This window comes from Oceanobacillus sp. FSL K6-3682 (genome assembly GCF_037976165.1).
Taxonomy (GTDB): Bacteria; Bacillota; Bacilli; order Bacillales; family Amphibacillaceae; genus Oceanobacillus; species Oceanobacillus sojae.
In genome coordinates, this window is record NZ_CP150263.1 from 3,515,495 (window position 1) to 3,976,867 (window position 461,373).

Sequence of the window (461,373 nt, forward strand, 5' to 3'; positions counted from 1 at the left end):
AAGATTGCGGCACCTCCCCAGTTAAAGAATCCGGAAATTTCTCTGTATGCTTCTACAACAATCAGGTTTAAATCACTTGGCGCCAGAATAATCGGTGTTCCAAAATCAGAAAAGCTGACCGCAAAGATAACCAGTGCTGTAGAAAGCATTCCTGGTATTACCAGAGGCATAGTTACCGTTGAAAAAGTAAGCCAGCTCTTTGCTCCCATATTTCTGGATGCTTCCTCAAGCGATATATCACTTACTTTAAATGCGGCAACCATTGGCCATAATGCATAAGGGAAAAAGAAAAATATTTGTACAATTGCTATACCTGTCATCGAATATGGATCAATAAAAAGCCCTTCTCCGCCCAAATACTGATAGATTTGTGTAACCCATCCGGATCTTCCGAACATAATGATAAAAGAATATCCAGAAATAAAAGTCGGTACAACTAATGGGATAGTGCATAATGCGCTGATTGTTTTCTTAAAAGGCATCTTCGTTCTTGCAATCCCATAAGCAATCGGAATACAAATTAACATAACCACGAGTGATACCGTTATTGCCAAATACAAACTATTCTTCAAGGAAGTAAAATAAGTTGTATTTTGAAAAATAGCAGTAAAATTATCTAAAGTAGCATTTTTAAACTGATTGATGGTCGTTTGCAGCGTGTCCATGCTTATTAATGAACCAAATATATTGATAGGCTCATTCGTAAAACTCACCAGGAAGATAGATAGTAAAGGAATAATTAAGAATAATAGAAAGAAAGCATAGACAAGTATTTTTAATATCCCAAGACCGTTAAAATTATCTTTTAATTTCTTCATAACAGCAAAACCCTTTCAGGATCTACAATAACTTTGATTTCTGATCCTTTTGTAAAAATCTTATCTCCTGATTCAAATACAGTATCCACCAGCAGATTATGTTCCCCAACTTTAATATCATACCTTACAGTCGAGCCCAAATAGGTTGCTACTTCTACTGTACCTTCAAAATAATTGTCCCTCGTACTTTCGTGTTTATCCTTTACAATTAAATTCTCAGGTCTGATTACAAGCTGTACATCTTCAAGCTCTGTATCCATTGAAGACTGAATTTCATAATCACCGACTCTTACATAGGTCAGATTATTTTCCTTTTTTATTACTTTTCCAGGAAGTATATTAGAAGTACCGACAAAATCTGCAATAAAAGGTGTTTTCGGATTACTATACAAATCTGTAGGTGTTCCAATTTGGAGAATTTCTCCGCCGCTCATTACAGCAACGCGATCCGCCATACTCATTGCTTCTTCCTGATCATGCGTTACAAAAATCGTTGTAATTTTCAATTCCTGTTGAATTCTTCTAATTGTATTTCTCATAGTATGTCTCAACTTTTGATCCAGGTTGGACAGAGGTTCATCCATCAATAGAACCTGAGGCTCCATCACAAGCGCCCTGGCTAATGCAACCCGCTGCTGCTGCCCGCCCGAGAGTTCACCTGTCAGCTTTTTAGCATGATCCTGCAGCTCAACATACTCTATAATACTATTTACTTTTTCCTCAATATCTTTTGGATATTTGACTATTTTACTATTGAGCATTCGGATATATACCCCGATTTTTTTAAACATATTACTATCTCTTAAACGCTTGATATTCAAGCTGTACGCAATATTATCAAAAACATTCATATGCGGAAACAGCGCATAACTTTGGAATACCATTCCGCAGTTTCTTTGATGGGGAGAAATTTTATTTACTATCTTTTCGCCAATTTTTATCTCTCCGCTTGTAGGTGTTTCAAATCCGGCAATACAACGCATGGTTGTTGTTTTCCCGCATCCAGAGGGGCCAAGAAGGGCAAAAAATTCGCCCTCTTGGATATCTAATTCAATATTCTTAAGCACGTCTGTTCCAGAAAAATTCTTTGTAAGCTGCTTTACAACAACAGAGCCCATAAAACCATCCCTTTACTGTATATTCGTATTCCATTCGCTTCTGATTCGGTCATAGTTCTCATTTACCCAATCAATGTCCAGGTCAATTGCATGCTCCTGCACAGTTTCTAAAGAAATCGGTGTTTGTGATTCAACATCCGGATTAATTGGTATATGATTCCATGAAGCTAAAATCTCCTGTGCTTCATCACTCAGCATAAAATCCATAAATTGCTTGCCGCCATCCGGGTTAGGACCATCTTTAACCAATGTAACCGGGTTTACTAATACTGGCGTTTCTTCAGGGACAATAAAATCAACGTCTTCACCGTTTTCTTTTAGCTCATATGCCATAAAATCAAAACCGATTGCTATTTCAGCTTCTCCCATAGCGACCCCTTTTGTCGGGCTGGAGCCTGAATCCGGAATAGAATTCGCGTAATCCGTCAGCTTTTGGAAATATTCCCAGCCTTCTTCTTCTCCATGCTGCATCATGTAGCTTAGTACCATCAATGTTGATGTACCAGAAGCGGCAGGGTTTGGAAATTGAATTTTGCCTTCCCATTTAGGATCTAATAAATCTTCCCATGTTTTTGGTGCTTCCTCTTCAGAAACCAATTCTGTATTGTAAGCAAAACCAAGTACAAAAATCTCTGTACCTACATAATAATCATCCTGGTGTTTCATTTTGATACCGTTTTCAGTAACTTCCCAATCCTCTGCTGCTTCCGGAATATATTGCGTAATAATATCCTTATCTACAGCTGTTTCAAAAGGCAGAATCCCTCCTCCGCCATACCAGACATCAGCCTGTGGATTACCTTGCTCGGCTATCATTTGATTCACAAGTACATTTGTTCCTGCATAATTAACGTTTACCGGGGTCCCATGTACTTCTTCAAATTTAGCAGCTAATTCATTCGTTAAATCAGGTGTTTCAGGGGAATAAAGTGTAATTGCTCCTCCGCTGCCGGAATCACCGTCTCCTCCAGTATCATCACCAGCACAAGCTGCAAGTAAACTAATTAAAACAATAAATAATACCCCTATAACTAATTGCCCTTTTTTACCTCTCATATCTTTCTCCTCCTTTTTGTTTGAAATAACCCAAAAAAATAGGAGATGATAAGAAATTGGACACACCTCTCCTCCGAAAGGTAATTATCCAACTCTATCTTCTCCTATTTCTATATAGAGTTATTTAATTATTGACACAAGTATAGCAAACGCTTTCAATATTGTAAAGAAAAAATCACAATTTTGTGAACAAATATTTACAAAACTAGTCTAAGACCGCGAAAATCAGCAGTTTTATTCTCTTTTTCAACCAAAAGACTCTATGGTTTATCTATCTGCAGAGTCTTTTGGTTAGTTTATATCAAATATCAATATTCCACAATTTAGGATCACTTGAAGAAATAGCTAAAGCTCCTGCCTCTAACCCTTCCAGGATCTCCTTTTCTTTGCTGATCAATCCTCCAGCTATAATTGGGAGTTTCGTTGTCCTTGTTAATTCGTCTATGACGCTTGGCATAAGTCCAGGTAATATTTCAATAGCATCAGGCTGGTATTGATCTGCCATCTCAATTCCTTTTTTCATAGCATTTTTATCAATTAAAAAGATTCTTTGAACTGTCATTAACCCTTCTTCTTTTGCATATTTAATCAGGCTGTTTCTTGTAGTAATAATTCCTTTGGGCTGCCACACTTTTGCAATATACTTTAGTGCATTTTTTGAATTAGAAAGACCCTCAATAAAATCTATATGTAAAAAAGTTTGCTTCCCAGCCTTTTTAAGTACATCTAGATAATCAGAAGTCGTAAGTAAATCTCCCGTTAATAAAAACACAACATTTGAATTTGAAGCAGCAGCCAATTCTAAATGTTCCGGTGATTTCACAGAAGCAATAACTTGTGACTCTACAATATTAACTATTTTTTCCATCAATATCCTCCTTGAAATATTTTCCAATAATAGAATCTTAATTAATCTATCTAAAAGATAGTTTTTAAAGCCCTTATGTCTTGACAGCTTTTGGGTAGTGAAAGTTTATATAACAGAGTGTGCAAAAGATAACATTTCATGGAGAAACAACTGTAAAGTGATACTTCAGCCTTGAGGAACGATTTTTCCGCAGATAGGGAATTAGGTTATATCCTGCAAAATGCTCGCTTGTAGGGGATTATAAAAAGGAAAACTTCTCATCCCGTCAAAGATGCCTAAGACTAGTGAAATGTGGGATAACATATACAAAATAACTTAACTTAAAATTTTTTATTATTTTCGAAATTCTACCTTGAGTTTATTTTACCATAAACTACACCCTGTAGGAATGACTAAACAGTTAATTTCACAGTATTTACAAGATATTTCGGATTTATGATAAACATAATTTTATCATTTCATAAAGAAATAATTTCCGGTAAAATGTTTTATAAATTAATCATATTTATAAGAACTATTTAAAACATTTCACATAGAAATAGAAAATAGCAAAAAAAAGAGGCTGGGACATAACTAGCCAAAAATAATGAAAAGATGGATTTCACATTGGGTTTTGATGTGAAATCCATCTTTTTTGAAATCATTTATAAGTAGATACATAAAAAAGCAGCTAGAGGCAGTGTATCTTCTCAGATTCACTGCCATTAAGGCGAATCCCAATTCATTATCCACTTTGGATTTTCCTCGTACAGAGAAACGAGTGAAACCCAAATTAGCCTTCAAAAATCCAAAGAAAGGCTCCACATCTATCTTACGTTTTCCGTAAAGCTTGCCCATTTCTTCATCTGAAAGCTGTTCTCGTATCATTTTCTTTTGTGCTTCCCATTTTTCATTATAAAATATTTTCCGATGGTTACCTTCCTTTGCCTTGGTACATTGCTCTCGCAAAGGACAGCCTGTACAATCTTCACATTCATAGACCTTAAATTGTCGCTGGTAACCATACTTGTCTGTGCGTTTGGAGTTATAGCGATAAGTAACAGCTTGACCATTTGGACAAGTAAAGGCATCTATTTCGGCATCATAATCCCAGTTAGCGGTGTTAAAGGGATTATTTTTATATTTTTTCTTCTTCTCTTTGCGGTACATACTATAGGTAATCAAGGCAGTTCGTAACCGGTTCAGGGTGACATCTTCTATATTCTGTTCACTTCCATAAGCCGCATCAGCTACGAGGACATCAGGCAACGCAAAATAATCCTTTTCAATACGATCTAAAAAAGGAATCAGCGTTCGTGTATCGGTAGGGTTCGGAAAAATATCATAGGCTAATGCGTAACGTCCTTCTGTTGCCAATTGCACATTATAAGCAGCTTTCAACTGTCCGTTCTTCATATGGTCATCTTTCAATCGCATAAAGGTTGCGTCGTGATCCGTCTTGGAATAGCTGTTACGTTCTTCTAAAATCTCCAAGGCTTCTTCATATTTTTCTTGACGACAGATGAAATCGTGCACCTGTTTTAAGGCTTGTTTTGGCTGCTTTCGTTCCGAACGCAGGGCTTTTCGGTCTTGTGCTTTTTCAATCGATTCGATTTGTTTCGTATACGTTTGGACTGACTTATCCAAATTCGCTGCCATCTGTTGAAGTTCTTGCGTCGATAGAGCTTCCGGGTTTTCCCGGTTGATTTCTGGAATAATTTCTTTTTCCACTAATTCTTCATAGAGGGCATGGGACTTCTCTACAAGTTTCGTTTGATAACGCTCGATCGATTTTCGCCAGACAAAGGTGAATTTATTGGCATTGGCTTCAATTTTGGTCCCGTCAATAAAGATAGCCTCCGCATCGATCAACTCTTTTTCCACCAGCTGACAACGAAATTGGACGAAGCACTGACGCAATAGTTCTTTTACTTCTGGATTCACACGAAAACGGTTGATAGTACGGTAACTCGGCTCATATCCTTGCGCAAGCCACATCATTCGCACACTATCTTTTAATAATGCTTCGATTTTTCGGCCAGAGAACACCGACTGGGTATAAGCACATAAAATAATTTTCATCATCATACGCGGGTGATAGGCGGGACAGCCTGTTTGACGGGTAAAACCGGTGAAAGCTTCTTCTGGAATCTGTTCGATAAATTCATGGATGGTATAAGCAATATCATTTTCTTGTAATTTCATCTCGAAATCTAATGGCAAAACGACTTGATTTACGTTATAATATTTAAACATAAGGATACCTCGATTCTGTTTTTGTAGTGGTACTTTAACTTTATCAGAAGGTATCCTTTTTTTGTACGTTTATTTCATTTTTTAATCAAATTAAAAAAGTGACTTCCTACTTAAAATCATAGTAGAAAGTCACTTTTTCTATTTTTACTGGCTTTTGTCCCAGCCTCTTTTTTTTACTTTTTTTTTTACACTTCAATTATTGTTTGCGTTCAAAGATATCATCAATTAAGCCGTATTCTTTGGACTGTTCTGCAGTCATAAAGTTATCACGCTCTGTATCATGTTCAATAACTTCTAATGGCTGTCCGGTGTTTTCAGACATGATACGGTTCATACGTTTTTTAATTTCAATAATTCTTCTTGCATGAATCTCAATGTCTGTTGCCTGACCTTGTGTACCACCTAATGGCTGGTGAATCATGATCTCACTGTTCGGCAAAGCAAAACGTTTACCCTTTTCACCAGCGTTAAGCAGGAATGCTCCCATAGAAGCTGCCATACCAATGCAGATTGTAGATACATCTGATTTAATAAAATTCATTGTATCAAAAATTGCCATTCCGGCTGTAATAGATCCGCCAGGAGAATTAATGTATAAAGAGATATCTTTTCCTGGATCTTCTGCTTCTAAGAATAATAGCTGTGCTACAATAGAGTTGGCGACATTGTCATCAATACCGCTGCCAAGTAAAATAATCCGGTCCTTCAATAAACGGGAATAAATATCGTATGCGCGTTCACCACGGTTTGTTTGTTCAATAACTGTAGGTACTAAATTCATTATAAATCCTCCTTGAATAGCCAGTTAACATGGCTGATGATTTAATTACTATAGTTAATATGATAGCTCATTGGTCAATAAAGGTCAAACAAAAAGATTCTCCAAATTTCTACTTTAACCAGTTTTCCCGATTTTATGTTTGTTAAACCTAAGAAATTTTATCAAATAAAGAAAAAGGACTTGTCTCAGAAGGAATTCGTATGTATAATTAAGGTTGTGTTTTTAATAAAACAATACGCGCCCATAGCTCAGCTGGATAGAGCACTGGTTTCCGGTACCAGGTTTGCCGGGGGTTCGAATCCCTCTGGGCGCGCTACTAGAAAAATGAAATGCAATGATAACTCCCTCTTAAGTTTGAGTAAAGATTACCCGCCCTTAAGAGGGAGTTTTTAAATAGGCATAGATTTGCTATTTATTATAAACTTAACATTAGCTCAATCATACTTTCTCGCGAACAAGGCTTGTTAAATATTCCATTGCCTCTTCTTCGTCTTCACCTTCGATAATAAGCTTAATTTCTTCCCCTTTTGTCAAAGCTAAGCTCATCAGTCCCATAATGCTTTTCGCATTCACTTTTTTATCATCATTCTCTAAAAATATGTGTGAATCAAATCGATTGGCCTCTTGTACAAAATAGGCAGCTGGTCTTGCCTGCAATCCTGAATCTAATTCAATCTTCACCGTTTTCTCAATCAACAAATCCACTCTCCTGTCTTAAGTAAACGCCTCCATTTTTTTGCAATGCAGAGAAAGCTCTGCATTTATTTTTTGGCGATGTTCCATGATATTTATTGCATTATATCATATTCTCCGGATGCTAGCATTAATTACCAAGCTGCAGCTCTCCACGTTTAATTTTTTCTGCGAATTCATCAATCTTCTTCAATCGATGATTCACGCCTGATTTAGAAATTGTCCCGCTGGAAACGAGTTCTCCCAATTCCTTTAATGAAACTTCTTCATACTGAACCCGCAGCTTAGCCATCTCTTGCAATTTCTCAGGTAATTGTTCCAGTCCGACTGTTCGTTCAATCAATTTAATATTTTCAATTTGACGGAATGCCGCACCAATGGTTTTATTTAAGTTCGCTGTTTCACAATTTACTAACCTGTTCACAGAGTTCCGCATATCACGGACAATACGGACATCTTCAAATTTCAATAATGCTTGATGTGCTCCGATAATACTTAAAAAAGCAGTAATCCTTTCTGCTTCCTTCATATATACGATATGTCCGTTTTTACGTTCCAATGTTCTTGCATGCAAGTCGTATCCATTCAATAATGTTTTTAACGCTTCTGCATGTTCTTCATAATAATTGAAAATCTCTAAATGATAAGAAGATGTTTCCGGATTATTCATCGAACCGCCAGCCAGAAACGCTCCACGTAAATATGATTTGCGGCAGCACTCTTTATCTAAGTATTTCTCTGAAATAGTCCGGATAATTTGATATTGATTTTCGATTAAATCCAAATCCTTTAATAAAGACTGGACACCGTTTTTCATACGGACAATATAAACATTATTTTTTTTCAGCTTCATTTTTTTACGGACAAGCAGTTCTACCGGTAATGTATAATTTTGCTTAATTAATGTGTAAATACGCCTTGCAATTGCTGCATTCTCCGTCTGCACATCCAGTGCATAACCTTGCTTTGATATAGAAATAACGCCATTCATTCGAACTAATGCAGCTAACTCAGCAAACTGGCAGCAGGAATCCGATTGAATCGCGGTTAGTTCTTTTTTAATATCTGATGCGAAGGACATAGTATCACACTCCTTCCCTTTTCAACACGCACATAAAGCAAAACTTCATTCCATGATAAAATTATAAAAATTTATAAAGCATCTCAGCAATTTTATCATTATTATGGCGAAGTGTTCCATCTTTATGCTTTACAACAATATTTCCTGCAACTACCTGAACATTCATGGCTTTTAAGCGGTCAATATCCGCTTCTACCGGAAATGCTCTCTCTTCTTTATAAATTTCCTGTGTTTCTGCATCTATTGGCTGGTTATGAACAATAACATAATCAACACAAGCATCACCAACATGGTCGTGAATAGCCTGAACATGATCTGCCGCGGAATAACCTGTTGTTTCTCCATATTGCGTCATGATATTACAAACATAGACTTTCTTTGCTTTCGCGTTGTGTAATGCTTCCTTCACTTCTGGAACAATTAGATTCGGCATGATGGAAGTATACAGGCTCCCTGGAGATATAACAATCAGATCTGCTTTTTCAATGGATTCAACAGCATTGGGTAATGGATGCAGCGGCTGCGGCTCTAAAAAAATACGTTTAATCCGTTTTCCCGACAGAGGGATATTTGATTCACCATGAATAATTTCTCCGTCTTCCATAATTGCATGCAAAGACATATTATCATTTGAAATCGGATATATCTTTCCTTTTACATTTAGAACCCGGGAAATTTCTTTTATCCCCTGATTAAAATTACCGGTCATCGATGTCATAGCAGCTAATAATAAATTCCCTAATGAATGACCAGTCAATCCATTCCCTTGTTGAAACCGATGCTGAAAGAGCTCTAAAAGCATAGGTTCTGCATCAGATAAAGCAGCAATAACGTTTCGAATATCTCCCGGTGCAGGTATTTCCATTTCTGAACGGATTCTTCCTGTACTTCCTCCATCATCCGCTACAGTCACAACTGCGGTAAGCTCCACCGGTAAATCCTTCAATCCACGCAGTAAAACCGGCATTCCTGTTCCTCCGCCAATAGCCGTTATTTTGGGAACATTGCTCATGATGATTTAGCCTTTCTCTTCTCAATATCCCGATGACTGACATGTGTAATATAATCATCATTGAATTGTTTGGAGAAATACTCAGCTAAAGCTACAGAACGATGCTGTCCGCCAGTGCAGCCAATGGCAATGACTAATTGTGATTTGCCTTCTTTTTTATATTGCGGAAACATAAAACGGAATAAATCATTTAATTTATCTGTAAACAGCTGTGTATCTGTCCATTTAAATACATACGAAGAGACTTCCTGATTTAATCCTGTTAAAGGCTGAAGCGCAGACACATAATGTGGATTCGGCAAAAAGCGTACATCAAAAACTAAATCCGCATCAATTGGAATTCCATATTTAAATCCAAAAGATACGAAATGAACCGAAAACACTTCCTGCTTTTCTTCCTTATATAATTGAAGAATCTTTTCGCGTAAATCTCTTGGCTTAAGATTTGATGTATCAATAATTCTTTGAGAACGTCCGCGCAATTCATCAATAATGATTCTCTCCTGATGAATCCCGTTTAAAGGAAGCCCGCCAACAGCTAATGGATGAGAGCGTCTTGTCTCTTTATATCTCGTAACCAAAGTTTCATCAGCTGCATCTAAAAATAGAATATGGCTTTGAATCCACGGTGTATGGCTAATTGCATCCAGTGCTTTGTATAAGGAATCAAAAAATTCTCTCCCCCGTAAATCCATGACAAGGGCCACTTTCTGAATTGTATTAGAAGCATCCTTCATTAATTCTAAAAATTTTGGAAGAAGTGCAGGAGGTAAATTATCTACACAATAATACCCTAAGTCCTCAAAGCTTTGTACCGCAACTGTTTTTCCGGCTCCTGACATTCCAGTAATAATAACGAGCTTTGTTTCTTTTTCTTGATTCACTGAACTCTCCCCTTTCAAACCTCTTCCGACGCCACTTATATTTCTGGCGGGCAGTCGAATCCCCAACCCTGGTTTCCGGGCCCTAAGATCTTAACCGGCCAGTTCTTGCGCTATACTTATTGTATCTTACTTCATTATATTAGAAAACCTGACATTCGCCAAGAATTCGGTTAAATACGGCTTGTATTTATACAAACTGAGAAAAACCAAGAAAATCACTTGCTCTTTAAAACAATGGTGTTCTTGCTAGGGAGATGTCCGCTCCAGGAAGTCGCTTTTCACGGGCAACGTCTCAGCCTCCTCGGAAGAAGACCACTTCCTGCGGGGTCTTCACCTGTTGCTTTTCCCGTAGGAGTCGACAACATCCGCTCCTATCTTTGAATAAATATGTTTCATTTGCTTTCTTACAAAGAAATGAAGCTAATTCTAGCGACGCTTTTTGATGGGACGAGTAATCGCAGTCCCAAAACGGAAGGAAATTTGGTTAAGTTAGTGACGCCCTGTCTCAGGCACCGAACTGACATACGTCCTGTATGCCCCACAGGAAAAAAGTGCTCTTCTTTTTTTCACCCAAGGACATAAGTGCGGCTTTAGCTCTGTCTGCGCCTATCGGCTTGCCAATCACTAAGTCTTCTTTATCGAGGAGATGAGCTCGGGGCCTACGGAAAGCGTAGTGTATTTCTGAGGTTGCGGTTACTCATCCTATGAAACCCGTTGGAGCGGCTATTCTTCAATATTCTTATATACTTTCTTATTCTTAAAAAAAGCTGCCTTTATTTTAATCCAAAAAAATGGACAGGTGAGTCACCTGTCCCAAAACTAATCTATCTATTAAAAGGGGGTCAATTAGTTAACCCTATCTTAACCTTTCATTGTTTCATGCGTGTTACAACAAGGTTAAGAACCAGTTACCGGAGATTAATTTTTTTATACAAATTATACCTTAAGATTGATAACCCCTATAGATTCGACAATTTCCAATAACTTTAGAATTACTTATCGCCTAAAATACGACAATTATCTTGATTAATCTTCTAATGTCTCTACATATTTAATGGCTGTTTCAGCTGCGATACTTCCATCACCAGTAGCGGTAACAATTTGTCTAAGATCTTTTGCACGGATATCTCCAGCTGCAAAAATTCCTGGAATTTTTGTTTCCATGTTTTCAGATGTAGGAATATATCCTTCTTCATCTGTAATTCCTAACTCTGTAAATGGATCGTTTAAAGGCAGCATACCGATATAAACAAATACACCGTTTGTCTCAAAATCATACACTTCATTCGTTTTATTATTTTTTAATGTGATACTGCTGACTTTTCCGTCTGTACCATTAATTTTTTCAGGCACTGTATCCCAAATAAATTCAATTTTATTATTATCAAAAGCACGATCCTGAAGAATACGCTGTGCGCGCAATTCATCACGGCGGTGAACAATGGTTACTTTACTTGCAAATCTTGTTAAATATACGCCTTCTTCCACAGCAGAGTCCCCGCCGCCGACAACAACAAGTTCTTTTTCTTTAAAGAAAGCACCATCACACACCGCACAATAAGATACACCGCGTCCGCCAAGCTCTTCTTCTCCCGGGATGCCAAGCTTTTTATATTGCGCTCCTGTTGCAATAATTAAAGCCTTGGTATGATACTCTTTCTTTCCTGCATGAATAGTTTTATAATTGCCATGATCTTCAATGGATTTAATATCACCGTATGCATATTCCGCACCAAATTTTTTAGCATGATCGAACATTTTATTCGATAAATCCGGCCCTAAAATATGATCAAATCCAGGATAGTTTTCCACATCTTCTGTATTTGCCATTTGACCGCCCGGAATTCCACGTTCCAGCATCAATGTATCTAAATTTGCCCGGGAAGCATACACTGCAGCAGTCATACCTGCTGGTCCAGCTCCGGCAATAATCACATCATATATTTTTTCTTCGGACATTCAATACCGCCCCTTTATCTTTATAATATTCTTATTCCAACGTATAGTGTAATGAAATTAAGATATAACGTCTATCTTTTTGCTCATATTCGTAATTCCTGTACAGCGACAGGATATCGAACCCTTTTTTAATCTTTAAAAGCCCAGGGCCCTTCCTCCTTTGACAGCTTAGGGTGCCGTCTCAAACCCTCTTCCCATAATCGCAATGCTTTACTGGGATATCCTGAATGATAAGCTGTAACACTATACCACTTATAATAAGATGCTCTTCTTTTAGCTTGCTCTCCAGAAACATTTTGATACCGTTCATATGCTAAAGAATAATTTTCTGTTTTTGCAAAGACTTCTGCAATCCGCAGCTTTTGCTCCTCATGAATTGGATAGATATTATCTATGATCTGGATATGCTCAAGGTAATCAGAATCTCCTGTCTCATAATAAAACAACGCTAAATTTAAATGACTTTGCAAATTATTCGGGTAATCCTCCAGCATATCCTCCTCAATATGCATAGCCTCTTCTTTTTTTCCAGTATAGAATAGTGCTTGCGCATAGTCATGAACAGCTAACTTCTGTTCTGGAAAATTTTCCATTATCTCTTCAATAAAAGGAATCGCTTTTTCCCAGTCATTATTTTCTATATGGTAAAAGGCTGTCTCCTGTAAAATAATCAGTTCGTCCTCATCCTCCAGAGAAAAGATTTCTTCCTCGTCTTCATCGCCAATTTCTATATAATCAAGAAGCTGGGCAGCATCATCACTAAAATCTCCCTCTGGCTTTTTATCTAAATACATTTGTGCATATTTTTTAGCATCTTGCAGCAATCCAAGATGCGCATAGTTATTTGCAGCTAAATAGTAGCAATCAACATATTCTCCAGTCTTCAAAACCTCTGTCAGCAGCTGATTTGCTTTATGATAAGCACCTGTTTCAGTATAAATGATGGATAACTGGCATTTATATAGAGGGAAATAGGGTTTGTCTTCTATTGCTTTCTGTATCCATTTAATTGCAATATCAAATTTCCTTTTTTTAAATGCCTCTACGCCCTTTGTATAGTAAAAGTCGCCTTCAGGAATGAATGGGGTTACGTTATTTGTTGTTCCTTTGGTTTTATTTCTTTTTCCTTTTAACATGGATCTCCCCCGTTCTTAAAGACAAGTCGAGAAAAGTATACCATAGAATATAGCAGATTCCCATATTTGTCATGTTAAATAGTGAAACTTTTACTTCCGTTTACCGCTCTTTTCAAAGGTCTGTATTTGATAGCCTGAGCAGCGGGCTCTGTGTTGTCCAAAGTTATTTTTAATGTTTAATATAACATGAACAATACTCATAATTTTAGCGGACAGAACCGGACTTATTTCATATTATATAATTCCGTCTAAAGCCGAAAAAATAAGACACATGGCAGAGCATGCATCTTATTTTTATTATTACGTTCTTATTTATCTGGGTGTGTTGTTTCGTACAATAATTGTTCCAATTCTTTTCTATATGCTGCTGCTTCCTCTTTTGTCCAGCCGAGTTCTTTTTCCATGAACGGAAGTACCGTATCCATATGTGTTTCTACCCATGGACGGTTAAAGAATAATGCACCTGAACGGCGGATAAAGAAGTCAACTGCTTTATAAGCCATTTCTTCATTGATTGCATATAGTACCTGAGCAAATACTGCCGGTTCAATATTTTCATTTTTAGCAGCTTCTTTATTTTCTGTATAAAGTGTGAAGACTTTTTCTACATTTGCACCATACCGCTGTGTCAGTTCTGCTGCTTCTTTCTCTGTTAAACCAAGGCTCACACCTTCTTTAACCTTTTCTGCTTTGAAGTTCTTGAAGCCTTTTGATCCGCCAACTTCTCCTCCGGAAATTGGCAAATGCTTTGTTTGGCTGTCTGTATATAAAATGCCTTCTTCTTCTTTTAATTGTTTCGCTACCATATTAACAACGTGTTCCCCCATTTTACGGTAGCCTGTTAATTTTCCTCCTGCCATGGAAAGTAACCCAGAATCAGATTGGAAAATTTCATCCTTACGGGAGATTTCGCTTGGGCTGCTTGCACCTTCTTCAGCAATTAAAGGACGTATTCCAGCCCAGCTGGATTCTACTTTGTCTGCATCAATTCCGACAGAAGGGAACATATAGTTAATCGCGTCTAAGATATAATCGCGGTCTGCCTCTGTCATTGTTGGATGAGCAATATTCCCTTTATAGTCAGTGTCTGTTGTGCCTACATAAGTTTTACCATCACGAGGAATAGCAAAAACCATACGTCCGTCCGGTGTATCGAAGTACACTGCCTGTTTAAGCGGGAATACAGATTCGTCAAATACTAGATGGACACCTTTTGTTAAATGAAGTGTTTTTCCTTTTTTGGATCCATCTAATTCACGGACATCATCTACCCATGGACCGCCAGCATTAATAATTTTTTTCGCATAGATTTTATGCTTTTCTTTGCTGATTTGATTTTCTGCCACAACGCCTACTACTTTTCCATCTTCATAGATGAATTCCACTGCTTTTGTATAGTTGACTGCTTTGACACCATTTTCAACAGCTTTTTTAAGCACTTCAATAGTTAATCGTGCATCATCTGTTTTATATTCTACATAATATCCGCCGCCGCGAAGCTCGTCTTTTTTTACAAGCGGTTCACGGTCTAATACCTCAGCTGGTTTTAACATTTCACGGCGTTCTGATTTTTTAACGCCTGCCAAAAAGTCATATACACGCAAACCGATATTAGATGTAAACGGTCCTAAATTACTTCCTTTATGAAATGGTAAAAGCATCCACTCTGGTGTGGTAACATGTGGACCATTTTCATAAACGACAGCACGTTCTTTCCCTACCTCTGCAACCATTTTTACTTCAAATTGCTGCAAGTAGCGCAGGCCGCCATGCACTAATTTTGTTGAACGGCTTGAGGTACCCGCTGCAAAATCCTGCATTTCAATAAGTCCTGTTCGCAGCCCTCTTGTAGCAGCATCTAATGAAATTCCGGAACCGGTAATACCTCCCCCAATAACTAATAAATCCAGTTGCTCTTTTTCCAGTGATTCTAATACTTCTTTACGTCTTTTCCCTGAAAATTCACTCATAAACTCCACCCCTAAAATTATCTATAGTTTCTTTTTCCCTATTTAAAGACGGCTATTCATCCAAAAGTATAAGAAAAACCAATTCATTCTTGTACAGCTTTTCTTTTTATTGCCAATCACAATCTGAATACTTCAGATAAATTAAAAAAGACCACAAGAATACTGATATAATAATACCAGCCTTCCCGCGGTCTCTCCATAGCTTCTCCGTCCGTTTTATTAACTTAAATTCATACTAACATATATTATACATACTGTATAGCCTTTTGCTTTTATCCGGACTTTTTCACTTTCAGGCACCTGATATGCTGGTATAAAAATAACTGGAAATATTGCTTAAAAATTCTGTGCGTTATGCTAAAACTTCTGCCAGCGATTTGAATATATAGTAGCTGGAAGCAGATCCTGGATCAATATGACCGACAGACTTTTCCTTCAAATATGATGCTCTTCCTTTTGTTGCTTTCATCGGCTTTGTAGATTCCATAGCTTCTTCTGCTGTCTTTTCTAAATCTGCTGCATCGATTTCACTCTGTTCATTCCACCAGGAAACAACTGGCACCCAAACATCTACCATCGTTTTTTCTCCAGTGGTTGATTTCCCCCGTTGCTGAATACCTTGTGCTGCGGCATCCAGTCCTGCTGAAATATCACCCTTGTCTACAGTATCCTTCCCTTTCACTGCCATCGACAATTTCAGAAAAGCAGTACCATATAATGGACCTGAAGCTCCTCCTACTTTCGACATTAATGTCATTGCAACATCCTTAAAAACCGTGGCAACATCATCATATGAGGATTGCTCAAGTTTTTTTACAACCTCCTGAAAGCCTCTTGACATATTAATGCCATGATCACTGTCTCCAATTGCCTGATCAAGCTCTGTTAAATAACCTTTATTCTCCTGCATATATTCATTTGCTTTTACCATCCAGTCTTGAGCTGATTGTATTGTTAACACGTTAAAAACCTCCTCCTGACATTATGCTTTAAGTGCGTGTTCAAAAAGTCCGATAAATAGGACCAAGAAGTTCAAGGCGACGAGCTTTTTACGAACAGACTTCCACAGGATGTGGTGACTTCTACGTTGCCCACACGACGTGGGCGTTTTTAGTAGAAGACCCTCTTTTCGCTGCGTCATCTTTATTGGACTTTTTAAATATCCTCTTTAAAAGCGATAGCTTCACTCGGCTCTGCTAACAGCTGCTTTAATTCTTCATCAACCTTTAATAGTGTGATAGAAAATCCCGCCATTTCAAGAGATGTCATATATTCGCCAACATATGTCTGATGAACAGAAATTTGTTTTTCCTTCAGCATGTCATTGACATGACCGTTTACAATAAATAGCTCCATTTCTGGTGTAGAACCCATGCCATTAATCATAACAGCTACTTCGTCACCAGCTGCCAGACCAGCATCTTCAATAATATTGCTTGTTAGTTCATCCGCTATTTCTTTTGCAGAAGCAATCTTTTTCCGTTCCGTTCCTGCTTCTCCATGAATGCCAATTCCTATCTCCATTTCATCTTCATCTAAATGAAAGCTTGGCTTTCCAGCATCAGGGACCGTGCATGATGTTAGAGCCATTCCCATAGAACGCACCTGCTCGATTGTCTTTTCTGCAGCAGCTTTCACTTCGTCTAACGAAGCTCCCTGCTCCGCTTTTGCTCCAGCTGCTTTATGGACAAATACAGTGCCGGCAATCCCGCGGCGGCCAATGGTAAAATCACTGTCCTTCACAGCAATATCATCATTTACAATTACCTGCTCAACGCGAATTCCTTCTGCCTCAGCTAATTCGCCAGCCATTTCAAAGTTTAGAACGTCTCCTGTATAGTTTTTTACAATGAGCAGGACACCCTTACCTTGATCAACTGCTTTAATAGCTTCAAAAATCTGATCTGGTGTCGGAGAGGTAAATACTTCTCCAACAACTGCTGCATCTAACATCCCTTTGCCGACATAGCCTGCATGGGCTGGTTCATGTCCGCTTCCACCGCCGCTGACCAGGCCGACCTTCCCTTGAGACAGCTCCTTGCGACGAATAACGTTTGTGTTTTCTACCTGTACCCACTGTCCATCGTTTGCAAGAGTCATTCCTTTTACCATGTCTTGAATTACATTACTTGGATTATTGATTATTTTTTTCATTTCTACCCCTCCAGATTTTTAATGAAATGAATCAATCCCAGTATCTATGTTAAAAATTCAAATTGATTCCTAAATTACCTTCAGCTTCTTACCAATATACAGCTTTCCAAAACATCTTAATCTATATTACTTCTATAAATAACCAGGTACTATTCTGTTTTAAAGGCACGTGTTGCTTTGACAGCTTTTTCCCAGCCTTTGTATAGGCGATCACTCTCTGTTTTATCCATTTTCGGTTCAAATGTTTTTTCATTTAACCACTGTGCTGCTATCTCTTCCTGATCCTTCCAGTACCCGACAGCTATCCCTGCTAAATAAGCTGATCCTAATGCTGTTGTCTCCTGGATCTCCGGGCGTTCTACAGGCACTTCTAAAATATCACTCTGGAATTGCATTAATAAATCATTTTTTACTGCGCCCCCGTCAACACGGAGCGTTTTTAAATCAATACCTGCATCAACAGACATTGCCTGCATCACATCCTTTGTCTGATAAGCCAGAGATTCTAACGTAGCGCGAATAAAATGCTCTTTCTTCGTTCCTCTTGTCAAACCAAAGACCGCACCACGGGCGTCGCTATCCCAATAGGGAGTACCTAACCCGACAAAAGCAGGAACCATATATACACCTTCTGTTGTATCCACTTCAGATGCAAATGCCTCGCTCTCCTGGCTGGACTCAATCATCTGTAATCCATCACGCAGCCATTGGACAGCAGAACCCGCAACAAATATACTTCCTTCCAGTGCATAATTTATTTTTCCATCCAGGCCCCACGCAATGGTTGTTAACAATCCTTGTTTAGATGCTACTGGCTCTTCTCCCGTGTTCATTAATAAGAAGCAGCCTGTCCCATATGTGTTTTTTGCCATTCCTTTTTCAAAGCATGCCTGACCAAATAAGGCAGCCTGCTGGTCTCCAGCAATTCCGGCAATCGGTATTTCTTCACCAAAGAAATGATACGATACTGTTTTTGTATAGATTTCAGATGATGGCCGTACCTCTGGAAGCATCGACTGTGGTACACCAAGAATTTCTAAAAGCTCCTCATCCCACTTTAGATCATAAATATTGAACATTAAGGTACGGGAAGCATTCGAATAGTCGGTTACATGAGTCTTCCCGCCTGAAAATTTATAGATTAACCATGTATCAATTGTTCCAAATAAAAGGTCTCCTGCTTCCGCCTTCTCCCTCGCGCCTTCTACATTCTCTAAAATCCATTTTACCTTTGTTCCTGAGAAGTATGGATCAATTAAAAGACCCGTTTTGCTGCGAATTGTTTCTTCATAGCCCTGTTGTTTTAAATTACGGCAAATATCTTCTGTTTGACGAGATTGCCAAACGATTGCTTTATAGATTGGTCTTCCCGTTTGCTTATCCCATACAACTGCTGTTTCACGCTGATTTGTAATCCCAATCCCCGCAACCTGATTTGCTTCTATATTTGTGTTATTTAATACTTCTGCAATGCAGCCAAGTACAGAGGTCCAAATTTCATTCGGGTCATGCTCTACCCAGCCCGGTTTAGGGAAATGCTGTTCAAATTCTTTTTGAGCTGTGGCAACAATCTCCCCTCCTTTATTAAATAAAATAGCCCGGGAGCTTGTTGTCCCCTGGTCAATTGACAATATATATTGTTCTTTCATACCCTATTCCTCCATTGTGCTTTTTTAAACATATAAGGATATTCCACAAGGCTTATCCTTTATTTCTACAACCAAATAATCATACCATGTCAGAATAAGTTTAGAAAAAGATAAAACCTGTGACTTTTACATCAAGGAGGAAAATGATAAGTAGAAAAAGCCCGCAAACAAATAGCACCATTCTTATCCTGGTACACGTTTGCGCGGGCTCCTTCTCTCCATCACGATTAGTTTAAGTATAGAATAAAACAAATTGCAAGCGTTGTCAATTCATTGAATCAGCAGGATTTCTTGTTTTTGAATCAATAACAGTGGTGGAAAGAAAAGAAAATTCCGATCTGAAATTATATGAATAAGGCTGGACACAAAAATCGAACAAAGTCGATTAACACTTTTATATATAATCAAAGTTGTTCCATTTTTTCTTTATTCTAATTTCATACCTCAACATAGAAAAAACAGCACCGATACAGGTGCTGTTTTTTCTATTATGAAAGATTCCAAAGCTTGCGGCTTGATGTAGATACGGCTACCGCTCCAGCATTCAGTGCCTGAGTAACATGATTTTCCTCTTTAATTAACCCACCGGCAATAACAGGAATATCGGTTTCTCCGGTAATCTCTTCAATTACTTCCGGCACCAGACCTGGCAAAATTTCCACGTAATCCGGCTCAAATCGATGGATAAGCTTTATACTCTGCTCTAATGCAGCACTGTCTAATATAAAGACACGTTGAATGGCCAGCAATTTATGCTTTTTTGCAGCTGCAACCACATTTCCGCGTGTCGTTAATATACCATCAGGTTTTATTTCCCGATGCAGGAATTCCATCCCGTATTCATCTGCTTTCAGCCCCTGAATTAAATCAAAATGGATAAATACCTTTTTATTTGCACGGTGACTGTAATCAATCATACTTTTCAGCTGGACTAATCTTGATTCTAAAATAATAATGTATTCATGATTACTTTCCAACACCTTCTCAAAATCCTTCATGCGCCTTACAGCAGGCAGTATACCAGCAGGTAATTGCATCAGAGCTCCCTCCTCTCAATCATTATCCGGCAGCTTACGCGATTCCATTTCTTCCTTCGTATAAATAATCCGCATCGGATTTCCCCCGGCAAAAGCTCCAGCGGGAACATCTTTATGTACCAGTGTCGCAGCAGAAATAATCGCTCCATCGCCGATATGCACTCCCGGTAATATCGTCGAGTTGGCGCCTATCATCACCTCATTACCGATATGCACCTCACCCAAACGATATTCTGTTATTAAATATTCATGCGCTAAAATCGTTGTATTATAACCAATAATACTGTTATTTCCAACTTTAATTTTTTCCGGGAACATGGAATCAGGCATTGCCATTAAAGCAAATGATGTACGGTCGCCTACCTTCATGCGCAAAAAATGCCGATACATCCAATTTTTCATTCTTAAAAAAGGAGTATAACGAGCAATCTGAATCACAATAAAATTTTTTACTATTTTAAAAAAAGACACCGTACTGTACATCTGCCATAAAGAATTTGCTTTATGATGGACTTTATACCTTTCAGTTCTCCGCATGACTATTCACCTGCCACTGTTAATAAATCCCTCATTGTATCCAAATAATATGTTGGATGATAGCTTTTTAAAAAGTCCTCTGTTTTCTCAGACCAGCTTACCGCCGCCGTTTGTGTACCAGCACGTTGTCCTGAAACAATATCATGAAAATTATCTCCTACCATTAAGGTTGTTTCAGGATCCGCATTCACCAGCTTCATTGCTTTTTCTACCGGTTCTGGATCAGGTTTTTTAAGTGTCACATCATCATAAGTAATAATAACAGAGAAGAAATCTGTCAGTCTGGTTAAATCCAATCCCATCATAACTGTTTTTTTAATCTTCGTACTTACAATTCCCAATGTAATACCTTTATCATACAGCTGCTTGATTGTTTCATAAACATATGGAAAAGCTTCTACATAACGGTCATGCTCTCTCATATTATACTCCCGGTATGCGGCTGTCATTCGTTCAGACAGCTCCGGGTTTATTTCATAAAAGGTTTCATTTAATGGCGGGCCATTAAGATGTTTTATTTCTTCCGGGGTAAACTGCATATTAAATTTTTCAAATGTATGTTCAAATGAAGCACGTATAAGCTCATTTGTATTTAATAACGTTCCGTCTAAATCAAACAGAATGGTACGAATGCTCATGTTGCACTTTCCTTTCTTCCTTCTTCCAAAAATAAGCAATAACCATCGTCAAAATAATCGCTACAGATAATCGGATAATTAATAATGGCCAAACTGGAATTCCAAGCGGAATAAAGACAAGCGTGTCCTCCACAACAGCATGGCAGGATACGAGAAATATTAATGCTAAATACATATCCTTCTTCGGCACATTATCTTCTTTTACAGCCTGCATCATGAGCCCGGCACCAAAGGCAAGTCCGATAGTAAGACCGGCAACCATTGTCATGGAAGCACGCTTATCTATTCCCAGCAGCTTCATAAATGGAGCTAATTTATTTGACATGGCAGTCATCCAGCCAAGCTCCCGCATAATTTGCATGATAATCATTAACGGGATAACGATACAGGCTAATTGAACAATAGCTATAGCAGCCGCTTGAGCACCATGAAGCCCAATTTCCCACCAATTATTCAGGACCACTTCATTGCTGGAAATAAAACCGTATTGAGCAAGCTCTGAGCCGCCAGACCAGAATAAATTAATCAAAAGTCCGGATATCACAGCAAGTCCAACCCGGATTCCAACGATAATCCACCACCTTACTCCTACACTTGTTGCCACAGCAGATTCAATAAATAGATTATGGGAAAAAGACAGCATAACTGCCATAATAAATACTTCCTTGACGGTAAAATCAAAAGAAATAATCGCTGCAATCCCTGCGTATAAATTTAATCCATTCCCTAAAACAAGCGGAACAGCAGCTTCCCCTGATAAACCAAATAACCCCATAAGTGGGGAGATGATATTCATAAACCAAGGGAAAACAGGTGTAAACTGCAATATCGTTATAATTAATGTAATCGGAAAAATAACTTTCCCAAGCTTTAATGTAGTCTTTAATCCCTGAATTAACCCCCTGTAAAGCGTTCCTTTCATTTTCTTACCTCATTTCAGCTTAACACGTTTGTTTCATCACGGCATGAGTGCCCGTAATTCATCCTGATTTATATGGTAAAATCAGTTTTTTCGTTGGATGAAAACGGGCTCTTCATCTCCTGATTGGTTCAGGCCAACACGATGTTGGTCACACAAGCGTTTCCCCAAATGTTTTTGATGGGGCGAGTAATCGCAGTGTTAGCTTGTATTCCTTATTCTTAGCGGGAAAAACCACCCGATAAATCAAGTTTCACTTTATTTCCTTTTCTTCTTTTTCTTTTTTCTTTTATTCGGATACTTTTTTGTCATTGGTGTGTCAAGATAACGCTCGTCTGTTGTCATGAGCCTGTATAGCATGAGGATAATTCCGGCTGTGATTGTTAAGATAGATACAACCTGTGCCGTCCTCAGATCACCAATGATGTATAAACTGTCTGTCCGAAGCCCTTCTATGAAAAAACGGCCGATGGAATACGTGACAGCATACATTAAGAATACCATTCCGCGTTTTGGATTTATTCTGCGGAAAAGTAACAGTCCAAAAAATATCAGGAAATTCCAGGCAGATTCATATAAAAATGTTGGATGATACATCACACCATCAATGACCATCTGGTTCATAATAAAGTCCGGCAAATACTGATGGAAGCTTTCATACGCAGCCTCAGAAATTGGACCGCCATGCGCTTCCTGATTCACGAAATTCCCCCAGCGCCCAATTGCCTGTCCCAATATTAAACTGGGTGCAACGACATCAGCCAGACGCCAAAATGATATTTTCTTTACTTTTGCAAAAACAATAGCTGTAATCACACCGCCAATTACAGCCCCATGAATAGCGATTCCGCCTTCCCAAGTGGCAAACATTTTCCATAAAGGACCATTGGCATATTGGTCAAATTCAAAGATTACGTAATAAATTCTTGCGGAGATAATCGCAATTGGTACAGCAAAAATAATGAAATCCATAATGGTCTCTTTGCCCAATCCAACTCTTTCCGCTTCTCTGGTAGCTAAATAAACTGCTAATACAGCTCCAACAGCAATAATGATTCCATACCAATAAATTGTTAATGGACCAATTTCTAAAAATACACGATCAATAGGAGCACTTGTCCCAATCATCTATATTCTACCTCCTATTGTGATTCTAAATCACCTTGTTCAATCATTTTTGTTAAACGATCTGAAAACTCTTCTGCCGTATTCACACCCATCCGTTTCAACCGGAAATTCATAGCAGCTACTTCAATAATAACAGCCAGGTTTCTTCCCGGTCTGACAGGTATTGTTGCTTTTGGCAGATGGACATCCATAATCTTCATCGTATCTTCATCTAATCCTAAACGGTCATACTGTTTTTTATTATCCCAATTTTCCAATTGAATAACCATCGAAATCCGTTTTTGGCTGCGGATCGAGCTTGCGCCAAATAATGTCATTACATTAATAATACCCAGGCCCCTTATTTCCAGTAAATGTTCAATAAGTGCAGGTGCATTGCCAATCAGACTCTCATAATCCTCTTGCCGGATTTCCACATTATCATCTGCTACAAGACGATGCCCTCTTTTAACTAATTCCAGTGCTGTTTCACTTTTACCAACACCACTTTGTCCGATAATTAAGACACCGACGCCGTAAATATCTATTAACACACCATGCACCGCCGTAAATGGTGCAAATTTAGATTCTAAGTAATTGGTTAAACGACTCAATACCCGCGTCGTTGTCCGCGGTGATTGTATGATTGGTACGCCAGAATGCTTCGATGCTTCAAAAAATTCTTCTGGTACATCCATGCCACGGGAAATGATAATTCCCGGAGTTACATCCGTACATAGATTTTCAGCACGCTGCTTTCTTTCTGCAGCATTCAGTCCCAAAAAGTAAGCTAATTCTGTCTTACCAATTAATTGTAGACGCTCCCTTGGATAATAGTCAAAAAAGCCCGTCATTTCCAATCCTGGGCGTGAAATATCACTTGTTATAATTTCACGGTGAACTCCTTCTTCTCCTGCTACTAACTGTAAATTAAACCGATCTAGTAAATCCTTTGTACAGACGGTTGATACCATTTTGAAGCTCCTCTCTTCAACAAAGCTAACTGATATACATTTTAGCATAATCCGTACAAAAAACGTAGAGGAGAAGTCTCTTACTTAATGTACTTCATTAAAAACTATGATTGACAAGGTTTATGCAATTTTGACATTCGAAAGTCCGCTCATTATAAGATTACTTCTTTGCAGACTTTTTCAAACTCCATATAAACTGTTTTCAAGTAACCAATAATTGTTTGAGTTCTTCCGATACTTCTCCAAATATTTATGAATGAGTACTTGTTATTTTGGAAAATCTCTGTATAATATAGCATTAATATATTACCGTTGATGAAGAGAGTAGTTATATATCATGTACAGCAGCGAGTCAGGAGATGGTGGAAGCCTGACAGTACAGAATATAATGAAACGCACTTCAGAGGTGCTGTCTGAACAATCAGTAGGATATGCCGGGTTATTCCGTTAAAAATAATATAAGAAGGTTCTTATTTATTTCTGATTAAAGTCTAAAGCTTTATTAGTTATATATAGGAGCAATTAGGGTGGTACCGCGAATAAACTCGTCTCTATGTTACATCATGGAGACGGGTTTTTTATGTTTTTATATTTCACATTTAATCGTATTGGAGGAGTAGACCATGAATTACCGTCAGCAATTTGCAGAGGAAATTTATACCCATTTACAAGGGTTATCGGAAGTGGATGAAATTCATTCATTGATTGAGGAACCAAAATATAATACTCATGGCGATTTAGCGTTCCCTTGCTTTACCTTAGCAAAAAAACTAAAAAAAGCTCCGCAGCAAATAGCCAAAGAGTTATCTACAAAAATAGATGCACCTTTTTTAGAAAAGACAGTGGCAGAAGGACCTTATTTAAATGGTTTTTTAAACAAACAAGTCGTCAGTAAACAAGTAATTCGGCGTATTAATACTGAGAAAGAAGACTACGGTTCGTCTTCAGCCGGTGCTGGAAAGATAGTTACTTTAGATTTCTCATCACCAAACATCGCCAAACCTTTCTCCATGGGCCATTTACGTTCTACTGTTATTGGCAATGCACTTGCTAATATCTCAGAAAAATATGGCTATAAAGCCATTCGAATAAATCATCTTGGTGACTGGGGAACACAATTTGGCAAGCTTATTACTGCTTATAAAAAATGGGGTTTAGAAGAAAAAGTACGAGAGAACCCAATTAAAGAGCTCTTTTATCTATATGTGATGTTTCACGAACAAGCGGAAAAACATCCCCACTTAGAGGATGAAGCCCGTTTTTGGTTTAAACAATTAGAATCTGGGAATGAAGAAGCAAATCAGCTGTGGAAATGGTTCAGAGAAGAATCACTGAAGGAATTTGCGAAAATTTATGAACTGCTGGATATTGCATTTGACTCCTATGATGGCGAAGCATTTTATAATGATAAAATGGACAAGGTTGTCCAAGAATTAAAAAACAAAGATCTCCTGTCTCTTTCAGATGGAGCTGAGGTAGTTGAATTAGCAGCTGAGAATATGCCGCCATGCTTAATTAAAAAGAAAGATGGCGCTACATTATATGCAACCCGGGATTTGGCAGCAGCTATTTACCGGAGCAGGGCCTATCATTTTGAAAAATCCTTCTATATCGTCGGACAGGAGCAGCGCCTTCATTTCGAACAGTTATTCCTTGTGCTCCAGAAAATGGGCTATGACTGGGCAGCTTCATTAAAGCATGTTCCATTCGGTTTTATTTTAAAAGATGGAAAGAAAATGTCGACCAGAAAAGGAAAAGTTGTGCTGCTGGAGGATGTTATCAAAGAAGCCATTGATCTGGCTTACCAAAATATTAAAACTAAAAATCCGGAACTGGAAAATAAAGAAGAAGTAGCAAAAATGGTCGGTGTCGGAGCAATTATTTTTCATGATTTAAAGAATGAACGCCAAAATAATATTGAATTCAATCTGGATGAGATGCTGAAATTTGAAGGTTCTACAGGGCTTTATGTGCAATATACACACGCCCGTTCCTGCTCTATTCTTCGGAAAGCTTCTGCTGAAAATAACCTTTCTGTCAGTGGGCTCACCGATTCATACAGCTGGACCGTCATCAAAATACTAATGGATTTTCCAAATGTAATCGAAAAAAGCTTTCAGCAGGCTGAACCATCAGTTATCGCAAAATATGTTTTGAAATTAAGCCAGGATTTTAATAAATATTATGGTCAGGTCAAAATATTAGCTGATGATGCAGAGCAAAGCAGCAGACTGGCATTGGTGAAATCTGTTGCGATTGTATTGAAGGAAGGGTTGAAATTGCTTGGTATTAAAGCTCCTGAGAAGCTTTAAGTAAACAGACCGGCTATTTATTGCTGATTACATTTCTTATTTGCTTTGAAAGTGCTTTTTGCAGTGGAGAGAGAAATACAATTTTTATTTAGGAAAAATTAAAAACATAAAGATATTTCTATTTACCTGTAAAAAACCATTGCACTTCACATAACGGAAAGCTTTATACTTAGATATAAAGGAGCTGATATGAAATGTATACCATCGGAGAATTTGGAGCAAAAACCGGATTTTCAACACGAACGCTGCGTTTCTATGAAGAACTTGGGATTCTTTATCCAAGCAAAAGAAATGAAAACGGTCATCGTTTATACAGCTTGGAAGAACTCGCCACCTTACAACGTATCCAGTCATTAAAATTTATTGGATATTCACTTCAGGAAATCAAAGAAATGCTGGATAAAGAAGAAATCACTTTAGAAAATTTTGCAGACTCCCTCCCTGTTCAAAGAAAGGTGCTGGTGCATAAGCGCGAGGAATTAAACCGGGCCATCGCAGCTATTGATCATGTACAAGAGCTTTTAGATGATGACTTTTCATTAGATTGGACGGTGCTCGCCTCTCTGCTCCACGGGATGGAATTTGAAGAGGAGCAAAAGGCATGGATGAAGGAGCATTTTCCCGATGATTTTGCATCGCTTTTTACGGATATACCAAAGAAAGAGCGTGAAAAATTAGATAGAGAATGGCTTTCTATTCTGGCTGAAGTAAAAAGGCTGATGCGGGAAAACGTTCCTCCGCATGCGCAAGAAGCGCAACAGGTATTTCTAAATATTAATGATTTATTTATAAAAATCGTCCCTGAGGATGTTATTGTAGAAAATATCGATAAATGGGAAGAACAATTGGAATCTGCTGAAGCGGATAATTTTGTAGCTCCGACTTTCTGGTCAAAAGAGGAAGAAGCTTATATGGAGGAAATAGCTAAAGCGATGGAACAGCAGTATAAGGAGAATGAAGAAAAATAATGGAATGAAAAAAGTCCGAAGCCTCCCCTATAAAATAGGGAGCTTTTCCGGACTTCTTCATTCGATTTTCTTATGTGTACTTTTTAAGAGAAATATAATTCTGTAAGTCTTTTCATATCTATTTCATTTGAAACATCTATAAAATATGGTGCCTGCCATGCTTGTGTTTTTTTAGCTGAGTTATTTAATGACCTTTCCCATGAAGGGTATACTCTTATTGCCATTTTCCCTTTGTTATCATTAGTTCTCAATATTCCTTTCTCTAAAAGCAGAGATTTTGGAAAAATAAACTGACCTTTCAAATCCTTATCTATGATTGAAAACACTATTTTATCCGGACTCTCACTATATGCAAAAGCCTGATTGCAATGATTTACATCTTTTTCCCAGAAAACAACAAAATACCCATCTTTCTTTGGTGTTCGTTTAGCTAAGCGGCTCCTATATTTATTTTCATTAATATTAAAAGTAGTTCCTTCATATTCCATATTTTGCGGCTCTTTTAATATATTTGTGAGCTCACCATTTATGTCAAATAGTAATTCTTTGATCAGGTTTATCGATTTTAGCATTTTCTCTTTCCTTTATAATTCATCTAATATTAATCATGGTACCGGGTACATTGTATTACATCAAAGTGGAAGAGTAGAGAATTTCTGCTTATTCAATCGCAATATATATTTCTACCTGCCCATTTGCCGGATCAATATCCCCGGCATAGTACTCAAAATCGCCAGTAAATGTGCGTATGTTTTCAGGCAGCTGCTGCCATTCCCAAATAGCAGCCCAAGCTTGCGGAACCTTTTCCGCTATTGGACCTTTTTCTGTTACAAATACAGCGTATGTCGCTTCCGGCAATGTATAAGTTTGAATCCCTTCTACGTTTTGAACCACAGAATCTTCCGTTATTTGCACGCTTAACATAATTTCATAAGTCCCTTTTTCTTCTTGCTGATAATGAAAATAACAACCGTAATATCCCGCTTCATGAATGTTCACATCTAATTTTTCTCCAATATTATCTGTGAAAAAGCGTTCAAATAATGATCCTATCTTCCCGTTTCCAGATTGCTCTGCCTCATTAGTAGTTATCATACTGACTCCGGCTAATGTAAAAGCTGGCCGCTTCTCCATGCGTAACGGTTTAATATTTACAGCTGATTTATCCTGTTTCATAGCTTATCAAACTCCTTTTTCTTATGATAATAGTTAGTATAAAACAGGAAACCTGACAGCTGTCTGTCCAGTTTGTTCAACTTATTTATATATTTTTGTAATTTGCATTACACGCTCTGCGATAATCTCCCGCAAATGGACTGGCTCCAACACCTCCACCTGAGGGCCGAAGCTGAGTATAAAGCTGTATAACCATTCATCCTCTGGGTAAGCTTTCTTCACCAGCCATGTCTCATCTTCCGTCGGAATAAGCTCCTCTGCATCAAACCAATCTTCCGCTAAATGATGAGCTTCTTTCTGGAAACGTAAAACTACCTCATTATTATCGGAGATAGAGGATTGTTTTCCTTTTATATCCTTTTGTTCTGGTAAAGGGCGGCGGGTAAAACTTAACTCAGCATCCACAGACAAATTTTTTATTCTTCGTAATTTAAATAAACGGAACTGCTCTCTTTCTATGCAGTATGCTTGTATATACCATTGTCTTCCTTTGAGAATTAATGTATGCGGCTCCGCCGTTCGCTGCGTAATCTTCCCCTGTGCATCTGAATATGTAAATGCAATGAATAGACAGTTATCTATTGCCTTTTCAATACGCTCCAGTTTTTCTTGGAGCCGTGCACTGTTATCCCAAGGTGAATAATCAATGAGAACACGGCTTGTTTTACTTTGAAAAGCCTTGGCATCAACAGGATGTACAACACTATTCATTTTTTCCATCAATTGCTGGTGCTGTGCTTTTTCATGAGAAGTAGATATACTGCGCAGTGCCGTGACAATTGCTGCTAATTCATCATTGGTGAGCAGATTACGATCCAGCCGGTAACCTTCCGCAAGTCCGATACCGCCGTAAACTCCCTGGTAAGTTATAATGGGTATGCCAGCTGCATTAATCGTATCAATATCCCTGTAAATCGTCCGCACAGATACTTCAAATCGTTCCGCTAAATCTTTTGCCTGCAGCATGCGGTGATTTATCAATAATATAATAATGGATAATAGTCTCTCTAATTTCATTACGTTCTCTCCTCTTTGACAACAGTGGGCTCGTCTATTAAATTTTGCTCATAAGAAAAAGATCAGGCGATAACCTGACCTTTCCTTTTACCTTATGTCACGGACAACACTGTTTAAAATCATTGAAATCAATGAAATCACAATCGACGCGATAAACGCCGTACCAAACCCGTCAATGACAAAGGAAGGTCCAATAAGCGCCTGCGTAATCATCAATATAATCGCATTGACAACAATTAAAAACAATCCAAATGTAATCACCGTAATCGGCAATGTCAAAATAACCAAAATCGGTTTCACAAACATATTCAGGATGGCTAAAATAACACTTGCTAACAGTGCCGTACCGAAACCGTCCAGCTGAAAAGAATCAAAGATTTGGGCAACTGCTATCAGCGCCACAGCATTTAATACTAATGAAATAATCCCCCGAAGCAACATTAATACACGTCTCCCTTAGGCATAATAAATGCGGCAATTATATAAACAATCGCTAATGTGGAAAAACTCGGGATAAGCAGAATTAAGAAAATGATCCGGAGCAGTGTCGCATCCACATTTAAATACTCACCTAATCCTCCAAGCACACCGGCAAGCATTTTATTTGTTTCCGAACGATATAATCTTTTCATGGAAGTACCTCCTCAGGTAACTGTTTTGTCATCTATTTAATAATGGATATGTGTCATTCTATCTTTTCATACGAAAATAGAAATGAAAAAGTTTCATTTCTATTTTCCCGCTTCCTATTCTTTTTAAACAAAACAATTATTTAGAGCTGTTCTTTTCAAAATCCCAAAGATAAAAACGTTCCATTGCCTGATTTTCAATCAGTTCGTTTTTCACTTCTTCATCTAACTCATCCAATTGCTTATACCACCCGAACATGCCAGCTACCTGAGAGTCATGTGATAATATTGTTTGCAGTTTTTTATCAAAAGTATCACGGACATCATTTATTACATTTGGGCTTCCTAAATCTTCTTCATGACCATTGGAAAAAGCTTGCGCCCATACTTTTGGTCTTTCTACAGGGTTCATATCTTCCACTGCCTGAATAGCGGCAGCTCCTAAGGCATTATGATCCGGATGCACTGCATAACCGGGGTAATGTGTGATCACAAGAGATGGTTTTATTTCTTCTAAATAACCTCTTATATGATCTGCCACTTCTTGTTTATCTTCAAATTCAATCGTTTTATCACGGTATCCGAGCATTTTCAATTCCATATCTAACGTTTCACATGCACGTATTAACTCTTTTTTGCGAATTTCAGGCAACGACTCCCTATTAGCAAATGTCGGGTTCCCCATATTTCTCCCCATTTGCCCCAACGTTCCACATAAATATGTTACCGGCACACCTTCTTTGCGGAACTGTGCGACAGATCCAGACGCGCCAAAAGCTTCATCGTCCGGGTGCGGAAAAATAACTACAACATGTTTCTCCATTTTATTCACCTATCTTTCTAGAATCAAGCTATATCACTCGTTTTTATTTTTATCATTTAAAAGGCGTTTCACTGACTTCTAAAGCTACCATTAATCGCCCTTCCCTATCATGACCAGCCAATAGTAATTGGTTTCCCTCATAAATGGTCCAATCGGTTAATCCTTCTGCGTAAATCCAGCCAAGCTCCATTTTTAAACCAACACGATAGGAATTTCCTTCTCCTATAATCTTTGCCTGTTTGTATGTTACTTTTGCATTACGTATATATGCACCAACCGTATATGCATTGGCGTCTAAATGATTAGCATATGCCCCATTCGTTGTTTCTAAATGGACATATACTTCCTTATTCAAATAACTGTCCAGTGCCTGCTGGACTTTCTCTAGTTCTATCGGTTTCATGTTTCAACCTCCAATTCTATTCTTTTACTCTATCGAAATGAAGACCAAGCGTCAATTAGATAGCTTACCCAAATAAAAACTTTCTTTTCAGGAACAGAAATATTGTTCTGAAAATACATTTACATTGCATTCGTCATCTATTTAACCTTTATTATAACACAGTATTCTGATTGGATTAAAAACGTATAATGAAGTAGTCCATTATTACGCAATAAAACAAGATCCATCTGAAGAGCAAAATCATACTCTAAAGATGGACCAGTTTTTCTCTATTTACTGCTGACCTTCTCTTTCACCATTTCATTCATACGTGCTTTATCTCTTTCCAACACCGGTCCAAGGTACTTCCCTGTATAAGAAATATCTGCCTGCTCTGCGATTTTTTCCGGCGTTCCCTTAGCAATAATCTGGCCGCCGCGGTCTCCGCCTTCCGGACCTAAATCAATGATATGATCCGCACTTTTAATCACATCTAAATTGTGTTCGATAATTAAGACAGAATCCCCATTATCTACCAGCCTTTGCAGGACATCCAACAAACGGCGTATATCAGCAGAATGAAGTCCTGTTGTCGGCTCATCCAAAATGTAAAACGTCTTTCCGTTGGAGCGTTTATGCAATTCACTTGCTAATTTAACACGCTGAGCTTCTCCGCCGGATAAGGTTGTTGCCGGCTGACCCAGTTTAATATATCCTAATCCGACATCATAAATAGTCTGCAGCTTCCGTTTAATTTTTGGAATTGCGGCGAAGAACTCTAATGCTTCCTCAATACGCATATCCAATACCTCTGATATATTTTTGCCTTTGTACTTCACTTCCAGTGTTTCCCGGTTATAACGTGCTCCTTCACAAACCTCACAAGGGACATAGACATCTGGCAGGAAGTGCATTTCAATCTTGATAATTCCATCTCCGCGGCAGGCTTCACAGCGTCCGCCTTTGACATTAAAGCTGAAGCGGCCTTTTTTATAACCTCTTACCTTGGCTTCATTTGTTTGTGCAAACACATCACGAATATCGTCAAATACACCTGTATACGTAGCTGGATTGGAACGTGGTGTTCTTCCGATTGGAGACTGGTCAATATCAATAACTTTTTCGATATGCTCGATTCCTTTTATGCTCCGGTACTTCCCGGGCTTCACTTTTCCTTTATATAATTCTTTTGCTAAAGATTTGTAGATAATCTCATTAACCAGTGTACTTTTCCCGGAACCCGAAACACCCGTAACGACTGTCATCAACCCGATTGGAATTTCAGCCGATACATTTTTCAAATTATTCTCGGATGCACCGGTAACTTTTATTTTACGTTTATCAGCTTTCTTCCGTTTTGACGGCACAGGGATAAATTCTTTTCCGGATAAATAACGGCCAGTTAATGAATTCTCATCAGCCATGACGTTTTCTGGAGTACCGCTGGCAACAATTTCACCACCATGCTCGCCGGCCCCCGGCCCAATATCAATCAGCCAGTCTGCCGCAAGCATCGTATCCTCATCATGCTCGACAACAATCAGCGTATTGTCTAAATCACGCATCTGTTTAAGCGTTTCAATAAGACGGTCATTATCACGCTGGTGCAGTCCTATGGAAGGCTCATCAAGTACATAAAGAACACCTGTCAATGCAGAGCCGATCTGGGTAGCAAGGCGGATCCGCTGGGCCTCCCCGCCAGAAAGTGTTCCTGCTGCACGTGACAACGTTAAATAGTCTAAGCCGACATTATTTAAAAATGAAAGACGATTATCAATTTCTTTCAAAATTAAACGGGCAATCTGACGGTCTTTATCACTCAATTCAAGCTGTTTGAAAAAGTCCATAGATTCCAGGATAGAGAAATCTGTTATCTGACTGATATGCTTCCCGTCAATTAATACAGCAAGCGCCTCTTTATTCAGACGATGTCCCTTACATGTTGGACAATTTTTCTGTGCCATGTATTTCTCTAATGTTTCACGGATAAAATCAGAGGAAGTTTCTTTGTATCTGCGTTCAACATTCTTTAAAACACCTTCAAAAGCAACATCCTTGGTACGCGCGCTTCCAAAATCATTCTCATAATGAAAATGAATTTTTTCTTTTCCGCTTCCATATAAAATTTTATCCATTTGTTCCTCGGGAATATTCTTTACAGGAACATCCATCGGAATATTATAATGATCACAGACACTCTTTAAAAGCTGCGGATAATATTGGGAACTGATAGGCTCCCAAGGTGCAATAGCATGTTCATTTAGTGTTTTATCCCAATCCGGAATAACTAATTCAACATCCACCTCAAGTTTTGTTCCTAATCCATCACAGCTTGGGCATGCACCAAAAGGACTGTTAAAGGAGAATAAGCGCGGTTCTAATTTACCGATAGAAAAACCGCAGATTGGGCAGGCATGGTTTTCACTGAACATGAGCTCCTCATCGCCAATGACATCAACAATCGCATTACCTTCTCCTAATTTAAGCGCCGCTTCCAGGGAATCACTTAAGCGGGTTTCTATTCCCTCTTTAATAACAACCCGGTCAATAACAACTTCAATAGAGTGCTTTTTATTTTTCTCCAGGTTAATATCGTCCGTTACCTCCATCATGTCTCCATCAATCCGGACACGCACGTACCCTTGTTTTTTCAGGTCTTCTAATACTTTAACGTGTTCTCCTTTTCTTCCTGAAATCACCGGAGCTAAAATCTGCATTTTCGTTCTTTCCGGATATTCCAATACTCTATCAACCATCTGCTGCACTGTCTGTGAGCTGATTTCAATACCATGCTTCGGACAGGTCGGTTTCCCTACGCGTGCATAAAGTAAACGTAAATAATCATAAATCTCTGTAACCGTTCCAACAGTTGATCTTGGATTTTTACTGGTTGTTTTCTGATCAATAGAGATTGCTGGAGATAATCCTTCAATCACATCAACATCTGGTTTATCCATCTGTCCTAAAAACTGTCTTGCATATGCAGACAGAGATTCTACATATCGGCGCTGTCCCTCTGCATATATCGTATCAAAGGCGAGGGATGATTTCCCGGAACCAGAAAGCCCTGTAAGAACAACTAATTTATTTTTGGGGATATCGACATCTATATTTTTTAAGTTATGCGCTCTGGCACCTTGGATTTTTATAGACTTGCTTGGCATAAAAAATTCATCCTTCCGCTTTTAGCTCCAAGAGAACATCTCTTAATTCTGCTGCTTTCTCGAAGTCTAGATTTTTGGCTGCCTGTTTCATTTCTTTTTCCATATTTTCGATAACCTTCTGCTTTTCTTTCTTCGTCATCTTCTTCACTTGTTTTGTTTCAGAATCATATGCTTCCGGTGCTTCCGCAGCAACAGTTGCCTGAATAACATCACGGACTTCCTTACGAATAGTTTGTGGAGTGATACCATGCTTTTCATTATATTCCTGTTGTACAGTACGACGGCGATCTGTTTCATCAATCGCTTTTTGCATGGAATCCGTAATTTTATCAGCATACATAATAACTTTACCATTTTCATTTCTTGCGGCACGTCCCATAGTCTGGATTAAGGAACGCTCTGAACGGAGGAAGCCTTCTTTATCAGCATCCAGGATTGAAACCAGAGATACTTCTGGTATATCCAGTCCTTCCCGCAGGAGGTTAATCCCGACAAGGACATCATATTTTCCAACACGCAAATCACGAATAACTTCGATCCGCTCCAAAGTTTTAATTTCAGAATGCAGATAAGCAACCTTCATTCCTATTTCTTTTAAGTAATCTGTCAAGTCCTCTGACATCTTCTTCGTTAAGGTCGTGATTAATACACGTTCATTTTTCTTTGTCCGTTTGTTAATTTCACCAATTAAATCATCAATCTGTCCATCAATAGGCCGTACTTCCACCACTGGGTCCAATAAACCTGTCGGACGGATAATCTGTTCTGTCATTTCTGGTGAATGCTCTAATTCATATGGACCTGGCGTTGCGGAAACATAAACAAGCTGATTGGTTTTTTCTTCAAATTCTTCAAAGCGCAACGGACGATTATCCATTGCTGAAGGCAACCTGAATCCATGATCAACCAAAACCTGTTTCCGCGCCTGGTCTCCGTTATACATACCACGAATCTGCGGCAATGTCACATGGGATTCATCAATAATCACTAAAAAGTCCTCTGGAAAGAAATCCAGCAATGTATACGGTGTGGCTCCTGCCTCACGTAATGTTAAAGGACGTGAATAGTTTTCAATTCCGGAACAAAATCCCATTTCCCGCATCATTTCTAAATCGTAATTCGTGCGCTGTTCCAGACGCTGGGCTTCCAGCAGTTTTCCTGCATCATTTAATTCCTTCAGCCGTTCTTCTAATTCTTTCTCAATATTTTTAATGGCAATTTTCATTTTTTCTTCACGGGTAACAAAGTGGGATGCCGGGAAAATAGCGACATGCTCACGGTCACCGATAATCTCACCGGTTAATGCATCAACTTCCCGAATCCGATCAATCTCATCTCCAAAAAATTCCACCCGGATACAATGCTCCTCATGAGAAGCAGGAATAATTTCTACCGAATCTCCACGCACACGAAATGTACCACGCTGAAAATTAATATCATTTCTTGCATATTGAATATCTACTAATTCGCGCAGGAGCTGATCTCTTTCTTTTTCCATGCCAAGCCTTAAAGAAAGTACCTGACTTTTATATTCTTCCGGGTTACCTAAGCCATAGATACACGATACACTTGCTACAATCAATACATCATTTCTTTCAAATAGTGCTGATGTAGCAGAGTGACGCAATTTATCAATTTCATCATTTATACTTGCGTCCTTTTCAATAAAAGTATCCGTAGAAGGCACATAAGCTTCCGGCTGATAATAATCATAATAGCTTACAAAATACTCTACAGCATTGTTTGGAAAAAACTCCTTAAACTCGCTGTAAAGCTGTCCTGCCAATGTCTTATTATGTGCAATAACAAGTGTCGGCCGGTTAATTTCTTTTACAACATTGGACATGGTAAATGTCTTTCCCGTCCCGGTGGCACCAAGTAAGGTCTGATGATGCTGCCCGGCAAGTATTTTTTCTACAATTTCTTTAATTGCCGCCGGCTGATCTCCCGCCGGCTCATAAGCAGAAACTAATTCAAAATGCTCCTTCATCCTATTTCCTCCGTTCCTTACAATAGCTATTATCTATTATATCCTTTTCTTAAAAAACGAACAAGTATTCGACTTGTTTTTTAAGAAATTATATATCTTTTTTAGTATTTATAAATTAATGCAGGTCATTAGTAATACTGGAATACCACAGTATTGTTTCCAATGGTCTTAAATTAATCACTCCATCATAGTCCGAGCTTTTTATATAATAACGCTATTTGATTTATCATCTGTAGAATTTAATCAGGAATTAAAAAAATTGATTTAATAGCCTCTATTTTCATTATAGCCTTTCTGTCAATCTTTCAATCCTGATTTACATTTTATAATGAAATAAGAATGCCTGAACCCGGTTGTAATCACCGTTTCAAGCATTCTTATTTTAGGACGCATTATTATTTTTTTTATCTCTTCTTGCTTTATAAGGCTCTTCAGCAAATTGAAAGCCCAAGGAATGATGCTCTCCTTCATATAGGGAACATTGTACGAAACGAATCTCATTATCATGATTAAAGACTTCCAATTTAATATAAGCCCCGCTTCGCTGTAAAGCTTCATAAAAAGCCTGGCTTGTCTGTACATTTTTCCCGTGCACTCTATAGATAGATTCACCAGGTTCTATCTCCAGCCTGTCTGCCGGACTTCCCGGGAGAATCCCCACAACCCGCAAGCCTTTTGGATGCGGCTGATAATACGGCCGTCGTAAGCGGTCTCCTTCTCTATATCGATAGTTCAAATATTCTTTTCCTATGATTGCAAGGATAATTGCAGTCAGAGAAAGATATGGAATAAATATTCCTGCGACAGCAATAAGGAAAATGCCAATTGCCAAAAATGTATTCGCCTTTGCCAGCTTGTAAATAGCATCTTGGTGGAAATGGCCTTTTGCTTTATAGTTAAAGCCAATTAAAAAGGGAATGAGCACCAGACCTAAAGAAGATTCCCCTATTGATAAATACGGCCACCAAGGTGCAAAAGAAGTGATTAACCCTTCAGGCACAAGCATAAGCAGCGGTACTACCGTTAATCGTTTGATTTGCTGCTCTCCTACCCAGACACCCCGGTCACTCAGCTGAATTCTCGGAAATAAATCTTGTTTTTCAACACGTTTAATTAATAGAGACTCTACAAAAAGCAATAATCCGGCCAGGACTGCCAAAGCAGGAAGACTGCGTTCATAGAGCAGAGAGTAATCAAACCAATTTTGCATGTCGAGTACATAAGGTGCAAAAAATAAAATCAAAAATGTCAGTCCCAGCGTATAGCTTGGAGACAACAGCGTAAAACGGGTACTGATACTTAAAACGATAAAACTGAGTGCTAATACGAAAAGTGTTTCATAGGAGAACACCATGCCGACTCCAATAATTACAGCAGATATAAGTATGCCGCTAATTAATGAAACAAGCCAAGTCCGATGCCATTCAATAAATTTTGGATATATTTTTATTCCGAAATCATACCGCTCCCGTTTAATCCGGAAATAACTTGCCATGGTTAATATAAATAAAAACCAGTATAACGCCGGATTCAGAAAGAACTTCCCTATACCTTTTGCCAGTTCAATAAGCCATTCTTCCACCAATATTCTTCACCTTCTTCGCGAATACATTTTATACGTTAAAATTTGTTCATCCATCATAGCATGATGGATGAACAAATATTTCTCTATCAAGAAGTCAAGTTTCATTTATTGATAAAGCTCTTCCAAAGATCGTTCCAGCTGCTCATCATCTTCTCCGGAACGGATTTTTTCAATAATTTGTGTTTCAATTAAGCCCCCGGTTTCTTCATCTACTTCTCCGGTTACCTCCAAATCATTATCTTCCTGGAAATCTTCTACAGCACTTTCTGTTTCTTCATTAAAGTAACCATCTGTTCTTCCTGTGTCATATCCTAAACCGGATAACATTACCTGCATATTAGCTACTGCTTCACTTGTATGGTCAAAGGTGAGCGGCTCATCATCCGTTACTTGAATTGGAATGGAATAGTAATAATCATCCTGTTTCTGTTCGACGGTCGGTTCCACACCATCACCGTCAATCCATACACCGTTCGGAGATAACCATTTATAGGTTGTCATTTTAATAGAACTGTCATCGCCTAGCGGAATAGCCTGCTGCACTGTACCTTTTCCAAAGCTGGTTTCTCCAACAATATCATATCCAAGCTCTTTCATTGCTACAGCGACAATTTCTGAAGCAGATGCACTTCCTTCATCAATTAACACGCTGATTGGATAATCCTTCTCCTCTTCTAAATCTGATGCAAACTCTTCTGTGTTTCCATCAGAATCCTCTATTTGCAAATATGGCATGTCTTTAGGGACAAACTGCTTTAGAATATCTTCTGCAACATCTAATAAACCTCCCGGATTTCCGCGGACATCAATGACAAGACCGTCAATACCCTGATCCTCTAAATCAGCCAGCTGCTCTGTAAACTCTTCATTGGTGTGCTCTGAGAAGTTGGTAATCTGAATAACACCAGTATCCTTGCCATTTTCACTGTTTATTTCACTATATACTGTTTCAACAGGAATCGTATCCCGTTGAATGGTTACTTCAAATGGATCTGAAACGCCTGAACGCTGTATCTCTAAAACAACATCCGTACCTTTTTCCCCGCGAATTTTAGCAACAGCCTCGTTCACATTTAATCCTTCAACGCTTTCTCCATCCACACTTAGGACCTGATCATTTGGACGCAACCCGGCTTTTTCTGCTGGAGAATCCTTCATTGGTGAAATAATCGTAATATAACCATCTACCTCACTGACTTCTGCCCCGATTCCTTCAAAGGATGATTCAATCTGTTCGTTAAATTGCTGCATCATTTCACTGTCTAAGTAGGAGGTGTGCGGATCTTCCAGTGTAGAAAGCATACCTTCTATAGCACCCTCTACCAGCTCGTTATCATCAACATCCTCAATGTAGTTTGATTTAATCAAATCAAAGGTTTGCGAAATTTTGTTTAAATCTGCCGGCAAATCAGCATCTGTACCTTCTCCTTCATTGTCGGATGTTTCTGTATCAGTTATCTCTAAAGGAGAGCTGTCACCCTGATTTTGGGCTAGCTTCACTCCGCCGTAACCGCCTAAAAGCCCAATAAGCAAGGCTCCTATTAATATCAGTATAATCTTAGATTGATTAAGCTTCATTTCTTTCTACACCTCTTTAAATGCTTCAAAAGCTTCCATTCACCTTTGAAGTTGAATAATTAATATATAGCAGGTATTATGAAAAAACGGCTGACCTTCACAATTCCATTATACCTGTTATCTTAAAAGAAATAATCCCTGATAGATAAAACAAAACTTCCTTCTATGGAAGTAGACCGAGATTACTAAACAAAACCATTTTTCAACCCAAAACAGGAGCTTTACAAACAGTTTCTATGATAAAATGGTATTTTTTATTTTCTAATAAGAAAAGCATATCATGTTATGAAGCGAATGACTATGATTTTAAACAAACATCCTTAAGAAACACTTTATTTGAAATTCCTGTTCTTTTTGTCCGAATACCAAACCGCAATCCCAGACAGTAGTAGAAAGCCGTTGGTCCTTTATTTGATAACAAGAAATCCGAACTGATTCAAACTCCTATGAAAGGGGTTTGAATACTAGTTCGGATTTCCATTTGATAGATTTCTTTATTCTATTAACTACGCAATGAATTAATTTATATAACCTGATGGATCAACAGGATTCTTGTACCCTCCAGGGTGAATTTCAAAATGGAGATGGACACCGGTAGATCCTCCTGTATTCCCCATCACAGCAATCTGATCTCCCTGGCTTACTGTTTGTCCGTTAGATACAGTAAAGCTTGATAAATGAGCATACAAAGTAGTATAATCCTGACCATTTACATTATGAGTTACCATAACTGTATTCCCATAACCGCTCATTGTACCAGTGTAAGCAACAACACCATCTGCTGCAGCACGAATCACTTTATCTGCTTCTCCTCTTTGTCCAAAATCCATCCCATTATGAGGCCGGACATCTCCATGAATTGGATGTACCCGATTAGGATCAAATGGAGAGGTTTGTGGTCCAGAAGTAGGGCGGATAAAGCCGGAACTGTTACTTGGAACTGATTCACTTGCTGTCTCTGTTTCTGTTTTCACTTCTGCTTCAGCTGTATAACCGCTGGCTACCTGTACATCGTTTTCACTTTCTTCTTCATCAGAGGATTCACTGCCTTCAGACTCACTTGAATTACTCTCTGTTTGCTCTTCGCTATCTTCCTGTTGTTCCGCTTCTTTTTGGCGTTCTTCCTCAGCTTTACGCTCTTCTTCCGCCTTGCGCTGCTCCTCAGCTTCTGCTTCTGCCCGGGCACGTTCCGCTTCTTCTGCTTCCTTCTGCTCTATTTCTGCTTTTTTACTCTGTGCAGAATCTAAAGCCGCTTGTTTTGCTTCTGCTTGAGCGTCAATCAGCTGCTGTTCTTCTTCAGCTGTTAATTTTACTTCTTCAATATCATTATATTCAATTTCTAAGTCAGCTAATAAAGTTTCTTTATCAGAAATTTGTTCATCTAATTGCTCTTCTAATGCAAGCAGCTCCTCATGCTGCCCCTCAAGTGCCGCCTTATTTTCTTCGACAGCTACTTTATTTTCCTCAACAGTTACCTTGCTTGCTTCCACTTCTTCTTTATTTTCTTCCAGTTGAGCCTTATCATTTGCCTGTTCTTCTAAAATAGATCTGTCCTGATCCATTATCGTATTGACTGCTGTACTCCGGGACACAAATTCACTAAAATTTTGTGCTCCAAATATCACTTCTAAGTATTGGATTTCCCCGCCATTCTGCTGAATGGTACGGAGGCGGTCTTTGATGAGCTGGTCTCTGGTTTCAATTCGCTCTTCTAAGTCTTTTATTTCATCCCCTAATTTTTCTATACGGTTGGACAGCTCTTCAATTTCGTTATTGAGGCTCTCTATTTCCTGGTTCGTTTCCTCAATTTCACTCTCTTTTGCAGTAATGTCGGATTGCGTCTGATTTAATTCTTCATCTATTGATGAAATTTCACTCTCAACCTCATTCTGCTCTTGTTGATTAGATTCCAGCTTTTCTTCAGAATCCTCTTTCTTTTTCTTTGCCTCTTCTTTTTCTGTTTCCAGATTAGACTTTTCTTTTTCTAATTCACTAATTTCATCTTCCACATCTTTTACAGACTCTGCTGAAACAGAATGTAATGGTGTTGTCACTGCGAGCAAAGTAACTAGGCTTACTGATGCTAATGCTCTCAAGCTTCTCATATGTTGTTCCCCTCTCCATTTTGTTTCTGGCTTTAGAAAATGACTGCTTCAATAGCTTTACCGCCATTTTGTCCCTCTGATAATACTTATTTAAAATAAAATGAAGTTTCATTCAGTGAAAATTTTTATACTGCTTATACTGAATGAAACTACAAATATTCATCTAACTCTTGAGTGTAAACGTCCATTTGACCTGAACCAAAAAATTTACAGATGATTTACGGTAATAAACTTTCTTTATCTATCATCCTTATACTTTCAGGAACTTGCGTACGCTCATCACACTTCCCCAAATACCTATTACTGCACCGATTAGAAGAACCATTCCTGATAATTGCCAAGCGAATGGATCAAACGGCAATAGTTCTACAAATCGGAAATTAACTACATTCGCAAAATTATTATATATATAGTAGTAGCCTCCAAGTATAACCGCTACCGGAGCCAGAGAACCGAGAATTCCCAATAAAGCCCCTTCAACAAAGAATGGCCAGCGGATAAATGAATTTGTTGCTCCTACTAACTTTTGAATCCCAATTTCTGTACTTCTGGCTATAATAGTTATCTTAATTGTATTAGATATTAAGAATATTGCCGTAAATACTAGAGCTATAATTAATGCCAATCCAATTGCTCTCGCATAATTATTAAATTGGAAAAGCTGTTCGACAACTTCCTTTCCATATAATACACTCTCTACATTATTCAGCTCTTCTATTTGATCAGCAATAACCTCGGTTTCTTCCGGAATACTGGCTTCTACAATATAAACATGGTTTAACGGATTATCCTGTTCAAACATAGACCATGCTTGTCCTTCATCTCCCATACTCTCAACTAATTTACTCAGCTCGTTATCATTAGAAGAGAACTGCACCTCTGCTACACCATCTATTTGTTCAATTTCTTCACCAAGTTCGACAATTTGATCTTCATCTGCTGTCATATCAATCAAAGTACTGATTTGAACATCCTGCTCGATATTTTTAGCCATCTGGTCAAGGTTCAGAACCAGGGCTAAAAAGACTGCAACCAGAATTAAGGTTGTTGTTACAGCTGCGATCGAAGCAAATGTCATCCATCCATTCCGGAATATATTCTTGGTACCTTCACGTATATGTCTTAACAATGTTCTAAATTTCATAGCCGTAGTCACCCCGCTGTTGATCTCGTACAATAACCCCATCTTCAATTGCAATGACACGACGTTTAATTGTATTAACAATATGTTTACTGTGGGTTGCCATGATTATGGTTGTACCTTTTGAGTTAATATCTTCCAGAACCTTCATGATTTCCCACGAAGTATCTGGGTCCAAGTTTCCTGTCGGTTCATCCGCTATAACAACCTTAGGATTATTTACAATTGCCCGTGCGATTGCTACACGCTGCTGTTCCCCACCTGATAATTCGCTTGGAATCATTTTTTCCTTTTCTTCTAATCCTACCAGCTTCAAAACTTCCTGTACTCTGCGTTTTATGGTTCTTGGCGGTGTTTCTATTACTTCTAAAGCAAACGCCACATTTTCATAGACTGTCAGTTTTTGCAGAAGCTTAAAGTCCTGAAAGACTACGCCTATATCCCGGCGTAAATAGGGGATATGTCTTTCCTTTAACTTGCTTAAATCCCGTTCACTCACAATTATTTTTCCTTTTGTCGGCTTTGCTTCCCGGTAAATCAATCGAATAAATGATGATTTACCGGCTCCGCTTGGGCCAACAATATAAACAAATTCACCACGATCGATATGTACACTAATATCGTTCAGTGCTGTTACACCATTACTATATGTTTTGGATACATTCTCCATTGTTATCATTTCATGACCACCCAATTTAATTTATTATTTCAGTCCATGACATAACCTGATCTGACTTATGTCTTCTTTCTTAAAGCACAAAAAAAGGCATATTTCGCTGCATCTATTATAAAGTTCGATATATTTTTCATACTGCTATTAATCTCTGTCTTTTTCATATTAATTAAATTCATCTAAATAGAATTAAACGAACAAAAATAATTATAACATCTCTTGGTATTTTATGATGAAAAAATCGTATTACATTTTCATTTCAATTCGACAATCCTTGTAATAAACAGACAAAGAGAACTTGAGAAACCTGTCCAGGAAAGGGGCAGAGTTTATCTGTGCTAGAGTAAGCTTTTGTTATTACTAAGCCAGTTTAAACCGCAGCACTTTTATCAATTGAAATTAACCGAGGCATACAAGAAACTCTGCTAAAATTTTTACTGTGTCGAAATACTGTTTCTGTAAAATTTCAGGAAACTTTAACATGTAAAAAAGGCAAGATATAGATTTTTTATTATAGATAAAATGAAAATTTAAGTAGATATGACTATTACAATTATTTAAGAAATAGGAGGAAAAAAACGAAGTATATGTCATCAAATAGATAGCAGTTTTAATAGGATGACAATAAGAGGAAGAGACATCAAAAACAAGTTTATCCGGCTAATAACCAAAACAGCTGATGTTTTATAACACCCAGCTGTTCAAAATAAGGATTCAGCTAAAAATATAAAAATGCTGACAGACACTTGCAGCAAGGCAAATGTCTGTCAAATATTATTGTTCGGATAACCACGAAGTTAACTCTTCCAGGTCTTCTCCTTCTACATGCTGCTGCGGCTGCATACCGCCGATACCTTCTTGAACTATATCTGCAATTTGTTCCTGGGAATATTTCGAGCCGACATCAACCAGTGATGGACCGGCATTCCCTGAAAGATCAGCTCCATGACAAGAAGCACAATTATTGCGATATACTTGTTCCCCAGCCTCTAAATCTTCATCAGCATTACGAATATCATCCGCGTTACCACAGGCTCCAAGAACAATAAGCACACTTAAAAACAGTGCAGTTATTCCTTTTTTCATTTTCTCATCCCTCCCTGCTGGTTGTTACTTTTAGTATATCTTCTTTATGTCTTACTCTGAAGGGATCATTTTGTACAAAAAAGGACAATTTAGCTTTATTACATTTGCGCACGGAGATAGCCATCAATAAACATATCTATTTCGCCGTCCATAACAGCCTGAGTATTCCCAGTTTCTACATCTGTCCTGTGATCTTTAACCATAGAATACGGATGAAAAACATAGGAACGAATTTGACTTCCCCAGCCAATCTCCATCTGCTCTCCACGAATTTCAGCTAATTCCTGCTTCTGCTTCTCGATTTCCAATTGATAAAGCTTTGATTTTAACATCTTCAGAGCCTGTTCCCGGTTTTTTATCTGGGAACGTTCATTTTGACATGTAACAATGATATTTGTTGCAAGATGGGTAATTCGTACAGCCGAATCTGTTGTATTGACATGCTGTCCGCCAGCACCGCTTGCACGATACGTATCCACTTTTATATCCTCTGATTTTATTTCGATATCAACATCATCACTCATCTCTGGAGTAACATCACAGGATACAAAGGATGTATGTCGTCTGCCCGACGAATCAAACGGAGAAATCCGAACAAGCCGGTGAACTCCTTTTTCTGCTTTTAAATATCCATATGCATTATGTCCTTTAATTAATAGCGTAACGCTCTTCACGCCTGCTTCTTCTCCAGGAAGATAGTCAATCGTTTCTACGGAAAAAGAATGACTCTCAGCCCAGCGTTGATACATACGCAACAGCATACTTGCCCAGTCCTGCGATTCTGTACCGCCCGCTCCAGGATGCAGTTCTAAAATTGCGTTATTTGCATCATAAGGCTCACTTAATAAGAGCTGTAACTCAAATTTATTTACCTGGTCTTTAAATTCCTGAAGCTCTGACTGTAAGTCTTCAAATAATTCCTGGTCATTTTCCTCTTTAACCAGTTCATAAGAAACTTCCAGATTTTCTAATGTTTCATGGATCTCTTCAAAAGAATCAACATAGCTTTTTAAGCCGTTAGATTCTTGAATAACAGTCTGCGCCTGGTTCTGATCATCCCAGAATGACGGGTCAGACATAAGCGCTTCTAACTCAGCAATTCGTGCTTTCTTCTGTTCGAGGTCAAAGAGACCCCCTGAACTCTTCAACTCGTGAAGTTATTTTTTCCAGCTCTTGTTTAATTTCATTTAATTCCATAAACTGACTCCTCCTAGTAAAACTTAAAATTATAACTGTTAATCAAAACAACTGGATAAAGGGGCCGCAATCCAGATTCCTTTTCCTTTTAATCACGGATAACCGTCCGAACTTCTCCTCTTAAAACAGAAAATGAAGTTTCGCTTTATGAAAAGTAATTGTCTTGAAGTTTTCCTTCATCCAGTTGTTGATTCTTCTAACATCATTTACAGCTTTTCATTGTCTATGCCAGATTATTGCTTGCCATGACAATTTTTATATTTTTTCCCACTGCCGCAAGGACAAGGATCATTTCGGCCGACTGTATTATTTTTTACAATAGGCTTTCTTGATTTCTTCTTCTGGCCTTCTCCACCGCCGGAAACAGCTTGTGTATTTTTTACTACTTCCTGACGCTGCAGATTTTCTTGAATTTGTGCCTTCATGACATATCTGGAGACTTCTTCTTCAATACTTGCAATCATTTCTTCAAACATAGTGAAGCCTTCCATTTGATATTCACGCAACGGATCGTTCTGTCCATACGCACGTAAATGAATACCCTGGCGCAGCTGATCCATTTGATCAATATGATCCATCCATTTCGTATCAACTGTACGCAGTAAGATAACTTTTTCAAATTCAGCAAACTGCTCAGGTGTAAGTTCTTCCTCTTTTGCATCATAGCGGCCGTTAACTTTCTCCATAATAATGCCTGTTATTTCTGCTGCTTCTTTATCCTTCAGCTCAGCTGCTGTAATATCGCCTTGTTCTAGCAAGTTACCTTCCACATACTCGACAATTGCATCCAGATTCCAATTATCTTCATCATTATCCTGTGTATGTGTACCAACAATTCTCTCTACCGTAGATTGAATCATATTTATAATGATTTCACGAAGGTTAGTATCAGAATCAATTACTTCAAAGCGCTGCTTATAAATAATCTCACGCTGCTCGCGGAGCACATCATCATAGGACAGGACAGTTTTACGTGCATCGTAGTTATTTCCTTCAACCCGCTTTTGGGCGGATTCTACAGCTCGGGATACCATTCTGCTTTCAATTGGCTGGTCATCATCCATACCAAGTCTTTCCATCATTGCTTTCAGATTATCTGACCCAAAGCGGCGCATCAACTCATCTTCCATAGATAGGAAGAATTGTGATATACCCGGATCTCCCTGACGACCAGAACGACCGCGCAGCTGGTTATCAATACGGCGTGATTCATGCCGTTCCGTACCAATTACCGCAAGACCTCCAAGCTCTTTGACACCGTCACCCAGTTTAATATCTGTCCCGCGCCCGGCCATATTGGTCGCAATGGTTACAGCACCTTTTTGACCGGCATTTTCAATAATTTCAGCCTCACGGAAGTGATTTTTTGCATTTAATACTTCATGCTTTACTCCCGCGCGTTTCAGCATTTGCGAGATTAATTCCGAAGTTTCAACTGCTACTGTACCAACCAGTACTGGCTGGCCTTTTTCGTGCCGTTCTTTTATATTATTTACAACAGCTTTAAATTTACCTTCCATGGTTTTATAAATTTGATCTGCCCGATCGTCTCTTTCAACCGGCTGATTCGTTGGTATAGCAATAACATCCATATTATAGATGCTTCTGAATTCTTCTTCCTCCGTTTTCGCTGTACCAGTCATCCCGGCCAACTTTTTATACATCCGGAAATAATTTTGGAAGGTAATAGAAGCTAATGTCATGCTTTCATTTTGAATCTGTAAATTTTCCTTTGCTTCAATAGCCTGATGCAGTCCATCACTATAACGGCGACCCTTCATTTTACGACCGGTAAACTGGTCAATAATGATGACTTCGCCTTCCTCCACCATATAATCCGTATCTTTATGCATAGCCACATGTGCTTTTAAAGCCTGATTAATATGATGCGTCAAGGAAACATGTGATAAATCAAATAAGTTTTCAATAGAAAAGAATTTTTCTGCTTTATCAATACCCTGCTCTGTCAGCTGCACTGCCTTTGTTTTCACATCATACGTATAATCTGCTTCTATTTGCAGGGTACGCACAAATCGGTCTGCCTGCTGATAAAGAGATGCAGATTTTTTTGCTGACCCGGAAATAATCAATGGTGTACGAGCTTCATCAATTAAAATCGAGTCGACCTCATCAATAATCGCATAGTTTAATGAACGCTGCACCATTTGTTCTTTATACAGCACCATATTATCTCTTAAATAATCAAAACCAAATTCATTATTTGTTCCGTAGGTTATATCAGCCTGATAAGCTGCACGCTTATCTTCCTTAGGGAGACCATTATGGTTTAAACCGACAGTTAATCCTAAAAAGCCAAACAATTCTCCATTCACCTTAGCATCACGATCAGCTAAATAATCGTTGACCGTAATAATATGCACGCCTTCACCAGAAAGTGCATTAAGATACGCTGGCATTGTTGAAGCCAACGTTTTCCCTTCCCCTGTTTTCATTTCAGCGATATTTCCGTTATGCAGAGCTACTGCACCAATTAATTGTGTACGGAATGGGCGCATTCCGAGCACTCGTTTTGAAGCTTCCCGGACAACAGCATATGCTTCTGCCAGAAGATTGTCCAAATCCTCTCCATCTGCAATCCGTTCTTTAAACTCATTTGTTTTCATTTGCAAATCATTATCTGAAAGCTTCTCCATTTCAGGCTCTAATGCTTCAATTTGATCCACCTGTTTTTCGATACGCTTCACTTGTTTTTGATTTCCGTCACCAAAAATCTTTGTTAAAATTCCTGCCATAATGAACGCTCCTCAGTTAATTGAAACTTTTTATTTCTTATAAACACTATTTTGTTTATCATCTGTAGTATAAATAAAATATATAACATACCATTGTGTAAAGTTAATGATATCAATAGCTAATTAATTTACCATTTCTTATAGGCAATGGTCAATATTAATATCATAACACTTCCTAAACCGTTATGACAACTTACATACCCCGTCTTATTCACCATAATTAAATTCTATCATGAAGGCAGGCTTCCAAATGATTTTCAGGCTTCAAGTATAAAAAAAGAACTGAAACGATTATTTCAGTTCTGAATGAGGCGATCTTGCGTGGAAGCCTTGCGTAGAGTAGTACGTAAATTACTACTTTTGTATTTTTTCTTTTTGTTCAGAGGATAGTTGTACTACATTTTTGTTGAGGTTAGCTACAATACGTAATAGCTGTTGAATAGTATGTTCCTGCTGCTTAACACGCTGTTCCAGTTCATTCAATAATCGCTGGTTGATATACTGCATTAAACTGCCTCCTTTTCTTTCTAATTTGTTTATATCATATCCTTTCTTTCCCTGCGAATCAGCAAAATGACGTTTTCAGACATACAAAATGACAATTTGCCCAGGGGTAATTGTCATTTTGACAGCAAATAATGACTATTTCTCGCAAAAATAGCTTCAAAAAGTTATTTTGATGTTTTTTTCGACAAATTTACGTGAATTGATATAGTTCTATATTATTTAACTGTTTTCTACAATTAGATTAGTAATTAAAAGCATGTAAAAACGACTTCTCGCTTTTTAAAGCCAGTAAAAAGAGCAGTGCACCATTTATGAAAGGTGCACTGCTCTTTATCAATGTATATTTATATTTTTATTTAAACATGCGGTTCAATCAAACCGTATTTTCCATCACGGCGTTTATAAACAACGTTTGTTTCGCCGGATTGATCATTTGTAAATACGAAGAAAGCATGTCCAAGCATATCCATTTGTAAAATTGCTTCCTCAGAATCCATTGGTTTTAAATTAAAACGTTTTGTACGTACGATTTCAATATCATTTTCATTATTTTCTTCAGTAGCTAATCTGGCTTCTTTTTCCAATTCTGCAAAAGCATGCTTTGGTGAACCATTTTGTTTAAATTTACGATTAATTTTAGTTTTATATTTGCGAATTTGTCTCTCTAATTTATCTACCGCTAAGTCTACAGCAGCATATAAATCAATATGCTGTACCTCAGCACGCAGTAATAGATTTGTCATCGGAATGGTAACTTCAATTCGCTGTTCATCATTATAGACACTTAAATTTACATGCACATCGCTAATCGGAGCGGAATCAAAGTATCTTTCCAGTTTGCTGATCTTTTTCTCAACATACTCTCGAATAGCGCTTGTAACCTCAATATTTTCGCCTCTGATATTAAATTTCATGTAAGTGTCCTCCTTCTATACTTTTATAAATATATTATAGCACTATTTCACAAACTTCTCTTCTCTAAACCTCTATTTTTTAGTAAACGCTTTCTATCAAATTACTTTAAGCCCTTTATATACAAGCTTTGAAAAGCTCAAAGATTTTTTGACAAAATTCGAATTAGAATAAATAATGACTTTTATTTTTAGAAAAAGTATTGATTTCTAATGTACAAAAAAAAGAGATAACCAGTTTAATAAATACTAATTACCTCTTTTTTAGAACAGTTTAATTTTCTATTTTTTTTGATCTAAGAACATCCCGTCCATGTTTTGTACATTTTTATATGGGTTAGAATAGCTCGTTGTTGATTTTTTTTGCTGCTGCACCTGTTTCATTTCATTCTTTAATGCCAAAAATAAATATTTCATTTTTTGCTCGATACCTTTATTCATTTGCACAACTGTCCGGCCGAGTTTTTCTTCATCCTCTGTATAAGGAGGCTCAATTGCTTCCAGCAGCTGCCCTCTCTCTTCCATTTTCTCCTGAAATATACCAATTACCTCTTCTCGATTATGGGAATCAATATCTTGTAATAATAACTGCTGCATGCTTTCTGTTATTTGGTAGATAGGCAGTATCCGGTTCATCAGACGGAAGCACCTTGTTTAAATTTCTGCTGACGATCTTTGAGAATAACCTGCTTCCAGACATCACGAAATTCTTCTGCGTAGCCGAGTGCCTCTTTTAATTTTTCTATATCATTCTTTATATTCGCTTCCGTTAAAAGGTTATGCATGTAGTCGTACAATGGCAATATTTGATGGGAAATATCCATTTTCATATCCAGAGTCACCATCAGTTCATTAACAATTTTCTGCGCCTTTTGGATATTCGTATTCTTAGCAGCAAAATCTTTATTATCGACATCTTTCATTGCCTGTTTTATAAATTTAATACAGCCGTTATAGAGCATCAATGTCAGCTCTCCGCCAGATGCTGTATTTACAGAGTTATTTTGATAGGTTTGATACGCTTTATTACTACTCATACCGGGTCATCCCCTCTTTATTATTGTCCTTGTGCCGGGAAGAAGTTTGACATCAGCATATTGGATTGCTGGTTCATCATAGAAATTGCACGCTCCATCTCTGAGAATTGCTTCCAATAACGCGATTCTACTTGTTCTAACCGACGTTCAAAGTTCTCAATACGGCTATTAATATCCTCCATGCGCTTCCCTAATGCATAGCCATCAAGGGATACACTTGTTGCTTTACCAGCACGTTGATTAATTTGGCTGATAGTGCCTTCAACAGCATCCTCCAGGCGATTGATTAATCCTCTGCCTTCCCCTTCTGCATTATTGGAGAAGAGTTTTTGTACGCTCTCAGGATCATCAGCAAGTGCCTCTCGCAGCCGTTCTTCATCAATAACCAGTTTTCCTCCGTCTAAATAATCAGCAGAAGTACTAATTCCAATTTCCGTTAAAGATGTAAATGCTCCATCATTTTTAACTGTACTGTACCAGCTTGACCGCATACTGGTCAGGCCGCTGGATAGAGCTACTTCCCCTTTGAGCATTCCACTTTTTGCTTTTTCTTCCCAAAGCTCAATTTCCCGCTCTGTCATGTCTGATTTCTGCTCGTCTGTTAATGGAGGGAAATCACGGTAAACCTGTTCACGCTGTGACCCTGTTATTTTATCGACAATTTCATTATAAGCTTCAACAAATTCTTTGATTTTATCGACGGTATGGTCGATATCATTGGTAACGTTTAAGGTTGCTTCACCTTCTGTTTTATTTAAAAATTGGAAGGTTACACCATTTAGTTGGTAATGGTTATCCTGAGTTGAGACTTCATAGGCACCATTATATTTGAATTCGGCGTTTTGAGCGCCGCTTTCTGCACTTTGCGTCAAGCCTAATTGCGTGAAAAAGCTTCCTTCTTCAAATTCAATTTCTTGTCCATCTTTATTGTACTGTCCTGTTCGTGTTGCTTCTAAAATAACTGTATTTGCATTTTCATCATAAGTAAGACGAACAGGACTATCTACATCATCATTAATTCTTTTGATAACATTAGAAAGTTTGTCTCCTGATTGAATTTCATAACTATGATCTATTTTTTCTCCATCTTTATTATATGTTGAAAATTCAATCGGCCCCATTGATGGATCAAGTGTATCTTCAGAATTAATATTCATTTTACTTGGGTCACCAACATTAATCGCGGAAGTAGCTAGTTGCTTAACCTCAATCCGATATGTCCCGCTATTTGCACCAGCATTCCCTGTTGCGCGTACAGCATTTTCCTGTGTCGAGGAAATAATTTTTGTATTAAATGTATTGCTTAATTTCATATTAAAAATCAAATTCCGGTCGAAATCGGCCAGCATTTTATTAACATCCCGGAAAGCATCGCGCTTCCATTCCAATTTTGTCCGGTCCTGATGTAATTTATCGAGCGGTATCCTCTCTGCATTCATCAAATCTTTAATCATCGTTTCTGTATCGATTCCACTTGCTAATCCGCCAATTCGCATTTTTGCTCACCTCTATACCTTTTTATTAATTAACAGGCCCATAAAATCAGCCATTTCAGCATACATATCCAACATCTTTTTTGGAGGAATTTCACGTATGACTTCATCTTTATCTGCATCAACGACAGTAACATAATACTTTTCCAGTTTTTCATGCATGACAAACTTTACATTTCTTCTAACAGGCTCTAAAAATGAATTCATTTTATCAATTGCCTGCTCTACTTGCTCTTTACTCACTACTTTGTTCTCTTCTTTCAAAGCTGTTTCTTTGTCTTTTGAGTCAGATTGTAAAGCAGCGGGTGATGTAACAGCTTTAATGGAATGAGGGATAAATGAAGTATCCTGAACTCCAGCTTTATTTACAACCATTTTATGTTACACTCCTTACTGTTTATCTTTTATATCGGCTTCTTTTATAAATTGTAAAGGGTTAAGGGCAATATTTTAAAGCGTTCTTGTCAACTTTATCTGTGCCGTATAAGGAAGAACACATGCTGCTCAACCAATAAAAAGAAAAATATAATTTACAGTTTTTCACCCTTTAAGAAATCAAAGAGATTTTGATCTATTTGTGCTGCCTGGTTATTTTGGTTTTTGATGTCTACGTAGATTTCCTGACGATATATATCTACTGATTTGGGAGCACGAATACCCAGCTTCACCTGATCGCCCTCAATAGCAATTACTTCTATCTCAATATCGTCTCCAATTTGAATGGATTCATTTCTTTTTCTGGAAAGTACAAGCATTAGTTCTCCTCCTTTTCATGAAGAGGCTGACTGATTGGCGCCCTGGAAGAATAATCTTCCTTTTGAAGAACAACCTGTTTCGCAATATTTTCCTTCATATGAATTACAATTGGTGCTTTCAAATTAATTGTACTTTTCTCAAAAGGTTTATTTACTGTAACAATTGTATAGATAGCAATGTCGTTGCGATCTTTTATATTTAAGAATTCCAAGATTGAAGCTTCCAGTTCAAAAGAATAGTCCTGATATAAATAATAAGGGTCCGTAATGATAAAAGCTAAATTGGCATCATCTGCCGATTGTAAAATATGAAATATGGGATTATCCGGCAGTTCCAGCAGTACAAACTGCTTAGACTCCGAAAACCCTGGTATTCCTGATGGAAATTTAATTATTTTTGACTCGTCAACTTCAATTTCACCTAGATAAGTAGATGTCATCTTCATGGTGCACACTCCTTATATTTTCGTATTGACCACTTCTATTGTCAGCTCCTGCCGCTGGGCGAGTGAGGTTTCTATTCTTCCAGCTGTATACTGTATGATTGGTTTATTTATTTTCCCCTCAATAATTGGCTTATTTGTTCGAACTTGGATATCTAATTCAGCCGGTTGATAGGAAGTTTTCACCGCAAAGGTAGACGGGATAAATGCGAGCCCTAATCTTTTTTGCTGCGTAAATCCATTTTCCAGCGCCTGTGTTTTGATTGGATCTGAATTATTTTCAATTCGCATGAGCGCATTGCCTTGACGTGCTCTTCTGGCAGCCCCTTGCTGTGCCGCCTGTTGGCCAGCCTGTGCATTTTTGGCAATACTCTTTTTCGGGCTTAATAAATTCATATTCTCCCAAGCCTGGCTTTGATCAATATTTAACCTGCCCGGCTTTGTACGCATAGAGATTTCTGCTGCCGGCTGTCTAATAGTCAAATCACCGGAAGGCTGAGATATATGTACTTGTGCCGGTTCTGTATGTATTTGAATTTTAGCCTGCTGTGAATGCATTCTAATCTGTGGAATCTCCATCTCTATTCCCTCTCCATCTTATTTTCTAAAAACACCCTGCTCCAGACTGAATAATGGGCAGGGTGTTTTATAATCAGTAAGAAAATATAACTTTCACGTGTACGAATACTTAAGCCAAAGATATTCGGTTATACTTTTGCAATTAACGTAAAAAGTCAACTAAAGAAGGCTGAATAATCCGGGAACCTGCTGAAAGTGCTGCCCGATGTAAACTCTCCTGTGTAATCAGATTCGTAATTGCCTCTGCAAAGTCGACATCCTCATTATCTGATAAAGTCTTTGTCGTTACGATCTTTTGATCAGCCAGGCGATTTTCCACCAGCTCCACTCTATTCATACGCGCACCAATTTCTGCACGTGAATCAAGAATACCTCCTATGGAGGCATCTAATTCTCCAATACTGTCTTCAATGTCTTCTCCAGTTTCAAGACGATCAATAAATTTATCTACAGTGGTAAACAAATCTTCTTCACCTTTACCAAAAACAGTAGATCCATCTGTATTTGCTTTTACCGTAATGCCGCTTGAAACTTCAATAAGCACATCACCAGGGTCAAAGTTCGGTGTAATTACTCCATTTTCATCTACCTCTACTGGTGGTGTATCTGAATTAGTACCATTAAAAATATATCTTCCATTCACATTCGTATTAGCAATATCCACCAGATGCTCTTTTAGCTGCTTTGCTTCTTCAACAATACTCTGATATTCGTCATCGCTGTTTGTCCCATTACTCGCCTTGACAGCCAGTTCCTTCAACCGCTGCATCGCTTGGTTTGTCTGGTCCATCGCAGCATCCGTGTTATCCAGCCAGCTGTTCACCTCTGAAGTATTTCGTTCAAATTGATTAATTCTTGCTAATTCTGAACGGTAAGATACACCCTTCATCGCGATCATCGGATCATCGGAAGGCTTTGATATTTTTTTTCCGGTGTATAACTGCTCCATATATTTATTCATTTGTGTATTACTATGTGTTAAGTTGCGTAGCATATTATTGGAAAGCATACTTTGAGTTACTCGCATTTTTTGAACCTACCTTCCTACTAATCCCATTCGATTAATAATTGTATCTATTAATTCATCCATTGCTGTCATTCCACGGGCAGCTGCATTATATGCATGCTGGAATTTAATCATGTTTGTCATTTCTTCATCTAAGGAAACAGCGCTGATAGATTGACGCTGGTTACTTACCTGATGCTGCAATGTGGCTGTGCTGTCTAGCATTGTGATGGCATGGCTTGTCTTTACACCAACATCACCAACAATTGATTCCAGATAGCCGTTTACAGAGACACCGCCCAGATCGTCATTTGGATTTGTAAAAATATCCGCCATTTTTTTTGCCAGATCACCATTTTTTGCATTTTCATCCGTTGAAACAATAATATCTTTATAATCTTCCAAAGCAACTGTCATTTTCCCAGCAGCTCCTTTTGAATCGGATAATTCGTTAAAGAATGAAGCATCAGGATCACCTTCCTTATATACTTCATTTAAGCTATTGACAATTGCATAGGCAAGTTTGTCCAGCTTTTCAAGCATTTCTGGATAATCTCCTTTGACTTCTGCATCGTCACCTTCCCCAACCACATATCCAGAAGCATGTACATAGCTTTGAATGCTCCCTTTAGAAGATGTAATATCTACGCCACCAACGGTAATTTTATCGAATACTTTCATTCCATCTATCTCTCTATAAAATTGATCATCTGGGTCATCTGGATCTGGCTTACTAATCTTTTGAATTTCTCCTGTTACCCCATTAACTATATTCACTGGGTCCCCATCTGCAATGATTATATTAACAGTAGCCACGCCATCCCCTTGCTTACCATTCGGTATATGGCTGCCATCATATTCCACTTCAATATTCACAATTTCCGATAACTCGTCCAGAATATTGTCACGCTTATCATATAAATCATTCGCATTATAACCGTGGATTTCCAGCTTTTTAATCTGGCTATTGAGGGAATCAAGTTGGTCAATCATAGCATTTGCTTTATCTATCGTATTCTCTGTCTCTTTTTGTAAATCTGTGCGAATCGTATTCATAGATTTTGACAGATGATTAAAAGTATCCGCCAATGATTCACCTCTTTTCAACACAACTGCCCGTGCTCCATTATTTGTTGGGTTGGCAGCAGCTTCCTGCAAAGAGCTCCAAAAATCACTCATTGCTGCTTCAATCCCTGAATCACTTGGCTCATTTAATAGGTTTTCCATTCTTGAAAGTGCTGCTGTGCGTTCAGACCAATACCCTACGGATGCATTTTCTGCCCGGAATTGCGTATCTAAAAATTGGTTACGGATACGCTGTACAGAACCGACTTCTACTCCAGTCCCCATTTGCCCCGGAAGATGCGGGCTGTTCATGCCCGGGGTCGGATAACCATTCATTGCCTGCATATTGACGCGCTGTCTGGAATATCCGGGTGTATTGGCATTGGAAATATTATGCCCTGTTGTATATAAAGCACTTTGCTGTGTACTCAGTGCCTGACGTGACATTTCTAATCCTCGAAACGTGCTCATCAAATCTTCTCTCCTTTTTTCATGCTTTCGAATCAAATAGAGAACGGCCGGACATCTTTTCTGAAGATGCTGTTCCATAATTCATCGAGCCGATAGTCGGGTTGACTAATTCCATCGAAAGCTGTACAAACTTCATTGATTCTTCCAGTAATGCTTTATTTAAATGTTCCTGTCTTTTTAACTCTGTAATAGTATCCGTTAATGCAACTGCTGCTGCTTCCGCCATTTTCTGCTCTTCGCCGGTCAACCTGTTCAGAATCTCTGTAATAGTCAGTAATTCCGCCGGATGATGCTGTTCTTCATTCCAGGCTTCTACAGCTTCCTGCCTTTTCTGTTCCTGCTTCTCCAGCTGACGAATAAGTTTTTGCTCTTCTAAAAGCAATGCCTGAAATTCATCAAGCTTATTATTCGTCAATGTTTCCGTTTTTCGTTTAGATAATTCCAGCAAATCCTTGTGCGTTGCTGTTAAATCATTCATTGCATGAATCAGCTGAATGCTCACAAATTTTCCTCCTTTGACCATTAAAGCTTACTTTCCGGTCCAAAAACCATGCATTTTTTGAGCAAGTTTCTCATAATCTATTTTGTACTGATTGCTATCAATTTTCTGCTTTATTTCATTGACATACTCTGCACGCTTTTCATCTGGCTGCTCCTGCTTCTGCAATTTTTTTGCTTCCGATGATATTTCAATACTGTCTTTTTTATATGATTCTGACTCTATTGTCTGTCTATTCTTAAGTGCTTGCTTATATGGATTAAAATTTGTTGGATTTGGTCCATTGATTTTCATTTTCTGCACCCCTTACCAGTAATGAGCAGTTTGTCTGGAAACTGCATTACTTTTTCTTTTGTCCAATCAGCATATACTATTCGTTCTTCCATTCACCTTTTGTGTAATACGTTGTTTCTCTTTCAGCATCTAATGCTTTTTCCTCGGCAGACTTCACTGCCTCATGCCTCACAAGGTCTTTCTTCAATTCATTTTGACAGGAGTCACATAAAGTCCCCTCTTTAATTGGCCGCTGACATCTTTCACAAGGATAAGATAGATTCGGGAAATTTGAAGGCTGGAGCCTTTTTTCCCGGATAAACTTCTGAATGAGAGTTTCATCAACACCTGTTACTTCTACAATCTGCCCAATTGTAGCAGTTCTGTTTTCCCGTTTTCTTAAAAAGTTATACACACGTCTGAAGTCTTCTTCTTCTTTTTTATAGCATTCATTACATATGTCTCTAAATTGCTTCACAAACACACGATTACATCGTTCGCAGTTTGCCAATTCTCCCATTCTTGTTTCTCCTCTCTGCTGTACTTTCCTGCCGGGAAGGAACTTTTCAATTTATTAACAACCCTTTATATATGATGATTTATTTTTCACGAAATACTTTTGCTTATTTATATCATCGTCAGCATTGCTGAAATTGTTAATAGGCAATGGGAAATTAATCGCTAATTATTTATCTTTATTATAACAAAATGCTTATCTATTTGGGGGATACTTCTGCTTTTTATCCTTTTGAACATCTCTTTTTAACTTCTCGCTATGGTTAATGAATACACTTCCGGACAACCATGGAGCTTTAATTGCTGTGCTGCCTGCCGGACGGTTGTACCTGTTGTGTAAATATCATCAACAATCAGGGCAGCTTGTTTTAATGGTTCTGTTATGGAGAAAGGATTATCTCTCTTCAAACGGGCTTTCCGATTTTTCTTTGCCTGTTTTTCGCCACTCTTCCTGCGTAATACCTGCTTTATAGGAGCATCCAGCATCTCTGCCAGGGCCAGGGACTGGTTAAACCCTCTCTCTTGCATTCTGCTTTCACTTAACGGAATCGGAATAACCGTCAGGGAAGCAGCATTATTTGCAAACTGTTTTTCAAAAGCACTTTTCAGTTCATTTCGAAACATTTCTCTTAATAAATAATCCCCCCGGAATTTCCATTGTGTAATCATCTCACGTATCGTCTCATTATAATGAAAAATAGAATAATTTCTTTCAATATTATCGCCCAGCTCTCTCCACTGCTGGCAATCTAAACAAATCGACGAGCTCCAGGCCCGGCTGCATACCTTACATCGTTCCCCAGAAATCATCTCCAATTTACCAGTACAGGATGTGCATAATACATTATTCTTTTTCACTGTCAGCCAGGTAGACCATGTCAATGGCTGTTCAATTCGTTCATGACAATACACACAAAAATTCAAAGCTTTCTCCCCCTCTCATTCATATCTAAAATCATCTGTCTCGCCTTTTCAATTGCATCTGTTTTTCCGTCATGAAAGAAAATCACCTCTCCGCTCGGGTCATCTGCGCTTCTTCCTGCACGACCGGCAATCTGAACCAGTGCGGCTTCATTAAACACTTCATGACCAGCGGCCAGTACAGCAACATCTACAGAAGGGAAGGTAACCCCTCTTTCCAATATAGTCGTCGTGATCAAAGCGTGTAATTCCCGATTTCGAAATTGTTTTATCTTCGCCTCTCTATCTTTATCGGCCGCATAAACAGCTTGTAATTCCTCAGAAGCCGAAATAGCGCCTGTTTGAAGTAATAATAATATAATTACTTCTTTCAGTTCCTTTATCATAGAAATTTTCGGCCCAAAAATCAGTAATTGCCGTTGAGGATTCTTTCTATTTATAAGCCATTTTCGAAAAGCATCAGGAAGTTTTTTATTTGCAAGCTGGCTGGTAAGGTGAAAGGCAAATTTAAGTTTAGGAACAGGGAGAAGATGTCCATGGTAACGCAAAGGCACAAAAACATGCGGAAGTTTTCCCAGCTTCATCTGCAGTCTGAAATTTTTATGAGGGGTAGCGGTGAGGTATAAAGTCGTAGATTGTTTCTTGGCTGCCTGCTTTGCAGCATACATTAAGCTTTTATCTAGATAAAATGGGAAAGCATCGACTTCATCAATAATCAATACATCAAATGCTTGATAGTAACGCATTAATTGATGCGTGGTTGCTAAAATCAGCTGGGACTTACCTGCCTTATGCTCACTTCCTCCATAAAGTGCTTCGATGGTCACATCTTGAAAAGCCTGTTCCAGCCGGGGAAATAATTCCCTGATAACATCTACACGGGGAGAGGCTAATGCGATTCGTTTCCCCTGCTTCAAAGCAGCGGTAATTGCCGGGAACAGCATTTCAGATTTTCCAGCTCCGCATACTGCCCAGCATAAGCAGGCTGGCAGTTTTTCAATAACAGCCTTTTCCAGCTGTGCTGCTGCATTGCTTTGGGCAGGTGTTAATTTTCCTTCCCAGGTTAAAGGATTGGAATGCTTTGGCCAATGTACCTCTGCCCCATTCCATCTATAGAGCGGCTTACATTCACTTATTCTTCCCATTTGAATACAGTTACGGCAATATAGATGCTTTTGCTGACAAATTCCACAGGGATATTCTGAAAAATAATATTTTGAGGTATTGCCGCACCGGATACATTTTACGGAGCCTTTTTGATTTTCTATTGCAGGGATTGGGATTAACTGTTTTGTAGAGAGGAGAACATGAAAACATTTCTCAGGAAGAGAGATTTCTTCTTCCAATAATCGTTTACCGGATAAAGATTCGGCGAGGAGTCTGGGGGAACACGAAATCAATTTATCCATATTCAATTTGATACCTCCATAAATGCGGATTATTTTATAACAATTGCTCAAGTTTAGGGGGAAACTTCATTCAGTGAGCTTTTGCAATGCTGAATGAAGTTATATTTTATTTTTCATACCAGGCAACACCAATAGCACCTTGTCCCAGGTGGGTACCAATAACAGGGCCGAAATAACTGATGGACGTTTCTATTTCTGGATGCTTTTCTTTAAAATCTGTTTCTAATTTTTCTGCATAAGGAAGGTCATTCCCATGAATAAATACAACTCGGAGATTTTTGCCTGCAGCAACCTCTTCTTCTAATAATCCAAGAATACGGGAAATTGCTTTTTTCTTCGTGCGAATTTTTTCAAACGGGACAATCAGCTTATTTTCAAAATGAAGGATAGGTTTTATCTGTAAAAGACTGCCTAATATCGCTTGTGCATTTGATAATCTTCCACCTCTTTGAAGATTTGTTAAATCATCAACCATAAAATAAGCACGGACAGTTTTTTTCATTTCATCCATTCTTGCTAAAATAGCATGTACAGATTTTCCATCCTGAGCCATCGCTGCTGCTTCCAATGCATAGAATCCCTGTACCATACAGCTGATTTCAGAATCATAGGCATAGACATCAATTCCTTCAATCATCTCTCCTGCGCTCACCATTGTCTGGTATGTTCCACTTATACCACTTGATAAATGAATAGAAATGACAGCGTCATAGTCTTCTGCTAATTCCTCGAGTTTTTTTGTAACCTCGCCCACAGACGGCTGTGAAGTACGTGGCAATTCTTTGGAATCTGCAAGCTTTTGATAAAATTCTTCTGTTGTAATATCTAATTCCTCACGATAGGAATCATCCTGAAAAGTTACGCTCAGCGGAACCATATGAATTCTATATTTTTCACGATCTTCCGGCGTAATATACGCTGTGCTATCTGACATGACAGCAATCTTCATAGACAATTACTCCTTTTCTTTTCTGTCATTACAGTAAAATGACAGCACAAAAATGATAGGCTGTTTCCACTTTTCATGCTGTGCCGTTTCTTTATACCTGTATGTGAAATCTGTTTACTTGACATTATTCTACACGATAATCCCGTAAAAATCGAATGCTTTATCGGCCTCTTAACCAGTTATATAGCATCCGCTTATCTTTTCCAGCTAACAGCTTATATCTTGTAGATATAAAAAAGCGCCCTGACAATAAGAATCAGGACACCTTTCTTTTTTACGATTAAATAACTTCTACCCAGCCTTTTCGAATTGCGCAAACTACTGCTTGCGTTCGATCATTAACATTCATCTTTTGAAGAATATTACTTACATGGTTTTTAACTGTTTTTTCACTGATATAAAGAGATTCTGCCACTGCACGGTTACTCTTTCCTTCCGCTAACAGCTGAAGTACCTGACATTCTCTTCTTGTTAATAAATGTAGCGGTTTACGATGCTCCACATTCCTGTTTGCCAGACTGGAAGTGTTTTCTCTTGCTAATCGGCGATATTCTTTCACTAAATTATGTGTAATACGCGGATGCAAATAAGAACCTCCGCTGCTTACCACTTTAATTGCCTCTACAAGTGCCTCTGCATCCATCTCTTTTAATAAGTAACCTTGCGCCCCTGTTTTTAATGCATGTGTAACATAGTTTTCATCGTCATGGATAGATAAAATGATTATTTTTGTATTTGGAAATTGTCTTATTAAATCAGCAGTTGCCTGTACACCATTGATTTTAGGCATATTGATATCCATCAGCACAACATCCGGATTATTATCTCTTACAAGATTAGCAGCCTCAGAGCCGTCATCGCCCTCTGCAACTACCTTAAAAGCCGATTCAAACTCTAAAATCCGTTTAACACCTTCCCGAAATAATTTATGATCGTCAATTAATACAATATTTACTTCTTTTTGTACATCATCCATATATAAATCTCCTTTTCTACTTAATGATACTAATTGAACGTTTTTTTAATCATTAATAGATAGATAGCATAGTTTTCTTTAAATTAAAGTAAGTCTATTGTAGTACATATCATTGCTATTGTCTCATTTCAGCTCAAATCTATTTATTTTTAAAGGCTTAGTTATTTTACAGATGAGAACATCGTTATGAAAATGCCAAGGCGCTTTCCGTTTTTAAAGTAGGAGTTTAAAAGAATGCAGGAAGGTAGAATTATGTTATAAAAAATTTTTGTTTTTTTGTAATTTTTTAAGTCCTCTACTATTTTTATACAAAAAGCGCCTTTTTTCTACAATATCTATTTTTAATTATATACTTAAGTTTAAGAATATGGAACATTTATTGTAACCGTTGTTCCCTTTCCCTTCCCTGTAATAATATCCAGTTTGCCGTCGAGCATCTCAACCCGTTCTCTCATCCCTATTAATCCGAAAGAATTCTCGCTCTTCTCCGCTGGGTTAAATCCTTTGCCGTTATCCGCTACAACCAGGATTAATCTATCTTTTAAAATTTCTAATTTGACCTTGATTTCTGTTGCTTCACTATGTTTAATAGCATTTTGCGCAGCTTCCTGCATCAGCCGGAATAAAGCAACTTCATATTTATTATTTAATCTTTTTTCTTCTCCAAACACAATAAAATCTATATGGATATCGTGGTATTCAGTCAGCCTGTCTACATATTTTCGAATTGTCGGAACTACTCCTAAATCATCCAGTGCCATCGGCCGTAAATCATATATAATTCTCCGGACCTCCTGCAAAGAAACGCGGACATTTTTTCGCAATGACTTAATCTCTTCGGATATTTCTTCAGGTGTTCCTTTTTTCACAATATAGTCAAGAATATCTGAACGTAATAACACATTAGCCAGCATTTGAGCTGGTCCGTCATGGATTTCCCTGGAGAGCTTTTTTCTTTCCTCTTCTTGTGCTTCAATAATTTTCAAGCCAAACTCTTGTTTTTCTCTGGCATCTTCAATCATTTCATTTACCTGCTTAAAATCATCCTGCAGAAAATTAAAAATTACAGCAATTTTTGCAACAAGCTCTTCACCACGTTCCAGTATATGTGTAAGACTTGTCAATCTGATTTCTATTTCATCACGCCGCTGCCGCAGCAGCTTTTCTTCTTCACGCATAATGATTAATTTTGTTTGAAAATCATGCGTTTTTTCATAAACCTTACGCACCTCATTCTCAGAGTATTTGTTAAAGTCCTTACTTACTAAGGCGAGCTGTTGACGATATTTTTTTACATCCTTCTCCAGGTTGTCTCCTTTTTCAATATACTTTTTTACTTTTTTTTTGGTTGACTCTAGTTCCTTAGAAAGATATTCATACTCTTTTCTTCCTTCTTCGGTAATTTCAAATACTTGATGTTTACTTTGATCAACCATCTGTATCATATTGTCTACAATTTGATCTATTGCCTGGTTATTTAATCTTATTGTCATCAGAAACTCACCAACCTATGTTATAATTATTCGTAACTTTCCTTGATTTTATAAGGATATTTTCAAAAAATTAATTAAAAGCTCTTGTAATAATACAGTTTTTTTACTTATGCCCATGTTCTTGTAAACTGAGAGAAAATGACATGGGTAATAAATACTGAAAATCTAGTGATAAAATATAATTATATGAGTTATTTTATAAGGTTCAACCTTAAAATCAATGGTTGATATTAATGAATAACTATGATAGTTGTACGAACCGGTAACGGAAAAAGAGAGCTTCTTTTTTCAGGCTGAGTTCAAGTCCATAGAAAGCGCAGTTTTTTTCTGTTATTTAATATTACTCTCCATTATAACTCGTTGCAGCGGCTACTAGAAATCATAATTATACTTAATTTATCCATTATAGATTTTGGTGAATTTTTTAATAGAACAGTTATTTTTATTGAGGTGAAAATTAGAATGCTATCAGCTTATTATACTGTAAAACACCAGGGTGCAGACGAAATAACAATTCAAAAATCACGTTTTATAGCAAATGTTAATCGTGTCGAATCAGAGGAAGAGGCTCAGGAATTTATCCAGTCCATAAAAAAAGAACACCGGGATGCTACACATAATTGTTCCGCATATATTATAGGTGAAACAGATCATATACAAAAAGCAAATGACGACGGAGAACCAAGCGGAACTGCCGGTGTACCTATTTTAGAAGTATTGAAGAAAAAAGGTTTGAAAGATACTGCAGTTGTCGTGACAAGATACTTTGGAGGTATAAAGCTTGGAGCAGGCGGTCTTATCCGCGCATATGGATCAGCAACTACGCAAGGTATCAAAACAACTGGAATCGTCCGCCGCGAACTGATGCAGGGAGTTTCGGTTACTGTCGAATATCCCCTGCTGGGCAAGCTGGAAAATGAGGTCCGACAGCAATCAAATTATATTTTAGAAAATATTCATTACCTTGAGAATGTGGCATTTATTATTTATGTGAAAACAGAAGAAACAGATACTTTTAAAAATTGGATAATCGAAATGACAAATGCGCAGGTGACGATCGAATTACTGGATCAAAAATATGTTGAAATTGATGTTAATGATACTCCTTCTTAAACAAGAGCAGAATGCAGCTATTTATCAATAAATAATTATCCGGAAAGGACTGATTCTATTATTTCCCGGCATACAAAGAGGCTCTGTCAGATTAAGGTAATCTGACAGAGCCTTTTAAATTAAAATGATTTAATAGATTTCTTTACGTTCGTGTTCAATGATAGTTCTTTAACTAGTAATTGAACTATTTCATCCATTGAATTTAATTTTTGATTTTCCGTATCGTGAATGACTCTTTTTAGAATCTTTTGATACTGTTCTTGCTCCCTGCCCATTCATCTACCGCCTTTGAATAATTTTTCTTGAAGCTGTCAACCTTTACCATAATATGTAAATGTCGAATACTGTGTTCTAAGATGAATTTTCTCATTAAACGTAATTCTATAAAAAAAAATCCATATTGTCTACTTTTTTTGATAATTTTTTTAATTTTAATAGATTGGCAGTCAGTTTACTCTTAATTTCACGTTTTTTTAAACAATAAATGTAATATATTCTTTTAATTTCTTTTTTTTATTTCTTCATCATAGAGAAAAATTACCTACAAAATTTGTTTAAAACATAGACGATTAATCCAAATTTCGATATAATTTATTACAGATTTATTTTTCCTGACAATTAGTAAAAATTTTTTAAATCGAGGAAAGAATAGAGGAGAATATTTTGGTATCTAGAGTAGATAATAAAATTCGCAAAAAGAGAAAGAAATGGCCATTTATTGTTGGTGGAATAATCCTATTTTTTGTTTTAGTTATTGGCGGCGGGGCTTTCTTTGTTTGGAGCCAGGTTGGTAAAGTAGTAGAATCAATGCATAATCCATTAGAAAGAGATAATGACCCGGGACGGAAAGATGAAATAAACCGTCTGTATAACGATTCAGATGCTGTTAATATTCTGCTGCTCGGCGTGGATGAACGTGATGGTGATGCCGGCCGTTCTGACACTATGATTTTGCTTTCCTTAAATCCTAAAACAGATTCTATGGTTATGTTAAGTATTCCACGTGATACTTACGTAAATATTCCCGGCCGGGGAATGGATAAAATCAATCATGCATATGCTTTCGGCGGGACGCAGTTATCTGTAGAAACAGTGGAGCAGGCATTTGATTTGCCGGTTCACTCTTATATTCGTGTGAATATGGAAGGTTTTGAGCAAGGTATTGATGCTCTTGGCGGTGTCACTGTTCAAAACAGCACAGCATTTTCTCAGGATGGACATGAATTCAATGAAGGAAATGTTAACTTGAATGGGGAAGAAGCTCTTTCTTATATCCGTATGAGAAAACAAGATAGCCGCGGAGATATGGGAAGAAATGAACGTCAACGTGATGTAATTGTTGCTGCAATGGATGAAGCAGCCAGCTTTTCAAGTATTACCAAAGCCAGTAATATCCTTGATATTTTAGGAAATAATGTCCAAACTGATTTAGATATGAAGCGACTGCAGACATTATTCAAGGACTACAGTGGAACTAGAAAGAATGTAGAGACACTGGAAATATCCGGAGATGGTCAAACCATTAATGGCGTTTGGTACTATATTGTACCTGAGGAGGAAATCAACCATATAAATTCAACGATTACTGAGCATATGGAACAAAAATAAAGAAATAGTCATTGCTGAAGGACTGTGAACAGACTTCAGGTAAACAGACTACTGATTCCGATTGGAAAACAAAACGTCACCTGGTATATACAGCGTGACGTTTTTTCACACAATCTCTTTCTATTTTCTAATTGGATAAATAACACCTATAGAGGAAGTTTAAAAAGGGCGAGTAATCGCCTGCTGAAAACTGTTAGTATCTTTTAAACATATATTTATTAAATTTTTTATGACTTTCTATCTATCATTCTATTAATAATGCAGAACATGTTATACTTTTACGTAAAGAGATATTTTTTAATGGGGGTTAGAAAATGTGGAAAAAAAGTTTATGGATGATTCTTTTTATTGCCCTGTTAGCCGGGTGCTCTGAAGAACAAGCCGACCCAACGAATACACTAAAACAATATGCAGAATCAATAGAAGAAGGAGACTATGAATCTCTATATAATCTTTTTTCTGAAGAAGCGAAAGATACATATAGTGACGAAGATTCGTTTATTCGCCTGAAGAATTTATATGAAGATATTTCTGCTTCTGATATTGAATTTAATATGCAGGAATTAGAAGAAAGAGAGATTGCCAATGCGTATGATGATGGAATAGCAACTATCCCCTTCACTGTTAATATGAATACGGTAGCTGGTGAAATTTCATTTGATTATCAGGCTGAACTAACCTTAGTTGAAAAAGAAGATGAAGAAGACAGCTGGTTAATTAATTGGGATCCCGGCTTTATCTTTCCGGAACTTGCTGATGGCGGAAAAATTAATGTTTCTCCTGATGAACCAGTCAGAGGTGAGATTCTTGATAAAAACCAAATACCGCTTGCAATTAATGATACTGTCTATCAATTTGGAGTTATCCCAAGTGAATTAGGAGACAATGAAGCAAAGCGTGAGGAAATCGCCCGTTTACTTGGAATGTCTGTCGACTCTGTCAATTCAAGTATTGAAGCCGAATGGGTTGAGGACGATTTATTTGTACCACTGAAAAGTATACTTCCGGATAATTCAGATACTGTCCAGCAATTAAATGCAATCGAAGGGGTTTCTTATCAGGAAATTACTGGAAGAGTTTATCCAGAGGGGGAAATAGCTGCCCACCTGGTAGGGTATCTCCGTTCAGTCAATGCGGAAGATTTAGAAGAGCTCGATACAACAGAATACAGTTCTTCCGACAGAATTGGTGCACGCGGACTGGAAAGTTTATTTGAAGAAGAGCTTCGCGGTAAAAAAGGAGCAGCTATTCAAATTGTAAAAGAAGGCGAAGAAAATGTTACTCTAGCTGAAAAAGAAGCAGAAGACGGACAAAATATTACTGTAACAATTGATATTAATATTCAGGATAAAGTTTTCCAGGGATTTGATGAAGATCCCGGCAATGCTGCTGTTATTGATCCAAAAACTGGAGAAACACTGGCTTTAGTAAGCAGTCCATCATTTGATCCGAATGATATCCTTTATGGAACATCTTCAAACTATTGGAGCGATATGGAAGAGAATGAGCTGCAGCCAATGCAGAATCGATTTTCTTCTACCTTTGCTCCCGGCTCTGTTATTAAACCAATCACTGGTGCAATCGGATTAAAAAACGGTACAATTGTATACGATGAAGGCATTGAAATTGAAGGGCTGAAGTGGGAAGATTATAATGTAACACGCGTATCAACTTCTAATGGCCCTGTTGATCTGGATGATGCCTTGATACGTTCAGATAATATTTATTTTGCTATGAAAGCTGTAGAAATGGGCGGAGATGCTTTTGTTGAAGGCCTGCATGAATTTGGAGTTGGAGAGGAATTTCCATACACCTATCCAGTTACAGATTCTACTATTTCCAATTCAGGAGACTTAGATGATACACACCTACTGGCACATACAAGCTATGGACAAGGTGAAATTGAAATGAGTGCTCTGCATCTTGCAACTACCTATTCAACTTTTTTGAATAAAGGGGATATGATTCAACCAACTTTATTAACAGAAGAAGAAACTGGTCAGGTTTGGAAAGAAGGCTTGATTACAGAAGAACAAGCTGATGAGATTCAAGAATCTCTGAGCAAGGTTGTTACAGAAGGAACTGGTAAAGCAGCTAAAGAAGCTGATTTCCCTATCTCTGGTAAAACAGGAACAGCAGAATTAAAATTAACTGGTGAAGATAGCGGTGATGAGAATAGCTGGTTTGTCGGCTACCCGACAGATGATCAGGATTTAATGATTGCCATTATGGTAGAAGGAACCAAGAATCATGATCGCAGTTCAGGAGTTGAGAAAGCAACAAAGATTTTAATTGATATTAAAGATTAAAGCTATTGTTAAGAGGTTGAGCATTTATAAATGCTCAACCCTTTTTATTTCCGCAGAAAAAACCATACAGCAGAAAGAGTGTCTGCCACATGGCTGATGTTAAAATATCTGTGATTTTATTTATCATTTAGCGTATTTGTTAATTCTAAAAAAGCCTCTTTATCACCGTTGTCAATCGCTTTATCAATTAATCTTCTCACATTTTCATATTCCAGCTCTGATATCAGTTGGTCTAAAGCTCTCTGCTGATCTGAAACAGCCTCAGTGTCTTCTGGTAAATAATAAGATTCTGCAATTCGATGAAGCATCTCTAAAAAGCCTGGAATAGAAACCAATTGGGACATGGAAATAGTTAATACTTCCTTACCTTTTTGGAAAGCAAAGACATCATCGATATTTTCAATCTTCTTCGTTTTGCGGTTGATGCGTACTTCTGTCGATTTAACAGGGATAAATTGATATACTTTCTTATTCATAATAATTGAGAAGTACTGATACGCTAAAATAATCCGAATATACTTTTCTTCTGTCTTTACATAGTAAGGCTTTAACATTTTAACAGTAACCATCTTATCCCTCCCTGTTTAGAACATACATCTAAATTTTCTGTTAATTAATTTTATCGGATATAGTAAGAAAATTCAAGTAAAAATTTCAATTGTCAAAAAATTAATTTATATTACGCTGGAATCTAATTCCTCTCTTTCCTCATCCGAAAATACTCTGGATCTGGTTAAAAACCTTTTTCCTTCTGGACCCTCCAGTGAAAACATACCACCTCTTCCGTTAACAACATCAATAATAAGCTGTGTATGCTTCCAGTACTCAAATTGATCTTTGGAAATATAAAACGGAATATCTCCTGGCAGATTTCCCAGTAAGACATCAGAATCACCTGTTCTAAATTCTCCTAGCGGATAGCACATTGGCGAACTCCCGTCACAGCAGCCTCCTGATTGATGGAACATTAGCGGACCATGAATATCTTTCAGCTTCTCCATCAACTCCTGCGCTTCCTGTGTCGCAATAACTCTGTCTACCATGGAAAATACCTCCTTATTAGAATAATTGCAGAAAGAGTAGTTACCTGCTTATAATTTCATGGCAGGCATATGTATAATCATATGCCTGCCAATGCTGCAGCTCTGTATCTTTCTCCTAGAATAAACCGGCCGGACCCTCACTGTAGCTGATCAGCAGGTTTTTTGTCTGCTGATAATGATCCAGCATCATTAAATGATTTTCTCTTCCGATTCCTGATTTCTTATAACCGCCAAACGCTGCGTGTGCAGGATATTGATGATAACAGTTTGTCCATACACGCCCAGCCTGAATACCACGGCCAAAACGATAGGCTGTATTCATATCACGAGTCCAAATGCCGGCACCCAAACCATAAAGTGTATCATTTGCGATTTCCAGCGCCTCTTCTTTGTCTTTAAAAGTAGTTACTGATAAGACCGGACCAAAAATTTCTTCCTGGAAAATCCGCATCTTATTATTACCTTTGAAAATTGTCGGTTGTACATAATATCCCGAAGCCAGCTCTCCATCAAGCTGATTTACATCTCCGCCGACAAGAACCTCTGCGCCTTCCTGCTTTCCAATATCCAAATAAGATTTAATTTTTTCATACTGCTCTTCTGAGGCCTGTGCTCCCATCATTGTATCTGTATCAAGCGGATGACCAATTTTAATTTGTTTGACACGTTCAATCGCTTTTTCCATAAAGCGGTCATAAATAGATTCATGAACAAGTGCGCGGGATGGACACGTACACACCTCTCCCTGATTCAAGGCAAACATAACCATTCCTTCAATTGCTTTATCTACAAAGCTATCGTCCTTATCTAAAACATCTTCGAAGAAAATATTTGGGGACTTTCCGCCCAGTTCAAGTGTTACCGGAATAATATTTTCAGATGCATATTGCATAATAAGACGACCGGTTGTCGTCTCTCCAGTAAATGCAATTTTTGAAATACGGCTGTTTGCTGCAAGCGGTTTTCCAGCTTCTACACCAAAACCGTTTACAATATTCAGTACACCAGCCGGTAATAAGTCTTTAATTAAATCGAGAAGAACATGAATAGATGCAGGTGTCTGTTCAGCAGGCTTCAGCACAACACAATTCCCGGCAGCCAATGCCGGCGCCAGCTTCCAGGTTGCCATCAGTATCGGGAAATTCCAAGGAATAATTTGACCGACAACACCTAACGGCTCATGAAAATGATAAGCGACAGTATCATTGTCAATTTGACTCAAGGTTCCTTCCTGTGCCCGAATAGCCCCGGCAAAATAACGGAAATGGTCAATTGCCAATGGAATATCTGCTGCCAATGTTTCACGCACGGCTTTACCATTCTCCCAGCTTTCTGCTACAGCTAATTTTTCCAGATTCTCTTCCATTCGGTCAGCAATACGATTTAAAATAACTGCACGCTCTGCGACAGATGTTTTTCCCCACGCTTCTTTCGCTTCGTGAGCTGCATCAATAGCTGCATCGACATCTTCCTTAGTCGAACGGGCCAGCTCACAAAATATTTCACCTGTAATCGGAGTGGTATTTTCAAAGTAGTTTCCTTTTACCGGTGGCCTGTACTCTCCTCCAATATAATTATCATAACGTTTTTCATAGTTTACAATAGCACCTTCTGTATTCGGATTAGCATACCTCATTAAAAACTCCTCCTTAGTGTAAGCGATTACAATATAGTGTTAATCAAATATTAATTTGTGCTCTTAGTATAGCAAATATTATTCTACTTTTACAATAATTTCAACTATTTATTTTTTAATGTTTTTTCCTATCTGTAATCCTTATTAAACAGAAAAAAAGCCTCTGCAATCAATATGCAGAAGCTTCATTAAATAGCATGCAGTGTCCATAGTCCCCATCTTAACCATATTACATCAAACAGAAGTATTAAATATAGTCAAGGAAAAAACAGACACTTCTTTTACTGATTAACTAAACATGGCTCAGTGGGGAAAATCAAGCCCGTTGGCTATGTTTTGCTTCACCAGCAGCAAATAATAGAGATACTATTTACTTCAATTCAGGAATTACACGAACTTCCTTTGCCATTTCGGACTGACATAAAGGGCAGCTCGGTTCATCTTCGAAACTAAATGATTCTCTCATCCATCCTTGACAATCTTCTTTAGTACATGACCATACGCTCGTTTCAACCTCTGGCACCGGTTCTTTGGGTCCACGAGAAAAAGACATAATAGCATCTCCCTTCCTAATATATAGTATACGCTATTTCTTGAAAGAGTGAAACTTTTGAGCATAACAACTTTTCTTACTTTTTTCAAGTATAAATTCCCTGGTTTCGTTAAATTCATTCTTTTACTTCTCTTATAGCTTGTACTATTTTTCTATTCTCTATACTCCAGAAGCGAACTGCCCCTTCTTTATTTTATGTGCAGATTGTATATTCATGATAAAGTATTTGGTTTTTATTAAATAAATTTATTCTTACTGTGAAGATTACTGTTTAAGAAAGACCAAGAAAATCACTTGGTCTTTAAAATACTGGTTTTCCAGCCAAGGAGATGTCCGCTGCGGGAAGTTGCTCCCATCTAAGAAGAAATATGTTTTATTTACTTTTTCACAAAGAAATAAAGCTAATTTTAGCGACGCTTTTTGATGGGACGAGTAATCGCAGTCCCAGTTCCAGAAGAAATACACTGAGACTCCTGTGGGCATGCGCAAAACGAAAGGAGGTTCGGTTAAGTTCGCGACGTCTTGTCTCAGGCACCGAACTGACATACATCCTGTATGCCTCCGCAGAAAAAAGTGCTCTTCTTTTTTTCGAGGAGATGAGCTCGGGGCCCACGGAAAGCGTAGTGTATTTCTGGGGTTGCGATTACTCACCCCATGAAAACCATTGCAGCGGCTGCCTTCAGCATTTTTATATACTTTCTTATCTTTTTAAAAAAATCAGACAGAATAATAAAACTGTCTAATTCCTTTTTATAATATAAACTTTTTACTGCTTTTCGTATTGATTATCTCAGTGCAAATTTTTCAATTGCTTTTCCGACTCCATCTTCCGTATTACTGGAGGTAATTGCATCTGCTACCTCTTTAATTTTTTCTTGAGCATTGCCCATAGCAACGCCTACAGCTGCCTCTTGAATCATTTTTACATCATTCAAGCTATCACCAACTGCCATAACTTCCTCCATTGAAATACCTGTACGTTTACAAAGAAAATCTAATGCATCTGCTTTGCTTACTCCTTCAGGATTAATTTCAATGTTTGTTGGCAATGAATTCGTTAATTCCAGGCCACTAAATCCTGCCAGCCTTCTTTTAACTTCATTTAATTTCTCTTGATCCTCCGAAGCACAACCAAATTTTAGCCATTGGTAATCCTGTATATTTACAAATTCATCATCATAAAATACTTTTTCAGTAGAAATCATCCATCTGCGTATGCCAACCTCTTCTGTAACTGCATACAGCTTCTCCACTATATCATTAGCAAGCAATTTCTGCCGCAATAATTCTTTTTCAACTGTCCAAACCTCACCTCCATTTGCAGTAATCAAGAACGTCTGTAAATTTAATTCTTTTGCATATGGATAACAGCCCTGGAATCCCCGTCCAGTACTTAAAACAACTTGAATGCCTTGATTTAATGCTTCTTGAATTGCTTCATTGTTCCGCTTTGATACCTCAAGTTCCGGAGTTAATAATGTTCCATCCATATCCAGGGCAATCAGTTTAATAGCTTTTGTCATATCGTCCATTCCTCATTTCTCTTTTATCCTGCTTTAAGTATAATAGAAATGCTTATACTTTTACTACTAAAACGAAATTTCTCTTCATTCTTCCTAAGAAAACTGAGACAAAAAATTATCATCAGCAAATTCCGCGCACAGTTATGCAAATAACCACTTCAGAAATATACTCTGTTTGTTAATATATTATCGATTTCCAAACCAAACACTTCTTTTTGTCTCAACTCTATAAAATAATTCATTCATTAAGATAACAGTTATTTCAACAAATTATTCTATTATATTTCCCAGGAAATACTCTTTCTTTCCTAAAAGAATATTTAACTAAGCAGATAATAATTGTCAATGGTTGAGAAATCCAACAGTTTTGTCAGATTAACATGACCACTGCGACACGTTATGACGGAATAAGTAATCACAACCCGAGTCCCGTTTACGATTGTCAATATGCTTCTTACATATTTCCAATACTTATGCGCCATCTCATAAACAGTTTTTAACATAAAATCATTCTCCGCTTCTTAATTATTTATGGGCTTTTTTTAATCCTTATAAACTCTCTACACAGAAAAACACTTAATCAGATATTTCCTAATTAAGTGCTATCTTTCAAAAAATTATTATACTAAGAATTAATCAAGCTCATTCATTACTTCCTGAAGCTGATTTTTTTCGGTAAATTGAATAATCTGTTCTAAATCTAATAATAAAATTAGTTCATCATCAATTGTAGCTACCCCTAATAAAAAGGTATCTTTTATTTCACCCACAAGCTTTGGTGCAGATTTTATTAATGAAGACGGAATATCCTTTACTTCTGTAGCCTGATCAACCAGCATACCAATTTGCATATCATCTACTTGAACGACAAGGGTCCTGGTCTGATCAGTTATTTCAACACCGCCAAGATTCAATCTTTCACGTAAATCGATAATAGGTGTCATAATTCCGCGCATTTCTGTAACACCCATCATAAAATCAGGAGTACGAGGTACTTTTGTTAAAGATAATTCGCGTTCTATTGAAACAATTTGCTGCACATGGACAGCAAAGGTCTGTTCTTTTAATTTAAATAAGATATGTTTATCTGTATCCATTGATTTTATCTCCTTTTTTGGATTTTTTGTTTTAAATATGTGTTCAAAAAGTCCGGTAAATAGGACAAAAAAGTTCATTAATGTAGAAATTCTCCGTATCGCCTTTATTGGACTTGTTGAACCTCCTCTTTAATCAATTAATGCATTGGGATCAATAATAAGAGCAACCTCACCATCGCCTAAAATAGTTGCACCTGATACAGCAAATACTTCTCCGAGATAATTTCCAAGAGATTTTAATACAACCTCCTGCTGGCCGATCAATTCATCAACAATTAATCCTACCAGCTTTTCACCCTTTTTAATAATCACTGTAGAAAAACGATCTGCATCTGTCTCACAATCCGGAACTTGCAGCACCTTTCCTAAAGAAAGGACAGGTATAATTTTACCGCGATAATCAATAACATCTGCACCGTGGGCATCCATAATCTTCTCTTTAGGCAGCATCACCGTCTCTAAAATGGAAGTTAATGGAATTGCAAAAGTTTCTTTTTTAATATGCACAAGCATTGTTGTTATAATCGATAGAGTCAGCGGCAGCTGTATGGAAAAAATACTGCCTTTACCTGAAGCTGTTGTTACAGAAATTTTACCGCCTAAAGCTTCTATTTTATTCTTTACAACATCTAATCCTACGCCACGCCCGGATACATCGGAAATAGTATCAGCTGTACTGAAGCCGGAGCTCATAATTAACGCAGCAACCTGGTCATCCGTTAGCTCTTTAGCCTGCTGTGGCGTAATAATATTATTTTCAATCGCTTTTTGCGATACTTTTTCACGATTAATTCCCGCACCATCATCTTCAATTTCAACAAAAACATAATTCCCGCTGTGGTAAGCTCGCAGAATCAGCTTACCTTCCTCCGGTTTATTATTCGCAATACGCTCTTTCGGATGTTCAATTCCATGATCACAGGAGTTACGAATTAAGTGGACAAGCGGGTCGCCAATTTCATCGATTACTGTACGGTCCACTTCTGTTTCAGCACCTTTTATTTCCAAGGCAATTTTTTTATTCAAATCTTTGGATAACTGACGTATCATTCTTGGGAACCGATTAAATACCTGTTCTATCGGAACCATTCGCATCGCAAGAATCAGAGATTGCATATCAGAGCTTACTCTGCTTAAATGTTCAACAGTTTCTCTTAAATCACTATTATCTATTGATGAAACAAGCACTTCTAAACGGCTTCTGTCAATGACAACCTCTTCAAATAGATTTAAGAGGTTATCAATTTTATCAAGATTTACCCGAATATTTTTAGAAGCTGTTTTCTTTACGTTATTTTGTGTTGTATTATTCTTTTGAGGTACTTGAGGCTTCGACTCGGACACTTCTGCGTGTACTTTATTTGCCTTTTCCGGGGCAGGTTTTCCATCTTTTTGTGCAGTATCTGCCTGTTTATTCTCTGCTTGTTTCTGACTATCAGCAGATCCAACATCAGTCTGAATAACGTGTGCTTCGACAGCTTCTACTTCTGATATATTTTTGACCGCTTCAATCAATTTTTCAGGCTCCTGATCTGTCAGAAATAATAAAGTAAATCCAGAATCAAAAGTTCCTTCTTCGATTTCTTCGACAGTTGGAGAAGTCCGAATAATTTCTCCCAAATTCTCTAATACTTCAAAAACCATAAATGCTCTGGCACCCTTTAAAATGCAGCTCGCTTCAAAAGTGACTGTTAAATCATAGGGAACCATACCTTGCTCTTTCGCCTGCTGAACAACTGTAAGCTGGAATTCATCTAAATCAGAAGTCCTGAAATGATTGACTGCATCGAAGGATTCTTCAACTGCAACGGTTGCAGCAGATTCTGAAATCTTCTCTCCTTTTTCAATCGCTTCCAGCTTTTTGACATGCTCGCTGACATCTTTCTTCCCATCTCCGCCATTGCGAATAGAGTCAACCATATCTTCTAAATCATCGATGGCAATAAATAAAGTATCTATTATTTTAGTATTCGTCACTAACTCCTCATTACGAATTAAATCCAGTACATTCTCCATTTTATGTGTAAGTGAGGCGATATCCTCGTACCCCATTGTTGCAGCCATTCCTTTTAGCGTATGTGCAGAGCGGAATATCTCATGTACAAACTCCAAATTAGAAGAGTCTTCCTCCAATTTCAATAAAAAATCATTGATTGACTGTAAATGCTCCTGGCTTTCATCTAAGAAAATATCTAAATATTGTTGCGTATCCATATGATTCCCCTCTATTCTCTCTACATTCTATTGCTCCCCTGTTTCCTCTGGCACATTAATCTCATAATTCGGTAAAACCAATACCTCTACGCGCCGATTCCTTGCCCTGTTTTCCTCTGTATCATTTGGATATGCCGGATCAAATTCTCCATGTCCTTTTACGCTGAACAAGGTTGCGTCAAGGTTGTTATTTTCAAGAATAATCTGCATAAAATTCATTGCACGATTCACACTGAGTTCCCAGTTCGAATCATATTCTGCATTGTGAATAGGAACGTCATCGGCATGACCACTAATAACAACCTGATGAGGAGGCTCTGTATACAGGATTTGAGAAACATCCTCCGCTACCTGTCTTCCCTCTGGTTTAACTACCGCGCTGCCCGAATCAAACAGAATATCATTACGCATCGTAATGAGCAGTCCTTCTCCGGTCAGCTCGGTCCCAAACTCTTCCGTTAGACCTGCTTCTTCAATATAATCATTAATTTCTCTTTGAATTCCCTGAAGCTTAAGAAGCTCCTGTTGACCTTCTAAGTCCTCTTCTGCAGTTCCTTCCTCATCATCCTTGCCCTCCTCGATATAATCGCCGTCATCCCGGCCTTCTTTTACGCTTGGAGGAATCGGTTCGGATTCATAATCCAAGAGACCTGTACCTGATCCAGCCGATAATTCATCACGAAAAACGTTAGCAAGCTGGAAATATTTTTCTACATTGATATCACTTGAAGCGAATAAAACAATAAATAACGCTACTAATAATGTTAATAAATCAGAATAAGGAAGCAGCCATGACTCATCTACATGTGATTGTTTTTTCTTTTTCCTTCTTCTAGCCATCGCTATCCCTCTTCTGCAGCTCTGCTAATTCTTTGGATGAAAGTAAGGATCCCAGTTTTTCCTGCACAATTAACCGGGAATCGCCTGTTGTAATGGACAAGACGCCTTCAACAATTAATTCTTTTTGCATTATTTCCTGTTTTGACTTTTCACGCAGTTTATTAGCAAATGGATGCCATAATACGTATCCTGTAAAAATCCCTAACAATGTTGCTACAAACGCTGCAGAAATAGCATGTCCCAAAGCATCAATATCAGACATATCAGCCAGTGCTGCAATCAATCCGATTACTGCGCCAAGTACTCCCAGCGTTGGAGCATATGTACCAGCTTGTGAGAAAATGGCAGCCCCTTCTTCATGCCGCTGCTCCATTGCTTCTATTTTTTCAATCATGACATCCTTAATAAAATCAGGTGATTGCCCGTCAATTGCTAATTGCAGGCCCGATGAAAGAAATGGATCATTCACTTCACTTACTTGACTTTCTAAAGAAAGAAGACCCTCTTTACGAGTTTGGTCTGCCCAATCCATAAATAAGACAATAAGCTCTTTAGAATCTGTTTGTTTTTCTTCAAAAAATAACTTTTTAAATAATGATGGAACTTTTTTTAAAACACTTCCTGGAAAGGCAATTGTAACTGCTGCGACTGTTCCAAGCAGAATGATAAGAAATGCTGCCGGCTCAAGCAATGCAGTTAATTCTGCACCTTTTAATACCATTCCGACACCGACAGCAATTAGTCCTAATATTAATCCTATGACTGATGATTTATCCATATGTATCCTCCCGTTTTCCATTGTACCTACTTTTAATATCGGTAAAATTCATAAATTATGAAGTCTCTCGTAAGGTAAATTTCGCATTAATCGACAAGTATTTTACAAATGATTGATCCAGATAAAGAAAAACAGGCTGTGCAATGTGCACGAGCCTGTTTTTCATCCATTAACTTGATAAATGACAGCTTGATATGGTTTAAGTTTTCCTTGTGCTGCCTCTTCATAATTATTAATCAGTAATTTTAATGATTTATCCTTTAATTTTCCCGGCAATTTATATTCCGTTTCTTTTCCAAAAACATTTACCAGGATGAGCCACTTATCTTCTTGATATGTCCGCGTATATGCATATACGCCTGGATGATTCTCTATCATAAGATCATAATTTCCATAAATGAGTCCCTGTTCTTGTTTTCGTAATGCAATCAGCTGTTTATAAAAGTTCAAAATAGAATCGGCATGATTTTGCTGCTCTTCTACATTGATAGATGTATAATTTGGATTTACTTTCATCCAGGGTGTTCCAGTTGTAAACCCTGCGTTCGCTTTACTACTCCATTGCATTGGCGTACGTGAATGGTCCCGGCTTGTCTTCGCTAACGCCGCTAATATTTCTTCTTTCGGAACGCCTTTTTCCAGCTGCTCCTTATAAAAATTCTTTGCATCAACGGCATCATACTCCTCGATAGATTCAAATGGAGCATTCGTCATTCCAATTTCCTGCCCCTGATAAATAAAAGGTGTCCCCTGCATCATAAAATATAGTACAGCAAAAGCTTTTGCCGAAGCCGTATGATAATTCTGTGGATCTCCCCAGCTGGAAACGGAGCGCGGCTGATCATGATTTTCTAAAAACAATGCATTCCAGCCAACTTTCTCCAAACCCTTTTGCCAGGTGGTAAATACATCCTTCAGTTCTTCTAAGTCAAGGCCCTCACCTGTTTCACGTCCCCAAAGATTAAGGTGATCAAATTGAAAAATCATATCAAATACACCATGCTTTTCGCCGACCCAGTCATCTGCCTGTGACAGCTTTACACCATTAGCTTCTCCGACAGCCATAATGTCATAGTGATCCAGCGTGGCTTTTTTAAATTCCTGCAGAAACGCATGGATGCCATCCTGATTCATATGTCCTTTAAAAGAAGGAACATATTTTTTCTTTTTCGGATTCGGTAAATCAGGAAACCCAGACTTTTTCTTAATATGCGAGATTGCATCGACACGAAAGCCGTCAATTCCTTTATCCAGCCACCAGTTTACCATTTTATACAAATCTTTGCGTACTGCTTCATTTTCCCAATTTAAATCAGGCTGTTTTTCGGAAAAAATATGCATAAAGTATTCTTTTGTCTGTTCATCATATTTCCATGCTGAACCTCCAAAAATAGACTCCCAATTATTCGGTGCTTCCCCGTTTTTCTTCCCGGGGCGCCAAATATAATAATCGCGGTATGGGCTGTTTTTAGATGACTTAGACTCAACAAACCAGGGGTGCTCATCAGAAGTATGATTAATTACCAGGTCCATAATCAGACGCATACCTTTTTGGTGAACTTTTTCAAGCAGATCATCAAAGTCTGACATTGTTCCAAACTCTTCTGCGATTTCCTGATAATCACTAATGTCATAGCCGTTATCATCATTAGGAGATTGATAAACAGGGCTAACCCAGATAACCTCTATTCCTAAATCCTTTAAATAATCCAGTTTAGAAATAATACCCTGTATATCACCGATTCCGTCTCCGTTAGAATCCATAAAGCTTCTTGGATAAATTTGATAAGCTGTTGCTTCTTTCCACCATGTTTTTTTCATATGCCGACTTCCCTTCTTGAATAACCATGCTTTTTTACCTAGATGTAAAAATACTCAATAAAATGTAGAGAATGTGAAAAATAACATTAATATCTAATTAAAACCTTTAAATACAGAAAAATCAAATTCATCAGAAAAATATTCATTGTACTTATCATAATCGTTGTCGATAAGAAAGGACAGTCAAATCTATATGATAGTGTTATTTATTATTTCGATAATTGATAAACAAATAATAGATATAAAGAATACAAACAGTGAAAGGTAAAATGGAACTAAAAATGGAACTGGAAATATACGCTTGTTACCAGAGCATATAGTCCAGTTCAATTTATCTTAAGCCCACCACATTGTGGCTGGCGCTTCTGTTATATTTACCTGTTTTAAATTTTTCACCGCTGCATGAAAGCCTTCCTCAATAGACATAATTGGATCCTCGTGCTCGATACTGATAACATAATCATAGCCATACGTTCTAAGCGCACTCACAATATTGGACCATTCCTGAATACTATGCCCATACCCTACCGAGCGAAAGCTCCAGGCTCTGGTCTGCACATCTCCATATGGCTGCATGTCGGTTAAGCCGTACATGTTAACATTATCCTGATCAATATATGTGTCTTTGGCATGAAAATGATGAATAGCTCCAGCTTTTCCTAAAATTTTAATAGCCGCAACCGGATCAATTCCCTGCCACCATAAGTGACTCGGATCAAGGTTTGCCCCGATAGCATTATTTGTTGCTTCACGAAGCTTCAGCATCGTATATGGAGTATGGACAAGAAAACCGGCATGCAGCTCCAGTCCAACCTTTACACCATGATCTTCTGCAAATTGCCCCTGCTCTTTCCAATACGGAATCAGCTTTTCTTCCCATTGCCAATTTAAAATATCGGAGTACTCTGTTGGCCATGGAGTTACCGGCCAATTAGGATATTTTGAATCTTCATTCGATCCCGGTGTACCAGAAAATGTATTCACAACAGGGACATCCAGCATTTCCGCCAGACGAACAGTTTTTACAAATGCGTCATGGCTTGTTTTAGCATGTGCCTTGTTAGGCGAAACAGGATTATCGTGGCAGCTGAATGCACTAATAGTTAACCCCCGCGATTCCACCTTATCCTTGAATTCCTTTCGTTTCTCCTTACTTTCCAGCAGCTCATCAATTTGACAATGTGCTGTACCAGGGTTTCCACCTGTCCCGATTTCCACAGCATCTAATCCGGCATCTTTTACATAATCCAGCATATCTTCAAACTTTTTTTCTGCAAATAAAACGGTAAATACACCCAGTTTCATTATTAGCGCCTCCTTTAGTTTATAAAAACACTTTTCCCCTGATCACTGCTTTCATAAATTGCATCAATTACTTTGCTTACTTTCAGCGCATCTTGTGGACTGCTTCTTAATTGATCTCTTCCTAAGCAGGCATCAATAAAATTCTTCGCCTGCAAAACTCCGGCCTGCTGATGATCCTCCACGGTCTCTGTGTACGTTTCCATCATTCTGTTAAACTTCGGCTGATAGAATTCAAATGGAAAAACGCTTAGTCCACCATTTTCTCCTGATATCGAGACATGCGTCTGATCTTCTTTTATATTTGCCGCCCAGGAGCATTCAAATAATAACGTACTCTGATCATCAAAACGTATATAAGCGCTCACATGATCATCGACATCAATAGCTTCATGGTCATAGCTCCCCCAATCATTAACCTGATTCGGCTGCTTGCTTAGACGCTGATAGGTTTGCGCATTTACTTCTATCGGTTTAGAGGGAGAAACAAGCCAGAGAGCTGTATCTAGTAAATGGCAGCCCCAATCTATTAAACTGCCTCCGCCCTGAAGCTGCTTGTTAATAAATACACCCCAGCCAGGAACCTTTCTTTGACGTAAAGCCTGAACGCGCGTAACAATAGGATCTCCAACTTCAGCCATGGACTGCTTTGCCAAAACAACGGCATCCATAAATCGGTAATGGTAACCAATCATTAATATACGGTTATTTTTTTCCGCAGCATCTACCATCCGCTCTCCCTCAGCTGTATTCATTGCCATCGGTTTCTCACATAAAACATGAACCCCCTGGTTCAAAGCTGCAACTGCTATTGATTCATGAAATTTATTTGGGGTACAAATCGTTACGGCATCAACATGCTTTAACATTTCTAAATAATCTTCATACACATGCGGAATAGCATATTTTTCTGCTACTTCTCTGGCACGGACAAGGTTAACATCCTGTACCCCAGTTATTTCTACTTGCTCTTTTAATGACTGGTAAGCAGGAATATGACGGTTCTCTGCTATTCCTCCCGCACCAATCAACCCTATTTTTAACCTTTTCATAATTGGTCACTTCTCCAATGAATAGATTCTTTTGGTTTTAACCGATTCTAAAGCTCCTAAAATAATGGCGAGAGATTTCTTTCCTTCTATCCCGTCAATTAATGGAACAGTATTGTTTTGAATCGCTTCAATAAAATGATTAATAACATGGGTTGTTGTCTGCCCGCCTTCGTCGTTGGACTGAATAGCACCGAGCTCGTACTTTACAGTTTCGCCATTTGCATATTGAGCCACCAGCGAATAGGTTGGATCGTCCTCTAAACGGAGTGTTGCTTTTTCTCCATAAATAATTGTCGCGTTATCCTCTTTTGCCGTATACGCCCAGCTTGCTGCCAACGTTCCAATTGTGCCCTTTGCTGATTTAAGAATCAGTGTCGCGTTATCATCGACATCTGTATTTTCTTTTGCACTTGTCTCCACAAATGCTCCTACTTCCACAAACTCATCCTGCAATAGATAACGGGCTAAATCTGCTTTATGTACGCCTAAATCGCCCATTGCTCCGATAAATGCTTCGTCTTTTTTAAAGAACCAGCTCTCTTTCCCATCAGCACTCCAGCCTTCTGGGCCGCCATGTCCAAATGCTGTACGGAAGCTGTAAACCTTTCCAATCGCTCCAGATTCAATCAGCTCTTTGGCTTTTTGGTGAGAAGCAACAAAACGCTGATTATGTCCAATCATTAATTTCTTCCCGTTTCGTTCCGCAGCTTCTATCATTTTATCTGCTTCTTCTATAGAAGTTGCCATCGGTTTTTCACAAAGTACATGCGCACCGGTATTCAGCGCATCAATGCTGACAGGTGCATGTAAATAGTTTGGCAGACAGACACTGACAGCATCAATGCTCTCTTCTTTCAACAGTGTTTTATAATCTGTATAAGCTTTAGCTTGATATTTTGCTGCTGCTTCCTCTGCCCGTTCGCCAACAATGTCGCAAACTGCTGTGATTTCGACATTCTCATTCGCTGCGTACTCCGGCAGATGCCGATGTGTTGCAATACTGCCGCATCCGATAACTGCTACTTTTAAACTCATCTCTTATCTTCCTCTCTACATTGTTTTATTTTTCAATCGGCTGGAAATTACCGTATGTATGCTTCGGTGTATTTTGGTTCTCAGCCCATTCTACAGCATTTTTAATTACCTGCTGGACCTCTTCCAGATGATAGGTTGGATAGGTTTCATGACCAGGACGGAAATAGAATATTTTCCCACGGCCTCGTTTAAAGGTAGCTCCACTCCGGAAAACTTCCCCGCCAGTAAACCAGCTGACAAAAATCAGCTCATCCGGTGCAGGAATATCAAAATGCTCTCCATACATTTCTTCTTTTTCAATTTCAAAGTACTCGCCAATTCCTTTGGCAATTGGATGGGATGGGTCTACATTCCAAACACGTTCTGTATCGTCTGATTCACGCCATTTCAAATCACAGCCTGTTCCCATAAGAGATTTAAAGATTTTCGAGAAATGCCCTGAGTGAAGAACAATTAATCCCATGCCGTCTAACACACGCTTTTTCACTCTTTCTACAATGTCATCCTGTACTTCATCATGTGCCATATGCCCCCACCAGATCAGCACATCTGTTTTCTCTAATAAATCCTCCGATAAACCATGCTCCGGCTCATCTAATGTCGCCGTAGTAACATCATGACCCGCTTCTGTTAAAAAACCGGCAATTGCTCCGTGAATCCCTTTCGGATAAATAGAAGCAACTGTTTCATTTGTTTTTTCGTGACGATTTTCATTCCATACTACTATATTCATATCAGACACTCCTTATTTTTCTTTTATTCCATCGTTACATTGATGACAGAACTATTATCTTTAGTTAATTTTCTATGAGACTCTCTCGGCTCAATTTTTGCAGGAATAATTACACTGCGTTTGAAAGTATCAGGATTATTAATCAGCTCAACTACCCCTCTTGAAGCTTCATAACCAAGCTGAAAAGCTTCTGTGTCTATGGACGTAAGCACAGGTATCGACATTTCTGTTATCAATGTCTTGTTAAAAACAACCAAGCTTATTTCATCAGGTACATGCACTCCTCTTTTATGTAATGCTTTTAATACACCTACTCCTTGAAGCGGGGTAGAAATGACAAGCGCTGTTGGTTTCGCTTCCATTATTAAAAATTCTTCTACTACTGCCCCTTCCTCTTCTGGAGTATGTACAAATTTCACATAGCTTGCATCTCTTCGGATACCATGTTCTTCAAGAGCCTTATAGTAACCTTCTACGCGATCCTGAATTACTTGAAAGGTGGGATTATCTCCTATAAAACCAATTCGGCTGTGATTTCTATGGATTAAAAATTCCGTAGCATCTTTAGCTGCCTGCATATTGTCGTTGTCCACAAACATGATTTCATTCATTCTTTCCATTGGTTTTCCGACAACAGAAAAAGGAATTGCTTTTTCCAATAAAAAAGGAACCACTTTATCATTTTTCTTAGCGTATAAAACAATAATTCCGTCTACTTGTTTTCCTTGTACCATTCGGCCAACATCTTTATAAATTTCTTCTTCTGTGCTTCCTGTAGTAATCATAATACTGTATCCGTGCTGTTGACAGTGAGCACTTATCCCTTGTAAAACCTCAGAGACAAATAGATTTCCTAATTTCCATGCATCGCTTTCCGAATACTTTAATACAACGCCTAATGTTTTCGTAGATTGCTGAACAAGACCTCTGGCATTCAGATTGGTATGATATCCGAGTTCGTTCATTACCTGTCGAACCTTCTTTTTTGTTTTTTCACTGATATGCCTGCTGTCAGAAATTACTCGGGAAACGGTAGAAGGGGCAACATTCGCTGCTTTAGCTACATCTTTGATAGTTATTGCCATGTGAATACTTTTCCTTCCTAAAATTTGTATTAAAAAGAATCTTAATTAAAAACCTTTTAATTACATTCAAAATAAAGCAAACGTTTGCATGAAATTTTGGTTTAATACTATCATTCATTTTATTGATATGCAAGAGTATTATATTCATTCTATTTAAAACATCATTTCCCTTTCAATCACATCAACGGAAACGTTTGCATAAAAATAATAAAATCTATAAACCTTTTTTTGAAAAATTGCTGATAACGAGTTACCAGCAATTTTTTCATTTCATTACTTTAACCGAATTCCGGTATGCGATAGAATGAGGAATAATAATCCGCTTTTTATGCAGCACCTGATTCGTGCATATTTGAATAATTGCTTTTGCTGATTCTACACCAAGACGAAAGATTTGGATATCCACTGTTGTAAGTGCAGGATGTATAATTTCTGAGAAGTAAATATTATTAAAGCTGACTAAAGATATATGTTCAGGAACCTTCAGCCCATATTCCTCCAACATGCTGATAACTCCTACACTGATTAAGTCATCGCTTACAACAATAGCATCCGGCTTTACTTTAAGTTCTAAAATTTGTTCAACAGCTTCCCTTCCACCAGACTTTAGAAACTCTGTATGGATGATATACTCCTCTGTTACAGGAATGTCAGCTTCTTTTAATGCTGTTTCATAGCCTTTTTGCCGGTCGATGGTTACAACCAGATCTGCGGCTCCTCCGATAAACGAAATCCGTTTATGTCCATTTTCTATCAAATGCTCAGTAATATCTTTCCCCGCTTTTATATTATCATTGTCTACATGAACTATTTCGTCTTTATATTCTGAAGGTTTTCCCACCATAACAAAAGGGAAATTCTTTTCCTTTAAAAAATCCACTACGGAATCATTCAGTCGTGAATAAAGTAAAATTACCCCATCAACATATTTACCCAGGACCATTCTTTCGATTTCTTTAAACTTTTCTTCCTCTGTTTGTCCAGACGAAAGAAGCATTGAAAACTGCTCTTGATGAAAATATGATCCTATCCCTCTTAAAACTTCTGTAAAAAATGGATTCTGCAAAGACTTATCTGCTGAAGACGGCATAATCACGCCAATCGTTTTCGTTGACTGTACGACTAAATTCCTGGCAGTCAGATTAGGGTGATATCCTAATTCTTCCATTGCTGCTCTAACTTTTTGTTTCGTCTCTTCACTTATCCTCGAGTTATTAGCAATTACCCGGGATACTGTAGAAGGAGAAAAACCGGTCACCTTTGCTATATCTTTGATTGTAACTATTTTCATCACCCTCTAAGTCAGCTTATTCATGATAGTTTAATAAAGCAGAGAAACAGAGCTGACCAGCAAACCCCAATAAAACCTCTATAGGCTATTACGTCGGGAGTTCACAAAACAACGCAGTCCCCAGGTATGCTTACCATGCAGAAAATAAATAATAACGGAAAAATTCTCTGTCTCTTATATCTTTTTATAGGACTTTATAACAAGTTTTATAAAACTATTTCATTTAGCATACAACATTTTAACCTTTTGTACCACCCGACGCTAAACCAGAAATTAAGTACCTTTGCAGGAATAAATAAATTGTTGCGATTGGAACAGCAATTAATACAGAGCCTGCTGCAAATCTAGTGAAATTATTCGCAAACTGATCGTTAATAAAGTTGTATAGCCCCAAAGCCAAAGTATAATTTTCTTCACTTGAAATTACAATGGACGGAAGTAAAAAATCAAATAATGGCGCCATAAAATTAAATAGAGCAACTACTGCCAGAATAGGTTTTGCCAGCGGAAGAAGAACACTCCAAAAAATCCTGATAGGACCGGCTCCATCAATCTTAGCAGCTTCATCCAGCTCTTTCGGAATCGTGTCAAAATACCCTTTTACCAGCCAAGCATTAAAAGGAATTTGACCACCTAAATAAATCAATATTAAACCGGTTAATGAATCTAATAGCCCAATCATATTTAAGAAGATGTATAGGGCAACCATCGCCATCATTACAGGAAACATTTGCAGTAATAAAAAGATATACAATCCATTCTTACGTCCTACAAATTTAAACCTCGAAAAAGCGTAAGCTACAAATGCTGTCAAGACTACACTCCCGATGGCATTTGCAAAAGCAACAATCAATGAATTTTTATACCATAATAAATAATCGCTTTGCGGACTGAACAGCCATTTATAATGTTCAAGCGAAAAATTATCCGGAATAATGCTTGAAGAGTATAAGCTTGTACCCTGATTGAGTGACATACCTATTGTCCAAAGCAGTGGATAAAAAATAATGACAGAAACGATTGCCAGTATAAGATAAATTGCCGTTACTTCTAATTTTGATTTCGTTTTCGAGCTCATTAAATTTCACCTTCTTCTTTAAAGGATCTTGTTTTTCGGAATTGGTAAAATGCAAAACCAGATACAATTAATCCCATGATGATGGAAATAACAGCTGCCATCGAATAGTTGTTTGTATCGAACGTCAATTTATATACCCAGGATATCAAAATATCTGTACCACCGGCATTCTGTCCGCGAACTGCGGGACCACCTTCATTAAATAAATAAATGACATTAAAATTATTAAAGTTTGAAGCGTACTGCATAATTAATAAAGGGGCTGTTGCAAACATAACATGGGGAAATGTAATACTTTTGAACTTTTGAATCCGTGATGCCCCATCCATGTCAGCTGCTTCATACCAATCTTTTGAGATACTTTGCAATATTCCAGTGAACAAAGCAAAAATAAAAGGAAATCCAAGCCATGTTTGTATCATAATAATTGCTATACGGCTGTAGAGCGGATCACTTAGCCAGGATATTCCCTCCCCTCCGAATAAAGGAATGATAATATCTCTGTTAATCGCTCCAAAATCATCATTAAACATTGCGGCAAATACCAGAATAGTTACAAACGCTGGAACTGCCCAAGGTAAGATTAAAATTGTTCTGATTAATTTTTTAAATCGTACTCTTTCATCATTTACAAGGACTGCCAGAAAGAAACCCAGAGCAATCTGTAATGTTGTTGCTACTACTGTCCAGACAATTGTCCAAACAAATACACTAAGAAAGGTTTCCTGCCAAATTGGTACTGTAAATAAACTCTTAAAATTATCCAATCCTACCCAGTCTACTAAATTACGGGGAGGAGAATGATATAAATCATAATTTGTAAATGCTAATAGTAAAGAAAACAGCAATGGAAAAATAACAACAAAGATCATTAAGAATAGGCCTGGGAACGTAATTATATAAGGAAATGAATAATCATATGCCTCTTTAATTACCTGTTTAAAGCTTAAAGGTACCCATCCTTTTTTTATTTTTTTTGCCTGTTTTCTTGCATCAAGTACATTAAATACATACAGTGTAATTGCTATGACCGAAACTATTAAAGACAGTACACCCAGTACAAGTAATCTTATAGAGTGATCCGTTCCTGGAATGGTTCCTAATGTACGCAATCCCCAAAGTCCAAAATTTAACGCATCTAAAAATGCCAGAAGGAATGCTCCTTCAATAAAAATAAATATACTTCCTTTTAAATATCTACGGTTATATAACTGACCTAACCCGGCAAATAAAATGGACAAAATTGTAGCAGTATTCGGGTTATGTTTATGATAATTCTTTTTCGGCTGCTTTTTTGGAGTAGTCAATCTTACCCCTCCTTTAACTTAACTGTGTATGAAATAAACAAGATTATTTTTAATAGCCTGCTCCCTTAAGAATCAGTAAATTAAAAAGAGGAGATAGACTCCTCGTTTTAATTAATTTCCTCCGCCGCCGGCTTGTATGTTTGTATTGATCTGATCTACAGCTTCTTCTAATACTTCTCTGGCATCTTCACCTTCAGTTAAGAACTGTAATGCATTTTGCATCGGTTCCCAGACTTGGGCCATTTCTGGAGCACTAGGCATTGGAACACCAAATTGAATTTGCTCAGCAAAGTCAGCATACATTGGATCTTCAATATTATTTAAAGCCTCTTCATTTGGAGGAAGCTCTCCGGCAATATCATAATAAGTCTGTTGATTCTCTTCGTTTGTAATAAACATCGCTAAATCTTGAGCCCAATCTTTATTTTCTGAGTAATAGGATACCATCCAGGATTTAACACCTACGAAAGTAGAACTTGGTTCCCCATTAATTTGTGGGAAAGGTGCAAATGCTAAATCATCTCCCAAAGCACTTTCATAAACTGGAATACTCCAAGGTCCATTAATAACTGCTCCTATTTTTCCTTCTGTGAACAAGCCATCGATTACATCTGCAGTTGTAGCAGCCGGGATTTTACCAGAGCCAAAAAACTCTTGATAGAATTCTCCGCCTTCAATTGCACCATCATTCGCTAAGCCAACGTCTGTAACATCATAATCACCAACTTCTCCCCCAAAGATATATCCACCATAATTAACTAAGAATGGGTAAGAAAAATAGAAATCATTTGGCCGCATTAAAAATCCATATTCATCATTAGAAGCATCTGTATGATCTTCCAGTAATCCTAAAACATCTTCCATTGTTTCCGGTGCTTCACCAATAATACTTTTGTTATAAAAAAGACCATATGTTTCAATAACTGCAGGTAAACCATATATATTTGTTTCATCATCATAAGTGTAAGTAACAGCATCTACTGCTGCATCTACGTATCTATTTAATTGGTCATCCGTAACATCAAGAGGCTCCGCTAATCCTTGCGCAACAATATTTCCAATCTGGTCGTGGGGCTGATAGAATAAATCCGGACCATTCCCTTCAGGTCCAGCTAATGATAATTGCTGTAATTGATCAACCATTGGTCGTCCTTCCACTTTGACTGAAATACCTTCTTGTTCTTCGTATTTCTCCACAATTTCATTAATTGCATCCATCTGTTCATCCTGATCATTCATCCAAATCACTAATTCTTCCGGCTTTTCAGATTCACCGCCAGCACTTTCCTCTCCTGGTTCTTCTCTATCAGGTGTACATGCTCCTAAAACCAGAATAAATAGTAAAGAAATTAACGCCAAGAAACGAACTTTCCCTTTCATTTCCCCAACTCCTCTTATATTTTTTAGTTGCGCAAACGTTTGCACAACAGCTACAAAAATCATTCTAATCTATTTAATCTATTTTTGCAAGGGGTTTCATAATTTTATTTTTCCTCTTGACTTATTAACTCTATTCTGCAAATAATAGATTTAATTACTATGTTTCACATACAATTTGAGGGCAATGCTTTGTCATGACAACAACCCCTGTTTTCTTAATTTGAAAACAGGGGTTGTTTATTTTTAAGGAGGAATTCCATGTTAAAAGAAGCTATCTATCACAGACCTAAAGGAAACTTTGCTTATGCTTACAAAGAAGAAACACTTCATATCCGGTTAAAGACGAAGAAAAACGATGCCAACAAAGTAAATTTGATTTACGGCGACCCCTATGATTGGAAAAAGAAAAAATGGACTTACAAGAAAAAAACGATGACTGTTGCTGCTTCCGATGATTTATTTGATTACTGGTTTATTGAACTAGATGTACCTACAAGGCGCTTACGGTACGGCTTTGAAATAAATGATGGGAAAGATACATTGATTTATACAGAAAAAGGATTTTATTCTCAAATAGAAACGGACGATATATCCTATTATTTCTGTTTTCCATTTATTAATCCCATTGATATTTTTGAAGTACCTGCATGGGTTAAAGAGACTGTCTGGTATCAAATTTTCCCGGACCGATTTGCAAATGGAAATAAAAAAAATGATCCTGAAAAAGTATTGCCCTGGGCCAGTGAAGCGCCAGCCTTAGACAACTTTTTTGGCGGGGATTTTGAAGGGATTATTAAGAACCTGGATTACTTAACAAATTTAGGTATCAATGGGATTTATCTGACACCTATCTTTAAAGCGTATTCCAATCACAAATACGACACCATTGACTATATGGAAATTGATCCGCAATTCGGAGACAAAGAAACGTTTAAAAAACTTGTCGATGCATGTCATCAAAGAGGTATCCGTGTAATGCTGGACGCCGTGTTTAATCATAGCGGTCTGTATTTTGGGCCATTTCAAGATGTCCTGAAAAATCAAGAAAAGTCCAAATACACAGACTGGTTTCATCTGCATGAATTTCCAGTAAAGGATGTCTATCCACCTAACTATGATACATTCGGATATGTTGAATCAATGCCAAAACTAAATACCGAAAACCCGGAAGTGCGCTCTTATTTCTTAGATGTAGCCTCTTATTGGATTGAAGAATTTGATATTGACGGCTGGCGCCTGGATGTGGCAAATGAAGTAGATCATTCTTTTTGGAAAGCATTTCGTAAAAGAGTTAAATCGATTAAACCAGACTTATATATTCTTGGAGAAATATGGCATGATGCACTCCCATGGCTGGAAGGAGACCAGTTTGATGCAGTTATGAACTATCCGCTCACTTTAGCCGGACTCGATTATATTGCAAAAGAAAAAATTAATACTATTCAATTTGCTAACCGATTATCCAAATCTTATACATCTTATACAGAAAACAGTAATGAAGCAGCTTTTAACCTGCTTGGCAGTCATGACACACCACGAGTCCTGACTGAATGCGATGAGGATATTAACAAGGTTCGTCTATTATATACCCTGTTATTTTCTTTCCCTGGTACACCTTGTGTTTATTACGGGGATGAAATCGGCATGACTGGAGGAGAAGATCCAGAATGCAGAAAATGTATGGTCTGGGATGAAGAAGGCCAAAATACCAGTCTGAAAAACTTTGTTAAACAGTTTATTCAATTGCGCCTTTCTGAAGAAGCATTTACACAAGGAAAGCTCTCCATTATCGAGCCGGATAATGAAGATGATTGTTTTCACTTTGTAAGAACTGTCAAAAATACTTCAGTTCACTTCTTTATAAATACGTCAGATCAGTCAGTGAAGACATCATTGGACTGCAGTTCTACTGAGTATGCTTTTGATTTATGGAATCAAAAAGAACTGAATATCAAAGAAGATAAATTGGACTTTGAGTTACCTGCCAATGATTTTGTAATTATAAAGCAGAGAAATTATAGTAAGTAACCTAAGCCAGTGAAGGTACAGCTATGTCATTCTCCTTCACTGGTTTTTTAATTTATTTCCAACAATATAGAAGCAAACAATATTTTTAATATGTTATTATAAAAGTAAACAATCCGCTAGAAGGTGTATTCTTATGAAAGTAAAAATGAATGTTCAAACTGCTTATCACGGTGATTTATTACGTGCCGGAAAGGAATATGAAATTGATGAGGAGACTGCAAAACGCTGGATCGCCAGCAGACTTGCTGAGAGAGTACAAGAGAACGCAGAAGATGAATAAATAAAGTAACCAAAAAAACAGCCCGTCTGTCTTCAAAATGCAGGTGGGCTGTTTCTTTGGAGTTCCATCAATTAAAAGTATTTATCTGTTTGCAAAAAATTCTTCTGCTTCTTCTAAATACTTTTCTTGATCGGGAGTTAAATCGTACTCCTCTTCAATTGCAGACACTGGACAAACTGCCTTGCACGCGCCGCAATCGATGCAAATATCAGGATCAATATAAAATTGCTTGATGCCTTCTTCTATACAATCAACAGGACAAACACTAACGCATTCTCCCGCTTTTTCACCTCTGCATGGATCAAGAATAACAAAAGCCATGGAAAGAAAACCCTCCTTACATGATTAACATGATTCATCCTAAATGATAAGGGTTTTATGGGATGAAGTAAACTGTTTCACCTCTGTTTATGTGTATTTTCTGTGAAAAAAGCGAGACTTTATTAAGCAGATTTGCATTTTTTCTGCTGAAATTAGGTGACAGTAATCGAGCTGTCCAGCAATCCGTTTTATCCTATTTAATTTCAATAATACCGTTCTCTCCAGCATCTACCCCTGTTTTCAGCAATCCAACTCGCTGACCATCTTCCAGATTTGTAAAGATAATTGGGCTAATAGTTGATTTAGCATATTCACTAATGTAATCTAAATCAGCTTTTAATAACGTTTGACCTACTTTCACTTCCTGTCCCTCTTCTACAAAAATTTCAAATCCTTCACCTTTAAGATTTACTGTATTAATACCAATATGAATCAAGATTTCTTTACCTGTTTCTGATTCCAGACCAATCGCATGCTTCGTAGGAAAAACATTCGTGACTTTCCCATTTACCGGAGAAACTACTAAACCATCCGACGGCTCAACTGCAAAGCCATCTCCCATCATTCTGCCGGCAAATAATTGATCAGGAACTTCTATAATCGAAATTAATCTTCCGTTTAGCGGAGAAGCAATATCTTCAACGAAGCTTGGATACTGTCCATGTTCCTTTGTTTCTTCCGCAGTGTAAAGCCCCGGATTTTCTGGCACAAGTCCAGGTGCCCTGCCGGATATAATATCCTGTATCTGCCCTTTAATAATTTCTGAGCGTGGTCCGAAAATAGCCTGAATATTATTTCCAACCTTCTGAATGCCTGTCGCGCCCAGCTGCTTCAGCTTATTTTTATCGACCTCTTTAATTGAATTCACAGACACACGTAACCGCGTAATACAAGCATCCAGATGAGTAATATTTTTCTGTCCGCCCATTGCTTCTAATACATGATAGGCTAAATCAGCGGATTTTCTTTTTCCACCATTATTCTCTTCTTCAACTGTTTCTTCACGTCCCGGAGTCATCAGGTTAAACTTCTTAATAAAGAAACGGAATAAAAAGTAATAAAGCACTGCAAAGAAAAGTCCAAGTATAATTGTAATCCACCAGGGCTCCTGATTCGGCAATACTCCGAACAGTACGAAGTCAATTGCCCCTCCTGAGAAGGTATAACCGACATTGACACTGAACCATGTCATCAATACATAGGATAGCCCATCTAGAACTGCGTGAATAAAAAATAATAATGGTGATATGAATAAGAATAAGAACTCAATCGGTTCTGTAATACCTGTTAAGAAGGAAGTCAATGCCCCTGAAACAAGCAGTCCGGCAACAAGCTTCTTTCTTTCCGGACGTGCAGTGTGATACATTGCAAGCGCTGCAGCAGGTAACCCAAACATCATAATCGGAAATTCTCCTGCCATAAAGTTACCTGCAGTAATCTTTACACCATCTCTTAACTGCGCAAAGAAAATGGTCATATCTCCACGAATAATTTCGCCGGCAAGGTTCGTATATGTACCAAATTCATACCAGAAGGGAGAATGAAAAATATGATGCAGTCCAAATGGAATTAATAGACGTTTAATAAATCCAAACATAAATACTGCAATATAAGTTCCTTCTTCAATCAGCCAATAGGAAGCACTGTTCATAACGTTTTGTATCGTCGGCCATATAAACATTAATAAAATTCCGGCAAGGAAAGAAACAGCTGCCGTCGCAATTGGAACAAAGCGTTTTCCCGCGAAAAATCCTAAGAAGGATGGCATCTCCATATTATGAAACCTGTTAAAACAATAGGCGGCTATTAAACCGGCGATAATCCCGCCAAATACCCCAGTCTGTAAAGTCCCTATCCCAAGTACACTTGCAAAACCAGGATCTTCCCTAATCATTTCTGGAGTTACCTGCATAAACGAACCCATTACCTGATTCATAACCAGGTAGCCTACCAGTGCAGCAAGCCCGGCAGCTCCGTCACTTGCCAATCCTATCGCAACACCAATTGCAAAAATAAGCGGTAAATTATCAAAAATAACTCCGCCGGCATCTTCCATTACTGTTGCAGTTAATTGAATCCAGTCCGCTTTAAGAAACGGAAGATATCCAAGCATGGTATCCTGTTGAGCAGCATTTCCAAATCCAAGCATAAGACCTGCTGCCGGCAAAAGAGCTACCGGAAGCATAAGTGCCTTACCAACCTTTTGAAGAACTCCAAACGTTCTTTTGAACATATAAACACCTCTTTAATCTGACCCCGGCGATAAAAAAGGCATAAGCAGAAACACAAGGATAGTGCATGCAGATACTGAATACTGTACCTCTCACTATCTAAGTATCCTTACTCATGCCTGATCAAACCACTCACACGTTTAAGAACTAAATAATTATTTCGTCTTTGCTTTTAATTGAATACTTTCATATAGACGCTGCAAATGAATTGTCAAATAGACGGATTCAGCATCAAAGATTGGTTTCTTTAAAGCCTGCTGCATAATTTTAATCAGCTTCCATGACAAATTATAGAACACCGGATATTCCTCTTTCAATAAGGCTGCCATTTTTTTCGGCTCCTCTACCTTATCTTCAATTAAAACACGTTCTATTGTATATCGGAGATGCCTGACAAAACGAGCATAATCCATACCATCTCTATCTAAAGTTATACAGAGCTGATCCTCAATCACCTGAATTAAATTAGATACAAGCTGTGAATACCGGTTAATTTCATTTAATGTTGTACCCTCCATTGCACTATGAATATGCAATGCAATAAATCCAATTTCTCCCACTGGCAGATGGACCGGTAAAAATTGATTCATATATTCTACAATTTCGGATGCAATTTCATATTCAAATGGATAAAGCACCTTTGTCTCTGACAGAAATGGATTACGAATTTCTAACCCTTTCTGCAAACGGGCAATTGCAAAAACAATATGGTCTGTCAATGCAACAAGTGCATGTTCATCCGTAAATGTATTGACACGTTTTTTGATTATTTCTATAGAATCCACAATACTCTGCAATGTTTTTTCATCGATATTGTGAATGATCTTTTTATAATTTTCCTGTTCTGCTTTATTTCGGAGAACAAATAGCTTCTCTACGGTTTTGGATTCAATAAGATCATGCTTCTTTTTAGCAAATCCGATGCCCTTCCCGATAAGGATGACTTCATTTTGATCCGTATCTTCGGCAATAAGAACATTGTTATTGAGTGATTTGATTACAGAAAAGGCATCCATATCAATCATCCCCTCTACGTATTAACTCTCTCTTCTACCTATTATATATCACTTCAACTAAACTGCAAATTATGGATTTTTTTAGGGAATAAGGTCTTTTAGTATTGAAATGATGTACTTCCTATCTCAGCAAATACCTACTTAAAAAATCATTTTTTATATCCTTGTTCTTCGTTTCATTAGATGAAAAAGTCCCCATTTTTATTGTGGGGACTTTACCATTTCTATTCACTCAGGAACGATCTTTTAACTTCGCCAATGCATCTGCAAGAGCATTGTTTTTAAAATCATCCTGCTTTTTCATATACTTATTGACATCTTTTTTAGATACCTTCTGGTTCTTTTCTTTTTCTTTTCTGGCCTGGAAGGTAGATAACTTTTCACGATGCCCGCAGGAGCACATAAACATTTGACCCTCGCCTTCGCCGCGGAGTTCTAAACGTTTATGGCACTTAGGACAGCGCGCATTAGTATATTTTGCGATATTCTTTTTACCGCCACAGCTGCGATCCTGGCAGACCAGCCTTTTACCATGCTTGTTTTTAACTTCCAGCATCAGCTTACCGCATTTCGGGCATTTTGTCCCTGTCATATTATCATGTTTGAACTTTTCTTCACTTGCTTTTATTTCTTGAACAGCCTGCTTTGTATACGTCTTGATTTCTTTTAAGAAGGCTTCTTTCTTTAGCTTGCCATCAGCAATTTGCCCTAATTTTTGCTCCCACTCTGCTGTTAAGATTGGAGAACGGAGCTTTTCAGGTGCTAATTCTAACAGCTGCCTTCCTGTCGAGGTCAGATAGATATATTTGCCCTTCAGCTCCATGTATTGATTATTGAACAGCTTTTCAATAATATCTGCACGAGTAGCAACCGTTCCAATGCCGCCTGTCTGCTTCATTGTTTTTACAAGCTCTTGCTTTTTCGTTTCCATATATTTCGTCGGGTTTTCCATTGCTTGCAGCAGACTTCCCTCTGTAAAGCGTTCCGGCGGTGTTGTCTGACCTTCCTTAATCGTATAGGTAAGAGCCATTTCCTCCCCTTTCGTAACTTGAGGAACACTGGAACGAATTTCTTCTTCATCGTCTGCCTGGTGCTGGTAAATTTCCTTCCAGCCTGAAGCAACAATTCTATTTCCCTTTGCCTCAAAGGTTTCCCCTGCTGCTTCTACGGTAATGCTCGTTTGCTCATATTCATACGGTTTGGAAAGAGCACCTAAAAAGCGCTGCACAATTAACTGGTAGATTTTCCGTTCCTGATTAGACAATGCACTGTAATCTACCGGTTCTTCTGTAGGGATAATCGCATGGTGATCAGTTACTTTGCTGTTATCCACAATAGCTTTACTGATCCGTAAATCTTCTCTCAAGATTTTCCCCGCTGCTTTCGCATATTCATCTACACCACTGGCTTTTACACGTTCTTTTAATGTAGATACCATATCCGCAGATAAATGCCTTGAATCAGTTCTTGGGTACGTAACAAGCTTATGCTGTTCATATAATTTCTGCAAAACAGATAATGTTTGTTTCGCCGAAAATTGATAAATCCGATTGGCGTCCCTCTGTAAATCCGTTAAATCATATAGTGTCGGCGCATTTTTTTTCTTATGCTTTTTATCCACATGCGAAATAACTGCTTTTTCTTTGGATACTTTTGCTTTTAATTTATCCACTGCTTCCTTTGAGAAAATACGGGATTGGTTCTTTTTATCCTTCCAGGTTACCACAAATCCTCCTTTTGTTTTTCCCTGCAGCTGATAGTACGTCTTTGGCTTAAATTGATTAATTTCCTGTTCGCGCATGGCAATCATTTCAAGCGTAGGTGTCTGTACACGACCGCTGGATAAAGAAGCATTATGCTTTGTTGTTAATGCTCTTGTCGCATTTAAACCGACATACCAGTCTGCTTCCGAACGCGCTACAGCTGATTGATACAGATTCCAATATTGATTTCCAGGCTTTAAGTTTCGAAAGCCATCTTTAATTGCTTTATCTGTAACAGAGCTGATCCATAGACGCTGAACCGGCTTCTTGACATGAGCTTTTTCCAAAATCCATCTGGCAACAAGCTCTCCTTCTCTTCCAGCATCGGTAGCAATAACAATATTGCTTACATCTTGACGTGACAACTGCTGTTTTACGGTTTGGAATTGCTTGCCTGTCTTCTTCATCACAACCAATTTCAAATGATCGGGAAGCATCGGTAAATCTTCCATACTCCATGTTTTATATTTTGCATCATAGACTTCCGGATCTGCTAAGGTAACTAAATGTCCTAACGCCCAGGTCACAATGTACTTTGTCCCTTCCTGATAACCATTACCTTTTTTATTACAGCCAAGGACTCTTGCTATATCTTTACCTACAGACGGCTTTTCTGCTAATACTACTGTCTTACTCATTTATATCCCTCTTTTTATCGGTTTCTATTCTGTTACTACTTTAACATATTTCCTTGTAACACGTTCAATCAAGGCACACATTGCCTCTGAAAACATAGAATATCCTACACAAAAATTATTAGAACGATACAGCTTCATGCTACCCTCAGAAGCTTTTACTTGTACTTATTAGAAAAAGGATGTTTTATATGATATATACAGGTATGCTTTTACTCGTTATTGCAGTAAGTCTGGATGGATTTAGTGTAGGAATAACCTATGGTATGCGAAAAATTAAAGTTCCTTTACTCTCCTTAACTGTTATTATGTTCTGCTCAGGAATGATTGTCTATCTATCGATGGAGGTCGGAGATTTCTTACGCTCTTTTATCTCTCCTCAAGGAGCAAGTATGCTTGGAGGCGGCATTCTTATTTTTTTAGGCTTCTTCTCCCTTATTTCCATGTTTCGCTCAAGAGAAACAAACACAGCAGAAAATAAAGAGCAGCCCTCATCCAATGTTAAATTGGAAAATGTGAGAACAGTGCTCAGCCGCCCAAAGGAAGCTGATTTAGATAAATCTGGTATTATCTCTCTGAATGAATCCATTCTGTTAGGATTTGCTTTAGCACTTGATGCATTTGGAGCCGGTATTGGAGCTGCTATGCTTGGATACTCTCCTTTTACCACAGCTTTATTAACAGCCTGCATGAGTGGAGTCTTTTTGTATAGCGGGATTATGTTCGGAAGTTATTTATGGAGAATACCTGCCTTACAGCGTCTATCCTTTTTACCGTCAGTTTTTCTTATTACCTTGGGATGCTGGAATGTATTTAGCGGCTAGTCTTAAGCTTTCTGAAAACATTGAGTATATTTTTCTAAAGGAAGCTGATTCATTTCAAATTCGTTACTGCACATTAAATCACCTTGGAACCAGACAAAATCACCGTATCAAATAAACTCGATACGGTGATTTATTTATTATAACTTAAAGAGGACCTTCAAAAAGTCCAATAAAGATGACACAGCGAATTTCTGCGTTGACGAGCATTTTCCTAATGGGACTGCGATTACTCGCCCCACCAAAAGCGTTACTCACGTATTATAAAGCATACGCTCCGTTCGGAAAATGCTAGTCGCCTTGAACTTCTTGGTCCTATTTATCAGCCTTTTTGATCACGTACTTAAAGATTACTCTTCTTCCTGCGCAAAGAATGCTATAACATCTTTTTTATTTTTTAACTTAATTAATTTCTCCACATTTTCTAATTCAGAGCAGCTGGTAGCTATAGAAGACAATAGCTCAAGGTGCTCATTTCCTTTGCCGGCAATACCAATAACTAATCTCACTTCATTTCCATCCCAATCTATTGGGTTATCATAAAATACAATTGCTAAGCCGGATTGGTAGACTTCTTCTTTCGCATTGTCTGTACCATGAGGAATGGCTAAGAGATTTCCCATATATGTTGATACACTTTTCTCTCTTTCGAACATTTTCTCCACATAATCATCGGAAACATAACCACGCTCTACAAGGATTCTGCCAGCTTCAGCGATTGCCTGTTCTTTATCCTTGGCTGCCCCGGACAGCTTGATATTATCTTCTGTCAGTATTTCATTTATTTTATGCTCGTTATCAGGGCTTCCTGCATTTTTAATTTTTTCTACTATTTCATCATAGGATGGACTATTTAGAAAGTTATCAATAGAAACATGATAAACATCCGGCTGCTTGGCTTTTGCCCGGTCTGTCAGCTCTTTATGTGTGAAAATAATATCTGCTTCGGTTGGCAAATTACTGATGGCAATATTTTTAACAGTAATCTCCCCATGCCCTGCAGCCTTCAATTTCTTTTTAACCAATGAAGCGCCCATAGCACTTGATCCAAGACCTGCATCACAAGCAAATATAATATGCTTTACATTGCCAAAATCCATTGCTGAAGCATTATTTTCAGTTTGGCCGGAATTACTCAATCCGGAAACAACACTGCTCTTTTTCCCTTTAATTGCTTCCATTTTTTTACTTGCTTCTGCAAGATCATCACTGTCGCCTTTTTTATCAAACTTAAGAATAATCGATGCCACGGCAAACGATACTGCTGTTGCAAATAAAACACTTAGAATAACACCAATATAACTATCAGAAGCTGTCATTAACAGAATAGAGATAATACTTCCCGGAGAAGCCACGCTCACTAAGCCTGCATCAAAAACTGTTAACGTAAATATACCAGTCATCCCGCCTAAAATAGCAGCAATAATTAATAGCGGTTTCATTAATACATACGGGAAATAGATTTCATGAATTCCACCGATAAAATGAATGATACCGGCCCCATAGGCAGAGGCTTTCGTTGCTCCTTTGCCGAAAAGCATGAATGCCAGCAAGATTCCTAAACCAGGGCCAGGGTTTGCTTCGAGTAAGTAAAGAATAGATTTCCCGGTTTCCTCTATCTGACTGCTTGCAATCGGGTTTAAAATTCCCTGGTTAATCGCATTGTTGAGAAACATTACTTTCCCCGGTTCAATAAAGATACTGACGAGCGGGAGAAGCCCATGACTTACCAAAAAGTCCACTCCTGCTCCCAACACTTTAGTAAACGCACTCACAAGTGGTCCAATAGCGATTGATCCAAATAATGCCAGTATTGCACCAATTATTCCTGCTGAAAAATTATTAACCAGCAGTTCAAATCCGGACTTAATTTTACCTTCAAAGACCTGGTCGAATTTTTTAATAGCTAATCCGCCCAGCGGCCCCATAATCATTGCTCCGATAAACATCGGTATATCCGCTGCAACAATGACCCCCATTGTTGCAACAGCTCCTACAACCCCTCCGCGAAAGTCATGAAGCAGACGTCCGCCGGTAAAACCAATCAGTAATGGCAGCAGATAGTTCAGCATCGGACTAATAAAATTAGTGAAAAGCTCCAATTGCGTCGGTACAGCGATTGCTGTTAAAATCCCCCATGCGATAAAAGCTCCAAGGTTAGGGATAATCATACTGCTTAAATTACTGCCATACGTTTGAATCCTTGAACGAATACTCTTCTTTTGCCCACTCATTCGATACAGCCCCCTTTGTTATGACCAGCTCTTTATTAATTCACTTTTACCGGCTGACCGCTTTCAAGTGATTTTTCGATACTTCTGACAACTTTGACTGCTCTCAGCGCTTCTTCCACTGAAATAGGAAATTCTTTATCATTTAAAACATTATTCACAAAAGTACTCAGTTCTTCTTTCATGATTCCAGTCTGTGTTCCATATAGATCCACTCCATACATAGTATCCGGGAATGTAATCTTATGGTCTTTTTCAAATACCCGGATAGATTGGTCAAGAATATCAATATTGATTACACCGTCTGTCCCGGTAATATCAAGCTTAGCATCCAGTTCTACATGGTTATCTGGCAACACCCAGCTTGTCTCATAGCTTCCGATTGTTCCAGATTCAAATTTTAGTGTGGTGATAATAGCATCTGCCGTATCAAATTCTTTTAAGCGCTTTCTTACTTCAACTGCAGAAACTTCCACAATCTTATCTCCTGTAATCCACTCAATAGCATCTAAATCATGAACACCTAAAAACATCACTACTGACGTTCTTCCTTTTAATCTTCTTCCATTCTGATAAGAATTGTTACGTCTGGAATGAAGATGAACCGGTTCACCGATTTTCCCCGCTGCAACTGCCTGTTTTGCATGATAATATCTTGGGTCCCAGCGTAATGTGTGGCCAACCATCATTTTTACGCCAGTTTCTTTCACTTTATCAATAATCCCTTGTGCGTCTTCTACATTGTCAGCCAATGGTTTTTCAATCAGAATATGCTTATGATAATCACAAGCCTTGCAGGCAACCTCAAAGTGCTGATCATCTGATGTACAGATACTGACTGCATGCACATTCTCGTCCTTCAACAACTCTTCTAAATTATGAACAGCAGTGGTCTGAAATTGTTCAGCCATATTTTCTGCGTGCTCCTGATTAATATCGTGAACTGCTACCAAATTTACATGAGGCAGCTCCGAATAAATTCTTGCGTGTGATTGCCCCATTACTCCCATACCAATTACAGCTACATTTAATTTATTCAATATACCCATCTCCTTTATATTTGATAGATTCAATTAATTTGCTAGATAAGTTGTAATAAAGATTTTACTTTCTAGCATTCGCTCCGGAAAAACACTACGCTAATTGAATGGTTAACCATGAAATAAGTAGTTTGTCATGTTAGACACAAAAGATAAATTTAAGAATTCAACTTATACAATTCAAAAAGTAATCAAATTAGAAGCAGATCAAAGTAACTTTTTTACAAACGGACTTGCAAGTGTGTGATGACATCTTTGTTGTCTATAAAGGTTTTCGCTCAGACGAGTAATCGCAGCTCCAGTCCCATCGTGAAAAACACGCTACTGCCGAGATTCGCCGTTTATCATTTGAGGTCTTTTTGAACATCCTTTTACAGTACCAGGCTTGCTGCACCTATTATCATGGCATTCCCGCCAAGTGATGATAATTCAATCTTTACATCTTTATTAATTTTATTTACATTGCTTTGAACCTGCTCACGGATATCTGTCAGAAACGGTGACAATGAGCCGGATACCCCGCCTCCCAGAATGATTTTTTCCGGATTAAACATATTTGTCAGCGTTGTCAATCCAATTGCTACATTTTCTACATACTGATTGATGATAAAAGCTGCATTCTCGTTATTAGCTAAAGCTTCTTTAAAAATTTCCTGTCCTTTCTTCACCTCCTTAAAAGTTTCAGCATATAGTTCCTCTAACGCTGTACCGGAAGCATATGCCTCAAAACAGCCCTGGTTTCCACATGGACATTTCCTCCCGTTTGGGTATAACACCATGTGACCAACTTCTCCTGCGGCTCCAGAATGACCGCGCTGAAGTTTTCCATCTGCTATAATCGCTCCTCCAATCCCTGTTCCCACCGCTACACAAAGAAAATTATTTACACCCTTCCCTGCTCCAAAGAATTGCTCTCCCAATCCCATTGCCTGCACATCATTAACAACTGCAACGCACTGCCCTGTCGCTTTTTCCAGCCAAGTTTGAATCGGCAGACCCTGCCAATCGCTGAACGTTTCCGTTGCCGAAAGCACCGTGCCGGAAAGTCCAATCTGTCCTGCAGATCCAACACCTATACCTGTTGTATTTTCGTCATAGAAGAAAGGTAATTTCTCTGCAATTGTTTGGAGAATTTTCTCTCCATTTTCATTTTTTAAGGTGGTAAATTCCTCCTTTTTTAAAATCAAACCATCCTCTTGGACCAATCCAATTGCTATCTTTGTGCCACCAATGTCTACTCCTATTGCATTTCTCATTTTCTTTTCAGTCTTTCTGCAAATTTTCTGGTAATTAATTGTGGTCTTGTAATCGCTCCTCCAACGACAACAAATGCCACACCAATATCAATTGCCTTTTTCGCTTTTTCCGGGGAATCAACATTTCCTTCTGCTATTACAGGTACTTTTAACGTATTTACTAGGCTTTCCATTAAATCAAAATCCGGTCTGGGTCTTCCTTTTGTATCCTCTGTATATCCGGATAACGTTGTCCCCACCATATCGCATCCCAGGGCTTCTGCCTGCACTCCCTCTTGAAGAGTTGCTACATCTGCCATTACCGGCTTATTTAGATCCTTTTTTATATACTCAATTAATTCTGGTAATTTTTCTGATCTTGTACCATTTGTTGCATCAACAGCTATGATATCGGCCCCAGCATCTGCAATTAGTTTTGCATCTGCTTTTGTTGTTGTAATAAAAGCCTGAAAGCCTGGATATTCCTTTTTTAAAATACCGATAATCGGTAAATCAACCTTCTTCTTAATTGCCTTAATATCATCTGGTCCATTCGCCCGAATACCTGCAGCCCCGCCTTCTTTTGCTGCCAGAGCCATCGAAGCCATATGAGATGAGCCATGAAGCGGCTCACCCTCTAAAGCTTGACAGGATACAACTAATCCACCTTCTAATTCTTTTAACATTTTTCCACCTGACCTTCTCTTCATTTGTACACAATGCTCATTTAAAATGCATTACAAAAAATCTAAACTCTCCTTTAATGAAGTTTTTTTATCTGTTCAGTGTTTTTAAGATTTCATGTAAAGGCATATCTGTCATTGAATTTAATTTTAAATGATAATTCTCAAAAGGTAATGCAGCGGTAACTGGATTCGGAATAATAACTGTCGGGAGGTTTACTTCCTGTGCAGCAATTAATCCATTTAGAGAATCTTCAAAAACTACTGCTTCCTGAGCTTCTAAATCTAATTTTTCAAGTGTTTTTAAAAAGATATCCGGTGCCGGTTTCACCCTTTCTACCATGTCCTGGGTGACCAGAAAATCGAAATAAGAAAGCAAATTTAAATTCGTTAAATGTGTTGTTGCCCATTCAGTTGTTGAGCTTGTTGCCAGAGCAATCGTTAAACCTTCATCTTTCGCTTCTTTCAGATAATCTGTCACGCCTTCTCTAGCTTTTGCATCGCGGACAAATTGACTGTGCAGTTTTCTGGCCTCATTACGAATAGAATTAACATTCAGACGATTGTCCAATTCATTCTGCAGATATGAAAAAAGAACAGTATCATCTGACCCTACACATTTCACAAATTCTCCCAGGGGTAAATCAAATTGGAATTGACTCCGGAGAACCTCCTTATAAGCATCGAACCAAGCAGTTTCTGTATCTAGAATCAGTCCGTCAAAATCAAATATAGCTGCCTTAATCATTGTCTTCCTCCTTTAAATATGTGTTCAAAAACATTGATGGCTTTTGGAACATCCCTTTCATTTCATTTTAAAATTTTTCGCTTCAGCGTTTGCTCCATTAATACCCAGCCTTCTTCACAAGCAGGTTCCGTAAGATATGGTTCAAACCCGTAATTTAAGTACATATTAATAGCTTGAAAACTTGTTGTCTGGGTAGTGAGATATGCTTGGGTATGATATTCAGCTAAGGTATTCATTGCCGCTGTCATTAAAGGCTTGGCAAGCTTTTTACCTTGATACGCCGGAGTGACGCCTACCCAATGAATTCTGCCTGCTATTTCTCCATCCCCTTTTAAATCACCATACCAGGCAGTAGTTGTTGCTATTTCTTCTCCATCTTCTGTTTCAATAAACAGACAGCGCTTCGTCATTTCTTCTGTAAACGAACCAAATTCCTTCTCGTAATGCTCTAATGCTGCTGCTTCGTTTTTAAACTCTTCTACACTTGTTTCAATTCGTGCCCAATGAGGTTCATCCCCTTTTTCAAAAAGTCGGATTCGATATCCATTGGGCAGAGAGAATTGAGGAATATCTGACAAATTATTTCTTACCATGGTCAGCGGGATATATTTCATTTTTTACTGCTCCTTTCTCCGTCCAGTCTTTATTAATAATATTAATAAGCTTTATCAGCTACTGCTTTTGCAGTCGCCTCTTTAAATTGAAGTGCTTTCTCTTTTAATTGGCTGGCAACTCCATTACATAGCATATCAATCACAAATAATTGCGCAATCTTTGCAGACATGGATCCACCCTGAAGCGCTGTTTCTCTTCCGCCAGTCAGCAGAACTACATCTGATATCTTGGTAATTGGTGACCGCGTAAAATGAGTAATAGATAAAATCTTTGCTCCATTTTCCTTGGCAATTTTTAAGGCATCAACAGTATCCTTTGTGCTACCGCTTACAGAAATGCCTACTGCCATATCTTCCTTTGTCAAAGTTGTTGCAGACATTGCTTGCATATGCGAGTCAACAAATGCTTCTGTAGAGCGTCCAATGCGGATAAATTTATCTCTGGCATCTGCTGCTGTATTCCCTGATACACCAACTCCATAAAAGATAATTCGTTTACTTGAAATAATATAATCGATAGCTTTTTCTAATTCACTTGTTTCTATAATACTTGCTGTTTCTTTTAAAGCCTGAATATTATTAGAGAGTGCTTTTTGAACAATAAAATGCACTTCATCCGTTTCATTAAATTCATCTTTATTTGTTTCATCAAATACATCATGAGTGGATTTTGCTACTTCTTTTGTAACAGCCATTTTAAAGGACTGATATCCTTTGAAACCCATTTTCCTGCAGAAACGCAGTACCGTTGTTTCCCCTACTCCTATACGTTCTGCTAATTCTGTTACAGTCATATATATAGTTGATTCCATATTTGCCTGCACAAAATCTGATACTTTTTTTTCGGATTTTGTAAATGTATTCTGATAGCTCGATATTTTGGCTATAAATTGAACTTCATCATGAAACTCTTTCTGTTTGTTCAATTTCATCTTCTCTCCCTTCTTCGATATCCCCAAAAACGATACAATACTGATGAAGTATATCTTTCCTGCTATTCTCTTGCATATATAGTATATCGAAATTCACACAAAGAGAAAAATGAATTTATGTTGATTGATAGGTTATAAAATTATTATAACAATAAAAATGAATATTTCCACCATTTTTTAAAAATAAAATGGAGTTTTCCTCTTTTTTATTTTTAACAACTCATTTTTTATTTAAATAAAGGGCTTCAACAAATAAAAATAGCGTCTGACCAGTTTTTAACCGAACCAGTCAGATGCTATTCCTTTTCCTTATATAACTAAATCATTCTTGCTTTTTTTTGATGCTACGTCACAATATTCAATAAAACCGTAATTGTAACTATACTGACTACCGTCGAAATAAACGTAATTGTGGATACCAGCTCCGGTTCTGTATCAAATTCAATGGCATACATTGTTGTTGTTGCTGCTGTTGGCATAGCAGAAATGATAATTAAAACAGTTCCAATCAAAGGGTCCATCGGAATGAGCCATGCAAAAATGCTTGTCAATATTGGTGCAACAATCATTTTTAAGGTAACAGAAGAAAGAACGATCTGCCAGTCTATTTTCAATGCTGTTAATGATCCTAGCTGCATACCAAGCATAACCATCATCACAGGGATAGCAGCATTGCCGACCATTTCTAATGTGGAATGTATATAGTCTGGTATGGTAATGGATTGCAATGAAAAGAAAAATGCCAGAGCTGCTGCATAGGTTGTCGGCATTTTCAATATGTTTTCCAATGCTCTCCGCATTCCGCTCGTACTTCTTGACGCATAGTAGACACCAAAGAAATTATTCTGCAATGCCTGAATCACCATGATAAAAATCGCATATGGTACAGCAGCAGTCCCGACACTATACAAAACGACAGGCAGGCCATAGTTTCCAGAGTTCATAAAGCCTGTTGAAAGGATAGCAGCACTCTCTTTATTTCCGTCCCAGCCAAAAATTTTTGCCAGTATTTTATTAATAAATACCATCACATAAAATAATAGAAACATAAAAATTAAAATAACTAAAAATCCTGAATCAAATTCTGCATCATACAATGTCACAAAAACAAGTGCAGGTGAAAGAATATACAAACAAACAGCTGACACCGAACGTACGTCTAACACACGAATACGCTGCAAAATAAATCCAGCTGCAAATACAGCCATAATCGGTAAAATAACTTCAATAAATAATAACATATGTACCTCTCCATGCTTTTTTCAATTAATTCAAGTGTATCATATCCGGTCAACTGGATTTTATCATTCGTTGTCTAAAATTCATTTTTAATACGAAAAGTTGACAAACTGGCAAAAAAAGTTCATACTAAGAAAGTTAATAAGTAACAGCTGTGATTTGGCATTCTGCAATGCTTTTTGAAAATGCTTATTCACACTGGCGCGGCTAAGGGGCCGCAAGGATGCAGCAGAAGGTTTGGGGCTGCATTGCTTAAGTTAGAAAAGATTATTTTAGAATTTTACCGCGGACAATTCCGTAAGCGTTATACGGATCAGATGGTCAGCATATCTGGCTGATTAATTTAAAATAAGCTAATAACTCAAATTAGAAGAGAATTTATATATTCTCAATTAAATATTATGTTTAAAGAGGGACATTAGCCGGAACTTTTTAAACTCATATTAAATTTAATTTTGATATCACGTGTTACTTTAATCATAAAGGGGTACTCTTTTAAGAGAGTATCCCTTTTCCAAATTACAAATGTTTTGAAAGGAGTATTTATATGCCGACAGGTTTACCTATTGGTTCAATCATCGCAATGACTGTGTTACGAAAAATAGATACTGGATATGTTTTATCTGCCTATGGAGAAGAAGTTCTCCTGCATCATAATGAAACAGAGTCAGCTTTAGAAGTGGAACAGTCTGTGGATGTTTTTCTTTATTTAAATAAAAAAGGACAAGTAAATGCCACTACATATTTACCATCCGTTACGCTTGGACTTTATGATTGGGCGGAAGTTGTGGGTGTTGTCCCCCGTTTAGGTGTTTTCGTCAACATTGGCACTTCAAAGGACATTCTTGTCTCCAAAGATTCCCTACCTTTATTCCAGGAGAGCTGGCCACGCTCTGGAGATCGTCTATATATTACCTTGCAGTTAGATAAAAAAGGACGTTTATTAGGAGTTCCCGCTTCTGAAAATATTATTGCCACCAATGTTTTCGCAGCACCGGAACAGCTGAATCAGCAAACAGTGATTGGCACAATTTATTATACAAATAAAGAAGGAGCAGCCTTAATTACGAGTGAAGGCTATCGCGGTTTTATCCATCGTACAGAAAGAAAAGAAGAGCCTCGTGTCGGGCAGGTGGTTGAAGGAAGAGTGATTGCTGTAAAAGAAGATGGTTCCATTAATGTGACACTGCGCCCATTAAAGCAGGATAGCTTATCCGATGATGCAGATGTCATTTTAAAGCATCTGGAAGCCAACAACGGCATCATCCCTTTTCATGATAAAAGTGACCCCGAAGAAATCCGGGCAACCTTTCAAATCAGTAAATCAGCCTTTAAACGTGCCTTGGGGACTTTATTAAAGCGAGGACAAATTAAACAGGAAAATGAACAAATTGTTAAAATAGATTAGTTATATAAGAGGACGTTCACACTATAATAAAAAAGCAATGTCTGCATTTCTCCACAGACATTGCTTTTTTATTACGCTTCTACATTTTTGTAAGAGTCCATAACTGCTGAAATAATGAATCCGATTGCACCTGCAAACATACAAGCGATTCCGATTCCACCAAATCCAGCTCCTGCAAAATCAACTTTCGGTGCGATTGATGCTATAAGAATTAATAAAATTCCCACCAATGCCAAGAATACATTTGGATAGTAGCCAGCATGGGATTCTTTAGAGGTCATTTTAACTAGAAAAATACTGATAAGTGCTGTAATCGCTGTTAAAATAGCTCCGAATGTGATGACTGTTTCTACCATTTCTTCACCCCGCCATTATTTAATTACACTACCTTCAGTTTACAATTGAACTATAGGAAAGTCAATATACACTAAAGCCATACGTTATTAAAGCAGTGAATTTTTTTATTTTCCTTATGCATAGAAAAGAAGTACCCGTGTTTACAGAGTACTTCCTTTCAATAAAATACCTTTATACTGTACATTAACTGCTTACAATTTTTTATTCTCTTTTAACAGCAGTGCTTTCATTTGATCTACTTCAATCTGCTGGTATACGGATTTTTCCATCGTTGGCCGATATCCGCTTACTTGATATTTCAAATATCCTTTTCCACTAAATAATTCATCCATATGGCTTTCTAATTTTAAAAAGTTGGACTGATTCATTTCTCCTTTAATAACGGATTCATCTTTTAATTCTTTAATGTCTTGAATTTCTGCATCTTCCCGTCCTATTTCACTAACCGCTTTCCCCAAAAAAATTGTTGGAACAAACAATTCAAATGAAATATTGGGTTCCATTATGGTGGTCCCTGCCTCCAATAAAGCTTTATAGAGAACATAAGGGGCTAACTTCCGGAAATCAGATGGTGTGCTTACAGGACTGTAGAATAAAGCATCTTCCAATGTAATATCTATATCGATTAAAGCCCTGCCGTATAATCCCATCTCTATTCCTTGATTAATACCTTGTTCAATTGCCCGCTGAAAAGATTGTTTTAGATAACCTGTAGTTACTAAACTTTTATACCGTATACCTAAGCCTTCATTTCCCTCCACTTTCAGCATGATTTCCGCCCAATATGAATTAATGGGCTCCTCTATTTCAATTCGTGCCCACCCCATTTTTTTCACCTTTTCCTTATATAATACTTGTGGTAAGGATAAAGACAATGTTTCAAAAGGATACATTTGTCTTAAGGTATCTTCAATGAATTCTTGTTGAACCGTGCCATAGGTCATCATACTGATTTCATTTGTCTTTGATTCAATTTGCAAATTTAATAACGGATCTTCTAAACAAAGGTTACTTAAAAGGTTTAATAAAATAAAACGTTCGTGCTCCCCAATATGAAAAGTTGTTTTTAAAGTCGGTAACTGAACTGGAATCGTTTTTTCTTCCAAAGTATTTATAAAATCTCCAATTTCAAGGTCCTCTACATCTGGCAGCATAAAAATGTCTCCGCTATTTACCTTTGCTGCCTCTACAAATTGATTGTCCTTTAAACACAATAAGTTATTAATTTTTAACTTCATCTCTTCGTTTATTTTTACATATTCTCCCCGGGACAGCTCTCCAGAAAGTAAATTCAAGTAGGTCTGTTTCCGCCCTCTAACAAATTCTACTTTATAAACGACAGCAGACTGTACATCACTTGCTTTATTCATGACAGCAGACGCCTCAGTGAGAAAGTCGAGTAACCCTCTTACGCCCAAATTTTTAATGGCAGATCCTTTAAATACAGGGTACATGTTACGCTCAAGAAATTGATGCCTCAACGCTTCCGCTATCCTATCCGTTTTTATTTTATGATCAGCAAGATATTGCGCCAACAAAAATTCACTGTTCTCAATTATTCTTTCTTTCGTTTCTATTTCTTCTATTTTGTCCATTTCTACTAGCCGATCAGAAAGCTTTTCAGACATCTCTTTTATTAACTCTTTAGAATTCGCTGTTAATAAATCTACTTTATTCACAAAAATAACTGCTGGAATACCGGCTTCAGATAAAACATCAAATATTCGTCTTGTTTGAGGCTGTAAAACATCATTACTCGATACCAAAAGAATAGCAATATCAACAACGGATAAAGAACGAATGACTTCTCCAAAAAATTCAATATGCCCGGGCATATCTAATATATTGATTTTTGTACCTTGCCAGTCTACGGAAATAGAATTGGTTTTAATGGTAATCCCGCGCTCTTTTTCTATATCTAATGTGTCGGTCAGCATATTCTCCTTTTTAATGCTTCCTTTTTGATAATCTGGATGTGCCAGACTATATATTGATTCAGTTAAAGATGTCTTCCCGGCGTCAACATGGGCGACAATTCCAACATTAATAATTTTTTTCATAAAAAAAAAGACTTCTATGGTTTTGCCAAAAAAACACTCTTGTCATACCATAGAAGTCTTTGATCAGTCCTTCTTCACAGAGTTCAAGAGTATTTCTATAAAAGCACACCAAATAAACATTAAAATCCATGTTTTTTTAGTTTACTTATAAAGAAATACCTCGCCGCATACTAATCACTCGCTTTTCATTGATAAAGCAACTTTACCGAATTTTTCTTCATCTGTCAATCCTTGCTCAAGAAATGGAGAAATTAATAGATAAGATTCAATAAGACTTTATTATCTGTTACAGATTTTTTTCTTGCTGATTATAGAATTTAGTATTTTCCTTCAGGCTGTCACTTTTCATCTAAAAAAAGCATACATTTTTTCCAAATAGAGGTATAATTAAAAAGATATGTTCTATTTCTTCAATATAAATATAAGGAGGAGTACAAATGCAAACGTTCGCAAATTATACTTATGAACGACCGAATATTCCGAAAGTAAAAGAGGATTTTTATCAAAAGCTGGAGCAGTTTCAAAATGCCGCTTCCCTCGATGCAGCAATTAATGCTATTGATGAACTTAATGCTATTAGAAATCATCTTTCAACAATGTATAATCTTGTATTTATTCGTGCTTCCATTGATACACGTGATGAATTTTATCACAACGAAAGAGATTTTTTTGATGAACATTTACCGGAAATCCAGGAGTTAGCTACAGCTTTTTATAAAGAGCTCCTGAAATCTCCTTTTGAAGGACAGCTCCGGGACAAATATGGTTCACAATTATTCGATTTGGCGGAATGCCAAATAAAGGCTTTCTCAAAAGAAATCATTCCTCTGCTGCAGGCAGAAAATAAGCTGACATCTGCTTACTCAAAATTGATTGCATCTGCAGATATTAACTTCAGAGGGGAATCTTATACATTGGCACAGCTTGGACCTTTTTCAGAGGACCCAGACCGTGAAACTCGTAAAGAAGCACTGGAGGCTCGTCAAAGCTTTTTCGCTGAGAATAAAGAAAAGCTGGATTCAATCTATGATGATTTAGTAAAAACACGCCAGCAAATAGCTGAGAAGCTGGGCTATAAAAACTTTGTCGAGGTTGGCTACCTTCGTATGCAGCGTATTGATTATAATGCTGAAATGGTCAAGCGCTTCCGCAGGCAGGTAGAAGAAGTTATTGTACCAATTGCAACAAAGCTTTATGAAAAACAGGCAAAACGAATTGGTGTAGATTCTCTGAAATTCTATGATGAATCCTTTGCTTTTTCCTCTGGCAATGCTACTCCGAAGGGCACACCGGAATGGATTATCGAAAACGGCAAGCAAATGTATGATGAATTATCGGAAGAAACCAGCGAATTCTTCCAGTATATGCTGGACCGTGAGCTGCTTGATTTAGAGGCAAAGAAAGGCAAAGAAAGTGGCGGTTATTGCACCTATATAGAAGACTATCAGTCTCCATTTATTTTCTCTAATTTCAATGGAACGTCCGGAGATATTGATGTGTTGACACATGAAGCGGGACATGCTTTTCAAGTTTATTCCAGCCGCCATTTTTCTGTACCGGAGTATTACTTCCCGACAAGTGAATCTGCTGAAATTCACTCCATGAGTATGGAATTCTTCGCATATCCATGGATGGAAAATTTCTTTAAAGAGGAAGTAGAAAAGTATAAATATGCGCATATATCTGATGCTATTCAGTTTCTTCCATACGGTGTTGCTGTAGATGAGTTTCAGCATCTCGTATACGAAAATCCTGACTGGACGCCAGAAGAACGTAACCAGGCTTGGCGTAATTTAGAAAAGAAATATCTGCCGCATCGGGATTATGATGGCATTGAAAGCTTAGAATCAGGAGCGTTCTGGCAAAAGCAAGGGCATATCTATGAGGATCCATTTTATTATATTGACTATACACTCGCTCAAGTTTGTGCATTTCAATTCTTAAAGAAATCACAGGAAAATCGCGGAAAAGCTTGGCAGGACTATATCGACCTATGTAAATTAGGCGGTTCCAAGCCGTTTTTAGAGCTTGTTCAATCGGCTGATCTGAAATCTCCGTTTGAAGAAGGAACGGTTGAAGATGCTGTTTCATTCATTGAAGATTGGCTTGATAACATTGATGATCAGGCATTGTAATGGTAAATATATGGTGAGATGCTGATGAAAATCGGCATCTCACTTTTTTATTAGTACTAACCGCTGACTACTAGGCATTCCTTTAACATTATGATAAAATAATCATAGTTTTAAGATGAAAAGGAGATTATAATGACCTATCGAGCACTTTTTTTAGATATTGATGGAACTATTTTGCAGCCCGACCATACCTACGCACCATCCACCCTGGAAGCGATTGAACAAGTAAAAGAAGCAGGTTTGGAAGTTTTTTTATGTACAGGCAGACCATTCGTTGATATTCAAAATTTAACTGCTGATTTTGGAATCACATCCTCTATTACCTATAACGGCGCCTACGCCCTTTACCAGGGAGATGTTATTTTTAACGCACCAATGAATAAGGAAGATGTTGAAAAAATGGTATCCGTTGCCGGTCAGAGTGAAAGCGAGCTTGTCCTCTACACGACAGAAAATAATTACTTTACTTCATTAACAAGTCCACATGTTGAGAGTTTTAATAGAGTATTCCAGCTGTATCAAAATAAACTATTCACTGCAGAGGTTGCTGATAAAATTATTTCTGCCTCCGCAATTAATGTTTCTGCTGATCAGATAAAAGATTTTGAAGTCACAGACGATTTTCATCTCACTAAAGTAAATGTAGAGCATGCCAGTGAATCTTATGATGTACTGCGTGCCTCTGTCAATAAAGGAGTAGCTATTGCGCAAATGCTGAATCACCTGGATATCTCTCCCTCTGAAGTAATTGCTTTCGGAGACGGGATGAATGACAGAGAAATGCTCAAGTTTGTCGGCACTGGTATTGCAATGGGAAATGCAGATCCAAGACTAGTTGAATATGCAGATTTTCAAACAACACCTGTTACAGAATCAGGTATTTTTAATGGCTTGAAAAAGCTGGGTCTGGTGAAATAATAGACACTTAAAAAAGATGGAAAAGCTTTGTCAGCTTTTCCATCTTTTTTATACATATGCTCAGTTCATTTTTTCATATTCTAATATAACAGCCTGCGTAATAGGATAATCCTGCTCTAAGCCGCTCACCTCAGTAAAAGCTGCCTTTACCCCTTTTTCCTGAATCATTTTCTGAAGCTGGACAGCTTCTTCATCTGCTGGATTATGAAATAGCAAAGCTGCTGCCATTGCTTTAGACAGATATTTTGGAGCAGCAGAGGTAAACTCCAAATACATGCTCGCCGGTCTTACAAAACGGTCTTTCGGGCCCAGCTTGCGAAGCGGCCCTCTAGCAACTCGATTTACCTCATCAGAAATGTGCGGGTTCTGGAATCTGCCGATGATTTTTTGAATATAAGCTTCATGTGTTTTTACATCAAATCCGTACGCCTCTATTAAAGCCTGACCAGATTCCTGTAAAGCTCCATTTAACATATCAAGAATCGTTTCATCCTGTAAAGCTTCAAAAATGGTTTTATACCCATGATAGCTCCCTAAATAGGCTGTTGCCGCATGGCCGGTATTTACAGTGAACAGTTTTCTCTCAATATATGGCCCGAGTTCATCCACATAGGTAATTCCTTTAATTTCAGGCAATTCACCTTGAATAAATGCTTTTTCTACAACCCATTCAAAATAGGGTTCTACCGTAACATCCAGTAGATTCTCATTCGTTTGATTCGGTACAATTCTATCTACAGCAGCATCCGGGAAGCTAAATAAATCATCGAAGCCTTCCCTGTCCACTTCATCAATCTCCTGATAGACATATTCCTTTAATAACGTACTCCCGCCAATCATATTTTCACAGGCAATAATCGCAAGCGGCTTCCGCTGGATATCTATTCTTTCAGCAAGCCCTTCTGCAATAGCCTTGGCGATAATTGGCAGGATATTCGGACCGACTGCTGTTGTGACAATGTCAGCTTCGATAATTGCATTCGTCACAGCTTTAGGATCTTTCATACTATTTATACCTGAGATATGCTGAACAGTACTGGATTCACTTGTATCATCAGCAAAATGAACCTGATAGGATTTATCCTGATTAATTGCTGTGATTACCTCATCATTAACATCTACAAAGGTAACATCATATCCGGACTGATCCAGTAAAAGCCCAATAAAGCCTCTGCCAATATTTCCGGCTCCAAAATGAACTGCCTTCATTATTCATTCACCTCATTAAGGAGTGTAATGATTTCCTCCTTGGAGGATGCTTGTATCAATTTCTCTACATTCTCTTCTTCCGAGCAAATAATAGCAATTTGCGAAAGGATTTCTAAATGCTCATCTCCTTTTCCAGCAATACCGATCAAAAGCTTCACAATGTTTCCATCGCCAAAGTCAACACCATCTGGAACAGTTACAACGGAAAGTCCTGTTGCTAAAACCTCTTTTTTCGCATCTTCTGTACCGTGCGGAATTGCTAGAGAATTCCCCATAAAGGTCGTTGCAATTTCTTCACGCTCCAGCATTTTATCAATATAATTTTCTTTCACATAGCCATTATTTAATAAAATACCGCCGACATAACGAACTGCTTCCTCCTTAGACGAGACTTGTACACCTAATTCAATATTCTCTGTGCTTAAAATTTCTTTTGCCATGGATATGCACTCCTTTGTAAAACTTGGATGTAGTATCTTTTTTTACTGTTTCATATCTGAATTACCGTTTTATGAACGGTTTTCCGCATGATAAAATTTTTCCTGAATAAATAGTTGAAACTGGTTTGTTAAAAATTGACTGATTTCTTTTTCTTCTGCTTCCTGAAGCAGCTGTACATAATGATCATCCTGGACGATTAATCCGCTGAGATAGCTTAAGATATCTAATGCTTCTTTATGTGTGGACGTTGGGGCAAGCATCATTAAAATGCGTGACACTTCCATTTTTACACCGTCCATTCCTAATAACTCTGTTTTATTTGGTAATTGAAAAATAAAGAAACCCGGGCCGTTGACAGTATCTGATCTTGTATGAAATAAAGCAAGCTGTGAACCTGGAATCCCCAGTCCGCCCTGCTCTTCCCGCCTAATAAGCTTTTCATGCAGCATATGCTTATCTTCAATGATACCGTAATGCTGTAATTGATTACAAATTAATTCTAAAAAGGCTGTGTTATTATCCTTCAGATGAAATAATTTAAATTGATTTAAGACCCGTAAAATCACATCAGAATAACGATGCATTTCTTGAAGGTTAACTAGAAAATCCCCCTCCATAATCTTATTCGTTTTAACAGATGGCTTCGGCCTTCCTGTCAAAGCAGCTTTTCTTAGAGCTGTTTTGACTTTTGCTGCCTCGTTATCTGTCAGCATCGGTGAAATATGCACATAGCTCTGACCAAGGTCCTCTAAAAGAACGGTTGAAACAATTACATCGTATTCTAAAAGCTCTGCCTGATTCAAATCAAAAATAGATTGATGCTTCGCTATCTCTATTTCTGGAAATTTACGCTCCAATTTGGAGGCAAGCATTTTTGAAGTACCAATTCCTGTTGAACAAATAACAAGTACACGAACATCCTTATGATGCTCTGTCTGAAGCAGAGTAGCTGCAAAATGCAATACGATATAAGCAATTTCTTCGTCAGGAATTTTTAAATCCGGAAACACGGAGATGACACACTCCTCAATTACTTCAAACAGCTCCAGATAATCCCGCTTAATTTCTGCCAGCATCGGATTATGAATATTCATTTGCTGCTTGATACGGTAAATAGCCGGTTTTAAATGTGTTGTTAAATCATTTAAAAAGCGGTTATTCCCCGATAAATCAATATGCAGCTGTTCTCCCACTTTGCGAATAAGCTCTTTTGCGCGATGTGCCAGATCTAAACTTGTCTCTTCCAGCAGATAGGATTGATTTTCTCTGAGCTTTGCCCCCATTAAATGCATCGTAATATAGCCAATCTCATCCTCTGGGATATCTATTGAAAATGCTTCACTAAGCCTCTCAATCAGCTTGGCAGCAATCTGATACTCCTGTTTACCCTGAATCTCCTGTTTATACACTTCATCGAAATGTATGGTATCGCCTTTTTGCAGTCTTTCAATAGCTAGTGCTAAATGAACAACAAGTCCGACATAAGCACTGTCAGCCAGATGATAAGGAAGCTCCCTGCCAATTTCCTGGACCTGTTCTTCTATTATTTCTAATTTCTTCGGATCAACAAGACCTAGTAAACGGTCAGAAATTGTTTCTCCCTTTGCTTTTTCTTCTTTTGTTTTTGTTTTTATTTTCTCTACAAATTCAAATAAATCAATATGCCGGGAGATTAAATTACTCAATATCGCCCGTTTTTTTACCTCACTGCCCTGAACCTCTACGCCATATCCTTTTTTACGGACAAGCTTCAGGTCAAAAGCTTTCATACGCTCTTCCATATCGTCCAAATCCTGTGAAATGGTTGCAATAGTCACATTTAATTCACTGGACAGAGTAAATAATTTAATTGGTTCATGGACCTGTATTAACGTATTTAATAAAATAGACTGTCTTTCCTCTTTGGATAATTCCACTCCATCCATTTGTGCAACCTTATCTCTTAACTGCTGCTTCTTTTGCACGTCCCCATAAATCGTTATACCTGAACCTGATTTCTTATGAAATATCAGCTGATACGTTGCTAATACATCTTCCAGTCTCTTTAACTCACGGTGAATGGTTCTGGTACTGACATTCAGTTTATCAGCTACTTGCTTTACTGTTTTTTCTTCTTCAGATGCTAATAAAAAGGTGAGGATATTCCGTTCACGACTGGTAAGGTACATCCCCATTCACCTCCCTTCTGCCAATAGCCCTCTCTTATAGGATGTCAAAAGTCCAACCAAAATGACACTTGAAAAGAGAAGGCTATTATCATATTATAACTGTTTCAGATGTATTAGTCTTTTAACCGCTCCACCAGTTCATCATAACGCGGACTGTTTAAGAAATTATCTACAGAGATATGCTCTGCGTCCGGACGTTTTGCCTTAGCGCGGTCTGTCAGCGTTTTTTGTGTAATAATAATATCAGCATCTTCCGGAATTTCATTAATTGCTTTATTCGTTACATCAATGTCAATTCCGCTCTTCTTGAATTTATTCTTTAACAGGGAAGCTCCCATTGCACTGGAACCCATGCCGGCATCACAGGCAAAGATAATTTTGTTCACTTCTGCTGTCTCCTTAACAGGAGTTTCTCCATTATCCTCTTCTTTATCCCCTGTCAATGAACTGCTGACACTGCTCTTCTTCCCTTTCATAGCTTCCATTTTTTCAGTGGAAGCAGTAAGGTCCTCTTCTCCGCCTTTGGAGGTCTTCAGGATAAAGGACGCAATCGCAAAGGACACTGCTGCTGCGATAATAACACTTAAAATAACTCCTACATAACTATTAGCTGGAGTCATTGCTAAGACAGCGAAAATACTTCCTGGTGAAGCAGCTGCTCTCAGCCCTGCATCAAATAATTGTAGGGTAAAGATTCCAGACATTCCACCGAAAATTGCTGCAATAATTAATGTAGGCTTCATTAAGATATAAGGGAAATAAATTTCATGAATACCACCTAGAAATTGAATAATTATTGCTCCTGGTGCGGATGCTTTTGAAACACCTTTTCCAAAGATTGCGAAGGCAAGTAAGATTCCCAGACCTGGCCCTGGATTCGCTTCGACTAGAAATAATATAGATTTTCCTGCTTCTACTGCTTGATCTGCACCAAGTGGTGTCAGAATTCCATGGTTAATTGCATTATTTAAAAATAATGCCTTAGCAGGTTCAAGAATAATGCTGGCCAGTGGTAATAACCCTGCACTGATAATTGCTTCTACACCTCGTGCTAAAGCATTTGAAAAGCTGGATACTAATGGCCCAATTCCTACTACAGCAATCATTGCAAGAATAGCTGCAAGAATTCCGGCTGAGAAGTTATTATAAAGCATCTCAAAGCCTTGACGAATCTTCGCCTGGAATAAATCATCAATTTTTTTCATCAGGTAACCCGCTAATGGCCCCATTATCATTGCTCCAAGGAACATCGGCTGCTCTGCTCCGACAATGACCCCCATTGTTGCTGTGGCACCGACAACTCCTCCACGGATACCATAGATCATACGACCACCTGTAAAACCAATCAATAATGGCAATAAATATTTAATCATTGGATCAACTAATGATGCCATATTTTCATTAGGAATCCAGCCATCCGGAATAAATAATGCAGTAATAATTCCCCAGGCAATAAATGCACCAATATTTGGCATAATCATTCCACTGAGGTTGCTGCCAAACTTTTGTACCTTTGCACGTATACCGCTATTTTGTGTTGACATGTTGTTAACCCCTTTCATTTTTTTAGATTGTTTTCTTATCTTTATTTTATTCTCTGTTATATAGGGAAAACAACCTAATCAAAATGTAACTTTGTCACGTGCTTGTTGCCAAAATACTATTAGCTTTTTAGAATCTTTTCCGGATGCGGAATAATCAGCCCTAACGCTTTCATAAATTTATTTTTTTCATACCTTACTATCATGAAATTAAAGTGAAAAATGTTATTTATCAATGTAAAAAGACATCTGTCAGATAAAGAAGCATCTTCTTCTCCAACAGAATGTCTTTATTTAATTATCTGTATTATTTTTTCATTCATTTCACAGAAAAAAGCCCCCGTACAGCATTGCTCCAGCAATTACAAAGGCCGGATGCACCTGCTTGACCTCTATCAGGTAAAAACTGAGCAGAACAATTATTGCAGTCTGCAATAAACCAATACTCACATACGCTTCCGTCCAAAAATTCCAGGCAATCACTCCCAGCAGTACAGCAATGACAGGCTGTACAAACACAGTCAGTCTATGCACACGTTTGGACTTTTTATATTTAAGTAAAATTCCTCCTAGTACAATCATTAAAATTAAAGAAGGAGCAACCGTAGCAAAAATTCCGATAAAGGAACCCAGCACACCGCCCAGTTCATAACCGACATATCCTGCCATTTTCGTCGCAATTGGTCCCGGTAAGGAATTAGCAAATGCCAGTACTTCCCCAAACTCCTGCACAGACATCCATCCATAATTACGTACAACTTCATTCTCTACTAAGGATATAGACGCTGGTCCGCCACCATATCCAAGAATACCAGGAAGAAAGAAGGCAACAAAAATATCCCAAAAAATCATGAGCGTTCACCCTCCTCCTCTTTCTTCTTTACTGGAAGAGCAAATGCAATAATTAAGAGAATGCCAATCACGATTCCCGGATGAATATGCAGGATATTTAAAACAATAAAAATAACAGCAAGCATAATTGAAGCCGTCAACCAGCCCAGTCCCTTCCCGGCTTTATATAAAAATTGCCAGGTAAGGACTGCCATCATCATACCGACCACAGCCACAACAGCAGCTGTCATACCTTTGACCCAATCAAATTCACGAACCTCCGATAAGGTTCTTAATAAAATTATAATCAATAAAACGGTTGGAATAACAGAAGCAATTAACGCATTCAGCATACCAATCCAGCCTGATACGCGATAACCGATATAGCCTGCCAGTTTTGTAGCTATTGGCCCCGGCAAAGTATTGCTGATCGACAGCATATCAATAAATTCGTCCTCATCCATCCATTTATATTTTTCTACAGCTTCCTTCCGCATTAATGGAATGGAGGCAGGTCCGCCACCGAAGCCCAGCATTCCCACCCGGAAGAATGCAATAAAAATATCCCATTGCTTTTTCATGAATATAACCCTTCTCTACATCTTTTTTCATCTACCATACAGCAATATGACCATCTGCCCGTGACTCTGTCCCTCCGGCAAGCACGCCTGTTTTCGGATCACGCCAGATAATTTGTCCGCGTCCAAAGCTGTTCGGCTCCAGCTGTATTTGGATATCATGCCCTTTTTGCCGCAATTCTTGAGCAATTGTATATGAAAACCGGTTCTCAACCTCTATCTTTTTCTCCTTCATCCATTGCCATCTTGGTGCATCTAAAGCGGCTTGCGGATGAAGTCCAAAATCGATGGTATTCATAATAACCTGCATATGACCCTGCGGCTGCATAAATCCTCCCATCACACCAAATGGACCAACCCCTTCATTATTCTTTGTAACGAAGCCGGGAATAATCGTATGATACGTTTTTTTACCTCCTGCCAGTACATTGATATGATTCTCATCCATCGAGAAATCAAAGCCTCGATTTTGCATGGCAATGCCTGTACCGGGAACAACAATGCCTGAACCGAAGCCCATATAATTACTTTGGATAAAGGAGACCATATTTCCTTCCTCATCCGCTGTGGCTAAATAGACTGTTCCACTGCCTGAAGGCTCGCCCGCTTCAGGAAGAATCGCTTCTTCACCAATAAGCGCTCTTCTCTGAGCTGTATATTGCCCGCTCAACAGCTGCTTTGTTGTATAACGCATCTTCGCTTCCTCAGTGATATGCTGCTTCCCATCTTCAAAGGCCAGTTTGATCGCTTCCATTTGCTTATGATATGTATCTACTGATTCTTTTGTTGTAAATTCAAATCCTTGTAAAATATTCAATGCCTCCAGCGCAATAATCCCCTGCCCATTTGGAGGAATCTCCCATATATCATAGCCACGGTAATTTACTTTTATCGGCTCCACCCATTCTGTTTCGCATTTTTCTAAATCTGACTTCGTTAAAAATCCACCCGCTTCTTTAGAAGCTTGTGCTATTTTTTCAGCCAGCTCTCCTTCATAAAATGACCTTGCACCGGTTTCTGCAATTTCTTCCAGCGTTGCCGCATGGTCGGCTGATTTCCAGATCTCTCCTACTTTTGGAGGTCTGCCATTTGGCGCAAAGGTTTCAAACCAGGCTGTAAAATCATGTCCTTCTTCCTTTTTATACATCTGATATGCCCTTTTCCAAAAGCGGGCCAGTATCGGTGAAACCGGAAATCCTTCACGGGCATAACGAATAGCCGGCTGCAGTGTTTCTTTTAATGATAACTTGCCGAAACGTTCGGATAATTCAGCCCATGCTTTTGGTATACCAGGAACCGTAACAGGAATCCATCCGAATTTTGGAATTGCATCATGTCCTTTTTCTTTTACTGCTTCTATAGAAATACTCTCCGGGGATCTTCCGCTGCCATTTAATCCATGTAATTTCCCTTTTGTCCATACAAGTGCAAAGGCATCTCCGCCAATTCCGTTTGAAGTGGGCTCTACAACTGTTAAAGAAGCAGCTGTCGCAATAGCAGCGTCAATGGCATTTCCTCCCTTTTTCAGAATTTCCAAACCTGCTTCTGCCGCCAAAGGCTGTGTTGTAGCCACCATTCCTTTTCTTGCGTATACAGATTCTCTTGCAATTGCATAAGGATTAAATTTATTATGTATATGCTCCATCTGCTCATCCTTTCAGAGGTATTTTATTTTTTGCGGAAAAACAGTATATTCCGTCAAATAAACATGGAATATGTTTTACTCTAGTATCCTTATAGTCTATCATATTTGTTCTTGAATCTGTATGTGTTCTTGCCAGACTGTACATTTCTTCTATTAATTATATAAAAAAAGACCCTCCCTACCTTTTTAATAGGAAAAGTCTTTTGGAATACTCTAATTACCTGCGAGGAAAAGTCCAAGCTGTGCTAATAAAGCACTGCACACATAAGTACCTGCAAAAACAAATACAGCTACAATCGCGACTTTCCAGGATGTTTTCCGCAAATCAACAAGGCGATTCGCTACAGAAATTCCGGCAACGGTCAAAATCGGTGTTGTAATTGCCAGAAAATCGACAGCCTGAATTGCTTCGACAAAAAAGTCTGAGACCAGACACAGACTTAAAGAAGTGATGGATACCCAGCCTAAAATCGGGAAATCACGAATGACCTTAATAGGAACCAATTTCATTAAATCGGCAATAATAACACCGATAAATGAAAATAACCAAAGGATGCCTAAACCAACGAAGGTCATTGATGTAATTGGTGTAGAGTCTGGATTCTTGATCAGCTTAATTTCTTGTGCGAATAAAATTAATGCTACACTTAATAACAGTACTAAAGCATAACGGACATAACGGCGCATTGTCGGGCTCATTTTTTGTCACCTCTAACTAAAAACTTATACATAAACTGCTGTAATGGTGCTGCGAGAAATACCATGGTAAATGTCCCGATAAAACTCGTTAATAGCTGACTGGCTGAAGCATAGGCTAAAATCGTACTCTCCATTTCTGGAACTCTCGCAACCAATGTTGCAGATGCAGCACTCATCATACTTCCAGACCCTACCCCGGATGCCATCGCCAGTGCTTCGACCCGAAACCCGAAATCTAGTAAAATAGGTGCAAAAATACTAAAGAACATCGTTCCAAACAACGTACCGATAACATAGAGCGAGATAACTCCCCGCCCTTCAGGAGATTCCAGTGTATATTTTTCTGAAATATAAGCGAGCTCTCCTTCTCTTCCTATTCCTAATGTTGCCCCGATTGCTTCACGGCGCAGACCGATTAATATTGCTATCGGCAGTCCGATAAGAACAGTACCAAGGTTACCAATTTCCTGAATGATAAATACCCAGCCAACCTGCAGAATTTCCCGAATCTGCGGTGCCACATCTGATCCATATCTGGCCATTAATGGCAGCATAATAAAAATTAAGTATTTACTGGCGAAATCAACATTCTTCTTACTATAAATCTTTTTGAGAATACCTTTCCTTAAGAACGGCAAAGCAAGAATCATAGCAATCGCAATTGCAAATACTAACGGCAGCATGGAAATATTCATGGATCCTATCGAAAAGGTCTGAATCCCAATCAATTCAGCTGCTGCAATTACCGCCAATACAAAAACTAAAAAATAAACAAAGTTTTTAACCATATATATTCCTCAATTCCTAAATGTAATTAGTTGGTTTAATCAACAATCTGGTTAATGACAGAAAGATATTCCGAATAAGAACGCTTGTACAATTTTTCCTTATCTACATTTTTATCTATATTTTCTAATACTTCCGCAACAAATTCCGGAAAGATACGATAGATAAATTCAGGATCTACATCAATAAAATCATCACCATGAATTGTTCCAGTAAAGCCGCTGTAGCCAATTTGAATACATGGAATCATATAGGACAAATCACCAATATCTCCAGCTGCGCTAATAAAACTATCATCATCGATTTCGTCAATTTCTGAAAAGTCTTTAAAAACAGCTTGTACGAAGCTTGATAGATATCTGTCCTGGATAAAAGGCAGGTATCCCATTTGCGTATGTGCTGCTACTTCTCCTTGTAAAGCAATGGCACTTCCTCTAGCTGCATCATCCAGCTTTGCTGCTGCTTCTTTTAAATAATCGACTGTTTTGGTCCGGAGATCTGTTCCAACCGTAATTTCATTTGGAATAACATTGGTAGACATATCCGATCCCATCACAATCGGATTAATACGCACATGCTCCTTCTCATCCAGCTGCTGTCTCATTAAACCAACTGCTGTATTAAAAACCGTTGACATGCTGTATGCATTCTTGCTGGAAAATGGATCAAACCCGGCATGTGTCGCTTTACCTTTAAAGGTATACTTCTTATAAAGGAAACCGGCTAAATCACAATTCACATTCACTGTTCTATTATCAAATTCACCGCCAATGGCATGGACACAAACAGCTAAATCAATATCATCAAACACACCAAGCTTCATCGCTTCTGGCTTCCCGCCGTAGTGGGTGATCGTTCCCTGTTCAATTAAGCCATCACGATAAGCTAGATCTAAATATTCTTCCGCCGGGACAAAGACAAAGGTTATTCTATTCTTCCAATTTTGGCTGGCATTCGTTTTCACATAATAACGGTAAACAGCAAGTGCAATTGCCAACTGCGTATAATGTCCGCAATTATGTGCCGCCCCTGTTTCTTTATCTGCGTACATATGCGATGGAGCATACACTGCATCCAGCTCGGCAATAAACGCAATATGTGTATCCCCATCTTCTGGACCTAATGTGGTCTTGAAGCCTGTAGTACTAAAATGCTCCATCTCAACATCTGGATTAACTTCCTTCAAAAAGCGGATAACATTTTCTTTTGTCCGCTGCTCTTTATAGCCCATCTCTGGATGATGATAAATATCCTCCGCAAAGTCTTTTATCTGCTGATACTGCTCCTTAAAAAACATAATGGATTCTGAACGCTCCTTTTTCAACCTATTAAAGTGTTAAAGCATGATAATATCTTACCATTCGACAAATTTCACGTCAATACAGCTTTTTCTAAGTTTTTAGATATTTGCTAAATTAAATATAATAGCTGCTGCTATAACGCATTTCACAAGTTGAATTATCGCAGCCTAGGAAAATACCACATCAGGACTTAAAGCAAAAAAGTATGATATCAAGATATAAATTCCCCTTGACATCATACGCTTCCTTTATCACTCTATTTCATCTGTTTTGAAACAGTTACTCTACTCACTAACCTCTATATCATATTTCCTCAGCCAATAATCAATCTGGCAGAGATGGGCGATTAATTGCGGACCTCGCATCAACTGACCATACCATGGATCTTTAAACTCTTTCCCGGCGCTCTCCACAATTTTTTCTACTTTATCTTTCTTCAAAAATTCAAAAATTCTTGCTTCTGAATCTGTTAAGATTTTCCGCATCCATTGAGATACCTGCTCTGTATATTCCGGTTGGAAGCTTCTTGGATAAGGGCTCTTCTTCCGGTAAAGCACCTCCTGCGGCAAAATCCCTTCCATCGCCTTCCGCAAAATACCCTTCTCCCTGCCATTCGCCATCTTCATTTCCCATGGAATATTCCAAACATACTCAACAAGATGATGATCAGCATACGGAACACGTACCTCCAGCCCTGCTCCCATGCTCATTCGATCTTTTCTATCCAACAGCTGGGACATAAACCATTGTATATTTAAATAAAACAATTCTCTCCGCTTCGCATCAACATTGCTTTCTCCATCCAGACGAGGTGTTTCCGCTATCGTTGCCTGATATCTTTCCCGCACATAATCCTCAATCTTTAATTTACTTTGCCAATCATCATGCAGTAAATCAATTCTTCCATCTAAAGAGCGTATCCATGGAAAGCTGTCACCAGCCGCTTCCGGATCATGGAACCAGGGATAGCCGCCGAATATTTCATCTGCACATTCTCCTGACAATGCCACTGTTGTATGTTTTTTTATATTCCTGCAAAGCCAGAGTAAAGAAGAATCAATATCTGCCTGACCTGGCTGGTCTCTTACCTCTACCGCTTCCCTCAATAAAGAAGCAAGCTCTACTCCTGTAATAATTTCTTCATGATGGTCCGTTGAGAAGGCCTCCACCATTTTCTCAATCCATTCTTGGTCACTGGAGGGTTGAAATTTACTCACTTGAAAATACGGCTTATTTCCTTGATAATCCAGCGAGAAGGTAGGTAAAGCGCCTAGATCGTTGTCTCTGTAATGGTTTGCGGCTATTGCTGTAATAGCACTGGAATCTAAACCACCTGATAGGAAGGTAGATACAGGAACATCTGATACCAGCTGTCTCTCTATCGAATCAATAAACAGTGTCTGTACTTTTTCTGCTGTCTCCTCCAGAGAATCTTTATGCTCTTTACTTACTAGATTCCAGTACCGCCAGACCCTTAACCCTGCTTTTGTCACTGTCATCGCATGCCCGGCTCTTAATTCATCGACATCTTTAAACAGCCCATGCCCTGGCGTTCTTGACGGTCCCAAGCCAAAAACCTCAGAAAGACCGGTACGATCGATATTTGTTGTAACCTGTGGATGGGCGAGGAGTGCTTTTATTTCCGAGCCATATACAAATGTTTTTCCTTTCTCACTATAAAAAAGCGGCTTCACCCCTAACCGGTCCCTTGCAATAAACAGCTTCTCTGACGCATCATCCCAAATAGCAAATGCAAAAATACCATTTAAATGATCAACACAGTCTTCCTTCCACTCCATATAACTTGTTAGAAGCACCTCTGTATCTGAGGATGTAGTAAATGTATAACCTCGCTGCATTAAGCTTTTACGCAATTCCTCTGTATTATAAAGCTCTCCATTATAACAGATAACGTATTTCTTATGTTCCGTTTCTTTCAGCATTGGCTGCTTCCCGCCTTCTAAATCTATAACAGAAAGACGTTTATGCCCGAATCCAACATGGCCTTCCAGCCAATAACCCGTTGCATCTGGACCGCGCAAAGATAATGTATTTGTCATCTTTTCTATTATTTCCCGCTCGTCACTTGCCCGTTTATCCCAGCTGATAAATCCAGTAATTCCACACAAATCTCATCATCCTCTCTGGCAACCTATCCAGCTCCTCATTAGCCTATGCTCTTTTGGGCGTGTTTGTGAGGATTTTTTGAGAAAACCGCTGCACTTATACTATTACAAAGTTGATCCTTTCTAACTACAAAGTAAAAAGACCATCTAAATGGATGATCTTTTATTTATAACCTATTTTTCTTTTATAGTGATACCTTCTGAACCGCCAATAATAATAGTGTCAGCCATATCAATAAATAACCCTGTTTCCACCACTCCGACAATTGATTGTAATTTCCGGTCTAAATCTGCAGGATCCTTTATCTTTTCAAATGAACAATCCACGATATAATTTCCATTGTCTGTGATAAGTGGCTCTCCATCCTTCAATCGAAGTACTGGAGTGCAGCCCAGCTTCTCTATTTCATAGGCTGTACGTTCCCAGGCAAACTGCAGAATTTCTACCGGCAATGCAAATGCCCCTAAATGCTCTACCATTTTTGAATCATCCACAATAATAACTAGCTTCTTTGCAGCCTGAGCAATAATTTTTTCCCTGAATAAAGCTGCTCCGCCGCCCTTGATTAACTGAAAATCCGGATCTACCTCATCTGATCCGTCAATCGTAATATCCAATTCCTTTGTTGTTGCAAAATCTGTCAAAGGGACACCAAATTCTTTGGCCCATTCTCCTGTCAGAATAGAGGATGGAATTCCTTCTATATCTAAGCCTTCCTGTTTTACTCTTTCACCTAAAGCACGTACAAACCAATATACTGTTGAACCGAACCCTATACCTACTTTCATACCGTCCTCTACTAATAATGCAGCTTTTTCACCTACTGCTTTTTTTAGTTGATCTTGTGTGTTCACGATGAATTCCTCCTGAATGAAGTTTTCTTTTATGTATCCGTATCCATTATAGCGTATATGAAGGTTTTTAGAAATGGACGATTATTGGATATTTATTAGTTCTTTAACTTTTACACAATGAAACACATATATAAAGTGAAGTATCCATCTACAGGTAATTTTACGTTCCTCTCATGATTAATACTTAACTGACAAAAAAGAATGCCCCTAAGGACATTCTTCTTACTGAATATTATTCAGGAAGTACTGGATCTTCCTGTGTAACACCAACTTCTTGCCATTCACTCCAGTCTAGAGCTGCAGAATAGCCTGTTACACGCTCGTTTACCGGCGTAAGAGCAGCACGATAAACTGTTGGGAATACAGGAATATCTTGAACCATTAATTCTTGCCATTCCTTATAAACCTCTTGACGGTGTTCAACTTCAAAGGATTCTTCTGAGTTACCCTCAGCGATTAAACGATCATTTTCTTCGCTTGAGTAACGAGAATAGTTAAACGGTGCTTCTTTACCATATAGACCGGATGGATCTACATCAGAACCAGTGCTCCATGCAGCTTGATAAATATCAATATCTGGATCATCCGCTTCTACACGATCATAGAAAGCATTAAATTCATGCAGACGGCCATCTAATAACTCTACTTTTAATCCTACTGCTTCCCAAGCCTGGATATAGTAGTTTGCAATTGGTTCAGCAGTGTCTCCGCCTTCCATAGATGCAAAGTTAATTACTAATTCTTCTCCATCTGGATTTTCACGGATGCCATCACCATCAACATCTTCATAACCAGCTTCGTCTAAAATTCTGTTTGCTTCATCTGGATCATACGTAGGAGCTTCTACTTCATCATTATAGAAATCTGGATATGCCGGACCAATCAATGTTGTTGCATTCCAGCGTAATCCATTATAGAATCTTTCCCCTACTGCATTATTATCTACTGCATGCCACATTGCTCTTCTCAGCTCTACATCAGCCATTTTTGCATCAGGATCTGTTACAACTTCACTGCTGTCTGCATCCCAATGACCCAATTTAAAACCAATATACGTGTATGCATTATCAATAACTCCTAAGAACTCAACATTTGTTAAAGATTCCTCTACATCAGGATATTGATCTGTCGGGAATCCGCCGCCAGCTATATCAATTTCACCAGATTCTAAAGCCTGAACAACTGTTTCTGGGCTGACTACAGTTAATGTAACTCCGTCAAGTTTGGGAGCACCCTTCCAGTAATCTTCATTCGCTGTATAAGTTACAGACTCCCCAGGAACAACAGATTCAACTTTAAATGGCCCCATGCCGATTGGATTTTGACGAACTTCAGCTGACTCTTCCATTTCAGCAATCGGAATATCTTCAAAAATATGCTTCGGTGTAGCATAAGCCCAAATACCGCCAGCTAATAAAGATGGCCAAGCCTCTTTATAGCTAATTTCTAACGTTTTATCATCAATAACTTCAATACCCGAAATTGTATCTGCATCTCCAGAATGGTACTCATCCATTCCTTCTATGTTACGAAAACTTGCATCATAACGGATACCAGTATAATCTGGATGACCAATAATTTCATAAGAGTATAACCAGTCTTCTGCTGTTACAGGTTCACCATCATGCCAGTTTACATTGTCACCAATAGTAAATGTAAATGTTCTATTATCTTCACTTGTTTCAAATGTTGCTGCACCATCTTGAGTATAAGTGAAGTTTTCATCTGCACTCAATAATGATTCATCAAAAAATTGGATAACATGTGCATCTGGATTACCTTGATAAAAATTCCAGTTTAAAATCCCTTCAAATACTGAGGAGTTAACTAAACCATAATTTAATGTACCTCCATCAATCGCCTCTCCAGCATCGGTCTTAGCAGCTGGAAAATCATCAATGGAATAAATACCATCTTCTGATCCGCCTTCACCTTCGTCTGTCCCTTCTTCAGTACCATCATCTGACCCGCCATCACCCTCAGCGTTATCATCTGATCCACTACTACAAGCAGCCAATACTAAAATAAGCATTAACATCATTGCCAGTAATAACTTCGATAAGCTTGCTTTCTTCATACCTTGAACCTCCCCTTATATTTGTTTATTATGCCGGTTACAAGTTCCCGGCTATCTATACTCCACACCAACTATTCAGAATAATTGATGAAAGTAACAAAGATTACTAGCCCCTTCTTTGACGGGCGTCTGCTGCACGCTTTAATGCTTCTCCAACATTTCGGACAGCCAGCATCAATATTAAAATCAGTACTGCCGGCGGAACCCAAATCCACCATCTATGCTCTAAGGTTTGCGGGTTTGTTGCATAAGAAATCAATGTTCCTAAGCTTGGTGTACTTTCCGGCAATCCAAAGCCTAAAAAAGACAGTCCGGATTCTAAACCAATATTTGCTGCCAAATTCAACGTCATTGTTACAATAATTAACGATACAATATTTGGCATAACCTGTTTGAAAATAATATTAAAGTTGGATGTTCCCAATGTTTTCGAGGCCTGCGCGTAATCCAGTTCCCTTTCCTGTAACGCCTTGGACCGGATTAGCCGGGCAATCCCCATCCACATAAAAGCAGACATAATTAGTGAAAATGTTATTGTATTGTAATCCGGAACAATTACCACAAAACTAATAATAATAAATAAAAATGGTAAAATATTCATAAAGTCAAGAATACGCATCATCACGTTATCAACATGACCGCCATAATAGCCGGATATCAAACCATAGGCGATTCCAAAAACACCGCTAAGCAGCGTAACTAAAATACCAATAGTTAATGAATTCCTGGTTCCAATAATCAATTGACCAAAGACATCTCTTCCACCATAATCTGTCCCTAGAATAAAGTCATCACCAGGTGGCTCATTTATTGCGAATAAATCAACCGTGACAATCTGGTCCTGGTCTAGAAATATGGATAGACCGTATACAAAAGCTGCGACTAAAACCAAAAATATTAAGGAAACAAGTGCCAATTTATCCCGATATAATTCTTTTAATAATACTTTTATAGCTGAAGGGGTTTTGGCCTGCTCCAATTCCTTCACGTCAGTTGCTTCCATCTATAATCACCTCAAAATTATTAAGATTCTACTTAATACGAATTCGTGGATCGACAATACTTAATATAATATCTGATAATAAAGCTCCCATGATTTGTGCTGTACCAAACAACAGTACAAGTGAATTTGCAACACTAAAATCTCGCTGTGTAATAGATTCTAAGAATAGAAGTCCCATACCCGGGTAGCTAAATATCTTTTCCACAAATACCGTTCCAGTGATTAACGTTGTAATTTCCCAGCCAAAAAATGCAGCAATTGGTAATAAAGAATTTCTAAATATATGTTTATTATATACTCTCTGTTCACCTGCCCCTTTAGCACGGGCTGTTATAATAAAATCTTTTTGCTTCGTATCAATAATTTCACTCCGCAGATATTGAACAGTTGAGACGACTTGAATTAAAGCTATCGATATTCCTGGTAAGAGCGCATGATAAACTTTACTTAGCCAATATGCGATAGTTCCCGGTTCAGTACCCGGCGCCACACTTCCGCTGGTTGGAAACCAGCCTAAATTATAACCAAAAATCCAAAGCATAAATAAGGAAAAAATAAACAGCGGTGTAGCAAATCCAATATAGGTATAACCAGTAATAGCCTGATCAAGCAGCGTATCATTAAAACGTCCGCTAATTAGTCCTAATGGAAGTGCAATTAAATATGTAAAGATTAATGTAACAATCGATAGAAGAACCGTATTTACCATTCGCTGGCCGATTAATTCTGTAACAGGCATTTTAAAACGGAATGACTGACCAAAATCGCCTTGCAGAATACCTCCGACCCAGTCTACATACTGTATATACCAAGGGTTATTTAAGCCCAATCTTTCCCGTTGCTGCTCGACTGCCGCCGGATCAATACTTGGATCAATCAGTCCCGATAAAGCATCTCCGGGCATCATCTGAGCTAATATAAACACAATAATACTCAAAATAATGATTTGCGGGATAGTAATCAATAATCTTCTGACTATAAATTTCCACATAAATTCATCAACCTTTCTGCGGCAGAGCAACACGATGTGTGTCTGAAATAGATTTCAATTGGAAAGCCAATCCGTCCTGATCGAAAAAATCATTATAGGATTGCGTGTATTCTTCCAATACCTTTTGCCGATTATGAAATTGCTTTTCACGATTTTTTGGATCAATATCCGGAATTGCAGCAATTAAACGTTTCGTATAAATATGCTGTGGATTTTCAAAAATATCTGCTGTACTTCCCTGCTCCACATATCTTCCTTTATACATAATCGATATATTGTCGCACATATGCTTCACAATCCCCAAATCATGACTGATAAATAAATAGGTCAGGTTGAGTTCACTTTGAATTTCCTTTAAAAAGTTCAATACTTGAGCCTGTACAGATACATCTAAAGCAGATACAGGCTCATCCGCTATAATCAGCTTCGGTTTTAAGGCAATTGCTCTGGCAACTCCAATACGCTGCCTCTGCCCACCGGAAAATTCATGTGGATATTTAAAAATACTGTCAGGACTCACATTAACGATGTCTAAGAGCTCCTGTACACGCTTTCTCTCTTCTTGCTTCGATAATTTTTCAAAGTTCCGCAGCGGCTCTGCAACAATATCCAGTACCCGCTTTCTCGGATTTAAAGAAGAATAGGGATCTTGAAAAATCATTTGTACATCTTTCCTGAATGCTTTATTTTTTGTTTTTTTATCTGTAATATCTTTTCCATCAAATAAAATCTTCCCGGAGGTTATATCCTCCAAGCCAATGATCGCCCGTCCTGTCGTTGACTTTCCGGAGCCGGACTCACCGACTAGACCATATGTTTTCCCCTGTTCCATCTCAAAGGATACACCGTCAACAGCTTTGATATGATCCACTGTCCGATTAAAAATTCCACCTTTTATCGGGAAGTATACTTGTAAATCTTGCACCTCAAGAAACGCCATTTGCCTGCTCCTCCTTATTATCCGGGAAGTAAAAATGCTCATAACATGTGCATCTGACAAAATGTCCGGATTCTACTTCATGTAATTCTGGATGCTCCTCATGATGTGAAGCATCAATCCAAGGAATCCGTTCTGCAAAACGGCATCCTGTTCTTGGTAAATTCTTCAAGGTAGGTACAACACCCTGGATTACATGAAGCCTGTCCTGTCCTTCAGCCGGTACCGAATTTAATAAGGATCTTGTATATGGATGCAACGGGTTTGCAAACAGTTTGTCTACAGGTGCAATTTCTACAATTTGCCCTGCATACATAACAGCTACACGGTCAGCCATTTCCGCCACAACACCTAAATCATGGGTAATCAAAATAATCCCTGCATGTATTTTTTCTTTCAGTTCACGGACTAAGTCAAGAATTTGTGCCTGAATGGTTACATCCAAAGCAGTAGTTGGTTCGTCAGCAATTAATAGTTCCGGATCATTCGCAATCGCGATCGCAATAATAATACGCTGCCTCATACCACCTGATAATTCATGTGGAAACTGCTCATAAACGCGTTCCGGTCTTGGAATTCCCACTAAATTAAGCAGCTCAATAGTACGTTTTTTCCTGCCCTGCTGGCCAAGTTTTTTATTATGCAAAAATAAATTTTCTTCAATTTGTCTGCCTATTGGCATAAGTGGATTTAAAGCAGTCAGTGGATCCTGAAAAATCATCGCCATTTCGTCTCCACGTATTTTATTTAATTTTGACGTCGACATTTTGACAATATTTTGATTATTTAACAAGATTTCTCCTTCAATTTTTGCTCTTGTATGCAGCCGCATAATCGAGAATGCCAGAGCGCTCTTTCCCGAACCAGACTCTCCAACAATTCCCAATACTTCATTTTTATTCAAGGTAAGCGTTACATCATCTACCGCTGCGTAATATTCATCCCCAATACGAAAAGATGTTGAAAGGTTTTTTATCTTTAAAAGTTCATTACTCAACCTACATCCCCCTTAACCAAAATGTTTTTTCATTCTCTATGCTGTATGTTTCAGGCAATTCAAATTTTCAGCAAACCTCCCCTTTCTGATTTCCGAATAATCAGATGACGAAAATTTGAGTAATTTCTGAATAAAAAAATGCATACACGATCATTCATTTTTAATTATCAATAATTAAAATTTTTTTGAACAAACATAACATGGTCTCGGCTTGGCTCAGCTCATCTACTAAATTATATTTTTCCCTGCTCTCAGCAGTAATCTATGATATAAATTTAGTTTCTCTAGTAAGCGATTTTTTCTATCTTGCGGACGATATGTAATATGTAAAGAATATAATTGTTGTAATTTTTCTGAAAATTGTCCGTAAATAAATAAGAAATTTTATCGCTTTAACAGGCTAAATTCTATTCTATTTTTATTAATCTTCGTTACCTCTAAAATGTTGCAATTTCATTTCAAAAATTTGAATTCGAAAACTTATCGTAAACAAATCTTAATATACTTTGAAATTATAGTTTATAACCTTGCTAAAATCAATAGGTTTTGACAAAAAATAAGATTGGCAGCTATATACATAATTTCCTTTATGTCACCAAAAACCTTTAAAATCAAGGGATTATTCCAATAATTTACTAAAAAAATTAATTTAAATTTTTTCAATTTTCTTCTCATAATTTTGTGTCGTTTTATCAAAAAAATTATCTATATATCGTCATGAGTACCAAATATTAACTGTTTGAAGGAAGGAAAAAATGCTTTAAAAAAAGGATAAAAATGGATAACAGTATGCGTTATGTATGAATTAAAATAAAAAAACAAAGTAAAATGGTTTTAGTATTCAGCCCTTATATTCCGAATCTAAGAAAGTATTTTTATAGATTTTCACAAAAAGACTAATTCATTATGAGAGTGTTACGACAATTTTGCATAAAAAAATAAGTATTTATTGAGTCCTGCCCACAAATGAAAAAAACTTCTAACATAATAAATAAAACTTCATTCAATGAGGATATCCTCATTGAATGAAGTTATTTATAAAGCAACATACGATTTTACTTTTTTCGGTTTATACTTTTCGGATAACTCTTGAATTCGCTGCATGTTCCCGATATCGAGGTTCCCACCACTCACGATGACTCCGCAATGTCTAGAACGAAGCTGATGATGATGTGCGAATAAGGCTGCCAGAGCAGCTGCTCCAGCTCCCTCCATCAATGTTTTATTCCGTTCAAGCATATATATAATCGCTGCAGCAATTTGCTCATCAGTTACAGTTACAATATCATCTACATATTCTTGGATAATTGGCAATGTATGCTTTCCAGGTTCTTTTACAGCAATCCCTTCTGCAATAGTATCCACTTGCGTCAGCTTTTTCACCTGCTTGGTATGATAGCTGTCATAAATAGCGGCAGCTCCTTCAGCCTGCACACCAATCACCCGGATATTCCGGTTGATATGTTTGGCTGCTACTGCAATCCCGCTAATTAAACCGCCGCCGCCGATCGGCACTAAAATGGTGTCTATGCGATCTTCCTGACGCAGCAATTCCATTGCAATAGTGCCTTGTCCAGCCATAATATCATAATCATCAAATGGATGAATATAGGTTGCACCTGTTTTCAGCTGATGCTCTAATGATGCCTGATAGGCCTCCTGAAAGCTTTCTCCTGTCAAAATGACGTCAGCACCATAATTTCTTGTTGCATTTACTTTAGCCAGCGGTGTTCCTTCTGACATGAATATTGTTGCCTTCACACCTAATTTTGACGCTGCATGCGCAACTCCTTGTGCATGGTTTCCGGCAGATGCTGTAATAACACCATTTGCAAGCTCTTCATCTGTCATTTGCATCAGTTTATAACTTGCGCCCCGAAACTTAAATGCTCCGGTTTTTTGCTGATTTTCCATCTTACAATACACATGCTTCCCTACCAAATCATCTGTTGTGTGCGATGTTAACAGCGGTGTTTGATGAACAATTGGCTTTAATTTCTTCCATGCTTGATATACTTTTTCACCAGTTAAGCGATCCCCAAGTGAATCCACACTCCTTTAATACTCTGATTGTTTCTAATCTTCTTTCTATATCTCTATTTTCTCATATTTTTCTGTACTTAGCATTTTTTAAGCACGTTTTTCTTCAAATGCTTGAATCGCATCTTCCTCTAGAAGAGTCAACGCAATATCATCCCAGCCGTTAAGAAGTTTCTCCTTATGATAAGGCGGAATATCAAATGAAACTACGGTGCCATCTGTATCTGTAATTTCCTGTTTTTCTAAATCAACATCTAATGTTAATCCCTGCTCTGCTTTTTTCATCCATTGCTGAACCTGTTCTTCATTCATTTTTATTACTAATATGCCGTTTTTCAACGAATTATTATAAAAAATATCTGCAAAATCAGGAGCAATGATGACTTTAAAACCGTAATCCTCTAATGCCCAAGGTGCATGTTCACGGGATGAGCCACATCCAAAATTATCACCAGCTAACAATATTGTAGCATTTTCATATTTGGGCTGGTTTAAGACAAAGTCATCACGTAAATTTCCATCATCATCAAAACGCCAATGGAAAAATAAAAACTCTCCAAATCCTGTACGTTCAATACGCTTTAAAAATTGCTTGGGAATAATCTGATCGGTATCCACGTTTCCACGATTCAACGGAGCAGCAATTCCTTTATGTTCTTTAAATGGTTCCATGCTTATTCCTCCTAACTCGGTACTCCGACAAATTGTCTCACGTCAACGAAATGTCCTTCAATCGCTGCTGCTGCTGCCATCTCTGGACTTACCAAGTGTGTACGCGCCCCGTTCCCTTGTCTTCCTTCAAAATTCCGGTTTGACGTTGATGCACATCTGCCGCCTGCTGGAACAATATCATCATTCATTCCAAGACACATACTGCAGCCTGAATTTCTCCATTCAAACCCTGCATCTATAAATATTTTGTCCAGGCCAATCTCTTCTGCCTGCTGTTTAACCAAGAATGATCCCGGCACAACAATCGCTTTAATGCCTTCTTTGACTTTCTTGCCTTCTACAATCTTAGATGCTTTTTTCAGATCACTTAGACGGGAATTTGTACAGGAGCCGATAAATACATGGTCCACCTCAATCGATGTGATTGGCTGGTTTTCATTTAAATCCATATATTTTAGTGCTCGCTCAACTTCCTCAGGATACTCAGCATCTTTAATAACAGGTGTAGCAGCGCTTACTGGCACACACATTCCCGGGTTCGTACCCCAGCTTACCTGAGGTTCAATTTCATCTGCATGTATTGTAACAGTGTGATCATATTCTGCATCCTCATCTGTTGCCAAAGCAAGCCATTCTTCTGCTAACGCATCAAATGCCTCTCCTTTTGGAACCATTTCACGACCGCGCAGGAATTCTACAGTTGTTTCATCTGGACTGATTAAACCGGCACGTGCTCCAGCTTCAATAGACATATTACAAATTGTCATTCTTTCTTCCATGGTTAATTTGCGGATAGCTTCTCCTGTATATTCCATCACATATCCCGTTCCAAAACGGACACCGAATTTTGCAATAATAGCCAGGATTAAATCTTTTGCAGTAACACCAGTACCTAAATCTCCAATAACTTTTACATTTAAAGTTTTCGGTTTGTCCTGCCAGATTGTTTGTGTTGCCAGCACATGCTCTACTTCACTTGTTCCAATCCCAAATGCAAATGCTCCGAATGCTCCATGTGTGGATGTGTGGCTGTCTCCACAGACAATCGTTTTTCCCGGCTGGGTTAAACCTAACTGCGGTCCGATAACATGGACAATACCCTGATCCGGGTGATACATGTCTGCCAGCTTTACTCCAAAGTCTGTACAATTCTTTTTTAATGCTTCCATTTGTTTGATAGAGATTTCATCCTTCATATTCTCTCTATTAATAGTAGGAACATTATGATCCATTGTAGCGAAAGTAAGATCAGGACGTCTAACCTTCCGTCCATTTAATCTTAAACCTTCAAACGCCTGCGGAGACGTTACCTCATGAACAAGATGCTGGTCAATATATAAAAGAGCCGGCTTTCCTTCCTCTTCTTTTACAACATGCTTATTCCAAATTTTTTCAAAAGCTGTCAAAGCCTTTCCCATTTTTTACACCTCCGAAACGATATATATTGTTTTTAATACCGGAATCTCTTTATAATGAGTGTTCAAAAAGTCCTTTTTACCGTTTTTTTGAACATCCTCTTATACATAAGAGCTACAAATAGAATCAGAAATACATTTCGTAGTTAAATTCTCGATTATCGCTTCTGTTATTTCTTCTGTACTCATTTGTTTTCCATCTTTTATATTTAAGTCTGATGTGTGATAGCCCTGCTCCAGGCAATCCATTACTGCTGTTTCAATTGCTTTTGCTTCTTCCTTCATTCCTAGAGAATATTCGAGCATTAATGCAGTTGACAGAATCATTCCGATTGGATTTGCAATTCCTTTTCCAGCGATGTCAGGAGCGGAACCATGAACCGGTTCATACATGCCCAGGCCATCTGTGCGGACACTTGCTGATGGGAGCATTCCCAGTGACCCTGTCAGAACAGAAGCTTCATCACTTAAAATATCACCGAATAAGTTCTCTGTTACAATAACATCAAAGCCGCTCGGATTTGTAATAAGCTTCATTGCTGCTGCATCTACCAGCAAGTGTTCTACTTTTACGTCTGGATAGTCAGCTGCTTTCTCATTGACAATTTCTCTCCACATCCGGCTCGACTCTAATACATTTGCCTTATCGACCGAGGTTAAATGTTTATTACGGATTTGTGCAGATTCGAAGCCTTTTTCAACAATTCTTTCAATCTCTTGTCTTGAATAGGCTAACGTATCTACGACATCCTCTCCGTTGTTTCTGCGTTCCCTCGGTTCGCCAAAATACAAACCGCCAGTCAGTTCACGAACAATCATCATATCTGAGTCTTTGACAATCTCTTCTTTTAAAGGAGAAGCATGCAAAAGGGATGGGAATGATTTAACAGGGCGCAGATTAGCAAATAATCCTAAGCCTTTACGAATTCCGAGCAGCCCTTTCTCCGGTCTGAATTCAGGCGGCTGATTATCCCATTTCGGACCTCCGACTGAGCCCAAGAGAACAGCATCCGCTTCTTCACATGCTTTTAGTGTATCATCAGGTAATGGCACACCATAACGGTCAAGAGCATCTCCGCCAATAGCACACTCCTGGAGAACAAAATCATGATGATATTCACTTTCAATTGCTGCGAGCACCTTTTTAGCTGACTCCATAATTTCTTTACCGATTCCATCTCCAGGTAACAGGACGATTTTCTTTTCCATTATTATTTCTCCTTCTTTTCACTCGTGAACGAGCTGTTTAATAGTTGCTTTTTTCTGAACATAATAGCGATTTATCGCTTGAATAAGTGCATTGGCTGAAGCCTGCAGGACATCCTGTGCTGCGCCGCGGCCATTGTTAATTTGTTCATTTATTTTGATTTGCACATGTGCCTCTGCCAGGGCATCTTTTCCGCCGCCGACAGAATTCAGCTGGTAATCTGTCAAAGTGATTTCTTCATCTATTAAAGAATTAATTGTCTTATACAGCGCTTCGACACTTCCTCTTCCGTACTCTGTTGCTTCTACATTCACCCCGTTTGGAGCTTTTAAAACAACTGTTGCAGATGGTGTATCCTGTGTATCATAGGATACGCCGAATTGAATTAATTCGTATTTATCAATGTTGGAGGAATCTGTTTTGATTTCCATTACAATAGCATAGATATCATCGTCTGTTACTTCTTTTTTATGATCTGTCAGCTGTTTAAATTGTTCAAAAGCCTCTTTTAACTCTGCTTCTGTTAATTCAATTCCAAAGGTATTCACTTTATCTTTAAAAGCATGTCTTCCGGAATGCTTGCCGAGGAATAATGTATTTGGAGTTACTCCGACCAGCGCCGGTGTGATAATTTCATACGTCTCTGCATGCTTCAGGACGCCATCCTGGTGAATGCCTGATTCATGAGAGAAAGCATTTCTTCCAACAATCGCTTTGTTTGCCTGCACATACATTCCTGTCAATTTAGACACAAGATCACTCGTTCGTTTCGTTTCATCGAATTTCAAACTTGATGCATATGGGAAATAATCAGAGCGTACATGTAATGCTAAAGCAACTTCCTCTAACGCTACATTTCCTGCCCGCTCTCCGATTCCATTAATAGCACCTTCTACCTGAGTTACGCCATTTTGAATAGCAGAAAGTGTATTAGCTACTGCTAATCCCAGGTCATTATGGCAGTGACAGGATAATTCTACTTTATCAATATTCAGTACATTTTCTTTTATATAACGGAACATGCTGCCATAATCCTCCGGCGTTGCATAACCAACGGTATCCGGCAGGTTAATGACAGTTGCTCCTGCATCAATGACCTTTTCAATAATCTCTGCTAAGAAGGCTTTGTCGGAACGAGTCGCATCCTCCGCAGACCATTCGACATGATTAAATTTTTCCTTTGCGTAGCGAACCATGCTCACAGCCGTTTCGACAACTTCCTCAGGAGACTTCTTCAGCTTATATTTCATATGAATGGGAGATGTAGCAATAAATACGTGGATAGCCGGTTTAGCGGCATCCTTTACTGCTTCATAAACTGCATCAATGTCCGATTTAACAGTGCGGGCTAAACCAAGAACAGTTGATTTTTTTATATTTTGGGCAATCGCCTGAACAGCTTCAAAATCTCCTTTGGAGGAGGCTGGAAATCCAGCCTCAATCCGATCCATTCCATATCTTTCAAGCTGTTTGGCAATCTGTAATTTTTCTTCTTTATTCAAATTAACTCCAGGTGACTGTTCGCCATCTCTAAGAGTTGTATCAAAAAACTTAATTATTGGCATGTGCTTTTTCATCCTTTTTTGCATCATCACTAATTGGATTTTTAATGAATGGCATTAAAGCACGTAACTCCCTTCCAACAACTTCAATTTGATGTTGATTTTCACGGCGGTTAATTGCATTAAATTGCGGACGGCCAGTCTGATTTTCAGAAATCCATTCTTTCGCAAATTTACCAGTTTGGATATCAGAAAGAATGTCTTTCATGCGCTCTTTCGTTCCTTCATCAACAACACGCGGACCAGATACGAAGTCTCCCCATTGTGCAGTATCAGAGATAGAATAACGCATATTTTCCAATCCACCTTCATAAAGCAGGTCAACAATCAGCTTTAATTCGTGTAAACATTCAAAGTATGCAACCTCTGGCTGATAGCCAGCTTCTGTTAATGTTTCAAAGCCTGCTTTTACAAGTGCTGTTGCTCCACCACATAATACAGCCTGCTCTCCAAACAGATCTGTTTCTGTTTCTTCCTGGAAGGTTGTTTCTAATACACCGGCTCTGGCTGCGCCAATACCATAAGAGTATGCAAGTGCTATATCTTTTGCATTTCCAGTATAATCTTGTTCAATTCCGTATAATCCCGGTACACCGGCACCTTCTTCAAATGTACGTCGTACAAGATGTCCAGGTCCTTTTGGTGCTGCTAAGAAAACATCTACGTTAGAAGGAGGCACGATTTGTGTAAAGTGAATATTAAATCCGTGAGCGAATGCAAGTGCATTTCCTTCTTGTAAATTATCCTTGATGCTTTCTTGATATACTTGTGGCTGCATTTCATCTGGAAGCAATACCATCACTAAATCTGCCTGAGCTGTTGCTTCTGCTACAGAATATACGTTAAAGCCGTCTGCTTCTGCTTTTTGCTGTGATTTCCCCGGGCGTAAACCAACAACTACCTCAAAACCGGAATCTCTTAAGTTCATTGCATGTGCATGACCTTGTGAACCATATCCAATGATTGCGATTTTTTTATCTCTTAGTACCTCTTTATTAATATCCTTGTTGTATAATACCTTTGCCATAATGTAATCTCCCTCTCATCTTTATCTATTTTTTTAATTTCACAGGATATGATGACTTCTGTATTGTCCTTTGGACGTTCTTAACAGAAGCTCCTGTCTTTCTATTATCCGTGAGCTGAAATACTATTTAGCTCACTAAAACCTTGTTCAGGCTGATAACCTCTTGGAAATGCTGTTAATCCAGTTTTCGTTAAGTCCTTAATTCCATATGGTCTGAGCAATGAAATTAACGCATCGACCTTTTCCGGCTTCCCGGTAACTTGTATTGTCAGACTATCCTTGCTGATATCAATAACATCTGCACGGAATGCAGAGATTAATGTCATAATTTCTGCTCTTGTCTGATTGGTAGCAACAACTTTTACTAAAGCAAGCTCCCTGGTCACAATTGCTTTATCTGTGACATCTAAAACCTTAATCACATCGATTTGCTTGTTCAGCTGTTTTGTTAATTGCTCCAGCTTCTGCTTATCGGAAACTTCAACGACAAATGTCATTTTGGAAATACCTTTCACATCCGAAGCTCCGACAGAAATACTTTCAATATTAAACTGGCGCCGGTTCAGCATGCCAGTTATTCTATTTAACACCCCGCCACGATCTTGTACTGTGGCAATGATTATGCGTTTCATTTTGTCACCCCAATCATTTCGTGCATTCCTTTACCCGGTGCAATCATCGGATATACACATGTATCTCTGTCAATACGGCAGTCAATAACAACAGGACCATCATGTGAAAAAGCCTCTTCCAAAACTTTCGGAACATCTTTTTCATCTGATACACGCATTCCTTTAATTCCATAACTTTCCGCCAGTTTCACGAAATCAGGGTTTTCTGAAAATAAGGAGTGTGAGTAGCGTTTCTCATAAAATGTTTCCTGCCACTGTCTTACCATTCCAAGCGCATCATTATTTAAAATAACAACTTTTACTGGCAGATTTTGAGATTTCAAGATAGCCAGCTCCTGCAATGTCATTTGAAAACCGCCATCTCCTACTACAGATATAACTAGATGATCCGGTTTGGCGATTTGTGCGCCAATTGCAGCAGGAAAGCCAAATCCCATGGTGCCGAGTCCCCCAGAGGTTACCCAATTGTCAGGGTTTTTAAAAGGATAAAATTGAGCTGCCCACATTTGATGCTGTCCAACATCTGTTGTTACAACTGCTTCTCCTTTAGACTTCTCATGAATCTGCTCTATCAGCCATTGCGGACTGATTGGACTGTCGCCCCGGTCATACCAAAGTGGATATTTCTTTTGATTGCTCTTTAATTTATCCAGCCATTTCGTATAATCTCCACGTTTCACTTCCTGCTGCAGCAGCACATTCAATGCCTGCTTTGCATCTGCCACAATCGGAATAGCTGTCTTCACATTTTTTCCTATTTCAGCAGGATCAATATCGATATGAGCCACTTTTGCATTTGGAGCGAAGTGCTGCAGATTTCCAGTTAAACGATCATCGAATCGTGCTCCGATATTGATAAGCAAATCACTTTCATAGATTGCTGTATTCGCTGTGTATGTTCCATGCATTCCGCCCATGCCAAGCGATAAATTATCGCCGCCGGGATAACTCCCCAGACCCAGCAGTGTCGTAACAACCGGAATCTCCCAATTATTAACAAATTGTTTTAACTCTTCTGTTGCACCAGATAACAGAATTCCTGCTCCGGCAAGCAATACTGGTCTTTCCGCTTTGCTCAGCACATCTGTTATCTTTGAGATTTGCATCGGATTCGGATAAACAGTCGGCTGATAGCCGGGTAAATAAAAATCATCCTCATAATCATTAATAGTAACTGTTTCAGAGATACTTTTAGGAATATCAATCACAACCGGTCCCGGTCTGCCTGTAGTTGCAATGTGAAATGCCTCATTCACAATTCTCGGTAAATCTGCAATATTATTAACCTGATAATTGTACTTGGTAACTGGTGTAGTAATTCCTATCATATCCGCTTCCTGAAAAGCATCTGTTCCAATAACCTGCTCTGCAACCTGCCCCGTGAATACAACAAGTGGAATGGAATCCATCATGGCATCTGTTATGCCTGTAATTAAGTTAGTTGCTCCCGGACCAGAAGTTGCTATAACAACGCCCGGTTTTCCTGATACTCTTGCATATCCTTCCGCTGCATGTATGGAGCCTTGCTCATGTCGCGAAAGTACATGCTTGAAGGATGTATCGTTTCGATGCAGTGCGTCATAAATTGGTAAAACAGCACCCCCCGGGTACCCAAATACAACTTCAACGCCTGCTTTTTCTAATGCCTGAACTAACAAATCAGATCCTGTGACCAAATTGCTCTTCACTTCTACTTCTTGATTTGCATTAACTTTCACAACAATGCCCCTCCTTTTTTCTTAAAAAACTGAACCTTTTGATTAAACTAACTATTTCCTGCAATGCGGGTTTGGAAGTTTTTATTTAAAATAATAAAAAAAGACCCTTTCCCCCCCATGTACATGTGTTTCTATCATGTATGGGGCGAAAAGGATCTGCTTTTCACGGTACCACCCAGTTTCGCAAAGTTCTTTCAAACTTTGCCTCAATAGCTGCCAGAGCTATGTTTGATAACAGGTACATTGATTACCATGCACCTGGTCACATATAATTGGAATGTTCCTTTCCATGTGACACTCAGGGACGATGTCGGAATAAGTAGCAATTCTGGGCTTCCAGCAACCCCAGATCTCTGTAAAAGCTATTCGTCTTTTCCTTTTTTCCCGTCAACGTATTAATTATATTTGTGAAGTAACAACTTCTCATTATCTTAAAAGTTGTTTTGTTAAGAAATATCTTATATTGCGAACAATCATATCTTGTTTCCGTATGATAGTCAATAGTATTTTGTAATTTTTTTAATAATTCTATTTAGTCTGATTTTATGTATGCGTTTTCATTGTTGTTATGCGTTACACTCGCATTTTTCTTTAAAATTATATTACAGTTTGTTTTTTGTTTGAAAATTATAGAGATACTTTTTTATTACTTATATCTGGTAATCCTAAAATGAAATCTCCCAAATTTTTAATCATATACTTAATCAATGAATACTATCATTGTTACGTCAAATCTCCCTCAGGAAAGATTTTTCCAATTACATAAAAGTGCCATTGCACAATCAGTTACTTGATTGTGCAATGGCACTTATCATTCATTCTGTTCATAGAACCTATTTTTAATCCCGGTTCAAATAATCCGTAATCGCACCCAGAGAAGAACATCTTACATTATGTGCGTATTTGCCTAAGATACCTTTTTTATATAATTCTGGTGCTTTCCATGCTTGCCGGCGCTTGTCCAATTCTTCATCGGAAAGGTCCACAAAGATCTCTTTTGTAGATGAATCAATGGTGACACTGTCCCCTTCTTCGAGAAGTGCAATTGGGCCGCCAGATTGAGCTTCTGGTGAAATATGTCCAACTACTAAACCATGTGTACCGCCAGAAAAACGTCCATCTGTTAATAAAGCAACAGACTCTCCCATTCCTTTACCTACGAGAATACTGGAAATAGACAGCATTTCCGGCATTCCCGGCGCACCTTTTGGTCCTACATAGCGGATAACAAGCACATCGCCGTCTTTAATTTTATTACTCATTACAGCCTTTGTTGCCTCTGCTTCTGTATCAAATACACGTGCAGGGCCGGTATGTCTGGTTACTTTAACACCAGATACCTTTGCAACTGCACCAGTTGGGGAAAGATTCCCTTTTAGAACGATCAATGGTCCATCTTCTCTTTTCGGTTCGTCTAATGGCATAATTACCTTTTGACCTTCTTTTAATGATGGAGCATCTTCTAAATTCTCTTTGATTGTTTTTCCTGTTACTGTCATACAATCTCCGTGAAGATAGCCATTTTCATAAAGGAGCTTCATCACTGCCTGGACCCCGCCGACATTGTGAAGGTCCTGAAATACAAATTGGCCGCTCGGCTTCAAGTCAGCCAGATGAGGTACTTTTGCCTGGATACGGTTAAAGTCGTCAATAGTCAAGTCTACTTCTGCTGCATGAGCCACTGCTAATAAGTGAAGAATAGCATTCGTAGAACCGCCAAGTGCCATAACAACGGTAATCGCATTTTCGAAGGCTTCTTTCGTCATAATATCTTTTGGATAAATCTCTTTTTCCAGCAATGTTCTAATGGCTTTTCCAGCTGCTTCCACATCCTTCAGTTTTTCCTGAAATTCTGCCGGATTGGAAGAACTTCCCGGCAAACTCAGTCCCATTGCTTCTGCCGCGGAAGCCATTGTATTCGCGGTATACATTCCGCCGCACGCCCCTGCACCTGGACAGGCATGGCATTCTATGCGATTCAATTGCTTATCATCAATTTTTCCTGCATTATGCTGTCCGACACCTTCAAATACAGAAACTATATCAAGATCCTTCCCATCAAGATTACCTGGTGCAATGGTTCCCCCGTATACAAAAATAGCCGGAACATCAGAATTGGCAATAGCCATCATACACCCGGGAATATTCTTATCACAAGCTCCAATCGCAACAAGGGCATCCAGATTCTCTGCGCCGACAACTGTTTCAATTGAATCAGAGATAAGATCTCTGCTTGGCAAAGAATAGCGCATCCCCTGTGTTCCCATGGAAATCCCGTCTGATACCGTAATCGTATTGAAAATCAATGGTACCGCATCGGCTTGACGCACACCTTTTTTAGCAATTAATGCTAAATCATTCAAATGTATATTACATGGCGTTACCTCGGCCCATGTGCTGGCAACTCCGACCATCGGCTTTTTAAAGTCTTCATCAGTAACACCGACAGCACGCAGCATTGCCCTATTTGGAGCACGCATAGTGCCATCAAAAGCTTTACTTTTTGTTCTTAAATCTTTCCCCATTTTTACACCTTCCTTTTCGCCCTATTATAGGTATAATATTCCCATAGTTCAATCTATTTAGTGTTTTTTTCTTTTTTTACAGATATTAAGGGAAGCGTTTTCTCTATTATAGTGAAGCAATTCTGTTCTTATAATATTCTCTATTATCATATGAACCTTTGATCTGTTGTTCTTATACAATACGAAACTTTATATTGACAATACATTGGATGTTGCTATATTGGTAAGAAATACTTTTTCATATGAATCTGCATTTTCAAATACTTTTATGTTAAAATATCCGTATGTTATCAAAAAATAATCAAACAACATCCGTTTTTAACTTACTGAAAGTATCTTATCTTTATAAAAAATAATTTATTGTTTGTTAATAAACAAATCAATTGATTTATTCTAAGGACATTACTTATTTTTATAAAAGATTGGGTTCATGAAGAGTTGCTATCATATCTAATAATGCCCGATTGGTATTATTTTGATATCCATTTATTAAATTTATTTCAAAGGAGCTTACCATTCATGCTAAAAGATCAGCACATCCTAAGAATACCCGGACCAAGTCCTATTCCCCCAAGTGTCGGGCGCGCAATGAACCAGACAATGATAGGTCACCGCGGGAAAGAAACGAAAGAATTATTAGAACGTATTCTTCCAAAGCTAAAATCAGTGTTTGGAACAAAGCAGGATGTTATTCCTGTTGCCGGGAGCGGTACAGCAGGATTAGAAATGGCTGTCAGCAATGCAGCACATCCAGGAGATGATGTTCTTGTTATCGTCAGTGGGGCATTTGGCGATCGTTTTGCAAAGATATGTCAAGCTTTTCAATTAAAATTACATCGGATTGATGTAGAGTGGGGAGAAGCAATTAACCCCCAAACAGTTCAAGAGTATTTACAAGAGCATCCGGAAATCAAGGTCGTCTTTGCTACATATTGTGAGACTTCTACGGGTGTATTAAATCCAATCGAAAACCTGGCTAAAACCGTACATGAATCTTCTGATGCACTTCTCGTTGTTGATGGTGTATCCTGTCTTGGCGGTGTGGAAGCCAGCATGGACGAGTGGGGTGTTGATATCTATGTAACTGGATCACAAAAAGCGTTTATGCTGCCGGCTGGTCTGATGTTTATTGCAGCAAGTGAGCGGGCATGGAAGGTAATTGAGGAAAATCCGCAGCCGCGTTTTTATTTAGACATGCGTGTCTACCGAAAAAACTTAGAAAAAGTTTCCACACCTTATACTCCGGCTCTTTCTCTTTTATTCGGTCTGGAACAGGTCCTGACTCTGATGGAAGAAGAAGGATTGGAAAATGTATATCAGCGCCATATCTTAATGCGTGACATGACAAGAGTTGCTTTTAAAGCTTTAGATATTCCTTTATTAACAACGGATGAAGATGCTTCCCCAACCGTAACAGCTGTCCATCCGGCTGATTTTGATGCAGAAGCACTGCGTTCCGTAGTAAAAGCACAATTCAACCTGACTCTAGCCGGCGGTCAGCAGCATATGAAGGGTTCTATTTTCCGAATTGGCCATATGGGATATTGTTCTCCTGCTGATGTGTTACAAACTATCAGCCTGCTCGAGATCGGTCTTATGAAAATAGGAAAAGATATTCAGCTTGGTAAGGGTGTTCAGGCAGCTCAAGAAATTTATTTGCAACAGGAGGAAAAGTAAGCCATGACATATCGTGTTCTAATTAGTGACCCGTTAAGTGAAGAAGGTATTAAACCGTTAAGAGAGGCGGAAAATATTGAGATCGTTAAAAATCCAGGCTGGGATGAAACAGAGCTTTTGGAGAATATCGATCAATTTGATGCTTTATTAGTCCGCAGTCAGACACAGGTAACTCGTCCTTTACTTGAAAAAGCAGCACGCTTAAAAATTGTCGGACGTGCAGGAGTCGGAGTAGATAATATTGACTTGGATGCCGCAACAGAAAATGGAATTATTGTAGTAAATGCACCAAATGGAAATACCAATTCTGCTGCGGAGCATACTGTTGCAATGATTATGTCCCTATCCAGAAATATTCCGCAGGCTTTCCATGCTTTAAAGCAAAAGCAATGGGACCGTAAACGCTTTGTCGGTGTAGAATTAAAACAGAAAACATTAGGTGTTGTCGGTTTGGGAAGAATTGGCGCTGAGGTAGCAAAGCGTGCAAAAGGTCAGCGGATGAATGTTATTGCCTACGACCCATTCCTGACAGATGAAAAAGCAGAGCAGATGGGAATCAAGCGCGGCACACTGGAAGAGGTACTTCAGGCAGGCGATTTCATAACAGTTCATACACCATTATTAAAAGAAACAAGACATCTGATTAATGCAGAAGCTTTTGAATTGATGAAGGATGGTGTACAGATTGTCAACTGTGCCCGCGGCGGAATTATTGATGAAGATGCTTTATATGATGCCATTGTTTCTGGAAAAGTGGCTGGAGCAGCACTGGATGTATTTGAGCAGGAGCCTTTTACAGAGCATAAACTGCTTACTTTGCCAGAGGTTGTTGCTACACCGCATTTAGGTGCAAGTACAGTAGAAGCCCAGGAAATTGTCGCTGTTGATGTCAGTCATGATGTTATCCGTTTCTTAGAAGGAAAAGCCGTACGTCATCCAGTCAACCTTCCTTCTATTCCAAGTGAAGCGATGCATCAAATCGAGCCTTATTTCTATTTAGCAGAAAAGCTCGGTACGTTTATTATTGATTTAGCGAATGAAGTTATCAGTGAGATTCGCATTAGCTATTCTGGAGACTTAAGTGAAATAGAATCAGGCCCTGTCACACGTAATGCAGTGAAAGGAATTTTAAAACGTTACCTGGGCAGCCGTGTAAATGATGTCAACGCATTATATCTGGCTGATCGTAAAGGAATTACTGTCAGCGAAAGTAAAAGATCTGCACGAAAGGGATTTACAAACCTGATTACCATAGAAGTGATTGGGGCTTCTGGAAGCAGAAAAGTTTCCGGTACGCTTTTAAACGGTCTGGGACCGCGTCTTGTCCGTGTAGATGACTACCAGGTTGATGCTACACCGGAAGGCCACATGGTTGTCATTCAGCATATTGACCAGCCTGGTGTTATCGGACGCATGGGAAGTGCCTTTGCAGAGCATAATATTAATATTGCTACCATGCAGGTGGATCGTTCCGATGTAGGCGGCAACGCAATTATGCTGCTGACTATTGACCGTCATTTAGAAGACAAAGCGCTTGCTGAAATTGCACTATTGGATGAAATTAAATCTGTCACTGCAATTGATTTATAAGAAAAAAACTCTTTTCATTACGCAAAGACGTCTTTAACCGGTACATATCTGGTTAAAGACGTCTTTTTGATTTCCTATGCAATATTTAATTCTCCTGCTGCACCCCTAACTATAAGTTTGCAGGATATTCTTCAGTTCTTTAAGTGATTTTATTTCAAAATCTGGCTCAACGGCACTATTATTTTTTGCATCAAATCGATTAAGCCAGACGGATTCAATACCTGTCCGGTTCGCCCCAATAATATCTGTATTCAGATTATCTCCTACCATTATTGCATCTTCTGCTTTAATATCTAATGCTTTTAAAACAACGTTAAATATCTCTGGATCCGGCTTTCCAGTACCAATATCACCTGAAATAAATATTTTTTCAAAATACGGTATTAATTCAGGTGAAATCTCTAATTTAAGGTTCTGGAGACTTGGAGAGCCATTTGTAACTAGTGCAAGGCGGTAATCCTTCTCAAGCTCTGTAAGAACTGTAAGTGCATCCTCAAATAAACAAGGGCTCTCTATCCGATAAGTCAGAAAAGCTTTAGCCAGTTTTTTAGCAAGTTTAGGATTATTTACCCCGGTGTCTTCTAAACCCGCCCGCCAGGCTTTTTCTTGATATACCGGAGCGATGTCCCTGAGCTGTTGAAATTCCTCTCCAGGATCATCAAAGGTTGCCCACAGTCCTTCAAATGGGTTAATTCCAATTTTTTGCGTATATGTATAAGTCGGATAAGAAGCATACAGTTCTCTGGCTCGATCGCGAACATTTTTTTCTAATTCCTCTGGCGAGATCCCTGCTTCCTTTTCCGCAAGCTGACACGTCAAATTGAAAGCATCCTTGACACTTTTTTTATCCCACAGCAGTGTATCATCTAAATCAAATAATACCATTTTTTTCATTATTTATATCCCCGCTTTGTTATTTAATTAGTACGCGTAATCATAATTTAATAAATTAATTTAAAATTTAGTCTTGCTAAAATCTTTCATATGTCTTATGATATATAGAAATTTAATCAATGGCAAGGAGACTTTTGATATGGAAGAACAAACTATTCGCGTACAACGATGTGAAACAAAAAAAGAAAAGCCACAGGATGATCAATTAGTTTTTGGTAAAATTTTCACGGACCATATGTTTGTGATGGATTATTCAGAACCGTTAGGGTGGCATAATGCGAGCATTGTACCATATCAACCACTACAAATTGAACCTTCTGCAATGGTATTCCACTATGCACAATCTGTTTTTGAAGGTTTAAAAGCCTATCGTACGGATAACGGAAGCATTGAGTTATTTCGTCCAGAGAAAAACATGGAACGTTTAAACAGATCGAATGATCGTTTATGTATCCCTCCGATTGACGAAGAATTTGCTTTAAAAGCAATTAAACAACTGGTTTCAATTGATCGTGATTGGGTCCCTCATACAGAAGGTACATCGCTATATATTCGTCCTTTTATTATTTCTACAGAAACTTACATCGGCGTATCTGCAGCTGCACATTATAAATTTATTGTTATTCTTTCTCCAGTAGGCGCTTATTATAAAGAAGGCCTTGACCCGGTTAAGATTGCTGTAGAAAATGAATATGTCCGTACTGTAAAAGGCGGTATGGGTGAAGCAAAAACCGGCGGTAACTATGCAGCCAGCTTAAAAGCACAGGAAATAGTTGCAAAAACCGGTTATACGCAGGTTCTCTGGTTAGACGGTGTTGAAAAAAAATATATTGAAGAAGTTGGAAGCATGAATGTTTTCTTCAAAATTAATGGAGAAATTGTTACACCCAAACTAAATGGAAGCATTCTTTCAGGTATTACCCGCTCCAGTGTAATTGAATTATTAAATTACTGGGATATCCCGGTAGTTGAAAAACGTATTTCTATTGAAGAACTTTACGAGGCTTATAAAAATGGAGAATTAGAAGAAGCATTCGGTTCTGGAACTGCTGCAGTTATCTCTCCAATCGGTGAATTAAAATGGGAAGATAAACAAATGGTTGTCAATGAAGGGAAAACGGGAGAAATTTCGAAAAAACTTTATGACACGATTACAGGTATCCAATATGGTCATATAGAAGATCCATTTAACTGGATGCAAAACATTGAAACGGGAAGCACTGTGAAACATTAATAAATAAACCAGGCCGGGTATTACTCCCGGTCTGGTTTTTTAGTTTATATAAATTTAAGAATTGATACCGTATTAAATCAAATATACCGTGTATGCTATATCGATTTTTTTACCATTTACTTATAGTAATTTATTACCGGCAGACTGCCACAATTGATACCATTCTTCTCTTGTCAATGTAATATCAGCTGCTTTTACCATTTCTGTCAGACGTTTTGGTGTCATTGTACCGATAATGGTCTGTACATTAGCCGGATGACGTAAAATCCATGCTATGGCAATCGTTTCACGTGCCACGCCATATTTTTCCCCAAGCTTATCCAGTTCCTTATTTAATTCTGGATATGCATCACGGTCCATGATAAAACCACCGAAAAATCCATACCGAAGCGGCGACCAGGCCTGAATAGTCATGTTATTTATCTGACTGTAATCGATAACCCCGCCGTCAAAATCCATTGCCTGATCAAATGATGTATTCGCATACAATCCTTGATTAATCATACCAGAATTTGTGATACTTAATTGCAATTGATTGGCTACCAATTCCTGATCAACATACCTTTTCAGCAGTTCAATCTGACGCGGCCGGGAATTACTCACACCGAAATGTCGGACTTTACCGCTTTTTTCCAGATTTGAAAACGCCTCTGCTACTTCTTCCGGTTCCATAAGGGCGTCAGGGCGGTGAATAAGAAACACATCTAAGTAGTCTGTTTTCAAGCGCTTTAAGCTATTTTCAACAGATGAAATTAAATATTCTTTGGAAGAGTCATAAAATCCACTGCGTATCCCTGCTTTTGACTGAATAATCAATTTTTCACGGATAGACGGATTCATTTCAATCGCTTCTGCAAATACTGATTCAGATTTTCCTTTTCCATAAATATCAGCATGATCAAAAAAGTCGATTCCATGCTCTAATGCATTATGAATCACTTTATTCGCTTCCTCTTTCGTGCTCTGGTGCATGACCATACAGCCTAAAGAAATGACTGGAACAGATAATTCACTATTTCCTAATTGTATACGTTTCATAATATCTACCTCCTTCTTACATTTTATCACAAGGTTCGACAATACCGATAATATTCCGGATTTGTTTTTATTAGATATCTTGTTCGTAATACCTCTTCACTGCCCTTGATTTGATCCATCCGCGTGAATCAAGAACACATGCTAGAAGTTAAAGAGAAATAAATTAGTTCAATTTATATAATTCACTTAAGAAAAACCATGAAAATCATTTGGTCTTTAAAATACTGGTGCTCTTGCCAAAGAGCTCTCCGCTCCGGGAAGTAGCTTCCATCTATATGAAATATGTTTCTTTTACTTTCTTACAAAAAATTTATGCTATTTCTAGTGGAAGAAATACACGGAGACTCCTGTGGGAATGCGCAAATGTCTTCGGTGGGACGAGTAATCGCAGTCCCAGTGGGAAGACCCCACAGAAAAAAAGTACTCTTCTTTTTTCTGCCGCAGGCATAAGTGCGACTTTAGCTCTGTCTGCGCCTGTCTGCTTGCCAATCGCTAAGTCTTTTTAGAGGAGGCTGAGCTCGGGACCCACGAAAAGCGTAGCGTATTTCTGGAGCGGCTACCTTCAACAATTTTATTTGCTTTCTTATTCTTTTAAAAATATAAGAAAATCCTGTAGAGAAAAACTAGTTCTCTCTACAGGATTTTCTATTATCACAATAAATCGGGGTAAATTTTTAAAGCTGTAAGTTGATTATTTTTTTTGATTCGCAATGCTGCCCTCAGCCATTTGAATCATTCGTTTAACCATCTCACCACCGACTGCACCGTTTTCACGGGCAGTGGTATCAGCTCCTAAATTCACATGCATTTCATCAGCGATTTCTTCTTTCATCTGATTTACTGCACGCTCTGCTTGCGGTACTAACAACGCATTTCTTCGTTTGTCAGCCACCTCAGACCCTCCCCTTTTATTCGAAAGCAAGTGTAATACTTGCTTGCTTTTATCTTGTGCAGAACGCAATAAACTATACCAAAAGATTTTACCTTCTTAACCGTTTTCAGTACACAATGATTAACATTTACAATCAGGAAACGAATTATGTAGTATTTAAGACAAATGAAAAGTTTTTGCATAAGTGGATTAAATAGTACATAAGTATATCAAGTGATTCAAAAACTACAAGAGGATCTTCAAAAAGTCCAATAAAAATGACACGGCGAATTTCCGCGTTAACGAATTTCTTGGTCCTATTTATTGAACTTTTTGAACTCGAACTAAAGGAATTTTTAAGGAGGAACACTTGATGTTAAAAGCAGATTACAGCGTCAACATTGACCTGCCCCAATCAGAGGTATGGAGTTATTTAGAAGATTGGTCTCATTGGGCAAAGCAGGTCCCTGGTTATCAAACACATAAGAAAGTATCCACAGCTGACTCGATTTGGGAGCTGCATGGGAAAGTCGGCACAATCACTAAGGATCTCAAACTGTATGTCAGAATCGTGGAAATGACGTCTCCATCTACCGTTCAATTCCGGGTTCGTGATTCTGAAAACCGGTGTTTAGGAAGCGGCTGTTTTAAGCTTTCCGGGCTCACTTCCCGTTCCTCCGAACTGACCTGTTTATTGGAACTTGAATTAAAAGGGCTTACTGGGAAAATAAGCGCACCACTTATCGGCTCTCTTCTTCCAGCATTGCTTGAAAAATTTGTTCAGCGCATTATAAAGCCTTTAAAAGAGGCAGATTATGTTGCTTTATCACTTTAAATGCATGCAGTTTACTCTTTCTCCCAACAGTGATACATTAATATAGGTTTCATTATCATTGTCGGGAAAGGAAATATGCACATGGATCAAGCAAAACAACCTACTGTATTTAAAGAATATGCCTATATTATTATTGGAGCAACCATTGTCGGATTAGCATATAATATCTTCTTCCTGCCGGCGCGATTAGCTGCCGGTGGCCTATCAGGAATCAGTACCATTCTTTATGAGCTGTACGCTATTAACCCTGCACTCAGTCAATTCGTAATTAATATTCCTGTTTTTATTATTGGATGGATTGCCTTGGGAAAGGATTTCAGCATTAAAACGCTTGTAGGGACTTTTTGGGTTCCTCTCGCTATTTTTTTGTCAGCTGATATTCCCATTACGGTTACCAATCCATTCTTAAGTGCACTATATGGCGGACTTATTCTAGGGGCCGGTCTGGGTATTGTCTACAAAGGAAATGGATCAACCGGAGGTACAGCAGCTATTGCTCAAATTGTGAAGAAATTCACTGGTATTTCCAGCGGCTATTCACAATTTATTGTAGATGGACTCGTTGTTATCACTTCTATTTTTGTATTCAGCTTTGAGCTTACATTATTTGCGTTAATGGCAATTTATATCAGCGGTAAAGCAATAGACATTGTCCAATTACGTACCTCTGCAACAAAGCTGGTGATGATTATTACTGATGAGGAAGAAAAGGTACAGCAGCTTATCCAGAACGGCATTGACCGGGGGCTTACAAAAATACGGTCTGTCGGCGGTTACACAAAACTGGATAAAACGATGATCTTGTGTGTGGCGGAACAGACAGAAGCAGTTAAACTGAAAAAATTACTGCAGGAAGAAACTCCGGAAGCATTCACTATTTTTATCAGTGCTTCCGAAATTCTCGGGAGAGGCTTCTCACTTGATAAATATTATGGGCAAAAATTTTAACTTACAAATTTAATAAAGCTGGAATATCGGGAAAACATCCTGATATTCCAGCTTTTTTTAGTCTCCATACAGCAGCTAAGGAAGCATATTTATAAAGTTTTGATAAGCAAATCCTCTAACCTGCTCCTCTGAATAATGCTTTTGTAATTCATTCAGTAAATAATCGTAGCCTGATGAATTAGTGATATTATCAATATAACAGCTTATCCCATCAAAATCAGAGCCGAAGCCGATATTTTTTTCTCCGCCAAGAGCACAAACGTGGTCAATATGTTCACAAAGGTCAGCAACTGTTGCCGTTCTTGCATCTTTTTTCAGAAAGACTGGATAGAGCGCAAAATGAATAGGCGCATTTTTAGCAATCAAAGCTTTCAGCTGATCATCGTATAAATTTCTGGGATGATCACAAATTGCCCGGACATTGGAATGCGAAGCAATTGGATAATTGGCAAGTTCCATCACATCCCAAAAAGCTTTAACGGAGAGATGAGATACATCTGTTAAAACTTTATTCTTATTATTTAACTGGACAACTTCCTTTCCGAGTGTTGTAAGTCCTGCCCCTCTCGGCTCCCCGGCACCATCTGCACATAGATTGGCAGGATTCCAGGTCAGTCCAAAGGATTTCACACCCATTTGATAAAGTTTTTGGAGCTTTTCGATATCATTGCCGATAGCTTCTGCTCCCTCTAAAGTTAACACCGCACCGATTTCACCTGGACCAAGTGTGTGAATATCCTTCCAGTCATGGATAAACTTTACGTTCTCATTCTTTCCAACAATTTCTTCATGAAAAAGGTTTGCTTGTTCTTCTGCATACTTCCATTGATCTATTGTAGTAACTGTTTCCGGATTCACAAAAATTGCAAAAAACTGGACACTGACATTTCCTTCTTCCAGTCGTTTCAGGTTTGTTTCTATCTCCGGTGCGTCTCGAAAATCAAGTTTTCTTTGCTCCAGGCTGGCTGTCTGAAGCTTTAATAACGCATCACAATGTGTATCAATTACCTTCATTTCCTATTACCTCACTTTAGATGAATTAATTACTGTACTCTTGCTGTCTAAGCTCTATGCGACGAATTTTACCTGAGGTTGTTTTTGGTAATTCAGAAACAAACTCGATTTTCCGCGGATATTTATAAGGCGCGATCTCGTGCTTCACATAACTTTGCAGGGTCTCCACTACTTCATCGTTCCCGATAATATTATCCTGTAAAACAACAAATGCCTTCACTACATTTCCTCTTATCGGATCTGGGCTTGCAACAACAGCACATTCTTTTACATCAGGATGTTTTACCAAAGTGTCCTCTACTTCAAAGGGGCCGATTGTATAGCCGGAGCTGATAATAATATCGTCACTTCGGCCTTCGAACCAGAAATAACCTTCTTCATCCATGCTTGCCTGATCCCCGGTCACATAATAATTTCCGCGCTGTGACCTTGTTGTTCTTTCTTCATCTTTATAATAGCCTTTAAACAAGGAAGGTGTATCAAGTGGAATAGCAATATCACCTACCACACCAGGCTTTGTCAACTGACCATCTTCGTCAATAACAACCACATCATGCCCTGGAGTCGGTTTGCCCATTGCTCCCGGGCGTACCTCTGTTCCTTTTAAGAATCCGAGCAATAATGTATTTTCCGTCTGACCGTATCCATCTCTGACTGTCACGTCAAAATGCTGTCTGAATTTATCAATGACTTCACGATTTAAGGGCTCGCCGGCAGAAACGGCGCTATGCAATGCATCTAAGTGATAATCATCTAAATTGGAAAGCTTAGCCATTAAGCGATACTCCGTTGGTGTACAGCACAGCACATTAATCTGATGCTTTTCCAAAAGCTCTAAATATTTAGCTGCATCAAATCTGCCATCATAAACAAATGCAGTTGCTCCGGTTCCCATAATGGATAAAAACGGGCTCCATACCCATTTCTGCCAGCCTGGGGCAGCTGTTGCCCAAACTGTATCTCCGTCTTGAATGCTGAGCCAGTAGCGCGGTGCACTGGACATATGTGCAAATCCCCAGCCATGGGAATGAATAACTGCCTTAGGGTTACCTGTCGTTCCAGATGTATAAGATAAAAATGCAACATCGTCTCTTGAAGTTTTTACCGTTTCTAATTGATCGGAAACCTGGTTCTTCTCCTTATCAATGGATACCCATCCTTCTATCTCTTCGCCAATGCTGAATTTAATTAACTGTTCATATTCAGCAACCTTTTTAAATTCCTCCACACAAGCTTCTGTCGCAACAACAGCATTGATTTCTCCATGTGAGATACGAAATTGCAAATCCTTCGTCCGCAGCATTTCAGAGCTTGGAATAATAATGATTCCTAATTTTAAAGCTGCAATATATAATTCATAAGCCTCTATACAGCGCGGCAGCATAATCATTATTTTATCTCCGCGTTTTAATCCATGTTTTAACAGGATATTTCCAGTCTTATTTGCATTCTTGATTAAGTTAGTATAGGTAATTTCTTTCGTATCCCCGTTTTGCTCTTCTAAAATTATCGCTTTTCTTCCTTCATCTGCTGCATACTTTTCAAACTCGGAAGTAATGTTATACCATTCTGGTGCAATTAGATCTGATTTCTTCATCGTATTCCTCCTCAGATTAGTACCTCATACTATATTCTAGTAATTATATCAATAAATTAGAATAGTTTCAAAAGGATTAAAATTTTCTGATAGGAAAAATTATCCTGCCCCTGTTCCCCTTCCTTTAAATAGCTAAAATTTTATGTTCACTTAAATAATGGTGTATGATTATATTCAAAAGGGAATAGTAACACATGAAGGAGTGTTGATAGTGTCAGCATTTAATGAGAAAGATTTTGACAAAGCTTATGATAAAGAAACAAAAAAAATTAATAAACAATTAGATAAAGACATTATTTTTGCAATGATCGGTGATATCAACACTGGAAAATCCTCAACGATTAATCAGCTTATTGGTGACGATGTCGCTAAAGTCGGTGCACGTCCCGGGGAAACGATGGGTATTGATAAATATGTATACCGCGACAAGATTATTTTTGCGGACACACCCGGACTTGATGATATTAATCAAGCAAATTCTGAGGAAACATTCCGGTTTTACCGCAGGGCGGATGTTATTTTATTTTTCTTGAATGCCGCTGGAACTGTCTTTTCAGAAGGGGAAAGAAAATCATTTGAAACAATCAAAAAAGAAAATAAACATATCATTTTTGTTTTAAATAAAATTGATGCAGCGGATGATATTCCGGCGCTTGTTCAATATGTGAAGCAGCATACATCGAATCGTTATCCGGTTATCCCGATTTCTTCCCGGACGGGAGAAAATATCGATAAATTACGAAATGAGATTTTAGAAATTCTTAAAAAAAAAGAAAAGGAAATTCAATTCGCAAGGCTTATTAAGGAGAAATCATCCACGGCGAACAAATGGATTTTAGCGGCCTCCGGATCAGCCACAGCTGTCGGGGCAGCTCCTCTTCCAGGATCTGATTTTATTCCGTTAACTGGAATACAGGTTGGATTAATGATAAAGCTGGCTACCTTATACGAAAAGCCGCTATCTAAAAAGAAAGCAAAGGAATTAACGATTGCGACTATTACCGGAAATATCGGTAAAACTATCTTTCGCCAAGTATCTAAATTTGTCCCGGGGGCAGGCTCCGTTATTGGCGGCAGTGTTGCAGGAGGTATGACACTTGCCATGGGGTATGCTGTGAAATACGCTTATGAGAATAATATTGAGTTGACTGCAGAAACATTGAAATCTCTGTACAGCTATTTTTATAAAAGAGGTAAAAAAGAACAGAACGAAGAAGAGGAATAAAGGAAAGCATGCAGCATGTGCTTTCCTTTATTCCTTAAATTCATCTTTTAGAATAGAATAGATCCTTATATCCTCTTGTTTCCCTTTTCTTTGCATTGATTTTCTTAAAATTCCTTCATAGATCATTCCGGATTTCTCCATCAATTTATAAGAAGCGATGTTATCCGGATGGCATCTTGCATAGATTCGTTCAAGCTTTAATTCTTCAAATCCAAAACGAAGAACAGCCTTTGCCGCTTCTGTTCCAATGCCTTTCCTCCAGTATTCTCTGGAAAGAACATATGCAAGCTCTGCAGAATAATGTTTCGGGTTCCAATTTAAATCCATTGTGCCAATAACACGGTGTTTCTCCTTCCAAACAATTGCCCATGCTCCTCCAGTGCCTTTTTTATACTGAGCAAATAAAAACTCCATAAACGCTTCTGTATCTGCCAGTGTTTCATGTGATTCCCAAGTTAAAAACGGTGTCAGCTCCGGATCGGAAGCATAGTCATAAACATCCTGCAGATCTTCCTTCTTCATTTGTCTTAAAAGCAGTCTCTCCGTTTCCAGTTCAGGGAACGGAATAAATGGGCTCTCCTGCATTGCTTCTCCTCCTTTTTTATGTAAAAATTAAGATAATTATACACAAAAACATCAACTTTTCCAAGTACTTTCCATTTTTTATGTTAAAAATACTATTTCGAAAGAGGTCTTTCTATGTCCTACACAAAAATCAATGAAGAAATTTGGAATAAATGGAGCAAAGAAGGCTATCGCTGGACCCAGCCGATTTCCACAGAGGTATTTCAAAAAGCCAAAAAAGATGTTTGGGATGTCTTATTAACTCCAAGTATTCCAGTTCCTAAAACATGGTTCGGTCATTTAAAAGGCAGGAAGGTGCTCGGTTTAGCTTCTGGCGGAGGTCAGCAAGGCCCAATTTTTGCTGCCGTAGGAGCTGAGGTTACGATTATGGACTTATCTAATGCCCAATTAGAAGCGGAACGTATGGTTTCTGAGCGTGAAGGATACGATATTAAAATTGTTAAATCGGATATGACAGAGCGCTTTCCTTTTCCAGATGAAGCTTTTGACCTTATCTTTCATCCAGTTTCCAACACGTATGTAGAAGATATTGCCCCGATTTGGCAGGAATGTTTTCGTGTGTTGAAGAAAGGCGGCAGCTTGTTATCGGGTTTTACGAATCCAGAAATTTATTTATTTAATGATGCGGAAAAACTGGAGGATATTCGGGTTATTCATCCGCTTCCCTATAATCCGTTAAAGGATTTTACAGAGAATGAACGGTCAGAATTAATCAAAAATGACGGAATGCAGTTTAGTCACACAATGGAAAGTCAAATACGCGGACAATTAAAAGCCGGTTTTTTGCTGAAGGATTTTTATGAAGATTTTGCAGTGACAGAAGACGATTATATTCTTTCTAAGTACTTCCCGCAATTTTACGCAAGCCTGGCAATAAAATTATAAACAATCAGCTGACCAGACACCAGGTCAGCTGATTCAATAATTATTTAAATCCGCTGCTTATACATTTCTTTTCCATCGTAAGTGTAAAGTGTTTCTTTCCCTTCAACAACTGTTTCTAAATGGACAGATCTTCCCCATAACTGATGGATATATGGTAAAACATGCTCCAAATATTTAATATCCAGCTCAATATCCTCATAGCCGTGACGTAAATACAGCTCCCCATTCCGGAGATAGTCACCATTTTCTACTGTGATATATGGAAAGCCCCCATTTACACGCTGGGAGACAAGCTGGTCGCGAATTTGTACATAATCCTTTTCTGTAATCCGATAATCTCTCCCTTTCTTCTCAAAAAGGTACATATCCTCTTTAGCAACTAATTCCTTCGTCAAATAGTTACGGATAAAAGAAATATCGGAATCCATTTCCCTTACTTCAAAAATTTTATCTCTTCCTTTATTCGGTTCACAGCCATTTCTTATCATTTCTTCGGTTGGGTTGTTATAGCGTTCTTCAATATCTTCAAAGATTTTTATCCCTAAGTAATAAGGATTGATTGATGTCCGGGATGGCTGAACAACACCAGCATTCAATTTAGCATATTCAAGCGTCTCTGCTGTTGTTAAATCTAATTCACGCATAATTCGCTGATGCCAATAGGAGGCCCACCCTTCATTCATTACTTTCGTTTCTAATTGCGGCCAGAAGTAAAGCATTTCCTCCCGCATCATCGTCAATACATCACGCTGCCAATCCTCCAGTTCTCTGCTGTATTCTTCAATAAATAATAATAAATCTTTTTCAGGAGAAGGGGGGATTTTCTTTTGCTTTTTTATTTTTCTCTTCTGCGAATGTTTTTCACTTGAATCTAAGCTCCACAGATCATCGTACTCTCCTCTTTTTTTATAGCTGTCTTCATCTGTGGTGTCGTCTTCTGTTTTGGGTGGCAGTTTAAATCGGACAATCGATGGATCAATATGCTCCTGAATCGATAAAATGGCGTCCAAAAAGCTCTCTACCTCTTCCTTCCCGTGCACCATTTCATAATGGGCAATACGCTCAGCAGTTGCTGTCATACTTTCCACCATATCTTTGCGGGTATTGGAAAAACGGATATTATTTTTAAAGAAATCACAATGTGCCAGTACATGGGCAATAATTAATTTATTTTGAATCAGGCTGTTTGTATTTAATAAAAAGGCATAGCATGGATCAGAATTAATCACCAGCTCATAAATTTGGCTTAAACCTAAATCATATTGCAGCTTCATTTTATGGAATTGCTTTCCGAAGCTCCAATGGGTAAAACGCGTCGGCATACCGTAAGCTCCAAATGTATAAATAATATCTGCTGGACAAATCTCATAGCGCATCGGATAAAAATCCAGACCAAACCCTTTAGCTACCTCAGTAATTTCTTCGATAGCATTCGTTAACTCCTTTGTTCCGTTCAAGTGGATTCCCCCTTTAATCAGCTACTACTAGTCTATGTTTCCCGGATGAAATCTTGCCCTTCCTATATTTCTTTCGCAAAATAAAATAAGGAAACTCGCTTTAGCTAAACTTCTTCTGCAATAGTATTTATCAGCAATAAAACAGCCCAAAGAAATAATTACGCAAATCTTTGAGCTGTTATTTTTTTATACATGTTCTGCGGTCTTTTTAAAAAAGCTCTTCATGGCATGATATACATCTGCCTTTTCTTTTAATACATAATGCTTAAACTTAGGGTCTTCGATAGTTTTATAGGCATTCATCAAGGTTGAATAACGATTATAGCCGTTTACTTCCCCATAACCAAACATATTTGATTTCTCCATCAGCTGGTGGACTAACTCAATGCATGTCTTGTTATCCGAGCTGATATTCTCTCCGTCTGAAAAATGAAATGGATAAATATTATATCGGGACGGATTATATTTTTCCTCAATTACTTCCAAAGCTTTATAATAAGCAGATGAACAAATAGTTCCCCCACTTTCTCCTTTTGAAAAAAATGCCTCCTCCGTAACTATTTTAGCCTCGGTATGATGGGCAATAAATTCAAATTCCACACTTTCATATTTGGTTTTTAAAAAACGGTTCATCCAAAAGAAGAAGCTGCGAGCAATATACTTTTCAAAAGCCCCCATTGAAGCACTCGTATCCATCATTGCCAGGACTACTGCTTTGGAATCGTGACGGATAACTTCATTCCAAGTCTTGAAACGCAAATCATCATTATAAATCGGTGTAATTTGTGCCTTTCCATCCCGGGCATTCCTTTTTAATGCTGTTAATATCGTCCGCTTCTTATCGACATTCCCCATTAATCCTTTTTTTCGTACATCATTAAATTCGACCTTTTCCGTAATAATCTCTGATTTTTCTTTTTCCTGCAGATTAGGGAGCTCTAATTCTTGAAATAATGCATCTTCTATCTCCGCAATGGATACTTCTGATTCATAATAATCCTGACCCGGCTTATCTCCTGCCTTCTTCCCATTTCCAGCTCCGGCCTGCTGTCCATCGCCGCTGCCTGGTGCACGGGCAACAACATCTCCAACTTCTGAATCTCCGTTTCCCTGTCCGACATGCTTTGATTTTTCATAGTTATACCTGATTTTATATTCATCCAGTGAACGGATTGGTATTTTCACCATATCCTTTCCATTGGACATAATAATATTTTCTTCACTGACCAGATCAGGCAGGTTCTTTTTAATCGCATCTTTAATTTTCTCATTATGGCGCTGTTGATCCTGATAACCTTTTCGGTGGAGAGACCAGTTTTCTTGGGAGACGACGAAATTATGCTCTTGCTCATTGGACACTCGAATCCTCTCCTTATATTTTAATTGTTTCCAATCATCAGTTTATGGTACAAACAGTTTTAGAAACATGCTTTATCTATTCTATGCAAGAGAGGATAAGTTATTGCAGACGGATTAAAAGAATTTGAGGTTTTTAGAAACCTATTTTCTTTATCAGATTAAGTAAAAAGTGGCATCCATCTTCATCTGGATACCACTTTTTATTTTTGCTAAGCTGGAAGAACACTGCTATAACTTTATCGGTTTAATAGACTGCCAACGTAACGCAGCAATTCATTTGCAGACACGGAATTATATCCATGCTCATCAATAAGACGGGCGATAACCTCATTAATTTTCTTCAGCTGTGATTCATTTGGCGTTTTCGAGGATGTCGTTATTTTCACAACATCCTTTAAATCAGCAAATAATTTCTTTTGAATGGCTTCCCGCAGACGCTCATGTGATTGATAATCAAATCGCTTGCCTTTGCGTGCATAGGCAGATAAACGGATTAGAATTTCTTCACGGAAACCTTTTTTCGCATTTTCAGAAATACCAATCTGTTCCTCAATCGAACGCATCAGTTTTTCATCTGGATTCATTTCCTCACCGGTAAGTGGATCACGCAATTTATTCTGGTTACAATAAGCCTCTACGTTGTCAAGATAGTTATCCATTAAGGTCTTCGCAGATTCTTCATAGGAATAAACAAAGGCTTTTTGAACTTCTTTCTTCGCAATTTCATCATATTCTTTTCGGGCAATCGAAATATAATTTAAATATTTCTCCAGGTCATCCTTAGAAATAGACGGGTGCTGGTTTAATCCTTCTTTTAACGAGCGTAGTACATCCAGTGCATTGATCGACGGCACCTCTTTACGGATAATCGTTGAAGAGATACGATTAATGACATATCTTGGATCAATTCCTGACATTCCTTCATCCGCGTACTCATTTAATAGATCCTCTACATCAATTTGATTATAGCCCTCTACACTTTCTCCATCATAGAGCCGCATCTTTTTCACAACATCAACAGTCTGTTTTTTCGATTCCTTTAATCTGGTCAAGATGGAGAATATCGCTGCTGCCCGCAAGGCATGCGGAGCCACATGCACATCAGCAATATCACTTTCCTGAATCATTTTTTGATAGATTCGCTCCTCCTCACTGACTTTCAAATTATATGGAATTGGCATAACAATCATTCTGGAATGCAGCGCTTCATTCTTTTTATTGGAAATAAATGATTTGTATTCCGATTCATTTGTGTGGGCAATGATTAGCTCATCCGCAGAAATTAACGCAAATCTGCCCGCTTTAAAATTTCCTTCCTGTGTAAGAGAAAGTAAATGCCATAAGAATTTCTCATCACTTTTTAAAATTTCCTGGAACTCCATCATCCCGCGGTTTGCTTTATTTAATTCCCCGTCAAATCGATAAGCCCGCGGATCAGATTCTGATCCAAATTCCGCAATCGTTGAAAAATCAATGCTTCCTGTTAAATCAGCAATATCCTGTGATTTTGGATCTGATGGGCTGAAGGTTCCAATACCCACCCTTTTATCCTCGGAGAAAAAGATCCGCTGCACCTTGACATCTTCAATTCTGCCGCCGTATTCCTTCTCTAAACGCATCGTATTCAGCGGCGATAAGCTGCCTTCGATCCGGATACCATACTCTTCATAAAAATCCTCCCGCAGATGTTGCGGTATTAAATGAAGAGGATCTTCATGCATTGGACAATTTTTTATCGCATACACTGCACCTTCATCTGTACGCGAATATTGCTCCAGGCCGCGTTTCAGCAAGCTGACAATCGTGGATTTCCCTCCACTGACGGGGCCCATTAATAATAAAATTCGTTTTCTGACATCTAATCTTCGTGCTGCCGGGTGAAAATATTCTTCTACTAAGCTTTCAATTGCAGATTCTAATCCAAAAATAGCTGATCCAAAAAACTGATACATTTTGTGGTTATCCTTCTCTTTGACTCCCGCATTCTTTATCATATTATAGACACGGGAATGAGCAGTTTGTGCAATTGTGGGGTTTTCTTTTACCAAATCTAAGTATTCCGCAAATGTACCTTCCCATCCCAGTTGCTTTTCTGTTTCTCTATCATTTTTTACTTTGTTTAAAATATCCATCGCAGGCTCCCTCCATCTTGCAACGATTTCTATATCCTATGCAGAGGAAGTTTAAAACATGCTCTATGGAAATATTTTAGAAAAACAATCTGGCTCATTTTCAAACAAAAAAATATGGCAGGAAGTCCGCTTTTAATCAAGTACTTTTTCATTATATGTATCGAAGTCATACCTTTCTCCCTGAATAATCGTATACTGGGTTTTTCCTCGTTCAACAATCCAAACCATCACTTCAGCCTCATCTGTTTGCGCTGTAATAACAAATAAATCCTGTTCATCTGATAACCCGATTGATTCTATGTAATTATCTTGCAGCTCCCGGTCACGAATAAGTGTAATATTCATCATATTTACTCCATACATCGCTCGGACATCCTCTGCTGCTTCATTCGTTAATTCCTCTATTGGATGTGCTTCTAAATATTCCTCTGAAAAGTAAGAAGCAACATTTTCTTCCTCACCCATAAGGGCAGCTGTATACATATCATTTACTATCCGGGCACTGTTTGGACTTAAGCAGCCTGCCAGAAAAACCGGAATACACATTACAATTAGCAGTACTAGGCGTTTCATATCATTAACTCCTCATTTCTTCATCTATCCTGATTGTAAGCGATTTGCATATGTTTGTGAAGAATAATTGAATTAGGTGGATAAAGGTCTTCAGTTGAATCTCGACAGAAGTTCCATCATAATAGGAAACGAATGATGAAGGTGAAATGAGGGATTAGATGGTATCAGATAAAAGCATTATTTTTTTCGATATTGACGGAACACTGTTGACGGAAGAGGAAAGAACACTGCCAGAATCAACGAAAAAGGCGATTTTCAAGTTAAAGGAGCTGGGTCATGAGGTTGCTATTGCAACAGGCCGGGCAAAATTTTTATTTGAAGATTTACGAAAAGAATTAGATATTGACACTTACATATGCTACAACGGGCAATATGTTGTGTTTCGCGGAGAAGTTATCTATGCAAATACTTTAAATCCAAAAGCTTTGGATGAATTAACAGCATTTGCTTTAAATAAAAATCACCCTGTTGTTTATATGAATGATAAAAAAATGACAACAAATGTACCTAATGACCATCCATATATCGTGGAAAGCATTTCAACATTAAAGGTAGATGCTTATCCATCCCAGGAGCAGGATTTTGTAAAGCATAATAAAATTTATCAGGGGCTCCTCTTCAACACAGAAGGAGAAGAGAAGCTTTATCAAGATACATTTACTGATTTTGATTTTATCCGCTGGCACCCTAAATCTGTAGATGTTCTTCCAAAAGGCGTTTCTAAAGCCCTTGGTATCAAGAAACTACTTAAATATCTTGATTTCTCTGCTGAAAGACAATACGCTTTCGGAGACGCTTTAAATGATTTAGACATGCTTAAAATGATTCCTAATGGGGTCGCTATGGGAAATGGTTTACCTGAAGTGAAGGAAGCAGCTGCTTATGTCACAAAGGATGTAAGTGACGATGGCATTTTATATGGCTTACAAATGGTCGGACTGTTGCCGAAAGATTGAGAGCTTGGTTAACCCGACCCTTGGTATCTAAAAGATTAACATCTTGCTAAGAGGTGGAATAAAGAGCTTTTCCCATGGGGCAGCTCTTTATTTTTTTTAGCAATTTTTTTAAATCAGGTTATTGTTCAAGTATTCCAAAAAAGATAAGATCTATATACTCATCATCTTTTTTAAGATGTTCTTTCAAGGTTCCTTCTTTTTTCATACCTATTTTCTCCATGATTCTTCCGGAAGCCGGGTTTGTATGAAAGTAACGCGCAAAAACTTTATGATACCCTTTCTCTGCAAAAGCAAATTCAAGGACAGCCTCTGCTGCTTCTGTTGCATAGCCATTCCCCCAATATTCCTCACCGATCCAATAAGCTAATTCACCATTACTAAATTTTGACTGATTAGAGAGCGCTATAGCGCCGTACAGCTTTCCAGTCAATTTATCAGTAATGGCAAATTCAAAGCTTCTTTCTTCTTCAAAATTTTCAAAATGATCTTTTATCCAAATTAATGCATCCTCTTTATAATATAGATATGGAAGATACAAGGTATTTTTGTAAATATTATAGTTATTACATAGCCGGGTAACTTCTGGAGCATCTGATTCTTTAAACAGGCGCAGAAGCAGCCTGTCTGTACCTATTATTCTTGCCTCCTCACTATAAGCCATTATCTTTTTCTCTTCTAATTCTTTATAAATTAAGACTTTTTGTTTTTTTGAGATTGTTCTTTCATCCATTTTGCTCTGGAAAGCATTCCCCACACTCCCGCTATTGCCAATATGATAAAGATAATAAAATTAATCCAGCCCATATGCTCTCTCTCCTCTTTGATATCTGTCTACTTCTAATATTATTATATACACTTCAAAAAGCAATCTAATCATTTTAAATATAATGCAATATTTATCCTTCTCTGCCTCCAGTCATATATCCATTTTCAGGCGAATATACTCCTATTATTGTGAAGAAATTCGTCTAAAGGGAGGATATACATGACAGACAGCAATAATCGGAAACCGGAGGAAAATAAAAAAATCAGACAACTGGAAAAATTTTATAGAGAAAATGAAGGAAAACCGATGACAACGGATGAATCGGTTAAAATTTCGGATGATGAGAATACACTTAGTGCCGGAGATCGCGGACCGCAGCTTTTGGAGGATTTTATTTACCGTGAAAAGCTCTCGCATTTTGATAGAGAACGTATTCCAGAGAGAAATGTCCATGCGCGCGGCTATGGAGCGCACGGAATATTTGAATGCTATGAATCACAAGCAGATTTAACAGATGCACATTTCTTACAGGAAGCTGGCAGAAAAACACCTACATTTGTCCGTTTTTCACAGGTTGCCGGATCAAGGGGAGCCAACGAGACATTACGTGATGTGCGTGGTTTTGCAACGAAATTTTATACGGAGGAAGGGAATTTTGATTTAGTCGGCAATAACATCCCTATCTTTTTTATTCAGGACGGCATTAAATTCCCTGATTTAATTCATGCATTAAAACCGGAACCAAATAATGAAATTCCTCAAGGGCAGACAGCGCACGATACTTTCTGGGATTTTATCGGCAGTAACGAAGAATCGGCAGCGATGATGATGTGGATTATGTCCGACCGTACAATCCCGCGCAGCTTTCGGATGATACAAGGCTTCGGTGTGCATACATTTCGTCTTGTGAATAAAGAAGGTGTGTCACATTTTTGTAAGTTTCATTGGCGGCCAACCTTAGGTGTACATTCGCTTATTTGGGATGAAGCCCAAAAAATCGGCGGTGCTGATCCAGATTTCCATCGGCGGGATTTATGGGAGAATATTAACAAAGGGAATTTCCCTGAATACGAGCTGGGCATTCAAGTTATCCGTGAGGACCAGGAGTTTGATTTTGACTTTGATATTTTAGACGCTACCAAGCTGTGGCCGGAGGAGCTTATCCCCCTTAAAAAAATTGGGAAAATGACCTTAAATAAAAATGTCGAGAATGTTTTTGCAGAGACAGAACAGGTTGCCCTTCATCCAGGAAATATTGTGCGCGGAATTGATTTTACTAATGATCCGCTTCTGCAGGGCAGATTGTTCTCCTATGCAGATACACAATTTTATCGTGTTGGCACAAATTTCAAGCAAATCCCGATTAATTGTCCTATCCACACAGCACATAATAATCACCGTGATGGTGCAGCACGTTATGTTATTGATAAAGGTCAGGTTGCTTATCATCAAAATTACCTGGCTGACAACACCCCTTTTACTGTTCCCGGCGATAAAGGGGGATTTGTCACCTATCCATCTCTTGTTGAAGGGAAAAAGGTGCGTAAAACAGCTCCCAGCTTTGAAGATCACTTTTCACAAGCAAAGCTTTTCTGGAACAGTATGAGTGATGTGGAAAAAAGCCATATCCTGCAGGCATTCAGCTTTGAGCTTGGGAAAGTGAAAACACCGGCAGTTCGTGAACGTGTGATTCGAATGCTTGCCCATATTAGCAGGCCATTGGCTGTTTCTGTTGCTGAGCAGGTTGGCGTACCAGCTCCGCCGGAGGATATTCAGGAATCCGATGTCACTGCTTCCTCACCGGCTCTAAGTATGAGAAATACGATTTTTACTGCAGATACCTTAAAGGTCGGTGTTATTATTGATGAGCAATATGACAGTAATGCCTTGGAAGCTGCTATGGCTTCATGGAAAAAAGCTGGATTGCAGCCTGTCTTTGTAAGCAGTAAACTTGGAACACTACAAGGAACAGGCGGAGATACGATTTCCGTTGATGACACATTTTTAACAGGATCCCCTTTGCTGTATGACGGTTTATTCGTTGTCGGCGGTCCTTATGCTACAAGAGATTTTCATTTTATGGCGAATCAATTTATTGTGGATCAGTTTAATCATTATAAACCAATTGGAGGTATCGGCGAAGGAGCTGAATGGATAGAAGAAATCCACCTTCAAGATCGTCCCGGTGTTTTAGCAAGTAAGTCTCCAAACGAAGGCTTCTATAAAGCCTTTGTTAATGCAATGGCCAAACAGCGTTTTTGGGATCGGTAGGAAATGAAAAAAACAAGAAAATCAATTGGTCTTTAAAACACTGATGTTCTTGCCAAAGGAAATGTCTACTACGGGAATCGCCCCGATCTATGAAGAAATGCTCAGCACTGGAAAGTTACCTGCGCTGAGCATTTTTATTTATTAATAGTCGTCTGGATTAGATCCGGAACGGCTATTTTCATTTAGAGCATCAATCTGCTTCATTTCTTCTTCTGTTAATGCAAAATCAAATATAGCTGCATTCTGAATAATTCGTTCAGGTGTAATTGATTTAGGGATAGTAATCACATTATGCTGAACATCCCAACGCAGAATAACCTGTGCTGCATTCTTCCCGTACTTTTCTGCAATAGAGACAAGTATTGGATGATCTAACAGCTGGCCACGCTTTAACGGAGACCATGCTTCCAGGTGGATTCCCTGCTGTTCACAAAATGCACGTAATCCTTCCTGTGTTAAATGTGGATGGAATTCAACCTGGTTAACTGCGGGTATAACCTCGGCTTCCGGAAGCAGCCGCTCTAAATGCTGAATATGAAAATTGCTGACTCCTATTGCACGGACACGTCCATCATGATAGAGCTTCTCTAACGCTTTCCAGGTATCCACAAATGTTTCTTTCACTGGCCAATGAATCAGATATAAGTCCAGATAATCCGTATCTAATTTTTTAAGGCTTCGTTCAAATGCTTCCAAGGTAGATTCATAGCCTTGTTCATCATTCCATACTTTTGATGTCAGGAAAATATCTTTTCTTGGTACACCAGACTCCTTTATTCCTTGTCCGACACTGACCTCATTCTGGTAAAACGAAGCTGTATCAATACTGCGATAGCCGTGCTCCAATGCAATTTTCACTGCATCTACTGCAATTTGCCCTTCCTCAACCTTGTACACACCAAGTCCAAATTTAGGCATATCGACACCATTATTCAATGTAACTGTATCCTGCAAATGTCCACTCATATTTCATAACCTTCCCTTCCCGACTTTTCTTTCATCATATAATAACTGACACCAGAAAGGAAAGTGAAAGGAATCTGTAAATCAGAGTTTTCATGATTTATACAGCTGATGTTCCTATCTATGACTGCCAATATGATAAATATAAACACCTTCCACTAATTCCCGCTCACATTCACCCGCCAAACGTAAATATTCCAGATGAGCGGCCGTTTCACCAACTGCAAACCGGGTATCATGAACTGCCAGCTGTTTTGGAAAAAGCTTTTTCATTGTTTCATAGATAGTTAATCCGCTTTTCAGCATTTCCTGCAGGCTGTTTAAGCGTTTTTCATGATGTGCTTTAATTTCAGATATCCGCTTCGATGCATCCTGGAATGGGCTGCCATGTGATGGAATAATCCATTCTACATCCAGCTTCTTTATCTTTTCCAGGGATTTCAGATAATTCTCTAAAGGATTAGGATCACCGTGAAACCAGTAGGAGATATTCGGAGTAATTTTCGGCAGAATATGATCTGTTGACAAAAGCACACTGTTCTCCCCATTATAAAAGGTGACTAATCCATCTGAATGACCTGGTGTATGTATAATTTCATAGGCATATTTTCCAAATTGAATTGTTTCTCCTTCATTCAATAGGTTTTGAATCTTTGGATATGGTGTTACCAGCGGTGCAAATGAGGCTGTATTTTCTGCCAGTGCCCTGCTTATATCCTCTGGAATACCTGACCGCTGGTAGTTTTCCTGCAGATTTTTCAAAAAAGGCTTTTCCCAGGCCTGAAGAGCAATCTGTAAATCAATTTCTGGCATCCAGACCTCCGCACCCGTTTTTTTCTGCAGCTTTCCCGCATAACCAAAATGATCCGGATGGTAGTGTGAAATAATAATATCAGTAATCTGTTTTCCTGCTAATTCTTTATCCCATACTTTCTCAGTTTCTTTATTATGCAGCCCGGTATCTAGCATTTTATAACCGTTCTCCTCCTCGGCTAGAAAACAGTTTACATGATTCAGCCGAAAAGGTAATGCCAATCTGATCTGTTTGATTCCTAATTCATCTATCATGGAGATCACTTCCTTCTTAGAAATCAGGCTCTCTTTTCATTATTTTCCTTTAAATGCCGGATTTCTTTTTTCAAAAAATGCCTGAATGCCCTCTTTATTATCCTCTGATTGCAGCAGCAGGGTCTGAATCACTGTTTCCTGCAAATCATTTGTACCGGTGCTCCATTCATCTGCATGGTTCACCATATGCTTTACAAATTTATTGGCAAGCGGCGGTCCGTTGACAATAAAACCAGCATAATCTGCAGCTGCTTCCAGCACATCTCCTTCTGTGATCTTGTTTACAATGCCACGATGGTACGCTTCTTCTGCTGATACAGGTCTTCCAGAAGAAATCCATTCCTTTGCTATCGCACTTGGCAGATTATCTGTTAATTTCTTTAATAAGCCCAGATCAGGTATTATTCCGACATTGGTAAAGCTGCATACAAAGGCTGCATCCTTTTTGGCTACTACAAAATCTGCTGCAACAGCAATGCTGAACCCTGCTCCTGCTGCAAAACCATGAACTGCACTGATTACGTATTTATCAAGCTCCCGGATGGTCTGAATAATTTCCAATGCCTGTTTCATATATTCCATTATTTTTACACTGTTATCCAGTGTGTGCAGTACTTCTAAATCACCGCCAGCTGAAAATATCTTTCCCTCGCCGCTGATAATAACTGTCTTAATAGCAGAATCACTCTCTGCATCCTTCAATGCTTCTACAAAACCATTTGCCATTTCAATCGAAAGGGCATTCCGTTTTTCTGGACGGTTCATGGAAATAAAAGCAATTGATTCTTTCTTTTCATATTTCACTGCATCTGCCATCATCTATCACTCCCTCATCTATTGTCATCATATAGTTTTTTCAAGTAAGTTGATGGATTTTTTTCGCTTGTTTATATGCCTGTTTTAATTCAGTAACAGCTTCCTGTACAGTCTGTGTTTTACTGGTCCCGCCGACACCTTGGCCGGCTCCCCAGATATCCTTCCAGACTCTAGCAGATGAATCAGAAAGCTTCTTAAAATCAAGCCCGGCTTTTTCCGGTAATTTTTCTGGGTCGAGACCGGCTTTAACAATGCTTGGTATCAGATAATTAGCAGGAATACCGCTAAAAGCAGGCGTATATATAATATCAGCAGCAGCAGATTGAATAATGGATTCCTGATAAGCAGCACTTGCTCCGCTCTCTGCAGTTGCAATAAAATGCGTACCAACATAAGCAAAATCAGCTCCTAACAGTTCTGCTGCCAATATCTGTTCTCCCTTTGTAATTGTCCCTGCCAAAGCAACCGGCCCATCAAAAAAGCTCCGTACCTCATCCATAAATGCAAATGGATTTAATATTCCTGCATGCCCTCCTGCTCCTGCTGCTACTAAAATTAACCCATCGCTGCCTTTTTCCAATGCTTTCTTGGCAAACTTTATATCAGTAACATCGGATAAAACAAGCCCGCCATAGTTATGAACAATCTTTACAACAGGCGAAGGATCCCCTAAGGAAGTAATAACAATTGGAGGCTGATGCTTTTCGATTAATTCCAAATCCTCATAGAATCGTTTATTGGAGGAATGACTGATAAAATTTACTCCCCAGGGAGCAATTTTCGCAGTTGGATCTGCTTCTGTCTTTTCTAGTAATCTCTCATTAATTTCAGTCATCCAGCTATCTAAAACCTCTTTTGTACGTGCATTAAGAGCCGGGAATGTTCCAATAATCCCAGCTTCACAAGCCCCGACAACCATATTAGGGTTAGAAATTAAAAACATTGGAGCCATAATAACCGGCAGCTCCATTCTTTTTTTTATATCCGTCAGCTGCATTTGAACATCTCCTTTTATATTAAAAAACGAACAATATATCTTCCTATTAGTAAAAACACTGCTGTGTCCTTATCATACTTACTTTTCATAGTGAAGAATGAATGAACGCTCCTTGCCTGAGTAAATATTTATTTCATTAAGATGGATCCGATAAGGAAAGCATTTCTTTCACCTGATTACGCAGTGCACGTTTTAAGAATTTCCCGACAGAGGTTTTTGGAATCTCTTCCATGAATAAAACCCGATCCGGGATCCAAAATTTCGCAAATTGCGGCTCTAAAAATTGTTTCACATCTTCTTCTGTCAGTGTTTCTTTTTCTTTTAATACCACACATGCCACAGGGCGCTCCTGCCACTTTGGATCAGGAACAGCAATAACAGAGGCTTCATAAACTGCTTCATGCGCCATTAAAGCATTTTCTATATCTACAGAGGAAATCCATTCACCGCCGCTTTTAATCATATCCTTTGTACGGTCAACTATTTTAACAGAGCCTTCTTCATCAATATTAATTACATCTCCTGTGTGAAGCCAGCCATCCCGGAAAGCGTCCTCACTGCGATCATTTTTATAATATGAATCTGCAATCCAGGGTCCTTTAACAAGCAGCTCGCCTATTGTTTCACCGTCATATTGAATTTCTCCATTTTCATTAATGCCTTTAATTTCAATCCCTGGTACAACCATGCCCTGGCGAGAGCGTAATTCCAGACGTTCTTCTTCATCAAGCTCCTGCTGATAGCTTTTTAAACGGGCTAATGTCACAATTGGCGAAGTTTCTGTCATTCCATATGCATGAACGAAAGGAATCTTATATTTTGATTCAAACGCACGAATCATTCCTTTTGGAGCAGCTGAGCCGCCGCAAAGTATACAGCGCAGACTGCTTGTATCATAATTTCCATTCTCCAGCGCCTGCAGAAGTCCCAGCCAGATAGTCGGTACTCCTGCTGCCATTGTAATTTTATGCTCCTCTATTAATTCAGCTAAGATTTGTGGTGTCGGCATTGGCCCCGGCAAAACTTGCGTTGTTCCAAACCATAACGCAGCAAACGGTATCCCCCAGGCATTCACATGAAACATAGGCACTACAGGCATTGCAATATCTCCCTCTGACAACCCTACAGTATCCTTTAACCCCAGGGCTAAGCTATGTAAATAAATTCCCCGGTGTGAATAAGCAACCCCTTTTGGTCTGCCTGTAGTTCCAGATGTATAACATAAGCCGGCCATGTCATTTTCATCAATATCTTCACAAAGCTCTGTACCCGGATCTGCACCTTCAAGTAATACTTCATAGGATGCAACATTTGTTAAACTTGTTTCAGGTAATACATCTTTATCCGTCATGACAATAATTTTTTCTACATCAGTGATTTGGTCTTTAACACGTTCAATTAACGGGAATAAGTCCTCGTCAACCAGCAATATTTTATCCTCTGCATGATTGATAATATAGGCAAGATCATCTAGTGAAACACGGATATTAATCGTATGCAGTACTGCTCCCATTGTTGGAATTGCAAAATAAGCCTCCAGGTGGCGATGATGGTTCCAGGCTATTGTTCCGACTCTATCTCCTTTTTTCACACCTAATTCCTTTAAGACTCCCGCTAACCGTCGTATTCGTTCAGTTATTTTTCTGTATGGAATGGTTTGAACTCCACCCAGGGTACGTGAAATAACTGTTTTATCAGGAAAATACTTCTCTGCATGTCTGACCATTGTTGTTAAATTTAACTGTGTTTGCATCATTTTAAAATTCCTCCCTACTCCCTTGTTAATCGTTCAATAATAGTACCATTAGCCATTCCCAGTCCTTCACACATCGTCTGCAGGCCAAAGCGGGCTTCGAGCCGCTCCATCGTATGCAGCATCGTCACCATCAGTCTGGCTCCGCTTGCGCCTAAAGGATGCCCCAAAGCAATAGCTCCTCCATCAATATTTACTTTTTCTTCATCTGCCTCTAATTCTTTCATCCACATCAGCGGAATTGACGCAAATGCCTCATTAACTTCAAAAACATCAATGTCCTCTAAGGATAAATCAGCCTTTTTTAAGATTTGCCTGGTAGCTTCAATTGGCCCTGTCAGCATCTCTGTTGGATCAGAGCCAATCACATTTCGTGCCAAAATACGAAAATGCGGCACAAAGCCAAGCTCTCTTGCTTTATCATCGGACATAATCAAAAGTGCTGCTGCCCCATCACTCATTTGGCTGGCGTTTCCTGCCGTAATTCCACTGTTCTCTGTAAATAAATCAGGTAATGCCTCCAGCTTCTCCATGGAGGTATTCTTTCTTGGTCCTTCATCTTGATAAAATTGAGCTGTTGTTCCATCAGCTCTTTTAACGGAAATCGGCATTATTTGTTGGTGAAAATAGCCTTTTTCTTGTGCTTCTATTGCGCGATTATGACTTTTGAATGAATATTCATTCATTTTATGGCGTGAAATACCCCACTTTTCCGCAATTTTAGCCGCTGCTATCCCTTGATGGACCATATCATATTGATTTTGTAAAACACTATTCCATTTCACACCCTCGTGATTGCTTCCCATCGGTACACGAGACATACTCTCTACACCAGCTGCAACAACGATATCCATATCACCGCTAATGATTGCTTGTGCGGCAAAATGAATTGCCTGCTGACCGGAGCCGCATTGCCGATCAATCGTCGTTCCGGGTATACTGGCAGGATACCCTGCAATAAGCGCTGCCTGCCTTGCAATATCAACCGCCTGTTCTCCTGTTTGTGTTACGCAACCCATAATAACATCATCAATTAATGTTGCATCCAGATTGGCCCTCCGTATTAATTCCTTCAAAGGCGCTGCAGCTAATTCTTCGGCTCTTATCTCACTTAAGAAACCATTCCGCTTTCCGATAGGCGTCCGTACTGCTTCAACAATGACAGCGTTCCGCATCAATTGTCCTCCTTTTTCATTTTGAAAGGATATAATCCGTTGTAATTAAAAATAAATTGGTTCCCGCAAAGTCTGCAGAATTTTTATTTCGTATGTGATTCATCTGTAAGAACCTTAAATACCGGCATTTTTAGTAAACGCTTTCATAGATAATTTTATGTTGTTAAAAAATGAATGTCAAGTGCAAAATAACAGTACAACCAGAAAGCACCTGACTTTATACAACGAAGCTTTATTCAATAAGAGTTTATGGACAATTTCCCGTGATAGGTTACCCGATATTATCCTAATTGCAAGATGTATAGGATACAGAGGACTCTTCATGTACAATGATATTCTGATATTCTGATATTTTTTCCTTTTTTATATCTGCTATAGTTTTCAAAGGATTTTCAGCTAAGTAATGACCAGATCCGCACACTCTGTATTACTAAAGAATGTGCGGATTCGCAGTTTTTTATAAAAATCAACTTGCCACATACGTCATTACTTGAATATACGTCATCACAATCATATATAGAACAACCGCAAAAATGCCATTGAACTGAAAGCCGTTTTTAAAGCCGCTCAGGCCATTGGATCCGCTTAAAACAATAATCGGCATAATTACTGGTGATAACAAAATCGATATCGAGCTCCCTAATGTTACTGCCAGCACAATCAGCTCAGGAGGATAGGGCAGATGGATGGACTGGAGAATACCGGCAACCAATACCATTACTGTCAATGGTCCAAGACCGGCAAAGCCTAAAATAATTACCATAAAAGGAAGCAGATACAATAAATTGATAAATGGCGCAACTGCTTCCAATGCGTAGAGGCTGTCCACGACCCAGCCTGCAAATCCTGTTTTGGTCAGCCCGGCAATCAGCATGCCAGCACCGATCATTACACAAAGCTGATAGGATTTTCCTGCCATCTCTTCCTTTACATAAAGTGTTGCAATATGTGTTAATTTATATAGTCGTTTTTTCATGACATAATAGCTAAGTATCCATACTAAGATAGTTAAAGGTATCAGAACAAGAAGCTCCATATTAATCAATGCACTCAGAATAAAAATGGAACCAAAAAGGGAAACAAATAATATTATAAATTCACGGATAACCCGCTTCGTTTCCTGTTTGTTCTTTGTATGCTGCATAATCCCATCAATCTCGTGCCGGAGACCTCTTGTAAAATTAACGTTGTATTTTTTATTCTCTAACGGAAAGAACAGAATAGCCAGTATGCTCCCTGCTGCAGACACTCCTAGTCCCTGCACAATCGATTTCCATAATGAAGCATCCATGGCTTCTACCACATAGGCAAAGCTTGGGATACTGACTACCCACAGGACAGATAAAGCAAAACCGCGTAATATTGCTGTCCCCTTATATCTCTCCCATGCCTCTCCTTTTTCATCCTTTAAAATCATAGATACAAATTGATACAGCATTGGAATTGCACCAAATAGAAGAAAATAGGCAATAATTTGTGTAAAAGAAATCATACCAAAGTAAAATTTCTTACTTGTATTCACGAAACCATGTGCATAGCTGATAGCAGATTCTAAAAAAGCTTCCTCCCGCAGGACCCAGCTGACCATTGGTATGACAACTAATAACCCAACCATATTGCGCATTTGCAATAATCCTTCCCGCATTCCTGCTGTAAAAGAAGCATCCACAGAGAGGAAGATAATCACACCAGTTAGAAACAGCCCCAACGGCATCTTTAAATGCAATGGTCCATAGTAAACTGCCCCAAATAAAATAATTCCAAATCCAAAGAATACCAGCAGCGTTAAAAGAATATCAATGTGAAAGAAATAGGTGATGAAATGAATGATTGTGAAACCAATGATGCAGGTAGCTAACGCCTGGCTGATAAATTGTTTACTCATTATTGACAGTCTCCTATATTATTTTGTTATCTTTACTTTACCATGGAACCCTACTGTATCAAAGCCTTCCATTAAACCAGCTGGTGCCGGGTAAAGTCAACAAGAAGTCCTCCTTCTTTTAAACGGGCTGCTGCAAGGCTGTCTGCAGCATTTTTAAAAAGCGCTGCTGCTGCAGATAATCCGCCTGCGCTCTTTCTAAGGATACAGATAAAAATTGAATCTCTGAACCGATTTTCTTTTGTATAAGAAGCGGAATATCTGTTGTAATAACAGTAGCGATTCGCGCGTAACCTCCAGTTGTCTGCCGATCAGATAATAACACAATCGGCTGCCCATTCGCCGGAACCTGTATCGTCCCAGGAAGCACAGCATCTGAAATAATATCTGCTCTGTATGCATGAGACAATGCTTTTCCTTCCAAACGGCTGCCCATTCGATTCGATTGTTCTGTAATACGGTAGCTCTCCTGGTAAAATTGTTGATATGTTTTGTCGGAAAAAGCAAATATATCTGGTCCTGCAATCACTCTAATTGGACGATGCTGTTCATAATTTGGCACGTCTGTTTCTTTTAAATATCTTCCTGCCCGGATAGATTTCAGGTTCACATCCTCTGATAATAAGTTATCTCCTTTTTGCAGGACCCTTCCCTCTAAACCGCCAATATTTGCCTGTGCGTAAGTTGACTTACTTCCCATTACTTCCTCAGCAAAAAAACCGCCACTTACTGCAAGATAAGCATACATTCCGTTAACTGGTCTGCCAAACGATAATATCTGTCCTGCGTAAACACGGAAAGATTTCCATGGATATAGAGGCTTCCCATCAATTGTTGCCGACAAATCTGCACCACCGATTGCAACAACAGTATCCTGTAAAACTTTCAGCTGGGGACCCATCAGCATAATTTCAAGTGTCGCTTCTTCCTCTTGATTACCTGCAAGCAGATTAGCAACACGATGTGCAAAGGAATCCATTGCGCCAGATGTTGGAATACCATATTTTTGATAGCCAACCCTGCCTAAATCTTGAATACTCGTAGATAAACCAGGTTTGATTACTTCAAAGATTTTTTTCAACTTGGATCACCTGCCGCACGTATCTGTATATGCTGACCAGATAATGCCTCTGCCAGCCTTCTCACAAAAACAGCTGCCTGTGCCCCATCGCCATGAACACAAATTGTATCGGCCTGAATAGCCACATCTGTTCCGTCCACTGCTTTAACTTTATTTTCCTTTACCATCCGGATAACACGGCTTAGACTTAAATCTACATCATGGATCAATGCATTTGGTGCTGATCTGGGTGTCAGGGTGCCATCTGGCTGATAATTTCTGTCTGCGAACACTTCTTCTGCTACTTGCAGCCCTCTCTTTCTCCCTTCCCTGACAAGCTCTGAATTGGCTAATCCAAATAGAATCATATGCTTATCAACACGATAGATTGCATCTGCAATTGCAGCGGCTAAAACTTTATCTGCTGCAGCCATCGAATAGAGAGCACCGTGAGGTTTAACATGACTGATTCCAGTTCCATAGATTTCCGCAAATCCTCTCATAGCACCAATCTGATAAACCATTAAATTGAAAACCTCTTCCGGCGTCACCTGCATCTTTCGCCGGCCGAATCCTTGTAAATCCAATAACCCGGGATGAGCACCAATTGCCACGTTATTTTTCACTGCTTTTTCTACTGTTTCCCGCATCACATTATGATCTCCAGCATGATAACCACAAGCAATATTGGCAGAGGTAATCCATTCCATCACCTCATTATCCTGCCCGATTCGGTATGCCCCAAAGCTTTCTCCTAAATCACAATTCAAATCTACAGACAAATTCATGATGGATCACCTTCCTTCTCTTCACTTATTTTTGGTTGATAGTCTCCATTTTGTACTGCATCTTCTATTTTAAAATAGGTTTCTGAATCAATAGCTTCAAACTGGAGCGTATCGCCGGATCGAATAAGAATTTTATTATCTTTCTGCGCATCATAAAGATGTACCGGTGTTTTCCCGATAATTCTCCAGCCTCCTGGCGAATCCAACGGATAGATCCCTGTCTGCTGATCTGCGATACCTACTGACCCGCGTTCCACTCTTTTTCTTGGGTTCTCCAGCCTTGGTGTAACAAGCTTCTCTGATAAACCGCCCAGGTAAGGAAAACCGGGCATGAATCCCATCATATAAACATAATAAAGCGGCTCTGTATGCAGGCCGATTATCTCTTGAACGGAAAGATTATGATATTCAGCAACATCGTCCATGTCTATAGCAAATTCTTTTTCATAGCAGACAGGAATCGTAACCTTTCTTGAAACTGGAGGAGCTGATTCGCTCATTAATTTTTGTAATTGATTCAGCTTTTTTTCGAGCTTCAAATATGTGATTTTACCCGGATTATAATAAATCGTCATACTGGTATACGCAGGAATCCACTCTGTGATTCCCTCAATTGGATAATTTTCTAACAGACTGGTAAAGCGATGAACATTTACATTTACCTGTCTGTCAATTGTATTGCCAAATTGGATACGTACTCCCCGGTCTCCGTACAATTGAATGGAATACATAATTCATCACCTATCCTTTCTTATTCTGAACTTTCTGCATTTCTATTGTACACCTATTTTTTGCAGAAACGAATAATTTGAGTTGAAGAGATACCATTTTTAATAGTAAAAAACCCTGTTAAGACATTTAAAAATCTTAACAGGGTGTCTCTTTAATTTTATTTTTTATTCTCAAGAACAAAGCGGTCCCTTCCAACCTGATAACCCAAAAATACAATACAGGCAGCTACTGTCATTAATACTAATAGAGAAACTGTCCATGTTGCTGTTAAATCATAAATAGAACCAATTGCAAATGGACCGATTGCTGCTAAAAGATAACCGACAGACTGTGCCATTCCAGAAAGCTCTGTTGCCTGTTCTCCATCTCTGGAGCGCAGACCGATAAATGTCAATGCAAGAGCAAAACCGCCGCCCAGTGCAATTCCAATAAACAGAAGACTGAACATGAGGACAGTCCAGGAGTTTCCAAGTAATAAACCGCCATAACCTAGTATTGCGCAAATTCCGATGGAGCTTGCAACAATGGATTGCTTCTTCATTCTTCCTGCCAATATAGGTAAGAAAAAACTCGCCGGAAGCCCGACAATTTGCGTCAACGACAACAGCCAGCCTGCAGTTTCCATACTCATTCCATAATCATGTAAAATCTCCGGCAGCCAGGAAATAGTCACATAAAACATTGTTGACTGCAATCCCATATAGATAGCAACAATCCATGCTAATGGAGATTTCCACATACGGTTACCGGACAGTACTCCTCCAGAAGCCACTTGCATTTTTTCTTCCCGTTCTGTGTATTTATTAAGAATAATAATCCAAAGAACAATAGCGAGGATAGCAGGAGTTGTCCAAACAAGCAAAGATAACTGCCAGCCTAAACCAAAACCTTCTGCTAAAGGATGGCTCAGCCCGGAAGCGGAAGCTGCAAAAATATTCATAGCTGTTGTGTAAACACTAGTAAGCAGCGCAACCTTTAAAGGAAAACGATCCTTAATAACACTCGGAAGGAGAACATTACAAATTGCAATTCCTGCCCCGACAATAAATGTTCCAATCAATAATAAAATAAATACAGAAACCGAACGAACAAGAATACCAATGATAATTAAGACCAGTCCAATGACCAATGCTTTTTCCTTTGTAAATGTACGAGCAAGATTGGGAACCAGCGGAGAAATAACCGCAAAAGCTATCAAAGGTAAACTTGTCAACAATCCTGCTGTACCATTTGAAATCGCAATGTCATCACGTATAAAACTAATGATTGGCCCAACTGAAGTAATTGCCGGACGTAAATTAAAAGCGACAGCAATGATTCCAATAAGAAGAATAATAAATTGCAGCTGATTTGAATCTTTTTTCCTTTTTTCCATTCCTTCCATGATAAGCCTTCTTTCTAATTGATAACATACCTGATACTGTTACGAACTCTATTACATTGGATAAAAACTAGAATGTCTTATTAGTTTTACAGGAACATAGTAACAATAGCACCATTTAATAAATTTGCCAATGTTGCTCCTATTAATGCCTTCATCATAAGCCGTTGAATTTCATGCTTACGCTCCGGTACTATATTGGACAGCATTCCTACAATACTTCCTGCCGCACCAAAGTTCGCAAAGCCGCTTAGTGCAAATGTTAATACTGCAATAGATCTATCTGAAAATGACTCCAGCATTGCAGAAAACTGAGAAAATGCTACAAATTCATTAAGTAAAAATTTTTGCGCTAAGAGATTACCAGCTTGTACAGCTTCATTCCATGGAATTCCAATAACAAAGGCAATTGGAGCAAATATATAGCCAAGGACAAATTCCAATGAAAGATTTTCAATGCCTATTAATGATCCTCCCCAGCCTAAAATACCATTAACTAAAGCTAATAAACCAATAAAGGCCATCAGCATTAAACCTACATTGATTGCAAACTGCAGCCCTTCACGGGAACTGGTGAAAATAACATCAATTACATTCGTTTTTGCATTATCTGCTTTCTGCGATTCCTGAGCGATTTTCCATTCATTTGGATTTAGAGTTTCTGTTTCAGGGATTATAAACTTAGCAATCATAATTCCTGCCGGAGCGGACATAATTGCAGCAGACAATAAATACTCTAATGGGATTCCCATTGCAGCTAAACTGATCATTACTGCCCCAGAAACAGATGCCAGCCCACTGACCATTAATGAAAATATTTGAGATCTCGTCATATTTGATATGTATGGTTTAATAACAAGAGGAGCCTGTGTATTTCCCACAAAAATATTTGCAGCTGCTACAGCAGATTCAGAATAGGATGTTTTCATGATTTTCGAAATAAATCCTCCGATAAAACGGACAAGGTATTGCATAATTCCAAAGTGATATAAAAGAGCAATCAGCACTGTTAAGAAAATAATCATTCCAAGTACATTTACTGCAAAAATGGCAATTTCTCCATCTCCTGCAAGCGGACCAAAAACGAATTTAAGACCTTCCTGACCATAATTAATCATACCGTTAATTGCATTAGAAATAGTAACAAGAGCTCTTTTTCCAAAATCCCACTGTAATACGAGATAACCAAAGATAATTTGAAGTATAAATCCTATTGAAACAGTATAGATATTAATTTTTTTCTTCTTTTCAGATAATAAAAATGAGATAAGAATAATAACACTACATCCTGCCAATCCCCATAAAATATTCACAGATACACCTCTTTGCTGTTTGTCTACTTAAAATAATTGAACTCGTTATAAATAATAGAGATTAACTCTCATTTCAGATATCTGAAATGAGAGTTAATCTACCACTGTCAATTCTATTTATTTTAATATAAAATAAATTCATCCTGTATTCATTTACTTACATTTGATGAATAACTTCTTCAATAAGCTGAATAAACTTGCTGCGTGATTGTGCAGCAACTTCAATCACTTCATCATGGCTTAATGGCTGATCTAAAATGCCGCATGCCATATTTGTTAAACAAGAGATACCAAGCACTTTTAAACCGCCATGTACAGCAACAAGAGCTTCAGGAACTGTAGACATGCCGACCGCATCTCCGCCAAGCACCCGGATCATACGAATTTCCGCAGGTGTTTCGTAAACTGGACCGCTCCACCAGCTGTACACACCTTCCTGCAGGGTAATGTTATTTTCTTTAGCAATACCCTTTGCCAAATCACGAAGCTCCCGATTATATACTTCAGAAGCATCCGGAAAACGAGTTCCTAAATCATCATTATTTGGTCCTATTAATGGATTTGTTCCAGTCAGATTAATATGATCTGTAATCAGCATTAAATCTCCAGGATTGAAATCTGTATTTATAGCTCCACAAGCATTAGTAATAATCAGTTTATCCGCTCCAAGCGCTTGGATAACACGCACAGGGAAGGTTACTTCATCCAGTGAATAGCCTTCATAATAATGGTAACGGCCTTTCATGGCTACAATACGTTTTCCTTTTAGAGTACCAATGACAAGCTGGTTTGCATGCCCAATAGCAGCTGATTTTGAAAAATGTGGAATTTCTTCATATGGAATGACAACAGCATCTTCTAATTCGTCCGCCAAATCTCCTAATCCAGACCCGAGAATCATACCGATTTCTGGAACCAGATCTGCTTTACTTTGAATAAATTCTCTTGCTTCTTTAATGTGGTTTGACTGATGCATATTAATTTCCTCCTTTAAATGAATGTATTATCAAACAGCCCCGCAGTAATTTTTTTATTTCTGCAATGATTGCTGACTGAAAATAAGTGGCAATATCCCGGCAGTGGTGCGCAGTGATTCAGCATGCTTACTGGCTAAAGCTGCTACCAATGCTCCTTGGATCATTGTGTTAATTATAGTGCCCAGTTTTTTTGCTATACTTTCTTCATACCCGTTTTCTTGAAGTTTTTTCATAAATTCTAGTGACCATGTTTCAAAAGCCCCTTCACAGGATTTCCGCAAATTATCATTTGTCGAAGAAGTTTCCAAAATCAGTGCTGCAATAGGTACCCCGACAAAATAACGGTTTTTTTCAAAACGGTCCGCACTATCTAAAATAAATGACTGAATTGCTATCAGTGCATCTTCATGCTTGGAAAGCTCTTCCTGAATAAAGGACCTGACTGCTTCTCTTGTCCACTTGACCGCTTCCAAAGCTATTTGTTCTTTTCCATCTGGAAAATGGTAATAGATAGAACCGCGTGGAGCTCCGCTTTGCTCTATAATCTCTTTTAGTCCCGTCCCCACATAACCTTTTTCTTGGATTAATTTGGCTGTTGTTCGAATAATTTCATCTTTTGTATTCTTTCTCATTGGACTGAAATATCCACCTTTTTAGAGATCGTTCATCTACTGTAAGCTATAAAAATTATAGCTTACAGTAGAATTAAACCAATCGGTCTACATAATAACAATAGTAAGTGATTGAAGATAAGCTGTCAATCGAAAATCAAATGCATCAAGTTATAATTTTAGAGGGTTTTTACAATTTAGTATAGGGGCAACAATAGAAGATATTTGTGCACTAAAAAACCAGGCTATACGCCTGGCCTTCTCCACATTTATTCTTTAAACTCCAGCATTTTATTTTTTAATTCCTCTTCCATGCTGATCAGCTCTTTTTCAGCTTCATTACGTTTCTTGCGTCCGTCTGATTGAATCTGTATGGTTTCTTCGATGGTAGACATTAATTTTTCCTGTGTCTGCTTCAATGTATCAATATCCACAAGACCACGTTCATTTTCTTTCGCCGTTTCAATTGTATTTTCTTTCAGCATATCTGCATTTTTTAATAATAAATCATTCGTTGTTTGTGATACCTGTTTTTGCGCTTCCATCGCATGGCGCTGTCTCAGCAGAGTCAAAGCAATAGCTACCTGGTTTTTCCATAGTGGAATAGCCGTTAAAACAGACGATTGGATTTTTTCCACAAGCGCCTGATTCGTATTTTGAATAAGACGAATTTGCGGGGCACTTTGCATTGTGATTTGACGGCTTAGCTTAAGGTCATGCGTCCGTTTTTCAAGCCGGTCCACAAATTGAAGCATATCATTTACTTCCTGTACATCCATCTGGCTCCCGCTTGTTTCCGCTTTTTGACGAAGCTGCGGGATAATATCATTATTAATTTCTTCTACCTTTAATTCTCCGGCAGCAATATAAATGTTTAAAGCATCGTAATAATCCCGGTTCGTTGAAAATAGTTTATCGAGCATAACATTATCAGACAAAAGTAAGTCTTTATTTCGGTCCAGACGCACACTGATACGGTCAATCTGAGAACTAGTCTTTTGATAACGTGACAGCACCTCATTAACTGATTTCGACAGTTTTCCAAATAAACGTGATAAAAACCCGTTTTTTTCTTCCTGTAATTCAGAAGGATCGATATCCTCCAGCTTTTTCATCAGCTCCGTTAAAATGGAGCCAATTTGACTGACATCCTGTTTTTGGACATGCTCTAACATTTCATGGGAGAATTGATGTAATTTTGCTTGTGCTTCCACACCGTATTTTACTAAAGACTGCTGATTTGTCGTATCAATTTGCAGCGCTAATTGTTCTGCTTTTTTACGATGTTCAGCTGGAAGCTTGTCGACAAGCCTTGGCGCTTTTGCACTTTCTAAATTTTGATCTGAAGTACCCGTAGAAATTTCAGTTCTTTCCCCAAACGGATCATTTAATAAATCATTTATAGAATCATTAGAATGGTCTTTTTCAGTCATGTAGATATCCTCCTTATTTTTTAGATCGGCGCAGCGTCTGCTTTGCTACATCCAGCTCAAAATCCAATGTTTCTAAATCATCTCTGAGCATCACCTGTAAATCTTTTTTTATCGTCCGGTTGAAGGCAGTAAGTGTCTGCCTGGTCTCCTTTAACGATTTTTGCATCTCAATAGATGGGGAAGGCTGGCTGGAAAGGTAAGCATAACGCTCTGATAATTCCACAAGCGAGTCTAAATGGTTATAGAAAAAACTCTCTGCCTGATAGAATCGCATCGGTTCTTTTCTTGCGTTGTTATATATTTTTTGTGCAGTTCTTACGATAGCTAAGTTTTCCCGCGCATGCTGGAAAGACCGTACCTTGAATAAGGCTTTTTGCATGCGTGTTATCTTGCCTCTGGCTTCTTTTAAATTCGTATCAATAAATTTATATTCTTTTTTGGTTAATCCCTGACTTCTGACAAATCGATAATCCATGATTTGTTTTGCAGCTGCATAAGTCAATACGCCGCCGATTGCAGCAAAAAGACTAGTTAACAGTACAGTCTGTCCATATATAAAAAAGCTTACAAGCCATATAGCTGTCAGGCTGACAGCACCAACAAAGCTCTGCATTAAAAATTGCAATATTGCCCGCATACACTCACTCCTAAGTGATTAATCATTCTTGCCTAAGTATATTCGTCTATACTCTTTCTCTTATTATACTATTACGAATGACTGTTTTAAAAGTTTCAATTTCTTTTTATTTAAACCTGGCTTTATTTTATTTCTGAAAATAATTTTAGAGATTTTTATTTTTCTTATCCTTCATCTGCATTGGGACTTATTTTTTAATAGCTCCATTCATATTTGTTTATTAAATAAATTAGCTTGCGTTATCTAAACTCTAAATAATTATGATAATATAGGAATGAATGTTCTTATGTTAAGGAATGGTACAATTATATTAATTCTCTGTGTTCACAAAATAGCTGCTTTATATTCAAGGAGGGTGTTTTTTATGGAACGAATCGGTATTGATGCAGGCGGATCTTTAATAAAAATTGCATATGAAGAAGAAGGCAGGCTTCGATTAAAGACCTATTCTGCCAAGCAGATTGATGAAGTGGTTCAATGGCTGGAAATGATTGCACCGGAAGCAGCCCTGCATGTGACAGGCGGCAGAGCCGAAGCACTGAAAGCTTCCAATAAATCAATTTCTATATTAAAGGAATTTAAGTGTGTCATAGAGGGAACAAAATATTTACTATTGAAAGAAAATAAGCTTCCAAAAACAGATTATCTTTTGGTGAATATTGGTACAGGCACCTCTTTTTTTCACAAAACAGACCGCTTATCAGGAACAGGAATCGGAGGTGGATTGTTTACTGGCATTGGCGCAATTATTGCAGGTACATCTGATTATCAATCTCTGGTTGAGCTTTCCTCTAAAGGAGATCGAAGCAAAAGTGATTTGATGGTTTCGGATATTTACCAATTTAACAATTCTCCTATTGAAGCTTCTTTGACTGCTGCTAATTTCGGAAAGGACCAGCTGGATAAATCGGTTTCTGTTGAAGATCAGATGGCGGCATTGACCCAGTTGATCGGAGAAACGCTTGTATTACTTTCCAGCTTAACGGCAAATTCATTAGAAACAAAAGAAATCGTAATGATTGGTGGATCATTAACTGGAAATCCGCTCTTAAAACAGGTAATTGCTTCTTTTGAAAGTATGTTTGATTATAACTTGACTTTTTTAGAAAAAGGAAAACATGCTGGCGCGATTGGTGCACTATATCACGATGAATAAAAAGATTTACATGTACGAGGAGAATGACATTTGAAAAAAATTATTTATTTTAGTTTTATTATTATGTTTGTATTGGCAGGCTGTCAGGCAAAGTCAGATTCAGCAGCACAATCCAATACAGTGGATGGTGCTTTCGGGGCGCACTTTATTGACGTTGGACAAGGTGACTCCACTTTATTCACTTTGGAGGAAGAAGACGAAGAAATCGTTATCCTCTTTGACACAGGAGACTGGCAGGGAAATGAAGTAGTACCTTATTTAGAGGAGCAGGGCATTACAGACATTGACCTGGTCATTATCAGTCATCCGGATGCAGACCATATTGGCCAGCTTTCCAAGGTTATTGATCATTTTGCTGTAGATGAAGTTTGGATGTCCGGCAATGAAAGTACATCTAATACATACCAGACAGCTATGGAAAAAATCCTATCCAAGGATATCGGTTATCATGAACCGCGGACCGGGGAAGAGTATGAATTAGGCCCGCTCGAAATAGAAGTATTGTACCCTGAGGACATTTCTGGAAAAGTAAATGAAGAATCGATCAGTATTCGTTTAGCCTATGATCAAGTTTCATTTATTCTGACTGGAGATGCAGGAGTGAAGGAAGAAAAAGAGATGATGGAATCTTCTAATCTCGGCAGCACCTTTTTACATTTAGGTCATCATGGCTCTAAAACATCTACAGATCCGGAATTTTTAAATGCTGTTCAGCCGCATATTGCTATTTATAGTGCTGGTGAAGACAATTCTTATGGTCATCCAAGCCCGGAGGTTATTGAATTATTAGATGAGGAAAATATCGACTGGTATGGCACTGACAAAGACGGGACCATTGTGGTGACTACAGATGGAAAAGCCTATTCTATTGAAACAGATATGGGCACAAATATTACTGTTTCAGAACCGGATGCAGCGGAAGATAAGCAAGCTTCTGCTGACGAGGAAAACGAAGTTGCTTCAGAAGACATCTTAAATGATGAAAAGAATGATTCCAGCTGTATTGATTTAAATAATGCTCCCAAAGAGGAATTAACTAAAATTATTCATATCGGTGACGAACGAGCAGATCAAATAATAGATAAACGTCCATTTGCTGCTTTTGATGAGCTTGAGAAAATTGATGGGTTAGGTCCAAGCCGGATTGCGGATATAGACTCCGAGGATCTGATATGTGACTTTTAAAGGAGATGGAAAAAGATGAAAGGAATCATTGATCGTTTTGAAGGAGAAACAGCGGTTATTTTAGTCGAAGCGGAGAACCGGGAAATTCTTGTTTCAAGCAGTGAACTTCCTGAAGAGTGTATGGTGAAATCAGTTGTGCGGATTGAGGAGTCAGAGGAACATACCCACCCAAGAATCACCCTCGATACAAAGGCAGACCAGGAGAATAAACAGCAATCGAGTGATCTACGAAAGGCTTTATTGAAACGAAAAAAAAGCAGTAAGTTGAAAAGACGAAAGTAGCATTAAAAAAACCTGAAAAAATGCAGCTGAAATCTCCATTTTTTCAGGTTTTCTTTTTAATCTTTTAAGGTTTAAAACCATTGGAATTCCTTTTAATTAAGTCATTAACACCGACTTCTCTCCCACCATCGAAAGAAATAATTCCAAGAACCGGTTATCATCAGTCAGTTCCGGATGAAAAGCCGCTACAAGTAAATTATCTTCTCTTGCAGCCACAATTTTATTATCATACGCAGCTAAAACCTCTACATTTTCTCCAACCGATTCAATATATGGTGCACGGATAAATACTGCCGGATAAGCTTCCTTTATCCCTTTTACATCTAAGTTTGCTTCGAAGCTGTCCTTTTGTCTGCCAAATCCATTTCTTTTCACCTGGATATCCATCAGCTTCAAGCTTACTGGTTCTTCTGTTTCCACCTGACTTTTACCAAGAAGCACAAGACCTGCACAGGTTCCAAAGATCGGCTTTTTTAATTGAGCGAATTGCTGAACAGCTTCAATAAGATTATTTTTCTTCATCAAACGCCAGATAGCTGTACTTTCTCCACCTGGAATAATTAATCCATCTACATTCTCCAGCATTTCTTTATTTTTAATAAGAATCGGCTCGTGTCCTAAATCACGCAGTTGACCGGCATGTTCCTCTGTTGCTCCCTGCATGCTTAGAATCCCGATCCTGTACTTGTTTCTACTCATGCTGTTCACCTCTTTCTCCTTCAACATCACTTAAAAACTGCGATCCTGCATTCTGTCTTCAGGACGTAGTGTTTTCATATCAATCCCTTTCATCGCTTCTCCTAAGTCCTTAGAAAGCTCGCCAATTTTTTGATAGTCCTGATAATACGTTGTCGCTTCTACAATAGAACGGGCAAATTTCTCAGGATTTTTTGATTTAAAAATGCCTGACCCGACAAAGACGCCGTCTGCTCCAAGTTCCATCATAAGCGCAGCATCAGCCGGAGTTGCTACACCGCCTGCTGCAAAGTTTACTACTGGCAGTCTGCCTGCTTCTTTAATCTGCAGTAAAATTTCGAATGGAGCGCCAAGGTTTTTAGCTTCTGTCATGAGTTCATCCTCGTTCATATGTACAATTCTTCTTACCTGCGATTGTACTTCACGTAAATGACGTACTGCTTCCACAATATTTCCTGTTCCCGGCTCGCCTTTTGTGCGCAGCATCGATGCACCCTCGCCAATCCGGCGGGCTGCTTCTCCTAAATCACGGCATCCGCATACAAATGGAACAGTGAATGGCTTTTTATCCAGATGGAATAAATCATCCGCCGGCGTAAGCACTTCACTTTCATCAATATAATCCACACCAAGCGACTCCAGCACACGTGCTTCCACAATATGACCAATACGAACCTTCGCCATAACTGGAATAGATACAGCTTCCATTACTTCCTCTACAATGCTTACATCTGCCATTCTCGCAACGCCCCCGGCAGCACGGATATCAGATGGAACCTTTTCCAATGCCATTACTGCAACAGCACCCGCTTCTTCTGCGATTTTTGCCTGTTCCTTGTTGACAACATCCATAATTACGCCGCCTTTTTGCATTTGCGCCATTCCTCTTTTTACACGTTCTGTACCTGTAACTCGATCTGTCATGTTATTTCCCCCTAGATTCTTTACTGATTCTTTATTATTATAAAAATAATATGACATGAATGAAAGTGCCAATTTTATATATTTTAATGAGGTCAGTTTTAAAGGAGGGGGAAAATGGATCTATTATCTGTCCATTTAGATGAAACAATAAGTACACCTTTATATGAACAGCTTTATGAGTTTATAAAACAGGAAATTGTGGAGGAGCGGCTTCCCTATGGGCAAAAGCTGCCTTCTAAGCGTAAACTCGCCAACCATTTAGAAGTCAGTCAAAACACTGTAGAAACAGCTTTTGAACAGCTTGTGGCAGAAGGATATATTACATCACGCCCGAGAAAAGGGTTTTATGTCCTGGCACATGGAGATTTAGAATTTGTGGAGCATCCAATAAAAAAAGAAGATCCTAAACTTGAGAAGGAACCAGCAATTTTATTTGATTTTTCTCCAAATAAAATTGATACCGAAGCATTTCCTTTTTCCCAGTGGAGACGTCTGAACAGACATGTTATTGATGAAGTGAATCATGATTTACTTTTACTTGGCAATCCTCAAGGAGACAAGGAGCTGCGTGAAGCTATCGCACACTATGTGTATCACGCACGCGGGATTGACTGCGATCCAGATACAATTGTTGTAGGAGCAGGGATTGAGGTTTTAATGCACCAGCTTCTTTCTTTACTGCCAGGCTCAACTATATTTGGAATTGAAGATCCCGGCTATCAATTGATGGTGAAATTAATTACACATTTTGGTTTTTTAGGACGAGCCTTAGATATGGGTGAAGAAGGGGTTTCTATTGAAGCAGTCCGTCTTTTAGAGCCTGATTATATCTATGTAACTCCTTCCAATCATTTCCCATATGGAACAGTTACTTCTATCAACCGGCGTAATCAGCTATTACAATGGGTAAATGAAGCAGAGAACAGATTTATTATCGAGGATGACTATGATAGTGAATTTCGATATGTAGGGAAAACAATTCCTCCCATGAAAAAAATGGATTTTAATGACCGGGTTATTTATTTAGGCTCCTTTTCCAAATCATTAATTCCATCTTTGCGGATCAGTTATATGATTTTGCCAAAAACATTATTAGAGCAGTATCGAAGCAGACTTTCCTTTCATCATTCTACGGTTTCACGAATTGACCAGCACGTACTGGCACACTTTATTCAGGAAGGATATTTTGAAAAACATTTGAATCGGATGCGAAAAATCTACAGGAAGAAATTTGAGTTCGTACAGCAGCTTTTCGAGGCTTATAAGCCTTCTATCCAGCTTTTGGGCGAACAATCCGGTCTCCATGTCGTCTGTGAAGTACGAAATGGATTAACGGAAGAAGAGATAATGAAAAGAGCCGTCCAACAAAGAATCAAGCTTTATCCAATCTCCTATTATGCATCTAAAAATGTTGTTGTCTCACACCCGCAATTTGTGATCGGTTTTGCAGGAATGAAGGAACGGGAAATAGAGAAAGCAGTACAACACCTTATTACTATCTTTCAGCCATAAAGGAAACTCCCAGTAAGACCAAATAAAAAAACTTTGGTATGACCGCCTTTCTAATGAAACTGATACCTAGTTTATTTTTCCATCATAAAATCTATAATAATTTTAAGCATTTGCATAGTGTAGAAGAAACTTCTTCATCTATAAGTTATCTTTATGGATAAGAAGTTTTTTCATTGCTACAAAACACTCTTACTTCTATGAATTTTTACAATTATTCCCCTCTTTAAAAATTAATGGAACTATTATAAATCTGTGCTATAATGTATTGTCTTTATCTAATACTATCAGTGTACAGTATTACATTCCTTGACATTTTCATCAGCTTAGAAATTCCTTACAAAGCAAGGTACCCTATGCAGTGTTAATTTTACCTTGCTTCATTTCTAATATTCCCGCAGATTTACACAGCAAAAGAAGCAGTCTTCAACCAGAAAGGAAGATACTAATGGATTTTATTTATACAATTTTAAATCATTTTAATGATTTTATCTGGACTTATATCCTGATTGTCGTATTAATTGGAGTAGGACTTTACTTCACTTTCAGGACTGGATTTGTCCAATTTCGTTTATTGTCGGAAATGTTTCGTACTGTATTCGACAAACGTTCTTATGATGCATCTGGTACGAAGGGAACTAGTTCTTTTCAGGCATTTGCAATCAGTGCCGCTTCCCGGGTAGGTACAGGAAATATGGCAGGAGTGGCAACGGCGATAGCTTTAGGCGGTCCTGGTGCTTTATTTTGGATGTGGCTTATCGCCATTATCGGTGCAGCATCCGGGTTTGTAGAAAGCACATTAGCACAGCTTTACAAAGAAAAAGATAATAATCAATATCGCGGCGGTCCTGCTTATTATATGGAAAAAGGTATGAATAAACGCTGGCTGGGAATTATTTTTGCGATTATGATTACCTTCACCTATGGATTTGTATTCAGCTCGGTACAGTCAAATACAATAAGTATCGCATTCGATTCACAATTTAACGTCCGCCCGATCTGGATTGCCATTATCCTGACAATCCTGACAGCAGCAGTTATCTTTGGCGGTTTAAAAAGTATTGCCAACGTCTCACAAATTATTGTTCCATTTATGGCAATTATTTACGTCGGGCTTGCATTGATTATCGTTATATTAAATATCACTGCAATTCCTGATATGTTTGTATTAATTTTTGAAAATGCATTTGGTATCCGTGAGGTTGCCGGCGGAGGCTTCGGAGCTGCTATTATGCTGGGTATCCGTCGTGGACTTTTCTCCAATGAAGCTGGAATGGGAGCAGCACCAAATGCTGCAGCAACTGCTGATGTGAGTCATCCCGTCAAACAAGGATTAGTACAAGCATTAGGTGTTTTCTTTGATACACTGCTTGTATGTACTGCCACTGGTTTAGTTATTCTGTCTGCAGGCGGTTTTGCCGGCAGTGATGCAGATGGAATTGCTTTAACACAAACAGCCTTCACACAAATGTTAGGAGGCTGGGCTGGTATATTTATTGCTATCTCTGTTTTCTTATTTGCTTTTACATCTATCCTTGGAAATTACTACTATGGGGAAAACAATCTGGCTTATATTAAAAATTCCAAGGTATTGATTTTTCTATATCGAATTGCTGCAATACTGATGGTAATCTTCGGTACATTCGCATCCTTTGATCTTGTCTGGCTATTGGCGGATATTTTTATGGCATTGCTTGCCTTACTAAACCTATTTGCCATCACAGTCTTGTTTAAAAAAGCCAATATTTTATTAAAGGATTACATGAAACAGCGGAAAGAAGGAAAAGATCCTGTATTTTATAAAGACATTTTAGATGACCAGTCCGGCATTGAATGCTGGGAACGCGAAACAGAAAAGAATTAATTATTTTTAAAACAAAGAGGTGGAATCAATTGGATTCCACCTCTTTGTTTTTTATTCAAATACAATTGTTTTATTTCCATATACGATAATACGATCTTCTAAATGCCACTTAACAGCCTGTGCCAGCACCCGGCGTTCAATGGACTGTCCAATCTTCTTCAAATCATCGACATTATGCTCATGGCTGACTGGCTCTGTTCCCTGCTCAATAATTGGCCCCTCATCTAAATCATTTGTTACATAATGGGATGTTGCACCAATCATTTTCACTCCTCTTTCAAAAGCACGTTCATACGGCTTTGCCCCGATAAAAGCGGGCAGGAAAGAATGATGGATATTAATAATTCTGTTTTTAAATACCTCAACAAATGTCGGCGAAAGGATTTGCATGTATCTTGCAAGAACGATTAGATCAATGTCATAATCCTCTAAAATTTCTTTTTGCTTCGCCTCTATCTCTTGTTTTGTTTCTTTTGTAACCGGCAAATGATAAAAATCAATTCCTAATGCTTCAACCATTTCCCGAGAATTTTCATGATTGCTGATAACCACTGGAATATTTGCCATTAAGTCCCCGCTTTGCCATTCCCATAGAAGCTCTAATAAGCAATGCGGCTCTTTAGAAACAAAGATAGCGATATTTTTCAACTCATGAACAAGGCTTAAACGCCATTCCATTTGAAAGCGTTCTGCTACCTCCTGGAATTCCTTCTGCAGCTTTTCAACATTTGTTCCCGGCTGATATTCAAAATCAAGGCGCATAAAAAATTCTCCGCCTTTTGGATTTACTGTAAACTGGTTAGATGAAACAATATTTGCCTGCTCATTCCATAAAAAAGTAGAAATTGCAGAGACAATGCCCGGCTGATCAGGACATTTAATGATTAATCTTGCTCTATTTTCATAACGGTCTTTATAAAAATCTGCCCGTTTATCTGTGTACATATTCACTGTCTGACTTCCTCGCTTCTATATTATTCGTAGAGTATAGATTAGCGGATAAGTGGCTGTCAGGTCAAGTTTTTTTATACAAATATTCAGTATGATCTTTTTCTAACTGCTTCCTTATCAAATATATAAGAAGCTGGAGAACATCGATTCAGATATTCTCCAGCCCCTACGCTTTATATTTTATTCATCCTCTTCATCGTCTGCGTCATCACTGCTTGAACCTGAAGCTTCATATACTGCTCCTGATCCATCATATAATTCGAACTCTGTTGCTGTAGTGTAGCTGGAATCATATAATCTTTCAGCTATCCACTTATCGTCCTGGTATCTGATTTCAAGCAGGAGCGGCAAAGCGCCTTCTTCCTGGTCAGCTCCCTCTTCCAATGCACCTGTCACATATAATTCCACCGGCACCTCAAAATATGGTCCATCATCACTGTACGTATACATTTCTTCTAAATCTGCAAAGCTGATACCAACTTCATCTAAGCTCCCTTCAAAGTAAAGCTCATCTGAAAAATATTCAAAATCAAATTCCATATCCTCTTTTACATAGTCTGATACGTATTCCATGTTAGAAGTATCATGATTCGCAATAGCTGCAATATATTCCTCAGCAAACTGGACAACGGAATCTGCCATATCCTCTTTAATTGTATCATTAAAGAAATCAATATTTACATCAACGAACCGGTCATCAATAGCAACAGGGTCCATTTCCATTGCTCCCCACGGCGTTTCAACATTTGTGTCCAATGTTAATGAGCCGTCTGTCAATATAGGACCGATATCAACAGAGTATTCTGTAAGATCAATTTCTACCGGCTGGCCGTCTATTGTAAAGGTGATTTCATCATACGGTAAATTTGTCTCCAGATTCGGATAGATAGTGACCTCTGATACATCAAATTCCAAAGAAGATGAATTATAATAATCAGCTAAAACCACTGTCTGCTCCTTTTCTAAATCTCCAAAATCTGTGCTTATCTTACTTATTGCCTCGTAAGCTCCTGGTGCAATTGGGCCGTATTCTATGGAATAGCTTGTTTGTTCACTGATATCAAACTCTTTCCCATTAAAGGTTGTTTGAACATCTTCTAAGTCAGAGTTGATAGATACATATTGCGGCTCCAGTTCAATAATATACTGCGTAAAGACAAGCATTCCTTTTTCATCTGCTTCTTCTACAGAAAAAAGAGTGCCATCAGATATTACCCGTTCCGGACGGTTCTCATTGATATTCACATTTCTGTGATTTTCTCCTGCCAGCTGTGCCAATGCTTTTGCCTCTTCTTCAGAAATTTCATTTCCATTCATACGTACAAGACTATGTAATTCATCCGCATCCTCTTCTACTAAAGCTTCTACAAATCTTTCAACAACTTTTTCTTCCGCGTAATACGAATTACCCCAAATATAAAATCCAATTCCAGCAATTGCTAAGACACCTGCAAGACTAAAAATCAGTTTTTGCTTTTTTGATAGTGGCTTCTTTTCTTTTGGCGTTTCCTGTCCGTACTGTGTTGAATTTTCTGATTTATCCTGCGAGGTTGATACCTGCGATTCTGCTTGATTATTTGTTGCTGCCTGTTCTTTTTGAGACTCACTTTCTGAAAGGATTTTATTTACTTTTGCTCCACAATTCTTACAAAACATAGCCCCTTCCGAAATGGGGTTCCCACATTCTTTACAAAAATCGCTCAATTTTTTCTCTCCCTTATTTTTATATTTCTCCTTATCCAGCTTATGTATTTCTGATGTAGATAAAATAAGATAATTTATAATGATTTCAGATTAGATATACGGTTCTTTTTTTGCACACGGCTTTTACCCTGCCTGCATAGAATAGTTTTATCACGAAAATCAAAAGTTAGATAAAGGAGGTTTGTTGATGAATTCTAATAAGCATGATTCTCATTCTGATAAAAGAAAAGTATTCCCTGAGAACTGGAATATTGATTTTGCCCCCTTTCAACAATTTATGGATCGAATGGATAATTTATTTTCACGTTCTTTTAAATCCTTCCAGGGTCAGATACTTAATGATTTTCCCGCAGAAATAATCGAAGAAGAAAACAACATTTATGTAAAAGCAGAGGTTCCCGGATACCGCCGTCAGGATATTCGAATTGAAATGATAGGTAACCGTATTAAAATAAAATTAGAGAAGAAAGAAAGCCTATCATTAAGCACAGATACGAAGAACATTGATAAAACATCCATCCAGCAAAAAGAACGAATTATCACACTCCCTTTTAATATACCAAAAAATAGCACAACAGCAACCCTTGAAAATGGAATTTTAATCATAAATATTCCGAAACAATCCATATCATCCCATTTTATAGATATTGAAGAATAACGCACATTCAGAATTATATGCAAAAAGTCCTCCATAAATGATGAAAAAATCGCCGTATAGTAAGTCTATACGGCGATTAAGTTTATATTTTATTATGGACAATCTCTCCTCAGGAGAAGATTGAGAATTCCTGCGGAAGGTTGTCCCGATTGAAGATAGCAGACATTTGCTGATTAGATACGGAAAAACTATTTCCTTTATTTCTTGATTAACTCAGGACGGGCTTACAACCCTGCCTGGGCACGTGCGTCTTCTAAAACCTCAGCAACTGCGATAGTATGATTTATTAATTCATCATATGATTTTTTATTATTCTTTTTGATGATTTTATTAAAATAAATAAACTCATAAGCAAGTCGTGCGCGGTCCTGTTTTACAGAAATATCCTTTGTTTTACCATCAATTGTGATTTTTACATTATTCACGCCATTTGCACCGGGCTTAATATACATATACCCGTCCTCTCCCTGAATGGAAACAAAATTTTCCCCTGTAGTGTCCTTTGAGCCAACACAGCTTGCTTGAAATCCAGAATAAGAGAGTAAAGCAATCCCTGAGGTATCTATCCCATTTTCAAATAAATTTGCTTTATATGTCACCTCTGTCGGCTTACCAAACAAACGCAATACAAAATGGAGATTATAGATATTAATATCAGATAATGCACCGCCAGCAAATGCAGGATCAAACATATTTGTTACCTCGCCAGCTTTTAATTGATCGTAACGGCTGGAATATTGGCTATAATTACATTGAATTAGCCGAATTTGTCCTAACCGTTCAATATGATTGGACAGCTCTAAAAAGTTAGGTAAGAACAGCGTCGGGATTGCCTCAAAAATAAACACATTATTCTGTTCCGCTGCTTCTTTTAATTTTTTTGCATCCGCTGCATTCGGTGTAAATGGCTTTTCACAAATCACATGCTTATGGTTCTCCACAGCTTGGAGCGCCTGCTCTGTATGCAGCTTATTGGGGGAAGCGATATATACGGTATCCATCTCCTCATCAGCAAAAAAATCTTCAAGGGATGTATACGTTTTAGGAATTTGATACTCTCCAGCTAATTCATCAGCTGTTTCTTGTTTTCTGGAATATGCAGCAACACAAGTTACTTCTTCAATCGGTTCAATTGCCCGTAACATTTCCTGAACAATTTTACCCGACCCAATTGTGCCCAGTTTCATACTAATCAACCTTTCTTGTTTATCATTTTAAACAATTGATAGCTTTACTAAAAGCATCCTTTTATACAATTTATGCAAAAAATGCTTACCCCTATCATAACATAGAATGCAAGTCATCTTCAGAAAAATCGTAAAAATTACTGCCTGCTGCAATCCCTAACCCTTTTTGAAGACATTTTACCGTTCTACTTTCTCTATTTCGCCAAGCCTTTCCTGCACATCCTCGTAATACGGCAAACCCTCGTTATCTCCGGTAATACTTACAACCATAGAGCCAATTGTATTTGCGAAGTGGAGGGAGCGTTCTAAATCCCAATCATGCAAATAACCATATAAAAAACCGGCATTAAATCCATCACCTGCACCGACTGTATCCACAACCTTTGTTGCCTTCACAGGATCTGCATATATGAGCTGTCCCTGATGGTATCCGGCAGATCCATGTTCTCCGCGTTTTACAATAATAGTTGGAATTCCAATTTCTTTTGTTTTTTTAATGATTGCTTTAGGATTACTTTCTCCAATAATAATATTCATTTCTTCATCTCCGGCAAGCAAAATATCCACATGTGGAAGAATATCTAATAAAACTTTTCTTGCTTCTTCTTTTGTCCACATTTTTAAACGGATATTTGGATCAAAAGATACTTTCAATCCATGTTTTTTGGCAAGCCGGATTGATTCCATCATGACATTTAAATTATCTCCCCCGATGGCAGGGAAAATTCCTGTGATATGGAGCACACGTGCATTTTTAATATAAGATTCATTTAATTCCTCCGGCTTCATCGTCAGCGTTGGTGATTTGTCCCGATAATAAAATGTCTGTACATTACCATCCTCCATAATTTCTTTAAAATACACAGAAGTAGGGTAACCTTTTACAAGCTTAAGCTCAGACGTATCAACCTGCTCTCCTCTGGCAAATGTGCGGATAGATTTTCCAAATTCATCATTACCCAGTCTGCTGATAAAACCCGTTTTTAATCCTAACCGGGAACAGCCAATCGCCAGGTTTAATTCTGCACCGCCAATATTTTTCTGGAAACCGTTAACAAATTTCATCGGCCCTTTTATATCTGGATTAAAGACAACCATTGCTTCTCCCATACTAATTACATCAATCATTTCTCTTCCTCCCAGCAGAAATTCTATAAGTATCTGTTTGTTGATAAAAATTTATTATTTTGTTAATGCAATAAATTCCTTTGCCCGTTCAGTTAAAGCATGATAATCATCTTCCGTTTTTAGTTTAGATGCATCTACTAAATTACTTCCGAGACCAACTGCTGCACTCCCGTTTCGGAGATAGTCTTTTAGATTATCCTTAGTAATCCCTCCTGTAACCATTGCCGTTACATGCGGAAGCGGCCCAAGAATATTCTTGATATATCGAGGTCCGGCTGCTTCAGCAGGAAATACCTTCACCATGCGGGCACCATGCTCATATGCTGTCAAAATTTCTGTTGGTGTAAAAACGCCCGGAATATGCTCCACCCCATACCTTTGACATAACTGTAACGTATCTTTATTTAACGTTGGTGCAACAACAAAAGAGGCACCTGCTAAAATTACAGCTCTTGCTGTTTCCGGATCTAATACTGTTCCAGCTCCCACCTTAACCGACTCGTCGGCGTTAGCAGCTGCTTCTGCGATAATATCATTGACATTTGGTGTTTCTGCAGTAATTTCTACATGGTGAATACCTCCTTGTGCCAAAGCATCCAGTATAGGCACAATATTATCCTTGTTAGATTTCCTGATAACAGCAACCACTTTTTCCCGTTTAATTCCTTCTATAATATTCATCAAAAACTCCTCCTTTTTAAGCTTGTCCATCTTTCTGTTTTCTGCTGATAATTTTCTTAGCAGGACTCTCTCCGATTCAATGCTGGTTCAAACCGGATTATTTTGGAACGATGCTGTTTGTTCGGCTCTAGAATTAAAGTAAATAAAATCTCCGCTGCTCTTCTCCCCATTTCAAACGCCGGTTGTGAAATAGTTGTCAAAGGAGGGGTATAAAACGCAGCAAATGATACCTCATCCACACTAATTACAGCAACATCTGAAGGTATCAGCAGCTTTTCCTTTTTCAAAAAGGATAGTACCTCATGCAAGGTCAAGTCATTCATTGCAAAAATAGCATCCGGTCTTTCTTTTTGCTGAAACAGTTCCTGCAGCTTTTCCTTAATTTCTCTGATTTCTCCATTAATCGTTGAGAGCTTCAGCATATGGTTATCTTCTTCCTGTACTTTTTTGATAAATTCCTGCGCTCTCTCAACTCTCGGAGTAACCTGATGTGTAAAAGGAGGACCAACCATTGTTATATGCTTGTAGCCTTTGTGCATTAACTCATCTGCTGCAAGGGCTGCGGCTTTTTTATTATCTAATAGAATTGTATCGACCTTCAGCCCCTCGACAATCCGATCCATAAATACAATTGGGTATCCTTCCTCTGTCAGCTGTTGATACAGTGCTACATTGCCACCGGTCGGAAAAGCAATTATCCCGTCCACCTGCTTTGCTTTCAACATTTCAATATACTTCTTCTCTTTCTCCGGCTGATCATCTGCATTGCACACAATAAGGTGAAAATCCTTTTCATGGCATAAATCTTCAATCGCCCGAATAACCTGAGTTGAATATACATGAAGTATATTTGCTACAATGACACCAATGGTTGTTGAAGACTTTTGCTTTAGGCTTCTGGCTACCATATTGGGCTGATAGTTCAATTCCTTTACAGCCTGCTCCAGCTTCGTTCGGGTTTCTTTGCTCATATATTCAAATCTTCCGTTTAAATACTGCGAAACAGTACTTTTAGATACCCCGGCTTGCTTGGCAACATCTGTCATTGTTATTCTTTTCATCTGCTTCACCTATTAAAAATTATTTTAAAACGAACCTTACTAAATCGGTTTAGTAAACCGATTTAGTATAAGTATAAACAAATTGAAAACGTTTTACAAGTATTAATTGAATTACCTCATTATATTCTGGATAAAATCAAATCTATGTATTTTCTAAGGATACATAGATTTGATCCCCTTTACCATTAAAAATTTCCTTTTCTCCAGACCTAATCACCTTATAGCGCTAAAGCTTAGCATTCCTTTTAAATCTAAACAGATTGATTTCCTCCCCAATATGGAGCTGGATATCCATATGGCTCAGAGCTATAACGCGGGAAATTATCAATAGCCATCCCTGTGATTACTCCACCTAGAAACGGTATTCCGTATTGAAAGACCGGGTTTCCATAATACGGACCTCCAAATCCCGGACCAATAAGACCAGGGCCAAAAAAACCTGGTCCATAAAATCCTGGACCAAAAAATCCCGGACCCCATCCTGGTCCTCCAAAAAAGAGTCGGGAATCCATATTACTCTGATGATTCATCTGATTAGCGGGAAGCATATGTGCCTTATCCATTTCATGCTCACTCCTCTTTCTTTTATCCAATCCTCTTTTAGTGTATGTGTTCACCCAGAAAATGAGTGGGCTTGGCTTTGCTATGCGAAAAATAGAGTTGTTCCATATTTATGCAAAATAAAAACTGCCAAATGGCAGTCTTAAAATTATCATTACTTATAAGTTGTTTCTTTCTCATAATAAATACCAACAGATTTTTTAGCTGTCCCGGTCTTGCCGTTTGGATGAGCTGGACTTACGACAGTATAAGAAACCATTTGATATATTAATTTTGAGTTAAGCTGGACACTTTCTACCTTTTTATTGTTGACTTTTTCAGGGACTGTATAAGATCCAGAGAATGATACAGTATAAGAACCTGTAACGTTAAAGCCAACTATCATAGAAATAATTGATGCATTTAAGCCAGAGTTTCCAGAGTAAATGGCCGGATAACTATTACTATCATTAAGATGGATAGTTATTCCCGAATCACTGACAACGCTATTAACTGCTGGGCCAAATTTGTTACTTCGTTTTAAAAATTTTATTTTTGAATTACCGTACTTATAGTACTTATACCATTCTCCCGGTAATCGAACAGCTTGTAGAGGTAACATATTCTCTTCTTTAGGTATAACTTGAACTCCTGAAACGGACTCGTCATTAAGAAATTCTGTTACTTTTGCTTCTAATTCTTCTTTACTCTCAAAATCTTCATAGTACAATTCAATCGGGTTTGTAAATTCGCCAATCAATACATCCTCATCATCAAGTTCGATTTCCTCGTCTTCGGCTAATTCATCACCAAGTATGAGCTCATCCCTATCATACAAATCTTCATCTTGTGATTCAGCATTTGCCAAAGTAAAGGGAGCTATTGCTAAACACAAACAAAGAAGAACAAAGAAAGATTTAAATAAATTCCGATTCATCAGCATCTTTCCTTCTTTCACGAATTTTTAATCAATAACTTTTTGTAAGCCATTACTTAATTATATATCGAAGCAGGAAGTTGTAACGAAAATTTCAGAATATATGAGAATATTATTTCATTTCACAAATTGTTCAAGCAGGTTTTAAGCTCTAGTTATTTAACAAAATATTCATTATCAAATAAAGATAAGCTTGTCCTTTTTTTAAAGCTTTAGATTAGAAAAGGCTGCGAAGATTTTTCACATAAAAAAGCCCAAACCGTGATATGACATGCCCCCCATACTGGACTTTCACACTTGGATAGTCGTCATAACTGATATATCCATAAAAAGTAAGCAGAAATTCTCTGCTTACCTTTTCAGTAGATACTATAAACAGATCTATTATCAATAAGGATAATAACTATACGGCGGATACGGATAATAAGGAGGATACGGGTAAAATGGCGGTGGTCCCCCTGCACCATCAAGCAATAGTCCTGTTGCCAGCCCTCCCAGAAACGGGACCCCAAATCCCAAAACAGGATTGCCAAAAAAAGGTCCTGGACCATGATGATAAAATGGACGCCTGGTATCATAATTATATATGTGATTGTTAAATCCGGCATCGTTATAAAATTCATTTGGATACATTGCCTGCTGATTTCCTGAATGTAAATTTATTTCATTCATTCTATTACTACACTCCTCTCCCGATTGCTTCCTACCATGTTATGCATCCACCCAGAAAATGATAATCAAATTATTCCCCTTTTTCTGATAATACCACTGACTTTTAGACTTCTTCCGCTAAAAAATATGGTAAACTGAAAAAAAGAAGCGATGAAAAAACAGGAGGCGGAAAAATGAAGACACAGAATTATGCCATTATTGATATCGGCTCAAACACAATGCGTTTAGTTATTTACGAAAAAACAAAGAGCAACCGTCTGAAAGAAATAGAGAATGTCAAAGCCTCCTCCAGGCTGCGAAGTTTTTTAGAAGAAGATAATACATTAAATCAAGCAGGAATTGACCGTTTAATAGATACACTGAAAAGTTTTCAGGAAGTGCTGGCAACCTATACACTGCAAGACACAATTTGTGCGGCTACTGCTGCTATCCGGCAAGCCGTGAATAAAAAGGAAATTGAAACACAAATCGTGCAAAAAACAGGATTGAATATCCGAATTTTAAGCGAAGAAGAAGAAGCCTACTATGGTTACTTGGCTGTTGTTCATTCTACATCTCTAAAAGAAGGAATTACAGTAGATATTGGAGGCGGCAGTACCGAGGTTACCTATTTTGAGAATCGTGAATTAAAGGACTCACACAGTTTTCCTTTTGGTGCGCTTACTTTAAAAGATTTCTTTAAAAAATCCATTCCGACTACAGAAGAAATCACAACACTGCGCCAATATTTAAGGGAACAATTTGCAACACTTCCATGGCTTAAGGATAGAGAAGTGAAATTAGTTGCTATCGGTGGAAGTGCTAGAAACCTGGCACAAATTCATCAAAACCTGGAGTCTTACCCATTAGCAGGGCTGCATGAGTATCAGATGTTTCAAAAGGATATTATAGAAGTAAGCAGTTACTTAACCTCGTTAAAACCATCTAAATTAGCAAAAGTAGAAGGTCTCTCTAAAGATAGGGCGGATATTATCATTCCGGCAATTGAAGTCTTTCACTGTCTCTATCAGACGATCCAGGCAGAAAGCTTGGTTTTAAGCCGGAAAGGATTACGGGATGGCGTTTTATATGAACATTTAGCAAAAGAGTCTGATTCCTCTCTCTATCCGAACGTTCTGGAAGAAAGTATACAAGAGCTTGTAAATGATTATGATCTGGATCGAAAACATATCCGGCATGTCCAGAATTTAACTGAGCAGGTGTTTGATTTTTGTAAAGAGAATGGGCTTATTCAATTAGACAAGCAGGACCGCAAACTGCTTAAAATGGCGAGTTTTTTATTTAATCTTGGCGAATATATTGATTCCGAATCAAGTCCTCAGCATACTTTCTATCTCCTTGCCAACCGTACCATTGATGGTTTGGAGCATCGGGAACGTGTGAAGCTTGCACTTGTTGCATCTTTTAAAAACAAAACTGTTTTTAATCAATTCATCCAGCCATATAAGTCATGGTTTTTAAAAGACGAGCGGAGGAAGCTGTTGGAGCTGGGTTCTTTATTAAAATTCACCTACTGTCTGGATGCTACCAGAAGGCAAATCGTAGACCGGATTGATTTTAAATTAAAGAAAAAGAACATTCTTATCCGAGTATATACAAAAGCAAATGCAATGCCGGAAGAATATCAGGCAGAAAAGCAGAAAAAACATCTTGAAAAAGCCATTGGTAAAGATGTTGAATTAGAATTTATCGCAGATAGCCAAATGTAAAATCTCTGCTGAGTGATGTTTCAGTTTATTACTTTTACGAAATGGTTTATTTATCTATTTTTGTAAGGAGGTATGTACCCAATACACCTCCAGTAACCCAGGATTGTTCACACAAATTTTACACCACTTTAACATACTTTATATAGAGAAAGCTTATGATATATATAGGACTATAAAAGGGATGGTGTTCTATGGGTCAACATACAAAAACAGCCAGCTCACCTGCCTCTTACAATAACAGGGAGCTGAGCTGGCTCTCATTTAATAAACGCGTATTAGAAGAAGCAGCTGATTCAGGTAATCCATTACTCGAAAGGCTGCGGTTTTTATCTATCTTTTCATCAAATCTGGACGAATTCTTTATGGTTCGTGTAGCCGGGTTAAAGGATCAGGTAAAGGCAGGATTTAACCGTCCTGATGACAAATCGAATCTGACCCCCAAGCAGCAGCTCTCTGCTATCGCATCCTTTAATCATAATCTGGTAGAACAGCAATACAGGCTGTATAAACAGTTACAGGAGCAATTAGAAGAAGAACAGATTCAACTTTTTCAAATGGGTGATTTATCAGCAGAAGAAATATATTCTCTTGAGCAATATTTTGATGAGCAGGTTTATCCAATTCTTACACCGATGGCAATCGATGCCTACCGCGCTTTTCCTATGCTGTTAAATAAATCTTTAAACCTTGCCATTCAATTAAAGGATGAATATGAACAAGAACAGCTTCATAAAAAAACAGCTATTGTTCAGGTACCTGCTTTACTGGATCGCTTTATCCGGATTAATAACGAGCATCACCATTATGTTTTATTAGAAGATGTCATTCGTTATTTTATTCATAAGCTCTTTAAAGGATATCGTGTTATTTCAACAAGTACTTTCCGCATTACACGAAATGCAGATATGAATATCCATGAAGACAGTGCACATGACTTATTGAAAGAAATTGAAAAAGAGCTGAAAAAGCGAAAATTCGGAGCGGCTGTCCGCCTTGAAATGAATAGTATGGAACAGGATCCGAATATTACCCCGTTTCTGCTTCATGAGCTGGAAATTCATGAAAAGGATCTGTACATTGTTGATGGACCACTTGATTTAACGTGCCTAAATGATTTCTATAATCAAGTAAAGCATGACCATGAGCAGCTTATTTATGAAACCTTCATCCCGCAGCCTGCACAAGATATTCATGAGGACGAGACTGTATTCGAAGCAGTCAGAAAAAGAGATCTCTTTCTCCACCATCCTTACGAATCATTTGAGCCGATTGTTGATCTTATGCGGGAAGCTGCTGATGATCCGGATGTACTGGCAATTAAGCAGACGCTCTACCGTGTCAGTGGAGATTCTCCGATTATTGCCAGTTTAAAGCGAGCGGCTGAAAACGGAAAACAAGTAACTGTTCTGGTGGAATTAAAAGCGCGGTTTGATGAAGCAAATAATGTAGAATGGGCCAAGCAGTTGGAAATAGCCGGCTGTCATGTTATTTATGGAATGATTTCTTTGAAAACGCATAGTAAAATCACGTTAATTGTACGTAAACAGGATAATCGGATTGAACGTGTTGTCCATCTTGGGACTGGAAATTATAATGATCAAACCGCCAAATTCTATACCGATATGTCTTATTTAACTACAAAAAGAAAATTTGGGGTTGATGCGACAAATTTCTTTAATTATTTGAGCGGATATACGGAGAAGCCTGCTTTTCATCATCTTTCCATGGCGCCTTTTGATATCCGTAATGATTTATTAGAGTATATTGACCGGGAGATTAAGTTTCACAAGCAGTTTAATAATGGCCGGATTATTGCTAAAATGAATTCTCTAACAGATAAATCCTTAATCAAAAAGCTTTACGAAGCTTCACAGGCTGGCGTTCAAGTTGATTTGATTGTCCGGGGGATATGCTGTCTGCGTCCCGGTATTCCAGATATAAGCGAAAACATTCGTGTAATCAGTATTGTCGGCCGCTTTTTGGAGCATAGCCGGATTTATTACTTCCACCATAATGGTGAAGTGAATATATTCTTATCCTCTGCAGATTTAATGACACGAAATATGGTTAAACGTGTGGAGCTCATGTTCCCAATCTTCGAAAGACGTATTAAGGAACGTATTTCTTCTATTCTGGATTTGATGCTGCATGATTCCGTAAAAGCAAGGAAGCAGGCAAATGATGGGACGTATTCCTATGTTATCTCTAATGATAATAGTACGTTAAACAGCCAATTAAAGTTATTTGAACAGGCAATGGATGTTTTTGTGTAGAAATGCAACGGCGTAATAGAAAATCAAAGACAGTTTAAAACTAACCTTTGATTTTCTATTTTTATTCCAGCCAAGCATATTCCTAATGTCCCTGATTAAATTTTTCCATCCGATTCATTAACGCTTCTTCATTAAACTTCATCTCTAGGTAATGAAGTTTATGCTGCAATACAAAAATCATTTGATAAAGTAATTAAATGTCGGTGTCTTTTTCCCTTTGTCCGCTACTCCTCGAATGATTTTGTCTATTATCGCATTAATAAGAGATAAACTGACGGGTCCTTTCTGTAACAGAGAGTCTCCAGAATGTGCGGTATGAACAGGAAGTGTTATATCTGCAAATGGTACCGTCGGAGCAGCTAAAGAATCTGTAATGACAATCACTTTAATTCCTTTTCGCTGCGCATCTTTTGCTAATTGGATCGTGTCTACAGCATAGCGGTAGAAAGAAAAAACAATTAATGATGATTTTTTAGGTAAAAAATCCAGTACCCCTGCGTCACTTTCCGGTCGAAATAGACTGACGTTTCCTATAATGTAATTTAAGTTAAAGTATAGCCAATGTGCATAGCTATAGGAATGATAATATCCTGCGATGACAATCTGTTCACTTTGTAAAATTGTATCGGCTACTTTTTCTAATTGTCCCGCATCCAGCTGTTTATGCAGCCAACGGAGGTTCTCTATGTCTGCCTCCACAGAATCATGGAAAGTACTTTCAGCCGTTTCTTCTGCTGCTTGTGATAGATTTAAGAGCTCATTTCTTACTTCCTTCTGTAATTCAGCATAGCCTTTGTAGCCGAGAGCGTTACAGAACCGAAGCACCATCGTTTCACTGACATTAATCATTTCTCCAACCTTTTTTGCCGGATGTGTCGCAAAGGCAATTGGTTCATTTAATAAATAATCAGCAACCTTTTGCAGCCCTTTTGTTAAATTGGGCCAATATGCTTTTATACGCTCTTGATATATAGTTTCCATCCCATCCCTCTTTTGAAGTCTAAACAATTATTTTATATTGCTATAAAGTATAGACTTCATTATAATAGAATGCAATGTATGAATATACACGATAATGAAATAAGAATCAGTTATTATATTATTTAAGAGGTAATTTACTAGCAGTTACCAAAAAGGAGTTCTTCTCATGAAAATAACAGAAATTACAATGCACCGCATGAATATGCGAATGAAAAATCCATTTACAACAAGCTTTGGAACAGAACAGGATCGTGAATTTATTATTTTGGAAGCAAAGGATGAAGATGGAACTATTGGCTGGGGCGAGTGTGTCACATCCGAGTCCCCTCTTTATATTGAAGAATTTACAAAAGCTGCCTGGGTTATGCTGGAGGAATACTTAATTCCGCTCACACTGGGGCGTGAATTTAGCCATCCGGATGAGCTTACTGATTTATACGAACCCTTCAAGCGCAATAATTTGGCAAAAGCAGCTATCGATGCCGCAGCCTGGGATATTTATGCCAAACAGCAAGGTATTTCCCTGGCACAGGCAATCGGCGGTTGCAGAACTGATATCGAGGTTGGAGTCAGCCTTGGGATTGAGGATGATATAGAAAAGCTTCTTAACAATATCAAAGAGAAAACAGAGGAAGGCTATAAGCGGATAAAAGTAAAAATTAAGCCTGGTAAAGATGTCGAGGTTGTTGAACAAATCCGCAAGCAATTTCCTGATATTCCGCTGATGGTTGATGCTAACTCAGCTTACACACTCGACGATATGGAAACACTGAAAAAACTGGATCCATTTAACCTTATGATGATTGAACAGCCTTTAACAGCCGGCGATTTAATTGACCATGCCGAGCTGCAAAAGCATATTAAAACACCAATTTGCCTGGATGAAAGCATTCATTCCTATGATGATGCAAGACAGGCGATTCAACTCGGCAGCGGAAAGATTATTAATATGAAGGTCGGCCGCGTTGGTGGAATTACAACAATGAAACGAATTCATGAACTATGTAAAGAAGCGAATGTACCAATGTGGTGTGGAGGTATGCTTGAATCCGGCGTAGGACGTGCACATAATATCGCAGTTACCTCGCTTTCTACATTCACACTGCCTGGAGATACTGCCGCTTCTTCCCGTTATTGGGAGGAGGATATTATTGATCCTGAGGTATACGTCAAAGATGGAATCGTACAGGTCCCTGCTTCCCCTGGAATCGGATATGAAGTTAACCGTGAAAAATTAGCAAAATACACTGTTGAGAAAAAAAACTTTAAGCAATAAAAACCAATAAAAGATGAGCTGTAAAAGATGTTTATCCCTTTTGAAAAGGAAAAATTATCTCACAGCTCTTCTTTTTTTGTCTTCGTTTAAATGTTATTTTAAAAATAGTACATATTAAATACAATAAGAGGTTTATGCAAAGGAATAAAAACTAACTGACTCCTGTAAATCGGCAATAGAAATAGTCAATATCCCATTATCTGCATATGATTAAAAAATAAGTAAAATATTGAAGCAACTAACTTGAAATCATAATTGAATCAATGTATAGTTTAATCCGTATTATTTTCATTGGATTTATTGGAAACATTTAATAAGGAGGATAACACTAAATGGATACTTGGTTTATAGTTTTAAATATTATTGTTTTACTTGCATTAATTGGTTTATTAATCTATATGCAGAAAAAACATGTCTCGTTTGCAAAGCGTGTATTTACAGGGATGGGGCTTGGAATTGTTTTAGGAGCTCTTTTTCAGGTTATTTATGGCGAAGGCTCAGATATTCTCACAGGAACTCTTGATTGGTACGGCATTGTAGGGAGCGGCTATATTCGTTTCTTAATGCTGATTGTTGTTCCATTAGTTATGGTTTCGATTATTCGTGCCATTATTAATCTAAAGGAAACAAAACAGCTCGGGAAAATGGCCGGCTGGGTAATTGGTGTACTTATTTCTACAACACTTGTTGCAGCAACACTTGGGGTTATAACCTCTCTTGTCTTCGATTTGAATGCAGAACAAATCGAAGCAGGTCATGAAGAAACAGAACGTGGTGCTACAATGGAGGAAAATTTTGAATCCATGGAAGAAGAAACGACACCACAGCGAATTATTAACTTTATTCCAAATAATATTTTCTTAGATATGACTGGGGAACGTTCGACATCTGTTATTGCAGTAGTTATTTTCTCTGTCCTTGTCGGAATAGCAACCCTTGGAGTAAGCAGAAAGCAGCCGGAGCAGGCTGAACGTTTTACAAAAATGGTTAATGCCGTATTTGCAATTGTAATGCGGCTTGTAACACTCATTTTGCGTTTAACTCCGTTTGGAGTATTAGCATTGATGACGAACATGGTTGCAACGACAAACTTTGCAGGTATTGTACAGCTTGGTAAATTTGTAATTGCATCCTACGCAGCAATGATTGTGATGGTTCTTATCCACATGCTTATTATTAGCGGATTCAGATTAAACCCTGTTACTTTTATGAAAAAAGTATTTCCGGTATTGGGATTCGCTTTTACGTCCCGTTCCAGTGCAGGTGCCATTCCTTTGAATGTCACTGCACAAAAAGAAGCTTTAGGTGTAGATGATGGGGCTGCCAATATGTCAGCATCCTTTGGAGCAACAATGGGGCAAAATGCATGTGCAGGTATTTATCCTGCGATGCTTGCTGTTATGATTGCACCAACTGTTGGCATTGATCCAACCTCTCTTGACTTTATTGTACAGCTTGTATTAATTACAGCTATCAGCTCATTTGGTGTCGCCGGTGTCGGCGGTGGAGCAACATTTGCAGCGATTATCGTTCTGTCCTCTATGGGACTTCCAATCGCTCTGGCCGGTTTGCTTATTACTGTTGAGCCGCTCATTGATATGGGCCGTACAGCTGTCAATGTTAATGGCAGCATGGTCTCAGGTACTGTAACTTCCAAAGTGCTCGGAAACCTGGATGAAACGAAATTTAATGATAAAAATGCGGTTGTTGAAAATACCGGCATTTAAATTTTTCAATATAAATAGCAGCTATCTCCAGGAATTATAGAGATAGCTGCTATTTTTTTATTATGTGATTATGCTAGTCTGCCTGCATTCCTCCGTCCACATTATATAGTGCTCCATGTACAAACGAAGCTTCATCAGATGCCAGAAAACGTACGATTTGCGCAACCTCCTCAGGTGTACCGAACCTTCCAACTGGAATCCCCTGCTTAATGGCTTCTCCTGATTTCTCCGGCTCTCCAGGTGTTAAATTATTTTGAATATCAGCAAGCATCTGCGTATCAATTGCTGCAGGTGCTACCGCGTTTACACGAATTCCTGACGGGGCAGCCTCCAGTGCTGCGGTCTTGGTTATTCCGGCAACAGCATGTTTGGAAGCTATATATCCTACCATCCCTGCAGAACCAATGTATGCAGCATTTGATGCTGTATTAATAATCCGTCCATCTCCCTGTTTTTTCATTTGCGCAAGAACATGCTTCAACCCTAAAAATACGCCTGTTACATTAATAGACATAATCTGTTCAAAAGCATCCTGTTCTAACTCTGTAATCTCCGCAACAGGACCATTAATTCCTGCATTATTAAAGAAAACATCAATTCTGCCAAAATGATTTACCGTTTCCTGGACATAGTTTTTTACATCTGCTTCATTCGTTACATCTGCCTGGATAATAGCAATATTTTCTTGACTTGATGTGAGGGATTGCATTGCCTTCTCTAAGGATGATTCGTTAATATCAACTAGAACAACTTTGGCACCTTGATCCAAAAACAATTTTGCAGTTGCTTGACCAATTCCTCCTGCCCCGCCAGTTATCAGCACAACCTTATCCTGCATTAACATCTCTCCTCATTTTTTTATACATTTCATCTTCTATTTTTATGATAGCGCTTCCATAAACACAAATAATCCGTTCAGCTAATTACATGTACGAAGTAATCAACTAAATAAATGCACCATTGTTATCCCGATCCATACCGCTACAATACTTAATATGACAGATGTTATAACATATCGAAAAGCAATTTGCCACTGCTTATCCATCAGCAAATCAATAACTTCCTTCCCAAATGTAGAAAATGTTGTATACCCACCGCAAAAGCCTACTCCTAAAAGAAGCCAAAGCTGTGAGGATAAATCAAGACCATATAAAATACCCAACAAAAATGAACCTGTCATATTAATTAGCCAGGTTGCAACAGGGAAGATGATTCTTTTTTCAGCCTTTAACGGCTTTATATATTCACTAATTATGTACCGTAATAATGCGCCAATTGCACCGCCGAGACCTACTAAAATCACAGGGACAACGCTCCTTTATATTTTTTATATTTCTTCCTTAAATTTTCGGGTCTTCCTTAACTGGGAATAAACAGCTCTTGCTGCCCAGACACCTGCCCCTGCAAAAGCAATTCCCACAGCCAGACTTATTCCAATATAAAGAAGAGCCATTGGCAGATTAAGAAGCAGCACATCTAATGCAAAGGTAGAAAACGTCGTAAAAGCCCCCAAAAAACCAGTGCCAAATGTCAATGCCCATACTTGACGGTCCTGTCTGGAAAGTGAAACAAGTGTAAGCAGAAATCCTAAAAAGAAGCAGCCTATAATATTTACCGCAGCAGTAGCTAAGGGAAATGGCTGCTCACCAAACCACAGACCGATTTCATAGCGGGCCATCGCTCCAAAAAAAGCGCCAACCATTACAAATAGACAATTCACCTAATCACCTGACCTTTATCCGTACATCATTTAATACAATTAAGAGTATATACAATTTAATCCTAACTGACGGAGAAAGCAAGTATTTTTGAAGGTACCGCCTTCACTTTTCGCGAAAAGTTTATTTCCCGTCATATCATTGAAACTTTTCGAGCCTTTCCCTCGTAATTAAAGTGCAAAGAAAAAATGGAGGGACGCACCCTATGGAATATTTATACGGAATTCAAATTTTCTTAATTCTTATGTTTTTCTTTTTCAGTTACCTCATTTTAATACGCAAAAACTATTATTTAATCAGCGGATTCAAGTCGAGTACGGCTGCAGAGCAGCAAAAGATGATCCAGGCAGGCTATCCACGTGCTGCCGGTAAGATGATGCTGCATGTAGCTATTGTTTTAACAATCGGTTTCCTGCTGCAGCTCTTGCACGTTCCTTATGCAATTGAGGGTTCTTATGTAGTTATGCTTATTGTTTTATTTATTGAAACCTTTTTGATGATGAAAAAGGTGAAAAGAAAATCTCAAAAGATAAACAAAACAGTTTTAATGTTATCTCTTATTTTAGTCATTATCGTTTTTGCTATCCCATTTATGCCGAACACACTGGAAATAAATAGGGACTCCTTTGAAATATCAGGCTTGTATGGTGAAGAATGGACGTTTTCAGATATTGAAGATATTTCCCTGTATGATGAGCTTCCTGAAGTTATGATTCGTACAAATGGCATTTCTTTATTTGGAAAACATCTTGGGAAGTATCATTTGGAGGGCTTAGGAGCCGGTAAATTATTTCTCCGTTCAAATGAAGCTCCTTTTATTGTCGTCCGCACGAAAGACAGCTTTGTCATTATGAATACAAATCAGTCTGATAAGACATTGGAGTCCTATCATCAGCTGGAGCAAGCCATTCAGCAGAATACCGATAATTAACAAAAGCTGCCTGAAGTTTAGCGGGCAGCTTTTGTTAATTAATTTATTTCAAAAAATCTGGATTTTCAAAAGCCGGATCAGGATATTTATAAAAACCTTCACCGGATTCAATACCAAATTTCCCTTTATCCAGATACTCTTCTTTTAAGAAACTCGCAACCTTTTCAGCTTTTTTATCACCAGCTTCCGCATGTGCCGCGGACAGATTATAAGGTGTGCGAATACCAATAACATCTAACGTAGCAAATGGACCCTTAGGCGCTCCGGTAGCTACCATCCATGTTTTATCGATGGTCTCTGCATCTGCAATTTCATTTACCAATAAATCCTGTGCTGCATCTAAGAATGGAACAAGCAAGGAATTTAAGATATAGCCTGGCTGTTCTTTGTATATAGGGAGTGCAACCATGCCGATTTGTTTCGCAAATGAGACAACATCCTCAAACACTTTCATGTCTGTCCCTTCATGCTTCATAATTTCTGCTGTATTGTTTTTCCAAATCTCATTTGCAAAGTGCAGCATTAAAAATTGACTTGGACGCCCTGTTGCTTCAGCAAATTGGCTGGGAAGCATAGTAGATGAGTTAGATGCAAAAATTGTTTTTTCTGGAGCAACTTCTGCTAATTTTTTATAGAAATCTAATTTAATTTCTTCTTTTTCAGGCACTGCTTCAATAATTAAATCAGCGTCTTTAACAGCTTCTTTTAAATCGATAGAAAAACTGATCCTTTCAAATGCTCCCTTCACTTCCGCATCTGAAGCATTTAAATCCTCTTTATAGCGCTGCTGCCATTTTTCCATACGTGTTTTGGCTGCCTCGACAGCTTCGGCATTAATATCATATACCGTTACATTAAATCCTTTGTAAGAAACCTGATAGGCAATTTGGCTTCCTAATACGCCGCTGCCCGCTACTGTAACATTTTTAAATTCCATGAAAAATCCTTCTTTCTATTTTTTACAATTTTAGTATACTCCTAATGATGATAAACATAAACAAATTTGCTCAGAGGCAACTATTTTAAATTGAAGTTTATATTTTCAAATAAATAGAGCAGTCTGGAGCTGCGTTATTCATTAGCATCCCCAAACTGCTCTATTCAATTCCATTCTTTAAACCGGGCAATCATTTGCTTGAGCTTCTTCTCCAGCTTCCCTTCTCCTTCACGCTGTTTTTTCCATTCATTATAGCTGGCAATACTGATAAACAATATTCCGGCAATCAGAAGATACGCCCACCAGGGGAGATTACCCCAATAAGGCCTTGTCTGATAAATAACATTAAACAGCAGCGTTCCAATTCCAACAAAGAAATACGACTTCAATTGATAACGCATCCCTGCTAGTAAGGAAATAATGGACAAAATACCAATAATTAAAGCATCTAAAATTGTTGCGCTTTGAATGGCATCAGCAATCAAATAAACAGTAACAACAATCAGCAGCGCTGTCTGTATATGCCGCATCAGCGATTGATAATCTTGCCACGTTTTCCGGGATAAAATAATAGCTAAAGCAAGCATCGGCAGTGCCTGAAGCTCTGCATAAATCACTTCTGGAATGATATCGGTATAATGATCAAGCACCAGATAATATGGAGGTAAACAAGCAATTCCGCCAACTGTAATAAATATTTTCTGCAGCATTTGACTTCCCAAACGATCCACCTGCAAGAAAAACCAGGAAGCAAACAATACATAAGGAATAACAGTCAGCCAAATATTTTCCAGCCCGTTTACCGAGTTTAATGCAAAGGCAAGATAGGCAACTGCCATCAGAGAATACCAATCTACAGCCTGCACACTCCCTTTGTGAGAAACGTATAGTTCTGTAAATAAATATCTTCCGGCCGCTGCTAAAATTCCAAAGCCGAGGCAGAATATCAGCCATAAATCAATTTCTCCCTTAAATACTCCTTGCAGCTGCCATAGATAAACAGAGAAGAATAGAGGCAAAACAAGGAATAAGGTCCATTTTCGCCTATGCAGGAAATATAAATTCAGGATAACCAGCCCTGCAAAGCAGATGAGCTGCCAAAGCTCCTGTGCAGCTGCTAAAAATATTCCCATCGCTAAAACCAGATGCAGATACGGAATTAAAAACCAGTCTATCCGCCGCTTCCATACTACTGGTACTGCGGTCCAGACAGCAATTAAAACTATTCCGGCAACCAGCCAGGTATAAACAAACGAAAGAGCTGCCATCCAATCATAATAAGAAATGAAGGAAACCACTGTTCCTATGAGCATCATTGATCCAGCATATAAAGCAGTTTTTATTTCCCATTCTTTTCCCTTTGTCAGTGCAGTATAAATATAGACCGCCAACGGAACCAGCCAGACTGCCGGATAAAGAATAGGCCGTGCTGCACCATCCCCTGCGATGATCAGTACAAGGAAGAGGAGTACTGCATGCGCAAAATAAAAGAAATAAGGTTTTAAGCTGGCATCTAATTTACCTAAATAGCGTTCTACAGCTAAAAATAAAATTGGCAAACCAAGCATAAACCATACAAATCCCTCTAAAGTATTAATAGAAAATGTACTTAACAATGATACATAGAAGCCTAAGCATGCAGCCGCAACCAGACTCCAGAATATATGCTTCTTCGTAAAATGGACAAGCCAATATATCACACCGATTCCTATCAATAAAATCATCGGCCTTACAATCATTTCATCGCCAGTAAAATCAGGGTAGAGCAGCAGCATCGCTAATAAATAGCTGCCCTGACCAGTATAAAATGTTGTCCGTGTTAATTCCTTCTGCTTTCTCTGCTTCCAAATAAGGCTGATGCCAAGCAGAATTATCCCCGCAGCTGCCAGCTGAAAAGGTAGATCCAGCTGAGTGCGGTAAACATATGATTTTTCTGCAAACTCAAAGTAAAGAATATACATTGCCAACAGCCAGTTTACCGGAACAGCCCAGGCAGCAATACGTTTCTCGGCTGGCCTTTCAGATGCAGAGGTCACATAAAAAGCAACAGCTCCTATTATTGTAAACATGCCTGTAACTTCAATAAAATCAAGGAATAAAAGCTTAAGCAATACAAGGATAGCAATCACCGGCATCGACCAGTAATACATACTTTTCTGTATCGCCTGCATATAAGGAATACGACTTTTGAAGCCGATAAGAAGAAATAAACCTGTCATATAGAAAAACATAAAGTTAAGAATACTTTCCGGGAAAAGCGGCTGAATAACTAATGACCAAAATTGTATACCAATAGCAATAAAGAATACTGGAGCAAGCCAGCGAAAAACGCCCCGCTTCGTTACTTCTGCAAGATACACATAGGTCCCAGCAATCACTATATACGCAAGAAGCATAAACCAGGAATCTCCGTCAGCCCGGATAATTAAGCCCTGAAATGTGACATACAGAAATGCAAAACCCGAAATAATTCCGCTGATATAATAAAAAGCCTTACTTGCAAAGCTATCCTTCCGCATTATATAGGCAAATCCCAAATAAGCAGCGCCCATCAATGCATAGATAATCGAATCTGCTGTATTTAAAATCGAATTCTCTGTCAGCTGATAAATTCCATAAGCAAATAATGCTGCAAATACAAATTGATACCCTTTCGTCTGATAAACGAAAACCATTGCCATATAGATAAAAGCTGTCAGGAGAACATTAAAGCTGTAAAATACGGCCTGATTATAAACAAACAGCATTAATAAAGTGGAGACGATAAGATTCAGCTGGGCATAGGCTGGCAGCTCACCTAAAAAGACACGTAAAATCTGTTTTTTCTCTTTCCGAAAACGGTGATAAGCAAATAACAAAACAGCATTATAAAGCATCATCAGGAAAAAGAACATATCCACCGGTATTTGGATAGCAGCTAGTAAAAAGCCTATGAAGAAGGATAAGAATAAATAAGAAATCCATACGAATAATTTAGCTTCTGTCTTATAAGCATTCCAAATATATAAAGGGAGCGGAACAAGTGTACAAAGAATCCCGAGCCAATAACGTCCTTCTCCAGTTAAAGTTAAATAATCTCCAAATAATCCAAAATATCCAATTCCAATAATTGCAATCGGTAATAATAAACTTCCTAACGTCAAAAATGCAAAAGCAGTCTTTTCAATTTTAAGAAAACGGGATGATAAACCGCTTAATGCTAAAAAGAAAACAGAGACGCCAAGCAACGTGATAACCTTTAATAAAGCTCCCATTTGATCCCAGGTACTGGTTGCTACGACAAGACCACTGATTAAAAGAAATGAAACTCCGAGAATAAGCAGCCATGTAATATTTCTTTCCCGAATCTGTTCCGCAGTTTTCGGTTTCCGCGCCGGTTTTTCTTTTTTCTGTACTGATTTTTCCTGCTGCTCTGGAGCTGACAGCCATTCTTTCTTATTCTTATTCCCTTCTAAAAAGCTTGTCAGAATTCTTTTGCCATACGCATTATCCGGTTTCGGAACGGTTTTTGCTGTCCCTTCAGGCTGATTTTGCTCTGCAGCATGGGGCACCTCTTCAGACAGAATTTCTTTTTCTCTCTGCATTTGAGGTTCATTATGCTGCAATGCATCCATACTCTTATCAATTTGCTTCGCATACTCCTGATGAGCTGTCAGTATACGTTTATAATCCTCCATACTGATTAAATCTCTTTTTAGTAATTCTATTAATTCTTCCTGCAGAATTTGAGCCCGCGTTTTAGAATTTGAAATAATGCTCACCCTCCTTTACTAAGTTGAAGGATACTTTTATTTATTTGCTGCTATAGAGGATGTTCAATAACTCTCCAAATGACAAGCAGCCTCTCCAAAGACTATTGAACCAATCTGTTCTTCACCGACCTACTCCCACTTCAAAATGAAGGCCTTCAACCAGTTACACTGCGATAAATAAAGGATAATAAAAGCCTCCACTTCTCATTTATTGAAGCGAAGGCAGCTCATTTCTTCTTCCTGTCTGTTCCACACAACTGAAACATTTTAAGCTTTTACATCAATGGAATGTCCTAAGTTTGGATGCTGCGGCTGATCCAGCATTTTAATAAGCTCTGCATTTTGTGCTTCCGCATGATCCATAACTTTTCCCATTAAGCTGAAGGACACCTGTGTCTGCAGGTTAGCCTGACTCATTATCATTGACATTTTTCCGACATCCACTTATACATTCACCTCACTTCGGAAGATTTTATGACTATCTTTATTTTAACATAAGTTATAAACCCAATCGCATAAATAATGAATATTTTCAGATAAAAACAGGGATATACAAGAAAATAATTGCTATTTTAATTTTTCAGCATCCTCTTAAAGGAAATTATTACATTTTGAAAGTTTACAGTAATTCTTGGTGCTACCAAAAGATTCATGATAAACTTTTCATGTTGGAATATTGAACTATTTCTAAAGGATCAGATAAAAAGAACCAGACACTTAACTATCTTTATACAAAATAAAACACGTTATAATTTTAACTGCAAATCAGCTTCTTTAAGTATATTCAAAAATAAAGTGCTCAAATGTACGCAGTCAGCACTGATAAACTATCAGAAATAACCAGTTACCTATCAAAGAAAAGACATTTTTTTAGATAGTCTAATAAATTTAGTATTGCCGAGGTTAGTATGGTAATGAAATAAAGGAGAGGAAACCGTTTGGCAGGTGGAAATATTATGTTCTATCTTTTTGATGATTTTTTTATTAATCTTTGTATAATAATCACCTTAACTGTTATTTACATACCACTTCGAACGAAATTGAAAATAGATACCCTCTCTAATTGGAAACAAGGGTTTATTGACGGTGCTGTTTCCGGGTTATCCGGCGTCTTATTAATTGTGTTTTCTATTAAGGTGGCAGAAAATGCATTGATAGACTTACGGTTTATACCTATTATGCTGCTTATCCTGTTTACAGGATTGTTTCCTGCTGTCATCGCAGGTATTGTCATTATTATTGGGAGATTTATGATAAGCGGAATGACAACTCTTTCCGCAACAACTATATGTCTGGTAATTTTATTAATTATTGGATTCCAGTTGATTCATAAGCTGTACCAGCCTAATAAAGCAACCTACAGTAAGGCACTGATTATGATTCTATATTCCAATCTGATATTTTTCTGCATTATGATGTTTTATTTAAATGATTATCTTCAATTACTGCGTTTTGTGCCTGTTTACTGTATTGTATCGATTATTTGCGGATTGATTGCTGTTGCTTTCTCAAAGTACTTGGACAGAACAGCAATGCTTTTGTCGAAATATGAAGAGGAAGCATCTAAAGATTTCTTGACAGGTCTACAAAATATGCGGGCATTTGAAACAACCTGGAATCAATTTATCGATAAATCCATCACGGAAAATGAAAAACTGACGCTGCTAACACTGGATATCGATTATTTCAAGCAAATAAATGATACATATGGACACCCGGTAGGAAATCAGATTTTAACAGAATTCAGTAATGTTTTATTAAAAAATATCCGTTCATTTGATACAGCCTTCCGCAATGGAGGAGATGAATTTTCAATTATCCTGCCTGACTGCAGTCTTGAAAACGCATTAGAGGTAGCGAAAAGAATTTAAAAAGAAGTAGAAGCACATCCATTTCAAATTTCTAAGAAGAAAAATATTTGTGTGACCGTCTCGATTGGTGCAGCAACTTATCCAGACACTTGCACCAATCATCATCAAATCATCCAATCGGCAGATGAAGCTTTATACAAAGCAAAACAATCAGGGAAAAATAGAGTATACCCTTCTCAAACGTCAGTCCGGGAAGAAGTTTAAGGGATTTCCGGACTGACGTTTCATTAATAATAATGTAACAAATAGGCTCTCGAGCTGACAGCGCAAGTGGTTATACTACGTTATTTACTCAGCTCCTTCGTCTTTAAAACTTTAGTCATTGCTTTTACATTAAGCGGCTTACTATAATAATAACCTTGAATTTCATCGATATCATGATTGCATAAAACATCGAGTTCTTCTTTCGTTTCTACTCCTTCAGCAACTACTTTCATACCGAGGCACTTTCCCAGCCTCACAATAGTCGTTGCGATTTCTTTTTTTATGGGAAAATCAGAAACCCCGCTGATGAGAGAGCGGTCAATTTTTAAAATATCTAAATCAAGCTTTTGTAAGTAAGCCAAAGAAGAGTATCCCGTCCCGAAATCATCCAGTGCAACCTTGATACCTCTCTTTCTCATTATTTTTAAAATTTGCTGGACATACTTTTCATTATCAATAAAGAGATTTTCCGTAATCTCAATTTGTATCCAACTTGGCTCAATTTGATATGTATCAAGATAAGACCAGAATTTTTCAACAAAGTCAGCTTGTAAAAACTGGCTGGGCGATATATTAACTGATACCGGAATCGGATCATATCCTTTTGATTTCCATAGCTGCAGCTGTTTACAAGCATTTTCTATTACCCAATCACCAATTTCATTAATCATTCCTACCTCTTCTGCCAAGGGAATAAACTCAGCAGGAGATATTTCCTCAAATTCCGGATGCTTCCAGCGAATGAGAGCTTCACAGCTTGTAACAATATCCTCATTTGGAGACACTTTAGGCTGATATACAATATAAAACTGATTTTTTTCCAGACCCATTCTTAAGTCATTTTTCACCTGGAATGCTCTTTGATTCGAAAACTTCATCTCTCTATCAAAGAATCTGTAATCATTTTTAAACAAGCCTTTTACACGATACATTGCCAGGTCTGCATGCTTCATGATAGCAGAGGCGTCCGGGCCAGCCTCTGGATAGGTTGCTACGCCAATACTGGCAGTCATATTTAACTGATATCCTTCTATAGAAAAAGGTTCTTTGAAACTTTCAATAATAGATTCTGCAAAATACTGCATGTCCACTGGAGCTGTAATTGAATGGATAACAATTGCAAATTCATCCCCACTGAGTCTCGCAGCCATACCCTTTTCACCAATAAGATTCTCAAAACGGCGGGCAACAGCTACAAGCAACTGATCGCCTATTATATGCCCCAGCGTATCATTTACGTATTTAAAGCCATCCAGATCAATAAACATGATTCCAAACCTGCCATTATTTTTTTTATTATATTCAATTTTTTTTATTAAATCGTCATCAAATTTCCGGCGGTTCACAAGCCCTGTTAAATGGTCGTAGAAGGCCATCAAACGAATCTTTTCCTGATTTTCTTTTTTATCCGTTATATCAAAACGCATTGCTATATATTGGATCGGCTTCCCCTTTCCATCGTTCACGGGAACTATGGTTGTATCCACCCAATAAAAAGTACCGTCTTTCGCGCGGTTCCTGATTTCACCCTTCCAGACTCCGCCAAAACCAATTGTCCGCCACATATTTTTAAAAAAATCTCTGGAATGATAGCCTGAATTAATCAGCTGGTGTGTATTTCCAATTAACTCACCTCTGGAATAACCGGATATTTCGCAGAAACGATCATTTGCATGTGTGATTTTACCCTGCCTGTCCGTAATTGCTAAAATCACAGATTGATCCATAGCATACTTAATATCTGATAATTCCTTTAATGCTGTCATTAACTGCTGATTTGCTTCTCTTTCATCTGTAATCACACCAAAAATTTCCGCACCATCCTCCGACATAAAACGATAGCCAAAAATGTTAAAAAGTAATATTCTCCCATTTTCCGCATCAAAGGATGCATTAAAATGAATTTGATTTTTTTCACCATTAACAAGTTTTGAGAAATTTTCAGCTACGTGAGGACCGATATTAGAAGAGAGCACATTTTCATAGTCTTCTCCAGAAAGGACATCTTTTGACTTATTTATTACATTACAAGATGTCTGCTCTGAAAAAAATATTTTTCTATTCTTAATTTTAAATACAACCTGAGCCAAACTCAATTCCTCCCCACAACCGACCCTGCAGAAATTTATATAGTATAAATATATCATGTAAACATAGTTAGCAACACACTTATTTCGACTTAATAAAACATTTTCTTCTAAATACATTTATTTTATTTTCTTCAATTTTTAATATTTTTCTATGATATTTAAAAGAGGAAATGAAAGAAAGAATAAAAATGTCGGCTGTAAATTCTGGTGTTCTGTGCCGGGCAATACTATTTTTCATTAAAAAATTATTCACTATGAAATAATGATTCTATCATGCTCACAACAAAAAAAGCCGGATAAAGTATCGGAAATATATACTTTATCCGGCTTTTATTATAAGATACTGCTTTTACTAACTGAATAAATTAATTGTCGTTATAATAATTGGTACTGCGAAAACATCAATTAGGAATGCACCAACCAGAGGAACAACTAAAAATGCTTTTCTGGATGGACCAAATTTAGATACGACTGCATCCATATTGGCGATTGCATTAGGTGTCGCTCCCAATCCATGCCCTGTAAACCCGCCAATCATAACAGCTGCATCGTAATTTTGCCCAAGCATTTTGAACAGGATAAATATGCTGAACAAAGCAATAAAGATAACTTGGACCAGTATGATAAGTAAAAGTGGTAAAGCCAAGTCAACTATTTCCCATAATTGAATGCTCATCAATGCCATGGATAAGAAAATCCCTAGTGTTATGTCCCCTATTATACCTATACTTTTCATTTGAATAACATTACCGGAAATCCGGTCAATGATATTTCTCACAATAACAGCAACAAACATCGCTCCTACATATCCAGGAAGGACAAATCCTGTCACTTCAGTAAACGAATCTCCCAGGAATGTTCCTAAAGCCATACAAAATACAATAATGAAGACTTGCATCATAAATGATTTTGAATTTATTTTCGTATCCTGCTGATTTACATTGCCCATAGAGGAATCAGAGATTTCCTCTGTTTCTGTCGGTTTTAATTGATATTTATTCATTAGATATTTTACAATTGGCCCCCCTATTAAACCTCCGGCAACTAAACCAACTGTGGCCGCAGCTAAACCAATCGAGAGAGCACCATCTACTCCTAATTCTTCGATAGTAGTACCAAATGCTGTCGCAGCTCCATGTCCGCCCTCCATGGATACGGCTCCAACCATCACACCGATTAGTGGATCGAGATGTAACAGCTTTGCCATCGATACACCAATGACATTTTGAGCAAGTGCTAAAAATCCACATGCCAGCCAATAAATAATTAGCAGCTTCCCCCCTATTTTTAGCAGCTTAAAGCTGGCTCCTAAACCGACTGTAGTAAAAAAGGTAAGCATAAATAAATTTTGCAGCGACGTATCCAGATTAATAATTAAAATATCGAACCCGCGTAAAAATGTAATTACTAGTGCAAATAACAAACCTCCGACAACTGGTGCCGGTATGCAAAACTTATTCAGGAATAGTATTTTATTATTCAGAAATGTTCCTAGCATGTAAACAGCCAAAGCAAAGAAAATCGTTGTAACCTGATCAAATTCTATCATGATGCCTTTCCTCCCTGTCTTCCCCTGTATGGATTTTATATTTACTTAGAAAATGTGTGGATAACCTCCGTAATCAGTGCTGCACCAAGTCGCGCTGTACGGTCATTTTCATCAACAGCGGGATTAACTTCAGATATATCGAAGCTGATGGTGTTATCTTTTGAAGCAATATAATTCAATAGCTTCCGAACATCTGATACTGCCAGACCAAACGGAGCAGGTGCACTGACACCCGGAGCTTCACTTGCTGAAATAGAATCTGTGCATAGTGTAAAAATGAGTGCATCATGGTCTGCGCTAAATTGGTCGATTGCCTGAAAAATACGCTGGATATCTCCTTTAACCTCATTTTCCAGAAAATATGAGCAACCAAGCTCATCAGCTGTTTGAAATAATGCTTTTGTATTAGAGAAAGGCTGAATTCCAATACATAAATAATTTGCATTTTTATCCGATTCAAGAATTTGCCTAAACATGGTTCCAGAGGATGGCTGCATATCTCTCCGCATATCAAAATGTGCATCAATATTAATGATTCCAAGACGTGCCTCCTTTTTCAAATAGGATCTTGCTCCTAAATAATGACCGAAAAAGGTTTCATGACCGCCGCCAATAATAATCGGAGCGGCTTTTTTAGAAAGCAGCTTTTCCACATGTACACCGAGCTCCATCTGTGCTTTCTCCATATGCCTGCCTTCACAGATGATGTTACCAGTATCTATAAGAGAATAACTTCCTAAAACGGAGCTGGGCATATTGGATAAAAAAGTGCGAATTTTATTAGGAGCTTCCTTTGCACCAAGTCTGCCTTTATTTCGCCGGACACCTTCTTCACATTCAAAGCCGACAAGTGCAATCATCTTCTCTGCATCATCTAACGTTTGTATCGTTTCTAAGTTTACTGTTTGGTGGAAACGGAAACTATTCCTGTCAGAGCTGCTGTCCTCTCTTCCTTTCCAGTACTCATTAGCAGGTGCTTGATACATATTTTTCCCTCCGTTGCATTAATTAATTTCTCTTCATTATAAATTTTGTATAGTATAATCACTAATATATATAATTTATTGTTTTATAGTTTAAGACTATAATTAAAGGAGAATTGTCTGTGGACTTGACTCAATTACATTACTATATCAAGGTAGTTGAAGAAAAAAGCTTTACAAGAGCTGCGGAACATCTGCATATTTCGCAGCCATCTTTAAGTATATCCATAAAGAAATTAGAGAACCATTTAGGCCTTTCACTTATTAACCGAAAAAAACCACATATACAGCTCACCAAAGAAGGTGAAATTCTTTATTATCAAGCTAAAAAAGTAATTAATCAGATGAATAGTATGGAGGAGGAAATGAAACGGCTACGGTTAGAAGGTCCGTTAGAGCTTTCAATCAGTATGATCGAAACAGCTAAAAATTGGTTTAGTGAGGTTATCAAAAAAATCAAAACAAATTCGAATGATATTCACATTCAAATTTCTGAATTACTTAGCTTATCCGAACTTCAAAATGCTTTATTAAATTATGAAATCCACTATGCAATAACGAATTATTATATTGATACCAAAGAGCTGCAATCGATATTTTTATATGAAGAAAACCTTGTAGCTTTAATTCCAGACGACCATCCCCTCCAAACAAAAACATTCATTACTATGGAAGATTTAAAACACCCGCCTTTTATATTATGTAAGGAAGGATATCAGACCAGAAATGATATATTAAAAGCTTTTCAATATGCAAGCATCAGCCCTAATATTCAGTTTGAAATTGAAAGGTTTGAAACAGCCTATCACCTGGTAGAAAGCGGGCTTGGAATTACCATTGTTCCGGAAAACTATGTAAATAAATCACATCATTCAACAGTGCATATCAAAAAAATGAAAGATCAGGAGTTAAAGAGAAATGTTTATCTTGTCAAAGATCGAACCAGGTACCTTTCACCAATCATTCATAAGTCTATTGAAACCATCTGTACATTTCACAAATCATAATTTCATTTTGCTATAGGAAGGTATGTGACAGCAATATGAACAAATAATTGCCTCTTCCCTTCCTGTGCGTCAGATAAAATGGAAATTCATCCTTCTCTTCGTTAAAATATATACTATAAAATGCAGTCAACAGCTGGAGGTAAATTCCATTGAATAATTATGAAATGCAGCAGGAAGCCGAACAATTTTTAAAAACATACTATACGGAGACCGGAGCTCCTGCAGAAAAGTTAGAAGAAAGAATGAAAGAAGTAATTTCAGATATAAAAGCATTCGGTACATATACTCAAACCTACGATGAAATTGTTTATGGAGTAAAGCTGGCCTGGCGGAATTCGAACCGCTGTATCGGCAGACTGTTCTGGGAACGTATCGACGTAGCGGATGCCAGGCAGGCAGCCACAGAAGAAGAAGTATTCGAATTTCTGTTCAGTCATTTGAAAAATGCCTTTAATCAGGGAAGAATTAAGCCATATATCACGATATTCTCTGCTGTTTCAGCAAAAGAAGAGACCGTAAAAGTCTGGAACCATCAACTGCTGCGTTATGCGGGCTACGACTCTGGAGAAGGTATTATTGGCGATTCAGATTCGCTGGAATTCACAAGGATTTGCGAGAAGCTGGGCTGGCAGGGAAAAGGAACTGATTTCGATATTTTGCCCCTGGTTATTCAAATCGGCGACCAGCCACCTGTCTGGAGAAGCATCCCTGAAGCATTGATTCCGGAAATCCCAATGGAGCATCCAGAATATAAGGCGGTGGCAGACTTACATTTAAAATGGTATGCTATTCCGATTATTGCAGATATGCGCCTTGAAATCGGCGGACTGCATTATGTATCTGCTCCCTTTAACGGCTGGTATATGGGGACGGAAATCGGCGCAAGAAATTTCGCAGATGAGCACCGTTATAATTTGCTCCCCAAAATGGCAGAAATTATGGGCTTAGAGACAAAGCATGCCAGTAATTTGTGGCAGGACCGTGCATTGATTGAACTGAATGAAATGGTGCTCCATTCCTTTAAAAAACAAGGTGTATCCATCGTAGATCACCATACAGCCGCAGCACAATTCCGCATTTTTGAGAAACAGGAAGCAAAAGCAGAACGTGAAGTAACCGGAAAATGGACCTGGCTAATCCCGCCTGTTTCCCCAGCAACTACACATGTCTGGCATCAGCCCTATAGCAATGAGTTGAAGAAGCCGAATTTCTTTTATCAGGATAAGGCTTATCAAGAAATGAAGGGCTGTCCGTTTCATAGATAGAGCTAAGAGTGTTCTTTTTTAGGAGAACACTTTTAGTTATTTTTTTAAAACTTATACCCTCTACTGAAAATATCAATTTTGCAAAAGCTGTAATATCATCTGCGGCTGTTGATTAGCCTGTGCCAGCATAGCCATCGCAACCTGTGCCAGAAGACTATGCTTGGTGTATAACATCATTTCCTTTGCAATATCCGCATCTCGAATCCGTGACTCTGCCTGTGTTAAATTCATAACAGTATTGGAAAGGTTGTTAATCGTATGCTCCAGGCGATTTTGGATTGCTCCCAAATTAGAACGCTGGGACGATGCCCGCTTAATCGCTTCATCTAATATACCAATGGCCTCGTCCGCTCCTTCTTGTGTAGAAATATCAATTTCATCTACACCAAGAGCCGCTGCCCTTACATCACCAATAGAAATCTCAATATACTGTCCGGAATTTGCCCCAACCTGAATACGCTTATTTGTATAAGAGCCGTCTAATAAGGATTGCGTATTAAACTCTGTATCCCTGCCAATTCGAGTCAATTCCTCACGAAGTTGATTGATTTCATCCTGCAGTATCTCCCGGTCAAGGTCTGAATATGTTCCATTCGCAGCCTTTACACTCAGCTCCCGCATCCGCTGCAATATCGCATGTGTTTCATTTACTGCACCTTCCGCAGTTTGCAGGAGCGAGATCCCATCCTGCGTATTACGTATCGCCATATTCAAACCGCGAATTTGCGCACGCATCTTTTCTGAGATTGCTAATCCGGCCGGATCATCTGCTGCACTGTTAATACGCTGACCACTCGCAATACGGAGCATGGATTTCTGAGCCATTGCAAAATGATTATTCATATTATTATAGATTGCGAAAGCCATTACATTATTATTGATACGCATCGATTATTACCCTCCAATCATACTATTTTTAATATACTTGTTTATAGGTATATCGGCTGGTTGGGCGGGAATGTGAAGAGATTGGGAGAGCTTTTATTATTTGATGGCAGCTTTGAGGAGGAGTGCTTTACGAATTTTAAAAACCTAGGAGACAACTATCCCTGATAAAATGAGGAATGTTGTCTCCTTGTTATCCTGTTTTAAGAAATATAAGATCCTTTTTCAATAAAATTGCTGGTGTTAATCAATGGATTTAAGGCTTGATTTACCTTCTCTATGTCTTCAGAAAAAATCCTGTCTTCCGTAATGCTTGGAACCGCCTTACGCATCTTATTCCATTTTTCTTTTAATTTCGGTGCTGCATTTTCTACACCCCGATATTCTATTGCCTGCAGAGCACATATACATTCGATCGCTAATACGCGTCTCGCATTTTGTATGATCATCCCCGCATGACGTGATGCGATTGTTCCCATACTTACATGGTCCTCCTGATTTGCAGAAGAAGGAATTGAATCCACACTTGCGGGATGTGCTAATGTTTTATTTTCTGAAACAAGTGATGCTGCTGCGTATTGCATAATCATAGCACCGGATTGTAAACCGGGCTCCGGGCTTAAAAATGGCGGTAAATCATTTAACTGTGGATTCACCAGCCGCTCGATACGACGTTCTGATATATTAGCTAATTCTGCTACAGCAATTTTCATAAAATCCATCGCAAATGCAATGGGCTGTCCATGAAAGTTTCCGCCTGAAATAACCAGCTTCCCCTCTTCAAAAATAAGCGGATTATCCGTAGCAGCATTCATCTCTATCTCCAGTTTTTCTTTCACATAATCCAGCGCCTGCCATGACGCGCCATGCACCTGCGGAATACAGCGTAATGAATAAGCATCCTGTACGCGCTTTTCGCCTTGCTTTGTAACAAGACTGCTCCCCTCTAACCATTCACGCATTCTTTCTGCAACTGCCATCTGCTGCTGGTAGCCCCTTGCTTCATGTACAGCCGGATGAAAGATATCAATGATTCCTTCCAGACCTTCTATCGTCATACCCGCAATCCACTCACTATCCAGGGCGATCTGTTCTGCTTCTATATAGTTTACAATTCCCATTGCAACCATGGCCTGTGTACCATTGATAAGCGCAAGACCTTCCTTCGCCTGCAAGACGATTGGCTGGATACCTTTATCAGTCAAAATTGGTGCTGCATTTACTGGTTTCCCCGCACCATCATAGATCTTGCCTTCTCCGATTAAAACAAGTGCCAGATGGGCCAGCGGAGCTAAATCACCGGACGCCCCCAGGGATCCCTGCTGCGGAATGACCGGATGTACATTTTTATTAATAAGGTCAGCCAGCAGTTCAACTAGAACAGCACGAACTCCTGAAAATCCTTTCAATAAAGCATTTAAGCGCAGCACAATCATTGCGCGTGAAACAATTTCAGGAAACGGCTCTCCAATACCGCAAGCATGTGAACGTATTAAATTTAACTGCAGCTTTTCTACGTGTTCCTGATCAATAATGACATCACTGAATTTGCCGAAACCCGTATTAATTCCATATACCGTTTTTTTATCTGCTACAATATTTTCTACCGCATATCTGCTTTCGCGGACTTTTTGCATGCTTTTTTCTGAAATCGATACTTTTTCTTTATCGATCAGAATTCTTTTCAACTGATTAATTGTTAAAGAATGGCCTGTTAACTCTATCATTACTGCTTCCTCCTTTTTCAAGCCTGCTTTATCAAATTACGCTGTAAACATAAAAAGGAGGTGATAACGGCATACTTAAGTAAGCCATCATCACCTCCTAACAACTCGTTACTATAGGTCATGATTACGTATTTAATTGATAAAATGATTAAATATGATTAATACCAAGACCGAGCGCTTCATGCTCCAGTCCTTTTATTGGTGCACCGATTGTTCCGTAAAAAGCGACAGCTATCCACTCGCCTTCTTTTTCTTCTTCATATGGTCTGCCGCGTACAACAGCAAAGCGAAGGCCTACTGTCCGCATTGTCTCTCCAATCGCCAGCTGTCCTCTTGTTACGCCTTCAAGCGCCTCGACAATCGTATGGTATAAAGCATGCGTTTCTCTGTAGATTCCCTCTTCAATCAGCCCGCTTCGTTTAACTGCCGTTTCTACAGATGATATAACCTTCTGCATGTTCATCGAGCCCACTTTTCCAAGGCATGTATCCACTTCGTTAAACATGGCATCAAAGGAGCTATATTCACTCTCGTCTAACATGGCAAGCAGCGTTGCAATCTTTCCAATTCTAATTTTCTGAGACATGTAAACGCTCCCTTTTACTCTCAAAAATAACACTATTTACTATTGGCTATCTATAATTATAATCTGAGTAATAAAAATAGTCCATTACTTATAGGAATAATATCTGTTCATTTCGATGTTTACCTGCTCTTTTTAACCTTGCTAAAGTAATAAATATGCAATTGGCGTTACAATAATGATTGTTAATATAGTACGCTCAATCCAAATTACAATCAGCTTAGGAACACTGATCGGTATCTCTGTAGACAAGATACATGGAATTAAAGCCGAAAAGAAAAGAATAGCTGATACAGATAAGGTGGCAATTACAAATTTCGTTATTAATGGCGCATCCGTAACGAGCAATGCCGGTAAAAACATTTCAGCAATCTCTGTAGCTGCTGCCTTAGCAGCTAACAACGGCTCTGGAACCTGCATAATCCATGTGAATGGATAAAAGATATAACCCAATATATCAAATACAGAAGTATACTCCGCTAAAATCAGCCCCAGCAGACCAATCGACATAATAGATGGAAGAATTGCCATTGTCATGATTAAGCCATCCTTGAAATTCATCCAAATATTTTTTGAAATTGCCGGTGCCTGATCAGCAACCTCCATAGCTTGTGACCATGCAACTTTTATTCGATTCTTTTTAATAATTTCTTCCGGATGTCCTTCCCCGTCATAATATTCCTCACTGAGTTTATTTAAAGGCCACATTCTTACTGTGATTGCAGTTACCAGGAAAGTAACAAATAATGTGACCCAAAAATACATATTCCAGATCCCCATCAAACCAAGTGTATTTGCTATGACAATCATGAATGTTACAGAAACGGTTGAAAATCCTGTTGCAATAATCGTTGCTTCTTTTATTGTATATTTTCCTTCTTTAAAAACCCGATTTGTAATTAATAAACCTACAGAATAACTTCCAATAAAAGATGCTACTGCATCAACTGCAGATCTGCCTGGTACCTTCCAAATTGGACGCATAACAGATTGAAGCAGAACTCCAAAAAACTCTAATAATCCATAGCCTACAAGTAAAGCCAGAAAGACAGCTCCAATAGGTACAAGAACTCCGACCGGAATAACCAATTTTTCAAAGAGATATGGTCCGATATTTGGATCAAGCAGCCAGCCTGGTCCAAATTGAAAAACTAACATAACCGTTACAGCTGCACCAGAAATCTTAAACAAAGACAAAACAATATTAACTATATCTTTATTCCAAGTACGATTTATAAATGGATATATTGCTCCAAAGATAATCATAATCAAAGCATAATAAGGAACAGCATCGGAAAAAACGGTTTGAACATAGGTTACAATATGATCAAGCGGAATCGATGATACTCCGTTTATTGTAATCGGGATAAAGAAAGTAAAAATTCCAATCAAACTAAACAAGAGAAACTTCAGCAAATTATTGATATTAAGGGATTGTGCGTGTTTAGGCTCTTTAACAGTTACGTCTTTTTGAACTTGATTCACTCTATTCACCCTTTTTATTTAAGTTTCGATACTACTGTTAAATATGACAATCCCCTTATTCTCTATTTGATAGTTCCCTTTAAAAACAGCAGTATTGTCAAGTCATTATTTTACATCGTGATCTAAGGGGCAGATTATACTTATTGAAGCCGTCCTCCCACTACAACCTGCTTTCCGGATTTTATAACAGTATCTACATGATTCATCCCATACTGGTACGATAAAGTTAAATAATTAGGAACATCAAAAATGGTAATATCTGCTTTCTTACCACTTTCCAGGCTCCCCGTCTCATCTGCACAGCCAATGGCATGTGCTGCATTAATCGTTGTTGCAGTTAATACTTCCTCAGGTGTCATTTCCATCTTCAGACAGCCTAAATTCATAATAAACGGAAGAGAAATCGTTGGCGAAGATCCCGGGTTCTGATCCGTGGATAAAGCTACCGCAACCCCAGCATCGATAATCTTTCTAGCAGGAGCAAATTCCGCCATTAGGAAGAAGGCTGTTCCAGGTAATAAAACACCGACAACTCCCTGCTCTGCCATCGCTTTTATTCCTTCGTCGGATGCTTTCAAAAGATGATCTGCTGAAATTGCCTCGACCTCTGCTGCTAATTTCGCACCGGCATATGGTTCAATCTCATCAGCATGAATTTTAGGAATAAGTCCGTGTTTTTTTCCAGCCTCCAGTATTCGCTTTGACTGCTCGGGCGTAAATACTCCTCGCTCGCAAAATACATCGTTAAATACAGCTAATTTCCGTTCTGCTACTTCAGGAATCATTTCTTCAATGACCCGGGTAACAAACTTTTCCGGATTCTTTTTCTCATCCATCGGTACAGCATGAGCTCCCATAAAAGTAGAAATAATATCAACTGAATGATCCTTTTGCAGCTGCTTTGCCACTTCCAGCTGTTTCAATTCATGCTCCAGTGTTAATCCATACCCGCTTTTTGCTTCAAGCGTTGTCACACCATGCAATAAAAATTTATCTAAACGCTTTTTCGACTCTTCATATAACTTTTCATGGCTTGCCTTTTGTGTAGCACGGGTGGTTGCATGAATCCCCCCGCCTGCCTCCATTATTTCCATATATGTTTTTCCTTTTAAACGCATCGCATACTCATTTTCCCGTGTACCGGCATGAACAAGATGTGTATGTGGGTCAATCAGACCCGGTGTTACAATTTTACCGGTTGCATCGATTTGTACTGCATCTTCTATTTGTGTTCTGTATTTTTCACGGAGCTCTTCATCCGGACCCACTTCAACAATCCTTCCATCTTCAATCCAGATACTCCCATGCTTCATTATTGAAATCTTGGACATTTTCTCTTTTTTAGCAGGTGTATCAGAGTGCCCCGCCATTGTAATTACTTGATTCGCATTTGAAATAAACATCTTTTGTGCCAATGTTACTTCCCCTCCCGCATGCATGTTTTTAACAGTTTATAAAATGTAGCTGTATTCGTACATCTCTGAAAAAATATTTGTTTCCAAAAGACAGCACTTTACATTATTCATTTTTTAACATGGGAATGTTCACGTTCTTTTTACGCGCTGTTTCCTGTGCCAGCTCATATCCTGCATCCACATGACGGGCAATTCCCATCCCGGGGTCCGTAGTCAATACACGCTCCAGGCGTTTTTCAGCGCCCTTCGTTCCGTCCGCAACAATGACCATCCCAGCATGTAGAGAATATCCCATTCCTACACCGCCGCCGTGATGAACACTGACCCAGCTTGCCCCGCCAACACTATTGATCAGAGCATTTAAAATTGGCCAGTCAGCAACAGCATCGCTGCCGTCTTTCATTGATTCTGTTTCTCTGTTTGGTGATGCGACAGAACCGGAATCAAGATGATCACGGCCAATGACGATTGGAGCACTTAACTCCCCACTGGCAACCATATCATTGATGATTTTTCCAAATCTCGCACGTTCCCCGTAACCAAGCCAGCAAATACGGGAAGGCAGGCCCTGAAAGCTCACCTTTTCTCGAGCCATCCGAATCCAATTACATAAATGCTTATTATCACTAAATTCACGTAAAACCACTTCATCTGTTTTATAAATATCCTCTGGATCTCCGGATAACGCCACCCAGCGGAACGGTCCTTTACCTTCGCAAAATTGCGGACGGATATAGGCAGGAACAAACCCAGGGAAATCGAAAGCATTTTCTATACCCTCGTCTTTTGCCACCTGGCGAATGTTATTTCCATAATCAAAGGTAACAGCTCCCTGCTTCTGCATTTCCAGCATTGCTTCTACATGCTTAGCAATACTTGCTTTAGAAAGAGTTGTATATTCTTTCTCGTCCTTTTTCCGCAAATCAGTAGCTTCCTCCAAGCTGAATCCTTCTGGAATATAACCATTTAACGGATCATGCGCAGATGTCTGATCCGTTAACACATCGGGAATAAATCCTTTCGCAATCATTTCTGGTAAAACCTCTGCTGCATTTCCTAATAGACCGATAGATAAAGCTTTCCTTTGGCTACGGGCCTCATCAGCCAGACGAATCACTTCGTCTACGTTATCTGTATACATATCTAAATATTTCGTTTCGATTCGACGATTAATTCGATGCTGATCTACTTCAACTGCAATGCAGACACCACCATTCAAGGTTACAGCCAGTGGCTGAGCCCCTCCCATGCCGCCTAGTCCCGCAGTTAATGTAATGGTTCCAGCCAGGCTGCCTTTAAAATGCTGCTTTGCACATTCCGCAAAGGTCTCATAGGTTCCCTGCAAAATTCCCTGACTGCCAATATAAATCCAGCTTCCAGCAGTCATTTGCCCGTACATCATTAATCCTTTCCGGTCCAATTCATTAAAATGTTCCCAATTTGCCCAGGCAGGTACAAGGTTTGAATTGGCTATCAACACTTTGGGAGCGTCTTTATGAGATGGGAAAACGGCTACTGGTTTTCCAGACTGAATTAATAACGTCTCATCCACTTCTAATTCTGTTAAAGACTTAACAATGGCATCATAGCAATCCCAGTTTCTCGCTGCTTTTCCAATCCCGCCATACACCACTAAATCATCCGGATTTTCCGCTACATCTGGATGGAGGTTATTATTTAACATGCGTAATGCTGCTTCCTGAATCCAACCTTTTGTATTTAATTCCGTGCCTCTATATTGTTTTACTTCTCTTGACCTTGTCTCTGACATGACTTATTCACTCTCCCATCAATTCTGTATTCTGATAATTCTTATTTTACCAATCAGGGAGAGTGCAATATAGATAACTCCTATTCGAAATAATATAAAAATCATAGGTAAAGATAAACTTATATATAAAACGCTTTCATTTTATGATAATAATATTAGATTATTATAAAAATATAATATTTCTACTTCATTTATTGCAATCTCCATTCACGCGGAGTCAGACCGGTATGTGATTTAAACACACGGCTAAAATAATTTGGATTGCGGAAACCGACAGCAGCAGCAATATTTTGAATGGAATCATCCGTTGCACCAAGCATCTCCTTCGCCTTTTGCATTCGAATATAGATCAGCATTTCCCGGAAAGATTGCTGATATCTTTTCGACAGAATATGGCTCAAATAAGATGGGCTGCGGTGAACATGCGCAGCTACTTCCGTCAATGAAAGAGTTGCGTCATTATAATGATTCTCCATATAACCGATGGCCGCTTCGATAACATCTGCCCTCGCATATATATCCTGTTCCTTGACCGTTTGAAACAGATAATTAATAAACAGAATCAGCTCCTGGACAATACGATATAAAACCGGACTATATAATATACTCTCAAACACATTTTTATAATACGCTTCACTAGCCTTTGATTTCAGCCCTTTCCGGAACATAAACCGGCGTATCTGCGCGAGTATACTTGTTAATCGTGTCCGAAGCAGACCTGGCTCCGGATATGGAGACTTCATATTAAAAAATTCCTCATACAGCCAGCTTTTCAGCTTATCTCCCTGTCTCTCATCCAGCATAAAAACCCAATTTCTCTGCTCCTCCACAGTTAAAAAAGGATCAATATCTATCCATTCCTGAACATCTTCTGCCTGCAATACCTGCTTATAGCCTATAAAAAAGGTCGTTTCCATCATCCGCAATAGTTTCATATAAATCGGATGAAGAGAGTCCCCACTCCCTCTATGTACAACAATTGCAATAGGATTTCCTTCCGAATGCTCCCATTCTCTTAAGAATCGCTGCGCCTGCTTTACAGGTGCCGGAAAATCATGCTGGAACACGAGCACAATATTATCATGAGCAGAAAATACGGATGGCTTATAATCAAAATCAAATTGATCGATAAAATCTCTGAGATCATTTAATGTTTTTCGCTGCTCAGCTCCCAGTAAATATACAGGGTAAGGGAAGGAAACATGGTCGTCTATAAATAAAGCTTCATACCGCACAGTGTGCCCCAGTTCTGTAATCGTGTTTTTCTTACTTACAGCTGATAGATTTCCGATAGCCTGCTGTAAGGCATGCTTCATAAGTGATGGAGAGAGCGGCTTCACCCACAAATCAACTGCTTTAATAGACATTGCCTGCATTGCCCGCTCAAAAGTAGCCTCGGCAGTGATGGCGATAACCTGTCCAGAATATCTGTGAATAAATGATTTAACCATCTCCCAGCTGTCTTCCTGTATCATATCTAATTCTATACATAATATATCAGGCAGTTCATTTTCGAGAGTGGTCAGAACGTCTGTTAGTTGATTGGCTAATCTGGTCTTGTTTATTGGGAATGAATATTTTGAAAGCAGCCAATGGATGCCTTGAAGTTCTTCTTTGTCGCGATCCGCAATTAGTAGTTTGTAGATGGGAAGGACCTCCTTTGGTGATTTAATAATCATATAAATAAACCTATTTTTTTATAAACACATAGGCATTGATTAGTTCTTATAGAAGTACCTGATAATGTTTACTTTTCTCTAATATAGCTATTAATAATCTTTATAACTTTTAAAATCCTCTTTTTATACTTTAATTCGCTTCCTCTTACTTTTTTTCCTCTTCCAACCAGCATAACCCTATCTACTTGATCTCAATATTTACTTAACTGTTTACATATTTCTTCATCATTGCCTTCCAGTTTACTTTTGGGAGCAACAATTTCATTTATGGATGAATGATCATGATATGAAAGTTTTCGAGCATATAAGCTAGCTAAATTTAAAATGACTAATTTTGAAAATCCTCTAACATAAAAGTATATACACACTTTATTAACTGTGCAAAAACAGATATTCCATTAAATTTATGATATCTCTATAAAACTAAGTAATATAACTAATTTTTTCCTTCTAACACTAAGGTACAAATAACTATCCTCCCTTCTTCGTATTAATTTATAGTTATAATTCTATCTCGTATAATATAAACTTGAAGCAATAACTCCTTTAGTATTTCTCCTAACATACCGATAATAAACATGAAGGTTATCTCTTCATTTCATTTTATAACAGCATCTATTATTCCAAACATATTTTTTTAAGTCAGGAGTGCATCATTTTGCCTACAATAAATCAAAAGCAAATCAATCAATCATTAAACATCGTAAACACAATTATAGAAGCAGCTGAACATTTTCAAGGGTTAGTGAGAAAAAAAGAAAAAAATCAGGCTATTTTTATATTGGGGAGTATTGTCGATGGTATTCAGGCATTAAATCAAAATGGCTACATAAACAGTACACACCAAAATTTATCTGGTAAATTAGAGAAAAATTTATTATTAATTGCTAAAAATATCGAGAACGATAAATCAACGAAAATCCTTGAAATTACACAGTTTTCACTTATTCCTAACCTAAAAAAACTGCAGCTGCTATTTGAAGAAAATAACCATATAAATAAAGAAAAAGAGCAAATTAAAATCGGAGTTTACGGCATTCAAAATCCCCTCCTTTACTATCCACAGCCCCGAATTGAGGCAATGGTAAAAGAGAGTGAAAAACAAAATGCAATCTTATATTTTTTCGGAGATAATGATGTGAACTTCTCTGAGAAAATGATTGATGCAGTATCTTATCAGAATGGAGAAAAAAAGCAAGTAACCATTCCTTTTCCAGATGTAATTAATAATACTTCAGCAAAAAAGACACATATTGGGCGAAAATTGTTAAGAACAGTTCCATTTACAAATTATTTTCATGTTGGTAATAAAATATCCTTACCACAACGTCTCGTGCAAACAAGAAATAAATATGTGAAATTACTTGTGCCATTTCAATTATGTCATAATAAAGAAAAAATTCTGAACTTCATAGAGAGTAATAATAAAGTAGTTTTCAAACACTTGGAAGCAAATCGTGGTGAAAATATTTATTTTGTAACGAAAAAGAAACACCGATATATTTTATTAGATCAAAAAAAAGAGAATATTCTTGTGGCAGAAGAATTTGACAAATGGCTTGATGACATTATATTAAATCAAAAAGGCAGCTACATTATTCAAAAGTATATTCATACTCGTACAAAAAATAATGAACCTTATCATATACGTTCGCATGTACAAAAAAACGCATCAGGAAAATGGCAAGTCACCTATATTTATCCGCGTATCGGTAATAAAAAATCAAACCTAAGTAACATCAGCACAGAAGGAAGAATAGAAGACTTCCATGAATTTTTAATGAATGAGTATGGGGATAAGCAGGGGAAAAAATATGCAGAAGATATTCTGAAATTATCTATTGATGTAGCATGGAATTTAGATAAATTATATGGTATGGCGATTGATGAGCTCGGCCTGGACTTTGCAATTGATGATAAAGGGAAGATATGGATGCATGAAGCAAACAATGGGCCACAGACTGCTTTCCATGAAGACCAAAGAGCTGTGAATACCATTGGTTATGCAAAATACATTTATAAAAATGGTATTGTCCATTCACTTTCTGCTAATAGTATTCAAAAAAACCAATTTAACTCACATACTTCTAATTTAAGTACCCGTCATCATATGGGTAAAAAATTATTAGGTCTTATCGTTCCAAATATTGCGCAGATTACACCTTTACAAAGAGCACTTATAAGCTCTGCCGAAATGGAAAATATAGATATTTGTCTTATCCGGCCAAACGATATCGATTTTGAGAATTTACTTATCCGCGGGCATTTTTATGACAGAGAGAATCAAGAGTGGAAACCTTCTATCAGCTCTTATCCAGATATTATTTTAGATGAATTAAAAGCAAAAGATAATGAACATCTTAAATTTGTTTATGAAGAGCTTGAGAATATTCCATTTATCAATCACTGGTCTAATCAAATTGTAAATATACCTGAGCTGTACCAACAGCTAGAAAAAAATGAAAAATTAGCTCCCCTATTACCAAATTATGCAAGGATTAAAAAACTTCGAGATGTATTTCATTGGGTAAATAAATATCACAGTATTAAATTGATTTTGGAAGCAGAAGATGAAATTATGTATATTAACCAGCTGCAAAATAATAAATTTGAAGTAATATCACAGCAGAAAACACAAGTGTTCAGTGAGTTTCAATTGACTCAGCACTTCGAAAAAATCTTAGTAAAAAAACGTGTTATTGTAGAAGCAGATACTTATGAGTTTCCCAGAAAGCAATTTAATCTGCATTTAATTAGAGATATCAATATAAATAAGTGGAATATTGCAAACGTAACATTTCAAACTGCGAATAATGGAAATGAATTACTCCATACTAACCAAATAAGCTTTCTAAACTCTGACGAAAAACAGATAGATATTGATGAATTTAATTCGATAGAAGCAAATTTAATGGAATACAGTGAATTAATCGCAGCTGCTATCCAAGACTATTATTCGATGCTTCCACTAAATGAACTGGAAATTACATTTCAGCTTAGCAAGGATAATGAGATCGCTATTTCAAAAGTAAATCCTTGTGGTCCAGCATATACACTTCACCCTGAACGATATGCTAAACTAGTGATTAAGCTTGGAGTGCAATTGATTTCTTCAAATGAAGTATTATAAACCTAAAACAGGAATGAGTATTAGAAACTCACTCCTGTTTTTAAAAAATAAATTTATGGTTAAAAAAAGCCCCCATCCGGGAGCTTTTTATATACTTATTATTGTAATAATTGAAGTACACCTTGTGGAACCTGGTTAGCTTGCGCAAGCATAGATTGAGCTGCTTGAGAAAGAATGTTATTCTTTGTGAATTCCATCATTTCTTTCGCCATATCAACGTCTCTAATACGAGATTCTGCTGCTGTTAAGTTCTCAGAAGATGTGCCTAGATTGTTGATAGTGTGTTCAAGACGGTTTTGGTTTGCACCAAGATTTGAACGTGCAGATGAAACTTTCGCAATTGCAGCATCTACTTTAGCAAGTTCTGTATCATGCTCAAAGCCTTCAGCAGAAACATCGATACTATTAACTTCTAAATCCTCTGAATTAAATCCTTTAGATTCTTCTCCTGAATTAATTGTTAGTTCTAAGCTTTGGCTTTCATTAGCTCCAATTTGTAGAGTCCCTTCATAGCTGCCGTCTAAGAGTTTTTTACCATTGAATTCAGTTCTGCTAGAAATTCCGTCTAACTCTTTGTTTAACTCATTAATTTCATCTTGGATTGCTTTAAGGTCATCACTTTCTTGTGTTCCTGTATTACCAGCTTTTACAACAAGCTCTCTTTGACGCTGTAGAATTTCGTGTGTTTCGTTTAGAGCTCCTTCAGCAGTTTGAATCAAAGAGATACCATCTTGAGCATTTGTAGATGCTTGCTCTAGGCCTCTAATTTGCCCTCTCATTTTCTCAGAGATTGAAAGTCCTGCAGCATCGTCTCCTGCACGATTGATACGAAGACCAGAAGAAAGTTTCTCCAATGATCCTTGCACTCCGTTTTGGTTTACACCCAATTGACGGTGTGCGTTAATTGCTGAAATGTTGTGATTGATAATCATAATTTCTTACCTCCATGTAATTTAAAATTTTTGAGCCACATCCATGTGATCTCATCTATATTAACCATTTAGGTCAATATTAAAATAAATATTTCTCGTTAAGGCCCTAACAAATCATCCTCTGATGATCTATTTCTTATATCGGCAACCGGGACAAATTGTTTAAGCTTTTTTATAATTTTTTTTAATTCTTTTTTCAAATTTATTTTTCCTTACTTTTGGCTGCGAAAAAAACCTCTATAATTCTATAAAAACATGCCATCCTCCTAATGAACACTTATCATAAAATCCAGTTCACCCAAACTTAATTTAAATATTTAACTTACTATTAAATACTCCCTTCCCATAAATTACAATAGTTGATTTATTTTATTTTTCTCCCCTTTCCTGTTAAAATCATGCTAAGAGCCTTATCATATCTTTTTATGCCATATCCAACTTCTGTTTGATAATTGGAGAGGGCGTGAGAGTATGTCAGAAATTAATAAATTGAACAAGCAGATTGAAGCGAAAAGAAAAGAAATGTATGCAGCTTATGAAAAAGATCCAAATGACCCAAATTTATTGAAAATATCACAGTCGCTGGATAACTTGCTAAATCAATTAGATCGGATTTCAAATAAAACTCCCATTCAACGGAAGATCTGATAGCTTGATTACAAATCTGCATGGTAGTCGTTTAATTGCTGCATATCTTATAAAAATAAGACGATTGCCAAGCTGTATAAGTAAAGATGCAAATAAATGATATGTATAGAAAGAGTAAGGCTGTACCCATATTTTGAAGCAAAAAATCAAATTGGTTTGTTTTGAAGTGGAAATGAATATGAATTCATTTGAAGTTTAAATAAAAAAGCTGAAGTACTTATATAGAAAAAAGAAGAATCTTCCAAATAACGGAGATTCTTCTTTTTTACTATTACGTTTTATTCCTCTTAATATTTATATTCCGCAATTTTTGATGTTAAATCCTCTGCCATGCTGGACAGGGATTTTGCAGATGCTGAGATTTCCTCCATGGATGCAAGCTGTTCTTCTGTAGATGCTGCGACCTCTTCTGAGGATAAGGCATTATCTCTGGCTATAGAAGCCAGGTCATTTGCAGTTGCTGTTACCTGTTGAACTGCTGCAGACATCTGCTCGGATATTGCCATTACTTCTTCCATCTGTGGTTTAATATCACTGCTTGAACGCAGAATTTCTCCGAATTTATCAATGGCATCATAAGATACATCTAATCCATCATTTACATTGGCTGTCACTTCAGACATCTTTTCCACCGCTTTTTGAACGTCGTCCTGGATGCCATGAACAATTGAGCTGATTTCGCCGGCTGAGTTTTTGGATTCCTCCGCTAATTTACGAACCTCATCAGCTACAACAGCAAATCCTTTTCCATGCTCGCCGGCACGAGCTGCTTCAATCGCTGCATTTAATGCCAGAAGATTTGTCTGTTCAGAAATATCAGTAATAGCTTTTAAGATTGTACTTACTTGCTTCGAGCGTTCCAGTAAGGAGGCGATATTCAGGTTTGTATTATCTACAGAGGATTGGATAGAAGTCATTTGATTTAAAGTATCACTGACTGCTTTCCCTCCGACTTCTGCCTGTGTGCTCATTTGCGTCACCAATTCAGCAACATTTGTGGAGCTATCAACAATTCGACCGACCCCTGTCGATACCTCTTCTAATGAATTAGCACTTTCTTCTGTTCCACTTAACTGTTTTTCTGAGCTGGCGGATACCTCTTGAATAGCTAAGGATACCTGTTCTGATGAGCTTGTCATTTGGTCAGCATTCGCATTTAATTCCTCTGCCGATGCGGCAACCTGCTGCGCATTAAATTCGACATCACGAACAAGATTTTTCAAGCCCTCCTGCATTTCATTAAAGGCCTGACCCAGCTCGCCAATTTCATCCTTTGTATTAATCTCAATAGAATGTGTTAAGTCACCTGTACTGATTATTTTAGCATTTTCTTTTAATTTACGAATTGGGCGGGTGATGGAACGGATTAAGAACAGGATAATGGAAGTTCCCACCAATAGTGTGCCAGCGATAACAGTTACCATTATCGTTAAAGTGGATGCTGCTTCATCCTGAATTTCACTGTAATCAATCGTCCCAGCCAGTTTCCATCCGGATAAATCATTTGTGCCATATACCATTATTTTCGATGCATTATCATAGCTATATTCATAACTGCCTGTCTCATTATCAAACATTGTTCCTACTATACTGGCATCTGCTTCTTCTCCAGTTTCAAAGGTTGGATGATAGACATATTTCTGCTGTTGATCAAGAATAATCGCATAGCCATTTTGTCCGATAGAAACTTCTGATGCCATCTGCTGGATAAAATCAATGTACAGGCTGATTCCCATTACTCCAGAACCGTCATCCAATGTTTTCGTGATACTTACTACTGTTCCTGTTCCGCTTGCGCTTTCAAATGGTTCTGAAATTTGCACCTCTCCCGGATTATCCACAGCATTGATAAACCAGCCGCGTTCGGTTGCATCAAATCCTTCCGGCAATTCAGAAACAGGCTGTCTATAGAATAGATCACCGTCATTAGAAGCCATATATACCTCGGAAACACCTTCGTTCATTTCTTTATATTGTCCCAACACCTGTTCTAATGCCTCTTCATCATCATCAATTTGCCCGCTATTAAATTGTGCTGCAAATGTATTTAAATCATTTATTTTTAATTCCAATGCATTGTCTACTGTCTGGTTCAGCAGTGCAGTAATATCTTCTACCTGCTCTGTTTTTTGATCCTCTAAAGTGCTGATAGAGCTGAAATATGTAATTGCTCCAATGATTATCCCCAGAGTCAATAGCATTAAAAAGAAGGATAATACTAATTTAAATCGAATTCCTTTTGGTTTCATTATTTTCTTCACAACTGAATCTCCCTTGCTGCTATATTTGATTTTCACGATTAAAATGGTAAGAGAAGAATTATTAACATCGACATATTCGCCTTCTCTTTAATGGTTTATTTAAAGCAGGCCAAAATACCCACAAAGCAAGTATACAGTAGCCGTTAATGATTCACTCTTTTTTCTGCTAAAATACAGTACTCGTCCTTAAAAATTCATACTTTATATTTATCGGATAATTTTTCATAATATAAACACATTCGTTTTGTTTTAAAACTTTCATTCTACTCCAAACTATCAACCCATGACTAAATACTTACAAAAAAAAAAAAACTGCAGCTGATAACAAAGCTCCCTGCTTAGAATTTCGTTCAACTGCCGTTCTTTTTATCCATGTTTAATATTTATACATTTTAACCTTTTCCGTTAATTCCTCTGCCATAGACGATAATGATTTCGCCGATGCCGAGATTTCCTGCATGGATGCTAATTGCTCTTCCGTTGAAGCTGCTACTTCCTCAGAAGTTGCTGCATTCGTTCTGGCAATAGCGGCTAAATTATTTGCTGTTGCAGTAACCTGTTCAACAACGGCAGACATCTGCTCAGAAATTGCTGTAACCTCTTCCATCTGCGGTTTGATACTGTCACTTGTCCGTATGATTTCCCCAAATTTGTCAATTGCATCATAGGATACATCCAGGCCATCATTCACTGATGATGCCACTCGCTCCATTTTCTCAACAGCATTTTGGACATCACTTTGAATTCCTTGAACAATTGCGCTGATTTCACTTGCAGATGCCTTAGATTGCTCTGCCAGCTTCCTCACCTCATCAGCAACAACAGCAAAGCCTTTTCCATGCTCTCCGGCACGAGCTGCTTCAATTGCTGCATTTAAGGCAAGTAAGTTAGTCTGCTCCGAGATATCGGTAATTGCTTTGAGAATGGTATTTACTTCTTTAGAACGCTCTAATAAAGATGTTATATCTTTATTCGTATCTTCTACAGATGACTGGATGGATGTCATTTGATTTAGTGTATTGCTTACGGCCTGTCCGCCTACATCTGCCTGCCCGCTCATCTGGGTTACATATTCAGAAACCTTTGTCGAGCTTTCTACAATTCTTCCGACTCCGGTTGATATTTCCTCCAAGGAATTCACACTGTCTTCCGTACCATTTAACTGATGTTCTGCACTGGAGGATACCTCTTGAACCGCAAGCGATACTTGTTCCGATGAATTTGTCATTTGATCCGCATTGGCGTTTAACTCCTCTGCGGATGCTGCAACCTGCTGCGCATTTACTTCTACATCACGGATCAATTCTCTTAAACTACTTTGCATCTCGTTAAACGCATTGCCTAGCTGACCAATCTCATCATTTTTGACAACTTTAATCTCTTCCGTCAAATCTCCGGTGCTGATTACCTTTGCTCTCCTTTTTAATCCATTGATTGGACGAAGAATAGACTGAATAGTGACCGCATTTATGACACAGCCGATTAGAAAAGCAGCAGTCATTACAATGATAAGTGTTTTTATAATGGAAGCTGCACTTTCCTGTACTTCACTGTAATCAATACTTCCAGCCAGCGTCCAGCCTGTGAAGTCATCGGTATCATAAACCAGAATTTTCGATTCACTATTCTCTGTATATTCAAAAGCTCCTGCATTCTCTGCGGATACTTGATTATAAAAGCTTTCTTCCATCTGTGCGCCTATTTCATTTTCAGGATGGAAAATAACATTTCCGCCTCTGTCTAATAAAACAGGGTAACCGCTTTCACCAATTTCAACAGAAGATGCCATTTCCTGAACAAAATCCATCGACAAATCAATGCCGACGACTCCTGAACCATCTGCCAACGCTTTAGAAAGTGTCACAACCATATCTCCATCTAAAGCTTCTGTGGGGTAAGGGTCAGAAATAATTAATTCTCCCGGAGCTTCCATTGCTTCTATGTACCATGGACGATCACGAGCATCGAAATCATCAGGCAGTTCTGTTTCCGGCTGAATAACTAATGTGCCTTCTTCAGAACCAAAATAAACTTTATCTACTTCATCGTGAAAATGTAAGTATTGACCAACAACAATGGTTAGTTCATCGTCTTCCTCTTCTATCTGGTCCCCTCTTGTATTTTCAGCAAATACGTCAATATCTCTACTTTTCAAGGCAAGTGTATCCTCGATATTTTGTCCCATTAAAGTGATGATTTCATTTACCTGTTGTTCCTGCTGTGCTTGCATGGAATTGACGGAGCTGTTGTAAGTCAAAAAACCAATAAGAACGATCGGTATGATTAAGATAGATGAAAAAGATATAACCAGCTTTCTCTTCACTCCATTTATTTCTTTGTTTTTATTTTTCAAGCGGTTCATCCTCCTTTTATTGGAAAAAATCCTCCGCTTTTAATATCGGTTTCATTTGTCTAAAATGAATCCTTTTTCCTTATTTCCCTACTTATATTCTATAACAAAAACTGACGGATAAACCAAAAGACCTATCCATTCCCTCCTTCTATTAAATGTAACCAATAATAAAAAACCAGACCTCTATACAAGTATGTTTCACTACTTGGAATAAAAGGTCCGGCTTTTTCTAGATTCTATTAATATTTGTATTGATTAATCTTCTCAGTTAACCCTTCCGCCATTGATGACAGAGATTTTGCTGCTGCAGATATTTCTTCCATAGAAGCAAGCTGCTCTTCTGTAGAAGCTGCGACTTCCTGAGAGGATGCTGCATTATTTCTGGCAATGGATGCTAAATCATTTGCTGTACTTGCCACTTCCTGCACTGCTGCTGACATTTGTTCAGAAATGGCCATAACTTCTTCCATTTGCGGCTTAATATCTGTACTTGATTGAATAATTCCTTTAAATTTGTCCATCGCATCATCGGATACTTCTAAGCCTTTGTCTACATTTGCTGTTACCTGCGACATTTTTTCAACAGCGTCCTTTACGTCTGTTTGAATTCCCTGCACAATTGCACTAATTTCACCGGCGGATGTTTTCGATTGTTCAGCCAGCTTACGTACCTCGTCCGCTACAACAGCAAATCCTTTTCCATGCTCTCCGGCGCGGGCTGCTTCAATTGCTGCATTTAGGGCAAGTAAATTAGTCTGTTCCGAAATATCCGTAATTACCTTCAGAATCGTGCTTACTTCATTGGAGCGCGTCATCAATGACATAATATTAACATTTGTATTATCCACGGAGGATTGAATAGACGTCATTTGATTCAATGTATCCGTAACAGCTTTTCCACCAATTTCTGCCTGTTCACTCATCTGATTTACGAGTTCAGCTACCTGTGATGAGCTCTCGACAATTCTGCCGACACCTGTCGATACCTCTTCTAATGAGTTAGCACTGTCTTCTGTACCATTCAATTGTGTTTCAGAGCTTGAAGATACCTCTTGAATAGCCAGTGATACTTGTTCAGACGAGCTCGTCATCTGATCAGCATTGGCATTTAATTCTTCGGCTGATGCTGCAACCTGCTGTGCATTAAATTCAACATCGCGAATTAATTCTTTTAAGCTATTTTGCATCTCATTAAAAGCAGTGCCTAGCTCTCCAATCTCATCTTTTGTTTTCACTTCAATAGATTGTGTTAAGTCGCCCGTACTGATAATATGTGCTTTCTCTTTCAACTCCTTGATTGGTTTAACAATGGAACGTACGATAAATACCGTAACTGCCAGTCCAATAATAACAGCACTGATTAATACAATTAATAAGGTGTTAAAAACCGTAGCGGCCTCTGTTTGAATTTCACTATAATCGATTGTTCCAGCTATTTTCCAACCAGTTAAATCATTGGTTCCATAAACCATGATTTTATCTGTATCTTCATAGTTATATTCAAATTCACCACTACCTGAATCGTATAGGCTATTATAAAAGGCTTCGCTTGCTTCTTCACCGATTTCCATAACCGGATGATAAATAAAGTGCTGCGTTTTATCTAATAAAATCGCATAGCCGTTTTTACCGATTTGGACTCCAGATGCTACCTGCTGAATAAAATCAATCGATAAATCCAATCCGACAACTCCTGAGCCGTCCTCTAACGCTTTGGATACTGTGACAACCATATCACTATCTGCCCCTGCTGATACATAAGGCTCAGAGATAATAGTTTCTCCAGGGTTTGCCATTGCTTCTATGTACCACGAACGTTCACGCGGATCATAATCTCCCTCTATCACATCCGTTGATGCTTCCATAAATGCCCCATCCTCAGAACCGGCATAAGCGGATACTACTTCATCATGGAAATAAAAATATTGCTCCAAGGCTGTAGCTAATCCTTCTGACTCATTATCTATCAGCTCTCCCTGAACCTGCTCCGCTAATACTTCTACATCCCTGCTCTTTAAAGCAAATGTATTATCAATCGTCTGATTCATAATCGTGATAATTTCTTTCACTTGATTTTCCTGCTGTGTCTGTAATGTATTGACAGAGCTATTGTACGTCATAAAACCAATTACAATGCCCGGAATCAATAACATACATATAAATGATATAATCAGCTTAAAACGAATCCCTTTTTTCTTCATTGCTGTCCCTCCACCCTATCGTTTTTCTTGAAAAAAGTGCTTCTATATTTATCTATCGGCTGCATATTAAGAAATTGAATACATTTTAAGTTATTTAGTCCTGCTAATTTTTTTAACATAAACTAATTATCCTAAAAAATGTATGAAAATATTCTTGCTAACGTAAATAAATATAGGTAAATATGTTTTTCCTACACAAAAAAGTACAGCAGTGAAAATTATCACTACTGCACTTTTTATATTTTCATCCTGATTCAATATTTATAATTTGAAATTTTCTCTGATAAATCTTCAGCCATTGCTGATAGTGATTTCGCAGATGCAGAGATTTCTTCCATAGACGCAAGCTGTTCTTCAGAGGACGCCGCCACTTCCTGTGAAGATGCCGCATTATTGCGGGCAATAGATGCTAAGTCGCTCACTGTTTCCGTTAATTGTCCTACAGCTGCAGACATTTGCTCTGAAATGGATGTAACCTCCTCCATTTGCGGTTTAATACTCTCACTGGAGCGCATGATTTCCCCAAATTTATCAATCGCATCATAGGAAACATCCAGTCCGCTATTTACATTAGAGGTTACTTGTGACATTTTATCGACCGCATTCTCTACATCCGTTTGAATTCCGACGATAATATCTCTGATTTGTGTAGCTGAAAACTTAGACTGTTCAGCAAGCTTCCGAACTTCATCTGCTACGACCGCAAATCCTTTTCCATGCTCTCCGGCACGAGCTGCTTCAATCGCTGCATTTAAGGCTAAGAGGTTGGTCTGTTCAGAAATATCTGTTATTGCATTTAAAATTGTGCCGACCTGTTTTGAACGCTCCAATAGGGACGAAATATTTTCGTTGGTATTCTCAACAGATGACTGAATAGAGGTCATCTGATTTAATGTATTGCTTACTGCCTGTCCGCCCACTTCTGCCTGTGTGTTCATTTTTTGAACCAATTCTGTCACTTGTGTAGAGCTTTCCACTACTCTGCCGACACCTGTTGATACCTCTTCCAGTGAATGAACACCGTCCTCTGTTCCGCTTAACTGATGCTCGGCGCTGGAGGATACTTCCTGGATTGCCAGAGATACCTGTTCGGATGAGCTTGTCATCTGGTCTGCATTTGCATTTAATTCTTCAGCAGATGCGGCAACCTGCTGTGCATTCAATTCAACATCCCTGACTAATTCCCGCAAGGTTTCTCCCATTTTATTAAAAGCTGTACCCAACTGACCAATTTCATCATTTGTTTTAACTTCAACCGATTGTGTTAAGTCTCCTGTACTGATGATTTCTGCTTTTTCTCTTATTTCTTTAATTGGCCGGATAATGGAACGGATAAGCAATAAAATTATGCCAATTCCCAGAATTAAAGTAATAGATAGAACTACAGTAAGTGCCGAGGTAATAGATTTAGCTGTTGACTGCACTTCACTATAATCGATCGTTCCTGCAATCTTCCAACCTGTCATGTTATTCGTATTGTAAGCCATTAATTTAGACGTATTATTATATTTATACTCAAAGCTGCCGGCATCATTATCATACATATTTTGATAAAAAGCTTGTCCAGCTTCTTCTCCTACTTCCATTTCCGGATGATAGATAATATTTTGATTTGTATCCAACAAAATAGTATACCCATAATCTCCTATTTCCATTTCCGATGCAAGACTCTGAATAAAATCGATAGATACATCAATTCCTATAACCCCTGAACCGTCTTCCAGCGTTTTTGATACACTGACTCCAATTGCTCCATCACCACTTGCTGAAACATAAGGATTTGAAATAATGACTTCACCTGGATTGTCCATCGCTTCTTTATACCAATCACGTTCTCTTGGATCATAGTCATCTGCCACGTCAAGCACTGGCTGATTAAAAAACGCTCCTTCTGGTGTTCCGACATAAATCTCGGTAACCTCTTTATGCAGCCGAGTATATTGAGAGAATATCCGGTTTAATTCATCTGGGTTGTCAATTTCTTCTGCTGTAATCATTTCTGACATAACTTCTGCATCATTCTTTTTTAATTCAAATTGGTTATTAATTGTTTGGTCCAGCATTGTGTTTAATTCATCTACTTGATTCATTTGTTGATTTTCCACGGTGTTTATTGAACTGAAATACGTGATAACTCCAATAATAATCCCTGGTACTAATAAAATTAAGAAAAAAGATAAAACTAATTTAAACCGTATACCTTTAGCTTTAAATATTTTTTTCATTATCCATCTCTCCTAAATAGATCAATTTTTACTATTTTTATTTTTGTAACATAGAGAGAACCTGTTAAGTCTGACCTGACAAGATTCAGGGTTATCTTAACCTAACCTGACCAAATAGAATCTTACATATTTAATTCCACAACAAATAATTCGTATGCACTACTTTATAACGAGTATAAAGAGACCCCTCCACCAATTAATAAGCACAATTTCTCACTACTATTTATATCGGACCAATTTCAAATTTCTAAAGGTTTTTCGATTTAATTTGATGTCTCTCTTTTATTAGCTTTTATCCAGATAGAAATAAATAACAAAACTCCTTCACTAGGAATTTTTCGGATGTTATCTGTGATAAAACAAATACAGCAGTAATTAAGCTTACTGCTGTATTTGTTTTATAAGGCTATTATTCTTATTTTAATATTTATATTTTGAGACTTTCTCTGATAAATCTTCTGCCATTGACGATAGAGATTTCGCAGATGCAGAGATTTCCTCCATCGATGCAAGCTGTTCCTCTGAGGATGCTGCCACTTCCTCAGAAGATGCTGCATTATTACGGGCAATAGAAGCTAAATTGCTTATTGTCTCCATTAATTGTTCTACAGCTGCAGACATTTGTTCTGAAATGGCTGTCACTTCTTCCATTTCCGGTTTGATACTTTCACTGGAACGCAGAATTTCACCAAATTTATCAATAGCATCATAGGATACGTCCAATCCGCTATTTACATTAGAGGTTACCTGTCCCATTTTATCTACGGCATTTTCAACGTCTGTTTGAATCCCCACTATAATTTCTCTGATTTGAGTGGCTGAGAGCTTGGACTGTTCAGCTAGCTTCCGGACTTCATCTGCTACTACCGCAAATCCTTTTCCATGCTCTCCGGCACGTGCTGCTTCAATCGCTGCATTTAATGCTAAAAGATTTGTCTGTTCAGATATATCTGTAATTGCATTTAAAATTGTGTTAACCTGTTTCGAACGTTCTAATAAAGATGAAATATTTTCATTAGTATTCTCAACAGACGACTGAATAGAGGTCATCTGATTCAATGTATCACTCACAGCCTGTCCGCCAACCTCTGCCTGTGTATTCATTTTTTGAACCAGTTCCGTTACTTGTACAGAGCTTTCTACTACTCTATTCACACCTGTTGACACTTCTTCCAGGGAATTCACTCCATCTTCTGTACCGCTTAACTGATGTTCAGCGCTGGAGGATACTTCCTGAATTGCAAGAGAAACCTGCTCCGAAGAACTTGTCATCTGATCTGCATTTGCATTTAGCTCCTGCGCAGATGCAGCAACCTGCTGCGTATTATACTCGACTTCTTTAACCAGTTCCCGTAAGCTTTCTCCCATATTATTAAAAGCAATACCAAGCTGACCGATCTCATCATTTGTTTTGACTTCAACCGATTGTGTTAAGTCTCCCGTACTGATAATTTCTGCTTTTTCTTTTAAATCCTTAATTGGACGGATAATAGAACGGATAAGTAGTAAAATAACAACTGTTCCGATAATTAATGTAATACCCTGCGTAATAGTAACCGGAGTAGAAATTGACATAGCAGTAGTCCCTACTTCACTTTCATCAATTGTTCCTCCCAGCTTCCAGCCTGTCAAACTGTTTGTATCATATACCATAATTTTAGACATATTATTGTATTCATAGTTAAATGTACCGGAATCATTATCATACATTTTCTGGTAGAAAGATTCTTCCGCTTCTTCCCCGGCTTCTGATTCCGGATGATAAATAAAGTTTTGATTTGTATCCAGCAGGATAGCGTAACCATTTTTACCTATACTCATTTCTGATACAAGCTGCTGAATAAAGTCCATAGATACATCAATGCCAATTGCTCCTGATCCATCTTCCAGTGCTTTAGAAATACTGACAGCTATCTGTCCGTCGCCGCTCACTGTCAGATAAGGATCAGATATAATCACTTCTTCCGGATTTGCCATTGCTTCCTGATACCAGTCACGCTCTCTTGGATCATAGCCATCCTCCATCTTTAAATCCGGCTGCATATGGTAATCTCCCTCTGCAGTCCCAAGATAAAACTCAGGAGCCTCAGGATGTAACCCGATATAATCAGACATTATTCTCTCTAATTCGTCTGTATCCTCTATTACATCTGCTGTAATGACGCTCGATAAGACTTCCATATCATTCTGCTTCAGTTCAAATGTATTATTAATTGTCTGGTTCATCACTGCGGTTAACTCCTGTACCTGATCCCGCTTTTGCTGTTCTATCGTATTCATTGAACTAAAATATGACATTACTCCAATGGTTATTCCCGGTACTAATAAAATTAAGATAAAAGATAAGACTAATTTAAATCGTATTCCTTTGGCTTTGAATATTTTTTTCATTTTTCCATCTCTCCTAATTGTCTATATTTATTTATCGGAAGAAATGAGAGAAAATGTATCTAAAAATGAGAAATTTTATAAAAACTTTTTATTATTTCCATTAAAAAGGTAATAAAAGTAATTAAAAGGTAATTATACAATATAATAGATTCTATTAATAAACATAAAAAGGTCTTTTTTATCAAAAATAATAATTCATATAACCATTTAAACAAACTAAAGTTGTGCATATTTCAGATTATATTTCCTGAAATAATTACGGGATTTAATAGCTGAATCAATACTGATTGCCTATAAAAATAAACCCAAATTAAAAAGGTCTTTATTCTCGAATATAAAATAAATTATGTCCCCAATAATGCTATATACATTAAGACATCAAAAAAATGAATAATTTTAAGTTTAAAATACTTATATTTGGAAATAGATAAAATATAGAAAGGAATGATTTTTATGTTTAGTTTTATTTGGAGTCTAATTGTTGGTGGAATCATCGGCTGGATAGCTGGATTAATAGTAAGTAAGGATTTACCAGGTGGAATTATCGGAAATATTCTGGCAGGTTTCATCGGTGCCTGGCTTGGTTCTGCTATCTTTGGAGAGTTAGGACCTGAAATAGGAGGATTCTATATTATCCCTGCTCTGATTGGTGCTATTATCCTTATTGTCGTTGTCAGTTTCGTTATGCGCTTATTCCGCCGTTAAGTTCAGACGATACGGGAGAACGGATGAACAAAATCGAAGCAGCTGCATAGGTTAGGTATATAGCTCATACAGAAAAGAGGAATGTATATGCAACCTGACCCAAATCATGCTTATTCACATGCAGATGAATATCAAGTGATGGATTATCAGCATCCAGAGCAGTTTGATATGCCTGCTTCACAATATAGCCCATACCCTGCTCAAGCGCTTCATCAACATGGACCAGAGCAGCGTGCGTTCTTTTTTCCATTTATCGGCGGGTTAGCTGGCGGCTTATTAGGAAGTGCCTTTGGTTCTGGTCCCGGACCAGGATTCTATGGTCCCCCAGGGCCGCCCGGACCTCCTGGACCACCGGGACCAATGGGATATTACGGTCCGCCGGGTCCACCAGGCCCTCCTGGACCGCCAGGACCTCCTGGATACTATAATGGATACCCGTATCCGCCATATTATTAGGTATCTAGAAAATAGAAAAAGGGAGAATAACACGGCATAGGCCTGTTAAACTCCCTTTTTCTTATGCTTCTTCTAATGTGTGTTCAAAAAGTCTGGTAAACAGGACCCGTCGGCTAAGACCGCAGCGTCCTGGGTTTGCAATTACTCACCCCATCGAAAAGAGTTGCTGCAACGCTGACACTAGCATATCCTGTGCGTCGAAAGTTCAAGGCGACTAGCTGCTATTTCCAAACGTATTTCTCACGTGTTGCGGTGGCTTCTACGTTGTCCACACGACGTGGGCGTTCTTAGTAGAAGATCCTCTTATCGCCGTGTCATCTTTATTGAGCTTTTTGAACATCCTCTACTACAAAATCATCATGTAATGCTTTAATCTCTTCTACCGTCAAACCAATCGTTTTTAAGAAGCCGGCAGCATTCTCATATTTTTCATACATATAGTCCAAGAATGCTTCCATATAAGAAGGCTCACATTCCAACATTGTTTTAAATTGATTGCGCGACATCAGCAGCGGGCGATTATTAAGCTCTTCATCCGTTATTTTCTTGTACTCTCCTGTTAAAGCATAATCCTTCACAATAATATCTCTAGGTACACCTGCTAAATCTAATAAAATAGCAGCCAGGACACCCGTACGATCCTTTCCGACACGACAATGAAAAAGAACAGGATTTCCTTGCTTTTTTAGAAATATGTCCATGATTTCTTTAAATTTCGGTTTACTGGTCTCCAACATTAAGATATACATATCTATAAGACTTTTCGGAATTTTTGTTGTAAATGTAGCTGGATCCAGCAATGGAATATTATAAAAATCATAAAGTGCTTTATCTTCTTTTCTATACTTTCCTTCCATGCTGAGACGCAAATCTATAATGGTATGGACGCCTTTTTCCTTTTGCAAAAAAGCATGTCCCTCCGGGGATACATTATGTAAGGAATCAGCACGGTAATATTTCCCCCATTTTGTCTGTTTGCCATCCTTTGTCGGATAGCCTCCTAAATCACGAATATTTTGTGTTCCTTCTAATTCAATATGTCTTTGCGGATTAAATAATAATGCCTCTGCAGTCATACTTTTATTTCCCCCTTTATGTACAAGCCTTATCCTTCAATAATTTTGACATATACCTTCCGTGTTCTTGGTCCATCAAACTCACAAAAATAAATACTCTGCCATGTTCCAAGGACTAGCTGTCCATTTGAAATAATTAACGTTTCGCTGGCCCCCACAACGGAGGATTTCATATGACCATCTGAGTTTCCCTCCATATGAACATAAGCCGCTTTATTCGGAAAGGTTTCGTTCATACCAAGTGATAAATCACGTCGGACATCCGGGTCAGCATTTTCATTAATCGTAATCGCACCGGTTGTGTGTGGACAATACACAATCATGATTCCTTCCTGCACACCACTCTTTGCCAAAATTTCTTCCAGTTGGCTATCTAAAAAAATGAACTCCTGCTTCTTATTTGTTTTTATTTGAAATAATTCTGTATTTGTAGGCAAACTTTCCCACCTCTTTCCTTCGAAATCATGTCAAAAGTATACTTCCATCTTAACGAAAGTTTTGCTAATCAACAAATAATTAAGCAGTTTTGAAACATAATCTTATCTCAATCGTAAGTATATATATAACCTTAAAATAATCAATCAATACCTAGCACAATAATAAAGAGGAGTGAAGAGCTTGCGAAAAAAATACATATTTCTTATTGGTCTTAGCCTTGCCATCTTCTCTGCCTGTTCAAGCCAGGAGAGTACTGCCGAAGAAAATACTCAAAAAGTGATTCAGCAATTACAGGATGAAGAGTACCAGCAGATTGAACAAGAATACTTTTCAGAAGCTTTATTGGAAAAATACCCCGCTGCCGAATTACAGCTATCCTGGGAAGCAAATCGAGGAACTGCATTGGATGAAATAAACAACCTGGAAGCTGCTGCTAAGGAGGAGAAAACAACTGTTTCTGGTGAAGTTATTTTTGATGACGCAACAGTGACGGTTAAAACGAAATGGAATGAAGAAGAAAAACTGGAAAGCTTACAAATTGAGCGCCCGTATGAAGAGTTAACACTGCCTGGTTCAGCTGTAGAGGAAGAAATTACAATCGAAGCTGAGGAAGGCTACCCCTTAAGTGGAAAGCTGACCCTTCCGGATGATGGAGAAGGACCTTTTCCTGCTGTCGTGCTCGTACAAGGCTCAGGACCGAGTGATATGGATGAGGCTATCTACAGTTACAAGCCTTTTCAAGATATTGCTTACGGATTAGCAGAGAATGGAATTGCTGTTCTCCGCTATGATAAGCGTACATTTACGCACGGTGCGAAAATGATGGAAGATTTAGGTCCAGCCCTGACAGTTAAAGAAGAAACCATCGATGATGCAGTAGAAGCAGCACGTCTGCTGCAAGCTGACGATCGAATTCAGGCAAATCAAGTATATATTGGCGGACACTCACTTGGTGGAATGCTTGCACCACGGATTGATGAAGAAGCAGATACAGCCGGAATGATTCTTTTAGCCGGTTCTCCTCGTTCTCTATGGGAAATTATGTACGATCAGCAATTAGATTTGATTCCTGAAAATCTGAGTGATAAAGCAAAAGAGCGGGTAAAGGAGCAGGCTGAAGCATTTAAAGAGCTTACAGAAAGCTTTCAGGATATGTCTGCAGAAGAAGCAATGGAATATGATCTTTCTGGAATGAGCGGATATTATTTTCAAGAAATGGATCAGTATGATATTGGCCAGATAGCCCTTGATTCCAACAAACCGATACTTGTCCTTCAGGGAGAAGCAGATTTCCAGGTAACGATGGAAAAGGATTTCGCCGCATGGCAAAGCATTTTTGAGAATGACCCGCAGGTAACGTTAAAATCATATCCAAACCTTAATCATATCTTTATTTTGTCTCAGGGAGAAAATAAAGGAAGTGTTCAAGAATACCAAATTCCCGGTCATGTTGATGAAAAAGTAATTACAGATATAAGCGACTGGATTATTGAGCATAAAAATTAAAAAAAGGAGCATAAAAATGAAATTAAAACAATTAATTATTCTATTAACATCTTTTTTATTAATTATCGTACTTGCAGCATGTGGAAATTCAGATTCACCCTCTGAAACAGATAATGACAATAGCCCGGAAGATACACAGACAAATCAAGAAGAGACGGAAGAGGAAGAAACAACAGGCAATGAGGATACTGCTTCCATAACATCTGAGGAGGCCTCTGAAACTGCTGAAGCATTTTTAACACTGGTGGCTGATGAAGATTTTGAAGGGGCAGCAGCACTTTTTGATGATACTATGGCGTCTGAAGTAACTGCAGCTGATTTAGAAGAGATTTGGGATCAGCTTACTACAGATTTCGGGAAGTTTGCAGGATACGACTATGTGGATGAGCAGCAAGTTGATGGATATTACTCCATTCTTTATGAGGGAGCATTTAATAATCAGCCTGTTGTTTTAAATGTATCTGTTAATGGAAATAATGAAGTTGGCGGATTTTTTATTCAGTAAGCATGTGTAAAACCGCTTCTTATTCCATAACGCCCCTCGTTCTAGTTTACAAGTTGAGAATCGGCCTATAAAATAATACTATAAGTGTATGTGTTCAAAAAGTCCTTTATAAGAAATTATTGTTTTACTGGCAGGAGGAAAGCTTTTGTTAAACCAAGCATTAATTAAGAAAATTATTATCGGTATTTTACTTGTAGCACTTGGTGTGTTCTTGTACTTTTACTTTTCAGTATTTATACCTGTCTTACTCGCATTACTGACAGCAGTTATTTTTGAACCGCTGGTAAAGCTGTTGAAGAAAGCTTTAAAAACAGAAAAACGAATTTGGCCGGTAACCATTGTCTTTACAACATTTGTAGTGGCAGCGTGCGCATTGCTTTATGTTATGCTTACAAGCACAATCAGCCGTATTGTAGAATGGAGCTATAATGTTCCGAAGTATGGAAGTGAAATTCAATCTATTATTAATGAAATTATTTATAAATTTAATGATTTGATTGCTGATTTACCTCAGCGCGATGCAATTATCAGTGAACTGGAACGACAATCGGAGCGGTTATTAAACACCGGATATGACTTAGTGGAGAGCATGATCGGCATGCTCGGATCATGGGTGCAATCTATTCCCAACCTGCTCTTTATATCTCTTGTTTATCTTATCACTTTCTTCTTATTCAGCCTTGATTTACCAAAGCTGTTTCAAGCATTCTTTGCTCTTTTCCCAGAGAAAACAGCTATCAAATTAAATAACTTCTTCGGTCGTTTAAAAGTAGTGTTCTGGGGATACTGGAAAGCACAGTTCTTACTTAGTATTATGATTTTTGTCATTACTTATTTGAGCTTATTATTTATTTCGCCGCGATTTGCACTGTTAATGACCTTTATTATCTGGATTGTAGATATTATTCCTCTTTACGTCGGTCCTGCATTAATCCTTGTTCCCTGGGGAGGATTAATGATGATGATCGGAGATGTTCCAACCGGCCTGCAGCTGATGATATTAGCATTATTCCTGCTGGTTATCAGACGGATTACGGAACCAAAGGTACTTGGCGATCAAATGGGACTCGCAGCGTTGCCGACAGTCTTATCCATGTATTTTGGTTTTGTCTTTTTCGGGGTACTCGGGCTGATTTTTGGACCATTCGTTGTCAGTGCATTCCAGGCAGCCCATGAGGTTGGATTGTTCCAATTCGTAAAGAAGAAAACAATTGAGAATGCAGAAGAATAGCGATAATATTGCACAAAAATCCGAATCTGAATTCACACTTTCTTAATCTAAAAATGTGAATCAGATTCGGATTTTTTTATAAAAGTATAATTGCGGCTTTAAATATGTCTTTCATTACTCGATTATTTCATTCAGTGCGTAGCCGACACCATTTTCTTCATTGCTTCTTGTTACATGATCTGCATATTCCTTTACTTCCGGCTCTGCATTCTGCATTGCCACAGCAGTTCCTGCATATTGGAACATGGAAACATCATTATAGTTATCTCCAACGGCCACAACATCTTCCTGGGGAATGTGATAGTATTCCGCCAGCCCTTTCAAGGCATTTCCTTTACTCGCATCTGGATGAGCAACCTCTAATTTTTGATAGCCTGAGGTTGTTACAGAGATATCCTCTCTATCCTTCCAGGCTTCCGCAAGCTTCTCTAATTCTTGACGACGGAATGACAGAATAAACACTTTGTAAGGCTCCAATTCTGCAACTCCCGCTTCTAAGTAATCATCTACTTCGACCATACCATATTGCATATTTTGTATTTGAATAATATGTTCTGCATTTTCTTTTTCCTCTGGTGTATCAAAAAGCGTTTCCTTTTCCTCTTCCAGAATCGGCTGTTTATCTTTTTGGATATATACACCTCTATTTGTATAAATTTCAAAATATAATTCCGCCTCAGATACTTTTTCCATTATTTCTATTAACTTGTCTGAAGTAAGTATCTGGCTGCGGATAATTTCATCATTTACACTTGTTAATGAACCATTCGCACAGATTAGTGGAAGCTCCAAATTAGCTGCTGCTGCAATCTCCTTCATATCATGCAGTGATCTTCCAGAGCAAAAAACAACGCTATCCCCATTCGCTTGTCTTTTGCGAATGGCTTCCTGATTTACTTCGCTAATTTTTCCATCTTCCCCCAGTAACGTACCATCCAAATCAATTGCTATTAACTTCATTCGCTTCACATCCTTCCACCTGCTATCTTACCATATTTTAATACAGGTTTATTCTCTGAAATATTTCTATTCACTTCTTTCTTATAAAAATAGCGGGACAGGATTCAACTGCCCCGCTATCTATTAGATCCTACATTCCCAATAAAGTGGTTACAATCCAGTTAGAACCATAGAATATCATAAATTGAACACCGATTCCTACACCGAGGAAGCGATTCAATAAACCTCCGACCATAGCCATTGCAAAAGTAACAGTAACACTCACCAGGCCGCCTTCATAAAACGCAAGCAGCGTAACTACACCAATAAACATTGCTATAATTGCTTCCTGGTTAATATGTTTTAGGACAAGAACTGTTGCTTTTCTTGCAAAGTTCATTGAAAATGGGTAAGCGATAATTGCGGCAACAATGATTCCAATCAATCCGTAAAGAAGAAAATCCAGCGGCTCCATTAACGTATGTAGATTATGAACCGGCTCTGTTGTAAATACAGGCGGTGCATTAAATAATGCCTGCGCCGGACCAATTGCTACAGGACTGAGCGGAATTCCGAATGCAACCAGCGGAATAATCGTTTCCGCAATATAAGTAGACTCTGTTACACCATTCATCGTAGAAAGACTAGTCGTTGATTTTTTGTATTGCCCCTTCACACGGGATCCTATCAATTCCCCCATCAATGCTGTCATCCCGACAGGACTGAGAGCAAAGGTCAGGGAAGACAGGAAGGATGTTCCACCGACTGATCCTGCTTGTTTTTTCGTTAAAACTTTAAATGGATTGGGAAAATAGCCGGACCAGGATTTCTTTTCTGGAGCTAATTTATATTCATTTGGCTGTTGACGCTGAATCATTAACCGGCCACTTGCAGAAGACGCTAATAGAATATCTGTAAACATTGGTCCAATAGCAATTCCCAGGAAGAAGCTTATGGATAATCCTGTTCCTAAAATCGTTGTGCTGACCAGATTTAACCCTTGAATCACAAGAGCAAGTGGAATAATTAAAATAATACTTGCCCAGCGCCCCTTGGAAAAATAACCGATTAAAACAGCAGCTAAAGTAAAAATAATCCCTGCATTTTCTTGAAAAAATTCGCCAAACTGACTCAAGAAAACAGCAAATGCCAATGACACAGGAAGTGCAATAAATGCACCAATAATTCCTCCAGAAATCATTTTTCGCAAAGCAATATGCGGCAGACCAATTCTTCGCATAAAGTTGGCATGATCCAGCATTGGCGTCGCTGTTGTATCTCCAGGCACACCCATTAACGCAGTTGGTATCGCATGCGTGAGATGCTTTGAAAGTACCGCCGACATAAAAAATGCAAAAACGGCCTCTGGCGGTGCCCCTAACAATACAACAATTAATGTTGCCGGAACAAGCACGGCTGTTTCATCCGAACCGGAAATTAAACCGATTGCGGTAAATATAATCCCCGCTACAATTGCCAGCAGAATTGATATGAGTAATACATCCATTTTTGTTCAATCTCCTCTTTCACCATTTCTTCTCTTCTGTGTGATGCTGCTCCTTATCATCAGGAATAAACATGTCATAAAATCCTTGTTCCTTCATTTCCTGCGCTGTTACTGGATCATTTAATATAGATTCACGCTCTTCTTCCATATCCAGTTGCAGCTTCTCATATATTTCCGATAGTTCATTGCTCGTAGATGCTGTTTCATTTAAGGTTCTTTTTGGTTTAAATAAAAACGTGTTTATCAGCAGGCCTATTACGCTTCCGGCTATTCCTAGCAGCAATGAATAGGACTGAATCATTTCCTCTGGAGCAATTCGTGGAAAAATAAGCTCTCTGCCTATAAAAAAGCCAATAAAACTGAACATCACGCTGATGATAATTGTAAAAATTAAATGCTTCCCATAAACTGTATCACCAATAATTTCAACATATGTCCGGGAACTCTTTGGTTCTTGTTCTGCCATATTTCAGGTCCCCCTTCTCTAAATTCATTTATCTGCAGAATGAAATAATCTGATTATACTACATACAAGCTAATTATACTAGAACCTATTAGCAGATACTAATTATAGATTTAACTCCTCTTTACCTCGTCTAAATATTTTTCCAGTGCCAGAAAAAAATATAATTTAATCTCTCTAACATTTATTCAAAATACATAGCAAATCTTATAGTTTATTCAGCAGCTTGAACTATAAATTTCTTTTTCTAGTAAAATAAATATTTATTTCACTTTCCTGTTACTACTATTATTTCAAAATTTTATGTAGGATAAAACAAGATGCATTATCACAATGTTGTACAAAGATAATTCTCTACTTTGTGATGTAAACGCATTCATTAATTATTCAGCAATTGTTATGATTCTAATCAAAGGAGGCAGGCGTTGTGTTAGGAGAAAGAGAAGAGATTATTTTTAACGCACTAATCAATGATACAAGTATTTCAAGTTCAGAGCTTGCAGATAAATATAATCTTTCTCGCCGACAGTTAGGCTATACCTTTAAAAAAATAAATACTTGGTTAAAAGACAATCATTTGCCAGAAATAGAACGAACCAGGAAAGGTCAATTTATTATCGATCAATCTATTTTAACTGCAACAGTGAAGCAAAGTTCTGCTGGAGATTCCAAGTCCCGGGACGGAATTATGTCTGAACAGGATCGGGTAAAATTTCTGATTATGGCCATATTGGGCGGAAAAGATACTATTTCATTAAGCGATTTAACCAGACAGCTGGATGTCAGCAAAAACACCATTTTAAATGATATGAAGCATGCTCAGAGGCTGTTAGATTCTTATCAATTGGAAATACAGCATACAAGAAAAGAGGGTTATCAGATTATAGGAAATGAATTTCAAGCACGCAAGATGATGATAGGACTTGCAAATGAATTAATCCTGCATGATGACAACAAAAGAAAACTCCAGGAAATACTGATGCTCGAGGATGAACTGCTTGACCAGTTTGAGCGCCGGCTGGAACGGGTGGAACAAAAGCTTACCATCCAATTCACAGATGAAATTATGATGTCGCTCCCGGCAATATTTGTATTAATTCTGCGGAGAATCCAAAAAGGGTATCCAATTCAACCTTTCTTTATCCGCTACGACGAGCTTTCTAATACAAAGGAATATCAGGCGACGGAAGAAATTTTATACGATAAAAGTCTTCCAACTCCTGAGCGTATCTTTATTACATTGAATCTGTTAACTGGCAGTGTCCACCGGAATTCTTGGGTGACAGAGGACTACATTCCTGACTTAATTCCGGCGATTGATAAAATGGTCCGGCTTTTTGAAAAAAATGCCTGTATTAACTTTCATGATCGTAAGCAGTTAATTGATAAGCTCTTGCAGCATTTAACACCGGCGTACTACCGGATTAAATATCAGCTGACAGATTCCATCCTTTTCGAAGATAACGAGAATGAAGAATTTGAACAAATCCGTCACCTGGTTCATTTAGCAATTAGTCCACTCGAAGAAGTGATGGAAAGCAAGATTCCTGAAAATGAAGTTACTTACATTGTCATGTTGATCAGCGGCTGGATGCATAAACAGGGAGAAAGCATAGCCCAGAAAATAAAAGCACTGGTTGTCTGCCCGCGCGGAATCTCTGTTTCCCGGCTAATGTTCCAGCAGCTGCGTGAGCTGTTCCCTGAATTCGTATTTTTGGATTGGCTGTCTGTCAGAGAGTTTTTACATTACGAACTGGATTACGATATCGTTTTCTCGCCAATTACGTTAGAGACAGATAAAAAGCTGTTTATCTGCAAACCGGTTCTGCGCGCGGAAGATAAACAGCGCATTCGAAAACAAGTCATGCTGGAAATATATGATTATATTCCAAATGAAATCAATGTGGACGATTTAATAGAAAAGATTCAGCAGCATTCCAATATCTCTGACGAAAAGAGTTTGCGAAAGGAGCTCTATGCTTACATCCATCGGGATAAGAATGCAGCCATTACAAAACAGGCCTCTGCAAATGAAGAGAAAGACTTACATGATTTTCTGACTATAGATCATATTACGCTAAGGGAATCTGTCTCCTCTTTTGATGAGGCCATCCGATTATGTGGTGCATCGTTACTTAAACTTGGATACATTACACCAAATTACATCGATGCAACCATTCAGCATTCGAAAGAGGATTCTTATATTGCTATCGGCGAGCATGTTGCTATTCCTCACGCCACACCAGAGGAAGGTGTTCAAAAAGTTGGTATGAGCCTGTTAAAAATTCGTAACGGTATCGCTTACGGGGAAGAAAATCATCAGATTCATTTGATGATTATGATTGCTGCAGTTGATAAAAAGCAGCATATTCATGCACTAATGCAATTAATGAAGGTTGCTTCCTCGTCTAGCCTGTTACCGAAACTGATTCAGGCAAGTTCGAAGGAATATATATACAAATTGATTCGAGATTATATTATTAATTGATTTATAGAAGGATGTTCAAAAAGCCCAATAAACAGGACTTTTGAATACGCACTAATAGTTAAGGCAGGAGTGGTATTTCATGAGTGAATTTCGTTTTAATGAGGAAGTTATTTTAATGAATTTAGAGGCTGCTGACTACACTGAGGTACTTCAGCAGATGGGAGAAAATCTAGTAAAACATCATTATGTCAAAGACAGCTTTATTCCGGCAATTATCGAAAGAGAGCAAGAATTTGCAACTGGATTACCGACAGCAGGCGTATCTGTGGCTATTCCACATACAGATGCTGTCCATGTAAATCAGAAAACTATCAGCATAGCTACATTAAAGAATCCGGTAGACTTTGTCATTATGGGAGAAGAAAGCGAGACCACTCCTGTTCAAATCGTATTTATGCTGGCAATGGATGAGCCTCATTCACAGCTTAAGCTTCTGCAGGATTTAATGAAAATTTTTCAAGAAGGTACTTTTCTCGATCAATTACTTCAGACAGATAGTGTGCTGGAGATGAAGAAACAAGTAACTGAGAAACTTAATTTGAGTGACTTTAAAGGAGGTGAGAAGCTATGAAACAAGTACTTGTAGCTTGCGGAGCAGGAATTGCTACATCCACTGTAGTGAACAATGCGATTGAAGAATTAGCGAAAGAAAATGGGATAAAGGTAGATTTAAAACAAATCAGAATTGCAGAAGTAAGTACCTACGAGGATACAGCAGATCTACTAGTTACTACTGCAATGACAAAGAAGGAATATTCTTTCCCGGTTATTAATGCACGCACATTCCTGACAGGGATTGGTGTAGAAGATACAAAGAAACAGATTTTAGAAGAATTACTAAAATAATATTTTGCTGCTCTATTCCTTTTAAAGTTCCTCTTAAATAGAGCAGCATCCTATTCCATAGGAGGGAATTTCTTATGCAAGGATTTGTTGATTTTATACAAGCATTTCTAGGTTTAGGGGCTACTGTCATTTTACCTGTTGTCATCTTTTTACTTGGACTTTTATTTGGCCAAAAGCCTGGGAAAGCTTTTCGCTCCGGTTTGACAATTGGTGTTGCATTTGTAGGTATTTTCCTTGTTATAGACTTATTGACTTTAAATTTAGGCCCTGCAGCGCAAGGAATGGTGGATAGACTCGGTGTCAGTTTAAATACAATTGATATTGGCTGGCCGGCAACCTCATCCATTGCATGGGCATCAACAATTGCTGCCTTTATTATTCCGTTAGGTTTAGTTGTAAACGTTATCATGCTGGTAACTAAAACCACGAAAACAATGAACGTAGATATTTGGAACTTTTGGCATTACACCTTTATGGGAGCGATTGTTTATACCGTATCCGGAAGTATCGTACAAGGGTTAATTGCAGCAACATTATTCCAGATTGTTTGTTTGAAAATAGCAGACTGGACCCAACCAATGGTTCGTGATTTTTATGAGATGCCTGGTGTTTCAGTAGCGACAGGAAGTACGATTTCTTATGCACCATTTATTTTTGTTGTCAAAGGACTTCAAAAAATCCCTGGTATCAACAAACTCCATGCTGATCCAGATTCCATTCAAAAGCGCTTTGGTGTGTTTGGAGATTCCATGGTTATCGGTTTAATTCTGGGAGCTGCAATTGGTGCTCTGGCCGGCTATGGTATTGGTGATATTATTAACATTGGTATTTCTATGGCTGCCGTTATGGTATTGATGCCAAGAATGGTAAAAATCCTGATGGAAGGATTAATGCCAGTATCTGAATCTGCCCGCACATGGCTGAATAAGCACTTCGGTGATCGTGAAATTAATATTGGTCTGGATGCAGCTGTTCTTTTAGGACATCCATCTGTTATTGCTACAGCGTTAATTTTAACTCCAGTGACTGTACTGATCGCTGTTATTTTACCAGGAAATGCTGTACTTCCTTTTGGGGACCTGGCAACTATTCCATTTGTTATTGCCTTTGTTGTTGGAGCTTCTAAAGGGAACATTATTCATTCTGTTATCGTCGGTTCGATTATGATTGCAGTTTCACTCTATGTGGCAACAGATATCGCTCCATTATTTACGGATATGGCGATGCGTGCAGATATTAATCTTCCTGAGGGTTCAGCGCAGGTATCCAGTATTGACCAGGGCGGTAATATTGTGAACTGGGTAATTTGGAGATTCTTTGACCTTTTTAATTAATGAAAAATTCTATTTGAATCAAGAGTTACTTTTGATATGTAAGTAGCAGAAAATAATGATGTTATGAAAAATTACTTATGATTCTCTTTTCTTTAATGCATGAGCATAGCTCATCATTATTTCTGCTAACCCTTTCTTTCGCACTGAAACAAAAAGGAAATTATTGAAGAGGAGAATAAACGATGAAAGCTCTCGTTAAGACCGAACTGGGACATGGTAATTTACACCTCCAAGATGTAGAAGAGCCCATTGTTTCCAGCCATCAAGTAAAAATCAGAGTTGCATACGCCGGAATCTGCGGCTCCGACATCCATACCTATGAAGGACATTATAAAGTCGCAGCTCCAGTTACATTAGGACATGAATTTTCAGGTGAAATCGTAGAAATTGGAGAAGGTGTATCAAATTTTAAAATCGGTGATCGCGTTACATCAGAAACCACCTTTTATATCTGTGGGCAATGCCACTATTGTCAATCAGGTGACTATAATTTATGTAACCATCGTAAAGGGCTTGGCAGCCAGGTAAATGGCGGTTTTGCCAAATATCTAATCGCGCGTGAAGAAAGTCTTCACCATTTGCCGCAGGAGGTAGATGATCGTTCAGCAGCAATGACAGAGCCCTTGGCGTGTACGTATCACGCCATTCAAAAAACAGTAATCCGTGAGGGAGATCTGGTTATTGTCCTCGGCCCGGGCCCAATCGGCTTATTTGCTGCCCAGGTGGCAAAAAGCTATGGAGCAACTGTTTTAGTTGCCGGCCTGACAAATGATCAGATCCGTCTCGATAAAGCTACGGAGGTTGGCATGGATTATGTTATCAACCTTCAAAAAGAAAACTTAAAGGACAAAGTAAATGAACTGACAAATGGTTACGGTGCTGATGTTCTTTTAGAATGCTCCGGTTCAATTCATGCAGCCAATCAAGGATTAGATTTATTAAGAAAAAAAGGCCACTTTGCGCAAATCGGCATCTTCCCGGAAGCTCAGGTTGCCTTCGACATGGAAAAAGTCATTCAGAAGGAAATACAGGTGGTTGGAAGCAGAAGTCAAAAGCCCGCTGATTGGGAGCCTTCCATCCAATTAATGAAGGAAGGCAAAGTGAACTCAAGAAGCCTGGTAACGCATGAATACTCTATCGACCAATGGGATAAAGCTTACCAGGCAATCAAAAGCGGAGAAGCTATTAAAGTCTTACTGACCCCTCTGGATGATTAAAGTGTGTGAAATTAATATCGAAATGAGGTTTTAACATGGTTGATATGTTTTTAGATTTTATGCTTGGCCCTATGCGCGGAATAAGTCAATTTTATTTTGAATACCAGCTAATCTTTAACTCGATTATCGTCGGTATCGCCGGCTATTTCTTAGTGAAAAAAGAAAAAAATCGAACCAGTCGCAGTAGAAAGGAGTTCTGATGTGAAGGCTCTAAATTTATATGATATAGAGGATTTACGTTATGAAGAAAATACGCCCCTTCTTCAACTAACTAGTAATGAGGAGGTTCTAATCCAAGTTAAATCCGCCGGGATATGCGGTTCGGACTTGTCCCGATATAAGAAGCTTGGGCCCTATGTTTCAGGAACAACCTTTGGTCATGAATTTTCAGGAATTGTAGCTGCTGTCGGGAGTGCGGTAACACATTTTAAAGAGGGTGATCGAGTAGCAGCCTGCCCGACTTTTTCCTGTGGTCACTGTATCTTCTGCAGACAGGGAGCCCCGACTCGCTGCACCGAACTGACAGTTATTGGTGCAAAGCATCCCGGTTCTTATGCTGAATACGTTATCCTGCCTGCATCTCATCTGTTACAGCTGCCAGATGAAATTGACTTTGACACTGCTGCCATGCTGGAACCTGCTTCCGTCGTCGCGCATGGTTTTTACCGTACATCGATTGAGCCGGGGGCAGCAGTAGCTATCATGGGTGTCGGCAGTATCGGACTTCTCTCGATTCAGTGGGCGAAAATTTTTGGAGCAGCGACTGTTTTCGCCATTGATATTGATGATAACAAGCTTAAAATTGCTAAGCAGCTGGGTGCCGATATTCTTATTAACCCACTGAAAGAAGATACAGAAACAGTTATTAAAAAGCATACTTCTTTAGGAGTTGATCTGGCAGTTGAATCAGCAGGCTCTCCCATTACAAGTGAGCAGGTGCTGGCACTTCCTAAAAAAGGCGGCGAGGTTTTATACTTGGGAATTCCCTATGGAGATATTACCCTTCAGCGCTATTATTTTGAAAAAATTGTCCGGAATGAACTGCGCATCCTTGGATCCTGGAATGCATTATCTACACCTTTTCCGGGAAAAGAATGGGAGACTGGCCTCCATTTTATGAAAACGGGCCAGCTTGATGTGAAGCCGATGATTTCACATCATCTTCCGTTAGAAAAAGGCCCTGAGATTTTTCATCAGCTTACGCATAAAGAAATAGATGCTGTGAAAGTTCTCTTCCATCCTTAGGTTATGAAAGTGAAAAAAAGAAGCCGGGAACCACTCCGACTTCTTTTTTATAGCGGTTTAAATATTCTCTTCACCAATTTTCCTTAATAAAAATACGCCCTATCGGCAATCCCAAAATACGATTATACAGCTTCTGATAAAAGGAAATATCATAAACATCCGTACTATCCAAATTATCCATCATTCTTAATGGAACAAAAAATGAATTCACCTTCATATTCGGATTCATATGCAGTCCATTCTTTTCATAGAAGCTGATTCGGCGAAGTCTTGTCGTATAGTCCTTCTTATCCTTCGCTGCTTCTGGATCCTCTACTTCCAGCAATATGCCATTAGGGGATAAATTATTTAGCTGACTGATTAAAGTGCCCCCAAGTCCATTCGACCTATACTTAGGAAGAATAGCCAGATAGGAAATAAAAATCCCCTGTAATGATGGCAATTTCTGATAAATAGCATAACCATATTTCTCCTGTCCATCCGTCAGATAAACAGCTTCCATCCTCCCCTTTTTGAAATTACGCTTCAGCACAAAATGAGGAAATAGTTCGAGCCGTTCAAAGTCCTGTTTTAAATAGTTGTAGAGAACCTTTATATTTATATTGGTCGGATTCATCTCTTCTAAATAGTATTTCTTTTTTTGCATGGAAACCTCCATATTTTTATATGTACTTAATCAATCCATCATAAGCAACCTCAATCCCATAAGGTTCAAATATCTCCACTAGATCCTGATACAGCAATCCGCAGTTATGAGAAAAATGCGTTGCGATAATTTGCGTCTTTGCATTTTCTTCATTCCACGCCTGAAACTGCTTCTGCACCTCTATAACCGTTTCCACACTCATGTGGTTACGGCTTTTAGGATTTCCATTCTGTCCAACTGTGCAATCCAATATCGCCATATCGATCTTCTTGCCTTTGAGCCAATCCCATGTTTTTTCAGGAAACCAGCCGGAATCATTTCCATAGAGTAAATACTTGCCATCCTTTTCTATAAAGAATAAAAAGCAGGTTTCCCGCGGATCATGATCTGCCAAAATCGGAGTAATTTTTGCCTGCCCAATCCAGAAAACTTCAAAAGGTATTAATCTTTTCATCATAAATTGCTTTTGAATACTGCCTTCCTCTAAAAAACCAATTCTACATTGATGCAGAGCTAAATCATTTCCATAAATATTTAAAGGCTCTTCTACACCATGGGCAAAGCCTTCAGTACGAGAAAGCAGGTCCCCTGCACAGAGATGATCGTAATGTGTATGTGTCAGTAAAAGGTGATTCACTTTGGACATATCAATCTCATCTCTTACTGCTTGATAATAAGCGTCCGGCGGATAATCCACTCTCCATGCATCATCAATAATGACAGAGCTTCGAGTACGGATATTTCTTCCCTTTGCCTTCCTGGAATCCTGACAAGCCTGGCATCTACAAAATACATTTGGAAAGCCTTCTGCAGCTGCCGTTCCTAAAAAATGTACCTTCATCTATAATCCCTCCCCAAAGCTAAGAAACAGCTACCATAATAACGCCTATAACCATAACAAGAGCAGCAATTATCCGTTGTCTTCCAAAGCTTTCCTTCAAAAAGACAACCCCTAAAACAGCTCCGATTAAAATACTCAATTCTCTTACAGGAGCTACATAACTCACAGGAGCATGAACCATTGCAATCAGGACGAGGATATACGCCAGTGGATTAAATAGACCAATCCCGATTGTTTCCAATTTTCTGCTGCTCCAATCCAGACGAACATCCTGCCAGTGTTTCTTTGCAAACGGAAATAACAGAAGGCTTACTCCCAGATTGGTTCCATAGTTAAGCAAAATCGGGTGGATTATCGAAACACTGACGATATACTTATCTAAGAGTGAATAGCTGGCAATCATACAGCCAATTAAAAGGCCATAAAGAATGGAAGAAAGCACCGTTCTTTCTCTCAAAATCCGAAAGCCACCGGTAAAAATAAACACACTGCAAATAATTAGAAAAATACCCATTTTTCCTAATCCGTTTAATTCTTCCTTCAGTATGAAAAATGCAGCAAATGCAATCAGCATCGGACCTATTCCCCTTGCGATAGGATAAATAAGCGAGAAATCGCCAATCCTGTATCCTTTTTGCAGCGTTACAGCGTACAGCAAATGCAATAAAGCACTTGCTGCTATTAATCCGACCTCCACCCATCCAATGCTTACATCCGTCCACAAAATAACCCCTAAAACAAGCGGACTATAAATTACTGTACTTGTGAATGTATATAGCCATACAAACGAAGTACCTCCCAATGACTTTTTAGCGAGAAAATTCCAGATTGCATGCAGGATTGCTGCAGTCATAACAAGAGATAACGCCCATATTGACAATCTTTCACTTCCCTTATATTTGACCTGTTCTTAAACTTTCCATAGTAGAGACTTTCTTACCTCACACTATCTCTCAAAATTAACTCTGTAGCCAATAATATTTTTTTTGCAATAGTTCTTCCGTCTAAGCGTTCTAACAATGTATCTACTGCAGCTTCTCCCATCTCTTCTGTGAATACCTTCACTGTAGACAGTGAAGGGTAAACATACTTTGAAATAGACATATCGTTGATTCCAATAATGCTTACTCTTTCCGGCACTGAGATATTTGCTTCATGTAATGCTCTTAAACTTCCAATTGCCATGACATCACTGCTGATAAAGAAAGCAGACGGTAATCGTTCACCCAGCTCTTCAATTGCTTTTTTCATAAGTTTATAACCGTTGTCAACGGAGAAAATATCAACATAAACATAATCTGGCTGAAATAAACCTAACTCCTTCATATAAGAGCAGAATGTCCGCTCTCTCAAATCAGGAATAACCTCTTTTTCTCCTTTAGCAATTTCTCTGCCACCAATAAAGCCGATTTCCTGATGGCCTGTTTCCAGGAAATAATCGATCACTTTATAGGTTGCCCTCTCAAAATCAACAATCACCGCATCAAAATGGTCCTGATCGGGACTGTAGTCAACAAAGACAACATGCTGATTAACCTTTGCCAATTCTTTTACCTGGGAATAACTAAACTTTCCAACAGCAATTATTCCATCAACATCTTTAGACGCTATTTCATTGATATTATCAAAGAAATAGACATCTGCATTCATATTTAATTCTTTACAGCGTTGTTCAATTCCCAGACGAATCGATAAATAATATAAATCATTTAATTCTTCCTGTTCTGTATACCAATGCACAATTGCAATCTTATGCCCTCCAAATTTATGGGCCGATTTCTTTTGATAAGAGAGCTCTTCTGCTGCTTCAAATATCCGTTTTTTTGTCTGATCTGTCACGGATAAGGACGCATCATAATTTAATACACGTGAAACCGTTGCCGCTGAAACACCAGCTAATTTCGCAATATCTTTAATCGTTGCCATGTAAACACCTTCTTTATCCCCTCTGTCATTCGTATTAATCGTACCACTTTTATTTCTAAAAATCATGATAATTCTGGGTTTTCGAAAGGGTTAACGGCAATCTTTTATTATGGAATCAATATTTTTAAAGATTTATTTTATTGCTCCAGTCGCATACGCAGAATAAAAATCATCAATATGAATAGACTGTCCGTGATTAAGCCTTGATTCTTCAGCAGCAAATGCCATTAAATGACTCCTTAATGAAGTAGCAGCAGAGGAAATGCTTTCCTGCTCTCCATAATGATCAATATCATGCAGGAACGTACGAACAATATTATTATCCCCGCCGCCATGACCGCCAACTGGTTTGCTAAACTTAATAATGGATTCCTGCTTACTTGAAAAATCGTAAACAGAAATTTGGTTCTCAGCCATATTACCCCGAATTTCACCTTTTGTACCCATAATCTGTACCATACGCGTCTGCTCTCTGGTGAATCCTGACATGCTGAAGGTTGCCGTAGCCCCATCTTCAAATTCCATATTAACAACCTGGTGATCTACCACATTATTATCGGATTGATACACACACTTCCCATAATCCGTTTCATTAAGTGCTTTAATAATTCCTTCATTGGTATGATCTTCCGTGAACTTTTTAGCCCAGCCTCTGCCCTCACCTAAATAATAGCGTCCTGCATGAAAAGGGCATTCCAATTCAACTGGACATCCTTCTAAACAGCGTTTGGGAGCTCCTTCTGGTTTATTTTCTTTTCGAAAATGCATTAACGAACCATAGGAGCTGATACGCTCACATTTTTTCCCCATAACAAAATTAATAATGTCCATATCATGACAGGATTTCTGTAATATCATTGGGCTCGACTTCTCTTTATTACTCCAATTTCCCCGTACAAAGCTATGCGACATATGCATAATTTCCACATTTTCATTCAATTGGATAGAGGCAACCTGCCCTATATCACCACGTGCAATAACCTGCTTAATCGTTGACCAGAATTCTGTATAACGAAGCACATGGCAGATGGTCAGCTGACGATTATACTTAGCTGCTGTCGCCTCCATCTCAATACATTCCTTTGGATCAGGAGACATCGGCTTTTCCAAAAGAACATGATATCCCATTTCCAATGCCTTTATGGTCGGTTCATAATGGAAACGATCTAAGGTACAAATAATTGCAATATCTGCTTTTTTACCCCCTTGCAAAAGCTCTTCCCAGGAGGTGTAGCAAGCATCTTCCTCCAGTTCATATTCTACTTTCACTCGATTTCTCCGTTCATCATTCGGATCGGCTACTGCGACAATTTGAAGTTCATTAGGATAATTTAATGCATAAGGAGCATACGCTCTGGCTCCACGATCTCCCGCACCAATCAATACAGCTTTTTTTGCTTGCATATTTATTCCTCCTTATAAATTTATTCTGCTCTACGCTCAAATCTGGCGAATGTTAACTGTCCTCCCCATGTTAAGATAAAAGCAGCCACACTTCCTCCCATTAAAAATAGCAATCCGGGCATACTGATAAAAACAAGATAATAGATTCCTGCGACGGCCATAAACAAAACTATCGTCAGGACGGGATGTAAAAACCCAATCATAAACGGCCATAATAGATACTGTATATTTGACAGCTTAAAATGTGAGAATACAGGAAAGAAATACAGGAGAATCACAATAAATAAGACAGCTAAAGCAAGGATAGCAAAGCTTGCAACATAATACACAGCTTCTTCCTGCGAACGTAATATTTGATATTGGATAAACAAGCCATAACCGATGAAAAAGAGTATACCTCCAAGAATATTACTTCTCAGAAACTCCTGTTTATACGTCTTCCTAAACAATGGAAATATTGGTCTATCACCATCACCTTGAACCCATTTCCGGACAACGGCAAACATAGCAGCCGTTGCAGGCATTATTCCCAGCACACCCAGACCAAGAATTGTAAAACCTCCCCATAGAAAGTGAACATATAGAAATCTCGTAATCCATAGACAAAAATTATAATATCCTGCAATAAATCCTGTCATTTTCTCCCCTCCTGTTGTACATATCTCAAATTTAAGATATGGAATATGTTTAAAGTTGAAAACATTGCTAATTTAATTATCGTTTCTTATTCTTTTACAGATCCAATCAATACACCTTTGACAAAGAAACGCTGCACAAATGGATACACGATTAAGAGCGGCAAAGAAGATACAATAATAACTGCATACTTAATGAGAGAGGCTGTCTCAATTTGTTCCGCAAATGAATTCACTGATCCTCCTTCACTACCTGCCCCGCCAGTCATTCCTTCGTTTAAGATTAATATTTCTCTTAAAATCAGCTGTAAAGGATATTTCGTTTCATCTGATAAATAGATTAATGCGTTAAAGTACTGATTCCATAAACCAACTGCATGGAATAATGCCATAACAGCAATAATTGGCAAGGATAGAGGTAAAACAATTTTAAAGAAAATATGAAAATCGGTAGCGCCATCAATTTTTGATGCTTCCACAAGCTGATCCGGGATACTCTGCTGAAAGAAAGCACGGGCAACGAGAATGGACCAGGCTCCAACAACATTTGGAACGACAATTGCCCATATCGTATCAATCATCCCTAACGACTGAATGACCAAATAAGTAGGGATTAACCCTCCATTAAATAACATGGTGAACAAAATAAACCACATAATAAACTGTTTCCCTGCAATTTCTTTCCTGGATAAAGCATAGGCACAGGGCAATAATATGACTAAATGAAGAATGGTTCCAACAACCGTATAAATAATCGTATTTCGATACCCGGACCAAATTGCATCATTTTGAAAAACTGTTTTAAAACCACTAAACGAAATATCTACCGGCCATAGCCACATTTTACCTGTATTGACGGCAGATGGACTACTGATAGAAGCACTTAATACAAAGATAAGCGGGTAAACAATCAGCAATACAATAATTGTTACGAATATCGTATTGAGAACATCAAAACCCTTATCGGACAACTGAAACTTTCGCATATCAATTCCTCCTTACCACAGACTGTTCTCACTGGTTTTCCGCGCGATTTGATTGACGATTACCAGCAATGTTAAATTAATGACGGAATCGAATAGACCAATTGCTGCAGCAAAACTATATTGTCCTTCTAACAAACCAGTTTGATATACAAACGTCTGAATAATATCTGATGTCTCCGCATTTAAGTTATTCTGCATTAAGAGTACCTTCTCAAATCCAATCGCCATAAAGCTTCCAATATTTAAGATAAATAAAACCACAATGGTCGGTAAAATCGCTGGAATATTAATATGAAGGATTCTCTGTATCCTTGACGCTCCGTCTATCTTTGCAGCTTCATGGAGCTCTGGATTAACTCCGGATAATGCTGCCAAATAAATAATGGTTCCCCACCCTAACGTTTGCCATTGACCAGACCATACAAAAATATGGCGGAACCATTCCGGGCTTGTAAGGAATGAAATAGACGATCCGCCCAAAGAAGTGATCACATGATTTATAATTCCAGTAATTGGGTCCAGAAAAGCAACAAGCATCCCTACAATAACCACAACAGACATAAAATGCGGCGCATATGTAAGTGTCTGTGACCATTTTTTAAAAGGACCATTTTTCAGTTCATTTAACATGAGCGCGAATATAATCGGCAATGGGAATAAAATAAGCTGATAAAGGCTTAAAATAATGGTATTTTTAATTAACCTCCAAAAATAATAAGAATCGAAAAAACGGGAAAAATGGTCAAATCCAACCCAGGGGCTCCCTGTAATTCCTTCTGTTGCATAAAAGTCTTTAAAAGCAATTTGCACCCCATACATTGGAATATAATGAAAAATAGTAAAGTAAAGAATTGCCGGCAAAAGAAAAACATATAATCGCCAGTTTAAAAGCACATTTTTCTTAAATCTATCTAATCTGCTATTCATGCTTATTGCGCGTGCAGGATTCTTTGCCATTCTAGTCCTCCTTTTACAGCTATAACTACGCATTAACAAAGTAAAACTTTTATAGAGTAACAAGTCTATCATCAAGCACTTTCAAACGAATAAACTCTATAGGTTATGCATCTTAAGGATACAAGAGGGAATGATTCTGCATTCCCTCTCTCAAAAGCTCTCCTTCGCAATTAGTCTGCTGTGGCAAATCAGGTACTTCTCTTAGTTGCTCAAGTAGCGTTCGTAAGCATCCTGTTGAATTTCCATATACTGTTCTAATCCCATGTTTTCAAGAGTTTCAACATAGGTATCCCATTCTGAGAGCGGAGTCTGACCAGAAATAAATTGATCTGTCATTTCTGTTACATACTTCTCAATATCTGCCCCCACTGATGTCATGGTATTATTCTCCTCTTCTGTATACGTGAAGGATGGCCATACTTCTTCAATAAAATCTGGCTCCAGTTTTTCAGCGGCCTCTTTGGATGATTCTGTACCTTCAGCGCCTTTAAAGTAATCCTCCATTAAAATTCCTGGATATTGACCACCCGGCCAAGTCAGGTATTGCGCTACTGCCTGGTCTAATGTTAATCCATCTGGATTATCACGTATTTCTTCTACATACTCATACTCGCCGTCTTCTGTTTTTTCAAAAGTCTCTCCTTCAATCCCCATAAAGAACAGTTCAGCACCTTCATCGCTGTAGAAGTAATCCATCCAACGCGCAGTTGCTGCCGGATTTTCATTTTGACTGGTAATGACAAACCCAGTCGTACTGGAAGGGAATGAGATACCGGTAAATGCTTTATCTCCATGAGGACCTTCCAATGTCAACCCACCTGTAAAGCTGTCTCTATGCTCTCCAGGAAATAGTTCTGCCGGGCTATGATTATACGTACTTCCATAGACTCCTTCACCTGCATTTGCATAAAATTGTTCCGGGCTGATAGAGAAAATATTCTCTTCAATTAAGCCTTCATCATACAGCTTGTGAACATATTCAATCATTTCCTTATAGTTTTCTGTCGTCGGATAAAAGCGCACTGTTTTTCCATCTGGATCTAAATCAATAAAGCGATGCCCTTTTCCTTTATTTCCGATTCCAAAAGAACCTTTTAAATAAGTGAGAAGTCCATTGATGGATTGTGCACCAAATGGGATTTCCTCGATGCTTTCATCCCCGCTCGGATTACCTTCCTTCACTTCTTTTAAATACTCATAAAATTCATCCGTTGTTTCCGGCACGTCCATGTTTAATGCTTCAAGCCAGTCTTCACGGATCCACGGTCCTTCACTAATACGCAATGCAGAAAACTCAGGGTCATAAATTAATGGGAAAGAATAAATATTGCCGTCCGGGAACGTAATCGCTTTTTCTACTTCCGGGTACTCTTCTAAGATGCTTTTTAGATTTGGCGCATGCTCCTCGATAAGATCATTTAAAGGAATAAAGGTTCCTTGCTGTCCATACTTAAAAATATCAGGAACAGGAATTAATGCGCTATGGAAAGCATCAGGCAAATCTCCACTTGCCAAAGCAAGATTTCGTTTCTCACTCAGCCCTTCATGCGGTACCATGTCCCAATTCACATTAATATTTGTCATTTCCTCATACTCATTCCAAATTAGAACATCATTCCAATCATCTGCGGTTGCCGGTGCCTTTCCTGCGAAAATATCTAATTCAATCGGTTCTTCTACAATCGGCAAGCCAGAGTCAGTCAGATTATCCAAGTCTTCCTCTTCCGCCGCATCACTGCTTGAATTATTATTACTACACGCAGCTAATATAAGAACTAACAGCATCAACACAATAAATAATTTTTTTAGTTTCAATGAAAACCCTCCCCTTAAATTAAATAGTTTAGTTTAATAAAAGCGATAACTGAAATGCTCAAGACTGCAATATAGTTTCTTTCACCCCCTTCTAAAATAACTTTTAATCAGCTCATTATAAAACGCTTACATTTTTAAGAGCATTTCTACTCGCTCCAATTACTCCGGCATCTTCTTTCAATTTACTGACTTTAATTAGACTATTTGCCTTCTCCTGTACTAAAATCATATAATTATCAACTAATTTATTTAGTAAATCAACGATATACGGCTGGTGATTAATTACACCGCCCCCACAAACTATTTGATGCGGATTAATTAGGCAAGCAATGGTATAAATTCCTCCAGCTAACGATTCAAGCATCTGGTTAATAACCTTTACAGCCTGTTTTTCATTTTTTTGATATTTTAAAAACAATGTTTCTATTTCCATATCTGGATCATTATAGATGTCTCTTGCCAGCTGTAAAATCCCGGGCCCTGAAGCGATATTTTCTAACGTTGTACTTGTCTGCGACTGGTCAATTCCCGGCATCGGAAGAAGACCAAGTTCCCCTGCAAACCCATTTCCTCTAAGAAAATTCCCGTTATGTATAATCGAACAGGAAATACCAGTACTTACAGTCACATAAACAAATGTTGCATTCCCTGGTAAATCCGCTGCCTCCCATTCTGCATAAGCGGCCATATACACATCATTATCTATCGTAATATTTTTTACTGACGGAAATTGCTCTTTCAATCTCTTAATAATAGGAAAGTTCCTCCACGGTAAATTATTTTGGAAAATAGCTAATCCCTTCTCGCGGTCTACTTTCCCTGGAACGCCAACTCCCATTGAAGTTACTTCCTGCATAGAAACACCTGCTGAAAAAATTAATTTTTGAATGCATCTGACTACTTGCTGAAACATTTCCTCCGGATTTTCCTTTATACTCGGCAGTTCACAACGATGAACAATGTTCCCGACAGAATCTGCAACAATTGATGCAATTTTTGTTCCTCCAATATCTACACCAATCACATATTCCAATTTATCACCACCTCAAGTAAACATTTACTTATTATTTAATAAATTATTTACTAATGTTTTTCTTATATTAACATACTGTTTTTTATTCGTCTATAATATTTTTAAAATTAAAAATTAACAAATAAATACTTCTTATACAATCAGTTTACTAAGAATAAGGAGCTTTGTTTAATCTATCAAGTAAAAAAGACGCATCCTCGGATACGTCTCTTATCATTTATCATGATATTTTCTTAACCTCAATCTGTTTTAAATAATACTCCATCTGATTTAAGCTAATTCTTCCGGTTTGTTCTTCTAAAGCATTTAATACCCCCATCACAATTCCAAACCGGATAAAATCCTCCCCTTCCAGCCCCCGCCGGCAGCCTGCTGCCAATCCGGCGATCACTGCATCTCCAGATCCGACTGGATTCACTGCTTCTACTGTCGGACACGCAACCTGGTAAATTTTATCACCATACTTTGCAATGGCTCCGTTTTTTCCAAGTGTAACAATAACCCAGGATAATTCATTAAATACTGGCTTTCTTAATGCTTTTATGACATCTTCTTCATACGAACATATTATCCCTGCAAGCTCTTCAAATTCTTCCTGGTTTGGTTTAATCAAAAATGGAATATATTGATTTTCTAAAGTATTCTGGATAAGAGAGCTTTTGGTATCCAGCAATACATGTTTATTTGCTTTCACAGCAATATCGATCAGCTGCTGATAAAAGTTTTCTGGAACACCTTCAGGTAAACTGCCAGAAATGGTGATTACTTCTACTTTTTCCGCCTTTTCTTGAAAAGTAGCTAGAAACGTTTCTATTTCCTTTTCGGCAATTGTCGGGCCTTTTTCCAGAACTTCTGTCTGCTTCCCATCATGAATAATAGCAATACAATTTCGTGTTTCTCCTGCAATTGGGGTAAAGTAATGCATAATACCATGATGATTTAATTCCTCTTCAATAAAGCTGCCAAGATGTCCTCCCGCAAATCCGCAAGCAGTCACTTCTTCCCCCAATTGATGAAGAACCCTTGTAACGTTCAGACCTTTGCCCCCCGCTGTCTTAGATACAGCTGCTGCACGATGAACACGATTTTCCTGAAAATGTTTTACCCGATACTGTATATCCACCGAGGGATTTAGTGTAACTGTAAGAATCACTGTCATTCTTCCCCTTTCGTGCACAATCTCATCTTAAGCGTTACCAGCACTCATGCAAATAGCGATTTTTTCCTGGACAGCGGCTTTCATTGCTTTTTTAGCAGGCTCCATATACTTTCTTGGATCTGTTTCATCCGCATGGTTTATTAAATATTCCCTCAACCCATAAGAAAAGGGGATTTTTAATTCTGTAGAAATATTAACCTTTGCACATCCCAATGCAATACACTTTTGTACATCTTCTTTTGAAATACCAGAAGCTCCATGCAGCACAATAGGAATATCAATTAAATTTTTAATCTTTTTCAACCGCTCAAAATCCAAATTGGGCTCTGTTTCATATAAACCATGACCTGTTCCAATAGCAACAGCAAGAGAATCTACACCAGTCCGTTCTACAAACTCAATAACAGTCGCCGGATCAGTATAAGCCGCTTCACTTGCTTCCACAATCAAATCATCCTCTTGACCGACAAGCTTTCCCAACTCTGCTTCTACCGTTGCTCCATAAGCATGAGCCTCCTCCACTACTTTTTTGGAAATAGCAATGTTTTCTTCAAAAGAATGATGTGAGCCATCAATCATCACAGATTTGGTCCCAAGCTCTAAAGATGCTTGAATAGAATCAAGTGTTTCATGATGATCTAAGTGCAATGCTATCGGAATATTATTTTCTTTTGCTGCAACTTCTGCAATTGCCTGAATATAGGCACGTCCGGCGTATTTCATAGTTCCTGGTGTTGCTGCCAAAATAACGGGAGACTGTTCCTCCGCTGCAGTCTGAACTACTGTTTGGACTGTTTCTAAATTATGAATATTAAATGCTGGAACTGCATACCCTTCTTTATTTGCTTTGATGAGCATTTCTTTTGTATTCTGAATCTCTCCCATTGCAGCACCTCCTCTTATTTTTCTCCATCTCCGGAATAATCATAAATCGTAACCCCTTGAACAACTCGATTGAGACTTCCACTTGGACTTGGATTATCTGGTGTAACTCCTAATTGAGCAGATTTCTTTAAAGCCAGCACTTGCGGAAGGATAATATAAAGCAGGCTATTATAAAAATCATTTTGAATAACCGACTCGGTATGGTTAACAAACAATGACCAATCTGCCAGCTCTTCTACTGCCTTATCATAACGTTCTCCAATTACAATCAGCTTCAGCTGTGAATCCTCTGCTGCAAGTTCTCTCACAATATCCAAATCATACTTTCTTGTATATGGATCCTCTGAAAGAAACACGACAACTGCAGATTGATCATTCAAAATAGATTTCGGACCATGACGGAATCCAAGGGAAGATTCATAGACTGCAGCCACCTCGCCACTTGTAAGCTCCAACATTTTCAAAGACGCTTCATGCGCCACATGCTGAAGCAGACCGGATCCTAAATAAACAATCCGGTCCATAGGGATTTCTAATATTTCTTCGACAGTTGGAGTAACTCTACCTAAAACGTTTTCTGCACACTTGGCTAACAATTCAAGACGCTGCTTTGATGTTGGCTTAAGAGAAAATAGCTCGTAGCATAAAAGCATCATACTCGTATAGCTGCTGGTCATCGCAAACCCTTGATCATGTGCATCATCAGGAGTTAAGATACTTAGACTATTCGCATCATTCTCTGTCCGCTTAGCCAGCTCCCCTTCCTTATTACATGTAATCACTACTTGATAAAAATCCTTTACTATCTGTTCACCCAGCTCAACAGCAGCTACACTTTCCGGGCTGTTTCCTGATCGTGCAAAAGACACAAGTATTGTCGGCACTTCTTTAAATAAATAGTTTTCGGGATTCGATACAATATCTGTCGTTGCTGCTGCTTCAAACTGAACAGCACCCTGATATTGTCGCTGCAATACATAAGCTGTAACATCTCCTGCAAAAGCTGATGTCCCAGCTCCTGCTAAAAGTACTTTAACCTGTGTATGCTTTTTTAAAATAGATTGGATAAAATCCTGATACCGCTTTCTGTTTTCCTCAAAGTTAGCAAAAGCCTCTAACCATACTTTGGGCTGCTGATTAATTTCCTTCGCTGTATATCCTCCATAGCCTTCTTTTAATTCCTGTTCCGTTAATTGAAACATATCAAATTCCTCCTCTTCATCTGGTTATGTTGTCATGACCAGATGTTTTTTATAAAAAACGCGAACAATTTTATCCGCGTTTAATTTACGTTAATTCAACTCTGTAATTAAACTTATCTCCTCTGGCAACACTAATTGTATATTCAATCAGCTGCTCCTGATGATAAGCAAAACGTTTAATCAGCATCACCGGCTGATTTTCTGCCAGCTTCAAATAAACTGCCTCCTGCTCGCCTGCAGAAGTGGCTGAAAAATCTTCCTCTACACGTGTAACTTTTCTTTGATAATCCTCTTCAAACACCTCATACATCGGCTTTTCAATTAATCGCTGCTTCGTTAAACCAGGAAAAAATTTTTGCGGGATATAGGAAGTCTCATAGATAAGTGGTTCTTCATCTGCCAATCGCAGACGGATAACCTCATATACCGTTTCTCCTTCTTCTAACCCTGTCGCTGTCATCAACTTCTCGTCAATTGATTTCTCCTGGAACTCTAAAACATTTGATTGTGGGTTTTTATTCTTTTTTCTCATTTCATCAGTAAAGCTGTAAAGTCTTTTTAAATCTTGTTTAAACGCTCTTTGTGAAACGAAGGTTCCTTTGCCATGAAGCTTATAAATATAACCTTCCTGCTCCAATGCCTGGAGAGCCTGCCTCACAGTAATTCTGCTCAGCTCATAACGATCACATAATTCCCGCTCAGAAGGAAGCTTTTCGTGCTCATGATAGGTTTGGTTTTCAATTTTCTCCTTTATTTCTTCAATTAATTGCAGGTATAAAGGAATTTTGTTTGACTTATCCACGTATTCCAGCATCCTTTCTCACAACTGGTTATTACCAGTTATGTATACTATATCGTGTTTTTGAATGAAAGTAAATACTTTTTTAAAAGATAAGAAAATATATATAAATGCTTAGGTCACCGCTGCAATGGTTTTCATGGGGGGAGTAATCGCAACCCCAGAAATACACTACGCTTTCCATGGGCTCCGAGCTCATCTCCTCGAAAAAAAGAAGAGCACTTTTTTCCTGCGGAGGCATACAGGATGTATGTCAGTTCGGTGCCTGAGACAAGACGTCGCGAACTTAACCGAACTTCCTTTCATTTTGGGACTGCGATTACTCGTCCCACCGAAAACCGTCGCGGCGGACATCTCCTTGGTAAGTACCCCAGTATTTTAAAGACCAAGTGATTTTCTTGGTTTTTCTTACTGTGAATAGCAAGTTTAAAGACAGAAACCAGTTGAATCATGGCATACAATCACTATTTTCAGCAGCTGTATTATTGGACAGTCATAGATGCTTTATACCCTTTTCTGATAACCTCCTGAACCTGATGAACAGTTACATAAGCGTTCACATCAATTTTTTTGATTAATTCTTTCGTCTTCAGAATATCTTTTTTCCTGCATACCAAATATAATATTTTCTTTTCATTTTTGGAATATCCGCCATGCCCATCTAAAATCGTGATTCCATGAGCCATTTTATATAATACATCATTTGCTATTTCATCAGCATGATTGGACATGATAAATATCGCTGCTCTTTCATCCATTCTATCCACAAAGTAATCAATTAACTTAGCACCAATATAAACGGAAATAACTGTATACATGCCTTTATCAACTCCAATAATAAATACAGAGCTCAGCACAATAATAATATCTATCAGCAGCATCGCATTTCCGACAGATAAACCCAGATACTGATTCAGTCCTCTTGCTAATACAGTAGTTCCGCCATTTGTTCCTCCAAATCTAAATATCAGTCCTAATCCGCCCCCTACAAATAATCCTGCAAATACAGCAGAAAGCAAAACATCATCTGTTAACGGTCTTGTATTCTCTGTCAGATATAAAAGTAACGAGGATGAAAATACAGAAAACAAAGTATAATACATGGTTTTTTTCTTAAATAATTTAAAGCCTGCCAGAATAAGAATCAGATTAAATATCAGATTTGTTACACCTAATGGCCAATTAAACAGATAATGTGTAATCACACTGATTCCTATTATTCCGCCTTCGGAGAGCATATTGGGTATAATATAAAAATTAACACCAATAACAAAAAGAAGACAACCAATAAAAATTCCAAACAATTCCTTAAAAACCTGTTTCATTTTAATATCCGCTACTTTCCATAGTTAATATATCATCTAAAAATACTTTGTAATTCTTTCTCTTTACTAATCTTTGTATATTTTCTTTATTCTGAGCCCATTTTGAAAACATCTCACATAAGATATTTAAGTGATGATCTCCGTCTCTTTTCGTTTTTATTAAAAATAAAACTCTTACAACATCATTGTCCCAGACAATTGGATAATTAAGGACAGCAATATAACAGACAGGCTTCCTGCAAATCTTATACAAGTCTTGTAAATGAACGATATTATTCCCTATCTCATGTGCGACAAATGGATTCGCTAATTCGGAATGCGGTTCAACAATACCTTGTGATTTTAGATCCTGCAGAATATTTTGAAGAATACTTTCTTTATCGCTGCCTTCTAAATGAAAGTTCGAAAAAGTTTCTTGGAAATATCTGTTAAAATAACCGCTAAAGTCTCCTCTATAAAAATCAATATTATTAGCAATTTGCTGGATCTGCTTGATATAGTCTCCTTTTTCTATTGCAACCTGTGGAATTGCTTGGGGTATATCCAATTCATAGGAAGATACAAAAATATCATAATCCCCTATCCGTCCTATAATATCTTCTACAGAATCACAATTTGTGATAACATACTTATCCTGTGGGAACTTATCCCGCAGCTCTTCTAAATACATTATTGTTTCTGCGCGGCCTCTCCCGCTGACCATACAGATTGAAATTTTACTTTTTTTGTTTAAATTACGTAGTGCAACATTAAAATAAAGCATCAAATAGCCAAATTCATTAAGGTTTATTTTTATATTAAAATAATCCTCCATTACTTTGACTGCAGATATCGTAACCTTTGCAGCAAAAATATATTTTTGTAAATTTTCATGTACAATGGGATTTCGTAAAACCATGCCGCTTCTTACTCTTCTCAGCATCTGGTAAACATGCAAAGCTAAATATTTTTTTAGAATAAAATCATTTGAAACATCGATATCAAAATTATTCTTTATCTCAAAATAAACTGCTTCTAACGCTTGATCAATTCTGGGCCAATTCGCTTCTTTTATCATATTTTTATTTTGTAAAATTTGCTTTGTCTCCAAATGCATGCTGATATACAGCATTTCATTATCATTTAATTCTGCATTAAATTTCGAGTTCAGTATTTCCACAAACTGCTTACTAGCCCTGCCTACATGAGAATTATCCTGGTTTAATTCCTTCGTGGTGTCAGCATGTAAATCAATAGGATGCTTTTGCTTATTTCGTATAATAGATATTAATACGTAGACAGCTATGTTCTGTAAGGAAAAGTCTGATAAGATAACATTAAAGCGATCGCATACTTCTTTTAACACGCTCTCTGTCTCGGGAATAAATGCACGATTATAGTTTTCAAAGCGAATATCTGGGTCATTGTGATTCTCTGCTCTGAAGTTATTTTGAAAAAAGTACTCTTCTATACAGGTTCGTTTATTTAATTCATGTCCCTTAATCGTTATTCCATAATTAGCTTTTGATATTAGAGACAATTGGTAAGAATATAAAATTCTCTTCACTTCAGGCATGTCCACATTTAATGTTGATCTGCTTACAAACATTTCTTCTGCTAAATCATCTAATTTAATATATCCGACATTTACTAGTAGTCTCCGGATAATATAAAAGATACGTTCATAATTATTTCTTTTATTTAAATGCAGTCTATTTATATTGATATGGGATAAATATTTATATAGATTTAACTTTACCTCTTCTGTTTCAAAATATAATTTATATCCTTTATTCTGGGTAGAATCAATCATAATTCCTTCTTTATCCAGCTTATTCCTTAAATTTTTTATATCACTTTTTATTGTACGGACAGAAGCGTCTGCAGCTAAAGCCAATTGTGCCGCTGTTTTATATTTTAATGATAATAATTCATTTAATATTAATAATTCCCGTCTATTAAAATACAAATTAATTACCTCTCTTCAAACGAAGATATCTATTATCTATTGTAAAGAACCCCTATCTAAAATTTATATAAATTTTAGATAGGGGTGTAAAAGCAATAAGGAGAGATTTATTCCACAACTAACGGGAAACTCCATCGCTTTCGGTACTAAATCAATACTCTCCACAGGTAAAATCCATTAAATAATCCCTATTAAAGAACCAATAATACCAATAGCGATTGTTACTAATAAAATAGTAGTCGGCTTCATTCCTTTTTTCAAAAGGTAGAACATAAGAATAGTATACAATAATGGTAATAACAACGGGAAAATTTGATCTAAATATTCTTGCATTGGAATTTTTTCATCTCCAATAGTAAATACAAGGGAAGACTCCAGTTTTACCATAGAGGCTGTCATCGCACCAATAACCATCAAACCGACAATTGTTGCACCTTTGGATATTTTTTGCATGATTCCTGAGTTATTAGCCTGATCCATAATCTTTGTTCCAAATTTGTAACCAAATACACCACCATAATATCTGACAAGCATATGAGGTACATTAAATAAAAGCAGGAAAAGAATAGGTCCAAGTATACTTCCTTGTTGAGCTAAGGATAAACCAATACCTACTGCAATAATACGCAAGGTCCCCCAAAATAACGAATCCCCTATACCAGCAAAAGGACCCATCAAACCAATTTTTACATTATTAATAATCTTTTTATCAAAAGATGGATTTTCACTGGCTTCTTTTTCTAAAGCAGTAGCAACACCAGTAATGGTTGTTACAACATGGGGAGTTGTATTAAAAATGTTCATATGTCTTTCTAATGCTTCTGCCCGGTCTTCCTCATTTTTATAATATCTTTTAATAGCGGGCCACATTCCAATGGAATACCCAAGCGCCTGCTGTCGTTCGTAATTATAAGAAGCTTCCAGCATAAAAGAACTCCAAAATATTTCACGCATTAATTTTTTCTCATCTTTGGTTAATTTTCTTTTATCAGACATCAAACAGCTCCTCCTCATCCTCTTTATCAGTTGTATCCTGATCGCCGCCATTTTTACCGCCAAATTCATAGACAATGATGAAAGCCAGCACGACACCAAACAAGGTAATTCCCAATATAGGAATATTCATATAAGCTAATAATGAAAAGCCTAACAAAAAGTATAAGACATTTGTTTTTTTCATCATTGGAAGTAATAACAAAGCAAAACCGACTGCCGGCAATAATCCTCCTGCTACTTCTAAACCATTCATTATGGCATCAGGAATATTATTAACAAATGCTTCCACGGCATTTGATCCAAATAATATAGCTACAAAACCGACAACAAAGTACAGCGCACAGTGAAGCAGTAAGCCTCCAACATTAAGATTTATCATTCCTTTTATATTAGCTGCTTTTGCCAGCTTCATTGCATAATCCATAAACCAGCTTCGAATAATAAAAACCAGAACTTTGATAGATTGTGCTAATAAAGCAATTGGTAATGCTAAAGCAAGAGCAACTTCAGCTCCATTATTACCGATAATTGCATACGCTGTTCCAAGTCCGGCACCAACCAGGACATCTGGCGGGACAGCTCCGCCCACTTGAATAAAACCCATAAAAACCAGCTCTAATGTTGCTCCAACCAGCAGACCGGTCTGTACATCCCCAAGTGCTGCACCAATAATTGTCGAAACGACAATTGGTCTGATTACCATTGGTGTTCCAAGCATCTTTTCAATAAACCATAGTAAAGCTAGAATTATACCTACAATTAATGCTGTTTGCATGACAATCCCCCTTAAGCTAATTAGTTTTTCATTTTATTCTTTAAATCCTTGTACTTTTTAGCGCTTTCATCAGGAACCTGTCGAGCTTCTATTTCATATCCTAAATCTATGATTTTATCCAAATAGTGCATATCTTCCTTAGATACATAAACCGTTGACGATAGAGCTTTCTTATCGTCTTCTTTTTGCATATTACCTAAATTAAGAACAGGCTTTTCATCTATTTCCTTTATAAATTGATAGGCCGACTCTGGATTAGAACATATAACAAATACCCTCATTGCTTTTAACTTCGGATGTTGCACAAGCTTTACTGCTTCCTGAACAGGACGAATAGCGAGTCTCACTCCATCAGGATTACTTAACTTTAGTGCCTGTTTTCTAACCTCATCATTTGCTGCGTTATCATCTGCTATAACAATAGCTTCATAAGATAATGCTGATTTCCAGCTATATGCCACTTGTCCATGCAATAATCTATCATCTATTCTCATTTGAATAATCATTTATTTCTTCCTCTCTACATTTTTATATATCAAATATTTCATCAGCCGCTTCATTCGTTTGATGCTTTTGATTATCTGTATAAATAATTTGTTCTTTGGATCTTTTAACAATCTCTTTTAACTTTTCTTCTGTTACATCCACCTCGTTCAGCATTACTGCTTCCAAAAGTAATGGAAGATTCACTCCAGTAATGAAGTGTGTATTTTCTCTATCCATATATTCGAGAAAAGCCTGGTTTACACTGCCGCCAAATAAATCTGTAAAAATGATAACAACATCTTCTGTGGCAGCATTCTGCTCAAAAAATGTTTTTATTTTTTCTTTTAAAGGGACTTCATCTAAATAGGCATTCATATAATGCAGGTTATCCTGCTCACCTAAGATCAAGTTAATAGAAGAAATGATCCCTTCTGCAAAGTTTCCATGTGTTGCAACTAATATTTTTTTCATCTGACTCCCTCCTTTTTATTTACAGTGATTTATTAATGTAATCTACTACCCGCGGGTAAATACCTTTGGTCAAATCTCTGCCTCTATCCGTCGACAGCATATATGCAAGAACTTGGAAATACGTTATATATTCCAAATTACTGAAATATTTACTTTCAGGACTTACATTAAAACTTGCTTCATCATAATCACCAATTAAATAGCAGGAAGAAATTTCTTTTTCAATAAAGGCTGCTATACTTCTTGCTTTTTCACGATCCTCATTGCTTCTGCTTAAAATGAAATACCCTATATTTTGATTAAAAGAATTCTGCGGACCATGGATCAGTTCTTCCAATTCAAAACTATTTGTAAATACAGGAAGCATTTCCATGAACTTTATATCTGCTTCCTGAGCAACTGCCCATAAATCGTTTGTCCCGGCGAATAAAAAATTATGCTTCTGCATTAACTCAAACTTATGTTTTTTATACCATTCCATTGTATTCTCTTTAATTTTCATCAAATTTTTAATCATACTATGATAATCCTGCATATATATATCAATTTCTTCTTCATTTATTTTATCGCAGATATCTAATAAAGAGATATAAATCCAGGATAATGTAGCACAGGTAGCTGAATAACCAAGCGTACGATATAAATACTCTTCGTTTTCTGAGCCGATTTCCAGAGCTATATCAGCTATATCTGCAATTGGTGAGTTCAATGTTTCAGTAAGTGAAATCGTTCTGTATTTTTTGTTTTTTACTATTTGCAGTGCTTCATAGACAAGCTTTGTTTTTCCTCCTTGCGAAATAAATATATATAAATTTTTTTCATCTAATAAGGAGTGGTTATAATAATGAACAAACATATTCGGGTAAATAATATCCACTGGAACCTGATTAATATTTTCCGCAAAATGCTTTGTTGTAAAAGCAGCGTTGTAGGAAGTCCCTGAAGCAATTATTACAATTCTCCTTATTTCAGAATCCGCTTTCAAAAATTCCTTTAATTTTAATTTCAATCCTTCTTTGTTTTGACCTATTTTTTGAAGCTGGGTTGGTATACGATTAATAACCTCAATCATACTCATGAATTTCCTCCTAAACATCTTAATAACTCAATGATATTCCTCTTTATAAGTTATATCCATATACAATATTGCACGATTAATCATGCAGTATTGTATATATTTCCGTTATTAGATTGCTTAATAGGATAGATGGAAATAATACAAAAATCAATTAGTAATTATTTCCAAATGTATAAAATTATATTTATATTGCTTTAGTTTTTAGCCCCTATGCATAAAAAAAGCAATACATGATATTAGATTTCTCCAATTACATATCATGTATTACTCTCTTATTCTACTTAAAATTCAACAGTTATCTCTGCTGCATCAGTCAGCTTATTATCTGCTTCATCGAAAAGATCACTTGTCAAAATCGTTAACTCTGATAAATCTTCCGTTTCATCTACAATAAATCCCAAATTTCCTTTTCTTGATTCTCCAGGCTCTATTGGTTCATTTAAACCTTCGAGGTATAGTTCATCTTCCCAGGAAGTATTTTCACCATCATTTGTTTCTACCAGAGCGGCCGGACTAAATTGTAATGTTTCAGCAGTCGTGTTTGTTATTTCTACAAATACTTTTACATAATTAAATTCGGATTCATTGTCTGTTAACCCATGAAAATAATCTATCATTCGATAAGAAGGACGCAGATGAATCCATTTTGCGTCTCGCAGTGTCATTTCTATATCGCCAATTTGATATGTTTCATTGACTTGTTTTATTTTTATTAAGGTGGATTTCCCCTTTGAATCTTCAACAACCTGATCCACCTCAAGTAATTCGCTATCATCTGGCAATTGCGGGTTTTCCAAATATCCATCTAAATAGGAAGTTGTCTGCGTATATTCTTCCTTATCTGTATCATTTTTTGCTTCAGCCTCTTCAGCCGGCTTATCTTTTGCACAGCCTGCTAATACAAATATTATAATTAAAAAACCAAATATCCTGTTCACACGACATACTCCTTATCGGTTTAAAGCGTCGCATATGCTCCACTAATGAATTCATATGCAACGCCTATTTATTGTTGATTTACATTTTAATCTTCGTCTTTTTTATCTTCTTCCGCTTGTTCTTCCATATCCGCATCCTCTACTTCAGCCTTTACATTGCCTCCATCCAGAATCCCAAAGACTAATTTAGCTTGGTCTGTATTATCAACCTGACCTGCAAACAACTCCGATTGCGGACCAAAAGCATACACGTTTACATCCTCTCCCGTATGACCACCTGTTGTCCAGCCTGTATTCGAACGGACATCAAAGATAGCTTCAATAGCATCATCAATTTCCAGCATATCTTCTGCTTTTGCTGCTTCCTTCACAGTATTAATTTCTTCTTCTGTTAATTTTAGATCAATGTATTTCCCTAGTGTTTCTTCTACATCAGCACCATTAACAATTTCTTCAGCCATAAAGTCTGGTGTACGCGTTGTTGCGCGAAGCGGCTCCGGGTTCCAGTTGTAGTCATCATCGGCTGCAATTGAAAATCCGCCAGTTGAGTGATCTGCTGTAGCCACAACTAATGTCTCTCCATCCTGTTCTGCAAAGTTAATTGCCGCTTCGAATGCTGCTTCAAAGTCTTCCATTTCACTCATTGCACCAACAATATCATTATCATGACCTGCCCAATCAATTTGACTCCCCTCTACCATCAGGAAGAAACCATCCTCATTTTGACTAAGACGATCTAATGCCGAATTTGTCATATCTGCTAAAGATGGAACATCTTCTTTACGGTCAATCATTTTAGGCAAGCCTTCTTCTGCAAATAAACCAAGTACTTGTTCATTCGTATCATTTATAAGTTCATCTTTATTCGTTACATAGCTAAAACCATCGGCTTGGAATTCTTCTGTTAAATTACGGTCTTCTCTGTCAAATAAAGTTGTTCCTCCGCCAAGCAGTACATCAATTTTATGGCTGTCATTAATTCGTTCATCATAATAGTCATCAGCAATACCGTTCATATTTTTTCTTGTTTCATCATGTGCTCCAAATGCAGCCGGCGTTGCATGCGTAATTTCAGATGTGGCAACAAGACCTGTTGATTTACCTAATTGTTTCGCACGCTCTAACACGGTTTCTACTTCTGTTAAATCATTATCTACCGCAATAGCATTATTATATGTTTTAATCCCTGCGGACATCGCAGTTGCTGCAGAAGCTGAATCTGTTACATTCTCTTCCGGGTCCTCCGGGTATGTTGTCTGCTGCCCAACTAAGTACTTATCAAATACTGTCTGATTCACAAATTTTTCTTCTCCATTATCTTTAAAATACCGATATGCTGAAGTATAGGACACTCCCATCCCATCCCCAATTAAAAAGATAATATTTTTCACCTCTGTGTCCTCTGTTTTGGGAGGTGCGGCTTCACTTGCCAGTACATTTTGTGTGCCAGTTGTTAAACTGGTTAATGTTAATCCTGCAGCCGCTGCCAGTGATACTAGTTTTTTACTTAATGCCATTTTTTGATTTCCTCCTTCAACTTATCAATCTATTATCTATAGTAAGCAATGGATATTAACTAGAGGTTGAGGAAATGTAAGTTAATTGTAAAGTTTAGTTGTTTGTATATTAAAACAAGCCTTGGCATGAATAAATGAAAAAAAGCATCGTTCATCACCGGCGCTTTAGGTGTGAACAATACTTTTACTGAATACAAGATATAAATTCTACTAAGTCTTTTCTAGTTACTTTTCCACTTAAATCGCTGGACGCCTGAGGTCAAAAAAACATAAAATTTACTTCCCTTCACTTATTTTTTCTATTAACCCAGTTCCACAAGGATTCCCGTTTTATCATCCGCATGCTTTAAACGTGGATAATTCCGCAAGAAAATATCCGTTCCCTCTTGTTGAACAACATAATCCAGCAAGCTGTCGATACCATATTGAAAAGCAAAATTAGCGGTCTCTTTCCAAACATTACCATCCACTCCATGTAGCTGCATTCCGTCTGTAATCAGTAAGATTTTTTCCACCTGATGAAGCGGGACTCTTCCAGAGGTTAAATATTCCATTGCCTCGGTGGTGCCATCAATAATGCTGTAGCCTCCCCGGGTATTTAATTTCTCTCTGTTAGCCTTAAGAATAGGAATAATACGTTCTTTTTCCTCTTGATAAATTTCTTGAAAAGCTTCTCCGTCGATCTCTTGATTAACCCGCTTAGCGATAGCACCATACAATTCAGAAATAGCCTTCTGATCTAATCTCATAACATGATCATAAGAAAGTGTCTGGACTCCTCCATCCTGATAAGCCACAAAAATCATACAATCTCCAGATTGAGCATATTCCATATAATTTTCATGAATTTGTATTGCTGCAATGCCGCATGCACTCCGCTTTTCTTTTGCAATTGTTTCGATTTCCTGTCCCAATTCCTGTTTTGTCTTTTTTGCTAAATCTGTATTCCCTTTGCTAATCCTCTTGATTAAGCTGTCTTCAAAATTTCCTGTATCAAAACAGTTTTGAATGGTTTCTGCTGCTATTTTCCCAGACAGTCCGCCCAGTCCTGTCGCTCCATCAATTACTGCAAACAGCTCTTTTTTCTGATTTACTACGTAAGCATCTTCATTTACCGGGTTACTGCCCTGCTTATAAACTTTTGAAAAATGAATCATAACATCCCCGCTTTCTTCTCTTTAGTTATCCTGCTTCCCTGTAGTTAGGTATGTAAATGTAAGCTTTTAATTAGTTTAACATGTTCATAGTGCATGAAAGAATATATACTTTTTCACATACAAAAAACTATCACCTGCTAATCAGATGATAGTTTCTTTTTTCTTATTATTTTGCTGATTTTGTAATTATTTTTCCGTCCGTACCAACCCGCTTAATAAAGAGAGCCAGAATAAATGCTAAAACAATAATTAACAAGGAGATAAAGAATGAGAAATTAATTCCATGCAGCATGGCTTCATTCATTATTTCAGCCTGCATCTGATCTGCTGCTGCACCAGTCGGCATTTGCGATGGATCCATATTTTTCATTGCTTCCTCAGCCAGTGTCTCTGCCTCTTTATTAGTTCGGCTGTTCATTACTGTAATTAATAATGCTGAGCCGATCGCACCGGATACCTGCTGCAATGTGTTGTTCATTGCAGTACCATGCGGATTTTGATGCATTGGTAATTGATTCAATCCATTTGTCATAACAGGCATCATTACCATAGACATTCCCAAAGAACGAACCGCAAAAATAATCATAAGAGAGGTTATCGTAATTTCCATATCTAATCGTGTAAAGAAGAATGTTGTTACCCCAGTAATAGTCAGCCCGATAATAGTTAATGTACGAGCACCGAATTTATCAAACAATCTTCCAGTAATCGGCGACATAACTCCCATTACAAGTGCACCTGGAAGCATTAATAAACCTGCCTCAAATGGTGTAAATCCCCTGATTGTCTGTACATATAATGGAATTAAAATCATTCCTGAAAATAATGCCATTGCTAAAACAACAGAAATAGCAGAAGATAAGGCAAACATCGGATAGCGGAAAATCCGGAATTCAAGCATCGGATCCTTCATACGTAATTGACGAAGAATAAGTGTCACCACTCCAATTACGCCAACAACTAACGTAATATATACGGATGGATGATCCCAGCCTTTATCTCCAGCTGAACTGAATCCATATAATAAGCCGCCAAAACCAAAACTGGATAGGATAATGGAAAATACATCAAGCTTGATTGGGCGCTGCGGAGTAATGTTTTTCAGTTTAAATACGCCAATTAATAATGAAATAATAGCAATTGGGAAGACTATATAGAATAAGGTTCTCCAATCATAATGCTCCACAATCCATCCTGATAATGTCGGACCGATGGCAGGTGCTACAATCATTACAAGACCGAAAGTTCCCATTGCTGTACCGCGTTTTTCAATTGGAAAAGCAGTCAGCATGACATTCATCAAGAGCGGCATCATCACTGCTGAACCTGCTGCCTGAATTAATCTTGCAACTAAAAGAATAGAAAAAGTCGGTGAAATAGCAGCTAATAATGTACCAGCTGTAAATAACGTCATTGCTGTTAAAAACAGCTTTCTATTTGTAAAACGTTGTATTAAGAATGCACTTGCCGGAATAAGAATCCCGTTTACAAGCATATAACCATTTGTCAGCCATTGAACAGAGGTTGGTTTCACTTCAAATTCTGTCATGATAGAAGGCAGTGCTACGTTTAATAAAGTTTCATTTAAAATTGCTACAAACGCCCCAATAAATAAAATAGCTATCATGCCATAGGGCGGTTGTTTATGCATTTCTTGAATATCTGTCATTATAGACCCTCACTTTCTTTTCTTAGAAAAAAATTACATTTCCCCGCCTTTCAGAGAAATGATTATTTTTCTACCTGGTGTTATGTTTAATTTTTTTGCCATATCGAGATCCTTCATAACCTTACTTTTATGCTTTCCTCAAACGCAAAAAATATCATCTTACAGAGGTTTAAAAACTTCCTTACTATAATTCAAAGCAATTTTCTCTTAAAGACTTAACTATTTTATACCTGCAGTCCAATAAATGCAACAAAAATATTTCATTAATTTTCAAATGTTGATATATCAATAGATATGGACTAATATAAATATTGTACTCCAGTTCTATTTTTCTTAAAATTATATAAAGGGACGGTTATATGAATAAAAAAAAGCAACAAATTATCGAAGCTGCACAAATACTTTTTATTAAAAAGGGATTCTCTGTCACTTCGATTCAGGATATATTGGATGCTGCCAATATATCCAAAGGAACATTCTACAATTATTTTTCTTCCAAAACAGAATGCTTAATGGCTATCCTGTCATTTATAAAAGATGAAGTAATCTACAATAGGCAGCAGCTGGCTATTGGAAAGCCAGCTTCAGATAAACATGTTTTTGTAAAGCAGATTGCTGCCCGGTTTCATATTGACAAAAAACATAATCTAATGGCATTATTTGCTTCTTTGACGAGCACAGACACAGCGCATCAGGAATTAAAAGAATTTTTAAACCAGCAATATCTGAAAGAAGTCAGCTGGATGGCAGAACGAATTTGCGAGGTGTTTGGTGAAGGACGGCGCAAACAATCCTACGATGATGCAGTTACCTGCTTTGGAACAATCCATTTAACCTCAAAAGTCTTAATGGATATTGGCAAAACAGAAGTTCCAATTGAAGAGACGATTTATTTCTCTCTCAAAAAAATCGAACAAACCGGCGGACAGCAGCCATTTTTAAAAGAGGATTATTTCCTGGCTTATCAGCAAAATAAGAATACAGAGGATAAAAATATTAAAAAGCAATTACAGCAAACATTGACCGATTTAGAAGCAAATGTGAAGAAGCTGAAAAATAAAAAATTAGCATACTACCAGAAGTTTTTATTAGAACAGCTTACATCTGACAATCCAGATCTTTTCCTGATGGAGAGTGTTATTTCCTCCTATCAGAATGCTGTACAGGATACAGACATAGAGGATAAAGGAAGATATATCCAAATACTTTTTATGCAATTATTAGAGGAAGAAAAGTGAGTCAGACAGCTGCTCACCTTTCTTTTTTTGAGAAACAAAAGAATAATTTTCCAAAAACAAGTAAATAATTGCATATTTTTCTTTGCTCTACCTAATTTACAAAACCTTCATGATTGATATAGACTATTAGATAGAGTGCATGATAATCTACCCAAAACTTAGGAAAGGTGGTGAAAATGTGAAAAAAATATGCGCTTTGCTTGCTGTTTCTCTGTTTTTCTTTTTAGTAGCCTGTTCTCAAGAGGCAAGTGAAGAAGAGGTTATTGAAAATGTCCTGAATTCGCACCGTGATGTCAATCAATACGCAGCGAATTTTAATATTGATACATCTGATGTTGCAAAAACAATCAGTCATAATATAGAAGTAAATTTAACAGAAGACCCTGCTGCACTGCACCAGATTTTAACTATTGAAGCAGATGGAGAGGAATCATCTGTTAATACTTATCGCGTAAACGATGAAATATATACGCAAGAAGAGGACAATCCTTGGGGAAAGAGAGAAGCAGAAGAAGATGAACCGCTATTTACCCCTTCCTATAGAGATGTCGTTTCTGTTTTGGAAAATGTGATTGACTATGCTGAATTTGATTCTGAAGGTGGAACCTACACCTTTAGTTATGAGGGCTTTGAACGTGAAATTTATGAAGCATTCGAAGGTCCATTCAACATACTATTGGGCGGCAGTGATATCGCTGATGAGGATATGTCTTTGGGTTTTACCTTTGAAGTAAATAAGTCTGATTACTATATTGAGAATTTAGAATATAACCTCTCTGTTGAAAATGAGACTGGCACCGTAAATATAAATATTCAGGTCAATTACGATGATATAAATGATATTAATGAAATAGAAGTACCCGATGAAGCAATTGAAGAAACATCCTGATTATAATCTGCAACAGACAATACGTCAGATAACATATGGTCAGCTTTTATAAAAATATATTAATAATAAAAGAACCGCTTCGCAATCTTTTTGTAGTGAGATTGCGAAGCGGTTCTTTTATTATTCAATTCGTCACAGATTTAGAAATAGCCCGGTCAGGCTTATAAGCAGCCATGTCCAGCTCAATATCTTCATTTAAAATCTGCTTTGCTGCCAGTTTGCCAACGTATGGCCCCATTGTTAAACCAGAACGGCCGAGCCCATTCACTATATAGAGATTTTCGATCTCTTTAATCGGTCCAATTAAAGGCAATCCGTCCTTGCTCATCGGTCGGAATCCAATTCGTACCTCTTTCAGTGTTCCATCCTCTAATCCAGAAGCAACATCCAGAGCAGCTTCCAAGACATGGTTGACACCACCGGCAGTCAAACGATAATCAAATCCCGAACCATCCTCTCTTGTTGCTCCTGCAACAATTCTCGAATCATCAAATGCCAGCATATAATGACTCGTCTGAGGCAATATAACCGGCCAATCAGCTGTATCCTGACCCGGGAGGGAAATATGTGCGATTTGCCCCCGCTGTGGTTCAATAGCTAAATCCATTCCTAACGGCTTCAGTTGCTCCGGTGCCCATGCTCCAGTGGCTGACAATACATTATCCGCGATAATATCTTCTCCATTTACATGTACACCGGATACCTTTTGATTTTCTACTATAAGTACAGCCTCACCTTCTATAAACTGTGCGCCATTTTTTATAGCAGCCCGTTTCATAGATTCACGCAGTAATCTGCCATCCATTCGGGCAGCTCCTGATACATAGACTCCTTCCAAATCATCCGATAATGCAGGGAATCTTTTTTTCGCTTCTATATGATCTAATCTTTCAATCTCTCCCAGCTCTGGAGCTTCTTGCTGCTTTTCGCGCACCTGACGCTCAATCTCATCTAACTCAGATGAACTATTACTGACGCTTATCGCTCCAACCTTCTTATATCCTGTATCAGTTTCTCCATCTTTTTTCAACTGTTCTATCAATTCAGGGTAATATAGCGCCCCTCCCTTTGCAACTGCATACCAATCCGGGTCTTCCACATGAGAAATCCAAGGACAAATAATGCCAGCACCTGCAGAGGTTGCTTTCCCTTCTTCCGGACGATCTACCATAACAACCTCAATACCTTGTTTCACTAAATAATACGCTGCACTTGCACCAACAATTCCTGTACCAACAACGATTGTTTTCATTCATTTTTCCTCCTCAAACCATATGTAGCTAACAAAATTCACATTATTTTCTGCTTATTTAAGTATATCATTTTAAATTTAAAAGAACGAATCGTTTTTACTGATTATGAAATCATTTCTATAACTTCGCCAACAAAAAAACACGATATCCTCTATTCAAAGAAGACATCGTATCTTTTCCATTTATTTATTAATCCATATGCGATCCGCCATTAATATCAATATCTTCACCTGTAATATAAGAAGCTTCATCAGATGCCAGAAAAGCAATCGTTGATGCAATTTCACTTGTTTCTCCCGGGCGTCCAAGAGGAATTCCATCAATTACCTTTGCTGCATCTGCTTCAGGAAGTGACTTCCAAATTTCAGTATTAACCAGACCTGGCGCTACAGAGTTTACTGTAATACCATCTGTCGCAACTTCTCTTGCAAGGTTTTTTGCAAATCCCAGCACAGCTGCTTTGGAAGCTGAATAATGCGCTCCGCCAAATACACCGCCGCCTCTTTTTGCAGATACTGAAGAAAGGTTAATGATACGGCCAAAATGCTGTTCTTTCATTGGCTTTAATACTGCTTGTGAGCACAGGAATAGTCCAAACATGTTTACACTGAAAATCCGCTGCATATCTTCTAAAGTCATGTCCTCTACCGTTACTTTTTGAGAGATTCCCGCATTATTTACTAAAATATCGATACGGCCAAATTCCGATAATACTTTTTCAATCATCACATCCACAGATTCCTTGCTTGTTACATTGAGCTCTACACCCAATGCTTTCGCTCCAGTCTCTTCTACAGCTTTTACCGTATCCTGAATGCCTTCCACATTTAAATCAGCAACTACAATCGATGCGCCCTGCTCTGCTAATTTCAATGCAATATCTCTGCCAATTCCTTTCAATGATCCGCTTCCTGTTACAATAGCTACTTTATTATTTAATTCAAACATGTTTTTTCCTCCTGATTTTAGCGTATAATACGTTGTTGAATTTCATTCTATTATTGATATAACCTTATAAGTTATAAGAATAGCAATGTCAGCTGTGGAATTACGGCAATCAGAGCGAGTCCAAACAAAATTACAAAGAAGAATGGAATAGCTGCTTTTGCCAAGACCGGCATACTTAAGCCCGATAGTCCTGATCCCACAAACAAGTTTACTCCTAATGGCGGTGTGATAAATCCGATTGCCAGCGTAACAATCATGACAATACCAAAGTGGATTGGATTCATTCCAATTTCCAGCGCCACCGGATATAGAATTGGAGTAAATATGATAACTGCTGCCGCAGTATCGATAAAACACCCAATGATTAACAGCATGATAATAATCATAATTATGACGACTACGCTATTTTCAGAAACAGATAAGAATCCGTCTGCAAATGCTTGCGGAATTCTTTCCATAGATAGAATCGTTCCAAATGCATTCGCTGTTCCAATAATAATTAAAATAGCTACAGAGCTTAATGATGCATTTCTGAAAATAGCATGCAAATCCTTAAACTTGATGGATTTATGTAGGAACATACTTACAAATAATGCATAAACCACTGCGATTACAGCCGCTTCTGTCGGTGTAAATATACCTCCGTAAATACCACCTAAAATTATAATCGGTACAAGTAAAGACCATTTTGCTTTATTCAAAGCCTGTAACAACTTTTTAAAGCTGAATGATTCCCCAGTACCTGCATAGCCTTGCTTTTTAGAATAAATATATGCCCATAATAGAATTAGTCCGCCAATCAATAGCCCTGGCAGAATCCCTCCAAGGAATAAATCTCCAATTGATTCATTTGCTGAGATTCCAAAAAGAACCATTGGTATACTCGGAGGCAGAATAATTCCTAATGAACCGGCTGATGCAATCAATGCAGTGGCAAACTTTTTATCATACCCTTCTGCAACCATGGCTGGAATCATAATACCACCTACTGCTGCAACAGTAGCCGGACCTGAACCTGAAATTGCAGCAAAGAACATAGAAGTAATTACAGCCGCCATCGCAAATCCGCCAGTATATCGTCCGACAAAGACATTTGCTAAATCAAATAAACGGTTGGAAATACCGCCTTTTCCCATTATTTCCCCAGCAAGGATAAAGAATGGAATTGCCATTAAAGCAAAGTTATCCGTGGAGGTAACTAACCCCTGTGATAGAAAAGTAACGGATATATTTGCTGAGTACATAGCTGTAACCAGGCCTGCAATCCCCAGTGCAATCCCGATAGGTACAGTAAGCGCCATAAATAAAAAGAAGGTGCCGAATAAAATGAACGTTGTCATACTGTCTTCTCCTCCTGACTTGCTAAGGACTCTTTTCTATCTAAATTCTTATAATCCTCATCCCTTTTAACAGATCGATAATCTCTTACATCATAAGCCATATTTTGTAATAATCGGATGGAGGTTATTATCATACCGACAACTGGAGCCAAGTACACCCAGAACAATGGGATTTGTAACGCAGCCGACGTTCTTGTTACTCTGGCAACAATATCGATTCCATAATATGTCATCACTAATGCAAAGATTAAAAAAGAGATATTCGCAATCATAGCGATGATTAATCTGCCTTTTCGTTGAAACAACATCGATAAAGCATCTACCCCTAAATGCTTATTTCGTTTTACCCCATAGCTTACGCCGACATAAATCAACCAAATAAATGCATATCTGGCAATCTCTTCAGACCAGGCCAGTGAGTTTCCGAAAACATACCTCATGACTACCTGCATAAAAATAATAATTACTGTAAAAGCACTTAAAAAAACAAGAATATATTCTTCAAAATGCTCATCTAACCAATTTAGTATTTTCATGATTTCCCCCTCATCCTACTCTGTCGCCTCTAAAATCTGATCTAAGAGTTCGCTTCCATAGCTATTTCTAAACTGCTTATAAACTGGCTCACTCGCTTGTTTAAAAGCATCTATATCTGGATCTTCAATTACTGTCATACCTTGTTCCTTTAAGTTTTCTATCATTTTCGCTTCATTTTCCTGTAATAAATCTCGGTGGAATTGAGCAGTCTCTGAAGCACTTTCTTCAATAATCTGCTGTTCCTCCGATGTCAATGACTGCCAAAACTCTTCACCAATTGCAACAGGAAGAGGTGAATATTGGTGTCCTGTAAGGATGAGATAATCCTGAACCTCATTCAATTTATTAGCATAAGTATTGGCAACAGGATTTTCCTGTGCGTCAATCGTTCCCTGCTGCAAGCCCATATAAACTTCACCAAAAGACATCGGTGTCGGGTTACCTCCAAAAGCAGCAAATGTTCTTAAAGATATCGGAAACTCTGGTGTTCTGATTTTTACCCCTCGTAAATCAGCAGGCTCTTCAATCGGTTTATTTGCAGTAATGTGACGGAAACCGTTTTCAAAGTAAGCGATAATTCTCAAATTATCTTCCAGCAAGGGTTCAGCTGCTAATTGTCCTACCTCTCCATCCATAGCATCCCAGGCTTGCTGATGATCTTCGAATAAATATGGAAGTTCAAGCACACTAATTTCTGGATTATATTGGCTGTATGCACTCGCTGCAACCATTTGCAAATCGTTCAACGCAACACTTTCTACCATCTCTGACTCTGATCCCAGCTGGTTATTCGGATAGACAAGCACTTCCATATGTCCGCCAGACCTTTCTTCTACTAATTCTTTAAAACGCATTACTGCAGTATGTCTTTCATTTGTCTCGGCTGCATCATGCCCAAAACGAATTGTAATTGTATCATCTGTCAAGGCATTACTCGTTGTAAAAAATGAAACAACAATTCCTACAGCTAAAGCAACAATGGCAAAAATCGTTATATTTCTAACTATTTTCAATTCTTTACCTCCGTCTCCTGTACAAGTAATTTAAAGTTTTTATTCCTTTCATCACAAAATAAAATGTGCTTATTCTCTCATCTATACTCAACACAATAAGACTTCCTTCAAACAGATATCAGCAACCTATTTTGTCATTTTCTGCGCTGAACATAGATTGTTATTTTCACTCTGTAAATAAGCACATTTTATCTATCTTCTCTACCTATAAAGGAAAATTAAAGTAATTCTTCTGCTGTATTAACGATATTCTCAACAGTAATTCCATTGATTTCTAGTAACTTTTCATAAGGTGCAGATTCACCAAATCGATCCTGTACACCAATTCTTCTAACTCTGGTGTTCCCCTCTTCCGCTACCACATCACTGACAGCACTGCCCAATCCATTAAGAATATTATGATCCTCTACTGTCACAATCTTACCGATTTTCGTACATTCTATAATTGCTTCATGGTCTATCGGTTTAATAGTATGCATATCTAAAAGCTTTACGGAAACACCCTTGCTTTCAAGAATTTCAGCAGCCTCTAATGCAAGGCAAACCGTGTCCCCGTTCGCAATGATAGCTACATCATTTCCTTCTTTTAATTGCTTCGCCTTACCAATCTCAAACTCTTCATTTTCATCATAGATTACAGGAACCTTGTCTCTCGTAAAACGAAGATAAACCGGACCATAGATTTCGGCTGCTTGTCTTACCAGCTTGCGGGTAGCATTATAGTCAGCTCCCATAATTACTCTCATATTAGGGATTGTTCGATATACCCCCATATCTTCAATCGCCTGGTGGCTTCCACCATCATTAGCAGGAGTTAATCCACCATGAGAACAAGCTATTTTCACATTTAGATTTGGATAGCAAACCTCTTGACGAACCTGCTCTGCCATGCGTAAAGATCCAAATACCGCATACGTGCTGACAAATGGAATTTTACCGGTTGTTGATAATCCGGCAGCCATTCCAGCTGCATTTTGCTCTGCAATTCCAACATTGACATGCTGTTTAGGAACCGCATTCATAAATTTCGTTGTTTTACAGGAACCGCCGATATCTGCATCAACAACCATAATATCTTTATTTTCTTTTCCAAGTTCTTCAATTTCATCACCAAAAGCTTCTCTTGTTGCTTTCTGCTCGTAAGGTGCTTTATTTAAAACGATCATGCATTTAACCCCCTTGCTAACTCTTCCATTGCTTTCTCATACTCTTCTTCATTCGGAGCTTTACCATGCCAGCCAACAACATTTTCCATAAAGGAAACGCCTTTTCCTTTGATAGTATTACATACAATACATTTTGGCTTTCCATCTTTTACATTCTTCACTTCATCCAGTGTTTCTAAGATTTCTTCCATAGAATGGCCATCAATACGCTTCGTTGTGAATCCAAAAGCCTCGAATTTCTTTTCTAAATCAAGATTGGGCATAATTTCATCTGTCGGTCCGTCGATTTGTAATCCATTATCATCTAGAAAAACGATTAAATTATCCAGTTTATATTTCACCGCTGATTGTGCTGCTTCCCAAATCTGCCCTTCTTGCGCTTCACCATCACCAATAACAGCAAAAACACGATAATCTTTTTTATCTAATTTCCCTGCTAATGCCATGCCTACTGCACAGGATAGCCCCTGCCCAAGAGAGCCTGTAGAGATATCTATTCCAGGACATTTTTTAGAATCCGGGTGTCCTTGAAATGGAGATTTGTATTCTCTTAATGTTTTAACCGTCTCCATTGGTACGAAGCCTCGATGTGCCAATGCTGCATACTGGATAGGAGCAACATGTCCTTTCGATAATACAAAACGGTCACGGTCTGCCCACTCAGGATCTTCTGGGTTTACATTCATCTCTCTGAAATATAAAGCGGTTACGAAATCAGCCGCCGAAAGAGATCCTCCCGGATGTCCGGACTGTGCATGGTAGACCATGGTTACAGCCGTCTGCCTTAATTGAATTGCTTTTTCTTTAAGCTCTTCTACTGTGATATTACTCACTATCATCACCTCAAAATCTTTATTTAAAAATCTTATTCTTTATCTCTCGCTAACATCCAGAAAAATATTTTTCTTTAAAGTTAATCGTTTAACCGTTTCTTGAATTATATATTGTAAGCGGAATCATGTCAATGATAAATTTTGATTTTTTGCCACTACTTGAATACGGCTACCCTATAAGGTAACATGAAGGCATTAAAGAACGGATATAGAGGAGAAGTTATGAAAAAAGAAGTAACTACCATGAAGGACGTAGCTAAAGAAGCAAATGTATCTATCGCTACAGTTTCACATGTTATTAATAATACAAAAAATATTTCCAAGGCTACGCGGATGAAAGTAATGTCTGTTATTGAAAAATATAATTATAAGCCTAATTATTCAGCAAAAACATTAAGACAGCAATCTACCAAGACTGCGGCCTTAGTCATATCAAGCTATCCGGATTCCTTTGTTACAGAAATGATATTCGCCATTGAAGAACGTGCAAAAGAAATGGGATATAATTTGTTATTAGTAAATACCAAGGAGAATAATGAATATGAGGAAAAAACGATTAACCTTCTTTATTCTAATTTAGTAGACGGCATCCTATTATCGCCAACTTCCGGAGACATTCAGTACCTTCACAAATACACGATGGAAAAATTCCCAATTGTAATGATAAATCGTTATGAAGACTCTATCAAGAATATTCCAAGGGTGACTGGTGACAATTTTCAGCTGGGATACGATGCGACCACGCATCTGGTAAAGCATGGTCATAAAAATATTGGATTTATTTTTACATACCCTAATGTTTCTACAACAGCGGATCGAATCAGAGGATATCAACAAGCTTTGAAACAAGCGAACCTTCCTTTTAATGAGGAATTAATTATACAAGGATTTGCTCATGCGGACGGAGGAGCTGACGCTGCAAGAGAATTATTAGAAAAAGAGACCAAGGTAACTGCACTATTTATCCAAAATGATTTAATGACAATTGGAGCTATAGATGCTATAAAAAAATTGAAAAAAAGTATTCCCGATGATATTGCTATTATCGGTTTTGGGGAATTTTCAGCTTCACATATTATCGAACCGCCAATAACAAACGTAGTTTTACCACCCGAAACAATTGGAAAAATAGCATTTGATACTTTATTAAATAAGATTAATAACCCTGATTATATGAGTCACATTGAATTACCTCACTCTATGACAATCCGAAAATCATGCGGATGTTAATGAATAAGCTTCTTTTTTCACGAAACTAACAAATTTTCCTAATGAGGTTTACAGCTCTTCTTTTTACAATATAGGTTATATTTACTTTAAAAGGAATATAACCTATACCTTCATGTTTCGTTCTTGATTACAAAGAGCACTAGATATTCATTTCCTCTTTCAAATCAACTATATAATCTTTGTATCTCTATTATTTTATCAATTATTAAATTTTTCAAAAAATAATAATAATTCTACTTTATTTATTATTTTTAATGTGGTAAAATATTTTCATAACATACATAATATGTTAATAATATATACTATAGGAGGGTTTTAATGAGTCCATATTATAAAATAACTGATAAAACTATGGCAATATTACCATACGACTCACCAAAAAATACATCAAAAGTCTTTGAGGCCGATCAGGAAAAAACGCTTATTTTCAAAGAGATACCCTTAAGAATTATCGAAAAGAACTGCCTGAGATATTTTTCTTCCTATACAGGCAGAAGAGCTGCCGTGCTTTATCATGAGCCTCATTATAAAGTGAAAACACCGATTCCTATCAGTTCAACAAAAGGAATTATAGCTTTTCCAACACAAGGTCCCTCCCGTATAGATTGTGCATGGATTTTTTATCATCATGTTGCTAAAATTACAGAACGTGATGGTGGAAGTGTTGTTATTTTTAAAAATGGAAAAGAATTATTTCAGCCGGTCTCAAAAAAAGCTCTCTCCGGTCAAATTGTTCGTTGTCGTAATTTAGGATATATAATTGATAGCAGTGAAGAAAGTGAATCATCCATTTCTGCCAATTTGCTTGAACTTCAGGAAGAGTTTATGACTATCCGCATTGGGAAAAATCCTGTCAGCGCTAAAAAGTAAACGTTCGCTTAATAATATCCCCATGAATAAATCTCATAACAAGACAATCACTTGCTGAGAAGAGCATTTTAAATTATTTAACCATCTAAGTCTGATTGCTCTTGTTCTGTGTTTTTTGCTGTTTTTCTTTAAGCCCACTTTTTTCTTCCTTCACTATTCCAAAAGACAATATATTATCAATCATAAATCTGCGCACCTGCTTTCGATAATAACAATAAGCTAAAATCTTCGTTTCTTCTATCTGCATTACACGGATAATCCTCTGTGTTACGTTATTATCTTTATCAAGATAATAAATCATAATTCTTTTCTTTTGCTCCATTGCATTTGTTAAGAAACCAATCATTTACTATCGTCTCCTAAAAATAATATGCAGAAAAACAGTTGTTTTTTCTGTCTTTTTCTTCTCCACTAATATCATATGTTTGTATTTGTTTTATCTGACTCCGAAATTAAACAAAAAAACAATCAATGGTCAGAATCCATCGATGAAGTCTTAAAAAAGGTATGTAAAATTGATAAGATAGAAGAAAGAAAAAGAATTATTCAAAAGTATCATTGGTTTCAAGAAAACTTTTCCGTTGAAAATATGATAAAAAAAGAAATCAAATAGGGGTGAATAAAATGTTTTTAGATACCGCAAATACCGAGTATATTGAAAAAGCTCTAGAATCCGGAATTTTTCAAGGAGTCACAACTAACCCTACTCTTTTATTAAAGGAAGGTGAAAACAGAGAAAGGAAAATTGAAGAGCTTTTTTCCAAAGGAGTGCCATTTCTATTTGTACAGGCAGTTGGTTCTACCTTCAATGAGCTTTACGAAGATGCCTATAGAATTTATTCTTTGGCTCCTGAAGGAAAAAAGATTGGTGTTAAGATTTCACTGAACCAAGTGGGAGTAGGCGTAATAAGTAAGTTAAAGAAAGAAGATCCTGATCATGTCATATTGGGCACGGCGATTTACTCAGCTGACCAGGCTATTTTAGGGGCACTCGCACAATGCGATTACTTGGCTCCGTATGTTAATCGTATGTCAACACATGGAATAGATCCTTATGAAGCAATTAATAAGACCCGTGCTTTTATTGACTCCCGAAAACTAAACGCACAAATAATGGGAGCAAGCTTTAAAAATTCCCAGCAAGTGGTGTATGCACTAACCTCAGGTGCTCATACTGTAACAATTCCTTATGATATCTACTTGCAGATGATTGATAAAGAGATAGCTTTATCTGCTATTGATGTGTTTAATCAGCATGGGGAGGAATTAAGAGGTATGTAATTGTATGATATTATCTCGAAAATACAGCCCAATTTATAAGAAAAGTGCAACTATTACTCCAAGACAAAGTTTATTTCTTCTCTAATTATGTAATAAATTAATAATAACTCAAACAGTTATCAAAGAATCCACCTTTAGTCAGTTTTATTCTTCATCTGGCTGGCCAAAGGTGGATTTTCTTAGCAATATCTTTTTCTATCTCATAAGTACAAAACGGCTTTTTCTTCTCTACCCTGCTTCTAAATAAAAAATTGGCTATAATCCTTCTGACTTTCTTTACATAGATGAACCAGTTTATTTTTATCTGTCACAGTCCGGTTTAAAATATCTAAAAGCATCCGGAGCTTTTGCTTATCCCCATCTACATTTAAATTAATCAATAAATAATATTCATCTCCCCCTATTTGCGCCGAGCCATTTTGGGGAAATGAAAAGATTTTAAAGGTCTCTTTCTCTGAAGAAAGATGGAGATAAATGTGGATGTGAATATCTCCTGGAACTTCGACGTGTTCATAATCGCATCCATTTTGAAAATGAGCTTCAATAGGAAAATGATTGAATTTATACTTTGGCTCTATTTCTTCATACATAATGACAGGCATTTTTTTATTATAATCGAAGGCATCTAAAAATATATGCTTTAGTGAATCGACATACTCCAGCTCGGTCATGCCCTCTTCGGCAAAATAAATCGGGGAATAATGAATATTCATATTTTTACCATAGTTTGAGCATAAATAATAATCATAGGTTTGATACGCCATCGAATCCAGCTCATATAAAACCTTTGTTTCAATACGCTCAATGTAATCAGAAAAATGATGCTGTAGATTGAACTTTAACTGTTGTGTGCTCAATCTGCCATCTATAGCAATAATTGCCAATCTCAGTTTACGGTGATCTAATTCAATCCGGTTCAGCATCAGCAAAAATGTACTGAAAATCATATGCTCTTCATTTTCAGAGAATGTATAGCCGTATTGCTGCTGAAACTGTTGACAGATTTTTTTCATAATATGCAGCAGAAAAGGGTCCTGCTCATTACTATCTCTGATATTTCTATATCCTAAATCAACACAGTCGGATACTTCAAGTTTAATTTTCATACTGATTGGTATCATAATCTTAAGCAGATCTTTTAAACATACCTCACTATCAAATGCATCAATCTGCAAATAACTTGATAATTCTTTCAGCAAGAAATTCCGTGTTTCCCCGGCCAATGCAATCAAGCTATCATAATTTTCAACGGTACAGTCTTTAAAACGGTACAAATCGGTGCTGATAACCGCCATATAGGCTAAAAATTGAACAATATCTTCTGCAAAAGTAAAACCTTCAAATTCCAGCTGTAAGTTTTTAATCAGCTTCTCTACCAGTTCATATTCTTCCGTTGTCCGGTAATCAAATGCAATCTCCGGCAGCTCCAGTTCAATCCGATTTTTGGCCAGACTTTGATTGCGGAAGTAAATTAAGTAAATAATAAAGCGTTCTGCATTGATATCTGAAAATACAATTCTTGATTGCGTGATAGTCTCATAAAAAATCTTTCTGATTATCTCCATATCCGCCCGTTCACATGTAAATAGCTTATTATATTCCGCTATCCCAAAATCACTTGTCGGATTTTTATCAAAATATTTATAAACACGTATCGTCAGCATAATTTTTTTAAAGTGGGCACCTTGAACAAGCATCCCATAATGCGGTCTTACAACAAGAGTCAGATTATAATCGGACATAATTTCTTTTACTCTCTGTAATTCTTTGCTTAACGGAAAGCTGACATTCAGCTCATACTGAAGAAACTCCACCTTTACTGGCTGATGTGAGGTTAATAACCTTCGTAAAATATATTGAACACGATTATCAAATTCCGTATCGATTGTTTTGGGCTGATAGATTTGGAAATATTCTTTAATACGATTTTCATATTCCTTATCCACAATTTCTAATTTATAGCCTAGTGACTGCTTGGATGTAATCAGCAGATCCGCATTGATCAGCTCTTCTTTTAAGGTCCGAATATCATTCTTGATGGTTCTCGATGTAACACCAAGCTCTGCTGCCAGCCGATCACTTGTCATATAGGTTTCCGAACGCAAAAGAAGGAGAAATAACGCCTTAAACCTAGCTTTGCCATCTAAAAATCTAAATTTATTTGACAAGTCTAAATCCATGGTGATCCCTCCTTCCATTTGCGGTATAAAATTATTCTAAATACATACTCTTCATTGTATCAATCATATCACGAGTTATTCCTAACTCTTCTACAACATATTTTTCAATAGATCCATACTTTTGAATAATCGTATCAATGGATGTAGCAATAAATTCGGAACGTGTATCAATAAAAGAATACAAATGCTCCAGGACCTCTTTATCATCAGTCAATTTTTTATACCCTTCCATTTTCACACGGTTACGTTCCTTGCGATTTTCTTCTGTAAGCATATAATCTTTCACCAGGTCATCTTTTTTCACACCCAGAATACCCAGAACAAGCATAGCTCCAAATCCTGTACGGTCTTTTCCACCGCGACAATGCTGAAGAACAGCTGGTGCATCAGGGTTTGCTGTGATGCGCAGCATTTCTCCAAAAGCTTCCTTCGAGTTGTCTTTATTGGCAAACGTACGATACTGTTCGAGAACTACATCTGCTTGATTAACCAAAGTACCTTTTTCTTTTTGCTCAATTATTTTATTAATTAAATTAATATCTTCTTTATCTTTCGAAGAAGTAAACTGCGCAGATAGCTCTGCTGCATGTGCTACCGGGTCCAGCTGATAAGTCTTTATAGAACCGTCAACCGTTTTATTCGGATATTTACTAATCTCATCATCGCTTCGATAATCAATGATTGTATGGATATCCAGCTTCTTCAAGTAGTCAACACCGGCCTCCGTCGCATTATAGATATGATCAGAACGGTATAACATTCCCCATTTAACCGTCTTCCCATTTTCTGCTTCATACCCTCCCATATCCCGGAAATTATTCATTCCTTCTACAGGAAGCGTTCTTTCACCTATAGTATAAGCTTTATCGGCGAATTTCAAAAGAAAATACGGTCTGTAATCGATTGGTCCAATATTAACGGAGAAGCTTTTCTCAGATGTTTTTAGTAAAAACTCCGGCTGCACATCTGCAGGACTCTTCTTTAGATAGACTACTACTTCCTCTTCAGCAGTGTCATCCTTCTTAAATAAAAATTTATTGTTTTCAACTTGGGTAACTTCATATTTTTTTCTCATAGTATTATCCTAGTACACCTGCCATCGTTAACAGAATAGCTAAAACCATAATTCCTACAATAAGCTGCGGAGCATATTTTCCATTTGTCCGTTTAAAAATCTTATAAACTGCGAATGTAACCAGCAAGCTGAGAATTCCAGGCATAACCTGATCAATCATCTCTTGAATTTCGATAACATTTTCACCAGCTGTAATCTGGGCGTCAATATTAATCTTAATAATACTGGCTATCAATGCCCCGATAACCATCAACCCAACTACGTTTGCCATACTGGCCAGTCTTTGCAGAAAGTTCCCGCCGGCTCCTTCGATCATTTGCACGCCTTGCTTATAACCAATATGAATTCCATAATACTTCGTACCAACGTTGACTGTGTTATATAAAAGGAACATTAGAATTGGTCCGATAACACTGCCGTTTAAAGCAAGGGAAGCACCAATACTTCCACAAATAGGGAGCCATGTGAATTTAAGAAGGCTGTCTCCTATCCCGGCTAACGGCCCCATCAATCCAGTCTTAATAGCTGTAACAGTTTCTTTTTCCTCTTCGGTAGTTGTTTCTTCTACCGCCGCAGAGACACCCATAATTAATGCATTCGCATTTACATGGCTATTATAGAATTCTAAATGACGTTTCATCGCCTGTGTTTTCAATTCATCTGGTTTATCAGCATATAACCGTTCTAAAACAGGAGTAAAGCTGGATAAAAATCCGATTGCCTGCATCGATTGGTAGTTATTTGTCACGTTCATTAATTGCATGCGCCAGAAGATTCGATTGAGATCTTTTTTAGTAATCTTATTTTGCTCATTATGCTCCGTCATAGATCATAATCCTCCTCATCATCGTCAAAATCATCTGAGTCCTGAGATTTTGATTCAGCCTTTGTTTCCTTCTCCCGTGTAGCCAAATCGTAAAGATAAGCTAACGGCAGGGCAATTAAGGTAATTGGCAATACAGATAAATCAAGGTAAACGGCAAGTGCAAAACCTGCAATGAGGAAAACCCATAATTCACCTTTCTTAATCATCATCAGCATTAATAGACCAATACCAACTGCAGGAATAATGGAACCAGCTATTGATAGTCCATCCATAATGGAATCAGGCAGTGCTTCTACTGCTTTATCAATTGCTCCGGCACCGAAATAAATAGCCAGGAAAGTAGGAACTGCACGGATTAAGAAAGCAAAAATCATAGGAACATATTGAATGCGAAATACCTTTTTAAAATTCCCCGTTTCTGCAATTCGATTAGCAATCGGATTCAAGTAAACAATCCCGGAACGATACAAAATTAATAACTGCTGTGCCAATAAAGAAGTCGGGACTGCCAACGCAACAGCAGTCGCTGTTCCGCCAGAAAGAATACCAAGAGCTGTTCCAATTGCGGAACCTGTAATAATATCTGGTGCGGAATAGGCGCCGACGTTTCCTACACCCATCCACATAACTTCCAGTGTTGCACCGATTAACAAACCAGTCTGAAGATCTCCCATAATTAATCCGACAACCGTTGAAATTAACAACGGCCGTCTGATCATTTGTGTACCGATATCATCAATCGCGCAGATACCGGCCCAAAGTGATACGAGTAAAGAGGTGACCATTTAGATGACCTCCCTCAAATCTACTTTTTCATCATTAGGAACCATTTGTACAGTTATATTTAGGCCTTTATCAAGTAATTCCTTGAATGCTTCTCTTTCTTCCGGTGTAACAGACAATGCTTTGGAGACTTTTTCTCTTCCTTCACGGTAGCGCATTCCGCCAACGTTTAAGTCTTCAACCGGCACACCATTTTCTACAGCCTCTAAAACATCCTCACTTGTTGTAAACAGAAGCATCGTACGGCGTGTAATTTTTTGCTTTTTAATAATTTCAGCAAACTTCTTCACCGGAAATGCTCTTACTTTAATTCCTGATGGAGCTGCCATTGTTAAAATATTTTTTTGCGTAGCATCATTTCCAATTTTGTCATTTAATACAACAATTTGTTCAATCTTGTGCATATTCACCCAAGTTGTTACTACCTGTCCATGGATTAATCTATCGTCAATTCTACTAAAGCAAATCATCGTCATCGTCTCCTTCTAAATCTTTATTTGTTCTAATGGATAAACCTTGTGCGTAAGCTGTCTGAATAACTTCTTCCAATTCACTGATTTCTTTCCCGCGGTTCATTAATACCTCCAGTAATAATGGAAGGTTCACTCCTGATGCAATCATCGTATTTTCTCTTGTTAGAAGGTTGCTGGCTAAGTTAATCGGTGTTCCCCCAACAATATCAGTAAGGATCAGCAATCCTTTTGAGGTATCCAGGCTTGCTACCTTATCCTCCATTTCCTGTTTGAGATCATCAAGATTATCTACAACAAAAACGCTGATTGTTTCGTAGTTTTCCTGTTCGCCCACGATTAATTGTGCGCTTTCTATTGCAGCCTTTCCAAAGTCTCCGTGTGTCATGACCAAAATTCCAACTCCATCTGCCATGCTTTTCTTCCTTTCTATATTTTATTTGTGCGTATACTTAAGTGACATCGACTCTTTTTTACTACGCTTTTATTTTATAACATATGGTATCGTTTTCAATTTCATTATTTTCACTACCAATAATGAAATTTCACTAATCTAAAGGAAATTTTTCCTTTTTAGGGTTAGATTGTGAAAGTATAAAAGTGTAGTTCATAATTTTATCTAGCTCTCATATTAAGAAAAATTAAATTAGTTAAGAGATATCAAATGTAGATAATTAATAATTAAAAATGAAAAAATTGACAGTATAAGTAATCAATAATACATTTAAATAAGAGTTACTTTTAACTATTAATAATCACAATTCTTGAAAACGGTATCTTATTAGTAGATAAGATACAAAGGAACTCATCTTTCTAAAAGCGGATGTTTCTAAAATTAAAATGTAAAGACTATATAACTCCAAGCGTTGAATTCAGATTACCCGTCAGCTTTCAAAGGACATTGAAAGAACCACATAGTAAAGGAGCGTATGATTTATGGATAATTTACCGATGAAAAAAACATTGCAGGAATATGTAGATGCCTTCAATGCCAACGATCTCGAACATCTGATGTCTTTATTTTCAGATGAAGCAAGTGTAGAAGACCCTGTTGGTTCGCCTCCTAAAACAGGCCGTATAGAAATTGAAGCGTTCTATAGAGAAAGCATGACTGGCGCCAAATTAGAATTATTAGTATCCCCACGCGGTTCTTACAGCAATGCAGCAACCATAACTTTCGCCGTCCACACAGAAAAAAAGGGCATTCTATTCGAATTGATGTCACAGATGTAATGACTTTTGATTCCGCGGGTAAAATTGCTACTATGCACGCTTATTGGGGACCGGATGATATGCAGCAGCTATAGTTTATTAAATATTTAAAACTTGTGATTTTAATTTCTTTTCGTATATCTTGTATTACTAACAAGATAGCTATTACATCACAATAATATTAGATATATTGAAAATATCCGCAGAATATATAAACCGTTTTTCGTAAAAGATACTTAAAAAGCCATAACCAAATTTTAACTTAATGAAAAAGGATGATTATCATGGGCCGTTTAACAGGTAAAGTAGCTATTATCACTGGAGCAGCTAATGGAATGGGAGCTTCAGAAGCAAAGCTTTTCGCAAAAGAAGGAGCAAAAGTAGTTGCAACAGATATTAATGATAATGTATTACATGAGGTAATTAATGAAATTAAAGCGGATGGCGGAGATGCAATCGGTTTGAAGCATAATGTGACATCGGAGGAAGAATGGAAACAGATTATCCAAGAAACTGTAAATCACTACGGTAAAGTAGATGTACTTGTAAATAATGCTGGTGTTTCCAGTCCTAAAACAATGGCTCAAATGGAAATGGACGAATGGAATAAAATAATGGATATTGATTTAAATGGCTGTGTTATCGGGATGAAATATGTGATTCCAGAATGCAAAAAGCCGGCGGTGGTTCTCTGATTAATATTTCGTCTATCGGCGGACTTGTCGGTATGGCCGGATCAAGTCCATATACTGCTGCCAAAGGTGCATTACGTTCTTTATCAAAATCAGCAGCTGTTGAATATGGAAAAGATAAAATTCGTGTAAATTCCGTTCATCCAGGTATTATTGAAACACCAATGACTGCAGATACTTTTAAGGATGCAGAAGTCTATTATAAAACATTCACACAGCTTCCTTACTTCGGAAATCCTGAGGATGTTGCATATGGTGTGCTATTCCTTGCATCAGATGAATCCCGTTTTATGACAGGTGCTGAGCTTGTGATTGACGGTGGCTGGACTGCGCTTTAATAGAGTTTAGTGATAAGGTATTGGGGGAAGCTAATATATGTAATTTATTTTAATATAGCTTGTATCTATTAATGATAAGCCCTATATTTATAAACAAAAAAAGATACTCTCTTCCTATGTAATTCATAGAAAGAGGGTATCTTTTATACAATATGTTATTTAACTCAAAACAACAAAATTAATATATTGGTTTAAAAACTTTTCTTTTTTTAATGTGTAAAAGATGACATGGATGCTGCCTGTTCATCCTCCCCATGTTTATCAATAAGAGATAATTCAAGTTCAAGAACATGAGCTAATTTTAGTAAAGTAACCAGCTTTGGTATATCTTTCCCACTTTCCATTCGGCTAATTGTTTTTTGGGGTACATTAGATAACCTTGATAGTTCTCGTTGAGATAATTCCTTTCTATCCCGGGCAGCAATCCGTTTTCCTACAATTTCCAATGAAATAAATAATTCCGGATTCTCCCTTGCTAAATCTTTTCGGACATCCTCAAAGTTCTTCATTATTATAGTACCGTGATAAACGCTTAAGGACGAAACAATCACCAAATAACAGCGAAGCAAAATTACCCTATTCAAAAAGAAAAAGATCTTCCAATCGCTGCAGCGATATGGAAAATCTTTTCTTTAACTTATTTAGCTAATGTTTTAAATTCGATTCAGCTCTTCAAAAGATTATAATACTCTTTTATGCCATCACCAATTGAATATGAAGGGTTGAAATCCAGCACTTCATTTGCTTTTGAACAATCAAGTGGAGGAATTTCATCATAGCCAAAGTCACCTGGACCTATTTTAAATACTGTGCCGGGAAATAATTCTTTCATTATAGAAACTATTTCTTCTGTACTTGTTAAATTTCCTTTTCCAATATTTATTGTTAAACCATTTGCTTCTTTATTATTGATCGTTAACCAAATGGCATTTACTACATCCTTCACATAAATATACTCTATCTTTTGATCCTTCCCCTTATCTTCTATTACATTCTCACCTTTTAAAGCTTTTTCAAGAATATATTTTATTGGGTCGTGCGTTACCCTTCCAGCTCCAAAAACAAATGGGATCCTTAGAGATGTGATATTCATCCCGTATTTTTCATAATATACCTTCGCAAGATATTCTCCTGTTACTTTAGTTACACCGTAGATAGATGCTGGTGCTGGAATAGTTTCTTCATGGAGTTTTGCTGCTTTACTATCTCCATAGATTGCTGCTGAGCTTAAATATATAATTTTCTTTATTTGAAAAAGTCTTCCTGCTTCAAGCACATTTGAAGTTCCAAGTATATTAGTATTAATTATCTTATCTGGTGAGTTTTCAAATCCTTTTGGGTGTGATACTCCGCCACCATGAACAATAATATCTATTTTATATTTTTCTAACACAGCCGCTAAGCGTGAGAAATCATCTACATTTCCCTGTTCAAAACTAAAATAGGGAGACTTTATATTCTTGTTTTCCATCATATTTATATCATAGCCGACAACCTGTAAGTTCTGCTGTAATAAGAAATTTACTAAATAACGGCCAATTAATCCATTACTGCCTGTTACTAAAATATTCAACCTTTATAGTCTCCCTTCTTGAGACTGTTCCGTAAATTTATTTCGGTATAAAAATTTTCCAGACCCAGGTTCTCCAACGACCTTGTTATCTTTAACAATTACTTTGCCTCTCGATAAAACATAGTCAATACTCCCCTGTACTTCCATACCTTCATATACATTATATTCTGTACTCTGCTTCTGAGATGCTTTCGTAATAATACTGGATTTATTGGGATCGAGAATCACTACATCCCCATCACTGCCAACATTAAGACTACCCTTCTGAGGATATAACCCAAAAATCTTAGCTGGATTCTGACTTGTTATTTCAACAAGCTTTGACATGGAAATTTTCCCTTCACAAACGCCATATTTATAAAGTAATAACAGAGTGCTTTCTATACCAGGCAAACCGTTTGGTGCTTTTGTAAAGTTATTTATACCGTTCTCTTTTCCATTTACATATGGGTGTGATGCATGATCAGAACCAATTGTAGAAATAGAACCGGATTTAATATTATGCCACAAAGCTTCCTGATCCTTATTTGTTCTTAGTGGTGGAGAACAGATGTACTTAACTGCTTCTTTCTCTTCTTGTTTTAAATACTCCTCATTCAAAACTAAATATTGAGGACAGGTTTCGCCAAAAGCGTTCACACCTTTTTCTTTAGCTCTGACAAATTCTTTTAAAGCTTCCTCACAAGTTATATGAACAATATAGGCTGGTGCTCCCGTTATTTCAGCAATTCGTAAAGCTCTCGCTGTTGCTTCTGCTTCGGTGGCAGGTGGCCTGGTATAAGCATGATAAATCGGTTTAGTATTATTGCTGCTTAATGCCTCTTCTATAAGACAATCTATTACACTGCCATTTTCAGCATGGATATTGGTTACAACTCCTGCTTTTTTTGCTGCTTTCATTAATAAATATAATTCTTCATCGTTCACCATATTTTCTTTGTATGCCATAAATAATTTGATTGATGTAACACCTTCATCTGGCAATTTAGAAATCTGTTCAAGTACATCTTTATCGCATTTATTTATAATAGAGTGAAAGCCATAGTCTATTAAAGCATTTTGAGCCTTCTCCTTCCACTCTGTTAAATCTTCTAAAAAGGTTTGAGAATTATCTGGATCTGTATAATTTATTATCGTAGTTATTCCCCCGGCTGCAGCCGCTCTTGTTCCTGTTTCAAAGGCATCCAGAGTTCCTTTAATCCCAAGATGAGTATGGGGGTCAATTAAACCTGGCAGTACATATTTATTTGTTGCATCCAGAATAGTATCTTCATTGCTGCCAGTAATCTGATTGGATATCATGTTAATTTTTCCATTATCTATTTTTATGTCCGCTTGAAAGGTTTCGGAAGCTGTCACTATTATCCCGTTCTGTATAATTGTAGCCATCTTTTGCCTCCTAATTTATTTATTCATATAATGAATCGCAGTATTTGCTAACAGGTTCGTTCCTAACGTAATATCCTCTGCTTTTGCAAATTCTTTAGGATTATGACTTCCATTTTCAGATCTGATAAAAATCATACCCATGTCCGTAATTTCTGCCATTAATTGTGCATCATGGCCACCACCGCTTGGCATTTCAAACGTCTTCATATCAAGCTCCTGGCTTTCTTTCCGCATCGTCTCTAAAATATGTGGTGCTGATTTGGCAGGATTTGCTTTTAATTTACTGGTTATTGTGTATTGTAAATTCCTGCGTTCGCAGATTTCTTTAATTCTTTTTTCGAGCGTATCGAGAATAGCTTCTCTGCTTTCTAAATCGGTATCGCGAATGTCAATAACTGTAGAAACTCTGCCGGGAATAATATTTACCTGGCTTGGTTGAACATCCATTGTAGCTGCTGTCCCCACAGCATTCCCTCCAGATTTATTCACAATTTCTTCTACCGCCAAAGCTGTTTCACTGGCCCCTAATAAAGCATCGTAGCGTAAATCCATTGGCGTAGCACCAACATGGTTAGGTTCTCCTTCAAAAACTACCTCTGTTAATGACAAACCCGTAATAGCTGTTACAATGCCAACCGGAGCCTTCTCACGAATCAAAATTGGCCCTTGTTCCACATGCATTTCCAGATATAATTCAAACTCTGTATTCTTCCTTACTGCCTTATCAATATTATCTGCATCTAAACCAAAATCTTTTAATATTTTATATCTGGAATCACCATTACTATCCGTAACTTTAAGGTCTTCTTTTGTTAGCTTGCCTGCCATCGCTCTGCTTCCAAACACTCCACCGGATTGAAATCTTGAACCTTCCTCTTCGCAGAAAGCTATCACTTCCAGTGGACGCATATTAGAGATGCCTTCTTCTTTTAAATGCTGTGCTACTTCTATGCCAGCAATGACACCCACAGTACCGTCATACTTCCCTCCGTTTCCAACAGAATCAACATGTGAGCCTAATGCAACAGCCTTTAATCCAGGGACATCTCCTTCTTTTCTGCCAATTAAATTTCCAGCCTGGTCCAGTCTCACATTTAATCCTGCTTCTTCCATCCATTCGCTAATTAGCTCCAGACCTTCTCTATATTCTTTCGTTAAGGCTATTCTGGTGACTCCGCCTTCTTCGGTTTTTCCGATTTGGGCTAGTAATTCTATTCTTTGTTCTAATCTCTCTTTGCTTATCAAAGTACAAACCTCCATATACTGCATTTTATATATACATTGATTAAATTACATTACTGTTTGTATCTTTCTTTTGAGAATCTGTTATCGCTGTCCGTTTTGACCACATTAAAGCGAGATAAGTAACAGCAGCTACTCCTACACCAATAAACCAGTTATAATTATATAAATAACTAATAGATGGAACGATTAATCCGCTATATGCAGCTAAAGCACCTACTATAAAAGCTATTAAACCATTTCTATTCCACCCTCCATATATCCCGTCATGACGGAATAGGCTTGCAAGGTTATAGTTCATTTTACGAATAATAAAGAAATCTATTAACATAATCCCCAATACGGGAGCCATTGTTGCTCCGATTGCTCCCAAAACTACATCTAATGCTCCGCCTTCTTCATACCAAAGCCAAGGTGCAGAAATGGCGCCAATCGTTAAAGCTATTGCACCGGATTTACGGAAATTTAATTTTGATGGAGCCAGATTAGTTAAATCATATCCAACTGCCACCCCATTTGTTGCAACATTTACCGATAAAGTAGATACTAAAATAGAAAGTGCTCCAACAATCACTATGAAAGGGTTTTCAAATCCAGCTAAAACGTAAATTGGATTTGTTACAGGTTCATCAAATGCGTACATCGTTCCTGCTGTAGTCAATAGTGCCATGAGTGAAAATAAGATAAACATCGTGGGCATTCCCATTCCTTGCCCTACAATATGATCCTTTTGTGATCTGGAAAATCTGGTTAGATCAGAAATATTTAAGATAAGGGTTGCTACAGTACCTAGTAAAGCTGTCATCCCAAGAAAGAACGTAGGCCAGAAATCCTCACTGGAAATGGTTGAAGGTATGGAAACCAGATTACCTAATCCACCGGATACATTTGCAGCCCAAAATACTAAACCAACTGCAATAACCATGATTACCGGCCCTGCCCATGCTTCAAATTTTCTAACTCGTTCCATTCCATGTGTAATAACAATTGCATGTAATGAAAAAGTGATAACAAATGCAATAAATTCATTTAATCCAAGACCTAAAACATTGATGTTCCCTAAGCTATCCCACGCTGGAAAAGAAGATGCAAGAATTACATTAACAGCGATACTGCCAATGTACATATGCACTCCAAACCAGAATATCCCTAGACAAGCCCGAATAAATACTGGTATCTGGGCACCTTTTGTTCCAAAACTGGCACGGATTAATACGGGGAAAGGAACCCCATATTTTGAGCCTGAATAACTATTAAATGCAATTGCAATAAAAGCAACTAAATAAGCACTGGCAACACAAGCAAATGCCTGCCAAAAACTCATTCCTGCCACCATTAAATGAGCTGCAACCTCCCATGCAACAATATTGTGGACAATCCCCATCCAAATTGTAGCGTAAGCCCACCAGGTCCAATTCTTCTTTTCACCTGTTAATGGAGCAAGATCAGAGTTATACAAATTTTTATTGGGTTCTTTTCCTTCCACTAAAACTCTTTCTTCTTTCATGACAATCCCTCCATTATATAAATTGAACATTCTGAATTATCTTCTAAGCATTAGAGCATTACATCTCCACAATTCGGACCAAGCGTTTGGCCTGTATAAATATTTCCATCTGGTTCCGAAGCCAGAAAAACAGCAGTAGGAGCTACTTCTTCTACTTTTCCAAATCGAGGAATCACTAATTCTTTTTGCTTGTTTTCCTTCCATTCATCACTTACTTCATTCATCAGCTTTGTTTCAATCGGACCTGGAGCTATACAGTTTGCTGTAATTCCATATTTCCCGAGTTCCAGCGCTACAGACTTCGTAAAGCCGATAACCCCGGCTTTAGCAGCTGCATAATGGCTATGTTCTACACTTCCTTTTTGAGCAACCTGTGAAGATATATTAATAATTCTCCCAAATTTATTTTCTGTCATATAAGGAACAGCTGCTCTTGTTGTTAGAAAGATACTTGTTAAATTCACTTCTATCATACGGTTCCATGTTAGCGCATCCATTTCATGAATGGGTGTGGGTGTAGAAATTCCTGCGCTATTAACTAAAATATCAATTTTTCCATAGTTTTCTATTGTATTAGAAATTAGCGTTTGCACCATATCCTCTTTAGAAATATCTCCTTCTGTTATGATTACCCGGTCTCCATACTGGTTCATTTCTTTTTTAAACGCTTCTTTTTCCTCGATATTTCTAGCCAAGTAATTTATTGATACTTTCGCACCCTCTTGCAGAAATGATGTTGCTATCGTATAACCGATGCCTCCTCCAGGGCCAGCACCAGTTATAATAGCTACCTTATTTTTCAGTTTCAATTCTACCACTCCTTAAAGCTATTACAATTCAGCAATAGCATCGATTTCTAAAGGTATCCCTTTTAAATCACATCCAATTGTAGTTCTGGCTGGTAAGTTATCTGTGAAAAACTCTTGATAGACTTTGTCATAGATTTCAAAATCATCTAAGTTAGTTAAATATGTGTTCACTTTAACCACATCTTCCAACCTGCCGCCTGCTGCTTCTAATACATTCTTAACATTGGTAAGTGCTACTCTTGTCTGTTCTTCGATAGTCTCTGGAACCTTACCAGTTTTTATATCAACCGGTGCCTGTCCTGCAACATACACCGTATTATTTTTTTTAGTAGCTTGAGAAAAATGTCCACCTGGCTTTGGAGCCAGACTTGTATTAATAATTTCTTTCATGATAATCTCCCCTTTAATATATTTTGAAACAAATCATGTTATTTCCTTTTATATTCCTTGCGTACTACGCACTGTATCTAAATAGTTATAGAGTGTGTATTTGGAGATTCCATAGTATTCACAGATTTTATCCCCTGACTTCTGAATGAGAAAAGCCCCTTTTTCATCCAGATATTTTATCCCCTTCATCTTATCCTCTTTGCTCATATGTGCGACTGGCTTCCCTACATGATTTTGAGCTTCTTGAATTAAAAGGGCTAATACATCATTCACGTTATTCACAAATACTTCCTTTACATCTGTATTAATTTTATTCAGGTCTGTAAATTCCTTAATAGATGTTTCAGCCATCATCAAACTTGTGATATCAAAATTAATACATATACATCCGATAGGTTTTCCTTCACTATTTCGGATGTACATTGTAGTTGATCTCAACATTCTTCCGTCTTTTGTCTTTGTCAGGTAGTTATGTTTATCACCTTCCTGATCCGTTCCTCTCAAAACTTCCAATCCTAAATTCGTTCCTGTATCCCCCACTTTCCTGCCTGTAACATGGCCATTTTCAATCCGGACAATTAAACCGCTTCCATATTTCTCATGCTGCGTTAAATCAAGAAGCACAACTTCACAATCACTGCCAAACTGTTTAGCAATACCTTTTACGGTCGACGTCAAAAAATCAATTTCCTCGTTAATATGTTCCATTTTAAAGAGCTCCTATCTATGAATATTCACAATGTTATACTAATTAATTTTTTTTAGTTTGTCAACATTTTTTTTAGTTTGTTTTTTGAAGATTAGAATATAAAAAGAAGAGCAACAAATTCTCATAAAGAATCTATCACCCTTCTTTAACATCATTTTCTATTTCTTATTCAAATTATTCTACACTAAAATCGTACTATTTTATTTTTAGAACTTACCCAATCTAATAAGACTTAACAAACCCGCCATCAATCAACAGTGTCTGCCCAGTAATATACGTATTTCGATAAGATCCTAAAAAGACAGCAGCTTCTGCAAATTCTTCCGGTGTACCATATCGGCCGATTGGAATAGAAGCCTGAACATTATTTTGCCAATCCTTTAGTTCAACCTGTCTCTTCTCTGCATTTTTCTTATCAAGGCTTCGCAATCTATCCGTATCGATTTTGCCCGGCCCGACGATATTGATTAATATCTGGTCCTTTGCATAATCTTCTGCCAGCGATTTGCAAAGTGCTTGTACACCGCTTCTAAATATATTGGAAAGCAACAGCTCGCTGATTGGTTCTTTAATAGAACTCGAGGCAATATATATAATTCTCCCTTGTCCATTTTCCTTCATTAAAGGAATCGCTTCTTTTATTGCTCGTACAGAACTCATTAAAGTCAGCTCAAAAGCATCATACCAAGCTGCTTCATCACTGGTTTCAAAGTTAATAACCGGCGGTCCTCCTGCATTACTTACCAGTACATCAAGGACGCCAAAGTGTTCCTTCACAAAAGCAAATAAACGATTGATATCTTCCTTTTTCGAAACATCTGTAACGAATGGAATTACTTCACGGCCTGTCTGAGTTGAAATTTCATCTGCTGTTTTCTTCAGGGTCTCTTCATTTCTGCCAGTAATGATGACAGATGCCCCTCCTTCTGAATACTTCTTCGCAATTTCTCTGCCAATGCCTTTGCTTGAAGCTAAAACTAATACCTTTTTGTTTTTTAATTTCAAATCCATTGTTTATCGCTCCTCTCTTTGTTATTCATAATATATCATAGCGGGGTTCGTAAGGAGGAGGTGCTGTCTTTTTCCGAGGAGAACTAATGACTGTAGACATTGTTTCCATCTAGAAATCTTTTTCCAAATAAAAAACAGCCACTCTTTTAAAGACGCTGCAGAAGACATAACTTCTATGAGCATATCAATGAGTCTTCTATGTCATGAATCAGGCTCCTCTTTCTTTTTACCTAAACCAGTTTTATTCATGTTTAACTTCCAATTCTCAATTGCATCCTTTGTTACCGCCAAATGTTTAACTGATGTCTCATACTCCAGCGATGCTACACACATAAATAAAATATCAATCACCTGGAGTTGGGACATTCTGGATGACATAGCACCACTCCTAAATGTTGGTTCTCCAGTCGCGGACGTATATAAATTAATACTCGCCTGCTCTGTAACAGGCCATTTCCCGTACCTTGTTAAACTAATTGTACCTGCACCATTTTCACGGGCAATCTCTAGGATATTCGCAACTTCTTCTGTTTCGCCGGAAAAAGATATACCAACAACTACATCGTTTTTTTCTGCATTTGCAACAAGGGTTGCGGCCATGTGCATATCTTCAAAAGCATATGCATTTTTATTAATCCTTAAAAACTTCTGTTCAGCGTCATGTGCAATAATACTTGATGCGCCTACCCCAATAAAGTGTATTCTGCGTGCTTTTTTTAAAAGATGGACCGCCTGATCAAGTTCATCAATACTTAGTAATTCCGCTGTTTCCCGAATCGTTTGAATACTATTATTTGTCATTTTCTCGATAATAGACATCGTGCCCTCATTCGGTTTAATATCCTGAATTCCTGCTTGAGTTGTTTTTTGCAGGTCGCCTGCCACTCTTATTTTTAACTCATGAAACCCTTTTAAATTTAATGATTTGCATAATCGAATGACAGCTGCTCCACTTGTTGCGCTTCTTTTTCCAAGATCGTTCGCAGTTAGTGAAATGATTTCTTGCGGATTCTCTAAGATATATGTTGCTATTTTCTTTCCAGATGGTGATAGCCCGGAAAACATTTCGTTAATTCTCATTAAACCACCTGTCATATAAGCCATCCTATCAACTCCTTTCTTATATAGTCTTCTATTTTCAAATGCTATTTATTTTCGATTTTTCTTTTCAGGTCCATAATATAAAATCACTCACCATATCAAAAGAATAATTCATATCCTGCAATCCAGCAATTCCGGGAGAGCTTAACAACAGCCTTTGGTCAAATCAAGAAACCTTTTTAGCTATTACTAAACGTATACAGGTCAATAGTTAAATTTTTTCTGATATCAATTAAATCTCTCTTAATATATTTCTTCTAAACTTTAAACTTTTCTTAGTAACTGAGATTACTGATTCTGAATTGTAATTGGTAGTTTCCCATTCACTTCTTTCTTTCCAAAGATCGCACCTGCAGCTGTCTCCAATGCACAAGGAGTAAATTCATACGTATTAAGATAAGCAGGCACTTTTGGGAAATACCTTAAAACATAAGGATTTTTCATCGCCACAACCACTACATAGGCGCCAATTTCTATTAGTTTTTTTATAAGCATTAATTGGCTACTTTCTACCGCCACGGATAAAGTGCCTATAATAATAGAATCATATTTTTTTACTTTCTTAACCATCTCATTGATTTCATCGATTGATATCTTGTTATTCAATTGTTCTACATCAGCAAATGGTTGGTACCGTAGAACTGCTTCTCCTAAATTAAATTCCATATTTCTTCGATCCTCTACCCGCACCATTTCATCGTTTTCGGGATAAAGAACTAGAACCTTATCGTTTATATCTAATGGGAGTAAACCATCATTCTTAACAATGGTTGTACTATTCCGGTAAACTTCTGCGGCAAGCTCCTTATGTTCATTACCACCTACAATTGGGGGGACTTTTACGTCATCAAGCTGTATGTTATCCCAATCAAGATACTTTTCTTTTAAGCTTTGTATTCTTCTATTGGCATCTGTTATATAATTCATATCAATCTCGCCAGAATCTATTGCGTTTATAATCTCCTTTACTGCACCTTTTTGACGTTCAAAAGTATGTGATATCATGACGAAATCAACTCCTGCCTTCACAGCAGCAACGGCTCCTTTTTCAGTCCCAATTGTTTGAGAGATAGCGTCCATCTCCATACAATCAGTTGTTATTACTCCGTTATAACGGAGTTTTTCCCTTAGTAAACCTGTAACAACTTTTCTAGATAACGTTGCAGGCAAATCTGCTTTTGATTCGATTGCAGGGAAATAGATATGTGCTGTCATAATTGTATCAGCACCTGCTGCAATACACTCTTTAAATGGCTTCAATTCTACTTTTTCCAATCTTTGAAGATCATGGGATATTACAGGTAAATCAAGATGGGAATCAACATCCGTATCACCATGTCCCGGAAAATGTTTCAAGGTAGTTATTAGCCCAGCCTCTTGCATTCCTCTTATTGTCTCTCTTCCAAATTGTGCCACCTTTTCAGCTGACTCACCAAATGAGCGGACACCTATCACTGGATTTTTAGGATTATTGTTTATATCTAAAACAGGAGCCAGATTCCAATTTATCCCTAATCCAAGTAATTCTTTCCCTGTCGCAAAGCCAATTTCATATGCATTACTAATGTTATCCGTAGCGCCCAGAGCCATTGCCCCAGGAAATATTGTCGTCCCTTCATCCAAACGGCGCACAATCCCATTTTCCTGATCCACGCATATCAATAGCGGGTATTTATAACCAGCTTTTTTAGCTTCTTTTTGCAAGTTCGTTGTCAAATTTAATACTTCAGCAGAGGTACCAATATTACGAGTGAATAAAATAATACCTCCTACATAATAGGTATTAATTAATTCTTTCACCTCAGGAGTAATCTGCTTTCCTTCAAATCCAACTATTAATAATTGACCAGCTGCTTTATTCAAGCCGGAAACACCTCTTTCATCACGGATTTTATAATCATGTTTCTATAAATGTAAAATTATTATCGTTTCATAATAAGAAAAGCTGTGAGCCTTAGAGAAGGAACACAACTTTTCTTATTAATTCAAAGTACTTTCACTAATACAAAAGGTCTAAAGCGCATGATTTGAGGTAAGATTTGAAGATAGAATATTTTGGTTTTTCAAATCTTTACTTTAACATGACTGCCCTTATTTATTATTTGCATGCATCTTTGTATACATGAAAAACATTTCCTTTGACAAATGCCTAATCGTTTCCGTACTCATCAATTGGTCTTCAGCATGCATGAATAATAGAGAAAACGGAACTTCTTCTCCTTGGGCTTCTTTTTGAATGAGTTGTCCATGAATTTTATGCGCTTCAATAAAAAAATGATTTGCTTCATCCATTTTTGACTCACCTTCTGCAAAGTTCCCTTCTCTTGCTTCCTGTAATCCTTCAATAATGAGTGATCTTGCAGTCCCTGCATTACTAATGATTTGCATATATAATAATTCCATTTCTTCCATTCTTTTGCCTCATTTCTTATTGACAAGCTTTTCCGCAAATTCTATTACTGCCGTTCCATCGTTCATCCCGTAGGCTACCGTATCAATAACATCTACAGGAATATTTTGTGGTTGAGCAATCTTTTCAGCGTCTTTTCTCCAAAACCTCATTTGTGGTCCAATTAAAACGACATCAGCATTTGAAATATGTTTTGCTGCTTCTGCTTCAGGAACAGCCCATATTTTATAATCTTTCCCCTGTTCCTCAGCTGCTTTTTCCATTTTAGTGACTAATAAACTCGTTGACATGCCTGCACTACAAACTAATAAAATATTCACGTTAACCTTCATCTCCTTTTTTATATTATTACTGCATTACTTTTTGTAATAAAATTTGACTGCCTCCATCGATAAAATCAAGCAATGGAATATCTTGCGGAATAACTTCACCGATTACATTCACTTTGTCGTCTTGATTCAGATCTGTTAATGTAATTTGGATTTCCCCTGCATATCGGCCATAGTTATTATTATCAATTGTAATGGATCCCTTTTTACGGTCTGTTGTATGAGCCGGGTTTAAATTTTCATTATAATGGAGATCAATACGAGATTTCCCAAAACGGACCAGGTCCCTTGCTGGGTCCCGACGATTAATCTGAACATTTTCTAAATACGTATGAAAAACGGCAAATTCCGGCCTGATTTCCCCCCTATACCTAATTGGGATAATACCATCTGCAAGTAAAGAAAATTTTTCTAGTGTTTCATCCGTTAAGGATGGATCTCCAATATAAACTTCATCGACAAGCCCATTTTTCTTTAAATCCAAACAGGCATGGACCGGTGACATGTCCCGATGTTCTTCTAATGTTGGCAAGCCTTGATATAATGGCTTTCTTTTTATTTCATCACCTGCAACAAAGGCAGATATTCCTATTTGGTATTTTTTCAATAATATGTTTTTTTCGATAAAATATTCTCTTGCTAATCCTGTTTCAGGCCGAGGATAAAAGTTATGTGCTGCCTCTGTATTATCCACGTTTAGCCCTTTATTAATTAATTTTGCCAGAATCTCATCTGTTAATGTACTTGCATTTAAAGAGATTTTCATTTTTTTAGATAGTTGAACAATCTCTTCCAAACTTAAACCATAATCAACCCGGAGGCCTGTAATCCCCCATTTCAGTAATTGATCCACATTATTTATATCCATGTCCAGATATTTAAAAGATTTGGGGGAGATGTCAGCAAATAAATCCATTTGGTGTTTTTTTGCTTCACTGCCCAGATGAAAAAGTAATGCTTTATAAGACTTTGTATCATCTTCCGGAATATGAAGTGATGTAAAAATGGAGGAAAACCCATTTCGGGCTGCTTTTTCAATCCATTTTTGATTAAATTCTTCGTTTTCCTTTGACAGATAAACGGAAATGCCAATCATTGTAATCCTCCTACCTTATTAATGTAAATAGTCTTGTTTCCTTGTCGCGAGCATAAACGCCTTAGAAGCAAGATTTCTATTACCAACTTCTATTGCTCTCATAGTTGCCATGGTTCGGTAATAATCTTGATATGGAACGTTCGCCTCATTTGTTCTAAACAATTCATAATGTGAAACTGCTTCAAACCATTGATCAAATGTGTCTTTAATATCTACATAAATTTGTGGAAGAAATCCATTCAAATCTTCACAGTTCTCTCCAAAGTATACATGCTCCACATGGTGAGGTTCTTGCTCTGTTTTGACATTCGGGTTTTCCGCCATTTTCACAGCTGTCAGGACCATATCATGTGTCAGGACATGACGCGGGTGAAGGCTCCCTCTCCAATGAGTAACGATAATATCTGGTTTTTCTTCTCTAAACAATTTACAAAGGTCCATTTCCATCTCTTCTTGGGGAGGTAATTGACCGGCTACGTAGCCAGTCCAAATTGATTTTGCTCCCATCGCTTCAGCAACTTTAGGCATCTCCTCTTCCAATTGTCTTCCATATTCCTCTGGTGTTTTATTCTTATTTCCTCTTTCCCCTCTTGTAATATGCACGAACGAAGCCTGATGACCTTCTTTCGTATACTTAATGGAGACTGGGCCCGCCATTAATTCAGCGTCCAAGGCATGTGCTCCGATTGCCATAATATGATGTTGTTTCTTCAATTTAAATCCTCCTAGTCAATATTATTTTTAGAATATTCAAGTGAAACCTGTTAAAAACCGCGTGATAAAGCTAGTTAACTTTTATTTAATCTTTTTTATTATTGCATGACGTTTCATGACTTTCATGCCAGCCCGATCGTAAAAACGCTGTGCCCCGCCATTTGTCCAGGCAAGCCAGACATGATAAATTCCTCTGCTGTACATGTCCCATAACATTTCATAAAATAAAACACTCCCTATTTTTTTCCCACGCATTTTTTCCGAAACCCCAAAGGGGCCGAAATGCCCCTCCAAATCATCAATAGCGCGCTGACAATAACCCACAATGTTTGAATGTTGGTCTATTGCTAAGAGAATGCGTTCTTCTCCTTTAAACTTCTCTAAAGTTTCACGAACATTTCTTACCCATCCACCTGAGAAATTCTCTTTTAAAAACTCTATAAGGGACAATGTGTATTTCTTAGAAAAAGGAATAACCTGGATATCATGTTCTTTCTTCAAGCCATCCCTTATCCCTTTGATTTCCTCAGGAATGGTAAAATTGTATAAAACCATGTCCATTCCCACCGCTTCTCCTAGCGTTTCATATCCAAATGATTCGAAAAATAGAATTGAACCGCTGTAAGCATCCTTGTCAGGGCCAGGAAAAAAATAATTCGGACTATAGGCACCAAGTGTTATATTTGTTTTCCCCAGATTTTCAAACTTTTCCTCGATAATTTTCACTAACTTCGATCCAATTCTTTTCCGTTGATAGTCCGGATGAACAAACATCACAGGAATCCATGCCCGTTCTGGCTCCATCCCCCTATCCTCATAGGGGAATTTGCGAACCATTCCAAGGCAGTAACCAATCACTGAGCCATTTTCATTCTCTGCAACTAAGCATAATTCTGGATCAAAATTTGGATCTAATAATATTTTTTTATGGAAGATATTTGAACTAACCGGATCTTTCGTCAGACATTGATTCCACACTTTAATAACTTGTTCTTCATCATTATCTCTATAATTTCTAATCTTCACAGAGTCCATTTCTTTATCACCTCATCTTAAAATTAGTCCGTGCTTTGTTTTTCATTTTCATGCTGTTCTTTTAATGTCTGTTTTTCTAAAACCTTATAAAATGGAAGCCAAATAAAGAACATAATGACAAGATTAACAGTAGCAAGCAAAGCACCTGCCCAGCTTCCACCTGTTCCAAGATAGCCGGCAATAGGCCCTGGAACTGTAAATGGAATTGCAGCGAAGGGAGCTGGCACTAGTCCAATAGAAATTATGAAGTAGCTGAATATAAATAGGAATAAGTGACCAAATACCCATGGAACAAATAGAATGGGATTTAAAACTATTGGCAGCCCAAACATAATCGGCTCTGCAATATTAAAGATGGATGGAGCAAGTGCTAACTTTCCTAAAGTTTTATATCTTTTAACAGCTGACATCATCATGAGGACAACCAACGGCAACGGACTTACTCTGACAAACTCAGCCATAAATTGTGCGCTGGCAATGTATGGGACTGTTTCCCCAGCGTCTGCAGCTGCAGTGTTTGCTCCGAGCATGTCTATCCAAACAGGTGTCATTACTGAACCAACTACATTACTACCGTGAATTCCAACAAACCATAGGATACGATCAACAAAAAAAGCACCAAATTGAGCAACAGCACTTGTCCCTCCTGCAATGATTGGTTCAAATCCAGCCATAATCACAGCAGCAACATCAACTTGAAGTATATAACGCAGAATCCACCAAAGCACCATGGTAGCGAATACTGGTATTAAAGCAGTAAAAGCATTTGTAACCATCGGCGGTACACCCTCAGGCATTTTTATAACAATGTCTTTTTTAATTAAGTAACGATGAATTTCTGTACTGATAATTGCAACAATGATAGCTGTAAACATACCAGTACTCCCAAGATTATCGGCTGGTAAATAGGCACCTATCTCCTCGCTTACACCAACAGGAAATAGAATTAAAAAACTAAACAAACTAATCATAGCACCTGAAAATGGATCTACCTTTTCACCGTGCTGATTATAAAAACTCGACAAAAAATACCCTATTCCTGTTGCAAGACCAATAGACAGCAGCCCCATCGTTGCATTATTTGCACTGGACAAATGTCCAGAAATTGGTTCAATCAAATTTTGCCAGGCTTGGACTGGAAAAGAACCTAAAAGTACAAAAAACGATCCAAGAATAATAAATGGCATCAATGTTATAAAAGCCTTTTGGATTGAATCTAGGTATCTATTTCTAGATATCCGTATTAAGGGCGGAGCAACTTTTTCCTCAATAACATACGTTAATTTCTCCATCACTGCCACTGTGATTTCACACCTTTCTTTTTATTCTTTTAATGTCTTATGGACGGAACCTTCTGTTTTCTTCAAACACTCAACAGCCTCATCATAGGATAAATCAGTCAATAACATAATAATAGCCGTCTTTGTTTCATAGTTAGCCATTTTCAAATATGCTTCGGCTGTTGAAAAATCGCATTGTGTTGCTTCCATAACAATTTTTTTTGCTCTTTCTTTAAGTTTTTCATTAGTTGGTTGCAAATCTACCAGTAAATTTTGATATGTTTTTCCAACACCAACCATTGAGGCTGTTGACAGCATATTTAAAATCATTTTTTGCGCCGTCCCCGCTTTTAATCTTGTTGAACCGCTTAAAACCTCCGGCCCACAATCAATCTCAATTTTTGTTTTAGCAACTTTTCCAATCATAGAGTTCCTATTACTACTGACAGCAACAGTGGCTGCACCTATATCATCAGCATATTGAAGACCACCTATAACATAAGGTGTTCGTCCACTTGCTGCAATGCCAACTACAATATCTGAATCCGTTAGATGAATAGATTGTAAATCATTTCTGCCTAATTCTTCACTATCTTCCGCTCCTTCTACTGCTTGAACAAAAGCTTCATTACCTCCAGCAATTAAACCGATGACCTCTTTGGGATCTGTTCCAAACGTAGGAGGACACTCAACAGCATCAAGTAAACCAAGTCTTCCACTGGTCCCTGCGCCTAAGTAAATCAGTCTGCCACCAGATTTTAATGAAGTAATAATATTATTTACAGCTTCTGTTATATATAGGATATTTTCTTTTATAAGATAAGCTATTTTTGCATCTTCATCGTTCATGATTTTCAAGAATGCTTCTGTTGACATCTCATCAAGATTCATAGTTTTCTCATTTCGTTTTTCTGTAGTTAAATCGTCAAGCATTTCTTTCCTCCCTTTGTAAGCGCTTTATTAAATTGATTATAATTTATCTTATACCATATGAAATAAAAATTCAATATATTATATAAAATTTTCGAATTTTTATTTCACTATTTTTGTCTTCACACTGCAAAAATAAAATATAAAATTACGTTTATAAGCTTAAAAGCTTCAACCCGAATTCTCATTTCTACTTCTCTTTGACGAATCACCTAAATTCAGAAGGATGACCACTTAAAGCAACGGTTGGTACAAATTTACGATACTTCTTCACCTGGTAAGTTCAATTGAAACTAATTATGTATACATTAAGTATAGACGCTGCGACTTGTGCCCTCTAAGTCCAAACAAATCGGGCATTACTGACTGATCAGCCCTCATGTTTTTCATACTTTAGAATTTGTCCATAGAAACTGTGCCATTTTAATTTCAATTCTTGGTTCATGCACATTTCACTTCCTTTCAATCTGTACGTCCAGCCTGTTTTACAAAGTAACGTGACTGTTTTCATTACACATGTTTACAGGAGGTAAAGCCACAGGTCATTCCCCTACTTCCGTACTATGAGAACGTCTGACTACTCTATCCGCAATGTTCACTTCGGATGTCCCTTATAGAATATCGCCCTTGTACCATAGGTGAGATAGAGTCCTCACAGGGTCATCGTACCGCCCTTCATGTACATACCCAACACCATCACATGACAGACTCCTTTTTGTCGGCTCATAACTTTGACTAAAGGTATTCTAATTGAGACTTCCCAGATTTTTCGCTCGGTCGTCAATCTGCCACGCCGCCTTTGTGTTTCACGGTTTCCCATTTGGGTCTGTGCTTTTCGCCTACGGGTCTCTCGATTTTCCGTATCTCCTTCAAACATTGCTTCACAACAATGCTCTAGATTAGGCTTCTTGGGTTGTATGAGCATCTCCAAGTAAGGTTTTTCACCTTTGTGGCATTTCTTGTTCTGTGCTTTTTCATACCGTTTTACTGCGTAACGTGTACAATTACACTTAATTAAGAAACGTTCCACGCATTAGCGTGGAACGGTACGACTGCCTGTCCGAAAAGCTTCCTAGCAAGTTAGGAAGCTTTGATTAAATCTTTATTATATATTGAAAGGTTTAGCTGGGATAGATACTTTATCAAAAAGGAATAGAATGTCTTCTGATGGGCATAATAAGTATTTAATTTGGATACTTAAATCCTTAATGTAACGTTTAGGAAATTAATATTGATTAATTCGTTACTTCATCATTTATTTAATGGTATAATAAACGTGTTAAAGAAGGAGGGATGTAAGGTGAACAGAGTATATGAAGTCATTCTAGAAGAATACGGATACGACGAACCTGTATTCACAAAAGAATTGAAAAATCGCATGAATATGCCAGATGGGACCTTACGCCAAAATTTGAAAAGATTATCTGATAAAGGTGATTTGATTAAAGTAAAAGATGGTATTTATTATGTACAAAGAACTAACAGTATTTTAAAAAAACCCCGTGTAAATATTGATAAAGTGATAACAAGAAAATATATTAAATCAATCGATCAAAGTGTAGTAGGTTATATTACTGGAATTAATTTTGCAAATCGGCTTGGTTTAACCTCTCAAACGGCTAGTGTAACAACCGTTGTAACGAATGAAACAGGGAGACCGGAACATACAATAACACTTGGTAAAAAAAGAATTAAGTTAAAAAAGCCAAGAGTTAAAATTAATAACGAGAACTATAAATTATTACAAATATTAGATTTATTAAATGACTTTGATCAAGTTAGCGAGATGCCCTTAGAAAATTCTATTAGTCTAATAAATGATTATCTAAAAAATGCTAATATCGTTACAAGTGACTTCAAACCTTATATAAAATTCTATCCAAGAAAAGCTTTGGAAAACTTATTAGAAATGGAGCTTTACAATGAATTTACACGAAAATAAATCAGTATTTCAGGAAATAATTGAAGCTGCATCTGATGATTTTAACTTACAGCCATTTCAAGTGGAAAAAGATTATTACGTTTCATTATTTTTAAAACATCTACAGGAGGTTGCGCCAAATATAATATTTAAAGGCGGTACCTCTCTTTCTAAATGCTACGATGCCATTAATCGTTTTTCCGAGGATATTGATTTGACTATTGATTTTGAAGCGGACAAGTTAACAAGCGGTCCTCTAAGAAGGATTCAGGAACCATTGAAAAACTCTATTAGAAAGACAGGAGAAAAATTGGGATTTACCTTGTTAAATAGTGAACCTATACGTTTAGGGAGGATTTTTAATCAGTATAGACTAGGTTATAATTCAGTTTATACTGATAGAGTTAATTCACAAATGTTAGACCATATTCTTATCGAAACAATGCTGGCTTATAGATCTTTCCCATACGAAATTAAACATGTCAGTAACTACATAACAAAATTTTTAAAGAAAGAATATTTAACTAACATAATTGATGATTATAATTTGCAGCCATTTACTATGCGTATCCAATCTATTGACCGGACTTTTTTGGACAAGTTATTCGCAGTTTGTGATTACCATTATGATAAAGATTATTCTAGAAAATCAAGACATATATACGATATCCATATGATTTATAAAAGTAACCAAATTGATACAGAGAATTTATTACCTCTTCTAAAACAAGTAATAGAAACCAGGAGGACAGGCAAAAAAACATATTCTTGTCAAGTGGGCTTTAGATTTTTTGATGTATTACAAGAAATTATTAATAATGATGCCTTTAAAGAAGATTATGAAACTAATACAAGTGAATTTTTATCAGATTATGTTGATTATGAAACTTCTATAAAATCTTTACAAGAAATTATTATAAAAGACTGGATACCGAATGAGATTCCAGCAGACCCTTAAGTCTTTTGAAATCAAAATAAGTTTTAAATGAAAAATATAATTATTCCTTATCTTATGTATATACTTTCTTATATGCAGGAGCCCATCATATTAAAATCAATATGATGGGCTCCTGCAGTTTCATCTCTTCATTTTAAAAATTTTTATCAAATGTATCTAAGGCGCCCGACCAGTTAAAAGCTTGACAATCAGTATGATTAAAGCCACAACCAGTAATATATGAACAAGATTTCCGGCTACTCCTCCAATGAAGCCCAGCAGCCATAAAACTAAAATGATAACGATAATCGTCCAAAGCATCGTCTGACCTCCTCACTTCTTCTTTCAATTACAATTCCCCGTTCTTATTATTTGTAAACAAAAGGTTTATAACTACGATGATTTTCAGAAATAATGCATATCACCATTCTGTATAAAATATAATTTCAACTTTTTTAATATTGACAAGTAAGTGTTTTATGTTTAAGATTTAGCTATAATTAAATAATCTTAATTAATCTTTGAATTGTAACTGTATCTCACAGGCAAGATCAAATTAATGTATGGCACTTTGTTTAACTGTGGCTATATTAGTTGGTCTTGTTTTTTTCATTTTTATAGTTTATTGATAGGGGGGTGAATTCATTTTGAAACTTAAGAAGGTTTATAATAATAATGTTGTGCTCGCTGAAAATTCTCGAAATCTGGAGCATATTATTATCGGTAGAGGAGTTGCTTTTAATAAGAAGATTGGAGATCAAATAGAAAATTCTATGATTGAAAAATTATTTGTTCTGCAATCTGCTCAAACGATGAACAGTTTTTTTAAACTATTAGATGAAATTCCTATCAATCACTTAGAATTGACAAATAGAATGGTAGAAGCTGCTGAAAAAAAATTAGGTGTAAAATTTGATGAGAGTGTCTATATAGGGTTAGCTGATCATATTACTTATGCATTGGAAAGAAATAAAAATCATACGAAAATTAAAAATGAGTTGCTATGGGAGATAAAACAATTTTACAAAAAAGAATATGAAGCAGCCTTAGAATCATTGAAAATTATACATTACTATGAAAATATGATGTTATCTGAAGATGAAGCAGCTTTTATTACACTTCATTTTGTAAATGCCCAACAAAATGGTCAAGAGATGCAACAGACAGTATTGAGTACAGAAATTATTCATGACATTATAACTATGATACGCTTTCATTTTAATATGGAACTCAATGAGGATTCCTCCTATTTTTCTCGATTTGTATTACATTTAAGGTTTTTTTTAAGAAGAGTTTTTGCGGATGAGCATCCTTCTTCAAAAAATTTTAACTTGCTTGAGGATATTGATATGAAATATCCAAAGCTATCTGCTTGTGTCGATAAAATCATAATATATTTAGAAAAACGATTAGAAATAAAAATCCATAATGAAGAGAGATTCTACTTGATTCTTCATATTAATCGAATACTTAATTAAATAAATGAAAATTGTAACTGTTAAATCAGGCAATACTTAATAAGTGACTCTTCACTTTTATTAGGTATTGCTTTTTTTATATAAAATTTTTGAAGGAGGTTTATTTATGGGGAAATTTGATTATCTATCCAATTTTATCATCGAAAATGTTGGTGGCGAAGATAATATTATTGGATTAACACATTGTATGACAAGGTTACGTTTTAGTTTAAATGATTACACCCTTGTCAATGAAGCAAAGTTAAAGGAAAACAAAGCGATTGCAACAGCTCAGAAAGCGGGAGGACAGTATCAAGTTGTTATTGGCACTCATGTAGGGGATGTCTATAATTCTATTATAGAAAAAATAGGAACTCAAAAAACGATTGAAGATAGGGAAAAGAAGGGAATTATTAATTCCATTATAGAAATAATTACAAAAGTTATAACTCCAGTTTTGGGAGTATTACTCGCATGTGGATTAGTTCAAGGTGTTCTCATGATTCTAACATTCTCCGGCTTATTGCAAGAAAACGACGGAGCTTATATTATTCTAAACGCAATGGGACAGTCTATTTTTTATTTTTTCCCTGTGATTCTTGGTTACACCAGTGCAAAGGCGTTTAAATTAGATCCAGCAATAGGGATTATTATTGGAACAATTCTCGTTTTTCCAGGTATGACGGAGAGCTTAGCAAGTGGTGACGTAGTAAAGACACTTTTTGAAGGTTCATTCATATCTACACCTATTTACCAAACATTCTTTGGTATCCCTATTATGTTTCCGGCTAATGGATATGCATCGACAGTAATTCCGATTATTTTTATTGTGTATTTTGCATCGAAAATCAATCAGTTTTTAAAAAGGAAGATTCCTTCTGTAATGGCTTTCACGCTGGTTCCCTTTTTGACTATTTTGATTACGCTTCCTATTTCTTTATTAATTATTGGGCCTATTACCAATATGTTAAGTGAGCTTATTTCAAATGGTTTTTCCGCACTTTACGGAATATCGTCCATTTTAACATCATTTCTTGTAGCGCTTATTTATCAACCATTGGTCATTCTTGGATTACATTGGCCATTAATTACATTAGGTATTCAGAATCTGGGCAGTCATGGTTTTGATTATATTTTACCGATGCTATTTACTGCTTCTTTTGCCCAAACTGCTGTCGTGGCTGCTGTATATTTTAAAACAAAGTCAAGAGCGCAAAAAGAAATTGCTGTTCCAGCATTAATTTCTGCTTTATTCTGTATCATTGAACCTGCAATCTACGGTGTTACACTTCCAGTAAAAAAACGTTTTGTATTTTCTATGATTGGCGGAGCTATTGGTGGAACTTTTATTTCAATACTGGGAGCTGATTTTTATGCAGGTGTTGTTGGCATATTTGGTTTTGTCTCATTTTTAAACCCTAGTGGTGAGTACTCAGGTTTAATTATTGCAATTATTGGCGTACTCATTTCAATGAGTATTTCATTCTTATTGACTTATTTTACTTTTAACGAAGAAGGAGAATTAGATAGAGGAAAAAAAATGAAACATGAAATGTCTGGATTAGGAGAAATTGTTATTCACTCTCCTTTAAAAGGAAATGTTACAGAGTTAAAAAATGCAACAGACTCCGCCTTTGCAAATGGATTATTAGGAAAAGGAATTTTATTTTATCCAGAAGGAAACCAAGTTATAGCCCCTTTTGATGGAGAAGTTACAACAATTTTCCCAACAAAGCATGCTGTAGGAATTACAAGTACGGATGGAATAGAAATGCTTATTCATGTTGGAAAAGATACTGTAAATTTACAAGGGAAATACTTCAAAAAATTAAAAGAACAAGGTGATTTTATAAGAAAAGGTGAGGCTATTATCGAATTTGAATTAGATGCGATTAAAAATGCAGGTTTTAGTACTGAAACACCAGCAGTCATTACGAATGCAGACCAATATGAAAATATTTTAATTGTAAATTCGGATTTCATTGATTATTCAGGAGAAATAATGTCAATCCAATTAAAAGAGTATGAAAATAGAAGTCGTGTTAGTGATTTAACGAAGGATGGGGGGAGTATGGCTTGACAACCAATAATGAATTATTAAGAAGAATAAAAGGTATTTTAATCGGGGGAGCTGTTGGTGATGCTTACGGCATGCCAACAGAATTTTGGACATATAATCAAATAAGAAAAAGCTTTCCGGATGGAATTAAAACTTTGTTGCCTTCTTTAGAAAATCAATTAATTCCAAGGACCTTGACAGCTGGTTCTATTACTGATGACACAATTAATACGGTCATGATTTTAGAATCGATTGTTAAAAACCAAGGGAAATTAAATGCAATGGATTATATTAATCATTTGATAGAGTGGATTTCTAACGCAAAAGATTCCAAATTAGTTTCTGGTCCCTCAACACTTAAAGCTGTACAAGCAATAAAAAAAGGAGTTCCTATTAATAATACAGGGTATGGTAATACAACCAATGGTGCAGCAATGAAAATTTCGCCAATCGGTCTTGTATCTGATTATAAACATTTAGATAAACTGATGGACAATGTTTTTGAGATATGTTTACCAACGCATAATACAGAAATAGCAGTATCAGGAGCATGCGTTGTGGCAGCCTGTATTAGCTATGTTGCTGCTGGCGGAAAAGACCTTGATGAAATTTGGGAAATAGCTGTTAGAGTAGCGGAAGAATCTAAAGGGTATGGAGCTGAATTTCCAAGTCCATCTCTATCCTTCCGAATTCAATATGTGCATGAGATTGTTCATAATTGTATTGAGGAAGACGCTATTACACGAATTGTTAACGAGTTAGGGACTGGCGTTGAAACGATTGAATCCATTCCTGCAGTTTTGGCAGTTGTGCAGCTTGCTAAGGGGGATCCAATGAAAGCTGCAAAAATCAGTGCAAGTTTAGGAGCTGATACTGACACTATCGGTGCTATTTCAGCAAGTATTTGTGGAGGGATAACTCCGTTTTTTGATGAAGGTGATGTATCGACAATTGAAGAAATCAATTCCTTAGATTTTTCTAAACTTGCGGAGAAAGTACTTCCATTCTCACCACATTATAACTAGAAAGATATTTTGATTTTCCGATGAATAAGTGAACAATAGGCATGGTACCTCCATCATAAGTTGGTGAAGGTACTACCTTTATTTTATTATCTCGACATTAGCATTAGGAAAAAATAAATTAATACAAGGTAATCAAGTATTTTTAGTTACTGTAATAGGCTTCTTGATAGCGTATTTCATTCCACTTTCTCCAATACTCTCTTCCCGATAAGAACAGAAACCACATTATCTCCGTCCCTTGAAAAATAAATCCTCTCCCCTGTTTCAGCAATAAAATCATTTTCAGATATCGGGTAAAAGCAAGTAACGAGCTCATTTCGATTTAAGTAAAGCAAATTATTTTGTATGGATACCGAAGCCTTATTTCCTTCTCCTGATTTATATAATCCAGAAAAGTTACTTAAATCCAATGATTTATCAGACAGCACCGGACTTTTGTTGAATAGCTCTGCTGCCGGTATTTCTAAAATAGTATTTAATACAGAGACTAATATTTTCTCTGCCGGGACATCAGCCATATTAACCAAAATGGAAGCTGATATTCCTTTTTCTCCGATAACTTGAAAATTAGAAGAGACGCCCTTTACACTGCCTCCATGCCCAAACCGGGTGTATTCTCCGATCGAATTTATTTCAATCCCATAGCCATAATCTCCGCCATTAGGCAGACGAAAAGCAGATGAAGTCATTTTTTTGATCATATTCTCTGATATAATCTTTTTGCCATAGAAATTGCCATTTAAACGCAGCATCTCTACAAATTTCATTAAATCTTCGGCAGATGTTTTCCATGATCCATTCGTATAAATATCACCTACATCCCACCAGGCCGGCGAGTGAAAAACATCTGATTGCTTTTCTTTATAGGCATATAATTCCGTTACATTTTCTTTATTTGCAATGGACTCAGTAAGGAAAAAGGAATCTTGCATATCGAGCGGGAAAAATAATTTTTCTTCTACATATTTGATAAAAGGTGGTCCGCTAGCCAATTCAATTATTTTTTGCAGCATCCCGAACCCTTCATTGGAATAATTAAATACTTTTCCAGGGGGACCAAGCAATTCGAACTCCATATTGCTTATTTGTTCAATCAATTCATCCGCTGTTTGTATGATAGTCTGCTCATCCGGATTCCATTTACCAAATAAAAATTCACCATCCGGATCATTCCTTATACTTCTGATACGGGCATTGTGAATGGAAGGTAATCCCGGCAATCCGCTGGTATGGGACATAAGGTGTCTGATTTCCAGCTGTTTCGCGTAATCTTCCCTTGGCCATTTCAAATTGGGCAGCCATTTTATCACCTTATCTGTGCTATTTAATTTACCCTCCTCCTCCAGCATCATAATCGTAAGACATGTCAGAGATTTGGTAATAGAAGCCAGGCCAAATACAGTATCCTTTGTAACAGGTAGCTTTTCGTCTACATTTCTATATCCATAATAATTATTATAAATACTATTACCATTTTGATATACAGTAAGTGCCATACCGGGGATTTTTAATTCCTTACAGGTTTCGTTCAATTCATCATTCAACTTGTCTTTGATAGATTCAGATATCATGCTTAAAGTCTCCTTATGTATTGTTTAATATAAAATAAGCCGTTAGTGTTGTATTTATTTTATCTAATAATAAGAAACAATACTAATTTTCGATTTCCAAAGCTTTTTAGATATTAAAAAATCCTTTATATTGAACAGCCGGAATCTCTAGCTGAATCCAATATAAAGGAACTATGTTTTTTAAAGGTTTACCCGTTCTCTATATCTGTCAATCAGAACTTGATTGTGCTCATCCGAGCCTTCCAGGTTTCCACTTAAGAAAATAGGAGGTTCATAATTGTTTTCTGCCATCTGCTTGATAGACGCTGCAAAAACAGCATTTAATATAGCTGCACCAATTACAGTAGAGCTCGGTGAGAATTTTATTTTTACTTTTTCATGTGACAGAAGTGCATCTCCGATTGGTGCATGATTATCAATAACTAAGTCCACTGCATCATACAGATACTCCCCGCTGTCATGACGTGATGGCTGACTGGATGAATATGCAATGGAAGTAATACCGATTACAAAAGCACCTTTATCTTTAGCCATTTTTGCTGCGTCAACCGGTACAGGGTTTCTTCCAGAAGTGGAAAGAATAATGACAATATCCTCTGGACGGATATCCTGCTCCTCCATAAAAACCTTGGCGTAATCATTTTTTCTTTCCAAGTCTGATGAGCGGACAGCACCTTCATGAAGCATCAGCGGCTCATGAAAAATAGGATGGATTGGAACCAGTCCACCCGCACGATAATAGACTTCCTCCGTTAAAATATGCGAATGGCCGCAGCCGAACAAATGAATAATTCCACCATTTTGAATAGCCTCTGCAACTTTTTGGGCTGCGTCTGCCATTGCCTTCTTTTCTTCTTTTTCTACTGTTTTCAGTAAATCTGTAATTTGATTAAAATACTGATGGATCATGATAATCCTCCCTTCCGCTTTATCTCTCCTAAACTTTCCATAATACTGATTATATTTTCTAAAGCTATATCGATAATATATTTCCCCTTTTCCTCCGTTGCAAGACTGGCATCTCCTAACACCGCTGACTCTGTGAAATCCTCCCATGGTGTAGGCGTAGCATCAGCATACATTGGTATATCAGGTGTATCGGCAGGAGCTTTATCCATATTTACGAATTCGGGCGCCAGATAAAGCATGTAAGATGTTTCTATCTCATCGGCATGGAAATAGGTATTGTGAGAAGCATTTTTATCACGAATTTCAGCTGCAGCCTTATTCATGCCTGGATAAAAGAAATAGAATACACGTAACTCCGGACAAGATTCATATAATTCACGGGCTGCCTCTTTTAAAGCAGTCTGATTTCCCAAGTGCCCATTCACCATGGTAAATGTTTTAAATCCTTGTTTATACAGACTTTCTCCGATATCAACCAGAAATGCGATAAGGGAGCGATTACTTATATTAATACTCCCCGGAAAATCACGCAGACTCCACACCTGACCATAAGGTAAAGTAGGCAGTACCAGTCCGTTCACACGTTCCGCTATTTTTTGTGACAAACGTTCTGCAAGAATATTATCTGTTCCAAGCGGTAAGTGTGGTCCGTGTGCCTCTACTGCACCAATTGGTAAAATAGCAATTTTAGATTGATTAATTTTCTCCTTTACCTCAAATGAATTTTCATATTGGAATTCCATTTTTTCATCTCCTGAATTTTCATCTATCACTTTAAAGTTTAAATGGTTTACAACACTCTATTTTTTAAATGTAAAGCAGCGGGCCGGATTTTGAATAAAGAACTTATCGATTAATTTCTCACCATCAAATCCGTTTTTATATGCCTCATCAATAAAGCGCGGCACCCATTTCCCAATGATATATTCCAGTCCTAACCCATAGTCATAATGCTTGTAATAGGACTTTCTTGCTGTATCCCCACTGACGAGAATCTGATCTTCATACCCTTTTTTCACCAGATCCAATATACATTGAATACGTGTACTTTCCGGAGCATATTTAATTTTTGAAATGCCATCAAAGGAAAGATATGCACCTGTTTGTGCAATTTGCTCATGATAGTAAGGGTCCGGATTACGGTCCATATGTCCAAAGCTCATATATTCCAGATTAACGTTTTCCTTTTGCAGCAGTTCTATTTGTTCGAGTCCCATCGTTCCGGCTTCTGTATGGGAATGCATTGGTGCTTTTGTTTCATGATGTGCAATAGCAACTGCGCGCAATGTTTTTTCTTCCAAAGGGGTAATTCGATTATAACCGGTTCCAAATTTCACCTGTCCGCCTCTTATTCCAGTACCTTCTAATCCTTCTTCTATTTCACGAATGACAAAATCAGCCAGCTCATTAACCGATTTTGCATCAATCCATTGATAATACGTCGCATAATCCCCTGTCACTTTTTTAACATGCTCTGGTATCGACGCATCCCAGAGAAAGCTTTTATTAAATCCAGCGGTACCAATAATCGTAATCCCTGTCTCTTCCGCAATTTCTTTCACTGCTTGAATATTACGTCCATAATCTACAGCAGTCGCATCCACAATTGCCTGCCCGCCAAGCTTTTGAAAATCCAGGACATCAAGCTTTGACTTCTCTTTATCATCCAGAAGCAAATCATCCTTTTTCTGCTCGATCCAGTACGGCGGCCGGCAGACGATATGTTCATGCGAATAGGTAAATCCTAATTTCGATGGATCCATATCACCGTGAAATGTTCTGATAAAACTCATTAGACTCACTCCAATTAATCATTTTTTGTTTGAATATTTCCCATTATTTTAGAAGATGTTCAAAAAGTCCAACAAAAATGACACATCGAATTTCTGCGTTGACATGGTTTTTCCGATACTCACGTATTTGAAAGCATACGCTCCGTTTGTAAAAACCATTTCGCCTTGAACTTCTTGGTCCTATTTATCGGACTTTTTAAACACGCACTTTTAGAAGAATAGCTGTGCTAAAAGTCGAATGATCGGTCCCAATATAAACATATCTGAATCCGCTGCCCACATGGCCGTATCTGGAACAGTACCCGGTAAAAGCATTTTTACCATAATAAATTGTCCCCATGCAACGACTGTAGCTGTAATAAATCCACCCATAATGGCACCTCTGACACCACCTGTTGCATTTCCGAATACTCCAGCAGTTGCGGAGTGAAAGAACAACACAATCATTGTCGGTACGAATACATAACTAACTGTGTTCCCTAAAACAACTAACCAGACTAAAGCTCCGACAAACGCTCCAAGGAATCCTAAAATAACGGCATTCGGTGCAAAGGGAAAGACAACCGGACTGTCCAATGCAGGCTTTGCACCCGGCACAATTTTTGTTGCGATCCCTTTAAAAGCAGGAACCATTTCTCCGATAAACATACGCACCCCTAAAAGAACAACCGCAATTCCTGCTGCAAATGTAAAGGATTGAATAATAGCATATACAATAAAGTTCTGTTCTCCAGCAGCTGCTACCAGTTCTTGTGCTCCCGGCGTATCTTTAAACGAAATAATAATTGCTCCAACCAAAAATAACAGTCCCATTGTCAACGCTGTGATAACATTTGAATCTCTTAAAAACTCTAACCCTTTTGGCAGTTTAATTTTTTCAGAATCATTTTCTTTGTTGCCAAGATACTTACCTGCTAAAGCGCTTAATAAAGAAACAGAAGCAGACGTGTGACCGAGTGCAATATTATCGTTGCCCATAATTTTCCGCATGAATGGTTGTGTTAATGCAGGCTGGATGGTCCAGTATAATCCCATAATAATCGCCAGGAAGATGACCAGCTTAATAAAGGAAACATCCCCTGCTGTTTGAATCACAATTCCTGCAAAAATGGTCGTCGTCCAAAACATCATATGGCCAGTCAAATAAATGTATTTCAACTTCGTAAATCTGGCTAAGAGAACATTTATTACAAATCCTAGTGTCATTGCCAAAGTAACTGCACTTCCATACCTTGCGTTAAATACTTCCTGTCCCATAAAGCTCCCGAGCGGTTCTTCTGATAAATTAAATACTTCCTTCCATAATGGTTCAAATACCGTCAGCGCACCGGTAATAACGCCTGCTCCAGCGGAGATAATCAAAAATCCGATGATTGCTTTAAACGTACCGCTAATTACCTGACTGGTGCTTTTTTTCTGTAAAAGTAATCCTAAAAGAACGATAAATCCCAACAAAATTGCTGCCTGTCCAAAAATATTTGTTGCAATCCAGAAAATCACATCCATTGTAATCCCCTCCTAATTTGGTTAGTTCACCAGATTTTCATCAATCACTTTATTGATTTCTTCCATATCAAAATAGTTATTTACAATAAGAATTTTCGCCTGGTGTTCTGTCAAGCTCTCTGCCAATTCATTACCAGTAATGATATAATCTGCTCCCATATTGGATGCAGAGGAAACGTCCGTATGTTCCACATCAGCATCGATTCCTCTATCTGCCAACGCCTGCTCTACATTCATTTTTAGAATCAAACTTGTTCCCTGTCCCAACCCGCAAACTGCTAATACCTTTAACATCATTCATCTCTCCATTTCTACTATTTTTTTTATTTCTTCATACGTTGTTGCATTAATTAATTTTTCTACATTTACGGAATCATTAAGAAGCATTGTAAGCTTCCGAAGCAGTGTTAAATGCTCATCACTGGATGATGCACCTAAACCAAATACAAGCCGGACCGGATCATTGAAAGAATGCCCAAATTCAACCGGATTCTTTAATTGCACAAGAGAAACAGAGGCTTCCTTTACTCCGTCCTCGGGTCTCGCATGCGGAATAGCGATATGTGGAGCCAAAACAAAATATGCTCCATTTTCTTTATATGCATTTTTCATCGCTTCAATATAGGATTCTTCTATTAATGCATCCTCTGCTAAGAGGTTTCCAGCAGCCTCAATCGCTTCATATGCATTAGAAACTTCCACCCCAACTTTTACAATACTTTCTTCTAAAAATCTCATATTTAAAAATCACCTGCCCTTTACTGCTGATTGGCTTCTGTTGAATAGCTCTGTATCCAATCCACGATAGCCTGTTTATCTCTAGTTGTTATGATTTCTTTCCTTATCTCTTTATTAGAAAATAGCTTTGTTAACTGTGATAAAGCTTTTAAATGCTGTTCATTATCTCTGGAAGCCAATATAACGATAATCGTTGCCGGCTTTCCTAATATATCTACTGGTTCTTCCAGATGAAGCATGCTCATTCCTGTTGTAACTACACCGTCATCAGGATTTGCATGAGGAAGTGCAAACTGATCAGATATCACAATATAAGGACCTGATTGGTGCACATTTTCAATCATCTTATATAGATAATTTTCTTTGATATACCCTTGCTTCAGCAATGGTTCAGAAGCAATTTTAATCGCATCCTCCCACCCGTCGGCTTGTTTTTTTAATACAATTCTGTCGGGAGATAACAGTTCTATTAAAGTGGGTTTATCTGTTTTACTTTCGACATGAAAAGGTGAATGAAGATAGCTTCGAATCTCCGCAGAAAGCAATTCATTATGCTCAATCACAGCATACTTTCTTACAATATCCATAAGCGTCTCGACAGAATAAACCTGATTTTCATGTGAATGATTGAACAAACCATTCACTCTTTTTAACAGCTGTTCTTTTTCCTTGTTATCTAAAACCGGATTGACAACAAAAACCGGAACGCCCCGATTAGGAAGCGGGATAGTTGAAACGATAAAATCCGCTTCTAAATTCATTTTTTCATATTCTCTTAAGGACGTGACACCAACCATTTCTACATCAGAGAACAATCCTTCAAGCTGGCTTTCCAGCAGCCTTGATGTTCCCAGACCATTTGTACAAACAATAAGCATCCTTGTTTGGGCCCTTTCCAGCTGAACGCCTTCCTTCCGAAGCCAGCCGCCGAAATGCATGGCAAGAAAAGCTATTTCGTTTTCATTGATTGGCTCGCCAATTACATTTTCGAAATGATGTACAACTTTTTTTGTCAAATGGAAAACTTCAGGATAATTTCGTTTAACTGAATCACGCAAAGTATTTTCAATCTCAATTCCATATTTCATACGATAGAAAGCAGGTTTCACATGAAGAAGTAAATTTTGAATCATCTGTTCAGAATCACGAAACTCAATCGCAGCATATAATTGGAAATCTCGAATCATCTTTTTTACTACTTGAAGTAATGTGTTCATTTCCCCACTTTTAAACTGTGGGCTAAAGTTGTAATTCACTTTGGCACCAAGGAGGTATTTCGAAAAATAAAATCGTTCATCTAAAGGTATCTCTATCTTTAAGGCTGCTGATAAATTATGACATAACGCACTTATTCCTCTATATTCATCCGTTGCTTGGATAACTTCTTTTTCAACAACATCCACTTCAACAGATTCTTCTTTTGCAATCCGTTTCAAAAAGAAATGGAACCAGACAACAATATTCGTTAACACTTCATCCGTAAGTTCAACCATAAATTGCTTTTCATACTCATTTAACAATTGATTTAACAACTGCATCCACGAAAGATTGAATATAGAGTAAGGTTTATACGCCTGATTTCCAGTGTTTATCGGTGTATTAGATAAATTGGTTAGATAGTTATACCATCCTTCTTTTGGTATAACTATAGATAAACAGTGAATCAGCACTCTCCTGATATCGTTTTCATTTCCTTCTAAAGTGTAACCGGCTTTGCGTTGCGGATATAAGTGCAGTTGGTACGTTACTAGTTTGTCCTTTAATTTTCTTATATCCTCTAATGCGGTATTTCTGCTCACTTGAAAAAGCTCTCTAATATCCTCCAGAAAATATGCCTTATCTCCTCCAGTCAGATGAAGATAAATCCATGCCTGTCTTTCTTCAGCAGAGAATTCATAATACATTACTTCAGGTGCAGTAAAATTGGTCAGAATTTCCTTTTTCGCTTCTTTTTCTATATATAGGCCTTGTCCTCTCACTTGTTTCACTGCACCAAGATGATTTTCGCTCAACCAATCATTGACCTTATCGAGATCACTATAAATGGTACGTCGTGATACATTTAACATTGCTGCAAGTTTCTGAATAGTAATGTATCCATTCTGTTTCAATAACTGATTTAAAACCGCCATACTGCGCTGATCCATTATTCGACACCTCCAATCTGCCTTTTAAAATTAGTATGTGCCGTTATCTTTATTATAGTAAGAACTTATTATTACAGTAAGACCAAATGAACCACAGAGAATTTTGTAAAAATGGGCGGAAGTTCTAAGGCATTTTTCAAAAGAAGTAAAATACGCCTTTTATTATTGCCTCTGCAGCATATTCTTCATTGTTCTTTTAGACATAATAAACGCTCCCTTTATAACAGACAGAGAATTTTTTTATGATTCCCTGTCCCCACTATAAAGGGAGCGTTTCAAACCCGAAATGATGGCTTATTTTTTATTTAACGTTGTTCATCAGAGTCATTTAGCGCATCCTTGACATCACCTTTTTTATCTTTCGCTGTACCTTTGGCTTTATCGGCTTTACCTTCTGCCTGTTTTTTCTTATTATCTGTTACTTTACCAAATGCCTCTTTGGCTTCTCCTTTTACTTTGTCTCCTGCGCCTTTTATTTTATCTTTAAATCCATCACTCATGTTCATCAACCTCCTAATAGTTTTAAAAAGAAATTTCTTTATACTAATTGTTTACCACGAAATTATTGATGTAAACATAAATCCTAAGCTCCAACCCGAAACTCCCGTCTGAATGAGAAAAATAACTATCTATCATTATTCGCCCAATAAAATACTTGTAAAAGCAAGGCAATATATTCCATTGTCATTAATTGATTCATATCTGCTAAAACTTGTATGATGCGTTTTCTATCTCTTCGAACATAATATTACAATATTACCCCTGCTAATTTTCTTAATTATATTATATAGAATAAACACTTCCAGGCCGTATCTCCTTTCTTCACTAGCTGATGAAATGGAGCTGAGCGCAGCAAGAAGATTTATCTGATCTACCAATAATTATTCAATTGAATAAAATTACTATCTTAAATATTTATTTTATATAAAACGTTTACAAAAGGTCATCCTCATGTTATATTCATTATAATCAATATTAAAAATACAACAAAAGATTATAATGAATTAAAAAAGGAGAGCAGATATGACAACACCTTTATATAAACAAGTAAAACAAACTATTTTAAAAGAGATTAATCATCATATGAAAGAAGGTGATCTACTGCCAACAGAAGGAGAATTGGAAAAAAAGCATGACGTCAGCAGAATAACAATCCGCAAAGCAATCGATAGCCTGGTGACTGAAGGGTATGTCGAAAAAATTCAAGGAAAAGGAACATTCGTTAAGTCTACAAAGATTGTACAGGATGCCGGCAGTATCACAAGCTGGACAGAGGAAATGCACTTAAAAGGAAAAAAGCCAGATACTGTCAAGCAACACATTTATGAGGTAAACCCTTCTTTAAAAATGAAAAGAAAGCTTCATTTACAGCCGAATGAAAAAATCATATGTGTAGAAAGAATTCGCTTGGCTGATGGGGAACCGCTCGCACTCATGTTTAACTATTTACGTGAAAAATATATCCCAGATTTTTTAGAAAATGGGTTTACAAGAGAATCATTATACGAAGAGCTTGAAAAAAATTACGATATTGTTTTGGAGGATGCTACCGAACAAATTAAAGCCCGATTAGCAACAGATTTAGAAGCATCCAGACTTGGTATATCACCTGAAGATGCTGTTATGCATATAACCAGGACTACTTTTTTACCTAATGGAGCTCCATTTGAAATGGTTGAGATGGTCAGCCGATCAGATAAGTACGAGTATCATATAAACGTATCTGGAAGAAATAAAAATAAAACAATCAGATAGGAATGGTTTGGATGACATTATTAAAAGAAAAAGCTGTGAAGCTGGATGTGGAGTTGGATAATGCTGTCGAAGCTATCCGTTTAAGTGGTGAATTGCTGGTCGAAACTGGCTGTGCCACTGAAGAATATACACAAGCAATGATAGATGGGTACAAGCGAGTAGGTCCCTATATCGTTATTGCACCAGGCATCGCTATTCCACATTCCCGGCCTGATAATGGAACACTTCAATCCGGGTTTTCACTTATTCGATTAAAACAGCCCATCCCTTTCGGCCACGAGAAAAATGATCCGGTCAAACTGGTCTGTGCAATTTCAGGTGTTGGCGATAATGGGCATATCGAAATGCTTCAAAAAATTGCAATGGTTCTTGGAGATAAAGATAAATTTAATAAGATTATGCATGCGAAAGATTATGATGAATTATCAAAAATAATAACAATTTAGGAGTGAACAATATGTATATTTTAAGTGTATGCGGTATGGGGTTTGGGACAAGCTTGATGTTATTAATGGATATTCAATCAATGGCAAAGGATCATGGATATACTGTTGAGGGCGAAGCAACCGATCTCGGCAGTGCAAAAGGAAAAAGTTGTGACTTAATTGTTGCTTCAAGTGAAATTGCAGCCAGCCTGACTGATGAAGAAGTTCCTGTTGTAGCTATAGACAACTTACTTGATAAGGATGAAATAAAAGAAAAAGTACTTCCATTGATTGAGAGGCTATCCAAGGAGGGATAAAACATGTTAGATGTATTTGTTTCCATTTTAAGTAATCCGTCTATCATTATTGCTATCATTGCCGGTCTAGGCTTGGTTGCATTACGAAAATCAGCCTCAGATGTTATTAAGGGAACAATGAAAACATTATTTGGGTTCCTGATACTTCAACAAGGAGCGAACATAATTGTCGGTTCATTGATTCCCTTCAGCACAATGTTTACAGAAGCTTTTGGATTAACAGGTATTGTTGCTGAAGACAACGCAATTGCTGCTGCAGTTCAAACTGTATTAGGAAAAGAAACCGCATTCATCTTGATCTTTTCTTTCTTAATTAATGTAGCGATTGCCCGCTTCACAAAGTTCAAATATATATTCCTTACTGGTCATATGATGTTTTCTTTTGCAGCAACCATGGCTATTGTATTCAGCCAAATGGGACTGTCTACGACGATGACTATTATCTGGGGGTCTATTGTTCAGGGTATTTCCATGGTATTCTTCCCAGCTATCTCTCAATCTTCCGTCCGGAAAGTTATCGGTAATGATAATGTTGCTTTTGGTTTTTGGGGGAGCTCCTGGATTTCTTTGTCTGGCTGGATTGGCGGAATCTTTGGAAACAAAGAACAATCATCTGAAGACGTCAAGGTACCAAAATCACTCGACTTTTTAAAAGATATGAGTATTTTAATGGGGATTATAATGGTTTTAGTTTACGTGATTACAGCTAGTTTCGTAGATAGTCAGGTTATGAACGAAATTTCTGGAGGCGTCAATCGGTATCAGTATGTTATTTTTGAGGCATTAGGCTTTGTAGTAGGGATTCTTATCCTGTTAATGGGTGTTCGCATGTTTCTCGGAGAAATTGTCCCTGCATTTAAAGGAATCGGTGAAAAAATCGTTCCTGGTGCAAAACCTGCATTGGACGTCCCTATCTTTTATTCCTATGCTCCTGTAGCAGTAACTATAGGATTCCTTACAGCATTAGCCGGCGGTTTAATTGTAACTTTTATGTCCAGCTTTTTACCAGTGGCAGTCCTCCCATCAGTTATAGGGCTGTTCTTCATGGGTGGAGCTGCCGGGGTATTCGGAAATGCCCGTGGCGGCTTACGCGGAGCAGTTATCAGCGGCTTTTTCCTGGGGTTCACTTTTTCCCTATTGGTAGCTTTGGCGTACCCGCTGATAGGATTAAGTGAATATGGTATCGGCGGCCTATGGTTTGCCTCTCCAGATGCTATTATTGTCGTTATTTTAATTAAGCTGGTTGGCTTATTATTTGGAATTGGATTCTAAGAAAAGAGGAGTGAATGTAATGAGTAAAAAAATAAGGACTGTTTTAGGAGATATTAATAAAGAAGATTTGGGATTCACATATAGTCACGAGCATTTATGGACGAATCCTCCTGCTTCTCAAAAAGACCGTGATTTAGAACTCACAGACTATGAAGCAAGCGTAAGTGAACTTTGGAGATTTCAAAAAGCAGGCGGGAATGCACTAGTTGATGCTACAACACTTGATTATGGCAGAGATGCTTCTAAGCTCGTACAAATGTCTAAAGAAACAGGGGTAAATGTCGTTGCCACTTCAGGGTTCAATAAACATATTTACTTTCCAAAATGGGTAGAAGCGTTGACCATCGATGAAATCAAGCAGAAGTTAATAAGAGATGTAACCATTGGGATGGATGGGACCGAAGCAAAAGCTGGCTTCTTAAAGTCTGGTGCCTGGAATCAGCTTATTCATCCGTTAGAAGAAAAGGTGACTAGAGCAGTTGCACATGCACAGCTTGAAACGGGTGCACCTATTTGGCTCCATACTGAAGCAGGAACGATGGGATTAGAATTATTAGATATTTTAGAAGAAGAAGGCGTTGATTTAAACTTAGTAGGCGTCGGGCACAGTGATAGAAACGCTGATCCTTACTACCATTTAAAGCTTGCAGAACGAGGAGCTTATGTACAATTTGACGGCACAAGTAAAATTAAATACTATCCGGACAGCACTCGAGTGGAATTAATTAAAAATATGATTGATAATGGTTTCGCTCACAAATTGCTGATTTCTGCTGATATGGGACGGCAATGCTACCTTCATGCATATGGCGGTGGACCTGGATTTGAGTATATTCTAAAAAAATTCATCCCCCGATTATTAGATGAAGGGATCAGCCAGTCTGACATTGATACGATATTTATCGAAAATCCAGCAAACTGGCTCGCACATTTTTAAGGAGTGGTAAAAATGACACAATTAATTGCAATTATACGTGGCGTAGAAGCTGAGAATATACTTGAAATTACTGAAGGGCTGCTTGAAGCAGGGGTCGATACGCTCGAGGTTTCATTAAGCAATGAACAGCAAGGCCTGGAATGTATTCGTACTATTAAAATTGCCTATGGAAACCAATTGAACCTGGGAGCAGGTACAGTAATTTCTGAACAGCAGGCAGATAAAGCATTAGAAGCCGGCGCAACATTTTTAATTACTCCTGGCTGGGATAAAGAGCTGGCGAAGTATATTTTATCAAAAGATGTTCCTATTTTCCCTGGTGTTTTCTCACCAGGGGAGATTATGCAAGCTGCAAGCCTTGGAATCGAAACAGTTAAACTGTTCCCAGTTTCTGATTTGGGGAGCAGCTTTATCAAAAATGTAAAAGGGCCTTTTCCTAATATGAATTTTATGGCAGTAGGCGGAGTTGCGCATAACAATATTGCAGAATTAAAAAATGCAGGGTGCTCCTACTTTGCAATTGGAAGTGATCTTGTTCCAAGAGGTGCAACGAAAAAAGACAAAGAAAAAATAAAGAAAAATGCAGAAGGATATATAAAACTTCTTGAGGAGGTGTAGCTATGGGACAAGCGAAGGAAATCTTAAATATGACCCGGGATGAAGTAGCCGCTGCAGTAAAAGAATATCCTGTCGCTATCCTCCCCCTCGGCGCTACAGAACAACACGGACATCATTTACCATTAGGTGTTGACGTTTATTTGGCGGAAGGAATCTCTAGAAAACTTTCGGAGCAGACAGGCGCACTTCTCCTTCCCTCGATGCCTTTTGGTTATTCCTGGGTATGGAGAAACATCCCGGGAACCGTTTCAATTCAACAGCATCATGTAGAAAGCATTATTAAGGATATTGCTCACAGCGTAGCAAGATATGGCACAAAACTTCTTATACTTGTGAACGGACATGATGCCAACAATTCCAGTATGAAGTATGCTACCAGAGAGCTTATGGATGAACTGGATATGACTGTTATCTATTTGTTCTATCCAAATATGGAGAAAATAAGAAATGAATATTGCGCCTCTCCTACCTGGTATGGCATGATCCACGCATGTGAATTTGAAACCTCTTTAATGCTGGCACTAAAACCGGAGCTTGTAGATATGGAAAAATCTGTATGTGAATTCCCTGAAAAACCAGATTTATACGGGATGTCCACTATTTCACTAGGGGATTTAAGCAAAAGCGGTGTTTTCGGTGATGCAACAATTGCCAGTAAAGAAAAAGGAGAACGAATGCTTGAGGTTTTTGTAAATGATATGAAAGAGCTTATAAATGAGGCTTATCCTGATTAAAAGGGAAATTTTTATATTTATTGTGCAGCAGAAACACATATCGTTTCTGCTGCACAAATTCTATATTAGTAATGAAAATAGCATCAATCAATACTTAAAATCAGAATGTTTCATTTTAATAATATCATAAATATACACTATTTCAGATAACGGTATTTCCACGCTATATACTTCTTCAATATGATTAAAGACTCTTTTAAGGATGTGTATAAAATTTTGGTGATTCTGTTGAAAGGTTGCCAGATCAACATGGTGAACAATTGGATTTTTCTTTACCAGCCTTTCAATCAAACAGCTTAAATGGACATAGAGGCTGATTCTGGTCGGATTATTAAACCTTATATTCAGCTGCTGTTGAAGCTTTTCAATAGATATACTTAAATTTTCTATTATTTTATCCGGGTTAAGGATAATGAGGTGATTAATAACATCTTGTAGTGAAAATAGCTTGACGATATCTTCATTTATATTACCAATAATATTTTGAGGGACAATATTTTTGAGCATCTCCTTTAATTGTTGTTCGCCCTTCCCTGAAATGATGTCTTCTATTGCGATAAAGGAAATATCCTGTACCTTTGGATTGACTGTGCCTATAATCCCTATCACATTATATTCTTTAAAAATATTCTCTTCGATTCCATTATTTTTTAAACTTAAAAAATCGTAAGGCAAAACATATATTTCACCTGAACCCTTTCTAATCCCTTTATCCAGCAATTCTTTAATTTTTACAGCTGTCCCAATACCCGTAATACATGTTGAAATAATCGTATTTTTTTTATGGCTGCTTTTGGCTTTAATAATTTGATAAGCAGGACGATAATTTTGAGAAATCCCCTCTAAAATTTGTTCAATAGTATTTCCCCTGATGATTTTTTCACCAGCATCAATCGCTATCTGAGTTGTAATATTATTAACAATTCCGACTGTACTGTTACTTATATTTTTAAACTTTTTATAATTCACCATCAGTGACCCCATATCCACAAAAATGATAATCCCTTTAGACGTATCAATAGATTTAAAATAATTATTCAGCTTATGTACAATTTCGGACAGAGAAACATCAATAGGCATATCAAAAGCTTCAAAAACATATTCTCCAAGCAGCTTATTCGAAATATTAGCTATACTGCTGGCAGTAGAATACCCGTGGGCAATAATAATGGCCTTTGTCCTGTTTAAATTCAAGCTTTCATTAAGGGATCTAATATATACAATTAAAATAACTTTATCCAGTAAATTCATTGAAATGCCAAACGTACTTTCAACTTCTGAACAAATTTTATCAATCAGCCAAAATTCTTTTGGAAAGTAGGTTTTTAATATATCTCCTATATCATTTTCATTTGTATATTCATAATTAATTTGCGTTATATCTTTGATAAAATAAGCCATAGTTGTCATTGAATTTTTAGATATATTTGTTTTTACGCTAATATCAACAGAATCAGCAATTCCTTCAAGAAAATATTTTAAGGTATTAAACTCCAAACCTTTATCGCCATTAGAATTTATATAAATTAATTTTTCCAAATATTGATTAACTAATAGAGATGCTTTTTCTAAAAAAGCATCTAAAAGCAATGATTCGGTAAGGTATTTATGAATTATTATTAATAAACCTTCATACAGATTTTTTAGAGCATTATTATTTTCTACATGATACTTTTGCCCCGACCAGTCACTTTCGCTATCAATTAAGACTGATTTATTTAATGCTGTATGAAAACTTACATTTGAATCGTTATTAATAAAATTACTGATTACTTCCATCGGCAAATGCTTCAAATGCACTTCAATCAATGGAGAACTTTGATTATCAGCATAATCAATATACGCTTTTGCGCAAGAATAAATAATAATATTTTTAAGTTCCCCAACATTCCCCTGTGTATTGAAGGCCATCAATGCTTTGATTACTTTAGAATTAACCTGGAGCTGTTTATTTACATTGCTGCTCTCTTCTTTATAAAAAGTACATATTAAATGGTATTTTTCACTGTCTGTTCTTTCTCTCAATGGTGGAATAGAAACAATAATCGGGATTCTTCTCATAAATGTTTTCAAAAATGCCTCTTCCGGATCTTCTGTTGTTGCAAATAACATTCTTACGTTTGCTTTTTTCCAATTTGAATTATCACCCAAAGGATGATAAATTCCTTTGTCCATAAATAGGAATAATTTTTCCTGACTTTCAGCATTTAACCGATGCGCTTCATCTAAAAAAAGAACCCCCTGGTCCGCTTCTTCAATAATCCCATTAGTATCTTTATCTGCACCTGTAAAAGCTCCCTTTGTGTATCCAAACAAATTAGCTGTTACTAGCTCCGGATTATTGGCAAATTCAGCACAGTTGAGTGTAATAAATGGCGCATTATCACGCAGTATTTTCTTATTCTTAGCATATTGATAAATGAGTTGGGCTAAATCGCTTTTTCCAACACCTGTTTCTCCAACTATCATAAAAGGAAGTCCTGATGGAGGATAGCTAATTGCCGCTTTGGATTGTTCAATCTGATTCTTTAAACTTCCTTCATTACCGATGAAGTAATAAAAAGGATCATTTATCTTCTTTTTGTTCTTGGTATAAAGAGCATCCTTCAATTCTTCAAAGCTTGCATAAATATTCTTATCTAAAGAGATATCAAATTTATTTTCCAATAACGATTTATTAAAAAAATATGCCGGTCTGGTACTTATCTTAATTAAAATTTGAGATCGCGTGAGTTCATTTAAATATCTGCTGGCAGTACTTCTGTGAATATCTAGCTTATCTGAAATATATTGTGCTTCGACACCAGCTTCTAATCGAAATGTATCAGCAAGTCTTTTTTTAGAAATCTCCTCTATTTTTGATTTAAAATTATCCATCAAAATACATGCCCCCTCGAGCCTATAAAACCCAATTTAATAGTTTCCCGATAAAAACTGAACCAAGTTAGCGTTTCTTAATATGCCGCATATTACAAAATACTGAGAAGACAAGATAATGAAGATAATGTTGTATCTACTCTTATTTTTCTACAGTCAGTTGCAAGTATGGAAAAGCTTCACGAAAACATGATTTGAGTCATAGTATTATTGTCATCTAGTTGTTTATAGAAATAGGTGAAGGTTTGTTCACTAGACTTCTTAGAAAATTCGATTTACCCTTTCTTTTTCAGTGATACAAGGACTTATCTATGCATAATGAATCTAGTCAGGGTGAAAAGCCATGCTAAACTGTTGAAATCCAATAAACAATAAGAGCAGCTCTTATTGTTTATTGGACTTATTATTTCTTCTTAATCTACATCTCCAATTTTACTTTCTAATTTTTGATGGAACTGCGGATCCTTTGGAATACTTGGATCTACTCCCTTTAATATAGGGATTTGAGCACATATCATTTGAATGGGAATTATATATTCATAAGTTTTATAGTATTGGTGATTAATGAATTCCGTTTTTAAATTCTGAGAACTGTCAGGCACATTACCTTTATTGCCAATGACATAAATAGAATTTGTCCATCCTGAGAGTACTTTAACCATCTTTTCTACTCGCGGCTCCACCCCCGTATCTAAAATGATAATTGTTGAATCCTCATTGATAGCATTATATATTCCATGAATAAACTCCTCAAATTCGTAGCCGGTAACAGGAATGCGCATTGTTTCCAGTAATTTCAGCGCGCCCTCCAATGTATCTCCATAAATCTCGCTTGTTCCAATAACACGAATATCCTTTGCCTGTGTAAGTTTTTCTTTATTAGTGTTAATCCAGTCAAGGGAAGCATGATATGTTTTTAAAAATTGATCGGCACTTTTCTCTATGGAAGCAATGTCATTTGCATATTCATTTTCTGTTAGTTTACTTGTTTCTCTGGCAATCTGTAGTGCAAGAAGCGTCAAATTTAATTTCGTACAATAATACCCTTTTGTCTTCGCACCAGCTTTTTCTTCACCACAATGTACGGTTAAAATATAATCAGCCGCTTCATCAATAACCGCCCCCTCCTTTCCAGCCATAGATGCCACCATACACCCTGCCTCTTTCGCCAGCTTCATCGCGCCATATGTTGAATTACTTGCCCCTCCTTGTGAAATACCGATTACTAATGTTTTCGAATTATCACCTATAAAGGTTTCCTTATCAATCATAAACGGGTAATAGGCGTCTACACGGATCCCCGTAAGACGCTGCATTAATTTCTGTGTTTGCAGCCCTGCATGAAAACTTGTGCCAGATCCAGTTACAATCATACGTTCAATATTCAAAGTTCTTACTTCAGCAAATAATTGGTCGGCATTTTGGATAATCTCTTTCATTTTTTCTGGGGTTTCTCTCATATAATCTTCGACTCTCATTTTTTAAATCTCCCTTTCTTAGGTATAATTATTTGATTATTGCTCATTTTTTTCTGCAATCCCTCTTTATTTTGTTGAGCACAGAAAATCTTGAATTGCTGTGGAAATACGATTGGTTGTTACTTGCGGCCTTGTAATTGCACTTCCTACCACTACGGAATGCGCTCCTATCTCAAATGCTTGAACAGTGTCTTCACCTCCCCAAAAACCACCTTCTCCAAAAACAGGAATGGTTACTTGTTTAACAAGCTCCTGAATCAAGTTAAAATCAGGCATTTTATGAATGCGATCTCCTGTTGTCGGCATTTTGCCAGGTTTCGAACTTGATAAGGTCGTCGCCAGTATATCTGCTCCTGAATTCCAAGCATTTATCCCATCCTCCACGGAGGAGATATCTGCCATTACTAACACATCAAACCTTTTCTTTATATCTGTTATAAATTCATGCGTGTTCTTCCCATCGGGCTTTAGTTCGTTTGTTGCATCGACTGCGACAATATCCGCTCCAGCTTCTGCAACTTCTTCCACCTCATTGATAGTTGGCGTAATGTAAGCATTACTTCCTTGATATCTTTTTTTTATTAAGCCTATAATTGGAATGGAGACGATATTTTTAACCTCTTTAATATCCTTCACTGTATTTATTCTGACACCGACAGCTCCACCGGATTCTGCTGCTGACGCCATTTTCCCCATACATCCATACAAAGGATCTTCTGGAAGCGCCTGACAAGATACATATAATCCTCTTTTTAAATCTTCTATTTTCATAATGAACCAGCTCCTAAAAATTTTTTTCGTAAGCCTACATAAGCCCAATCAACGAAGCGACTATTCCAAAAGCAAGAAGCCCCAAGATAACGTACATAATCTTTACTTCTTTCTTTAATAAGTAATAAACGAAAAACGTAACTGCCAGCGGAAGAATCGCTGGAAAGATTTGATCTAAAACCTCCTGCACTTTTATGGAAGCGTCACCAAAATTAAATTCAAGAGGTGTCTCGAATTTAACCATGGTAGCGGTCATAGCACCAACTGACATTAACCCTACGATGGATGCGCCGTATGTTATTTTCTGCATAATTCCACTTTCCATTGCTTTATTTAAAAAGCTCGCGCCAACTTTATATCCAATAAACAACCCGTAATATCGAGCCAGATAATGAGGCACATTAAATACCAGTACGTAAAGCAGCAATCCCAATGGATTTCCTTCCACAGTTAATGATGTACCTATACCTGCTGCAAGCAATCGAAAGGTCCCCCACCAAAAAGAATCTCCAATAGCCGCCAAGGGGCCCATTAAACTTATTTTTGTACTTTCGATAGAGTTAGAATCAAAATCCTTATTTTTTGCATTTTGTTCTTCCATCGCTATCGTTATTCCAAAAATAAAGGTTGCAAGCCATGGAGCTGTATTGAAAAATAGGAGATGTCTTTTCAGCGCAGCAACCGTATCTTCTTTTGTTTTATAAAGCTTTTTAATAATCGGTATCATCGTATGGACATAACCCAGTGCTTGCATTCTTTCAAAATTAAATGAACCTAATAGACGAAGGGATCTCCAAAAAACTTTTAATAGATCTTTCCGGGTAATCTCCTGGCTAGACGGATCTATCATCGGCTTCTCCTCCCTTCATTTGTAATAAAACTAAAGCTACAATTACTCCGATAACTGTCACACCGATAATATCCATTTCAAGATAAGCAGCTAAGACAAAACCGCCCAAGAAAAATGGAATCAGATTTTTAGTAAGAATCATTTTCATTATCATCGCAAATCCAATAGCAATCAGCAGTCCTGCTCCCATCGACAGTCCATCTGTAAGCCATTCTGGAATAGCATTAACAAGTGAATCAATAAAATTGGAGCCTAGGTAAATAAGAAGAAATACTGGTATAAATTGACTTAAGAAAAAAACAGCATAACCGCCTCGATGTGACCACTCAATCGCCTTCATATTTCCTTCTTCTGCATATTGATCCGCTTTTTTCATCCAATAAGAATTTATAATTCTAACCAGATTTTGCAATTGAGCCCCAAGTAAAGAAACAGGAACAGCCAATGTTGCTGCAACTGTAGCTTCAACACCTGAGAGGATTGCAAATGCTGTACCAGCTATTCCGCCAGTTATCACATCTGCCGGGGAAGTAGAGCCAATACCCACAATTCCCATAAAAACCAGCTCCAATGTTCCTCCTACAATCAGTCCTGTAGTGAAGTCACCCAACACCAGCCCTACAGCTGGCCCAAGAATAATTGGTCTTCCCAGCATATTATCTCCGAATATGCGTGAATCCCACTCAGCAAGTCCACCAATTACCCCAATTAGCAGTGCTTGGATAAACATAGAAGCACCTCCTTATTTATTTAATAAAACAGCTAACGGTTTCTTATTTTCTACCGGTGTCTGTCGAATTTCTATCTGAACACCCGATTCCTCCATTTCCTTAAAATGATTAATATCCTGTTCATCAACCGCGATTGAAGGCGTTCTCATTTCCTTGCCATCAGACATCCTCATTCCTCCTACATTAATGGAGCTGATCTCTTTTACTCCCTTCACGAGCTTTAAAGCATCCGCCGATTTATCTACTAAAACAAATATCTTTAATTTTGATGATGCGTCACTGTTCAAATATTCAATAGACTCGTCAAGAGATTTAAATAACACTTTCACTCCTGAAGGGGCAGCTAGATTTAGAGCCATTTTTTTCAGTTCATCTTTAAGAACTTGATCGTTTGCAATTAATATGACATTTGCTCCCAAATATCCCGTCCATGTATAAGCTACTTGACCATGTATTAATCGGTCATCAATCCTGACTAGTTTTATCATGAAGAATCCCTCCTTAACTATTGTTTTGAACTACTTTATTCACATGAATAATTCCTTTTTTACCTTGATTTATACAGTGATCAATTAGTTCATTTGTATCCATTTTTTCCTGAAGACTTATCATTTCCAACATCATTGGCAAATTAAATCCTGTAATAATATTCACCTTATTACTTACAAACTCGGTACAAAGATTTGATATACTACCGCCTAGAACATCCGTTAAAATGATATATTCATTCTCTTCACCTCCTTGCATAATTAAAGAATTTAATTCTTCTTTTATATTTTCTATACTTGTATGAGGGTGCATACTGATGAAATTTATATTTACAGCAGGCCCCATAATCATTTGCACAGAATTCACCATTTCTTTGGCGAAATCTCCGTGCGAAGCAATCAAGAACTTCTTCACTTCGATATTCCCTCCTAGTCATTGTCCTTTCATCAAATACATGCAAATTCCATGCCAACTAGTGTGAATATATAAATTTCAGTTAAAATTCAGTTAATTAATATTAGTGTTGTCTATTTTCTGAAAGAGTGTCACAGATATAGTTAGCATTAGCTGGTTTGATAGGTTAGTGTGCAATGTTTTTTTCAAAACAACGCAAAAATGCTTTGCTTTATGTTACTAAGCAAAGCATTTTAAAGTTTATATAATACAATAATTAGAAAACGATTGAATGTGAAATTCTCCGTTACTGATCCATTTGCTGATTTAACTAATGCCCCTGTCTTTTTTTCGTACATTTGTTCAATCAGTTTTTGCACAGCAAGCTGAATCATCCTCTATAACTTTCTGCTAAAGATTTCAGAACCGGTTTCACTTATACATCACTTGTAATATTTGATAAATTTATTGCCTTATCTAATATACTCAATATCATATTAGCACCAGATTTCATAGGGTTAATACGCAATCCATATTGCTTTAAGTGAGGTTCAGCTTCTATAAAACTTCCGGATACACGATAAATCAAGGGTAAAATTTCATATTTCGACTCAGCACCTACTGGATGTGGAGCTGCTCCTAATTCATTACTTCTCTTTAACACTTGTTCAGCTATTGGTTCTTTTAATTCAACAATTACATTCTTTGATTGGGCATTCGCTATATATGCATTTTCTATCCCTTTAATAGCTCCTTCATTAAGTAACTTGCAGAGCTTCTCTACCTGTTCATTTTGAGTTGCCAGTAAAACAGGAGAAAATGTCATCATGCGTAATAATTCTAATGCCTCGTATCCTTGCACCTGCCCGCCGCCAGAATAATTCTTTTTCTGCAATTGTTGAATCTGTTTTTCTTTACCGACAATAACACCGACTCCTTCTGGTCCCAAGAGTTTAAAACCAGAAAAAGTAGAAAAATCAGCTCCGTATTCAACCCCTATTCCATTCGTTTTCATGACACAGTAATTATCATCCACAACAATCGGTAATTCCGGCCTTAAATGCTTTACCATCTCAATTATTTGCCGCAATTCATATGTATCAGAAGGCTTTTGTCTGGCATGCTGAATATAGAATACTTTACTTTCTTTATCCTCCATCACCAATGCTTCAACAGATTTTCTGTCATTATAATCAACAGCTTTCGTTTTAAGACCTAACATACGAATGGTATCTTTTGTCGTTGTATAGACAGGTGCTTTATGAATAATCATCGTTTCCCCAGCTTTCATTAATTCACTTAAAATGATACGAATAGCACCTGTCCCTGCACCACGAACCAGTGCAGCTTTTTCCGCACCAAAAAATGCAGCTAATACACGCTCTGCATTTTCGGTATACTCAGGCTTTTTATACTGAGCAGCCAAACCTAAATCACCCATAGTTAAAAACTGGGCTCCGGTAAAATGTTCACTTATCTTCTCTACTAATTTGAACTGTAATTGCTGCGCTTCCTGTACAGTTAAAGAGGGAAGCACAGAGTTTGCATATTTCAGCTGTGATACATCGTAGCCCATGATAAGTACCCCTTTCCCTTATTCCAATTGATATATTTACAAAAAATTTCTAAAAGGCTGGTTTATTTTTATTCATTATCTATCGTTTGTCCATCACTCAGTAAATTCCCCACTGAATCATAGATACCTATCAATTTTGGTGAACTGGAGAGTCCCTGAATAACAGCAATTTTTGCATGTGTCACAAAAACTTGTGTACGGAAGGCAAAAATTGCTGTATCTCCAATATGAACACAATCCGTATCGAGTGTCCCGTAATAATCAATATGCCCTGGTTCATTTTGAAGAACAGGTACTTTCTTCAACTGTGTGCTACTAGATCCTACCAAAGCGCACTTCATATGTGATCTTGGGTAAAATCCACCACCGAACACATACGCCTTCTTATTAGACACATGAGAAACTTCAGACACATATGTCATCGCTGGTCTTTCTTTCAGAAAATCTTCTGTATGCAGTGGCGTGGTGCCTGTCAGTGCATGACCAGGTTCTCCTTGGGTGGCGCCATGCTCTTTTAATAAACGCATCGTTTCTGTCGAAGTAGCACTAGGCATATTCAATTCCAAATGCTCATAGCCTTTTTCCTTTAAAAATTCATTTGCCTTTTGCATCGATGCAACATTAGGTGTAACAGATGGTTTATTTTCTTTAATAAGCAGACAGGGAAAACTTGTTAATCCGGCTATTTCTACAGCCTTTAATGCTTCTAATTTTTTTATATCTTCAAACAGCCTGGATAAGGTAAATCCGCCCTCCTGGCCATAATAAATATAATCGTTTTCCTCAGCAATACGCAAAAAGATTTTCTGTGATTTTCCCATTTCATTTGCAATATCACTTATATTTTTTGCATTTTCGTAGCTGAATACAGTAATATAATCTGGGTTGAGTTTTAAGATGGTCCGAATCATATTTTTAGGTATTTGAACAAGATGCCCAACATGTCCAATCTGAATACCAGCCTTACTCAATGTGATGGCTTCCCATGGGTCAACCGCTACAGCTTTTTTGATACCTGCTTCTACGATAGCATTGGCTACAGCTGGGTTTCTTCCAATTTGTTTTGTCATAAAAAATAATTCCATACCTAATCTTTCAGCTTCTTTATTTAACATAGATGCATTTTCTTTAATCGTATCCAAATCGAGTACATACGTATTTGGATCAATGATTCCCTGCTGATGCAGCTTTAAAGAAATATCTATTAATTTATAGTTACGTTTTTTTGTTATTTCCAGAAACATAAACTTCCCTCTCCAATCACAAATACTTATTCAAAAAGAAACGACTCTCCATTTTCTGTCGGATGCAGTTCTAAATAAGCAGCTGCCGTGGCACCTATATCTGACAGCGTGTCCCTTTCTCCGATGTTTATTGGATTCCAGCCTTTATGAAAAGCAAGTAAATACGTTTTTTCTCTTGTATGCTGACTATGGCCAATTGTAGGATCATTACCATGATCAGCACTCATAATTAATAAATCGTTCTTTGTCATTCTATGAAATACTTCCGTCAAATACGTATCTACTAATTCAATACGATCTGCATACCTATCCGGATCTTGAGCATGACCAGCAAGATCCGTTTCTTGGACTGTTGCTGCAATCAAACCAGACTTCACATGATCCATCTCATGAAGGATATTTTCCATTACTTGTTTTGTATCAACTCCAGGAAATTTTTTAGCACCTTCACAATAAATAACGTCCTGCATTTTTCCTACCAGAGATACATCCAGCCCTTCTTTTACAGCAATCGTCGGCAGCTGATACTTCGGAGATATTCCATATCCCAGATGACGAACTTCATATCCTTGTTTATAAACATTTGATTTTGGAGAGTTTACGCCGACTAATCCATCGGCCCGGCGTTCTATAGATGCTTGTAAATGCTTTGGAGTCACATTTTTCCCTCCAAGTGCAATCACTCTGTTCACTTTGACATTTTTTCGGACACAATTTCCTATTTTCAAAACTTCTTCGAACGAAATATAATCTAAAGGAGCACTCACATTATATATTTGTCCATAATCGGTCTCGATATTATCTGCCACTATAACGAGATCATTCACCAGCAGATATGGCATCTTTGGATTAGGTATCGTTACTTTATATCCCTCATTTTCTAACGCTGCTTTCACTTCTTCCATATTCTCAATAAAAGGAGCAAGGTATGCTTTCTTCGGCTTCGAACCCATAATTTCATTATGGCCTTCAAAACTATCAGCTCCCTGATGCATTAAATTCAATACACCGTAGCTAGCCAGATTTTCTTCATTTTTTAATTTAGGATGATGTAGAATTTTATTTATTCCCAGTCTTTCAAGATTTGGTATATTTAAAGATGTTTTATCTAAAATATGATAAAAGGTATTTGCGCCAATATCCTGTGGATGATATTCTTTCACATCATCCATATTGCCGACACCTAAACTGTCCAGTATTAAAATAATCACTCTTTTTGTCATGCTTATTTCCCCTATCTAAGACATAGATAATATTTTTGAATAGACTGGAGAAATATTTCATGGATTTCTAAGCACCAAATCTTTTCAGCCAGCCTATTCTTTCATATATCAGCATTCCTTAACTCTCTATGAATATAATTTTTCTCAGGTATTCATAAAAGTCATCGGATTTTTTACGAGCATTTTATCAATGGACTCATCTGTAATGCCGTGAGACTGCATCAAAGGAACAAACGAATCCAGTAAAAAGCTGTATCCCAGTCCTCCTTGGTACTCTAAATGAGATTTTCTCGTAATATCCATTGATAAAAATACGCGTTCTATATATCCGGCATCTTGGATTTTCTTTAACATTTCTGCTCTTGTGCGGTCTGGCATATAGCTTTCCTTACCTACCGTATCAAATTCAACATATACACCTTGTTTCAACATGTTCAATATATAATCGGCATCTCCAGTAAGATCAACGTGTCCGATAACAACTTTATCCAAATCTACTTTTTCTGATTTGAAAAATTCTACCTGTTCTAATCCAAGTGTCCCAATGGAGGTATGTGTTGTTATCGGTTTATTGGTTTCTCTATGAGCAATAACAACAGCATCAAAGACTTTCTTCTCTGTTACTGTCCATTCATTAAAACTCGTACCAATTTCTCCAATAATGCCAGCCTTTACGTTTGTTCCTTTAATCCCCTCATTGATTTCTTTTATCATTCTTTCAGCCAACTGTTCCTTGGTTTCTCTCCACACCTGTACTGGGTAGAATTCTTCCTGATAAAAACCCGTAGAATGAATAATATTTATCTCGCTTAATTCCGCAGCCTTCTCTACAAATGGAATATTCCTTCCCATCCCAAAATTTGTGACATCAACAATATTCCGGACACCTTTTTCGTATAATTTTTTGTATTCTGATACAGTCTCCGAGAACACATCCAGTTGGCAGTCTTCCGTATTTTTCACTTCCGATAAATCTATTGTCGTATGCTCATGCATATAAGTTATCCCGCTAACTAACATAACAATCCCATTCCTTCCATAGGCTTCAACTAGCTTTATATCTCTATCCATTTAAAATGACAGAGTGATGTGGTTTATGTAAGAAATTTATTTACCATAAACCTACCAGGTTCAAAATATTGACCAGAATTCCTAAAGCAACAACTCCTACAGGTCCTACAGCTAATTCTACGAGCGGTTTCTTGGCCATACGGTTAATTAGGTAGAATCCCATCACCCAGAAAAATCCAATTCCAGGCGCAATCTGTTCAGAAGCCATGGCACTCCCAATTAATATGGCCATCCCCAATACATCCGCTAATGATGTTCGAATATGCTCTCCCATTTCCCGAACTCCCGGGAGTTTATCCATGCTTTTAGTAACTATGGACAGCAGCATTACTTCTGCATACATAACTACGGCTCCTAATACGAACGCCAGTATCGGAATATCCCTAAAAATAAGACCAACTACAAAAACCATTGTTGTACCAGCAAGACCATAGACTCCAGTTACAATTGCGGTTGAGAATACCAAAGGAATAAATCCAATCGCTCTTGCAAACGTTGCAATTGCACCTTCAGTATATTTTCCCTCGTTAATTAAGGCTTGCGGCATGGCATCTACTGCAAGTATTAACTGTGCAGATACCAGCGCAATCAAACCACCCATTAACGCAAGTAACCAGCGGTTTTTCCTGATTTTATTTACACGCTCAGCAAATATATTTACCAAATCAGCATTCGTAGATTCTCCCTCGCCTTTCACTTTTGCCGCATAATATACCATCATCAACATTCCGACTAAGAGCGCCATCCCCTCCGGACTTAATGTTATATCATAAGAGGCAACGGTAAATGATCCAAATTTAGCAAATAAGAGGTAGGCGATAAAAGTAATCAGAGCTGTACTCATTGCCTTCTTCATCCCATGCTGATACCCTACAGCTACTGCCGGGAAAACCGTGAAAGATATAATGATAGGAGTTCCTACCAGACTTAAAGACTCCAAGAAATTGATTGGAAGCTGGTTAAACAGATCAACAATAAACTGAAGACCCAGACATACTCCAATGCTGTACACAGCGCCGACAATTCCTGAGATAATCATTCCTTTTTTACTATCTGGCGTCCAAATACCAATGATGTCACAAGCTAATAAAATACTATGTGCTATAATAATTACTGCACCAATGGATAAAGGAATCCCAAATCCAATAATTAACCCAAAACTTAAAGCAAAACTAGTTGCTGCCAGTTCTTTTCTTGTAATACGTCCTTCCAAATATTCTGGCATAATAGGCCGCAGCCCATCATTAAACACTGCTACCCCTCGATTAACCAGCATGGAACCTATTGCACCGACTAAAGCAATAGATATAAGCTGAATGATTGTAAACTCCATTCTTTCCTACCTCCTGACCCGTCCTTATTTATTTAGTAAAGCAGGGATTAAAATATCTAACATATTCTTCGAGGAAGGAGCAGTGAAACCAAAAGCTACCTTCCCTTTGTTTACTTCTTCTTCTATTTGCTCTTTGCTCATGACAGAACTCGGGGAAGCTAACGAAACACAATTGCTCTGTCCTAATAACGCATAAGCCATTGCAAGTGCACCGCCTGATCCAGTTTCACACGCTCCGACATAGTAGTCAGCCTGCTTATTTTTAATAGCCATTACAGCATCTAAATCACTCTTGATTACCACATCGACTTCCTGCCCACCCAACTCTTTAATTTGCTTCTCAATTACCTGCTTGTTTAATTGACCACCAATTACAATTTTCAACATAATAAAACCTCCTATTTGTTATTCTCCATAACTCCATGTAAATGGAGATAAAAATAATCCTGCTCTTCTTTTGGAAATTCGTGATGAAGCTGATCTTTTACAAACTCAATGACCTCTTTTATTTCTTCCATATATGGTGTCTGATATATATCATCTACGACTGCCTGAGATGGACCTTCCAATTCTTCCCCTTTTTCAATTCGGGCTAAAGCCATACACATATGTGTCCAAAACATTTCCGAGTTTTCAATTGGTTCTTTGTTAAATTTTGCTGCTAAAAAATCATACGTTTGATTCGTAACATCATAAGCTTGCTTCGTAATGATTTGACCTTCTAATAAAATTGTTAATTTCTTATTCATTTCCAATTTGTTCATATTATCATACCTCAATATACTGTATATTGTATTTTATTATAAGGAAGGATATTAATACCTCGGTATTACTTCTCCCTTTTCTACACTTTGTTGCACCTGTAGTATCTTCTCTTCAGTTACGGAGTGCCATTTTCCGTTCATTTCCTCTTCCCGGTCACCTTCAATAACAATGACCGCCTGCGATGTGTCCCTTGCAAGCTTCTGAGCTTCTACAGATTGGAAGGAAATAGATTTAAAATTCCTTGTCATCCTCTTATCATCCACATTCCAAATGGTAGCATCTATTTCTTTACTCGATAATTTATCGAATAGCTGCATATAGTTAACATCTACAAATTCAACATCTTTTTCCGCAAATTCCAGATGTGTTAATTGAAATTGGTCTAATGACTCTTGGTCCACGCCAACCCTCATTCCATCCTCAATTTCATTTTTTTCTTTGTCTGCTAAGAAAACTTTATGCGCAGAGACATAGGTATTCTCTCCAAAGCTTCTTAATATTTTCAGATTAGGATAGTCAGATAAAGTAAGTTTTGCAGTCATTTTGGATACAACAGCATAATCACATCTCTTCGTTCTTAAAGACTCAATTCGATTTGTTGCACCACGCATATAAATTAAATTAACCCGCTTTCCTGCTGATTCAAAAGCTTCAACAATTCCACTTGCCAATCCTTCATACTTTCTGGAATAAGGCAATGGCATTGATCCAATCAAAGGAGCAATCCCTGCTATTTCCAATAAAACATCATCATCTTTCCAAACTAAGAAAGTGCCTAAATGACCTCTTGCCTCTGTCTGAATTGCTTTCATCTCTTCCAGCAATTTCATAGCCTGCTGCACAGTTCCTCTGCCAATATTCAATCTTTCGCTGTAATCTGAAACTCGTGGCACCTTGGCTCCAACATCTATCTTATTCAATAACTCTGCAATTTTCTTAGCCGCCAGACCATTTTTAGAATAGAGTCTTTCCCACATATATACCCCCCTTTTGCCAATATACCGTATTCTGTATTTTATTATAAGCGTTTTCATTTGGATATACAAGATAAATTTTTAGAAATCTAAATTATGTAATAGCACCTCTTTACTCTGTGAACTCTCGTTCAAAAATCCCGTAATCAATATCTCCATCCTCTCTTGTTTACTTCATACAATACCTCTCCCGGCATTTCCCTAACCACGACATCTTCCCCAAGAAAAAGCAGCCAGCTAACCATCTCACTAATCTCCTCTTCATTCCTGACATCGACAAAAGTGTTTAAACGCGCACTAGTCTGGTAAGGATTAGTATAAGAAATGGAAACAGTAAGGGGATGATACTTTTTAAATTGAGCAATTGCCTTTGGCCCCAAGCCAATCACAAGGTTAACATCTTTTTTCTGCAAACGCTGTTTCTCCAAAATCTTTTTCCTGCTTAGTCTATTTTTAACAGGATAGGGTTCAACATCAGTAAGACTGTCTACAGGAATAATTTGCGTCTTTTCTTCTTTCAAATGGAAGCCTTCAATCAACCAGCGGCTTTTTTCCCGATAAAGATGCAGAAGATAAATCGGATAAAATTTTAATTCTTTTCCTTCCTGTACAGTAATCCATAAATAGCTATCCAAAAGGATGTTTTGGATAAGCTGTTCCAGCATAGGATGAGGAAGATCAGACAGGTCAAGCAAATCAGGATTATTGGGATTAGTTCCTTCAAACAGCAGAATTTGATTTAAAAGAACCAGGTCATCCTGTTGATTTTCAGAGATTAAACCAAGCAGCTTTTCAGCCAGAGAGTGACGGCTTTTTAAATAAGGAAGCTGCTGATTTCTTGTAGCCATAAAAGCAAGAAAAAGAGCTTTGATCTCATTATCCGTGAAGCGAACAGTGGGCAGGACGGAGTTATTCATAACAAAATAACCTCCGTCTCTTCCCACTTCAGCGACAAGCGGCATTCCCATCGCTTCAATTTCCCGTATATCTCTAATAGCTGTCGATCGTGAAATGTTAAATTCCCGCATGATTTCTGATATGGTAAAACGGGAGCGATTATTGATATAGCGCATGATTATATTAATCCGTTCAACTTTTTTCATGATATCCTCCTAAACAGTATCACTTTTTGACATGATTTAACGTTAGTATAAACATATCAAATGAAAAGACAACTCATTTGGTACAAATTCTTAAAAAGGCAGGTTTTGAATATGGCAAATTATACATTAGAAGAAAAAGACAGCTTTGTGGTGTTAGGTTTTGGAACAGAACTGAAAAGTGATTATACAGACTATATGGGAATCAATAAAGAAAAAGCTGATTTCTGGAATAAAGTGAATGAGGATGGAACACTGGATACGTTAAAAACTGTTGCTGATAATGACTACATTTTTATCGTCAATGAAGCGGTGAATAATAAGATGATGCATTATGCTGGTGTAATGACGAAAGAGACATTACCTGACGCAACAAGAGTTATTCAATTTCCTAAAGGGGAATATGTTGTTGTTAAAGGAGAAGCAGAAACTGCTAAAGACTTGCATGAGACACTTACTGGTAAAGCTTTTGGCGAGGCTCTGCCGGAAGCTCAGGATGTTGCATATGTCGGCGGGCCAAATACATCTGTTGAGATGGGTAAGCGTGATGGCAAGGTATATGGTGAAATGTGGATTCCTGTTGTGAGGAAGTAGTAATCAAATTCATTGCTTCTTCAATATTAGTCTAAAATAAACCCAATCATTCCCTTATAATGATTGGGTTTATTACTTAAAATATAATTCATTGTTTGAAGGAAAAATCCTAGCCAATACGAACCTTAATATAGGTTCTGTCATCAAATGATATATTATCTTTAGCTATACCTTTTGTTGATTTATTTTCATAAATACAAAGTGGATCAACCATTAATAAACGTGATAGTTCTTTCTCGGAGGCTTCAAGACTCTCTAATATCGTTGGGTAGCCATCGGACGCTAAAGAGAAAACTTTCACATCCTCTGATAAATCTATCGTCTTAATAAGTTCTGAGGGTATCGGAAAACCATTTATAACTGCATAACTTAAATCGGAATCTGGAGTTGCATTTTGAAAATTATACTGCTTTTGAATAAACGGCTTAATTAGTCGGAAACCGACGTCTTCCTCTGACAGTAATTCCTTTACAGTTCTTCCCTTTACTAATTCCCCTTGAACAATAATACTTCTGGCTTCACTAAAAACCTCATCTATTCTTTTAATATTTTGATAGAGTTTACCATCGAAATAAAGCTGACAATCTCCAACCATCCATACTTTATGATGATATTTACTATAAATAATCATCGAAGCACTTGGACGAATATATGGAATTTCAAGAACTTCCTGCTCCAAGTTTAATTTTTTATACAACACTTTATATCTTTCATTAATAACTGTAATGATTTCATCTATTGACTCTCTTCCATTTAATGACGAAATTGCATCTCGAATCAATTCTGCAGCTATCCTACCTTGTGTCTTTTCGCCGTATAAGCTGTCCGAGACACTAGTTGCTCCATCAATCACAGCGGCAAAATACTCATTATGAAAATACATATCCTCACACAATGCCATATTACCACTTTTTGATTGAATAAATTTCTCAATAAGCTCCATTCTTATGCCCCCACTCGTTTCGACATATTTTTTGCAAGCTCGACTCAATCCTAACATTCTTCTTCATTCAATACTCATTTCAATACCAATAGCTTCTTCTTTAATATTTTTCCACGTTTCCCAACTCTCGCCAGATAGTTCTTTCCCACTGAATACATCATGATACTTAACTAGATTTCCCAAATATTTTGCCATAGGTAACTGAAGAATAAAAGGTTTGCTTTCAATTAGTGAGTTTTTTGCTGGTATCCAGCCTGTATTGCTTAAGAATTCTAACTGTACATCATCCTGATCTAGGAAGCTATAAAACATCTCAACCTTTTTCTCATTACTAAAAGATATAAATCCGCTCCCTGACACAAATAAGGGCTCTCCACTATCGAATAGCGGCAAAACTTCTATTTCAAAAGTACTTCTAACCAACTCTTGAATCATTTGTAAATTGCTAGAAGTGGTAATAAGCGCTCCTACTTCCATATTGGAAAATTTCGTTACTGCCATATGGTTGTCTAATGGTGGTACCAGTTCATACTCTTTAATTAAATTCGTCCAAAGTTTTTCAAAGGAAGTTTTACTTCCCTGCTCTTTCTGTTGAAAGGCATCCCAATAATACGGAATATCTTCATCAAAGTGAAAAAACCAAAATGTTTTTGCTTTATTGTTATTTATTTTATCTTGAATTTCCTTGTATACTGCAAGCGTATCACAAGAATTAAAAGGGGAAACACGTTGATTATCTTCTATATGATTATCTAGAATGGTCCGGTTTATAATAATGATTGGAATCTCAATCCCTAATGGGTAACCATATAATCCATTATCATAAGAAAAGTTTTCTAATGTTGCTTCATGGAATGCAACCGAAAAATCCTCTCCAATTTTTTGGATTGAATTAGGATTACTTAATTCCATAATCTCATCCAGTCCATAACTAGAATGTATTTCAATAAGATCAGGAAGATTGTCTTCCATATTGGGAAGTATAAGTTCCTCAACCAGTGCCTCTTCACTTTTGAATTTTGTAATATTCATTTTAATCCCTGATTCTTCCTGAAAGCGTTCAACAGAAGAGATTAATCCGGGAGTAGTAAGCCATATATTCATTGTATCCTCATACTCATCCTCTTTATTTAGTACAAAATCTTGATTAATTAGATTGAATATATAGATAATGGATAAAACAACGATACAAACAGATAGTAAAAAAGGAACTTTAAATTTCATGGCTCAATACTCCCTGTAAATATATATTAGTGATGACTCAGTATACTTGATTCGATAACTTTCATCACATTTTGAATGATTCCTTCTATTTTATCATCTTTAGGGGATTCTACCATAATTCTCAGTACCGGCTCTGTTCCTGAAAAACGGACAAGACACCACGTACCATCCGACCATTCCCACTTCACTCCATCATAGGTCTTATGCTCCAAAAGGTCTCCTCGATAAAGTTTTTCGGCAGCAGTACCGAAGATAACAGATTGAATATGCTCCTTGTACTCTGCTTCATAACTATAATTATGCTCCTTAAAATATCGTTTACCAAATTTTCCTTTAATCTCTTGTCGAATCTCACTTAGTGGTTTCTTAGTGTAAGCAAGCAGCTCCAATATAATCCCGGCTGAAAGTATCGCATCCTTTTCCAAAAGATGTCCTTTAATGGTAATCCCTCCAGAGCTCTCCCCACCCAAAACAGCATCTGACTGAAGCATTCCTTCAGCAATATGTTTAAATCCAACCGGTTTCTCAATACATTCAAACCCATAATAATTAGAAATATCATCCAAGAGATGTGTTGTCGAAATATTACGAACTACATTTCCCTTCATTCCTTTGTATTCCAAAAAGTAATAATACAAAATAACTAATATCTCATTTGCATCAACATAATAGCCTTTCTCATCAATAATCGCAATTCGATCACCATCGCCATCAGTTGCTATACCAATATCATATTGTTCTTCTTTCATCATTCCCGTTAATCTCCATAAAGATGACTCTGTCGGTGCAGGAACACGGCCACCAAATAGAGGATCTGCTTTATCATGGATAATTTTTATCTTTGATCTGGAATCTACTAATAACGTTAATAAGGAATTAATACCGGTGCCGAACATCGGATCATATAGTACACTAATATTAGCCTGCTTAATTAAATCCAAATTAATTTGTGATTCAACAAAAGTAATGAATTCATTTGTATAGTCTTTTCTAATAGTCAAATTATTTTCCAAAGCACGGTTATAGTGTATTCGCTTTATTTCATCTGCTTGAACCGCATTGATTGATTTTTCCAGCTCGGTTGTAATATCTTCCGTTGCGGGCAATCCACCTTCATGGACATACTTAATACCATTGTATATATAAGGGTTGTGACTAGCTGTAAAAGTTAAGCCTGCTGCTGCTTTTTCTTCAATGGTGACAAAATTCACTAATGGTGTCGGGACCGATGGCGTTAGAAATATAACTCTGATATTATTTGCAGCAAATATCTCCACAGAAGCTTTGGCAAATTCTTCAGCCATAAAACGATTATCGTATCCGATAACAACCCCTTGATCCTGTTTATGATTTTGAAGAATTTGATTTGCGATTCCTTGGGAAAACTTTCTCACGTTATCAAATGTAAATTTTTCACCTATAATATCCCGCCAGCCGCCTGTTCCAAAACGTATCATGTTATGCCTCCCCGTATAATTTAATTTTTATAGTTTCTAACACCGTTTTTTCAAGAGTCACCCCAAACTTCTGTCCCTATCATTCTCTCTTACAAAACATCCACTTGAACGATTATTACACAATCTACATATCGAGTTCTGATCGTCACCCTATCCAAAAATCAGAATTAAACTGATATCTCCTTCTTTCCTGAGATAATCATAATAATAATTAATGAAATAATCGTAGCTAACGACAGCATAGATGCCAATGCTGCAGCTGTTCCGAAATTAGATGTAAATACTTCACTATAAATTGAAACAGTAATCGTTGCAGTTGCACCATAATACAAAACGATGGTTGAACTTAATTCATTTATAGTTGTTACCCAACTTAATATTGCTCCAGATAAGACTCCCGGTATCATTAAAACAGCAGTCGTCTTAAAGAATGTTTTCATTGGAGGTACCCCTAAACTAATCGATGCTTCCTCAACACTTTTATCAATCTGATGCAATATGGCGGTGCTGGACCGCATTGTATACGGCAATTTCCTTACAACATATGCAATAACTAAGATTACCCACGTACCTGTTAATTCAATTGGCGGTTTGTTAAAGGCTATGATCAAACTAATACCCAGAACAGTACCCGGAATTACATAAGGAATCATAATTAGCGCATCTAGGAAAGAAGTAATTTTGGATTTTCTTCTCACCACCACATAAGAAAGTAAAAGCCCGGCAATGACCATAATCACAATTGCAACGCTTGCATACGTAAACGTATTCTGAATTGCTTTTGGAACTTTATAAAGCACCTCTCGATAACTATCTAAACTAAACCCGCCAACAAAAACCGGTCCATTAGTTTTCAAGAATGAAGTAGTAATTACAGTTGCCTGTGGAATGATAGATAATGTAACAATGCCCATTACCATTAATGTCGCTAAGATACGCTTCACGGGACTTAACTTAATTACTTTTGGAGGTCGTAATGAACTCATAGTATACGTTTTTCTATTCATAATATGGCGTTGAAATAGTAAAACAGCAGTAGTCACAGAAAGTAAAATCATACTTAACGTACTGGCCATTGCCGGGTTAGACCCCATTTCACTAATGAATTGATCATACGCAAGAATTGGGAGCACCTTCTCTCCTTGACCGATTAACATTGGTGTACCAAAGTCAGCGAAAGATGCCATAAATACCATCAAAGCTCCAGTTGACACTGTCGGAAAAATTAATGGTAAGGTAACTTTACGAATCCGTGCAAATCCAGAAACTCCAAGGCTGCTTGATGCCTCCTCTAGTGAAACATCAATTGTTTTCAAAGCTCCTGATACATATAAATAAATATGCGGGTAAAACTGTAAGGTGAATACCCAAATCATTCCATGTAATCCATAGATAGATGGTATTTCAATTCCAATATTTGCAAGGAAGTTTGTAATAAATCCATTATTTCCAAGCATTAGTATCCAGGAATATGCCCCGATAAACGGTGGAGACAACAACGTTAGTATAATTAAAATATGGAATACCCCTTTAAATGGAATATTAAATCGTGACATTGCATAAGCAACTGGAATACCTAACACACAGGCAAAAAAGGTCGCAGATGTAGATACAATAAAGCTGTTAATTAAAGCTGAGTAATAGTATTTACGGCTAAAGAATTCCTGATAGTTTTCTAATGAAGCTTTTCCATCCTGCCAAAAGCTATTAATAAAAATATTAAATAAAGGATAAATAAGGAAAAAGCCAATCAGAATAAATGCTGCGATAATAACAAAATGCCAGAAGTCTAACCTTAAATTAAACGGTTTCTTTAAGACTTGTGTTCTTGTGCTCATTTAGTACTTCCTCCCCGCTCTCATCAAAAATAACCGCTTCCTCTGGATTTAGATCAACCTTTACTAAGTCGCCAATTTTCCTTAGCATGTTATAACGGATAGAATGCTCGTGTGCACTGATAAGCGTGCCAGAAGTAAACCTTATTTTATATACAACAGACTCTCCCAGAAAAGTAGCATCAACAATCTCTCCTTCTACTAGAGCAGAATTTGCATCACCAGTTTCCTTGATTTTGATTTGTTCCGGACGTATAGAATATATCCCCTTTCCATAAGCACTCTCAAAAAGTTTTGTTTTTAAAGCTGCCCCTTCTACAAATACAGTAGCATGTTTGTCAGAGTCTATTATTTCTATTTCTGCATCTAAGAAGTTAGTAGTTCCGATAAAATTAGCGACAAATTTATTAACAGGACTTAAATAAATCTCATGAGGCTTGCCGATTTGCTGTACTTTGCCTTCACTCATAACTGCAATTCTATCTGATACTGCAAGTGCCTCTTCTTGGTCGTGTGTAACGTAGATAGTTGTAATATTTAAGCTTTTTTGCAGATTTCTAATATCCTCTCGCATCTTAACTCTTAGTTTTGCATCTAGATTGGATAATGGCTCGTCCATCAACAATAAGCCAGGATGAATAACAATTGCCCGTGCCAACGCAACACGTTGTTGTTGCCCGCCGCTCAATTGAGATGGCTGTCTATCTTTAAGATGAGACAATTCAACCATATCGAGTGCTTCTGTTACTTTAACTTTTATTTCATCTTTTTTTATTTTTCTTGCCTTTAAGCCATAAGCGACATTCTCAAAGACAGTTAAATGAGGAAAAATAGCATAATTTTGAAATACCATTCCAATATTTCTTTTATGTGCAGGGATGTTATTCATATGACTGTCTTCAAAAAAAAGATTTCCTTCTTCCTGTTGATAGAATCCAGCAAGTATGCGAAGTAAAGTGGTTTTACCACATCCACTTGGGCCGAGCAAGGTGAAAAATTCTCCTTTTTTGATGTTAATATTAATATCATCAAGTGCTTTATTTTCACCAAAAAATTTACAAATTTGTTGTATTTTTACATGATCTTGCAAAATTATTTCCCCCTTCTTTAGAAAGGAATCAGATTTGAACACAATCCCTTATTCCTGTTCAATTAAGACCTCTTGGAACTGATTCATTACACTATCTTTGTTATCTGCAGACCAGCCGAAATCATAGTCTACTAATGGAATCTCTTCAGAACCAATAAGTCCTTCCGGCGGATTCACGTCATCGCGCACAGCTCGTCTGCCAAAATCCTCTACAATCATTTCTTGGACATCTTTACTGACTAAGAAATCAATGAATTCCTCTGCATTTTCTGAGTTTTTAGCATCCTTAATTAATGCAACACCATCGGGAACAGCAGAAGTCCCTTCTTCCGGATAACTAATATCTACAGAGGAGCCGCCTGCAATATAACGATATGCCGCTTCTTCTAATGTGATCCCAACAGGGAATTCACCATCAGCTACCCCTTTAGGTACAGCACTTGAACTAGATAAAATAGTTCCATCTAAGTTAGCAACAAATTCCTCTACAAAATTCCAGCCGTCATTTCCATCATCGCTGTATGCAGACAACATAGTCACCAATTGTGTATAAGCAGAACCTGATTTGCTCGGCTCAACAAAAGCAATTTTACCAGTCCACTTTTCATCTGTTAAATCTTTCCATTCTTTTGGTGCATCCATATCCGACACCATTTCCTGGTTGTACATGATTACCATTGGTAACGCGGAAAATCCGGTCCAGATATTATTAGGACTCTTGAATTCAGTAGGGATCGCTTCGTCTTCAGCTGATTTATATGGCTCGAAGCTGTCACCGAATGCTTCTAATGATTCAGCACCGCCTCCCCAGAATACGTCTCCTCCCGGGTTACCTTCTTCAGCAGTCACACGATTTAATAATTCCCCTGTACCGCCAGTTACAACGTCTACTTTAATACCCGTTCTCTCTTGAAATTCTTTTACGATTGGATTAATAATTTCATTTTGATGAGGTGAATACACTGTTAATGTATTTGAATTCCCACTGGCCTCTCCATTATCATCAGATCCACATGCACTAATGATAATTAGAAGCATTATTGCTACTAGAAAAGTAAATATTTTCTTCATTTAGTAAACCCCCTAAATAATTTATTTATGATACAATATGATAATAGCAAATGAATGAAAGCGGATACAATCATATTTTTTTCATAAAATGTATAACTTTTTTCTAAGGCAGCAGGTGAAGAAATGATAGCCAAACTTCATAGTCTAAATTTACGCAGTAAATTAATCATCGTTATTATCATTACTTCTTTAGTCCCTTTATTGCTGCTAGGTTTTTTTACATTTAACTTTCTATCAGAGCTACTTCAAGAAGAAGTAAGTGAAAATGAATTAGAACGTTTAACATCTATCAATAATCAAGTGTCCTTTTTCTTAGACGATATTGAGCAAATGACTCTTTTTTTCTATAAAAACGAAGAAATACAAGATATCTTAAAGAAAAATAATACCCGAAATTTAAACGAAAAATATGTAGACTTTGAATATGTAAATGAATTATTTGATACTGTAACTGGAGTCAAAGACTGGGAGGTTAATATTTATGTTATCGGTTTAAATGGGGATCGTTATTTTTCAAATGAATACCTGCCTAACCGATATAATTCCATTCGGGAATCATGGGGAGTTTTTAGAAAAGCTAACAATGCCAAAGGCTCCTTAGTATGGGATACGAATTATTCTATTAATGGAGTAGATAATCAAGATATCGTTCTCACTGCTGGAAGAATTTTAGTAGACTCCACCACAAATGAAAAAATCGGCTATTTAATGGTTGATATCTATGAATCTGCTTTTTCAACTATCTATGAAAAAAATAACTTCTCAAATAGGGAAAGCTTTTTCCTATTAGACAACCAAGGTTATATCATTTCAAGTCAACCAAATAAAACAAACGTTGGGACAAAATTTGAAATGGACTACTATCAACGTATTATGGATGGGGAAAAAGGATTCTTTCATTTTGACTGGCATGATATAAGTTCGATTCTAACCTATCAAACAGATGAAAATACAAATTTTAAAACAGTAAGTATTCTCCCAATGGATATCATCCAGCAAAAAAATTATCTTGTTCGTAATTTAACGCTCAACTTTGCACTAATTGGAATCATTTTTTCAATATGGCTTGCGTATTACCTGTCTAAAACTATTACGAGACCACTTTATAAGTTAATCAATTTAATGAAAGAAGTAGAAAAAGGAAATCTTCAAGTCCGGTTTGATTCGAAATTTAATGATGATATTGGTATATTTGGAAAAAGATTTAATCGAATGTTAGAAAAGTTAAAAATATCCATTCAGGAAAACTATGAAAAACAGGTTCGTATGAAAGACTCTGAACTAAAAGCATTACGCGCCCAGATCAATCCACATTTTCTTTATAACACATTAGAAACGGTTAATTGGCTTGCACGCCTTGAAGGAGTCAACGATATTAGCAAAATTGTCGTATCATTAAGCGAGATTATGAAATATTCTGTCCGAAAAGGCAAAGACTTCGTTACAATTAAACAGGATGTAAAACAGCTCAAAAACTATTTAACCATTCAGGAATTTCGCTATCGTGACAAGTTTGATGTTCATCTAACAGTTGATGATTTAGTACTTAATCAAAAAATTCCAGCCTTATTATTACAACCGATTGTAGAAAATGCGATTGTGCATGGCCTTGAGAATAAGGTATCAAAAGGAAAAATTGATATCTCTATTACAAAAGAGCACAGAAGGATCCGTATTATTGTACAGGATGATGGTGTTGGAATGGATGAAAAAACGCTCGTTCAAGTCAATCAAGAAATAAAAGAAGGCCTGGAATTCGAAGAGCTGGGTATTGGCATTGAAAATGTTCGTAAACGATTGTATTTGAGCTATGGGAGCCAATTCCAGTGGACTCTTACTTCCAAGGACAATGAAGGTACAAGAATAGAAATATTAATTCCATATAAGGAAGGGTAAATCATGTTTTCTATATTAATTGTTGATGATGAATGGACTATTCGAGAAGGATTAAAAAGAACAGTTCCTTGGAGTGATTGGGGAATTGAAGTTGTTGGAACAGCAACAAATGGTAATGAAGCATTACAAATTTTAGCTGACACACCACAAATCAACATCCTTTTGACTGATATCCGCATGCCGGGAATAAATGGATTAGAACTAATTGAAACCTGTCGTACACGTTTTCCCAGTCTCAAAATGGTTCTATTAACTGGACACGATGAATTTGAGTATGCTCAAAAAGCAATCAAGTTTGGTGCTGACGACTTTTTATTAAAGCCAACGAATATTGATGAATTAAAAACGACGATACTCTCCATTAGGAATAAATTACAGTCAAAGCAACAAGAAAAGGATGAGCTCGTATCCTTGTTAATCAAAGATCTAGTTGAGCATAATTCATTAGAAAATCTCGATAAGATAAGAGCTATTGAAATTATTCATCCAGGCTATGGATTTATTATCATTCGTTCCATGGATAAAAATAAAAGAGTGTTAAATATAGAAAATGTTTATTTGATTGAGGACAAAACTGATCAGCAGGTATATTTTTGTCATTCATTAAAGAACGAAGAAGGCTGGAAAAATATAATTGATCAAGTGAACAACTATTTAGCAGACACAAAAGCTCTCTATACCCTTCACCTAAGCTTAATTACTAGTGAACTTACACAGTTAATTAACATTTACAAACAGGCATGTACTGCTTCTGAATTTTATAATAAAAGTGAAAATCTAACAATCTATAAATATTTTGATGAACAATACACTTTAGACTTTGAAGAAATTATCCGATATATTCAACATCATTATCAGGAAACCAAAAGTCAATCTGAACTAGCCAAACAATTAAATATAAGCAATAGCTATTTCAGTAAATTATTTAAACAACATACCGGAATGAATTTTATCGATTACATAACAACAAAGCGAATCGAAGTAGCTAAAGAACTTCTTTGCTCCACTACCTTGAAAACTTACGAAATCGCACATGAAGTCGGTTATATAGAAGCCAGATATTTTAGTCAAATATTCAAGAAATTAACTAATAGGACTCCCCTTGAATACCGTAGGATGAAACAACAGATTCCACCTCTCGACTAAATTTCTTTTTATTGCTCCTGTTATTCGTAGGAGCTTTTTTATTTTAAATAATAAGGAAGTATTTTGACAGAGAAATATAGATAGAGGAGCAAAAAAGTTCGACTTCCGATAGCATTAATGCTATCATTAGCATACAATAAAACATAAGGATTAGTGATATGTCCGAATCAAAATTTGAAATATTATATAAAGGAAATACATCTCATTTTGAAACGTATCTACTGGACCGCGCTGAACAAGAATTACGAATTGGGAAACAAAGCATTTGGTGCAAAGTTGCAGACATGTACGCCAGACAGCTTACTATAATTTCCATTAACCCTTTTCCCGAGAGTATATTATTTGATTCAGACGAAACGCCACCTTCTTTGAAACAGATTATAGCACACACACAAATTATACTAATTTTTATAGGTGGGGAATAAAAGGTGGTAAAACAGGAAATCATCCTATTATCTATGCAATTCACAATTACCATAAAGTAGTTTTGCTTCATTATTTCAACAAACAATATAATGGCTTAATCAACCGGAGAGATATCCTCCCAGCTGAAAAAAGCTATTCAAATTATTGCGAAGATGACCCTAATCTCTATTAATACAAGGAGGAGAAAAACAGTGAGTGATTTTTTTGAACGCTACGCTAAAATGCGCGGTGAACAGCATGTACAGAATCTGCAGTATGAAGGAAAAATCGCAGCACAAATAAAAACTCACCGTCAGCAGCAGAAGCTGTCTCAACAACAGCTCGCTGATTTAGCAGACTTGCCTAAATCAACAATTGGCAGAATCGAAGCCGGTATAACAAGTCCAAAGGTTGATACATTATTGCAGATTTCCAAAGCACTAAATATTCCTTTTATTATTGATGGCACAGCTGATCAAAAAGATATATTTCTAAAAACCTGATTCTTTAAAATGACGGCAAAACTTTTAACACTTCCTATAGAATAAAATAAACTGTTTCAATCTAGTGCAATTCCAACTAAAATCGCGGTAAAAAGAATATAATTTTTAGAATAAGGGTTTTCACAGATTATTGGTGAAGGCCTTTTTCTAATGTGTCCGATTTTAGACAATGTCGTTTGATATTAGCATTGAAAACGTTACCAACGCTATATATACTGAATACAATCAAATATTAGGAGGCTATCATCTTGAAAAAAATAACGCATTTATTATTAGCTATTACTCTGTTAATGGTACTGGCAGCTTGTGGAAGTGAAGAAGATAATGCAAATAAACTCGTCATCTATTCACCAAACAGCGAAGATATTATTAATACAATTATTCCCATGTTTGAGCAGGAAACAGGTATTGAAGTTGAACTGGTTTCCGCAGGGACGGGAGAATTATTAAAGCGGATTGAAACGGAAGCCGGTAATCCAAACGGAGATATCATGTTTGGGGGCAGTAAGGCTCAAATGCTGGGAAATGGAGATTTATTTGAAAAGTATACTTCAAAAAATGATGATAACATGCTTGAGGGCCATCAAAATGTAGGCGGTTTTTTAACCCCTTATGGTGCTGATGGAAGTGTCATACTCGTTAATACAGATTTAATAGGAGATATTGAAATTAACGGCTATGAAGATTTATTAAATCCGGAATTAAAAGGAAAAATCGCTGCTGCAGATCCGGCAAGTTCAAGCTCTGCTTTTGCCCAGCTTACGAATATGTTATTAGCTATGGGTGGCGACTACACCTCTGAAGAAGGGTGGAATTACGTAGAAGAGCTCGTTAAAAATCTGGACGGTAAGGTTGCAAGCGGATCAGGCAATGTGCACAAAGGGGTAGCAGATGGAGAGTATACTGTTGGGCTGACCTATGAGGACCCTGCCCTCAGCTATGTACGTGACGGCGCGCCGGTTGAAGTTATCTATCCTGAAGAAGGAACTGTCTTCTTAGATGCAGGTGTTGAAATCATTAAAGACGCTCAGCATTTAGATAATGCGAAGGCCTTTGTTGATTTTATCGCTTCTGAGAAAGCTCAAACTGCATTTGGACAGGAATTAACAATCAGATCGTTAGGAAAAGACGTAGAGATAGCTGATTTTAAGAAGCCGCTTGAAGAAATAAACGTTATTGAAGAAGACGAGGAATATGTGGAAGAGAACCGAAATGAGATTATCGACATGTATAAAGATGTATTTACAAGCGCACAAGAGTGACCTAAAAAATAATAGGAATGAAGAATAAAGGAGAATGGCCGTGAGTGTAACCATCAGCTTTAACAATGTAATAAAAAAATATAATGATAAGCCTGTTATTTCAGGACTATCCCTCGATATTAAGAAGGGTGAGTTTTTCACCCTTCTTGGCCCTTCAGGCTGCGGGAAAACGACACTATTAAGGATGGTAGCAGGATTTAACAGTATTGAGGGCGGCGAGATCACTTTTGATGACAAGGTGATGAACCGGATTACGCCTCAGCATCGAAACATCGGAATGGTTTTTCAAAATTATGCTATCTTTCCGAATTTAAGTGTGAAAAATAATGTTGCATTTGGACTCAAAAACAGAAAAATTCCAAAGGATGAGATTGAGAGAAGAGTTGACCATATTTTAGATGTAGTACAAATCAGCCAATTCAAAAACAGCATGCCGGAGAATCTTTCCGGCGGCCAGCAGCAAAGGATTGCCCTGGCTCGTGCAATTGTTATGGAGCCGAATGTATTGTTAATGGATGAACCGCTGTCTAATTTAGATGCAAAGCTGCGTGTAGATATGCGTGAAGCAATCAAATTAATTCAACATGAGGTTGGAATTACAACTGTCTATGTAACACACGATCAAGAAGAAGCAATGGCCGTTTCTGACCGGATTGCTGTTATGAATTCTGGAGTTATTCAGCAGGTAGGAACACCACGGGAAATCTATCAAAGACCTGCTAATATATTTGTTTCCAATTTTATCGGAAGAACGAATATTGTAGAACGCTCCTTAAAAAAAGTGGATAATAGACAAGTACTTATCATGGACGAAAATTACCAGATTGATTTAGATGATATTACGCAGTATGCTGAGGAAATTATTAAAGTTTCCATCCGCCCGGAAGAGTTTACAATTAGTGATACATCAGAGGGTATGGCCGGTGTTATACAGCATAACGTATTCTTAGGAATCAATGTTCATTACACAGTTCAGCTTTCAAATGGAGAGAATGTCGAGGTGACAGAAGAATCTACACTTGGTGAGCCTCTAGAGCCAGGTACAGAGGTAAAGCTACTCGTAAACAAGGAGAAGATTAATCTATTCCATTACGAGAGCGAAAAGAATATCCTGGAAGGTGATTCTTATGCAAAATAAAACGGCAGGAAGAAAAGACATCTGGAGTGTAATTACGTTAGGAATTCTTCTATTATATGCGCTTGTCCTTGTACTGCCTTTATTCACACTTTTAAAAGAAAGTATATTCAAGGATGGAGCACTCTCCTTTGAGCACTTTGGTGAGTTTTTTGGAAAGAAATATTATTACAGTACGCTTTTTAACAGCCTGAAGGTAACAGTTGCTGTGACTTTGGCCTCTTTGGCCATCGCTACACCGCTCGCTTATATTATGACCACTTTTAAAATCAAAGGGAAATTATATTTGCAAATATTAATTCTTATCTCTTCCATGGCACCGCCATTTATCGGAGCATATGCCTGGATATTATTAATGGGCCGCAATGGAGTAGTAACAAATTTTCTGAGTAATGTATTTCATATTACCACGCCGGATATTTATGGTTTTTCCGGGATTTTAATAGTCCTTACCCTTCAATTAATACCTTTAATATATATGTTTATGATGGGTGCGTTCAAAAGTATTGATAATTCATTAATAGAAGCTGCAGAAAGTATGGGGTATACCGGCTTCAAAAAAGTCTGGAAGGTTATCATGCCGCTGATGGTACCAACTATATTGGCTGGATCATTGTTAGTATTTATGCGTGCGCTTGCAGATTTTGGTACACCGATGTTAATTGGAGAAGGATTCGAAACATTACCTGTATTAATCTTCAATGAATTCACGAGTGAAATGGGAGGAAATGCCGGCTTCGCTGCCGCAATCAGTGTCATTGTCGTTGTCATCGCACTAACCATTTTCCTGCTGCAAAAATTTATCACAAATAAGAAATCTTTTTCTATGAGTGCTCTTCATCCAATTAAAGAAAAGAAAGAGTCTGGCATAAAAAATATTTTAGCTCATTTGTTTGTATACGGTTATCTAGCACTTGCTATTTTGCCGCAGCTCTATGTTGTGTATACAGCATTCTTAAAAACATCCGGACGTATTTTTGTCAAAGGCTATTCTTTGGACAGCTTTAAAGCCGCATTTACCCGCTCAGGTGATACAATTGTGCATACCTTTACTTTAGGGCTTATCGCACTTTTCTTTGTTATCCTGATTGCCATTTTGATTGCCTATGTGACTGTAAGAAGACGCAATGCAATCACGAATGGACTGGACATTATATCGATGGTACCATATATTGTGCCCGGGTCCGTACTTGGTGTTGCTTTATTGCTCGGATTTAATAACAAACCTTTTCTTCTAAGCGGTACAGCAACAATCATTATTATTGCCTTTGTAATCCGCAGACTGCCATATACAATTCGTTCCAGCGCTGCGATTATTCATCAGATTAGTCCAAGCATCGAGGAAGCGGCTGCCAGTCTGGGAGCATCAAATTTAAAAACATTTTTCAAAATAACATTGCCGATGATGCTGCCTGGTGTTATCTCAGGTGCTATCCTCAGCTGGGTTACCATTATTAGCGAATTAAGTACATCTATACTGTTATATACAGTCAATACAAAAACAATGACAATTGGTATTTATACAGAAGTTATTCGTGGAAACTACGGTGTAGCTGCTGCTTTATCAACGATACTCATTGCAATAACCGTTATTTCTCTGTTAATTTTCTTTAAATTAACCGGCAGGAAAGAAGTATCTTTATAGCTGGATAATGAACAAACTTTATATGTATTAATCAGACAAGGGGGTGACTCTATATTGAAAAAGAAAAGTTTCAAAGAAGCTACGAAAAGTCTTTTTCTTAAATATACAGTCGTCCCTATTTTTATTTTAATTATATTATTCACTTTATTTACGTTTGTTATATTTCATTTAAAAGCGGTTTATGATGCCAAGCAGTCAGGAGAACAAATTAAGGAAAGAATGACAGAAGTGTATGAAGTCTATCAGGAAGAAATTAAAAAAATGGCAGAATCATCTTTGGTGATGGAGAGTTTAAACTACCATAACGATATTAATTTAGTTTATGAGGATTTTTATAACTTCAATAATCAACAGGAAGTCAAAAGCAGTTTTTTTCTGATTGACGCAAATGATGTATTTGTGGCATCTACTAATAAATCCAATGATGAAGTGAATGAAGATATCCTGAATCACATCATTCCCCACCTGGAAAAATATCCGGATGATTTGTTAAGCATTGTCGAGAAAACAAATTTCTCCCACGGTCAAGCCTCTACCATTACTTTAGGAAAGGCCGTAAAACAGGACGATCAGATTATTGGATATTTAATTTATATGTTATATGAAGAGGATTTTCAGCGGTTAATTTTTGGAGAAAAAACAGATATTGCTGTGATTACAGATACTTATAATCATATCGTTGTGACTTCTAATGAAATCGTTCAAGGTCTAATGAATAAATTTCAGCCTGAAAAACAATCTAATTCAAAAGTTCAAATAGAAAATGATACCTATTATATGAATCAAACTGAAACAGCAGATAATACCTTCCGTATTTATACATTAAACAATACAGAAACAGATAAAGTAGTGTTGATTTTATATTTTATATTTATTGGGATTACCAGCGCTTTTCTATTTATACTTCTTCGAGTATTAGCAGAAAAGATGTCCAGACGGAACTCCGAGTCGATTGACAAGTTATTAATAGCAGTCGACCAATTAAAGAAAGGTGATTTAACCTCCTATGTGGAGATTTATACAGGAGATGAATTTGAGACATTGGCAAATCAATATAACACCATGCTCGATAGTCTAAATGATTTGCTGAGCAGGAACAGAGAGTTGTCGGAGATAAAGAAAGTAAATGAAATGAAAATACTCCAAAGCCAGTTCAACCCGCATTTTCTGTTTAATGTGCTGGAAACTGTACGATATACCATGGTAAGCAATGTAGATAAGGCACAGGGTATTATATTATTATTATCTTCTTTATTGCGATACAGTATCAACCAAAATATTGATCAGGTTATGTTAGAAAAAGATTTGAACTATACGGTTGATTATCTAAAATTACATAAAATGCGATTTAATAATCGGCTGCATTATTTTCTGGACATCCCTGAAGAAATCAATACTGCTTATGTTCCAAAGCTGCTATTACAGCCGATTATTGAGAATGCTATAAAATATGGCTACCAACATCAGACCACCCTGAATATTTGGATTAAAGCAAAGGTTGTTGAAAACGATATTGTATTCACAGTTGAAGACGATGGCAGCGGAATAGAAGCCCAAAAACTCACTGATCTTCAAAAGAAGATACTGGCATCCGAAAATAATCAAGTTGGCATTGGTCTGTACAATACACATCGCCGCTTACGTTTGCAGTTTGGTGAGAAATATGGTCTGGAGATAAATAGCATTTTGAATCAAGGAACAATAGTAAGGATAATCATCCCTTACCTGAAAGGGGGAGAGCATCGTGTATAAAATATTAATTGTAGAAGATGAGGACATTATTCGTGAAGGGTTAAGGTACCTCCTTGACTGGACTGATCTTGATTGTGTGGTGGTCGGCGAAGCTGCAAATGGTGTGGAAGGCTTGCAGCAAATTTCAAAATTAAATCCGGATATCATACTTCTTGATGTTAATATGCCTCTCAAAAACGGGATTGACATGCTTGCGGAATGTAAAACCCGGGATTTATTCACTACCATTATCCTATCAGGCTATGATGATTTTAATTATGCAAAACGGGCAATGCAATTTAGCGTAAACGAGTACCTGCTTAAACCAGTTAATCCACGCGAATTAAAAGAGGCGATTAAACGTGCTATAACATCTGTAGATACTAAGAAACAATATCACATTATGAAGCAAAGTATCCAAACACCTGATAAGGTAAATGTGTTGAATGTGGATGTTTGGAATAAATGGAACGATAAATCAAAGCATGTTCAGCAAATGATTGCCTATATTCAGGAACATTATCATGAAAAAATCAGTATTCATGATTTGGTGGACGAGCTTGGCATGGGCACAACCTATTTGAATAAGAAATTTAAAGAAGCCACCAGCTACACCTTCAATGATTTTTTAAATCGTTACCGGATTCAGAAAGCAATTGAACGCATTAAAACCGGAGAAGATAAGATCACCATGATTGCGATTGACGTAGGCTTTAGTAATTATCGTTATTTTATCGATGTATTTAAAAAGTATACAGAATTTCTTCCAAGTGATTTCACAGCATATTTTGGCGATAAGGACTAATATATACAAGTTTTATAGCAAATCATTTTAACCCTCTTCAAAAAATGCATAGACAACAGAGCTCTGTTAAATTTGTCCTGTATGGTGTACGATAATATTAACAGCATGTTTTGCTTTTTAGAACCTTGAATTGGATGGGAAGAATATGTTTGATGTAATGAAGAACTATGAAGAAATGACCACAAGTGAAAAAAGAGTATTGAGCTATATTGTGGAAAACCAGGACCAGATTCCGCATATCAAAATTAGTGATTTAGCAGAGGAAACCTTTGTTTCAAAAACAGTCATCATTAATTTGGCGCAAAAATTGGGTTTTTCCGGTTTTAGGGAAATGAAATATCATATCAGCCGGACCATTCTTGAAAAAATGTCTAAACAAGAAAAACAAACGGTGATGTATCGGGAAGTTTTAAAACAATCTATTGATAAGACCTTCTCCCTCATTACCGAAGACCAGCTGCATGAAACAGCCGCTAAAATTAAATCTGCAAAGAATGTATTTATTATGGCCAGAGGAACGAGTAAAGCCGCTGGTTATTATTTGGAGCATCTCTTATTGACAATCGGGATTCAATGTATTTTTATAAAGGATTATAATTTATCCGAAGTATTTACCGATTTTGTCGCAGAAGATGATATCGTTATCTTTATTTCGATATCAGGAGATACGAAAAAAATTATTGATACTGCGAAAAAAATTCATCTGAAAAATGTCGATATAATCAGTATCACTTCATTTAAAACAAATGAGCTGACCCGGTACACGACGAATAATCTCTTTTGTTATACCGATAAAGCCAACACAAGCAAAAATGATACTATTTCAAGAACTGGATTTTTTCTTACTATTGATTTGTTGATTGATAAATTGGCGAACCTTTAAATCATATGTATTTCGGGACTGCCCAGGAAAATAAAAATAGCAAAATAGCGCCATTCTTTTATTGGAAAGGCGCTATTTGCCATTGATTAACTGCTATAGTTTTTACTGATCTCTTTTGCAGTTTCTTTTGCTCTCACTGCTTCTGTTTCTGCTAAAGTGGCAGCTAAGCCAATATAATTACCGGGTTCGATCATATGCTTTATCTCTTCATCATTGAAGCTTGCACGGATTTGTTCATTTTCTCTTAAATTATCATAAAATTCCTGACCTTCCGCTGCTGTTTTCATAGCAATATCATACATCAGGGAGTGTGCCTGGTCTTTACCTAATTTTTCTGCCAGCTTCATCATGACGTATTCACTATTATCAAGACCTTTGTTGCGTTTGGCATTATGAAGCATTCTATCTTTGTGGACAGTCAGCGTACGTGTTAATTCCTCACAGCGTATCAAAATTTCCGTAATCAATTCCATAGACTCTTCCAGCAGTCCGTCAAACAGCATATAAGAACTGCTGTCTCCTTCATATGGACGTACAGCTGAATACATGCCCGTACTAGGAAGAGAATAGAGCTTCTGAGAATTTGCGATAATCCCTTTGGCAAGCTTCGGATTGATTTTATGCGGCATGGTGCTGCTGCCGACGGTTCCTTTACTGAAACCTTCGGATACTTCGGCAATTTCTTCTAACGTTGTACTGTATACCTCCTCGGCAATTTTATGGCAGCTGTTCGCTAATAAAGCCAGATTCGACATATACTCCAGTTTATGCGTACTTATATTTCTGGATGGGACAGCCATTGGATACATACCAACCAGCTCCGCCACCCTGTTTTGAACTTTTATCCCGATATTGGGCATAGAGCTGAAAGTACCTACTGCACCGCCCATCATTATCTGAAAAACTCTTTTTTCTGCTTCGGCCATGCGTTGATAACAGTTGATAAATTCACTTATCCAGACAGATACTTTATACCCGTAAGTGATTGGAGTAGCATGCCTTCCATGCGTTCTTCCAGTCATGACAGTGTCTTTATTATCCGATGCCAGCGTGCTTAAGTTTTCTAAAATCTGACCAATCAGACGCATAAATATTGTATGTGCTTTCTTCAGGATATATAGCTGTGAGCTTTGTTGTATATTCTGTGTTGTAATCCCGTAATGGACATATTTCCCACTGTCGGGCGGACAGGCCTTCACCAGAACTTTCAGGAACGGAACAAAACCATGGCCAATTTTTTTATAAATACGGTCCATTTCCTCCAAATCTAAATTTTCCAGCTTGGCAGCCTCTTTGATTTCCTCCGCCGCTTTCTTAGGAATAAAATCATATTCAGCCTGCGCCTCAGCCAATGCCGATTCAAACAAAAGCCAGGTTTTATATTTTTCCTCTTCAGTGAACAGACTTTTTAAACCTTGATCATCAATTGTTTTACTTTTAGAATCATATAACGCTTTCATGATGTCACTCCTTTAAAAATCTCTATACTTTCTCATCTACTGCATTTTTTATAAATTCTACCTGTGTCCCATAAACGATATGAATATGCTTGGCCGTCGGGAAAAAGAACCCGGAACACCCGGTACTGTTTAATAAATCTTTGTTGATATCTCTGACCTCTTTTAAATCAATCCGGAGCCTGGTAATGCAATTGTCTACATTCAAAATGTTTTCTTTTCCACCCAATGCCTCCACTACTTTATCTGCTATCTCGTCATAACGTTTTTCCTTCAGCAGTGTATTGTCCACATTTTGAAGCTTTTCCCTGCCCGGTGTTTTTATATCAAACCGGATAATAGCCCAATAAAAAATAAAATAAGTGACGACAGCTAATCCCAATCCGATCAAAACAAGGAAAATCCATCGTGAGTTTTCATAAAGCAGCCCAAAAATCGTGAAGTCAAAAATCGTACCCCTGATATAACCTATTGAAACTTCCGCCAGCGACAGCAGCACAGCGCCGATTCCGACAATACAGGCGTATACAACATATAATAACGGAGCTAGAAAAACAAAAGTAAATTCAAGCGGCTCTGTTACATTCCCAAGAAAAGCTGTCAATACCATGGTAACCAACATAGATTTGACGTATGTTTTATTTTCTTTATAAGCTGCCTTGTACATCGCAAAAGCAATTGCCGGGAATAAAAACAGGACAACCAGCATCTGCTGCTGCGCCATGAAACGGGACAGCTTCGGCATCATAGACCAATACTCACTGTTCGGTCCCTGATTAAACAGAATTTCTGTAATAGCAGGAACAACACCGACATATGTCTTACCTTCGATAACATACGACCCGCCGGCTTCTGTGAATCGGAACAATGCATTCCAGACATGATGAAGTCCAAACGGAATGAATAACCGTTCTCCTGCAGCTGTGAAAAAAGGACCTGCAACGCTTAAAAATACAGCTGACAGGTTCGTTAACAGCCCTACAAAATATGTCCAGATGAAAGGAAGTAACATCCCAACTGCAGCCATTAATCCAATTGTGATGATTGGAACTGATTTTTTCCCGGAAAAGAACGCCAGCGCCGCCGGAAGCTCCAAGTTATAAAATCGTTCCGTCGCCCAGGCTGCAATCAGACCGGTTAGAATCCCGCCGGCAGCACTGATATTTACTGTTTGGATACCAAGTATCTCAATTTGCCCCTGCTGGGTCATTACATCCGGATCTGCCATTGTCCCCGTGACCGTCAGCCATACATTCATGGCAACAATCAGGGTCAGATACCCTGCCACGGAGGCAAAGACCGAAATCCCTTTATCCTTTTTCCCCATCCCGTAGGCGACACCCATTGCAAATAGCAGCGGGATATTATCAAAAACAACATTACTGATGGTCTTTATACTTACTAAAATGGTGTTAACGGTATCATTTCCAAGGAAAGGAACTTTGTCCACCATGTAGTCTTGTGTAAGTGCGCCGCTGATCCCCAAAAGCATCCCGATAGGAGCCAATACCCCAATTGGAAGAAGCAGCGTTCTGCCGAATTGCTGTATGGAGTCACCGATTTTTCTTTTACTCATCCTCTAAAACCTCCTTGTATCAATGATTCCAATTCATTTTCTGCTAAAAACTAATAAAAGATGGCATGAATGCTTGGAATTATTATCTGCTTCTATTCTATCAATATGAAAAAATAGTTGAAGCTCCTCCGTTTCCTATTATCTTATTTAGGTAATAGAAAATGACCCAGGTCATAAAAAAGGATCCTTCAGATAATGATTTATTTATTATGCAATGATATAGTGAACATATTATCAGACGGAGCAGGACTAAAACATAAAAGGAAATTCTATAGTAAATACATATGGGGGATGACGTTATGACAGATATAAGAATGATTGCACTGGATATGGATGGCACGTTATTAGATGACAAAAAAGAGATTACCAGCTGGACAAAAAAACAAATTATGAAAGCACATCAGGCAGGTGTCATTATTGTCTTATGTACCGGACGCCCCTTTCATCACTGCTATACTTACGTTCAAAATCTGCAGCTGAATTCTCATTTAATTACATGTAATGGCGGACAAATCTTCGAAAGCGATTATACAACAGTTATTGCCGAATATCTGCTGGAGGCAGAAGCACTGGCTGATTTATATCGCTATGCCCATGACTTAAAAATGGATACGTGGACCATTTCTTCAAAAGAACCTTTTTACAATGACATACCGGATAACTACAATGACTACAGATGGCTGAAATTCAGCTGCTCCCATAAGGATGAAAAAATTTTAAATAAGATAGAAGCAAAAGTTCATTCGATAGATGGCATAGAAGTCAGCAATCGGACAGCCGTCACCGTTGAGGTCAATCCAGCAGGGGTGAATAAAGCAGCCGCTCTTGAATTGGTCTGTGAAAAATTAGGTATAACGATGAAGAATGTCATGGCAGTGGGAGACAGTCTCAATGATGTGAGAATGATTCAATCGGCCGGAATTGGAGTGGCGATGGGAAATGCTCAAAAAGCAGTACTTGAAGTTGCTGATGAAATAACGGATACGAATAATCAAGATGGGGTTGGAAAAGCAATTAAAAAATATATCCTATCAGCTGGGGTATAAGGCGCTTTTATCGTTTCATTGCTGTTAAATATAAGGGTGCAGCTCCTTTCTTCCCTTCTGTTACACCAGTCTAACAGAAGGTTTTTTTATTTACTGTGAAAATAACTATTTCTCTTTTTTCACTTTAAGTTACAACTACATTTATTCTTTTCTATGACTTAAGAACCTTCGCAAAGCATTCAACAATAATTTACTCGGTTTTCCAGCTGTATCTAGCAAAAAATCAATTATACTTGTCTGTGTGACTTATCAATACTTTCTTCCAATATTCAAACAGCAAAAGTAATTTCACTTAAAATCGCTGATATTTCGCATAAAATCTATAAAATTATTACTGTATAAAGTTTATATCTGTTTATCTTAAATTAGCTTGTAATAGATCAGTTACTCTAAAATATGCTCATTTACGGATTTATCATGATGTATGATACATTAATACATAGGTCTTTAGCGTGCCGGAATATATCAAATAAAGATGGTTTCATACGCTTCAAAAATCAAACATCCTAGAAAACACAAGGAGGAAAAGATAATGAAGAAAAAGATTCTATTGACCTTCCTGCTGACACTTTTGTTCAGTATGATTATTTACCCGAGAACGATGAAGGCGCAATCAGCAGAAGGATTTGATCCTGCTGACGGAATGTATATTAAAGCAGATAAAGAGCACTACTGGGAAGGGAGATATTCCAACGGCAGAGTCTTCGCTGAATATATCGCAAAAGAATTAGCCGGTGATTATGATAATTTGACAAATTATGCAGTCGGCGGAGCTTTTAGTGGCGACATGGGAAATACAAAAGAAGAACATTCCAACTGGTCCTCCTGGATTAAAGGCTGGGGCGGAGTAGAACAGACTATAAGATTCCTTGCAGATACGAACGGAGAAGCTGATCCCGAAGCTCTTTATATTATCAGTATCGGTGGAAATGATACATATGCCGTGGAAGATTTGGGAGTGGAACGTGCAGCAGAGCTTGCCAGTGATTATTCTCTTGAAATGGTTCAAAACCTTGTAGAAGGCGGTGCCAAGTATATTCTGCTGCCAAATCGTTTTGTAGATCAGCGTACGGATTTAACAGACTTCGGTGATATCAGAAACCAGCAGGTCGTCAAAAAAATAGAAGAGTATCTCGCTCTTGATAACACGCCTGACGATGTAGAGGTCATCTACGGACATAATCAGCAGCTGCGTGAAAATATTGATGAGCAGGGCTTTGAGAAATTCGGCTATAAGAGTATGGGCTTTTATCTTGTTTCCGATTGGGTTCCAGCTTATGGTTACGCCTTAGCTTCTGAAAATAACAGTGACATCTTCCCTGCCAAAGAAGCAGAAGACATCTACGGAGGCTATGCTCCTTACTCAACGGACAGCAAATATTATACTCCGGAGACGTCAGGCTGGGAGCCTGATGATTTCTATACTTACGACGAATATCATTTATCCAATAGAAGTCAAAAACACCTGGCTACGTACCTTTTAAATTCCGACATCACAACAGATGATGACGATGGCACTTTCGAGCAGGTCTATAATGGTGATATCAGTGATTTTGCCAAAGCAATAGCTGATGGTACCATTCCTTCCGAATATACAACGGTCTATACCTTTGGCGACAGCAGTATTGACACCGGCCGTGGGTTAGAGGTTACCACCGAGTTAGTGGAAAATCGCGGGAAGCCAAAAGAATCTTCCTATGTAGTAACACCTGGAGATAATCTCTGGAATATTGCAAAGGAAAATTACCACGGAGAACAAACTGATGCACAAATAATGAAAGAAGTTCAAGCTATTTATCAAGCAAATCGGGATCAGATTCAAAATCCAGATTTGATATTTCCAGACCAGACAATTATATTGCCGACATTAGACGATTCTAAACACAAATAAATAATATCAAAAAAGCTTAGGTATATCGCTCATTTCCTTATGCGAAAGCCTGAGTTTTTTTGGATAATTTCAGGAAGCCACTTTTAACTTATGAATCTCCCCTTCTTACCTTAAATCAGATGACACATTATTCAGTATATCTTGCTATGCATTATAGATACTTCTAATAAAATCTGATAATATACTTCTATAAACTAAATCGCATCCTTTCAAATCAACACCGCATGAAAACTAAATAACAAACAAGGGAGAAAACCACCATGACCAACATGATAGCTTACCTTTTCGGCAGACTAATCGGAGCATTTTTACTTTCTTTATTATTTACATGGATTTGGAGCCTTATCTACCGCGCAATAAAGAAGAAGCCCATTTCTAACTTTTGGTTAAAGGTCCTTATCATTGCTGTTATTTTTACTATTATTTCACTTGTAGGAACAATGAATCAGCAGAATCTGTAAGTTATGGTTATTTCGATTTTTCTTTTATTTATAGAATTATAAACAGAATACATTCTCAACTAAAAATTAAGAGCCTTCCTTCATAACGCGGAAAGGCTCTTTAAACACGCTTTATTTATTAGCAGATGATTATTGCAGCGTAAATAAGTTCATAAACATCACCTTAAAAAGTGATGTTAAAAGAGTCATTACTATCAAAAAGTAAAATGTCATTTATGAAGAAAAACATACATTTCATGAAAGCGATAAATTTAAGACAGAATGCTGTGATATGATGACTTTGTAAAAAATATAGAAATTAGTGACAAAGAAAACCCAAAAAGAAAGCGTTTTATAATCTATTCATTGCTTAATACGCTTATTGAAATGGATGAATAAGGATGGTGAAATGATAAGAGGTTTTTATTTGTCAAAATTTTCGTTAATTTAGAATTGGAGGGAATAAAAGATGCTCGAAATAAACTGGGATGACGTCAAAAATATTGTTAGTCTTGTGCTCCCTTATCTGATTTTCTTTGGAATTGTATTATTATTAGCGATTGTTGCAATCATCATTGCCAAAAAATTCTCTATTCCAAAGAAATTTATGATTCGCAGGCAATCCATTATGGCTATTTTTGTTGCTTTAATGATTGCAATTAATTTAATCGCATATTATCCAATGAATACGATACTTACTCTTGCTTCCGGCAGAGGCACCATCAGCGATGCAACATCGGAAACAGCAGAACAGCTTGGTGAAGATATTGCTAGAGAAGGAATTGTCTTATTGGATAATGATGAAGATTTTCTTCCTCTTGAAAACGATTCACGAGTGAACGTGTTTGGATGGGCTTCTACAAACCCGATTTATGGTGGAACAGGCTCAGGCTCTTTATCAGACTCACACCATACGGTTAGTTTAATCGAAGGGTTGGATAATGCAGGATTTGAAGTAAATACTGAGCTTTCCGATTTTTATACATCCTACGCCGATGAACGTCCGGTTGTTGGAATGTTTGAACAGGATTGGAGTTTACCGGAGCCACCTGTCAATGAGTATTCTGATGATTTAATGGAAAACGCAGAAAAATTCTCTGACACAGCAGTTATTGTAATCGGCCGTGGAGGCGGAGAAGGTGCTGACCTTCCAACTGACTTATCTGAAGTTACATATAATGATAACACGGATGATTACCAAGATTTTGGTGAGGATAACCATTATCTAGGTTTACATGAAACAGAAAAGCAAATGATTGATCTGGTTACCTCTAACTTTGACAATGTAGTACTTGTTTATAATGGTTCGAATGCTTTTGAACTGGAATTTGCAGAGGAATACGATCAAATTAAAAGTGTTCTCTGGGTGCCGGCAGCTGGTCAAACAGGGTTTAACGCACTTGGTGAAATTCTAAATGGTGAAATAAATCCATCAGGAAAAACAGCTGATATTTTTGCCCGTGATTTAACAGCTACTCCAGATCACAATAACTTTGGAGACTTTGAATACACAAATATGGATGAATACAGTGTAGAAAACGACTTCCCTGGTGCTGGCGGTGTTCCTACCTTTGTAAACTATGTCGAAAATATTTATGTAGGCTATCACTTTTATGAAACAGCAGCAGAAGAAGGATTATTAGATTATGACGAACATGTCTTATATCCGTTTGGATATGGTCTTTCTTATACTTCATTCGATCAGGAAATCAGCGATTGGAATATAGAAAATGATGAAACAATTACTGTAGATGTTACAGTGACGAACACCGGTGACACTGAAGGAAAAGATGTTGTAGAGTTATACTTTACTCCACCTTACACAAATGGCGGTATTGAAAAATCTGAAGTCAACTTAGCAGCTTTTGAGAAGACTGAGGTGCTGGAGCCGGGAGCTTCTGAAACACTTACTCTTACCTTCACTAAAGAAGATATGGCATCTTATGATTATGAAAATGAAGCTGCCTATGTTTTTGAAGAAGGGGACTATACATTATCTCTTCGTTCAGACTCTCATACTGTTTTAGATGAGGCTGAATTTACACAGGATGAAACTATTGTTTATGATCAACGCTCAACAGATGAAATTCCGGCTACGAACCAATTTGATTTTGCAGAAGGAGATATAACCTATCTTTCCCGCGAGAATGGTTTTGAAAATTATGAGGAAGCAACTGCAGCCCCTGATAATTATGAAATGGCAGAAGAAAGTCTGAGTATGTTCCGAAACGAAACAAACTTTGATCCATCAGAATTCTTTGATGAATCGGATGAGATGCCTACAACAGATGCTAACAATGGTATAGATTTGGTAGAAATGCGTGGCCTGGATTATGATGATCCGGCATGGGAGCCATTACTGGATCAGCTTTCTACAAATGATATGGTCGATCTCATTGCTTACGGAGGGTACCAAACCCCTGCAATAAAATCTGTTGGAAAAGTAGCAACGATCGATTTAGATGGACCAGCTTCTATTAATAATAACTTTACTGGTGTCGGATCAGTTGGATTCCCTAGTGCTGTGATGATGGCTAATAGCTGGAATGTCGATCTAGCTCATGCATTCGGTGACAGTATTGGTGAAATGGCAGTTGAAATGGGCGTATCTGGGTGGTATGCTCCAGCGATGAATATTCACCGTTCCGCATTTTCAGGCCGTAACTTTGAATATTATTCCGAGGATGGCGTATTATCTGGAAAAATGGCTTCACAGGCAGTTTTAGGTGCAGCAGATCATGGCGTATATGCTTATCTCAAACACTTTGCAATGAACGATCAGGAAATGAACAGAAATAAAATGCTGGCTACATGGTCAAATGAGCAAGCTATTCGTGAAATTTACTTGAAACCATTTGAAATTGCTGTAAAAGAAGGCGGCGCACAAGGAATTATGTCATCCTTCAACTATATTGGGCCAGTTTGGGCTGGAGCTTCTTCATCTCTTTTGAACACTGTATTACGAGATGAGTGGGGATTCCGCGGGATGGTTCTAACTGACTATTTCTCTGGTTACGGATATATGGATTCCAATATCATGGTTCCAAATGGCGGCGACATTGCGCTGGCTACGTACGATGTTGGAGCAAATATGATGAAGAATACAGATAATCCGACTGTAGTGAAGAATATGAGAACATCTTCTAAAAATATTCTTTATACAACTGTAAACAGTTACGCTTACAGCGATGAAGCCTTAAATGCCGGAATGCCAATTTGGCAGGTGATTGCAATTGTTGTTGACGTAATAGTTCTTGGACTAGTAATTTTACTGGAAGTACTTATCTTTAAAAAATACCGTAAACTTAAAAACCGTTTAGGTACTGCTCAAGATAATACTTCAGCATTGTAAATATGTATCATCTGGTTTTGAAGAATGATTAAATAAGAACACAAAAATAAGGCAGCCTTCCATTCACTGGATAAACGTGAAGGGAAGGCTGCTTTTTCATCCTATTTCGTATATAAGAATTAACAAACTTACATGGATTCTTATTCCTAATTTAATTCTTTCTTAGCCATTGTTAATGCTGATGCAATCACCTGATGCATATCATAATATTTATACATCCCCAGACGTCCGCCGAAAATCACATTGGATTGTTTCTCAGCCAAGTCCTGATACTGCTTAAATTTTTCATTATTTTTATCATCATTTATTGGATAATAAGGCTCCGATCCCTTCTCCCAGGACATAGGATACTCTTTTGTGATAATTGTTTTTGGCTGTTTTCCGAATTCAAAATGTTTATGCTCAATAATACGTGAATAAGGCGTTTCAGAATCTGTATAATTCACCACTGCATTCCCCTGGTAATTTTCCTGCTCCAGTACAATTGATTCAAATTTTAAACTGCGGTATTCCAATTCCCCGTATCTATAATCAAAGAATTGATCAATCATTCCAGTGTAAATAATCTTTGGGAAAGCTTTCATATATTCCTCTTTATTAGAGAAAAAATCTGTATTTAATTCTACATTGATTCGATCACTGGCAAGCATGTTTTCAATAATTTGTGTGTAGCCTCCAATCGGGATTCCCTGAAAGCGGTCATTAAAATAATTATTATCATACGTGAATCGGACAGGAAGACGTTTAATAATAAAAGCAGGCAAATCTGCTGCTTTGCGCCCCCATTGTTTTTCCGTATAGCCTTTTATTAACCTTTCATAGATATCTGTCCCGACTAACGAGATAGCCTGCTCCTCCAGGTTAGCAGGCTTTTCAATTTTAGCTGCTTTTCTTTGTTCTTCTATTTTAGCCTGTGCCTCTTCTGGTGTGACAACTCCCCATAATTTATTAAATGTGTTCATATTAAAGGGCATATTGTAAATTTCACCATGATAATTCGCTATCGGACTATTTGTATAACGGTTAAAATCGGCAAATTGGTTCACATAATCCCAAATTTCCTGATTATTTGTATGAAAAATATGCGCTCCATACTTATGAACAGTGATACTCTCTATCTTTTCCGTATATATATTTCCGCCAATATGATTCCTTTTATCAATCAGCTTCACTTTTTTTCCTTTTTTAGCTGCTTCGTGCGCAAATGTACTTCCGAATAACCCCGTGCCGACAACCAAATAATCAAACATTCCTTTGTTCCTCCCGGTATATATGTTTTTGCATATAATATTTAAACCCATACTGCTTGTTAAGTACTGGCAATCAAATCTAATATTAAAATCAAAAGATAGCTCTCTATGTGAAACATCATAGAAAGCTATCTTTTTAAGAGGTTTGCTGATGATTAATTAAACCCGATAAATCTTTGAGATATTTTATATCCCCCTACCGAGATACTTCTCCCCGGTCTTCCAGGTAAGTTTAGTAATATCCCTATCATCCCATATCGAATTTCATGGTACAATTCCTGATCCTTGTCCTTCATATACTTCCACAATTCTTTTTTCTTTTGCAGGTTTTCAGCTGTTCCAGATTTTATTAATAGAATAGAAGAAATGACAGTGACAATTTCAAGCTGATGAAGCAGATACTGCCTCAGTTTAGGACTTCTTATATCTTCTAATTCCAAATCATCAATCATTTGTTTATTCACTTTAATCTGCTGATCGATTCTCTTAATCATGACATTCTCTTGCACAGACTGGTCTTCCCTGCCTATAAAGTATCTGTAAAATTCCAGATTAATATAATACATTGTTTTCACATGTTTAAGCGGAACAAACACAAATAGATTATCAACATAAAAGGTATGTTTTGGAAGAACCAGGCCGCAATTTTTCAATAGCTCTGTTCTATAAATAAGGGAATGCATCAACAGATATTGCCCTCTTCGAAATGGTTTAATATCCTCCCAGGTAAATATTTTATCTACTGGAAGAACATCTTCATACTTCATAACCTTCTTGTATTTTTTATCCTCTTTTTCATAGGTAAAGTTACTAATAATCATATCCACTGTCTGTTTTTCTGTAACGAACCCTTTTAATATCTTTAAAATTTTCAGGTATGCTCTTACATCCACCCAATCATCGCTGTCTACTACCTTTAGATAAAATCCGGATGCATTCTGGATACCCGCATTGACAGCTTCACCATGGCCTCCATTTTCCTGATGAATGACACGGACATTGGAAGGATACCTAACTGCATAATCATCTGCAATTTTTGCCGTATTATCAGAGGAACCATCATTCACGATCAATAACTCAACGTCCTCTCCGCCAGGCAAAAGAGATTCGATACAATATTCCATATAATCCTGTGAATTATAGCAAGGAATAACCACTGATAATAATTTCATTTTTTACACTACCTTTACTTCGCCTCTTCTTCTGGTACCTGTTTAAATATAATTTTAAATATAGGGAAGAAAACCCAGAATGATATAGCGCTATTAATAATCATTGTAATTACATCGGCTGTCGTTTCTCCTAATGAGCCCATTCCCCAAGTATTCATCAGTAAATCATAGATTGGTGCCTTATAGAATCCTTGTGCGGCAGCAGCACCAATTGTAATAATAATATAAGCTACTAAGTACCAAAATGCTGCTGTCCATATGTTACTGTTTGATTTAAATGTAATGCTTCTCTGCGCAAAAAAGTTAATAACCTGAGCAATCAATATGGTAATTTGGACGGCGAAAAAATAAGCAAGTCCTCCACCGCCGCCTTGAGATAACGGGCCAGCAGCATAATCAAATACATAATAAGCAGAGCCGTCAAAATTTTGCCCGAATTGCAACACTTGAAAATTTGTTGTTACTAATGCTGTTTTAGCAAATATACTTTTAAAGACAGGCATTAACACCAGCTGAAGCACTGTAACTCCATTACTCAGAATAAAGAAAACCAGGAATTGTGCAATATTAGGATGGTTCTCTTTATAGTTGCCCCAAAACCTCATAAGCCGATTAGAAGCTATTTTTTTCTCTATTTCTTTTTCCTTCTCTTTTTCCATCTTACCTCTCCTCTATCACTTATGCTAGTGTTAGTTGATAGCTTTTCGACTTTTTAACATCTTATTTCTTTCTTTTACGACATGTTTCAGCCCTTTAAGGAAATGACCGTTTACAATCATTAAAACCCCGTCCAGCATTGGCATATTCATAATTCCGCCGGTCATTCGGGCCATGCCCCGAAATGGCATATGATAGACGGACATCATGATTAGATTTGCAGTATCACGTTTTCCTATCTTTTTCAGGAACCAATGCGAGAATTTAATAGCTTGAAAGGCAAATCTGGCAAATAAACCTTTCGCATACTGGCATTGGGCAATCGTATCATTGTAACCCAATGGCTTGGAGCGGTCCCACGTTGCAACTGGAACTTCACGCCCCAGTAGAGCTTCAAATTCCTGTTTACCGACATTTTTTATTTTCCCGGAATAATAGGATGGTAATTGCTCTTTACTATATGGGATCGGTGCATTCGTCCCTTCTATGGAAACCGTATCCGTCAAGCGGATGTCTGCACTGGATGCACCAATGAAAATTTGATAATCAGCTTCTTCCACTTCCCATTGATTGGTTTTCACATTAAAATAACGGAACGTTTTATCGTCAAAAGGAATCGTTACTGATTTGGTTTCCCCTGGATTAAGAGAGATCTTCGCAAATCCTTTTAATTCTTTAGCTGGTCTGAAAATTTGCTCTGACTGACTGCCTACATACAGCTGGGCAATTTCCATTCCTGAAACGTCACCTGTATTTGTGATATTAAATGTTACACCGTCTTTATTCACTTGAATATCGGAATAATCAAAGGTTGTATAGCTCAGTCCATAACCAAACGGATAAAGTACATCTACCTTTGCTGTATCATAATAGCGATAGCCTATGAACATGCTTTCTCTGTATTCAACGCTTACTTCCTTACCAGGAAAATAACGATAGGAAGGCGTATCCTTATAATGTAACGGATACGTTTCAGCAAGCTTCCCGGAAGGATTAACCTCACCTGTAAGCACTCGAAGTACAGCTTTTGCCCCTGCCTGACCGCTTAAATATCCATGTACTAATCCTTTTACTTTATCAATCCATGGCATTTTAACCGCAGATCCACAGGATAGAACCACAATAATATTCGGATTAACCTTATGCAATGCATCTAATAATTCAACCTGGTTTTCAGGAACCTTCATATTTGATCTGTCTAATCCTTCCGCTTCAGTTACTTCATCCAGACCCATATATAAGAGAACGACATCTGCTTCTTTAGCAAGAGCACAGGCACTGTCTATTTTTGTCTGACTCTTCTTTCCATAACGTTCAAAGCCCTGCTCATAGCCAATGTGATGAATGCCGGAGGCTTCCAGCAGCTCCAATGTATTATCCAGCTCTGTAGGATTTACGATAGACGACCCGGCTCCCTGATAGCGGGGAGCCTTTGCAAAATCACCAATCGTTGCTATTTTCGCATCTTTTTTCAACGGTAAAATATTATCCTCATTTTTAAGAAGCACAATAGATTCTTCGGCAACCTGTTGAGCAAATTGATGATGCGCTTTAATATCGAATTCCTTTTTATAGGAACCTTGAAAAACCTCTTCCGTTGTAAAAATTAAATCAAGCAAACGGTCAAGATTTTCATCTAATACTTCTTCTTTTACTTTTCCATCTTTAATTGCTTTGATGATGTCCTGATTGGTTTCTCCAGCAGTGGTTGGCATCTCTAATTCATTTCCGGCCAGAAGAGCTGCTACTCGGTCATTGTTCCCGCCCCAATCGGTAACGACAACACCGTTATAACCCCACTCATCACGCAGAATTTCTCTCAATAAATGCTGATTTTCATTGGTATAGACTCCATCAAGCTTATTATAGGAAGACATAACCGTCTTTGTCTTCCCTTCCTTAACAGCAATTTCAAAACCGGTAAGGTAGATTTCTCTTAATGTTCTTTCGTCGACAATCGTATCAATCGACATCCGTCTTTCCTCTTGGTTATTTACAGCAAAGTGTTTTACACAGGCTGAGATACCACGCGATTGAATTCCTCTGATATATCCAGCAGCCAGTTTTCCGGCATGATAAGGATCTTCACTGAAATACTCAAAGTTTCTTCCGCAAAGTGGATTCCGTTTCATATTGATACCAGGTCCAAGCAATACATTTACCTTTTGTGCAACTGCCTCTTCTCCTAAATATCGCCCAACCTTCTCCCCAAGCTCTACATCCCAGCTGTTCGCTACAGTAGAAGCTGTCGGAAAACAGGTGGCCGGAATACTTTCATTCAATCCAAGATGGTCGGCAGCTTCTGCCTGTTTTCTAATACCATGTGGCCCATCTGCAAGAAACATGCTGTTAATCCCTAAACGTTCCATATCCTGTGTCTGCCAAAAATCTTTCCCAGACATAAAAGATGCCTTTTCTTCCAGCGTCATTTTTTCAATTAAATCTTTATATTTCATAAGTCATTACCTCTTTCAATTTTTTCAGCACCTTTTGGAATAAATACTATCCATACTGGTACTGGCACCGTTTTGATTTAGATAAAGTGAAACTCTAAAATCGAAAAAGCTATTACCAAAATCTCACAAACTATAATGCGCTTTCATTTTATTAATAAAACACATTTATTTAACCTTAATACATCGATGCTTTTTTGCTACTACTATGGATTAAACTCTATCACATTTTCTTATTTGCGCAGAAAAGGTTCATGAACTGTTTAAATTTTTTCATGAACTGTACCCTGTACTACGAAAAAGCAGGCCGTCTCTACAGGTTATGCGCGAACAAAAAAAGATCTGGCTGTATATTGTACAGTCAGATCTTAAGAAAATTATTTATTCTGCGGGGTTAAAACAGGCATTAGGATGGTTAATTCAAACCAGCTATCCTTTTGGACAACGTTGACCACACCATCATATTTCTGCACAGCATACTGAATACTTTTCAATCCATAGCCGTGGAAATTTTTATCTCTTTTTGTCGTTTTAGGTATTCCCTCTTTAAGATTCAGCTTTCCCTCAAAATAGTTTTCAAACCTCATTACAAGAAACCCTTTTTGTGAAAACACAGAAACATGAATTAACCGTTTCTCTTTATCTTCTATTTTTTTCTCGTATTCTATCGCATTATCAAGGGCATTTCCAAAGATGGTTGTAATATCAATAACATCCATATGATTAAGTAATGCCCCATTAGCTACTGAAGTTAATGTAATGCCATGCTTGATGCAATAGAGGTTCTTACTTGTAAGTAGAGTATCAAGCACATGGTTGCCTGTCTTATTCTGTGCTTCATAGGATTTGATATCATTTTCCATTTGCTTCAGATAAGCATTTCTTTTTTCCACGTTATCTTCAGCCCGAAGAGCAATAATCTGATTTTTTAAGTCATGATATTTATAATTTATGATATCGATACTTTCCTTCGACTGCTGATACTGTGCATATTGATTTTGAAATATATTCTGCATCGCTTTTAATTCATGCTTAATCCGCAAATCGTTTAATTGAATATGATAAGCATACAATATGGCGTATCCACCTAAATCCACCAAGGTTCGAATATTCAAAATTTCCTGGGTGTATTGTCCGCTGAAAGGAGTCCGTACACTGACAAAGCTCATATTACTGACACCAAAAACCGCCATTCCAATTAGAAGCGTCGATAACAGCTCGCCCTGTCTGATATTCAAATGGCTGTTTGCTGTTATATGACGCTTTTCCAATAACCAGATTAAAAAGAACACGACTCCATAAACGGCAAATAGCAGCAAAATGTCCATTGTCATATTTATTCGCTCACCATTCAAAAGAAAAAAACGTACCTGGCTTTCCAAGGATGCTACAAGCTCAGCCGCAACAAATGCCCTTATACTAAAATATCCAGCTTCAACAACTGTTATTTGACAGGTTACATAGATTAAGCCAAACATCATACCAGCAGCAACAACCATGCTTGGAATCCAAAAAGCAATTGGCAAATCCTTTGTCAGAACTAAAAAGGCAGACTGTACCAGCAGACCTCCACCTAAAAAGATAATCAGTTTCCAGCCAAATAATTTCTTCCTGAGCAGAGAGATAAATACAATACAAGCCATCCACTCTGCCAGCGCTGTATATAGTCTTGGTATTTCTGGGAGCAGCTCACTCATTTTAATGTCTCTCCCCAGTGTTTAGATAGAGCTTCCATAAAAGCCTTTCTTTTCGTCCGGCTCACAGGAAGCTCCTTTCCCTTCACAATCACATCATTTCCCTTCATTCCCTCGACATGCTCCAGATTTATTAAATAACCTCTATGTCCCCGGAAAAAGTGATAATCAGATAATTGTTTTTCTAAATCCTTCATCGCCCCGCTTGCCATAAATTCCCCTTCTTCTGTAGTAAAATGAAGATAATGCTCCTGATTCTCTACATAAAAAATATCGGAAACCTTTATTCTTTTTATTCCACTTTTAACTTTTATCGTTATATAATTCGTTTCTCTTTTTCTCATTCTATCAATCGCACGATTTAAACGCTGTGAAAACTGAAAATATGAAATCGGCTTTAAGACATAGTCCAATGCATCTACTGCATATCCTTTAATAGCATATTGCGGCATATTGGTAATAAAAATAATAACCACTTCTGAGTCTACTTTTCTTATCTCTTCCGCTGCAGACATTCCATCCATCAAGCCCATTTGAACATCCATTAAAATAATATCAAATTGCGCCTGATAATTTTCCACAATTTCATCACCATCAGAATAAGTCTCTATTGCAATATTTTCATTTCTTTCTTTTTCATATTGATGAAGAAATTCTATCAACTGTTCCTGGTAATTAATTTCATCCTCAACGATTGCTATCTGTATCATTTTTTTACTCCTTAGTTTCTGAACTCAAACATGATGCTTCAATCTTCCTTATTCCGAAAAACATGATGTTTTCAGAGAATAAGTTTTTGTCCTAAAGGAAATAGAACGCTTTCTCTTTTTTACTACTAAAAAAAGCAATAAAAACTACCTAAGTAAAATTTCTCACATACCCTATTACCATTATTTTAACAAAAAAATTATAAACTTCAATAAACCGTTAAAGGTAAATGATTGGCAGGTATACTGCAGAAGGCTGTTTTATCAATAAATCTGGAAGGAAAGTATCTGATAAGCTGCTTATAAATTTCTGTCAGCCTATCAGCTTTGCAAGATCACCTTTATGTACAAACAAGTGCTGCTCCTGTCTCTCTGGCTTCCCTACAAATTTTAAAATATAAGAACTTTCTATATATATTATATAAAATTATAATAACTACATTTATGCAGACAGGCATAGGCTGTCTTGAGCAGGTTTATAAATATAAATCTGATGTTTTTCAGTTTGGATTTTTAAGCCGGATTGAAGGAGCAATTTACAGATGCTGCAATCAATGGTAATGTACAATTATTGACATGTTACAATGATAACATTACTCCTCCATTCGTTTTCGCGTAATAAGAAAGCCTCTTAATAAATAACCAGATAATTCGATCAAAAATAGATTAATACCTTTATAATTCATAGGCAGACAGTAAAAAACAAACTATTTCCCACAATACCTGCCATCTCTTTAGCACGTATGAATTACCGGAGAGATAGAGAAACTTGCATCTATAAAACTGGTTGAAGAACATGGATATCGTATCAGCCTGGCAGAATCAGCTTATAATCTTGGTTTATGTATAAATTTCCATTCAAGATCCGCTGATTATCAACCCAGGCATGTTATATACGATTTGGTACGCAGTGAGTAGAAAAATCAGAAATGAGGTGAACATGGAATTGGAAGAATATGAACGTATATATAAGATATTGAAGGATATAAACGTGGATACTGCGTATCAATAATTTTGAAGAGGGTCCCCAAAGAATCTGGAGGAACAGAAAATGACAGATTTTGGAGACCATTAAGGAAAGAAGAAATAATTTAATATCAAAACGAATACAATCCAATAACCAAAGGAGATTAGCTTATGAATGAAGTGGACAAGAGAGAAACACTCTCAAAAACACTCAAGCCTCATTGGGTCTGGGCGATTGCTTTAGGTTCAGCGATTGGCTGGGGAGCTTTTGTACAGCCAATCAACTGGATGTCTACAGCAGGACCGCTTGGAGTGATTATCGGTTTCTTTATAGGTGCAATGCTGATGATTCTGATTGCTGTCAGTTATGGGTTCCTGATTAAGAGCTTCCCCGTTTCCGGTGGTGAGTTCGCTTATGCCTACGTCAGTCTGGGCAGGACACATGCTTTTATTTCTGGTTGGTTTTTAACTTTAGGGTACATCTGTATTGTTGCGTTAAACGCATCTGCGTTTGCTTTAATGATTAAATTCATCTTTCCAAAAATCATTGAAAATATCCCTCTTTATCAGATTGCCGGCTGGGATGTTTATTTGACGGAAGTTTTTGTAGCAGCCGTTGTCCTTGCTGTATTCGGATTTTTTAATATTAGAGGAACAACCTTATCAGGAAGCATGCAATTTATTTTTTGTATTATTATGATTGCAGCCATATTTATTCTGCTGCTTCTTGTCGGTATCCAGCCAAGTGCAGGATTTTCCAATATCACACCAATGTTTCCGCGGGAGACACCAGCAATTGCTGCGATTATATCCATTGTTGCCATCGCACCATGGGCTTATGTCGGCTTTGATAATGTTCCGCAAGCTGCCGAGGAATTCGATTTCCCATCAAGCAAAGCTTTCCGGTTAATTGTATTTGCTATTTTAGCAGCAGCAGCATTATACAGTTTAATGATTATTGTTACCTCTATGGTTCGTCCATGGGAGGGAGTTGTTGAGGAGAATCACATTTGGGGAACCGGCTATATTATCGAAAACCTGCTCGGACCTTTAGGCCTGGCCATCCTTGCAGTGGCATTGGCTATGGGAATTTTCACCGGACTGAATGGGTTTATTATCTCATCCAGCCGTCTTTTGTTCGCCATGGCCCGTGCGAGAATTATTCCAAAAGGATTTGCCAAGCTTCATCCAAAATATAATACACCTCACTGGGGAATCATCTTTGCAGTAATCGTTGCGATGCTGGCGCCTTGGTTCGGCAGAGAGGCATTGATGTGGGTGGTAGATATGTCTTCCATCGGTGTTACAATTGCCTATTTTTATACCTGTTATGCTGCCTTTACATTATTTAAAATGAAAAGGGATCATAACTTTAACGAAAAGAAGCATATTGAAGCACCAGGGAAAAAGGTTATTTCCATTCTTGGTATGATTGCAAGCATTACTTTTCTTGGTCTATTGCTGATTCCCGGATCTCCCGCATTCTTAGGAGTGCAATCTAGAATTGCTTTAGGCGCGTGGGTTATTCTGGGAATTATCTTTTATATGATTAAACGGAAGAATTACAAAAAGATTCCTGAGAAAGAGTTGAATTATTATATTCTTGGGAAAGAAGAGGTTGAGATTGAGAAGGATTAGCAGCTAGATAAATATTTTTAATCTATGTTTTAATGCTGCAGGAAGCTATTTTTTACTAAGGAAATTTGAATTCAAGTATTAAAGCTAGCAATTTAAAATTGCTAGCTTTAATACTGTAAATAATTTCAAAATCTATTTTAATTCGATTCATAAAACCTTACGGCTCTGCCCTGTCTTCATTTTGACTGCAACCAATAATCAATTCGATTGCTTTCGGAACCTCTGCAATATCCCAGACAGGTAAAATCCATGGAGGAGTTACAACCTTTTCATTAAAATCCTTTCTTACGGAGACTTCCAGATTTTGCAGCCAAATCGAATGCATTCCAATTCTATTCGCTCCAATAACATCCGTATCCCAGGTGTTACCTATCATAACAGCCTCTTCCGGTTGAATATCCAGCTTCTCGAGCACCTGATGATATACGATACTGTCCGGTTTTTCTGGAATAGATGGATCTAACTCAGACTTCGTAGCATAAACGTATTCAAACTTATCCAAAATATGTAACCTTTTTAACAGTTCCCGGACAACGTCACTGTCACTTGTTGCCGTATTACTGAGAATCGCATGTTTTAATCCCATATTATTAATTGTTTCCAGCACCTCTAATACATGCTCTCTTAATTCTATTTCCGGATATTCCGTAAGCGGCTTTACATCCATCCTGCTATTGGGCGGAGTAGTTAATGTTTCTCCTAAATCCCATATTACGTGAGATATCATGTTTTCCATTCTCCTTTCACTTTGTACGTTACATTTAAAGTTTTTGTGAGGTAAATCCTCCACGTTTTCTGTTTCTCATTTCTTTTCTATATAATAAAAGCATATAGTCCAGACAGAAAACTATCTAGTCATATGCTTTTAATTCGTTCAAGAATTTTATATACGGGAGACAGCAATCATACGCTTCTATTATTTAAGCATCCGCCACAATATAATTCGGCAGACAAACATTTTGAAGCATTAATTTTTCTTTAAAAACTGCCTGATTTCTTCCATCGCAATCCCCATTTTTAAAGCTTCCTTAATAAGTTCAACCCATTCTTTGTCTAATTTTTCCCTCGCTACCTCGTTATTCATTTAAACCCTCCCTAAAATATCTGTTATTTTAGGCAGCACAGCCATCTTAGCATAACCTTAGACCTGTAACTTTGCGTCCCAGTCTTTCGAATGGTTTGCCTTTTTCTGAATTTAAATATCTATTAAATAATACCAAAATATTTAAAAAATATCTCTATAATAATTATTAAAAATTACGACAAATTACGATAAAATTATCATTACAGTTATAAGATTGAAAAAGAGACGAATTAATATGTTTTGTAAACTAGTAAGACTTCCACAACAAAAAGGCTTTTCCTCGGTAATCTGCCAGGAAAAACCTCCGTTCAAAATACTTTCCTATATAATTAAACTCAAGTAGTATCTCCAATAATAAAATCAAAATCTACTTCAACATGTTTCGGATCATATTCTCCATTAATTTGCTTCATCAATAAGTGAACAGCCTCTTCCCCCATTTTATCTTCTCTTTGCGAAATATGTGTAAAAAGAGGACTGCCATTCGTTTTGGACACTGAATCAAAACAAACGATTGCATATTCCTGTGGGATCTTTTTTCCAAATGATTCCAGAACGGAGTAAACCATATTGGCAATTGTATAATCCGTACAAAAAACAGCTGTTATTTTTGGATTTTTTTTAAGAAATTCTTCTATTTTCCTTCTGTCGTTTTTCGCTATTTCCTTCACATTAGCAGCGGAAAAGTTCTTGGGAATGGAACTTAAGATATCTGATAGAAAGTAGTTATTGTTTACGGGGAGATTTTTGTCAGAGAAAGCTATATGAAAACCAATCTCCCGTTCCTCTATCGACGAAGTTCCTTCCTTGGGAGGAGAAATGAATGCCAGTTCTTGATGCCCTTTTTCAAGAAGGTATTTTATCGCCATTATAGTAGCTTTTTGATTATTAATATGCACAGAGCTTGCCGGAATACCTTTAATATAACGATCTAACAAAACAAGCGGATATTTATCCACTACTAAGCGTAATAAATCATGATTATAATGCCTTCCATGAGCAGGGATAATGATTAAGCCGTCCAGTCCTTTATCTACTAAAGAATTAATTGCTTTCTTTTCTTCTTCTACATAACCAAATGTACGTTTTATGACTAGATGATAATTGTACTCACTGCATTTTTCCTCTATCATTTTGACTTGCTTCAGTCCAAAAACATCTGAAAATTCAGGGATGATTAATCCTACTAATCCGCTTAAATGTGGTAATGCTTTTACCGAGGGTTCATTTTTGGATTTTTGATTTTTAATTTGCCCTGAAGAAACAAAAGAGCCCTTCCCTTGAAATCTTTCAATAATCTTTTCCTGAGCAAGTAAATCAAGTGCTTTTTTTGTTGTAATTCTACTGACTTTATATTTTTCCGACATTGCTTTTTCCGTTGGTAATTTATCACCAATTTTCAAATTACCAGACCGTATTTCTTCTATGACATCCAAATATATTTTCCTATATAAATTCACTGTTATCACCTTTATCAATCAGTACATTGATTGTATCAATGTACTATTTCATTTTCCATATCTGTGCTTCTCATCACATTAATATTATATAAATATCCCCTCATCCCTAAAAGTGCGTGTTCAAAAAGTCCGATAAATAGGACCAAGAAGTTCAAGGCGACTAACTTTTTCCGAACGGACTTCCACAGGATGTGGTGACTTCTGTGTTGTCGACAGGACGTGGACATTTTTAACAGAAGTTCCTCTATGCTTAATAATACGTGAGTATCGGGAAAATTTAGTCAACGCACTTCCGCAGGATGCGCTGGCTTCTACGTTGCCCACACGATGTGGGCGTTCTTAGTAGAAGCTCCTCTTATCTCCGTGTCATCTTTATTGGGCTTTTTGAACATCCTCCAAAAGGCCAAGAGTTCTATGTATGCAAAAACACTCCATTCTATTTACATGGTGTAAAAGAATGAAGAAATAGTACCTGTGACCATTATACGACAAACATACCTTTCTAGCATCAAAAAAATCAGGTCCAGAATGTAACATTTACTAATGGGCCATAAAACAAATAAGTTAAAACGATGAATTATCCAGAAATAGATAATCCTATATCATTCAATAAATGATATAGGATTATAAAGCGTCTGTTTTTACTGGATGACTTTATTCTGCTGTTTCTTCCGTTACACCGACTTCTTCCCAAGTACCGAAGATGGTGGTATCAAAAGAATAGTCTTTCACCCGATTGTTTACCCCTAACAATTTGTAACTGTACAAAATAGGAATTACAGGGGATTCTTCATACATATAAGCCTGCCATTCATTATATATTTCTTTACGTCTTTCTGTATCAAATGCTTCCTCGGATAATGCAGCTTCTAATAATTCATCGTTTTCTTCACTGACAAACCTCGAATTATTATATGGCATCTTTCGTCCATAAATACCTGATGGATCGACATCTGTTCCTACTCCCCAGCCGGAAATAAACACATCCACTTTTTGCTCATCATCATCTACCATTTTATTAAAAGAATTGAATTCATGAAGACGCCCATCAACCAGCTCCACATTCAGGCCAATGTCATTCCAGGATTGGATGAAATACTTAGCCATTGGTTCAGAAGTATCACTTCCGGATCTTGCTAAGAAATTAATGATAAATTCTTCTCCGTCTGGATCCTCTCTATACCCATCACCATCTACATCTACATAACCAGCTTCATCCAGCAGCTCCTCTGCTTTTTCTACGTTATATGGAAATCCTTCTATTGTTTCATCATGATACCCTTCAAAGAAAGGAACAATTAGTGTCGTAGCCGGAAAACTTAAGCCATGATAGAAATTCTCTGCAATTTGTTCCATATCTAACGCATACCCCATTGCTTTTCTCAAATCCTTATTTTGAAGCTTCGGACGATCCATAACATTCTCTTTTTTTTCTGTATCATAATGTCCTAATTTAAACGATAGATACGTATAGGAATTATTGATGCCGCCAATGATTTGATAGTTTTCTCCATCTGCCGCATTCGGATATTGATCCGTCGGGAATGTTTCAGCAATATCTACTTCTCCATTTTCCAATGACTGCAGTACAGTGTTTGGATTCACTATCTTTAACGTAATAGAAGCGAGCTTCGGTTTTCCCTTCCAATAATCATCATTACGACTATATTGCACAGACTCTCCAGCAACAATTCTATCCACTTTAAAAGGTCCAAAGCCAATAGGATTTTCCCTTACCTCTTTGGAAGATGGGATATCAGGAACTGAGATATCACCTAAATAATGCTTTGGCAGTGGAGTAGACCATATCCCATTCAATATGGCAGGAGATGCTTTCGTATACGTTATTGACAATGTTTTCTCATCAATTATTTCAATCCCGGAGATTTCATCTGCTTCCCCGCTATTATATGCGTCCATTCCCTCCACCATTTGTATCAGTGATCCATAATGCGAGCCTACATATTCCGGGCTCCCTATTACTTCATAAGCAAATTGAAGATCTTCCGCTTTTACCGGCTCCCCATCATGCCAGTTCACATTATCTTTAATTTGAATAGTTATTGTCTTGTTGTCATCTGACATTTCAAAAGTAGCTGCTCCGTCATTTGTAATCTCAAAATCTTTGTTTACTGCCAGCAATGCTTCATCAAAAAACTGAACTACTTGACCATCTGGTGCTGCAGCAAGAAATGCACTATTGAGAATTCCTTCGAATGGAGAATCAGACACTAAACCATAGGTTAAACTTCCATCCTCGATAATTTCACCATCATTTTGAACCTCTTCATTAAGATCGATTTCTTCTGTTTGCCCCTCTGCTCCACTCCCCTCACTGTCGCTTTCACCCTCGCCGTTGCATCCTGCTAAAATAATACTGAACAATATCCCTGATACAACAATCCACAAAGCACTTTTCCTTCTCATACTCTCTTCCTCCTATCCTAATCTTTGTCTTGCATCCCCAGACCTTTTTAGTGCTTGTCCGATGAAGTTTATACTCAACATCATTATTAAAATTAATAATGATGGAGGTAACCAAATCCACCACATTCCCTGTAATACTTCAGGATTTGTCGAATATCCAATTAATGTCCCCAGGCTCGGCGTACTTTCCGGTAAACCAAATCCCAAGAAACTCAATCCCGATTCTATTCCAATATTTCCTGCAAAGCTTAGCGTCAAGTTAACAATGATAATGGAAGTTAAATTAGGCAGGATTTCTCTATACATAATTCTTATATTCGAAGCTCCCAGCATTTTGGATGCACTGACATAATCCAGCTCCTTCTCTGCCAGCGTCTTGGCTCTGATTAAACGGGCATTGCTGACCCATAGAAATGCACTCATAATCATAATAAAGGTGACAATATTGAACTTTGGAATCAATGTGATAAATACAATAACCAACATAAGAAACGGCAAAATCATTATAAAATCAATGATGCGCATGATGATATTATCTATCATCCCGCCGAAATAGCCGGAAACCAAACCAACTGCAAATCCAAAAACACCAGTAATCACGGTAATAACAAACCCGATGATAATGGAATTCTTCGCTCCAATAATAAGCTGCCCCAGAATATCTCTTCCTCCATAATCCGTTCCTAACAAATGCTCTGAAGTCGGAGGAGAATAAATCGAAAATAAATCTACCCGCACAACCTCTTCCTGATCTAAAATCAACGCTCCAGCAAATACCGAGATAAATATGATCAGCAGAATAATAACTGAAGCAATGGCTAATTTATCTTTCTTAAATTCATTAAACATAATCTTTAGGCCCGTTAATTTATTTGATGGAATTTCAGCACTTGTACTGCTTTCAACACTCACTTTATCCCTCCTCTTTATTCCACCCGGATTCTCGGATCAACCAAACTCAATATGATATCCGATAACAGTGTACCGATTAGCGTCGCTACCCCTGTTACCATTACCAGTGCAGTTACCACGCTGAAGTCTCTTTGTGATATAGATTGCAGAAACAACTGTCCAATTCCCGGATAGCTGAATATACTCTCTAAAAAGATAGAACCAGTAATTAATCCTGTAATTTCATACCCTAAAAATGCTGCGATGGGTAAAATAGAATTACGAAGGATATGATGCGAATATATCTTTGCTTCTGGAACTCCTTTGGATTTTGCTGTTTTGATAAAATCCTTCATTTTCGTATCTATAATTTCGTTTCGTAAATACTGAATCGTTCCAACGGTCGCTAATAAAGCGCCGGATAAAGCAGGTAAAAGTAAATGATAAATCTTATCCATATAGTAGCTGAATGTTTCAGGCTCCAAATTAATATCGGCGCTGCCTCCAGTAGGGAACCACTGTAATTGAAACCCGAATACAAACAACATTAATAATGCAAATATAAATAAAGGAGTCGCATAGGTGACATAGTTGTAACCGACAATCAGCTTATCTACCAAAGAATCATGAAACCTTCCTGCAGTAATACCAAGTGGGATAGCGATAAGATACGTTAAAAATAAAATTGCGGCTGACAAATAAACCGTATTCCAAAGCCTCGCTTCTAATAATTCCAAAACAGGGCGCTGATGAATATAGGACGTACCTAAATCACCTTGGGACAATCCTTTGATCCAATTTAAATATTGAACATGGACTGGATCGTTAATTCCCAGATTTGTCCTCATATCTTCAATCGTTGATGAATCAACACCCGGAGTTTCCACCAAGCCGGATAAAGCATCTCCAGGCATCACCTTTGCCAGGATAAATACCAGGACACTTAAAACAACCAACTGGGGTATCATAATTAATATCCTGCGAACAACAAATTTCCACATTTTCAAGCCCCCTTAGCGTAATGCTGCAAAATGGGTATCTGATACAGGCTTTAAATCCATTACGCTTCCATCTTCATTAAAATATTTATCATTTTCCTTTTGATATTCTTCCTCAATATTTTTTCGAAGCAATTCACTATTCTGATGCTGATCTGTATCCAATTCAGGTATAGAAGCAATTAGGCGCCTGGTATAAATATGCTGCGGATTTTCATAGATATCTTCTCTTGTACCTTCTTCTACAAATTTTCCTTTGTACATAATGCCGATTCGATTACACATATGCCTGACTATCCCTAAATCATGGCTGATAAAAAGATAAGTAAGGCCAAATTCCTCCTGTATGTCCTGCATAAAGTTAAGTACTTGTGCCTGTACAGAAGCATCCAGCGCAGAGACAGGCTCGTCAGCGATGATTATTTTAGGCTTTAATGTTAATGCCCTGGCAATACCTACCCGCTGCCGCTGTCCTCCTGAGAACTGATGAGGATATTTAAACAAAGAATCTCTGCTCATTCCCACTTTCCACATAAAGTATTCCACCTGCTCCCTCTCTTCCGATTTCGACAGGTTCTCAAAGTTCCGAAGCGGCTCAGCGACGATATCATAGACGGTCTTTTTCGGATTTAAAGAAGAATAAGGATCTTGAAATACCATTTGTATCTCTCTTCTGGTTTCCCTAATTTGTTTGCGGTTACATTTTGTCAAATCCAAATTATTAAATATGACCTCCCCGGAGGTAGCCTTTGTTAACCCGACAACTGTTCTGCCGGTTGTTGTTTTTCCGCATCCCGATTCACCTACTAACGCATATGTCTCGCCCCGCTTCAATTCAAAATTGATATTATCCACTGCTTTCACATGATTGACAACTCTGCGAAAAATGCCTCCACGGATAGGATAGTAAACCTTTAAATTATTGACCTTGAAAAACGTCATCCTTCTCCCCCTCCACCACTTGATTATGATTATCAATTTGAAAATGTTTATAGCATGTGCATCGGACCCAATGACCTTTTTCAACTTCTCTTAACGTTGGTGTTTCTTCGTGAATAGAATCATCTGTGCCGCTCATTCGAGGCTTAAAGCGGCAGCCCTGTCTTTGAAGATGGTTCAATGATGGAACAACGCCTTTAATAACGTGTAATTTTTCACCCTGGTTGTTTTTGGAAGGAAGTGAATGCAACAATGATTTGGAATAAGGATGCAGCGGGTTTTTCAGAAAATTCTTCGTCTCTCCTATTTCTACAAATTCTCCAGCATACATCACAGCTATACGATCAGCCATTTCTGACACAACACCTAAATCATGTGTAATCAAAATAATGCTTGTCTTCATTCGCCTTTTTAATTCTTTTAATAAATCGATAATTCGAGCTTGAATGGTAACATCCAACGCGGTCGTGGGTTCATCAGCGATAATCAGAGAGGGCTCACAGGCGATTGCAATCGCAATAACAATCCGCTGCCGCATCCCTCCGGATAATTCATGGGGGTATTGTGAATATACTCTTTCCGGCTGCGGAATTTTCACCTCATTAAGAATTTCTATCGCTTTTTGTTTTCGTTTGTTTTTGGATAATTTCGTGTGGTATTTCATTCCCTCTTCAATTTGCTTTCCTACAATCATTAAAGGGTTTAATGCAGTTAAAGGATCTTGAAAAATCATACTAATTTCTTTACCGCGAACTTTATTCAATTGAGTGTTTGAATAAGATAATAGATCCGCCCCTTTGAAATGAATCTTTCCACTGATTTTCGTTTGTTCTTGACTATGCATCCCCATAATGGAATGTCCAAAAGCAGATTTTCCGCATCCTGATTCGCCAACAATTGCCACTATTTCATTCTCATATACATCTAAATTAATATGGTCATTCGCCGGATAATATTGGTCATCTATCCGGAAGGAAGTGGTCAAATCTTCAACTTGTAATAATATATCATCATTTGACATATCAAATTTTAATCTCCTTTTATATTTTTAGATTTTTTAATAAATTCTAATTATCATTATTATAGTGAGATATTTCAACGAATGTCAATATATATTTTTTATATAATTATAAATTTCATATTTTAAATTTTCAAAAATATAAATGTTGACATACTAAGTATGTATATTTATTATATTTAATAATAGATTAAATTTTTTGTGAAGGTGGAATAGTTATGACACAAACTGTTAAAATTGGAATAATCGGTAGCGGCGGCATTGCCAATGCACACGCTCAATGCTATAAAAAAATGAGTGATGTGGAAATAGTGGCCGTAGCGGATTTAGTTCCGGGTAAAGCAGCGGAATTTATCCAAAGACTTGAATTAAAAAATGCAGTACCCTTTGAAGATCATCAAGAATTATTAGAATTAGACCTCGACGGAGTAAGCGTTTGCACACCAAATGTTGCCCACCATAAAACAAGTGTAGATTCTCTGCTGGCTGGAAAACATGTGCTTGTAGAAAAACCATTGTCTATCACGTTGGAACAGGGAATAGATATGGTGGAGACATCCTTGAAGATGAATAAAATGCTGACTGTCGGTTTTCAGCCAAGATATGATCCGAATATGCAATTGGTAAAAGAAATTGTAAGCTCCGGAGAATTAGGAAATGTTTATTACGTTCAAACCGGCGGAGGCCGGCGCCGGGGGATGCCACAAGGAACTTTTATTAAAAAGGCATTAGCCGGTGCCGGCGCGATGGCAGATATCGGCTGTTACTCGCTGGACTTAGCATTAAATACATTAGGCTATCCAAAACCAATCTCTGTCTCCGCTTACACATCAAATTTGTTTGGTACAAATCCGGACCATCATCCCGAGGCTGAGAATTTTGAGGTGGAAGACTTCGGCATTGCCCTCATTCGTTTAGAGGGTGGAAAAGTAATTAATTTTAAGGTTTCCTGGGCAATGCATATGGATACATTAGGACCAACTCTGTTCTTAGGGACCAATGCCGGGCTGAAACTGACACCGGCAGGTCAAGGGCCCTGGAGCGGTGTATGGGATGGAGGAATCGGTTCCATCGATCTCTTCCATGATGTAATAGGACAGCATGTTGACACATCAATTCCTGTTAAAAAACACAATCTAAATATCTTTTATGAAAAAGTAAGAGCATTTGTCAAAGCCATTCAGGAAGGAAAGAACATCGCTCCGATTCCAGCAGAACAAATTTTAATCAATCAGGCGATTATTGACGGAATATTACGATCTGCTGAAGCCGGAAAAGAAGTATCTATTTCAATTCCCGAATTGCGTCCTGCCAAGATATAGTCATCTAATACTATCGTTTTTTCATTATTTCAAAGAAGAGGTGAAATACATGAGTATCCGAGTTGGAATGATAGGTTATCAGTTTATGGGAAGAGCACATAGTATCGCTTATCGCAATATCCCTTTTTACTTTAAAAATACGACACGTCCTGTTCTGCAAACTCTTTGCGGAAGAAATTCACAAAACGTCAGCCGGGCAGCTTCAGAAATGGGCTGGTCTTCTTCTGAAACAGAATGGGAAAAAATGATTCAACGGGAAGATATCGATTTAATCGATATTGTGTCACCAAATCATACACATGCTGAAATAGCAATTGCAGCTGCTGAAGCAGGAAAACACGTCATCTGTGAAAAACCCTTAGCTACGACTTTAGAGGACGCCAAAAGGATGCTTGAAGCAGTTGAAAAGGCTGGTGTCATGCACATGGTCTGTCACAATTACCGATTTGCTCCAGCAATACAACTTGCAAAAAAGATGATAGAGGAAGGACAGCTAGGAAAAATTTATCATATACGCGCAGTTTACCTGCAAGATTGGTTGATTGACCCATCTGCACCAGTTACCTGGAGACTCCAAAAAGAAAGAACAGGATCTGGTGCTCTTGGGGACATCGGCAGCCATATCATTGATTTAGCCAGATTCCTGGTCAGTGAAATTTCTGAGGTTTCCGGGTTATTAGAAACCTTCATCAAAGAAAGACCAAGTGCAGCAGAAAACACAGATGAAAAGGAACTTGTAACTGTGGACGACGCTTCTATTTTCACAACGAAATTTGAAAATGGAGCCTTAGGAGTTTTCGAGGCATCCCGCTTTGCCACGGGAAATCGAAACGGCAACAGAATTGAAATAAACGGAGAAAAAGGATCTATTCGATGGGATCTTGAAAATATGAATCATTTACATGTTTACCTGGAGAATGATAGTGTAGAGCTTCAAGGATTCCGTACTATAAACTGTACTGGAGAAGTCTACCCGTACGGAGAAAATTACTGGCCTCCAGGTCATATTCTTGGATACGAACACACATTTATCAATCTCATAAAAACAATGATGGATTCGATTAAAAATAAAACATTAGAAGTACCAAATTTCAAGGATGGTTATCTCAATCAGCTTGTAATACACGCTGTAGAAGAATCTCATCGATTAAAAAAATGGGTCAAACTATCTGATTACATCAATTAATGTTTAAAAAGGAGGAAAACACATATGATTAACGTTGCTTTACTTAGTAAATGGCATGTCCACGCAGAGGATTATGCGCAGCAGGTTCAAGAAAATAAGCAGCTTTCCCTCGCTTGTATTTGGGATGAAGACACTCGCCGCGGGAAAGAATGGGCAGATAAATGGGAAGTTCCATTCGAAGAAAATCTGGGTACCGTTTTAAATGATCCTCATATTGATGCCGTCATTATCAATACACCAACGAAATGGCATACAGAAATTATTCAAAAAGCGGCAGCACATAAAAAACATATTTTCACAGAAAAAATATTAGCATTCACCGTGGAAGACTGCAAAAAAATATATGAAACGATAGAAAAAGAAAATGTAAAACTCATGGTATCCCTGCCAAGACTTACAGAGTCTTATTTCCTTTACGCAGAAGAAGCATTCAAAAAAGGCTGGTTAGGAAATCTAACCAGCATCCGCTGCAGATTAGCTCATAATGGATCTGTTTCAACAGAAACCCATCCTAATGGCTGGCTTCCAAGTCATTTTTATGATAAAGATGATTGTGGAGGCGGTGCTTTGATTGACTTAGGCGCCCATCCCATCTATCTGACCAACCGTTTAGCTGGACCTTTAGCAAACGTTTATTCCAGCCTGCATTCATCATTAAAACATAACGTAGAAGACAACGCTGTTGTTGTTACACAATATAAAAGCGGAGCAATCGGCGTACTTGAAACTGGATTCAATTCTTATGGAAGCCCTTTTCAATTAGAATTATACGGGACACAGGGATGTTTATTGATTGAAGACTCCAAGGTACGTATCAAAAGTACACACTTAAATAAAAATGAATGGTCCGAACCGGAAGTATTACCTGAAAGCTTACCTACAGCGATGGAGCAATGGGTTCACTTAATTCAAAATGGTACGGCTCCTTCTATTACCAAGGAAGACATAATTTCGTTAACCTTGCTTAATGAGGCGGCTTATCTTTCTGATAAACAAGGAGAGAAAATTACTATTGAATAGTAAATGGATATTATTTTTGGGGTGAGAGATAACTAGTCAAAGTAAAAAGACAGATAATGGCAGTGTATCTTCTTTGATTCACTGCTATGAAGATAATCTTAATTCAATTTCCACTTTAGGTTTCATTTCTCCTGGACAGCCCTTATAGGGTTGTCCAGGAGAAATGTAGTGTCAAGCAAGAAAGAGGCGAGAGTTTTATGATCAGTGTATCACTAATGCTTACTCTATTTCCAGTATAGCTAGTGCATTAATTATTTCATTTAACAAAAAGCATATAATCAGATAGAAATTATCCAATTATATGCTTTTAATTATAATTTTTTAACACTAATAATCGAACTGACGGTAATAACGGCGTATTTCTAATGGATGGCAGTTTAACTTCTCAACATGGGCATCTATTCTTTGAGTTACCGCATGCATAATAAAATACGATAATCTACCACGGTATTTATCGCTAATACCTGGTAATTCATAGTCTTTTGAATCGATGATTGTATAATTACCACAAATTCGCGGCAAGAGATTACCTACTCTCTCTGCTAATTCACGCTGTTCGTCTTCTCCAATAAACAGGGTTACTGGTGTATTTTCATCTACAATTTCTAATGTACCATGTAAAAACTCAGCGGCGTGAATAGATTTAGAACGTAACCAGCTTTGTTCTTCCCAATAACACATTGCATAGGAATATACTGCTCCCCATTGATTACCTGCACCGATGAAATAGTGCATCGCATCATGACGATGCTTTTCAGCAAATTCAAATCCAAAATTATCAGCAGACTTTTCTACCTCTACTAAAGCAACAGCCAAATGCTCTTCTAATTCTTTATAATAAGCTTCATAATCTGGAAATTCACCATTACGATACATGAAGCGGTCGGCAGCCATAAAAAATTTTAACTGCTCATTTCCCGGATAAGAGATAACGTAATCTCCCATTTCTGCTAAGGGAGTATTCGGTTCATCTACAAACGCAATAATCGTTGAACCTAGTTCTTTTATCATTTTGATTGCTTTCACCACTTCTTGCGTTGATCCTGTTACGGAAGACAATATCACTATAGATTTCTCTGTCAGTCTTTTGTTTCCAGTTGTATAATATTCTGCAGCATGCTGGACAAACACGGGCAAGCTGCTTTTTCCGTTAATATAAGTCACAGCTTGCATACTGGATGCATACGTGCCCCCAATGCCCAAATAATAAATATTATCAAAACCTCTATCGTAAACCTCATCTATGATATGTTCTATCTCATTTTTTAATGCAATAGCTCCGCTAACGCTTTCAATTTGTTTTTGTTCATCAAATTTCAACATATCTATCCCTCTTTTCTTAAATTTTACTTTGAAGTACTTGATCAAAATCATCAAATATTCTTTGCCCTAAATCAATCCCTTGTATCGTCGCTATTTGATAGGCAAAATATTGGAAAGGGATTACTAATAGCAATGGACTAATCTTCTCACTTACATCTAAATCTAAAGCCAGCTCATCTTCTCCTCCTGCACTTTGGGTAGAAATGACATAACATCGTTTCACATGCCTCTCCATATAGCCTCTTAGCGCTTTTGAGCGAGATAAAATAGCACTATCTGTTTCAACAAAAAATATACTGTGCGTTTCATTTGCTTCTAAATAAGGACCATGCATATAGGCCTCTAATTCAAATCCTTGAGATGGTTTTCGAACTGTTTCAGTAAATTTAGTTTCAAATTCTTTTGCTGTTCCCCAGTTTGGCCCATAACCAATCGCAAGAAATCGATTGCTTTCCTTTAATTCGGCTTTTTTATTCTCAAAGAATTTTGCTGTTTTATCTATAATTTTATTAATACTGTAAACAGCTTTACAAAGATTTTCTTTCTCTTTTTCCAGAACCTTTTCACCCATTCGATGAGATTGTGAAGCGATGGTTAGAGACAGTAACATCAAATTTAGGACAGTTGCTGAATAACCTTTCGTTACAAAACCAACTTTTTCAATTCCCATATTCAGATTAAGCGTGCGATTCGTAACCTTAGTAATTGGACTTTCACTATCACTAGTCAAAGTAATCGTCTTTATTTTTTGAGACTGCGTTATCTTTTCAACAGCATGAATCGTTGATGTACTTTTCCCGCTCTGTGAAACAGCAATAACTAAATCAAATTTAGGATCAACTTTGCCGTAATGCAAGAAATCAAATGGTTCTTGTATATCTATATACATATCTCCTGTAGACTCCATATAGTATTTTGCTGCAAGGGATGCGTTATAAGAAGATCCAGTTGCTAGAATAAGACAATGTGTAACATCTTTTAACTCCGGCAAATTAAAGTCAAATTCTTTTATTATTTTTTCCAAAGTTACTTGTTCTTCATAAATATAGTCAAGCATACTTACCATTTCATTTCCTCCTTAAAATATCCCAATCCAAGCGCCCAAGATACCAACTACAGCCATTCCTCCAATAATTGATAAAGGTTTCACTTCTTTCTTTAATAAATAGAAAACGATACCAAAAGCAGCTAATGGTAATAATTGAGGCATAATATCATCCAAAATGCTTTGAATCGTAACTGCCTCTTCCCCACTACCTATGGAAAGCGGAATAGTAATATCTATCATCGAAGCAGTCATTGCTCCAACAACTACTAATCCAATAATTGATGCTCCTAAAGTCAAGCTATCCATCATACCGTTACTTTGAATTTTCTTCAAAAAACCAGTGCCTAGTTTATACCCCCAACCTGTAAATAAATAACGTAATACAACGTGTGGAATGTTAAAAATTAATATGAATAAAATTGGACCTAATATATTTCCTTGTAATGCAAGTGAGGTTCCTACACCAGTTGCGATCAATCGTAATGTTCCCCAAAAGAACGAATCTCCTATTCCAGCCAGCGGTCCCATTAATGAAGTTTTTATACTATCAATCGCTTTTTCGTCGAATTTCTTATCTAAACGGTTTTCCTCTTCCATAGCTGCGTTAATTCCTAAAATCAGCGTTACAATATGAGGCGTTGTATTGAAAAATTCTAAATGCCGTTTTAAAGCGGAAGCCATTTCCTCTTTTGTCTGATAAAGTTTCCTCAGGATTGGAATCATTGCATAAACATAGGCCATATTCATTTGACGTTCATAATGCCAAGAAAACTCCATCTGAAAAGAACGCCAAAAAACTTTGTTTAAGTCTTTTTTTGTTATTAGTGATTTTTCTTTTGGATCAGAAGTCTTCATCATCAAGGACCTCCCCATCTGTTGTCTGAGCAGATTGCTCATTCTTTTTTGTGAAATTCATGATATTAACAATAATTACTGCTAAAATAGCTCCAAATATAGCAATTCCGGTAATAGGAATATCTAAGTAAGCTACAATAATAAACCCTAAAAAGAAATAAGGAGCGACACTTTTATTAATTAATAATCTCGCTAACATAGCGAATCCTAAAGCAGGAATAATTCCTGTAGCAACAGTTAGACCGGTTTGAACAAATTCTGGTATCACATTCAAAAATGACTGTACAGCATTATTTCCGATAGAATAAGAAATAGATACGATTAACGCCAACATGAGAGAAAGTCCGAATCCTGCAATTAAATGCATTCGTTCTACTCCTTTGTAATTTCCCATCTCTGCATAACTATCTGCTTTATGATTCATTGTAGGAATTACCAACCCTAAATAGATATTTTTTAAAATCAAAGTCAATGTAGCAATTGGCAACCCTAGTAATAGCGCTGTTTCAGTTCCTGCGCCTGCCGTAATAGCAAAAGCTGTTCCTAGAATTCCTCCAGTTACGACATCAGGTGGGATAGAAGCTCCAACTGAAAACGAACCTATAAAAGCCAGTTCTAAAGTGGCTCCCATTATGATACCTGTTTTAATATCTCCTAGTGCAATTCCAGTAAATAACCCTGTTACAATTGGGCGAGATAACAAAGAAGTTCCTAGTGCATATTCGGATTGAGCAATAAATGCTATAACCCCAAGAAGGACTGCTTGTAAAATCACTTAATTTCATCCTTTCTTTAAAAAGCGTCTAGCGCCTTAATTTTTTTATCCGATGGCACTTGTCTAATTTCCACCTCTACTCCGCTGTCTACTAATTCTTTAACCAGCTCTTCTTCTTCTTTAGTAATATTAATTGCCTTTGAAATATTTCTTGTACCTTCTCGAATTTTCATACCGCCTAAATTTATTTCTTGAATTTCTGGATAGGCTTTTGACAGCTTATATGCATCTTCTACAGATTCAACGACAATAAATAACTTATATTTATCCGTTACACCGCTTTGCAAAGCTTTAATAGAGTCGTTAATATTTTTTATGACTAATTTCACGCCTTGTGGCTTTGCTAATTTAATCGTCGTTTTTCTGATATCATTTTCTGGTACATCGTCATTTGCAACCAGAATGCAATCTGTACCCAGGCTCTGCGTCCAAGAAAATGCCACTTGTCCATGTAGTAGACGGTGATCTACTCGCAATAATTTAATCATTCTTATTTCCTCCCTTTTTAGAAATCCTCTTCTTCACTTTCCTTATGGATTGTTTCATTGCAAAATTGAATCATTTCCTTTGAGTTATTTAAAGAATCCTTGATTAATCCCGGAATGGATTTTGCTGTTGTAAATTGAGTTACAATTTCAATTAACCAAGGTAAATTCATTCCTGATGCAAGATAGAAATTTGGTGTATATATATATTTCAAAAATTCATTATTCACACTCCCCCCAAATATATCTGTGATAACGATTAATTCTTTACCCCGGTTTTCTCTCATTAATTTCTCAACTTCTGAAGCTAAGTCATAATTTGCTTTTACATAAGCATCCAGAGTGATAATATTACTGTTTTTACCGCAAATTAATTCTAAAGAGCTTAAAATTCCTGACGCAAACTTTCCGTGACTAGCCAAAACTAATTTTCTTTCCATCCTTTTTTCACCTCACTTACACTTATATAAAGCAAAAAGCGTGCCAACTTTAGTGGCACGCTTTGTTTACCTATTAAAAATCTTCGTTAACGATTGAAAAATCAAGTTTTTGAAAGAGAATATCATAAATATATTTTAATTCTGAATTTGGTATTTTGACACTGTAATCTTCTTCTATGACACTGAATGCTTCTTTTATTCTGACAAGCTGTTCTTCCCGACACTCTTCATCGATGTCATTTCCACTATAGATTTCAATTGGAACATTACGAATTAACCGTTCAATCAAACAGCTGACATGCACATATAGAGCAAGCTTTCTCTCATTTGAAATTTTTTGTCCAGTTAACTCCTCTAGTATTCGCATAAATAATTCGATTTCTGCCATTACCTTATCCGTGTCTAATATTGTTACAGAATCTATTACTTTTTCAAGTGAAAAGTTGCGGATTAATCGGTCGTTAAATTGTTCTGCCTGCTCATCATCTAGACTTTTCATTAGCCATTCTCTTAGATGCAGTGTACCTTCTCCAGAAATTAATTCTTCAAGAGATAAATAAGGAATATCCCGAATCATCGGGTTTGCAGTTCCTACAATTCCAACAACTTCATAAAGTGAAAAAACAGTCTCTTTTTCTTTTTGATCATGCAGTGTTTGATAATCGTAAGGAAGCACCTTTAGCGGACTATTTACTGGTAAACTTTTTTCAAGAAGGTTACTAATTTTTGTTGCTGTACCGATTCCGGTAAAGCATGTAGTTAATAACGCTTTATTTTTATTTTTTTGTGGATAAATTATCTTCCAGTCTGGTTGATTATCTTCAAATGAATGAACCGCTACTTCAGACAGGTTCATATTTTTCTGGATATTTTCCCCTATAGCTATTGCCAGAGGGGTGGTTATATTATTCATAATCATAACGGGAACGGATAATTGTTGTGGAAAATATTCATATATTGCTTTTAATGACCCCATATCCACCAAAATAACAAGGCCATTGCTCACATCATTTTTTTCAGTATAATCAACTATTTCCTCAGCGATTTTTTGTGGCGTAGTATCAATCGGCATATCAAACGATTCAAAAATGTTTTTACCTAATAAGCGATTGGCCACGTTAGCGATACTGCTTGCAGTTGCATAGCCATGGGCAACAATAATTGCTTTTGCAAAATTGGATTCCCGGGATAAACCTAATTGCCTGAAGTAAAGAGTCAGTAAAATTAAATCCATATCAAATACTTCAATATCCAACCTGGGTTTAATGATAGATAGCATTCTTTCTGTATACTGAAATAGCATAGGATATGCTTGAATGACTGCTTGCTTAAATTCTTTGATTAAAGTTTGTACTTCCACATCATCAGGCTGCCAGCGGACGGAACTTCTTTGGAATAAATAGTAACTAACGGCATAGACACTATTACCATTAAATATAATCTGATAAGAGGTCTCCATCTGTTTTAACGTATCACGCACATATTGAGTCATGAATAATAATAATTCGTGTTTCTTTTCTCGATCTGTTTCAAATATTAAAAAATCAAATAAATTTTCTACCTCATTTTTTATATCTTCACCAATAACTGTAATATTGGATCCCGACTTCTTAAAGCTGGCCAGTAAACGTTCATATGTGCGAATAATTCGCAGCTCTTGAGGATTTTTTTTCGTTGATAAACTTTCTATACTTGTGGTTTCATCAATTTTTATATTTTCTTCCATAGCTGCATTCGTTTTCAAAGCAGCTTTTGCTAATAAATCAGGAGGTAAGTGATAAATAGTAATATAGATATTATTGGCATCTTTTTGCTCAGAAAATGCTTTTGCTACCGTTACTTTCACTACATTTTTCAGCTTACCGATATTCCCCTGATGAGGAGTAGTTTTTAATAAGTGCAAAACTTGACTGCTCACTAATAAGACTTTTTTAATTTTTGATCTTTCTTTTATTAAAAAATCATATATCATCTCTAAACGTTCATTTTGTGTTCGCTGCTCCAAAGGGGGTAATTCTATTTGAACAGGAATACGACGAATAAACGTGGACAAAAAGACACTATTTAAATCTTCGGTAGTTGCAAAGAATAATCTTGTATTGACCTTACGCGGATTATTCGTTTCACCCATTCGATAAATTATCCCTTGATCAAGATATGTAAATAGTTTTTCCTGCCCCTCTGCGTTTAATCGGTGAACTTCATCTAAAAACAAAATTCCGCCATTTGCTTCTTCAAAAATACCTCTATGATCTTCATCTGCGCCCGTAAAAGCTCCCTTGACATGTCCAAATAAATGGCTAGTTAAAAGTTCAGGGTTATTAGCATACTGAGCACAATTTAAAGTAATCATTCGCGCATCTTCCTTAATTAAATCATTTGCTAAACAGAAGTGATAGACGATTTTCACCATATAGCTTTTACCTGTCCCGCTTTCTCCAGTCAATAACACTGGTAAGCCATTTTCCGGATAGTAAAGTGCTGTCTTTAATTGTTCTATACTCCTTGCCAAACTTGCATCACTTCCAATTAAAAATGAAAATATATCCTTCTTTTTTTGAAATAAAGGCTGCTCTTCTTTTAATTCATCTAAACTATGATATATACTTTTGGATAGCGTATAGAATTGTGTTTCAAAAGCATTCTTATGAAAAAAGTAAACCGGACGTGTATTTATTTTAATGACACTTCCCTGTTCATTTAATTGATTTAGATAGTGACTCACCGTATTTCTTTTTAAATTAAATTGCTCCCCTATTATTTTTGAAGTAAATATTTCACTAATATTGTCTAAATCTAAGAAAGCTGTCTGGTTTTCTAAGTAATTTATTAATTCTTCTTTAATCATACGTTCCACCTCCTCTTCATAATTAAACAAACGCTTACAAAAGTCAATATGCAGAGAATATTTGTATTAAAAGAGAGTATATGTATCATAAGTACTTTCCTCACGGGCGTTTTCAGCACCCGCTACTACAACATCCAACGGTAATGATATATAGAAACCTAGCACTCCATCCTGTTGCCAAAGATTAATTTTCTCGTGCTGATTGCTATAAAGGTAGCTGCAATAAGTACAGCTAAAACAGGTGAAAATCTATCAAAGCTCCTTTTACAATATAATAGATATTATTAGCAATATCATTTTTAAGCGAGTGTTATCTATCTGCCAATATAAATCAACTATATCAATACTTACCCAAAGACCATTAATCCATTAATAGCCTAATAATTTATCATGAGTAGTCTCCACTACGTCTTCTTTGTGTAAATTTAAGATAATGTTGCTTCTTTTCTACGAGCTGCATCCGGATCACTGATAATCACTCTACCCCGCTGAAGTTTAGCAACTATCAGATGAAGCAGTCCAATTATACCTGTTCCTATAATCAGGACATCATTTCCAAGCTGGATTTTACTGCGAGCTACACTGTACACAACACAACGGATGTTCATCATCCATGAAAAACTACCCTCTGTTACTTGTTAAATTCAAGTAAAGAGGTAGTTCAGTTATAATAGAATGCGATATATTATTTTTCACTTACTTTAATTATTCTGAATTTATAATCAATTTTATAAAAAAACCATAAAAAAGTGCTCCAAACTTTGGTAGAATAGGGCTAACCGGTCCAAATAAACCAAAAGAAAGGGGCACCTTATGGTGAATAATTACACCACATATAACACGAGTATTGGAAATATTTTTATTGAACCAACATTGGAACACGCTGCCTCTTTTGGAGGAATCTTGCCTCTTCTCGACTGTGTTCAGAAAATGCAGCTGAAACAGAAATTGGACGACCGGTTAACAGCTGGTACACAAGAAGGCATTTTCTCTCTTCCAAACGTTGCGCTCATCCTGATTTTAGGACGTATACTGGGAATAGAACGAATCTTTCATTTTGAAGGCATAGAAAACGAAATCATGTTGAACGTTTCTTTCAATGGGATAAACTTCCTGATTACACGACCTACTACAACGATTTGAATCTATTTGAAAAGCAAGAAGATACAGAAGGGCTGGTAGATACCAATAAGGAGTTAACAAAGCGAATCTTGTCTCAACAAGACCGTGTCATTCTTGTTTTTGATTCCTTGATGTATACGATTTACGGAAATCAAGAAGGTGCAGAGGTCGGGTTTAACGCTGTCCATCCCGGAAAGAAAAGCTTCCATCCCTTATATGTGTCTGTATGAGGGTACCAAAATAATCGAATGGATGGAAATCGAGCATCAAGCCCAGACGTGGTTCAAACCACGCCGGGTAGTACTTATCAGGACGGCAGAAGCAAGCGATTTTGAAGAACCTTATCTCAGCGAAGAATTTCTTTTGGGGTATCAATCACTTGTCACGAATATAGAAGATGCCGGAGATGAGATTTGGCAATTTTATAACCATCGAGCCTGTATGGAAAATCACATTAAAGAATCCAAAACGGGCTTTGGATCTGATCAGGTATCTGAGGATGCCTTATATGCCAATACCGCAGATCTGCGGCTAAAAATGATGGATTATAATGTCTATCTTTTATTTACTCAAGAGATTTGTCAGTCCGCCTACTCCAAGTTCACGATTTCCAGATTCAGAAGAGTATTTTTTAACATACCAGCTGTTCTAACGACGCATGCACGACGATGGAAATTAAAATTGGACAATACATTTTCCCGATTTTCTATTTGGATGAAAATGCTTCAAAAAGTGCATCAGTTAGAATAATAAAATCCCAGTTAAATATTGGAAAGACAAGCCTGTTATATGGGGAAGGGGAGTTTGTGCGCTTTTGGGAGGTATAAGCCGTATCGGATTAAAAATTATCACCATTTGTGGATTATAATGGAATTAAAGTAAAAATTAAGCCTGTGAATAAGTGGTGTTATCCACAGGCTCGAAATGCAGGGCAGGATAAATTAAAAATAGAACTTCTAATTAATTATAATCCCGCTTTTTGAATAGTAGATTTCATCCTTCGTTTACTTTCATACATAATACGTTCTTCATCCAATGTAAGGACTTCCCGGTTTTTCATAACAACTTCCCCATTGATGATGACATCTTCAACATCTCTACTTGTGACAGATTCAACAATCATACCAATTAAATTATTGGTAGGAGTTATATGGGGCTGATTGATATCAATCAAAGTCAGATCCGCTTTATTTCCAACGGATATCTCCCCTTTTACATTTTCAAACTGTAATGCTTCTGCTCCACCGACAGTAATCATTTTAATTAGTTCTTTTGCAGGTAAAACAACTGGATCAAAAACTGGTATCCCCCAATAAGCATGTAAACCGGCACGAAACACTCGAATTTCATCAAACAAACTCAAATTAGATGAAGAAGCACCATCGCTACCGATTCCAATCGGCATACCCATTTCAATCATTCTAGGCGTTTTTGGAAAACCATGTGATGTAAAGTTTACTCTTGGACAATGTACAATTTTTACCTTTCTTTCATTTAAAAGTTCCAATTCTCTTTCAGAATAAACAACATTGTGCGCTGTTAATAGATTCGGACCAAGTGCTCCTAGAGAATCCAAGTATTCAACTGGTCGCATTTGATAATTCTCTAAACAATACCTTACTTCATCCTTATGCTCGGCGAGGTGCGCATGCAAGCCCGTATTATATTTTCTTGCTAAGTCAGCTGCCTGCTCAATTAATTCAGGAGAACATGACATCACTTGCCGAATTCCAAACCAAATATGGATACGATCATCACCAGCACCATTATATTCTTTATAAAGGTTTTCAATGTCTGTAAGTATTGTTTCTGCGGGCTGCTTCATCGAATCGGGCAGAAAGTCTCCAATATCTATAGAAGATTTTGTGATTGCAGAGCGCATCCCTGACTCCATAACCGCTTGTGCGACCTTATGCATATGAACCCCACCAGCGTCGGCAAAAGCAGTGGTTCCCGATTTTATCATTTCCAAACAACTCATTTGTGCACTAACATATGCATCATCTTCATTTAAGTTTCCTTCAAACGGAACTAAAATCCGGGACCAAATCATTGGATATTCATCCATTGTACGCCCTTTTAATAATTGTTGGTTGGTATGAGTATGAGCATCTACTAGGCCTGGCATACAAAGTTTATTTTTTCCATCAATAACATTCTGTGGACTATATTTCTCTTTTAATATTGAAGTATCTCCCACTTCAATAATTTCCGTATGGTCGATAGCTATCGATTGATTTTCGATAATCTCAAAATCTGGATTAATATAACTGCATTTTTCTATTAAAAGATGGATTTTCAATTGTTACACCCTTTCCGGACTTTTAATTGATAATAGGTGATCTACTTTAGTAAAGAAATCTTCCATAAACGTTTTCGAATCAATTTGAAAGCACACGTCTACATTAGGCTTTTCATTTGTTTCTATGTTTAGATTCTCAACTGTTCTTCCTAAAGTCTCTTCGCTTAAATCAACTTCCAAATTCATTGGTACCGTTTGAACAAGTTCAGGGTAAATAGCTACCCCAACCGCTAATGGATCATGTAACGCACATCCTTTTAGATAAGGGTGTATTTTTTTATACGCGTTTAAATAAAATTGCGTAAAATCAACAAAAAAATCTGCTGAAGAAGTTCTGAATTGTTTCCATTTTTCCACGTCACCTTGCGTTAATAATGTTTTCCTTGTAACATCTAAACCAACCAAAGTAATAGGGAGCTTGGATTTAAATACAAAGTCTGCTGATTCAGGGTCAATTAATATATTTGCCTCTGCAAATTTACTGGCATTTCCCGGCGTAGCAACCGCTCCGCCCATCGTAACTATCCTTCCTACAGAATGCATTACTTCAGGTGAACGGTTGATTGCTCTGGCTAAGTTAGTCAATGGTCCAGTGGTAATAATTGTTAAGTCATGATTATATTTTTTAGTACTTTCAATAATAAAATCAGTGGCATCTAATATGCATTTTCCAGTTTCATTAACAGCCCCTAATGTATTTCCAAGCCCATCTTTCCCATGAATTCTTCCATTATAAACCCGAGTTCGTTTTTTTGGAGCAGTAGCCCCTTTATATACTGGTACATCCTTATTTAAGACATTTAATATATGCTTCGTATTTCTACATGTATATTCTACTGGAGCCATGCCATAAGAAGAGGTAATCCCCAACAGCTCAACATCAGGCTGTGCAACAGCATATGATATAGCTAGAGCATCATCAATTCCAGTATCCACATCTAAAATAACTTTTTTCATCCAATCACCCCAAACAATTTATTTGGCAATTTGCTTTTTATTAACTGCATACTTATTTCTTTTTTTCTGAATAAAACTGTCCCCATAATTCATTTTAGATAAATATCGATCAGACATTTTCTTAACGATAAAATAAGCAATCAATACAGATAAAATTTTATCGACGCTATTTATTAAAATAGAACTAGAGAAAACAGAAGTCCAAATATCCTGCGTCGAAGCCAAGAAAACTCCAGTAACTGTATCAATTGATTTACCTGTAGCACCTCCGAAAACCATTACTGAAATAGGGGATCCAATAATCACAGCTGCTAGCGTAATCATGACACCAGAAACAATTGTTGTCCATAATCTCTTAAACATTCCACATCTGGACAAATATCCAATCAATAACCCAACCGATATCGATACCGGGGCAAAAAATAAACTTGTGGGATTTGTCAGCGAAGTTATCAAGTTTGTCGCCAAACCGGTTGTAGCTCCTACCCAAGGACCAGCAATCATTGATACTACTACTGTTCCAATCACATCAAAGTGAATTGGTAATTTTAATAACTGTACTACCTGACTACTTACAAAGTTAAGCGCAACACCCACCGGAATTAATAAAATAGCTAATAACGTAAAATCATGCATTAAACCTCTTTTCATAACTTGTACCTCCCTATTTTAATTTTTTCTACATTAAATTCTGTTATCTATTAAAGCTACTTTCTTCTTTTTCCTTGAAAAATGCCTTAAACTCTTTTCTGGTAGGAATGGCTGGCTGTGCTCCATGTTTTGTTACTGCAATGGCTGATGCCTTTACTGCAAATTCAATCGCTTCTATATCATTTAAACCCTCCGATTTCGCAACAGCATACGCCCCGATAAATGTATCCCCGGCACCGGTTGTATCAGTTGCAGAAACCGTTAAAGCAGGAATATGTTTGTATTCGGAACTACTGGCAAAAACGGCCCCTTTATCACCTAGCGTGATAATAACCTTCTTTATTCCTTTATTAAGCAAATAATTAACTTTACTAACCAAGCCTTGTTCTTCACTAACATAATCTTTACTTAGAAATTCTAATTCAACCTCATTTACAATAAGCGTATGAACTTCCCTTATTATTTTGTCATTAATAACTCTGGCCGGAGCAGCATTTAAAATTACTTTGCATCCATTTAAACCGGAGGCTAAATCTATTACATCTTCTACAATTTCTTCTTGGATCTCTTGCTGTAATAATAGATAGGAACTTTCTCTCAAATCAGGAAGACTGGCATTAATATCCTCTTTTGTTATTTCCTCATTAGCACCGGGTACATAAGTTATCGTATTATCCCCTTTATGGTTTACATTGATAAAAGTTTTGCCAGTATCACCTTCTTTTTTTATATTTTGTGTTTTAACTCCTACTTTTGCTAAACTCTCAATTAGTACATCACCATATTTATCCTTCCCTACTTTGCCGATCATCTCGACATGTCCACCCAATTTGGCAGCGGCAACAGCCTGATTCGCTCCTTTTCCGCCAGGAGATATATGAAAATCCATTGCTCGTATGGTTTCACCAACTTTAGGAAAATCAAAAACATTAGAAATAAAGTCTATATTCAAGCTTCCTACTATTGAAATTTTCCTCATACAGTAGCTCCTTCTTTTTTATTACTAAACACATGTTCAACAAACTCATCAATGGATAAAATAGTATTTCCCATATTCATATCATTTGCTAATTCACTAATATAAGGCTGTTTAATATTGGACTGTTCTATGACATTATTATCCCAAAAAATCTCTCTTTTAGTTTTATCTGCAATAATCTGCTTGTTTGCCATGACAATAACGCGCTCAAAATTACTAACGACAAATTCCATATCATGGGTGATAGTAATAACCGTTTTATTTTTTTCTTGTAAATAATCAATTAATTTAGCTATTTGCATCATACCGACATGATCTTGTCCAGCTGTTGGCTCATCCAGGATCACAACATCTACATCCATTACTAAGACACATGCAATAGTTACAAATTTCCTTGTTGAGAAAGGCAGGTTATAAGGATTCTCATCAAGAAACCCATCAATACCGACTAATTCTGCAACATTATAGACTCTGCTTGAAATTTCGTCTTCAGAGAGACCAATTGTCTTGGGTCCATAGGCAATCTCACTATATACATCACTATGGAAAATCTGATCATCCGGATTCTGAAAAACATAGCCGACATGTCTGGAAATCTGTGCAGTCGTATAATCCTTCGTGTTTAATCCATCTATCACGATATCTCCTTTTGTCGGTTTCAATAGGCCATTCATCATTTTAACAGTAGTAGTTTTTCCAGCTCCATTTTGACCGACAATAGCTAACTTTTCCCCTTTTTCTATTGATGCAGATATTTTGTGAACAGCCGTAAACTCATTTGGGTAGGTAAAACTAACATCTTTTATTTGAATAAAACTCATCGTCTATATGCCTCCTATCTCTGTAACCATTTACTAATCTCCAACTCAGCCTGCGATTTATTTATAGGAATCTGATTAAATCTCGGATCTTTTCTATTCATTTCTATACCTAATAGAGCGTATTGAGGGAGGCCCGCATCATATTCCAGCACTTTCGGCATCGACAAAACTTCATCAACTTTTCCATCCAGCACAATTTCACCGTCATTCATAACAAAAACATAGTCTGAATGCTCAGCAATTAATTCAAGCTTATGTTCCACTAGAATAATAGTTTTCCCTTGTTCTTTTAAAAATTTAATGATTTCAAAAATATCCTTTGTTCCTTTTGGATCAAGTTGGGAAGTGGGTTCATCAATTACTAAAATATCTGGATCCATTACAATAACAGCAGCAAAAGCTACTCTTTGCTTTTGTCCACCTGAAAGCTCGTATGGATTTTTGTCAGCCAGATCTCCTATTCCTAATAAATCAATAATCTGCTCTACTCTTTTTTTTATGTCATCAATATCTACTCCAAGGTTCTCTAAACCATACGCAATTTCGTCAAAGACAGTATCTTTTACTCCACTTATTTGCGTGAATGGATTTTGAAAAATAAATCCAATTTTACTAGCTAAATCACTCATATCCCATTCTCGAATATCTTTTCCTTCAATTAGAAGTTCTCCATCTAATTCACCTCTATGGAAATGAGGAATAAACCCGCGGATAACATTACATAAGGTCGTTTTCCCAGCCCCATTTTTCCCTATAATGGAATAAAGTTCACCTCGCTGAATAGAAAAATTCACATTTTTTAGAGTAGATTGACCATCATTAATTGGATATTTGTAATTAATATTTTTGGCTTGTATCAATTCCAAATCAGTACCCTCCCTACAGCTAGAAAAATGATGAATATAATTACTAAAATTTGAATGGACATATCTGTTTTTGTTTTATGAAGTTTATGAAGACTCGTTTTTTTACCTTTTGTTGAAAATGCTCTAGTTTCTAAGGTAATTGCTCTTTCTTCTGTATTAGCAATAGAACTTAACACCAGTGGACCTAAGACAGGTACAAAGGCTTTTGTTCTAGTTAATAGAGAACCCTCCGTTTCTACCCCTCTTGCCTTTTGAGCATCCATAATAACTTTAGATCGCTTACTTATTTCAGGTATAAATTGAAAAGTAGCAAGAATAGCATATGAAAATTTAGTTGACATCCCTACCTTTTCAAGAGCCTGGCTAATATCCCGGATAGAAGTAATTCTAAAAAATAAAAGAAAAGCAGATGCAATGGCTACGATTCTAGATGTCAAAGTAAGACTGAGCATAACGCCTTCCTCTTTAATTGAAATAATCCCCCAGCTCCAAAGTATCTCTTCTCCAGGTGCAATAACCGATTGTATAATAAAGATAAATAAAACGAGCAGCACTAATCCTTTAACTATTAAATTGAGAAATTGCTTTGCTACTCCTGCTATTAAAGCAATCACAATACATAAGGGTAACATCATATAAGCATAGAGATAACTGGGCACTAAAAAGATCGAAATAGTTATAAACAGGGGCAGCATAAATTTTGTTGATGGATATAAATTAAGAATAAAATTTCCATTATTCGGCAAGATATTTTCCTCCTTTTTAACTTGTAACGGGTTACATTTTATTAATAAAAAGAATAATCAACCAATAGTTGTACTTCTTTTCACATAATTTATTGGCATACATATAGACGTTTGCTCAACACTTTTCTTATTGGCCAGAGCTAATAAAAGTTTAGTAGCCTCTTTACCTAATTCATATATTGGTTGCTGTATTGTGCTTAAAGAAGGCGTTATTAGCCCTCCAATTTCGATTCCATCAAAACCGATTATTTGCAAGTCATCTGGAATACGTATACCTCTTAACATTGCTTCTTTTAGCAAAGCAATCCCAATCTGATCATTTCCAACAAATACGGAATCGACCTCAGGGTTTTCATCCAAAAGTCGACCAGCGACTACAATAGAATGCTTAAAATCAAACTCGCTTTCATATGTTATAGCAGTCGTTTTTTGCTTTTTTAGGAAATCATGAAATCCTCTCGATCTTTCCTTAGCAGTGATAAGATTAGATGGTCCACTAATTTCACCGAATACCTTCCCTCCATTTTCAAAAAGGGTTTGCGCCGCTAATTTCCCTCCTTCATAATTATCTACATAAACACAAGGTATCTCTTTACCCTTACTTCTATCTAATGCAACAACAGGCATATGGAGTCCTTTAAAATTATCGCTATTTTCAGATATAGAAGTAACAAGCAATCCATCTACATGATTTTGGGATAAAGTTTCAACATAATCTTTTTCTTTTTCACTATTTCCGTCAGAATTACAAAGAATAACTCTGTAGCCGTAATGTCTTGCAGTATCTTCTACGGCCCTTGCTACTTCAGGAAAAAACGGGTTACTAATATCTGGGATAATTAACCCTATACTATATGATTGTTTCTTAAAAAGCGTCTTAGCAACAGCATTAGGTTTATAATTTAATTCTTTAATTGCTTGTAAAACTTTTTTCTTCGTTGTAGATTTAACTTTATTTGAATTGTTTAGAACCCTGGAAACCGTTGCAACAGACACTCCAGAATACTTAGAAACATCTCTAATTGTTGTCATTTCCGTCCTCCCAACTTTGTAACCGGTTACAAAGGAATTTAACAGAAAAGTTTAAATTAGTCAATATTTTTTATCGAATATTAAATATTTATTTGAATTATATGATATTTTCACCGTATAATAAATTTTGTTTCAAAATTACTTACGGTTGAAGAATATATTCTTTGTAGTCCTTTTAAAGTTCCTGATTATAAAAGTGACTCTCTAACATGGTAGAAAGTCACTTTTTGAGTTTTGACGGTTCTTTTTTGTATTTTTTATTAAAATTTATGACTTATTAATACATTTTTTCCATCATTATAAGGTAAGCTCTCTCTACTCATCTATAAGATATATTCCCCACTGTATTGAATAATTTGCCTATTTTACAAAAAATTCTTTAGTAAATATAAATAGCTCAAACAAAAAACGTTTTTTACTCCATTCCCAATCTCTCTTTCACCTGCGCAGCTAATGTAATAACATGTGTACCAAAAATAATTTGGAGAGCATTATCATTTCTGACTACTCCCTTGGCACCAAGTGATTGCACCCATGTATTATTATTTTGAACTACGCTGCCGTCCTTCACCTTCACTCTTAATCTCGTTGCACAGTTGGTAATGTCGATAATATTACTTTTGCCGCCCAGTGCCGCGATAATACCGTCAATTTGATCGTTCTTTTGATTTGGCTCCTCATTCTCCCTGTTATCCTGCTGATCTTTATAATCTTTTTTCGAAAATAATTTAATGATTCCTTCGCCTTCTTCACGACCCGGTGTTTTAATATTAAATTTAAGAATATCCCATCGGAATAAGAAAAAGTACGCTGCGAAATATGCAGGGATTAAAATGAGTAAGAACATCGCATGCACTTTGTCAGGCTGCAGCAGATTCGGAAACATATCGCGTACTGCTGTACCAATAATCGAAACATGTAACATTTCCGTTAATACATAGGACAATCCCGATAAAGGAACATGAATCAAGAAATATAGTAATGGTTGAACAAATAAGAAGGTATACTCAATCGGTTCGGTAACACCAATTAATACCGCTGTTAAAATTGCGGGAATCATAATACTTGCTACTTTTTTGCGGTTTTCCTTTTTCGCTACTAAATACATTGCCAGTGCTGCACCAGGAAGTCCTCCAAAGTGGAATAAAATTCGCCCGGTGGTAAAGTTGCGGACAATATACTCACTTGCTTCCGGCGATCCCATCTGTGCAAGCATAATATTTCGTACTCCTTCAAATACCGTACCATCAATCAACATTTCTCCGCCTACTCGGGTATACTCAATTGGAAAGGCAATTAAATGATGAATGCCAATTGGTAATAGCGCACGGTCCGCGGCGCCGAATACAAAAGTCCCTATCAGACCGCTTGTGGTAATAAAGTTACTTAAGCTTGCCAGCCCTGCTCCAATATACGGCCACACATAGTAAAGAAATATTCCAACGGGAACAGCTGCAATAGAAACAAGGATAATAACATATCTCGGTCCAGAGAAAAATGACAAAGCATTTGGAAGCTGCTTCTCACAATATCTATTATGAATCATACTGGTTACTATTCCGGCAATCAGACCGGAGAAAATACTCATATCATACGTAAAGATGCCTAAAACCGTACCAAACAAAGAGTTATAATTTTGAGCCTCCAGTGTAGAATACCCTGATTCCATTAATGCCTCTACAGTTGTGGTTTCAGGAGTAAGCCCGTTAATCGCAAGCATTGAATTAATTACAGTATTTAATCCCAGGAAGATTACAAGTCCAGCAAAAGCTGCCCAGCCTTTTTCTTTTCTTGCCAAACCATACGAAAGGCCGACTGCAAAAAATACAGGAAGGAAACGCATAACCATAAAACCTAAATCATTAATAATTACAAAGAAACCATGAAGTAAATTTCCTTCTTTAACCAGCCAGCCTAAATGAAGTGCTTCAACGTTTTCCATATTAGCAAACGCAGACCCTATTCCAATGAAAATTCCGGCAACTACTAATAAAATTACTGGAATCATCATAGAACCGGCAAATGCCTGAATTCTTTCTTTCATCTTAATTCACTCCCTATTATTTAACTTAAGGTAAACTCCATGCTGATAGGATTGACTTGGATTTCTGTAAAAATAAATCTGTCAGTATACATAGCCTAATTAAAATAAATCTTGCTGTTGATTAAAGAATAATACTATTTTTCTCGGATAGGAGTATCTTGGGATAATTTTAAGGAAACATATCCTTTAACCAATAATTAATGCTTAATAATTTAGCTAATATTGGTAATTATTATGTTATGGAAACCCTTCATTCACTGAAGCGGCTTCATTACAAAGTTTGAAATATTGTTTTATTACTATGAGATAAGCATTGTACTTTTAAGATTTTGTCGCTAGTAATCGTATGGTTTCACAATAAATCATAACGGCCTTATAAAGAGTTTGCAGTTTAATCCGCTCATTTGGCTTATGTGTATTCGGGATATCTCCCGGAAATGTTGGGCCGAAAGCGACACAGTTTTGCAATGCTCTCGAGTAAGAAATTCCACCCTTTGTAATACATTCCGGCGTATTTCCAGTTATATTTTGATAAGCCTGCTGCAGGGTCTGAATTAATTGTGATTCCCGATGAATATATAAAAGCCCGAACTCCTTATATATTGTAAAATTCAAATTATTTTTCTCGCAAAAATTCTCCAGGTTTCTCTTGGCCACTTTTGATTCCTGTCCTTTGGGATAACGATAATCAAAACCAATTTCGAGCTTTTTATTTTGATATAATAAGTAAGGTATGCTGAATGTAGTTATACCCATATCCTTATCCTCTAAGAATAGCCCTAAATTTTCCCCGTGAATATCATTGCAGAAATATTTGATGAGAAGCTTTTTTAATTTTAGTAGACTTCCGTTCGCATTTTCGATTGCCATCAGATCTTTAGCAAATCTAAATAATGCATTTTCTCCTTTATGCGGATTTCTGGACAATGCCTTATCTCCTTTATAAAAAGCTATGATGTAGCTGCCTGCAATAACCGTTTCCTCCGCACCTTCCAATAAGTCTTTTAATTCCATTGGATAGGAGCTCTCAAAGACTACTCTTAACCTTTCACAAATATATCCCCGCTGCTTCTCACTCTCTATTTCTATCAGATGATGAGGGTATGCGTCAGCTGACGGCTCTATTTTCTGAAAGAATGTCCCCTGAAGTACTCCCTTTTCTCCATGAACAATCGGAAAATCTCCATCTGGAGAGAATGCCATCATTGGCTGGGCATTATGCTTAAAATAATGATCCATACACTCCCACGTTGTCTCTTCCGCGCCGCCTAAAATAATGCGGACCTTTCGATCAAATTTAAAATCCAGATCACGTAATATTTTTAAAGCATAATAGGCAGCAAGTGCAGGAGCTTTATCGTCATTTACGCCTCTTCCATATAGATAATCTCCATGCCTTGTTAAAGTAAACGGATCAAAAAGCCAGTCTTTTTTTTCCCCTTCCGGAACAATATCCAAATGCGCCAAAATACCAATGATTTCATTGCAGTCACCATGCTCAACATGCATCGCATACCCATCAAAATTAGTGCTTTTAAAATCATCCCGCTCAGAAATTGCTGTCATCCGGTCAAAAATTTCCCGAATTTCATTTCCAAATGGCGCACCTGGCTTTTTGGTCTCCTCATCTCTTACAGAACGAATTGCTACCAGTTCGGCCAAGTCTTCCATCAGCTGCTCCTCATAAAGCTGCAGCTTCTCCTGATATAATCGGATATAATTATTCATTGGAAAAACCCTCTACAGTCAGAACCTGATCCATATCCTTTTCAAACTGCGTTAATCCAGATAATGTAGAGGGGTGCTGAAAGCTTTCCTTCACTAATTGATATGGAGCAGCAATATAATCACTGTATAAAGCAGCCCGATTCAGTTGAAATTTATTACGAACACTTGCGGCAACCACTTCGGTTTGATAGTTTTTTAATCGGATAATGTTGGAAACCTCTTCTACAAAGGCCATTCCATCTACGCCAATTTCTTCATTTCTGGCAACGAATAAGAATAAGTAATCTACACCGGTGTTTAGCGCCATCATTGCCTGGTTTATATCAAAGACTAATGTCATGGCAGTTCGTATCTTTTCTCTGCGTAAATGATGGACCATTTTCAGAGCGGAGGGAGAATAATTCAGCTTAATAATGATTTCTTTGGATACCGCAGTAATTTGATTAGCTTGGTTTATCATATCCGGCAGACGGCTCCCAACGACCTCTGCTGTCAGTAATCCATCCTTTTTGCTGTTTCGTTCTAAAAAATCATAGAAGCTGATATTTTCTTTGAGGTACATGGAAGGATTTGCTGTAATTCCTGCCACTCCCCATTCGATAGCTTCGTCGATCTCCTGCTGATTACCGGTATCAATGAAGTATTTCACCGTTTCACCCCATTCCTGCCATCCCACATCAATGTCGATGGACTCTTTTAATTCTTCTGCTGCAAGCTTTCATTAAATATTTTTTGTAAATTCTCTGCGTTTGTCAGCGGCAGGTTAAATACTAGCTTCTTCCTTATTGCTTCGGCAATCGACTCAGGCATCTCCAGTGTATACAAGGAGGCATCCAATTCAATTGCTTTCAGAAAATTTATCAGCGTTCCAGCTGCTTTTTCACCAAATCGCTCTGAATTTTTTGGAACATAATTTTTAAAAATGATAAGGAGTTCACTCATTTTATCGGGAGCAATCCCACTTACATAATCAAAATAAGTCGGGTATACAAACGCCAGGGTCTCACCATGAGCCAAGTCAGGATAGTATCCATTTATTATTTCTCCTATTGGATGCGGAGCTTCCGCACCTGCATTAGACAAACAGATACCTGCAACCGTATCCGCGTAAGCTAATTTTTTCCGCAGTTCCATATTCTGCAGATCGTTAAGAAGCTCAGGCAATGCATCCACAATCATCTCTATCGCTTGAAGCGACAGCGATTTTGTTAAATTAGACGCCCTGGGATTTAAATAGCTTTCCATCGCATGGCTTAATGCGTCAAAACCGGTAATTGCTGTCGCTCTTTTTGGAACTGTCAGCATTAGCTCTGGATCAATCAGGCCAATCTCGGGTATCAAATCGGGATGAAAAATCGTCATTTTATCATTAGATTCAGAATCTGTGATTACAGCAGCCTGGGTCACTTGGGATCCTGTACCAGAAGTTGTCGTAATCGCAATAACCGGAAGCATTTCTGCAGCTTCAGCATTATTAGCAAAAGGATCTGAAAACCTTTGAAAGCATTCTTCCCAGCTCAGCGCTTCATTCTTTGTGAACAAGGCGATAGCCTTCGCTGTATCAAGGGATGATCCTCCGCCATATCCAATAATGAAATCAACCTTCTCTTTTCGAGCCACTCCAATTCCACTGTTCACCATATCTGTTGTCGGATTCGGCTTTACCTGATCAAAAATTGCATATTGAATGTCATTTTCTTTTAAGCTTGCCGTTATCTCCTCAAAATACTTTTCTCTCCCTCGATCTTTAAAAGGAGTTCGAACGATTAAACATTTTTTTCCTATAGATACTGCAGCCTTCCCTGCTTTTTTCCGTACACCTTGACCGAAATAAATTTTGGTTGGTGAGTAAAAGTAAAATTCCACGCTTTCCCTCCTCTCAGAGACTACTCTCCAAAATGCTCGACACTTGCTGTATCAATTGCTTCACGGCATGCCTTTACTCCTGCTGTAATACCGTCTTTATATTTAAAAATACCTGAAGATAAAATAATCACATCCGGTTCTGCTGCTAACATTTCGGATAAATTATCATCTCTTAAACCTCCGTCTACTGCCAACTCGCAGGATGGATTTTTTTCATTAATAAGCGCTCTTGCTCTTTTAACCAAATCTATCGAAGATCTTCTCCAGCCCCAGTTATCTTTCCCATCTGTTTCATCCACTCCATGTGTTACAATATGCAGCCGGTCAATATCATAAACAGATTCCTCCACAAAGGATAGCGGTGTATAACAGCCAATTGTTAAGCCGACCTTCATATTAAATTCCCGGCAATAATTGATAATATAAGCAAGCGGTGCACCGATAAAATGTTCAGCTGGAATAATCAGCCAGCCGCAGCAATTTTTTCAATAAATAAACGATCACATTCACGTGTATAAATATGACATTCAATCGGTTTATCTGTCACAGGCTGGATTCCCTCAATAATCTGATGACCTCCCATTAGCTGCATATTTTTCAAATCATGCATATCTGCTGCATCGGAATGAATATAATCTGCTCCGGCGTCAGATGCCTCCTTCACAATATCTGCAATATGTCCATAGTCTACATGTGCAAGTCCCGCTGCAATTTTAATATATTTTTTCATTTTCTTTTCCTCCCGCTGTTATGAATTATTTTGATCAGAATAAACGTAATCTGTCATTTTTATAGAAGTTCAAATCCTGCTGTAAAATGCCTTAAGGATGTAACTGAACCCTCGTAGACCAGCTTCATTCCTTTATATTGCTCCCGATTTTTGTATATCTCTCCAAGAGCATTTGCAATAACATCCATATGACTGTTTGTATAAACCCGTCTTGAAATGGCAATCCGCATGGTCTCAATATCCGGGAATATATCTTCACCGGTTTCCGGATCCTTTGAGCCAAATGCACATGCTCCTATTTCTACTGCACGGACACCGGCTTCTTCATAAAGAGCGACAACCAGTCTCTGAGATGGGAATTCATGCTGTGGTATATGCGGGAAAAATCTTCTTCCATCGACATAAACTCCATGTCCTCCAGTCGGCTCAATAATTGGAACACCTTTTTCTAATAAACGATCCCCCAGATATTCGGCCTGTTTTATCCGGTATTCCAAGTACTGCTCATCGCAGCCTTCCTGAAGCCCTACAGCCAGCGCCTCTAAATCTCTGCCGGCCAGCCCTCCATAAGTGATAAACCCTTCATGTACAATTGCCATCTGCTGTGCTTTCTCTAAAATATCTTTGTTTCTCGTTACAAATAATCCGCCGATATTCACCATGCCATCCTTCTTGGAGCTCATTGTAGCAGTTTCGCAATAAGAAAACATTTCTCTCGTAATTTCTTTAATGGATTTATCGTGGTATCCCTTCTCACGGGTCTTGATAAAATAAGCATTTTCAGCAAGCCGGGCTGCATCAATAACTACCGGAATATCATATTGTTTTGCCAATTCACTGACCTCACGGATATTTTGCATGGAGACCGGCTGACCTCCATTATTATTGCAGGTTACGGTTATAATCACGACAGATATCTGTTCCGGCCCATTTTCATCAATCAGCTGCTGCATTTTATCTAAATCAATATTTCCCTTAAATGGCTGTGCCGGGCTGGCAGTATCCTTCCCGGCATCCACTACGTAGTCGACTGCCAATGCTCCCAGGATTTCCGCATTTCCTCTAAATGTATCAAAATGCATATTACCAATAGCAAATTTCCCTTTCTCTGCATAAAGGTTTGCCATGATATAATCTGCTGCTCTCCCTTGATGTGTCGGCTGAAGGTATGGCATCCCAAAGACATCCTGGACGGACTTCTCCAGTTTGAAGAAGCTTTTAGACCCTGCATACGATTCATCCCCAAGCATTAATGCAGACCATTGTTCACTGCTCATGGCAGAAGTTCCGCTGTCTGTTAAACAATCAATATAAACATTTTCCGCTTTTATCTTAAACGCATTATAGCCAGCTTCCTTTAACCATTGCTGTCTTTCATCTTTTGTTGTTTTTTTAACTCTTTCTACCATCTTGATTCGAAATGGTTCTGCTGTCATAAAGTCCATATCACATCTGCCTCTCTTTTATTGATAATAATTTATCACCTTGATAATATTTTACCACCATAATAAAGCGTTTACAATACGTTTTATTTATTTTTGTGAATTTTATAATTTTTACAAACAAAAAAACCTTCCAGTACAAGCAGTTAAGTACTAGAAGGGCTGTATTTTTTGCTATTCTTCATTAAAAATTTTTTCTATAATTTACTTATATAACGGTAAATGGATGTTTCCGATGCGTTCATTACTTTAGAAAGCTCTGCCACGGAGCCTTTTAATAGAAAGAGTCCTTTTTCATCCAAAGCACGAATCAACTCAATTTTCTCTTCAGTGGACATTCTTTCAGGAGGAACTTCTGTTTTATTCATTACCTCCTGAATGGTTTTATGCATTAAATCTTCAAAGGATAAATCAAAGCTTTCATAGTAATCTTCGGCCTGCTCTGTTGTTTCGGTTCCATTAATTAAGCGGTTTATCAGGGAACGAAGCTCGATAAGCTCATCAACCTTAAAGTTAATTGTAACAATACCAGCCAACTCTCCATCTTCATCTTTAATAAAATAAGTAGATGAGCGCAGCTTACTGTGGTCTGCAGAAAAAGCTCGGTAGTTAATAATGGCGGATTCATTTTCATAGATTCCCTGTTCTAAGAATCTTTTTTCAATGCTTGGCATAGGACTTCCCACGCTGACCCCCTCATTCCTTGCATTATAAACGTAAGCCACCTGGCTTTTTTTTGCGTCATACAGAATGATCTCTGCATCAGAACCAAGCGACCTTCCCATAAATTCGATAAATGGTATGTATGTATTTAATATTGACATCTGAGACTCCTCCTGTTTATACAATTGGACCGATATGTATTTTGCTTTGCAGCATAACTACTCTTTGTTATTTTATTACATTTGTAAATGTAATTATATCATTTTGTAAGCGTTGTTTACATGAATTATGAATGAGCTTGGGGATGCTCTTTAAATTAGCTGTATTTAATCAGATGGCTGGATGAAAGGTTAATTAAAATTTGCACAGTTGTTGCGTTCCTTTATTATCATTATTTCAAAAATAGCGGGTAAGGTCATCTTCAATGACCTTACCCGCTAATCTTATAATATGCTTATATTTATAGAAAAACTTAATCACTTTTCATTTCATGAATTAAATCGTTAATTTTACACTTTTTCTCTACTATTTTTCTCTTCCAGCCTTTTAAATCTATCAGCAATATTTTCAGGATAGTAACCAAGCTTCCCAGCTAATTCCTGTCCATCTCCAGACTCCCCAAAATGATTAATGGTCAACATATCTCCATCAGCTCTGACAAATTCTCTCCAGCCGATAGATGAACCCATCTCCACCGCTAAAATATTCTTAATCTCCTTAGGAAGAATTTCATTTTTGTAAGCATCATCCTGCTTTAAAAACAGCTCCCAGCTTGGCATACTAATTACATCAACATATACTTCTTCTTTCTCTAAAATTGCTTGAGCTTTTATTGCCAGTTCTACTTCGGAACCAGTTGCGATTATTTTGCCAGTCGCTTTTCCATTACCTTTGGATATAATATAAGCTCCTTTTTTCACACCCTCTTTATCTGCGGTTTCTAATACAGGTACGTCATGTCTGCCAAGAACAATCGCAGTCGGAGTCTCCTTAGAATGAATCGCAATTTCCCAGGCAGCCGCAGTTTCATTAGCATCTGCCGGTCTAATAACATTTAGATTCGGCATCGCTCTTAATGAAGCCAGGTGCTCTACCGGCTGATGGGTAGGCCCATCCTGCCCCAGCATGATGCTGTCATGCGTAAAAATATATATCAATGGCTTATTCATTATCGAAGACATTCGTATAGCTGAACGCATATAGTCAGAGAAAACCAGGAATGTACCGGTGTAAGGTTTAAGCCCTCCATGTAATGCCAATCCGTTAGCAATCGAAGCCATACCAAATTCACGAACACCATAATTTATATTTCTTCCGCTATAATCATTTCTGCTTATAAAATTACTTCCATTAATGGTTGTCTTATTGGAGGAAGCTAAATCAGCAGAGCCGCCTATTAATGGTATTTTATCAGCAATCGCGTTCAATACTTCTCCAGATGCAGAGCGGGTTGCTACTTTTTCTTTTTCAAAGTTTATATTTATTTCTTCTACTTCAAAGTTATTTTCCATTGACGCCAGAAATTCTTCAGACAGCTCTGGATATTTTCTTTGATACGCTTCTAATAAATTCTCCCATTCGTTTTCACTTGCTTTTCCATTCTCAAGGATAGCAGAGAAATCTTTTTTTACTTCATCTGGAATATAAAAATCTTCCGTAAAATCCCATCCGTATGCTTTTCTAATCAAATCGGATTCTTCCGGGCCAACAGGATTACTGTGAATAGCTGCTGTTCCACTTTTATTGGGAGAACCGAACCCGATGATTGTTTTCACTTCAATTAATGTTGGTTTATTTTTCTCCTCTTTACCCGACTGAATAGCTTTTTCGATTTCGTTTATATCATTTCCATCCTCCACGCGAATGACCTGCCATCCCATTGATTCATACTTTTTTTGGACATCCTCTGAATTGGTATCACTGAGATCACCATCAGAGCACACATCATTAGAATCATATAACACAATTAATTTCCCCAACCCTAAGTGCCCTGCCAGAGATACGGATTCCTGGGCTACACCTTCCATTAAGTCTCCATCACCACATATCGTATACGTGTAATGATCCACAATATCAAAATCCGGTTTATTATATTTCTCTGCCAAATGTGCCTCAGCAAGTGCCAGACCGATTGTCATAGCAAGCCCTTGTCCCAATGGCCCGGTGGTAGCTTCTACCCCAGGGGTTATATCAACCTCGGGATGACCTGGAGTGATACTTCCAAGTTTTCTAAAGGTTTTTAAATCATCAATTGAGACCTCATATCCGCTTAAATGCAGCAATGTATATAATAAAATAGAGCCATGGCCGGACGTTAGTACAAATCTGTCGCGATTATACCAATGCGGATTCTCTGGATTATGATTCATCACATTTTTAAAGAGTGTATATCCCATCGGTGCCGCTCCTAAAGGCATTCCTAAATGACCGTGATTGGCATTTTCTACACTGTCAATCGCCAATGTTCTAATTGTAGCAACGGATAAATCTGATATTTTTTCTATTGTCTGTGTTCTCATTTATATCATCCTTTCAGTTTATAGCAAACCTAATATGAATTTTCCAATGTAATAGACTAATAATCCAACAATGGTAAAGTCCGTCTCTGGAAAAGCAGTTCCCACCAGACCGATATTTGCCATGATTGGATAGATAATTGCTGGTCCAATTGCAATCAGAATACCTACAACAAAGCTTCCTGCCATGGCGCCCTTCCAGCCTCCGGTAGCATTACCGAATACTCCTGCTGTCGCTCCTATGAAAAAGTATGGAACAGCAACAGGGATAATGACGGACATTTCGAGAATACCGAATAAAAACATGCATAATAGTCCGCCTGCATAGGCAGATAAAAAGCCTATAACAGTTGCAGTTGGGGCGAATGGAAATACGACAGGACAATCCAGCGCCGGTTTTGCATTTGGTATCAATTTTTCAGAAATACCTACAAATGCATTCACTATCTCCCCTAACAGCATCCTTACACCAGTAATAATGACATACAGTGCAGCAGCAAACGTCAGCCCCTGGATTAACGGATATACCAGCCAATTGGTTCCTTCCGAAATTGTTTCAACAAATTGTGGCCCTGCGGCAAACGTAGCTACGTAAAAGAATATAATGATAGTAATACTGACACCGACGACATAGTCTTTAAACATAGAAAGCCATTTTGGCAGTTTTAAATTTTCTGTTGTATCCTCCGGTTTACCAACCTTAGATCCTACCCATCCCGAAATGGCGTAACCTACACTTACATAATGACCCAAAGCAATTTCATCATCACCTGTAATTTTTCTCATATACGGCTGAGCAATAGCCGGGAATAGGCAGGCTGCCAGTCCCAAAATAACTCCTCCAACCGCAACAATTGTAAAATTACTTGCATCCAGCGCTTTTAAGATAACCGTAAGCAATGCTGCAAAATAAAGGTTATGCTGCCCTGTCAAAAATATATATTTAAATGGAGTAATCCTGGCAAATAATAAATTGAACAGGAAGCCAAAAAGCATAACAAGAGATACAACCGTCCCAAACCTGTCCTGTGCTAAAGCTGTAACTGCTTCAGCTAATGGCAGAACACCATCCAGACCAAACCCTTCACCAAAAAGAGCCTGGAAACTATCCAGAGATAAAACCGCTGCACCTGAACCAATTGAAAATATCAGGAATCCTACAATCGTTTTCAAAGTCCCTGTTAACGTTTCATCAAACGGCTTCTTTTGCAGAACAAGCCCAATAAAAGCCATTAACCCTACAAGAATTGCTGCAGTACCTAATAAATCAATGGCAAACGCCCTTAAAAGTTCCACTACGATTCACCCTCTCTTGAGTTACTCTTTTACTTCTTCCAGATACTTCTCAATTTTGCTTTTTATTTCTTCCTTATTCATTAAATTTTTAATTCCGATAACATATTTAACTTTGTCTTCTACGTCTGGTACTAAATCCTCCAGAGTTATCAATAAGTCTCCCGAAAACTGACTAACTGCGCTCATCGTGTCATGGGTAACGTTAAATGGAAAATTATTTTCCTTTACTACCTGACTTACCTTTATTTTCAACATCGTACTGCTTCCCATCCCTGTTCGGCATGCTACTAATATTTCTCTCATTACATTTCCAGCTCCTTTTCACATTTCTTTATAAAATCAACAACTTCTTTGGAATCAACAGAACGATCCAACTTACTGTAAAACTCTTTCTTATCCAACAACTGAACCAGATTCGACATAGCTCTTAAATGCGTAGAGTTATCGACGGCACATAAACAAAATACATATTTTACGGGGTCATTTTCTTTGTTTCCAAATTTGATCGGCTTGGATAAAGTAATCATACTGATAGCCAGATCCTTTACCCCTTCTTCTGGCCTTGCATGTGGTAAAGCTACATTTTTTGTAATAACAATATATGATCCATTTCCTTCCGCTGAATCAATCATTGCTTGCACATAATTAGCAGATGCTTTATTATTGGCAATCAAAAGCTCGCCGCCTTTTCTAATCGCATCTCTCCAGTCAGTAGCTTCAATATTCAACTGAATGAGTGGTTCAGTCATAATATCGCTCAACATCGGAAGTCTCCTTTTCTTATCAAAGATTAAATAATTAGCAGTGATATTACTTAATGCTTTATTCAGGTTTAATGGATCCTTAATCTCGCTGTAATTACTAATAATTTTGGTCAGTTCTTTTACAATGGAACTATTATCAATACAAACACTTTTATTACTCCACCTGTAGAAATTTTTCACCAGATTTTCCTTTTCAATATCCGTCATCACGGGACTGGCGATAAAAACAGGCTTGGAGCTTTTTATTAACCTTGTAGAAAAAATAACATCTACATTATCGCTGATAGTCTCCAGCTCATTAAGTGAGAATGGTTGAAGAAACTTAATTTCTGGAAAAAGATTAGTCAGCTCATTATAGAGAATCAGCGATAACCCTGTTCCATTTGGGCATACAACCGCTGCTGTATACGCATATATTTTTTTCGTTTTCTTATCTTTCATCAGTGTTGCGAAATGTATCGTTAAATAGGCTATTTCATCGTCAGATACCATTTTTCCATTGGGCAGATAAGAAGATTCAAACAAATCTTTTAATATTTTGAATAAAAAGCTATACTGCTCTTGAATTTTTCTCTTTAATGGATTGATTATCGGATATTGAAATAAGATACGATAATACGCCGGCCTTAAATGATAATAAATCTGTTTGAATGCGCTTTCTTTATCTCCAATATCTATCCCATAGGTTGTTTCCAACTTAGTGATAATCTCAAATAAAAAATCCTTCAGCAAATAGTAATCGTTCGTTTTTTGACTTATTTGAACAGAAGAAAAAGATAGCATTAAGGATGTAAAAAATGCTGCATAATCCTCTTGGCTCTCATGAATAAAGTTCAGATTGGATAAAATCTCCCGGGCAATTTTATATTCATCATAACGATGAAATTCAAATTGGTTATCCATTTCAATCCACTTTTGCGTATTATTTTTCCTAATAAAAACAAAAGCGATGATATAACATATCTCCAAAAAATTATTATCAGACAGAATGATTTGATGCTCTTGAAAATACCTGCTGCAAACACAAGTAATCTCTTCAAATATCTCCTCATCTAAAACAAAATCCAGAAGTTCTCTATTCGTCCCTTTAAAAATAATTTCTACAATGAACATGATAAGAACATTTCGTATATCTTGTTCATTTCCGTTAATGTAATAACCATTTTTTCTGGAATAGGAAATCTCCAAAAAGTATTCTTTCAGGTTAGCGGATAATTTTTTTAGATCATCATTTACTGTACCTCTGCTTACATCCACGACGTCTATTAAATGCAGCAGAGAAATCTCTTCATTTTGCATAAATAAATAGAAAAAAATGATACATTTTCTTTCTTCTTCATTTAAAGTGCCCTTTATATCCTTTTTTTCTAAAATGCTCAATATTTCATTCGCATCTCCAGGAAAACTCAAGCCTTTTTGCTGATCCTTCTTGATTTCTTGTAAATTATTCGTTTTCAGCCAATAATTGATTTTCTCTAAATCATAAGCAATTTTCCTCCTTGTCAATGAGGTTCTTAATTCCAGTTCTTTAATTGTAATCTTGGGGTTGCCTAAAATGGTTTCCATAATGTCAATTGACCTTCGCTCGAGCATTAAGCATCCCTCCTAATTTCATGTTATTATCAACCGCTTTCATTTACAATTACATTTCCGTTCAATGTTTGTACGCGTAATGAACAAAAACTATATTTATTAAATGACATAATTCATAATGAAGAACGTTATTAAGGGAAATGAAATAGCCTGAGACCGTTAGAATGAATCTATCGGTTTCAGGCTATTACGTAAGTTTTTTATTGTTTACATTACTTCTTTCCCCAAAAATTTTTATCATATTTGTTACTTACTTTATAATTACAGCTAACCTTTAAATGGCTTTCTATTCTGCTCTACTGTACTTAAATATTTCGCACAAACTATTGATTGTTCAATATC

Annotated in this window: 403 protein-coding genes, 1 tRNA gene, 3 pseudogenes, 1 riboswitch and 1 other annotated feature (2 of these 409 only partly in view); of the genes and pseudogenes, 88 read left to right on the forward strand and 319 right to left on the reverse strand. The window is 37.5% G+C overall.

Annotated elements, in window-relative coordinates:
- The 6 genes from MHH51_RS17405 to clpP form a co-directional block, all read right to left on the reverse strand.
- On the reverse strand, positions 1-818 hold the 5' portion of the coding sequence (locus MHH51_RS17405; RefSeq protein ID WP_339282657.1) for an iron ABC transporter permease. Its footprint begins 892 nt before the window's first position; only the first 818 of its 1,710 coding nucleotides appear in the window; the start codon lies at positions 816-818; the stop codon falls past the left edge of the window.
- Positions 815-1,936 carry an ABC transporter ATP-binding protein gene (locus MHH51_RS17410; protein ID WP_339282659.1) on the reverse strand — a complete coding sequence of 374 codons (1,122 nt, stop codon included), beginning with the start codon at positions 1,934-1,936 and terminating at the stop codon, positions 815-817. Before MHH51_RS17410 ends, MHH51_RS17405 begins: the two co-directional genes overlap by 4 nt.
- Before the next feature lie 12 nt (positions 1,937-1,948).
- Complete coding sequence (locus tag MHH51_RS17415) at positions 1,949-2,992, reverse strand: extracellular solute-binding protein (RefSeq protein WP_339282661.1); 1,044 nt, start codon at positions 2,990-2,992, stop codon at positions 1,949-1,951.
- Between the two features lie 301 nt (positions 2,993-3,293).
- Positions 3,294-3,860 carry a glycerol-3-phosphate responsive antiterminator gene (locus MHH51_RS17420; protein WP_147210257.1) on the reverse strand — a complete coding sequence of 189 codons (567 nt, stop codon included), beginning with the start codon at positions 3,858-3,860 and terminating at the stop codon, positions 3,294-3,296.
- A gap of 573 nt (positions 3,861-4,433) precedes the next feature.
- Positions 4,434-6,095 (reverse strand): IS1182 family transposase, encoded by a 1,662-nt coding sequence (locus MHH51_RS17425; RefSeq protein ID WP_339282663.1) that lies wholly within the window; start codon positions 6,093-6,095, stop codon positions 4,434-4,436.
- Positions 6,096-6,291: 196 nt separating this feature from the next.
- Positions 6,292-6,876, reverse strand: a complete 585-nt coding sequence (gene clpP, locus MHH51_RS17430; RefSeq protein ID WP_077601969.1) for an ATP-dependent Clp endopeptidase proteolytic subunit ClpP — start codon at positions 6,874-6,876, stop codon at positions 6,292-6,294.
- A 237-nt stretch (positions 6,877-7,113) separates the two neighbouring features.
- On the opposite strand from clpP, the gene MHH51_RS17435 reads away from it, so the two are divergent.
- Positions 7,114-7,189 (forward strand) — tRNA-Arg (locus tag MHH51_RS17435).
- A gap of 125 nt (positions 7,190-7,314) precedes the next feature.
- Here the strand turns inward: MHH51_RS17435 and MHH51_RS17440 are convergent.
- From MHH51_RS17440 to hprK, 16 genes are all read right to left on the reverse strand, one after another.
- Complete coding sequence (locus MHH51_RS17440) at positions 7,315-7,572, reverse strand: HPr family phosphocarrier protein (protein ID WP_147210204.1); 258 nt, start codon at positions 7,570-7,572, stop codon at positions 7,315-7,317.
- Positions 7,573-7,699: 127 nt separating this feature from the next.
- Positions 7,700-8,650, reverse strand: coding sequence for a DNA-binding protein WhiA (whiA, locus tag MHH51_RS17445; protein ID WP_147210203.1), 951 nt, complete (start codon positions 8,648-8,650; stop codon positions 7,700-7,702).
- A gap of 61 nt (positions 8,651-8,711) precedes the next feature.
- Positions 8,712-9,662, reverse strand: coding sequence for a YvcK family protein (locus MHH51_RS17450; protein ID WP_339282666.1), 951 nt, complete (start codon positions 9,660-9,662; stop codon positions 8,712-8,714).
- A complete protein-coding gene (gene rapZ, locus MHH51_RS17455; protein ID WP_147210201.1) occupies positions 9,659-10,546 on the reverse strand; it encodes an RNase adapter RapZ in 888 nt (295 codons plus the stop codon). The genes MHH51_RS17450 and rapZ overlap by 4 nt, the downstream gene beginning before the upstream one ends.
- A gap of 1,026 nt (positions 10,547-11,572) precedes the next feature.
- A complete protein-coding gene (gene trxB, locus MHH51_RS17460; RefSeq protein ID WP_339282668.1) occupies positions 11,573-12,505 on the reverse strand; it encodes a thioredoxin-disulfide reductase in 933 nt (310 codons plus the stop codon).
- A gap of 128 nt (positions 12,506-12,633) precedes the next feature.
- The gene (locus MHH51_RS17465) at positions 12,634-13,641 is read right to left on the reverse strand and encodes a hypothetical protein (RefSeq protein ID WP_339282670.1); all 1,008 of its coding nucleotides are present in this window, start codon (positions 13,639-13,641) and stop codon (positions 12,634-12,636) included.
- A gap of 308 nt (positions 13,642-13,949) precedes the next feature.
- Positions 13,950-15,611: an FAD-dependent oxidoreductase gene (locus MHH51_RS17470; RefSeq protein WP_147210198.1), complete on the reverse strand. Its 1,662-nt coding sequence runs from the start codon at positions 15,609-15,611 to the stop codon at positions 13,950-13,952.
- 352 nt (positions 15,612-15,963) lie between these two features.
- Positions 15,964-16,572, reverse strand: coding sequence for a dihydroxyacetone kinase subunit DhaL (gene dhaL, locus MHH51_RS17475; RefSeq protein WP_339282672.1), 609 nt, complete (start codon positions 16,570-16,572; stop codon positions 15,964-15,966).
- A 194-nt stretch (positions 16,573-16,766) separates the two neighbouring features.
- Entirely contained in the window at positions 16,767-17,765 is a 999-nt protein-coding gene (gene dhaK, locus MHH51_RS17480; RefSeq protein ID WP_147210197.1) for a dihydroxyacetone kinase subunit DhaK, read from the reverse strand.
- 149 nt (positions 17,766-17,914) lie between these two features.
- Positions 17,915-19,414 carry a glycerol kinase GlpK gene (glpK, locus tag MHH51_RS17485; protein WP_339282674.1) on the reverse strand — a complete coding sequence of 500 codons (1,500 nt, stop codon included), beginning with the start codon at positions 19,412-19,414 and terminating at the stop codon, positions 17,915-17,917.
- 488 nt (positions 19,415-19,902) lie between these two features.
- The gene (locus tag MHH51_RS17490; RefSeq protein ID WP_147210195.1) at positions 19,903-20,451 is read right to left on the reverse strand and encodes a glycerol-3-phosphate responsive antiterminator; all 549 of its coding nucleotides are present in this window, start codon (positions 20,449-20,451) and stop codon (positions 19,903-19,905) included.
- Positions 20,452-20,466: 15 nt separating this feature from the next.
- The gene (locus tag MHH51_RS17495; protein WP_147210194.1) at positions 20,467-20,988 is read right to left on the reverse strand and encodes an acyltransferase; all 522 of its coding nucleotides are present in this window, start codon (positions 20,986-20,988) and stop codon (positions 20,467-20,469) included.
- A 2-nt stretch (positions 20,989-20,990) separates the two neighbouring features.
- Positions 20,991-21,626: a pyrophosphatase PpaX gene (gene ppaX, locus MHH51_RS17500; protein ID WP_147210193.1), complete on the reverse strand. Its 636-nt coding sequence runs from the start codon at positions 21,624-21,626 to the stop codon at positions 20,991-20,993.
- The gene (locus MHH51_RS17505; RefSeq protein ID WP_147210192.1) at positions 21,601-22,548 is read right to left on the reverse strand and encodes a nucleoside recognition domain-containing protein; all 948 of its coding nucleotides are present in this window, start codon (positions 22,546-22,548) and stop codon (positions 21,601-21,603) included. The genes ppaX and MHH51_RS17505 overlap by 26 nt, the downstream gene beginning before the upstream one ends.
- Before the next feature lie 255 nt (positions 22,549-22,803).
- The gene (lgt, locus tag MHH51_RS17510) at positions 22,804-23,673 is read right to left on the reverse strand and encodes a prolipoprotein diacylglyceryl transferase (protein ID WP_147210191.1); all 870 of its coding nucleotides are present in this window, start codon (positions 23,671-23,673) and stop codon (positions 22,804-22,806) included.
- Between the two features lie 14 nt (positions 23,674-23,687).
- Positions 23,688-24,626 (reverse strand): HPr(Ser) kinase/phosphatase, encoded by a 939-nt coding sequence (gene hprK, locus MHH51_RS17515; RefSeq protein ID WP_077601956.1) that lies wholly within the window; start codon positions 24,624-24,626, stop codon positions 23,688-23,690.
- Positions 24,627-24,929: 303 nt separating this feature from the next.
- Positions 24,930-25,182 (forward strand) — a binding site (T-box leader).
- A gap of 67 nt (positions 25,183-25,249) precedes the next feature.
- On the opposite strand from hprK, the gene argS reads away from it, so the two are divergent.
- Both argS and MHH51_RS17525 read left to right on the forward strand, forming a co-directional pair.
- Positions 25,250-26,938, forward strand: a complete 1,689-nt coding sequence (gene argS, locus MHH51_RS17520) for an arginine--tRNA ligase (RefSeq protein ID WP_339282675.1) — start codon at positions 25,250-25,252, stop codon at positions 26,936-26,938.
- 194 nt (positions 26,939-27,132) lie between these two features.
- On the forward strand, positions 27,133-27,906 hold the full coding sequence (locus MHH51_RS17525; protein WP_339282677.1) for a MerR family transcriptional regulator: 774 nt from the start codon (positions 27,133-27,135) through the stop codon (positions 27,904-27,906).
- Between the two features lie 83 nt (positions 27,907-27,989).
- Here the strand turns inward: MHH51_RS17525 and MHH51_RS17530 are convergent, their stop codons facing one another.
- The 36 genes from MHH51_RS17530 to MHH51_RS17705 all read right to left on the reverse strand — a co-directional run bounded on the left by MHH51_RS17530 (position 27,990) and on the right by MHH51_RS17705 (position 64,508).
- Positions 27,990-28,478 (reverse strand): MepB family protein, encoded by a 489-nt coding sequence (locus MHH51_RS17530; RefSeq protein ID WP_339282679.1) that lies wholly within the window; start codon positions 28,476-28,478, stop codon positions 27,990-27,992.
- Positions 28,479-28,566: 88 nt separating this feature from the next.
- A complete protein-coding gene (locus MHH51_RS17535) occupies positions 28,567-29,082 on the reverse strand; it encodes a GyrI-like domain-containing protein (protein WP_339282681.1) in 516 nt (171 codons plus the stop codon).
- 81 nt (positions 29,083-29,163) lie between these two features.
- Positions 29,164-30,099, reverse strand: coding sequence for a YafY family protein (locus tag MHH51_RS17540; protein WP_339282682.1), 936 nt, complete (start codon positions 30,097-30,099; stop codon positions 29,164-29,166).
- An 87-nt stretch (positions 30,100-30,186) separates the two neighbouring features.
- Entirely contained in the window at positions 30,187-30,540 is a 354-nt protein-coding gene (locus MHH51_RS17545; protein ID WP_077601948.1) for a phage holin family protein, read from the reverse strand.
- Positions 30,540-30,731 carry a PspC domain-containing protein gene (locus MHH51_RS17550; protein WP_339282684.1) on the reverse strand — a complete coding sequence of 64 codons (192 nt, stop codon included), beginning with the start codon at positions 30,729-30,731 and terminating at the stop codon, positions 30,540-30,542. Before MHH51_RS17550 ends, MHH51_RS17545 begins: the two co-directional genes overlap by 1 nt.
- A 136-nt stretch (positions 30,732-30,867) precedes the next feature.
- Positions 30,868-31,551, reverse strand: coding sequence for a bacillithiol biosynthesis deacetylase BshB2 (bshB2, locus tag MHH51_RS17555; RefSeq protein ID WP_339282686.1), 684 nt, complete (start codon positions 31,549-31,551; stop codon positions 30,868-30,870).
- Positions 31,552-31,603: 52 nt separating this feature from the next.
- Positions 31,604-31,954 carry a YojF family protein gene (locus MHH51_RS17560; RefSeq protein WP_339282688.1) on the reverse strand — a complete coding sequence of 117 codons (351 nt, stop codon included), beginning with the start codon at positions 31,952-31,954 and terminating at the stop codon, positions 31,604-31,606.
- A gap of 269 nt (positions 31,955-32,223) precedes the next feature.
- Entirely contained in the window at positions 32,224-35,097 is a 2,874-nt protein-coding gene (gene uvrA, locus MHH51_RS17565; RefSeq protein WP_156984886.1) for an excinuclease ABC subunit UvrA, read from the reverse strand.
- A gap of 7 nt (positions 35,098-35,104) precedes the next feature.
- Positions 35,105-37,087 (reverse strand): excinuclease ABC subunit UvrB, encoded by a 1,983-nt coding sequence (gene uvrB, locus MHH51_RS17570; protein WP_147210181.1) that lies wholly within the window; start codon positions 37,085-37,087, stop codon positions 35,105-35,107.
- A gap of 382 nt (positions 37,088-37,469) precedes the next feature.
- The gene (locus MHH51_RS17575) at positions 37,470-38,669 is read right to left on the reverse strand and encodes a PDZ domain-containing protein (RefSeq protein WP_339282691.1); all 1,200 of its coding nucleotides are present in this window, start codon (positions 38,667-38,669) and stop codon (positions 37,470-37,472) included.
- Positions 38,670-38,777: 108 nt separating this feature from the next.
- Positions 38,778-40,250, reverse strand: coding sequence for a S41 family peptidase (locus MHH51_RS17580; RefSeq protein WP_147210179.1), 1,473 nt, complete (start codon positions 40,248-40,250; stop codon positions 38,778-38,780).
- 518 nt (positions 40,251-40,768) lie between these two features.
- The gene (locus tag MHH51_RS17585) at positions 40,769-42,355 is read right to left on the reverse strand and encodes a peptidoglycan DD-metalloendopeptidase family protein (protein WP_339282694.1); all 1,587 of its coding nucleotides are present in this window, start codon (positions 42,353-42,355) and stop codon (positions 40,769-40,771) included.
- A 250-nt stretch (positions 42,356-42,605) separates the two neighbouring features.
- The gene (gene ftsX, locus MHH51_RS17590) at positions 42,606-43,499 is read right to left on the reverse strand and encodes a permease-like cell division protein FtsX (protein ID WP_339282696.1); all 894 of its coding nucleotides are present in this window, start codon (positions 43,497-43,499) and stop codon (positions 42,606-42,608) included.
- Positions 43,489-44,175 (reverse strand): cell division ATP-binding protein FtsE, encoded by a 687-nt coding sequence (gene ftsE, locus MHH51_RS17595; RefSeq protein ID WP_339282698.1) that lies wholly within the window; start codon positions 44,173-44,175, stop codon positions 43,489-43,491. The genes ftsX and ftsE overlap by 11 nt, the downstream gene beginning before the upstream one ends.
- 768 nt (positions 44,176-44,943) lie before the next feature.
- Entirely contained in the window at positions 44,944-45,255 is a 312-nt protein-coding gene (locus MHH51_RS17600; RefSeq protein ID WP_147210175.1) for a cytochrome c, read from the reverse strand.
- Between the two features lie 98 nt (positions 45,256-45,353).
- Positions 45,354-46,452 (reverse strand): peptide chain release factor 2 gene (gene prfB, locus MHH51_RS17605; protein ID WP_147210174.1). Its coding sequence is split into 2 segments (ribosomal slippage): positions 45,354-46,388 and positions 46,390-46,452, totalling 1,098 coding nucleotides; the frame shifts between segments, so codons are not numbered across the junction.
- A 233-nt stretch (positions 46,453-46,685) separates the two neighbouring features.
- Positions 46,686-49,205, reverse strand: a complete 2,520-nt coding sequence (gene secA / locus MHH51_RS17610) for a preprotein translocase subunit SecA (RefSeq protein ID WP_339282701.1) — start codon at positions 49,203-49,205, stop codon at positions 46,686-46,688.
- A gap of 354 nt (positions 49,206-49,559) precedes the next feature.
- Positions 49,560-49,712, reverse strand: coding sequence for a hypothetical protein (locus MHH51_RS17615; protein ID WP_156984888.1), 153 nt, complete (start codon positions 49,710-49,712; stop codon positions 49,560-49,562).
- Between the two features lie 356 nt (positions 49,713-50,068).
- Positions 50,069-50,626 (reverse strand): ribosome-associated translation inhibitor RaiA, encoded by a 558-nt coding sequence (gene raiA / locus MHH51_RS17620; RefSeq protein WP_147210172.1) that lies wholly within the window; start codon positions 50,624-50,626, stop codon positions 50,069-50,071.
- A 279-nt stretch (positions 50,627-50,905) separates the two neighbouring features.
- Positions 50,906-51,259, reverse strand: coding sequence for a flagellar protein FliT (locus MHH51_RS17625; RefSeq protein WP_156984889.1), 354 nt, complete (start codon positions 51,257-51,259; stop codon positions 50,906-50,908).
- A complete protein-coding gene (gene fliS, locus MHH51_RS17630; protein WP_156984890.1) occupies positions 51,259-51,660 on the reverse strand; it encodes a flagellar export chaperone FliS in 402 nt (133 codons plus the stop codon). Before fliS ends, MHH51_RS17625 begins: the two co-directional genes overlap by 1 nt.
- A 20-nt stretch (positions 51,661-51,680) precedes the next feature.
- On the reverse strand, positions 51,681-53,156 hold the full coding sequence (fliD, locus tag MHH51_RS17635) for a flagellar filament capping protein FliD (RefSeq protein ID WP_339282706.1): 1,476 nt from the start codon (positions 53,154-53,156) through the stop codon (positions 51,681-51,683).
- Between the two features lie 12 nt (positions 53,157-53,168).
- Positions 53,169-53,528 carry a flagellar protein FlaG gene (flaG, locus tag MHH51_RS17640; RefSeq protein ID WP_147210168.1) on the reverse strand — a complete coding sequence of 120 codons (360 nt, stop codon included), beginning with the start codon at positions 53,526-53,528 and terminating at the stop codon, positions 53,169-53,171.
- Between the two features lie 155 nt (positions 53,529-53,683).
- Entirely contained in the window at positions 53,684-53,908 is a 225-nt protein-coding gene (gene csrA, locus MHH51_RS17645) for a carbon storage regulator CsrA (RefSeq protein ID WP_156984892.1), read from the reverse strand.
- Positions 53,908-54,354, reverse strand: coding sequence for a flagellar assembly protein FliW (gene fliW / locus MHH51_RS17650; RefSeq protein WP_156984893.1), 447 nt, complete (start codon positions 54,352-54,354; stop codon positions 53,908-53,910). Before fliW ends, csrA begins: the two co-directional genes overlap by 1 nt.
- A 12-nt stretch (positions 54,355-54,366) precedes the next feature.
- Positions 54,367-54,930: a DUF6470 family protein gene (locus tag MHH51_RS17655; protein WP_339282707.1), complete on the reverse strand. Its 564-nt coding sequence runs from the start codon at positions 54,928-54,930 to the stop codon at positions 54,367-54,369.
- A gap of 142 nt (positions 54,931-55,072) precedes the next feature.
- On the reverse strand, positions 55,073-55,957 hold the full coding sequence (flgL, locus tag MHH51_RS17660) for a flagellar hook-associated protein FlgL (RefSeq protein ID WP_339282709.1): 885 nt from the start codon (positions 55,955-55,957) through the stop codon (positions 55,073-55,075).
- Positions 55,958-55,966: 9 nt separating this feature from the next.
- Positions 55,967-57,472 (reverse strand): flagellar hook-associated protein FlgK, encoded by a 1,506-nt coding sequence (flgK, locus tag MHH51_RS17665; RefSeq protein ID WP_339282710.1) that lies wholly within the window; start codon positions 57,470-57,472, stop codon positions 55,967-55,969.
- A gap of 19 nt (positions 57,473-57,491) precedes the next feature.
- Complete coding sequence (locus tag MHH51_RS17670; RefSeq protein ID WP_339282712.1) at positions 57,492-57,974, reverse strand: flagellar protein FlgN; 483 nt, start codon at positions 57,972-57,974, stop codon at positions 57,492-57,494.
- A gap of 27 nt (positions 57,975-58,001) precedes the next feature.
- The gene (gene flgM / locus MHH51_RS17675; RefSeq protein ID WP_156984898.1) at positions 58,002-58,265 is read right to left on the reverse strand and encodes a flagellar biosynthesis anti-sigma factor FlgM; all 264 of its coding nucleotides are present in this window, start codon (positions 58,263-58,265) and stop codon (positions 58,002-58,004) included.
- 76 nt (positions 58,266-58,341) lie between these two features.
- Positions 58,342-58,764 (reverse strand): TIGR03826 family flagellar region protein, encoded by a 423-nt coding sequence (locus tag MHH51_RS17680; RefSeq protein WP_339282714.1) that lies wholly within the window; start codon positions 58,762-58,764, stop codon positions 58,342-58,344.
- A 242-nt stretch (positions 58,765-59,006) separates the two neighbouring features.
- Positions 59,007-59,684, reverse strand: coding sequence for a ComF family protein (locus MHH51_RS17685; protein WP_156984899.1), 678 nt, complete (start codon positions 59,682-59,684; stop codon positions 59,007-59,009).
- Positions 59,681-61,090 carry a helicase-related protein gene (locus MHH51_RS17690; RefSeq protein ID WP_339286318.1) on the reverse strand — a complete coding sequence of 470 codons (1,410 nt, stop codon included), beginning with the start codon at positions 61,088-61,090 and terminating at the stop codon, positions 59,681-59,683. The genes MHH51_RS17685 and MHH51_RS17690 overlap by 4 nt, the downstream gene beginning before the upstream one ends.
- Positions 61,091-61,196: 106 nt before the next feature.
- Positions 61,197-62,039 carry a DegV family protein gene (locus MHH51_RS17695; protein WP_156984900.1) on the reverse strand — a complete coding sequence of 281 codons (843 nt, stop codon included), beginning with the start codon at positions 62,037-62,039 and terminating at the stop codon, positions 61,197-61,199.
- 280 nt (positions 62,040-62,319) lie between these two features.
- Positions 62,320-63,015, reverse strand: coding sequence for a response regulator transcription factor (locus MHH51_RS17700; protein ID WP_077601921.1), 696 nt, complete (start codon positions 63,013-63,015; stop codon positions 62,320-62,322).
- Between the two features lie 359 nt (positions 63,016-63,374).
- Positions 63,375-64,508, reverse strand: a complete 1,134-nt coding sequence (locus MHH51_RS17705; protein WP_147210157.1) for a sensor histidine kinase — start codon at positions 64,506-64,508, stop codon at positions 63,375-63,377.
- A 462-nt stretch (positions 64,509-64,970) separates the two neighbouring features.
- On the opposite strand from MHH51_RS17705, the gene MHH51_RS17710 reads away from it, so the two are divergent.
- Positions 64,971-65,621, forward strand: a complete 651-nt coding sequence (locus tag MHH51_RS17710) for a YigZ family protein (RefSeq protein ID WP_339282717.1) — start codon at positions 64,971-64,973, stop codon at positions 65,619-65,621.
- 119 nt (positions 65,622-65,740) lie between these two features.
- Here MHH51_RS17710 and MHH51_RS17715 read toward each other — a convergent pair whose 3' ends face one another.
- Entirely contained in the window at positions 65,741-65,896 is a 156-nt protein-coding gene (locus MHH51_RS17715; RefSeq protein WP_186813608.1) for a hypothetical protein, read from the reverse strand.
- Between the two features lie 388 nt (positions 65,897-66,284).
- Here MHH51_RS17715 and MHH51_RS17720 point away from each other — a divergent pair, with 388 nt between their 5' ends.
- Positions 66,285-67,229, forward strand: a complete 945-nt coding sequence (locus tag MHH51_RS17720) for an LCP family protein (RefSeq protein ID WP_147210155.1) — start codon at positions 66,285-66,287, stop codon at positions 67,227-67,229.
- A gap of 314 nt (positions 67,230-67,543) precedes the next feature.
- A complete protein-coding gene (locus MHH51_RS17725) occupies positions 67,544-69,538 on the forward strand; it encodes a penicillin-binding transpeptidase domain-containing protein (protein ID WP_339282719.1) in 1,995 nt (664 codons plus the stop codon).
- 116 nt (positions 69,539-69,654) lie between these two features.
- Here MHH51_RS17725 and MHH51_RS17730 read toward each other — a convergent pair whose 3' ends face one another.
- From MHH51_RS17730 to MHH51_RS17820, 19 genes are all read right to left on the reverse strand, one after another.
- The gene (locus MHH51_RS17730) at positions 69,655-70,107 is read right to left on the reverse strand and encodes an IDEAL domain-containing protein (RefSeq protein WP_147210153.1); all 453 of its coding nucleotides are present in this window, start codon (positions 70,105-70,107) and stop codon (positions 69,655-69,657) included.
- A gap of 105 nt (positions 70,108-70,212) precedes the next feature.
- Positions 70,213-70,581 (reverse strand): DUF779 domain-containing protein, encoded by a 369-nt coding sequence (locus MHH51_RS17735; RefSeq protein ID WP_147210152.1) that lies wholly within the window; start codon positions 70,579-70,581, stop codon positions 70,213-70,215.
- 115 nt (positions 70,582-70,696) lie between these two features.
- Entirely contained in the window at positions 70,697-72,217 is a 1,521-nt protein-coding gene (gene adh / locus MHH51_RS17740; RefSeq protein WP_339282722.1) for an aldehyde dehydrogenase, read from the reverse strand.
- Between the two features lie 370 nt (positions 72,218-72,587).
- Positions 72,588-72,770 (reverse strand): cold-shock protein, encoded by a 183-nt coding sequence (locus tag MHH51_RS17745; RefSeq protein WP_077601913.1) that lies wholly within the window; start codon positions 72,768-72,770, stop codon positions 72,588-72,590.
- A gap of 785 nt (positions 72,771-73,555) precedes the next feature.
- Positions 73,556-74,302, reverse strand: a complete 747-nt coding sequence (locus MHH51_RS17750) for a Cof-type HAD-IIB family hydrolase (protein WP_339282723.1) — start codon at positions 74,300-74,302, stop codon at positions 73,556-73,558.
- 623 nt (positions 74,303-74,925) lie between these two features.
- Positions 74,926-75,390 (reverse strand): chemotaxis protein CheW, encoded by a 465-nt coding sequence (locus MHH51_RS17755; protein WP_339282725.1) that lies wholly within the window; start codon positions 75,388-75,390, stop codon positions 74,926-74,928.
- 129 nt (positions 75,391-75,519) lie between these two features.
- Entirely contained in the window at positions 75,520-77,604 is a 2,085-nt protein-coding gene (locus tag MHH51_RS17760; protein ID WP_156984904.1) for a chemotaxis protein CheA, read from the reverse strand.
- A gap of 27 nt (positions 77,605-77,631) precedes the next feature.
- Positions 77,632-78,444, reverse strand: coding sequence for a flagellar motor protein MotB (gene motB, locus MHH51_RS17765; protein WP_339282727.1), 813 nt, complete (start codon positions 78,442-78,444; stop codon positions 77,632-77,634).
- Positions 78,437-79,222 carry a flagellar motor stator protein MotA gene (gene motA, locus MHH51_RS17770; protein ID WP_147212783.1) on the reverse strand — a complete coding sequence of 262 codons (786 nt, stop codon included), beginning with the start codon at positions 79,220-79,222 and terminating at the stop codon, positions 78,437-78,439. The genes motB and motA overlap by 8 nt, the downstream gene beginning before the upstream one ends.
- Before the next feature lie 162 nt (positions 79,223-79,384).
- Positions 79,385-81,043 carry an alpha-glucosidase gene (locus MHH51_RS17775; protein WP_339282731.1) on the reverse strand — a complete coding sequence of 553 codons (1,659 nt, stop codon included), beginning with the start codon at positions 81,041-81,043 and terminating at the stop codon, positions 79,385-79,387.
- Between the two features lie 336 nt (positions 81,044-81,379).
- The gene (locus MHH51_RS17780) at positions 81,380-82,348 is read right to left on the reverse strand and encodes a sugar phosphate isomerase/epimerase (RefSeq protein ID WP_156984907.1); all 969 of its coding nucleotides are present in this window, start codon (positions 82,346-82,348) and stop codon (positions 81,380-81,382) included.
- A 14-nt stretch (positions 82,349-82,362) separates the two neighbouring features.
- Positions 82,363-83,397, reverse strand: a complete 1,035-nt coding sequence (locus MHH51_RS17785) for a Gfo/Idh/MocA family oxidoreductase (protein ID WP_339282733.1) — start codon at positions 83,395-83,397, stop codon at positions 82,363-82,365.
- 6 nt (positions 83,398-83,403) lie between these two features.
- Positions 83,404-84,432: a Gfo/Idh/MocA family oxidoreductase gene (locus tag MHH51_RS17790; RefSeq protein WP_339282735.1), complete on the reverse strand. Its 1,029-nt coding sequence runs from the start codon at positions 84,430-84,432 to the stop codon at positions 83,404-83,406.
- A 25-nt stretch (positions 84,433-84,457) separates the two neighbouring features.
- The gene (locus tag MHH51_RS17795) at positions 84,458-85,165 is read right to left on the reverse strand and encodes a ThuA domain-containing protein (RefSeq protein WP_339282736.1); all 708 of its coding nucleotides are present in this window, start codon (positions 85,163-85,165) and stop codon (positions 84,458-84,460) included.
- A 23-nt stretch (positions 85,166-85,188) separates the two neighbouring features.
- Positions 85,189-86,250: a LacI family DNA-binding transcriptional regulator gene (locus MHH51_RS17800; RefSeq protein ID WP_147210560.1), complete on the reverse strand. Its 1,062-nt coding sequence runs from the start codon at positions 86,248-86,250 to the stop codon at positions 85,189-85,191.
- A 265-nt stretch (positions 86,251-86,515) separates the two neighbouring features.
- Complete coding sequence (locus MHH51_RS17805) at positions 86,516-87,535, reverse strand: LacI family DNA-binding transcriptional regulator (RefSeq protein WP_156985261.1); 1,020 nt, start codon at positions 87,533-87,535, stop codon at positions 86,516-86,518.
- A 244-nt stretch (positions 87,536-87,779) separates the two neighbouring features.
- Positions 87,780-88,619, reverse strand: coding sequence for a sugar ABC transporter permease (locus tag MHH51_RS17810; protein WP_147210561.1), 840 nt, complete (start codon positions 88,617-88,619; stop codon positions 87,780-87,782).
- On the reverse strand, positions 88,619-89,926 hold the full coding sequence (locus MHH51_RS17815) for an ABC transporter permease subunit (RefSeq protein WP_156984912.1): 1,308 nt from the start codon (positions 89,924-89,926) through the stop codon (positions 88,619-88,621). The genes MHH51_RS17810 and MHH51_RS17815 overlap by 1 nt, the downstream gene beginning before the upstream one ends.
- A gap of 111 nt (positions 89,927-90,037) precedes the next feature.
- On the reverse strand, positions 90,038-91,306 hold the full coding sequence (locus MHH51_RS17820; protein ID WP_339282739.1) for an extracellular solute-binding protein: 1,269 nt from the start codon (positions 91,304-91,306) through the stop codon (positions 90,038-90,040).
- A 258-nt stretch (positions 91,307-91,564) separates the two neighbouring features.
- Between MHH51_RS17820 and MHH51_RS17825 the strand changes: the two genes are divergently transcribed.
- Positions 91,565-93,334, forward strand: a complete 1,770-nt coding sequence (locus tag MHH51_RS17825; protein ID WP_156984913.1) for a glycoside hydrolase family 13 protein — start codon at positions 91,565-91,567, stop codon at positions 93,332-93,334.
- A 133-nt stretch (positions 93,335-93,467) separates the two neighbouring features.
- Entirely contained in the window at positions 93,468-93,614 is a 147-nt protein-coding gene (locus tag MHH51_RS17830) for a hypothetical protein (RefSeq protein ID WP_339282741.1), read from the forward strand.
- Between the two features lie 81 nt (positions 93,615-93,695).
- Here the strand turns inward: MHH51_RS17830 and MHH51_RS17835 are convergent, their stop codons facing one another.
- The 4 genes from MHH51_RS17835 to MHH51_RS17850 form a co-directional block, all read right to left on the reverse strand.
- Complete coding sequence (locus MHH51_RS17835) at positions 93,696-93,935, reverse strand: 4Fe-4S binding protein (protein WP_077601899.1); 240 nt, start codon at positions 93,933-93,935, stop codon at positions 93,696-93,698.
- 193 nt (positions 93,936-94,128) lie between these two features.
- The gene (gene ptsG / locus MHH51_RS17840) at positions 94,129-96,168 is read right to left on the reverse strand and encodes a glucose-specific PTS transporter subunit IIBC (RefSeq protein ID WP_339282743.1); all 2,040 of its coding nucleotides are present in this window, start codon (positions 96,166-96,168) and stop codon (positions 94,129-94,131) included.
- A gap of 153 nt (positions 96,169-96,321) precedes the next feature.
- Complete coding sequence (locus tag MHH51_RS17845; RefSeq protein WP_147210566.1) at positions 96,322-97,182, reverse strand: transcription antiterminator; 861 nt, start codon at positions 97,180-97,182, stop codon at positions 96,322-96,324.
- Positions 97,183-97,414: 232 nt separating this feature from the next.
- The gene (locus tag MHH51_RS17850) at positions 97,415-99,583 is read right to left on the reverse strand and encodes a DNA topoisomerase III (protein ID WP_339282745.1); all 2,169 of its coding nucleotides are present in this window, start codon (positions 99,581-99,583) and stop codon (positions 97,415-97,417) included.
- Between the two features lie 188 nt (positions 99,584-99,771).
- On the opposite strand from MHH51_RS17850, the gene ytaF reads away from it, so the two are divergent.
- Positions 99,772-100,404, forward strand: coding sequence for a sporulation membrane protein YtaF (ytaF, locus tag MHH51_RS17855; RefSeq protein ID WP_147210568.1), 633 nt, complete (start codon positions 99,772-99,774; stop codon positions 100,402-100,404).
- Between the two features lie 347 nt (positions 100,405-100,751).
- On the opposite strand, the gene MHH51_RS17860 is transcribed toward ytaF, so the two are convergent.
- From MHH51_RS17860 to MHH51_RS17895, 8 genes are all read right to left on the reverse strand, one after another.
- Entirely contained in the window at positions 100,752-102,635 is a 1,884-nt protein-coding gene (locus tag MHH51_RS17860; RefSeq protein ID WP_339282747.1) for a PTS mannitol transporter subunit IICBA, read from the reverse strand.
- 35 nt (positions 102,636-102,670) lie between these two features.
- Entirely contained in the window at positions 102,671-103,672 is a 1,002-nt protein-coding gene (locus MHH51_RS17865; protein WP_339282749.1) for a Gfo/Idh/MocA family oxidoreductase, read from the reverse strand.
- A gap of 371 nt (positions 103,673-104,043) precedes the next feature.
- A complete protein-coding gene (locus MHH51_RS17870; RefSeq protein WP_339282751.1) occupies positions 104,044-104,928 on the reverse strand; it encodes an ROK family protein in 885 nt (294 codons plus the stop codon).
- The gene (locus tag MHH51_RS17875; protein ID WP_147210572.1) at positions 104,925-105,593 is read right to left on the reverse strand and encodes an N-acetylmannosamine-6-phosphate 2-epimerase; all 669 of its coding nucleotides are present in this window, start codon (positions 105,591-105,593) and stop codon (positions 104,925-104,927) included. The genes MHH51_RS17870 and MHH51_RS17875 overlap by 4 nt, the downstream gene beginning before the upstream one ends.
- 88 nt (positions 105,594-105,681) lie before the next feature.
- Positions 105,682-106,338, reverse strand: coding sequence for an HAD-IA family hydrolase (locus MHH51_RS17880; RefSeq protein WP_339282753.1), 657 nt, complete (start codon positions 106,336-106,338; stop codon positions 105,682-105,684).
- Positions 106,339-106,400: 62 nt separating this feature from the next.
- On the reverse strand, positions 106,401-106,952 hold the full coding sequence (locus MHH51_RS17885; RefSeq protein WP_339282755.1) for a GNAT family N-acetyltransferase: 552 nt from the start codon (positions 106,950-106,952) through the stop codon (positions 106,401-106,403).
- A 41-nt stretch (positions 106,953-106,993) separates the two neighbouring features.
- Positions 106,994-107,884, reverse strand: coding sequence for a MurR/RpiR family transcriptional regulator (locus tag MHH51_RS17890; protein WP_339282757.1), 891 nt, complete (start codon positions 107,882-107,884; stop codon positions 106,994-106,996).
- Between the two features lie 344 nt (positions 107,885-108,228).
- On the reverse strand, positions 108,229-109,125 hold the full coding sequence (locus MHH51_RS17895) for an AEC family transporter (RefSeq protein WP_339282759.1): 897 nt from the start codon (positions 109,123-109,125) through the stop codon (positions 108,229-108,231).
- 545 nt (positions 109,126-109,670) lie between these two features.
- On the opposite strand from MHH51_RS17895, the gene MHH51_RS17900 reads away from it, so the two are divergent.
- A complete protein-coding gene (locus MHH51_RS17900; RefSeq protein ID WP_147210577.1) occupies positions 109,671-110,531 on the forward strand; it encodes a S1-like domain-containing RNA-binding protein in 861 nt (286 codons plus the stop codon).
- 71 nt (positions 110,532-110,602) lie between these two features.
- On the opposite strand, the gene MHH51_RS17905 is transcribed toward MHH51_RS17900, so the two are convergent.
- Together MHH51_RS17905 and MHH51_RS17910 are read right to left on the reverse strand one after the other, a co-directional pair.
- Positions 110,603-110,887, reverse strand: coding sequence for a hypothetical protein (locus tag MHH51_RS17905; protein ID WP_147210578.1), 285 nt, complete (start codon positions 110,885-110,887; stop codon positions 110,603-110,605).
- Positions 110,888-111,079: 192 nt separating this feature from the next.
- On the reverse strand, positions 111,080-112,948 hold the full coding sequence (locus MHH51_RS17910; RefSeq protein WP_339282761.1) for a GTP-binding protein: 1,869 nt from the start codon (positions 112,946-112,948) through the stop codon (positions 111,080-111,082).
- Between the two features lie 437 nt (positions 112,949-113,385).
- Between MHH51_RS17910 and MHH51_RS17915 the strand changes: the two genes are divergently transcribed.
- Both MHH51_RS17915 and MHH51_RS17920 read left to right on the forward strand, forming a co-directional pair.
- A complete protein-coding gene (locus MHH51_RS17915; protein ID WP_156984918.1) occupies positions 113,386-115,083 on the forward strand; it encodes a M3 family oligoendopeptidase in 1,698 nt (565 codons plus the stop codon).
- A 132-nt stretch (positions 115,084-115,215) separates the two neighbouring features.
- Positions 115,216-116,001 carry an HAD family hydrolase gene (locus tag MHH51_RS17920; protein WP_339282762.1) on the forward strand — a complete coding sequence of 262 codons (786 nt, stop codon included), beginning with the start codon at positions 115,216-115,218 and terminating at the stop codon, positions 115,999-116,001.
- 60 nt (positions 116,002-116,061) lie between these two features.
- On the opposite strand, the gene MHH51_RS17925 is transcribed toward MHH51_RS17920, so the two are convergent.
- From MHH51_RS17925 to ilvD, 26 genes are all read right to left on the reverse strand, one after another.
- Positions 116,062-117,210 (reverse strand): mannitol-1-phosphate 5-dehydrogenase, encoded by a 1,149-nt coding sequence (locus MHH51_RS17925; RefSeq protein ID WP_339282764.1) that lies wholly within the window; start codon positions 117,208-117,210, stop codon positions 116,062-116,064.
- The gene (locus MHH51_RS17930) at positions 117,210-117,650 is read right to left on the reverse strand and encodes a PTS sugar transporter subunit IIA (protein ID WP_339282766.1); all 441 of its coding nucleotides are present in this window, start codon (positions 117,648-117,650) and stop codon (positions 117,210-117,212) included. The genes MHH51_RS17925 and MHH51_RS17930 overlap by 1 nt, the downstream gene beginning before the upstream one ends.
- Before the next feature lie 69 nt (positions 117,651-117,719).
- On the reverse strand, positions 117,720-119,825 hold the full coding sequence (locus MHH51_RS17935; protein ID WP_339282768.1) for a BglG family transcription antiterminator: 2,106 nt from the start codon (positions 119,823-119,825) through the stop codon (positions 117,720-117,722).
- 107 nt (positions 119,826-119,932) lie between these two features.
- The gene (locus MHH51_RS17940) at positions 119,933-121,363 is read right to left on the reverse strand and encodes a PTS mannitol transporter subunit IICB (protein WP_339282769.1); all 1,431 of its coding nucleotides are present in this window, start codon (positions 121,361-121,363) and stop codon (positions 119,933-119,935) included.
- Between the two features lie 321 nt (positions 121,364-121,684).
- Positions 121,685-122,212, reverse strand: a complete 528-nt coding sequence (locus MHH51_RS17945) for a chromate transporter (RefSeq protein WP_147210585.1) — start codon at positions 122,210-122,212, stop codon at positions 121,685-121,687.
- A complete protein-coding gene (locus tag MHH51_RS17950; RefSeq protein WP_147210586.1) occupies positions 122,209-122,772 on the reverse strand; it encodes a chromate transporter in 564 nt (187 codons plus the stop codon). The genes MHH51_RS17945 and MHH51_RS17950 overlap by 4 nt, the downstream gene beginning before the upstream one ends.
- Positions 122,773-122,803: 31 nt before the next feature.
- On the reverse strand, positions 122,804-124,414 hold the full coding sequence (locus MHH51_RS17955; protein ID WP_339282772.1) for a gamma-glutamyltransferase family protein: 1,611 nt from the start codon (positions 124,412-124,414) through the stop codon (positions 122,804-122,806).
- A 213-nt stretch (positions 124,415-124,627) separates the two neighbouring features.
- The gene (locus MHH51_RS17960) at positions 124,628-125,113 is read right to left on the reverse strand and encodes a DUF751 domain-containing protein (protein WP_147210588.1); all 486 of its coding nucleotides are present in this window, start codon (positions 125,111-125,113) and stop codon (positions 124,628-124,630) included.
- The gene (locus MHH51_RS17965; RefSeq protein WP_147210589.1) at positions 125,110-125,901 is read right to left on the reverse strand and encodes a DUF3100 domain-containing protein; all 792 of its coding nucleotides are present in this window, start codon (positions 125,899-125,901) and stop codon (positions 125,110-125,112) included. The genes MHH51_RS17960 and MHH51_RS17965 overlap by 4 nt, the downstream gene beginning before the upstream one ends.
- A gap of 35 nt (positions 125,902-125,936) precedes the next feature.
- Entirely contained in the window at positions 125,937-127,196 is a 1,260-nt protein-coding gene (locus tag MHH51_RS17970; RefSeq protein ID WP_339282775.1) for a M20/M25/M40 family metallo-hydrolase, read from the reverse strand.
- Between the two features lie 288 nt (positions 127,197-127,484).
- Positions 127,485-129,329: an asparagine synthase (glutamine-hydrolyzing) gene (gene asnB, locus MHH51_RS17975; protein WP_339282777.1), complete on the reverse strand. Its 1,845-nt coding sequence runs from the start codon at positions 129,327-129,329 to the stop codon at positions 127,485-127,487.
- Between the two features lie 171 nt (positions 129,330-129,500).
- Positions 129,501-130,181, reverse strand: a complete 681-nt coding sequence (gene rpiA, locus MHH51_RS17980) for a ribose-5-phosphate isomerase RpiA (RefSeq protein ID WP_339282779.1) — start codon at positions 130,179-130,181, stop codon at positions 129,501-129,503.
- 232 nt (positions 130,182-130,413) lie between these two features.
- Complete coding sequence (opp4A, locus tag MHH51_RS17985; RefSeq protein ID WP_147210592.1) at positions 130,414-132,258, reverse strand: oligopeptide ABC transporter substrate-binding protein; 1,845 nt, start codon at positions 132,256-132,258, stop codon at positions 130,414-130,416.
- Positions 132,259-132,364: 106 nt separating this feature from the next.
- Positions 132,365-133,261 (reverse strand): ABC transporter permease, encoded by an 897-nt coding sequence (locus MHH51_RS17990; RefSeq protein ID WP_339282780.1) that lies wholly within the window; start codon positions 133,259-133,261, stop codon positions 132,365-132,367.
- Positions 133,262-133,289: 28 nt separating this feature from the next.
- Positions 133,290-134,252: an oligopeptide ABC transporter permease gene (opp4B, locus tag MHH51_RS17995; protein WP_339282781.1), complete on the reverse strand. Its 963-nt coding sequence runs from the start codon at positions 134,250-134,252 to the stop codon at positions 133,290-133,292.
- A 7-nt stretch (positions 134,253-134,259) separates the two neighbouring features.
- The gene (locus MHH51_RS18000) at positions 134,260-135,192 is read right to left on the reverse strand and encodes an ATP-binding cassette domain-containing protein (RefSeq protein ID WP_147210595.1); all 933 of its coding nucleotides are present in this window, start codon (positions 135,190-135,192) and stop codon (positions 134,260-134,262) included.
- Positions 135,179-136,186 (reverse strand): ABC transporter ATP-binding protein, encoded by a 1,008-nt coding sequence (locus tag MHH51_RS18005; protein WP_147210596.1) that lies wholly within the window; start codon positions 136,184-136,186, stop codon positions 135,179-135,181. Before MHH51_RS18005 ends, MHH51_RS18000 begins: the two co-directional genes overlap by 14 nt.
- Before the next feature lie 1,035 nt (positions 136,187-137,221).
- On the reverse strand, positions 137,222-138,238 hold the full coding sequence (gene ilvA, locus MHH51_RS18010; protein WP_156984923.1) for a threonine ammonia-lyase: 1,017 nt from the start codon (positions 138,236-138,238) through the stop codon (positions 137,222-137,224).
- 78 nt (positions 138,239-138,316) lie between these two features.
- Positions 138,317-138,898: a 3-isopropylmalate dehydratase small subunit gene (gene leuD / locus MHH51_RS18015; RefSeq protein ID WP_339282784.1), complete on the reverse strand. Its 582-nt coding sequence runs from the start codon at positions 138,896-138,898 to the stop codon at positions 138,317-138,319.
- Positions 138,899-138,909: 11 nt separating this feature from the next.
- On the reverse strand, positions 138,910-140,316 hold the full coding sequence (gene leuC, locus MHH51_RS18020; RefSeq protein ID WP_339282785.1) for a 3-isopropylmalate dehydratase large subunit: 1,407 nt from the start codon (positions 140,314-140,316) through the stop codon (positions 138,910-138,912).
- A 99-nt stretch (positions 140,317-140,415) separates the two neighbouring features.
- Positions 140,416-141,522 (reverse strand): 3-isopropylmalate dehydrogenase, encoded by a 1,107-nt coding sequence (gene leuB, locus MHH51_RS18025; RefSeq protein WP_147210600.1) that lies wholly within the window; start codon positions 141,520-141,522, stop codon positions 140,416-140,418.
- Between the two features lie 18 nt (positions 141,523-141,540).
- A complete protein-coding gene (locus MHH51_RS18030) occupies positions 141,541-143,085 on the reverse strand; it encodes a 2-isopropylmalate synthase (protein WP_339282787.1) in 1,545 nt (514 codons plus the stop codon).
- Positions 143,072-144,109 (reverse strand): ketol-acid reductoisomerase, encoded by a 1,038-nt coding sequence (ilvC, locus tag MHH51_RS18035; protein ID WP_147210602.1) that lies wholly within the window; start codon positions 144,107-144,109, stop codon positions 143,072-143,074. The genes MHH51_RS18030 and ilvC overlap by 14 nt, the downstream gene beginning before the upstream one ends.
- A gap of 104 nt (positions 144,110-144,213) precedes the next feature.
- Positions 144,214-144,741, reverse strand: a complete 528-nt coding sequence (gene ilvN, locus MHH51_RS18040; protein ID WP_147210603.1) for an acetolactate synthase small subunit — start codon at positions 144,739-144,741, stop codon at positions 144,214-144,216.
- Positions 144,738-146,459, reverse strand: a complete 1,722-nt coding sequence (gene ilvB, locus MHH51_RS18045) for a biosynthetic-type acetolactate synthase large subunit (protein WP_147210604.1) — start codon at positions 146,457-146,459, stop codon at positions 144,738-144,740. The genes ilvN and ilvB overlap by 4 nt, the downstream gene beginning before the upstream one ends.
- Positions 146,460-147,298: 839 nt before the next feature.
- Positions 147,299-148,984: a dihydroxy-acid dehydratase gene (gene ilvD / locus MHH51_RS18050; RefSeq protein ID WP_339282790.1), complete on the reverse strand. Its 1,686-nt coding sequence runs from the start codon at positions 148,982-148,984 to the stop codon at positions 147,299-147,301.
- A gap of 519 nt (positions 148,985-149,503) precedes the next feature.
- Between ilvD and MHH51_RS18055 the strand changes: the two genes are divergently transcribed.
- Complete coding sequence (locus MHH51_RS18055; RefSeq protein WP_339282792.1) at positions 149,504-150,661, forward strand: alanine--glyoxylate aminotransferase family protein; 1,158 nt, start codon at positions 149,504-149,506, stop codon at positions 150,659-150,661.
- A gap of 3 nt (positions 150,662-150,664) precedes the next feature.
- A complete protein-coding gene (gene serA, locus MHH51_RS18060; RefSeq protein WP_339282794.1) occupies positions 150,665-152,251 on the forward strand; it encodes a phosphoglycerate dehydrogenase in 1,587 nt (528 codons plus the stop codon).
- 105 nt (positions 152,252-152,356) lie between these two features.
- Here the strand turns inward: serA and MHH51_RS18065 are convergent, their stop codons facing one another.
- Positions 152,357-153,145, reverse strand: a complete 789-nt coding sequence (locus MHH51_RS18065; RefSeq protein ID WP_339282796.1) for an HAD family hydrolase — start codon at positions 153,143-153,145, stop codon at positions 152,357-152,359.
- A 139-nt stretch (positions 153,146-153,284) separates the two neighbouring features.
- Between MHH51_RS18065 and MHH51_RS18070 the strand changes: the two genes are divergently transcribed.
- The gene (locus tag MHH51_RS18070; protein WP_147210609.1) at positions 153,285-154,379 is read left to right on the forward strand and encodes a branched-chain amino acid aminotransferase; all 1,095 of its coding nucleotides are present in this window, start codon (positions 153,285-153,287) and stop codon (positions 154,377-154,379) included.
- 120 nt (positions 154,380-154,499) lie between these two features.
- Here MHH51_RS18070 and MHH51_RS18075 read toward each other — a convergent pair whose 3' ends face one another.
- Both MHH51_RS18075 and MHH51_RS18080 read right to left on the reverse strand, forming a co-directional pair.
- Positions 154,500-155,417: an aldo/keto reductase gene (locus MHH51_RS18075; RefSeq protein WP_339282798.1), complete on the reverse strand. Its 918-nt coding sequence runs from the start codon at positions 155,415-155,417 to the stop codon at positions 154,500-154,502.
- A gap of 691 nt (positions 155,418-156,108) precedes the next feature.
- Positions 156,109-156,309, reverse strand: a complete 201-nt coding sequence (locus MHH51_RS18080; RefSeq protein ID WP_040978737.1) for an alpha/beta-type small acid-soluble spore protein — start codon at positions 156,307-156,309, stop codon at positions 156,109-156,111.
- A 352-nt stretch (positions 156,310-156,661) separates the two neighbouring features.
- On the opposite strand from MHH51_RS18080, the gene MHH51_RS18085 reads away from it, so the two are divergent.
- The gene (locus tag MHH51_RS18085) at positions 156,662-157,123 is read left to right on the forward strand and encodes an SRPBCC family protein (protein WP_339282801.1); all 462 of its coding nucleotides are present in this window, start codon (positions 156,662-156,664) and stop codon (positions 157,121-157,123) included.
- 81 nt (positions 157,124-157,204) lie between these two features.
- Positions 157,205-158,071 (forward strand): YitT family protein, encoded by an 867-nt coding sequence (locus MHH51_RS18090; protein ID WP_339282803.1) that lies wholly within the window; start codon positions 157,205-157,207, stop codon positions 158,069-158,071.
- 75 nt (positions 158,072-158,146) lie between these two features.
- Here MHH51_RS18090 and MHH51_RS18095 read toward each other — a convergent pair whose 3' ends face one another.
- Complete coding sequence (locus tag MHH51_RS18095; RefSeq protein WP_339282805.1) at positions 158,147-159,085, reverse strand: dipeptidase; 939 nt, start codon at positions 159,083-159,085, stop codon at positions 158,147-158,149.
- Positions 159,086-159,110: 25 nt separating this feature from the next.
- Entirely contained in the window at positions 159,111-160,682 is a 1,572-nt protein-coding gene (locus MHH51_RS18100) for an acyl--CoA ligase (protein WP_339282807.1), read from the reverse strand.
- Between the two features lie 211 nt (positions 160,683-160,893).
- On the opposite strand from MHH51_RS18100, the gene MHH51_RS18105 reads away from it, so the two are divergent.
- Positions 160,894-161,907, forward strand: coding sequence for a GTPase (locus MHH51_RS18105; RefSeq protein WP_339282809.1), 1,014 nt, complete (start codon positions 160,894-160,896; stop codon positions 161,905-161,907).
- A gap of 27 nt (positions 161,908-161,934) precedes the next feature.
- Here the strand turns inward: MHH51_RS18105 and MHH51_RS18110 are convergent, their stop codons facing one another.
- Positions 161,935-162,492 carry a GNAT family protein gene (locus MHH51_RS18110; RefSeq protein WP_339282811.1) on the reverse strand — a complete coding sequence of 186 codons (558 nt, stop codon included), beginning with the start codon at positions 162,490-162,492 and terminating at the stop codon, positions 161,935-161,937.
- Positions 162,493-162,606: 114 nt separating this feature from the next.
- Here MHH51_RS18110 and MHH51_RS18115 point away from each other — a divergent pair, with 114 nt between their 5' ends.
- Positions 162,607-163,377 carry a class I SAM-dependent methyltransferase gene (locus tag MHH51_RS18115; protein WP_339282812.1) on the forward strand — a complete coding sequence of 257 codons (771 nt, stop codon included), beginning with the start codon at positions 162,607-162,609 and terminating at the stop codon, positions 163,375-163,377.
- Between the two features lie 44 nt (positions 163,378-163,421).
- On the opposite strand, the gene MHH51_RS18120 is transcribed toward MHH51_RS18115, so the two are convergent.
- The 4 genes from MHH51_RS18120 to MHH51_RS18135 form a co-directional block, all read right to left on the reverse strand.
- Positions 163,422-164,834 carry a SpoVR family protein gene (locus MHH51_RS18120; RefSeq protein ID WP_147210618.1) on the reverse strand — a complete coding sequence of 471 codons (1,413 nt, stop codon included), beginning with the start codon at positions 164,832-164,834 and terminating at the stop codon, positions 163,422-163,424.
- Between the two features lie 186 nt (positions 164,835-165,020).
- Positions 165,021-166,193 carry a sporulation protein YhbH gene (gene yhbH / locus MHH51_RS18125; protein ID WP_147210619.1) on the reverse strand — a complete coding sequence of 391 codons (1,173 nt, stop codon included), beginning with the start codon at positions 166,191-166,193 and terminating at the stop codon, positions 165,021-165,023.
- A 236-nt stretch (positions 166,194-166,429) separates the two neighbouring features.
- Entirely contained in the window at positions 166,430-168,325 is a 1,896-nt protein-coding gene (locus MHH51_RS18130; RefSeq protein ID WP_339282814.1) for a PrkA family serine protein kinase, read from the reverse strand.
- Positions 168,326-168,457: 132 nt separating this feature from the next.
- Positions 168,458-168,898: a hypothetical protein gene (locus MHH51_RS18135; RefSeq protein ID WP_339282816.1), complete on the reverse strand. Its 441-nt coding sequence runs from the start codon at positions 168,896-168,898 to the stop codon at positions 168,458-168,460.
- Positions 168,899-169,056: 158 nt separating this feature from the next.
- On the opposite strand from MHH51_RS18135, the gene MHH51_RS18140 reads away from it, so the two are divergent.
- Complete coding sequence (locus MHH51_RS18140; protein ID WP_147210622.1) at positions 169,057-169,854, forward strand: Cof-type HAD-IIB family hydrolase; 798 nt, start codon at positions 169,057-169,059, stop codon at positions 169,852-169,854.
- Between the two features lie 118 nt (positions 169,855-169,972).
- On the opposite strand, the gene MHH51_RS18145 is transcribed toward MHH51_RS18140, so the two are convergent.
- Positions 169,973-170,515: a GNAT family N-acetyltransferase gene (locus tag MHH51_RS18145; RefSeq protein WP_339282818.1), complete on the reverse strand. Its 543-nt coding sequence runs from the start codon at positions 170,513-170,515 to the stop codon at positions 169,973-169,975.
- A gap of 324 nt (positions 170,516-170,839) precedes the next feature.
- Between MHH51_RS18145 and MHH51_RS18150 the strand changes: the two genes are divergently transcribed.
- Positions 170,840-172,891, forward strand: a complete 2,052-nt coding sequence (locus tag MHH51_RS18150) for a catalase (RefSeq protein WP_339282820.1) — start codon at positions 170,840-170,842, stop codon at positions 172,889-172,891.
- A gap of 141 nt (positions 172,892-173,032) precedes the next feature.
- On the opposite strand, the gene MHH51_RS18155 is transcribed toward MHH51_RS18150, so the two are convergent.
- The 16 genes from MHH51_RS18155 to MHH51_RS18230 form a co-directional block, all read right to left on the reverse strand.
- Positions 173,033-173,857, reverse strand: a complete 825-nt coding sequence (locus tag MHH51_RS18155) for an aldo/keto reductase (protein ID WP_156984933.1) — start codon at positions 173,855-173,857, stop codon at positions 173,033-173,035.
- Positions 173,858-173,971: 114 nt separating this feature from the next.
- Positions 173,972-174,922, reverse strand: a complete 951-nt coding sequence (locus tag MHH51_RS18160; RefSeq protein WP_339282821.1) for an MBL fold metallo-hydrolase — start codon at positions 174,920-174,922, stop codon at positions 173,972-173,974.
- 39 nt (positions 174,923-174,961) lie between these two features.
- Positions 174,962-175,741, reverse strand: coding sequence for an enoyl-CoA hydratase/isomerase family protein (locus MHH51_RS18165; RefSeq protein WP_339282822.1), 780 nt, complete (start codon positions 175,739-175,741; stop codon positions 174,962-174,964).
- A 37-nt stretch (positions 175,742-175,778) separates the two neighbouring features.
- Positions 175,779-176,735: a nitronate monooxygenase gene (locus MHH51_RS18170; RefSeq protein ID WP_339282823.1), complete on the reverse strand. Its 957-nt coding sequence runs from the start codon at positions 176,733-176,735 to the stop codon at positions 175,779-175,781.
- A 136-nt stretch (positions 176,736-176,871) separates the two neighbouring features.
- Complete coding sequence (locus MHH51_RS18175) at positions 176,872-178,491, reverse strand: long-chain fatty acid--CoA ligase (RefSeq protein WP_339282824.1); 1,620 nt, start codon at positions 178,489-178,491, stop codon at positions 176,872-176,874.
- Positions 178,492-178,505: 14 nt separating this feature from the next.
- On the reverse strand, positions 178,506-179,663 hold the full coding sequence (locus tag MHH51_RS18180) for a thiolase family protein (RefSeq protein ID WP_339282825.1): 1,158 nt from the start codon (positions 179,661-179,663) through the stop codon (positions 178,506-178,508).
- A gap of 466 nt (positions 179,664-180,129) precedes the next feature.
- Positions 180,130-181,548, reverse strand: a complete 1,419-nt coding sequence (locus MHH51_RS18185) for a hypothetical protein (protein ID WP_339282826.1) — start codon at positions 181,546-181,548, stop codon at positions 180,130-180,132.
- A gap of 118 nt (positions 181,549-181,666) precedes the next feature.
- Positions 181,667-182,626 carry a biotin-dependent carboxyltransferase family protein gene (locus tag MHH51_RS18190; RefSeq protein WP_339282828.1) on the reverse strand — a complete coding sequence of 320 codons (960 nt, stop codon included), beginning with the start codon at positions 182,624-182,626 and terminating at the stop codon, positions 181,667-181,669.
- Entirely contained in the window at positions 182,623-183,393 is a 771-nt protein-coding gene (locus MHH51_RS18195; protein ID WP_156984938.1) for a 5-oxoprolinase subunit PxpA, read from the reverse strand. The genes MHH51_RS18190 and MHH51_RS18195 overlap by 4 nt, the downstream gene beginning before the upstream one ends.
- Positions 183,390-184,124 (reverse strand): 5-oxoprolinase subunit PxpB, encoded by a 735-nt coding sequence (pxpB, locus tag MHH51_RS18200; protein ID WP_339282830.1) that lies wholly within the window; start codon positions 184,122-184,124, stop codon positions 183,390-183,392. Before pxpB ends, MHH51_RS18195 begins: the two co-directional genes overlap by 4 nt.
- Positions 184,125-184,282: 158 nt before the next feature.
- Positions 184,283-185,509, reverse strand: a complete 1,227-nt coding sequence (locus MHH51_RS18205; RefSeq protein ID WP_339282832.1) for an MFS transporter — start codon at positions 185,507-185,509, stop codon at positions 184,283-184,285.
- Between the two features lie 86 nt (positions 185,510-185,595).
- The gene (locus tag MHH51_RS18210; RefSeq protein WP_339282833.1) at positions 185,596-186,819 is read right to left on the reverse strand and encodes a nucleoside transporter C-terminal domain-containing protein; all 1,224 of its coding nucleotides are present in this window, start codon (positions 186,817-186,819) and stop codon (positions 185,596-185,598) included.
- A 157-nt stretch (positions 186,820-186,976) separates the two neighbouring features.
- Entirely contained in the window at positions 186,977-187,795 is an 819-nt protein-coding gene (locus tag MHH51_RS18215) for a purine-nucleoside phosphorylase (protein ID WP_147210636.1), read from the reverse strand.
- A 54-nt stretch (positions 187,796-187,849) separates the two neighbouring features.
- Positions 187,850-188,428, reverse strand: coding sequence for a TetR/AcrR family transcriptional regulator (locus MHH51_RS18220; protein WP_339282834.1), 579 nt, complete (start codon positions 188,426-188,428; stop codon positions 187,850-187,852).
- A 248-nt stretch (positions 188,429-188,676) separates the two neighbouring features.
- Positions 188,677-189,840, reverse strand: a complete 1,164-nt coding sequence (locus MHH51_RS18225; RefSeq protein WP_339282836.1) for a toxic anion resistance protein — start codon at positions 189,838-189,840, stop codon at positions 188,677-188,679.
- A 13-nt stretch (positions 189,841-189,853) separates the two neighbouring features.
- The gene (locus MHH51_RS18230; protein WP_147210639.1) at positions 189,854-190,477 is read right to left on the reverse strand and encodes a 5-bromo-4-chloroindolyl phosphate hydrolysis family protein; all 624 of its coding nucleotides are present in this window, start codon (positions 190,475-190,477) and stop codon (positions 189,854-189,856) included.
- A 364-nt stretch (positions 190,478-190,841) separates the two neighbouring features.
- On the opposite strand from MHH51_RS18230, the gene coaW reads away from it, so the two are divergent.
- Genes coaW through MHH51_RS18245 form a run of 3 tightly spaced genes read left to right on the forward strand, consistent with a single transcriptional unit; the run spans position 190,842 to position 193,100 of the window.
- Positions 190,842-191,633 (forward strand): type II pantothenate kinase, encoded by a 792-nt coding sequence (coaW, locus tag MHH51_RS18235; protein WP_339282838.1) that lies wholly within the window; start codon positions 190,842-190,844, stop codon positions 191,631-191,633.
- 30 nt (positions 191,634-191,663) lie between these two features.
- Positions 191,664-192,818 carry an MBL fold metallo-hydrolase gene (locus tag MHH51_RS18240; protein WP_339282840.1) on the forward strand — a complete coding sequence of 385 codons (1,155 nt, stop codon included), beginning with the start codon at positions 191,664-191,666 and terminating at the stop codon, positions 192,816-192,818.
- Between the two features lie 15 nt (positions 192,819-192,833).
- Entirely contained in the window at positions 192,834-193,100 is a 267-nt protein-coding gene (locus tag MHH51_RS18245; RefSeq protein ID WP_147210641.1) for a DUF3006 domain-containing protein, read from the forward strand.
- Positions 193,101-193,196: 96 nt separating this feature from the next.
- Here MHH51_RS18245 and pdxT read toward each other — a convergent pair whose 3' ends face one another.
- On the reverse strand, positions 193,197-193,799 hold the full coding sequence (pdxT, locus tag MHH51_RS18250; protein WP_339282841.1) for a pyridoxal 5'-phosphate synthase glutaminase subunit PdxT: 603 nt from the start codon (positions 193,797-193,799) through the stop codon (positions 193,197-193,199).
- A gap of 30 nt (positions 193,800-193,829) precedes the next feature.
- A complete protein-coding gene (gene pdxS / locus MHH51_RS18255; RefSeq protein WP_147210643.1) occupies positions 193,830-194,720 on the reverse strand; it encodes a pyridoxal 5'-phosphate synthase lyase subunit PdxS in 891 nt (296 codons plus the stop codon).
- 114 nt (positions 194,721-194,834) lie between these two features.
- On the opposite strand from pdxS, the gene MHH51_RS18260 reads away from it, so the two are divergent.
- Both MHH51_RS18260 and MHH51_RS18265 read left to right on the forward strand, forming a co-directional pair.
- Positions 194,835-196,232, forward strand: a complete 1,398-nt coding sequence (locus MHH51_RS18260) for a PLP-dependent aminotransferase family protein (RefSeq protein WP_339282842.1) — start codon at positions 194,835-194,837, stop codon at positions 196,230-196,232.
- A 445-nt stretch (positions 196,233-196,677) separates the two neighbouring features.
- Positions 196,678-198,093: an alanine/glycine:cation symporter family protein gene (locus tag MHH51_RS18265; protein WP_339282844.1), complete on the forward strand. Its 1,416-nt coding sequence runs from the start codon at positions 196,678-196,680 to the stop codon at positions 198,091-198,093.
- A 51-nt stretch (positions 198,094-198,144) separates the two neighbouring features.
- On the opposite strand, the gene purU is transcribed toward MHH51_RS18265, so the two are convergent.
- Both purU and MHH51_RS18275 read right to left on the reverse strand, forming a co-directional pair.
- Positions 198,145-199,038, reverse strand: a complete 894-nt coding sequence (purU, locus tag MHH51_RS18270) for a formyltetrahydrofolate deformylase (RefSeq protein ID WP_339286319.1) — start codon at positions 199,036-199,038, stop codon at positions 198,145-198,147.
- Between the two features lie 186 nt (positions 199,039-199,224).
- A complete protein-coding gene (locus MHH51_RS18275) occupies positions 199,225-200,700 on the reverse strand; it encodes a hypothetical protein (RefSeq protein WP_339282846.1) in 1,476 nt (491 codons plus the stop codon).
- 235 nt (positions 200,701-200,935) lie between these two features.
- Between MHH51_RS18275 and MHH51_RS18280 the strand changes: the two genes are divergently transcribed.
- Positions 200,936-201,406 (forward strand): Hsp20/alpha crystallin family protein, encoded by a 471-nt coding sequence (locus MHH51_RS18280; protein WP_339282848.1) that lies wholly within the window; start codon positions 200,936-200,938, stop codon positions 201,404-201,406.
- 224 nt (positions 201,407-201,630) lie between these two features.
- On the opposite strand, the gene MHH51_RS18285 is transcribed toward MHH51_RS18280, so the two are convergent.
- The 7 genes from MHH51_RS18285 to MHH51_RS18315 form a co-directional block, all read right to left on the reverse strand.
- Positions 201,631-202,593, reverse strand: coding sequence for a Gfo/Idh/MocA family oxidoreductase (locus MHH51_RS18285; protein ID WP_147210649.1), 963 nt, complete (start codon positions 202,591-202,593; stop codon positions 201,631-201,633).
- A 177-nt stretch (positions 202,594-202,770) separates the two neighbouring features.
- The gene (locus tag MHH51_RS18290) at positions 202,771-203,721 is read right to left on the reverse strand and encodes a sugar kinase (RefSeq protein WP_339282849.1); all 951 of its coding nucleotides are present in this window, start codon (positions 203,719-203,721) and stop codon (positions 202,771-202,773) included.
- Positions 203,722-203,775: 54 nt separating this feature from the next.
- Positions 203,776-204,402 carry a bifunctional 4-hydroxy-2-oxoglutarate aldolase/2-dehydro-3-deoxy-phosphogluconate aldolase gene (locus MHH51_RS18295; protein ID WP_147210651.1) on the reverse strand — a complete coding sequence of 209 codons (627 nt, stop codon included), beginning with the start codon at positions 204,400-204,402 and terminating at the stop codon, positions 203,776-203,778.
- A gap of 56 nt (positions 204,403-204,458) precedes the next feature.
- Positions 204,459-205,463 (reverse strand): substrate-binding domain-containing protein, encoded by a 1,005-nt coding sequence (locus tag MHH51_RS18300; RefSeq protein WP_339282850.1) that lies wholly within the window; start codon positions 205,461-205,463, stop codon positions 204,459-204,461.
- A gap of 251 nt (positions 205,464-205,714) precedes the next feature.
- Positions 205,715-206,026: a hypothetical protein gene (locus MHH51_RS18305; protein ID WP_339282851.1), complete on the reverse strand. Its 312-nt coding sequence runs from the start codon at positions 206,024-206,026 to the stop codon at positions 205,715-205,717.
- Between the two features lie 152 nt (positions 206,027-206,178).
- Positions 206,179-206,940, reverse strand: coding sequence for a hypothetical protein (locus tag MHH51_RS18310; RefSeq protein ID WP_339282852.1), 762 nt, complete (start codon positions 206,938-206,940; stop codon positions 206,179-206,181).
- Positions 206,941-207,327: 387 nt separating this feature from the next.
- On the reverse strand, positions 207,328-207,612 hold the full coding sequence (locus MHH51_RS18315; RefSeq protein ID WP_147210655.1) for a hypothetical protein: 285 nt from the start codon (positions 207,610-207,612) through the stop codon (positions 207,328-207,330).
- Positions 207,613-207,785: 173 nt separating this feature from the next.
- On the opposite strand from MHH51_RS18315, the gene ppx reads away from it, so the two are divergent.
- Positions 207,786-209,321, forward strand: a complete 1,536-nt coding sequence (gene ppx, locus MHH51_RS18320) for an exopolyphosphatase (RefSeq protein ID WP_339282853.1) — start codon at positions 207,786-207,788, stop codon at positions 209,319-209,321.
- Positions 209,322-209,512: 191 nt separating this feature from the next.
- Positions 209,513-211,594 (forward strand): RNA degradosome polyphosphate kinase, encoded by a 2,082-nt coding sequence (locus tag MHH51_RS18325; RefSeq protein ID WP_147210657.1) that lies wholly within the window; start codon positions 209,513-209,515, stop codon positions 211,592-211,594.
- Between the two features lie 177 nt (positions 211,595-211,771).
- Here the strand turns inward: MHH51_RS18325 and MHH51_RS18330 are convergent, their stop codons facing one another.
- Positions 211,772-212,575, reverse strand: coding sequence for a MurR/RpiR family transcriptional regulator (locus MHH51_RS18330; RefSeq protein ID WP_147210658.1), 804 nt, complete (start codon positions 212,573-212,575; stop codon positions 211,772-211,774).
- A gap of 166 nt (positions 212,576-212,741) precedes the next feature.
- Here MHH51_RS18330 and menC point away from each other — a divergent pair, with 166 nt between their 5' ends.
- Positions 212,742-213,851: an o-succinylbenzoate synthase gene (gene menC, locus MHH51_RS18335; RefSeq protein ID WP_339282854.1), complete on the forward strand. Its 1,110-nt coding sequence runs from the start codon at positions 212,742-212,744 to the stop codon at positions 213,849-213,851.
- A 332-nt stretch (positions 213,852-214,183) separates the two neighbouring features.
- Positions 214,184-215,578, forward strand: a complete 1,395-nt coding sequence (locus MHH51_RS18340) for a cation:dicarboxylase symporter family transporter (RefSeq protein WP_147210660.1) — start codon at positions 214,184-214,186, stop codon at positions 215,576-215,578.
- Positions 215,579-215,651: 73 nt separating this feature from the next.
- Here the strand turns inward: MHH51_RS18340 and MHH51_RS18345 are convergent, their stop codons facing one another.
- The 3 genes from MHH51_RS18345 to MHH51_RS18355 form a co-directional block, all read right to left on the reverse strand.
- Positions 215,652-216,416 carry an SDR family NAD(P)-dependent oxidoreductase gene (locus MHH51_RS18345; RefSeq protein WP_339282856.1) on the reverse strand — a complete coding sequence of 255 codons (765 nt, stop codon included), beginning with the start codon at positions 216,414-216,416 and terminating at the stop codon, positions 215,652-215,654.
- A 102-nt stretch (positions 216,417-216,518) separates the two neighbouring features.
- Positions 216,519-216,881: a fluoride efflux transporter CrcB gene (gene crcB / locus MHH51_RS18350; RefSeq protein WP_147210662.1), complete on the reverse strand. Its 363-nt coding sequence runs from the start codon at positions 216,879-216,881 to the stop codon at positions 216,519-216,521.
- 24 nt (positions 216,882-216,905) lie between these two features.
- Positions 216,906-217,298, reverse strand: coding sequence for a CrcB family protein (locus MHH51_RS18355; RefSeq protein WP_147210663.1), 393 nt, complete (start codon positions 217,296-217,298; stop codon positions 216,906-216,908).
- A 203-nt stretch (positions 217,299-217,501) separates the two neighbouring features.
- On the opposite strand from MHH51_RS18355, the gene MHH51_RS18360 reads away from it, so the two are divergent.
- Positions 217,502-218,227, forward strand: coding sequence for a DUF3784 domain-containing protein (locus MHH51_RS18360; protein ID WP_147210664.1), 726 nt, complete (start codon positions 217,502-217,504; stop codon positions 218,225-218,227).
- A 43-nt stretch (positions 218,228-218,270) separates the two neighbouring features.
- Here MHH51_RS18360 and MHH51_RS18365 read toward each other — a convergent pair whose 3' ends face one another.
- The 3 genes from MHH51_RS18365 to MHH51_RS18375 form a co-directional block, all read right to left on the reverse strand.
- The gene (locus MHH51_RS18365; RefSeq protein ID WP_147210665.1) at positions 218,271-219,164 is read right to left on the reverse strand and encodes a 3-hydroxyacyl-CoA dehydrogenase; all 894 of its coding nucleotides are present in this window, start codon (positions 219,162-219,164) and stop codon (positions 218,271-218,273) included.
- Between the two features lie 164 nt (positions 219,165-219,328).
- A complete protein-coding gene (locus tag MHH51_RS18370) occupies positions 219,329-222,925 on the reverse strand; it encodes a hypothetical protein (RefSeq protein WP_339282859.1) in 3,597 nt (1,198 codons plus the stop codon).
- 258 nt (positions 222,926-223,183) lie between these two features.
- Positions 223,184-223,345, reverse strand: coding sequence for a YjfB family protein (locus MHH51_RS18375; protein WP_226895129.1), 162 nt, complete (start codon positions 223,343-223,345; stop codon positions 223,184-223,186).
- A gap of 527 nt (positions 223,346-223,872) precedes the next feature.
- On the opposite strand from MHH51_RS18375, the pseudogene MHH51_RS18380 reads away from it, so the two are divergent.
- Positions 223,873-224,991 (forward strand): annotated as a pseudogene (locus MHH51_RS18380) (GGDEF domain-containing protein).
- A gap of 80 nt (positions 224,992-225,071) precedes the next feature.
- Here the strand turns inward: MHH51_RS18380 and MHH51_RS18385 are convergent.
- The 3 genes from MHH51_RS18385 to hutG all read right to left on the reverse strand — a co-directional run bounded on the left by MHH51_RS18385 (position 225,072) and on the right by hutG (position 229,616).
- Positions 225,072-227,081, reverse strand: coding sequence for an EAL domain-containing protein (locus tag MHH51_RS18385; RefSeq protein WP_339282861.1), 2,010 nt, complete (start codon positions 227,079-227,081; stop codon positions 225,072-225,074).
- Positions 227,082-227,433: 352 nt separating this feature from the next.
- Complete coding sequence (gene gltS, locus MHH51_RS18390; RefSeq protein WP_339286320.1) at positions 227,434-228,633, reverse strand: sodium/glutamate symporter; 1,200 nt, start codon at positions 228,631-228,633, stop codon at positions 227,434-227,436.
- A 38-nt stretch (positions 228,634-228,671) separates the two neighbouring features.
- Positions 228,672-229,616, reverse strand: coding sequence for a formimidoylglutamase (gene hutG / locus MHH51_RS18395; protein WP_147210670.1), 945 nt, complete (start codon positions 229,614-229,616; stop codon positions 228,672-228,674).
- 119 nt (positions 229,617-229,735) lie between these two features.
- Here hutG and MHH51_RS18400 point away from each other — a divergent pair, with 119 nt between their 5' ends.
- Positions 229,736-230,620 (forward strand): LysR family transcriptional regulator, encoded by an 885-nt coding sequence (locus MHH51_RS18400; RefSeq protein WP_156984953.1) that lies wholly within the window; start codon positions 229,736-229,738, stop codon positions 230,618-230,620.
- A gap of 149 nt (positions 230,621-230,769) precedes the next feature.
- On the forward strand, positions 230,770-231,885 hold the full coding sequence (locus MHH51_RS18405) for a nitric oxide synthase oxygenase (RefSeq protein WP_339282862.1): 1,116 nt from the start codon (positions 230,770-230,772) through the stop codon (positions 231,883-231,885).
- Between the two features lie 72 nt (positions 231,886-231,957).
- Here MHH51_RS18405 and MHH51_RS18410 read toward each other — a convergent pair whose 3' ends face one another.
- The 7 genes from MHH51_RS18410 to MHH51_RS18440 form a co-directional block, all read right to left on the reverse strand.
- Positions 231,958-232,773, reverse strand: coding sequence for a flagellin (locus MHH51_RS18410; RefSeq protein ID WP_147210673.1), 816 nt, complete (start codon positions 232,771-232,773; stop codon positions 231,958-231,960).
- A gap of 200 nt (positions 232,774-232,973) precedes the next feature.
- Positions 232,974-234,497, reverse strand: coding sequence for a histidine ammonia-lyase (gene hutH, locus MHH51_RS18415; RefSeq protein ID WP_339282863.1), 1,524 nt, complete (start codon positions 234,495-234,497; stop codon positions 232,974-232,976).
- A gap of 148 nt (positions 234,498-234,645) precedes the next feature.
- Positions 234,646-235,083 (reverse strand): hut operon transcriptional regulator HutP, encoded by a 438-nt coding sequence (hutP, locus tag MHH51_RS18420; protein ID WP_147210675.1) that lies wholly within the window; start codon positions 235,081-235,083, stop codon positions 234,646-234,648.
- Positions 235,084-235,224: 141 nt separating this feature from the next.
- Entirely contained in the window at positions 235,225-236,505 is a 1,281-nt protein-coding gene (locus MHH51_RS18425) for a YjiH family protein (protein ID WP_339286321.1), read from the reverse strand.
- Positions 236,506-236,705: 200 nt separating this feature from the next.
- A complete protein-coding gene (gene hutI / locus MHH51_RS18430; protein WP_339286322.1) occupies positions 236,706-237,968 on the reverse strand; it encodes an imidazolonepropionase in 1,263 nt (420 codons plus the stop codon).
- A gap of 115 nt (positions 237,969-238,083) precedes the next feature.
- A complete protein-coding gene (gene hutU, locus MHH51_RS18435) occupies positions 238,084-239,751 on the reverse strand; it encodes a urocanate hydratase (RefSeq protein WP_339282864.1) in 1,668 nt (555 codons plus the stop codon).
- A 191-nt stretch (positions 239,752-239,942) separates the two neighbouring features.
- Complete coding sequence (locus MHH51_RS18440) at positions 239,943-241,430, reverse strand: response regulator transcription factor (RefSeq protein ID WP_339282865.1); 1,488 nt, start codon at positions 241,428-241,430, stop codon at positions 239,943-239,945.
- A gap of 658 nt (positions 241,431-242,088) precedes the next feature.
- Between MHH51_RS18440 and MHH51_RS18445 the strand changes: the two genes are divergently transcribed.
- Complete coding sequence (locus MHH51_RS18445; RefSeq protein ID WP_339282866.1) at positions 242,089-244,560, forward strand: YheC/YheD family protein; 2,472 nt, start codon at positions 242,089-242,091, stop codon at positions 244,558-244,560.
- Positions 244,561-244,658: 98 nt separating this feature from the next.
- Here MHH51_RS18445 and hag read toward each other — a convergent pair whose 3' ends face one another.
- Complete coding sequence (gene hag / locus MHH51_RS18450; RefSeq protein WP_339282868.1) at positions 244,659-245,492, reverse strand: flagellin Hag; 834 nt, start codon at positions 245,490-245,492, stop codon at positions 244,659-244,661.
- Between the two features lie 471 nt (positions 245,493-245,963).
- Between hag and MHH51_RS18455 the strand changes: the two genes are divergently transcribed.
- Positions 245,964-246,140, forward strand: a complete 177-nt coding sequence (locus MHH51_RS18455) for an aspartyl-phosphate phosphatase Spo0E family protein (RefSeq protein ID WP_147210682.1) — start codon at positions 245,964-245,966, stop codon at positions 246,138-246,140.
- A 287-nt stretch (positions 246,141-246,427) separates the two neighbouring features.
- Here the strand turns inward: MHH51_RS18455 and MHH51_RS18460 are convergent, their stop codons facing one another.
- The 5 genes from MHH51_RS18460 to MHH51_RS18480 all read right to left on the reverse strand — a co-directional run bounded on the left by MHH51_RS18460 (position 246,428) and on the right by MHH51_RS18480 (position 257,571).
- Entirely contained in the window at positions 246,428-248,401 is a 1,974-nt protein-coding gene (locus MHH51_RS18460; protein WP_339282870.1) for a methyl-accepting chemotaxis protein, read from the reverse strand.
- Between the two features lie 376 nt (positions 248,402-248,777).
- Positions 248,778-250,754, reverse strand: coding sequence for a methyl-accepting chemotaxis protein (locus MHH51_RS18465; protein ID WP_339282871.1), 1,977 nt, complete (start codon positions 250,752-250,754; stop codon positions 248,778-248,780).
- 239 nt (positions 250,755-250,993) lie between these two features.
- Positions 250,994-252,955 carry a methyl-accepting chemotaxis protein gene (locus MHH51_RS18470; RefSeq protein WP_339282873.1) on the reverse strand — a complete coding sequence of 654 codons (1,962 nt, stop codon included), beginning with the start codon at positions 252,953-252,955 and terminating at the stop codon, positions 250,994-250,996.
- 254 nt (positions 252,956-253,209) lie between these two features.
- A complete protein-coding gene (locus MHH51_RS18475; RefSeq protein ID WP_339282875.1) occupies positions 253,210-255,180 on the reverse strand; it encodes a methyl-accepting chemotaxis protein in 1,971 nt (656 codons plus the stop codon).
- Positions 255,181-255,600: 420 nt separating this feature from the next.
- Positions 255,601-257,571, reverse strand: coding sequence for a methyl-accepting chemotaxis protein (locus MHH51_RS18480; protein ID WP_339282876.1), 1,971 nt, complete (start codon positions 257,569-257,571; stop codon positions 255,601-255,603).
- 453 nt (positions 257,572-258,024) lie between these two features.
- Between MHH51_RS18480 and MHH51_RS18485 the strand changes: the two genes are divergently transcribed.
- Together MHH51_RS18485 and MHH51_RS18490 are read left to right on the forward strand one after the other, a co-directional pair.
- On the forward strand, positions 258,025-258,276 hold the full coding sequence (locus tag MHH51_RS18485) for a GlsB/YeaQ/YmgE family stress response membrane protein (RefSeq protein WP_147210686.1): 252 nt from the start codon (positions 258,025-258,027) through the stop codon (positions 258,274-258,276).
- A 258-nt stretch (positions 258,277-258,534) separates the two neighbouring features.
- Positions 258,535-258,732: pseudogene (locus tag MHH51_RS18490) on the forward strand (hypothetical protein); the annotation flags it as partial.
- Between the two features lie 320 nt (positions 258,733-259,052).
- Here the strand turns inward: MHH51_RS18490 and MHH51_RS18495 are convergent.
- Together MHH51_RS18495 and MHH51_RS18500 are read right to left on the reverse strand one after the other, a co-directional pair.
- Positions 259,053-259,808 (reverse strand): tyrosine-protein phosphatase, encoded by a 756-nt coding sequence (locus tag MHH51_RS18495; protein ID WP_147210687.1) that lies wholly within the window; start codon positions 259,806-259,808, stop codon positions 259,053-259,055.
- A gap of 29 nt (positions 259,809-259,837) precedes the next feature.
- The gene (locus MHH51_RS18500; RefSeq protein WP_339282878.1) at positions 259,838-260,245 is read right to left on the reverse strand and encodes a secondary thiamine-phosphate synthase enzyme YjbQ; all 408 of its coding nucleotides are present in this window, start codon (positions 260,243-260,245) and stop codon (positions 259,838-259,840) included.
- A gap of 181 nt (positions 260,246-260,426) precedes the next feature.
- Here MHH51_RS18500 and MHH51_RS18505 point away from each other — a divergent pair, with 181 nt between their 5' ends.
- The 3 genes from MHH51_RS18505 (at position 260,427) to ytvI (ending at position 263,488) form a co-directional block, all read left to right on the forward strand.
- Positions 260,427-261,752, forward strand: a complete 1,326-nt coding sequence (locus MHH51_RS18505; RefSeq protein ID WP_339282880.1) for an alpha/beta fold hydrolase — start codon at positions 260,427-260,429, stop codon at positions 261,750-261,752.
- A 16-nt stretch (positions 261,753-261,768) separates the two neighbouring features.
- Positions 261,769-262,257, forward strand: a complete 489-nt coding sequence (locus tag MHH51_RS18510; protein WP_156984960.1) for a DUF3887 domain-containing protein — start codon at positions 261,769-261,771, stop codon at positions 262,255-262,257.
- Between the two features lie 145 nt (positions 262,258-262,402).
- Entirely contained in the window at positions 262,403-263,488 is a 1,086-nt protein-coding gene (gene ytvI / locus MHH51_RS18515; RefSeq protein WP_147210691.1) for a sporulation integral membrane protein YtvI, read from the forward strand.
- Between the two features lie 114 nt (positions 263,489-263,602).
- On the opposite strand, the gene MHH51_RS18520 is transcribed toward ytvI, so the two are convergent.
- The 3 genes from MHH51_RS18520 to MHH51_RS18530 all read right to left on the reverse strand — a co-directional run bounded on the left by MHH51_RS18520 (position 263,603) and on the right by MHH51_RS18530 (position 266,400).
- Positions 263,603-264,448 carry a Cof-type HAD-IIB family hydrolase gene (locus MHH51_RS18520; protein ID WP_339282882.1) on the reverse strand — a complete coding sequence of 282 codons (846 nt, stop codon included), beginning with the start codon at positions 264,446-264,448 and terminating at the stop codon, positions 263,603-263,605.
- Positions 264,449-264,578: 130 nt separating this feature from the next.
- Positions 264,579-265,934: a tripartite tricarboxylate transporter permease gene (locus MHH51_RS18525; RefSeq protein ID WP_147210693.1), complete on the reverse strand. Its 1,356-nt coding sequence runs from the start codon at positions 265,932-265,934 to the stop codon at positions 264,579-264,581.
- A gap of 19 nt (positions 265,935-265,953) precedes the next feature.
- Positions 265,954-266,400 (reverse strand): hypothetical protein, encoded by a 447-nt coding sequence (locus MHH51_RS18530; RefSeq protein WP_147210694.1) that lies wholly within the window; start codon positions 266,398-266,400, stop codon positions 265,954-265,956.
- A 424-nt stretch (positions 266,401-266,824) separates the two neighbouring features.
- Between MHH51_RS18530 and MHH51_RS18535 the strand changes: the two genes are divergently transcribed.
- From MHH51_RS18535 to MHH51_RS18565, 7 genes are all read left to right on the forward strand, one after another.
- Positions 266,825-268,885: a BglG family transcription antiterminator gene (locus tag MHH51_RS18535; RefSeq protein WP_339282884.1), complete on the forward strand. Its 2,061-nt coding sequence runs from the start codon at positions 266,825-266,827 to the stop codon at positions 268,883-268,885.
- Between the two features lie 79 nt (positions 268,886-268,964).
- Positions 268,965-269,456, forward strand: coding sequence for a PTS sugar transporter subunit IIA (locus MHH51_RS18540; RefSeq protein ID WP_147210696.1), 492 nt, complete (start codon positions 268,965-268,967; stop codon positions 269,454-269,456).
- A complete protein-coding gene (locus tag MHH51_RS18545; RefSeq protein ID WP_147210697.1) occupies positions 269,453-269,731 on the forward strand; it encodes a PTS sugar transporter subunit IIB in 279 nt (92 codons plus the stop codon). Before MHH51_RS18540 ends, MHH51_RS18545 begins: the two co-directional genes overlap by 4 nt.
- Positions 269,732-269,805: 74 nt before the next feature.
- Positions 269,806-271,065, forward strand: coding sequence for a PTS galactitol transporter subunit IIC (locus MHH51_RS18550; RefSeq protein WP_339282888.1), 1,260 nt, complete (start codon positions 269,806-269,808; stop codon positions 271,063-271,065).
- A gap of 182 nt (positions 271,066-271,247) precedes the next feature.
- Positions 271,248-272,282, forward strand: coding sequence for a zinc-binding dehydrogenase (locus MHH51_RS18555; RefSeq protein ID WP_339282890.1), 1,035 nt, complete (start codon positions 271,248-271,250; stop codon positions 272,280-272,282).
- A gap of 35 nt (positions 272,283-272,317) precedes the next feature.
- Positions 272,318-272,482, forward strand: a complete 165-nt coding sequence (locus tag MHH51_RS18560) for a hypothetical protein (protein ID WP_339282892.1) — start codon at positions 272,318-272,320, stop codon at positions 272,480-272,482.
- A gap of 1 nt (position 272,483) precedes the next feature.
- Positions 272,484-273,527: a galactitol-1-phosphate 5-dehydrogenase gene (locus tag MHH51_RS18565; RefSeq protein ID WP_339282893.1), complete on the forward strand. Its 1,044-nt coding sequence runs from the start codon at positions 272,484-272,486 to the stop codon at positions 273,525-273,527.
- A gap of 70 nt (positions 273,528-273,597) precedes the next feature.
- Here the strand turns inward: MHH51_RS18565 and MHH51_RS18570 are convergent, their stop codons facing one another.
- The 25 genes from MHH51_RS18570 to MHH51_RS18690 form a co-directional block, all read right to left on the reverse strand.
- Positions 273,598-274,173, reverse strand: coding sequence for a GNAT family N-acetyltransferase (locus tag MHH51_RS18570; RefSeq protein WP_339282895.1), 576 nt, complete (start codon positions 274,171-274,173; stop codon positions 273,598-273,600).
- Between the two features lie 16 nt (positions 274,174-274,189).
- Positions 274,190-275,014 carry an MBL fold metallo-hydrolase gene (locus MHH51_RS18575; protein WP_339282896.1) on the reverse strand — a complete coding sequence of 275 codons (825 nt, stop codon included), beginning with the start codon at positions 275,012-275,014 and terminating at the stop codon, positions 274,190-274,192.
- Positions 275,015-275,033: 19 nt separating this feature from the next.
- Positions 275,034-275,894 carry a DMT family transporter gene (locus MHH51_RS18580; RefSeq protein WP_246145145.1) on the reverse strand — a complete coding sequence of 287 codons (861 nt, stop codon included), beginning with the start codon at positions 275,892-275,894 and terminating at the stop codon, positions 275,034-275,036.
- Positions 275,895-275,950: 56 nt separating this feature from the next.
- Positions 275,951-276,940 (reverse strand): LacI family DNA-binding transcriptional regulator, encoded by a 990-nt coding sequence (locus MHH51_RS18585; protein WP_147210718.1) that lies wholly within the window; start codon positions 276,938-276,940, stop codon positions 275,951-275,953.
- Positions 276,941-277,072: 132 nt separating this feature from the next.
- Positions 277,073-278,344, reverse strand: coding sequence for a Gfo/Idh/MocA family oxidoreductase (locus tag MHH51_RS18590; protein ID WP_147210703.1), 1,272 nt, complete (start codon positions 278,342-278,344; stop codon positions 277,073-277,075).
- A 20-nt stretch (positions 278,345-278,364) separates the two neighbouring features.
- The gene (locus MHH51_RS18595) at positions 278,365-278,982 is read right to left on the reverse strand and encodes a DUF624 domain-containing protein (RefSeq protein ID WP_339282900.1); all 618 of its coding nucleotides are present in this window, start codon (positions 278,980-278,982) and stop codon (positions 278,365-278,367) included.
- Between the two features lie 86 nt (positions 278,983-279,068).
- Positions 279,069-279,965: a carbohydrate ABC transporter permease gene (locus tag MHH51_RS18600; RefSeq protein WP_156984966.1), complete on the reverse strand. Its 897-nt coding sequence runs from the start codon at positions 279,963-279,965 to the stop codon at positions 279,069-279,071.
- A gap of 12 nt (positions 279,966-279,977) precedes the next feature.
- The gene (locus MHH51_RS18605) at positions 279,978-280,892 is read right to left on the reverse strand and encodes a sugar ABC transporter permease (protein ID WP_147210719.1); all 915 of its coding nucleotides are present in this window, start codon (positions 280,890-280,892) and stop codon (positions 279,978-279,980) included.
- A 231-nt stretch (positions 280,893-281,123) separates the two neighbouring features.
- A complete protein-coding gene (locus tag MHH51_RS18610; protein WP_156984967.1) occupies positions 281,124-282,737 on the reverse strand; it encodes an extracellular solute-binding protein in 1,614 nt (537 codons plus the stop codon).
- Between the two features lie 115 nt (positions 282,738-282,852).
- Positions 282,853-283,761 carry an ROK family protein gene (locus MHH51_RS18615; RefSeq protein WP_339286323.1) on the reverse strand — a complete coding sequence of 303 codons (909 nt, stop codon included), beginning with the start codon at positions 283,759-283,761 and terminating at the stop codon, positions 282,853-282,855.
- A gap of 229 nt (positions 283,762-283,990) precedes the next feature.
- Entirely contained in the window at positions 283,991-284,929 is a 939-nt protein-coding gene (locus MHH51_RS18620) for a hexose kinase (RefSeq protein WP_246145147.1), read from the reverse strand.
- A gap of 27 nt (positions 284,930-284,956) precedes the next feature.
- Positions 284,957-285,814: a tagatose-bisphosphate aldolase subunit GatY gene (locus MHH51_RS18625; RefSeq protein WP_339282905.1), complete on the reverse strand. Its 858-nt coding sequence runs from the start codon at positions 285,812-285,814 to the stop codon at positions 284,957-284,959.
- 14 nt (positions 285,815-285,828) lie between these two features.
- Positions 285,829-287,016, reverse strand: a complete 1,188-nt coding sequence (locus MHH51_RS18630; protein ID WP_339282907.1) for an SIS domain-containing protein — start codon at positions 287,014-287,016, stop codon at positions 285,829-285,831.
- Between the two features lie 85 nt (positions 287,017-287,101).
- Positions 287,102-287,818 carry a GntR family transcriptional regulator gene (locus MHH51_RS18635; protein ID WP_246145149.1) on the reverse strand — a complete coding sequence of 239 codons (717 nt, stop codon included), beginning with the start codon at positions 287,816-287,818 and terminating at the stop codon, positions 287,102-287,104.
- Between the two features lie 479 nt (positions 287,819-288,297).
- Entirely contained in the window at positions 288,298-289,140 is an 843-nt protein-coding gene (locus MHH51_RS18640) for a YitT family protein (RefSeq protein WP_147210138.1), read from the reverse strand.
- Between the two features lies 1 nt (position 289,141).
- Positions 289,142-291,088: a PRD domain-containing protein gene (locus MHH51_RS18645; protein ID WP_147210137.1), complete on the reverse strand. Its 1,947-nt coding sequence runs from the start codon at positions 291,086-291,088 to the stop codon at positions 289,142-289,144.
- 177 nt (positions 291,089-291,265) lie between these two features.
- Complete coding sequence (locus MHH51_RS18650; protein WP_339282911.1) at positions 291,266-292,084, reverse strand: PTS system mannose/fructose/sorbose family transporter subunit IID; 819 nt, start codon at positions 292,082-292,084, stop codon at positions 291,266-291,268.
- Positions 292,077-292,859, reverse strand: coding sequence for a PTS sugar transporter subunit IIC (locus tag MHH51_RS18655; protein WP_147210135.1), 783 nt, complete (start codon positions 292,857-292,859; stop codon positions 292,077-292,079). The genes MHH51_RS18650 and MHH51_RS18655 overlap by 8 nt, the downstream gene beginning before the upstream one ends.
- 20 nt (positions 292,860-292,879) lie before the next feature.
- The gene (locus MHH51_RS18660) at positions 292,880-293,365 is read right to left on the reverse strand and encodes a PTS sugar transporter subunit IIB (protein WP_147210134.1); all 486 of its coding nucleotides are present in this window, start codon (positions 293,363-293,365) and stop codon (positions 292,880-292,882) included.
- A 22-nt stretch (positions 293,366-293,387) separates the two neighbouring features.
- Entirely contained in the window at positions 293,388-293,816 is a 429-nt protein-coding gene (locus tag MHH51_RS18665) for a PTS sugar transporter subunit IIA (RefSeq protein WP_339282913.1), read from the reverse strand.
- Positions 293,817-293,835: 19 nt separating this feature from the next.
- The gene (locus MHH51_RS18670) at positions 293,836-294,894 is read right to left on the reverse strand and encodes an SIS domain-containing protein (protein WP_339282914.1); all 1,059 of its coding nucleotides are present in this window, start codon (positions 294,892-294,894) and stop codon (positions 293,836-293,838) included.
- Positions 294,895-295,175: 281 nt separating this feature from the next.
- Positions 295,176-295,832, reverse strand: coding sequence for a DUF4352 domain-containing protein (locus tag MHH51_RS18675; RefSeq protein ID WP_339282915.1), 657 nt, complete (start codon positions 295,830-295,832; stop codon positions 295,176-295,178).
- Between the two features lie 86 nt (positions 295,833-295,918).
- The gene (locus MHH51_RS18680) at positions 295,919-297,349 is read right to left on the reverse strand and encodes an alkaline phosphatase (protein ID WP_339282917.1); all 1,431 of its coding nucleotides are present in this window, start codon (positions 297,347-297,349) and stop codon (positions 295,919-295,921) included.
- 302 nt (positions 297,350-297,651) lie between these two features.
- Entirely contained in the window at positions 297,652-298,506 is an 855-nt protein-coding gene (locus MHH51_RS18685; protein WP_339282918.1) for a PP2C family serine/threonine-protein phosphatase, read from the reverse strand.
- 166 nt (positions 298,507-298,672) lie between these two features.
- The gene (locus tag MHH51_RS18690) at positions 298,673-300,175 is read right to left on the reverse strand and encodes a DHA2 family efflux MFS transporter permease subunit (protein ID WP_147210128.1); all 1,503 of its coding nucleotides are present in this window, start codon (positions 300,173-300,175) and stop codon (positions 298,673-298,675) included.
- Positions 300,176-300,534: 359 nt separating this feature from the next.
- On the opposite strand from MHH51_RS18690, the gene MHH51_RS18695 reads away from it, so the two are divergent.
- Both MHH51_RS18695 and MHH51_RS18700 read left to right on the forward strand, forming a co-directional pair.
- Complete coding sequence (locus tag MHH51_RS18695; protein ID WP_147210127.1) at positions 300,535-301,413, forward strand: TetR/AcrR family transcriptional regulator; 879 nt, start codon at positions 300,535-300,537, stop codon at positions 301,411-301,413.
- A gap of 178 nt (positions 301,414-301,591) precedes the next feature.
- On the forward strand, positions 301,592-302,302 hold the full coding sequence (locus MHH51_RS18700; RefSeq protein ID WP_147210126.1) for a DUF6612 family protein: 711 nt from the start codon (positions 301,592-301,594) through the stop codon (positions 302,300-302,302).
- 124 nt (positions 302,303-302,426) lie between these two features.
- On the opposite strand, the gene MHH51_RS18705 is transcribed toward MHH51_RS18700, so the two are convergent.
- From MHH51_RS18705 to MHH51_RS18735, 7 genes are all read right to left on the reverse strand, one after another.
- Positions 302,427-303,554, reverse strand: a complete 1,128-nt coding sequence (locus MHH51_RS18705; RefSeq protein ID WP_339282920.1) for an FAD-binding oxidoreductase — start codon at positions 303,552-303,554, stop codon at positions 302,427-302,429.
- A gap of 190 nt (positions 303,555-303,744) precedes the next feature.
- Positions 303,745-304,503, reverse strand: a complete 759-nt coding sequence (locus tag MHH51_RS18710) for a 3-oxoacyl-ACP reductase family protein (RefSeq protein WP_339282921.1) — start codon at positions 304,501-304,503, stop codon at positions 303,745-303,747.
- A gap of 71 nt (positions 304,504-304,574) precedes the next feature.
- Complete coding sequence (locus MHH51_RS18715) at positions 304,575-305,843, reverse strand: TRAP transporter large permease (protein WP_339282922.1); 1,269 nt, start codon at positions 305,841-305,843, stop codon at positions 304,575-304,577.
- Positions 305,840-306,379, reverse strand: coding sequence for a TRAP transporter small permease (locus MHH51_RS18720; protein WP_147210122.1), 540 nt, complete (start codon positions 306,377-306,379; stop codon positions 305,840-305,842). The genes MHH51_RS18715 and MHH51_RS18720 overlap by 4 nt, the downstream gene beginning before the upstream one ends.
- Before the next feature lie 15 nt (positions 306,380-306,394).
- Positions 306,395-307,393 carry a TRAP transporter substrate-binding protein gene (locus tag MHH51_RS18725; protein ID WP_147210121.1) on the reverse strand — a complete coding sequence of 333 codons (999 nt, stop codon included), beginning with the start codon at positions 307,391-307,393 and terminating at the stop codon, positions 306,395-306,397.
- A 218-nt stretch (positions 307,394-307,611) separates the two neighbouring features.
- Positions 307,612-308,559: a transketolase C-terminal domain-containing protein gene (locus MHH51_RS18730; RefSeq protein WP_147210120.1), complete on the reverse strand. Its 948-nt coding sequence runs from the start codon at positions 308,557-308,559 to the stop codon at positions 307,612-307,614.
- Entirely contained in the window at positions 308,556-309,392 is an 837-nt protein-coding gene (locus MHH51_RS18735; RefSeq protein ID WP_186813604.1) for a transketolase, read from the reverse strand. Before MHH51_RS18735 ends, MHH51_RS18730 begins: the two co-directional genes overlap by 4 nt.
- Positions 309,393-309,614: 222 nt before the next feature.
- Here MHH51_RS18735 and MHH51_RS18740 point away from each other — a divergent pair, with 222 nt between their 5' ends.
- The gene (locus tag MHH51_RS18740) at positions 309,615-310,622 is read left to right on the forward strand and encodes a LacI family DNA-binding transcriptional regulator (protein WP_147210118.1); all 1,008 of its coding nucleotides are present in this window, start codon (positions 309,615-309,617) and stop codon (positions 310,620-310,622) included.
- A 318-nt stretch (positions 310,623-310,940) separates the two neighbouring features.
- Positions 310,941-311,492 carry a competence protein ComK gene (locus MHH51_RS18745; RefSeq protein WP_147210117.1) on the forward strand — a complete coding sequence of 184 codons (552 nt, stop codon included), beginning with the start codon at positions 310,941-310,943 and terminating at the stop codon, positions 311,490-311,492.
- A gap of 85 nt (positions 311,493-311,577) precedes the next feature.
- On the opposite strand, the gene MHH51_RS18750 is transcribed toward MHH51_RS18745, so the two are convergent.
- Positions 311,578-311,838 (reverse strand): hypothetical protein, encoded by a 261-nt coding sequence (locus tag MHH51_RS18750; protein WP_156984992.1) that lies wholly within the window; start codon positions 311,836-311,838, stop codon positions 311,578-311,580.
- A 278-nt stretch (positions 311,839-312,116) separates the two neighbouring features.
- Between MHH51_RS18750 and MHH51_RS18755 the strand changes: the two genes are divergently transcribed.
- Positions 312,117-312,773 (forward strand): transaldolase family protein, encoded by a 657-nt coding sequence (locus MHH51_RS18755; RefSeq protein WP_147210114.1) that lies wholly within the window; start codon positions 312,117-312,119, stop codon positions 312,771-312,773.
- A gap of 239 nt (positions 312,774-313,012) precedes the next feature.
- On the opposite strand, the gene MHH51_RS18760 is transcribed toward MHH51_RS18755, so the two are convergent.
- The 6 genes from MHH51_RS18760 to MHH51_RS18785 are packed head-to-tail and all read right to left on the reverse strand — an operon-like array spanning position 313,013 to position 318,522.
- The gene (locus tag MHH51_RS18760) at positions 313,013-314,953 is read right to left on the reverse strand and encodes an HTH domain-containing protein (protein ID WP_198048541.1); all 1,941 of its coding nucleotides are present in this window, start codon (positions 314,951-314,953) and stop codon (positions 313,013-313,015) included.
- Between the two features lie 31 nt (positions 314,954-314,984).
- A complete protein-coding gene (locus tag MHH51_RS18765; protein ID WP_156984994.1) occupies positions 314,985-316,028 on the reverse strand; it encodes a tyrosine-protein phosphatase in 1,044 nt (347 codons plus the stop codon).
- Between the two features lie 4 nt (positions 316,029-316,032).
- Positions 316,033-316,854: a PTS system mannose/fructose/sorbose family transporter subunit IID gene (locus MHH51_RS18770; RefSeq protein ID WP_147210111.1), complete on the reverse strand. Its 822-nt coding sequence runs from the start codon at positions 316,852-316,854 to the stop codon at positions 316,033-316,035.
- Positions 316,851-317,639: a PTS sugar transporter subunit IIC gene (locus MHH51_RS18775; protein ID WP_147210110.1), complete on the reverse strand. Its 789-nt coding sequence runs from the start codon at positions 317,637-317,639 to the stop codon at positions 316,851-316,853. Before MHH51_RS18775 ends, MHH51_RS18770 begins: the two co-directional genes overlap by 4 nt.
- Positions 317,640-318,107, reverse strand: coding sequence for a PTS sugar transporter subunit IIB (locus tag MHH51_RS18780; protein ID WP_077601711.1), 468 nt, complete (start codon positions 318,105-318,107; stop codon positions 317,640-317,642).
- Positions 318,094-318,522, reverse strand: coding sequence for a PTS sugar transporter subunit IIA (locus MHH51_RS18785; RefSeq protein WP_339282928.1), 429 nt, complete (start codon positions 318,520-318,522; stop codon positions 318,094-318,096). Before MHH51_RS18785 ends, MHH51_RS18780 begins: the two co-directional genes overlap by 14 nt.
- Positions 318,523-319,043: 521 nt before the next feature.
- Between MHH51_RS18785 and MHH51_RS18790 the strand changes: the two genes are divergently transcribed.
- Entirely contained in the window at positions 319,044-319,340 is a 297-nt protein-coding gene (locus MHH51_RS18790) for a ketosteroid isomerase family protein (RefSeq protein WP_339282930.1), read from the forward strand.
- Positions 319,341-319,603: 263 nt separating this feature from the next.
- Positions 319,604-320,349 (forward strand): annotated as a pseudogene (locus tag MHH51_RS18795) (glucose 1-dehydrogenase).
- 209 nt (positions 320,350-320,558) lie between these two features.
- Here the strand turns inward: MHH51_RS18795 and MHH51_RS18800 are convergent.
- The 18 genes from MHH51_RS18800 to murQ all read right to left on the reverse strand — a co-directional run bounded on the left by MHH51_RS18800 (position 320,559) and on the right by murQ (position 337,877).
- Positions 320,559-320,858, reverse strand: a complete 300-nt coding sequence (locus MHH51_RS18800; protein WP_246145104.1) for a helix-turn-helix transcriptional regulator — start codon at positions 320,856-320,858, stop codon at positions 320,559-320,561.
- A 155-nt stretch (positions 320,859-321,013) separates the two neighbouring features.
- Positions 321,014-321,922 carry an NAD(P)-dependent oxidoreductase gene (locus tag MHH51_RS18805; RefSeq protein ID WP_147210106.1) on the reverse strand — a complete coding sequence of 303 codons (909 nt, stop codon included), beginning with the start codon at positions 321,920-321,922 and terminating at the stop codon, positions 321,014-321,016.
- 3 nt (positions 321,923-321,925) lie between these two features.
- Entirely contained in the window at positions 321,926-323,311 is a 1,386-nt protein-coding gene (gene hydA / locus MHH51_RS18810; RefSeq protein ID WP_339282933.1) for a dihydropyrimidinase, read from the reverse strand.
- Between the two features lie 15 nt (positions 323,312-323,326).
- Positions 323,327-324,556: a M20 family metallo-hydrolase gene (locus MHH51_RS18815; RefSeq protein WP_339282934.1), complete on the reverse strand. Its 1,230-nt coding sequence runs from the start codon at positions 324,554-324,556 to the stop codon at positions 323,327-323,329.
- Positions 324,557-324,596: 40 nt separating this feature from the next.
- Positions 324,597-326,060 carry a cytosine permease gene (locus MHH51_RS18820; RefSeq protein ID WP_339282935.1) on the reverse strand — a complete coding sequence of 488 codons (1,464 nt, stop codon included), beginning with the start codon at positions 326,058-326,060 and terminating at the stop codon, positions 324,597-324,599.
- Between the two features lie 50 nt (positions 326,061-326,110).
- Positions 326,111-326,869 (reverse strand): SDR family oxidoreductase, encoded by a 759-nt coding sequence (locus MHH51_RS18825; RefSeq protein ID WP_339282936.1) that lies wholly within the window; start codon positions 326,867-326,869, stop codon positions 326,111-326,113.
- Positions 326,870-326,890: 21 nt separating this feature from the next.
- Positions 326,891-327,259, reverse strand: a complete 369-nt coding sequence (locus tag MHH51_RS18830) for a RidA family protein (protein WP_147210101.1) — start codon at positions 327,257-327,259, stop codon at positions 326,891-326,893.
- Between the two features lie 48 nt (positions 327,260-327,307).
- Positions 327,308-327,967 (reverse strand): helix-turn-helix transcriptional regulator, encoded by a 660-nt coding sequence (locus MHH51_RS18835; RefSeq protein WP_147210100.1) that lies wholly within the window; start codon positions 327,965-327,967, stop codon positions 327,308-327,310.
- 223 nt (positions 327,968-328,190) lie between these two features.
- Entirely contained in the window at positions 328,191-328,979 is a 789-nt protein-coding gene (locus MHH51_RS18840) for an SDR family oxidoreductase (RefSeq protein ID WP_339282938.1), read from the reverse strand.
- 201 nt (positions 328,980-329,180) lie between these two features.
- Complete coding sequence (locus MHH51_RS18845; protein ID WP_339282939.1) at positions 329,181-330,083, reverse strand: MurR/RpiR family transcriptional regulator; 903 nt, start codon at positions 330,081-330,083, stop codon at positions 329,181-329,183.
- A 285-nt stretch (positions 330,084-330,368) separates the two neighbouring features.
- The gene (gene nagZ / locus MHH51_RS18850) at positions 330,369-331,943 is read right to left on the reverse strand and encodes a beta-N-acetylhexosaminidase (RefSeq protein WP_339282940.1); all 1,575 of its coding nucleotides are present in this window, start codon (positions 331,941-331,943) and stop codon (positions 330,369-330,371) included.
- Positions 331,944-332,171: 228 nt separating this feature from the next.
- Positions 332,172-332,492 carry a PTS lactose/cellobiose transporter subunit IIA gene (locus MHH51_RS18855; RefSeq protein WP_339282942.1) on the reverse strand — a complete coding sequence of 107 codons (321 nt, stop codon included), beginning with the start codon at positions 332,490-332,492 and terminating at the stop codon, positions 332,172-332,174.
- A 9-nt stretch (positions 332,493-332,501) separates the two neighbouring features.
- Positions 332,502-332,810: a PTS sugar transporter subunit IIB gene (locus MHH51_RS18860; protein ID WP_077601696.1), complete on the reverse strand. Its 309-nt coding sequence runs from the start codon at positions 332,808-332,810 to the stop codon at positions 332,502-332,504.
- Between the two features lie 28 nt (positions 332,811-332,838).
- Positions 332,839-333,915, reverse strand: a complete 1,077-nt coding sequence (locus MHH51_RS18865) for a MupG family TIM beta-alpha barrel fold protein (protein WP_339282945.1) — start codon at positions 333,913-333,915, stop codon at positions 332,839-332,841.
- An 18-nt stretch (positions 333,916-333,933) separates the two neighbouring features.
- Positions 333,934-334,629, reverse strand: coding sequence for a PIG-L family deacetylase (locus MHH51_RS18870; protein WP_339282947.1), 696 nt, complete (start codon positions 334,627-334,629; stop codon positions 333,934-333,936).
- 81 nt (positions 334,630-334,710) lie between these two features.
- Positions 334,711-335,664 (reverse strand): GNAT family N-acetyltransferase, encoded by a 954-nt coding sequence (locus MHH51_RS18875; RefSeq protein WP_339282949.1) that lies wholly within the window; start codon positions 335,662-335,664, stop codon positions 334,711-334,713.
- Positions 335,665-335,687: 23 nt separating this feature from the next.
- Positions 335,688-336,956, reverse strand: coding sequence for a PTS transporter subunit EIIC (locus MHH51_RS18880; RefSeq protein WP_339286324.1), 1,269 nt, complete (start codon positions 336,954-336,956; stop codon positions 335,688-335,690).
- A gap of 30 nt (positions 336,957-336,986) precedes the next feature.
- Positions 336,987-337,877, reverse strand: a complete 891-nt coding sequence (gene murQ / locus MHH51_RS18885; RefSeq protein ID WP_339282951.1) for an N-acetylmuramic acid 6-phosphate etherase — start codon at positions 337,875-337,877, stop codon at positions 336,987-336,989.
- Positions 337,878-339,174: 1,297 nt separating this feature from the next.
- Between murQ and MHH51_RS18890 the strand changes: the two genes are divergently transcribed.
- Together MHH51_RS18890 and MHH51_RS18895 are read left to right on the forward strand one after the other, a co-directional pair.
- Positions 339,175-339,816, forward strand: coding sequence for a DUF6088 family protein (locus tag MHH51_RS18890; RefSeq protein ID WP_339282953.1), 642 nt, complete (start codon positions 339,175-339,177; stop codon positions 339,814-339,816).
- Complete coding sequence (locus MHH51_RS18895) at positions 339,797-340,753, forward strand: nucleotidyl transferase AbiEii/AbiGii toxin family protein (RefSeq protein WP_339282955.1); 957 nt, start codon at positions 339,797-339,799, stop codon at positions 340,751-340,753. Before MHH51_RS18890 ends, MHH51_RS18895 begins: the two co-directional genes overlap by 20 nt.
- 156 nt (positions 340,754-340,909) lie before the next feature.
- Here MHH51_RS18895 and MHH51_RS18900 read toward each other — a convergent pair whose 3' ends face one another.
- Positions 340,910-341,053 carry a lmo0937 family membrane protein gene (locus MHH51_RS18900; protein WP_139344732.1) on the reverse strand — a complete coding sequence of 48 codons (144 nt, stop codon included), beginning with the start codon at positions 341,051-341,053 and terminating at the stop codon, positions 340,910-340,912.
- A gap of 326 nt (positions 341,054-341,379) precedes the next feature.
- Between MHH51_RS18900 and MHH51_RS18905 the strand changes: the two genes are divergently transcribed.
- From MHH51_RS18905 to MHH51_RS18915, 3 genes are all read left to right on the forward strand, one after another.
- Positions 341,380-342,210: a PRD domain-containing protein gene (locus MHH51_RS18905; protein WP_156984997.1), complete on the forward strand. Its 831-nt coding sequence runs from the start codon at positions 341,380-341,382 to the stop codon at positions 342,208-342,210.
- 106 nt (positions 342,211-342,316) lie between these two features.
- On the forward strand, positions 342,317-344,269 hold the full coding sequence (locus tag MHH51_RS18910; protein WP_339282960.1) for a beta-glucoside-specific PTS transporter subunit IIABC: 1,953 nt from the start codon (positions 342,317-342,319) through the stop codon (positions 344,267-344,269).
- Positions 344,266-345,273 carry an ADP-ribosylglycohydrolase family protein gene (locus tag MHH51_RS18915; protein ID WP_339282961.1) on the forward strand — a complete coding sequence of 336 codons (1,008 nt, stop codon included), beginning with the start codon at positions 344,266-344,268 and terminating at the stop codon, positions 345,271-345,273. The genes MHH51_RS18910 and MHH51_RS18915 overlap by 4 nt, the downstream gene beginning before the upstream one ends.
- A gap of 176 nt (positions 345,274-345,449) precedes the next feature.
- Here MHH51_RS18915 and MHH51_RS18920 read toward each other — a convergent pair whose 3' ends face one another.
- From MHH51_RS18920 to MHH51_RS18960, 9 genes are all read right to left on the reverse strand, one after another.
- The gene (locus tag MHH51_RS18920; RefSeq protein ID WP_339282962.1) at positions 345,450-346,844 is read right to left on the reverse strand and encodes a serine hydrolase domain-containing protein; all 1,395 of its coding nucleotides are present in this window, start codon (positions 346,842-346,844) and stop codon (positions 345,450-345,452) included.
- A gap of 180 nt (positions 346,845-347,024) precedes the next feature.
- On the reverse strand, positions 347,025-347,753 hold the full coding sequence (locus MHH51_RS18925; protein ID WP_077601688.1) for an SIS domain-containing protein: 729 nt from the start codon (positions 347,751-347,753) through the stop codon (positions 347,025-347,027).
- Positions 347,750-348,496, reverse strand: coding sequence for a creatininase family protein (locus MHH51_RS18930; protein ID WP_339282965.1), 747 nt, complete (start codon positions 348,494-348,496; stop codon positions 347,750-347,752). The genes MHH51_RS18925 and MHH51_RS18930 overlap by 4 nt, the downstream gene beginning before the upstream one ends.
- A 57-nt stretch (positions 348,497-348,553) precedes the next feature.
- Positions 348,554-349,546 (reverse strand): phosphotriesterase, encoded by a 993-nt coding sequence (locus tag MHH51_RS18935; protein WP_339282966.1) that lies wholly within the window; start codon positions 349,544-349,546, stop codon positions 348,554-348,556.
- A 210-nt stretch (positions 349,547-349,756) separates the two neighbouring features.
- A complete protein-coding gene (locus tag MHH51_RS18940; protein ID WP_147210088.1) occupies positions 349,757-351,052 on the reverse strand; it encodes a PTS ascorbate transporter subunit IIC in 1,296 nt (431 codons plus the stop codon).
- Positions 351,053-351,073: 21 nt separating this feature from the next.
- On the reverse strand, positions 351,074-351,346 hold the full coding sequence (locus MHH51_RS18945; protein ID WP_339282968.1) for a PTS sugar transporter subunit IIB: 273 nt from the start codon (positions 351,344-351,346) through the stop codon (positions 351,074-351,076).
- Between the two features lie 3 nt (positions 351,347-351,349).
- A complete protein-coding gene (locus tag MHH51_RS18950; RefSeq protein ID WP_147210087.1) occupies positions 351,350-351,790 on the reverse strand; it encodes a PTS sugar transporter subunit IIA in 441 nt (146 codons plus the stop codon).
- Positions 351,791-351,810: 20 nt separating this feature from the next.
- Complete coding sequence (locus MHH51_RS18955) at positions 351,811-353,937, reverse strand: BglG family transcription antiterminator (RefSeq protein ID WP_339282971.1); 2,127 nt, start codon at positions 353,935-353,937, stop codon at positions 351,811-351,813.
- A gap of 305 nt (positions 353,938-354,242) precedes the next feature.
- A complete protein-coding gene (locus MHH51_RS18960; RefSeq protein WP_147210085.1) occupies positions 354,243-354,443 on the reverse strand; it encodes a CsbD family protein in 201 nt (66 codons plus the stop codon).
- A gap of 517 nt (positions 354,444-354,960) precedes the next feature.
- Between MHH51_RS18960 and MHH51_RS18965 the strand changes: the two genes are divergently transcribed.
- From MHH51_RS18965 to MHH51_RS18995, 7 genes are read left to right on the forward strand one after another with little or no spacing between them, the layout of a single operon-like run.
- Entirely contained in the window at positions 354,961-355,692 is a 732-nt protein-coding gene (locus tag MHH51_RS18965; RefSeq protein WP_339282974.1) for a GntR family transcriptional regulator, read from the forward strand.
- Between the two features lie 11 nt (positions 355,693-355,703).
- On the forward strand, positions 355,704-356,138 hold the full coding sequence (locus tag MHH51_RS18970; protein WP_147210083.1) for a PTS sugar transporter subunit IIA: 435 nt from the start codon (positions 355,704-355,706) through the stop codon (positions 356,136-356,138).
- 11 nt (positions 356,139-356,149) lie between these two features.
- The gene (locus MHH51_RS18975) at positions 356,150-356,434 is read left to right on the forward strand and encodes a PTS sugar transporter subunit IIB (protein ID WP_147210082.1); all 285 of its coding nucleotides are present in this window, start codon (positions 356,150-356,152) and stop codon (positions 356,432-356,434) included.
- Between the two features lie 3 nt (positions 356,435-356,437).
- Entirely contained in the window at positions 356,438-357,706 is a 1,269-nt protein-coding gene (locus MHH51_RS18980; protein WP_339282976.1) for a PTS ascorbate transporter subunit IIC, read from the forward strand.
- A 19-nt stretch (positions 357,707-357,725) separates the two neighbouring features.
- The gene (locus tag MHH51_RS18985; RefSeq protein ID WP_147210080.1) at positions 357,726-358,643 is read left to right on the forward strand and encodes a phosphotriesterase-related protein; all 918 of its coding nucleotides are present in this window, start codon (positions 357,726-357,728) and stop codon (positions 358,641-358,643) included.
- A gap of 12 nt (positions 358,644-358,655) precedes the next feature.
- A complete protein-coding gene (locus MHH51_RS18990; RefSeq protein WP_339282978.1) occupies positions 358,656-359,261 on the forward strand; it encodes a bifunctional 4-hydroxy-2-oxoglutarate aldolase/2-dehydro-3-deoxy-phosphogluconate aldolase in 606 nt (201 codons plus the stop codon).
- A gap of 2 nt (positions 359,262-359,263) precedes the next feature.
- Positions 359,264-359,995: a creatininase family protein gene (locus MHH51_RS18995; protein WP_339282980.1), complete on the forward strand. Its 732-nt coding sequence runs from the start codon at positions 359,264-359,266 to the stop codon at positions 359,993-359,995.
- 87 nt (positions 359,996-360,082) lie between these two features.
- Here the strand turns inward: MHH51_RS18995 and MHH51_RS19000 are convergent, their stop codons facing one another.
- From MHH51_RS19000 to MHH51_RS19080, 17 genes are all read right to left on the reverse strand, one after another.
- A complete protein-coding gene (locus MHH51_RS19000) occupies positions 360,083-362,872 on the reverse strand; it encodes a sigma 54-interacting transcriptional regulator (protein WP_339286325.1) in 2,790 nt (929 codons plus the stop codon).
- A 413-nt stretch (positions 362,873-363,285) separates the two neighbouring features.
- On the reverse strand, positions 363,286-364,350 hold the full coding sequence (locus MHH51_RS19005; RefSeq protein WP_147210076.1) for an SIS domain-containing protein: 1,065 nt from the start codon (positions 364,348-364,350) through the stop codon (positions 363,286-363,288).
- A 66-nt stretch (positions 364,351-364,416) separates the two neighbouring features.
- Positions 364,417-365,121 carry an N-acetylmannosamine-6-phosphate 2-epimerase gene (locus MHH51_RS19010; RefSeq protein ID WP_147210075.1) on the reverse strand — a complete coding sequence of 235 codons (705 nt, stop codon included), beginning with the start codon at positions 365,119-365,121 and terminating at the stop codon, positions 364,417-364,419.
- 34 nt (positions 365,122-365,155) lie between these two features.
- Positions 365,156-365,971, reverse strand: coding sequence for a PTS system mannose/fructose/sorbose family transporter subunit IID (locus tag MHH51_RS19015; protein ID WP_147210074.1), 816 nt, complete (start codon positions 365,969-365,971; stop codon positions 365,156-365,158).
- Complete coding sequence (locus MHH51_RS19020; protein ID WP_147210073.1) at positions 365,955-366,701, reverse strand: PTS sugar transporter subunit IIC; 747 nt, start codon at positions 366,699-366,701, stop codon at positions 365,955-365,957. Before MHH51_RS19020 ends, MHH51_RS19015 begins: the two co-directional genes overlap by 17 nt.
- A 12-nt stretch (positions 366,702-366,713) precedes the next feature.
- A complete protein-coding gene (locus MHH51_RS19025) occupies positions 366,714-367,190 on the reverse strand; it encodes a PTS sugar transporter subunit IIB (protein ID WP_147210072.1) in 477 nt (158 codons plus the stop codon).
- Between the two features lie 13 nt (positions 367,191-367,203).
- Positions 367,204-367,605: a PTS sugar transporter subunit IIA gene (locus tag MHH51_RS19030; protein ID WP_147210071.1), complete on the reverse strand. Its 402-nt coding sequence runs from the start codon at positions 367,603-367,605 to the stop codon at positions 367,204-367,206.
- A 233-nt stretch (positions 367,606-367,838) separates the two neighbouring features.
- Complete coding sequence (locus MHH51_RS19035) at positions 367,839-367,979, reverse strand: hypothetical protein (RefSeq protein ID WP_156985011.1); 141 nt, start codon at positions 367,977-367,979, stop codon at positions 367,839-367,841.
- Positions 367,980-368,020: 41 nt separating this feature from the next.
- On the reverse strand, positions 368,021-369,160 hold the full coding sequence (locus MHH51_RS19040) for an aminotransferase class V-fold PLP-dependent enzyme (RefSeq protein ID WP_339282983.1): 1,140 nt from the start codon (positions 369,158-369,160) through the stop codon (positions 368,021-368,023).
- 68 nt (positions 369,161-369,228) lie between these two features.
- Positions 369,229-370,404, reverse strand: coding sequence for a YhfX family PLP-dependent enzyme (locus MHH51_RS19045; RefSeq protein WP_147210069.1), 1,176 nt, complete (start codon positions 370,402-370,404; stop codon positions 369,229-369,231).
- 26 nt (positions 370,405-370,430) lie between these two features.
- Positions 370,431-371,627, reverse strand: coding sequence for a phosphopentomutase (locus MHH51_RS19050; RefSeq protein ID WP_156985012.1), 1,197 nt, complete (start codon positions 371,625-371,627; stop codon positions 370,431-370,433).
- A gap of 144 nt (positions 371,628-371,771) precedes the next feature.
- Positions 371,772-372,623 carry a phosphotriesterase-related protein gene (locus MHH51_RS19055; RefSeq protein WP_246145103.1) on the reverse strand — a complete coding sequence of 284 codons (852 nt, stop codon included), beginning with the start codon at positions 372,621-372,623 and terminating at the stop codon, positions 371,772-371,774.
- Between the two features lie 115 nt (positions 372,624-372,738).
- Positions 372,739-374,031: a YhfT family protein gene (locus MHH51_RS19060; RefSeq protein WP_339282987.1), complete on the reverse strand. Its 1,293-nt coding sequence runs from the start codon at positions 374,029-374,031 to the stop codon at positions 372,739-372,741.
- A gap of 24 nt (positions 374,032-374,055) precedes the next feature.
- Complete coding sequence (locus tag MHH51_RS19065) at positions 374,056-374,418, reverse strand: DUF2620 domain-containing protein (RefSeq protein ID WP_147210066.1); 363 nt, start codon at positions 374,416-374,418, stop codon at positions 374,056-374,058.
- Between the two features lie 11 nt (positions 374,419-374,429).
- Positions 374,430-374,795 carry a PRD domain-containing protein gene (locus MHH51_RS19070; protein ID WP_147210065.1) on the reverse strand — a complete coding sequence of 122 codons (366 nt, stop codon included), beginning with the start codon at positions 374,793-374,795 and terminating at the stop codon, positions 374,430-374,432.
- A 51-nt stretch (positions 374,796-374,846) separates the two neighbouring features.
- Positions 374,847-375,773, reverse strand: a complete 927-nt coding sequence (yhfZ, locus tag MHH51_RS19075) for a GntR family transcriptional regulator YhfZ (RefSeq protein WP_339282989.1) — start codon at positions 375,771-375,773, stop codon at positions 374,847-374,849.
- 143 nt (positions 375,774-375,916) lie between these two features.
- A complete protein-coding gene (locus tag MHH51_RS19080) occupies positions 375,917-376,873 on the reverse strand; it encodes an HTH domain-containing protein (protein ID WP_339282991.1) in 957 nt (318 codons plus the stop codon).
- A 111-nt stretch (positions 376,874-376,984) separates the two neighbouring features.
- Between MHH51_RS19080 and MHH51_RS19085 the strand changes: the two genes are divergently transcribed.
- Entirely contained in the window at positions 376,985-377,464 is a 480-nt protein-coding gene (locus MHH51_RS19085; RefSeq protein ID WP_147210062.1) for a GyrI-like domain-containing protein, read from the forward strand.
- A gap of 109 nt (positions 377,465-377,573) precedes the next feature.
- Here MHH51_RS19085 and MHH51_RS19090 read toward each other — a convergent pair whose 3' ends face one another.
- The 6 genes from MHH51_RS19090 to MHH51_RS19115 all read right to left on the reverse strand — a co-directional run bounded on the left by MHH51_RS19090 (position 377,574) and on the right by MHH51_RS19115 (position 385,084).
- The gene (locus tag MHH51_RS19090) at positions 377,574-378,407 is read right to left on the reverse strand and encodes a hypothetical protein (protein ID WP_147210061.1); all 834 of its coding nucleotides are present in this window, start codon (positions 378,405-378,407) and stop codon (positions 377,574-377,576) included.
- Between the two features lie 63 nt (positions 378,408-378,470).
- On the reverse strand, positions 378,471-379,631 hold the full coding sequence (locus MHH51_RS19095) for an ABC transporter substrate-binding protein (protein WP_147210060.1): 1,161 nt from the start codon (positions 379,629-379,631) through the stop codon (positions 378,471-378,473).
- 26 nt (positions 379,632-379,657) lie between these two features.
- Positions 379,658-381,088: a phosphoglucomutase/phosphomannomutase family protein gene (locus MHH51_RS19100; RefSeq protein ID WP_147210059.1), complete on the reverse strand. Its 1,431-nt coding sequence runs from the start codon at positions 381,086-381,088 to the stop codon at positions 379,658-379,660.
- A 167-nt stretch (positions 381,089-381,255) separates the two neighbouring features.
- A complete protein-coding gene (locus MHH51_RS19105) occupies positions 381,256-382,926 on the reverse strand; it encodes an iron ABC transporter permease (protein WP_339282993.1) in 1,671 nt (556 codons plus the stop codon).
- Positions 382,889-384,013: an ABC transporter ATP-binding protein gene (locus MHH51_RS19110; protein ID WP_339282995.1), complete on the reverse strand. Its 1,125-nt coding sequence runs from the start codon at positions 384,011-384,013 to the stop codon at positions 382,889-382,891. The genes MHH51_RS19105 and MHH51_RS19110 overlap by 38 nt, the downstream gene beginning before the upstream one ends.
- Positions 384,014-384,061: 48 nt before the next feature.
- A complete protein-coding gene (locus MHH51_RS19115) occupies positions 384,062-385,084 on the reverse strand; it encodes an ABC transporter substrate-binding protein (RefSeq protein ID WP_147210056.1) in 1,023 nt (340 codons plus the stop codon).
- Between the two features lie 123 nt (positions 385,085-385,207).
- Between MHH51_RS19115 and MHH51_RS19120 the strand changes: the two genes are divergently transcribed.
- The 9 genes from MHH51_RS19120 to MHH51_RS19160 all read left to right on the forward strand — a co-directional run bounded on the left by MHH51_RS19120 (position 385,208) and on the right by MHH51_RS19160 (position 396,495).
- A complete protein-coding gene (locus tag MHH51_RS19120; RefSeq protein ID WP_339282998.1) occupies positions 385,208-386,980 on the forward strand; it encodes a sensor histidine kinase in 1,773 nt (590 codons plus the stop codon).
- A gap of 3 nt (positions 386,981-386,983) precedes the next feature.
- Positions 386,984-388,126 carry a response regulator gene (locus tag MHH51_RS19125; RefSeq protein WP_156985018.1) on the forward strand — a complete coding sequence of 381 codons (1,143 nt, stop codon included), beginning with the start codon at positions 386,984-386,986 and terminating at the stop codon, positions 388,124-388,126.
- 617 nt (positions 388,127-388,743) lie between these two features.
- Entirely contained in the window at positions 388,744-389,034 is a 291-nt protein-coding gene (locus MHH51_RS19130; protein WP_077601663.1) for a helix-turn-helix transcriptional regulator, read from the forward strand.
- Between the two features lie 248 nt (positions 389,035-389,282).
- Positions 389,283-390,296: an extracellular solute-binding protein gene (locus MHH51_RS19135; RefSeq protein WP_147210052.1), complete on the forward strand. Its 1,014-nt coding sequence runs from the start codon at positions 389,283-389,285 to the stop codon at positions 390,294-390,296.
- A 40-nt stretch (positions 390,297-390,336) separates the two neighbouring features.
- A complete protein-coding gene (locus MHH51_RS19140) occupies positions 390,337-391,434 on the forward strand; it encodes an ABC transporter ATP-binding protein (protein WP_147210051.1) in 1,098 nt (365 codons plus the stop codon).
- On the forward strand, positions 391,424-393,076 hold the full coding sequence (locus MHH51_RS19145; RefSeq protein ID WP_339283004.1) for an iron ABC transporter permease: 1,653 nt from the start codon (positions 391,424-391,426) through the stop codon (positions 393,074-393,076). The genes MHH51_RS19140 and MHH51_RS19145 overlap by 11 nt, the downstream gene beginning before the upstream one ends.
- A gap of 54 nt (positions 393,077-393,130) precedes the next feature.
- Entirely contained in the window at positions 393,131-394,828 is a 1,698-nt protein-coding gene (locus MHH51_RS19150; protein ID WP_156985020.1) for a histidine kinase, read from the forward strand.
- Positions 394,821-395,612 carry a response regulator gene (locus MHH51_RS19155; RefSeq protein WP_156985021.1) on the forward strand — a complete coding sequence of 264 codons (792 nt, stop codon included), beginning with the start codon at positions 394,821-394,823 and terminating at the stop codon, positions 395,610-395,612. The genes MHH51_RS19150 and MHH51_RS19155 overlap by 8 nt, the downstream gene beginning before the upstream one ends.
- Before the next feature lie 145 nt (positions 395,613-395,757).
- A complete protein-coding gene (locus MHH51_RS19160; protein WP_156985022.1) occupies positions 395,758-396,495 on the forward strand; it encodes a MurR/RpiR family transcriptional regulator in 738 nt (245 codons plus the stop codon).
- Positions 396,496-396,581: 86 nt separating this feature from the next.
- Here MHH51_RS19160 and MHH51_RS19165 read toward each other — a convergent pair whose 3' ends face one another.
- Both MHH51_RS19165 and MHH51_RS19170 read right to left on the reverse strand, forming a co-directional pair.
- Positions 396,582-397,955: an adenylosuccinate lyase family protein gene (locus MHH51_RS19165; protein ID WP_156985023.1), complete on the reverse strand. Its 1,374-nt coding sequence runs from the start codon at positions 397,953-397,955 to the stop codon at positions 396,582-396,584.
- Positions 397,956-397,977: 22 nt separating this feature from the next.
- Positions 397,978-399,528, reverse strand: coding sequence for a PTS transporter subunit EIIC (locus MHH51_RS19170; RefSeq protein WP_156985024.1), 1,551 nt, complete (start codon positions 399,526-399,528; stop codon positions 397,978-397,980).
- 299 nt (positions 399,529-399,827) lie between these two features.
- On the opposite strand from MHH51_RS19170, the gene MHH51_RS19175 reads away from it, so the two are divergent.
- The 4 genes from MHH51_RS19175 (at position 399,828) to MHH51_RS19190 (ending at position 406,257) form a co-directional block, all read left to right on the forward strand.
- Entirely contained in the window at positions 399,828-400,574 is a 747-nt protein-coding gene (locus tag MHH51_RS19175) for a Cof-type HAD-IIB family hydrolase (protein WP_339283009.1), read from the forward strand.
- 532 nt (positions 400,575-401,106) lie between these two features.
- The gene (locus tag MHH51_RS19180) at positions 401,107-402,465 is read left to right on the forward strand and encodes an SGNH/GDSL hydrolase family protein (RefSeq protein ID WP_339283011.1); all 1,359 of its coding nucleotides are present in this window, start codon (positions 401,107-401,109) and stop codon (positions 402,463-402,465) included.
- A 260-nt stretch (positions 402,466-402,725) separates the two neighbouring features.
- On the forward strand, positions 402,726-402,926 hold the full coding sequence (locus MHH51_RS19185; RefSeq protein WP_147210043.1) for a hypothetical protein: 201 nt from the start codon (positions 402,726-402,728) through the stop codon (positions 402,924-402,926).
- 448 nt (positions 402,927-403,374) lie between these two features.
- Positions 403,375-406,257 carry a glycoside hydrolase family 3 N-terminal domain-containing protein gene (locus MHH51_RS19190; RefSeq protein WP_339283013.1) on the forward strand — a complete coding sequence of 961 codons (2,883 nt, stop codon included), beginning with the start codon at positions 403,375-403,377 and terminating at the stop codon, positions 406,255-406,257.
- 146 nt (positions 406,258-406,403) lie between these two features.
- Here MHH51_RS19190 and glf read toward each other — a convergent pair whose 3' ends face one another.
- The 6 genes from glf to MHH51_RS19220 all read right to left on the reverse strand — a co-directional run bounded on the left by glf (position 406,404) and on the right by MHH51_RS19220 (position 414,193).
- Positions 406,404-407,507 (reverse strand): UDP-galactopyranose mutase, encoded by a 1,104-nt coding sequence (glf, locus tag MHH51_RS19195; RefSeq protein ID WP_339283015.1) that lies wholly within the window; start codon positions 407,505-407,507, stop codon positions 406,404-406,406.
- Positions 407,508-407,662: 155 nt separating this feature from the next.
- The gene (locus MHH51_RS19200) at positions 407,663-408,679 is read right to left on the reverse strand and encodes a glycosyltransferase family 2 protein (protein WP_156985028.1); all 1,017 of its coding nucleotides are present in this window, start codon (positions 408,677-408,679) and stop codon (positions 407,663-407,665) included.
- 14 nt (positions 408,680-408,693) lie between these two features.
- The gene (locus tag MHH51_RS19205; RefSeq protein WP_339283018.1) at positions 408,694-409,338 is read right to left on the reverse strand and encodes a hypothetical protein; all 645 of its coding nucleotides are present in this window, start codon (positions 409,336-409,338) and stop codon (positions 408,694-408,696) included.
- A gap of 30 nt (positions 409,339-409,368) precedes the next feature.
- Complete coding sequence (locus tag MHH51_RS19210) at positions 409,369-411,792, reverse strand: glycoside hydrolase family 3 C-terminal domain-containing protein (protein WP_339283020.1); 2,424 nt, start codon at positions 411,790-411,792, stop codon at positions 409,369-409,371.
- A 374-nt stretch (positions 411,793-412,166) separates the two neighbouring features.
- On the reverse strand, positions 412,167-413,486 hold the full coding sequence (locus MHH51_RS19215; RefSeq protein ID WP_147210038.1) for a sensor histidine kinase: 1,320 nt from the start codon (positions 413,484-413,486) through the stop codon (positions 412,167-412,169).
- Positions 413,483-414,193 (reverse strand): LytTR family DNA-binding domain-containing protein, encoded by a 711-nt coding sequence (locus MHH51_RS19220; RefSeq protein WP_147210037.1) that lies wholly within the window; start codon positions 414,191-414,193, stop codon positions 413,483-413,485. The genes MHH51_RS19215 and MHH51_RS19220 overlap by 4 nt, the downstream gene beginning before the upstream one ends.
- Before the next feature lie 1,143 nt (positions 414,194-415,336).
- On the opposite strand from MHH51_RS19220, the gene MHH51_RS19225 reads away from it, so the two are divergent.
- A complete protein-coding gene (locus MHH51_RS19225; RefSeq protein ID WP_147210145.1) occupies positions 415,337-416,794 on the forward strand; it encodes an APC family permease in 1,458 nt (485 codons plus the stop codon).
- Between the two features lie 157 nt (positions 416,795-416,951).
- Here MHH51_RS19225 and MHH51_RS19230 read toward each other — a convergent pair whose 3' ends face one another.
- The 8 genes from MHH51_RS19230 to MHH51_RS19265 form a co-directional block, all read right to left on the reverse strand.
- Positions 416,952-417,584, reverse strand: a complete 633-nt coding sequence (locus MHH51_RS19230; RefSeq protein WP_339283023.1) for an HAD family hydrolase — start codon at positions 417,582-417,584, stop codon at positions 416,952-416,954.
- A 177-nt stretch (positions 417,585-417,761) separates the two neighbouring features.
- Positions 417,762-417,878: an anti-repressor SinI family protein gene (locus tag MHH51_RS19235; protein ID WP_147210035.1), complete on the reverse strand. Its 117-nt coding sequence runs from the start codon at positions 417,876-417,878 to the stop codon at positions 417,762-417,764.
- Positions 417,879-417,906: 28 nt separating this feature from the next.
- Positions 417,907-417,988, reverse strand: a riboswitch (cyclic di-GMP riboswitch).
- 225 nt (positions 417,989-418,213) lie between these two features.
- Entirely contained in the window at positions 418,214-419,347 is a 1,134-nt protein-coding gene (locus MHH51_RS19240; RefSeq protein WP_339283025.1) for a GntR family transcriptional regulator, read from the reverse strand.
- Positions 419,348-419,992: 645 nt separating this feature from the next.
- Positions 419,993-421,765 carry an oligopeptide ABC transporter substrate-binding protein gene (gene opp4A, locus MHH51_RS19245; protein ID WP_339283027.1) on the reverse strand — a complete coding sequence of 591 codons (1,773 nt, stop codon included), beginning with the start codon at positions 421,763-421,765 and terminating at the stop codon, positions 419,993-419,995.
- A gap of 12 nt (positions 421,766-421,777) precedes the next feature.
- Positions 421,778-422,677 (reverse strand): ABC transporter permease, encoded by a 900-nt coding sequence (locus MHH51_RS19250; protein ID WP_339283029.1) that lies wholly within the window; start codon positions 422,675-422,677, stop codon positions 421,778-421,780.
- Between the two features lie 14 nt (positions 422,678-422,691).
- On the reverse strand, positions 422,692-423,657 hold the full coding sequence (gene opp4B / locus MHH51_RS19255) for an oligopeptide ABC transporter permease (protein WP_339283031.1): 966 nt from the start codon (positions 423,655-423,657) through the stop codon (positions 422,692-422,694).
- Between the two features lie 12 nt (positions 423,658-423,669).
- The gene (locus tag MHH51_RS19260; protein ID WP_147210031.1) at positions 423,670-424,596 is read right to left on the reverse strand and encodes an ATP-binding cassette domain-containing protein; all 927 of its coding nucleotides are present in this window, start codon (positions 424,594-424,596) and stop codon (positions 423,670-423,672) included.
- Positions 424,574-425,614, reverse strand: coding sequence for an ABC transporter ATP-binding protein (locus MHH51_RS19265; protein WP_339283033.1), 1,041 nt, complete (start codon positions 425,612-425,614; stop codon positions 424,574-424,576). The genes MHH51_RS19260 and MHH51_RS19265 overlap by 23 nt, the downstream gene beginning before the upstream one ends.
- Positions 425,615-425,829: 215 nt before the next feature.
- On the opposite strand from MHH51_RS19265, the gene MHH51_RS19270 reads away from it, so the two are divergent.
- Genes MHH51_RS19270 through MHH51_RS19280 form a run of 3 tightly spaced genes read left to right on the forward strand, consistent with a single transcriptional unit; the run spans position 425,830 to position 429,139 of the window.
- Positions 425,830-426,933 (forward strand): Gfo/Idh/MocA family oxidoreductase, encoded by a 1,104-nt coding sequence (locus tag MHH51_RS19270; protein WP_147210029.1) that lies wholly within the window; start codon positions 425,830-425,832, stop codon positions 426,931-426,933.
- 49 nt (positions 426,934-426,982) lie between these two features.
- Positions 426,983-428,119: a Gfo/Idh/MocA family oxidoreductase gene (locus tag MHH51_RS19275; RefSeq protein ID WP_339283035.1), complete on the forward strand. Its 1,137-nt coding sequence runs from the start codon at positions 426,983-426,985 to the stop codon at positions 428,117-428,119.
- 24 nt (positions 428,120-428,143) lie between these two features.
- Positions 428,144-429,139, forward strand: a complete 996-nt coding sequence (locus tag MHH51_RS19280) for a Gfo/Idh/MocA family oxidoreductase (protein ID WP_339283037.1) — start codon at positions 428,144-428,146, stop codon at positions 429,137-429,139.
- 327 nt (positions 429,140-429,466) lie between these two features.
- Here MHH51_RS19280 and MHH51_RS19285 read toward each other — a convergent pair whose 3' ends face one another.
- From MHH51_RS19285 to MHH51_RS19320, 8 genes are all read right to left on the reverse strand, one after another.
- Complete coding sequence (locus MHH51_RS19285) at positions 429,467-430,462, reverse strand: SIS domain-containing protein (protein WP_339283039.1); 996 nt, start codon at positions 430,460-430,462, stop codon at positions 429,467-429,469.
- A 16-nt stretch (positions 430,463-430,478) separates the two neighbouring features.
- Entirely contained in the window at positions 430,479-431,528 is a 1,050-nt protein-coding gene (locus MHH51_RS19290; protein WP_339283041.1) for an SIS domain-containing protein, read from the reverse strand.
- A 12-nt stretch (positions 431,529-431,540) separates the two neighbouring features.
- Positions 431,541-432,368 carry a PTS system mannose/fructose/sorbose family transporter subunit IID gene (locus tag MHH51_RS19295; protein WP_339283042.1) on the reverse strand — a complete coding sequence of 276 codons (828 nt, stop codon included), beginning with the start codon at positions 432,366-432,368 and terminating at the stop codon, positions 431,541-431,543.
- Entirely contained in the window at positions 432,352-433,140 is a 789-nt protein-coding gene (locus MHH51_RS19300; protein WP_147210024.1) for a PTS mannose/fructose/sorbose/N-acetylgalactosamine transporter subunit IIC, read from the reverse strand. The genes MHH51_RS19295 and MHH51_RS19300 overlap by 17 nt, the downstream gene beginning before the upstream one ends.
- A 17-nt stretch (positions 433,141-433,157) precedes the next feature.
- Positions 433,158-433,628 carry a PTS sugar transporter subunit IIB gene (locus MHH51_RS19305; protein WP_339283043.1) on the reverse strand — a complete coding sequence of 157 codons (471 nt, stop codon included), beginning with the start codon at positions 433,626-433,628 and terminating at the stop codon, positions 433,158-433,160.
- Positions 433,629-433,645: 17 nt separating this feature from the next.
- Positions 433,646-434,065 carry a PTS mannose transporter subunit IIA gene (locus MHH51_RS19310; protein WP_147210022.1) on the reverse strand — a complete coding sequence of 140 codons (420 nt, stop codon included), beginning with the start codon at positions 434,063-434,065 and terminating at the stop codon, positions 433,646-433,648.
- 73 nt (positions 434,066-434,138) lie between these two features.
- The gene (locus MHH51_RS19315; RefSeq protein WP_339283046.1) at positions 434,139-436,913 is read right to left on the reverse strand and encodes a sigma 54-interacting transcriptional regulator; all 2,775 of its coding nucleotides are present in this window, start codon (positions 436,911-436,913) and stop codon (positions 434,139-434,141) included.
- A gap of 425 nt (positions 436,914-437,338) precedes the next feature.
- Positions 437,339-437,524, reverse strand: a complete 186-nt coding sequence (locus MHH51_RS19320) for a hypothetical protein (RefSeq protein WP_339283048.1) — start codon at positions 437,522-437,524, stop codon at positions 437,339-437,341.
- Between the two features lie 202 nt (positions 437,525-437,726).
- Between MHH51_RS19320 and MHH51_RS19325 the strand changes: the two genes are divergently transcribed.
- Together MHH51_RS19325 and MHH51_RS19330 are read left to right on the forward strand one after the other, a co-directional pair.
- The gene (locus MHH51_RS19325; protein WP_339283050.1) at positions 437,727-438,056 is read left to right on the forward strand and encodes a hypothetical protein; all 330 of its coding nucleotides are present in this window, start codon (positions 437,727-437,729) and stop codon (positions 438,054-438,056) included.
- 138 nt (positions 438,057-438,194) lie between these two features.
- The gene (locus MHH51_RS19330; RefSeq protein ID WP_339283052.1) at positions 438,195-438,785 is read left to right on the forward strand and encodes a transposase; all 591 of its coding nucleotides are present in this window, start codon (positions 438,195-438,197) and stop codon (positions 438,783-438,785) included.
- 214 nt (positions 438,786-438,999) lie between these two features.
- On the opposite strand, the gene MHH51_RS19335 is transcribed toward MHH51_RS19330, so the two are convergent.
- The 21 genes from MHH51_RS19335 to MHH51_RS19435 all read right to left on the reverse strand — a co-directional run.
- On the reverse strand, positions 439,000-440,337 hold the full coding sequence (locus tag MHH51_RS19335; RefSeq protein ID WP_339283053.1) for an amidohydrolase: 1,338 nt from the start codon (positions 440,335-440,337) through the stop codon (positions 439,000-439,002).
- A 3-nt stretch (positions 440,338-440,340) separates the two neighbouring features.
- Complete coding sequence (locus tag MHH51_RS19340; RefSeq protein WP_339283054.1) at positions 440,341-441,294, reverse strand: nucleoside hydrolase; 954 nt, start codon at positions 441,292-441,294, stop codon at positions 440,341-440,343.
- A gap of 18 nt (positions 441,295-441,312) precedes the next feature.
- A complete protein-coding gene (locus MHH51_RS19345; RefSeq protein WP_156985038.1) occupies positions 441,313-441,945 on the reverse strand; it encodes an ECF transporter S component in 633 nt (210 codons plus the stop codon).
- Between the two features lie 43 nt (positions 441,946-441,988).
- Positions 441,989-442,924 (reverse strand): ribokinase, encoded by a 936-nt coding sequence (rbsK, locus tag MHH51_RS19350; protein ID WP_339283057.1) that lies wholly within the window; start codon positions 442,922-442,924, stop codon positions 441,989-441,991.
- Complete coding sequence (locus MHH51_RS19355) at positions 442,921-443,745, reverse strand: ABC transporter ATP-binding protein (RefSeq protein WP_339283059.1); 825 nt, start codon at positions 443,743-443,745, stop codon at positions 442,921-442,923. The genes rbsK and MHH51_RS19355 overlap by 4 nt, the downstream gene beginning before the upstream one ends.
- Before the next feature lie 14 nt (positions 443,746-443,759).
- Positions 443,760-444,611, reverse strand: coding sequence for an ABC transporter ATP-binding protein (locus tag MHH51_RS19360; protein WP_339283061.1), 852 nt, complete (start codon positions 444,609-444,611; stop codon positions 443,760-443,762).
- Entirely contained in the window at positions 444,602-445,357 is a 756-nt protein-coding gene (locus MHH51_RS19365; RefSeq protein WP_339283063.1) for an energy-coupling factor transporter transmembrane component T, read from the reverse strand. Before MHH51_RS19365 ends, MHH51_RS19360 begins: the two co-directional genes overlap by 10 nt.
- A 57-nt stretch (positions 445,358-445,414) precedes the next feature.
- Complete coding sequence (locus MHH51_RS19370) at positions 445,415-446,389, reverse strand: LacI family DNA-binding transcriptional regulator (RefSeq protein WP_339283065.1); 975 nt, start codon at positions 446,387-446,389, stop codon at positions 445,415-445,417.
- A gap of 415 nt (positions 446,390-446,804) precedes the next feature.
- Positions 446,805-448,433, reverse strand: coding sequence for a PTS transporter subunit EIIC (locus MHH51_RS19375; protein ID WP_339283067.1), 1,629 nt, complete (start codon positions 448,431-448,433; stop codon positions 446,805-446,807).
- Positions 448,434-448,754: 321 nt separating this feature from the next.
- Positions 448,755-450,161: a Sapep family Mn(2+)-dependent dipeptidase gene (locus tag MHH51_RS19380; RefSeq protein ID WP_339283069.1), complete on the reverse strand. Its 1,407-nt coding sequence runs from the start codon at positions 450,159-450,161 to the stop codon at positions 448,755-448,757.
- Complete coding sequence (locus MHH51_RS19385; RefSeq protein ID WP_339283071.1) at positions 450,154-450,810, reverse strand: transaldolase family protein; 657 nt, start codon at positions 450,808-450,810, stop codon at positions 450,154-450,156. The genes MHH51_RS19380 and MHH51_RS19385 overlap by 8 nt, the downstream gene beginning before the upstream one ends.
- Positions 450,811-450,857: 47 nt before the next feature.
- The gene (locus tag MHH51_RS19390; protein ID WP_339283073.1) at positions 450,858-452,027 is read right to left on the reverse strand and encodes an iron-containing alcohol dehydrogenase; all 1,170 of its coding nucleotides are present in this window, start codon (positions 452,025-452,027) and stop codon (positions 450,858-450,860) included.
- A gap of 20 nt (positions 452,028-452,047) precedes the next feature.
- Positions 452,048-452,494 (reverse strand): hypothetical protein, encoded by a 447-nt coding sequence (locus MHH51_RS19395; RefSeq protein ID WP_339286326.1) that lies wholly within the window; start codon positions 452,492-452,494, stop codon positions 452,048-452,050.
- A complete protein-coding gene (locus MHH51_RS19400) occupies positions 452,491-452,757 on the reverse strand; it encodes a hypothetical protein (protein WP_339283075.1) in 267 nt (88 codons plus the stop codon). The genes MHH51_RS19395 and MHH51_RS19400 overlap by 4 nt, the downstream gene beginning before the upstream one ends.
- A gap of 59 nt (positions 452,758-452,816) precedes the next feature.
- Positions 452,817-454,202 carry a tryptophanase gene (locus tag MHH51_RS19405; protein ID WP_156985047.1) on the reverse strand — a complete coding sequence of 462 codons (1,386 nt, stop codon included), beginning with the start codon at positions 454,200-454,202 and terminating at the stop codon, positions 452,817-452,819.
- A 194-nt stretch (positions 454,203-454,396) separates the two neighbouring features.
- Positions 454,397-455,023 carry a PAS domain-containing protein gene (locus tag MHH51_RS19410; RefSeq protein ID WP_339283078.1) on the reverse strand — a complete coding sequence of 209 codons (627 nt, stop codon included), beginning with the start codon at positions 455,021-455,023 and terminating at the stop codon, positions 454,397-454,399.
- A 348-nt stretch (positions 455,024-455,371) separates the two neighbouring features.
- Positions 455,372-457,381 (reverse strand): transketolase, encoded by a 2,010-nt coding sequence (gene tkt / locus MHH51_RS19415; protein ID WP_339283080.1) that lies wholly within the window; start codon positions 457,379-457,381, stop codon positions 455,372-455,374.
- Between the two features lie 18 nt (positions 457,382-457,399).
- The gene (locus MHH51_RS19420; RefSeq protein ID WP_147210019.1) at positions 457,400-458,674 is read right to left on the reverse strand and encodes a PTS ascorbate transporter subunit IIC; all 1,275 of its coding nucleotides are present in this window, start codon (positions 458,672-458,674) and stop codon (positions 457,400-457,402) included.
- Between the two features lie 21 nt (positions 458,675-458,695).
- On the reverse strand, positions 458,696-458,977 hold the full coding sequence (locus MHH51_RS19425) for a PTS sugar transporter subunit IIB (RefSeq protein WP_077601624.1): 282 nt from the start codon (positions 458,975-458,977) through the stop codon (positions 458,696-458,698).
- Complete coding sequence (locus MHH51_RS19430; RefSeq protein WP_339283083.1) at positions 458,977-461,031, reverse strand: BglG family transcription antiterminator; 2,055 nt, start codon at positions 461,029-461,031, stop codon at positions 458,977-458,979. The genes MHH51_RS19425 and MHH51_RS19430 overlap by 1 nt, the downstream gene beginning before the upstream one ends.
- Positions 461,032-461,371: 340 nt before the next feature.
- On the reverse strand, positions 461,372-461,373 hold a 2-nt sliver of the coding sequence (locus MHH51_RS19435) for an aminopeptidase P family protein (RefSeq protein ID WP_339283085.1). The gene runs 1,411 nt beyond the window's last position; just 2 of its 1,413 coding nucleotides fall inside the window; its start codon lies off the right edge, out of view; its stop codon straddles the right edge of the window (only 2 of its three bases are visible, at positions 461,372-461,373).

Excerpts from the sequence above, each read along its gene's own strand:
- MHH51_RS18150 (WP_339282820.1), top strand. The coding sequence starts at position 170,840 with ATGACAGACAGCAATAATCGGAAACCGGAGGAAAATAAAAAAATCAGA.
- MHH51_RS18220 (WP_339282834.1), bottom strand. The coding sequence starts at position 188,428 with ATGAGAAAGAATACAAAAGATGAAATTATTCGAACAACAGCCAAATTA.
- MHH51_RS17615 (WP_156984888.1), bottom strand. The coding sequence starts at position 49,712 with ATGCAGTATATCAACCAGCGATTATTGAATGAACTGGAACAGCGTGTT.
- MHH51_RS18595 (WP_339282900.1), bottom strand. The coding sequence starts at position 278,982 with ATGACAGGATTTATTGCAGGATATTATAATTTTTGTCTATGGATTACG.
- MHH51_RS18800 (WP_246145104.1), bottom strand. The coding sequence starts at position 320,858 with ATGAAGAACTTTGAGGATGTCCGAAAAGATTTAGCAAGGGAGAATCCG.
- MHH51_RS19025 (WP_147210072.1), bottom strand. The coding sequence starts at position 367,190 with ATGATAAAACTAGTCAGGATTGATGACCGATTAATACATGGTCAAGTA.
- MHH51_RS18830 (WP_147210101.1), bottom strand. The coding sequence starts at position 327,259 with ATGAAAGAAATTATTAATACAAGTCTGGCTCCAAAGCCAGGTGGACAT.
- MHH51_RS19005 (WP_147210076.1), bottom strand. The coding sequence starts at position 364,350 with ATGAGAGTCGAAGATTATATGAGAGAAACCCCAGAAAAAATGAAAGAG.
- MHH51_RS17700 (WP_077601921.1), bottom strand. The coding sequence starts at position 63,015 with ATGGATGATGTACAAAAAGAAGTAAATATTGTATTAATTGACGATCAT.
- ppx (WP_339282853.1), top strand. The coding sequence starts at position 207,786 with ATGAAGACACAGAATTATGCCATTATTGATATCGGCTCAAACACAATG.
- MHH51_RS19215 (WP_147210038.1), bottom strand. The coding sequence starts at position 413,486 with ATGAGTGAGCTGCTCCCAGAAATACCAAGACTATATACAGCGCTGGCA.
- MHH51_RS18300 (WP_339282850.1), bottom strand. The coding sequence starts at position 205,463 with ATGAAAAGAATAACAATGACAGATGTTGCCAAGCAAGCCGGGGTATCT.
- MHH51_RS17745 (WP_077601913.1), bottom strand. The coding sequence starts at position 72,770 with ATGTCTTTTTCTCGTGGACCCAAAGAACCGGTGCCAGAGGTTGAAACG.
- MHH51_RS18265 (WP_339282844.1), top strand. The coding sequence starts at position 196,678 with ATGGATTTTATTTATACAATTTTAAATCATTTTAATGATTTTATCTGG.
- MHH51_RS18330 (WP_147210658.1), bottom strand. The coding sequence starts at position 212,575 with ATGGAAACTATATATCAAGAGCGTATAAAAGCATATTGGCCCAATTTA.
- MHH51_RS18710 (WP_339282921.1), bottom strand. The coding sequence starts at position 304,503 with ATGTTTGAATTAAATAATAAAGTAGCTATTGTAACAGGAAGCGGATCA.
- MHH51_RS18510 (WP_156984960.1), top strand. The coding sequence starts at position 261,769 with ATGAAATTAAAACAATTAATTATTCTATTAACATCTTTTTTATTAATT.
- MHH51_RS18360 (WP_147210664.1), top strand. The coding sequence starts at position 217,502 with ATGGAATATTTATACGGAATTCAAATTTTCTTAATTCTTATGTTTTTC.
- uvrA (WP_156984886.1), bottom strand. The coding sequence starts at position 35,097 with ATGCCAAGCAAGTCTATAAAAATCCAAGGTGCCAGAGCGCATAACTTA.
- MHH51_RS19100 (WP_147210059.1), bottom strand. The coding sequence starts at position 381,088 with ATGATACGTTTTGGAACAGGCGGCTGGCGGGATATTATAGGTGAAAAA.
- pdxS (WP_147210643.1), bottom strand. The coding sequence starts at position 194,720 with ATGACAGATCGAGTTACAGGTACAGAACGTGTAAAAAGAGGAATGGCG.
- MHH51_RS19375 (WP_339283067.1), bottom strand. The coding sequence starts at position 448,433 with ATGAAAGAAAGAATTCAGGCATTTGCCGGTTCTATGATGATTCCAGTA.
- MHH51_RS17580 (WP_147210179.1), bottom strand. The coding sequence starts at position 40,250 with ATGAAGCTTAATCAATCTAAGATTATACTGATATTAATAGGAGCCTTG.
- MHH51_RS18620 (WP_246145147.1), bottom strand. The coding sequence starts at position 284,929 with ATGACAGTGATTCTTACAGTTACACTAAATCCCTCGGTGGATATACAG.
- ftsX (WP_339282696.1), bottom strand. The coding sequence starts at position 43,499 with ATGAAATTTAGAACATTGTTAAGACATATACGTGAAGGTACCAAGAAT.
- motA (WP_147212783.1), bottom strand. The coding sequence starts at position 79,222 with ATGGATAAATCATCAGTCATAGGATTAATATTAGGACTAATTGCTGTC.
- MHH51_RS18410 (WP_147210673.1), bottom strand. The coding sequence starts at position 232,773 with ATGCGTATCAATAATAATGTAATGGCTTTCGCAATCTATAATAATATG.
- MHH51_RS19105 (WP_339282993.1), bottom strand. The coding sequence starts at position 382,926 with ATGAGCACAAGAACACAAGTCTTAAAGAAACCGTTTAATTTAAGGTTA.
- MHH51_RS17905 (WP_147210578.1), bottom strand. The coding sequence starts at position 110,887 with ATGGTAGAAACAGTCATCACATTCGGAGCTATTTTAACAGCGATTACA.
- pdxT (WP_339282841.1), bottom strand. The coding sequence starts at position 193,799 with ATGAGTAGAAACAAGTACAGGATCGGGATTCTAAGCATGCAGGGAGCA.
- hprK (WP_077601956.1), bottom strand. The coding sequence starts at position 24,626 with ATGGTATCAACCGTCTGTACAAAGGATTTACTAGATCGGTTTAATTTA.
- MHH51_RS17545 (WP_077601948.1), bottom strand. The coding sequence starts at position 30,540 with ATGTTGCTTCGGGGGATTATTTCATTAGTATTAAATGCTGTGGCGCTG.
- hag (WP_339282868.1), bottom strand. The coding sequence starts at position 245,492 with ATGATTATCAATCACAACATTTCAGCAATTAACGCACACCGTCAATTG.
- MHH51_RS18970 (WP_147210083.1), top strand. The coding sequence starts at position 355,704 with ATGACATTATTAAAAGAAAAAGCTGTGAAGCTGGATGTGGAGTTGGAT.
- MHH51_RS18600 (WP_156984966.1), bottom strand. The coding sequence starts at position 279,965 with ATGCGAAAGTTTCAGTTGTCCGATAAGGGTTTTGATGTTCTCAATACG.
- MHH51_RS18575 (WP_339282896.1), bottom strand. The coding sequence starts at position 275,014 with ATGAAGGTACATTTTTTAGGAACGGCAGCTGCAGAAGGCTTTCCAAAT.
- whiA (WP_147210203.1), bottom strand. The coding sequence starts at position 8,650 with ATGTCCTTCGCATCAGATATTAAAAAAGAACTAACCGCGATTCAATCG.
- MHH51_RS19145 (WP_339283004.1), top strand. The coding sequence starts at position 391,424 with ATGCAAAATAAAACGGCAGGAAGAAAAGACATCTGGAGTGTAATTACG.
- MHH51_RS18940 (WP_147210088.1), bottom strand. The coding sequence starts at position 351,052 with ATGGATGTGATTTTCTGGATTGCAACAAATATTTTTGGACAGGCAGCA.
- MHH51_RS17825 (WP_156984913.1), top strand. The coding sequence starts at position 91,565 with ATGTTAAAAGAAGCTATCTATCACAGACCTAAAGGAAACTTTGCTTAT.
- MHH51_RS17790 (WP_339282735.1), bottom strand. The coding sequence starts at position 84,432 with ATGAGTTTAAAAGTAGCAGTTATCGGATGCGGCAGTATTGCAACACAT.
- MHH51_RS17920 (WP_339282762.1), top strand. The coding sequence starts at position 115,216 with ATGACCTATCGAGCACTTTTTTTAGATATTGATGGAACTATTTTGCAG.
- MHH51_RS18345 (WP_339282856.1), bottom strand. The coding sequence starts at position 216,416 with ATGCAGGATAAGGTTGTGCTGATAACTGGCGGGGCAGGAGGAATTGGT.
- MHH51_RS17750 (WP_339282723.1), bottom strand. The coding sequence starts at position 74,302 with ATGGACGATATGACAAAAGCTATTAAACTGATTGCCCTGGATATGGAT.
- MHH51_RS17585 (WP_339282694.1), bottom strand. The coding sequence starts at position 42,355 with ATGAGAAGCTTGAGAGCATTAGCATCAGTAAGCCTAGTTACTTTGCTC.
- MHH51_RS17425 (WP_339282663.1), bottom strand. The coding sequence starts at position 6,095 with ATGTTTAAATATTATAACGTAAATCAAGTCGTTTTGCCATTAGATTTC.
- MHH51_RS18655 (WP_147210135.1), bottom strand. The coding sequence starts at position 292,859 with ATGCAAACAGCATTAATTGTAGGTATAATTCTAGCTTTACTATGGTTT.
- MHH51_RS19060 (WP_339282987.1), bottom strand. The coding sequence starts at position 374,031 with ATGGAGTTTACAATCATTCAGCTTATATCTATTGCTTTAGTCGGTGCA.
- MHH51_RS19010 (WP_147210075.1), bottom strand. The coding sequence starts at position 365,121 with ATGAAAATAGAAGATTTAAAAAGAGGATTATATGTATCTTGTCAGGCG.
- MHH51_RS18845 (WP_339282939.1), bottom strand. The coding sequence starts at position 330,083 with ATGGCTTATATGACAGGTGGTTTAATGAGAATTAACGAAATGTTTTCC.
- MHH51_RS18115 (WP_339282812.1), top strand. The coding sequence starts at position 162,607 with ATGTCCTACACAAAAATCAATGAAGAAATTTGGAATAAATGGAGCAAA.
- MHH51_RS19205 (WP_339283018.1), bottom strand. The coding sequence starts at position 409,338 with ATGGAAAAAGAGAAGGAAAAAGAAATAGAGAAAAAAATAGCTTCTAAT.
- serA (WP_339282794.1), top strand. The coding sequence starts at position 150,665 with ATGACATATCGTGTTCTAATTAGTGACCCGTTAAGTGAAGAAGGTATT.
- leuC (WP_339282785.1), bottom strand. The coding sequence starts at position 140,316 with ATGGGAAAGGCTTTGACAGCTTTTGAAAAAATTTGGAATAAGCATGTT.
- MHH51_RS17710 (WP_339282717.1), top strand. The coding sequence starts at position 64,971 with ATGCTATCAGCTTATTATACTGTAAAACACCAGGGTGCAGACGAAATA.
- MHH51_RS18960 (WP_147210085.1), bottom strand. The coding sequence starts at position 354,443 with ATGAACATGAGTGATGGATTTAAAGATAAAATAAAAGGCGCAGGAGAC.
- MHH51_RS17845 (WP_147210566.1), bottom strand. The coding sequence starts at position 97,182 with ATGGATGCCTTTTCTGTAATCAAATCACTCAATAACAATGTTCTTATT.
- MHH51_RS18750 (WP_156984992.1), bottom strand. The coding sequence starts at position 311,838 with ATGATTGGTTTCTTAACAAATGCAATGGAGCAAAAGAAAAGAATTATG.
- MHH51_RS18685 (WP_339282918.1), bottom strand. The coding sequence starts at position 298,506 with ATGATTCATTTTTCAAAAGTTTATAAGCAGGGCAGTAACCCGGTAAAT.
- MHH51_RS17530 (WP_339282679.1), bottom strand. The coding sequence starts at position 28,478 with ATGCTAAAATCGATAAACCTGATCAAAGAATTACTATTTGACATAAAT.
- MHH51_RS17715 (WP_186813608.1), bottom strand. The coding sequence starts at position 65,896 with ATGGGCAGGGAGCAAGAACAGTATCAAAAGATTCTAAAAAGAGTCATT.
- MHH51_RS19065 (WP_147210066.1), bottom strand. The coding sequence starts at position 374,418 with ATGTTGAAAATTGTAATTGGTGGTCAATTAAACAAGCAGGTAATTGAG.
- MHH51_RS18290 (WP_339282849.1), bottom strand. The coding sequence starts at position 203,721 with ATGATTGATGTAATTAGTATGGGAGAAGCAATGGTTGTCTTTAATCCA.
- flgM (WP_156984898.1), bottom strand. The coding sequence starts at position 58,265 with ATGAAAATCAATGGACCAAATCCAACAAATTTTAATCCATATAAGCAA.
- MHH51_RS17760 (WP_156984904.1), bottom strand. The coding sequence starts at position 77,604 with ATGGATACGCAACAATATTTAGATATTTTCTTAGATGAAAGCCAGGAG.
- MHH51_RS18365 (WP_147210665.1), bottom strand. The coding sequence starts at position 219,164 with ATGGAATTTAAAAATGTTACAGTAGCGGGCAGCGGCGTATTAGGAAGC.
- MHH51_RS18325 (WP_147210657.1), top strand. The coding sequence starts at position 209,513 with ATGGGTCAACATACAAAAACAGCCAGCTCACCTGCCTCTTACAATAAC.
- menC (WP_339282854.1), top strand. The coding sequence starts at position 212,742 with ATGAAAATAACAGAAATTACAATGCACCGCATGAATATGCGAATGAAA.
- MHH51_RS18260 (WP_339282842.1), top strand. The coding sequence starts at position 194,835 with ATGGATCTATTATCTGTCCATTTAGATGAAACAATAAGTACACCTTTA.
- MHH51_RS18975 (WP_147210082.1), top strand. The coding sequence starts at position 356,150 with ATGTATATTTTAAGTGTATGCGGTATGGGGTTTGGGACAAGCTTGATG.
- MHH51_RS18680 (WP_339282917.1), bottom strand. The coding sequence starts at position 297,349 with ATGGCATTAAGTAAAAAACTAGTATCACTGGCAGCGGCTGCAGGATTA.
- MHH51_RS17655 (WP_339282707.1), bottom strand. The coding sequence starts at position 54,930 with ATGGAGATTCCACAGATTAGAATGCATTCACAGCAGGCTAAAATTCAA.
- ftsE (WP_339282698.1), bottom strand. The coding sequence starts at position 44,175 with ATGATAACAATGGAGAATGTATCCAAAACATATAGTAATGGTGTAACA.
- leuB (WP_147210600.1), bottom strand. The coding sequence starts at position 141,522 with ATGGAAAAGAAAATCGTCCTGTTACCTGGAGATGGAATCGGTAAAGAA.
- MHH51_RS17725 (WP_339282719.1), top strand. The coding sequence starts at position 67,544 with ATGTGGAAAAAAAGTTTATGGATGATTCTTTTTATTGCCCTGTTAGCC.
- MHH51_RS17490 (WP_147210195.1), bottom strand. The coding sequence starts at position 20,451 with ATGCAATTACCTGCTGGTATACTGCCTGCTGTAAGGCGCATGAAGGAT.
- csrA (WP_156984892.1), bottom strand. The coding sequence starts at position 53,908 with ATGCTTGTACTTTCCAGAAAAAGAAATGAATCCATTCAAATTGGAGAC.
- MHH51_RS18055 (WP_339282792.1), top strand. The coding sequence starts at position 149,504 with ATGCTAAAAGATCAGCACATCCTAAGAATACCCGGACCAAGTCCTATT.
- flaG (WP_147210168.1), bottom strand. The coding sequence starts at position 53,528 with ATGGTTGTAAATAAAGCTGGAGTTCAGGATACTTCATTTATCCCTCAT.
- MHH51_RS19315 (WP_339283046.1), bottom strand. The coding sequence starts at position 436,913 with ATGATTAAAGAAGAATTAATAAATTACTTAGAAAACCAGACAGCTTTC.
- MHH51_RS19050 (WP_156985012.1), bottom strand. The coding sequence starts at position 371,627 with ATGACAAAAAGAGTGATTATTTTAATACTGGACAGTTTAGGTGTCGGC.
- ptsG (WP_339282743.1), bottom strand. The coding sequence starts at position 96,168 with ATGTTCAAAAGAACGTTTGGAGTTCTTCAAAAGGTTGGTAAGGCACTT.
- MHH51_RS18740 (WP_147210118.1), top strand. The coding sequence starts at position 309,615 with ATGAAAAAAGAAGTAACTACCATGAAGGACGTAGCTAAAGAAGCAAAT.
- MHH51_RS18470 (WP_339282873.1), bottom strand. The coding sequence starts at position 252,955 with ATGAAGAAAAAAGGGATTCGTTTTAAGCTGATTATATCATTTATATGT.
- fliD (WP_339282706.1), bottom strand. The coding sequence starts at position 53,156 with ATGCGAATTGGCGGATTAGCAAGTGGAATCGATACAGAAACGATGATT.
- MHH51_RS17780 (WP_156984907.1), bottom strand. The coding sequence starts at position 82,348 with ATGAAACTGGGTGTATTTACCGTTTTATTTGCAGAAAAAAAGTTTGAA.
- MHH51_RS17735 (WP_147210152.1), bottom strand. The coding sequence starts at position 70,581 with ATGGTAGACAGAGTTATTGCGACACAGGAAGCGCAGGAGTTGATGGAG.
- MHH51_RS17900 (WP_147210577.1), top strand. The coding sequence starts at position 109,671 with ATGCCGACAGGTTTACCTATTGGTTCAATCATCGCAATGACTGTGTTA.
- MHH51_RS18605 (WP_147210719.1), bottom strand. The coding sequence starts at position 280,892 with ATGAATAGCAGATTAGATAGATTTAAGAAAAATGTGCTTTTAAACTGG.
- MHH51_RS18590 (WP_147210703.1), bottom strand. The coding sequence starts at position 278,344 with ATGCAAGCAAAAAAAGCTGTATTGATTGGTGCGGGAGATCGTGGAGCC.
- MHH51_RS18555 (WP_339282890.1), top strand. The coding sequence starts at position 271,248 with ATGAAAGCTCTCGTTAAGACCGAACTGGGACATGGTAATTTACACCTC.
- MHH51_RS18785 (WP_339282928.1), bottom strand. The coding sequence starts at position 318,522 with ATGGCAGATGGAGTTGGAATTTTGGTCATGACACACGGAGACTTTGGA.
- hutU (WP_339282864.1), bottom strand. The coding sequence starts at position 239,751 with ATGTCAGAGACAAGGTCAAGAGAAGTAAAACAATATAGAGGCACGGAA.
- MHH51_RS17600 (WP_147210175.1), bottom strand. The coding sequence starts at position 45,255 with ATGAAAAAAGGAATAACTGCACTGTTTTTAAGTGTGCTTATTGTTCTT.
- MHH51_RS18305 (WP_339282851.1), bottom strand. The coding sequence starts at position 206,026 with ATGGATAAGGCACATATGCTTCCCGCTAATCAGATGAATCATCAGAGT.
- MHH51_RS17925 (WP_339282764.1), bottom strand. The coding sequence starts at position 117,210 with ATGAAGGCAGTTCATTTTGGAGCCGGAAATATTGGCAGAGGCTTTATT.
- MHH51_RS18475 (WP_339282875.1), bottom strand. The coding sequence starts at position 255,180 with ATGAAAAAAATATTTAAAGCTAAAGGTATACGGTTTAAATTAGTTTTA.
- MHH51_RS18780 (WP_077601711.1), bottom strand. The coding sequence starts at position 318,107 with ATGATTTGCTTTAGTAGAATTGACGATAGATTAATCCATGGACAGGTA.
- MHH51_RS19125 (WP_156985018.1), top strand. The coding sequence starts at position 386,984 with ATGTTTTCTATATTAATTGTTGATGATGAATGGACTATTCGAGAAGGA.
- MHH51_RS18665 (WP_339282913.1), bottom strand. The coding sequence starts at position 293,816 with ATGAAAAAAATATTAGTTGCAACACATGGAAACTTTGCAGAAGGGATC.
- MHH51_RS17680 (WP_339282714.1), bottom strand. The coding sequence starts at position 58,764 with ATGGGAGAATTGGCAAACTGCGAACGATGTAATCGTGTGTTTGTGAAG.
- fliS (WP_156984890.1), bottom strand. The coding sequence starts at position 51,660 with ATGAGTAGTAATAAAGCGTATCAAACCTATCAAAATAACTCTGTAAAT.
- MHH51_RS18570 (WP_339282895.1), bottom strand. The coding sequence starts at position 274,173 with ATGCAAAAAAAGAAATACTATTTAGAAGAGATGAATCCGACCAATATA.
- MHH51_RS18135 (WP_339282816.1), bottom strand. The coding sequence starts at position 168,898 with ATGAAACGCCTAGTACTGCTAATTGTAATGTGTATTCCGGTTTTTCTG.
- MHH51_RS19080 (WP_339282991.1), bottom strand. The coding sequence starts at position 376,873 with ATGAAAAAAGTTGAACGGATTAATATAATCATGCGCTATATCAATAAT.
- purU (WP_339286319.1), bottom strand. The coding sequence starts at position 199,038 with ATGTACACAGATAAACGGGCAGATTTTTATAAAGACCGTTATGAAAAT.
- MHH51_RS17875 (WP_147210572.1), bottom strand. The coding sequence starts at position 105,593 with ATGTTAAAAGAATTAGAAGGTGGATTAGTTGTATCCTGTCAAGCTTTA.
- MHH51_RS18925 (WP_077601688.1), bottom strand. The coding sequence starts at position 347,753 with ATGATCCATCAGTATTTTAATCAAATTACAGATTTACTGAAAACAGTA.
- MHH51_RS19275 (WP_339283035.1), top strand. The coding sequence starts at position 426,983 with ATGAGTATCCGAGTTGGAATGATAGGTTATCAGTTTATGGGAAGAGCA.
- argS (WP_339282675.1), top strand. The coding sequence starts at position 25,250 with ATGAATTACCGTCAGCAATTTGCAGAGGAAATTTATACCCATTTACAA.
- MHH51_RS18280 (WP_339282848.1), top strand. The coding sequence starts at position 200,936 with ATGAATTCTAATAAGCATGATTCTCATTCTGATAAAAGAAAAGTATTC.
- MHH51_RS19015 (WP_147210074.1), bottom strand. The coding sequence starts at position 365,971 with ATGATAGATCCGTCTAGCCAGGAGATTACCCGGAAAGATCTATTAAAA.
- MHH51_RS18765 (WP_156984994.1), bottom strand. The coding sequence starts at position 316,028 with ATGAGAAAAAAATATGAAGTTACCCAAGTTGAAAACAATAAATTTTTA.
- MHH51_RS18955 (WP_339282971.1), bottom strand. The coding sequence starts at position 353,937 with ATGGATCAGCGCAGTATGGCGGTTTTAAATCAGTTATTGAAACAGAAT.
- MHH51_RS18755 (WP_147210114.1), top strand. The coding sequence starts at position 312,117 with ATGTTTTTAGATACCGCAAATACCGAGTATATTGAAAAAGCTCTAGAA.
- dhaK (WP_147210197.1), bottom strand. The coding sequence starts at position 17,765 with ATGAAAAAAATAATCAATAATCCAAGTAATGTAATTCAAGACATGGTA.
- MHH51_RS19260 (WP_147210031.1), bottom strand. The coding sequence starts at position 424,596 with ATGACGTTTTTCAAGGTCAATAATTTAAAGGTTTACTATCCTATCCGT.
- MHH51_RS18880 (WP_339286324.1), bottom strand. The coding sequence starts at position 336,956 with ATGGAGAAATTAACGTATGTTATTGAGGAAAAAGTTGCTCCGCCCTTA.
- MHH51_RS18980 (WP_339282976.1), top strand. The coding sequence starts at position 356,438 with ATGTTAGATGTATTTGTTTCCATTTTAAGTAATCCGTCTATCATTATT.
- MHH51_RS18525 (WP_147210693.1), bottom strand. The coding sequence starts at position 265,934 with ATGGATGTATTACTCATATCAATTCTGCTGGCAATTGTAGCGGGGATT.
- MHH51_RS18745 (WP_147210117.1), top strand. The coding sequence starts at position 310,941 with ATGAGTCCATATTATAAAATAACTGATAAAACTATGGCAATATTACCA.
- MHH51_RS19285 (WP_339283039.1), bottom strand. The coding sequence starts at position 430,462 with ATGTTGAAATTTGATGAACAAAAACAAATTGAAAGCGTTAGCGGAGCT.
- MHH51_RS17940 (WP_339282769.1), bottom strand. The coding sequence starts at position 121,363 with ATGTCAACACAAAATAGCGGTATACGTGCAAAGGTACAAAAGTTTGGC.
- MHH51_RS18170 (WP_339282823.1), bottom strand. The coding sequence starts at position 176,735 with ATGCAGCTGACGGATATAAAAAAAAGAATGGAGCTGCCGGTTATTATG.
- coaW (WP_339282838.1), top strand. The coding sequence starts at position 190,842 with ATGGAACGAATCGGTATTGATGCAGGCGGATCTTTAATAAAAATTGCA.
- MHH51_RS19175 (WP_339283009.1), top strand. The coding sequence starts at position 399,828 with ATGACAGATATAAGAATGATTGCACTGGATATGGATGGCACGTTATTA.
- MHH51_RS17625 (WP_156984889.1), bottom strand. The coding sequence starts at position 51,259 with ATGAACCGGATACTGCCTATCTACCAAATAACAGAAAGCATGCAGCAG.
- MHH51_RS19235 (WP_147210035.1), bottom strand. The coding sequence starts at position 417,878 with ATGAATAACGAGGTAGCGAGGGAAAAATTAGACAAAGAATGGGTTGAA.
- MHH51_RS18660 (WP_147210134.1), bottom strand. The coding sequence starts at position 293,365 with ATGATTATTCAAATGAGAATAGATGATAGATTATTGCATGGACAAGTG.
- uvrB (WP_147210181.1), bottom strand. The coding sequence starts at position 37,087 with ATGAAGGAGCATTTTGAATTAGTTTCTGCTTATGAGCCGGCGGGAGAT.
- MHH51_RS19170 (WP_156985024.1), bottom strand. The coding sequence starts at position 399,528 with ATGAGTAAAAGAAAAATCGGTGACTCCATACAGCAATTCGGCAGAACG.
- MHH51_RS18245 (WP_147210641.1), top strand. The coding sequence starts at position 192,834 with ATGAAAGGAATCATTGATCGTTTTGAAGGAGAAACAGCGGTTATTTTA.
- MHH51_RS17850 (WP_339282745.1), bottom strand. The coding sequence starts at position 99,583 with ATGAGTAAGACAGTAGTATTAGCAGAAAAGCCGTCTGTAGGTAAAGAT.
- MHH51_RS17465 (WP_339282670.1), bottom strand. The coding sequence starts at position 13,641 with ATGTTAAAAGGAAAAAGAAATAAAACCAAAGGAACAACAAATAACGTA.
- MHH51_RS17450 (WP_339282666.1), bottom strand. The coding sequence starts at position 9,662 with ATGAGCAATGTTCCCAAAATAACGGCTATTGGCGGAGGAACAGGAATG.
- MHH51_RS19185 (WP_147210043.1), top strand. The coding sequence starts at position 402,726 with ATGACCAACATGATAGCTTACCTTTTCGGCAGACTAATCGGAGCATTT.
- MHH51_RS19040 (WP_339282983.1), bottom strand. The coding sequence starts at position 369,160 with ATGGGCTACGATGTATCACAGCTGAAATATGCAAACTCTGTGCTTCCC.
- MHH51_RS18130 (WP_339282814.1), bottom strand. The coding sequence starts at position 168,325 with ATGGATATTTTAAACAAAGTAAAAAATGATAGAGAAACAGAAAAGCAA.
- MHH51_RS19295 (WP_339283042.1), bottom strand. The coding sequence starts at position 432,368 with ATGATGAAGACTTCTGATCCAAAAGAAAAATCACTAATAACAAAAAAA.
- MHH51_RS18720 (WP_147210122.1), bottom strand. The coding sequence starts at position 306,379 with ATGAAAATACTAAATTGGTTAGATGAGCATTTTGAAGAATATATTCTT.
- MHH51_RS19265 (WP_339283033.1), bottom strand. The coding sequence starts at position 425,614 with ATGTCAAATGATGATATATTATTACAAGTTGAAGATTTGACCACTTCC.
- MHH51_RS17785 (WP_339282733.1), bottom strand. The coding sequence starts at position 83,397 with ATGAAAAGGTTAAAAATAGGGTTGATTGGTGCGGGAGGAATAGCAGAG.
- MHH51_RS18945 (WP_339282968.1), bottom strand. The coding sequence starts at position 351,346 with ATGTTAAAGGTATTAGCAGTTTGCGGGTTGGGACAGGGAACAAGTTTG.
- MHH51_RS18085 (WP_339282801.1), top strand. The coding sequence starts at position 156,662 with ATGTTAAAAGCAGATTACAGCGTCAACATTGACCTGCCCCAATCAGAG.
- MHH51_RS19370 (WP_339283065.1), bottom strand. The coding sequence starts at position 446,389 with ATGACAACAATTAGAGATGTTTCTAAGTATTCTGGAGTGTCTGTTGCA.
- MHH51_RS18530 (WP_147210694.1), bottom strand. The coding sequence starts at position 266,400 with ATGGCAGAACAAGAACCAAAGAGTTCCCGGACATATGTTGAAATTATT.
- MHH51_RS19165 (WP_156985023.1), bottom strand. The coding sequence starts at position 397,955 with ATGAAAGCGTTATATGATTCTAAAAGTAAAACAATTGATGATCAAGGT.
- MHH51_RS17945 (WP_147210585.1), bottom strand. The coding sequence starts at position 122,212 with ATGATTTTTTGGGATATTTTTGTTGCCTTCTTTCTTCCTGGTATTCTT.
- MHH51_RS18985 (WP_147210080.1), top strand. The coding sequence starts at position 357,726 with ATGAGTAAAAAAATAAGGACTGTTTTAGGAGATATTAATAAAGAAGAT.
- MHH51_RS19160 (WP_156985022.1), top strand. The coding sequence starts at position 395,758 with ATGTTTGATGTAATGAAGAACTATGAAGAAATGACCACAAGTGAAAAA.
- MHH51_RS17795 (WP_339282736.1), bottom strand. The coding sequence starts at position 85,165 with ATGAATATAGTAGTATGGAATGAAAATCGTCACGAAAAAACAAATGAA.
- MHH51_RS19310 (WP_147210022.1), bottom strand. The coding sequence starts at position 434,065 with ATGGAAAGAAAATTAGTTTTGGCTAGTCACGGAAAGTTTGCGTCAGGA.
- MHH51_RS18485 (WP_147210686.1), top strand. The coding sequence starts at position 258,025 with ATGTTTAGTTTTATTTGGAGTCTAATTGTTGGTGGAATCATCGGCTGG.
- MHH51_RS18965 (WP_339282974.1), top strand. The coding sequence starts at position 354,961 with ATGACAACACCTTTATATAAACAAGTAAAACAAACTATTTTAAAAGAG.
- MHH51_RS18520 (WP_339282882.1), bottom strand. The coding sequence starts at position 264,448 with ATGAAGTTAATAGCAATTGATTTGGATGGTACGTTACTGGGGGAAGAT.
- MHH51_RS17410 (WP_339282659.1), bottom strand. The coding sequence starts at position 1,936 with ATGGGCTCTGTTGTTGTAAAGCAGCTTACAAAGAATTTTTCTGGAACA.
- MHH51_RS18705 (WP_339282920.1), bottom strand. The coding sequence starts at position 303,554 with ATGAAAACAATCGTTGTTGGTACAGGAATTGTTGGTGCAAGTGCAGCG.
- MHH51_RS18110 (WP_339282811.1), bottom strand. The coding sequence starts at position 162,492 with ATGCAGGAGAGCCCATTTATTCCGTTCCCTGAACTGGAAACGGAGAGA.
- MHH51_RS17890 (WP_339282757.1), bottom strand. The coding sequence starts at position 107,884 with ATGAAATTGAACAAACAGAAAGAGTTTCATGATGAAGTTCAATTTATA.
- MHH51_RS19115 (WP_147210056.1), bottom strand. The coding sequence starts at position 385,084 with ATGAAGAAAATATTTACTTTTCTAGTAGCAATAATGCTTCTAATTATC.
- pxpB (WP_339282830.1), bottom strand. The coding sequence starts at position 184,124 with ATGTATTCCATTCAATTGTACGGAGACCGGGGAGTACGTATCCAATTT.
- MHH51_RS17915 (WP_156984918.1), top strand. The coding sequence starts at position 113,386 with ATGCAAACGTTCGCAAATTATACTTATGAACGACCGAATATTCCGAAA.
- bshB2 (WP_339282686.1), bottom strand. The coding sequence starts at position 31,551 with ATGGAGAAACATGTTGTAGTTATTTTTCCGCACCCGGACGATGAAGCT.
- MHH51_RS17775 (WP_339282731.1), bottom strand. The coding sequence starts at position 81,043 with ATGAAAAAAACATGGTGGAAAGAAGCAACAGCTTATCAAATTTATCCA.
- MHH51_RS18625 (WP_339282905.1), bottom strand. The coding sequence starts at position 285,814 with ATGGGAGAGATTCAGAATACAAAAGAAATGCTCATCAAAGCAAATAAA.
- MHH51_RS18630 (WP_339282907.1), bottom strand. The coding sequence starts at position 287,016 with ATGTTTCAATTAACGGAACAGGAATTAAAAGAAGGCTATGGAGGATAT.
- MHH51_RS19425 (WP_077601624.1), bottom strand. The coding sequence starts at position 458,977 with ATGAGAGAAATATTAGTAGCATGCCGAACAGGGATGGGAAGCAGTACG.
- MHH51_RS17910 (WP_339282761.1), bottom strand. The coding sequence starts at position 112,948 with ATGAAAAAAATTATTAATGTTGGAATTGTCGCCCATGTTGACGCCGGG.
- MHH51_RS19405 (WP_156985047.1), bottom strand. The coding sequence starts at position 454,202 with ATGGACTTTATGACAGCAGAACCATTTCGAATCAAGATGGTAGAAAGA.
- hutP (WP_147210675.1), bottom strand. The coding sequence starts at position 235,083 with ATGTCTCAGAAAATTAGAATTGGAAAGATTGCAACGCTGCTTGCCATG.
- adh (WP_339282722.1), bottom strand. The coding sequence starts at position 72,217 with ATGAGGTATGCTAATCCGAATACAGAAGGTGCTATTGTAAACTATGAA.
- MHH51_RS18075 (WP_339282798.1), bottom strand. The coding sequence starts at position 155,417 with ATGAAACGTATACAATTAGGAAATAGTGAATTATCTGTTCCAGTCATT.
- MHH51_RS18285 (WP_147210649.1), bottom strand. The coding sequence starts at position 202,593 with ATGAAACTGGGCACAATTGGGTCGGGTAAAATTGTTCAGGAAATGTTA.
- opp4A (WP_147210592.1), bottom strand. The coding sequence starts at position 132,258 with ATGAAGAAAGCAAGCTTATCGAAGTTATTACTGGCAATGATGTTAATG.
- MHH51_RS18070 (WP_147210609.1), top strand. The coding sequence starts at position 153,285 with ATGGAAGAACAAACTATTCGCGTACAACGATGTGAAACAAAAAAAGAA.
- MHH51_RS19345 (WP_156985038.1), bottom strand. The coding sequence starts at position 441,945 with ATGAAAAGAGGTTTAATGCATGATTTTACGTTATTAGCTATTTTATTA.
- MHH51_RS17560 (WP_339282688.1), bottom strand. The coding sequence starts at position 31,954 with ATGAAACCGATAGAACTAGAGAAAGTCCAGCAGGCACTGGACAGTTAT.
- lgt (WP_147210191.1), bottom strand. The coding sequence starts at position 23,673 with ATGATTGGGACAAGTGCTCCTATTGATCGTGTATTTTTAGAAATTGGT.
- MHH51_RS18865 (WP_339282945.1), bottom strand. The coding sequence starts at position 333,915 with ATGATTGGCATTTCCGTTTATCTGTCAAAGGAAAACGAAGAATTTAAT.
- MHH51_RS18690 (WP_147210128.1), bottom strand. The coding sequence starts at position 300,175 with ATGACAGATATTCAAGAAATGCATAAACAACCGCCCTATGGCATGATA.
- ilvC (WP_147210602.1), bottom strand. The coding sequence starts at position 144,109 with ATGGCAAAGGTATTATACAACAAGGATATTAATAAAGAGGTACTAAGA.
- MHH51_RS17830 (WP_339282741.1), top strand. The coding sequence starts at position 93,468 with ATGAAAGTAAAAATGAATGTTCAAACTGCTTATCACGGTGATTTATTA.
- MHH51_RS18560 (WP_339282892.1), top strand. The coding sequence starts at position 272,318 with ATGGTTGATATGTTTTTAGATTTTATGCTTGGCCCTATGCGCGGAATA.
- motB (WP_339282727.1), bottom strand. The coding sequence starts at position 78,444 with ATGGCTAGAAGAAGGAAAAAGAAAAAACAATCACATGTAGATGAGTCA.
- MHH51_RS19190 (WP_339283013.1), top strand. The coding sequence starts at position 403,375 with ATGCTCGAAATAAACTGGGATGACGTCAAAAATATTGTTAGTCTTGTG.
- MHH51_RS19400 (WP_339283075.1), bottom strand. The coding sequence starts at position 452,757 with ATGAAAAAATATATTAAAATTGCAGCGGGACTTGCACATGTAGACTAT.
- glpK (WP_339282674.1), bottom strand. The coding sequence starts at position 19,414 with ATGAAAGAACAATATATATTGTCAATTGACCAGGGGACAACAAGCTCC.
- ytaF (WP_147210568.1), top strand. The coding sequence starts at position 99,772 with ATGATATATACAGGTATGCTTTTACTCGTTATTGCAGTAAGTCTGGAT.
- MHH51_RS17960 (WP_147210588.1), bottom strand. The coding sequence starts at position 125,113 with ATGAGCCCGACAATGCGCCGTTATGTCCGTTATGCTTTAGTACTGTTA.
- MHH51_RS19280 (WP_339283037.1), top strand. The coding sequence starts at position 428,144 with ATGATTAACGTTGCTTTACTTAGTAAATGGCATGTCCACGCAGAGGAT.
- MHH51_RS19325 (WP_339283050.1), top strand. The coding sequence starts at position 437,727 with ATGGTGAATAATTACACCACATATAACACGAGTATTGGAAATATTTTT.
- MHH51_RS17540 (WP_339282682.1), bottom strand. The coding sequence starts at position 30,099 with ATGAAATTAGAGAGACTATTATCCATTATTATATTATTGATAAATCAC.
- MHH51_RS19180 (WP_339283011.1), top strand. The coding sequence starts at position 401,107 with ATGAAGAAAAAGATTCTATTGACCTTCCTGCTGACACTTTTGTTCAGT.
- ilvD (WP_339282790.1), bottom strand. The coding sequence starts at position 148,984 with ATGGGGAAAGATTTAAGAACAAAAAGTAAAGCTTTTGATGGCACTATG.
- clpP (WP_077601969.1), bottom strand. The coding sequence starts at position 6,876 with ATGAATTTAGTACCTACAGTTATTGAACAAACAAACCGTGGTGAACGC.
- MHH51_RS19220 (WP_147210037.1), bottom strand. The coding sequence starts at position 414,193 with ATGATACAGATAGCAATCGTTGAGGATGAAATTAATTACCAGGAACAG.
- MHH51_RS18930 (WP_339282965.1), bottom strand. The coding sequence starts at position 348,496 with ATGGAATTCCAATATGAAAATTCATTTGAGGTAAAGGAGAAAATTAAT.
- MHH51_RS19045 (WP_147210069.1), bottom strand. The coding sequence starts at position 370,404 with ATGTTTCTGGAAATAACAAAAAAACGTAACTATAAATTAATAGATATT.
- MHH51_RS18585 (WP_147210718.1), bottom strand. The coding sequence starts at position 276,940 with ATGGCAACGATTAAAGATATTGCGAAATTAGCTGGTGTTTCAGCGGCA.
- hutG (WP_147210670.1), bottom strand. The coding sequence starts at position 229,616 with ATGTATCAAGCACCTGCTAATGAGTACTGGAAAGGAAGAGAGGACAGC.
- MHH51_RS19020 (WP_147210073.1), bottom strand. The coding sequence starts at position 366,701 with ATGTTTATCCAAGCACTGCTAATTGGGGTAATTGGTGGACTTGCTGAG.
- MHH51_RS17705 (WP_147210157.1), bottom strand. The coding sequence starts at position 64,508 with ATGACAATAAGATTAAATAACCAGGCAATAGATCAAATTGTAGACAAT.
- MHH51_RS19200 (WP_156985028.1), bottom strand. The coding sequence starts at position 408,679 with ATGAAATTATTATCAGTGGTTATTCCTTGCTATAATTCACAGGATTAT.
- flgK (WP_339282710.1), bottom strand. The coding sequence starts at position 57,472 with ATGAGCACGTTTCGAGGATTAGAAATGTCACGTCAGGCACTGAGTACA.
- MHH51_RS17935 (WP_339282768.1), bottom strand. The coding sequence starts at position 119,825 with ATGGGGATGTACCTTACCAGTCGTGAACGGAATATCCTCACCTTTTTA.
- MHH51_RS18175 (WP_339282824.1), bottom strand. The coding sequence starts at position 178,491 with ATGATGCAAACACAGTTAAATTTAACAACAATGGTCAGACATGCAGAG.
- MHH51_RS18775 (WP_147210110.1), bottom strand. The coding sequence starts at position 317,639 with ATGGTCACCTCTTTACTCGTATCACTTTGGGCCGGTATCTGCGCGATT.
- MHH51_RS18770 (WP_147210111.1), bottom strand. The coding sequence starts at position 316,854 with ATGACGGAGCATAATGAGCAAAATAAGATTACTAAAAAAGATCTCAAT.
- MHH51_RS19290 (WP_339283041.1), bottom strand. The coding sequence starts at position 431,528 with ATGGTAAGTATGCTTGACTATATTTATGAAGAACAAGTAACTTTGGAA.
- fliW (WP_156984893.1), bottom strand. The coding sequence starts at position 54,354 with ATGAAGATGACATCTACTTATCTAGGTGAAATTGAAGTTGACGAGTCA.
- MHH51_RS18205 (WP_339282832.1), bottom strand. The coding sequence starts at position 185,509 with ATGGAAGGAATGGAAAAAAGGAAAAAAGATTCAAATCAGCTGCAATTT.
- MHH51_RS18995 (WP_339282980.1), top strand. The coding sequence starts at position 359,264 with ATGGGACAAGCGAAGGAAATCTTAAATATGACCCGGGATGAAGTAGCC.
- MHH51_RS18900 (WP_139344732.1), bottom strand. The coding sequence starts at position 341,053 with ATGCTTTGGACGATTATCGTTATCATTTTAGTTTTATGGCTGCTGGGC.
- MHH51_RS17820 (WP_339282739.1), bottom strand. The coding sequence starts at position 91,306 with ATGAAAGGGAAAGTTCGTTTCTTGGCGTTAATTTCTTTACTATTTATT.
- MHH51_RS18540 (WP_147210696.1), top strand. The coding sequence starts at position 268,965 with ATGAGTGAATTTCGTTTTAATGAGGAAGTTATTTTAATGAATTTAGAG.
- MHH51_RS17965 (WP_147210589.1), bottom strand. The coding sequence starts at position 125,901 with ATGGTTAAAAACTTTGTTTATTTTTTAGTTTTTGTATTGGCGGTAATT.
- MHH51_RS19000 (WP_339286325.1), bottom strand. The coding sequence starts at position 362,872 with ATGGATAATTTTAAATCAAAAATAGAGGAGATTTCTAAAAAAAGACTT.
- MHH51_RS18495 (WP_147210687.1), bottom strand. The coding sequence starts at position 259,808 with ATGACTGCAGAGGCATTATTATTTAATCCGCAAAGACATATTGAATTA.
- MHH51_RS17525 (WP_339282677.1), top strand. The coding sequence starts at position 27,133 with ATGTATACCATCGGAGAATTTGGAGCAAAAACCGGATTTTCAACACGA.
- MHH51_RS17955 (WP_339282772.1), bottom strand. The coding sequence starts at position 124,414 with ATGGAGCATATACATAATAAATTTAATCCTTATGCAATTGCAAGAGAA.
- MHH51_RS18180 (WP_339282825.1), bottom strand. The coding sequence starts at position 179,663 with ATGCGGAACGCTGTCATTGTTGAAGCAGTACGGACGCCTATCGGAAAG.
- trxB (WP_339282668.1), bottom strand. The coding sequence starts at position 12,505 with ATGTCCGAAGAAAAAATATATGATGTGATTATTGCCGGAGCTGGACCA.
- MHH51_RS18935 (WP_339282966.1), bottom strand. The coding sequence starts at position 349,546 with ATGAGTTTTATCAGAACATTTCACGGTGATATGGATCCATCGAAATTA.
- MHH51_RS18910 (WP_339282960.1), top strand. The coding sequence starts at position 342,317 with ATGGGGAAATTTGATTATCTATCCAATTTTATCATCGAAAATGTTGGT.
- MHH51_RS18920 (WP_339282962.1), bottom strand. The coding sequence starts at position 346,844 with ATGATATCTGAATCTATCAAAGACAAGTTGAATGATGAATTGAACGAA.
- MHH51_RS19270 (WP_147210029.1), top strand. The coding sequence starts at position 425,830 with ATGACACAAACTGTTAAAATTGGAATAATCGGTAGCGGCGGCATTGCC.
- MHH51_RS19085 (WP_147210062.1), top strand. The coding sequence starts at position 376,985 with ATGGCAAATTATACATTAGAAGAAAAAGACAGCTTTGTGGTGTTAGGT.
- MHH51_RS17730 (WP_147210153.1), bottom strand. The coding sequence starts at position 70,107 with ATGGTTACTGTTAAAATGTTAAAGCCTTACTATGTAAAGACAGAAGAA.
- hydA (WP_339282933.1), bottom strand. The coding sequence starts at position 323,311 with ATGGCTACAATTATACAGAACGGGATAATAGTGACAGCTTCCGAAACC.
- MHH51_RS18480 (WP_339282876.1), bottom strand. The coding sequence starts at position 257,571 with ATGAAAAAAATATTCAAAGCCAAAGGAATACGATTTAAATTAGTCTTA.
- ppaX (WP_147210193.1), bottom strand. The coding sequence starts at position 21,626 with ATGAGCATTCGTACCATTCTGTTTGATTTAGACGGAACGTTATTAAAT.
- MHH51_RS18875 (WP_339282949.1), bottom strand. The coding sequence starts at position 335,664 with ATGGACTCTGTGAAGATTAGAAATTATAGAGATAATGATGAAGAACAA.
- MHH51_RS17810 (WP_147210561.1), bottom strand. The coding sequence starts at position 88,619 with ATGAGCTCGAAAACGAAATCAAAATTAGAAGTAACGGCAATTTATCTT.
- MHH51_RS17470 (WP_147210198.1), bottom strand. The coding sequence starts at position 15,611 with ATGAGTGAATTTTCAGGGAAAAGACGTAAAGAAGTATTAGAATCACTG.
- MHH51_RS18295 (WP_147210651.1), bottom strand. The coding sequence starts at position 204,402 with ATGAATATTATAGAAGGAATTAAACGGGAAAAAGTGGTTGCTGTTATC.
- MHH51_RS19035 (WP_156985011.1), bottom strand. The coding sequence starts at position 367,979 with ATGATTCAGCTTGCTGTGCAAAAACTGATTGAACAAATGTACGAAAAA.
- opp4A (WP_339283027.1), bottom strand. The coding sequence starts at position 421,765 with ATGAGAAGGAAAAGTGCTTTGTGGATTGTTGTATCAGGGATATTGTTC.
- glf (WP_339283015.1), bottom strand. The coding sequence starts at position 407,507 with ATGTTTGATTATTTGGTTGTCGGCACGGGGTTATTCGGAAGTACATTT.
- MHH51_RS17695 (WP_156984900.1), bottom strand. The coding sequence starts at position 62,039 with ATGAAGATTGCTGTCATGTCAGATAGCACAGCGTATATTACGCCGGAA.
- MHH51_RS18455 (WP_147210682.1), top strand. The coding sequence starts at position 245,964 with ATGTCAGAAATTAATAAATTGAACAAGCAGATTGAAGCGAAAAGAAAA.
- raiA (WP_147210172.1), bottom strand. The coding sequence starts at position 50,626 with ATGAAATTTAATATCAGAGGCGAAAATATTGAGGTTACAAGCGCTATT.
- MHH51_RS18855 (WP_339282942.1), bottom strand. The coding sequence starts at position 332,492 with ATGGAAGAAATGGAATTATTATATATGCAAATCATTAGTAATGCAGGG.
- MHH51_RS19380 (WP_339283069.1), bottom strand. The coding sequence starts at position 450,161 with ATGAATAATTATATCCGATTATATCAGGAGAAGCTGCAGCTTTATGAG.
- MHH51_RS18100 (WP_339282807.1), bottom strand. The coding sequence starts at position 160,682 with ATGAAGAAATCAGATCTAATTGCACCAGAATGGTATAACATTACTTCC.
- rbsK (WP_339283057.1), bottom strand. The coding sequence starts at position 442,924 with ATGAGGAAAATTTCAATAGTAGGAAGCTTGAATATAGACTTTATTTCT.
- murQ (WP_339282951.1), bottom strand. The coding sequence starts at position 337,877 with ATGCTTGACGATTTAACTACAGAAAAACGAAATGAGAAAACTATGAAT.
- tkt (WP_339283080.1), bottom strand. The coding sequence starts at position 457,381 with ATGAGAACACAGACAATAGAAAAAATATCAGATTTATCCGTTGCTACA.
- MHH51_RS18840 (WP_339282938.1), bottom strand. The coding sequence starts at position 328,979 with ATGGATTTGAAATTAAAAAACAAAAAGGTATTAGTTTTAGCTTCAAGC.
- MHH51_RS19055 (WP_246145103.1), bottom strand. The coding sequence starts at position 372,623 with ATGCATGAGCATACGACAATAGATTTATCGGAAGTGAAAAATACGGAA.
- MHH51_RS18155 (WP_156984933.1), bottom strand. The coding sequence starts at position 173,857 with ATGAGTGGACATTTGCAGGATACAGTTACATTGAATAATGGTGTCGAT.
- MHH51_RS17970 (WP_339282775.1), bottom strand. The coding sequence starts at position 127,196 with ATGTTTTTTAAGGAGCAGTATCAGCAGATAAAAGACTTTGCGGAGGAT.
- MHH51_RS17930 (WP_339282766.1), bottom strand. The coding sequence starts at position 117,650 with ATGGCAAAAGAAATTTTAAGCACAGAGAATATTGAATTAGGTGTACAA.
- MHH51_RS18440 (WP_339282865.1), bottom strand. The coding sequence starts at position 241,430 with ATGATTATTAAATCACCAAAGGAGGTCCTTCCCATCTACAAACTACTA.
- MHH51_RS17550 (WP_339282684.1), bottom strand. The coding sequence starts at position 30,731 with ATGAAAAGATTATATCGTTCGGAAACAAATAAAATGCTTGCCGGTGTG.
- MHH51_RS17755 (WP_339282725.1), bottom strand. The coding sequence starts at position 75,390 with ATGGATACAGATAAACATATCTTATTTAAATTAAAAGAACAGACCTTT.
- MHH51_RS17415 (WP_339282661.1), bottom strand. The coding sequence starts at position 2,992 with ATGAGAGGTAAAAAAGGGCAATTAGTTATAGGGGTATTATTTATTGTT.
- MHH51_RS17950 (WP_147210586.1), bottom strand. The coding sequence starts at position 122,772 with ATGAAAAAGCAATGGGATATTTTTATTGCATTCTTCCGGGTGGGAATG.
- MHH51_RS18230 (WP_147210639.1), bottom strand. The coding sequence starts at position 190,477 with ATGCGGGCAATATTGCAATTTTTAATGCAGAGCTTTGTTGGTGCTGTC.
- MHH51_RS17885 (WP_339282755.1), bottom strand. The coding sequence starts at position 106,952 with ATGAAATATATCCCGCTGACCATGGTAAGAAATAATTTGTCAGATATT.
- MHH51_RS18835 (WP_147210100.1), bottom strand. The coding sequence starts at position 327,967 with ATGGAACATATTAACGAGGAAATTGATTTTTTGACGTCGACCGTAAAA.
- MHH51_RS18715 (WP_339282922.1), bottom strand. The coding sequence starts at position 305,843 with ATGACAACGTTCATTTTATTCGGCACCTTCTTTTTATTTATGGCGCTT.
- MHH51_RS17505 (WP_147210192.1), bottom strand. The coding sequence starts at position 22,548 with ATGAAAGGAACGCTTTACAGGGGGTTAATTCAGGGATTAAAGACTACA.
- MHH51_RS19120 (WP_339282998.1), top strand. The coding sequence starts at position 385,208 with ATGATAGCCAAACTTCATAGTCTAAATTTACGCAGTAAATTAATCATC.
- yhfZ (WP_339282989.1), bottom strand. The coding sequence starts at position 375,773 with ATGTGGGAAAGACTCTATTCTAAAAATGGTCTGGCGGCTAAGAAAATT.
- MHH51_RS18030 (WP_339282787.1), bottom strand. The coding sequence starts at position 143,085 with ATGCCAATAATTAAGTTTTTTGATACAACTCTTAGAGATGGCGAACAG.
- opp4B (WP_339283031.1), bottom strand. The coding sequence starts at position 423,657 with ATGTGGAAATTTGTTGTTCGCAGGATATTAATTATGATACCCCAGTTG.
- MHH51_RS17420 (WP_147210257.1), bottom strand. The coding sequence starts at position 3,860 with ATGGAAAAAATAGTTAATATTGTAGAGTCACAAGTTATTGCTTCTGTG.
- flgL (WP_339282709.1), bottom strand. The coding sequence starts at position 55,957 with ATGCGAGTAACTCAAAGTATGCTTTCCAATAATATGCTACGCAACTTA.
- MHH51_RS18275 (WP_339282846.1), bottom strand. The coding sequence starts at position 200,700 with ATGTTTTGTAAGAATTGTGGAGCAAAAGTAAATAAAATCCTTTCAGAA.
- MHH51_RS19430 (WP_339283083.1), bottom strand. The coding sequence starts at position 461,031 with ATGCTCGAGCGAAGGTCAATTGACATTATGGAAACCATTTTAGGCAAC.
- MHH51_RS18165 (WP_339282822.1), bottom strand. The coding sequence starts at position 175,741 with ATGATGGCAGATGCAGTGAAATATGAAAAGAAAGAATCAATTGCTTTT.
- MHH51_RS18065 (WP_339282796.1), bottom strand. The coding sequence starts at position 153,145 with ATGAAAAAAATGGTATTATTTGATTTAGATGATACACTGCTGTGGGAT.
- MHH51_RS18000 (WP_147210595.1), bottom strand. The coding sequence starts at position 135,192 with ATGGCGTTTCTTGAGGTGCAAGATTTACAAGTATACTTCCCGATAAAA.
- opp4B (WP_339282781.1), bottom strand. The coding sequence starts at position 134,252 with ATGTGGAAATTTATAGTCAGAAGATTATTGATTACTATCCCGCAAATC.
- MHH51_RS18730 (WP_147210120.1), bottom strand. The coding sequence starts at position 308,559 with ATGATCGTTTTAAATAAAGCACCTTACGAGCAGAAAGCAACAAGAGAA.
- MHH51_RS19410 (WP_339283078.1), bottom strand. The coding sequence starts at position 455,023 with ATGTCAATATTAAATACATACATACCATTTATCGAATTTATGGGAAGG.
- MHH51_RS18195 (WP_156984938.1), bottom strand. The coding sequence starts at position 183,393 with ATGAATTTGTCTGTAGATTTGAATTGTGATTTAGGAGAAAGCTTTGGG.
- MHH51_RS19090 (WP_147210061.1), bottom strand. The coding sequence starts at position 378,407 with ATGGAGCTTATTGAGAAATTTATTCAATCAAAAAGTGGTAATATGGCA.
- ilvN (WP_147210603.1), bottom strand. The coding sequence starts at position 144,741 with ATGAAACGCATAATCATTGCCACAGTACAAGATCGTGGCGGGGTGTTA.
- MHH51_RS18760 (WP_198048541.1), bottom strand. The coding sequence starts at position 314,953 with ATGGATTTAGACTTGTCAAATAAATTTAGATTTTTAGATGGCAAAGCT.
- MHH51_RS19095 (WP_147210060.1), bottom strand. The coding sequence starts at position 379,631 with ATGAAATTTAAAGTTCCTTTTTTACTATCTGTTTGTATCGTTGTTTTA.
- MHH51_RS18090 (WP_339282803.1), top strand. The coding sequence starts at position 157,205 with ATGGATCAAGCAAAACAACCTACTGTATTTAAAGAATATGCCTATATT.
- MHH51_RS18095 (WP_339282805.1), bottom strand. The coding sequence starts at position 159,085 with ATGAAGGTAATTGATACACATTGTGATGCGTTATTAAAGCTTCAGACA.
- MHH51_RS19340 (WP_339283054.1), bottom strand. The coding sequence starts at position 441,294 with ATGAAAAAAGTTATTTTAGATGTGGATACTGGAATTGATGATGCTCTA.
- MHH51_RS18375 (WP_226895129.1), bottom strand. The coding sequence starts at position 223,345 with ATGTCAATGATAATGAGTCAGGCTAACCTGCAGACACAGGTGTCCTTC.
- MHH51_RS19320 (WP_339283048.1), bottom strand. The coding sequence starts at position 437,524 with ATGATGAACATCCGTTGTGTTGTGTACAGTGTAGCTCGCAGTAAAATC.
- MHH51_RS18215 (WP_147210636.1), bottom strand. The coding sequence starts at position 187,795 with ATGCATCAGTCAAACCACATTAAAGAAGCAAGAGAATTTATTCAAAGT.
- MHH51_RS18990 (WP_339282978.1), top strand. The coding sequence starts at position 358,656 with ATGACACAATTAATTGCAATTATACGTGGCGTAGAAGCTGAGAATATA.
- MHH51_RS19070 (WP_147210065.1), bottom strand. The coding sequence starts at position 374,795 with ATGAACAAATTGGAAATGAATAAGAAATTAACAATTTTATTAGAAGGT.
- MHH51_RS17990 (WP_339282780.1), bottom strand. The coding sequence starts at position 133,261 with ATGGAAGCAACTGACGTGAAGGAATTGGAGCAGGCCAAAACCCCTTCA.
- MHH51_RS18160 (WP_339282821.1), bottom strand. The coding sequence starts at position 174,922 with ATGATAGATGAATTAGGAATCAAACAGATCAGATTGGCATTACCTTTT.
- MHH51_RS19355 (WP_339283059.1), bottom strand. The coding sequence starts at position 443,745 with ATGAGTTTTATTCAAATAAAAGATGTTAGTTTTACCTACCCAAATGAG.
- MHH51_RS18145 (WP_339282818.1), bottom strand. The coding sequence starts at position 170,515 with ATGGCTTATAGTGAGGAGGCAAGAATAATAGGTACAGACAGGCTGCTT.
- MHH51_RS17800 (WP_147210560.1), bottom strand. The coding sequence starts at position 86,250 with ATGGCAATAACTATCAAAGATGTAGCTAAAGCAGCGAATGTTGCCCCT.
- MHH51_RS18895 (WP_339282955.1), top strand. The coding sequence starts at position 339,797 with ATGAATTTACACGAAAATAAATCAGTATTTCAGGAAATAATTGAAGCT.
- MHH51_RS18185 (WP_339282826.1), bottom strand. The coding sequence starts at position 181,548 with ATGAGTAAACAATTTATCAGCCAGGCGTTAGCTACCTGCATCATTGGT.
- MHH51_RS18950 (WP_147210087.1), bottom strand. The coding sequence starts at position 351,790 with ATGAGATTTTTAGAAGAAAGTATTGTAAAAGTTGGGGTGGAAGTTTCT.
- MHH51_RS19210 (WP_339283020.1), bottom strand. The coding sequence starts at position 411,792 with ATGAAATATAAAGATTTAATTGAAAAAATGACGCTGGAAGAAAAGGCA.
- MHH51_RS18790 (WP_339282930.1), top strand. The coding sequence starts at position 319,044 with ATGGATAATTTACCGATGAAAAAAACATTGCAGGAATATGTAGATGCC.
- MHH51_RS18695 (WP_147210127.1), top strand. The coding sequence starts at position 300,535 with ATGAATAAAAAAAAGCAACAAATTATCGAAGCTGCACAAATACTTTTT.
- MHH51_RS18670 (WP_339282914.1), bottom strand. The coding sequence starts at position 294,894 with ATGAGTATGATTGAGGTTATTAATCGTATACCAACCCAGCTTCAAAAA.
- MHH51_RS17535 (WP_339282681.1), bottom strand. The coding sequence starts at position 29,082 with ATGAAACAGGATAAATCAGCTGTAAATATTAAACCGTTACGCATGGAG.
- MHH51_RS18640 (WP_147210138.1), bottom strand. The coding sequence starts at position 289,140 with ATGAAACAGGTTTTTAAGGAATTGTTTGGAATTTTTATTGGTTGTCTT.
- MHH51_RS18225 (WP_339282836.1), bottom strand. The coding sequence starts at position 189,840 with ATGACTGAAAAAGACCATTCTAATGATTCTATAAATGATTTATTAAAT.
- hutH (WP_339282863.1), bottom strand. The coding sequence starts at position 234,497 with ATGATAGAGTTAACAGGCCATTCTTTAACAATTAATCAGTTGAAAAGA.
- MHH51_RS17870 (WP_339282751.1), bottom strand. The coding sequence starts at position 104,928 with ATGAGAAATGCAATAGGAGTAGACATTGGTGGCACAAAGATAGCAATT.
- MHH51_RS17860 (WP_339282747.1), bottom strand. The coding sequence starts at position 102,635 with ATGAGTGGGCAAAAGAAGAGTATTCGTTCAAGGATTCAAACGTATGGC.
- MHH51_RS17880 (WP_339282753.1), bottom strand. The coding sequence starts at position 106,338 with ATGATTAAGGCAGCTATATTTGATTTTGACGGACTGATTCTAGATACA.
- leuD (WP_339282784.1), bottom strand. The coding sequence starts at position 138,898 with ATGGAACCATTTAAAGAACATAAAGGAATTGCTGCTCCGTTGAATCGT.
- MHH51_RS18820 (WP_339282935.1), bottom strand. The coding sequence starts at position 326,060 with ATGAAAGAAGAAAGAGTTTTAGTGGAAGGAAAAGAACCCAATAAAAAT.
- MHH51_RS18545 (WP_147210697.1), top strand. The coding sequence starts at position 269,453 with ATGAAACAAGTACTTGTAGCTTGCGGAGCAGGAATTGCTACATCCACT.
- MHH51_RS18650 (WP_339282911.1), bottom strand. The coding sequence starts at position 292,084 with ATGTCTGATAAAAGAAAATTAACCAAAGATGAGAAAAAATTAATGCGT.
- MHH51_RS18340 (WP_147210660.1), top strand. The coding sequence starts at position 214,184 with ATGGATACTTGGTTTATAGTTTTAAATATTATTGTTTTACTTGCATTA.
- MHH51_RS18315 (WP_147210655.1), bottom strand. The coding sequence starts at position 207,612 with ATGAATGAAATAAATTTACATTCAGGAAATCAGCAGGCAATGTATCCA.
- MHH51_RS17835 (WP_077601899.1), bottom strand. The coding sequence starts at position 93,935 with ATGGCTTTTGTTATTCTTGATCCATGCAGAGGTGAAAAAGCGGGAGAA.
- MHH51_RS17895 (WP_339282759.1), bottom strand. The coding sequence starts at position 109,125 with ATGTTATTATTTATTGAAGTTATTTTACCGATTATGGCTGTATTTGCA.
- MHH51_RS17495 (WP_147210194.1), bottom strand. The coding sequence starts at position 20,988 with ATGCGGAGAACTGAAAGGTATAAAGTCCATCATAAAGCAAATTCTTTA.
- MHH51_RS19305 (WP_339283043.1), bottom strand. The coding sequence starts at position 433,628 with ATGATTAAATTATTGCGAGTAGATCACCGTCTACTACATGGACAAGTG.
- MHH51_RS17690 (WP_339286318.1), bottom strand. The coding sequence starts at position 61,090 with ATGGATAAATTGATTTCGTGTTCCCCCAGACTCCTCGCCGAATCTTTA.
- MHH51_RS18550 (WP_339282888.1), top strand. The coding sequence starts at position 269,806 with ATGCAAGGATTTGTTGATTTTATACAAGCATTTCTAGGTTTAGGGGCT.
- MHH51_RS18310 (WP_339282852.1), bottom strand. The coding sequence starts at position 206,940 with ATGAATCGGAATTTATTTAAATCTTTCTTTGTTCTTCTTTGTTTGTGT.
- secA (WP_339282701.1), bottom strand. The coding sequence starts at position 49,205 with ATGGCAGGAATTTTAACAAAGATTTTTGGTGACGGAAATCAAAAACAA.
- hutI (WP_339286322.1), bottom strand. The coding sequence starts at position 237,968 with ATGTTTATTTCAAATGCGAATCAAGTAATTACAATGGCGGGGCACTCT.
- MHH51_RS18140 (WP_147210622.1), top strand. The coding sequence starts at position 169,057 with ATGGTATCAGATAAAAGCATTATTTTTTTCGATATTGACGGAACACTG.